400 protein-coding genes, 14 tRNA genes, 2 other RNA genes, 2 pseudogenes and 2 riboswitches (2 of these 420 only partly in view) are annotated in these 455,229 nt (G+C 70.9%); of the genes and pseudogenes, 128 read left to right on the plus strand and 290 right to left on the minus strand.

Annotated features, from left to right (window positions below; all coding sequences use genetic code 11):
* Positions 1-689 carry the 5' portion of a transposase gene (locus ACQ5BE_RS02375; protein ID WP_430295321.1) on the minus strand. The gene continues 316 nt to the left of window position 1, outside the view, so 689 of the gene's 1,005 nt are visible here — the first part of the coding sequence; it begins with the start codon at positions 687-689; its stop codon lies off the left edge, out of view.
* Positions 690-743: 54 nt separating this feature from the next.
* Positions 744-1,628 (minus strand): hypothetical protein, encoded by an 885-nt coding sequence (locus ACQ5BE_RS02380; protein ID WP_430295322.1) that lies wholly within the window; start codon positions 1,626-1,628, stop codon positions 744-746.
* Between the two features lie 147 nt (positions 1,629-1,775).
* On the opposite strand from ACQ5BE_RS02380, the gene ACQ5BE_RS02385 reads away from it, so the two are divergent.
* Positions 1,776-3,074, plus strand: coding sequence for a DUF2254 domain-containing protein (locus ACQ5BE_RS02385; protein WP_430295323.1), 1,299 nt, complete (start codon positions 1,776-1,778; stop codon positions 3,072-3,074).
* 73 nt (positions 3,075-3,147) lie between these two features.
* On the opposite strand, the gene nrdF is transcribed toward ACQ5BE_RS02385, so the two are convergent.
* Genes nrdF through nrdH form a run of 4 tightly spaced genes read right to left on the minus strand, consistent with a single transcriptional unit; the run spans position 3,148 to position 7,079 of the window.
* Positions 3,148-4,125 (minus strand): class 1b ribonucleoside-diphosphate reductase subunit beta, encoded by a 978-nt coding sequence (nrdF, locus tag ACQ5BE_RS02390; protein ID WP_208712666.1) that lies wholly within the window; start codon positions 4,123-4,125, stop codon positions 3,148-3,150.
* Positions 4,126-4,162: 37 nt separating this feature from the next.
* On the minus strand, positions 4,163-6,283 hold the full coding sequence (gene nrdE / locus ACQ5BE_RS02395) for a class 1b ribonucleoside-diphosphate reductase subunit alpha (protein ID WP_208712990.1): 2,121 nt from the start codon (positions 6,281-6,283) through the stop codon (positions 4,163-4,165).
* Positions 6,284-6,303: 20 nt separating this feature from the next.
* Positions 6,304-6,792 carry a class Ib ribonucleoside-diphosphate reductase assembly flavoprotein NrdI gene (gene nrdI / locus ACQ5BE_RS02400; protein ID WP_430295325.1) on the minus strand — a complete coding sequence of 163 codons (489 nt, stop codon included), beginning with the start codon at positions 6,790-6,792 and terminating at the stop codon, positions 6,304-6,306.
* Positions 6,793-6,830: 38 nt separating this feature from the next.
* Positions 6,831-7,079 carry a glutaredoxin-like protein NrdH gene (gene nrdH / locus ACQ5BE_RS02405; RefSeq protein WP_208712668.1) on the minus strand — a complete coding sequence of 83 codons (249 nt, stop codon included), beginning with the start codon at positions 7,077-7,079 and terminating at the stop codon, positions 6,831-6,833.
* A gap of 352 nt (positions 7,080-7,431) precedes the next feature.
* Here nrdH and ACQ5BE_RS02410 point away from each other — a divergent pair, with 352 nt between their 5' ends.
* From ACQ5BE_RS02410 to ACQ5BE_RS02420, 3 genes are read left to right on the plus strand one after another with little or no spacing between them, the layout of a single operon-like run.
* Positions 7,432-8,346, plus strand: coding sequence for a LysR family transcriptional regulator (locus ACQ5BE_RS02410; protein ID WP_430295762.1), 915 nt, complete (start codon positions 7,432-7,434; stop codon positions 8,344-8,346).
* Positions 8,343-9,185, plus strand: a complete 843-nt coding sequence (locus tag ACQ5BE_RS02415) for a DUF72 domain-containing protein (RefSeq protein WP_430295327.1) — start codon at positions 8,343-8,345, stop codon at positions 9,183-9,185. Before ACQ5BE_RS02410 ends, ACQ5BE_RS02415 begins: the two co-directional genes overlap by 4 nt.
* 38 nt (positions 9,186-9,223) lie before the next feature.
* A complete protein-coding gene (locus ACQ5BE_RS02420) occupies positions 9,224-9,724 on the plus strand; it encodes a DUF2004 domain-containing protein (protein ID WP_430295328.1) in 501 nt (166 codons plus the stop codon).
* Positions 9,725-9,815: 91 nt separating this feature from the next.
* Here the strand turns inward: ACQ5BE_RS02420 and metE are convergent, their stop codons facing one another.
* From metE to ACQ5BE_RS02475, 11 genes are all read right to left on the minus strand, one after another.
* On the minus strand, positions 9,816-12,206 hold the full coding sequence (metE, locus tag ACQ5BE_RS02425; protein ID WP_430295330.1) for a 5-methyltetrahydropteroyltriglutamate--homocysteine S-methyltransferase: 2,391 nt from the start codon (positions 12,204-12,206) through the stop codon (positions 9,816-9,818).
* Between the two features lie 43 nt (positions 12,207-12,249).
* Positions 12,250-13,203 carry a methylenetetrahydrofolate reductase gene (locus tag ACQ5BE_RS02430; protein ID WP_430295331.1) on the minus strand — a complete coding sequence of 318 codons (954 nt, stop codon included), beginning with the start codon at positions 13,201-13,203 and terminating at the stop codon, positions 12,250-12,252.
* Positions 13,204-13,500: 297 nt separating this feature from the next.
* On the minus strand, positions 13,501-14,340 hold the full coding sequence (locus ACQ5BE_RS02435) for a hypothetical protein (RefSeq protein ID WP_430295332.1): 840 nt from the start codon (positions 14,338-14,340) through the stop codon (positions 13,501-13,503).
* Positions 14,337-15,335: a VWA domain-containing protein gene (locus ACQ5BE_RS02440; protein ID WP_430295333.1), complete on the minus strand. Its 999-nt coding sequence runs from the start codon at positions 15,333-15,335 to the stop codon at positions 14,337-14,339. The genes ACQ5BE_RS02435 and ACQ5BE_RS02440 overlap by 4 nt, the downstream gene beginning before the upstream one ends.
* Positions 15,332-16,312: a vWA domain-containing protein gene (locus ACQ5BE_RS02445; RefSeq protein WP_430295334.1), complete on the minus strand. Its 981-nt coding sequence runs from the start codon at positions 16,310-16,312 to the stop codon at positions 15,332-15,334. The genes ACQ5BE_RS02440 and ACQ5BE_RS02445 overlap by 4 nt, the downstream gene beginning before the upstream one ends.
* Positions 16,303-16,770 carry a hypothetical protein gene (locus ACQ5BE_RS02450; protein WP_430295335.1) on the minus strand — a complete coding sequence of 156 codons (468 nt, stop codon included), beginning with the start codon at positions 16,768-16,770 and terminating at the stop codon, positions 16,303-16,305. Before ACQ5BE_RS02450 ends, ACQ5BE_RS02445 begins: the two co-directional genes overlap by 10 nt.
* A complete protein-coding gene (locus tag ACQ5BE_RS02455; RefSeq protein WP_430295336.1) occupies positions 16,760-17,644 on the minus strand; it encodes a DUF58 domain-containing protein in 885 nt (294 codons plus the stop codon). Before ACQ5BE_RS02455 ends, ACQ5BE_RS02450 begins: the two co-directional genes overlap by 11 nt.
* 7 nt (positions 17,645-17,651) lie before the next feature.
* Positions 17,652-18,671 (minus strand): AAA family ATPase, encoded by a 1,020-nt coding sequence (locus ACQ5BE_RS02460; protein ID WP_413247859.1) that lies wholly within the window; start codon positions 18,669-18,671, stop codon positions 17,652-17,654.
* 67 nt (positions 18,672-18,738) lie between these two features.
* Positions 18,739-19,998 (minus strand): ROK family protein, encoded by a 1,260-nt coding sequence (locus ACQ5BE_RS02465; protein WP_255405689.1) that lies wholly within the window; start codon positions 19,996-19,998, stop codon positions 18,739-18,741.
* Positions 19,999-20,083: 85 nt separating this feature from the next.
* Complete coding sequence (locus ACQ5BE_RS02470) at positions 20,084-21,229, minus strand: class I SAM-dependent methyltransferase (RefSeq protein WP_430295337.1); 1,146 nt, start codon at positions 21,227-21,229, stop codon at positions 20,084-20,086.
* Positions 21,230-21,238: 9 nt separating this feature from the next.
* Positions 21,239-22,657, minus strand: a complete 1,419-nt coding sequence (locus tag ACQ5BE_RS02475) for a phytoene desaturase family protein (RefSeq protein ID WP_430295338.1) — start codon at positions 22,655-22,657, stop codon at positions 21,239-21,241.
* A gap of 66 nt (positions 22,658-22,723) precedes the next feature.
* On the opposite strand from ACQ5BE_RS02475, the gene ACQ5BE_RS02480 reads away from it, so the two are divergent.
* Positions 22,724-24,553, plus strand: coding sequence for a SulP family inorganic anion transporter (locus ACQ5BE_RS02480; protein WP_430295339.1), 1,830 nt, complete (start codon positions 22,724-22,726; stop codon positions 24,551-24,553).
* On the opposite strand, the gene ACQ5BE_RS02485 is transcribed toward ACQ5BE_RS02480, so the two are convergent.
* The 4 genes from ACQ5BE_RS02485 to ACQ5BE_RS02500 form a co-directional block, all read right to left on the minus strand.
* A complete protein-coding gene (locus ACQ5BE_RS02485; protein ID WP_430295340.1) occupies positions 24,543-26,024 on the minus strand; it encodes a sialidase family protein in 1,482 nt (493 codons plus the stop codon). The genes ACQ5BE_RS02480 and ACQ5BE_RS02485 overlap by 11 nt on opposite strands.
* Before the next feature lie 79 nt (positions 26,025-26,103).
* Entirely contained in the window at positions 26,104-26,391 is a 288-nt protein-coding gene (locus ACQ5BE_RS02490) for a hypothetical protein (RefSeq protein WP_430295341.1), read from the minus strand.
* 15 nt (positions 26,392-26,406) lie between these two features.
* On the minus strand, positions 26,407-27,846 hold the full coding sequence (locus ACQ5BE_RS02495; RefSeq protein WP_430295342.1) for an amidase: 1,440 nt from the start codon (positions 27,844-27,846) through the stop codon (positions 26,407-26,409).
* Between the two features lie 64 nt (positions 27,847-27,910).
* Positions 27,911-28,588, minus strand: coding sequence for an alpha/beta hydrolase family protein (locus ACQ5BE_RS02500; RefSeq protein ID WP_430295343.1), 678 nt, complete (start codon positions 28,586-28,588; stop codon positions 27,911-27,913).
* A 48-nt stretch (positions 28,589-28,636) separates the two neighbouring features.
* Between ACQ5BE_RS02500 and ACQ5BE_RS02505 the strand changes: the two genes are divergently transcribed.
* Positions 28,637-29,020 carry a cupin domain-containing protein gene (locus ACQ5BE_RS02505; RefSeq protein WP_430295344.1) on the plus strand — a complete coding sequence of 128 codons (384 nt, stop codon included), beginning with the start codon at positions 28,637-28,639 and terminating at the stop codon, positions 29,018-29,020.
* 63 nt (positions 29,021-29,083) lie between these two features.
* Here ACQ5BE_RS02505 and ACQ5BE_RS02510 read toward each other — a convergent pair whose 3' ends face one another.
* From ACQ5BE_RS02510 to ACQ5BE_RS02585, 16 genes are all read right to left on the minus strand, one after another.
* Positions 29,084-29,500: a MarR family winged helix-turn-helix transcriptional regulator gene (locus ACQ5BE_RS02510; protein ID WP_430295346.1), complete on the minus strand. Its 417-nt coding sequence runs from the start codon at positions 29,498-29,500 to the stop codon at positions 29,084-29,086.
* Between the two features lie 63 nt (positions 29,501-29,563).
* Entirely contained in the window at positions 29,564-29,710 is a 147-nt protein-coding gene (locus ACQ5BE_RS02515; protein ID WP_208712684.1) for a hypothetical protein, read from the minus strand.
* Positions 29,711-29,883: 173 nt separating this feature from the next.
* Positions 29,884-29,956, minus strand: a tRNA-Ala gene (locus tag ACQ5BE_RS02520).
* A 1-nt stretch (position 29,957) separates the two neighbouring features.
* A tRNA-Ala gene (locus ACQ5BE_RS02525) sits at positions 29,958-30,030 on the minus strand.
* 140 nt (positions 30,031-30,170) lie between these two features.
* Positions 30,171-30,848, minus strand: a complete 678-nt coding sequence (locus tag ACQ5BE_RS02530; RefSeq protein ID WP_430295347.1) for a histidine phosphatase family protein — start codon at positions 30,846-30,848, stop codon at positions 30,171-30,173.
* A gap of 4 nt (positions 30,849-30,852) precedes the next feature.
* Positions 30,853-31,245, minus strand: coding sequence for a ribosome silencing factor (rsfS, locus tag ACQ5BE_RS02535; protein WP_208712686.1), 393 nt, complete (start codon positions 31,243-31,245; stop codon positions 30,853-30,855).
* Positions 31,246-31,275: 30 nt separating this feature from the next.
* Complete coding sequence (locus ACQ5BE_RS02540; RefSeq protein WP_430295348.1) at positions 31,276-32,571, minus strand: hypothetical protein; 1,296 nt, start codon at positions 32,569-32,571, stop codon at positions 31,276-31,278.
* A 5-nt stretch (positions 32,572-32,576) separates the two neighbouring features.
* Positions 32,577-33,200 carry a nicotinate-nucleotide adenylyltransferase gene (gene nadD, locus ACQ5BE_RS02545; protein WP_430295349.1) on the minus strand — a complete coding sequence of 208 codons (624 nt, stop codon included), beginning with the start codon at positions 33,198-33,200 and terminating at the stop codon, positions 32,577-32,579.
* 80 nt (positions 33,201-33,280) lie between these two features.
* A complete protein-coding gene (locus ACQ5BE_RS02550) occupies positions 33,281-33,523 on the minus strand; it encodes a hypothetical protein (protein WP_208712688.1) in 243 nt (80 codons plus the stop codon).
* Positions 33,524-33,625: 102 nt separating this feature from the next.
* Positions 33,626-34,975 carry a glutamate-5-semialdehyde dehydrogenase gene (locus tag ACQ5BE_RS02555; RefSeq protein ID WP_430295350.1) on the minus strand — a complete coding sequence of 450 codons (1,350 nt, stop codon included), beginning with the start codon at positions 34,973-34,975 and terminating at the stop codon, positions 33,626-33,628.
* 44 nt (positions 34,976-35,019) lie between these two features.
* Positions 35,020-36,150: a glutamate 5-kinase gene (proB, locus tag ACQ5BE_RS02560; RefSeq protein ID WP_430295763.1), complete on the minus strand. Its 1,131-nt coding sequence runs from the start codon at positions 36,148-36,150 to the stop codon at positions 35,020-35,022.
* Positions 36,140-37,741 carry a GTPase ObgE gene (gene obgE / locus ACQ5BE_RS02565; protein WP_430295351.1) on the minus strand — a complete coding sequence of 534 codons (1,602 nt, stop codon included), beginning with the start codon at positions 37,739-37,741 and terminating at the stop codon, positions 36,140-36,142. Before obgE ends, proB begins: the two co-directional genes overlap by 11 nt.
* A 175-nt stretch (positions 37,742-37,916) precedes the next feature.
* On the minus strand, positions 37,917-38,168 hold the full coding sequence (gene rpmA, locus ACQ5BE_RS02570; protein ID WP_208712691.1) for a 50S ribosomal protein L27: 252 nt from the start codon (positions 38,166-38,168) through the stop codon (positions 37,917-37,919).
* A 53-nt stretch (positions 38,169-38,221) separates the two neighbouring features.
* Positions 38,222-38,533 carry a 50S ribosomal protein L21 gene (rplU, locus tag ACQ5BE_RS02575; RefSeq protein WP_208712996.1) on the minus strand — a complete coding sequence of 104 codons (312 nt, stop codon included), beginning with the start codon at positions 38,531-38,533 and terminating at the stop codon, positions 38,222-38,224.
* A gap of 271 nt (positions 38,534-38,804) precedes the next feature.
* On the minus strand, positions 38,805-40,325 hold the full coding sequence (gene thiD, locus ACQ5BE_RS02580) for a bifunctional hydroxymethylpyrimidine kinase/phosphomethylpyrimidine kinase (protein ID WP_430295352.1): 1,521 nt from the start codon (positions 40,323-40,325) through the stop codon (positions 38,805-38,807).
* A gap of 2 nt (positions 40,326-40,327) precedes the next feature.
* A complete protein-coding gene (locus ACQ5BE_RS02585; protein WP_430295353.1) occupies positions 40,328-43,756 on the minus strand; it encodes an Rne/Rng family ribonuclease in 3,429 nt (1,142 codons plus the stop codon).
* Positions 43,757-44,146: 390 nt separating this feature from the next.
* Between ACQ5BE_RS02585 and ACQ5BE_RS02590 the strand changes: the two genes are divergently transcribed.
* Entirely contained in the window at positions 44,147-44,821 is a 675-nt protein-coding gene (locus ACQ5BE_RS02590; protein WP_430295354.1) for a vitamin K epoxide reductase family protein, read from the plus strand.
* Positions 44,822-44,903: 82 nt separating this feature from the next.
* Here the strand turns inward: ACQ5BE_RS02590 and ndk are convergent, their stop codons facing one another.
* From ndk to ileS, 4 genes are read right to left on the minus strand one after another with little or no spacing between them, the layout of a single operon-like run.
* Positions 44,904-45,323, minus strand: a complete 420-nt coding sequence (ndk, locus tag ACQ5BE_RS02595; RefSeq protein ID WP_208712694.1) for a nucleoside-diphosphate kinase — start codon at positions 45,321-45,323, stop codon at positions 44,904-44,906.
* A 58-nt stretch (positions 45,324-45,381) separates the two neighbouring features.
* A complete protein-coding gene (locus tag ACQ5BE_RS02600; protein ID WP_430295355.1) occupies positions 45,382-45,822 on the minus strand; it encodes a DUF4233 domain-containing protein in 441 nt (146 codons plus the stop codon).
* Complete coding sequence (locus ACQ5BE_RS02605; RefSeq protein ID WP_430295356.1) at positions 45,822-47,195, minus strand: bifunctional folylpolyglutamate synthase/dihydrofolate synthase; 1,374 nt, start codon at positions 47,193-47,195, stop codon at positions 45,822-45,824. Before ACQ5BE_RS02605 ends, ACQ5BE_RS02600 begins: the two co-directional genes overlap by 1 nt.
* Entirely contained in the window at positions 47,192-50,563 is a 3,372-nt protein-coding gene (gene ileS / locus ACQ5BE_RS02610) for an isoleucine--tRNA ligase (RefSeq protein WP_430295357.1), read from the minus strand. The genes ACQ5BE_RS02605 and ileS overlap by 4 nt, the downstream gene beginning before the upstream one ends.
* Positions 50,564-50,908: 345 nt before the next feature.
* Here ileS and ACQ5BE_RS02615 point away from each other — a divergent pair, with 345 nt between their 5' ends.
* On the plus strand, positions 50,909-51,415 hold the full coding sequence (locus ACQ5BE_RS02615; protein WP_430295359.1) for a hypothetical protein: 507 nt from the start codon (positions 50,909-50,911) through the stop codon (positions 51,413-51,415).
* On the opposite strand, the gene ACQ5BE_RS02620 is transcribed toward ACQ5BE_RS02615, so the two are convergent.
* Both ACQ5BE_RS02620 and ACQ5BE_RS02625 read right to left on the minus strand, forming a co-directional pair.
* Positions 51,399-52,178 (minus strand): SDR family oxidoreductase, encoded by a 780-nt coding sequence (locus ACQ5BE_RS02620; RefSeq protein ID WP_430295360.1) that lies wholly within the window; start codon positions 52,176-52,178, stop codon positions 51,399-51,401. The genes ACQ5BE_RS02615 and ACQ5BE_RS02620 overlap by 17 nt on opposite strands.
* Positions 52,179-52,187: 9 nt before the next feature.
* Positions 52,188-52,541, minus strand: a complete 354-nt coding sequence (locus tag ACQ5BE_RS02625) for a DUF488 domain-containing protein (RefSeq protein WP_430295362.1) — start codon at positions 52,539-52,541, stop codon at positions 52,188-52,190.
* A 65-nt stretch (positions 52,542-52,606) separates the two neighbouring features.
* Between ACQ5BE_RS02625 and valS the strand changes: the two genes are divergently transcribed.
* Positions 52,607-55,237, plus strand: coding sequence for a valine--tRNA ligase (gene valS / locus ACQ5BE_RS02630; protein ID WP_430295363.1), 2,631 nt, complete (start codon positions 52,607-52,609; stop codon positions 55,235-55,237).
* A 311-nt stretch (positions 55,238-55,548) separates the two neighbouring features.
* Here valS and ACQ5BE_RS02635 read toward each other — a convergent pair whose 3' ends face one another.
* The 7 genes from ACQ5BE_RS02635 to ACQ5BE_RS02665 all read right to left on the minus strand — a co-directional run bounded on the left by ACQ5BE_RS02635 (position 55,549) and on the right by ACQ5BE_RS02665 (position 60,874).
* Complete coding sequence (locus tag ACQ5BE_RS02635) at positions 55,549-56,169, minus strand: disulfide bond formation protein DsbA (protein WP_430295364.1); 621 nt, start codon at positions 56,167-56,169, stop codon at positions 55,549-55,551.
* Between the two features lie 81 nt (positions 56,170-56,250).
* Positions 56,251-57,540: an ATP-dependent Clp protease ATP-binding subunit ClpX gene (gene clpX / locus ACQ5BE_RS02640; RefSeq protein ID WP_430295365.1), complete on the minus strand. Its 1,290-nt coding sequence runs from the start codon at positions 57,538-57,540 to the stop codon at positions 56,251-56,253.
* A gap of 131 nt (positions 57,541-57,671) precedes the next feature.
* A complete protein-coding gene (locus ACQ5BE_RS02645) occupies positions 57,672-58,331 on the minus strand; it encodes an ATP-dependent Clp protease proteolytic subunit (protein ID WP_208712703.1) in 660 nt (219 codons plus the stop codon).
* 27 nt (positions 58,332-58,358) lie between these two features.
* Positions 58,359-58,982, minus strand: a complete 624-nt coding sequence (locus tag ACQ5BE_RS02650; RefSeq protein WP_344298308.1) for a ClpP family protease — start codon at positions 58,980-58,982, stop codon at positions 58,359-58,361.
* Positions 58,983-59,178: 196 nt separating this feature from the next.
* Entirely contained in the window at positions 59,179-60,555 is a 1,377-nt protein-coding gene (gene tig, locus ACQ5BE_RS02655; protein ID WP_430295367.1) for a trigger factor, read from the minus strand.
* A 68-nt stretch (positions 60,556-60,623) separates the two neighbouring features.
* Positions 60,624-60,698: transfer RNA gene (locus ACQ5BE_RS02660), tRNA-Pro, on the minus strand.
* Positions 60,699-60,803: 105 nt separating this feature from the next.
* Positions 60,804-60,874 (minus strand) — tRNA-Gly (locus tag ACQ5BE_RS02665).
* 80 nt (positions 60,875-60,954) lie between these two features.
* Here ACQ5BE_RS02665 and ACQ5BE_RS02670 point away from each other — a divergent pair.
* The gene (locus ACQ5BE_RS02670; protein WP_430295368.1) at positions 60,955-62,622 is read left to right on the plus strand and encodes a D-alanyl-D-alanine carboxypeptidase family protein; all 1,668 of its coding nucleotides are present in this window, start codon (positions 60,955-60,957) and stop codon (positions 62,620-62,622) included.
* A gap of 4 nt (positions 62,623-62,626) precedes the next feature.
* Here the strand turns inward: ACQ5BE_RS02670 and ACQ5BE_RS02675 are convergent, their stop codons facing one another.
* From ACQ5BE_RS02675 to ACQ5BE_RS02685, 3 genes are read right to left on the minus strand one after another with little or no spacing between them, the layout of a single operon-like run.
* Positions 62,627-63,532, minus strand: a complete 906-nt coding sequence (locus ACQ5BE_RS02675) for an Fpg/Nei family DNA glycosylase (RefSeq protein ID WP_430295369.1) — start codon at positions 63,530-63,532, stop codon at positions 62,627-62,629.
* 12 nt (positions 63,533-63,544) lie between these two features.
* Positions 63,545-64,027: a ribose-5-phosphate isomerase gene (locus ACQ5BE_RS02680; RefSeq protein WP_430295370.1), complete on the minus strand. Its 483-nt coding sequence runs from the start codon at positions 64,025-64,027 to the stop codon at positions 63,545-63,547.
* Positions 64,028-64,082: 55 nt separating this feature from the next.
* Positions 64,083-65,045: a hypothetical protein gene (locus ACQ5BE_RS02685; protein WP_430295371.1), complete on the minus strand. Its 963-nt coding sequence runs from the start codon at positions 65,043-65,045 to the stop codon at positions 64,083-64,085.
* 168 nt (positions 65,046-65,213) lie between these two features.
* On the opposite strand from ACQ5BE_RS02685, the gene pepN reads away from it, so the two are divergent.
* Genes pepN through ACQ5BE_RS02705 form a run of 4 tightly spaced genes read left to right on the plus strand, consistent with a single transcriptional unit; the run spans position 65,214 to position 69,453 of the window.
* Positions 65,214-67,766: an aminopeptidase N gene (gene pepN / locus ACQ5BE_RS02690; RefSeq protein ID WP_430295372.1), complete on the plus strand. Its 2,553-nt coding sequence runs from the start codon at positions 65,214-65,216 to the stop codon at positions 67,764-67,766.
* 10 nt (positions 67,767-67,776) lie between these two features.
* The gene (locus ACQ5BE_RS02695) at positions 67,777-68,244 is read left to right on the plus strand and encodes an OsmC family protein (RefSeq protein ID WP_430295373.1); all 468 of its coding nucleotides are present in this window, start codon (positions 67,777-67,779) and stop codon (positions 68,242-68,244) included.
* 44 nt (positions 68,245-68,288) lie between these two features.
* Positions 68,289-69,014, plus strand: coding sequence for a mechanosensitive ion channel family protein (locus tag ACQ5BE_RS02700; RefSeq protein WP_413247895.1), 726 nt, complete (start codon positions 68,289-68,291; stop codon positions 69,012-69,014).
* Position 69,015: 1 nt separating this feature from the next.
* Positions 69,016-69,453, plus strand: a complete 438-nt coding sequence (locus tag ACQ5BE_RS02705; protein ID WP_430295374.1) for a globin — start codon at positions 69,016-69,018, stop codon at positions 69,451-69,453.
* Positions 69,454-69,517: 64 nt separating this feature from the next.
* On the opposite strand, the gene ACQ5BE_RS02710 is transcribed toward ACQ5BE_RS02705, so the two are convergent.
* Together ACQ5BE_RS02710 and ACQ5BE_RS02715 are read right to left on the minus strand one after the other, a co-directional pair.
* The gene (locus ACQ5BE_RS02710; protein ID WP_430295375.1) at positions 69,518-70,189 is read right to left on the minus strand and encodes a hypothetical protein; all 672 of its coding nucleotides are present in this window, start codon (positions 70,187-70,189) and stop codon (positions 69,518-69,520) included.
* Entirely contained in the window at positions 70,186-70,689 is a 504-nt protein-coding gene (locus ACQ5BE_RS02715) for an acyl-CoA thioesterase (RefSeq protein ID WP_430295377.1), read from the minus strand. Before ACQ5BE_RS02715 ends, ACQ5BE_RS02710 begins: the two co-directional genes overlap by 4 nt.
* 73 nt (positions 70,690-70,762) lie before the next feature.
* On the opposite strand from ACQ5BE_RS02715, the gene ACQ5BE_RS02720 reads away from it, so the two are divergent.
* Positions 70,763-71,665: an acyl-CoA thioesterase gene (locus ACQ5BE_RS02720; protein ID WP_255405697.1), complete on the plus strand. Its 903-nt coding sequence runs from the start codon at positions 70,763-70,765 to the stop codon at positions 71,663-71,665.
* A gap of 69 nt (positions 71,666-71,734) precedes the next feature.
* Here ACQ5BE_RS02720 and ettA read toward each other — a convergent pair whose 3' ends face one another.
* Complete coding sequence (gene ettA / locus ACQ5BE_RS02725) at positions 71,735-73,417, minus strand: energy-dependent translational throttle protein EttA (RefSeq protein ID WP_344298319.1); 1,683 nt, start codon at positions 73,415-73,417, stop codon at positions 71,735-71,737.
* An 84-nt stretch (positions 73,418-73,501) separates the two neighbouring features.
* Positions 73,502-74,083: a single-stranded DNA-binding protein gene (locus tag ACQ5BE_RS02730; protein WP_430295378.1), complete on the minus strand. Its 582-nt coding sequence runs from the start codon at positions 74,081-74,083 to the stop codon at positions 73,502-73,504.
* A gap of 208 nt (positions 74,084-74,291) precedes the next feature.
* On the opposite strand from ACQ5BE_RS02730, the gene ACQ5BE_RS02735 reads away from it, so the two are divergent.
* Positions 74,292-74,364: transfer RNA gene (locus ACQ5BE_RS02735), tRNA-Arg, on the plus strand.
* A gap of 102 nt (positions 74,365-74,466) precedes the next feature.
* Here ACQ5BE_RS02735 and mptB read toward each other — a convergent pair.
* Positions 74,467-75,954, minus strand: coding sequence for a polyprenol phosphomannose-dependent alpha 1,6 mannosyltransferase MptB (gene mptB / locus ACQ5BE_RS02740; protein WP_430295379.1), 1,488 nt, complete (start codon positions 75,952-75,954; stop codon positions 74,467-74,469).
* A gap of 210 nt (positions 75,955-76,164) precedes the next feature.
* Here mptB and orn point away from each other — a divergent pair, with 210 nt between their 5' ends.
* From orn to def, 3 genes are all read left to right on the plus strand, one after another.
* The gene (orn, locus tag ACQ5BE_RS02745; protein WP_208712719.1) at positions 76,165-76,791 is read left to right on the plus strand and encodes an oligoribonuclease; all 627 of its coding nucleotides are present in this window, start codon (positions 76,165-76,167) and stop codon (positions 76,789-76,791) included.
* Between the two features lie 117 nt (positions 76,792-76,908).
* Positions 76,909-76,981, plus strand: a tRNA-His gene (locus ACQ5BE_RS02750).
* Between the two features lie 87 nt (positions 76,982-77,068).
* Positions 77,069-77,737 carry a peptide deformylase gene (gene def / locus ACQ5BE_RS02755; protein ID WP_430295380.1) on the plus strand — a complete coding sequence of 223 codons (669 nt, stop codon included), beginning with the start codon at positions 77,069-77,071 and terminating at the stop codon, positions 77,735-77,737.
* A gap of 95 nt (positions 77,738-77,832) precedes the next feature.
* Here the strand turns inward: def and ACQ5BE_RS02760 are convergent, their stop codons facing one another.
* The 3 genes from ACQ5BE_RS02760 to rnpB all read right to left on the minus strand — a co-directional run bounded on the left by ACQ5BE_RS02760 (position 77,833) and on the right by rnpB (position 80,202).
* The gene (locus ACQ5BE_RS02760; protein ID WP_430295381.1) at positions 77,833-78,033 is read right to left on the minus strand and encodes a hypothetical protein; all 201 of its coding nucleotides are present in this window, start codon (positions 78,031-78,033) and stop codon (positions 77,833-77,835) included.
* A 52-nt stretch (positions 78,034-78,085) separates the two neighbouring features.
* Positions 78,086-79,531 (minus strand): glyceraldehyde-3-phosphate dehydrogenase, encoded by a 1,446-nt coding sequence (locus ACQ5BE_RS02765; RefSeq protein WP_430295764.1) that lies wholly within the window; start codon positions 79,529-79,531, stop codon positions 78,086-78,088.
* Between the two features lie 273 nt (positions 79,532-79,804).
* Positions 79,805-80,202: RNase P RNA component class A (gene rnpB, locus ACQ5BE_RS02770), an RNA gene on the minus strand.
* Between the two features lie 65 nt (positions 80,203-80,267).
* Here rnpB and ACQ5BE_RS02775 point away from each other — a divergent pair.
* Positions 80,268-81,032: a YaaA family protein gene (locus ACQ5BE_RS02775; RefSeq protein WP_430295382.1), complete on the plus strand. Its 765-nt coding sequence runs from the start codon at positions 80,268-80,270 to the stop codon at positions 81,030-81,032.
* A 10-nt stretch (positions 81,033-81,042) separates the two neighbouring features.
* Here ACQ5BE_RS02775 and ACQ5BE_RS02780 read toward each other — a convergent pair whose 3' ends face one another.
* Complete coding sequence (locus ACQ5BE_RS02780) at positions 81,043-81,777, minus strand: zinc ribbon domain-containing protein (protein WP_430295383.1); 735 nt, start codon at positions 81,775-81,777, stop codon at positions 81,043-81,045.
* A gap of 71 nt (positions 81,778-81,848) precedes the next feature.
* Entirely contained in the window at positions 81,849-82,742 is an 894-nt protein-coding gene (locus ACQ5BE_RS02785; RefSeq protein ID WP_208712998.1) for a Nif3-like dinuclear metal center hexameric protein, read from the minus strand.
* A 105-nt stretch (positions 82,743-82,847) separates the two neighbouring features.
* Between ACQ5BE_RS02785 and msrA the strand changes: the two genes are divergently transcribed.
* The 3 genes from msrA (at position 82,848) to epsC (ending at position 85,021) form a co-directional block, all read left to right on the plus strand.
* Positions 82,848-83,372 (plus strand): peptide-methionine (S)-S-oxide reductase MsrA, encoded by a 525-nt coding sequence (gene msrA, locus ACQ5BE_RS02790; RefSeq protein ID WP_430295384.1) that lies wholly within the window; start codon positions 82,848-82,850, stop codon positions 83,370-83,372.
* Positions 83,373-83,463: 91 nt separating this feature from the next.
* Positions 83,464-84,399 (plus strand): cysteine synthase A, encoded by a 936-nt coding sequence (gene cysK / locus ACQ5BE_RS02795; RefSeq protein WP_208712726.1) that lies wholly within the window; start codon positions 83,464-83,466, stop codon positions 84,397-84,399.
* A gap of 43 nt (positions 84,400-84,442) precedes the next feature.
* On the plus strand, positions 84,443-85,021 hold the full coding sequence (gene epsC / locus ACQ5BE_RS02800; protein WP_208712999.1) for a serine O-acetyltransferase EpsC: 579 nt from the start codon (positions 84,443-84,445) through the stop codon (positions 85,019-85,021).
* A gap of 167 nt (positions 85,022-85,188) precedes the next feature.
* On the opposite strand, the gene gndA is transcribed toward epsC, so the two are convergent.
* The 4 genes from gndA to ACQ5BE_RS02820 form a co-directional block, all read right to left on the minus strand.
* Positions 85,189-86,625: an NADP-dependent phosphogluconate dehydrogenase gene (gene gndA, locus ACQ5BE_RS02805; RefSeq protein ID WP_430295385.1), complete on the minus strand. Its 1,437-nt coding sequence runs from the start codon at positions 86,623-86,625 to the stop codon at positions 85,189-85,191.
* Between the two features lie 306 nt (positions 86,626-86,931).
* Positions 86,932-87,007, minus strand: a tRNA-Val gene (locus ACQ5BE_RS02810).
* A 103-nt stretch (positions 87,008-87,110) separates the two neighbouring features.
* Positions 87,111-87,590 carry a peroxiredoxin gene (locus ACQ5BE_RS02815; protein WP_430295386.1) on the minus strand — a complete coding sequence of 160 codons (480 nt, stop codon included), beginning with the start codon at positions 87,588-87,590 and terminating at the stop codon, positions 87,111-87,113.
* A complete protein-coding gene (locus tag ACQ5BE_RS02820; RefSeq protein ID WP_413251003.1) occupies positions 87,587-88,003 on the minus strand; it encodes a DUF3052 domain-containing protein in 417 nt (138 codons plus the stop codon). The genes ACQ5BE_RS02815 and ACQ5BE_RS02820 overlap by 4 nt, the downstream gene beginning before the upstream one ends.
* Before the next feature lie 420 nt (positions 88,004-88,423).
* Here ACQ5BE_RS02820 and aceE point away from each other — a divergent pair, with 420 nt between their 5' ends.
* The 6 genes from aceE to fabF all read left to right on the plus strand — a co-directional run bounded on the left by aceE (position 88,424) and on the right by fabF (position 96,356).
* A complete protein-coding gene (gene aceE / locus ACQ5BE_RS02825; RefSeq protein WP_413247910.1) occupies positions 88,424-91,165 on the plus strand; it encodes a pyruvate dehydrogenase (acetyl-transferring), homodimeric type in 2,742 nt (913 codons plus the stop codon).
* A 157-nt stretch (positions 91,166-91,322) separates the two neighbouring features.
* Entirely contained in the window at positions 91,323-92,561 is a 1,239-nt protein-coding gene (locus ACQ5BE_RS02830) for a PucR family transcriptional regulator (RefSeq protein ID WP_344298331.1), read from the plus strand.
* Positions 92,562-92,671: 110 nt separating this feature from the next.
* Positions 92,672-93,628 (plus strand): ACP S-malonyltransferase, encoded by a 957-nt coding sequence (locus ACQ5BE_RS02835; protein WP_430295387.1) that lies wholly within the window; start codon positions 92,672-92,674, stop codon positions 93,626-93,628.
* Entirely contained in the window at positions 93,625-94,686 is a 1,062-nt protein-coding gene (locus tag ACQ5BE_RS02840; RefSeq protein ID WP_430295388.1) for a beta-ketoacyl-ACP synthase III, read from the plus strand. The genes ACQ5BE_RS02835 and ACQ5BE_RS02840 overlap by 4 nt, the downstream gene beginning before the upstream one ends.
* A gap of 95 nt (positions 94,687-94,781) precedes the next feature.
* Positions 94,782-95,027 carry an acyl carrier protein gene (locus ACQ5BE_RS02845; RefSeq protein ID WP_208712732.1) on the plus strand — a complete coding sequence of 82 codons (246 nt, stop codon included), beginning with the start codon at positions 94,782-94,784 and terminating at the stop codon, positions 95,025-95,027.
* Positions 95,028-95,120: 93 nt separating this feature from the next.
* On the plus strand, positions 95,121-96,356 hold the full coding sequence (gene fabF, locus ACQ5BE_RS02850) for a beta-ketoacyl-ACP synthase II (RefSeq protein ID WP_430295389.1): 1,236 nt from the start codon (positions 95,121-95,123) through the stop codon (positions 96,354-96,356).
* Between the two features lie 120 nt (positions 96,357-96,476).
* On the opposite strand, the gene ACQ5BE_RS02855 is transcribed toward fabF, so the two are convergent.
* The 17 genes from ACQ5BE_RS02855 to ACQ5BE_RS02935 form a co-directional block, all read right to left on the minus strand.
* Positions 96,477-96,980, minus strand: coding sequence for a DUF3145 domain-containing protein (locus tag ACQ5BE_RS02855; protein ID WP_430295390.1), 504 nt, complete (start codon positions 96,978-96,980; stop codon positions 96,477-96,479).
* A gap of 183 nt (positions 96,981-97,163) precedes the next feature.
* Positions 97,164-98,090, minus strand: a complete 927-nt coding sequence (locus ACQ5BE_RS02860) for a tyrosine recombinase XerC (protein WP_430295765.1) — start codon at positions 98,088-98,090, stop codon at positions 97,164-97,166.
* A 253-nt stretch (positions 98,091-98,343) separates the two neighbouring features.
* Complete coding sequence (gene dprA, locus ACQ5BE_RS02865; RefSeq protein WP_430295391.1) at positions 98,344-99,543, minus strand: DNA-processing protein DprA; 1,200 nt, start codon at positions 99,541-99,543, stop codon at positions 98,344-98,346.
* 53 nt (positions 99,544-99,596) lie between these two features.
* On the minus strand, positions 99,597-101,141 hold the full coding sequence (locus tag ACQ5BE_RS02870; protein ID WP_430295392.1) for a YifB family Mg chelatase-like AAA ATPase: 1,545 nt from the start codon (positions 101,139-101,141) through the stop codon (positions 99,597-99,599).
* A complete protein-coding gene (locus tag ACQ5BE_RS02875) occupies positions 101,141-101,497 on the minus strand; it encodes a YraN family protein (protein WP_430295393.1) in 357 nt (118 codons plus the stop codon). The genes ACQ5BE_RS02870 and ACQ5BE_RS02875 overlap by 1 nt, the downstream gene beginning before the upstream one ends.
* A gap of 117 nt (positions 101,498-101,614) precedes the next feature.
* Positions 101,615-101,938 (minus strand): DUF2469 domain-containing protein, encoded by a 324-nt coding sequence (locus tag ACQ5BE_RS02880; RefSeq protein WP_208712739.1) that lies wholly within the window; start codon positions 101,936-101,938, stop codon positions 101,615-101,617.
* Positions 101,939-101,942: 4 nt separating this feature from the next.
* Positions 101,943-102,728 carry a ribonuclease HII gene (locus tag ACQ5BE_RS02885; protein WP_430295394.1) on the minus strand — a complete coding sequence of 262 codons (786 nt, stop codon included), beginning with the start codon at positions 102,726-102,728 and terminating at the stop codon, positions 101,943-101,945.
* Complete coding sequence (gene lepB / locus ACQ5BE_RS02890; RefSeq protein WP_430295395.1) at positions 102,725-103,486, minus strand: signal peptidase I; 762 nt, start codon at positions 103,484-103,486, stop codon at positions 102,725-102,727. Before lepB (ACQ5BE_RS02890) ends, ACQ5BE_RS02885 begins: the two co-directional genes overlap by 4 nt.
* The gene (lepB, locus tag ACQ5BE_RS02895) at positions 103,483-104,148 is read right to left on the minus strand and encodes a signal peptidase I (protein ID WP_430295396.1); all 666 of its coding nucleotides are present in this window, start codon (positions 104,146-104,148) and stop codon (positions 103,483-103,485) included. The genes lepB (ACQ5BE_RS02890) and lepB (ACQ5BE_RS02895) overlap by 4 nt, the downstream gene beginning before the upstream one ends.
* Positions 104,149-104,181: 33 nt before the next feature.
* On the minus strand, positions 104,182-104,541 hold the full coding sequence (gene rplS, locus ACQ5BE_RS02900; protein ID WP_208712742.1) for a 50S ribosomal protein L19: 360 nt from the start codon (positions 104,539-104,541) through the stop codon (positions 104,182-104,184).
* A gap of 219 nt (positions 104,542-104,760) precedes the next feature.
* A complete protein-coding gene (trmD, locus tag ACQ5BE_RS02905) occupies positions 104,761-105,570 on the minus strand; it encodes a tRNA (guanosine(37)-N1)-methyltransferase TrmD (RefSeq protein WP_430295397.1) in 810 nt (269 codons plus the stop codon).
* Positions 105,571-106,128 carry a ribosome maturation factor RimM gene (gene rimM / locus ACQ5BE_RS02910; protein ID WP_430295398.1) on the minus strand — a complete coding sequence of 186 codons (558 nt, stop codon included), beginning with the start codon at positions 106,126-106,128 and terminating at the stop codon, positions 105,571-105,573.
* Positions 106,129-106,235: 107 nt separating this feature from the next.
* The gene (locus ACQ5BE_RS02915) at positions 106,236-106,478 is read right to left on the minus strand and encodes an RNA-binding protein (protein WP_208712745.1); all 243 of its coding nucleotides are present in this window, start codon (positions 106,476-106,478) and stop codon (positions 106,236-106,238) included.
* 1 nt (position 106,479) lies between these two features.
* Positions 106,480-106,890, minus strand: a complete 411-nt coding sequence (gene rpsP, locus ACQ5BE_RS02920; RefSeq protein ID WP_208712746.1) for a 30S ribosomal protein S16 — start codon at positions 106,888-106,890, stop codon at positions 106,480-106,482.
* Between the two features lie 196 nt (positions 106,891-107,086).
* Positions 107,087-107,545 (minus strand): hypothetical protein, encoded by a 459-nt coding sequence (locus tag ACQ5BE_RS02925; RefSeq protein ID WP_208712747.1) that lies wholly within the window; start codon positions 107,543-107,545, stop codon positions 107,087-107,089.
* A gap of 99 nt (positions 107,546-107,644) precedes the next feature.
* A complete protein-coding gene (locus ACQ5BE_RS02930; RefSeq protein WP_430295399.1) occupies positions 107,645-108,526 on the minus strand; it encodes a VOC family protein in 882 nt (293 codons plus the stop codon).
* An 89-nt stretch (positions 108,527-108,615) separates the two neighbouring features.
* Entirely contained in the window at positions 108,616-109,722 is a 1,107-nt protein-coding gene (locus tag ACQ5BE_RS02935) for an amidohydrolase family protein (RefSeq protein WP_430295400.1), read from the minus strand.
* A 31-nt stretch (positions 109,723-109,753) separates the two neighbouring features.
* Positions 109,754-109,861, plus strand: a riboswitch (TPP riboswitch).
* Here ACQ5BE_RS02935 and thiC point away from each other — a divergent pair.
* Complete coding sequence (gene thiC, locus ACQ5BE_RS02940; protein ID WP_430295401.1) at positions 109,859-111,616, plus strand: phosphomethylpyrimidine synthase ThiC; 1,758 nt, start codon at positions 109,859-109,861, stop codon at positions 111,614-111,616. It overlaps the preceding riboswitch by 3 nt.
* A 291-nt stretch (positions 111,617-111,907) precedes the next feature.
* On the opposite strand, the gene ffh is transcribed toward thiC, so the two are convergent.
* The gene (gene ffh, locus ACQ5BE_RS02945) at positions 111,908-113,494 is read right to left on the minus strand and encodes a signal recognition particle protein (protein ID WP_430295402.1); all 1,587 of its coding nucleotides are present in this window, start codon (positions 113,492-113,494) and stop codon (positions 111,908-111,910) included.
* Positions 113,495-113,626: 132 nt separating this feature from the next.
* On the opposite strand from ffh, the gene ACQ5BE_RS02950 reads away from it, so the two are divergent.
* Positions 113,627-115,060 carry a glucose-6-phosphate dehydrogenase gene (locus ACQ5BE_RS02950; RefSeq protein WP_430295404.1) on the plus strand — a complete coding sequence of 478 codons (1,434 nt, stop codon included), beginning with the start codon at positions 113,627-113,629 and terminating at the stop codon, positions 115,058-115,060.
* Positions 115,061-115,078: 18 nt separating this feature from the next.
* On the opposite strand, the gene ACQ5BE_RS02955 is transcribed toward ACQ5BE_RS02950, so the two are convergent.
* The 4 genes from ACQ5BE_RS02955 to ACQ5BE_RS02970 all read right to left on the minus strand — a co-directional run bounded on the left by ACQ5BE_RS02955 (position 115,079) and on the right by ACQ5BE_RS02970 (position 118,825).
* Positions 115,079-115,417 carry a P-II family nitrogen regulator gene (locus ACQ5BE_RS02955; RefSeq protein WP_208712753.1) on the minus strand — a complete coding sequence of 113 codons (339 nt, stop codon included), beginning with the start codon at positions 115,415-115,417 and terminating at the stop codon, positions 115,079-115,081.
* Complete coding sequence (locus ACQ5BE_RS02960) at positions 115,414-116,814, minus strand: ammonium transporter (RefSeq protein ID WP_430295405.1); 1,401 nt, start codon at positions 116,812-116,814, stop codon at positions 115,414-115,416. The genes ACQ5BE_RS02955 and ACQ5BE_RS02960 overlap by 4 nt, the downstream gene beginning before the upstream one ends.
* 284 nt (positions 116,815-117,098) lie before the next feature.
* The gene (locus ACQ5BE_RS02965) at positions 117,099-117,437 is read right to left on the minus strand and encodes a P-II family nitrogen regulator (RefSeq protein WP_208712755.1); all 339 of its coding nucleotides are present in this window, start codon (positions 117,435-117,437) and stop codon (positions 117,099-117,101) included.
* Positions 117,434-118,825 carry an ammonium transporter gene (locus ACQ5BE_RS02970; protein WP_430295406.1) on the minus strand — a complete coding sequence of 464 codons (1,392 nt, stop codon included), beginning with the start codon at positions 118,823-118,825 and terminating at the stop codon, positions 117,434-117,436. The genes ACQ5BE_RS02965 and ACQ5BE_RS02970 overlap by 4 nt, the downstream gene beginning before the upstream one ends.
* Positions 118,826-119,126: 301 nt before the next feature.
* On the opposite strand from ACQ5BE_RS02970, the gene ACQ5BE_RS02975 reads away from it, so the two are divergent.
* Positions 119,127-120,341 carry an MFS transporter gene (locus ACQ5BE_RS02975; protein WP_430295407.1) on the plus strand — a complete coding sequence of 405 codons (1,215 nt, stop codon included), beginning with the start codon at positions 119,127-119,129 and terminating at the stop codon, positions 120,339-120,341.
* Between the two features lie 33 nt (positions 120,342-120,374).
* On the opposite strand, the gene ftsY is transcribed toward ACQ5BE_RS02975, so the two are convergent.
* Positions 120,375-121,589 carry a signal recognition particle-docking protein FtsY gene (gene ftsY, locus ACQ5BE_RS02980; protein ID WP_430295408.1) on the minus strand — a complete coding sequence of 405 codons (1,215 nt, stop codon included), beginning with the start codon at positions 121,587-121,589 and terminating at the stop codon, positions 120,375-120,377.
* Positions 121,590-121,741: 152 nt separating this feature from the next.
* On the opposite strand from ftsY, the gene ACQ5BE_RS02985 reads away from it, so the two are divergent.
* Positions 121,742-123,139 (plus strand): MFS transporter, encoded by a 1,398-nt coding sequence (locus ACQ5BE_RS02985; protein WP_430295409.1) that lies wholly within the window; start codon positions 121,742-121,744, stop codon positions 123,137-123,139.
* 93 nt (positions 123,140-123,232) lie between these two features.
* Here ACQ5BE_RS02985 and ACQ5BE_RS02990 read toward each other — a convergent pair whose 3' ends face one another.
* A complete protein-coding gene (locus ACQ5BE_RS02990) occupies positions 123,233-124,171 on the minus strand; it encodes a LysR family transcriptional regulator (protein WP_430295411.1) in 939 nt (312 codons plus the stop codon).
* A 150-nt stretch (positions 124,172-124,321) separates the two neighbouring features.
* Here ACQ5BE_RS02990 and ACQ5BE_RS02995 point away from each other — a divergent pair, with 150 nt between their 5' ends.
* Positions 124,322-125,578, plus strand: a complete 1,257-nt coding sequence (locus tag ACQ5BE_RS02995; protein ID WP_430295413.1) for a CaiB/BaiF CoA transferase family protein — start codon at positions 124,322-124,324, stop codon at positions 125,576-125,578.
* Positions 125,575-126,426, plus strand: a complete 852-nt coding sequence (locus ACQ5BE_RS03000; RefSeq protein ID WP_430295414.1) for an enoyl-CoA hydratase/isomerase family protein — start codon at positions 125,575-125,577, stop codon at positions 126,424-126,426. The genes ACQ5BE_RS02995 and ACQ5BE_RS03000 overlap by 4 nt, the downstream gene beginning before the upstream one ends.
* 6 nt (positions 126,427-126,432) lie before the next feature.
* Here ACQ5BE_RS03000 and smc read toward each other — a convergent pair whose 3' ends face one another.
* The 6 genes from smc to coaD all read right to left on the minus strand — a co-directional run bounded on the left by smc (position 126,433) and on the right by coaD (position 133,224).
* Positions 126,433-130,029: a chromosome segregation protein SMC gene (smc, locus tag ACQ5BE_RS03005; protein ID WP_430295415.1), complete on the minus strand. Its 3,597-nt coding sequence runs from the start codon at positions 130,027-130,029 to the stop codon at positions 126,433-126,435.
* A gap of 107 nt (positions 130,030-130,136) precedes the next feature.
* Complete coding sequence (gene mutM, locus ACQ5BE_RS03010) at positions 130,137-131,087, minus strand: bifunctional DNA-formamidopyrimidine glycosylase/DNA-(apurinic or apyrimidinic site) lyase (RefSeq protein WP_430295416.1); 951 nt, start codon at positions 131,085-131,087, stop codon at positions 130,137-130,139.
* Between the two features lie 15 nt (positions 131,088-131,102).
* Positions 131,103-131,801 (minus strand): ribonuclease III, encoded by a 699-nt coding sequence (gene rnc / locus ACQ5BE_RS03015; protein WP_208712764.1) that lies wholly within the window; start codon positions 131,799-131,801, stop codon positions 131,103-131,105.
* Positions 131,802-131,819: 18 nt separating this feature from the next.
* The gene (gene rpmF, locus ACQ5BE_RS03020) at positions 131,820-132,023 is read right to left on the minus strand and encodes a 50S ribosomal protein L32 (RefSeq protein WP_066498296.1); all 204 of its coding nucleotides are present in this window, start codon (positions 132,021-132,023) and stop codon (positions 131,820-131,822) included.
* Between the two features lie 31 nt (positions 132,024-132,054).
* Positions 132,055-132,585 carry a YceD family protein gene (locus ACQ5BE_RS03025; protein WP_430295417.1) on the minus strand — a complete coding sequence of 177 codons (531 nt, stop codon included), beginning with the start codon at positions 132,583-132,585 and terminating at the stop codon, positions 132,055-132,057.
* Positions 132,586-132,732: 147 nt separating this feature from the next.
* Complete coding sequence (gene coaD / locus ACQ5BE_RS03030) at positions 132,733-133,224, minus strand: pantetheine-phosphate adenylyltransferase (protein ID WP_208712766.1); 492 nt, start codon at positions 133,222-133,224, stop codon at positions 132,733-132,735.
* A gap of 68 nt (positions 133,225-133,292) precedes the next feature.
* Between coaD and ACQ5BE_RS03035 the strand changes: the two genes are divergently transcribed.
* Both ACQ5BE_RS03035 and ACQ5BE_RS03040 read left to right on the plus strand, forming a co-directional pair.
* Positions 133,293-134,489 carry an aminotransferase class I/II-fold pyridoxal phosphate-dependent enzyme gene (locus tag ACQ5BE_RS03035; RefSeq protein WP_430295418.1) on the plus strand — a complete coding sequence of 399 codons (1,197 nt, stop codon included), beginning with the start codon at positions 133,293-133,295 and terminating at the stop codon, positions 134,487-134,489.
* Positions 134,486-135,256, plus strand: coding sequence for a spermidine synthase (locus ACQ5BE_RS03040; RefSeq protein ID WP_430295419.1), 771 nt, complete (start codon positions 134,486-134,488; stop codon positions 135,254-135,256). Before ACQ5BE_RS03035 ends, ACQ5BE_RS03040 begins: the two co-directional genes overlap by 4 nt.
* 9 nt (positions 135,257-135,265) lie before the next feature.
* On the opposite strand, the gene ACQ5BE_RS03045 is transcribed toward ACQ5BE_RS03040, so the two are convergent.
* The 6 genes from ACQ5BE_RS03045 to ACQ5BE_RS03070 all read right to left on the minus strand — a co-directional run bounded on the left by ACQ5BE_RS03045 (position 135,266) and on the right by ACQ5BE_RS03070 (position 140,802).
* The gene (locus ACQ5BE_RS03045) at positions 135,266-135,466 is read right to left on the minus strand and encodes a hypothetical protein (RefSeq protein ID WP_208709005.1); all 201 of its coding nucleotides are present in this window, start codon (positions 135,464-135,466) and stop codon (positions 135,266-135,268) included.
* A gap of 67 nt (positions 135,467-135,533) precedes the next feature.
* Complete coding sequence (locus ACQ5BE_RS03050) at positions 135,534-135,920, minus strand: hypothetical protein (RefSeq protein WP_208709007.1); 387 nt, start codon at positions 135,918-135,920, stop codon at positions 135,534-135,536.
* On the minus strand, positions 135,917-136,516 hold the full coding sequence (gene rsmD / locus ACQ5BE_RS03055) for a 16S rRNA (guanine(966)-N(2))-methyltransferase RsmD (protein ID WP_430295421.1): 600 nt from the start codon (positions 136,514-136,516) through the stop codon (positions 135,917-135,919). The genes ACQ5BE_RS03050 and rsmD overlap by 4 nt, the downstream gene beginning before the upstream one ends.
* 18 nt (positions 136,517-136,534) lie before the next feature.
* Positions 136,535-138,778: an ATP-dependent DNA helicase RecG gene (locus tag ACQ5BE_RS03060; RefSeq protein WP_430295422.1), complete on the minus strand. Its 2,244-nt coding sequence runs from the start codon at positions 138,776-138,778 to the stop codon at positions 136,535-136,537.
* A complete protein-coding gene (locus ACQ5BE_RS03065) occupies positions 138,768-139,760 on the minus strand; it encodes a DAK2 domain-containing protein (protein WP_413251005.1) in 993 nt (330 codons plus the stop codon). The genes ACQ5BE_RS03060 and ACQ5BE_RS03065 overlap by 11 nt, the downstream gene beginning before the upstream one ends.
* Before the next feature lie 22 nt (positions 139,761-139,782).
* Complete coding sequence (locus tag ACQ5BE_RS03070) at positions 139,783-140,802, minus strand: thiamine-phosphate kinase (protein ID WP_430295423.1); 1,020 nt, start codon at positions 140,800-140,802, stop codon at positions 139,783-139,785.
* 79 nt (positions 140,803-140,881) lie between these two features.
* Between ACQ5BE_RS03070 and ACQ5BE_RS03075 the strand changes: the two genes are divergently transcribed.
* Positions 140,882-141,385, plus strand: a complete 504-nt coding sequence (locus ACQ5BE_RS03075) for a DUF3515 domain-containing protein (RefSeq protein WP_430295424.1) — start codon at positions 140,882-140,884, stop codon at positions 141,383-141,385.
* On the opposite strand, the gene ACQ5BE_RS03080 is transcribed toward ACQ5BE_RS03075, so the two are convergent.
* From ACQ5BE_RS03080 to leuC, 6 genes are all read right to left on the minus strand, one after another.
* On the minus strand, positions 141,382-142,500 hold the full coding sequence (locus ACQ5BE_RS03080) for a D-alanine--D-alanine ligase family protein (protein WP_430295425.1): 1,119 nt from the start codon (positions 142,498-142,500) through the stop codon (positions 141,382-141,384). The genes ACQ5BE_RS03075 and ACQ5BE_RS03080 overlap by 4 nt on opposite strands.
* A 3-nt stretch (positions 142,501-142,503) precedes the next feature.
* On the minus strand, positions 142,504-143,568 hold the full coding sequence (locus tag ACQ5BE_RS03085; RefSeq protein ID WP_430295426.1) for an NAD(P)H-dependent glycerol-3-phosphate dehydrogenase: 1,065 nt from the start codon (positions 143,566-143,568) through the stop codon (positions 142,504-142,506).
* The gene (locus ACQ5BE_RS03090) at positions 143,565-144,326 is read right to left on the minus strand and encodes a lysophospholipid acyltransferase family protein (protein WP_430295766.1); all 762 of its coding nucleotides are present in this window, start codon (positions 144,324-144,326) and stop codon (positions 143,565-143,567) included. The genes ACQ5BE_RS03085 and ACQ5BE_RS03090 overlap by 4 nt, the downstream gene beginning before the upstream one ends.
* A gap of 86 nt (positions 144,327-144,412) precedes the next feature.
* Positions 144,413-145,738 carry a UDP-N-acetylglucosamine 1-carboxyvinyltransferase gene (gene murA, locus ACQ5BE_RS03095; protein ID WP_430295427.1) on the minus strand — a complete coding sequence of 442 codons (1,326 nt, stop codon included), beginning with the start codon at positions 145,736-145,738 and terminating at the stop codon, positions 144,413-144,415.
* 137 nt (positions 145,739-145,875) lie between these two features.
* Positions 145,876-146,475, minus strand: coding sequence for a 3-isopropylmalate dehydratase small subunit (gene leuD / locus ACQ5BE_RS03100; RefSeq protein WP_413247949.1), 600 nt, complete (start codon positions 146,473-146,475; stop codon positions 145,876-145,878).
* Between the two features lie 13 nt (positions 146,476-146,488).
* On the minus strand, positions 146,489-147,916 hold the full coding sequence (leuC, locus tag ACQ5BE_RS03105) for a 3-isopropylmalate dehydratase large subunit (protein WP_430295428.1): 1,428 nt from the start codon (positions 147,914-147,916) through the stop codon (positions 146,489-146,491).
* Between the two features lie 132 nt (positions 147,917-148,048).
* Here leuC and ACQ5BE_RS03110 point away from each other — a divergent pair, with 132 nt between their 5' ends.
* Positions 148,049-148,768 (plus strand): IclR family transcriptional regulator, encoded by a 720-nt coding sequence (locus ACQ5BE_RS03110; RefSeq protein WP_208709018.1) that lies wholly within the window; start codon positions 148,049-148,051, stop codon positions 148,766-148,768.
* Between the two features lie 47 nt (positions 148,769-148,815).
* On the plus strand, positions 148,816-149,370 hold the full coding sequence (locus tag ACQ5BE_RS03115) for a DUF1697 domain-containing protein (RefSeq protein WP_430295429.1): 555 nt from the start codon (positions 148,816-148,818) through the stop codon (positions 149,368-149,370).
* 12 nt (positions 149,371-149,382) lie between these two features.
* Here the strand turns inward: ACQ5BE_RS03115 and ACQ5BE_RS03120 are convergent, their stop codons facing one another.
* From ACQ5BE_RS03120 to ACQ5BE_RS03140, 5 genes are all read right to left on the minus strand, one after another.
* On the minus strand, positions 149,383-150,999 hold the full coding sequence (locus ACQ5BE_RS03120) for a GTPase (protein ID WP_430295430.1): 1,617 nt from the start codon (positions 150,997-150,999) through the stop codon (positions 149,383-149,385).
* Positions 150,996-152,759: a dynamin family protein gene (locus ACQ5BE_RS03125; RefSeq protein WP_430295431.1), complete on the minus strand. Its 1,764-nt coding sequence runs from the start codon at positions 152,757-152,759 to the stop codon at positions 150,996-150,998. The genes ACQ5BE_RS03120 and ACQ5BE_RS03125 overlap by 4 nt, the downstream gene beginning before the upstream one ends.
* A gap of 107 nt (positions 152,760-152,866) precedes the next feature.
* Positions 152,867-152,939, minus strand: a tRNA-Glu gene (locus tag ACQ5BE_RS03130).
* An 87-nt stretch (positions 152,940-153,026) separates the two neighbouring features.
* Positions 153,027-153,099, minus strand: a tRNA-Glu gene (locus ACQ5BE_RS03135).
* 49 nt (positions 153,100-153,148) lie between these two features.
* A tRNA-Gln gene (locus ACQ5BE_RS03140) sits at positions 153,149-153,220 on the minus strand.
* Between the two features lie 308 nt (positions 153,221-153,528).
* On the opposite strand from ACQ5BE_RS03140, the gene ACQ5BE_RS03145 reads away from it, so the two are divergent.
* The gene (locus ACQ5BE_RS03145; RefSeq protein ID WP_430295432.1) at positions 153,529-155,091 is read left to right on the plus strand and encodes a hypothetical protein; all 1,563 of its coding nucleotides are present in this window, start codon (positions 153,529-153,531) and stop codon (positions 155,089-155,091) included.
* Between the two features lie 25 nt (positions 155,092-155,116).
* Here the strand turns inward: ACQ5BE_RS03145 and ACQ5BE_RS03150 are convergent, their stop codons facing one another.
* The 6 genes from ACQ5BE_RS03150 to ACQ5BE_RS03175 all read right to left on the minus strand — a co-directional run bounded on the left by ACQ5BE_RS03150 (position 155,117) and on the right by ACQ5BE_RS03175 (position 161,996).
* Complete coding sequence (locus ACQ5BE_RS03150; RefSeq protein ID WP_430295433.1) at positions 155,117-155,926, minus strand: HAD family hydrolase; 810 nt, start codon at positions 155,924-155,926, stop codon at positions 155,117-155,119.
* Positions 155,919-157,442: a glutamate--tRNA ligase gene (gltX, locus tag ACQ5BE_RS03155; RefSeq protein WP_430295434.1), complete on the minus strand. Its 1,524-nt coding sequence runs from the start codon at positions 157,440-157,442 to the stop codon at positions 155,919-155,921. Before gltX ends, ACQ5BE_RS03150 begins: the two co-directional genes overlap by 8 nt.
* Positions 157,443-157,492: 50 nt before the next feature.
* Entirely contained in the window at positions 157,493-158,269 is a 777-nt protein-coding gene (locus ACQ5BE_RS03160; RefSeq protein ID WP_430295435.1) for a fumarylacetoacetate hydrolase family protein, read from the minus strand.
* Positions 158,270-158,355: 86 nt separating this feature from the next.
* A complete protein-coding gene (locus ACQ5BE_RS03165; protein WP_430295436.1) occupies positions 158,356-159,426 on the minus strand; it encodes a M14 family zinc carboxypeptidase in 1,071 nt (356 codons plus the stop codon).
* Positions 159,427-159,652: 226 nt separating this feature from the next.
* A complete protein-coding gene (locus ACQ5BE_RS03170; protein ID WP_430295437.1) occupies positions 159,653-160,762 on the minus strand; it encodes a branched-chain amino acid aminotransferase in 1,110 nt (369 codons plus the stop codon).
* A 181-nt stretch (positions 160,763-160,943) separates the two neighbouring features.
* Positions 160,944-161,996, minus strand: a complete 1,053-nt coding sequence (locus ACQ5BE_RS03175; RefSeq protein ID WP_430295438.1) for a 3-isopropylmalate dehydrogenase — start codon at positions 161,994-161,996, stop codon at positions 160,944-160,946.
* Between the two features lie 615 nt (positions 161,997-162,611).
* On the opposite strand from ACQ5BE_RS03175, the gene ACQ5BE_RS03180 reads away from it, so the two are divergent.
* Positions 162,612-163,202, plus strand: a complete 591-nt coding sequence (locus tag ACQ5BE_RS03180) for a hypothetical protein (protein WP_430295439.1) — start codon at positions 162,612-162,614, stop codon at positions 163,200-163,202.
* A gap of 193 nt (positions 163,203-163,395) precedes the next feature.
* Here the strand turns inward: ACQ5BE_RS03180 and ACQ5BE_RS03185 are convergent, their stop codons facing one another.
* The 10 genes from ACQ5BE_RS03185 to ACQ5BE_RS03230 form a co-directional block, all read right to left on the minus strand.
* Complete coding sequence (locus tag ACQ5BE_RS03185) at positions 163,396-164,103, minus strand: glycosyltransferase (RefSeq protein ID WP_430295440.1); 708 nt, start codon at positions 164,101-164,103, stop codon at positions 163,396-163,398.
* The gene (locus tag ACQ5BE_RS03190; RefSeq protein WP_430295441.1) at positions 164,100-165,470 is read right to left on the minus strand and encodes a PIG-L family deacetylase; all 1,371 of its coding nucleotides are present in this window, start codon (positions 165,468-165,470) and stop codon (positions 164,100-164,102) included. The genes ACQ5BE_RS03185 and ACQ5BE_RS03190 overlap by 4 nt, the downstream gene beginning before the upstream one ends.
* A complete protein-coding gene (locus tag ACQ5BE_RS03195; protein WP_430295442.1) occupies positions 165,464-166,486 on the minus strand; it encodes an acyl-CoA dehydrogenase family protein in 1,023 nt (340 codons plus the stop codon). The genes ACQ5BE_RS03190 and ACQ5BE_RS03195 overlap by 7 nt, the downstream gene beginning before the upstream one ends.
* Before the next feature lie 73 nt (positions 166,487-166,559).
* A complete protein-coding gene (gene metG / locus ACQ5BE_RS03200; RefSeq protein WP_430295443.1) occupies positions 166,560-168,119 on the minus strand; it encodes a methionine--tRNA ligase in 1,560 nt (519 codons plus the stop codon).
* 151 nt (positions 168,120-168,270) lie between these two features.
* The gene (gene serA / locus ACQ5BE_RS03205; protein ID WP_208713008.1) at positions 168,271-169,863 is read right to left on the minus strand and encodes a phosphoglycerate dehydrogenase; all 1,593 of its coding nucleotides are present in this window, start codon (positions 169,861-169,863) and stop codon (positions 168,271-168,273) included.
* A gap of 128 nt (positions 169,864-169,991) precedes the next feature.
* Positions 169,992-171,017, minus strand: coding sequence for a ketol-acid reductoisomerase (gene ilvC / locus ACQ5BE_RS03210; RefSeq protein WP_430295444.1), 1,026 nt, complete (start codon positions 171,015-171,017; stop codon positions 169,992-169,994).
* Between the two features lie 51 nt (positions 171,018-171,068).
* Positions 171,069-171,581 carry an acetolactate synthase small subunit gene (gene ilvN, locus ACQ5BE_RS03215; RefSeq protein ID WP_208709050.1) on the minus strand — a complete coding sequence of 171 codons (513 nt, stop codon included), beginning with the start codon at positions 171,579-171,581 and terminating at the stop codon, positions 171,069-171,071.
* A 3-nt stretch (positions 171,582-171,584) separates the two neighbouring features.
* The gene (locus ACQ5BE_RS03220; RefSeq protein ID WP_430295445.1) at positions 171,585-173,450 is read right to left on the minus strand and encodes an acetolactate synthase large subunit; all 1,866 of its coding nucleotides are present in this window, start codon (positions 173,448-173,450) and stop codon (positions 171,585-171,587) included.
* A gap of 302 nt (positions 173,451-173,752) precedes the next feature.
* Positions 173,753-175,480, minus strand: a complete 1,728-nt coding sequence (ilvD, locus tag ACQ5BE_RS03225; protein ID WP_430295446.1) for a dihydroxy-acid dehydratase — start codon at positions 175,478-175,480, stop codon at positions 173,753-173,755.
* A 55-nt stretch (positions 175,481-175,535) separates the two neighbouring features.
* Positions 175,536-176,477, minus strand: coding sequence for a LysR family transcriptional regulator (locus ACQ5BE_RS03230; protein ID WP_430295447.1), 942 nt, complete (start codon positions 176,475-176,477; stop codon positions 175,536-175,538).
* Between the two features lie 105 nt (positions 176,478-176,582).
* Between ACQ5BE_RS03230 and ACQ5BE_RS03235 the strand changes: the two genes are divergently transcribed.
* The 3 genes from ACQ5BE_RS03235 (at position 176,583) to ACQ5BE_RS03245 (ending at position 178,115) form a co-directional block, all read left to right on the plus strand.
* Entirely contained in the window at positions 176,583-177,059 is a 477-nt protein-coding gene (locus tag ACQ5BE_RS03235; RefSeq protein WP_430295448.1) for a hypothetical protein, read from the plus strand.
* Positions 177,060-177,173: 114 nt separating this feature from the next.
* On the plus strand, positions 177,174-177,302 hold the full coding sequence (locus ACQ5BE_RS03240; RefSeq protein ID WP_255405218.1) for a hypothetical protein: 129 nt from the start codon (positions 177,174-177,176) through the stop codon (positions 177,300-177,302).
* A gap of 24 nt (positions 177,303-177,326) precedes the next feature.
* Positions 177,327-178,115 (plus strand): alpha/beta fold hydrolase, encoded by a 789-nt coding sequence (locus ACQ5BE_RS03245; RefSeq protein WP_430295449.1) that lies wholly within the window; start codon positions 177,327-177,329, stop codon positions 178,113-178,115.
* On the opposite strand, the gene ACQ5BE_RS03250 is transcribed toward ACQ5BE_RS03245, so the two are convergent.
* Positions 178,081-178,153 (minus strand) — tRNA-Lys (locus ACQ5BE_RS03250). The genes ACQ5BE_RS03245 and ACQ5BE_RS03250 overlap by 35 nt on opposite strands.
* Before the next feature lie 181 nt (positions 178,154-178,334).
* On the opposite strand from ACQ5BE_RS03250, the gene bcp reads away from it, so the two are divergent.
* From bcp to ACQ5BE_RS03285, 7 genes are all read left to right on the plus strand, one after another.
* Complete coding sequence (gene bcp / locus ACQ5BE_RS03255) at positions 178,335-178,829, plus strand: thioredoxin-dependent thiol peroxidase (protein WP_430295450.1); 495 nt, start codon at positions 178,335-178,337, stop codon at positions 178,827-178,829.
* Positions 178,830-178,856: 27 nt separating this feature from the next.
* Positions 178,857-178,938, plus strand: a tRNA-Leu gene (locus tag ACQ5BE_RS03260).
* A gap of 67 nt (positions 178,939-179,005) precedes the next feature.
* Positions 179,006-180,664: an ABC transporter substrate-binding protein gene (locus ACQ5BE_RS03265; protein WP_430295451.1), complete on the plus strand. Its 1,659-nt coding sequence runs from the start codon at positions 179,006-179,008 to the stop codon at positions 180,662-180,664.
* A gap of 95 nt (positions 180,665-180,759) precedes the next feature.
* Entirely contained in the window at positions 180,760-182,250 is a 1,491-nt protein-coding gene (locus tag ACQ5BE_RS03270; protein WP_430295452.1) for a malate:quinone oxidoreductase, read from the plus strand.
* A gap of 85 nt (positions 182,251-182,335) precedes the next feature.
* Positions 182,336-185,533, plus strand: coding sequence for an efflux RND transporter permease subunit (locus ACQ5BE_RS03275; RefSeq protein WP_430295453.1), 3,198 nt, complete (start codon positions 182,336-182,338; stop codon positions 185,531-185,533).
* A 128-nt stretch (positions 185,534-185,661) separates the two neighbouring features.
* Positions 185,662-186,804 (plus strand): CE1758 family FMN-dependent luciferase-like monooxygenase, encoded by a 1,143-nt coding sequence (locus ACQ5BE_RS03280; RefSeq protein WP_430295454.1) that lies wholly within the window; start codon positions 185,662-185,664, stop codon positions 186,802-186,804.
* A complete protein-coding gene (locus tag ACQ5BE_RS03285; protein WP_430295455.1) occupies positions 186,801-187,283 on the plus strand; it encodes a MarR family winged helix-turn-helix transcriptional regulator in 483 nt (160 codons plus the stop codon). The genes ACQ5BE_RS03280 and ACQ5BE_RS03285 overlap by 4 nt, the downstream gene beginning before the upstream one ends.
* Before the next feature lie 463 nt (positions 187,284-187,746).
* Here ACQ5BE_RS03285 and ACQ5BE_RS03290 read toward each other — a convergent pair whose 3' ends face one another.
* Entirely contained in the window at positions 187,747-188,550 is an 804-nt protein-coding gene (locus tag ACQ5BE_RS03290) for a transglutaminase-like domain-containing protein (protein ID WP_430295456.1), read from the minus strand.
* A gap of 15 nt (positions 188,551-188,565) precedes the next feature.
* Positions 188,566-189,375 (minus strand): hypothetical protein, encoded by an 810-nt coding sequence (locus ACQ5BE_RS03295; RefSeq protein ID WP_430295457.1) that lies wholly within the window; start codon positions 189,373-189,375, stop codon positions 188,566-188,568.
* A 41-nt stretch (positions 189,376-189,416) separates the two neighbouring features.
* Between ACQ5BE_RS03295 and ACQ5BE_RS03300 the strand changes: the two genes are divergently transcribed.
* From ACQ5BE_RS03300 to ACQ5BE_RS03325, 6 genes are all read left to right on the plus strand, one after another.
* Positions 189,417-190,157, plus strand: coding sequence for a DUF1684 domain-containing protein (locus ACQ5BE_RS03300; RefSeq protein WP_430295458.1), 741 nt, complete (start codon positions 189,417-189,419; stop codon positions 190,155-190,157).
* Positions 190,158-190,278: 121 nt separating this feature from the next.
* Entirely contained in the window at positions 190,279-191,004 is a 726-nt protein-coding gene (locus tag ACQ5BE_RS03305; protein WP_430295459.1) for a FadR/GntR family transcriptional regulator, read from the plus strand.
* 53 nt (positions 191,005-191,057) lie between these two features.
* The gene (locus ACQ5BE_RS03310; RefSeq protein WP_430295460.1) at positions 191,058-192,158 is read left to right on the plus strand and encodes an asparaginase; all 1,101 of its coding nucleotides are present in this window, start codon (positions 191,058-191,060) and stop codon (positions 192,156-192,158) included.
* A 31-nt stretch (positions 192,159-192,189) separates the two neighbouring features.
* A complete protein-coding gene (aspA, locus tag ACQ5BE_RS03315) occupies positions 192,190-193,611 on the plus strand; it encodes an aspartate ammonia-lyase (protein ID WP_430295461.1) in 1,422 nt (473 codons plus the stop codon).
* A 105-nt stretch (positions 193,612-193,716) separates the two neighbouring features.
* A complete protein-coding gene (locus ACQ5BE_RS03320) occupies positions 193,717-195,249 on the plus strand; it encodes an amino acid permease (RefSeq protein ID WP_430295462.1) in 1,533 nt (510 codons plus the stop codon).
* A gap of 72 nt (positions 195,250-195,321) precedes the next feature.
* The gene (locus ACQ5BE_RS03325) at positions 195,322-195,885 is read left to right on the plus strand and encodes a GtrA family protein (protein ID WP_430295463.1); all 564 of its coding nucleotides are present in this window, start codon (positions 195,322-195,324) and stop codon (positions 195,883-195,885) included.
* A 34-nt stretch (positions 195,886-195,919) separates the two neighbouring features.
* Here ACQ5BE_RS03325 and ACQ5BE_RS03330 read toward each other — a convergent pair whose 3' ends face one another.
* The 6 genes from ACQ5BE_RS03330 to ACQ5BE_RS03355 all read right to left on the minus strand — a co-directional run bounded on the left by ACQ5BE_RS03330 (position 195,920) and on the right by ACQ5BE_RS03355 (position 202,472).
* Positions 195,920-197,077: a cysteine desulfurase family protein gene (locus tag ACQ5BE_RS03330; protein WP_430295464.1), complete on the minus strand. Its 1,158-nt coding sequence runs from the start codon at positions 197,075-197,077 to the stop codon at positions 195,920-195,922.
* Entirely contained in the window at positions 197,074-198,021 is a 948-nt protein-coding gene (gene nadC / locus ACQ5BE_RS03335) for a carboxylating nicotinate-nucleotide diphosphorylase (RefSeq protein WP_430295465.1), read from the minus strand. The genes ACQ5BE_RS03330 and nadC overlap by 4 nt, the downstream gene beginning before the upstream one ends.
* A 2-nt stretch (positions 198,022-198,023) precedes the next feature.
* Positions 198,024-199,691, minus strand: coding sequence for an L-aspartate oxidase (gene nadB, locus ACQ5BE_RS03340; RefSeq protein ID WP_430295466.1), 1,668 nt, complete (start codon positions 199,689-199,691; stop codon positions 198,024-198,026).
* On the minus strand, positions 199,688-201,010 hold the full coding sequence (gene nadA / locus ACQ5BE_RS03345) for a quinolinate synthase NadA (protein WP_430295467.1): 1,323 nt from the start codon (positions 201,008-201,010) through the stop codon (positions 199,688-199,690). Before nadA ends, nadB begins: the two co-directional genes overlap by 4 nt.
* Before the next feature lie 51 nt (positions 201,011-201,061).
* Positions 201,062-201,862, minus strand: coding sequence for an NUDIX hydrolase (locus ACQ5BE_RS03350; RefSeq protein WP_430295468.1), 801 nt, complete (start codon positions 201,860-201,862; stop codon positions 201,062-201,064).
* A gap of 139 nt (positions 201,863-202,001) precedes the next feature.
* Complete coding sequence (locus ACQ5BE_RS03355; RefSeq protein ID WP_344298411.1) at positions 202,002-202,472, minus strand: Lrp/AsnC family transcriptional regulator; 471 nt, start codon at positions 202,470-202,472, stop codon at positions 202,002-202,004.
* Between the two features lie 317 nt (positions 202,473-202,789).
* Between ACQ5BE_RS03355 and ACQ5BE_RS03360 the strand changes: the two genes are divergently transcribed.
* The 8 genes from ACQ5BE_RS03360 to ACQ5BE_RS03395 all read left to right on the plus strand — a co-directional run bounded on the left by ACQ5BE_RS03360 (position 202,790) and on the right by ACQ5BE_RS03395 (position 212,129).
* Positions 202,790-204,121: an amino acid permease gene (locus ACQ5BE_RS03360; protein WP_430295469.1), complete on the plus strand. Its 1,332-nt coding sequence runs from the start codon at positions 202,790-202,792 to the stop codon at positions 204,119-204,121.
* Positions 204,122-204,446: 325 nt separating this feature from the next.
* Positions 204,447-205,262, plus strand: a complete 816-nt coding sequence (locus ACQ5BE_RS03365; protein ID WP_430295470.1) for an alpha/beta fold hydrolase — start codon at positions 204,447-204,449, stop codon at positions 205,260-205,262.
* 223 nt (positions 205,263-205,485) lie between these two features.
* On the plus strand, positions 205,486-206,988 hold the full coding sequence (locus ACQ5BE_RS03370; protein ID WP_430295471.1) for a fumarylacetoacetate hydrolase family protein: 1,503 nt from the start codon (positions 205,486-205,488) through the stop codon (positions 206,986-206,988).
* Entirely contained in the window at positions 206,985-207,677 is a 693-nt protein-coding gene (locus ACQ5BE_RS03375) for a GntR family transcriptional regulator (protein ID WP_208709097.1), read from the plus strand. The genes ACQ5BE_RS03370 and ACQ5BE_RS03375 overlap by 4 nt, the downstream gene beginning before the upstream one ends.
* Before the next feature lie 53 nt (positions 207,678-207,730).
* Positions 207,731-209,293, plus strand: a complete 1,563-nt coding sequence (hpaE, locus tag ACQ5BE_RS03380; protein ID WP_430295472.1) for a 5-carboxymethyl-2-hydroxymuconate semialdehyde dehydrogenase — start codon at positions 207,731-207,733, stop codon at positions 209,291-209,293.
* A gap of 47 nt (positions 209,294-209,340) precedes the next feature.
* The gene (hpaD, locus tag ACQ5BE_RS03385) at positions 209,341-210,507 is read left to right on the plus strand and encodes a 3,4-dihydroxyphenylacetate 2,3-dioxygenase (protein ID WP_430295473.1); all 1,167 of its coding nucleotides are present in this window, start codon (positions 209,341-209,343) and stop codon (positions 210,505-210,507) included.
* 3 nt (positions 210,508-210,510) lie between these two features.
* On the plus strand, positions 210,511-211,296 hold the full coding sequence (gene hpaH, locus ACQ5BE_RS03390) for a 2-oxo-hept-4-ene-1,7-dioate hydratase (RefSeq protein ID WP_430295475.1): 786 nt from the start codon (positions 210,511-210,513) through the stop codon (positions 211,294-211,296).
* Positions 211,281-212,129: an HpcH/HpaI aldolase family protein gene (locus ACQ5BE_RS03395; RefSeq protein WP_413247997.1), complete on the plus strand. Its 849-nt coding sequence runs from the start codon at positions 211,281-211,283 to the stop codon at positions 212,127-212,129. The genes hpaH and ACQ5BE_RS03395 overlap by 16 nt, the downstream gene beginning before the upstream one ends.
* On the opposite strand, the gene ACQ5BE_RS03400 is transcribed toward ACQ5BE_RS03395, so the two are convergent.
* Positions 212,123-212,755, minus strand: a complete 633-nt coding sequence (locus ACQ5BE_RS03400; protein WP_430295477.1) for a DUF1992 domain-containing protein — start codon at positions 212,753-212,755, stop codon at positions 212,123-212,125. The genes ACQ5BE_RS03395 and ACQ5BE_RS03400 overlap by 7 nt on opposite strands.
* A gap of 114 nt (positions 212,756-212,869) precedes the next feature.
* On the opposite strand from ACQ5BE_RS03400, the gene ACQ5BE_RS03405 reads away from it, so the two are divergent.
* Positions 212,870-213,910: an alpha/beta hydrolase gene (locus ACQ5BE_RS03405; protein ID WP_430295478.1), complete on the plus strand. Its 1,041-nt coding sequence runs from the start codon at positions 212,870-212,872 to the stop codon at positions 213,908-213,910.
* On the opposite strand, the gene ACQ5BE_RS03410 is transcribed toward ACQ5BE_RS03405, so the two are convergent.
* The 4 genes from ACQ5BE_RS03410 to ACQ5BE_RS03425 form a co-directional block, all read right to left on the minus strand.
* Positions 213,907-214,695, minus strand: a complete 789-nt coding sequence (locus ACQ5BE_RS03410; protein WP_430295479.1) for an alpha/beta fold hydrolase — start codon at positions 214,693-214,695, stop codon at positions 213,907-213,909. The genes ACQ5BE_RS03405 and ACQ5BE_RS03410 overlap by 4 nt on opposite strands.
* Before the next feature lie 185 nt (positions 214,696-214,880).
* Positions 214,881-216,245: an MFS transporter gene (locus ACQ5BE_RS03415; RefSeq protein ID WP_430295481.1), complete on the minus strand. Its 1,365-nt coding sequence runs from the start codon at positions 216,243-216,245 to the stop codon at positions 214,881-214,883.
* 241 nt (positions 216,246-216,486) lie between these two features.
* Positions 216,487-217,938 carry a 4-hydroxyphenylacetate 3-monooxygenase, oxygenase component gene (hpaB, locus tag ACQ5BE_RS03420; RefSeq protein ID WP_430295482.1) on the minus strand — a complete coding sequence of 484 codons (1,452 nt, stop codon included), beginning with the start codon at positions 217,936-217,938 and terminating at the stop codon, positions 216,487-216,489.
* A gap of 86 nt (positions 217,939-218,024) precedes the next feature.
* Complete coding sequence (locus tag ACQ5BE_RS03425; RefSeq protein ID WP_430295483.1) at positions 218,025-218,519, minus strand: flavin reductase family protein; 495 nt, start codon at positions 218,517-218,519, stop codon at positions 218,025-218,027.
* Positions 218,520-218,706: 187 nt separating this feature from the next.
* Here ACQ5BE_RS03425 and ACQ5BE_RS03430 point away from each other — a divergent pair, with 187 nt between their 5' ends.
* Positions 218,707-219,420, plus strand: coding sequence for an IclR family transcriptional regulator (locus ACQ5BE_RS03430; RefSeq protein WP_430295484.1), 714 nt, complete (start codon positions 218,707-218,709; stop codon positions 219,418-219,420).
* Positions 219,421-219,467: 47 nt separating this feature from the next.
* Here the strand turns inward: ACQ5BE_RS03430 and ACQ5BE_RS03435 are convergent, their stop codons facing one another.
* The 6 genes from ACQ5BE_RS03435 to ACQ5BE_RS03460 form a co-directional block, all read right to left on the minus strand.
* On the minus strand, positions 219,468-220,703 hold the full coding sequence (locus ACQ5BE_RS03435) for an MFS transporter (RefSeq protein ID WP_430295485.1): 1,236 nt from the start codon (positions 220,701-220,703) through the stop codon (positions 219,468-219,470).
* A 103-nt stretch (positions 220,704-220,806) separates the two neighbouring features.
* A complete protein-coding gene (locus tag ACQ5BE_RS03440) occupies positions 220,807-223,980 on the minus strand; it encodes an AAA family ATPase (protein ID WP_430295486.1) in 3,174 nt (1,057 codons plus the stop codon).
* On the minus strand, positions 223,977-225,140 hold the full coding sequence (locus ACQ5BE_RS03445; protein WP_430295487.1) for an exonuclease SbcCD subunit D: 1,164 nt from the start codon (positions 225,138-225,140) through the stop codon (positions 223,977-223,979). The genes ACQ5BE_RS03440 and ACQ5BE_RS03445 overlap by 4 nt, the downstream gene beginning before the upstream one ends.
* A gap of 94 nt (positions 225,141-225,234) precedes the next feature.
* Entirely contained in the window at positions 225,235-226,266 is a 1,032-nt protein-coding gene (locus tag ACQ5BE_RS03450; RefSeq protein WP_430295488.1) for an aquaporin, read from the minus strand.
* A gap of 82 nt (positions 226,267-226,348) precedes the next feature.
* Complete coding sequence (locus ACQ5BE_RS03455) at positions 226,349-226,717, minus strand: DUF202 domain-containing protein (RefSeq protein ID WP_430295489.1); 369 nt, start codon at positions 226,715-226,717, stop codon at positions 226,349-226,351.
* Positions 226,714-227,070, minus strand: coding sequence for a YidH family protein (locus ACQ5BE_RS03460; protein ID WP_430295490.1), 357 nt, complete (start codon positions 227,068-227,070; stop codon positions 226,714-226,716). Before ACQ5BE_RS03460 ends, ACQ5BE_RS03455 begins: the two co-directional genes overlap by 4 nt.
* 109 nt (positions 227,071-227,179) lie before the next feature.
* Here ACQ5BE_RS03460 and ACQ5BE_RS03465 point away from each other — a divergent pair, with 109 nt between their 5' ends.
* Positions 227,180-228,181 (plus strand): ADP-ribosylglycohydrolase family protein, encoded by a 1,002-nt coding sequence (locus ACQ5BE_RS03465; RefSeq protein ID WP_430295491.1) that lies wholly within the window; start codon positions 227,180-227,182, stop codon positions 228,179-228,181.
* 69 nt (positions 228,182-228,250) lie between these two features.
* Here ACQ5BE_RS03465 and ACQ5BE_RS03470 read toward each other — a convergent pair whose 3' ends face one another.
* Positions 228,251-228,850, minus strand: coding sequence for a DUF4395 domain-containing protein (locus ACQ5BE_RS03470; RefSeq protein ID WP_430295492.1), 600 nt, complete (start codon positions 228,848-228,850; stop codon positions 228,251-228,253).
* Between the two features lie 80 nt (positions 228,851-228,930).
* Positions 228,931-229,974 carry an exonuclease domain-containing protein gene (locus ACQ5BE_RS03475; RefSeq protein WP_430295493.1) on the minus strand — a complete coding sequence of 348 codons (1,044 nt, stop codon included), beginning with the start codon at positions 229,972-229,974 and terminating at the stop codon, positions 228,931-228,933.
* A gap of 147 nt (positions 229,975-230,121) precedes the next feature.
* On the opposite strand from ACQ5BE_RS03475, the gene ACQ5BE_RS03480 reads away from it, so the two are divergent.
* Entirely contained in the window at positions 230,122-230,871 is a 750-nt protein-coding gene (locus ACQ5BE_RS03480; RefSeq protein WP_430295767.1) for a DedA family protein, read from the plus strand.
* Between the two features lie 17 nt (positions 230,872-230,888).
* Here the strand turns inward: ACQ5BE_RS03480 and rdgB are convergent, their stop codons facing one another.
* Positions 230,889-231,533 carry an RdgB/HAM1 family non-canonical purine NTP pyrophosphatase gene (rdgB, locus tag ACQ5BE_RS03485; protein WP_430295494.1) on the minus strand — a complete coding sequence of 215 codons (645 nt, stop codon included), beginning with the start codon at positions 231,531-231,533 and terminating at the stop codon, positions 230,889-230,891.
* Positions 231,530-232,294, minus strand: coding sequence for a ribonuclease PH (rph, locus tag ACQ5BE_RS03490; protein WP_208709139.1), 765 nt, complete (start codon positions 232,292-232,294; stop codon positions 231,530-231,532). Before rph ends, rdgB begins: the two co-directional genes overlap by 4 nt.
* 25 nt (positions 232,295-232,319) lie before the next feature.
* Here rph and ACQ5BE_RS03495 point away from each other — a divergent pair, with 25 nt between their 5' ends.
* A complete protein-coding gene (locus ACQ5BE_RS03495) occupies positions 232,320-233,174 on the plus strand; it encodes an aldo/keto reductase (RefSeq protein ID WP_430295495.1) in 855 nt (284 codons plus the stop codon).
* A gap of 109 nt (positions 233,175-233,283) precedes the next feature.
* Positions 233,284-233,601 carry a 2TM domain-containing protein gene (locus ACQ5BE_RS03500; RefSeq protein WP_208709143.1) on the plus strand — a complete coding sequence of 106 codons (318 nt, stop codon included), beginning with the start codon at positions 233,284-233,286 and terminating at the stop codon, positions 233,599-233,601.
* Between the two features lie 14 nt (positions 233,602-233,615).
* Here the strand turns inward: ACQ5BE_RS03500 and ACQ5BE_RS03505 are convergent, their stop codons facing one another.
* Genes ACQ5BE_RS03505 through clpS form a run of 4 tightly spaced genes read right to left on the minus strand, consistent with a single transcriptional unit; the run spans position 233,616 to position 236,244 of the window.
* A complete protein-coding gene (locus ACQ5BE_RS03505) occupies positions 233,616-234,413 on the minus strand; it encodes an MBL fold metallo-hydrolase (RefSeq protein WP_413248020.1) in 798 nt (265 codons plus the stop codon).
* Complete coding sequence (murI, locus tag ACQ5BE_RS03510) at positions 234,410-235,360, minus strand: glutamate racemase (protein ID WP_430295496.1); 951 nt, start codon at positions 235,358-235,360, stop codon at positions 234,410-234,412. Before murI ends, ACQ5BE_RS03505 begins: the two co-directional genes overlap by 4 nt.
* Entirely contained in the window at positions 235,353-235,934 is a 582-nt protein-coding gene (locus ACQ5BE_RS03515) for a DUF2017 domain-containing protein (protein ID WP_430295497.1), read from the minus strand. The genes murI and ACQ5BE_RS03515 overlap by 8 nt, the downstream gene beginning before the upstream one ends.
* Entirely contained in the window at positions 235,927-236,244 is a 318-nt protein-coding gene (clpS, locus tag ACQ5BE_RS03520) for an ATP-dependent Clp protease adapter ClpS (protein ID WP_255405223.1), read from the minus strand. Before clpS ends, ACQ5BE_RS03515 begins: the two co-directional genes overlap by 8 nt.
* 36 nt (positions 236,245-236,280) lie before the next feature.
* Here clpS and ACQ5BE_RS03525 point away from each other — a divergent pair, with 36 nt between their 5' ends.
* Positions 236,281-237,609: a nicotinate phosphoribosyltransferase gene (locus tag ACQ5BE_RS03525; RefSeq protein ID WP_430295498.1), complete on the plus strand. Its 1,329-nt coding sequence runs from the start codon at positions 236,281-236,283 to the stop codon at positions 237,607-237,609.
* A 189-nt stretch (positions 237,610-237,798) separates the two neighbouring features.
* Here ACQ5BE_RS03525 and ACQ5BE_RS03530 read toward each other — a convergent pair whose 3' ends face one another.
* From ACQ5BE_RS03530 to ACQ5BE_RS03575, 10 genes are all read right to left on the minus strand, one after another.
* Entirely contained in the window at positions 237,799-238,725 is a 927-nt protein-coding gene (locus tag ACQ5BE_RS03530; protein WP_430295499.1) for a DUF559 domain-containing protein, read from the minus strand.
* A gap of 131 nt (positions 238,726-238,856) precedes the next feature.
* Positions 238,857-239,447 (minus strand): isochorismatase family protein, encoded by a 591-nt coding sequence (locus tag ACQ5BE_RS03535; protein WP_430295500.1) that lies wholly within the window; start codon positions 239,445-239,447, stop codon positions 238,857-238,859.
* 107 nt (positions 239,448-239,554) lie between these two features.
* Entirely contained in the window at positions 239,555-241,360 is a 1,806-nt protein-coding gene (locus ACQ5BE_RS03540) for a DEAD/DEAH box helicase (protein WP_430295501.1), read from the minus strand.
* Positions 241,357-242,811 carry an MFS transporter gene (locus ACQ5BE_RS03545; RefSeq protein WP_430295503.1) on the minus strand — a complete coding sequence of 485 codons (1,455 nt, stop codon included), beginning with the start codon at positions 242,809-242,811 and terminating at the stop codon, positions 241,357-241,359. The genes ACQ5BE_RS03540 and ACQ5BE_RS03545 overlap by 4 nt, the downstream gene beginning before the upstream one ends.
* Positions 242,808-243,134 carry a DUF3039 domain-containing protein gene (locus tag ACQ5BE_RS03550; RefSeq protein ID WP_413248028.1) on the minus strand — a complete coding sequence of 109 codons (327 nt, stop codon included), beginning with the start codon at positions 243,132-243,134 and terminating at the stop codon, positions 242,808-242,810. Before ACQ5BE_RS03550 ends, ACQ5BE_RS03545 begins: the two co-directional genes overlap by 4 nt.
* 37 nt (positions 243,135-243,171) lie before the next feature.
* Positions 243,172-243,954: a glucosamine-6-phosphate deaminase gene (gene nagB / locus ACQ5BE_RS03555; protein ID WP_430295504.1), complete on the minus strand. Its 783-nt coding sequence runs from the start codon at positions 243,952-243,954 to the stop codon at positions 243,172-243,174.
* A 113-nt stretch (positions 243,955-244,067) separates the two neighbouring features.
* Positions 244,068-245,657: a transporter gene (locus ACQ5BE_RS03560; RefSeq protein WP_430295505.1), complete on the minus strand. Its 1,590-nt coding sequence runs from the start codon at positions 245,655-245,657 to the stop codon at positions 244,068-244,070.
* Complete coding sequence (locus tag ACQ5BE_RS03565) at positions 245,642-246,445, minus strand: ABC transporter ATP-binding protein (protein ID WP_430295768.1); 804 nt, start codon at positions 246,443-246,445, stop codon at positions 245,642-245,644. The genes ACQ5BE_RS03560 and ACQ5BE_RS03565 overlap by 16 nt, the downstream gene beginning before the upstream one ends.
* 29 nt (positions 246,446-246,474) lie before the next feature.
* Positions 246,475-247,446, minus strand: a complete 972-nt coding sequence (locus ACQ5BE_RS03570; protein ID WP_430295506.1) for a co-chaperone YbbN — start codon at positions 247,444-247,446, stop codon at positions 246,475-246,477.
* A 69-nt stretch (positions 247,447-247,515) separates the two neighbouring features.
* Positions 247,516-249,237, minus strand: a complete 1,722-nt coding sequence (locus ACQ5BE_RS03575) for a hypothetical protein (protein ID WP_430295507.1) — start codon at positions 249,235-249,237, stop codon at positions 247,516-247,518.
* Positions 249,238-249,434: 197 nt separating this feature from the next.
* Here ACQ5BE_RS03575 and ACQ5BE_RS03580 point away from each other — a divergent pair, with 197 nt between their 5' ends.
* On the plus strand, positions 249,435-250,733 hold the full coding sequence (locus ACQ5BE_RS03580) for an AI-2E family transporter (protein WP_430295508.1): 1,299 nt from the start codon (positions 249,435-249,437) through the stop codon (positions 250,731-250,733).
* Here the strand turns inward: ACQ5BE_RS03580 and ACQ5BE_RS03585 are convergent.
* The gene (locus ACQ5BE_RS03585; RefSeq protein WP_430295509.1) at positions 250,730-251,533 is read right to left on the minus strand and encodes an alpha/beta hydrolase; all 804 of its coding nucleotides are present in this window, start codon (positions 251,531-251,533) and stop codon (positions 250,730-250,732) included. The genes ACQ5BE_RS03580 and ACQ5BE_RS03585 overlap by 4 nt on opposite strands.
* Positions 251,534-251,556: 23 nt before the next feature.
* The gene (locus tag ACQ5BE_RS03590; RefSeq protein ID WP_208709171.1) at positions 251,557-251,901 is read right to left on the minus strand and encodes an ATP/GTP-binding protein; all 345 of its coding nucleotides are present in this window, start codon (positions 251,899-251,901) and stop codon (positions 251,557-251,559) included.
* A 69-nt stretch (positions 251,902-251,970) separates the two neighbouring features.
* Between ACQ5BE_RS03590 and nucS the strand changes: the two genes are divergently transcribed.
* The 3 genes from nucS (at position 251,971) to ACQ5BE_RS03605 (ending at position 254,434) form a co-directional block, all read left to right on the plus strand.
* Positions 251,971-252,666, plus strand: coding sequence for an endonuclease NucS (gene nucS / locus ACQ5BE_RS03595; protein WP_208709173.1), 696 nt, complete (start codon positions 251,971-251,973; stop codon positions 252,664-252,666).
* Positions 252,667-252,723: 57 nt separating this feature from the next.
* Positions 252,724-253,986: an N-acetylglucosamine-6-phosphate deacetylase gene (locus ACQ5BE_RS03600; RefSeq protein WP_430295510.1), complete on the plus strand. Its 1,263-nt coding sequence runs from the start codon at positions 252,724-252,726 to the stop codon at positions 253,984-253,986.
* Between the two features lie 244 nt (positions 253,987-254,230).
* Positions 254,231-254,434 (plus strand): cold-shock protein, encoded by a 204-nt coding sequence (locus ACQ5BE_RS03605; protein WP_208709177.1) that lies wholly within the window; start codon positions 254,231-254,233, stop codon positions 254,432-254,434.
* Between the two features lie 142 nt (positions 254,435-254,576).
* On the opposite strand, the gene ACQ5BE_RS03610 is transcribed toward ACQ5BE_RS03605, so the two are convergent.
* From ACQ5BE_RS03610 to ACQ5BE_RS03685, 16 genes are all read right to left on the minus strand, one after another.
* Entirely contained in the window at positions 254,577-257,081 is a 2,505-nt protein-coding gene (locus ACQ5BE_RS03610) for a phosphatidylglycerol lysyltransferase domain-containing protein (protein ID WP_430295511.1), read from the minus strand.
* Entirely contained in the window at positions 257,078-258,397 is a 1,320-nt protein-coding gene (locus ACQ5BE_RS03615; protein WP_430295512.1) for an alpha/beta hydrolase, read from the minus strand. The genes ACQ5BE_RS03610 and ACQ5BE_RS03615 overlap by 4 nt, the downstream gene beginning before the upstream one ends.
* Positions 258,398-258,407: 10 nt before the next feature.
* Positions 258,408-258,839, minus strand: a complete 432-nt coding sequence (locus tag ACQ5BE_RS03620; RefSeq protein ID WP_430295513.1) for a DUF2550 domain-containing protein — start codon at positions 258,837-258,839, stop codon at positions 258,408-258,410.
* A gap of 10 nt (positions 258,840-258,849) precedes the next feature.
* The gene (locus tag ACQ5BE_RS03625) at positions 258,850-259,131 is read right to left on the minus strand and encodes a F0F1 ATP synthase subunit epsilon (RefSeq protein WP_208709185.1); all 282 of its coding nucleotides are present in this window, start codon (positions 259,129-259,131) and stop codon (positions 258,850-258,852) included.
* 1 nt (position 259,132) lies between these two features.
* Positions 259,133-260,584, minus strand: coding sequence for a F0F1 ATP synthase subunit beta (gene atpD / locus ACQ5BE_RS03630; RefSeq protein ID WP_413248041.1), 1,452 nt, complete (start codon positions 260,582-260,584; stop codon positions 259,133-259,135).
* Positions 260,585-260,651: 67 nt separating this feature from the next.
* A complete protein-coding gene (locus ACQ5BE_RS03635) occupies positions 260,652-261,542 on the minus strand; it encodes a F0F1 ATP synthase subunit gamma (protein ID WP_430295514.1) in 891 nt (296 codons plus the stop codon).
* Positions 261,543-261,619: 77 nt separating this feature from the next.
* Positions 261,620-263,257 (minus strand): F0F1 ATP synthase subunit alpha, encoded by a 1,638-nt coding sequence (gene atpA, locus ACQ5BE_RS03640; RefSeq protein ID WP_413248043.1) that lies wholly within the window; start codon positions 263,255-263,257, stop codon positions 261,620-261,622.
* 86 nt (positions 263,258-263,343) lie between these two features.
* Positions 263,344-264,177: a F0F1 ATP synthase subunit delta gene (locus tag ACQ5BE_RS03645; protein ID WP_430295515.1), complete on the minus strand. Its 834-nt coding sequence runs from the start codon at positions 264,175-264,177 to the stop codon at positions 263,344-263,346.
* Positions 264,177-264,728: a F0F1 ATP synthase subunit B gene (locus ACQ5BE_RS03650; RefSeq protein WP_208709196.1), complete on the minus strand. Its 552-nt coding sequence runs from the start codon at positions 264,726-264,728 to the stop codon at positions 264,177-264,179. Before ACQ5BE_RS03650 ends, ACQ5BE_RS03645 begins: the two co-directional genes overlap by 1 nt.
* A gap of 53 nt (positions 264,729-264,781) precedes the next feature.
* Positions 264,782-264,985 carry an ATP synthase F0 subunit C gene (gene atpE / locus ACQ5BE_RS03655; protein ID WP_066498570.1) on the minus strand — a complete coding sequence of 68 codons (204 nt, stop codon included), beginning with the start codon at positions 264,983-264,985 and terminating at the stop codon, positions 264,782-264,784.
* A 69-nt stretch (positions 264,986-265,054) separates the two neighbouring features.
* Positions 265,055-265,852, minus strand: a complete 798-nt coding sequence (atpB, locus tag ACQ5BE_RS03660; RefSeq protein WP_413248045.1) for a F0F1 ATP synthase subunit A — start codon at positions 265,850-265,852, stop codon at positions 265,055-265,057.
* A gap of 87 nt (positions 265,853-265,939) precedes the next feature.
* On the minus strand, positions 265,940-266,221 hold the full coding sequence (locus tag ACQ5BE_RS03665; protein ID WP_430295516.1) for an AtpZ/AtpI family protein: 282 nt from the start codon (positions 266,219-266,221) through the stop codon (positions 265,940-265,942).
* Entirely contained in the window at positions 266,214-266,693 is a 480-nt protein-coding gene (locus ACQ5BE_RS03670) for a hypothetical protein (RefSeq protein ID WP_430295517.1), read from the minus strand. Before ACQ5BE_RS03670 ends, ACQ5BE_RS03665 begins: the two co-directional genes overlap by 8 nt.
* Positions 266,694-266,841: 148 nt before the next feature.
* A complete protein-coding gene (locus ACQ5BE_RS03675) occupies positions 266,842-267,858 on the minus strand; it encodes an MraY family glycosyltransferase (protein WP_430295518.1) in 1,017 nt (338 codons plus the stop codon).
* On the minus strand, positions 267,855-269,786 hold the full coding sequence (locus tag ACQ5BE_RS03680; RefSeq protein WP_430295519.1) for a polysaccharide biosynthesis protein: 1,932 nt from the start codon (positions 269,784-269,786) through the stop codon (positions 267,855-267,857). The genes ACQ5BE_RS03675 and ACQ5BE_RS03680 overlap by 4 nt, the downstream gene beginning before the upstream one ends.
* Before the next feature lie 120 nt (positions 269,787-269,906).
* Positions 269,907-271,706 (minus strand): glycosyltransferase, encoded by a 1,800-nt coding sequence (locus ACQ5BE_RS03685; RefSeq protein ID WP_430295520.1) that lies wholly within the window; start codon positions 271,704-271,706, stop codon positions 269,907-269,909.
* Positions 271,707-271,795: 89 nt separating this feature from the next.
* On the opposite strand from ACQ5BE_RS03685, the gene ACQ5BE_RS03690 reads away from it, so the two are divergent.
* On the plus strand, positions 271,796-272,797 hold the full coding sequence (locus tag ACQ5BE_RS03690; protein WP_430295521.1) for an NAD-dependent epimerase/dehydratase family protein: 1,002 nt from the start codon (positions 271,796-271,798) through the stop codon (positions 272,795-272,797).
* Here ACQ5BE_RS03690 and ACQ5BE_RS03695 read toward each other — a convergent pair.
* The 10 genes from ACQ5BE_RS03695 to ACQ5BE_RS03740 form a co-directional block, all read right to left on the minus strand.
* Positions 272,794-273,573 carry an L-threonylcarbamoyladenylate synthase gene (locus ACQ5BE_RS03695; RefSeq protein WP_430295522.1) on the minus strand — a complete coding sequence of 260 codons (780 nt, stop codon included), beginning with the start codon at positions 273,571-273,573 and terminating at the stop codon, positions 272,794-272,796. The genes ACQ5BE_RS03690 and ACQ5BE_RS03695 overlap by 4 nt on opposite strands.
* Positions 273,574-273,600: 27 nt before the next feature.
* A complete protein-coding gene (locus ACQ5BE_RS03700; RefSeq protein ID WP_430295523.1) occupies positions 273,601-274,578 on the minus strand; it encodes a N5-glutamine methyltransferase family protein in 978 nt (325 codons plus the stop codon).
* Entirely contained in the window at positions 274,575-275,648 is a 1,074-nt protein-coding gene (gene prfA / locus ACQ5BE_RS03705) for a peptide chain release factor 1 (protein ID WP_430295524.1), read from the minus strand. Before prfA ends, ACQ5BE_RS03700 begins: the two co-directional genes overlap by 4 nt.
* A gap of 115 nt (positions 275,649-275,763) precedes the next feature.
* A complete protein-coding gene (gene rho, locus ACQ5BE_RS03710) occupies positions 275,764-277,899 on the minus strand; it encodes a transcription termination factor Rho (RefSeq protein WP_430295525.1) in 2,136 nt (711 codons plus the stop codon).
* Between the two features lie 355 nt (positions 277,900-278,254).
* Positions 278,255-279,262 carry a homoserine kinase gene (thrB, locus tag ACQ5BE_RS03715; protein WP_430295526.1) on the minus strand — a complete coding sequence of 336 codons (1,008 nt, stop codon included), beginning with the start codon at positions 279,260-279,262 and terminating at the stop codon, positions 278,255-278,257.
* A 5-nt stretch (positions 279,263-279,267) separates the two neighbouring features.
* Entirely contained in the window at positions 279,268-280,386 is a 1,119-nt protein-coding gene (gene thrC, locus ACQ5BE_RS03720; protein ID WP_344298472.1) for a threonine synthase, read from the minus strand.
* Positions 280,386-281,765, minus strand: a complete 1,380-nt coding sequence (locus ACQ5BE_RS03725) for a homoserine dehydrogenase (protein WP_430295527.1) — start codon at positions 281,763-281,765, stop codon at positions 280,386-280,388. The genes thrC and ACQ5BE_RS03725 overlap by 1 nt, the downstream gene beginning before the upstream one ends.
* 17 nt (positions 281,766-281,782) lie before the next feature.
* Entirely contained in the window at positions 281,783-283,318 is a 1,536-nt protein-coding gene (gene lysA / locus ACQ5BE_RS03730) for a diaminopimelate decarboxylase (RefSeq protein ID WP_430295528.1), read from the minus strand.
* A 3-nt stretch (positions 283,319-283,321) separates the two neighbouring features.
* Positions 283,322-284,980: an arginine--tRNA ligase gene (gene argS / locus ACQ5BE_RS03735; RefSeq protein ID WP_430295529.1), complete on the minus strand. Its 1,659-nt coding sequence runs from the start codon at positions 284,978-284,980 to the stop codon at positions 283,322-283,324.
* Positions 284,981-284,989: 9 nt separating this feature from the next.
* Complete coding sequence (locus tag ACQ5BE_RS03740) at positions 284,990-286,294, minus strand: MFS transporter (protein WP_430295530.1); 1,305 nt, start codon at positions 286,292-286,294, stop codon at positions 284,990-284,992.
* 22 nt (positions 286,295-286,316) lie between these two features.
* Here ACQ5BE_RS03740 and ACQ5BE_RS03745 point away from each other — a divergent pair, with 22 nt between their 5' ends.
* The 4 genes from ACQ5BE_RS03745 (at position 286,317) to ACQ5BE_RS03760 (ending at position 292,008) form a co-directional block, all read left to right on the plus strand.
* On the plus strand, positions 286,317-286,553 hold the full coding sequence (locus ACQ5BE_RS03745) for a DUF2630 family protein (protein ID WP_430295532.1): 237 nt from the start codon (positions 286,317-286,319) through the stop codon (positions 286,551-286,553).
* A gap of 122 nt (positions 286,554-286,675) precedes the next feature.
* Positions 286,676-286,748 (plus strand) — tRNA-Arg (locus ACQ5BE_RS03750).
* A 79-nt stretch (positions 286,749-286,827) separates the two neighbouring features.
* On the plus strand, positions 286,828-290,970 hold the full coding sequence (hrpA, locus tag ACQ5BE_RS03755; RefSeq protein ID WP_430295533.1) for an ATP-dependent RNA helicase HrpA: 4,143 nt from the start codon (positions 286,828-286,830) through the stop codon (positions 290,968-290,970).
* Between the two features lie 54 nt (positions 290,971-291,024).
* Positions 291,025-292,008, plus strand: a complete 984-nt coding sequence (locus ACQ5BE_RS03760) for a beta-ketoacyl-ACP synthase 3 (protein ID WP_430295534.1) — start codon at positions 291,025-291,027, stop codon at positions 292,006-292,008.
* 21 nt (positions 292,009-292,029) lie between these two features.
* On the opposite strand, the gene ACQ5BE_RS03765 is transcribed toward ACQ5BE_RS03760, so the two are convergent.
* The 3 genes from ACQ5BE_RS03765 to ACQ5BE_RS03775 all read right to left on the minus strand — a co-directional run bounded on the left by ACQ5BE_RS03765 (position 292,030) and on the right by ACQ5BE_RS03775 (position 294,258).
* Positions 292,030-292,458 carry an HIT family protein gene (locus ACQ5BE_RS03765; RefSeq protein ID WP_430295769.1) on the minus strand — a complete coding sequence of 143 codons (429 nt, stop codon included), beginning with the start codon at positions 292,456-292,458 and terminating at the stop codon, positions 292,030-292,032.
* Positions 292,459-292,562: 104 nt separating this feature from the next.
* The gene (locus ACQ5BE_RS03770) at positions 292,563-293,471 is read right to left on the minus strand and encodes a sulfurtransferase (RefSeq protein WP_430295535.1); all 909 of its coding nucleotides are present in this window, start codon (positions 293,469-293,471) and stop codon (positions 292,563-292,565) included.
* A gap of 112 nt (positions 293,472-293,583) precedes the next feature.
* Entirely contained in the window at positions 293,584-294,258 is a 675-nt protein-coding gene (locus tag ACQ5BE_RS03775; protein WP_430295536.1) for an MBL fold metallo-hydrolase, read from the minus strand.
* A gap of 79 nt (positions 294,259-294,337) precedes the next feature.
* Here ACQ5BE_RS03775 and ACQ5BE_RS03780 point away from each other — a divergent pair, with 79 nt between their 5' ends.
* Positions 294,338-294,859: a Fur family transcriptional regulator gene (locus tag ACQ5BE_RS03780; RefSeq protein ID WP_430295537.1), complete on the plus strand. Its 522-nt coding sequence runs from the start codon at positions 294,338-294,340 to the stop codon at positions 294,857-294,859.
* Here ACQ5BE_RS03780 and ACQ5BE_RS03785 read toward each other — a convergent pair.
* The 5 genes from ACQ5BE_RS03785 to ACQ5BE_RS03805 form a co-directional block, all read right to left on the minus strand.
* Positions 294,856-295,770, minus strand: coding sequence for a metal ABC transporter permease (locus ACQ5BE_RS03785; RefSeq protein WP_430295538.1), 915 nt, complete (start codon positions 295,768-295,770; stop codon positions 294,856-294,858). The two genes, ACQ5BE_RS03780 and ACQ5BE_RS03785, sit on opposite strands and share 4 nt — an antisense overlap.
* Positions 295,767-296,600 (minus strand): metal ABC transporter ATP-binding protein, encoded by an 834-nt coding sequence (locus ACQ5BE_RS03790; protein WP_430295539.1) that lies wholly within the window; start codon positions 296,598-296,600, stop codon positions 295,767-295,769. The genes ACQ5BE_RS03785 and ACQ5BE_RS03790 overlap by 4 nt, the downstream gene beginning before the upstream one ends.
* Positions 296,597-297,565 (minus strand): metal ABC transporter solute-binding protein, Zn/Mn family, encoded by a 969-nt coding sequence (locus ACQ5BE_RS03795; RefSeq protein WP_430295540.1) that lies wholly within the window; start codon positions 297,563-297,565, stop codon positions 296,597-296,599. The genes ACQ5BE_RS03790 and ACQ5BE_RS03795 overlap by 4 nt, the downstream gene beginning before the upstream one ends.
* Before the next feature lie 160 nt (positions 297,566-297,725).
* Complete coding sequence (locus ACQ5BE_RS03800; RefSeq protein ID WP_430295541.1) at positions 297,726-298,799, minus strand: hemolysin family protein; 1,074 nt, start codon at positions 298,797-298,799, stop codon at positions 297,726-297,728.
* On the minus strand, positions 298,799-300,133 hold the full coding sequence (locus tag ACQ5BE_RS03805; protein WP_430295542.1) for a hemolysin family protein: 1,335 nt from the start codon (positions 300,131-300,133) through the stop codon (positions 298,799-298,801). The genes ACQ5BE_RS03800 and ACQ5BE_RS03805 overlap by 1 nt, the downstream gene beginning before the upstream one ends.
* 381 nt (positions 300,134-300,514) lie before the next feature.
* Between ACQ5BE_RS03805 and ACQ5BE_RS03810 the strand changes: the two genes are divergently transcribed.
* The 5 genes from ACQ5BE_RS03810 to ACQ5BE_RS03830 all read left to right on the plus strand — a co-directional run bounded on the left by ACQ5BE_RS03810 (position 300,515) and on the right by ACQ5BE_RS03830 (position 306,974).
* On the plus strand, positions 300,515-304,360 hold the full coding sequence (locus ACQ5BE_RS03810; protein WP_430295543.1) for a multifunctional oxoglutarate decarboxylase/oxoglutarate dehydrogenase thiamine pyrophosphate-binding subunit/dihydrolipoyllysine-residue succinyltransferase subunit: 3,846 nt from the start codon (positions 300,515-300,517) through the stop codon (positions 304,358-304,360).
* A 123-nt stretch (positions 304,361-304,483) separates the two neighbouring features.
* Positions 304,484-305,086 (plus strand): GDSL-type esterase/lipase family protein, encoded by a 603-nt coding sequence (locus ACQ5BE_RS03815; RefSeq protein ID WP_208709251.1) that lies wholly within the window; start codon positions 304,484-304,486, stop codon positions 305,084-305,086.
* A gap of 148 nt (positions 305,087-305,234) precedes the next feature.
* Positions 305,235-306,101 (plus strand): DUF4097 family beta strand repeat-containing protein, encoded by an 867-nt coding sequence (locus ACQ5BE_RS03820; protein WP_430295544.1) that lies wholly within the window; start codon positions 305,235-305,237, stop codon positions 306,099-306,101.
* A 1-nt stretch (position 306,102) separates the two neighbouring features.
* Positions 306,103-306,795 (plus strand): PadR family transcriptional regulator, encoded by a 693-nt coding sequence (locus ACQ5BE_RS03825; RefSeq protein WP_430295545.1) that lies wholly within the window; start codon positions 306,103-306,105, stop codon positions 306,793-306,795.
* Between the two features lie 104 nt (positions 306,796-306,899).
* Positions 306,900-306,974, plus strand: a complete 75-nt coding sequence (locus tag ACQ5BE_RS03830) for a 50S ribosomal protein bL37 (protein WP_369299106.1) — start codon at positions 306,900-306,902, stop codon at positions 306,972-306,974.
* A 148-nt stretch (positions 306,975-307,122) separates the two neighbouring features.
* On the opposite strand, the gene rsrA is transcribed toward ACQ5BE_RS03830, so the two are convergent.
* Positions 307,123-307,380, minus strand: coding sequence for a mycothiol system anti-sigma-R factor (gene rsrA / locus ACQ5BE_RS03835; RefSeq protein WP_208709257.1), 258 nt, complete (start codon positions 307,378-307,380; stop codon positions 307,123-307,125).
* The gene (locus ACQ5BE_RS03840; RefSeq protein ID WP_255405232.1) at positions 307,377-308,057 is read right to left on the minus strand and encodes a sigma-70 family RNA polymerase sigma factor; all 681 of its coding nucleotides are present in this window, start codon (positions 308,055-308,057) and stop codon (positions 307,377-307,379) included. The genes rsrA and ACQ5BE_RS03840 overlap by 4 nt, the downstream gene beginning before the upstream one ends.
* A gap of 193 nt (positions 308,058-308,250) precedes the next feature.
* Between ACQ5BE_RS03840 and ACQ5BE_RS03845 the strand changes: the two genes are divergently transcribed.
* The 8 genes from ACQ5BE_RS03845 to ACQ5BE_RS03880 all read left to right on the plus strand — a co-directional run bounded on the left by ACQ5BE_RS03845 (position 308,251) and on the right by ACQ5BE_RS03880 (position 316,783).
* The gene (locus ACQ5BE_RS03845) at positions 308,251-308,817 is read left to right on the plus strand and encodes a DoxX family protein (protein WP_430295546.1); all 567 of its coding nucleotides are present in this window, start codon (positions 308,251-308,253) and stop codon (positions 308,815-308,817) included.
* A complete protein-coding gene (gene aroA / locus ACQ5BE_RS03850; protein ID WP_430295547.1) occupies positions 308,814-310,139 on the plus strand; it encodes a 3-phosphoshikimate 1-carboxyvinyltransferase in 1,326 nt (441 codons plus the stop codon). The genes ACQ5BE_RS03845 and aroA overlap by 4 nt, the downstream gene beginning before the upstream one ends.
* Positions 310,140-311,285: a ribosome small subunit-dependent GTPase A gene (gene rsgA, locus ACQ5BE_RS03855; protein ID WP_430295549.1), complete on the plus strand. Its 1,146-nt coding sequence runs from the start codon at positions 310,140-310,142 to the stop codon at positions 311,283-311,285.
* A 65-nt stretch (positions 311,286-311,350) separates the two neighbouring features.
* Positions 311,351-312,172 (plus strand): histidinol-phosphatase, encoded by an 822-nt coding sequence (hisN, locus tag ACQ5BE_RS03860; protein ID WP_430295551.1) that lies wholly within the window; start codon positions 311,351-311,353, stop codon positions 312,170-312,172.
* A 76-nt stretch (positions 312,173-312,248) separates the two neighbouring features.
* A riboswitch (SAM riboswitch) is annotated at positions 312,249-312,362 on the plus strand.
* A 34-nt stretch (positions 312,363-312,396) separates the two neighbouring features.
* Positions 312,397-313,818 carry an aminotransferase class V-fold PLP-dependent enzyme gene (locus ACQ5BE_RS03865; RefSeq protein ID WP_430295553.1) on the plus strand — a complete coding sequence of 474 codons (1,422 nt, stop codon included), beginning with the start codon at positions 312,397-312,399 and terminating at the stop codon, positions 313,816-313,818.
* A 68-nt stretch (positions 313,819-313,886) separates the two neighbouring features.
* Positions 313,887-314,651 (plus strand): class I SAM-dependent methyltransferase, encoded by a 765-nt coding sequence (locus ACQ5BE_RS03870; protein ID WP_430295554.1) that lies wholly within the window; start codon positions 313,887-313,889, stop codon positions 314,649-314,651.
* Between the two features lie 119 nt (positions 314,652-314,770).
* A complete protein-coding gene (locus tag ACQ5BE_RS03875) occupies positions 314,771-316,042 on the plus strand; it encodes an Nramp family divalent metal transporter (protein ID WP_430295555.1) in 1,272 nt (423 codons plus the stop codon).
* Positions 316,043-316,057: 15 nt separating this feature from the next.
* Entirely contained in the window at positions 316,058-316,783 is a 726-nt protein-coding gene (locus ACQ5BE_RS03880) for a metal-dependent transcriptional regulator (RefSeq protein ID WP_430295557.1), read from the plus strand.
* A 26-nt stretch (positions 316,784-316,809) separates the two neighbouring features.
* Here ACQ5BE_RS03880 and ACQ5BE_RS03885 read toward each other — a convergent pair whose 3' ends face one another.
* The 24 genes and pseudogenes from ACQ5BE_RS03885 to ACQ5BE_RS04000 all read right to left on the minus strand — a co-directional run bounded on the left by ACQ5BE_RS03885 (position 316,810) and on the right by ACQ5BE_RS04000 (position 338,411).
* Complete coding sequence (locus ACQ5BE_RS03885) at positions 316,810-318,201, minus strand: MFS transporter (RefSeq protein WP_430295558.1); 1,392 nt, start codon at positions 318,199-318,201, stop codon at positions 316,810-316,812.
* An 87-nt stretch (positions 318,202-318,288) separates the two neighbouring features.
* Positions 318,289-318,657: a transfer-messenger RNA gene (gene ssrA, locus ACQ5BE_RS03890) on the minus strand.
* A gap of 108 nt (positions 318,658-318,765) precedes the next feature.
* A complete protein-coding gene (locus tag ACQ5BE_RS03895) occupies positions 318,766-320,073 on the minus strand; it encodes a glycoside hydrolase family 3 N-terminal domain-containing protein (protein ID WP_430295559.1) in 1,308 nt (435 codons plus the stop codon).
* Between the two features lie 48 nt (positions 320,074-320,121).
* Positions 320,122-320,595 (minus strand): SsrA-binding protein SmpB, encoded by a 474-nt coding sequence (gene smpB / locus ACQ5BE_RS03900; RefSeq protein ID WP_208709278.1) that lies wholly within the window; start codon positions 320,593-320,595, stop codon positions 320,122-320,124.
* A 76-nt stretch (positions 320,596-320,671) separates the two neighbouring features.
* Complete coding sequence (locus tag ACQ5BE_RS03905; RefSeq protein WP_430295560.1) at positions 320,672-322,105, minus strand: peptidoglycan DD-metalloendopeptidase family protein; 1,434 nt, start codon at positions 322,103-322,105, stop codon at positions 320,672-320,674.
* A 19-nt stretch (positions 322,106-322,124) separates the two neighbouring features.
* Positions 322,125-323,039: a permease-like cell division protein FtsX gene (gene ftsX / locus ACQ5BE_RS03910; protein WP_208709283.1), complete on the minus strand. Its 915-nt coding sequence runs from the start codon at positions 323,037-323,039 to the stop codon at positions 322,125-322,127.
* Positions 323,036-323,755 (minus strand): cell division ATP-binding protein FtsE, encoded by a 720-nt coding sequence (ftsE, locus tag ACQ5BE_RS03915; protein ID WP_430295561.1) that lies wholly within the window; start codon positions 323,753-323,755, stop codon positions 323,036-323,038. The genes ftsX and ftsE overlap by 4 nt, the downstream gene beginning before the upstream one ends.
* Positions 323,756-323,866: 111 nt before the next feature.
* Positions 323,867-324,874 (minus strand): alpha/beta fold hydrolase, encoded by a 1,008-nt coding sequence (locus tag ACQ5BE_RS03920; protein WP_430295562.1) that lies wholly within the window; start codon positions 324,872-324,874, stop codon positions 323,867-323,869.
* Entirely contained in the window at positions 324,867-325,529 is a 663-nt protein-coding gene (locus ACQ5BE_RS03925; protein WP_430295563.1) for a TetR/AcrR family transcriptional regulator, read from the minus strand. Before ACQ5BE_RS03925 ends, ACQ5BE_RS03920 begins: the two co-directional genes overlap by 8 nt.
* Positions 325,526-327,088: an AMP-binding protein gene (locus ACQ5BE_RS03930; RefSeq protein ID WP_430295564.1), complete on the minus strand. Its 1,563-nt coding sequence runs from the start codon at positions 327,086-327,088 to the stop codon at positions 325,526-325,528. The genes ACQ5BE_RS03925 and ACQ5BE_RS03930 overlap by 4 nt, the downstream gene beginning before the upstream one ends.
* Entirely contained in the window at positions 327,085-328,149 is a 1,065-nt protein-coding gene (locus ACQ5BE_RS03935) for a branched-chain amino acid ABC transporter permease (RefSeq protein WP_430295770.1), read from the minus strand. The genes ACQ5BE_RS03930 and ACQ5BE_RS03935 overlap by 4 nt, the downstream gene beginning before the upstream one ends.
* A gap of 50 nt (positions 328,150-328,199) precedes the next feature.
* On the minus strand, positions 328,200-329,072 hold the full coding sequence (locus ACQ5BE_RS03940; RefSeq protein WP_208709291.1) for a branched-chain amino acid ABC transporter permease: 873 nt from the start codon (positions 329,070-329,072) through the stop codon (positions 328,200-328,202).
* On the minus strand, positions 329,069-329,917 hold the full coding sequence (locus ACQ5BE_RS03945) for an ABC transporter ATP-binding protein (protein ID WP_430295565.1): 849 nt from the start codon (positions 329,915-329,917) through the stop codon (positions 329,069-329,071). The genes ACQ5BE_RS03940 and ACQ5BE_RS03945 overlap by 4 nt, the downstream gene beginning before the upstream one ends.
* Complete coding sequence (locus tag ACQ5BE_RS03950; RefSeq protein ID WP_430295567.1) at positions 329,914-330,672, minus strand: ABC transporter ATP-binding protein; 759 nt, start codon at positions 330,670-330,672, stop codon at positions 329,914-329,916. Before ACQ5BE_RS03950 ends, ACQ5BE_RS03945 begins: the two co-directional genes overlap by 4 nt.
* A gap of 1 nt (position 330,673) precedes the next feature.
* Complete coding sequence (locus tag ACQ5BE_RS03955; protein ID WP_430295568.1) at positions 330,674-331,870, minus strand: substrate-binding domain-containing protein; 1,197 nt, start codon at positions 331,868-331,870, stop codon at positions 330,674-330,676.
* Positions 331,871-332,185: 315 nt separating this feature from the next.
* Positions 332,186-333,307 (minus strand): peptide chain release factor 2, encoded by a 1,122-nt coding sequence (gene prfB / locus ACQ5BE_RS03960; RefSeq protein ID WP_208709297.1) that lies wholly within the window; start codon positions 333,305-333,307, stop codon positions 332,186-332,188.
* Positions 333,308-333,343: 36 nt separating this feature from the next.
* On the minus strand, positions 333,344-333,796 hold the full coding sequence (locus ACQ5BE_RS03965; RefSeq protein WP_430295569.1) for a pilus assembly protein TadG-related protein: 453 nt from the start codon (positions 333,794-333,796) through the stop codon (positions 333,344-333,346).
* A 20-nt stretch (positions 333,797-333,816) separates the two neighbouring features.
* Positions 333,817-334,308 (minus strand): hypothetical protein, encoded by a 492-nt coding sequence (locus tag ACQ5BE_RS03970; protein ID WP_430295570.1) that lies wholly within the window; start codon positions 334,306-334,308, stop codon positions 333,817-333,819.
* Positions 334,292-334,699, minus strand: a complete 408-nt coding sequence (locus tag ACQ5BE_RS03975; protein ID WP_430295571.1) for a TadE/TadG family type IV pilus assembly protein — start codon at positions 334,697-334,699, stop codon at positions 334,292-334,294. The genes ACQ5BE_RS03970 and ACQ5BE_RS03975 overlap by 17 nt, the downstream gene beginning before the upstream one ends.
* 3 nt (positions 334,700-334,702) lie before the next feature.
* Entirely contained in the window at positions 334,703-334,918 is a 216-nt protein-coding gene (locus ACQ5BE_RS03980; RefSeq protein ID WP_430295572.1) for a hypothetical protein, read from the minus strand.
* A 73-nt stretch (positions 334,919-334,991) separates the two neighbouring features.
* Positions 334,992-335,705 (minus strand): type II secretion system F family protein, encoded by a 714-nt coding sequence (locus ACQ5BE_RS03985; RefSeq protein WP_430295573.1) that lies wholly within the window; start codon positions 335,703-335,705, stop codon positions 334,992-334,994.
* A 224-nt stretch (positions 335,706-335,929) separates the two neighbouring features.
* Positions 335,930-336,784: a type II secretion system F family protein gene (locus ACQ5BE_RS03990; RefSeq protein WP_430295574.1), complete on the minus strand. Its 855-nt coding sequence runs from the start codon at positions 336,782-336,784 to the stop codon at positions 335,930-335,932.
* A pseudogene (locus ACQ5BE_RS03995) lies at positions 336,784-337,134 on the minus strand (CpaF family protein); the annotation flags it as partial. The gene ACQ5BE_RS03990 and the pseudogene ACQ5BE_RS03995, both read right to left, overlap by 1 nt.
* A gap of 179 nt (positions 337,135-337,313) precedes the next feature.
* Entirely contained in the window at positions 337,314-338,411 is a 1,098-nt protein-coding gene (locus tag ACQ5BE_RS04000) for a hypothetical protein (RefSeq protein WP_430295575.1), read from the minus strand.
* A gap of 229 nt (positions 338,412-338,640) precedes the next feature.
* On the opposite strand from ACQ5BE_RS04000, the gene ACQ5BE_RS04005 reads away from it, so the two are divergent.
* The 3 genes from ACQ5BE_RS04005 (at position 338,641) to ACQ5BE_RS04015 (ending at position 342,718) form a co-directional block, all read left to right on the plus strand.
* On the plus strand, positions 338,641-340,203 hold the full coding sequence (locus ACQ5BE_RS04005) for a recombinase family protein (RefSeq protein ID WP_430295576.1): 1,563 nt from the start codon (positions 338,641-338,643) through the stop codon (positions 340,201-340,203).
* 745 nt (positions 340,204-340,948) lie between these two features.
* Entirely contained in the window at positions 340,949-342,019 is a 1,071-nt protein-coding gene (locus tag ACQ5BE_RS04010; RefSeq protein ID WP_430295577.1) for an HNH endonuclease signature motif containing protein, read from the plus strand.
* A 99-nt stretch (positions 342,020-342,118) separates the two neighbouring features.
* Positions 342,119-342,718 carry a hypothetical protein gene (locus ACQ5BE_RS04015; protein ID WP_430295578.1) on the plus strand — a complete coding sequence of 200 codons (600 nt, stop codon included), beginning with the start codon at positions 342,119-342,121 and terminating at the stop codon, positions 342,716-342,718.
* A 188-nt stretch (positions 342,719-342,906) separates the two neighbouring features.
* Here ACQ5BE_RS04015 and ACQ5BE_RS04020 read toward each other — a convergent pair whose 3' ends face one another.
* Positions 342,907-343,506, minus strand: coding sequence for a DUF4145 domain-containing protein (locus ACQ5BE_RS04020; RefSeq protein WP_430295579.1), 600 nt, complete (start codon positions 343,504-343,506; stop codon positions 342,907-342,909).
* 336 nt (positions 343,507-343,842) lie between these two features.
* On the opposite strand from ACQ5BE_RS04020, the gene ACQ5BE_RS04025 reads away from it, so the two are divergent.
* Both ACQ5BE_RS04025 and ACQ5BE_RS04030 read left to right on the plus strand, forming a co-directional pair.
* Entirely contained in the window at positions 343,843-344,436 is a 594-nt protein-coding gene (locus ACQ5BE_RS04025) for a recombinase family protein (protein WP_430295580.1), read from the plus strand.
* Positions 344,437-344,584: 148 nt separating this feature from the next.
* The gene (locus ACQ5BE_RS04030) at positions 344,585-345,133 is read left to right on the plus strand and encodes a Panacea domain-containing protein (RefSeq protein WP_430295581.1); all 549 of its coding nucleotides are present in this window, start codon (positions 344,585-344,587) and stop codon (positions 345,131-345,133) included.
* Between the two features lie 10 nt (positions 345,134-345,143).
* On the opposite strand, the gene ACQ5BE_RS04035 is transcribed toward ACQ5BE_RS04030, so the two are convergent.
* The 7 genes and pseudogenes from ACQ5BE_RS04035 to rfbB all read right to left on the minus strand — a co-directional run bounded on the left by ACQ5BE_RS04035 (position 345,144) and on the right by rfbB (position 353,712).
* A complete protein-coding gene (locus ACQ5BE_RS04035) occupies positions 345,144-345,479 on the minus strand; it encodes a hypothetical protein (protein ID WP_430295582.1) in 336 nt (111 codons plus the stop codon).
* A 141-nt stretch (positions 345,480-345,620) separates the two neighbouring features.
* Entirely contained in the window at positions 345,621-346,550 is a 930-nt protein-coding gene (locus ACQ5BE_RS04040) for a hypothetical protein (protein ID WP_430295583.1), read from the minus strand.
* A gap of 530 nt (positions 346,551-347,080) precedes the next feature.
* The gene (locus ACQ5BE_RS04045) at positions 347,081-349,033 is read right to left on the minus strand and encodes an N-6 DNA methylase (RefSeq protein WP_430295584.1); all 1,953 of its coding nucleotides are present in this window, start codon (positions 349,031-349,033) and stop codon (positions 347,081-347,083) included.
* Between the two features lie 241 nt (positions 349,034-349,274).
* Positions 349,275-350,189, minus strand: a pseudogene (locus tag ACQ5BE_RS04050) (CpaF family protein); the annotation flags it as partial.
* 133 nt (positions 350,190-350,322) lie between these two features.
* Entirely contained in the window at positions 350,323-351,216 is an 894-nt protein-coding gene (gene galU, locus ACQ5BE_RS04055; RefSeq protein ID WP_430295585.1) for a UTP--glucose-1-phosphate uridylyltransferase GalU, read from the minus strand.
* Between the two features lie 55 nt (positions 351,217-351,271).
* Positions 351,272-352,687: a sugar nucleotide-binding protein gene (locus tag ACQ5BE_RS04060; RefSeq protein WP_430295586.1), complete on the minus strand. Its 1,416-nt coding sequence runs from the start codon at positions 352,685-352,687 to the stop codon at positions 351,272-351,274.
* A 29-nt stretch (positions 352,688-352,716) separates the two neighbouring features.
* The gene (rfbB, locus tag ACQ5BE_RS04065) at positions 352,717-353,712 is read right to left on the minus strand and encodes a dTDP-glucose 4,6-dehydratase (protein WP_430295587.1); all 996 of its coding nucleotides are present in this window, start codon (positions 353,710-353,712) and stop codon (positions 352,717-352,719) included.
* Positions 353,713-353,765: 53 nt separating this feature from the next.
* Between rfbB and rfbA the strand changes: the two genes are divergently transcribed.
* The 3 genes from rfbA to ACQ5BE_RS04080 all read left to right on the plus strand — a co-directional run bounded on the left by rfbA (position 353,766) and on the right by ACQ5BE_RS04080 (position 359,157).
* Complete coding sequence (rfbA, locus tag ACQ5BE_RS04070; protein WP_430295588.1) at positions 353,766-354,635, plus strand: glucose-1-phosphate thymidylyltransferase RfbA; 870 nt, start codon at positions 353,766-353,768, stop codon at positions 354,633-354,635.
* 538 nt (positions 354,636-355,173) lie between these two features.
* Entirely contained in the window at positions 355,174-357,606 is a 2,433-nt protein-coding gene (locus ACQ5BE_RS04075) for a GH25 family lysozyme (protein ID WP_430295589.1), read from the plus strand.
* Between the two features lie 207 nt (positions 357,607-357,813).
* Positions 357,814-359,157 (plus strand): hypothetical protein, encoded by a 1,344-nt coding sequence (locus ACQ5BE_RS04080; RefSeq protein WP_430295591.1) that lies wholly within the window; start codon positions 357,814-357,816, stop codon positions 359,155-359,157.
* Positions 359,158-359,243: 86 nt separating this feature from the next.
* Here ACQ5BE_RS04080 and ACQ5BE_RS04085 read toward each other — a convergent pair whose 3' ends face one another.
* Entirely contained in the window at positions 359,244-359,711 is a 468-nt protein-coding gene (locus ACQ5BE_RS04085; protein WP_430295592.1) for a hypothetical protein, read from the minus strand.
* Positions 359,712-359,847: 136 nt separating this feature from the next.
* Positions 359,848-360,651: a hypothetical protein gene (locus tag ACQ5BE_RS04090; protein WP_430295593.1), complete on the minus strand. Its 804-nt coding sequence runs from the start codon at positions 360,649-360,651 to the stop codon at positions 359,848-359,850.
* Positions 360,652-360,892: 241 nt separating this feature from the next.
* Between ACQ5BE_RS04090 and ACQ5BE_RS04095 the strand changes: the two genes are divergently transcribed.
* The 4 genes from ACQ5BE_RS04095 (at position 360,893) to ACQ5BE_RS04110 (ending at position 366,459) form a co-directional block, all read left to right on the plus strand.
* A complete protein-coding gene (locus ACQ5BE_RS04095) occupies positions 360,893-364,288 on the plus strand; it encodes a chitobiase/beta-hexosaminidase C-terminal domain-containing protein (protein WP_430295594.1) in 3,396 nt (1,131 codons plus the stop codon).
* A 292-nt stretch (positions 364,289-364,580) separates the two neighbouring features.
* Positions 364,581-365,048 carry a hypothetical protein gene (locus ACQ5BE_RS04100; RefSeq protein ID WP_430295596.1) on the plus strand — a complete coding sequence of 156 codons (468 nt, stop codon included), beginning with the start codon at positions 364,581-364,583 and terminating at the stop codon, positions 365,046-365,048.
* Between the two features lie 65 nt (positions 365,049-365,113).
* Positions 365,114-365,554, plus strand: a complete 441-nt coding sequence (locus ACQ5BE_RS04105) for a hypothetical protein (protein WP_430295597.1) — start codon at positions 365,114-365,116, stop codon at positions 365,552-365,554.
* The gene (locus ACQ5BE_RS04110) at positions 365,464-366,459 is read left to right on the plus strand and encodes a hypothetical protein (RefSeq protein WP_430295598.1); all 996 of its coding nucleotides are present in this window, start codon (positions 365,464-365,466) and stop codon (positions 366,457-366,459) included. Before ACQ5BE_RS04105 ends, ACQ5BE_RS04110 begins: the two co-directional genes overlap by 91 nt.
* 101 nt (positions 366,460-366,560) lie before the next feature.
* Here the strand turns inward: ACQ5BE_RS04110 and ACQ5BE_RS04115 are convergent, their stop codons facing one another.
* From ACQ5BE_RS04115 to ACQ5BE_RS04160, 10 genes are all read right to left on the minus strand, one after another.
* A complete protein-coding gene (locus ACQ5BE_RS04115; RefSeq protein ID WP_430295599.1) occupies positions 366,561-367,523 on the minus strand; it encodes a glycosyltransferase family 2 protein in 963 nt (320 codons plus the stop codon).
* A gap of 2 nt (positions 367,524-367,525) precedes the next feature.
* A complete protein-coding gene (locus ACQ5BE_RS04120; protein ID WP_344298536.1) occupies positions 367,526-368,002 on the minus strand; it encodes a GtrA family protein in 477 nt (158 codons plus the stop codon).
* Positions 368,002-370,113, minus strand: coding sequence for a DUF6541 family protein (locus tag ACQ5BE_RS04125; protein WP_430295600.1), 2,112 nt, complete (start codon positions 370,111-370,113; stop codon positions 368,002-368,004). The genes ACQ5BE_RS04120 and ACQ5BE_RS04125 overlap by 1 nt, the downstream gene beginning before the upstream one ends.
* Before the next feature lie 60 nt (positions 370,114-370,173).
* A complete protein-coding gene (locus ACQ5BE_RS04130) occupies positions 370,174-370,902 on the minus strand; it encodes an ABC transporter ATP-binding protein (protein WP_344298538.1) in 729 nt (242 codons plus the stop codon).
* Positions 370,902-371,759 (minus strand): ABC transporter permease, encoded by an 858-nt coding sequence (locus ACQ5BE_RS04135; protein ID WP_344298539.1) that lies wholly within the window; start codon positions 371,757-371,759, stop codon positions 370,902-370,904. The genes ACQ5BE_RS04130 and ACQ5BE_RS04135 overlap by 1 nt, the downstream gene beginning before the upstream one ends.
* Entirely contained in the window at positions 371,756-373,759 is a 2,004-nt protein-coding gene (locus ACQ5BE_RS04140) for a glycosyltransferase (protein ID WP_430295601.1), read from the minus strand. The genes ACQ5BE_RS04135 and ACQ5BE_RS04140 overlap by 4 nt, the downstream gene beginning before the upstream one ends.
* Entirely contained in the window at positions 373,756-374,943 is a 1,188-nt protein-coding gene (gene glf / locus ACQ5BE_RS04145; RefSeq protein ID WP_430295603.1) for a UDP-galactopyranose mutase, read from the minus strand. The genes ACQ5BE_RS04140 and glf overlap by 4 nt, the downstream gene beginning before the upstream one ends.
* 180 nt (positions 374,944-375,123) lie before the next feature.
* The gene (locus tag ACQ5BE_RS04150) at positions 375,124-376,110 is read right to left on the minus strand and encodes a Gfo/Idh/MocA family oxidoreductase (RefSeq protein WP_413248108.1); all 987 of its coding nucleotides are present in this window, start codon (positions 376,108-376,110) and stop codon (positions 375,124-375,126) included.
* Positions 376,110-377,201, minus strand: a complete 1,092-nt coding sequence (locus ACQ5BE_RS04155) for a DegT/DnrJ/EryC1/StrS family aminotransferase (RefSeq protein ID WP_430295605.1) — start codon at positions 377,199-377,201, stop codon at positions 376,110-376,112. The genes ACQ5BE_RS04150 and ACQ5BE_RS04155 overlap by 1 nt, the downstream gene beginning before the upstream one ends.
* Positions 377,198-377,788, minus strand: a complete 591-nt coding sequence (locus ACQ5BE_RS04160; protein WP_208709351.1) for an acyltransferase — start codon at positions 377,786-377,788, stop codon at positions 377,198-377,200. The genes ACQ5BE_RS04155 and ACQ5BE_RS04160 overlap by 4 nt, the downstream gene beginning before the upstream one ends.
* Positions 377,789-378,038: 250 nt before the next feature.
* Here ACQ5BE_RS04160 and ACQ5BE_RS04165 point away from each other — a divergent pair, with 250 nt between their 5' ends.
* Positions 378,039-382,229: an FtsK/SpoIIIE domain-containing protein gene (locus ACQ5BE_RS04165; RefSeq protein ID WP_430295606.1), complete on the plus strand. Its 4,191-nt coding sequence runs from the start codon at positions 378,039-378,041 to the stop codon at positions 382,227-382,229.
* Here ACQ5BE_RS04165 and ACQ5BE_RS04170 read toward each other — a convergent pair.
* Entirely contained in the window at positions 382,132-382,572 is a 441-nt protein-coding gene (locus ACQ5BE_RS04170; protein WP_430295607.1) for a hypothetical protein, read from the minus strand. The genes ACQ5BE_RS04165 and ACQ5BE_RS04170 overlap by 98 nt on opposite strands.
* A gap of 245 nt (positions 382,573-382,817) precedes the next feature.
* Between ACQ5BE_RS04170 and ACQ5BE_RS04175 the strand changes: the two genes are divergently transcribed.
* On the plus strand, positions 382,818-383,066 hold the full coding sequence (locus ACQ5BE_RS04175) for a WhiB family transcriptional regulator (RefSeq protein ID WP_208709355.1): 249 nt from the start codon (positions 382,818-382,820) through the stop codon (positions 383,064-383,066).
* 117 nt (positions 383,067-383,183) lie between these two features.
* On the opposite strand, the gene ACQ5BE_RS04180 is transcribed toward ACQ5BE_RS04175, so the two are convergent.
* The 4 genes from ACQ5BE_RS04180 to ACQ5BE_RS04195 all read right to left on the minus strand — a co-directional run bounded on the left by ACQ5BE_RS04180 (position 383,184) and on the right by ACQ5BE_RS04195 (position 391,641).
* Positions 383,184-384,656, minus strand: coding sequence for a sensor histidine kinase (locus ACQ5BE_RS04180; protein WP_430295608.1), 1,473 nt, complete (start codon positions 384,654-384,656; stop codon positions 383,184-383,186).
* A gap of 116 nt (positions 384,657-384,772) precedes the next feature.
* The gene (locus ACQ5BE_RS04185; RefSeq protein WP_430295609.1) at positions 384,773-389,656 is read right to left on the minus strand and encodes an NAD-glutamate dehydrogenase; all 4,884 of its coding nucleotides are present in this window, start codon (positions 389,654-389,656) and stop codon (positions 384,773-384,775) included.
* A gap of 54 nt (positions 389,657-389,710) precedes the next feature.
* Positions 389,711-391,036, minus strand: coding sequence for an AAA family ATPase (locus ACQ5BE_RS04190; protein WP_430295610.1), 1,326 nt, complete (start codon positions 391,034-391,036; stop codon positions 389,711-389,713).
* The gene (locus ACQ5BE_RS04195) at positions 391,033-391,641 is read right to left on the minus strand and encodes a hypothetical protein (RefSeq protein WP_430295612.1); all 609 of its coding nucleotides are present in this window, start codon (positions 391,639-391,641) and stop codon (positions 391,033-391,035) included. The genes ACQ5BE_RS04190 and ACQ5BE_RS04195 overlap by 4 nt, the downstream gene beginning before the upstream one ends.
* 229 nt (positions 391,642-391,870) lie before the next feature.
* Between ACQ5BE_RS04195 and ACQ5BE_RS04200 the strand changes: the two genes are divergently transcribed.
* On the plus strand, positions 391,871-392,092 hold the full coding sequence (locus ACQ5BE_RS04200) for a helix-turn-helix domain-containing protein (RefSeq protein WP_208709365.1): 222 nt from the start codon (positions 391,871-391,873) through the stop codon (positions 392,090-392,092).
* Positions 392,093-392,116: 24 nt separating this feature from the next.
* Here the strand turns inward: ACQ5BE_RS04200 and ACQ5BE_RS04205 are convergent, their stop codons facing one another.
* On the minus strand, positions 392,117-392,392 hold the full coding sequence (locus ACQ5BE_RS04205; RefSeq protein WP_430295613.1) for a hypothetical protein: 276 nt from the start codon (positions 392,390-392,392) through the stop codon (positions 392,117-392,119).
* A gap of 111 nt (positions 392,393-392,503) precedes the next feature.
* Here ACQ5BE_RS04205 and ACQ5BE_RS04210 point away from each other — a divergent pair, with 111 nt between their 5' ends.
* From ACQ5BE_RS04210 to ACQ5BE_RS04220, 3 genes are all read left to right on the plus strand, one after another.
* Entirely contained in the window at positions 392,504-392,653 is a 150-nt protein-coding gene (locus tag ACQ5BE_RS04210; protein ID WP_430295615.1) for a hypothetical protein, read from the plus strand.
* Positions 392,654-392,818: 165 nt separating this feature from the next.
* Positions 392,819-393,697 carry a LysM peptidoglycan-binding domain-containing protein gene (locus tag ACQ5BE_RS04215; RefSeq protein WP_430295616.1) on the plus strand — a complete coding sequence of 293 codons (879 nt, stop codon included), beginning with the start codon at positions 392,819-392,821 and terminating at the stop codon, positions 393,695-393,697.
* Between the two features lie 86 nt (positions 393,698-393,783).
* Positions 393,784-394,491, plus strand: a complete 708-nt coding sequence (locus tag ACQ5BE_RS04220) for an Rv3235 family protein (protein ID WP_430295617.1) — start codon at positions 393,784-393,786, stop codon at positions 394,489-394,491.
* 105 nt (positions 394,492-394,596) lie between these two features.
* Here the strand turns inward: ACQ5BE_RS04220 and secA are convergent, their stop codons facing one another.
* The 7 genes from secA to mtrA form a co-directional block, all read right to left on the minus strand.
* Positions 394,597-397,320, minus strand: a complete 2,724-nt coding sequence (secA, locus tag ACQ5BE_RS04225; protein ID WP_430295618.1) for a preprotein translocase subunit SecA — start codon at positions 397,318-397,320, stop codon at positions 394,597-394,599.
* A 135-nt stretch (positions 397,321-397,455) separates the two neighbouring features.
* A complete protein-coding gene (locus ACQ5BE_RS04230) occupies positions 397,456-398,673 on the minus strand; it encodes a winged helix-turn-helix domain-containing protein (RefSeq protein WP_430295619.1) in 1,218 nt (405 codons plus the stop codon).
* A gap of 84 nt (positions 398,674-398,757) precedes the next feature.
* The gene (gene hpf, locus ACQ5BE_RS04235; protein ID WP_344298555.1) at positions 398,758-399,495 is read right to left on the minus strand and encodes a ribosome hibernation-promoting factor, HPF/YfiA family; all 738 of its coding nucleotides are present in this window, start codon (positions 399,493-399,495) and stop codon (positions 398,758-398,760) included.
* Between the two features lie 146 nt (positions 399,496-399,641).
* The gene (locus ACQ5BE_RS04240) at positions 399,642-400,613 is read right to left on the minus strand and encodes a ComF family protein (protein WP_430295620.1); all 972 of its coding nucleotides are present in this window, start codon (positions 400,611-400,613) and stop codon (positions 399,642-399,644) included.
* Positions 400,614-400,676: 63 nt separating this feature from the next.
* On the minus strand, positions 400,677-402,398 hold the full coding sequence (locus ACQ5BE_RS04245; RefSeq protein ID WP_430295621.1) for an LpqB family beta-propeller domain-containing protein: 1,722 nt from the start codon (positions 402,396-402,398) through the stop codon (positions 400,677-400,679).
* Positions 402,395-404,335, minus strand: a complete 1,941-nt coding sequence (mtrB, locus tag ACQ5BE_RS04250) for an MtrAB system histidine kinase MtrB (protein ID WP_430295622.1) — start codon at positions 404,333-404,335, stop codon at positions 402,395-402,397. Before mtrB ends, ACQ5BE_RS04245 begins: the two co-directional genes overlap by 4 nt.
* A gap of 23 nt (positions 404,336-404,358) precedes the next feature.
* Positions 404,359-405,033, minus strand: a complete 675-nt coding sequence (gene mtrA / locus ACQ5BE_RS04255) for an MtrAB system response regulator MtrA (RefSeq protein WP_430295623.1) — start codon at positions 405,031-405,033, stop codon at positions 404,359-404,361.
* Between the two features lie 179 nt (positions 405,034-405,212).
* Between mtrA and ACQ5BE_RS04260 the strand changes: the two genes are divergently transcribed.
* On the plus strand, positions 405,213-406,100 hold the full coding sequence (locus ACQ5BE_RS04260; protein WP_430295624.1) for a cytochrome c oxidase assembly protein: 888 nt from the start codon (positions 405,213-405,215) through the stop codon (positions 406,098-406,100).
* Positions 406,101-406,128: 28 nt separating this feature from the next.
* On the opposite strand, the gene ACQ5BE_RS04265 is transcribed toward ACQ5BE_RS04260, so the two are convergent.
* The 7 genes from ACQ5BE_RS04265 to ACQ5BE_RS04295 form a co-directional block, all read right to left on the minus strand.
* Positions 406,129-407,145: a hypothetical protein gene (locus tag ACQ5BE_RS04265; RefSeq protein WP_430295626.1), complete on the minus strand. Its 1,017-nt coding sequence runs from the start codon at positions 407,143-407,145 to the stop codon at positions 406,129-406,131.
* A gap of 1 nt (position 407,146) precedes the next feature.
* Positions 407,147-407,581 carry a chorismate mutase gene (locus ACQ5BE_RS04270; protein WP_344298561.1) on the minus strand — a complete coding sequence of 145 codons (435 nt, stop codon included), beginning with the start codon at positions 407,579-407,581 and terminating at the stop codon, positions 407,147-407,149.
* Positions 407,582-407,654: 73 nt separating this feature from the next.
* Complete coding sequence (locus ACQ5BE_RS04275; RefSeq protein ID WP_430295627.1) at positions 407,655-409,373, minus strand: dipeptide ABC transporter ATP-binding protein; 1,719 nt, start codon at positions 409,371-409,373, stop codon at positions 407,655-407,657.
* Positions 409,370-410,341 (minus strand): ABC transporter permease, encoded by a 972-nt coding sequence (locus ACQ5BE_RS04280; protein WP_208709390.1) that lies wholly within the window; start codon positions 410,339-410,341, stop codon positions 409,370-409,372. The genes ACQ5BE_RS04275 and ACQ5BE_RS04280 overlap by 4 nt, the downstream gene beginning before the upstream one ends.
* A gap of 1 nt (position 410,342) precedes the next feature.
* Entirely contained in the window at positions 410,343-411,425 is a 1,083-nt protein-coding gene (locus tag ACQ5BE_RS04285) for an ABC transporter permease (RefSeq protein WP_208709392.1), read from the minus strand.
* Between the two features lie 76 nt (positions 411,426-411,501).
* The gene (locus ACQ5BE_RS04290) at positions 411,502-413,133 is read right to left on the minus strand and encodes an ABC transporter substrate-binding protein (protein ID WP_430295628.1); all 1,632 of its coding nucleotides are present in this window, start codon (positions 413,131-413,133) and stop codon (positions 411,502-411,504) included.
* 215 nt (positions 413,134-413,348) lie between these two features.
* Positions 413,349-414,410 carry a metallophosphoesterase gene (locus ACQ5BE_RS04295; RefSeq protein ID WP_430295631.1) on the minus strand — a complete coding sequence of 354 codons (1,062 nt, stop codon included), beginning with the start codon at positions 414,408-414,410 and terminating at the stop codon, positions 413,349-413,351.
* A 142-nt stretch (positions 414,411-414,552) separates the two neighbouring features.
* Between ACQ5BE_RS04295 and ACQ5BE_RS04300 the strand changes: the two genes are divergently transcribed.
* Positions 414,553-415,380, plus strand: coding sequence for a caspase family protein (locus ACQ5BE_RS04300; RefSeq protein ID WP_430295632.1), 828 nt, complete (start codon positions 414,553-414,555; stop codon positions 415,378-415,380).
* A gap of 54 nt (positions 415,381-415,434) precedes the next feature.
* On the opposite strand, the gene ACQ5BE_RS04305 is transcribed toward ACQ5BE_RS04300, so the two are convergent.
* On the minus strand, positions 415,435-417,111 hold the full coding sequence (locus ACQ5BE_RS04305) for a hypothetical protein (protein ID WP_430295633.1): 1,677 nt from the start codon (positions 417,109-417,111) through the stop codon (positions 415,435-415,437).
* 81 nt (positions 417,112-417,192) lie between these two features.
* Positions 417,193-418,341, minus strand: a complete 1,149-nt coding sequence (mnmA, locus tag ACQ5BE_RS04310) for a tRNA 2-thiouridine(34) synthase MnmA (RefSeq protein WP_430295634.1) — start codon at positions 418,339-418,341, stop codon at positions 417,193-417,195.
* Positions 418,342-418,439: 98 nt separating this feature from the next.
* Here mnmA and ACQ5BE_RS04315 point away from each other — a divergent pair, with 98 nt between their 5' ends.
* Entirely contained in the window at positions 418,440-419,690 is a 1,251-nt protein-coding gene (locus ACQ5BE_RS04315) for an NAD(P)/FAD-dependent oxidoreductase (protein WP_430295635.1), read from the plus strand.
* Positions 419,691-419,782: 92 nt separating this feature from the next.
* Here the strand turns inward: ACQ5BE_RS04315 and ACQ5BE_RS04320 are convergent, their stop codons facing one another.
* Together ACQ5BE_RS04320 and ACQ5BE_RS04325 are read right to left on the minus strand one after the other, a co-directional pair.
* Entirely contained in the window at positions 419,783-421,006 is a 1,224-nt protein-coding gene (locus tag ACQ5BE_RS04320) for a cysteine desulfurase family protein (protein WP_430295636.1), read from the minus strand.
* Positions 421,007-421,063: 57 nt separating this feature from the next.
* Positions 421,064-421,765, minus strand: a complete 702-nt coding sequence (locus ACQ5BE_RS04325) for a winged helix-turn-helix transcriptional regulator (RefSeq protein WP_430295637.1) — start codon at positions 421,763-421,765, stop codon at positions 421,064-421,066.
* An 89-nt stretch (positions 421,766-421,854) separates the two neighbouring features.
* Here ACQ5BE_RS04325 and ACQ5BE_RS04330 point away from each other — a divergent pair, with 89 nt between their 5' ends.
* A complete protein-coding gene (locus ACQ5BE_RS04330) occupies positions 421,855-422,289 on the plus strand; it encodes a hypothetical protein (protein ID WP_430295638.1) in 435 nt (144 codons plus the stop codon).
* Positions 422,290-422,322: 33 nt separating this feature from the next.
* Here the strand turns inward: ACQ5BE_RS04330 and ACQ5BE_RS04335 are convergent, their stop codons facing one another.
* Positions 422,323-423,264 (minus strand): diacylglycerol/lipid kinase family protein, encoded by a 942-nt coding sequence (locus ACQ5BE_RS04335; protein WP_430295639.1) that lies wholly within the window; start codon positions 423,262-423,264, stop codon positions 422,323-422,325.
* Positions 423,265-423,325: 61 nt separating this feature from the next.
* On the opposite strand from ACQ5BE_RS04335, the gene ACQ5BE_RS04340 reads away from it, so the two are divergent.
* Together ACQ5BE_RS04340 and ACQ5BE_RS04345 are read left to right on the plus strand one after the other, a co-directional pair.
* Positions 423,326-424,282, plus strand: coding sequence for a J domain-containing protein (locus tag ACQ5BE_RS04340; RefSeq protein ID WP_430295640.1), 957 nt, complete (start codon positions 423,326-423,328; stop codon positions 424,280-424,282).
* Between the two features lie 65 nt (positions 424,283-424,347).
* Positions 424,348-424,815: a tRNA (cytidine(34)-2'-O)-methyltransferase gene (locus ACQ5BE_RS04345; RefSeq protein WP_430295641.1), complete on the plus strand. Its 468-nt coding sequence runs from the start codon at positions 424,348-424,350 to the stop codon at positions 424,813-424,815.
* Between the two features lie 24 nt (positions 424,816-424,839).
* Here ACQ5BE_RS04345 and ACQ5BE_RS04350 read toward each other — a convergent pair whose 3' ends face one another.
* The 4 genes from ACQ5BE_RS04350 to ACQ5BE_RS04365 all read right to left on the minus strand — a co-directional run bounded on the left by ACQ5BE_RS04350 (position 424,840) and on the right by ACQ5BE_RS04365 (position 429,413).
* The gene (locus ACQ5BE_RS04350) at positions 424,840-425,616 is read right to left on the minus strand and encodes a PIG-L deacetylase family protein (protein WP_430295642.1); all 777 of its coding nucleotides are present in this window, start codon (positions 425,614-425,616) and stop codon (positions 424,840-424,842) included.
* The gene (locus ACQ5BE_RS04355; protein ID WP_430295643.1) at positions 425,616-426,578 is read right to left on the minus strand and encodes an electron transfer flavoprotein subunit alpha/FixB family protein; all 963 of its coding nucleotides are present in this window, start codon (positions 426,576-426,578) and stop codon (positions 425,616-425,618) included. The genes ACQ5BE_RS04350 and ACQ5BE_RS04355 overlap by 1 nt, the downstream gene beginning before the upstream one ends.
* Positions 426,579-426,592: 14 nt before the next feature.
* Positions 426,593-427,393, minus strand: a complete 801-nt coding sequence (locus ACQ5BE_RS04360) for an electron transfer flavoprotein subunit beta/FixA family protein (RefSeq protein WP_430295644.1) — start codon at positions 427,391-427,393, stop codon at positions 426,593-426,595.
* Positions 427,394-427,724: 331 nt separating this feature from the next.
* Complete coding sequence (locus tag ACQ5BE_RS04365) at positions 427,725-429,413, minus strand: S1C family serine protease (RefSeq protein ID WP_430295645.1); 1,689 nt, start codon at positions 429,411-429,413, stop codon at positions 427,725-427,727.
* Between the two features lie 272 nt (positions 429,414-429,685).
* Between ACQ5BE_RS04365 and ACQ5BE_RS04370 the strand changes: the two genes are divergently transcribed.
* Both ACQ5BE_RS04370 and ACQ5BE_RS04375 read left to right on the plus strand, forming a co-directional pair.
* On the plus strand, positions 429,686-431,752 hold the full coding sequence (locus ACQ5BE_RS04370; RefSeq protein ID WP_430295646.1) for a TPM domain-containing protein: 2,067 nt from the start codon (positions 429,686-429,688) through the stop codon (positions 431,750-431,752).
* Between the two features lie 59 nt (positions 431,753-431,811).
* Positions 431,812-432,618 carry a PspA/IM30 family protein gene (locus ACQ5BE_RS04375; RefSeq protein ID WP_430295647.1) on the plus strand — a complete coding sequence of 269 codons (807 nt, stop codon included), beginning with the start codon at positions 431,812-431,814 and terminating at the stop codon, positions 432,616-432,618.
* Between the two features lie 80 nt (positions 432,619-432,698).
* Here ACQ5BE_RS04375 and ACQ5BE_RS04380 read toward each other — a convergent pair.
* The 3 genes from ACQ5BE_RS04380 to ACQ5BE_RS04390 form a co-directional block, all read right to left on the minus strand.
* Positions 432,699-432,772, minus strand: a tRNA-Met gene (locus ACQ5BE_RS04380).
* 132 nt (positions 432,773-432,904) lie between these two features.
* Positions 432,905-435,901: a UPF0182 family protein gene (locus tag ACQ5BE_RS04385; RefSeq protein WP_430295648.1), complete on the minus strand. Its 2,997-nt coding sequence runs from the start codon at positions 435,899-435,901 to the stop codon at positions 432,905-432,907.
* 147 nt (positions 435,902-436,048) lie between these two features.
* Entirely contained in the window at positions 436,049-437,224 is a 1,176-nt protein-coding gene (locus ACQ5BE_RS04390; RefSeq protein ID WP_430295649.1) for a YlbL family protein, read from the minus strand.
* 233 nt (positions 437,225-437,457) lie between these two features.
* On the opposite strand from ACQ5BE_RS04390, the gene ACQ5BE_RS04395 reads away from it, so the two are divergent.
* Complete coding sequence (locus tag ACQ5BE_RS04395) at positions 437,458-438,948, plus strand: zinc-dependent metalloprotease (RefSeq protein ID WP_430295650.1); 1,491 nt, start codon at positions 437,458-437,460, stop codon at positions 438,946-438,948.
* A gap of 64 nt (positions 438,949-439,012) precedes the next feature.
* Here the strand turns inward: ACQ5BE_RS04395 and ACQ5BE_RS04400 are convergent, their stop codons facing one another.
* The 4 genes from ACQ5BE_RS04400 to nudC are packed head-to-tail and all read right to left on the minus strand — an operon-like array spanning position 439,013 to position 443,002.
* Positions 439,013-439,210, minus strand: a complete 198-nt coding sequence (locus ACQ5BE_RS04400; protein WP_208709427.1) for a hypothetical protein — start codon at positions 439,208-439,210, stop codon at positions 439,013-439,015.
* A gap of 9 nt (positions 439,211-439,219) precedes the next feature.
* Positions 439,220-439,810 (minus strand): M48 metallopeptidase family protein, encoded by a 591-nt coding sequence (locus ACQ5BE_RS04405; protein ID WP_430295652.1) that lies wholly within the window; start codon positions 439,808-439,810, stop codon positions 439,220-439,222.
* A complete protein-coding gene (locus ACQ5BE_RS04410) occupies positions 439,800-441,923 on the minus strand; it encodes an ATP-dependent DNA helicase UvrD2 (RefSeq protein WP_430295653.1) in 2,124 nt (707 codons plus the stop codon). The genes ACQ5BE_RS04405 and ACQ5BE_RS04410 overlap by 11 nt, the downstream gene beginning before the upstream one ends.
* Entirely contained in the window at positions 441,920-443,002 is a 1,083-nt protein-coding gene (nudC, locus tag ACQ5BE_RS04415) for an NAD(+) diphosphatase (protein ID WP_430295655.1), read from the minus strand. Before nudC ends, ACQ5BE_RS04410 begins: the two co-directional genes overlap by 4 nt.
* A gap of 147 nt (positions 443,003-443,149) precedes the next feature.
* Here nudC and ACQ5BE_RS04420 point away from each other — a divergent pair, with 147 nt between their 5' ends.
* Positions 443,150-444,256 (plus strand): phosphotransferase, encoded by a 1,107-nt coding sequence (locus ACQ5BE_RS04420; protein ID WP_430295656.1) that lies wholly within the window; start codon positions 443,150-443,152, stop codon positions 444,254-444,256.
* 74 nt (positions 444,257-444,330) lie between these two features.
* Here ACQ5BE_RS04420 and ACQ5BE_RS04425 read toward each other — a convergent pair whose 3' ends face one another.
* From ACQ5BE_RS04425 to ACQ5BE_RS04435, 3 genes are read right to left on the minus strand one after another with little or no spacing between them, the layout of a single operon-like run.
* A complete protein-coding gene (locus tag ACQ5BE_RS04425) occupies positions 444,331-447,765 on the minus strand; it encodes an ATP-dependent helicase (RefSeq protein WP_430295657.1) in 3,435 nt (1,144 codons plus the stop codon).
* A complete protein-coding gene (locus ACQ5BE_RS04430; RefSeq protein ID WP_430295659.1) occupies positions 447,762-450,968 on the minus strand; it encodes an ATP-dependent helicase in 3,207 nt (1,068 codons plus the stop codon). Before ACQ5BE_RS04430 ends, ACQ5BE_RS04425 begins: the two co-directional genes overlap by 4 nt.
* Complete coding sequence (locus ACQ5BE_RS04435) at positions 450,965-451,396, minus strand: MGMT family protein (RefSeq protein WP_430295660.1); 432 nt, start codon at positions 451,394-451,396, stop codon at positions 450,965-450,967. Before ACQ5BE_RS04435 ends, ACQ5BE_RS04430 begins: the two co-directional genes overlap by 4 nt.
* Before the next feature lie 67 nt (positions 451,397-451,463).
* On the opposite strand from ACQ5BE_RS04435, the gene ACQ5BE_RS04440 reads away from it, so the two are divergent.
* The 4 genes from ACQ5BE_RS04440 to ACQ5BE_RS04455 all read left to right on the plus strand — a co-directional run bounded on the left by ACQ5BE_RS04440 (position 451,464) and on the right by ACQ5BE_RS04455 (position 454,928).
* A complete protein-coding gene (locus tag ACQ5BE_RS04440) occupies positions 451,464-452,171 on the plus strand; it encodes a 3'-5' exonuclease (RefSeq protein ID WP_430295661.1) in 708 nt (235 codons plus the stop codon).
* A 274-nt stretch (positions 452,172-452,445) separates the two neighbouring features.
* Positions 452,446-453,399 carry an ABC transporter substrate-binding protein gene (locus tag ACQ5BE_RS04445; RefSeq protein WP_413248157.1) on the plus strand — a complete coding sequence of 318 codons (954 nt, stop codon included), beginning with the start codon at positions 452,446-452,448 and terminating at the stop codon, positions 453,397-453,399.
* Between the two features lie 18 nt (positions 453,400-453,417).
* A complete protein-coding gene (locus tag ACQ5BE_RS04450; RefSeq protein WP_208709447.1) occupies positions 453,418-454,194 on the plus strand; it encodes an amino acid ABC transporter permease in 777 nt (258 codons plus the stop codon).
* On the plus strand, positions 454,191-454,928 hold the full coding sequence (locus ACQ5BE_RS04455) for an amino acid ABC transporter ATP-binding protein (protein ID WP_430295662.1): 738 nt from the start codon (positions 454,191-454,193) through the stop codon (positions 454,926-454,928). Before ACQ5BE_RS04450 ends, ACQ5BE_RS04455 begins: the two co-directional genes overlap by 4 nt.
* A gap of 97 nt (positions 454,929-455,025) precedes the next feature.
* Here ACQ5BE_RS04455 and ACQ5BE_RS04460 read toward each other — a convergent pair whose 3' ends face one another.
* On the minus strand, positions 455,026-455,229 hold the final stretch of the coding sequence (locus ACQ5BE_RS04460; RefSeq protein WP_430295663.1) for an Lrp/AsnC family transcriptional regulator. Its footprint extends 252 nt past the window's final position; only the last 204 of its 456 coding nucleotides appear in the window; its start codon lies off the right edge, out of view — the gene reads right to left on this strand; its stop codon occupies positions 455,026-455,028.

Consider the following 455,229-nt stretch of genomic DNA (forward strand, 5'->3'; position numbering starts at 1 on the left):
TCCCGCTGTTCGGCTTCCCGCTGGGCTGCCTCCTGCTGCGCTCTTTCCCGCGCCCGCGCGTCGGCGTCGGCGTCGGGCCGCCGCGTCCGTGGCGTCTCGGTGCCCTCCGGCTCGGCGCCGCGGGCGGGGCGCTGCCGGGCGCGGCGCTGCTGGGCGGCCGACGGGGCGGCGGGCTCGGGCAGCGCGCCGGGGACCGCGACGGCACCGGCGAGGTCAACCGGTTCGAGGCCGCTGCCCGTCAGCGTCCGCACCAGCAGGCCGCTCCGCACGGCCTCCGCCGCCTGGGGGTCGGCCATCGCCGCATGAAGCGTCTGCTCCATCTCCTCCGCGGCCGCATCGGAGACCTTCACCCCGAGCTCGCCGGCGGCTTCCCGACCGTCGCGCACGACGGCGGCGAGGAGCCTCGAGCGCTCACGGCCCAGCGCGCGCATGGCGGCCGGGTCGAGGTCCGCCTGCGCCTCGCGCAGCGACGCCCCGAGGTCGAGGACCTGGCCCAACTCCTCGCCCCGCCGCCGCGCCAGAACGTTCACCGCCCACGCCGCCGTCGACGGCTTGGGCAGCTTCGCGATCTGCTTGGCGAGGAGGGGCTGGCCCTCGGAGCGTGCCCGCTTGGCCCGGGCGTTCCGCGCTGCGGTGAACTCGGCCAGCGGCAGGGCGTACAGTTCGTGGGCGACGTCGGCCAGGTCCATGGGAGGCATCATAGGGTCAGCGCGCCCATGGACCCGGCCTTCGTCGAGAGGGGACTACGGAGTCGACGTGGCGCTCGGCTTCGACGTCGCGGTCGCGCTCGACGTGCCGGGCTCACCGCCCATGCTGCTGCTGGAGCTGCTGCTCGAGCTGGTGCTCGGGGAACTCGTCGAGGACGAGCTGCTCGAGCTGTTGCCCGAGGACGACGGCGAGGACGACGACGCAGACCCGGTCGAGGACGAGTCGGCCTTCTTCAGGACGTCGTTCACGAGGCCCTCCAGCTCCTTGCGCTCCTGGTCAGCAAGATTCGACCCGCTCTTGGTCGCGACCACCAGCAGGCGGCCCTTGGCGCCGGAGATCTGCATGAGCATGTCCTCATTCTTGCCGTCACGGGTGCTGACGGTGCCGAACGTCTCCGTCGCGTCGGTCTTCGCGTCGAGCTTCTTGCTCGAGACGCTGACCTTGTTGGTGAGGACCTGGACGCTGAAGTTCGCGCACTTGTCCATCTTGCCCTCGATGTCCTTGAGCACCTGGACCGCATCGGGGCCGTCGGAGCCCGACTGCGCGGACACCGTCCGGGGCTGCTTGCTGTACGAGATGGCCACGGCCACCGACCCGCTGTCGACGCTGGTCTTGAGGCCCGCGGTCGCGATGGACTTGCAGTCCGACGGGTCCACGGTGGCGGTGTTCAGGAGGAGGTCGCCGATGCTCTTGCCCTGGGCGACCTGGTCTTGGGAGTAGAGCTTGAGTTCGTTGCCGTCACCGTCCTTGAGGCCCGAGATCATGCTGCGCAGCTCGTTCTCGCTGTACACCTTGTCCGTCTTGGAGGGGCTGGCCGAGGCCGAGGACGCTCCGCCTCCCCCGCCTCCGCCGGTGCATGCCGCCAGCGCGAGTGCCGCCGTCGCAGCAAGTCCAGCCGAGCCGAGTTTCCTGATGTCCATGGTGTCTCCTCTGGTCGCCGTCCTGGTGATGCGGGAGCACTACCCCGAGGTCGAGACCGTGACACCAAGCGCCCCATGGGCAGGGCCGCGCCGCCGATCCGCATCTCCCTTCTTGACCGCCGACGCCGCTGGGCTGAGAGTTGCGCTGTGAGACGTGAGGCCATCAGGGAGTATCTGGCCAGCGCGCTGTGGGCGATGCCGACCGCCGCCGTCGTCCTCGCCCTCATCGCGGGGGCCGGGGTGTCGTCGATCCGGATCGACTCGGCCTCTCCTTTCGCCGTCCTCGTGTTCCAGGGCACGTCCGACGACGCGCGGAGCCTCCTGATCAGCATTGCGAGCACGATCGTCACGGTCATCGCCCTCGTCCTGGGCCTCACCATCGTCGCCCTCCAGCTCGCCTCGACGCAGTTCAGCCCCCGGCTGCTGCGCAGCTTCCTCCGGGACATTCCCAACCAGCTGACGCTCAGCGTCTTCGTCGCGACCTTCGCGTACAGCACCGCGGGCCTCTACACCGTCGGCGTCGCCAGCGGCCAGCGCATCGAGGACTTCCCGCGCATCGCTGTGAGCGGGGCGCTGCTCCTGCTGTTCGTGAGCATGGTCATGCTCGTCTTCTTCGTGCATCATCTCGCTCACTCGATCCAGATAGACCAGGTGATGAAGGGCGTCGAGAGAGGGACCCTGAGAGTGCTCGAGCGGTCGTTCGCCGAGGGAGACCCTGATCTCCGGGTGCCAGAGCCGCCGCGCGGTGCGGTGGCGCTTCCGGCACCGGGGTCGGGATATGTCCAGGCGTTCCACGTCGAGGCGTTCGTCGCAGTCTTGTCGAGGCGCCGACTCACGGCCCGGATCGTTCCCGTGGTGGGCCGCCATGTGGTTGCGGGCACGCCCATCGTGTGGGTATGGGAGGACGACGGCGCGCACCCACCGCTGCAGGAGGCGCTCACTGAGCTGCGGAGGGCGCTCCCACCGATGGTGCGGGTGGGCTACGAACGGACCCTCGAGCAGGACGTCGCCTTCGGTATCCGGCAGCTGGCGGATATCGCCTCCAAGGCGCTCTCGCCCGCCGTCAACGACCCCTACACGGCGAACCAGGCGGTCGACCACTTGGCTACTGTCCTGGCGGCCCTCGCGGAGCGGCAGCATGGCCCGCGAGCAGTGAGCGACGCCCGCGGCGTCGTCAGGCTCTACGTGCCTGCGAGGGATTTCGGCTACCTTCTGGAGCTCGCCCTGGGGCAGGTGCGCCGCTACGGGGCGAATGAGCCGCGCGTCGTCAGGGCCCTCCTGCGGGTCTGCGCCGATGTCGCGGGGTTCGGCGACGAGTCGCATCGGGCCGTGGTCCGGCGCTATGTCGAGACCCTTCTGGACGATGTGCGCCGGATGGTCCCCCAGCCAGCCGACCGCGAGCCCCTGCTCGCGGAGGGAGCAGCCTTGCTGGCGTCCCTCCCCTAGGGCCGTCGACGTCAAAGCCGCCGGCCTGCTGAGGACAGTTCCCAGCAGGCCGGCGGTTCCTCACGCAATCAACTCAGAAGTCCCAGTCCTCGTCTTCGGTGTTCACGGCCTTGCCGATCACGTAGCTCGATCCCGAGCCGGAGAAGAAGTCGTGGTTCTCGTCCGCATTGGGGCTCAGCGCCGAGAGGATGGCGGGGTTCACGTCCGTCACCGACGAGGGGAACATGGCCTCGTAGCCGAGGTTCATGAGGGCCTTGTTGGCGTTGTAGTGGAGGAACTTCTTGACGTCCTCTGACAGGCCCACCGGGTCGTAGAGGTCGTGCGTGTACTGGACCTCGTTCTCGTACAGCTCGAAGAGCAGCTCGAACGTGTAGTCCTTGATCTCCTGGCGCTTCTCCTCGGAGACCTGCTCGAGCCCCTTCTGGAACTTGTAGCCGATGTAGTACCCGTGCACCGCCTCGTCACGGATGATGAGGCGAATGAGGTCGGCCGTGTTCGTCAGCTTGGCCCGCGAGGACCAGTACATGGGCAGGTAGAAGCCCGAGTAGAAGAGGAAGCTCTCAAGCAGGGTCGAGGCGACCTTGCGCTTGAGCGGCTCGTCGCCCCGGTAGTAGTCCATGACGATGTGCGCCTTGCGCTGGAGGTTCTCGTTCTCGACGCTCCAACGGAACGCGTCGTCGATCTCCTTGGTCGAGCACAGTGTCGAGAAGATCGACGAGTAGCTCTTCGCGTGGACCGACTCCATGAATGCGATGTTCGTGTACACCGCCTCCTCGTGCGGCGTGACCGCATCGGGGATGAGCGAGACGGCGCCCACGGTGCCCTGGATCGTGTCGAGCAGCGTGAGTCCCGTGAACACGCGCATCGTGAGCTGCTGCTCCTGCGGGGTCAGGGTGGCCCACGACGGGACGTCGTTGGAGAGCGGCACCTTCTCGGGCAGCCAGAAGTTGTTCACGAGGCGGTTCCACACCTCGACGTCCTTCTCGTCCTGGATCCGGTTCCAGTTGATCGCCTGGACGTGGTCGAGGAGCTTGAGCTTCTCGGGTGTCATCGCTGGTCCTTTCCCGCGAACTGAGGGGTAGCCGTTCCTAGAGCATGCAGCTGACGCAACCCTCCACCTCCGTGCCCTCGAGCGCGAGCTGGCGGATGCGGATGTAGTACAGCGTCTTGATGCCCTTGCGCCACGCGTAGATCTGGGCCTTGTTGATGTCCCGCGTCGTCGCAGTGTCCTTGAAGAACAGCGTGAGCGAGAGGCCCTGGTCGACGTGCTGCGTGGCGGCAGCGTAGGTGTCGATGATCTTCTCGTAGCCGATCTCGTAGGCGTCCTGGTAGTAGTCCAGGTTCTCGTTCGTCAGGTACGGGGCCGGGTAGTAGACGCGGCCGATCTTGCCTTCCTTGCGGATCTCGACCTTGGAAGCGACCGGGTGGATCGACGAGGTCGAGTTGTTGATGTAGCTGATCGAGCCGGTCGGCGGCACCGCCTGGAGGTTCTGGTTGTAGATGCCGTGCTCCATGACCTCGGCCTTGAGCGCGCGCCAGTCATCCTGGGTGGGGATGTGGACGTTGGCGAACAGCTCCTTGACCTTCTCGGTCTGGGGCACCCACTCCTGCTCGGTGTACTTGTCGAAGAACTCGCCCGAGGCGTACTTCGAGTTCTCGAAGCCGCCGAACGCCTGCCCGTGCTCCTTCGCGAGGAGGTTCGAGGCACGCAGGGCGTGGAACAGCACCGTGTAGAAGTAGATGTTCGTGAAGTCCAGGCCCTCCTCGGACCCGTAGTGGACCCGCTCGCGGGCAAGGTAGCCGTGGAGGTTCATCTGGCCGAGGCCGATCGCGTGGGACTTCGCGTTGCCCTCGGCGACCGACGGCACCGACTGGATGTAGCTCATGTCGGACACGGCCGAGAGCGCGCGGATGGCGGTCTCGATCGAGAGGCCGAAGTCCCCGGAGTCCATCGTCTTGGCGATGTTCATCGATCCGAGGTTGCACGAGATGTCCTTGCCGACCGCGGCATAGGTCAGGTCCTCGTTGTACTCGCTCGGGGTGGAGACCTGGAGGATCTCCGAGCACAGGTTGCTCATCGTGACCTTGCCCGCGATGGGGTTGGCCCGGTTCACCGTGTCCTCGAACATGATGTACGGGTAGCCCGACTCGAACTGGATCTCGGCGAGGGTCTGGAAGAACTCGCGCGCGTTGATCTTCGTCTTCTTGATCCGCGCGTCGTCGACCATCTCGTAGTACTTCTCGGTCACCGAGACGTCGGAGAACGGCACCCCGTAGACGCGCTCGACGTCGTACGGCGAGAAGAGGTACATGTCCTCGTTCTTCTTGGCGAGCTCGAACGTGATGTCCGGGATCACGACGCCGAGGGAGAGGGTCTTGATGCGGATCTTCTCGTCCGCGTTCTCGCGCTTGGTGTCGAGGAAGCGGTAGATGTCGGGGTGGTGCGCGTGCAGGTAGACCGCGCCCGCTCCCTGGCGTGCGCCGAGCTGGTTCGCGTACGAGAAGGAGTCCTCGAGGAGCTTCATCACGGGGATGACGCCCGAGGACTGGTTCTCGATCTGCTTGATGGGTGCGCCGTGCTCGCGGATGTTCGTGAGCGAGAGCGCCACCCCGCCGCCGCGCTTGGAGAGCTGGAGAGCGGAGTTGATGCCACGGGCGATCGACTCCATGTTGTCCTCGATGCGCAGCAGGAAGCAGGAGACGAGCTCGCCGCGCTGCTTCTTGCCCGCGTTGAGGAACGTCGGGGTCGCCGGTTGGAAGCGGCCGGCGATGATCTCGTCCACGAGCTGGGTCGCGAGCTTCTCGTCACCGCGGGCAAGGTGCAGGGCAACCATGCAGACCCGGTCCTCGTAGCGCTCGAGGTAGCGCTTCCCGTCGAAGGTCTTGAGCGTGTACGACGTGTAGAACTTGAACGCGCCGAGGAACGTCTCGAACCGGAACTTCTTCTTGTACGCGCGGCTGAAGAGGTCGCGGATGAAGTTCATCGTGTACTGGTCGAGCGTCTCGCGCTCGTAGTAGTCCTTCTTGACCAGGTAGTCGAGCTTCTCGTCGAGGTCGTGGAAGAACACCGTGTTGGTGTTGACGTGGTCCAGGAAGTACTGGCGCGCCGCGTACCGGTCGGCGTCGAACTGGATCTTCCCGTCCTCGCCGTACAGGTTCAGCATCGCGTTGAGCTCGTGGTAGCCCAAGCCCTTGTACTTGGCGGGCAGTTCCTTGGGGTCCACCGCGGCTACTGCGGCGTCTGCGACAGTCGTGTCCAAAATGCGTCCAATCCCTTGGTGACTCGGTCCACGTCCTCGGACGTGCCCATGAGCTCGAATCGGTAGAGGTGGGGAACATGGCACTTGACGGCGACGATGTCGCCCGCAGCGCAGTAGTTGTCCCCGAAGTTCGTGTTGCCCGCGCTGATGACGCCTCGGATGAGGCCCCTGTTCTGCGGATCGTTGAGGAATCTGATGACCTGCTTCGGGACCGAGCCCGCTCCCCCGGTCCCGCCGTACGTGGGCACGACGAGCACGAACGGCTCGGTGGCGCGCAGCGGGCGTTCGTTGGCATGGAGCGGGATCCGCTCGGCATCCAGACCGAGCTTGCGCACGAACCGGTGGGTGTTGCCGGAAGCAGAGGAGAAGTAGATCAGGCGGCTCGCCACGAGGCGGGGCCCGGAGTCCGAGCCCGTCGCCCCGACGCTGGCCGCGTCCACGATGACCTGGGAGGCCATCTCAAGCACCCCCTGGAAGCGAAGCTGATGGCGGCGGCTCAGGCCACCGACGCGGAGGCGCTGCCCTGGGCGAGGGCAGCGATCTTGTCCGGGCGGAACCCGGACCAGTGGTCACCGTCGGCGACGACGACCGGGGCCTGCATGTAGCCCATGGCCTTGAGGCGCGCGAGGGCCTCAGGGTCCTGGGTGACGTCAACGCTCTGGTAGGCGATGCCCTTCTTGTCGAGGGCGCGGTAGGTAGCGTTGCACTGCACGCACGCCGGCTTCGTGTAGACCGTGACGTTCATGGTTCCTTTACCCCTTACGCGAAAGCTCTGCCCGGCCGAGGCGTCCTCTCCGCCGCTGCCGCACCGACGGCTGCCCCTCATCCTGATGGCCGCCCCGGTGCCCTCGATACTACATGTAGTGCACGGCGCCGCCGCGGACCCCAAGATGTTGTCTTACAAGTATGTCATTCTTCGGGCCGTGAGTCCACAGAATCCACACACTTAATGCACCGGGAAGACCCGCGTATTCCCGCGGTTCGGGGCCCCTCATCCACACCCTGTGGACGCGGCGAACGCACAGCGCACTGTGTTGGCGTGTCGTTAATCTCTCGGCGTGTCGTACGCTGGAGCGGCCCACAGGAAGGGAGCGAGCGTGGTCAACCCGGTCCATCTCCAGACCCTCCTGGAGGTCGTCCGCCTCGGAAGCTTCGCCTCGGCCGCCTCGCAGCTCGGGTACACGCCGTCGGCCGTGTCCCAGCAGATGGCGGCGCTCGAGCGGGAGACCGGCGTCGAGCTCTTCCACCGCACGGCCCGCAGCATCGTCCCCACCGAGGCCGCGCTCGTCATGACCCGGCACGCCGCCAAGGTCCTCACGGACATCGACGCGCTGCGCGCCGCAACGGCCCGCGCCGCGGAGGCAGCCGGGCGGGAGCTCCGCCTCGGGATCTTCCCGAGCCTGGCGACCTATGTCCTGCCCGTGGTCCTGCGCAGCGAACGCTGGCGGCGGCTCGGCCTCGACCTCCACGTGTCGGTCGCGGAGCCGGGCCAGACCATCCGGGGACTCCACGACCGCGGCGACCTCGACGTCGTCCTCGTCTACCAGGTGGGGCAGAGCGGGCTGGCATGGCCGCACACGATGGACCGGCTCTGGGTGGGCGACGACCCGTTCCGCGTGGTCCTGCCGGAGTCCTGGGGCATCGCCGAAGGGGTCCAGGTCAGCGCAGACCAGCTCGGCGACATGCCCTGGATCGTCCACCATCCGGGGACGAGCGACGCGACCGTGATCGACCGCCTCTTCGCCAGCTGCGGGCTCCAGCCCCGCGTCGTGGCCTACAGCGACGACTTCAACGCCAGCCTCGGCCTCTCCTCCGCGGGACTCGGCGCGGCGCTCGTGCCCGAGCTGGCCCTGCAGTCGCGGCCGGGCGGGGTGGTCGTGGTCGACGTGCCCGAGATCAGGCTCGCCCGGACGATCTTCGGGCTGCGCCCCGGAGGGGCTACCGACCCGCAGGCACGGATCTTCCTCGACCTCGTCGCCGAAGCGCTCACCGGCCTGGTGCGGCACGCATGACTGCGCCGGGAGGTGGGAGGGCCCGCGGCCGCGCCTTCGTGGGCGTCTCCGGCTGGCGCTACGCACGCTGGCGCGGCGACTTCTACCCCACTGGGCTCCGGCAGCGGGACGAGCTGGCCTACATCGCCGGGCGCATGCCCTCGGCCGAGATCAACGGCTCGTTCTACTCCCTCCAGCGGCCCTCCTCGTACACCGCCTGGCGCGACGCGACCCCCGGGGACTTCGTGTTCGCCGTCAAGGGCGGCCGCTACATCACCCACCTCCTGAAGCTGCAGAAGGCGGAGACCGCGCTGGCGAACTTCTTCGCGTCCGGGGTCCTGGCGCTCGGGGGGAAGATGGGCCCGTTCCTGTGGCAGCTGCCGGAGCGCCTCGCGTTCGACGCCGAGCGCCTGGCCGGGTTCTTCGACCTCCTCCCGCGCACGGTCGCCGAGGCGGCCGAACTCGCCAGGCGGCACGACGAGAAGGTCCCCGAGGACCGGGCCTTCACCGAGGTCCTGGCCGACGGACCGCTGCGGCATGCCCTCGAGCCGCGCCACGAGAGCTTCGGTTCGGAGGCGGCGAGGAGCCTCCTCGAGCAGGCCGGGATCGCGACCGTGGTGGCGGACTCGGCCGGCCGCTTCCCCCAGTTCCGGCACCCGGGCGCTGACTTCCGGTACGTCCGGCTGCACGGCGAGACCGCTCTCTACTACGGCGGGTACTCCGACGAGTCCCTCGACGCGTGGGCCCGCGAGGCCCGGGGATGGATGGACGACGGCCTGGACGTCCACGTCTACTTCGACAACGACGCCGACGGGCGAGCGCCGCACGACGCCGTCGCCCTCCTCGAGCGCCTCGCGTGACGCTGGCCCCATCGGGGGTCCGGGACTATCGTGATGCCATGGAGGCAGTCAGCCAGCATTTCGGCCCCGTAGTCCTCTCCACGTCAGGCAGCCGGGCGGTGCCGGGGACGTTCAGCGTCGAGGGCGCGCGCGTGCCCCTCGAGCTGACGATCTCCGACCACGACCACCTCGACGAGGCGGCCGTGCACAAGGTCGACTACCGCCTCCGCTTCCTCCCGGAGCTGATCGACTCGGTCCGCGAGCGCATCGCCCAGGAGCTCGACGACGACGAGAGCGCCGCGAGCCAGTTCCGCCACTTCCACTGCCAGAACCTCGGCAACGGCTCGGTGAAGAAGGTCTTCGGCGTCGAGGACCCGGCCGAGCTGACGCCCGAGGTCTTCGTCCGGGCCCTGCGGCTCGCGCGGGTCGGGATCTACCCGGGCCAGCCCGAGCGCTACTTCGTCCTGGACCTCACGCTCGGCGAGGGCTTCACGGACGAGATGCTGGTGGCCGCCGCCGATGCGGACGGCGTGGTGGACGACGAGATCCTCTGGGACTGAACGGCGGCCGCTGCGCCGCGCCCAGCGGACGCCCGAGGGGCCCCGGTTCGAGGACGAACCGGGGCCCCTCGCGGTGCTGGCAGCCGCTGCCTCAGACCTTCGCGAGCGCCGCGCGTGCCACCTTGGCGGCCTCGACGAGGTTCTTGAGGGACGCCTCGGTCTCCGCGTAGCCGCGGGTCTTGAGGCCACAGTCCGGGTTGACCCAGAGCTGGCGCGCCGGGACGTGCTTGACCGCGGTCTCGAGCAGCTCCTCGACCTCGGCCTGGCTCGGGACGCGCGGCGAGTGGATGTCGTACACGCCCGGTCCGACGCCGCGGCCGAACCCGTGCGCCTCGAGGTCGTTGACGACCTCCATGCGGGAGCGGGCGGCCTCGATCGAGGTCACATCGGCGTCGAGGCCGTCAATCGCGTCGATGATGACGCCGAACTCCGAGTAGCACAGGTGGGTGTGGACCTGGGTGGCGTCCCGGGCGCCCGCCGTCGCGAGGCGGAACGACTTCACGGACCAGTCGAGGTACGCAGGCTGGTCGGCACGGCGCAGCGGGAGCAGCTCGCGCAGGGCAGGCTCGTCCACCTGGATGATCTTGATCCCGGCGTCCTCGAGGTCGGTGATCTCGTCGCGCAGGGCGAGGGCCACCTGGTTGGCGGTCTCGGCGAGCGGCTGGTCGTCGCGGACGAACGACCACGCGAGGATGGTCACGGGGCCGGTGAGCATGCCCTTGAGCGGCTTCTCGGTGAGCGACTGCGCGTAGGCCGCCCACGGGACGGTGATCGGTGCACCGGTGGAGGCGTCGCCCCACAGGATCGAGGGCCCGGCCGCACGCGAGACGTCGCCCCACAGGATGGACGGGCGGGTGCAGCGCGAGCCATAGGACTGGACCCAGCCGTGGACGGTGACGTCGAAGCCGTCGAGGTTCTCGGCGAAGTACTGGACCATGTCGTTGCGCTCGGGCTCGCCGTGCACGAGGACGTCGAAGCCGAGCTCCTCCTGCAGGTCGACGACGCGCTTGATCTCGTCCTTCATGAGTCGCTCGTACTCGGCCGCGTCGATCGTGCCCCGGTTCAGGCGGGCGCGCGCCCCACGGACCTCGGCGGTCTGCGGGAAGGAGCCGATCGTCGTCGTCGGCAGGGGCGGCAGGTCCAGGACGGCGTCCTGCGCGGCGGCGCGCACGGCATAGTCCGAGCGGGAGAAGTCTGCCGCGGTGAGGGCCCCGGTGCGCTCGCGGACCTCGGGGCGGCGCACGCCCGGTGCCTGGGCGCGGGAGGCGATCACGCGGGTCGCCTCGTCGAGGGCGGCCTGCGCCGAGGCCGGGTCTGCCAGGTAGGCCGCAAGCGTGGCGACCTCGCGGACCTTCTGGTCGGCGAACGCGAGCCAGCTGCGCAGCGCGTCGTCCAGCTGGGTCTCCTCCTCGACGTCGTGCGGGACGTGGAAGGTCGAGGTCGAGGTCGAGACCGCGACGGCGAATCCGTGCTCGGCGCCGGCCGCCCGGAGGGCTTCGAGCTTCGCTGCCGAGGCCGCGAGGTCGTTGCGCCAGATGTTGTGGCCGTCCACGACACCGGCCACGAGCGTCTTGCCTGCGAAGCCGGCCAGCTCGGCGTCGGACGGGAGGGCACCCTTGAAGAGGTCCAGGGCCACAGCCTCGACACCGGTGGCCGCGACGGCTGCGGACTGGGCCCCGAGGCCCCCGTACGGGGCGGACAGCAGGATCTGCGGACGGGCGGCGGGGGCGGTCAGCGCGGCGTAGGCGCGCTCGACGGCGTCGCTCACCTCGAGCGCGGGGGTGTCGAGGTCTGCCACGAGCGCCGGCTCGTCGAGCTGGACCCACTCGGCGCCGGCGGCGGCGAGCTTCTCCAGGAGCTCGGCGTACACGGGCAGGACATCTTCGAGGCGGGACAGCGGCGCGAAGTCCGCGGGGGCGTCGTCGGAGGCCTTGGACAGGAGCAGGAACGTGACCGGGCCCACGAGGTACGGGCGCGTCAGGGTGCCCTGGGCCTTGGCGAACGCGAAGTCCTCGACGACGCGCTCCGAGGAGAGCGAGAAGGACGTCTCGGGGCCGATCTCCGGGACGAGGTAGTGGTAGTTCGAATCGAACCACTTCGTCATCTCGAGGGGCTGCTGCTCCGCGTTCCCACGGGCCAGCGTGAAGTAGGCATCGAGGCCGAGGGTCCCGTCGGCGTCGTGCAGCGCCCCGAAGCGGGCGGGCACCGCGCCGAGCGCGACCGCGGTGTCGAGCACCTGGTCGTAGAGGGAGAAGGTGCCGGGGACCGAGGAGCGCTCGGTGAGGCCGAGCCCGGTGAGCCGGGCCAGGGTCGCGGCCTGGATCTGCTCGGCGGCGGCCTGAAGCTCGGCGGCGGTGCAGGCGCCGGCCCAGTAGGCCTCGACGGCCTTCTTCAGCTCGCGCCGGCGGCCGATGCGGGGGTAGCCGAGGATGGTCGCCGACGGGAAGGAGGGCGCGGCGGAGGAAGGGTTCTGTGCAGTCATGGGAAGTCCTTGTGTTCAGGCGAAGTGTGCGGGAGGAACGGAATCAGTGCGCGGCCCGGCGCCGGGCAGCCAGGGAGGGCCGGCTGGGGCGCGGGAGGCTGAGCCTCGCGAGGACCTCGAGCGAGGCCTCGTGCTCGTTGAAGGTGTAGAGGTGCAGGCCCGGGGCGCCCGCCTCGAGTGCGGCCTCGGCGAGTGCGACGCTCGCCTCGATGCCGATGCGGCGCGCGGCAGCCTCGTCGTCGCCAGCAGAGCGGAGGCGGTCGACGAGCGACGCGTCGGGGAGCACCCCGGACAGGCTCGCGAGCTTCTCGATCCGGCGGACGCTCGTGAGCGGCATGATGCCGGGGATGACCGGGATCGTCACGCCCGCCCGGCGCGCCCGGTGCAGGAGCGAGGCGTACTGGTCCGTGTGGAAGAAGACCTGCGTGATCGCGAAGTCGGCCCCCGAACGCTGCTTGGCCAGGAGCACCTCGATGTCGTGGGCCTCGCTCGGCGATTCAGGGTGCTTGGTGGGGTAGGCGGCCACGCCGATTGCGACCTTGCCGGCGGCGAACTGCGCGGATCGCCGCAGCTCGACCCGGCGGATGAGCTCGATGAGGTCCTGGGCGTAGCGCAGCGCGCCGTGAGGCAGCACGCCGTCGCGGGGCGTGTCCCCGCGCAGGGCGAGGATGCCGCGGACGCCGCGGTCGAGGAGCTCGTTGACCACGGTGCTCAGCTCGGCCGGACTGCCGCCGACGCAGGTGAGGTGCGCGAGCGGCCGCAGGGTCGTCTCGAGCTGCAGGCGGTCGACGAGGTCCAGCGCAGTGTCGTGGTTCGAGCCGCTCGCCCCGTACGTGACCGAGACGTAGTCCGGGTCGGTGGCCTCGAGCTCGCGGATGGTCTTCCACAGGGTGTCGGAAGCGGCCGGGCTCCTGGGCGGGAACAGCTCGTAGGAGAGGGCCACAGGGGCTGGTGCGGCGATGGATGTGGGGGCGTCGATGAGGGTTGGCGGAGACATTTGCGTCCTTTGGCGGTCCAGTCCGTCCCTGCGAAGCGGCATGCGCGTTGCAGGGCAGAGGTGTCTTCAGGAACGCAGGGTGCACTGCCCGTGGGGCGCCGCCGCGGCTGGCGCCCGGCATGGAGGGCAGTTTCCCTGCGGCAAATGTCAGGCCCACACGGAGGCACCCACATCCCCGGGACCGGGGATCGCTGACACGTTGCAGAGGCAACTTGGGTACGAGCCTAGGAAGCGGAGCCGGTTCGCTTCAAGGAGATTCCGCAATGTGTCAGACCGTGACGGCATGTGACGCCGGGCTCACCACGGGCGGTCGACGGGCGCGGCCGGCGGGTTCTGCAGGTAGTCCCGGCGCTGGTCGCCCTCGGAGCGCTCCTGCTGGCCAGCCTCCGAGGAGCGCTCTAGCGCGTCCACCCGACCGTCCTGGGCCTGCTGCTCCGGGGTGCGGGGCGGTGCGGCACTGGGCTGGGACTGCGGCGGCGTCCCCTGCCCCGGCTGCTGGCCCTGGTTCCCGCTGGCCTGCTCCTCGGCGCGCTTGCGCTCGAGGCGGTCGCGGGCCTCGCCGAGCCGGTCCCCCTGCTGCTGCTGGTTCTGTGGGCTGTCAGGTTCGAAGCAGCCCTCGGGGGCCTGCTTGATGACCGTCGCGGCGTCGGCATACAGCCGGTCGGCCGACGCCGCGTCCCCGCCGTCGCGCGCGGCGTCGCCGAGCTTCTCCGTGGCCAGGATGAGGTTCACGCGGATCGTGCATTCGTCGTCGCTGCCGGTGCGGCGCAGGGCCTCCTCGAACGCGGAACGCGCCCCGGCGAAGTCCCCCGCGAGGGCGAGGGCGTCACCGCGCGCGAAGTGGGACTTGTGGGTCTCCACGACGTCTGCCGTGCCCATCCAGTCAGCGGCCCCGGAGACGCGTGGGCCGTCCTTCGCGTCGTAGGCCCAGATCGCCTGCTGCGCGGCGGCGGACATCGTCAGGAGCTTGGCCGCGACCACGAGGGCGAGGAGCACGAAGGGGAATCCCCAGGAGAGCAGGCGCGCGCGGCGGCGGAGCCGGGCCGCGCGGGCGCCGTCGGTCTCCGGTGGCTGCGCTCCCCTGGTTCCGCTTTGTCCGGGCGCCGGGGCCTTCCGTCTCCGGTCCAGGAGTGTCATGGCTTCTCCCTCCGCCGCGGCCTGAGCTCTGCGAGCGCGGCGCCCGACCGGACCACTTCGGCCAGGACGAGGGCGAATCCCACGAGGGCGAAGGCCCAGTACAGCTCAAAGCGGCCGAACAGGCCGGATTCCTCGCTCGCCTTGAGCGCACCGGGCTGCGCCTCGACGAGCGCGGCGTCCACCGCATCCCCGGGCGCGCGGTGCACGTACGGGACGCCGAGCTGGCCCGCGATGGCGCGCAGCGCGCCCTCGTCGATCCTGCTGAGCGCGTCGGCCCCCGTGGTGGGGTCCTTGATGTAGCCGGTGTTCTCGCTCTCGCGCGGCGAGTTCTCCAGCATCCGTCCGCCGGACTCCGTCCCGTAGCCCAGGACGGCGCCGCCGCTGATGAGGCTGCGGTCGATCCCGAAGGGGGCCGCGGGCTGTGGGCTCGTCTGTTCGCCGTCCCCGAGGTAGAACACGATGCGCGCCCGCTCGGGCGAGTCGTGGGCTGAGGCCTCGAGGCGGGCTTTGAGCACGTCCGCTCCGGCGGAGATGCTCGAGCCCTTCGAGTACAGGTAGTAGGCCGGGCGCATGACGTCGGCCGTCGCCTCGAGCGCGGCGGTGTCGGTGGTGAGGGGCATCCGGACCGCACCCTTCGTGTCGAACGTGAGGACGGCGAACTTGGCGCCTGCGAGCCGGTCGGCGATCGCCTCCATGTCCGCCCGCACGCCGTCGAGGCGCGGCCTGCCGCCGTAGTCCTCGGCGGAGGCGCTCGTGGTGAGGTCGACGACGAAGAACACGTTGAGGTCGTTGACGGCGCCCTGTGCCTCGGCCCCGGGGATGCCGGGGCGCCAGGCGGCAGCCACGAGGCACACGGCGAGGAGGCTGCGCAGCACCCACGGGGTCCGCGGGCGGCCGGACCGGACGGCCCGGAACGCCGCCCAGCCCACGAGGCCGAGGATGATCAGGCTCAGGGCCAGGGCCGCCCACCACGGCACCACGGGGAGCACGGTCATGAGCGGACCCTCCAGAGCCCGAGCGCGAGGACGGCGCCCGAGGCGAGGGCGATGCCGAGGGGCACGTCGGGGCGGTCCGCGACCAGGCCCTGGGCGGAGCCGCGGGTCGCGGTGGCCTCGCTCGCCTGGATCTGTCCGATGATGGTGCGCGCCGCCGTCGCGCTGCGGAGCGGGAAGTAGGCTCCTCCGGTCGACTCGGCGGAGTCGCGCAGCTGGCGTGCCTCCGTCTCGGCGATCCCGCCGCCGAAGTCCGCGGGATTGAGCGCGAAGACGCGCACGGCCTTCTCCTTCGCGAGGTCCGTGGCCTGCGCGAGGGTGAAGATCGGCTTGCCGGCAAGGTAGTTGTCCGTGGAGAAGATCACCGAACGGGAGCGCTTCTCAGTCGCCAGCTTCGGGAAGTCCTGGACGCACGAGGCCAGGCCGTCGCCGATGAGGGAGGTCCCCCGCCCCTGCCACGTCCCCTCGAAGAAGGCCGGGTCGGAGCTGCGCCGGTCGAACGCGGCGCGGGCGCGCTGGAGCTGCTCCTCGATGTACGAGTAGTCGTCGGTGAGCGGGAAGACCTGCACGCCGCTGCCGTCGAAGATCGTCATGCCGATCCGTTCCCCGCGGAAGTCCCTGACCATGCCGGCGAACACGTCCACGATGGCCGAGTCGGCGCGGCTCATGGACCCCGAGGTGTCGAGGCACAGGATGATGTCCCGGCTGCGCTCCTCGGGCCGCTGCGAGGACGTCAGCACCGGGCGGGCGGCAGCGAAGAGGAGCGCGCCCGCGAGGACCAGGGCGGCGAGGACGACGGCGGCGAGCCAGAACCGCTGCCTCCTCACCAGGCGCTGGTAGCTGGGCAGCGAGGCGAGCCGGTCGCCGTGGGCGACCGGCACGGCGTCGTCCGTGCCACGGCGGCGGCGCAGCGCGACGACGACGGCGCCCACGATCGCGAGCGCCCCTGGGACCAGGAGCCAGCCGGCCATCAGCTCCATTGGCCCACCACCGTCCGCGCGGCCTCGATCGAGGCCCGGGCGTCCGCCTCGCCGTCCCGGGAGAACTCGCCGGGGTAGAAGTGCTCGACGGCGGCGGCGACCGCGGGCGTGGACTGCTCGCGGAGCTCGTCGAGGGTCATGCGGGAGGCCCGGATCCCGGTGACCTCCTGCACGAAGCCGCGCACGATCCGGGACATCTCCTGGGCGGCGGTCCGGGGGCCGATCTCTCCGAGGTCGAGGAGGGCGGCGATCTGGTCGATCTCCCCGAGGTACCTGCGCCGCAGGCCCACGGGCGCGTGGAAGCGCGGGATCGGGACGTCGCGGCCGAGCCGCGGCGCGCGCGTGCTCGAGACCGCGTACCACACCCACGCGAGGGCGGCCGCGACGAGGGCGAGTCCGAGGAAGAGCCAGAACCCGGAGTAGCCCAGCGGCCCGTAGAAGCCCGGATCAGCGCCCACGGCGGTGCCTCTCGAGCAGCCGGAAGATCGCGGGCAGGACCCCGTCGACCGAGTCGACGTGGCCCTCGACGATTCCCAGGCGGGTCAGGAGCGCCTCGCGGCGGCCGTTCCGCTCCTCCACGAGCCGGCGGTAGTCGGCCAGGACGTCCCCGGCGTCGGCCAGCAGGCTCAGGAGCACTCCCCCATCCGCCACGTCGTAGCTGCGGCGGGGGGCGTCCGGTCCCGCGAGCTCGGCGTCCCGGACCGTGAGCCAGAGGATCTCGTGCTGCGCGGCGAGGCGCCTGATGAGGGCCTCGTCCTCGTCGTCGAGTGCGGCCTCGTCCGCGACGACGACGAGCAGGGTCCGCTGCGCTACCGTCCGGGCGACGTGGGCGAGCTGCGCGGTCAGGTCGCTGCGGCCGCCGTCGGGCGCGACCGCTCCGTCGACCCGGCGCAGGAGGACTTCGAGGTGGGCCTCGCCGCCGCGGGGCGGAAGGCTCGAGGAGGATTCCGCGTCCCCCGAGACGAGCGCGATGCGGTCGCCGTGCCGGTGGGCCAGGTAGCCCAGCACCCCCAGCGCCATGACGGCGACGTCCTTCTTCGCGTCCCCGCCGCGGGAGACGGCGGCCATGTTGCGGCCTGTGTCGGCGACGAGGAGGACGGTCTGCCGCCGCACGGCGGCATAGCGCTTGACGAGCGGCGACCCGTAGCGCGCCGAGGCCTTCCAGTCGATGTCGCGCACCTCGTCCCCGGCGGTGTAGGCCCGCAGGTCGTCGAAGTCGAGGCTCCTGCCGCGGAACACCGAGCCGTACTCGCCGTCGAGCATGGTCCGGGCCCTGCGGTGGGCCACGATGAACATGCGCGACTTGACCTTTGCGACGAGGCTCGTGGTCATGGCGTTCCTAGGGGGTCTGGACAGCGGCGACGATCGCGTCCACGACGGTCTCGACGGGGACCTGCTCGGCGACCGCCTCGAAGCCGAGGATGATGCGGTGCCGCAGGACCCTGTGCGCGAGGGACTTGACGTCCTCCGGCACCACGTAGTCCCGGCCCGCGAGCAGCGCCGCGGCGCGCGCGGCGGCGCTGAAGGCGATCGAGGCCCGCGGGCTGGCCCCGAACTCGATGAACCGCGCGAGGCGGGGCTCGATGTAGGTCTCGGCGTGACGGGTCACGTAGGCGAGTCCGACGATGTAGCGGGTGATGGCCGGGTCCAGGTACACCCGGCGGGCGGCGTCCTGGAGGGCGCGCACGTCCTCGAGCGTGGCCGCGGGTGCAACAGCCCGTCCCGGGGCGTAGACCCCGCGGTCCATCCGGTGCAGGACCTCGGCCTCCTGCTCGGGGCTCGGGTAGTCCAGGACGTCCTTGAGCATGAACCGGTCCATCTGGGCCTCGGGCAGGCGGTAGGTGCCCTCGTGCTCGATCGGGTTCTGGGTCGCCAGGACGAGGAACGGCTCGGGGAGGCGGTGCACCTGGCCGCCGATGCTGGTCTGCCGCTCCTGCATCGCCTCGAGCATGGCGCTCTGGGTCTTGGCGCTCGAGCGGTTGATCTCATCGAGCAGCACGATGTTCGCGTGGACGGGTCCGAGCTGGGTCGTGAAGCTCGCGTCCCGGGCGTCGTAGACCTGCGTTCCGACGATGTCGCTGGGCAGGAGGTCCGGGGTGCACTGGATCCGGCTGAAGGATGCCTGCACGGACTCGGCGAGGGTGGCTGCGGCGGTGGTCTTGGCGAGGCCGGGGACGGACTCGAGGAGGACATGGCCTCCCGTGAGCAGGCCGATGAGCAGGGTCTCCCGCAGCCGTTCCTGCCCCACGACCTTGGCCTCGAACTGGGCCGTCACGGCGGCGATCACCTCGGCAGAGCGCGCGAGCTCATCCGCGGCGAGCGGCGCATTCGCCTCGGCGGTGTCGGCAGAAGTCGGCACAGATTCCCCCTCGAGTGCACGGTGGGAGGGCCCGTGCGCGGAGCTCGCGGCCCTCGTGCGTTCCATGCTACCCGCCCAGAAGGAGGCGTTCAGCGCGCGGGGCGAGGGCCCTCTCGAGGACGAGGCATGCGGCGCCGACCGCGCCGACGTCGTCGCCGAGGCCGGTCCCCATCAGCTCCACCCGATAGATCCCCCGCGTGGCGAGGAGCTCGTTGACCATGTCGGGCATGACGGAGAGGCAGAAGTCCGCGACCGGTTCCCAGAACGGGCCGCCGAACACCATGCGCTCGACGTCGAGCATGTTGCCCACCACCGCCGCCGCCCAGGCGAGGTTCCGTGCGGCGGCACGGAGGATCTCCACGGCCCGCTCGTCCCCGGCGTTGACGAGCTCGCACAGTCGTGCGAAGGCCTTCTGGAAGTCGGGTGCCGTGGGGTCCTGCGGGAGCGGCGGCAGGACCCCCGCGTCGATGGCCTCGCCGACGATGCGGACGGGTTCGAGCACGGTTGCGATCGTCCCGCGCATGCCGCAGCCGTCGAAGCAGGGGGGACCGTCGGGGTCCACGATGATGTGCCCGATCTCGCCGACGTTGCCCGAGCTGCCCCGGTAGATCTCGCCGTTGAGGGCCAGGCCGCAGCCCAGGCCCGTGCCGAGGTAGAAGAACGCGAACGTCTCGGATCCACCGGGGCCGCCGGCCCAGATCTCGGCGACTGCTGCGCTCGTGACGTCCTTGTCCATGGTTGTCTCGATGCCGGTGGCCTCCTGGACCATCTCCTGGAGCGGGACGTCGACCCAGCCGCGCAGGAGCGGCGGTCCGACCACGGCGCCCCGGTCCAGGTCGATGGGCCCGGGGGCGGCGACGCCGATGCCGCCGACGAGCGCGCGCGGCACGCCCGAGGTCGTGATGAGCCGCCCGACGCACTCCGCGATCGCCTCGACGATCTCCTCGGGCTCGTGCGAGCGGGGTGTCAGGAAGGTCTCCTTGGCGACGATGGCGCCGACGAGGTCGAGGAGGACGAGCGTGATGATGCTCGGGTCAAGGTGGACCCCGACGGCATACATGCCCTGGGGGTTGAGCCGCAGGATGGTCCGCGGCTTCCCCGGGCCGCTGCCCTCCTTGCCTGCCTCGAAGATGAGGCCCTGGTCCAGGAGGCGGCGGGAGATGTTCGAGATGGTCTGCGGCGACAGGCCCACGATCTGGGCGAGTTCCACACGGCTGAGCCCTGACTCCGAGCGGCGGATGGCATCGACGATCACCGTGAGGTTGAAGTCCCCCATCCGCGGCAGGTTCGTCCCCCGGCGGGCAGCGGGCTGACGTGGCTCCGTCACTGGGTCCTCTCTGCAGTTCAGGGCGTGTCTAGAAGTACGTTACCCCGTGCGGCACGCAGGAGGGCACAAGGACTCTGGCGTGCGCTCAGCCGCGCCGCACCGACCTGGTGACCGTGAACTTCCTGTTCCGCCCCATGACCTCGGTGGGTCCGACCTGCGCCTGCAGCGCGCGGCGGTAGTCCAGGTGGGTGTTGAACACGCACCAGAGCTCCCCGCCGGGCCGCAGCAGCCTGACCGCGGCCGCGATGAGCTTGAGCCCCGCCCCCGCGTGGACGCTGGCACCGAGGTGGAAGGGCGGGTTGAGGAGCACGACGTCGGCGCTCGCCTCGCCCAGCTGCGCCGCGGCGTCGTCGTGCTCGACGGCGACCCTGCCGGCGAGCGCGTTGGCCTCCATCGTCGCGCGCGCGGAGCGGACGGCCGCCGCGGACCTGTCGGTGGCCACCACCTCGGCCGACGGGTGACGGAGCGCGTAGGCCGCCGCGAGCGCCCCGGTGCCGCAGCCGAGGTCGACGGCCCGCCCCGACGGCATGCGGTCCACGAAGCCGAGGAGGAAGCGCGTGCCGATGTCGATCCGTGGCCCCGCGAACGCGGCGCCGTGCGCGCAGACGGTGAGGCCCACGTCGTCGTGCGCCGCGCAGACCGGGAAGGGCGGCCGGTCGGGCACGGTCAGGGGCCCCGACGCGGTGAGGAGCCGGGACTTCTGCGCGGCGAGGCCTGCGGAGACCTCGGCGAAATGACTGCGGAGCACGTCGTTCATGGCCAGGCTCATGTGCTTGATCCGCCCGCCGGCGATGAACGTCACGTCCGGCGCCGACCAGCGGGCGACGGCGTCGGCCGCCTCGTCGAGCTCGGCGAGGCCGCGGGGAAGCTGGGCGAGGACGAGCCGTGCGCCGGACAGCAGCGACGGGCCGAGTTCGCAGGGCACGAAGGTCCCGGAGAGCCCGAGCGCCTCGGCATTGCGGGCGAGGGCGGCGCGGCCGGTCACGAGGTCCTGGTGGACGCGCAGGCCGCGGAGGCCAGCGGCGGCGAGCTGGAGGGTCAGCGCGCCGTACGCGTCCCCCAGGACGGCGACGTCGCCGCCGTCGAGCCCGCGTGCGGCCGCCTCGCCGAGCCCGCGCGCCGCGAGGAGCCTGTCCGTCGCGTCGTAGGCCTGGAGGTTCTCCGCTTCGACGTCGGGGAAGCGCCGGAGCGCCTCGAAGGGGAAGGGCGCCGGGGCGGGGTGGTCGTGCACCCGTCCACCCTATCGGCGGGCGAGCCACCTGAGCGCGGCGGAGGCGGCCCGGTAGCCGCCCATGCCGTGGGTTCCGGCACCGGGCGGGGTCGAGGCGGAGCAGAGGTACACGCCCGGCACGCCGGTGGCGTAGGGGTCGGGCGTGACGCGTGGCCGGGCGAGGAGCTGCAGCCCTGTGTTGGCACCGGCGCCGATGTCGCCGCCCACGTAGTTCGCGTTGTGGGCCTCGAGTGCGGCCGGCCCGCGGACCGCCGTGGCCCGGACCGTGCGGCGGAAGCCCGGCGCGAAGCGCTCGATCTGGCCGACGAGGGCCTCGGTGGCGTCGCCGGCGAAGGCGTGCGGCACGTGGGCGTAGGCCCACACGGGGTGGACGCCGTCCCTCGAGCGTCCCGGATCGGCGAGGTACTGCTGGCCGACGAGGACGAAGGGGCGCGCGGGCAGGCGGCCGCGGGCCGTCTCGGCCTCCGCTCCGGCGATCTCCTCGAGCGTCCCCCCGACATGGACTGTTCCGGCCCGGCGTGCGAGCTCGGACGCCCAGGGGATGCCGCCCTCCACGGCGAAGTCCACCCGGTAGGCGGCGGGGCCGTGGCGGAAGCGGCGGTAGCTGGCGGCGACCCGCGGCGGAAGGCGGTCTCCCAGGATCCTCGCGGCAGCGGACGGGGTGACGTCGAGCAGGACCACGTCGGCGCCGTCGAGCTCGCGGACGTCCTCGACCCGCCGGCCCGTCTCGATGGAGCCGCCGAAGCGGGCGAGCCGGGCGGCCAGGGCCGCCGTGATCGCGCCGGAGCCGCCCTCGGCCACGGGCCACCCCACCGTGTGGGCCGCTGCGGCGAGGACGATCGCGACCGAGCTCGTGAACGGGGAGTCGAGCGGCGCGAAGGCGTGCGCCGCGATCCCGCCGAACAGCGCACGGGCCTCGTCGGTCCGCCAGCGGCGAGCGGACAGGGTCGCGGGGAGGACCGCGTCGAGGCCGAACCGCGCGAGCGCGAACGGGTGCCGGGGAACGGCGACGAGGGGGCCCAGGATGTCCTCGACGAGGGTGCCGAAGCTCCGGGAGGCACGGCCGATCAGCCTGTCCCAGGCGGGACCGTCGGGCCCGAGGCCGGCGGCGGTGCGCGCCTCGTCCCGCCAGAGGGCTGCCGCGCGGCCGCCGTCCAGCGGGTGGACGAGCTGGACGTCGGGCTGGCGCCACCGCAGGCCGTGCTCTTCGAGCCCGAGGCCCGAGAGGTAGGGCGAGGCCGCGGCGAACGGGTGGAACGCGGAGCACTCGTCGACGAGGAGTCCCGGCAGGTCCTCGACCGACGAGCGGCATCCTCCCCCGATGGTGGGCTCGGCCTCGAGCACACGCACGTCCAGTCCGTGCATGGCAAGGTGCACGGCCCCTGCGAGCCCATTGGGCCCGCTCCCGACCACGACAGCGCTGCTCACCCCTCCATCCTCGCACCAGCATCGGCGCCACTGGCGCGGGGCGCGGCCCTGGACCATGATTCCGGCATGGGCAGAACCGAGGCGCGGCGCACGACGGCGCGCGCCCGCCTGCCCTCGTGGGTCCCGGTCGCGCCGTGGGTCACGGGCTACCGGATCGCGTGGCTGCGCAGCGACGCCGTGGCGGGGGCGGCCCTGTTCGGGCTGCTCATCCCCTCCGGCATGGCGTATGCGCAGGCCGCCGGGCTCCCGCCGGCCACCGGCCTGTACGCGACGATCGTGCCGATGATCGTGTACGCGGCCATCGGGCCGAGCCGCGTGCTCGTGCTCGCGCCCGATTCGTCCCTGGCTCCGCTCATCGCCGCGGCCGTGCTGCCCCTTGCTGCGGGCAGCGAGGCACGCGCCGTCGCGCTCGCCGGCCTGCTCGCGATCCTCATGGGGCTGGTCATGGCCGCGGGAGCCGCACTGCGGCTCGGTGCCGTCACGCACCTGCTCTCGCGGCCCATCCGGCTCGGCTACCTCGGCGGCCTCGCCCTCGTCGTGGTGGCCTCCCAGCTGCCCGTGCTCCTCGGCGTGGAGGCCAAGGGGGACACGCCCTGGCAGAAGCTGGCCGCCACGGTGGGGGTCCTCGGCGAGACGAACCTCGCCGCCCTCGCACTCGGCGGCGGCGCCCTGGGCCTCATCGGCGCTGTGCGGGCCGTCGGGTGGAAGCTCGCGGGCGTGCTCCCCGCCGTCGTGCTCTCGGCGCTGGTCACGTGGGCGGCCGGCGTCGGGGAGCGTGTCCAGGTTGCCGGCGCGCTCCCCCGCGGGCTGCCAGCGCCCGCGCTCGGCGGGATCACCCTCGCTGACGCGGTGCCGCTGCTGCTGCCCGCGGCGGGGATAGCACTCATGGCGTTCGCGGACACGGGCGTGCTCTCGCAGAGTCTGGCCCGGCAGCAGGGCCAGTCCGTGTCCGGGAACCGCGAGATGGCCGCGGTGGGGATCGCGAACGCATCGGCGGGGCTGTTCGGCGGGTTCCCGATCTCCGGCAGCGGGTCCCGGACCCCGGTGGCCGTGGCGGCGGGGGCCAGGAGCCAGCTCGCAGGGGTCTTCGCCTCGCTGCTCGTCGTGGCCTTCATGCTCGCCGCGCCGGAGGCCACCGCGTACCTGCCCACGGCGACCCTCGCCGCCGTCGTGATCGCCGCGGTCATCGGGCTCGTCGACGGGCCGGCGATCGTCCGGCTCGCGCGGATGAGCCTGACGGAGACGGCGCTCATGGCCGCCGCCTTCGTGGGCGTGACGACGCTGGGCGTGCTTCCCGGGATCCTCGTCGCGGTGGGCCTGGCCCTGCTCGAGTTCGTGCGTCGGGCCTGGTCGCCGTACCGTGCCGAGCTCGGGGACCTCGAGGACGTGCCGGGCTACCACGACCTCTCGCGCCACCCGGAGGGCGTCCGCGTGCCCGGCCTCGTGATCGCCCGCTTCGATGCACCGCTGTTCTTCGCCAACGGCGCGGTCTTCACCGGGTTCGTGCGCTCCCTCGTCGAACGGGCCGACCGCGACATCCGGCACGTCGTCATTGCGGCCGAGCCGATCACGGGGATCGACACCACGGCGCTCGACGAGCTCGTGGACCTCGACGAGTGGCTCGACGGGCGCGGGATCGAGCTCGTGTTCGCCGAGCTCAAGGGACCGGTCAAGGACCGGCTCCTGAAGTTCGGCACGCGGGCGCGCTTCGGGCCCGGCCACTTCTATCCGACGGTGAGCGCCGCCGTCCGCGCCCTCCGCGGGGACCGCGAGGAGCGGAACCATCACGACGGGCGCGAGGACGGGGACGGGCGCAGCCAGAGCCGCGCGCCCGACGCCGGCGGCGAGCCGCCGGAGGACGGCTCGCCTTCCCGCAGTGGTCCTCCTAAGGGGTGATGACCGTGAAGACGGCGTCGGTCCTGTTGGCGGTGTTCGCGTCGTTGGCGCGGACGGAGAGGGATGCGAAGGACGAGCCGAGCGCAGCCAGACCCTGGTAGTCGCCGGTGAAGAAGCCCTCCGCATTCGGCGCCGTCGTCATGTCGAACGGGCCATACACGTGGGTTTCATTCGCGAACGCTGCCCCGCCCGGCGCGGACGAGGTGAACCAGTAGTCCGTGGGAAGCGTGGTCGTGTTTCCGGCTGACAGGCTGCGGAAGTCGTAGTACGTGACTCCGACCGCGCCGTTGGCAACGCGGACGCTCGGGGTGAACGCCGGCACGCCGTGCGGAGCGCTGACCCGGGCGGGCGCGCTCCAGCTGGCGCCACCGTCGTCTGAGGCGGAGAGGGCGACCTCGTCATAGCGTCCGCCGTTGAACCGGGAGTCCTGCCACACGACATACAGCCGGCCCGTGGCCGGGTCAATGGCCGGTTCCGGGATGATGTCCCCGGTGCGGACGTCGGCACCGGTGTTGGGGTCGCGAACGCCCACCGAATTGAGCGACGAGACGATGCGGGGGGCCGTCCAGGTGGCCCCGCCGTCCACCGACTTGGTGAAGGCGACGTTGAGCCCGTGCAGCTGGTCGGCGCCGTTCGGGCCCGTGTTCAGGATCAGGTCGAAGAAGTTGAACAGCGTGCCGGTGCGCGGGTCCACCACGATCTGGTTTCCGATGGTCTGCTGCCGGTTCGCCGTCGGCACGATCACGGTGGGCGCGCTCCAGGTCGCGCCGCCGTCGGTCGTCTTGGAGAACAGGGTCGGCCCCGTGAACGCGAAGGCGTGGGCCACCGCGCGCGGGTTGCCGTTCGGAGACTCAAGCCGGTCCCAGACGGCGTAGGCCGTGCCGGCGTGGACCGGATCCGCGGTCACAGACTCCTTGTCGTTGAAGAACTTCGGCGATCCGAGGTCCTCGATGAGGGTCTTGGGCGCTGTCCACGTCGCACCGCCGTCGGTCGAGGTCGTGGCAAGGACGGCGTTGTCGAAGCCAACCCCCTGGAACGAGATCGACACCGAGTACGCGGTGCCGTCGGGCCCGAACGAAACCCACGGGTCGGATGCCCTGTCGTAGCGGCTCGGTCCGCCCGCGGCGCACGCGCTGAACGGCTGGGCGGTCTCCCGCCAGGTCTTGCCGCCGTTCGTCGAGTAGCCCGCCACGAGGCCGCGCGAGCCGCCGTCGGACCAGCGGTCCTGCTGCCACACCCCGACGATGTTCTTCGAGTCGTTCGGATTGACGGCGACCCAGGGCTCGACCTCGGCGTCGGGATAGAGCATGGCATCCGGGGCCGCGCTGGAGGTGCAGCGGGCGAAGGGGGTGGGCCCGCTCGCCGTCGTGAGCGGGCTGAGGGTCGCCGCGTAGGCGCCCGGCATGGTGAGGATGAGCGCGCCCGGGAGCATGGTGAGCAGCGCGGCGCGGCGGAGGCCTCTGACAATCATGGCGTTCTCCTTCGGGTGGATCATGTGCTGCGGGTGCGCGGACGGAAGGTGTGGGACTCATCGGCGGCGGGGGCGGCGTCTAGGGTCTGATGCGGTCGGGGAACGTCCAGCTCTCGAGGTCGCCGAGCGGCTCGGCCTCGAAGGCGGGGAGCCCCGCGGCGGCGACGGCATCGGCGAACGTGCGGCTGGTGCTGAACCGTTCGAACACGTCGCGGCTCGGGCACGCGTCCAGCACCGTGATCCCGTCCGCGTCCGTGAGGCAGAGGTGCAGCGTGATCTGGTCCGGCGGGAGCGTGGCGAGCAGCCTCTTGTGGCCCGCGACGAGCTCCGGGACCGATCCCCTGAACCTGTATCGTCCGACGAACATCGGTGCTCCTTTCCCTCAGGCCCCGGGGATCCGGGGGTGCACATGGGCCCAGGGCCGGGCCGCCTCGAGCTGGGCCGCGAGGGCCATGAGGCGTGCGTCGTCGCCGGGGCGCCCGAGGAACGCGACCGCGAGCGGCAGGCCGTCGGAGTCGAAGCCCGCAGGGACGCTCATGGCGGGGCCACCCGTGATGTTGGCGTACTCGCCGTCGAACATCAGGAAGCTGCCCGCCGCCTCCTCGCCGCGCAAAGGCTCCTCGTCCGTGCCCGTGAGCCTTCCCAACGGCAAGGGGGCCGCGCCGACCGTCGGCGTGAGCCAGACATCGATGTCCGCGAAGAACCCGGCCGTGCGCCGCGCGAACCGCTGGAGCTCCTCGACTCCCGCCAGGTACATCCCGGCGCCCACGCGCGAGCCCCGCTCGAAGAGCGCGCGCGTGTACGGCTCGATGTCGCCCGCGTCGGGCTCCCTGCCGGTCCGGCGCTTCCAGTAGAGGCGGATCCAGTCCGCGGCGCCCCGGTAGACCGCGCGGATGGCCCGGTGTCCCTCGCGGCCGAGGGGCTCGGGCCCGCCTTCGACCACAGAGTGGCCCAGCCGGGCGAGGAGGGTGACGGTCTCTTCGAGTGCGTCAGCCCAGGCCGCGTCGACCTCCTGCCCGCCGTGGGGTGTCGCGGTCGCCGCGACGCTCAGCCTCCCGGGTCCGCCGGCGAGCGCGTCGAGGCAGCCTCCCGGTTGGCCGATGGCTGCGTAGGGATCGCCCGGCGAAGGACCTGCGACGGCGTCAAGCAGCGCCGCCGAGTCCCTCACCGTGCGCGTGAGGGCGTGCTCGGCAGCCAACCCGGCCACCACGTCGCCGTACTCCGGCCCCGTCGGAACGAGGCCGCGGGTGGGCTTGAACCCGAACACCCCGCACCACGCCGCGGGGTACCTGAGCGACCCGCCCAGGTCGTTCCCGTGGGCGAGCGGCACGATGCCCGCCGCCACGGCCGCAGCGGAGCCACCGCTCGAACCGGAGGTCGACCGCGACAGGTCCCACGGGTTGCGCACAGGCCCGTGGACCGCCGGCTCGCAGTGTGGCGCGAGGCCGAACTCGCTTGTGGCGGTCTTGCCGAGCGTCACGAGCCCCGCCCGCGCGTGGCGGAGGGCGAGCTCCTGGGTGCGCTCCGAGACGGTCTCCCGCGCCCAGCGCGACCCCTCTGTGAAGGGCGTGCCCGCGATCTCGAGCGCGAGGTCCTTCACGAGGAAGGGGACCCCCTGGAAGGGTGCGTCGGCAGCGGACGCCGGGAGGGCGGCGTCGTGTGCCCCGCCCGGGCCGGCCTCCCACACGAGGGCGTTGATGTGGGGGTCGAGGAGGCGGATCCGCTCGCGGGCCTCAGCCTCGAGCTCCGCCGGGCTCGCCCTGCGGGTCCGGACCAGATCGGCCTGTGCGAGGCCGTCGAGCCAGCGGAGCTCGGGGTCCACGCAGTACAGGGGACCACTCCTCGCCCGCCTGCGCAAGGGGCCGGTGCGCCCCCTGCGAGCCGGCCTAAGCCCGCGGGGCGTGCGCCCTGACGAACGCGGCCGTGGGCTCGGCCAGGGAGGCGCCGATGGCGTAGGGGGTCCGCTTCACGCCCTTGACGGCGAAGGAATGGTCTCCGCCCTCCTGCCAGGCGAGCGTCGCCGTCGGCAGCTTCGAGACCACGCCCTGGAGCGGGTCTGCGGACGCGAGGGTGTCGCGCGTCCCCTGGAGGAACAGCATCGGGAGCCTGAGCGCGTAGAGGTGCTCGTCGCGGAGCCTCTCCGGCTTGCCCGCGGGATGCAGCGGGTAGCCAAGGAACACGAGGCCGGCCGGCTCGATGGCCCCCTCGGCGGCAGCCATGGACGCCATGCGGCCCCCGAACGACTTGCCTGCGGCCCACAGCGGCTCCCCTGCCGAACGCCGTCGCGCCTCGTCCATCACGGCCGCCCACACTGGGATCGCCTTCGGCGCCCGGTCGGGCACCTTCTTGCCGGCTTCCATGTAGGCGAAGTTGAAGCGGAGCGTCGCGACGCCCACCTCGTTGAGCGCGTCGCAGTAGCCCACAATGAACGGATGGTCCATGCCCGCCCCGGCGCCGTGGGCCACGAGGACCGTCGCGTGCGCCCCGTCAGGCCGGGACGAGACGGCGGAGACGTCGCCCGACGGGGTGGGGAGGCTGATCCGGGTGCCGTGCTCTTGCGTCATACGACCATGATGCCTGCCCCGGCCGGCCGGGACGCCTAGAGTGTGGTCATGGCTGAGACGTCCGGCACCGGCCTCCCCCGCATCCTGGCCGACACGCGCGTGCTGGCCCAGACGCACGACGCCGCGGCGTCGGGTGCCGTCTTCCGGCTCACCATGGATCCGCGCGACCTCGACGCGAACGTGATCGCGCTCCCGGCGGGCGGAACCATCGAGGGCCACGTCGGGCCGGACCTGGACGTCCTCCTGCACATCGTCTCGGGCGGCGGAGTCCTCTCCACCGACGGCGGCGAGGTCGGGCTTTCCCCGGGGAAGCTCGTGTGGCTGCCACGGCGCTCGCGGAGGGCGTTCGCCGCGGGCCCCGAAGGGCTCAGCTACCTCTCCGTCCACGTGCGCAAGCCCGGGCTGGGGCTCTCGCCTCGTCCCCGGGCCTAGGGTGGCGCGGCAGAGGCGGGCCGGTCCAGAGCGCTGTTCGGGTCTGCGGTCCAGGTGCGGGGTTCAGGCGCTGAGGTTGTCGATCATCGCCTCGAGGGCAAGCAGGGTCCGCTCGTACTCGCCGTCGTCGAGCCCCTTGACGGTGGCGTCCCGGAGTCCCTCGACAGACTCCTTGGCTGTGCGCAGCTCGGTCCGGCCGGCGTCCGTGAGCCGGTAGACGCCGGCCTTCTCGGCCACCAGGCCGCCGCTGAGCAGTGGTTCGAGGTACCGCTCGGAGGTCTCCCCCGCAGCGGTGTTCAGGAACGGGGCAATGGCATCGTCGAGCTGCCCGAGCGTTTCCTCCCCCTCCGCGAGGACGTTGAGGAGCTGCCACTGGCGCCGGCTCAGCCGATGCCGCTCGAGGGCCTCCTCAAAGCGCTCCTCGAGGAGCCTGTCGAGGGTCTTGAGCAGGTAGCCCAGCGGCTTCTGGGGGTCGGTCATGGCTTCCTCCGGGGTCGTCGGCAGGACCACTATGGCGCCGGCGCCGCACGGTGCCTAGGGCCTTCAGTCCACAGCTGCCCCGGTCTCATGGCGTACTTCCCTCCCCATCGCCTTGACGGTCTGGGCGAGGCTCGACGCCGCTGCGGCGTCCCCGTCCAGGACTGCGGACGTCAGGTCTTCCACAAGGTCGATATACTCGAGGAGCTTCACGGCACGTTCCCTCTCGGAGGCGAGCGGATCATCGGATCGTTCTGGCCAGGCCTGGGCAGCGCCAGTCTAGGGAGGCCGGGCGACGATGAGGTGAATGCGAGCGGAACGGTGAGCGCGCGGGTGCAAGTGGGGATGCAGAAAGGGCCGTCCTTCCGGACGGCCCTTTCACTGGGTGGAGGTAAGGGGATTCGAACCCCTGACCTTCTGCATGCCATGCAGACGCGCTACCAACTGCGCCATACCCCCGTGGAGCTGAGGGGACTCGAACCCCTGACCCCCTGCATGCCATGCAGGTGCGCTACCAGCTGCGCCACAGCCCCGCGAGTCGCGTTCCGAACGGTGCCGAAGGGACTGATGATCCCCGCTCCCCGTCCGGAGCAACTCGAACATCTTAGAACGATTCGGCCCCTGCGCACAAATCGATGGGCCGGGGTTTCGACTCCGCTCAACCGCCGTGGGCTCAGCCCTCCTCGACGGTCACGGGCACCGGCAGGGTGCCCGCATTGTGCTCGCCGAGGCGCCACCGCGGGGTCCCGTCGTCGTGCGGGCGCCGCTCCTCGAGGATGGACCACGAGCAGTTCGACAGGCCCGAGAGAGCGCCCCACAGTCCGTGCGGGAGGCCCAGAAGGTGCGCGAGGCCCACGCGGATCGCTCCGCCGTGGCTCACGACGACGAGTGTCCCGTCCGCGGGCACGCCGGCCAGGGCGCGGTCCACCGCCCGGTGCACGCGTGCGGCGACGTCGAGACGGGTCTCGGCACCGCCAGCGGGGAGGTGGACATCGCCCTCTTCCCAACGGTGCAGGCCCTCGGGATCCATCGCCCGGATGACGTCGAAGGTGTGGCCCTGCCACACGCCCGCATTCGTCTCGCGCAGGCCCGAATCCACGGCCACCGGCAGCCCCGTGAGCGAGGCGAGCGCGTCCGCCGTCGTGCGTGCCCGTTCGAGGTCCGAGGCGACGATCCCGCTCGGCTCGAGGGACGCGAGGCGTCGCGCGGCCGCAACAGCCTGACGCTGCCCTTCGTCGTTCAACGGGATGTCAGTCTGGCCCTGGAAGCGGCCGGCGGCGTTCCAGTCGGTGCGGCCGTGGCGCCAGAAGACGATGCGGCGTCCGACGGCTCGGAAGTGGTCAGCCTTCACCGGCTCAGCCCGCGGCGGGCGCGGCCGCTCCCGAGCCGTCCAGGCCGAGGTCCAGGACCGGGCAGTCCTTCCAGAGCCGCTCGAGCGCGTAGAAGGCGCGGTCCTCGGCGTGCATGACGTGGACCACCACGTCGCCGAAGTCGAGGAGCACCCAGCGACCCTCGGAGCGGCCCTCGCGGCGCACCGGGCGCCGGTCCAGCTGCTCGATGAGCTCGTCCTCGATGTTGTCCACCACCGCGTTCACCTGACGCTCGGTCTCGGCGGACGCGATGACGAAGATGTCCGTGATGGCGAGCCGTTCGCTCACGTCCACGGCGACGATGTTCTCCGCCAGCTTGTCGGCGGCGGCATGGGCTGCCGTGCGGGCCAGCTCGATGGCCGAGTCTGTTGCGCTCACTCTTCTCCTTGGAGGCTTGGTCGCGGGCAGCTAGCTGCTGCCCAGCACGATGATGACGATGGCGACGATGAGGGCCAGGATGCCCACGGCACCGATGCCCAGCAGGATGAGCCGCTCACGCTCCGCTCGGCGTGCCCCGGACTGCGCGGCATCGAGCGGAGTGAGGCCGTGGGCGCTGCGGGCCGAGACGGGTGCGCCCTCCGGAAGCTCCGCCGGGGCCCGCCGTTCGGCCGGCCGCCTCTGCTGGCGGTCCGTCTGGCCGGTGGTGATGGGCACGTGCGTGGTCGTCGGGGGCTTCATGACGGGGTGCGGGACCCCGGGCACGTTGACGAACTCAAGCGGCGTCACCATCGCGAGGTTGTCCGTCGCGGTGGGCGTGGGCGCCTTCCGCGCGGGAGCAGCGGTCTCCCGCCGGCTCTCCTCGGCCAGACGCTGCTTGGCCTGGGCGCGACGGTTCAGGATGGCGGCACGTTCGGCCATCCTGACCTGCTCTGCGAGCACCTCCGGGTCGACGTCGGTGCCGTCGCCCCCGCGCTGGACCTCGAGCATCGCGGCCTGGTTCTTCGCCTGCTCCTTGAGCAGCTCGCGCGCGGCGGCGATCTGCTCGTGGCTGAGCTTGCGGAAGGACCCGGTCTCGGGACCCAGCGCGGGCGTGACGGTGAGCCCCTGCGGGACGATTCCCTGCATCGCCGTGGGCGGCGCGGGGTCGACTCCGGGAACCGGAACCCTCGTTTGGGGCTGGGCGGCCGACGCCGCCGGCTGCGGAGCCCCCGCGCCCGGGAGGGGCCCACGGGCCTCGCTCTCGGCACCATGAGGTGCCGCCGAAGACGCCTCCGGGGGGACGACCCGGGGCACCTTGCCGGTCTCCCGCTCCCGCAGGGCCCGGCGCGACGGGTAGGGGCTGGACGAGCCCTGGACTGCCTGCTCCTTCTCGGCGAGCTCACGGAGCATGCGCTGCGCCGCCCGATCGCGGGCCCTCGCCTGCGAACTGCGCTCGGGTCCACCCTGTCGGACGCTGTCGGCCGGCACGTCCAGCGCCCGGCGGGCACGCACAGCGGCCGTCCGGTCCGTGACCGGCTCCGACGGCTGGGCGGCCGGCATGGTCCCGTCTCCGAGGGGCCGCGCCTCGGCTTCCGCGGCCGCATGGGCGGCTGCGACTGCCGCCGCGTGCGCCCGCGCAGCCTCGGCCTGCGCCGCGGCCTTGGCGCGCGCCTCGGCCTCGGCCTGGGCTGGGGTGAGCCGCGGCTCCTGCCCCGTCGCTGCAAGTCCAGCCTGCGCGAGACGCCGCTCGCGCCGGCTCGTGATGGGCTTCTCCTCGTTGCTCATGGCTGTCACCGCGCAGCTGGCGCTGCGTCTCCTGCCTCTCCGTGCTTCTCTCCTGCCGCGTCCCCGCCCGGACCGTCCCGGTACAGGCCGTACTTGGCGATGTACTGCACGACTCCGTCCGGCACCAGGTACCACACCGGTTCGGCGACGGCGACGCGGGCCCGGCAGTCAGTCGACGAAATGGCCATCGCGGGCACCTCGAGCAGGCTCACGTCCTTGCGCCCCAGATTGTGGAGCTCATGGCCCGGCCTCGTCACGCCGACGAAGTGGGCGAGCTCCCACAGCTCGTCGACGTCCTTCCAGGACACGATCTGCGCCATCGCGTCAGCGCCCGTGATGAAGTACAGGTCGGCCTCGGGGCGCAGGCGCCTCAAGTCGCGCAGGGTGTCGATCGTGTAGGTGGGCCCGGGACGGTCGATGTCCACGCGGCTGACCGTGAAGCGCGGGTTCGAGGCCGTCGCGATCACCGTCATGAGGTAGCGGTGCTCGGGCGTGCTCACGCGGCGCTTGGACTTCTGCCACGGCTCACCGGTCGGCACGAACACAACCTCGTCGAGGTTGAACTTGGACGCGACCTCGCTCGCCGCCACGAGGTGGCCGTGGTGGATCGGGTCGAAGGTGCCGCCCATGACGCCCAGGCGGACTCGACGTCCGCTCCCGCGCTGTCCTGACGGCGCCACAGCCTCTGCCGGGGCCAACGCCAGAGGGCTCAGTGGCCCTGGCCGCGGTCGTGCTTGTTCGGGTGCTGGCGGTGCGGGTCCGCGTGCTCCTCGATCGCCGAGTGACGGCGGCCCAGGTTCGAGTAGGACATCGTCACGAACATGAGCACGACGAAGATCGCGAACAGCGTGACACCGATCACCCACGGCTCGGCGATGAGCGGAGCCTTCTCCTCGTGCCCACCGGCCTGGCCGGACGCGATGACTGCGGTGCTGATCAGCGTTGCCAGCATGGTCTCCCCTTCAGAGTCGTTCTCACGGCTTCCGCGGCGCCGCGGACCGTGCGGTCCGCGGCCTTGCGGCGCCTGTTGCTGAAGATCATCCTACCCCGCGGCTCAGGCGCGAACCTGCCCCTCGCCCTGCACGATCCACTTCGTGGTCGTGAGCTCGGTCAGGCCCATCGGACCGCGCGCGTGGAGCTTCTGCGTGGAGATGCCCACCTCCGCCCCGAGGCCCAACTCGCCGCCGTCGGTGAAGCGGGTCGACGCGTTGACGATCACCGCCGCGGAGTCGATCTCGGCGATGAACCGCTCGGCGTTGCGGAGGTCGTTCGTGATGATCGCCTCGGTGTGGCCGGTGCTCCAGCGGCGGATGTGCTCGAGGGCGTCGTCGATCGAGTCGACCGTGGCCACCGCGAGGTCGAGGTCCATGTACTCGGTGGCCCAGTCATGGTCGGTCGCGGCCTCTGCGCTCACGCCCTCCGGGAGCGCGGCCATCGTGCGGCCGTCGACGTGCAGGCGGACGCCCTTCTCGGCGAGCGCCCGGGCGACGGCGGGAAGCACCGTCGAGTCGCGGTGGACGAGCACCGTCTCGACGGTGTTGCACACGCTGGGGCGCTGCGTCTTGGCGTTGAGGAGGATCTCCACCGCCATCTCCTCGTCGGCGGAGGCGTCGACGAAGATGTGCACGTTGCCCTCGCCGGTCTCGATGACGGGGACGGTCGAATTGAGCACGACGCTCTGGATCAGCTCCCGGCCGCCGCGCGGAATGAGGACGTCCACGCGGCCGCGGGCGCGCATGAGGACATTCGCGCCCTCGCGCCCGTAGGCGTCGACGCTCTGCACGGCGTCGGCGGGCAGCCCGACCGAGTCGAGGGTGTCGCGGAGGATCGCGACAAGGGCGGTGTTGGTGTGGGCAGCTGCACTCCCGCCCCTGAGGATCACGGCGTTGCCGCTCTTGAGCGCGAGCCCGGCGATGTCCACGGTCACGTTGGGGCGGGCCTCGTAGATGGCGGCGACGACGCCCATCGGGACGTTCACCTGGCGCATCCGCAGCCCATTGGGCAGCGTCTGGCCCCGGACCACGGTCCCGACGGGGTCAGGCAGGCCCGCGAGGTTCTCAAGTGCGGCGACGAGCCCGTCGATCCGCTGGGGGGTGAGCGCGAGCCTGTCGAGCAGGGCCTTCGACGTCCCGGCGGCGCGCCCGGCCTCGAGGTCCTTCGCGTTGGCCGCGAGGATGGCGTCCTCGTTCTCCCTCAGGGCCGCGCCGATCGCGCGCAGCGCGCGGTCCTTCCAGGCCCGGTTGGCGCGTCCGATGGTCCGCGACGCCCGGCGTGCGCGGTCGCCGATGGCGAACACCGCAGACTCGACGTCCGCTGGCGAGAGCCTCGGCTGCTCGGAGGCCGCGGGGGATGCTGCGGCGCTCGCCTGCTCGGCGGGGACGGTCTCGTGGGCGGTGTCAGTCATGGACCAAGTCTACCGAGCTGGCCCGCCGCGCGAGGCGCTCTGCGTCACACCAGCACGAGGTCGTCCACGTGCACGAGGACGCGCTCGTACTCGGGCCCGAGCTCCCGCCCGAGGTCCTTGGTGGAGCGCCCGAGCATGGCCGGCATCTCGCCGGCGGAGAAGTTGACGAGTCCACGGGCCACCACAGTCCCCGCCGAGTCGGCCAGTTCCACCGGGTCGCCCGCCTCGAAGTCGCCTGCGACGGACGTCACCCCGGCGGGCAGCAGCGACCGGTGGCGGTCCCGCACGGCGCGGACGGCGCCGTCGTCCAGCACGAGGGTTCCCCGGGTCGCCGCGAGGTGGGCCAGCCAGAGGAGCCGCACCGGCTTCCGGCGGCCGTTGACGCTGAACCAGGTGCCCACGTCCTCGCCGGCGAGCGCCCGTCCGGCGGCGGCGGTCGAGGTCACCAGCGCGGGGATGCCCGAGCCTGCGGCGATGGCGGCCGCCTCGACCTTCGTGGCCATGCCGCCCGTCCCCACGCCGGCCTTGCCGGTGCTCCCGATCCGTACGCCCTCGAGGTCATGGGAACCGCGCACATGCTCGATGCGCTCCCCGCCCTCGGATGGGGGCCCGGTGTAGACGGCGTCGACGTCCGAGAGCAGCACGAGCGCGTCGGCATGGACGAGGTGCGCCACGAGGGCCGCGAGGCGGTCGTTGTCGCCGAAGCGGATCTCGTGCGTCGCGACGGTGTCGTTCTCGTTGACCACGGGCACGACGCCGAGGTGCAGGAGCTTCTCGAGCGCGCGGTGCGCGTTGGCGTACTGGGTGCGCCGGACGAGGTCGTCCGCGGTGAGCAGGACTTGGCTCACCGTGACGCCGTGCGCGCCGAAGGCCTGGGTGTAGCGGGCCATGAGGAGGCCCTGGCCCACGCTCGCGGCTGCCTGCTGGGTCGCCAGGTCCTTCGGGCGCCGCTCGAGCCCGAGAGGCGCGAGCCCAGCGGCGATGGCTCCCGAAGACACGAGCACGATCTCCGCACCGGCGTTGGCGCGGTCTGCGAGCGTGTCGACGAGGGCCGCGAGCGCGCGCTCCGAAATCCCGCCCCGGATGGTCGTGAGCGAGGAAGAGCCGACCTTGACCACGATCCGCTGCGCCTGGGGCAGCCATTCGCGCCCGCGCACGAGCGGCTCAGCGGTCATTGTCATCGGCCCACTCCCCCTCGTCCACCTGCTCCCGCGCCGCGTCGCGCTGCGAGGCACGACGGCGCGTGGACTCGGTCCAGATCCCGGCACGCCGCTCGGCCTCGAGCTCCTCGCGGGCCGCGGCCTTGGCGGCCTTGCGGTCCTCGTGCTCCTCGCGCTTCTGGGCACGGGTGGGCCGCTCCCAGTCGGCGAAGCGGATGTCCGTCCCGCGCGGCCCCGTGAGGACCTCGGCACCGGTCATCATGGTCGGCTCCCAGTCGAACACGACGGCGTCGTCCTCGCCGATCACCACCGTGTCGCCGGGCTTCGCCCCGACCTTGAACAGCTGGTCCTCGACCCCGAGGCGGTTGAGCCTGTCGGCGAGGTAGCCGATCGCCTCCTCGTTGGCGAAGTCGGTCTGCTTGACCCACTTCTCGGGCTTGTCGCCGAGCACCCGGAACAGCGGCTCGAGGTTGCGCTCCTCGCGGCGGATGGTGAACCGGGCTTCGTTGACGGCCCGGGGACGCAGGACGGCGGGGGCCACCTTGGGCGGGGCGGTCCGGACGGCGTCGCGGGCGGCCTGGACGATCTCGGCCATCGCGAAGCCGAGCGCCCTGAGGCCTGCGTGTGAGGTCGCCGAGACCTCGAACACCCGGTACCCGCGGCGCTCGAGCTCGGGCCGGACCATCTCGGCCATGTCCTTCCCGTCGGGGAGGTCGGTCTTGTTCAGCGCCACGAGCTTGGGGCGGTCATTGAGGGGCACCACGTCCCCGTCGACCCCGGCGTAGCTCATGTCCACGGCGTACTTCTCGAGCTCGCGCTCGATCACGTCGAGGTCGTCGATGGGGTTCCGCTCCGCCTCGAGGCTCCCGCAGTCCAGGACGTGGACGATGGCCGCGCAGCGCTCGACGTGGCGGAGGAAGTCATGTCCCAGGCCGCGGCCCTCGCTCGCGCCCTCGATGAGGCCGGGGACGTCGGCGATGGTGAAGCGCACGTCGCCGGCCTGCACCACGCCCAGGTTCGGCACGAGGGTGGTGAAGGGGTAGTCGGCGATCTTGGGACGCGCCGCGGACATCGCCGCGATGAGGCTCGACTTCCCCGCCGAGGGGTAGCCGACGAGGGCGATGTCGGCGATGGACTTGAGCTCGAGGACGATGTCGCGGGTGTCCCCCGGGATGCCGAGGAGGGCGAATCCGGGCGCCTTGCGCTTGGCGGAGGCGAGCGCGGCGTTGCCGAGGCCGCCCTGGCCGCCGGCGGCCGCGACGAATTCGGCCCCCTCGCCGACGAGGTCCGCGAGGACTCTGCCGTCGGGGGACTTCACGACCGTGCCGTCCGGCACCGACAGGACGAGGGTCTCGCCCTGGTGGCCGACCCGCCAGTCGCCCATGCCCGGGCCGCCGTTCTGGGCGTGCCGGTGCGGCGAGTGATGGTAGTCGAGGAGGGTTGTGGTCTGGTGGCTCACGCGCAGGACGACGTCGCCGCCGTTGCCGCCGTTGCCCCCGTCGGGCCCGCCGAGGGGTTTGAACTTCTCGCGCTTGACAGAGACGCAGCCGTGCCCGCCGTTCCCGCCCGAGACATGCAGGACCACGCGGTCCACGAAGCTGGCCACTTCATTCTCCTTAGCTGTTCGGGTCTGACCCGATTCTAGTGTTCGCTGCCGCCCGGCCCCAGAAGGGGCCCGGACACAGCAAAGGGTGGAGCGGACCGAAGGCCCACTCCACCCTGATGCTCACCTGTGCGCCCGAAGGCGCAGGCCGCGTGTGCGGCCTTCGCGTCGGTACCTGCTACGCAGCGACGATGTCGACGACGCGACGGCCACGGCGGGTGCCGAACTGGACCGCGCCGGCCGTGAGTGCGAAGAGGGTGTCATCCTTGCCGCGGCCCACGCCGTTGCCGGGGTGGAAGTGCGTGCCGCGCTGGCGGACGAGGATCTCGCCGGCGTTGACGGACTGGCCGCCGAAGCGCTTCACGCCGAGGCGCTGGGCGTTCGAGTCGCGGCCGTTGCGGGTGGAGCTTGCGCCCTTCTTATGTGCCATGAGCTGTGCCTCCCTGGGAGAATCGTGTCAGGTCTGGGTGAACCGGTGAGGGTTCAGGCGTTGATGCCGGTGATCTTGACCTTGGTCAGCTCCTGGCGGTGGCCCTGGCGCTTCTTGTACCCGGTCTTGTTCTTGTACTTCTGGATGATGATCTTCGGGCCGCGGAGGTCCTCGAGGACCTCGGCGGTGACCGTCACGTTGGCCAGCTCGGCCGCTGCGGAGGTGACCTTGTCACCGTCGACCACGAGCAGGGCGGGCAGCTCGACGGTGCTTCCGGCCTCGCCAGCCACGCGGTTGAGGGTCACGAAGTCTCCGACAGAAACCTTCTCCTGGCGGCCGCCGGCGCGGACAATCGCGTACACCACTTGGGAACTCACTTCTCTCGACGATATTTCTAAAGCTCTTTGCGCGCAGCGCCCGGGTCCCACACCGAAGCATGGTCCGTCAGGCGCTCTTGCTGTGCTTCTGCCGTGAGTCCGCGAGGGGAATCCCTGGGATGACACCCAAGTGACGGCGCAAGCACCGAGGATCAAGGATACGCCAGTCCTCCGCCCGGTCGCAAATGCGCCGGGGCCAGCCGCTCAGGCCGGAAAGCACGCAGGGTCCAGTCTAGCCCATCCCGAGCCCGGCACGGACTCACGCGAAGCGGCGCGGCGCGTCGAAGAACTCGCGCTCGTAGACCGCTGAGGAGGTGAAGGCCGTGCGCATCGCCTCCCGCTCGGCGGCGGAGGCCCGGCGCCCCGCCGCGTCCGTGAAGGAGATGGCCCGCCGTGTCGCCTCCGCGAACCGCTCGTCTGCGTAGGTGCCGATCCACTGGGCGTACGGGTGGGATTCCCTGTCCTCGCGGGCCGCGTGGCGCGCATGGAGCGCGGCGCCCACCTCGGCGTAGATCCAGTAGCAGGGAAGGGCCGCTGCCGCGAGCACGCCGTAGGAGCCGGACGCCGACGCGGCGAGCAGGTGGTCCACGTACGCCTTCGTCACAGGGCCGGGGACCGCGCCGCCGGTGCCCCGGCCGCCGCCGGAGGACGCGGCGTCGTGCGCGGCGTGGCGGCTGAGCCAGGTCCGGTGCAGCTCCGCCTCGACCTCGAGGCACACGCGTGCCCCTTCCGCCCAGAAGGCCTGCTCGGCCTCGGATGGCGCCAGCGCGCTCGCCCGGGCCAGGACCCGCGAGTAGCCGTTCAGGTACATCGCGTCCTGGGAGAGGTAGTAGGCGAAGTGCTTCTCGGAGAGGCTGCCCTCATCGAGCTGCGCGACGAACGGCAGGGCATCGATCTCGGCGCGGACCTTGGCCGTGGACTCCCACAGCGAGCCGGCGAACTCGCCGGGTGCCAGAGGGACCGCGGCGCGCGCGTGGTGGAAGTGGTGGATGGGCCCGTGCCCCGAGCCGACCTCGAGCTCGTCGGAGGCCTCAAGGGCGCCGCGGAGCCACTCCTTGACCACGGCGAGCGAGCTCGCCCAGTCACCCGTGCGGGTCTGGACGGTCGCGATCGCCGAGGACAGCGAGCAGCCCGTCCCGTGCGTGTTGCGGGTCGGCACACGCTCGCCCGGGATCTCGACGACGACCGGCGACCCCACGGCCTGGGCGTCCACGAGGGCATCGGGGCACTCCGCGCCGTCGAGGTGGCCGCCCTTGACCAGGACGGCCGCGCCGGTGCGCTCGGACAGCCGCCGGCCCTGCTCGAGGGCCTCGCCCCACGTTGCGGCCACCGGCTCGGCGAGCAGCGCGGCCAGCTCGGGCAGGTTGGGCGTGACGAGGTGCGCGCGGGTGAGCAGGTCGCGCAGCGCGTCCTCGGCGTCGGCCTCCAGCAGCCTGTCGCCGCTCGTGGCGACCATGACAGGATCGAGCACGACGACGCCCGGCTGAGTCGCGTCGAGCCAGTCGCGGACCGCAGCGATCACCGCCGTGTCGGCGAGCATCCCGACCTTCACGGCGTCGACCGCGATGTCGTCGGCGATCGCCTCGAGCTGCGCCACGAGGAACTCCGCCGGCGGGGTATGCACCGCCGTGACGCCCCGGGTGTTCTGCGCGGTGAGCGCGGTGATGGCACTCATCCCGTACCCGCCCATGGCAGCGATGCTCTTGAGGTCGGCCTGGATGCCGGCCCCTCCCGAGGGGTCGGAGCCGGCGATGCTGAGGACCCGGGGAACGCGGGCCACGCTCACAGCTCCGACGCCGGGACGCCGACACCCAGGATGAGGGGCTCGTCGCCGGAGCCGGACGGCGCCGGGCTCGGCTTCGCGGCGGCCTTGGCCGAGCTCGTCTGCCCGCCGACCGCGCCCTCCGTCGCGTCGACGCGCGTTACCTCGGCCGATCCCTGGCCGCTCCGCGCGCCGCGGCTGCGGCGGCGTCGGCCGGTCTTCTCCTCGCCTGCGGGAGCATGGCGCTCCCCCGTGAGCTGGTCGAAGGCGTGGGTCAGCGCGTCGAGGCTCAGCGCCGGAGCCGGGGCCGGGGGCACCGGCACACTCTCGCCGTGGGGCAGTTCGATCCGCTCGCCACCGATCGTGAGCACGGCCGGGGCCAGCTCCGCCGCAGCCGAGGCGGCCGCCGGGGTCTCCGACGTGTGGACGTGCTCGACAGCTGCGGCGACCGGCGGCACAACCGGCTCGGGCGCCTCGGCCTGCCGGGCGTCCTCCTGAGCCGGGGCCGCAACGGCAGCGCTGGCCTCGTGGGCCGGTGCCGGGGCCACGGTTCCCGAGCCCCCCGAGGCGGCCACCTCGTCGTCGTGCACGTGTGCAGCGTGGGCGGCGGCGGCGACCGCGGCGAGTGCCGCGCGGGTTGCCTCCGCGCGGGCCTTCCGTTCGGCGTCGTCCGCCGGCGGCGCGGCCGCAGGCGCCGGGACCGGCTGAGGCTGGGCCTCGCCGTTCTGGGCACCTCCACGGCGGCGGCGCTTGCGGCCGCCTGCCGAGCCGCTCTCCGTGCGGACCGGCTGCTGCTCGGCAGCGGGGACTGCGGGACGGGCTCCCCCCCGCTCGACAGGCTCGTCGTGGGTGATGACCCCGCGGCCGGCGCACACCTCGCAGGTCTCGCCGAAGACCTCGAGCAGGCCGGTGCCCATGCGCTTGCGGGTCATCTGGACCAGTCCAAGAGAGGTCACTTCGGCGACCTGGTGCTTCGTCCGGTCGCGGCCGAGGCACTCGACCAGGCGCCGGAGCACGAGGTCCCTGTTCGACTCCAGCACCATGTCGATGAAGTCGATGACGATGATGCCGCCCACGTCGCGCAGGCGCAGCTGCCGGACGACTTCCTCCGCAGCCTCGAGGTTGTTCTTGGTGACGGTCTCCTCGAGATTGCCGCCGGAGCCGGTGAACTTGCCCGTGTTGACGTCGATGACCGTCATGGCCTCGGTCCGGTCGATCACGAGCGAGCCGCCGGAGGGCAGGAAGACCTTGCGGTCGAGGGCCTTGTGGATCTGCTCGTCGATGCGCCACTGGGCGAAGATGTCCTCGTCCGCCTCGTACTTCTCGAGGCGGCCCAGGAGATCCGGCGCCACATAGGTCACATAGGCCTCGATCGTGTCCCACGCCTCTTCGCCGCTCACAATGAGCTTCGAGAAGTCCTCGTTGAACACGTCGCGGACCACCTTGATGGTCAGGTCCGGCTCACCATAGAGCAGCTCAGGCGCGAGCACCTTGGTCGAGGCCGCCTGGGTCTGGATCGACTCCCACTGGGCGCGCAGCCTGTTGATGTCGTGGGTGAGCTCCTCCTCGCTCGCACCCTCGGCTGCGGTGCGCACGATCACGCCCGCGTCCTCGGGGAGGCGGTCCTTGAGGATCTTCTTGAGCCGGGCGCGCTCGACGTCGGGCAGCTTCCGCGAGATGCCCGTCATCGAGCCGCCGGGCACGTAGACGAGGTAGCGGCCGGGGAGCGATATCTGGCTCGTCAGGCGCGCGCCCTTGTGGCCCACCGGGTCCTTCGTGACCTGCACGAGCACCGAGTCGCCGGACTTGAGGGCGTTCTCGATGCGGCGCGGGGCACCATCGAGGCCCGCGGCGTCCCAGTTGACCTCGCCGGCGTACAGCACAGCGTTGCGGCCGCGGCCGATGTCGACGAACGCCGCCTCCATGGACGGCAGGACGTTCTGGACCTTGCCGAGGTACACGTTGCCGATCAGCGAGTCCTGCTGCGTCTTGGAGACGAAGTGCTCCGCGAGCACCCCGTCCTCGAGGACGGCGATCTGGATGCGGTCCTCCTTCTGCCGGACGACCATCTGGCGGTCCACGGATTCGCGCCGCGCCAGGAACTCCGCCTCGGTGATCACATGGCGCCGGCGGCCCGACTCGCGCGATTCCCTGCGGCGCTGCTTCTTCGCCTCGAGGCGCGTCGAGCCCTTGACGGTCGCCACGCGGTTCCCCGCGGACTCCGACGGGGTGCGCGGAGCGCGCACCCGGGTGATGGTTCCGGGCGGGTCGTCGTCGAGGCCGCCCTCGAGCTCGAGGTCGGCCTCTCCCCTCCGGCGCCGACGGCGGCGGCGCGAGGTGACCTCTTCGCCCTCGGCCTCGGCTGCCTCCGAGTCGCCGTCGCCTTCGTCACCGGCCGACTCGGCATCCTCGCCGCCCGTCCGCGTGCGGGCGCGGCGGCCGCGGTTGCGGCGTCGGCGGCGGCTGCCCGCGCCGGCCTCCTCGTCCTCGTCCTCGTCCTCTTCGGCTTCCTCCTCCGGCTCCGGCTCCGGCCGGACGATCGCGCTGAGATCGGGTGCCTGGAAGATCATCGAGGTCGGCGAGAGCGCCGAGCTGAAGAGCCCGGGGAAGCCGGAGCCCTGCTCCTCGTCGTCCACCCCGTGCTCCTCGGACGCCGCCGCTTCCGGGGCGGCCGCGGTCTCGGCGCTCGCCGCTTCCGGCTGGGCGGGCGAGGAGCTCTCGGCCGCGGGCCGGTTCGCCCCGGCGGCCGGGGCAGACGCGGTCTCCGCGGCGGCAGGCGCCGCCGGAGCGATCTCCGTGGCCACCGTCTCAGTGCGGCCGGCTGCCTCCTCCGCGGGGGCAGTCTTCGCGGGGGCGGCCTTCGTGGGGTCGGTCTGCGTGGGGTCGGACTGCGCGGCGGCGGAGCCGCCTGCCGCCGAGCGCGACACCGTCGCGCGGCGGCGCGCACGGACCGAGCTCTTCGCCCGCGGCGCCGAGGCGCCTGGGTCCGCTTGGGCCGTCTCCGGCTCGCTGGCATCCGGCGCCGCCGGCGTTGCCGCGGCGGACTGTGAATCGGCCTTGGCCGCAGCCGCCCGGGCGGACGTGCGCCGCCGTGAGCGCCCCGGCACCTCTGCGGGGGCTTCCTGCTGTCCGGTGGCAGCAGCCGTCGCAGACGGCGCCGCCTCCTCGCTGCGAGCTGTGGGCCCGTCGGACGGGGTGGTCTGCCCGGCCCCGGCGATGGGTTCCTGGGCGGGATCCTCCGCTGCCGGGGCTTCTGCCTTGCGGCGGCTCCGCGTCGCCCGCTTCGGCTTGGCGGGCGCCTCCTCGGCGGCGCCCGTGGCCGTGTTCCCCTCGTCGGGACGGGCGTTCTCGGCGGCCCGACGGCGCGTGCTGCGGCGGGGCTTGTCCTGTTCCACCTCGGCGGGGGACGTTTCAGGAGCCGTTTGGCCGGCCTGCTGTTCGATATCCATCTGTGCGTACTCCAAAGCCGCCCCGGGCAACCCCCACATACGGCACCCGTGGCGGCGCCACGAGCCGGCACCCGCGGGCGCCGACGAAAGTCAGTTCGTTGCCCGTGCGACTCGGTCGCGCGGGCCGGTGCCGCGTACAACCCGCCTCCCGTGAGGGCCGGCCAGGTGCCGCTCCCGCCCAGGGCCCCGCGGGGGATCTGTGGATCCCGGAGGGGCGTGCATAGGCCGGCGGTCTTCTCGCTGTACACCGGACCAGCCACTGCATGTGGGGCAGTGCCCGGCCACAGGCATTGTCTCACACACCGGCGAGCCGGTGACGGACCTTCGGCCCAGCTTCCCACCAGACCGCGCGCCTACAATCGAGGCATCCGCCCAGGAAGGACCTCCTGAATGACACCCCATACCGACACGGGCCGCGCGCAGACCGTGCCCGGAAGCAGCCATGTCGAATCCCGCGCCGGCGCCGGCGCCGACGTTCCCACCATGGCCAGGCGCGTCCCGTTCGCGTGGCTCGTGCTCATCACGAGCGTCGGCGGCTGGATCGCCTCGGGCATGCTCGTGCTCGAGAAGATCGAGAAGCTCCGGGACCCCGGGCACGTGACGGTCTGCGACGTCAACCCGTGGATCTCCTGCGGTGAGGTGATGGACACGTGGCAGAGCCAGGCGTTCGGCTTCCCCAACATGTTCATCGGCATCGTCGCGTTCGCGGTGACGCTCACGACGGCGATGGGCCTCCTCGCCGGCGCCACCTTCAGCCGCTGGTACTGGATCGGCCTCCAGGTCGGCGTGACGCTCGGCTTCGCATTCGTCGTGTGGCTGTGGAGCCAGGCCCTCTACGCGATCGGCATCCTCTGCCCGCTGTGCATGGTCGTGTGGTCGATGATGATCCCGCTGTTCGTGTGGACCACAGTCCGCAACCTCGTCCACGGAGTGATCCCCGCTCCCCCGGCGCTCGCCCGCGGTCTCGCGGACTGGGGATGGATCATCGTCGCCATCCTCTACGTCGGTGTGATCGCCTCGATCTTCTTCCGCTTCATCCACATGTTCATCCCGTCCACGATGTAGCCTGCCCCGCCCCGGGGACGACGGCGGCCGGTGACTTCCGCGCGGAAGTCGCCGGCCGCCGTCGTGCGCAGGAACGGGGTGGTCAGGCCCCGAACCAGATGCCGATCTCGCGCTCGGCCGATTCCGGCGAGTCCGAGCCGTGGACCAGGTTCTGCTGGACCTTCAGGCCCCAGTCGCGGCCGAAGTCGCCGCGGATCGTGCCGGGGGCTGCGGCCGTCGGATCCGTCGCACCGGCGAGGGCGCGGAAGCCCTCGATGACGCGGTGGCCCTCGAAGACCGCGGCCACCACGGGCCCGGACGCCATGAACTCGAGGAGCGGCTCGTAGAACGGCTTGCCCTCGTGCTCGGCGTAGTGCTGGGCGAGGAGCTCGCGGCTGGCGGTGAGCTGCGCGAGCTGGGCCAGCCGGTAGCCCTTGGCCTCGATGCGGGCGAGGATCGTGCCGGTGAGGCCGCGGGACACGCCGTCCGGCTTGACGAGGACGAGGGTGCGTTCGGTAGTCACAGAATCTCCTGGGGGTAAGGCAAGGGGGTCCGGGGCAAGTCTACTTTTCCCGGCCCGGCTACTTCTCCTGCTCGGGATGCTGGCGCTCCCATTCGGCCTGGGCCCTGTCCCTCTGGACGTTCTCCCGGTCCAGCTTCCCGCCGGTGCGCAGGGCGTACCACCAGGTGAGGGCCACGATGACGCCGACGAAGAACATCATGGGCTCGAGGAAGCCGAGTGCGATGAGCACGATCTGCAGGAGCCACCCGAGGCCCCGTCCCCAGGGCTTGGAGACGACGGCGCAGGCCAGGATGAAGACGGCCATGAGTCCGAACCCGCCGCCCAGCACGAGTCCCGCACCCAGTTCACGGCCCCGCAGCCCGAACAGGACGAGCGTGGCGAAGAACGTCACGAATGCCTCCATGAGGAGGATCACGGACGCGAACATCACCCGCACCGAGCGGCGCTTCTTCGGCATGCCGGGCCGCCACTCGCGCTGGGCCTTGGTGAGCCGGGCCATCATGCCTGGTCCTTCCCGAGCAGGGTGCGGGCTTCGCCGACCACCGTGATCGACCCGGTGATCAGGACTCCGCCGCCGAAGTCGCCGACCGCGTCGGCGCGCTCGACCGCGTACTCGATTGCGTCGTCGAGCTTCTCCGCAACGTGCACGGCCTCCTCGGCGTACCCGAGGTCGAGGGCGATCTCGCTCAGTTCCTCAGCCGGGATGGCCCGGGGCGAGGCCGACTGCGTGAAGCAGAATTCGACTGGGACGTCGGCGAACTCGGCCTGCAGCGTGCGCAGGATCTCCTCGGCGTCCTTCTCCCGCAGGACCCCGAGGACGATCACGAGCGTCGAGAAGTCGAAGGCCTCCTTCAGGGCCCGCGCACTCACCCGGATGCCGTCGGGGTTGTGCGCGGCGTCGACCACGATGGTCGGGGACGTGCGCACCACCTCGAGCCGTCCGGGCGAGGAGACCTCGGCGAACCCCTCGCGCAGGACGTCGGCGTCCAGCTCGCGCTCTCCGCCGCCGAGGAACGCCTCGAGCGCCGCCACAGCGACCGCGGCGTTCTGGGCCTGGTGTTCCCCGTGCAGCGGGACCGCGAGGTCCGTGTAGCGGCCGGCGAGCCCCTGGACGGTCACGACCTGGCCTCCGACGGCCACAGCCCGGGACTCGACGCCGAACTCGACGCCCTCGAAGCGGTACGGCACGCCCACCTCGCGCGCCTTGTCGAGGAGCACCTGCGCCGCGTCGACGGGCTGGGCAGCGCTCACGAGGAAGCCGCCGGGCTTGATGATCCCGGCCTTCTCGCGCGCGATGTCCTCGGTCGTGTCCCCGAGGAGGTCCGTGTGGTCCAGGGAGATCGGCGTCACAACCGAGACCGCGCCGTCGCCGACGTTGGTCGCGTCGGTGATCCCGCCCAGGCCGACCTCGATCACCGCGACGTCCACCGGTTCGTCGGCGAACACCGCGAACCCCAGGATGGTCACGCATTCGAAGTAGGTCAGGCGCGGCTGCCCGGCGGCGACGAGCTCGGCGTCGACGATGGCCAGGTACGGGGAGATCTCGTTCCAGATCCGCACGAAGGTCGCGTCCTGCACGGGCGCGCCGTCGACGCTGATCCGCTCGGTCACGCTGGACAGATGGGGGCTCGTGTACCGGCCGGTGCGGAGGCCATGGGCCCGGAGCCCTGCCTCGATCATGCGCGCCGTGGACGTCTTCCCGTTGGTGCCCGTCACGTGGATGATCGGGAAGGCCCTGTTGGGCTCTCCCAGGACATCCATGGCGCGGAACAGCGGCGCGAGCCGGGGCTCCATCTTGTTCTCGGGGGCGCGGGAGAGGAGTTCGGCGTAGACCTCCTCGACGGTGGACAGCTCGCTGAGCGGGGAGCTCACTGGGCGCCCTCCCCCGCCGAAGCCTGCTCCGCGTCGACGCGCTCGACGACGGCCGTCGGGTCGACGTCGGCGGTGAGCAGCTCGAGGTCGACCGTGAGCGTCTCCGCCTTGAGCAGGTCGGAATGGGCCATGGCGGCCTCGATCACGGCATGGCGCGCCGTGACGCTCGTGCGGATCCTGTCGCCCACCTCCAGGTCGGCGTCCTTGCGTGCCTGCTGGACCGTCCGGACGAGGTCGCGGGCGAGTCCTTCAGCCGCGAGCTCGGGCGTGACCTCGGTGTCGAGGACCACGAACCCGCCGCCGGGGAGCATGGCCACGGAGGCGTGCTCGCCGGCCTTCGCCGGATCGACCACCGTCTCCAGGGTGTACTCGGCCGGTTCGAGCGCGAGGCCGCCGGCGGTCACGGTTCCGTCCTCGGCCACGGACCAGTCGCCCGACTTGGAGCCCTTGATGGCCTGCTGGACCCCCTTCCCGAGGCGTGGGCCGGCCGCGCGGGCGTTCACCACGAGCCTGCGCTCGATCCCGAACTCCTCCTCGCTGGCCTCGGCGGCGTCGAGCAGGCGGACCGACTTGAGGTTGAGCTCGTCGGCGATCACCGCCTCGCTGCCGGCGAGCGCTGCTGCCGCGGGCACGACGACGGTGAGCTCCTTGAGCGGCAGGCGCACCCGGAGCTTCGCGGCCTTGCGCAGGGACGATGCGGCGGAGCACACGGCCTGGGTGCGGTCCATCGTCTCCACGAGGGCCTGGTCGTCGGCGAAGAGCGCGGCGTCGGGCCAGTCGGTGAGGTGCACCGAGCGGCCGCCGGTCAGGCCCCGCCAGATCTCCTCGCTGACCAGCGGGAGGAGCGGCGCGGCCACACGGCACACTGCCTCGAGCGCCGTGTACAGGGCGTCGAACGCATCGGCGTCCTCGTCGAAGAACCGCTGCCTGGACCGGCGCACGTACCAGTTGGTCATCATGTCGAGGTAGCCGCGCAGGTCGTCGCACGCGCTCGAGATGTCGTACGCGTCGAGGTGTTCCTGCATGCTGCCCACGAGCCGGCCCGTCTCGGCCATGAGGTAGCGGTCAAGGGGATCGCTGTAGCCCTCGTACCGCAGCGTCGCGTCGTAGCCGGCGCGAGCGCCGCCGTCGTGCTCCGCTGCCGCGGTGCCCGCCGAGGCGTTCGCGTAGAGCGTGAAGAAGCTGTACACGTTCCACAGCGGCAGGATGACCTGGCGCACGCCGTCGCGGATGCCCTGCTCGGTGACGATGAGGTTCCCGCCGCGCAGGATGGGGCTGGACATGAGGAACCAGCGCATCGCGTCGGAGCCGTCGCGGTCCAGCACCTCGGAGACGTCCGGGTAGTTGCGCAGGCTCTTGGACATCTTCTGCCCATCGGAGCCGAGCACGATCCCGTGGCTGATGACGTTGCGGAACGCCGGCCGGTCGAACAGGGCGGTGGCGAGGATGTGGAGCGTGTAGAACCAGCCGCGGGTCTGGCCGATGTACTCGACGATGAAGTCGCCCGGGTTGTGCGTGGCGAACCAGTCCCGGTTCTCGTGCGGGTAGTGCACCTGGGCGTACGGCATCGAGCCGGAGTCGAACCACACGTCCAGGACGTCGGGGACGCGGCGCATGGTGGACTGGCCCTCCTCCGGCGTGCGCGGGTCGTCCGGGTTGGGGCGGGTGAGCTCGTCGATGAACGGGCGGTGCAGGTCCGGCTCCCCGTCGTGGTTGAGCGGAAGCCTGCCGAAGTCGGCCTCGATCTCGGCGAGCGAGCCATACACGTCGGTGCGCGGGTACTCGGGATCGTCGGAGACCCACACGGGGATCGGCGAGCCCCAGTAGCGGTTGCGGCTGATCGACCAGTCGCGCGCGTTCTCGAGCCACTTGCCGAACTGGCCGTGCTTGACGTTGGCGGGGATCCAGTTGATCTGCTCGTTGAGCTCGAGCATGCGGTCCTTGATCTTGGTGACCTCAACGAACCAGCTGGAGACCGCACGGTAGATCAGGGGGTTGCGGCAGCGCCAGCAGTGCGGGTAGCTGTGCACGTAGCTCGCCTGCTTGACGAGGCGTCCCTGCTCGCGGAGCACACGCGTGATGGGCTTGTTGGCCTCGAAGACCTGCAGCCCCGCGATCTCGGCCAGCGGCGCCTCCCCGTTGGCAGGGGAGGCGAACATGGGCAGGAACTTGGCGCCCTCGTCCACCGAGAGGATCACGCGGATCCCGGCCGCCTCGCAGACCCTCTGGTCGTCCTCGCCGTACGCGGGGGCCTGGTGCACGACGCCGGTGCCGTCGGTCGTGGTCACGTAGTCCGCGACGAGGATCTGCCAGGCATTCTCGGTGCCCCACGTCTCCGTGTCCGTGTAGTAGTCCCACAGCGGCTCGTAGCGGATCCCGGCGAGCTCGGAGCCGAGGACGGTGCGCTCGACGGCGGCGGCAGCGGCCGCGCCGTCCCCGTACCCGAGGTCCTTGGCATAGGAGCCGACGAGGTCCTCGGCGAGGAGGAAACGCGTCCCGGGGCCGAACTCCGACACGCCCGCCTTCACCCCGTCGGGGCCGAGCGGCACGACGGCGTAGCGCACCTCGGGCCCCACGGCGAGGGCGAGGTTCGTGGGGAGCGTCCAGGGCGTCGTGGTCCAGGCGAGGGCGAGGACGCCGGCCAGCTCCTGCGAGAGCGCGGACTCCCCCGCCTTCAGCGGGAAGGTGACGGTGACGGTCTGGTCCTGACGGTCCTTGTAGACGTCGTCGTCCATCCGCAGCTCGTGGTTGGAGAGGGGGGTCTCGTCCTTCCAGCAGTACGGCAGGACACGGTAGCCGTTGTAGGTGAGGCCCTTGTCGTAGAGCGTCTTGAACGCCCAGATGACGCTCTCCATGTACTCGACGTTGAGGGTCTTGTAGTCGTTCTCGAAGTCCACCCAGCGGGCCTGGCGCTTGACGTACGCCTCCCACTCGTGGGTGTACTTCAGGACCGAGGCGCGGCACGCGTCGTTGAACTTGTCGATCCCCATCGTCTCGATGTGGGCCTTGTCGCTCATTCCGAGCTGCTTCATGGCCTCGAGCTCTGCAGGCAGGCCGTGCGTGTCCCAGCCGAAGCGGCGCTCGACGCGGCGGCCGCGCTGCGTCTGGTAGCGCGCCACGAGGTCCTTGGCGTAGCCGGTCAGAAGGTGCCCGTAGTGCGGGAGCCCGTTGGCGAACGGCGGGCCGTCGTAGAAGACGAACTCGTTGGAGCCGTTCCTGCCCGCGTCGCGGTTGTCGACGGAGGCCTGGAAGGTCTCGTCGTGCTCCCAGTAGGAAAGGACGCGCTCCTCGAGTTCGGGGAAGCGCACGGACGTGCTCGACGCCTGCGCGGCGTCGGCTGCTGTGCTGGCCTTGGGGTACACGCTCACTCGGATCCTGGCTCGCTTGATGCTGCTGGACGGGAGGACGGCGTTCGCCCGGATCGGCCGGACGGCACCGCGGTACCACCTCACTTGCCCGCGGCCGCACGCGGCCGGGGCCCCTCATTCACGGCTGTCACGGGCCTGCCCGTCCGGTTCTACTGGGCTCTGCCGCTGCGCGGCGCACCGTTCTTCCGGAAGCTCGCCGGTGATGGCCGGGTCAACGCTTTGCGTCAAGTCTACGCACGGCTCGCATTTCCTGTCGAAGAATGCTTTGTCCACCGTCTGGAATAACCATCCTCCCGGGCGGATACTGGCGGCATCATCGACCGAGGTGCACTTGAGGAGGATCCCGTGACCACCGTGGCGCAGCACCGACCAGCCCCTCTGGCGGACCGTGTCCGGGCCGCCTTCCAGCGGCTCAGGCTGAAGCACCCTCCGCGCGGAAGGACCGATCGCCGGGATGCGCTCCCGGCAGCGCGCGGGCCTTCGCCCGCCGCCGCAGCCTGGAGCCATGGACTCCGTCTCGTCATTGCGCAGTCCGGATGCCCGGTCCGCCTGGCACGCGGCGCCACCGACGCCGCAGTCCGGGCTGTCAGCGAGGGCATCGCGCAGGTCGCCGAGCAGGCCGACGCCGCGGTCCCCCTCCGCCTGGAGCTGCGGTGGTCCCCCCGGGGACTCGACCTCCGCCTCGTCAACACGCCGGGTGAGACGGGCTTCCAGCAGCTGCTCGCACTTGGCCGGGGCGTGCAGGACGTCGAGACGCGGCTCCTCGGAGAGGGCTGTGGCGCCCGTGCCGGCATGAGCCCCGACGGCTTCGCGATCGAGGCGCACTTCCCCGCGTTCAGCCGCGCCGGATGAGCTTGTGCGCCGCGGCCTGGGCGACGGGACGCACGACGATCTCGTCGAGGTTGACGTGGTGCGGGACGCTGACGGCGTACCGGACGATGTCGGCGATGTCCTCCGACGTCAGCGGTTCCTCCACGCCCGCGTACACCTTCTCCGCGGCCTCTGCGTCACCGCCCAGGCGCCGCAGCGAGAACTCCTCCGTCTTCACGAGGCCCGGAAGCACCTCGATGACGCGCACATTGTGCTCGGCCTCCTCGAGCCGCAGCGCCCGGGTCATCCCGCGCTCGGCGAACTTGGCGGCGTTGTACCCGCCACCGCCCTCGTAGGCGACGAGTCCCGCCACCGACGTCAGGTTCAGGACCGTCCCGTGCCCGGTGGCCCGCAGCATCGGCAGGAAGGCACGTGTGATCTTCATGGTGCCCACCACGTTGACCCTGAGCATCCACTCCCAGTCCTCGGTCTTCGACTCGGCGACCCAGTCCGTGCCCCTCGCGCCGCCGGCGATGTTGACCAGGGTGTCGATGCCGCCGCCGGCCTCGACCTCCCCGAGCAGGCGGGCAACGTCGTCGTCCTCGGCAATGTCGGCGGCCACCGCGACGGCCCCTGTCTCGGCGGCGAGACGCTCGAGCCGCTCTGCGCGGCGGGCGACCGCATACACGCGCCAGCCGTCCTCGGCGAGTGCCCTCACAGTGGCCTCGCCGATGCCTGTGCTGGCTCCCGTGACGACGGCGGAGCGCTGCTGATGGGTCGTGTTCGTGGGCGCAGGGTTGGTCATGCCCCCAACCTACAGCGACTCCTCGCCCAGGAGCTCGAGCAGGACGACCGCCTGATTGTGCTCGGTGTCCTTCGCCGAGTAGGCGAGCTCCACGTCGTCGTGCGTCCGGGCCTCCTCGACGAGCCGTGCGTAGGCCTCGGACCCGGCGAGCTCGTCACGGTAGCGCCGGGCGAACTCCTCGAACCGCTCGGGATCATGGTTGAACCACTTCCGCAGCTCGGTCGACGGGCCCACCTCCCTGAGCCAGAGGTCGACAGCCGCGTCCTCCTTGCTCAGTCCGCGGGGCCAGACGCGGTCCACGAGGATGCGGCGCGCACCGGTGGCGGGTGGCTCGTAGACGCGGCGAATGCTGATGCTGCCCATGGCGCCATGCTAGGCACCACTGCGCCCATGGGAAGCCCCGCGCAAAACATGGAAGAATCAAGGACATGCCTGAAGCAGACACCACGGGTACAGACACGCCCGCCACGCAGCCCACGGCGGCCCCCGCCGCTACCGTCCCGGACAAGCCGGCCCTCGAGGGACTCGAGGCGAAGTTCAGCGAGCGCTGGGTCGCCGAGGGGACCTACCGGTTCGACCCCGCGACGACGCGCGAGGCGGTCTACTCGATCGACACTCCCCCGCCGACCGCCTCGGGCTCGCTGCACGTCGGCCACATGTTCTCCTTCACGCAGACCGACCTGCTCGCGCGCTACCAGCGCATGACGGGCAAGAACGTCTTCTACCCGATGGGCTGGGACGACAACGGCCTGCCCACCGAGCGGCGCGTCCAGAACTACTTCGGCGTGCGCTGCGATCCGGCCATCCCGTACGACGCCGACTACCGTCCGCCTGCCCAGCCCGCCAAGAACCAGCGCGACTTCGACGTGGTCTCCCGCCGGAACTTCATCGAGCTCTGCGAGGAGCTCGCGGTCGAGGACGAGAAGGTCTTCGAGCACCTCTTCAAGACCCTCGGCCTCTCGGTCGACTGGGACATGACCTACCGCACGATCGACGGCACCTCCCGCGCCGTCTCCCAGCGGGCCTTCCTGAAGAACTTCGCGGACGGCGACGCCTACCTCGCCGAGGCCCCCACCCTCTGGGATGTCACGTTCCGCACCGCTGTCGCCCAGGCGGAGCTCGAGGACCGCGAGGTTCCCGGCGCCTACTACCGCTACGCCTTCACGACGCACGACGGCGCCCCCGTCCACATCGAGACAACTCGCCCCGAGCTCCTGGCCGCGTGTGCTGCCCTCGTGGCGCACCCGGACGACGAGCGGTACCAGCACCTGTTCGGCACCACGGTCACCTCCCCCCTGTTCGGGGTCGAGGTCGAGGTCAAGGCGCACCCGCTGGCGAAGCCGGACAAGGGCTCGGGCATCGCCATGGTCTGCACCTTCGGCGATCTCACCGACGTCACGTGGTGGCGCGAGCTGGACCTCCCCACGCGGGCGATCATCGGCCGCGACGGCCGCATCCAGGCGGAGACGCCCGAGTGGATCACGACCGACGAGGGCACTGCGGCCTACGCGGAGATCGCTGGCAAGACGGCGTTCTCGGCCAAGGAGGCCGTGGTGAGCATGCTGTCCGCGCGCGGTCTGCTCGACGGCGAGCCGAAGAAGATCCTCCACCCGGTCAACTTCTACGAGAAGGGCGACAAGCCGCTCGAAGTCGTGACCTCGCGACAGTGGTACATCCGCAACGGCGGCCGCGACGAGAACCGCCGCGCGACCTTCGTCCAGCGCGGCCGCGAGCTCGAATGGCACCCCGGCTTCATGCGCTCGCGCTACGAGAACTGGGTCGAGGGCCTCAACGGCGACTGGCTCGTCTCCCGCCAGCGCTTCTTCGGGGTGCCCATCCCCGTCTGGTATCCGCTGGATGCCGACGGCAATCCGGACTACGCCCACCCGATCGTCCCGGACGACTCCGCCCTGCCCGTCGACCCTGTCGCCGAGCCTGCCCCGGGCTACGACGAGTCGCAGCGCGACGCGCCCGGCGGCTTCACCGGCGACCCGGATGTCCTGGACACTTGGGCGACGTCCTCCCTCACCCCCCAGATCGTGGGGCGGTGGAGCCGCGACGACGAGTTCTTCGCCAACGTCTTCCCGTTCGACCTCCGGCCGCAGGCCCACGAGATCATCCGTACCTGGCTGTTCTCCACCGTGGTCCGGGGCGAGGAACTCCACGGCACCGTCCCGTGGAAGCACGCGGCGATCTCGGGGTGGGTCCTGGACCCGGACCGGAAGAAGATGTCCAAGTCCAAGGGCAACGTCGTCGTCCCGACTGACATCCTCGAGGAATACGGCGCCGACGCCGTCCGCTATTGGGCGGCCTCCGCGAGGCTCGGCGCGGACACCGCATACGAGGTCGCCCAGATGAAGATCGGACGCCGGCTCGCGATCAAGATCCTCAACGCGTCCAAGTTCGTCCTGGGCCTCGGCGCGACCGAGGCGGACGTGCTCTCCGACGGCCAGGACCCAGTCCTGGTCAACGCACTGGACCGGGCGCTGCTCGCGCAGCTCGCCGAGGTGGTCGAGCAGGCCGGTAGGGCGTTCGCGGCCTACGACCCGGCCCGCGCGCTCCAGCTGACCGAGTCGTTCTTCTGGCAGTTCACAGACGACTACGTCGAGCTCATCAAGGACCGCGCCTACGGCGCGCAGGGCGAGGAGCAGAAGGCCTCGGTCCTCGCCGCGCTGGCGACCACGCTCGACGCGATCCTGCGGCTCTTCGCACCGATCCTTCCCTTCGCCACCGACGAGGTGTGGAGCTGGTGGCGTTCGGGCTCCGTGCACCGCGCCGCGTGGCCCGCCCCGCTGCCCGTCGCCGACGGGGACACCGGGATGCTGCCCACGGTCGGCCAGGCGCTCTCCGGCATCCGGAAGGCGAAGTCCGAGGCCAAGGTGAAGCAGCGCACGGAGGTGCTCTCGGCCGTCGTGTCTGCCCCCGCGGAGCTCCTGGCCCAGCTGCAGGCCGGGCTCGGGGACCTTCAGGCGGCGGCGAACGCCCGCTCCATCGAACTGCGGGACGGAGCTGACGCCCTCGTGGTGAGCGACGTCGAATTGGCGCCGACGGAGGCCTAGTCCGGCTCCCGGCGCAGGCCCGTCCGGGCAAAGGGGAAGCCCCATCAGCGTTCGTCGCGTTGGTGGGGCTTCGACTTTGTCGGCTGCTCGGTGACGTTCTCGCAGTCTGGTGGACTCCTTGGCGTCCAGGTCGTGCCGACCCGTCACTGGCGGCCAGTCGTTGACTTTGCCTGAGGCTGCGTCAGGACGACTGTCACTGAACCTTCGGTGTCCACGTCCTCATCCTTGCGGATCAGGTACTAACGATTGTGATCCTGGCCACAGGTGGAATCAAGGCTTCCGCGCGAACTACAGGAGAGTAGTTCCGGGGCTCAGTCGACCTTCGGCCGCTCGGTGCGCGTGCGCTTGAGCTCGAAGAAGTGCGGGAACGACGCGAGCCCGACCGCCGCGTCCCAGAGCTTCCCGGCCTCTTCCCCGCGCGGCACGCGCGTGATCACGGGGCCGAAGAAGGCGGTCCCGTTGATGGCCACGATCGGGGTGCCGACGTCCTGGCCGACGAGGTCGATACCCTTCCTGTGGCTCGCACGCAGCTGCCGGTCATAGTCGTCGGAGTCGGCGTACTCGGCGAGCTCGGGCGGAAGCCCCACCTCGTCGAGCGCACGCCGGATCACCTCGGAACGGTCTGTGACGTTCTCCTGGTGGATGAGCGTGCCCATCGCGTCATAGAGCGGCTTGATGTGCTCCGCTCCATGGAGTTCGGAGGCGGCGATGATGACCCGCACCGGCCCCCAGTTCTCATCCATGGCGCGTTGGTAGTCGTGCTCGAGCTCCCGGCCCTCGTTGAGGACGGAGAGGCTCATCACGTGCCACTCGGTCTGGATGATGCGGACCTTCTCGACCTCGCCGATCCAGCGGGACGTGGCCCACGCGAAGGGGCACGCGGGGTCGAACCAGAAGTCCGCCCTCTGCTCGGCGGTGGCGTCAGTGGACACGGATCAGCTCCTCGGTCGCGGTACAGCGGCCGGCAGCACTGCTGCCGCTGCGCCTTCGGTCAGGGTCAGGCGGTGTCGCCGTCAGGCGGACTTGGTGCGCCGCTTGGCCGCGACGCTGTGGGGAATGAGGGTCGGCTCGGCCTTGCCCAGGACCACGGCGCGGTGGATCACGACGCCGCCGACGTCGTCCCGGCTCGGGAGGTCGAACATGACGGGCAGCAGGACCTCCTCCATGATCGCGCGCAGGCCACGGGCGCCCGTGCCCCTCTCGAGGGCGAGGTCCGCGATGGCCTCGAGGGCATCCCGTTCGAAGTGCAGTTCCACCCCGTCGAGGTGGAACATCTTCTCGTACTGCTTCACGAGGGCGTTGCGGGGCTCGGTCAGGATCTGCATGAGCGCCGCACGGTCGAGGTTCTCGACCGTGGTGATGACGGGCAGGCGACCGATGAACTCCGGAATGAGCCCGAACTTGAGCAGGTCCTCCGGCATGACGTCCGCGTACGAGCTCTCATGCTTCGTGATGGAACTGAGGGGAGCGCCGAAGCCGATGCCCTTCTTGCCCGCACGCTGTCCGATGATCTCCTCGAGGCCCGCGAAGGCGCCAGCCACAATGAAGAGCACGTTGGTCGTGTCGATCTGGATGAACTCCTGATGGGGGTGCTTGCGGCCACCCTGCGGCGGGACCGAGGCCACCGTGCCCTCGAGGATCTTCAGGAGCGCCTGCTGGACGCCCTCGCCCGAGACGTCGCGGGTGATCGAGGGATTCTCACTCTTGCGGGAGATCTTGTCGATCTCGTCGATGTAGATGATGCCCTGCTCGGCCTTCTTGACGTCGTAGTCAGCGGCCTGGATGAGCTTGAGGAGGATGTTCTCGACGTCCTCGCCCACGTAGCCCGCCTCAGTCAGCGCCGTCGCGTCGGCGACCGCAAAGGGGACGTTGAGCCGGCGTGCGAGGGTCTGGGCGAGGTACGTCTTGCCACAGCCGGTCGGGCCGATGAGGAGGATGTTCGACTTGGCGATCTCGACGTCGTCGTGCGTGTGCGCCTCGGTGAGGGACGAGCTCTTCGCGGCGTGCCCGGACTGGATGCGCTTGTAATGGTTGTAGACGGCCACCGCAAGCGCGCGCTTGGCCGGCTCCTGGCCGATCACGTACTCCTGCAGGAAGTCGAAGATCTCCCGGGGCTTGGGCAGCTCGAACGAGCCGAGGTCCGAGACCTCGGCGAGCTCCTCCTCGATGATCTCGTTGCAGAGCTCGATGCACTCGTCGCAGATGTAGACGCCGGGGCCGGCAATGAGCTTCCGCACCTGCTTCTGGCTCTTGCCGCAGAAGGAGCACTTCAGCAGGTCTGCGCTCTCGCCAATGCGCGCCATTCGTCAATTCCCTTCGAAAGAAGCTTCTGACCATCCCACTGTAGGCCACCGCACCGTCACTCGTGGGACACCACGGCGCCGGTGTCCGGGCTGTTACCCGGACACCGGCGCCAGCACACCCGGTACGTGGGTCAGCGGGTGATCGCGCTCGAACGGATCTTGCGGGATTCGAGCACCTCGTCGACGAGGCCGTAGTCCTTCGCCTCGGCAGCCGTCAGGAACAGGTCGCGCTCGATGTCCCGGCTGATGTCGTCGGGGGTCTTGTTCGAGTGCTTGGCCCACGTGTGCTCGAGCCACTCGCGCATACGGAGCACCTCACGGGCCTGGATCTCGAGGTCTGTGGCCTGGCCGCCGGACCCGCCGGCGAGCGAGGGCTGGTGGATCATGACCGTCGAGTTCGGCAGGGCCAGGCGCTTGCCCGGCGTGCCGGCGGCGAGGATCACTGCCGCCGCGGACGCGGCCATGCCCAGGCACACTGTCTGGATCTCGGGACGGATGAACTGCATTGTGTCGTAGATGGCGGTCATGGCCGTGAACGAGCCGCCGGGGGAATTGATGTACATCGTGATGTCCCGGTCGGGGTCGTTCGCCTCGAGCACGAGCAGCTGCGCCATGATGTCGTCAGCGCTCGCATCGTCGACCTGGACGCCCATGAAGATGATGCGGTCCTCGAACAGCTTCGTGTACGGGTCCTGGCGCTTGAAGCCGTACGGCGTGCGCTCCTCGAACTGCGGGAGGACATAGCGGCTGGTCGGAAGGCTCGCCGGGTTGACGCCCATGCTGAAATTCATTGCTTGCTCCTTGTTCCTCAGCGCCGTCTACTTGTCCGTCCCGCCGCCGCCGGACACGTGCCCGGATCGCGCGGCGATCTTGTCGAAGAAGCCGTACTCGAGGGCTTCCTGCGCCGTGAACCACTTGTCACGGTCATTGTCCTTGAGGATCCGCTCAACGGGCTGTCCCGTCTGCTCGGCCGTCAGCTCCGCCATGACCTGCTTCATGTGCAGGATCAGCTCGGCCTGGATCTTGATGTCCGAGGCCGTGCCCCCGATGCCGCCGGACGGCTGGTGCATGAGGATGCGGGCGTGCGGGGTGGCGTAGCGTTTGCCCTTGGTGCCCGACGAGAGCAGGAACTGCCCCATGGACGCCGCGAGGCCCGTCGCCACCGTCACGACGTCGTTCGAGATGTACTGCATCGTGTCGTAGATGGCCATGCCCGCCGTGACGGACCCGCCGGGCGAGTTGATGTAGAGGTAGATGTCCTTCTCGGGATCCTCGGCTGAGAGGAGGAGCAGCTGCGAGCAGATGGCGTTGGCATTGTCGTCGCGCACCTCCGACCCAAGCCAGATGATCCGCTCCTTGAGGAGCCGCTGGTAGATGTAGTCTTGGCCGGTTCCCCCCGGGACCGGCTCAGCCATGCTCGGCGACTTCTCCTGCTGGTGCATGGTGCGATACCTCTCGATCTGATGCACATGGGCTGTTGCTGCTACAGGGACACTAGCCTTTTTCCGCGGCCGATTGTTCCGCATCCGGCCCCTGTTCGCTTCCAGCGCATGGGCCCGCGCAATCCGCGGGAGAACGGCGAAGGCCGCCGTCCGTTCCCCTGTCCGGGGAACCGACGGCGGCCTTCGAAGCGCTCGGTCAGAACTTGGCGGCTGCGGGATCGTCGCTCGGGACGACCTCGGCCTCGGCGCTCTCGTCGGCCTCCGGCACGTCCTCGCCGGCGGGCTTGACGAACTCGGAGAGGTCGACGGCGTTGCCCTCCGAGTCGGTCACCTCGGCCTTGCCGAGGACGGCGGCGAGGGCCTTGCGGCGGCGGACCTCGCCGACCATCATCGGGACCTGACCCGACTGGTCCATGATCTGGGCGAACTGGTTCGGGTCCATGCCGTACTGGCTGGCCGTCGTCACGAGGTACTCGATGAGCTCGGACTGGGAGACGCCGATCTCCTCCTTGTCCGCGATCGCGTCGAGGATGACCTCGTTCTTGAAGGCGCGCTCCGTGTTGGCCTTGACCTCGGCGCGGTGCTCCTCGGTGTCGTGGTCCTCGCCGGCGGCGTGGCCGCCGTTCTCGGGGTTGAAGTGGGCCTCGACCTGCTCGGTCAGAACGCCCTCGGGGACGGGGACCTCGACGAGCTCGACGAGCTTGTCCAGGACCTTGTCGCGGGCCTCGACGCCCTGCGACACGACCTTGGACTGCGCCGCCTGCTTGGCGAGGTCCTCGCGGAGTTCGGCGATCGTGTCGAACTCGGAGGCGAGCTGGGCGAAGTCGTCGTCGGCCTCGGGGAGCTCGCGCTCCTTCACGGCCGTGACCTTGACGGTCACGGATGCGTCCTGGCCCGCGTGCTCGCCACCGGCAAGCTTGGTCTCGAAGACCGTCTCCTCGTCGGCCGAGAGGCCGGTGACCGCCTCGTCGAGGCCCTCGAGCATGGTGCCGGAACCGACCTGGTAGGACAGGCCGGACGCGGTGTCGACCTCCTCGCCGTCGACCTTCGCCGTGAGGTCGATCGTGAGGAAGTCATCGGCCTGCGCCGGACGGTCGACGGCCTTGAGCGTGCCGAAGCGCCCGCGCAGCTCGTCGAGGGCCTTCTCGACGTCCTCGTCGCCCGCCTCGGCCGCAGCGACGTCGACCTTGAGGCCGGCGTAGTCAGGAAGCTCGATCTCGGGGCGCACGTCCACCTCGACGGAGAACTTGAGCTCGCCCTCGGTAGCGGCGGGGTCGGGAACCTCGGTGATCTCGACCTCGGGGCGGGACAGCGGGCGGATGCCGGTCTCGGCGACAGCCTGCTGGTACCAGTCGTTGAGGCCCTCGTTGATGGCCGTCTCGAGGACGTAGCCGCGGCCGACGCGCTGGTCGATGAGGCGAGCGGGGACCTTGCCCTTGCGGAAGCCCGGCACCTGGATCTGCTCGGCGACGGTCTTGTAGGCGGCATCGATGTTCGGCTTCAGCTCGTCGAGGGCCACCTCGACGTTGAGCTTGACCCGCGTGGGGCTGAGGTTCTCGGCAGCGCTCTTCACAGCGTGGCTCTCCTGGATGGTCGGATGATGGGTGCCGCCCTCGGGCGAAATGCCTCAGGACGCGACTGTCGGGGTGACAGGATTTGAACCTGCGACTTCCTGCTCCCAAAGCAGGCGCTCTAGCCAAGCTGAGCTACACCCCGGTCTAGTGCACAGACCACGATACAGGGCCGCGACAAGCCAATGCACATCAGGCCCCGGGCACGGAAACGGCCCCTCCGGCGTCGGAAGGGCCCTGGGCGCCAACGAGGGGGCGACGGGAATCGAACCCGCGTATCCAGTTTGGAAGACTGGCGCTCTACCATTGAGCTACGCCCCCGGGGCCCTCCAACTAAAGCGAACGCGAGCCGAGCGTGTCAAATCCCGCCCAGCCCCGGGCGGCCTATGTCAGGGGGAAGCATGGACCAGCCCGATCGTTCGCACGCCCGACCCGCGCTCAGGGGCATCCTCAGGAGAGGGGCCCTGGCCTACGCCGCCCTGTCCTGCGCCGTGCTGCTCCTCCTGGGCATTCCCGCCCAGCCCGCCCACGCCGACGATCCCGGCACCGCCATCAGCACGCGGGCCTCGCAGCTGGGTCTGGGTTCCCCGACGGGCGGGCTGGTCTGCGGGCTCAGGGACGGCGGCTGCTACCAGTGGTATGGGACGGTCGGGATCCTGTGGTCCCCGGCGTCGGGCGCGCAGCCGAGCTCCCCCGGCGCCATCCGCCAGGCGTGGATCGCCCAAGGGTACGAGAACGGGCGTCTGGGCTACCCGACCTCGGCCGAGACCTGCGGCCTGGCCGGTGGCGGATGCCGCCAGACCTATCAGGGCGGGACGCTGTACTGGACGGCGTCGACCGGCGCGAATGCGGCCACTCCGGGAGCGATTCTCCAGGCCTGGACTGCACAGGGCAGCGAGAACGGGCGCCTCGGCTACCCGGTGGGAGGCGAGGTGTGCGGGCTGCGCGATGCCGGCTGCTACCAGATGTTCGCCGGCGGGGGCATCCTGTGGTCCCCGGCATCCGGGGCGTACGCCAGCACGCCCGGAGCCATCCGGCAGGCGTGGGTCGCCCAGGGCTACGAGAACGGGCGTCTCGGCTACCCCACCTCGGGGGAGTCGTGCGGCCTCCGGGACGCCGGCTGCGTCCAGTCCTTCCAGGGCGGCGCCCTGTACTGGACCGCAGCCTCCGGGGCCCAGCCGATGACGCCGGGAGCCATCCGCCAGACCTGGGCGGCCATGGGCGCCGAGGGCGGTGTCCTCGGCTACCCGCTCGGCCCCGAGGTGTGCGGGATGCGCGATGGCGGGTGCGGGCAGGTCTTCCAGGGCGGTTCGGTCTACTGGTCCCCCTCCACGGGAGCGCAGCCGAGCCTGCCGGGGGCAATCCGCTGGGCCTGGGGCACGCGTGGCTACGAGGCCGGGCCCCTCGGCTACCCGGTCGGGCCGGAGATCTGCCAGTCGGGCTCGTGCCGGCAGAACTTCCAGCGCGGCTTCGCGACCTGGAGCGCCCAGGACGGCGCGCGGCTCGCGATCACCGCGCTCGACACGATCGTCGTGAACAAGAAGCGCCCGCTCTCCCCCATCGACTACGTCCCCACGCCCCTCGAGACAGTCGGCTCGACGGCAATGCAGTCCGAGGCTGCCGCATGGGCCCGCTCGCTGCTCGCCGACGCGAGAGCCGCCGGGATCGGCATGACGACCGTGAGCGGGTACCGGGACTACTGGTCGCAGGCGTCGCTCTACAACAGCTACGTCGCGCAGTACGGCCAGACCCAGGCGGACCTGATCTCGGCCCGGCCCGGGTACAGCGAGCACCAGAGCGGGCTCGCGCTCGACATCGGCGACTCGAGCGGGGCGTGCGGGCTGCAGGCGTGCTTCGAGAACACGGGCTCCGGTTCGTGGGCGAGGGACAACGCCTGGCGGTACGGGTTCATCGTCCGCTACCCGCAGGGCTACACCTGGGCCACCGGCTACGAGTACGAGCCGTGGCATCTGCGCTACGTGGGCCGGGCCGCGGCCTCGGCGATGCGCTTCAACGGCATCCCCACGCTCGAGGAGTTCTACGCCCTGCCGGCGGCCCCGGGCTACTGAGCGCTCAGCGCTGGCAGGCAGGGCACCAGTACAGCTTCCGGCCCGCCTCGGCGGCCAGGGCCACCGACTCGCCGCACTCCCGGCATGGCTGCCCCTGCCGCCGGTACACGTAGTGGGCGTCCTGCGGTGCCGGGAGGTCCGCCGGACCGTCCGGCCAGTGCGACGGATCGGTGGTGATGATCCTCCCGTCGCGGACGCCCTCCGCCATGGCCTCGGCCGCGTCCTCCCAGAGCGCGATGGCCCGTTCGCGGCCGAGGCCGCTGCCCGGCAGGGCCGGGTCGAGCCTTGCCCGGAAGAGGAGCTCGGCCCGGTACACGTTGCCGATCCCCGAGACCACCTCCTGGTCCATGAGCAGGCGCGAGAGGGGCGTGCGACGGCGCCCGATGCGGCGGGCGAACTCCTCGCCGGCACCCCCGGCCCCCTCGCCCGGGTTCTGGGCCAAGGGGTCCGGGCCGAGCCGGGCGACGACCGCAGCGGCCTCCGCTTCCGTCTCGACCGTGCACACGCTCGCGCCCCTCAGGTCCGCCCAGCCGTGCTCTGAGACGAGCCGCGCCCGCACGGCCCCCGCGGGAGGCGGGGGCACCGCGGACGCCGACCGGGCGCCGTCGTCCGCGAGCTCCCGCTCCCCGACGCGGCGGGGCGCGCCGATGCTCGAGGATCCGCGGAACGTCTCGTCGCCGCCGAAGTCCCAGGCACCGTAGAGGCCCAGGTGGACCCTCAGGACGAGGCCACCCTCGAACCCGAGGAAGAGCTGCTTGCCGTGGGCGCGGGCGGAGAGGAGCGACCGCCCGTCGAGGAGAGCGGCGCCGTCGGCGAATCGGCCCTGCGGGCTCGACACGGCGAGCCGCTGCCCCGCGAACACGTCGTCGAACTGCCGGGCGAGGCGGTGGATGGAATGGCCTTCTGGCACGGGAAGTGCTGGCTACTCGACGATCTCGCCGGTGGTCTCGTACGTCGCGATCTTTCCGATGCGGCGCACGTGGCGCTCATCGTTGCTGAACGGTTCCGTGAGGAAGGCCTCGATGATCGCCGTCGCCTCCTCGAGGGAGTGCTGCCGCCCGCCGACCGCGACCACGTTCGCGTCATTGTGCTCGCGGGCGAGACGGGCGGTGTCGAGGTTCCAGGCGAGCGCGGCGCGCACGCCGCGGACCTTGTTCGCGGCGATCTGCTCCCCATTGCCCGAGCCGCCGAGCACGATCCCGAGCGCCTGGGTCCCGGCTTCCTGGTCGGCGACCACAGCGCGCGCGGCATTGATGCAGAACGAGGGGTAGTCGTCGAGCGGATCGTACTCGCGGGGACCGTGGTCGACCACCTCGTAGCCCTGGCTGCGCAGGTGCGCGACCAGATGGGCCGACAGCTCCATCCCGGCATGGTCGGTGGCAATGTGGACGCGCGGCTTCGGCACGGCGTTCCTCTCTCTCGACATCAGGTCCCCGGGCCAGATCAGGCCGAGGTCCAGACTACGCTCCGGAGCCGGCGCGCAGCACGTCGACGACGCGGCGGGCGGTGTCCCCGTCCCGGCCGGAGAAGACGACCTGCCGGCCGTCGTCGAGGACTGCCTCCACCGCCTCCCCGCTGGCCACGAGGACCGAGACTGCCTGGCCCTTCCGGCGGTAGCCCCACCCTCCGAACCGGCGGGCCGCGACGGTCTCGAAGCTCGCCCTCAGCACGCTCGCCGTCCGGAACCTGAGGACGGGAACCATTCCGGCGAGGAAGACGCCGACTCCTTCCGGGCTCACGGAGACCCGCGCCACGAGCGAGCAGGCCGCCAGGAGTGCGCCCGCCGTCAGGACCAGCGAGATCCACGGCGAGACCACGAGGAGCAGGAGCGAGACGGAGACGCCGATGATCCCGAGCATGACGAACACGGACGAGCGCGCGTGCGCCCAATAGGTGAAGGTCAGCCGGACGCGCTCCGGCTCGAGCGCGTCGAGGAGCGCAGCCTCGTCGCGGGGGCTCCACTGCTCGTCCGGCTTGAAGGTGAAGAACATGACGACGGCGAACGCCAGGGTGGCTCCCGAGCCCATCGCGAGGACGACCGGGTCCGGATGCGAGTCCCGCGCGTCATCGAGCCCGACCTGGCCGAGCAGGCCGGCGGCGAGGACGGTCGCGAGGAACATCGACATGCCGATCCCGCCGGCCATGAAGACCCGCCGCGCGATGGGGGGCCGCCGCGTGAAGGCGGCCTGGCTGCACAGGAGGGCGCCGAGGATGGCGATGAGCCCGGCGCCGGCGGCCAGATACGCCGCAAAGGGCGTGAAGGCCGTCCCTCCGTCCGCGTTCCAGAGCCAGGCGACGGGCTCCGGGACCCGTCCTCGGAAGGTGAAGGCCGCGAGGACGAATCCGCCGCCGAGGAGGATGGGGTAGCCGATCGCGAAGCGGAGCGCCTTGCGGTCGACCCTCTGCCCCGATTCCCCTGCCATGCGCTCCACGCTACTCCACCGGCGCGTCACAGAATCGTGCGTGTGCGATGCTGGCTTGCGGCGGGACAACACGAAAGAATAGCTTCAGAGTGAGCCACGCCACGTTTCGGCGCTCGGCACACGACGGCAGTGCCCGCCGGCACCGCAGCACAGACGTTTGGAGGCACGATGCCAGGGACGAACCTCACCCGATCCGAGGCGCAGGAGCGCGCGAAGGCCATCCGGCGGGTGGACTCCTACCACGTCGAGCTGGATCTCACGCGCGGCGACCGGGTCTTCGGCTCCCGCACCACGGTGCGCTTCGCCGCGCAGGAGGGCTCGTCGTCGTTCATCGACGCGATCACGGACACGGTGCGCTCGGTGACGCTCAACGGCGAGGCGCTCGACGTGGCCCGCGTCAGCGACGGCGTCCGCATCCAGCTGCCCTCGCTCAAGGGCGAGAACGAGCTGGTCGTCGACGCCGACGCCCTCTACATGAACACGGGCGAGGGCCTGCACCGCTTCGTCGATCCGGCCGACGGCGAGGTCTACCTGTACACGCAGTTCGAGGTCCCCGACTCCCGCCGGGTCTTCGCCGTCTTCGAGCAGCCCGACCTCAAGGCCGCCTTCCGCTTCACGGTCACCGCGCCGTCGCGCTGGACGGTCGTGTCCAACTCCCCCACGCCGCAGCCGCAGCCTGCCGGCGCCCCGGAGGCCGGGGTCTGGGACTTCGCCCCGACCGGCCGCATCTCCAGCTACATCACCGCCCTGATCGCAGGCCCCTACGAGAGCGTGCACGACGAGCTCGTCAACTCCGCCGGGAGGACGATCCCGCTCGGGGTCTTCGCGCGCAGGTCGCTCATGGAGTACCTCGACGCGGCGAACATCTTCTCCCTGACCAAGGCCGGCTTCGAGTTCTACGAGCGCGAATTCGGGTGCGAGTACCCGTTCGAGAAGTACGACCAGCTCTTCGTCCCTGAGTTCAACGCCGGCGCGATGGAGAACGCCGGGGCAGTCACGATCCTCGAGAGCTACGTCTTCCGCTCGAAGCCGACTCAGGCCACCGTCGAGCGCCGCGCCATCACCGTCCTGCACGAGCTCGCGCACATGTGGTTCGGCGACCTCGTGACGATGCGCTGGTGGGACGACCTGTGGCTCAACGAGTCCTTCGCCGAGTTCATGTCCCACCTCGCCGCCGCGGAGGCGACTGACTTCCGCCATGCGTGGACCACCTTCGCGTCCGTGGAGAAGTCCTGGGCCTACCGCCAGGACCAGCTCCCCACGACGCACCCCATCTTCGCGGACATCGCCGACCTCGCAGACGTCGAGGTCAACTTCGACGGCATCACGTACGCCAAGGGAGCCTCCGTCCTCAAGCAGCTGGTCGCGTGGGTGGGGCAGGAGAAGTTCATGGAAGGCGTGCGCCGCTACTTCGCGAAGCACGCGTGGGGCAACACCGTCCTCGCGGACCTCATGGCGGAGCTCGAGGCGGCCAGCGGACGCGACCTCACCGCCTGGGGCCAGGCGTGGCTGGAGACCGCCGGCGTGAACACACTCTCCCCCGAGATCGAGACGGACGACGACGGCCGCATCCTGCGCTTCGCCGTGCGCCAGAGCGCTGTGGCCGAGTACCCGACCATCCGCCCGCACCGCCTCGCGATCGGCTTCTACGAGCACGACGGCGCCGGCTCGCTCGTGCGGGCCCACCGCACCGAACTCGACGTCGAGGGCGAGCTGACCGAGGTGCCGGACCTCGCAGGGCTGCGCCGCCCCGCCCTCGTCCTCCTGAACGACGACGACCTCGCCTTCGCGAAGGTGCGCCTGGACGCCGTCTCACAGGTGACCGCCACCGCGGGGCTCAAGGACATCACCGAGAGCCTCCCGCGGGCCCTGGTCTGGGGCTCAGCCTGGGACGGCGCGCGGGACGGCGAGAGCCCGGCACGCGGGTACGTCGACCTGGTCCTGTCCAACATCGGCTCCGAATCCGACGCGTCAGTGGTGCAGACGCTCCTGCGGCAGCTCGCGACGACGCTCGACTTCTACGTCGCTCCCGAGGCCCGGTCCGAGACGAAGGGCGCGACGGCCGCACGCCTCTGGGACCTGGCACGCGAGGCGGCTGCCGGTTCGGACTCCCAGCTGCAGTTCGCCAAGGCCTTCTCCGGGCTCGCGGCAGCGCCCGAGCACCTCGAGGCGGTCGCCGGGCTGCTCGACGGCTCGGTCGAGGTGCCGGGCCTCGTGGTCGACCAGGACCTTCGGTGGGAGTTCATCGCCTCCCTGGCAGCAGGAGGAGCCATCGGGCAGGGACGGATCGACGAGGAGCTCGCCAGGGACAACACCTCCACCGGGCAGTGCGCAGCGGCCCTCGCGATGGCGGCGCGGCCCACCCGGGAGGCCAAGGAGGAGACGTGGGAGGCGGTCGTCGTGCGCGGCGACCTCTCGAACGCGATGCAGCAGGCCGCGATCAACGGCTTCGTGCGCGCGCACGACGCCGGCCTGCTCGCCCCGTTCACGGAGCGCTACTTCGAGGCCGTCCCCGGCATCGTCGCCGAGAGGACGCACGCGCTCGCCCAGCAGATCGTCGTCGGCCTCTACCCGGCGCGGCAGACCACGCCGGAGACGCTCGAGCGGACGGACGCGTTCCTCACGTCCCTGCGCGACGACCAGGCCGCCCTGCGCCGCATGATGCTCGAGAACCGCGACGGCGTCGCACGGGCGCTGCGCGCGCAGGCCGCGGACCGGTAGCCTGACCGCCATGGCGATCGGGGACCACCACTACACCGTCGCAGTGACGTGGACGGGCAACCGCGGCTCCGGGACCTCCGGCTACCGCGAATATGGCCGGGAACATGACATCGCGCTTCCGGGCCTGCCCGTGCTGCCGGGGTCGGCTGACCCGACATTCCGGGGCGACCGCGACAGGTACAACCCCGAGCAGCTGCTCCTGGCGGCGCTCGCCCAGTGCCACATGCTCTCGTACCTGCACGTGGCGGTGACCCACGGGCTCACCGTGGTCTCGTATGAGGACAGGGCCGAGGGAACGATGCACCTCAACCGGGACGGCAGCGGCGAGTTCACCTCGGCCGTCCTCCATCCCCGTGTGGGCCTGGCCGACGAGTCGCAGCGGGCACTCGCGGACCGTCTCCACGATGAGGCACACGACCTGTGCTTCATTGCGCGCTCGGTGAACTTCCCTGTGAGGCATCTCCCCGAGGAGCCGTGACGGCCACGGGCGACGGCCGGGGCCCGATAGGGTAGACGGGTCCGATGCACCCCATCCCCAGGAGGCTCCTGCCTGTGTCCGAGGACATCGATACCGCTGTCGCGACCTTCAACGAGAAGCTCATCGAAGTGGGCTTGGCCGTGGGCGCCGGGCTCATCGTGTGGCTCGTGGCGACGTTCGTCATCCGCCAGATCGTCAAGCGCATCCTCGCGGGGCCGCAACTGGCCGAGCACCGCCTGTTCCGGTGGGCGGCGCCCGCGCTGCGGGCCCTGGACTCGGAGCGCCGCGCCCAGCGGGCTGCGACGATCGGCTCGCTCCTGAACAGCACGGTCGCGGCCATCATCTCCACGATCGTGGGGATGTATGTGCTCCGGGCCCTCGGCGTGGACCTCGCCCCGCTGCTGACGAGCGTCGGGATCCTCGGTGTCGCCATCGGCTTCGGCGCGCAGCAGCTCATCCGCGACTTCCTCGCGGGGATCTTCATCACCCTCGAGGACCAGTTCGGGATCGGGGACGTCATCGAGACCGGTGCCGGCGAGGTGGTGGGCACCGTGGAGTCCGTGGGCCTGCGCATCACGAGGGTCCGGGCCGACGACGGAACGGTCTGGTACCTGCGCAACGGCGAGATCCTCCGCGTGGGGAACCGCTCGCAGGGCACCTACGTCCCCGTGGCCGCGAACGGCCACAGCACGGACGACAATGGTGAGAAGGGCGAGCGGACCGGCAGCACCGCCCAGGACAGCAACGGAGGCCAGCGTTCGGGTGAGTGAGATGACGACCCCCGGAGTCCCCGGGGAGGGACGTCCGGACCTTCTGCGGGGTGGTGTCCCCGCAGCGAGCTTCTTCGACCAGATCGGCGGCCACGAGACCTTCGTCAGACTCGTGGACGTGTTCTACCAGGGCGTGGCGGAGGACCCGGTCCTGCGGCCGATGTACCCCGAGGATGATCTGGAACCCGCCAAACGGCGCCTGACGATGTTCCTCGAGCAGTACTGGGGCGGTCCGGGCACCTACAGTGCGGAGCGGGGACACCCGCGCCTGCGGATGCGGCACATGCCGTACAAGGTGAACCCGGAGGCACGGGACCGCTGGCTCGCGCACATGCGCACCGGCGTGGACGCCCTCGGGCTGCCGCCGCTCCAGGAGGCCACGCTGTGGGACTACCTCGAGCGCGCTGCGCACTCCCTCGTGAACTCCTTCGAGGACTGAGCCCGCCCGTCCACGCGGGGGCGCCCGGCGCCGGCCAGGCAGCCTCCCCGCGGGCGCGGCGCCTTCACGTCCCGAGCAGCGACGGCCGGCGGCACAGCACGTGGCCGCGGTGTGAGGAGAGCCTGACCCAGAGGCCGGACTCGAACAGGTCCAGCGGTTCCCCCGCTGCCGCGAACCCGAGCGTGTGTGCCGCGAAGGCGGCGCCCGCAGGCACGCCCGGGGTTCCCTCGAGGTCCCTCCCCCACACCGCAGCCCGCACGCCGTGGACCACTGCGGAGCCAGGACGGTCGGGGACGGCACCGGCCACCTCGGCGATGCCCGCTGCCGCCGCTGCTGCGATCTGCTGGCCGTCGAGACGCCCCAGCGGCCGCCAGGGGCCGCGCGGCGGGCTCACCGCGGCCCAGGGGGTGCGGACGTGCGACGGCGGGACGTCCAGCAGCGTCGCATCCTCGCCGAGGCGCGCGAACCGGTCGAAGACCGAGGCGATCGCCACGGTGGCGTCCAGCTCCGCGGGCCGGGCGAGCGCGACCGTGCGCAGCCCCAGCACCGTCGGAGTCGCCTCGCCGAGGACGCGGGGGCTCAGGACGCACACGTAGACGGCGAGTACTCCCCCAACAGCCTGGAAGCGCACGGCGCCATCCTCCACGGCCCTGGCACGCGCCAGGAAGATGCGCAGGTCGGCCACAGCGCGCGGGTCGCCGAAGTCGAGGGCGGTCTGGATGTCGGCGGCGCTCATGCACCATCTCCCTTCATGCCCACCGATGCTGGCAGAGGCGGCCGACGCCTGAACGGCACGGGCGGCCCGGCGAACTCGTCGAACTCGGCCCGCAGAGCGGCGGGCAGGCGGACGGGACGGCCGGTGGAGCGGCTCACGAGGACCATCGAGGTCGAGCAGTAGGCATACAGGTCAGGGCCGTCCGGCTCCCGGACGGTGTACCCGAGGTCGAAGCTCGAGCCGCCCACGCGCGTCACCCACAGGTCCACGGCGATCGGCTCGCGCCGGTACATGAGCGGCGCCATGTACTCGATCTCGTGCCTTCCGACCAGCGTGAAGTTCTCCTCGGTGACGAGTCCAGCCATCGTGGACGCGCCCGCCGCAGGCACCCGCAGCGGCTCGCGGAGCCAGTGGACCCGAGCGTCCTCGAGGAACTGGAAGAAGCGCACGTTGTTCACGTGCCCGTAGGAGTCGACGTCGCCGAAGCGCAGCTGGAGAGGGAACCGGTAGACCGAGGACATGCTCCCATCTTCGCACCCGACGCCCCGCGGACCTCCTTGGCCGCCGCCGCCCGCGCCGTCTAGTGTCATGGGCATGACCAGCCCCGCGCACCGAGCCGGCAGCACCGGCGCCCTCCTGACCCTTCTGGACCTCGACGACCTCGGGGGCGCCCGGACGGACAAGGACGTCTTCGTTGGACCGAGCGAGCGGCAGCCGCGGCACCGCGTCTTCGGCGGCCAGGTGCTCGCCCAGAGCCTCATCGCCGCGTCACGCACGGTGGCCGATGGGCGCCCGGTCCACTCGATCCACGCCTACTTCCTGCGCCCGGGGGATGCGGACAAGCCGATCACCTTCGGGGTCGAGCGGCTTCGCGACGGGAGGTCGTTCTCGGCACGGCAGGTCCACGCGTACCAAGACGGAGTCCCGATCCTGTCCATGATCGCGTCGTTCCAGATCGAGGCCGACGGGGTCGAGCACCAGTCTGCGATGCCGGAGGGCATCCCGGACCCCGAGACGCTGCCGAGCACCGCCGACCTCCTCGGCGAGATCGACCACCCCGTGGCGCAGTACTGGGCCTTCGACCGGCCCTTCGACATCCGCCACGTGGACCCGGCCATGTACGTCTCGGCGGCCGGCCCCCACGTCGCACGCAACGCCGTGTGGATGAAGACCTTCGACGCCATGCCGGACGACGACGGCCTGCACCGCGCCGCTCTCGCCTATGCGAGCGACTACACCCTGCTCGAACCCGTGCTGCGGCGGCACGGCCTCTCCTGGATCACACCCGGGATGAGCGTCGCAAGCCTCGACCACGCCATGTGGTGGCACCGGCCCGTCCGGGTCGACGACTGGCTCCTGTACGTCCAGGAGGCGCCCAGCGCCCAAGGCGCACGGGGCCTCGGTGCCGGGAAGATCTTCGACCGCCGCGGCGTGCATGTCGCGAGCGTCGCCCAGGAGGGGATGATCCGCCTGCCCTATCTCGACGGACCCGCCTAGCCCACGCACGACGGCGGAAGGCCGGCTCCGCGTGGAGTCCGGCCTTCCGCCGTGGCAGCCAGAGCGACGCTAGTCGCGCGTGAGCTTGCGGTGGGTCACCCGGTGGGGCTTGGCGGCGTCGGGACCGAGACGCTCGACCTTGTTCTGCTCGTACGACTCGAAGTTGCCCTCGAACCAGTACCAGTTGGCCTCGTTCTCCTCAGTCCCCTCGTACGCGAGGATGTGCGTCGCGACGCGGTCGAGGAACCAGCGGTCGTGGGACACGACCACGGCGCAGCCCGGGAACTCGAGGAGCGCGTTCTCCAGGCTCGAGAGCGTCTCGACGTCGAGGTCGTTGGTCGGCTCGTCGAGGAGCAGGAGGTTGCCGCCCTGCTTGAGCGTGAGCGCGAGGTTGAGCCGGTTGCGCTCACCGCCGGAGAGCACGCCGGCCTTCTTCTGCTGGTCCGGCCCCTTGAAGCCGAACGCGGAGACGTAGGCACGCGAGGGCATCTCGACCTGGCCGACCTGGATGTGGTCGAGGCCATCGGAGACGACCTCCCAGAGGGTCTTGTTCGGGTCGATGCCGCCGCGGCTCTGGTCCACGTAGGAGATCTTGACCGAGTCGCCGATCTTGAGATCGCCCGCGTCCAGCGGCTCGAGCCCGACGAGGGTCTTGAACAGGGTGGTCTTGCCCACGCCGTTGGGCCCGATCACGCCGACGATGCCGTTGCGCGGCAGGGAGAAGGAGAGCCCGTCGATGAGCGTGCGGTCCCCGAAGCCCTTCTTGAGGTCCTTCGCCTCCACGACGAGCTGGCCGAGGCGCGGGCCCGGCGGGATCTGGATCTCCTCGAAGTCGAGCTTGCGCGTGCGCTCGGCCTCCGCGGCCATCTCCTCGTACCGGGCGAGGCGGGCCTTCGACTTGGTCTGGCGTCCCTTGGCGTTCGACCTCACCCAGTCCAGTTCCTCCGCGAGCCGCTTGGCGAGCTTCGCATCCTTCTTGCCCTGCACCTCGAGGCGTGCGCGCTTCTTCTCAAGGTAGGTCGAGTAATTGCCCTCGTACGGGTACAGGCGCCCACGGTCGACCTCGCAGATCCACTCTGCGACGTGGTCGAGGAAGTAGCGGTCGTGGGTCACGGCGAGAACCGCGCCCGGGTAGGTCGAGAGGTGCTGCTCGAGCCAGAGCACGCTCTCCGCGTCGAGGTGGTTGGTGGGCTCATCGAGGAGCAGGAGGTCGGGCTTCTGCAGGAGCAGCTTGCAGAGGGCCACGCGGCGGCGCTCACCACCCGAGAGCACCCGGACGTCGGCGTCACCCGGAGGGCAGCGCAGGGCGTCCATTGCCTGCTCGAGCTGCGAGTCGAGATCCCAGGCGTCGGCGGCGTCGATGGCTTCCTGGAGCTTGCCCATCTCCTCGAGGAGCGCGTCGTAGTCCGCGTCGGGGTTCGCCATCTCTTCCGAGATCTCGTTGAAGCGCTGGATCTTGGCGTAGATCTCCCCCACGCCTTCCTGCACGTTGCCGAGCACCGTCTTCTCCTCGTTCAGAGGAGGCTCCTGGAGCAGGATGCCGACCGAGTAGCCCGGGGAAAGCCGTGCCTCCCCGTTCGAGGGTGTGTCGAGTCCGGCCATGATCTTGAGGATCGTCGACTTGCCGGCACCGTTCGGCCCCACGACGCCGATCTTGGCCCCGGGGAAGAACGACATGCTCACGTCGTCGAGGATGACCTTGTCGCCCACTGCCTTCCGGGCCTTGGTCATGGTGTAGATGAATTCCGCCATGGCCTTAAATCTAGTGGGTGCGGCTGGCGATCACACATCCGCCGGGGCGGGAGGCCTCTGCGGCCCCTCCGCCCCAGCGGGTGCTCAGGCCGAGAGCAGCCGCTGTTCCGGTCCTAGCTCCTCGCTCGGGCGGTCTTCCAGGGCCGGAACGTCGCCGGCCTCGAGCTCCGCGTAGTCAGGGACGTCTCCGAACGGCGGCTCGTCAGGGTCGAACGGCACCTCGGGAAGCTCCCCGGTGGCCGGGTCCACCGGCCCGACGCCCTCGATGTGGGCCAGCGGGATGGAGGATGTGCGCCCCGCCGGCTCATCGCGGCGCCGGTTCCAGACGGCAATGCCGAGGGCGAGGTCGTGCCCGACCGAGCTGGCCATGAGGTCGACGTCCTTCGAATAAGTCCCATCTGCCCTCTGCCAGGTCGCGACCCGGATCTTCCCCATCACGATGACCCGCTGTCCCTTCCGGACGCTTTCCGCCACGTTCTGGGCGAAGGCACCGAAGCAGACGACCGTGTACCAGCTCGTGTGGGTGTCGACCCACGCGCCTCGCTCGCGGTCGAAGTGGCCCTCGCTCACCGAGAGCCTGAAGCGGGTGTAGAACGTGTTGGCCTTCGTGAATCCCTTGGTCGGGTCGGTGCCGACCCAGCCTCGCAGCGTGACGGTGTTGCTCATAGCCAAGACCTCCGATCCGTGGCCGTCCCCGGCTGGGAGGCCTGACTCCACCCTGTCCGCGGGGATTCGGAAGCACGAGGATCGGAGGCGCGTATGTGGACGACACGCCGAGGCGTGCTTCTGTGGAGGAGAAGAGGTCTTGCTGATGCCTGCGGCACGGGGCGCGGTGCGCTGCCGCGGGCGCTGCCGGGATAGACTTTCACAGCCGGCCCCAGTAGCTCAGAGGATAGAGCAGGAGCCTTCTAATCTCTTGGTCGGGGGTTCGATTCCCTCCTGGGGCGCCCGCGAAGGGCCCGGCGCCGTCAGGCGCCGGGCCCTTCCTGTCTGCGTCGGCGGCGACGGCCGCGTGTGGACCGCGGAGCAGCCAGGCAGGCCCCCGGATCCTACGGGAACACGCGGGCGAGGAGGGAGCGACCGCTGGGCCTGAAGAGCTTGCGCGTCTTCGGGTCGACGAAGATGAGGTACAGCGCGAAGAGCAGCGCGATGAGTGCCGCGGTGTTGCGCGCGATGGCCAGCGCCAGCTGGTTGTCGCCTTCCTGCAGGTAGGGGAAGACGTCGAGCTGGTCCGAGATCCCATAGATCATGAAGAACGAGACGATGAAGTACAGCGTCTTCACCTGCCAGTCGTCGCGGATGCCGGTCACCGCGAAGAACGGGATGAGCCACACGATGTACCACGCCTGGATCATGGGCGACAGGAGCACCACGGCAGCGAATGCCAGGGTCATGCGCCGCACCAGGCGGTCGTGCGTGCCGCGGAGGAGCTGCCAGGCGACGATGCCCAGCGCCACGACCTTGCCGAGGTTGAACACGGCACGGTCGACGTCGAGCCACCCGAGCCCCACTGAGGCGGTGAGCGTGGAGACCATCATGCCGATCATCCCCACTGGGGCGTACCAGATCGACACGCTGCCGGGGGCCGCGAGCCCGCTGATCCAGCCGAAGCCGAACCCGTTGGGCAGGCTCATGGCGTACAGGAGCCCCAGGGAGAGCGCCCCGGTGACCAGGAGATAGAGCACCTTCCGCGGCCAGGAGGCTCTTCGGCCCGCCCACATGAGCGCGAGGAACGGCAGGAGCAGCGCGGTGATGGGCTTGACGGAGACGGAAAGCGTCACGAGCACGATGCCGAGGAGCGGTCGGTGGACCGCGACGTAGTACACGCCCGCCACCGCAAGCCCCACCATGAGGGCGTCGTTGTGGACCGCGGCGATGAAGTTGGTCAGGAAGAGGGGGTTGGCGACCGTCAGCCACAGGGCCCGGTGCGGGTTGATCCCGTGCAGTGAGGCGAGCTTCGGAACGTACACCGCCACGAGGGCGACGCCCACGAGCGAGACGAGCCGGAACAGGAACACGCTCGCCTCGGGCTGCACATTGGTCACCCACACGACGAACTGCTCGATCCAGAGGTACAGCTGCCCGTACGGCGTCGGCGCCTCGCTCCACATCTTGTCGGCACCGAGCTGGTAGTAGTTCGACAGGGCCGAGATGCCCACCTCGTACGGGTTGAGGCCCTCGTGCATCAGGCGGCCCTGGCCGATGTAGGAGTAGACGTCGCGGCTGAACAGCGGCACCGTGAACAGCATCGGGGCGCCCCAGAGTGCGAAGGCGGCGAGGGTGGCCTTGCGCGCCCGGCTCCCCCAGACCCTCACCGACTGCCCGAGCCTCAGCCAGGAGCGCACGAGCAGCATCCCGCCGAACGCCAGCAGCACGATGCTGATCACGACGCCGAGGATCTCGGTGCGCATCCAGATGAAGAGCGTGTAGCGGCGCAGCTCGGACGCGGGAGCGAGCCAGCCGACTCCGAAGGACCCGATCATCACGGCGAGGGAGCCCGCGAAACCGGACAGCAGCGGCCATTTCGGATCGGCCATCTCAGGGCCCTCACCGTCCATGCCCGATCGGGCGAGGGGCTGGGAGGGCAGAGACATCGCGCGTCCGTTCTTCGACAGGTGGGCTCATGGTCCGGAGCCCGCATCGGGTCAGTTGGCCTGCGCACGCGCAGGCGCGGCGGCCGTTTCATCGTAGCATCGGGGCCGCGCACGACGGCGGGCTGCCGCGGCATCGGACGGTAGTCTGGGCGGGTGCCCATCACCAATGAACATATTGTCTGGATCGACTGCGAGATGACGGGCCTTGATCCCGTCGCCGATGCCCTCATCGAGGTCGCCGTGCTCGTCACGGACTCGGAGCTGAACATTCTCGGCGATGGCGTCGACGTCGTGATCAAGCCCACGGAGTCCGCGCTTGCGGGCATGAGTGACTTCGTCCGCCGGATGCACACGGACTCCAAGCTCATCGACGCCCTGCCGCACGGGCTGACACTCGAGGAGGCCGAGGCAAAGGTGATGGAGTACATCCGGGCGTGGGTGCCCGAGCCCAACAGGGCGCAGCTCGGCGGGAACTCCGTGGGTACCGACCGGCTCTTCCTCGCCCGCGACATGCCGCAGGTGGTCGACCACCTCCACTACCGCGTCATAGATGTCTCGACGATCAAGGAACTGGCCCGGCGCTGGTACCCGAGGGCCTACTTCCAGTCGCCCGCGAAGACGGGCAACCACCGGGCTCTGGGCGACATCCGGGACTCGATCGATGAGCTCCGCTTCTACCGGGAAGCCGTCTTTGTCCCCGCTCCCGGCCCGGAGAGCGCCGCCGCCCAGGCCATCGCCCAGCGCATCGTCGCGGGTCGGCCGCAAGCCGGCACAGCCTGACCTCCACAGCCGAAAAAAGTTCGTCGGCGAGTGCTGATTTGGTCATGACCACTCCAAACAGCAGGTAGACTATTTCTCGTTGCTTTCGCGGGGCACAACGCCCCGTAAGCCACCACGGTGGGTATAGCTCAGTTGGCAGAGCGTCTGGTTGTGGTCCAGAAGGTCGCGGGTTCAAGCCCCGTTACTCACCCCGAAGAGGCCGGTTCGCCGGTCAGCCACGAGGCCGCCTGGGATCCGTCCCGGCGGCCTCGTGTGCGTTCCGAGAGAGGAGTCCCGCGTGACCGTCCATCCCATCACCGTCTGGGGCGAGCCCGTGCTCCACAGACGGGCTGCCGAGGTGACCGAGTTCGACGACGCGCTGCGGACCCTCATCGAGGACATGCACGAGACGAACGACGCCGCGCACGGCGTGGGCCTGGCAGCGCCCCAGATCGGGGTCGGGCTGAGGATCTTCGTCTACAAGTTCGCCAACGACGACGGCGTCCCGCCCCGCGGCGTCCTCGTGAACCCACGCCTCACCCTCGGGAAGGTCTCGGGCGCAGCCCCCGACCCTGAGGACGACGAAGAGGGCTGCCTGTCCTTCCCCGGCGAGGGATACCCGCTCCAGCGGGCGGAGTGGGCGAAGGTCGAGGGCTTCGACGGAGACGGCCGGCCCGTCGAGTTCGTCGCCACCGGCTGGTTCGCCCGAGTCATGCAGCACGAGTACGACCACCTCGACGGCAAGCTGTACGTGGATCGGCTCATCGAGCGGTACGCGAAGAAGGCCCGTCGTGCCGCGCGCAAGCACGGCTGGGGAGTCCCCGGGCTCACGTGGATGCCCGGCGTCGACCCCGACCCGTTCGGCCATGACGACCACGACCACGCGCACGAACAGGACGACGAGCACGAGCACGGGCACGAGCACAGCCATGAAGGCCCTGCGGAGGCTGGGCACACCCACGTCTGATTCGCCGCCTGCCTGAACACGACGAAGGGCGCCGCACCAGTGTGCGGCGCCCTTCGTCGTCGTGCGTGGCCTGGGGCCTTTCGGTGGCGGGGCCCCTACTGCTCGCGGATCACGCGCTGGAGGTCCTCATCCGCCACCCGCTGGAGTTCCTCCAGCTGGGCGACGCGTTCCGGGGTGACTTCCCCGGACGCGAGGCGTGCCTTGGCGTGGTCCACGAGCAGTCTGGCCTGCTTGGCGTTGGCTCTGGCGACGTCGAGCGCGTGCTCGAGCGTGCTCTCATGCTCCGTTGCTTCCATAGGTGCATCTTGCCCCCGCGGCGGGCGGAGAAGCCAGAGACCGTGCCGATTGCTACCGAGTTGTTGCCAACACCGCGTCGTCCGTCACGGGCTGGACGGGAAAGGAAGGCGCGTTCACGCCCGCCATCTCCTCGAGGACGCGGACCACCTGGCAGGAGTAGCCGAACTCGTTGTCGTACCAGACGTACAGGACGAGGTTCTTGCCGGTCGAGATCGTGGCGAGGCCGTCGACAATGCCGGCGCGGCGGGAGCCGACGAAGTCGGTGGAGACGACCTCGGGCGAGTCGATGTAGTCGATCTGCTTGCGCAGGTCCGAGTGCAGGGACATCTCGCGGAGGTAGGCGTTGACCTCGTCCTTGGTCGCCTCGTGCTCGAGGTTGAGGTTGAGCACGGCCATCGACACATCGGGGGTGGGGACGCGGATCGCGTTGCCCGTGAGCTTGCCGGCGAGCTCGGGGAGCGCCTTCGCGACGGCCTTCGCAGCGCCGGTCTCGGTGATCACCATGTTGAGGCCGGCGGCACGGCCGCGGCGGTTGCCCTTGTGGAAGTTGTCGATGAGGTTCTGGTCGTTCGTGAACGAGTGGACCGTCTCGACGTGGCCGTGCACGACACCGTACTTGTCGTTGACGGCCTTGAGCACCGGGGTGATCGCGTTCGTGGTGCAGGAGGCCGCGGTGACGATCTTGTCCTCGGCCGAGATCGCGCCGTGGTTGATGCCGTGGACGATGTTCGGCAGCGAGCCCTTGCCCGGCGCAGTGAGGAGCACCCGGGCCACGCCCTTGCTCTGCAGGTGCTGGGACAGGCCCTCCTCGTCACGCCACCGGCCGGTGTTGTCCACCACAATGGCGTTGTCGATGCCGTACTGGGTGTAGTCCACCGAGGCGGGGCTGTCCGAGTAGATGACCTGGATGAGCGTGCCGTTGGCGAGGATGGTGTTGTTCTCCTCGTCGACCGTGATCGTCCCCTCGAACGCACCGTGCACCGAGTCGCGGCGCAGGAGGCTCGCACGCTTGACGAGGTCCTTGTCGGAACCCTTGCGGACCACGATGGCCCGGAGGCGGAGGCCGTGGCCGCCGCCGGCGTGCTCGATGAGGATACGGGCCACGAGGCGGCCGATGCGGCCGAAGCCGTAGAGCACGACGTCGGTGCTGGTGCGCGGGTCGGCGCCGCGCTTGCCGACGATCTCGGCGAGTTCAGCGCGGAGGAACTCCTCGAGCCCGAGGGTCTGGCCCTCGGCGCGGAACTTCTCGTTGAGGCGGGCGAGGTCGATCGAGGCCGCGCCGAGCTCCAGGGAGTCGAGCGCCTTGAGGATGGGAAGCGTCTCTTCGAGGCTGAGCTCCTCGCTGTCGATCTGGCGGGCCCAGCGGTGCGCCTTGAGCAGTCCGACCACGGACTGGTTGATGAGGCTCCGGCCGTGGACCGAGGTGACCACGTTGTTCTGGCGGTACAGCCGCCCGATGATCGGGATCATCTCCTCAGCTGCCGCTTCGCGTCCGATCCAGGTGCCGAGTGCGGATTCCGTCGTTGTGCTCACACAGATGCCTTTCTCTGTTCGCGCACTCCCTCGTGCGCATGCCCCCGGGCAGGGTGGCCTGAGGTCATGGAAAAGCCAGGCCTGCGATCGCAGAGCCCGGCTCGAGAACTTCTACGTTCGCTTTCCAGTGTACGTGGGGGGATCGGGGGGCGCCGCCCGGGCGCCTGTGAAGTCACTCACAGGCTCTCGCTTTCGGGGCTGCAGGATCCTGCGAGAGTCAGGATCCTGTGAAGAGTGAGGACAGGCCGGCCTGTGAGCCGGGTTCTGTCTCCGCGCCGGGTTGCCCTGGCGCGGGAGGCGACCATCCATCTAGGACCGCCGTTGCCGGCGGCCTCGAGCGGCCTACCCGGGCGCTCGGGCGGGCAGCCCTGGTCACGCGCCCTGTCTGGCCTTGCTCCGGGTGGGGTTTACCGAGCCTCCCCGGTCACCCGGGGAGCTGGTGGTCTCTTACACCACCGTTTCACCCTTACCGCCGTCGCTGCGCCTGCGGCACGGCGACGGTGGCGGTCTGCTTTCTGTGGCACTGGCCTGCGGGTTGCCCCGAGTGGGCGTTACCCACCACCCTGCCCTGTGGAGCCCGGACTTTCCTCGCGGCGGCCCCGATGGAGCCGCCCCGCGGTCGCCCGGCCGACCTGTCCTCGACCGTCAAGTCTAGCTGCACTGGCCTGCCTCTGACGGCAGCGACGGTAGGATTCGGCGGGTGCTCATCCTCCTTCCGCCCTCCGAGGGCAAGACGCCCGCGCCGCCGGGTCCCGCCGTCGACCTCTCCGCGCTGAGCTTCCCCGCGCTCGAGGTGGCGCGGAAGGAGGTCATCGAGGCGCTCACGGAGGTGAGCGGCCGCCACGACGCGCTCGAAGCCCTCGGCGTGGGTGCCTCGCTCGCGCACGACGTCGAGCGGAACCTCCGGCTCCTGACCGAACCGGCGGCGCCGGCGCACCTCGTGTACTCGGGGGTCCTGTACGAGGCCTTGGGGTACCGCTCCCTCACCCCGGCCCAGCGTCGACGTGCCGACGCGTGGATCGTCGTGGTGTCGGCACTGTGGGGGGCGGTGGGCTTCGCCGACGCCGTTCCCGCGTACCGGCTGTCGATGTCTACCGCACTGCCGGGGCTGGGCCGCCTCGCCGCGTTCTGGAAGCCGCGGCTTGCAGAGGTGCTGGCCACTCGGGCGGGGGACGGGCTTGTCGTCGACTGCCGGTCGAGCACCTACGCCGCGGCCTACGCTCCCCCGCCCGCGTCAACGGTGAGCGTCGATGTCTTCCGCGAGCGCGATGGGAAGCGCAGCGTGGTGAGCCACTTCGCCAAGCACCACCGGGGGGAGTTCGTCCGCCACCTGCTCAGGCGCCGCGGGACCGCGCCGGCCACGCCCGAGGCGCTGCTCGCCGTCGCCCGCGAAGGCTGGGAGGCCGAGCTGGTCCCGGCGACGGCGCGGAAGCCCAGCTCCCTCGCCCTCATCCTGCGGGACTGATCCTTCCGCCCTAGCTCCACTCCGGCGAGCGGACGAGGATGCACCCCGAGTCCGGGCAGAAGACGATCTCGTCTTCGGCTGCAGAGCGGATGGCGGCCAGGTCCCCGGGGCTCAGCGCCATGCCGGAGCCCTCGGACGTCCCATGGAACAGCCTGGCCGCGCCCACGCCGCGCTTGGCAAGGGTCTTCTCGTAGACGTCCAGGAGCCCGGCGTCGATCCCGCTGGCGAAGTCAGAGCGCTGCTGTGCCACTGCGGAGCGCTCCTGGGCGATGGCTCCGAGCTGCTCGTCGAGCTCGTCCCGCAGGTCCTGGCTCGACGCCTGCGCATGCCCGAGGGCCTCCGCGGCTTCGCCCTGGGCCGCGCGGAGCTCGTCGAGCTTCTCCAGAACCTCGAGCTCGGTGTCCTCGAGGTCGCTCTGCCGAGCGCTGAGGCCGGCGATGTCCTTCTGGAGGGCCTCGAGGTCCTTCGAGAGGCCGCCCGCGTACAGGCGCGACTCGTCGCGGGCGATCCTGGTGGACACCTCCGCGACCTTCGCCTCGACGGCAGCGAGCTCTGCCTCGGCGCCGGCCACGAGGGCATCCGCCGACCGCGCCGCCTCCGCAGCCTGCTCGAGGGCCGTCTTCGCAGGCCCGAGGCGCGGATCGGACTCGAGGGCGCGGCGCCGCACGTCCAGGGAATGGAGCTTCGCGTCGAGGGCGGCCAGGTCCAAGAGCCTGAGCTGTTCGGCGGCGGGAGCCTTGGGCATCGTGTTCCTCCTCGGTCGCGCCGGAGCGCTCTCGACGGCGCTGCCGCGCAGCGCCTGTGTGGCCTGCGACTCTATCCTTCGCTCGGGGTCAGGATGAAGTCCCACGGGTCGGTGTTGATGGTGGAGACGCGGATGTCCACGGTGTGGCCCTGGTCCTTGAGCACGTTGTCGAGCGCGGCCGCCGCAGCGGGGAGCCATAGCCACTCGCTCGCGAAGTGGCTGACGTCCACGAGGTAGGGGCGTCCGTCGGCGGAGGACTCACGGGCCTCGGAGGCCGGATGATGGCGCAGGTCGGCGGTGACGTAGACGTCCGCCCCTGACTCGCGCACCGCGTCGAACAGGCTGTCTCCAGCGCCGCCGCAGACCGCCACGCGGCGCACGAGGCCATCGCGGTCTCCCGAGACCCGCACACCCCCCGCGACCGCGGGCAGGACGCCGAAGAGCCGTCCCGCGAGGTCGCCCAGGCTCGTGATCTCCGGGAGGTCCCCGACCCGCCCGATCCCTTCTTCGGGGAGGCCGTTCGCGGCCTTGGTGAGGGGTTCGACCGGGTCGAGCCCGAGGGCGTCGGCAAGCACGTCCGAGACTCCGCCGACGGCCGAGTCGCCGTTGGTGTGCACCGTCAGCAGCGCGATGCCCGACTCGATGAGGCGGTGGACGGCGCGTCCCTTGGGCGTGTTCGCGGCGACGCTCGTGACCCCGCGCAGCAGGAGCGGGTGGTGGGCGATGACGAGGTCCGCCTCCCAGGCCGCGGCCTCTTCGATCACCTCGAGCACGGGGTCGACCGAGAACAGGATCCTGCGCACGGGCTGGGACGGGCGACCCGTGACGAGGCCGACGGCGTCCCACTCCTCCGAGAGAGACTCGGGCCACAGTTCCTCGACGGCCACGAGCACGTCCGCCAGAGATGGCCCGGACGCCCCCTCGGGCGCATTCCGATGGCTTTCACGGGCCTCCTCGTCCTGCATTGCTGACGGGTCCTTCTCGGTCTGGGGGTCTGGGCCGGTCTGCTCTGACACGAGGGGCGGTCCTCTCTCGGGAATCTTCCGCGGGCTGCGGACATTGTAGGCAGCATGAAGACCTTCATTCTGGGCGGAGGCTGCTTCTGGTGCCTCGATGCGGTCTACCAGAAGACCAAGGGTGTCAGCTCCGTCGTCTCCGGCTACATCGGGGGCCACTTCCCGGATCCGGACTACTACAGCGTCTGCAGCGGCATGACCGGGCACGCCGAGGTCGTCGCGGTGACGTTCGACGAGGAAGTGATCCCGCAGGACGTCGTCCTCGACATGTTCTTCGCGCTCCACGATCCCACCACCCTCAACCGCCAGGGCTACGACGTGGGGACGCAGTACCGCTCGTCGATGTTCTACCTCACAGAAGAGGAGCGGGCGCTCTTCGAGACGGCGATCGAACGGAACCAGGGGCTCTGGAACGCGCCGATCGTCACCGAGGTGGCCCGCGCGAGCACCTTCTACCCTGCGGAGGAGTTCCACCAGGACTACTACGCGAAGAACCCGGACGCCGGGTACTGCCACGTGATCATCAATCCCAAGCTCGCCAAGGCCCGCAAATATTACTCGGCATGGCTCATTGCCTAGCCGGGCCCGGAGGCGGCTGACTAGGCTGAAGCCGCAGTCGGGCCCCCCGGCCTCCTTGTCACGCCCACATTCTTCAGGAAGCAAAGGACTCATGGCACGCATCTATGACGACGTCACGCAGCTGGTCGGCAACACCCCGCTGGTCCGCCTGAACCGGCTGACGGAGGGCCTCGAGGCCCAGGTCGCCGTCAAGCTCGAGTTCTACAACCCCGCCAACAGCGTCAAGGACCGCATCGGCGTCGCGATCGTCGAGGCCGCCGAGAAGGCCGGCGCGCTCAAGCCGGGCGGGACGATCGTGGAAGGCACCTCCGGCAACACGGGCATCGCGCTGGCCCTCGTCGGCGCCGCCCGGGGCTACAAGGTCATCCTGACGATGCCGGAGACCATGTCGACCGAGCGCCGCGTCCTCCTGCGGGCCTACGGGGCCGAGATCGTCCTCACACCGGGCTCGGACGGCATGCGCGGAGCTGTCGAGAAGGCCCAGGAGATCGTGGCGAACACCGAGAACTCCATCTGGGCCCAGCAGTTCGCCAACCCGGCCAACCCCGCCGTCCACCGTGCCACGACTGCGGAGGAGATCTGGAAGGACACGGACGGAGAAGTGGACATCTTCGTCAGCGGCATCGGCACCGGCGGCACCATCACCGGCGTCGGCCAGGTCCTCAAGGAGCGCAAGCCGGGCGTGCAGATCGTCGCCGTCGAGCCCAAGGACTCCGCGATCCTCAACGGCGGCCCCGCGGGTCCGCACAAGATCCAGGGCCTCGGCGCGAACTTCGTGCCCGAGATCCTCGACACCAACGTGTACGATGAGGTGCTCGACGCCACCCTGGAGGACTCGGTGTCCACCGCCCGCGCGCTGGCCGCCCAGGAGGGCATCCTCGGCGGTATCTCCTCAGGCGCGATCGTCTGGGGAGCGCTCGAACTCGCGAAGCGGCCGGAGAACAAGGGCAAGCTCATTGTCGCCGTCGTGTGCGACTTCGGCGAGCGGTACATCTCCACGGTCCTGTACGACGACATCCGGGGCTAGGAGCGCCGGCTCCGGCCACGGCAGAAGGAAATCTGTGTCTCTGATCAAACGCACCGTTGCACGGCTCCGGGAGGACCTGGCGGCGGCAGCAGCGCATGACCCCGCGGCCCGGGGCAACGTGGAGAACTTCCTCGCGTACTCCGGCCTGCATGCGATCTGGATCCACCGCCTCACGCACGCCATGTGGCAGCGCGAGGACCTGCGCTTCGCCGCGCGCCTCATCTCCCAGGCCGGGAGGTTCCTCACCGGCATCGAGATCCACCCCGGGGCGACGATCGGGCGACGGTTCTTCATCGACCACGGGATGGGCGTCGTGATCGGCGAGACAGCGGAGATCGGCGACGACGTGTTCCTCTACCACGGAGTGACTCTCGGCGGCCGGTCCCTCGCCAAGGTCAAGCGGCACCCCACCATCGGCGACGGCGTGACGATCGGCGCCGGGGCGAAGGTGCTCGGCCCGATCACCATCGGGGCCGGAAGCGCCGTGGGCGCCAACGCCGTGGTGGTCAAGGACGCTCCGCCGAACTCGATCGTGACAGGCGTGCCGGCCACGTGGCGCCACCGCGACGCCGCCAAGGAGACCACGCCGGCCGTGGACCCCGCGGAGTACTACTACATCTGAGCGGCACGGTCTGGCCGTCTCACGGTCTGGCCGCCTCAGTCCCGGAGCGCGCACGACGGCGCCGCCCGCCACCCCAGGCGCGCGGCGCCGTCGTGCGCTGCGGGTGCAGCAGCGAGAAGGGCGCCCCTGCCAGCGGCAGGGGCGCCCTTCGGGCGTGCGCGGCCGGCTCAGTGGGTGTCGACTGCCGAGATCTCCGAGCGGTCCTCGCCCCAGAGGGTGTGGAATGTCCCCTCGGTGTCCACGCGCTGGTAGGTGTGGGCTCCGAAGAGGTCGCGCTGGCCCTGGATGACGGCAGCGGGGAGTCGCTTGCGGCGGAGGGCGTCGTAGTACGCGAGCGAGGACGAGAAGACCGGCACGGGGATGCCGAGCTGGACCGCGGTGGCCACCACGCGGCGCCAGGCGGGGACGGCCGCGGCGATGGACTCGGCGAAGGCCGGGGCGAACAGCAGGTTGGCGGGCTTGCTGTCCCCCTTGTAGGCGGCCGTGATGTCCTTCAGGAGAGCGGCGCGGATGATGCAGCCGGCACGCCAGAGCGAGGCGATCTCGTCGAGCCTGAGGTCCCAGCCGTACTCCGTCGCGGCGCTGCCGAGCATGTCCAGGCCCTGGGCGTAGGAGACGAGCTTGGAGGCGTAGAGCGCCTGACGGACGTCTTCGACGAACCCGTCGGGAACCTCGGCGCTGGCCTCGTGGCCGGCGAGGGTCTCCTGGGCGATGGCCCGCTGCTCAGCCTGGGACGAGATGCCACGGGCGAACACGGATTCTGCGATGCCGGAGACCGGGGAGCCGAGGTCCAGCGCGGACTGCACGGTCCAGCGGCCGGTGCCCTTCTGGCCGGCGGCGTCGACGACGACGTCGACGAACGGCTTGCCCGTCTTCGCATCGACGTGCGCCAGGACCTCAGCAGTGATCTCGATCAGGAAGGAGGACAGCTCGCCCTTGTTCCACTCCGCGAAGATCTCCGCCTGCTCCGCGGGCTCGATGCCTGCCGCGCTGCGCAGCAGGTCGTATGCCTCGCCGATGACCTGCATGTCCGCGTACTCGATGCCGTTGTGGACCATCTTCACGAAGTGGCCAGCGCCGTCCGTGCCGACCCACGCGCAGCACGGCTCGCCGTCGGCCTTGGCCGAGATCTTCTCGAGCATGGGGCCAAGGGCCTCGTAGGACTTCTTGGAGCCGCCGGGCATGATCGACGGTCCGTTGAGCGCGCCCTCCTCGCCACCGGAGACACCGACGCCCACGAAGTGGAGGCCCTTCTCGGCGAGTGCGGCCTCGCGACGGCGCGTGTCGGCGTAGTGCGAGTTGCCGGCGTCGATGACGATGTCGCCCTCCTCGAGGAGCGGGACAAGCTGGTCCACGACGGCGTCGACCGGCGCGCCGGCCTTGACCATGATCAGGACGCGGCGCGGCTTCTCAAGCGAGTCGACCAGTTCCTGGAGGGTCTCCGTGCGCACGAAGTCGCCCTCGTCGCCGTGCTTGGCGAGAAGGGCATCCGTCTTCTCGACGGACCGGTTGTGAAGCGCCACGGTGTACCCGTTGCGCGCGAGGTTACGGGCGAGGTTCGCGCCCATCACCGCAAGGCCGGTGACGCCGATCTGTGCAGACATGTACTCTCCGTCTCTTCGTGGGATTCCGCATCCAAGGCTAGTTGACGCCCTTTCCGAGGATCACTGTTTGACATCTTATTTCGGCGTGCCTCATTTTTGGCACACGTTTGCCACAGTTGCCGTCGTCACGGAGGGACGGGCAGGAAGATTTTCATCACGAGTGTTTGGACTTTGGCGCCCTTGACCGTATGCTCGTGTCAGAGCCTCCCGTCGCGGCGAACCCCCCAATGGCCGCGGCGGGAGGCTTCTTCCATGCACGGGAAGCATCCCGCAGAGCCGAGAGGCGCGGCACCGCAGAGGACGTGGTGGTGGGTCCTACCGGGATCGAACCGATGACATCCACGGTGTAAGCGTGGCGCTCTACCAGCTGAGCTAAAGACCCTGACGACGGCGCGCCATCAGGCGCGCCGGGGCACCACTGTACCGCAGCGGATCGGGGGCCGGAAAACGTCCGGCGCCGCCGCCGCGCGTCAGCGAGATCCGCGTCAGCCCGAGATCGCGGCGAGTGCCGAACGGTAGCCGTCGAGGTCGCGCGCCTTCCCGCGCGGATTGACCACCCGGTAGCGAACCACCCCGTCGGCGTCGAGGATGAAGGTGCCCCGCAGGGCCATGCCGTCCCTCTCGTCGAAGACGCCGAAGCGGCGGGCGACGGCCCCATGGGGCCAGAAGTCTGCCAGAAGCGGGAAATCGTATCCTTCCGCCTGGGCGTAGGCCCGCTGGGTGAACTTGCTGTCCACGGAAACGGCGAGGACTTGCGCCCCCGCCGCGGCGAAGATCTCCCTGTTGTCGCGCAGCTCACCGAGTTCGCCGGTGCAGATGCCGGAAAAGGCGAAGGGGAAGAACACCACGACCACCGGACGGCCCCGCAGGGATTCCAGATGGACGGGCTCGCCGAACTGATTGGACAGCTCGAAGTCCGGAGCGCTCTCGCCGACCTGGGGACCCGGGGACGGCAGCGCCGTCACTGCTTCTTCCGGACCAGGCGCGTCGCGCTCCAGTCCTTCGACACGCCCACCGACGAGGTCGAGTGCAGGCCGGCCGTCGGCGCAGCCTCCTGGACCTCGACCGGGCGCACATGGCCATCACGTCCCTGCTTCGGGACGAGAAGCCAGACGACGCCGGATTCCTCGAGAGTGGTCTGGGCGTCCATGAGCATGTCGACGAGATCGCCGTCGTCCTCCCGCCACCACACGATGACACCGTCGACCACGTCGTGGTCGTCCTCGTCGAGGAGGTCCGAGCCGGTTGCCTCCTCGATCGCCTCACGCAGGCCGAAGTCAACGTCCTCGTCGTAGCCGAACTCCTGGATCAGGTCCCCGTCTTTGAAACCCAATCGCGCCGCCACATTGCTGTCTGCGGCGGTGTCCGTCTCGCCCACGTCGTCCTCCTCCTTCATAATGTCTTCCTGGCCCTCGCCCGCGGCGGGACCTCGGCGCAAGAGCCCCGGGTGCCGCTTGACGCGACGGCCCGGGACACCTCCACCGTATGTACAAGCCAACACCGTTTGCCCCGCCGCTTCAAGCGCGCACCGCCCAAGAGGCCGTGGCTGCGGGCACCGTCGGGCCCGCGGGGACGCCGGAGCACGGCAATCGCAATACAGCCGGGGGCGGCAGGCGCCCGCTACGCATCGCCACCGCACCGCGGCTAGAGTGGCCCGTGGGTGCGGCACGGCCTGGATGACCCCGGCCCCAGCAGCACTTGAGCACGAACGCCCTGAACGCACAGGGCACAGCGACGACACCGCCCGCCGCCCGGCTGCCACCAGCTCCGGTCTCCGGGCTCGAAGAGAGGTTTGGACGTGTCTGTAGGAGAAGAGACCTCGCACATCCTCAGCGGCCTGACGAATCAGCTGCCCGACCGAGACCCCGACGAGACGGCGGAGTGGATCGAATCGCTCGATTCGCTCATCGAGGAGCGCGGCACTGCGCGGGCGCAGTACATCATGCGCAGCCTCCTGCAGCGTGCCGGGTCGCAGAGCGTGGGTGTGCCGATGGTCACCACGACGGACTTCGTCAACACGATTCCCGCGGACCAGGAGCCCGAGTTCCCCGGCAATGAGGAGTTCGAACGCCGCTACCGCGCCTACATGCGGTGGAACGCCGCAATCATGGTGCACCGGGCGCAGCGGCCTGGCATCGGCGTGGGCGGGCACATCTCCACCTACGCGGGCGCGGCGACCCTCTACGAGGTCGGGTTCAACCACTTCTTCCGCGGCAAGGACCACCCCGGCGGCGGCGACCAGGTCTTCTTCCAGGGCCACGCCTCCCCCGGCATGTACGCACGCGCGTTCATGGAGGGGCGCCTGTCCGAGGAGGACCTCGACGGCTTCCGCCAGGAGAAGTCCCGCGAGGGCCACGCCCTCTCCTCCTACCCGCACCCCCGCATGATGCCGGAGTTCTGGGAGTTCCCGACCGTCTCGATGGGCATCGGGCCGATGAACGCCATCTACCAGGCCCAGACGAACCGGTACCTGCACAACCGCGGGATCAAGGACACGTCCGACCAGCACGTGTGGGCCTTCCTCGGCGACGGCGAGATGGACGAGCCCGAGTCCCGCGGCCTGCTCCAGCTCGCCGCCAACGAGAATCTCGACAACCTCACCTTCGTGGTCAACTGCAACCTGCAGCGCCTCGACGGCCCGGTGCGCGGCAACGGCAAGATCATCCAGGAGCTCGAGGCGTTCTTCCGCGGCGCGGGCTGGAACGTCATCAAGGTCATCTGGGGACGCGAGTGGGACAGCCTGCTGGCCCGCGACGACAACAACCAGCTCGTCAAGATCATGAACGAGACGCTCGACGGCGACTACCAGACCTACAAGGCCGAGTCGGGCGGGTTCGTGCGCGAGCACTTCTTCGGCAAGACGCCCGAGACCAAGGAACTCGTCGCCGACTACTCGGACGAGCAGATCTGGAACCTCAAGCGCGGCGGCCACGACTACTGGAAGGTCTACGCCGCCTACAAGGCCGCCACCGAGTTCAAGGGCAAGCCGACTGTCGTCCTGGCGATGACCGTCAAGGGCTACGGCTTGGGTCCGCACTTCGAGGGCCGCAACGCGACCCACCAGATGAAGAAGATGACCCTGCAGGACCTCAAGGACTTCCGCGACCACCTGCGGATCCCGATCACGGACGAGCAGCTCGAGGCGAACCCCTACGAGCCGCCGTACTACCACCCGGGGCAGGACGCCCCCGAGATCCAGTACATGATGCAGCGCCGCAAGGAGCTCGGCGGCTTCCTGCCCGAGCGCCGCGATCCCCACGAGGGCATCGCGCTGCCCGACGACAAGTCGTTCGAGGTGGCCAAGCGCGGCTCCGGGAAGCAGCAGGCGGCCACGACGATGGCCTTCGTCCGCCTGCTCAAGGACCTCATGCGGGACAAGGAGTTCGGCAAGCGCGTCGTCCCCATCGTCCCCGACGAGGCCCGCACGTTCGGCATGGACGCGTTCTTCCCGACCGCGAAGATCTACAACCCGAAGGGCCAGAACTACCTCTCGGTGGACCGCGACCTCGTGCTCGCGTACAAGGAGTCCCCCGCCGGCCAGATCCTGCACGCGGGCATCAACGAGGCGGGCTCGATCGCGGCGTTCACAGCCGCGGGCACCTCCTACGCCACGCACGGCGAAACCCTCGTGCCGATCTACGTCTTCTACTCGATGTTCGGCTTCCAGCGCACCGGCGACGGCATCTGGGCCGCCGCGGATCAGATGGCCCGAGGCTTCATCATCGGCGCCACCGCCGGTCGGACCACGCTCACCGGCGAAGGCACCCAGCACGCCGACGGGCACTCCCCGCTGCTGGCCTCGACGAACCCCGCGGTCGTTGCCTACGACCCCGCCTACGGCTATGAGATCGGCCACATCGTCAAGTCCGGCCTCGAGCGCATGTACGGCGGGAAGCACCCGAACCCGAACGTCATGTACTACCTCACGGTCTACAACGAGCCGATCGTCCAGCCTGCCGAGCCGGACGAGCTCGACGTCGAAGGCCTGGTCCGGGGCATCTACCTCCTCGCGCCGGCGAAGATCGACGGCCCGCGCACCCAGCTGCTCGCCTCGGGTGTGGCCGTGCCCTGGGCCCTCGAGGCCCAGCAGATCCTCGCGGAGGAGTGGGGAGTCTCCGCGGACGTGTGGAGCGTCACCTCATGGAACGAGCTCCGGCGTGACGGCCTGGCGGCCGAGGAGGAAGCCTTCCTCAACCCAGGCCAGGAACCGCGTCAGCCGTTCGTCACCCAGCAGCTCGCCGGGGCCACCGGTCCGATCGTGGCGGTGACGGACTACATGAAGGCCGTGCCCGACCAGATCCGCCAGTTCCTCCCGAACGAGTTCGCGACGCTCGGCGCCGATGACTTCGGCTTCGCCGACACCCGTGCCGCGGCGCGCCGGTACTTCCACATCGACAGCCACTCGGTCGTGGTCCGTGCGCTCCAGATGCTGGCCCGGCGCGGCGAGGTCGACGCCGACGCACCCCGTCAGGCGTTCGACCGGTACCGCCTCAACGACGTGAACGCCGGGTCAACCGGCAACGCGGGCGGCGAGTCCTAGCCCACTCCCCCGTCCCGGGCGGCCTGCAGCCGCCCCAGACCCACGGCGGCCCTTCCCAGCTACGGGGAGGGCCGCCGTCGTGTGTGAACCCGCGCACTCCGGCTTGTAGCCTTCACACAAAATTCACCCCGGGCCCCGGCTCGCCTATGCTCTAGGCATGAGCCAGCCCAAGCAGTCCACCGGCGGCTCGCCGAACGGCAAGCTGACCATCTCCCCGGCCAAGGCGGAGACGGTCAAGAAGCTGCGGGCCAACGTCGGCCAGCTCTCGACCACCACCATGCGCGAGCTCGAGCGGGCGCTGCCCTGGTACAGCCGGCTCAGCGCCGACGAGCGGTCCGCGCTCGGGCTCGTGGCGCAGAACGGGATCGCGGCCTTCGTCACCTGGTACGAGCGGCCCACCATGCCCTCATGGATACTGTCCGACGTCTTCGGCAGCGCACCGACAGAGCTCACCCGCTCCATCAGCCTCCAGAAGGCGCTCCAGCTCATCCGGATCGTGGTCGAGGCGGTCGAGGACCAGGTCCCCCACCTCGCACCCGAAGAGGACCAGCCTGCCCTGCGCGAAGCCGTCCTGCGCTACTCCCGCGAGGTCGCCTTCGCCGCTGCCGACGTCTACGCACGCGCCGCCGAGACCCGGGGCTCGTGGGACACCCGGCTCGAGGCGCTCATCGTGGACGCGATCCTGCGGGGAGAGAACACCGACGCCCTGCGCTCGCGGATCGCGGCGCTCGGATGGAAGGCCCAGGAGCGCTTCACCGTCATGGTGGGCAGCGCCCCCCTCGAGCCGAGCCCGACCTATGTGGGCGAGCTGCGGCGTCTGGCCGGCCGCTACGCCCAGGACGCGCTCGTGGGCATCCAGGGCGACAGGCTCATCCTGATCCTCGGCGGACTCGACGATCCCCCCGGCGCGATGGCCCGTCTCGCCGACCTCTTCGCGCCGGGTCCCGTGGTGTTCGGCCCGGAGGCGCCCACGCTCCCCGAGGCGAGCATGTCGGCGCAGGCGGCGTTCGCCGGCCTGTCCGCGGCCCGCGCGTGGCCCAACGCTCCCCGCCCCGTCTCGGCCGACGACCTCCTCCCCGAGCGTGTCGTCGCGGGAGACGACGCCGCGCGCCGGGCCCTCGTCCAGAAGATCTACCGACCGCTCGTCGCCGCGTCCAACGGACTCGTGGAAACCCTCAGCGCCTACTTCGAGCTCGGCCACTCGCTCGAGGCCACGGCGCGGGAGCTGTTCGTCCACGCCAACACCGTCCGGTACCGGCTTCGGCGCGTGTGCGATGTCACGGGATGGGATCCGCTGCTCCCCCGCGAGGCCTTCGTCCTGCAGACCGCTCTGGTGGTCGGACGGCTCGCAAGCACAGGCAAGCCAGCCGGAGAGAGGCCTGCCGGACGCTCCTGACAGGCCACGCCGACTACCCCACTCGTTGTAGACTTCCCACAAACCGCGTTCTGGAGCTTGGTGCGTGCACCCACGCCGCGGACGCCCGCCGATTTGGAAAGCTTGGATTCGTGCTTGCAATTGTCTGCCCTGGACAGGGCTCCCAGACGCCCGGCTTCTTGGCCCCCTGGCTAGAGGTCCCCTCCGTCGCCGATCGCCTGGGCGCCCTCGGAGAGGTCGCAGGCCTTGACCTCGTGGCCCACGGGACCACCTCGGACGAGGAGACCATCAAGGACACCGCCGTCGCCCAGCCGCTCATCGTGGCCGCCGGCATCGTCACCGCAGAGGCGCTGTTCGACGTCGAGCTCTCGGAGCTGCCCATCGTGCTGGCCGGCCACTCGGTCGGCGAGATCACCGCGTCGGCGCTCGCCGGCGTCGTGAGCGCCGAGGACGCGATGCGCTTCGTCGCCGTCCGCGCCCAGGGGATGGCCCGCGCCGCGGCCGTCGCTCCGACAGGCATGAGCGCCGTCCTCGGCGGCGACCGCGAGGAGGTGCTGGCTGCCATTGCTGCCGCCGGCGCCGAACCGGCCAACGTCAACGGGGGCGGCCAGATCGTCGCGGCAGGCACCTTCGAGCAGCTCGAGGCCCTCGCAGCGGACCCGCCGGCCAAGACCCGCATTGTGCCGCTGAAGGTGGCCGGGGCCTTCCACACGCAGCACATGGCCTCGGCCGTGTCAGATCTCGAGGCCCTGCGGCCCTCGCTGTCCGTGAGCGACCCGGCCGTGCCGCTCCTGTCGAACTACGACGGCGCGCCCGTCGCGTCGGGCGACGCCGCCGTCGCGAGTCTCATCGCCCAGGTCTCACGGCCGGTGCGCTGGGACCTCTGCATGGAGACGCTCGCATCGCGCGGCGTCACGGGCGTCATCGAGCTCGCGCCGGCCGGCACCCTTGTCGGCCTCGCCAAGCGCGGCATGCCCGGCGTGAAGACAGTGGCCGTCAAGACGCCCGCCGACGTGGCTGCGGCGCTTGAGCTGTTCGCCGCGGATGCCGAGAGCAGCGAGGCCCGGAGCGAAGAGGAGACCGTGTGAGCCAGCCGACCCTGAAGCAGTCCCCCACCCGCGAGCACTCCCGGATCGCCGGCATCGGGGCCTACCGGCCCTCGGTGGTCGTCACCAACGACGACGTCTGCCAGTGGATCGACTCCTCCGACGAGTGGATCCGCCAGCGCACCGGCATCATCACCCGCCACCGCGCCCCAGCGGACGTGAGCGTCATCGACATGGCCGAAGGCGCCGCGCGTGAGGCCCTCGAGTCGGCGGGCATCACCGGCAGCCAGCTGGGCGCCGTCATCGTCTCCACGGTGACCCACCCCTTCGCCACGCCCTCTGCTGCTGCCCAGCTCGCCGATCGGCTCGGCGCGACGCCGGCTCCCGCGTATGACATCTCGGCCGCATGCGCCGGCTACTGCTACGGAATCGCCCAGGCCGACGCACTCGTGCGCTCCGGCGCCGCGGAGTACGTGCTGGTCATCGGTGCCGAGAAGCTCAGCGACTTCATCGACAACACGGAGCGCACGATCTCGTTCCTGCTCGGCGACGGCGCTGGCGCCGTCGTCGTCGGACCGTCCGACACCCCGGGGATCGGGCCCTCGGTGTGGGGCTCCGACGGCAGCAAGTGGGGCACGATCGGCATGACGCACTCCCTGCTCGATGTGCGAGACCTGTCCGACGAGGCGGAGCGCGACGGTGCCAGCAACGCCGCCGCGGTGCTCGGCACCGAGGCCAAGATCTGGCCGACGCTGCGTCAGGACGGCCAGAGCGTGTTCCGCTGGGCAGTGTGGGAGATGGCCAAGGTCGCCAAGCGCGCGCTCGACGCCGCCGGGATCGCCCCGGAGGACCTCGCCGCGTTCGTCCCCCACCAGGCCAACATGCGCATCATCGACGAGATGGTCAAGCAGCTCGGCCTGCCGACGTCCGTCATCGTCGCGCGTGACATCGCGGACGCGGGCAACACGTCTGCGGCCTCCATCCCGCTCGCCGCCCATCGCCTGCTGAAGGAGAACCCGGACCTCAGCGGCAAGCTAGCCCTGCAGATCGGCTTCGGCGCTGGCCTTGTGTTCGGCGCCCAGGTCATCGTCCTCCCCTGAGACTGTGCCGCCTGCTCCAGGCGGCCGAGACCAAGCCGCATGAGCGGCTGGAACCCTGATCCGGCCACCGCCGGGAACCGAGAAAAGGAGCCGACATGGCAACCAACGAAGAGATCCTCGCCGGTCTGGCCGAGATCATCAACGAGGAGACGGGCCTGGCCACCGAGGCCGTCGAGCCCGACAAGTCCTTCACGGATGACCTCGACATCGACTCGATCTCCATGATGACCATCGTGGTCAACGCCGAGGAGAAGTTCGGGGTCCGCATCCCCGACGAGGAGGTCAAGAACCTCTCCACCGTCGGCGACGCTGTCGACTTCATCGCCAAGGCCCAGGCCTAAGTGCGACCGCGGCGGCCGGCGCCCACCACGCCGGCCGCCACCCAAGACTTCCGCCAGCACCGCTGGCGCTGACGCGAACCGAAAGAGCGAAGCATGGCGCGCAAAGTTGTTGTGACCGGCCTCGGGGCCACGACGCCGATCGGCGGCGACGTCCCCACCCTGTGGCAGAACGCCCTCAAGGGCGTCTCGGGGGTCCGCAGGCTCACCGACGACTGGGTCGAGGAATTCGACCTGCCCGTCAAGATCGCCGCCAAGCTCTCCACTCCTGCCGAGGACGTCCTGAGCCGCGTCGAGATGAAGCGCATGGACCCCTCGACCCAGTACGGCGTCATCGCCGCCCGTGAGGCGTGGCGGGACGCCGGGATCGAGGAGATCGACCACGATCGGCTCGCCGTGGCATTCGCCACCGGCATCGGGGGCGTGTGGACGCTGCTGAACGGATGGGACACGCTCCGCGAGAAGGGCCCGCGCCGCGTCCTTCCGATGACGGTCCCCATGCTCATGCCCAACGGTGTCGCGGCAGCGGTCAGCCTCGACCTCGGCGCTCGCGCCGGCGCCCACACGCCCGTCTCCGCCTGCGCGTCCGGGACCGAGGCCATGAATGTCGGCCTCGAGCTGATCCGTGCCGGCAAGGCGGATGTGGTGATGGTCGGCGGCGCCGAGGCCGCCATCCACCCCATGCCGCTCGCGTCCTTCGCCGCGATGCAGGCGCTGTCCAAGCGCAACGACGACCCCGAGCATGCCTCGCGCCCCTACGACATCGACCGTGATGGCTTCGTCATGGGCGAAGGAGCAGGCGCGCTGGTCCTCGAGGCCGAGGAGCACGCCCTGGCCCGCGGCGCGCGCATCTATGCTGAGCTCGCCGGCACGTCCGTGACGGCAGATGCCTATCACATCACCGCTCCGGACCCGGAGGGGCTCGGCGCCACGCGCGCCCTCAAGGCGGCGATGTTCGACGCCCGAATCCAGCCCGAGGACGTCATCCACGTCAACGCCCACGCGACGTCCACCCCGGTCGGCGACAGGCCCGAGTACACCGCGCTCAAGGCGGCACTCGGCGCGCATGTCGACAATGTCGCCGTGTCGGCGACGAAATCCCAGATGGGCCATCTCCTCGGCGCCTCAGGCGCCGTCGAGGCTGTGCTGACCGTCCTTGCCGTGCACGAGCGCAAGGCGCCGGCAACGATCAACCTGGACCACCAGGACCCGGACATTCCCCTCGATGTTGTGACGACCGCCCGCGACCTCCCGCAGGGCGACATCGTGGCCCTGAGCAATTCCTTCGGCTTCGGCGGCCACAACGCCGTCGTGGTCATCCGCAACCACTGACCACGCTCCGCCGCAAACGACGACGAGGGGGGCCCACCGTAGTACGCGGCGGGCCCCCCTCGTCTGTGCTGCGGCGACGCTTGGAGGACGGGAAGGAGGCTGGATCGGGCGGGAGGGGCTTCAGCCCACTTGGTGCAGCCAGCGGACGGGAGCGCCCTCCGCGGCGTGCCGGAACGGCTCCAGCTCCTCGTCCCATGCCTCGCCCAGCGCGAGGGAAAGCTCGTGGTAGACGACGGCGGGATCGCCCGCACCGGCCTCGTACGCGTACCTGATCCGGTCTTCGGAGACCACGATGTTGCCGTGGACATCGGTCATCCCATGGAAGATCCCGAGTTCGGGGGTGTGTGACCACCGGGCGCCGTCGACGCCGGGACTGGGCTCCTCCGTGACCTCATAGCGAAGATGCGCCCAGCCCCTCAGGGCGGACGCAAGCTGTGCGCCGGTTCCCGGAGCCCCCATCCACGAGAGCTCCGCACAGAACATTCCCGGAGCGGCTGGTTGAGCCGTCCAGTCCAAATCCGTGCGCTTGTCAACGACCGAGCCGATGGCCCACTCCACGTGGGGACACAGCGCGCTCGGTGCCGAGTGCACGAACAGCAGACCACGCGTCATCACTGCAGACATTCCATCCTCCATCGCTGTCGGTACGTCTTCCCCTACGACCGTCAGCTGGCGGGTGTCCCAATCGACCCGTGGCTATGCAGTTGTTCCGCCGCTGCCGCCCCGTATTCCACGAGGCGCCATGAACCGGCGGGTTCGCGACCATTCTGCACGAGACACCGGCCATGCGCCAGTGCGCCCCGCCGATCAGGCGCGTGGATGCGACGAGAGGTAACTGGCTCGCAGCCGTTCCACCGAGACGTGGGTGTAGAGCTGCGTCGTGGCGAGGCTGGCGTGCCCGAGCAGTTCCTGGACGCTGCGCAGATCTGCGCCCCCGTCGAGCAGGTGGGTTGCCGCCGTGTGCCGCAGGGTGTGCGGGCCGCTCGCCGACGTGTCCCCGAGCGCGCGCAGGGCGCGGTCGACGACGTCCCGCGCCTGCCGCTGTCCGAGCCTGCCGCCGCGGCGGCCGAGGAAGAGGGCCGGGCCGCTGACGGCGCTCGCGAGCGTGTGGCGAAGGGCAAGCCATCGCGTGAGCGCTGCGGCAGCCGGTTCCCCGAACGGGACGGTCCGTTCCTTGTTGCCCTTGCCGAGGATGCGGGCTGTGCGTCGCTCGAAGTCCAGATCGTCGACATCGAGGCCCACGAGCTCGCCCACCCGCACCCCGGTGGCGTAGAGGAACTCCACCAGTGCCAGGTCCCGTACCGCGACCGGGTCGCCCTCCGACGCGGCGCTGGCTGCACCCTCGACGAGCCGCTCGGCCTGTTCGCGATGGAGGACCGCGGGGAGGTGCTTGTCGCGCTTGGGCGCGGCGAGACGCAGGGCGGGGTCCGCCTCCACGCGTCCCTCCCTCAAGGCCCAGGCCATGAACGCCCGGACCGACGACGCGCGTCGGGCCAGAGTTGCCCGGGACAAGCCTGAGTCGCTCTGCCGGCCGAGCCACCTCCTCAGCATCGCCAGATCGATCCCGCTCAGGTCCCAGGCGCCGTCCCCGGCGGCCGACGCGAGCATCGACGAGAGGTCCGACTCATAGGCCCGGACGGTGTGGGCTGATCGTCCGCGCTCGAGCGCGAGGTACCGGAGGAAATCCGACAGCGCGCGGGCGAGGGCCGGGTCCAGGCTGGACGCCTGCTGCAGCTCCCCTGACGGCCGCGCGGGCTCCGGCTGCTCGCGCGGCGGCGGCTGCTGGGCGCCGGGGGCGCTCACCGCCTGCTCCCAGCACCTGGAGTCGCAGCTGTGACGGCCGATCCCACCGCGGACGGGATCATCGTTCCTCCTCTTGACGCCGGGTCGGCCTGCTCCTGCTCCCCTGCCACTCTGGCTGTGCTCCCCGTTCCCCGCAAGCCGACACGCGCGTCGCGCCCAGCGGTGCCTGCCCCAGCTGCATCGCTTACCCGCGCTTCGTCCTGCGCCATCCCTCGTCGGTCCGCTCACAGAGCCCCTCGAGCGCGAGGCGACCCAGACCGGCCCGGACCTCGGCCTCGCTCAGCCCCGCCACGACAGCGAGCCGCTCCACCTCTGCCCCACGCCGCATCGGAAGAGCCTCAAGCACCGCAAGGTCCACGAGCGACAGCCCGTCGTGGGGAGCAGGGGGACCCTGCGGATCCTCGACGAGGCCCTCGCCGGCAGGCGCCAGCAGTTCATAGACCTCCTTCTCGTCCACAACGCAGGTCGCCCCGTCGCGCAGGAGGGCGTGGCAGCCTGCCGAGTTCGCGCTGTAGACCGATCCCGGAACAGCTGCGACGTTCCTGCCCAGGTCGGCCGCCCTCCGGGCAGTGCTGAGCGCTCCCGACCGCCAGCGCGCCTCGACCACGACCGTGGCGGAGGACAGCGCAGCGATGAGCCGGTTGCGCTTGAGGAACCTGTGCTTGGTCGGCGCGGAGCCGGGGGGCACCTCGGAGACCACCAGGCCGCGCCGGGCGATTTCCCGCAGCAGATCCTCATGTCCGGAGGGGTAGTAACGGTCGGCGCCTCCAGCCATGACGGCAATGGTCGGCAGGGACCGGGCTGCAGACGCGAGGGCACCTCTGTGCGCCTGCCCGTCGATGCCGTAGGCACCACCGCTGACCACGGTGATTCCCCGGTCCGCGAGGCCCTTCGCCAGCTCTCCGGCGACCGAGAGTCCGTAGCCGGTCGCGTCCCGCGAGCCGACGATCGCCACGGACTTCCGCGTATCCGGCAGCGGCTCCTCACCCCGGACCCAGAGGCAGAGAGGAGCGTCGATGCCGAGATCGCTGAGCCCCTCGGGCCACTCTCCGTCCTCAGGGATGACGAGCCGCCCGCCGAATCGGGCGATCGTCTCCAGGTCGCGCTCAGGCGCCAGGTGCGCGACGCGGGGCCGCCACCGCTCGAGGGCCGTCTGGAGGCTCGCAGACGCATCCCGGCTGGCTGAGCCCTGCCGGCCCGGGCCGGAGTGTGCCCCCTCCGTACCGGCCGCCACCGCGGTCAGCGCAGCAGGCGGGGTGACCTCTCCGACTGCGATTCTCAGTGCCTCGACGGGGCCAAGCACCTCCACGAGGGCGGTTCCCACTCCATCCATCGGCTCGAAGAGCCTCGACAGCGCGGCTCGGGCGATGCGAACGTCGTCCATGGTCTCTCCCTCTGCGACGCCCAGTCCGCCGCCTCGTGTCTGGTAGGTGCTGTTCATGCCGCCGCCACGGGCTGGCGCAGCAGGAGAGCCTGACCGACCTCGTCGGCGCCGGGCCGGTCGAGGCCTGCGAGATCCGCGATACTCCACGCGAGGCGGAGGACGCGGTCGTAGCCGCGGGCAGTGAGGGTGTTCGCCGTCATCGCCCGCTCGAGCGAGGACGTGCTGCCCGCGTCGAGACGGAAGCGTCCCCGCAGAAGCCGCCCGGGCACCTGCGAGTTCGTCTCGAGGCCGTACGGCGCCAGTCGCTCAGCCTGATGGGCCCGGGCGCGGAGCACGCGGGTTGCGACCTCTGCCGTCGACTCGCCCGGAGACGTGCCGCCGAGATCCGCCGCCCCCACCTTTCGGACTGCCAACTGGATATCGACGCGGTCGAGGAGCGGGCCTGAGATGCGTCCGAAGTACCGCCGTTTGGCCTGGGCCGTGCAGGTGCATTCGAGCCCCTTGCCGGTCCCTTGGCCACAGGGGCAGGGGTTGGCGGCGAGCACAAGCTGGAACCTCGCCGGGTACGCGGCGGTCCCGGCCGCGCGGTGGACCACGACTTCGCCCGACTCGAGGGGCTGGCGCAGGGAGTCCAGAACGCGTCGCTCGTATTCGGGCGCCTCGTCGAGGAACAGCACGCCGCGATGCGCACGGGAGGCCGCTCCCGGCCTCGGCACTCCCGAACCGCCGCCGATGATCGCCGGCGCACTGGCCGTGTGGTGCGGACTCTCGAACGGCGGCCGCCTGATCAGGGACCGCTGCGCGGCGGGGTCGACGGAGAGGGAGTGGATCGCGGTGACCTCCATGGCGCCCTCGTCGTCGAGGTCCGGCAGGACTCCAGGGAGCCGTTCTGCGAGCATCGTCTTCCCAGCGCCGGGCGACCCGACGAGGAGCAGGTGATGGGCGCCGGCCGCTGCCACCTCGACTGCCGCCCGCGCCTCGGACTGCCCCGCGACATCCCGGAGGTCGGGCACGGACAGCAGGGGCACGGCAGGCGGGGCCTGTGACGCCGTCTCGACAGGGTCCGCCGACGGCAGCTCGACTGCCTTCGGGTCCGCGCCGAGCTCGAGCGCGAGCTGGCCGAGGGAGCTGTAGGCGTGGACCCGGGCGCCGGGGACAAGGGACGCCTCCTGGGCGTTGCCCGAGGCCACCACCACGTCCGGGCGCCCGGCCCGCACCGCCGCCATGACTGCAGGGAGGACGCCCCGCAGCGGCCGCAGCTGTCCGTCGAGCCCGAGCTCGGCGAGGAAGACCACCCCCAGGGGTGGCCTGAGATCGCCGGCTGCTGCGAGAGACGCAATCGCTATGGCCAGATCGAACCCGGTGCCCCGTTTGGGAAGCGACGCCGGGATGAGGTTGACGGTCAGCTTCCGCCTGCTCAACGGAAGCCCGCTGTTGTGCGCGGCGCTGCGGATCCGCTCCCGGGCCTCGTTGAGCGCCGAATCGGGCAGCCCGAGCAGCACGAAGTTGGGCAGCGTCTGGCCGATGTCGGCTTCGACCTCGACGAGGTAGCCGTTGAGTCCGACCAGTGCGACCCCGAGCGCGCGGCCGACGCCCATCACGCCACGCCCATGAGGTGCTCCAGGACCGACTGCTCACCGGCCGGGCCCGTGACGGCGACCACGTCGACCCTGCGTTGACACCCCTGAGCCCCGTGCTCGCGGGCCCACAGCCCCAAGAGCCGGACCAGACGCGCGAGCTTAGCCGGGTCCACAGCTTCGAAGGGATGGCCGTAGTCCCACGAGCGGCGGGCCTTCACCTCCACCGCAAACAGGACGCCGGCATCGGACGCGACGATGTCGAGCTCCCCTTCGGCGCACCGCCAGTTCCGGTCCAGGATCTCCGCTCCCAGCGACCGCAGATACTCCTCAGCGAGGCGTTCGCCTCGGGCTCCCAGCCTGTCCTTCGCTCTCATGAGCCCAGACTCCCGCCCGGGGACGACGAAGGGACCCGCCCGGCCGCCCTATGTGGACGACACGCCGGAACGGGTCCCTGTGGAGGACCAACGGCCCTCGGACGCGGGTCGAGTCGGCTAGGTGCCGAGCCCGCCCTTGGGCAGGCCGAGGTCCTCAACCTTCGGAAGCTCTTCGACGTTGACGTCCTTGAAGGTGATCACGCGGACGCTCTTGACGAAGCGGGCGCTCCGGTACACGTCCCAGACCCAGGCGTCCTGGAGGGTCAGGTCAAAGTACACCTCGCCGTCCGCCGACCGGGCCTGCAGATCCACATGGTTGGCGAGGTAGAAGCGGCGCTCGGTCTCCACCACGTAGCTGAACAGCGAGATCACGTCACGGTACTCGCGGTAGAGCTGGAGCTCCATGTCGGTCTCGTAGTTCTCAAGGTCTTCGGCGCTCATAGTCCTATCTTCCCCCAGCCAGAGGCGAGGCCTCATCGATGAATCCGGCTCCGGCGTCGTCGTACTCCTCAGCGGGACCGTCCACACCCAGACGCCACGAGCGCCGGTGCAGGGAGCTCGGGCCGAACTCCACGAGCGCTGCCCGGTGCTCAGGTGTCGCGTAGCCCTTGTTGACGGTCCAGTTGAAGCGGGGATCGTCGGTGCCGTACTCCACCATCAGCGCGTCGCGGGCGACCTTCGCGAGGATGCTCGCGGCTGCGACCGCCTGGCACTTCAGATCCGCCTTGATCGTGGTGCGCACGGGCACCGACGGAAGCTCGACGGCTTCCTCGAAGAGCGAGCCCTGGCCCCCACGGCCGAGCCAGTCGTAGTTCCCGTCGAGATGCACGACATCGGGCACAATCCCGGCCGCAGAGACCTCGCCAAGCGCCCGCACACCGGCCAGGCGGAGGGCGGCCATAATCCCCAATGCGTCGATCTCCTCCGCGGAGGCATGGCCGACAGCGGCCGCAACCGCCCAGGACCGGACGAGGGGAACGAGCTCGACCCGGCGCTCCGGGGTCAGGAGCTTGCTGTCGCGAAGCACCGTGCGCGTCACGACACTCCGCGCATCCACCACGACGATCCCCACTGTGACAGGGCCCGCCAGAGCCCCACGGCCCACCTCGTCGCAGCCGGCGATGAGCGGGCCGAACTCAGTGGCCAGCCGGTTGACGAAGCGGAGGGTCGGGGCGGGCGCGCCCGGCCCACGGCGCTTCACCGGGGCGGCGCGTGCTGCCGAGGTGCTCATCGTGGGGACGGCACGGCGCTGAACGTGCCTGGGTAGTTGTCGAGGACCTGGATCCGGTTCAGCGGCCACGCGATCACGGTCGCCTTCCCCTCGACGTCGTCGAGCGAGATGAAGCCCGAGCCGGGCTGCGCCGCGTCGTGGAAGCGCGAGTCGGACGAGTGGTTGCGGTTGTCGCCCATGACCCAAATGGTGCCCTGCGGGACTGTCACCTCGAAAGGCATCGGGCGAGGTGTCTCAGCCGGGTTGACGTACGGCTCGGTGAGCGGTGCCCCGTTGACCGTGATGTGCTGGGACGCGTCGCAGCACACCACGTGGTCGCCCGGGAGCCCGATCACGCGCTTGATGAGGTGCTGCTGCGACGTGTCAGGCAGGAGCCCGACGAACTCGAGCGCTTCGGTGACGGGATTCGGTGTGCTGGGCGGGAGCGACGGGAGCCAGCCCTTCGTGTCCTTGAAGACCACCACGTCGCCGCGCTGGAGGGCCGCATTGCGCGGGATCATCAGGTTGACGAAGATGCGGTCGTTCTCCTCGAGCGTGGGCACCATCGACTCCGACGGGATGTAGAAGGCCTTGAAGAGGAAGGTCTTGATGATGAAGGAGAGGACGATGGAGACGGCCAGGATGATGCCGATCTCACGGAGCCAGCCGAGCAGGCCGCCGCGGGCGCGCTTCGTCGGCTTCGCCGGCCGACCGTCGCTGCCGTGGGGCTCGGCCCCCGTTCCCGCTGCGTCGGGGCCGGTTCCGGGGGTGCTTGTCACTGATGGTCCTTCTGGGTGGCGTCGGCGGTCAACCCGCCCAATCTATCAAGCGGCCAGATGATTGCGACCGGGCGTCCGATCACGGTCTGGGTGCGCACGAGTCCCCCGCCCGGTGCACCGAGGAGGGAGCGCGAATCCGCCGATTCGGCGCGGTGGTCCCCGAGGAGCCAGAGGCGCCCCTCTGGCACGACGACGTCGAACGCCTCGGCGCTGGGCTGGTCGCCCGGGTAGAGGTAGGGCTCGTCCAGCGCCTTCCCGTTGACTTCGAGACGCCCGTCCGGGCTGCAGCAGCGCACGTGGTCGCCGGCGACGCCCACCGCCCTCTTGACGTAGACCGTGTCGCTCGCCACGATGCCCAGCCACTCGGCGGCGCCCCGCACGGCGTCGCCGAACCAGCCGCGCCCGGAATCCAGCGGCGCGAACGAGCCGCGGCCGTCGAACACGACGACCTCGCCCCGGCTCACCGGCGCGGAATCAAGGGCGGTCCGGGCGACGACTATCCTGTCCCCGGGCGCGAGGAGGGGCTCCATGGAGCCTGAGGGGATGAAGAAGACGTCGAAGAACAGTCCCCGGATGACACCCCACACGACAAGGGCCAGGACCATGGCGAGAACGACCGAACGCCAGCCCACTCGGTGGGACTGGCGTTCGGTGCGGACCATGGACGGCGCGGTCTGCGTCTGGGCAGCCTGAGGCTACTTGGCAGAGCTGAAGTCGCGCTTCTCCTTGATCTTGGCGGCCTTGCCGCGGAGCTCGCGCATGTAGTAGAGCTTGGCGCGGCGGACGTCGCCCTTGGTGACAAGCTCGATCTTCTCGATGATCGGGGAGTGCACCGGGAAGGTGCGCTCGACGCCGACGCCGAAGGAGACCTTGCGGACCGTGAAGGTCTCGCGGACGCCGTGGCCCTGACGGCCGACGACGAAGCCCTGGAACACCTGGACGCGGGTGTTCTTGCCCTCGATGATGTTCACGTGCACCTTGATGGTGTCGCCGGGGCCGAAGGCGGGAACGTCGGAGCGCAGCGAGGCGGCATCGACGGAGTCGAGAATGTGCATGATCTTCTCCTGGCGAATGCCACAGGTCACTCGCTTTGGTCGCTGGCTCCCCCGTCCATGCGGCGGAGCCCGGAATCCGTGACCGCCAGCCGAAGGACCCGGCGAGGCGGCGTGTCACATGCCGTTGACCCGGGCCCCCTGTGGCAGGCCCGATGTCCGGCAGACACAACGGTCCATTCTGCCACACCCGCGGCCCCGGAGTCACACCGGGGTTCAGTCTCAGGGGCGCCGGAGCCGGCCGTCGGCAACCTCGTAGCCGAGCTCGCGGAGCACCGCACGCTCCGACTTCCCGTAGGAGGAGGCGTCCGCGCCGTCGAGGAGCTCCGGACGGCGCGCGGCCGTCCGTCGCAGCTGCTGCTCGAGCCTCCAGGAGGCGATCTTCCCGTGGTTGCCCGACAGCAGCACGTCCGGGACGTCGTGGCCCCGCCAGGACGCGGGCTTGGTGTAGACCGGATACTCGAGGAGCCCGTCCGCGTGCGACTCCTCGACGAGCGACTCGGGGTTCCCGACGACGCCGGGCAGCAGCCTCCCGACCGCCTCCACCATCGCCATGACCGCGACCTCTCCCCCATTCAGGACGTAGTCGCCGAGGCTTACCGGCCGGACATCGAAATGCTCACCTGCCCACTCGAGCACGCGCTCATCGATCCCCTCGTAGCGCCCGCACGCAAAGGCGAGCGTCGGCTGCTCCGCGAGTTCGTACGCCATGGCCTGCGTGAACACCTCACCGGCCGGCGAGGGGACCACGAGCACAGGCCGGCGTCGCGCGGGTCCCAGCCCGGCGCCGTCGTGCGCGAGCTGCTCCTCGAGGACGCGTTCGAGCGCGAGCGCCCACGGCTCGGGCTTCATCACCATGCCGGCGCCGCCGCCGTAGGGCGTGTCGTCGACCGTGCGGTGGCGGTCGAAGGTGAAGTCCCGCAGGTCGTGCACCGCGAGGCTCAGCAGGCCGTCCTCCTGGGCGCGGCCCAGGAGGGAGAGCCTGAGCGGGGCGAGGTACTCGGGGAAGATGCTGACGACGTCGATCCGCACCTAGTCCTCCCCGCCCGCCGGGGATTCCGGCTCGCCCTCGTCGCCCCCGCGGTTGAGCTCGAAGAGCCCCGCGGGGGGCGTGACGACGACGAAGCCCGCCTCGACGTCGACCTCGGGCACAATCTCCTCCACGAAGGGCACGAGGACCTCGCCGTCGGGCGTGTCGACGACAAGCAGGTCCTGGACCGGCATCGTCTGCAGCGCCGCGACGGTCCCGATCGTGCGCCCCTCGATGCGCACCTGGAGCCCCACGAGCTCGTGCTCGTACCAGCCTTCGTCCTCGGCCTCGGCGTCCTCGAGCTCGTCCGTCTCGACGAAGAGGCGCGTCCCGCGGAGCTCCTCCGCGCGGTTGCGGTCGGGCACCTCCGCGAAGGTCAGCAGGAGGACGTCCTTGTTCCAGCGGGCGCCGCGGAGGGTCAGCGGGCCGTTCGAGGCCGGTTCGACGATGAACTCGGCACCGGGGACGAATCGGTCCTGCGGGGCATCGGTGAGGACCTGCACGGTGACCTCTCCGCGGATTCCGTGGGGCTTGCCGATCCGGGCGACCTGAACGTGCATCGGGTGTGTGCTCTCCTCGGGGAGTGTGGTGGATGGGGCGCAGACGGCTCCGGCCCCTCCACCCTAGCGGGCAGAGGGGCCGGAAAAGGACCTCGAAAGGATGCCGGCTAGCGGCGGCGGTCGGTATCGATCACATCGACCCGCACCGGCTCACCCTCGGCGAGGGCCGCGACGACCGTGCGGAGCGCACGGGCGGTCCGGCCCTGACGGCCGATGACGCGCCCGAGGTCGTCCTGATGGACGCGCACCTCGAGGACGTCGCCGCGGCGGTTGCTCTTGGCGACCACCGCAACATCATCGGGGTTGTCGACGATCCCGCGGACGAGATGCTCGAGGGCCTCGGCCAGCAAACTACTCAGCCTCAGTCGTCTCGGCAGGGGCCTCGGCCTCGTCGGCCTTGGATGCCTTCGGCGTGACGGCCTCGGGAAGGATCACGGAGCCCTTCTCGGGGGCCACGTAGGGCTCCTTGCCCTTCGGGTACTTGAGGGTACCCTCGGCGCCGGGAAGGCCCTTGAACTTCTGCCAGTCACCGGTGACCTTGAGGATCGCCTGGACCTGCTCGGTCGGCTGCGCCCCGACACCGAGCCAGTACTGGGCGCGCTCGGAGTTGACCTCGATGAACGAGGGCTGCTCGGTCGGGTGGTACTTGCCGATCTCCTCGATCGCCCGGCCATCGCGCTTGGTGCGCGAGTCGGCGACGACGATGCGGTAGTACGGGGCGCGGATCTTGCCGAAGCGCTTGAGTCGAATCTTTACGGCCACTGGTGTGGTCACTCCTGTTTCTGCACATGAGGTAAGCCCGGACTTTTCCGCTCCCGTGGGGCGGGCCGTACTTCGTCAGGGCTCATATGGACACAATGCGCGCGGAGAGAGGGGGCCGCACGGATCGAGTACCTGTCTATTGTGCCAGATGATGTGGCGCTTTTGCATTCCATCCCGCCGAGGCCGGCCAGCAGGGTCACGACCCGGCCCAGACGAAGAGCTCCTGGTGGTCGGAGTCGTCGACGTCGGTCGCGAGCTTGGCGAGCTGCTCGACGTAGTCGTACGCCTCGCGCGCGTCGAAGGGAAGGTCCTCCTGGTCGACCCATGCCGCGGCGACGCTCTCGACGGCGTTCCCCTCGCCTTCGTCGGATTCGTACGCGAGGAGCTCCGCGAGCGCCCGGACCATCGTGCCGGGGACTGCGAGGAGGCTGTCGGACGCGACGTCGACCATGGTGAGCTCGTAGTCCGCGCCGGGGGCGTGCACGGCGGCGCCGACGAGGCTGCCGAGCTGTTCGATCTCGTAGTCCGAGACGCCCGGGATGCGGAGGCTCCCGGCGTCGTCCGGGGCGTCACCGCCGTCGAGTTGGGCGGCACGGGCGAGGGCCTGGGTGTGCGTGGACACGAAGACCTCGGCGAAGGGACTGGGAGCGGACACTTCTTCCCCCTCTGCGGCTGATGCGCTCGGCGCTGGTCGGAAAGGCACAACGTGCCCGCCCCGTCTGGAGCGGACACGTTGAGCGTAGCGCAGGCCGGATCAGCCTTCCACGAGGGCCATGCGGATCTGGTTCTTCCACGGGTCCTCGAACCGGAGCTCGGCACCTGTGTGGTGGCTCGCGACGCCGGCCACCTTGAGCCTGTCCGCCGCGGCACCGAGGTCGTCCTGTGCGGGGACCCTGATGAGCACCTCGCCGAGGCCCAGCGTGTCCTTCCGCGGGCCGGCGCCGCGGGAGTTCCACACGTTCATGGCCATGTGGTGGTGGTAGCGGCCCGCCGAGACGAAGAGCGCCTGGCCGTGCCATCCGGCCGTCTGCTCGAAGCCGAGGGTCCGCACGTAGAACTCGTGCGCAGCGGCGACGTCGCCCACCTGGAGGTGGACGTGGCCGACGCCGGCCGCGGCCTCGCGCTGCCCGCCCACTGACGCCTCGGTCAGGTTCTGGTTCAGGAAGGCCTGAGGGGGCAGCGGGAGGCTGTCCATGACAACCTGGTCGCCGTTCCAGGTCCACGTCTCGCGCGGCTTGTCGAAGTACAGCTCCACCCCATTGCCCTCGGGGTCCGTGAAGTAGAAGGCCTCCGAGACGAGGTGGTCGGCGCTGCCCGCGTACAGGCTCGGGTTGTACTGCGCGGCGGAGGCGACAGTCGCGGCCAGATCAGCGCGGTTGTCGAAGAGGATGGCCGTGTGGAAGAGGCCGGCCTCGCCCCGGCTCGGGATCTGCAGGCCCGCCGCCGGGCTCAGGTGCACGACCGGCACGCCCCGTCGCCCGAGGACCACGCCGCCGAGCGTCTCGGCAAACGGCACGAGGCCGAGCGCGCGCTCGTAGTAGTCGAGCATGAGCTTCATGCTGCCGACCTTGAGCATCACGGTGCCCATCTGCAGGTCGGCGGGAAGGAGGTCTCGGGTGGAGGCGGGAACGGTCATGGCGTGCTCCTGGGTGGTCGGGTCTGCATCAAGTGTATGATTTGTTGAAGCTTCAATCAACTGCAGATATTCCCTGGTCCCGCCGCCTCCTAGGCTTTCGCGTCCGCCTCTCCAGCGGCAGCAGCCCGCCGACCCCCGCGGAACACGTGCAGCGGGGCCCGGAGCGCCGAAACGTCCCGGCGGGGGTCCCCGGCTGAGATGACGACGTCGGCGGGGTCCCCCTCGGCGAGCCCCGCGGCGCCGAGCCATGCCCGCGCGCCCCAGACCGCGGCGTCGACCGCGGCGGCCGGGCCGATGGCGCCGGCGAGCTCGCCGATCTCGTCCGCGATCCGGCCGTGCGCGATCACGCTGCCGGCGTCGGTGCCGGCATAGACCGGCACCCCCGCCGTGTGCGCGAGCGCGACACGCTCGTGGCGCCGTTCCCAGAGAGCGCGCATGTGGGCCGCGTAGCGCGGGAACTTCGCCTCGCCCCGCGCCGCGATCTCCGGGAAGGTCGCGACGTTGACCAGGGTCGGCACGATGGGGATCCGCGCCTCCGCGAGACGCGGGATGTGCCGCTCCTGGAGCCCCGTCGCGTGCTCGAGGCAGTCGATGCCGGCGTCGAGCAGGTGATCGATCGTCTCCTCCGCGAAGGTATGGGCCGTGACGCGTGCGCCCTCGGCATGCGCGGCCGCGACGGCCGCGCGCACGACGTCGGGCGGGAAGGCGGGTGCCAGGTCGCCGGCATCGCGGTCGATCCAGTCCGCGACGAGCTTGACCCATCCGTCCCCCGCCAGGGCTTCCTTGCGCACCGCCTCGACGAGGTCCTCCGGCTCGACCTCGACGGCGAGCCCGCGCAGGTAGCGACGGCGCCGGGCCAGATGGCGCCCGGCCCGCACGAGTCGGGGCACGTCGTCCCGCGCCTGGAGCCAGCGGGTGTCGGCGGGGCTGCCGCAGTCCCGGACCAGGAGGACCCCGGCGGCAGCCTCTGTCCGCGCCTGGGCGAGCGTCTCGCCGTCGGCCGCGGCGCCGCCGGCCACGAGCCCGAGGTGGCAGTGCGCGTCGACGAGGCCGGGCAGCACCCAGCCGCCCACCGCCTCTGACGGCTCCTGCGCCGGGCGGTGGTAGGTGATACGACCGTCGACGATCCACGCCTCGGGCCGCTCGTCGTCGAGCCCGGCGAGCACGGGACCGGTCAGGTGAACCACGTCATGCATGCGCCCAGAGTATCGGGCGTGCTAGGGTCCAACGCGTCCACACGGGTGCCCTCGCAAGGGCTGAGATCGGGCTGACGCGGCCTGCGACCGTCGAACCTGTCCGGGTCATGCCGGCGTAGGAAGTGAGAGCTTTCCCTTGAGCACTGAGAACCTGCAAGAACAGCACCCTGCCCACTCGCTCGCGTTCCTCGAGGATGCCGAGCATGCGATCCGCGTCCCGGTCACCGAGATCGCGCTCGACGACTCCCCCAATGGCGAGGCCAACGCCCCGCTGCGGGTCTACCGGACATCGGGTCCGGGAAGCGACCCGGTCGTCGGGCTCCCGGCCTACCGCGCCGCGTGGATCGCCGAGCGGGCGGACACCGAGGCGTATGAAGGCCGCGGGCGCAACCTCCTCGACGACGGCCGCTCGGCCCTGCGGCGGGGCGCGGCGTCGGCCGAATGGAAGGGCGCCAAGCCCGTCCCGCTGCGCGCGAAGCCCGGGCGGCGGGTGACGCAGATGCACTACGCGCGCGCCGGCGTCGTCACGCCCGAGATGCGGTTCGTGGCGCTGCGGGAGAACTGCGACGTGGAGCTGGTCCGCTCCGAGGTCGCGGCGGGCCGGGCCATCATCCCGTCCAACATCAACCACCCCGAGTCGGAGCCGATGATCATCGGCAAGGCGTTCCTGGTCAAGATCAATGCCAACATCGGCAACTCCGCGGTGACGTCCTCGATCGCGGAGGAGGTCGACAAGCTCCAGTGGGCCACGAAGTGGGGCGCGGACACGGTCATGGACCTCTCCACGGGCGACGACATCCACACCACGCGTGAGTGGATTGTCCGCAACTCCCCCGTCCCGATCGGCACGGTGCCGATCTACCAGGCCCTCGAGAAGGTCAACGGCGACGCCTCCGCGCTGACGTGGGAGGTCTTCCGTGACACGGTCATCGAGCAGTGCGAGCAGGGCGTGGACTACATGACCATCCACGCCGGCGTGCTCCTGCGCTATGTGCCGCTCACGGCCGAGCGCGTCACCGGGATCGTCTCGCGCGGCGGCTCGATCATGGCGGGGTGGTGCCTCGCGCACCACGAGGAGAACTTCCTGTACACCCACTTCGACGAGCTGTGCGAGATCTTCGCCCAGTACGACGTCGCGTTCTCGCTCGGCGACGGCCTCCGCCCCGGCTCCACCGCCGACGCGAACGACGCCGCGCAGTTCGCCGAGCTCGACACGCTCGCCGAGCTCACCAAGCGGGCCTGGGAGTACGACGTCCAGGTCATGGTCGAGGGGCCGGGGCACATCCCGTTCCACCTCGTGCGCGAGAACATCGAGCGGCAGCAGGAGCTGTGTGACGGCGCCCCGTTCTACACCTTGGGTCCCCTCGTCACGGACGTGGCGCCGGGCTACGACCACATCACCTCGGCCATCGGCGCGACCGAGATCGCCCGGTACGGCACCGCGATGCTGTGCTACGTGACGCCGAAGGAGCACCTCGGCCTGCCGAACAAGGACGACGTGAAGACCGGTGTGATCACGTACAAGATCGCCGCCCACGCCGCCGATCTCGCCAAGGGCCACCCCGGGGCGCACGAGCGCGACGACGCCCTCTCGAAGGCGCGCTTCGAGTTCCGCTGGAGGGACCAGTTCTCCCTCTCGCTCGACCCGGCCACGGCCGAGGCGTTCCACGACGAGACGCTCCCGGCGGAGCCGGCCAAGACGGCCCATTTCTGCTCGATGTGCGGGCCGAAGTTCTGCTCGATGCGCATCTCCCAGGACATCCGCAACGAGTTCGGCTCCAAGTCGGCGCAGGAGGCGATCGCCGCCGGCATGGCCGAGAAGTCCGCGGAGTTCCTCGCCCAGGGCGGCAAGGTGTACCTGCCGGAGACGATCTCGGTGGGCGCACCCGAGTAGCCCGGTCCCGCGAGGTCACCCCCTCTGCGGCCGAAGTCACCCCCTCTGCGCCCGAGGTCACCCCTTCTGGGCTCGAGGTCACCCCTTCTGGGCTCGAGGTCACCCCGTGCCGCACTGCAGAACGCGGCCACTGGGTGACCTCGGCGCCACACGGGGTGACCTCGGCGCCACACGGGGTGACCTCGGCGGGGCGGGGTGGACGACGGCGAAGGGGCGCCTCCCGCTGGGAGGCACCCCTTCCGTCGTCGTGCTTCGGGCGACCGTCGTGCTTCGGCCGCGAATGGACCCCCCCTACTTGCCGAGGAACTTCTCGAAGCCCTTGGGCAGGTTGAGGCTCGAGGGGTCGAAGTCCTGGCCCTGCTGGGCGCCGAAGGCCGAGCCCTGCGAACCGAGCGCCTTCGACGCCCCGGCCGCGCGCCGTGCCTCAGCCTCCCGCGCTTGCTGGGCTGCCTTGGCAGGGTTGCCCGACTTGGCCTTCTTCTTGCCCTTGGCCGGCCCCTTTTTGGAGCCGCCGAAGCCGCCCGGTCCGGGCATGCCCGGCATGCCGGGGATGCCGCCGCCGGACGCCATCTTGCGCATCATCTTCTGCGCCTGGCCGAAGCGCTCGAGGAGGCCGTTGACCTCCGAGACGTGCACGCCCGAGCCCTTCGCGATGCGGGCGCGGCGGGAGCCGTTGATGATCTTGGGCGCGAGGCGCTCGTGCGGCGTCATCGAGCGGACGATGGCCTCGACGCGGTCGATCTCACGCTCGTCGAACTGCTCGAGCTGCTGCCGCATGTTCTGCGCACCCGGCATCATCATGAGCATCTTCTTCATCGAGCCCATCTTGCGGATCTGCTGCATCTGCGAGAGGAAGTCCTCGAGGGTGAAGTCCTCCTGGTCGGCGAACTTCTTCGCCATCCGGGCGGCTTCGTCCTTGTCCCAGCTCTTCTCGGCCTGCTCGATGAGCGTGAGGATGTCGCCCATGTCGAGGATGCGCGAGGCCATGCGGTCCGGGTGGAACAGCTCGAAGTCATCGAGGCCCTCGCCGGTGGACGCGAACATGACCGGGCGGCCCGTCACGGACGCGACCGAGAGGGCCGCGCCGCCGCGGGCGTCGCCGTCGAGCTTGGAGAGCACGACGCCGGTGAAGTCGACGCCTTCCTCGAAGGCCTTCGCGGTGGTGACCGCGTCCTGGCCGATCATCGCGTCGATGACGAACAGGACCTCGTCCGGGTTGACGGCCGCTCGGATGTCCGCGGCCTGCTGCATCATCTCGGCATCGACGCCGAGGCGGCCGGCCGTGTCGACGATTACCACGTCGTGGAGCTTCGCCCGTGCCTCGGCGACGCCGTCGCGTGCGACGGCGACCGGATCGCCGGTGGCGGCTTCGAACTCCGACTGCACCCCGGGGTGCGGCGCATAGACGGCGACGCCGGCGCGCTGGCCGACCACCTGGAGCTGGGTGACGGCGTTGGGCCGCTGCAGGTCGGCGGCGACGAGGATGGGCGAGTGGCCCTGGCCCTTGAGCCACTTCGCGAGCTTGCCCGCGAGGGTCGTCTTGCCCGCGCCCTGGAGGCCGGCGAGCATGATGACGCTCGGCGGGTTCTTGGCCAGGCGGAGCCGGCGCGTCTCGCCGCCGAGGATCCCGACGAGCTCCTCGTTGACGATCTTGACGACCTGCTGGCTCGGGTTGAGCGCACCCGAGACCTCCTCGCCCAGGGCACGCTCACGGATCCTGGCCGCGAAGTCGCGCACGACCGGGACGGCGACGTCGGCGTCGAGCAGCGCACGGCGGATCTCGCGGACCGTGGCATCGACGTCCGCCTCGCTCAGCCTGCCCTTGCCGCGGAGGTTCTTGAAGGTGGCTGTCAGGCGATCCGAGAGGGAATTGAACACGCGGAGTGCACTTCTTTCAGTATCGGGTGTCTGTCCGGACCGGCGCCGTGCGCATGAGGGCACACCCGACGCGCCGCGGCTCCAGCTTTCAAGGGTACCAACTGGTGCGGGCCGAATGGCATGCTGGCACTCGTGACTGCGACTGAGACCACCGCGACACCCACCCGGACGCTGCTCATCCTCGGCGCGTCGGGCGACCTCACGGGCCGCCTGCTGCTTCCCGGACTCGCCCAGCTCCTCGCCACCGGCCGGCACCCGGACCTCGTCGTGGTGGGCGCGGGCCACGAGGCGTGGACCGACCAGCAGTGGTCCGAACGCGTCCACGCCGCCACGGAGAAGGCCCTCACGGCAGCGGACGACGCCGGCCGCGCGGCTCTCCGGCGTCTCCGCACCGAGGCCGCGTACCGCCAGATCGACGTCACGGCGCCCGGCGCCCTCGCATCGCTCATCGGCTCCCTCACGCCGCCGGTCGCCGTGTACTTCGCCCTCCCGCCCTCGATCACCGAGAAGGCCTGCTCCCTCCTCTCCCATGCGGACCTCCCCGCAGGGACCCGCCTGGTGCTCGAGAAGCCGTTCGGCACCGGGGAACAGAGCGCTGAGGCGCTCAACGCCATCCTCCGTCGGCTTGTCCCCGAGCAGCAGGTGTTCCGCGTGGACCACTTCCTGGGCAAGGGAACGGTGCTGAACATCCTCGGGCTGCGCTTCGCCAACCGGGTGCTCGAGCCCGTGTGGAACCGGGACCACATCGAGAAGGTGGAGATCGTCTTCGACGAGGATCTGGCCCTCGAGGGGCGGGCTGGCTACTACGACACGGCCGGCGCGCTGCGGGACATGGTGCAGAGCCACCTCCTGCACGTCCTCGCGCTCATCGCGCTCGACGCGCCGGCGGCCCTCCACGAGCGGGACCTCCGGGACGCGGTCAGCACGGTCCTGCGCAGCGCGCGCGTCCCGCACCCCTATACCGAGTCGACGCGCCGGGCCCGGTACACCTCGGGCAGCATCGGCGAACGGCCGGTCCCCGACTACGCTGCCGAGCCGGGCGTGGACCCCGCACGCAGCACTGAGACTCTCGCTGAAGTCGAGGTGCGCGTCGACAGCTGGCGGTGGGCGGGCGTTCCGTTCGTGCTGCGCTCGGGCAAGGGCCTCGGGAGGAAGCGCAAGGAGGCGGTGGTCACCTTCCGGCCCGTACCGCACCTTCCGGTGGGGTTCCTCGGTTCTGATGCCCCCACGCGGCTGCGCGTCGGGTTCGGCCCGGACACCCTCCAGCTCGAGGTCGACGTCAACGGCCCCGGCGACGTGCTGACGCTCAACCGTGTGACCCTCGACGCCGACCTCAACGCGCCGGACCTGCTGCCGTACGGCGAGGTCCTCGACGGGGTTCTGGAGGGCGACCCCCTCCTCTCGGTCCGCGGCGACACCGCGGAGGACTGCTGGCGCGTCATCGACCCGGTGCTGGCCGCCTGGGCGGCGGGCGCTGTCCCCCTCGAGGAGTACATGGCGGGGAGTGCCGGACCGGCGGCCTGGGAGACCTCACGGAGCGGGGACGCCGGCGGCGAGAACGGCTGAGAGCGAGACGACCCTGCTCTAGATCGCGGTGCTGCCGCGTTCGCCCGTGCGGACCCGCACGACGTCGTGCACGTCCACGACCCACACCTTCCCGTCGCCCTGCCGACCCGTGGACGCGGCGGTGATGATGGTCTCGAGGATCTCGTCCGCCTGCTCGTCAGCGGCCAGGACCTCCACGCGCACCTTGGGGATGAGGTCCACGCTGTACTCGGCGCCCCGGTAGACCTGGACGTAGCCCCGCTGGCGGCCGTAGCCGCTTGCAGAGCTCACGGTCAGCCCCTGGACCCCGTAGGCCTCGAGGCCCTCGCGGATGGAGTCGAGCTTCTCGGGCCGGACGATGGCGGTAATGAGCTTCACGGGCCAACACTACCGGCACGGGTGCCTCCCGCCAGAACCTCCTCACGGGGCGTCTCCCGGTGCTTCTCGAGGTGCTCCTTCAGCAGGGTCTCGACGGTGTGCCTGACGCCGAGCGGGTGGAAGCCGCCGCCGGTCGAAGAGGACGAGTACGCGGTCTCGGCGTGGATCACGAGGTCGACGCCGGCCTCCTCCACGTCCTTCGTGACGCGGAAGCCCATGACCGCCTTGATCCCCAGCGCCAGGGCGAGGGCCACGCCGAACGAGTAGCCGAGCACGGACGCGGTGCCGAGAGCCTGGATGCCGAGGAGGTCCAGCCCGCCGCCGTAGAAGAGGCCGCGGCCGGGGACGGGCGCATCGGGGCTCGCCGCGAGGCCGATGAAGAGCGTGCCGACGATGCCGCCCACGAGGTGCACCCCCACGACATCGAGCGAGTCGTCATAGCCGAACCGGTACTTCAGGCCCACCGCGAGGGCGCACACGGCGCCGGCGACTGCTCCGAGGACGATCGCCCAGACGGGCTCGATCGTGGCGCACGACGGCGTGATGGCCACGAGCCCGGCGACCGCACCGGAGGCCGCGCCGAAGGAGGTCGCGTGGCCGTCGCGGACCTTCTCGACCACGAGCCACGACAGGACCGCCGCGCAGGGCGCGACCAGGGTGTTGATCCAGGCGAACCCGGCCTCGCCGTTCGCGGCCAGCGCGGAACCGGCGTTGAAGCCGAACCAGCCGAACCACAGCAGTCCGCAGCCGAGCATGACGAGCGGGAGGTTGTGCGGGCGGTGCTCCGGGTCCTTGCCGAAGCCGACCCGCTTGCCGAGCACGAGCGCCAGCGCGAGGCCGGCAGCGCCTGCCAGGACCTCGACGGCAGTGCCGCCGGCGAAGTCGATCAGGCCGAGGTGGTTGAGCCATCCGCCGATGAACGTGCCCTGGGCGTCCACCTTCGAGTCGAAGACCCAGTGGGCCACGGGGAAGTACACGAAGACGGCGAACAGGCCTGCGAACACCATCCAGGAGGCGAACTTGGCGCGGTCCGCGATGGCTCCGGAGACGAGGGCGACGGTGACGGTCGCGAAGACGCCCTGGAAGCCCACGAAGACAATCTCGGGGATCGTGCCGACGAGCGGCATCGAGCTGTCGGTGGCGAGGAGTCCGTGCAGGCCGAACCGCTCGAACGGGTCCCCGAACAGCCCGTCCCCGGCGTCCGTCCCGAAGGCGATCGAGTAGCCGAAGAGCACCCACAGGACCCCCACCAGGGCCAGCGCGCCGAAGCTCATCATCATCATGTTGAGCATCGACTTCACGCGGGTCATGCCGCCGTAGAAGATGGCGAGGCCAGGGGACATCAGGAGGACGAGGGCTGCCGAGACGAGGACCCAGGCGGTGTCGCCAGCATTCATCGGTGAGGCCTTTCGAGGAACGGATCGCGGAACCGGTCCCGCCTCCGCTCCCCCGAGACGCCTGCAGGACCACCTCATCAAGAGTCCCGCGGGGGTGTTTCCTCTGCGCTAGCGCCGTGTTGCCCGCGTGTTACAGGACGGCCACCGGTATTAATCCCTCGTCACAGCCACGTTAACGCCATGTTTCCGAGGAGGCCGGCTTCGCTTCACCCGAGCCCGGAAGCGGCGGGAGGACGACGGCGGGTGGGCACCCGCCGTCGTCCTCCCGCCTTCGTGGATGGACCCTAGATGGCCGCCGCCCCGCGCTCCCCGGTGCGGACCCGGACGGCCTCGTGGACGTCGACCGTCCAGGCCTTGCCGTCTCCGGCGCGTCCGGTGTTGGACGTGGTGATGATGACGTCCAGGATGTCGTCAGCCTGCTCGTCGGTCGCGAGCACCTCGACCCGGATCTTGGGGAGCAGGTCCACGCTGTACTCGGCGCCGCGGTACACCTCCGTGTATCCGCGCTGGCGGCCGTAGCCGCTCGCGGAGCTGACGGTCAGGCCCTGGACCCCGTAGGCCTCGAGGCCCTCGCGGATGGCGTCGAGCTTCTCGGGCCGGACGATCGCTGTGATGAGCTTCATGCCTTGACCTTCTTCTCCGTGGACTTCGCCGAGGGCGCCGTGAGCAGGTCGTCGGCATTGAAGGCCACGACCTCCGCCTCTGCCTTCGCACCGAGCGGGTGGAAGCCCGTGCCGGCCGAGCTCGCCGAGTAGGCGGTCTCTGCGTGGAGGGCGATGTCCACTCCGGCCTCCTCCGCCTCGCTCGAGACGCGGAAGCCCATGGTCTTGCTGATGATCCAGCCGATCACGAGGGAGAGGGCGAACGAGTAGAGGAGCACCGACCCGGCGCCCAGCGCCTGCTTGCCGAGGAGCTCGAAGCCTCCGCCGTAGAAGAGTCCCTCGCCCTTGGAGGGGGCACCGGGGCTGGCGGCGAGGCCGATGAACAGCGTTCCGATGATGCCGCCGACGAGGTGGACGCCGACCACGTCGAGAGAGTCGTCGTACCCGAAGCGGTACTTCAGGCCCACGGCCAGGGCGCAGGCCGCGCCGGCGAGGAGGCCGAGGACGATGGCCCAGAGCGGGCTGATCGCGGCACAGGCGGGGGTGACTGCCACGAGACCTGCCACCGCACCCGAGGCCGCGCCCAGGGACGTCGCGTGGCCGTCGCGGAGCTTCTCGACCACGAGCCAGCCGAGCACCGCGGCGCAGGGTGCCACGAGGGTGTTGATCCATGCGAACGCCGCGACGCCGTTGGCGCCGAGGGCGGAGCCTGCGTTGAAGCCGAACCAGCCGAACCACAGGAGGCCGGCGCCGAGCATCACGAACGGCAGGTTGTGGGGGCGGTGGTTCGGGTCCTTGCCGAACCCGTTGCGCTTGCCGAGGACGAGCGCGAGAGCCAGGCCGGCCGCGCCGGCGTTGATGTGGACGGCGGTGCCGCCGGCGAAGTCGATCACCCCGAGGCCGTTGAGCCAGCCGCCGATGAAGTTGCCGTCGGCGTCCTTGTTGGCGTCGAAGACCCAGTGCGCGACCGGGAAGTAGACGAGGATCGCGAAGAAGAAGGCGAACACCATCCAGGCGCCGAACTTGGCGCGGTCGGCGATCGAGCCGGAGATGAGCGCAACCGTGATGATCGCGAAGACGCCCTGGAATCCGACGAAGGCAAGCTCGGGGATGGTGCCGGCCAGCGGCATATCGTCACCTGTGGAGAGGATGCCGTGGAGGGCGAACTTGTCGAAGTTGCCGACGAGGCCGCCGAACCAGTCGGAGCCGAACGACATCGAGTAGCCGAAGAGCACCCAGAGCACGCCGACGAGGGCGATCGCTCCGAAGCTCATCATCATCATGTTCAGGACCGACTTGGCCCGCGTCATACCGCCGTAGAAGAACGCGAGCCCGGGCGTCATGAGCAACACGAGTGCTGCCGAGGCGAGCACCCAAGCGGTGTCGCCCGCGCTGAGGGTGGGGGTCATGGCCTTGCCTTTCGGGGGGGGTGGACGGAACTCTCCGGCCCTGCGCCGCCGTACTGTCCGCGGGCGGTTCGGGCCACTGAGAACAGATTCCTCCCCGGGTGTTTCGGCGAGACGCGGGCCACATTGCGCGTCCGTTACAAGTTGCTCCGCCGCGTTAACGTGCGGGCACCGGGATGTTTCCGGGATGTTTCCGCGGGCTCTGCCGGCCGACGCCACCGCTCGCCAGGCTGTCCCCGGGGCGGGACGCGGCCTGTGCCAGGCCGGAGGCCGGTCGCGGGCCCGCCTCACTTAGGGTTGACCCATGCCCCGCACCTCTGCACGAGTCCCCGTGCCCCGCGACGTCTGGGTCATGGTCGCGGCGGCGTTCGTTATCGCCGTCGGCTTCGGCCTCGTCTCCCCCGTCCTCCCGCAGCTCGCGACGAGCTTCGGGGTCGGGGCGACGGCCGCCTCGGTGATCGTGAGCGCCTTCGCACTGGCCCGCCTGACGCTCGCGCCGGCCGCCGGTTCCCTCGTGGACCGGCTCGGCGAGCGGCCCGTGTACGTCACGGGCCTCCTGCTCGTCGCGGCCTCGAGCGCCGCCTGCGCCTTCGCCCCGGACTACTGGACGCTGCTCGCCGTGCGCGGACTGGGCGGAATCGGCTCGACCATGTTCACGATCTCCGCCTCCGGCCTCATCGTCCGGCTCGCGCCGCCGGATGCCCGGGGCCGGGTGAGCGGCCTCTACGCGTCCTCGTTCCTGCTCGGCAGCATCACCGGCCCGGTCCTCGGCGGCCTGCTGGCAGGCTTCGGGCTGCGCGTGCCCTTCCTCGCCTACGCCGCGGCCCTCGTCGTCGCCGCCGCGGTCGTCCATCTCATGCTGGGCCGCGGCGGGACGGCGCGCACGACGGCGCCCGCGCGCCCGGCGCTGCTGCTCGCCGAGGCGCTGGGGCAGCCCTCGTACCGGGCCGCCGTCGGCTCGAACTTCGCCAACGGGTGGGCGACCTTCGGCATCCGCATGGCGCTCGTGCCGCTCTTCGTCACGGCCGCACTCGGCGCCGGCTCCCAGGCGGCGGGCCTCGCGCTCGCGCTCTTCGCCCTCGGCACGGCCGCGGCGCTCACCTTCACGGGACGCCTGAGCGACCGGTGGGGGCGGCGGCCGGTCGCGGTCCTCGGCCTCATCGCCACCGCACTCCCCACGGCGTTCCTGGGCGTGAGCCCCAATGAGGGCGTCTTCTTCGCGCTCTCCATCGCCGCGGGCTTCGGCTCAGGGTTCCTCGGCCCGTCGCTCCAGGCCACGGTCGCGGACTCGATCGGCTCGGAGCGCAGCGGCGGCCGACCCCTCGCGGTGTTCCAGATGGCGGCCGACATCGGCAGCATCCTCGGGCCGCTCGCTGCCGGCGCCCTCGCCGACGGGGTCGGCTACGGGTGGGCGTTCGCGGTCTCCGGCGCGTGCCTGCTCGCGGCCGTGCCGCTCTGGGCGGGCGGGCGCCGGCCCGCCCAGGAGGCCGACGCCGTCGTGCGCACCCACAACGGCTGAGGCGCGCCGGTCCGCGTGCGCCGGAGCGGCGGATCAGGCGAGGATGGCGTCCACGAACGACTCGGCGTCGAACGGGGCGAGGTCGTCCGGGCCCTCGCCGAGGCCCACGAGCTTGACGGGGACGCCGAGCTGCTTCTGGATCGCGACGACGATGCCGCCCTTCGCGGTGCCGTCCAGCTTGGTCAGGACGATTCCGGTGATGTCCACGACTTCGGCGAAGACCTTCGCCTGGGCCAGGCCGTTCTGGCCCGTCGTGGCGTCGAGGACCAGGAGGACCTCGTCGACGTCGGCCTGCTTCTCGATGACGCGCTTGACCTTGCCGAGCTCGTCCATGAGGCCGACCTTGTTCTGGAGGCGGCCGGCGGTGTCGACCATGACGACGTCGACCTCCTGCTCGATGCCGGACTTGACGGCCTCGAACGCGACCGAGGCCGGGTCGGCGCCGTCGACGTCCGACTTCACCGTGGGCACTCCCACCCGGGCGCCCCACGTGGCGAGCTGCTGCGCGGCGGCCGCCCGGAAGGTGTCAGCCGCCCCCAGGAGCACGTCCTTGTCCTCGGCGACGAGCACGCGGGCGAGCTTGCCGACGGTCGTGGTCTTGCCCACGCCGTTGACGCCCACCACGAGCACGACGGCAGGCTTGCCGTCCGTGCGGGCGACGTTGAGGGTGCGGTCCATCGTGGGATCGACGAGCCTGACAAGCTCCTCGCGCAGCATGGCGCGGACCTCCTCGGGGCTGCGCGTCCCCATGACCCGGACCCGCTCGCGGAGGGTGTCCACGAGGTCCATGCTGGCATCGGTGCCGATGTCCGCCAGCAGGAGGGTCTCCTCGACTTCCTCCCACACGCCCTCGTCGATCCTGTCGCTCGACAGGAGCGCGAGGAGTCCCTTGCCGAAGATGCTGTTGCTCTTGGCGAGCCGCTTGCGCAGCCGGATGAGGCGGCCAGCCACGGGGGCGGGGGCCTCGGTGGGGACGCGCTCGATGACGGCCTCGTCGAGGACATCCTCCGTGAGCGCCTCCTGGGGCTCCGCGGGGGGCGGCAGGGTCCCGACTCCGGTGGGCGCGGGCTCGGATTCGACGGAGCCTGGCCGCTCGGGGGCGATGACCTGGTCGTTGGCGTCGCGCGTGCCGGTGTAGTCGATCTTCTTCCGGCGGCCGCTCACGAGGCCGACGACGATCCCGGCGATCACGAGGACCACGATTCCGACGATGATGATGACGGGCAGCAGGGCGGAGAGGTCTGTCACGGTCCTAGCTTCTCACAGCGGTCGGACAGTGCATTTTCGTTCATTGACTCTGCGGGAACTGTCGTTGTTCCGCACACAGGGCGTTGGCATACTCGGGACACCTGATGTGGCAACCGTCACATTCCAGTGCTGAGAAGTCGAAGGAGACATCCATGGTCCAGAGAAGCGGGACAGAGCCGGTGACGTCGGGGCTCAGAAGGGTCGTCGCTGCGTCGATGGCGGGGACCGTCGTCGAATGGTACGAGTTCTTCCTCTACGCCACGGCTGCCAATCTCGTCTTCGGCAAGATGTTCTTCCCGAACGCCCACTCAGAGCTCGACGGGATCATGGACGCCTTCCTCACCTACGCCGTCGGATTCGTCGCGCGGCCGTTGGGGGGCCTCGTGTTCGGCCACTTCGGCGACAGGCTCGGCCGCAAGAAGCTCCTGCAGCTGAGCATCATCCTCGTGGGAGCGTCGACGTTCCTCATGGGGTGCCTGCCGGGCTTCGCCGAGTGGGGCTATCTGGCACCGCTGGCCCTGGTCACCCTCCGGTTCATCCAGGGCTTCGCCGTGGGCGGCGAGTGGGGCGGCGCCGCCCTCCTCGTCGCGGAGCACAGCCCGAACAGGTCGCGCGGCTTCTGGGCCTCCTGGCCCCAGACGGGCGTGCCGCTCGGCAACCTGCTGGCGACGGCCGTGCTCCTCATCCTCTCCGCCACCGTCAGCCAGGAGGACTTCCTCGCATGGGGCTGGCGCATCGGGTTCTGGCTGTCGGCGGTCATCGTCGTCGTGGGCTACTACATCCGCACCAAGATCAGCGACGCGCCGATCTTCCTCGAGGCCGCGCAGGAGCAGGAGGAGGCCGCTGGGCCTTCCGGCGTGCTAGAGGTGGTCCGCCGGTACCCGCGCCGCGTGCTGGCCGCGATGGGAATCCGGTTCGCCGAGAACGTCATCTACTACCTCGTGGTGACGTTCTCCATCACGTACTTGAAGGTGATCCTGCACATGGACACCTCGCACGTCCTGCTGCTGCTCCTGGTCGCCCACGCGATCCACTGCTTCATGGTCCCGGCCGCGGGGAAGCTGCTCGACGCGTGGGGCCGCAAGCCCACCTACCTCCTCGGCGCCGTCGTGGGCGCGTCCTGGGGCTTCGCCGCCTTCCCGATGATGGACAGCAGACAGGACGGGCTGATCCTCGCGGCCATCGTGCTGGGCCTCGCCAGCCACGCCCTCATGTACGCGGGCCAGCCCTCGATCATGGCGGAGATGTTCCCCACCAGCATGCGCTACTCCGGACTGTCGATCGGCTCGCAGGTCACGTCGGTCCTCTCGGGCTCGCTCGCGCCGATCATCGCGACGGCGCTCCTGGGCGCGTTCGGATCCTCTGTTCCGATCGCCCTCTACCTCCTCGCGAGCTGCGTCGTCACGATCATCGCGGTGCTGGCCCTGAAGGAGACCAAGGGGATCGACCTGCGGGAGCTCGATGCGGCGCACGCCGCCCGCATGGCGGCCGCTGAGGGGCGCGCGGAGCGGCGGGGCGGCTCGGCCCTGCAGGACCTCCCGACGCGCTGAGGGAGCACCGCGGGGCATCACCGCAGAGATGGAGGGGCGGCCGGGCTGACAGCCTGGCCGCCCCTGCCGCGCGCCGCCCTGCCCAGCTGATCCTCACTCGAGCTGTCCGTCCCAGACGCGGGGACGAGGGAGGAGCTGGTCCTGCCGGCTCCGCGCCTCCTCGATGAGGCTCGAGACAACGGCGCGCACAGCGGGCGAGCGCATGGACTCCGAGCGGGCGGCCGCCCAGAAGCGGACGTGGCGTTCGACCTCGTGGTGCAGCACCGGCACGAGACCGGTGTCGCCGCGGACCACGTACTCGGGCAGGAGGGCGATCCCGGCACCGGCGCGGACCGCCTCGACCTGCGGGAAGATGCTGGTCGCCTGGAACGACGCCGCCTCGCCCGTCACGCTCTGGCGCCCGTAGGCGAGCTCCGACACCTCGAGGGCGGATTCGGCGTAGCCGACGAACGAGTGGCCCGCGAGCTCCTCGACCCCTGTCGGCATCCCGCGCCGGCGGATGTACTCCCGTCCCGCGTAGAGGCGCCGGACGTGGTCCGTCACGGCGACGGCCTGGATCCGCGGCGCCTCGGCGGTCCCAGGGACGACCTCGAGGTCGAGGCCCGACCGGTTCTGGCTCAGACGCCGAGTCGCGGTCACGAGCTCGACCCTCAGCAGCTCGTGGTCCTGCTGGAGCCGGGCCAGCGCCGGAGCGACGAAGAGCGCCCCGAACGCGTCGGAGGCACCGACACGGACGAGGCCCGTCAGCGACTCCCGCTTGTTCGTCAGGCGCGCGGACAGGCTGCCGAGGCTCGACTCGATGCCCTCGGCCGCCTGGACTGCGCGGCGGCCGAGTTCGGTGAGCTCCCAGCCCTGCGGCGTCCGGGCGAGGGTGCGGCCGCCGAGCCGCTTGTCCAGCGCGGCGATCCGACGCGAGATGGTCGTGTGCGTCGTCTCGAGCGCCTCGGCCACTGCGGTGAACCGGCCGAGGCGCGCGACGGTGAGCAGGATGAGCAGGTCGTCCGGACTGGGCAGCCCCTTGAACTCGACCACAGGTCCTCCCGTGCGTTCGTGCACATATGGTCTGCCTGAATTGTTCTTGTATGCACTGTAGCAGGAGCGCGATCGTGGTTATACGGCCAGACGGCGGTCCGAGAACGCGCCGTCGGGCGCCGCCCGCAGACCTCATCCCAGGAGTCAGACATGAACGACACCAGCCGAGCGCTCCCAAGCGGCCACGCACCGCGGCTGCCACTCGACGGAGTCCGCATCCTCGACCTGAGCCGGGCGCTCGCCGGCCCGTGGGCCACGGCACTGCTCAGCGACCTGGGCGCGGAAGTCGTCAAGGTCGAGAGCATCTCGGGCGGCGACTCGAGCCGCTCCTGGCCCCCGTTCGAGGGAGAGCACAGCCTGTACTTCGACTCCACGAACCGCGGCAAGTCGTCGATCGCCGTCGACTTCTACTCCGCGGAAGGCCGCAGGCTGCTCTGGGACCTGGCCGTCGGCGCCGACGTCGTCGTCGAGAACTTCCGGCCCGGAGTGCTCAGCGAGATGGGGCTGGACCCCGACGCGCTCAGGGACGCGAAGCCGGGCCTCATCGTGGCCTCCGTCAGCGGATTCGGGACGAGCGGTCCCCTGGCCCAGTCCGCCGGCCTGGACCAGGTGGCCCAGGGCATGTCCGGGCTCATGTCGGTCACCGGCCCGGATGCCGACCACCCCACCCGCGTGGGGGTCCCGATCATCGACATGGTCTCCGGGATCTACCTCGCGCTCGGCATCGCCGCGGCGCTCGTGGGCCGCCACGGATCAGGCCACGGCTCCCAGGTGGCGACGTCCCTGCTGGAATCCGCGCTCTCGCTCTCCGCGTTCCAGGGGCAGGCCTACCTCAGCACCGGGCGCGTCCCCACCCCGCAGGGCAACAACCACCCTGTCCTCTCCCCCTACGGCGTCTTCGCGACGGCGGACATCCCCATCATCATCGCCGTCGGGAACGAGCGGCAGTGGAGGCAGCTGTGCGCGCTCGTCGAGGCCCCCGACCTCGCGGACCACCCCGACTACCGCACAGGCACCCTCCGCGGGCTGCATCGCGCCGCCCTCACCGACGCCCTCGAGGACAAGCTCCGTCTCCGTCCCGCGAGCCAGTGGCTCGCAGCCCTGCGCGATGCCAAGATTCCCACGGGCCCGATCTACACGTACGCCCAGGCATTCGCCGACGAACAGGTCTCCTCGCTCGGCATGGTCACGACCGTGGAGCGCGCGGACGGATCGCCGCTGCCGCTCCTGCGCGGGCCGCTCTCGCTCGACCGGGCGCCGCTGCCGGTGCGCAAGGCGCCGCCGTCCCTGGGCGAGGACACCCGCGCGGTGCTCGAGGGGGCAGGACTCACCCAGGACCAGATCACCGCGCTGGCGGACGCCGGCGTCGTGCGGATGGCCGGGGACGGGACGAAGGTGCCGGCATGAGCGCGAGGACCCTGGCCCAGGCACCCGGCCCCGCCCGGCCCGGGCGGGAGCAGGGGCGTCTGGTCGTCGAGCGCGACGGCGCGGTGGCGCGGCTCATCATCGACAACCCCGCCCGGCGGAATGCCGTATCGCAGGACATGTGGCGGCAGTTCGGGCCGGCCCTCCGGTCGCTCGACGCCGATCCGGAGGTCAAGGTCCTCGTCGTCCGGGGCTCGGGGGGAACCTTCTCCGCCGGCGCTGACATCTCCCAGGTCGCCTCGATCCTGCGCGGAGACGGCAGCGCGCGCGACGGCGGAGACCTCACCGCAGCGGAGGAGGCCCTCGCCTCCTTCAGCAAGCCGACGATCGCCGCCATCGACGGATACTGCGTCGGCGGCGGCTGGGAGATCGCCGGCGCCTGCGACCTGCGCATCGCCGCCGCGGACGCGTTCATCGGCATCACCCCGGCCAAGCTGGGCATCGTGTACCCCACGTCGGGGATAACGCGTCTCGTCCGACTCGTCGGTCCTGCCACCGCCAAGAGGCTCCTCTTCACCGGGGACCTCGTCGACGCGCGCGAGGCCCTCCGGGTTGGACTCGTGGAAGAGCTGGCGCCCGCGGGCCAGGTCCACGACGCCGCCCTCGGCCTCGCGGAGAGGATCGCACACCGTTCGCAGCTGTCGGCACGGGCGCACAAGGCACTCGTCGAGAGCGTCGCCGCCTGTTCGCCGGAAGTCGGCGAGGTGAGCGCGCACTGGCAGCGCGAGATGGAGCTGGGCCCTGACGCGAGGATCGGCATCCAGGCCTTCCTCGCGAAGGAGCCGCCGGCCTTCGAGTGGTCGGTGCCCATCCAGCGCCGTCTGGGGTAAGGCGGGTCAGGCCCCGGCGTCGACGCGCTCGAGCTTCTGGCTGATCACGGTCGAGACGCCGTCGCCGCGCATCGACACGCCATAGAGCGCGTCGGCGACCTCCATGGTGCGCTTCTGGTGGGTGATGACGATCAGCTGGCTCGACTCCCGGAGTTCCTCGAACACCGTGATGAGCCGGCCGAGGTTCGTGTCGTCGAGGGCCGCCTCGACCTCGTCCATGACGTAGAACGGTGACGGACGCGCCTTGAAGATCGCCACCAGGAGTGCGACCGCCGTCAGGGACCGCTCGCCGCCCGAGAGCAGCGAGAGGCGCTTGATCTTCTTGCCTGCCGGCCGCGCCTCGACCTCGATTCCCGTGGTGAGCAGGTCCGACGGGTCAGTGAGCACGAGCCTGCCGTCGCCGCCCGGGAAGAGCCGCGCGAAGACGCGCTCGAACTGCACGGAGGTGTCCGCGAACGCCTCGGCGAAGACGCGCTGCACGCGCTCGTCGACCTCGGCGACGATCTTCAGCAGGTCCTTCCGGCTCGCCTGGAGGTCCTCGAGCTGCGCCGCCAGGAAGCGGTGGCGCTCCTCGAGGGCTGCGAACTCCTCGAGCGCGAGCGGGTTGACCTTGCCCAGGGCGGCCAGGTCCCGTTCGGCCTTCCGCAGGCGCTTCTCCTGCTCGGCCCTCACGAACGGCACACCGGCGTCGAGGGGTCTGCCGTCGTCGTCGACCTCGACGCGCAGGGCCGCCCACTTGTCTCCCTGCTCCTGCGGCGGGACGGGCACCGGGCGGTGGGGACCGAACTCGTCGACGAGGGCCGCGACGGCGAGTCCCAGCTCGTCGGCCGCCCGCTCGGCCAGGGCCTCGAGGCGCAGGCGCTGCTCGGCGCGGGCCAGCTCGTCGCGATGGGCAGCGTCGTTGAGCTCCGCAAGCTCCCTGGCCAGGCCGTCGTTGCGGCGGCGCAGTGTGCCGAGCCTCTCGTCGATCTCGGACCGGTTCGCCTCGGCGGCGTCGCGCTCGCCCGCGGCCTCGTCGACGGCGGCGTCCATCGCGGCCAGCCCGCGGCGTGCGGCGTCGACAACGGCGCCCGCCCGGCCGGCCTCGCGGGCCCGCCGCTCCGCGCGCCGCCGTGCTTCCTCGGCCGCCCGCCGCTCCGACTCCGCGGCCCGCTCCAGGGAGGTCACGCGGGCTTCGAGGGAGCGCTGCTGCTCCTCGGCGGCGCGCAGGGAGAGCCGGGCCTCGAGCTCACGCGCCCGCGCGGCGGCGGCCTGGGCCTGGAGTCGGTCGCGCTCCTCCGAGGTCGGCTCATCGGCATCAGGCGCTTCCTCGGCAAGTTCGAGGCGCTCTGCGGCGGCCTCAAGGGCCACCTGTTCGGCGTCCAGCGTGGAACGGGCCGCGGCGAGGGACGCCCTGAGCCGCTCCTCCTCCGCCGAGGCGCCCCGCAGCTGCGCCCCGAGCGCCCCGAGCCGCTCCGCAACGGCGGCGAAGGTGGCGTCTGAGTGATGCAGCTCCGCGAGCGCTGCCTCGGCGGCCTCGCGTGCGGAGCGTTCCCGCTCCTGCGCGCCGGCCAGGCCGAATCCGCACCGTTCGTACTCCGCCTGAGCGGCGTCCAGCGCGGCTCTTGTCTGCTCGATGCGCCCCTGCAGCTCGATCGTGGACGGGGATCCCGCAGAGCCGCCGCGCAGCGCGGCGGAGGTGACCAGGTCGCCGTCGTAGGTCGCGACGGTGAGATCTGGGTGGGATTCCGCGACGGAGAGCGCGTCCGCGAGACTGCGCACCACCACGGCGGCGTGGAGCAGTCGAGCGGTGGCGGCAGAGATCCGCGGGTCCGGCTCAACGACCTCGGCGAGCCACCGTGCCCCCTCCGGCAGCCGGTCCGCGCCCGACGCACCGCGGGCCGGCGCGTCCGCCCCGGGGCGCCCGACGACGAGCGCGGCCTGGCCGGCGTCGTCCGCCTTGAGCGCGGCGAGCGCCTCCGCTGCAGCCTCCGGGCTGTCCATCGCCAGCCCCTCGGCGAGCGGGCCGAGCACGGCCGCGACGGCCGACTCGAACCCGGGCTCCACGTCGAGGAGGTCTGACACGCGCCCGAGGACCCCGCGGGCGGAGGAGGCGACCGTTCCCGTGGCGTCGCGGTCCCTCAGGCCAGCGGCGAGGGCCTCGAGCCGGGCCTGGTGGGCCTGCCGTTCGGCCGCCGCACGGTGGCGCCGGTCGAGGAGCGCCGCCCTCGCGGACTCCGCGGCCTCGAGTTCGGCGGCGGCCTCCTCATACGCGGAGTCCAGGTCCTCCTCCCCCGCCTCGGCCGTGGCCATCTGCGTCTCGAGCGCGACGAACTCTGCTTCGGCGTGGCGCTGGCGCTCGCCGGCCGAGCCGAGGGACTCCTCGAGCCGGCCGATCTCCCCCTCCGCTGACTCCACGCGGCCCCGGGCGGCGGCGACCTGCCCCGCGAGCCGGGCGAGGCCCTCGCGACGGTCTGCCTGCGCGCGCAGGAGCGCCGTGTGCCGCCGGTCCTCGGCCGCCGCCGCGTCCTCGGCCGCGGCCCGCTCCTCCTCCGCGGCGGCGAGGGCCTCAGAGCGCACCTCAACGGTCTCCGCCGCCGCCTCGAGCTCGAGCCGGAGCGCATCGGCCTGGCGTTGGAGGCCTTCGGGATCGCGTCCCCGGACCGGGGCATCGGAGGAGCCGAGGAGCCGACGCCGCTCCTCGGCCAGAGAGGCGAGGGAGCGCATCCGCTCGCGGCCCTGGGCGAGCCGGTACCACGTCTCCCGCGCCGCATTGACCTGCGGGGTCGCCGCCGCCGCGGCCCGTTCCGCCTCAGCCTGGGCGCGCCGGCCGCCGTCGAGCTCGCGCTCGACCTCCGCGCGGCGGGCGTCGAGGGCGGTGTGGTCCGCTTCCTCCGCGTCCATCGCGTCCTTCAGAGTCACGATGTCGTCCGCGAGCAGGCGGGCACGGGCGTCCCTCACGTCGGCCTGGATCGTCTGGGCGCGGCGCGCCACCTGAGCCTGGCGGCCGAGGGGCCCGAGCTGGCGGCGGAGCTCCGCGGTGAGGTCGGAGAGCCGGGAGAGGTTCGCCTGCATGGCCTCGAGCTTGCGGAGGGTGCGCTCCTTGCGGCGGCGATGCTTGAGGACCCCAGCCGCCTCCTCGATGAAGCCGCGACGGTCCTCGGGGGTGGCGTGCAGGATCCGGTCGAGCTGCCCCTGGCCCACGATGACGTGCATCTCGCGGCCGAGGCCCGAGTCGGAGAGGAGCTCCTGGATGTCGAGCAGCCTGCATGGGCTCCCGTTGATCGCGTACTCGCTGCCGCCGGCGCGGAACAGCGTGCGCGAGATCGTGACCTCGCTGTACTCGATGGGCAGGGCCCCGTCGGCGTTGTCGATCGTGAGCGACACGTGCGCACGGCCCAGCGGAGGCCGGCCCGCCGTGCCGGCGAAGATGACGTCCTCCATCTTGCCGCCGCGCAGCGTCTTGGCGCCCTGCTCACCCATGACCCAGGCGAGCGCGTCGACCACGTTGGACTTGCCGGAGCCGTTGGGGCCGACGACGGCGGTGACCCCCGGTTCGAACTCGAACGTCGTCGCGGAGGCGAAGGACTTGAAGCCCCGGATGGTCAGGGTCTTGAGGTGCAAGGCTTCCTAGGCTTTCGTGCTGCCGGCATGATGCCCTAATCTACGCTCCCGCGCTCCCCCGGCCCGTCATCGCGGGCGGTGTGCCGCAGGGTCCGGGCGGGGATCCGCTACCAGCGGGCGTTGCGCGGGACCGGCTGGCATCGCGTGCACCGGTAGGACGAGCGGCCCATGAACGGCTCCCGGACCACGACGCCCACGTCCCCCTCGGCCGCGCAGCGCCGGCAGGGGCGCCCGGACCGGCCGTAGGCGTCGAGGGACCTCGAGAAGTAGCCGGACGCGCCGTTGACGTTGACGTACAGGGAGTCGAAGCTCGTGCCTCCGGCTGCGAGGGCCCGCTCCATGACGTCGCGGACGGCCTCCACGAGCCGGGCGGTCTCGCTGCGGCGCAGCGTGTCCGTGGGCCGGGCGTAGTGGAGGCGGGCGCCCCAGAGGGCCTCGTCCGCGTAGATGTTGCCGATCCCGGAGACGAGGCGCTGGTCCAGCAGGGCGCGCTTGATGCCCGTGCGGCGCGAGCGCAGGCTCGCGTGGAACGCGGCCGGGTCGAAGAGCGGGTCCAGCGGGTCGCGTCCGATGTGCGCGGCCTCCGCCGGGATCAGCGGGCGGGGGGACTCCGAGCGGCCGCCGGCGCCGCCGTCGTGCGTCGCGACCAGTGGCACGACGGCGAGGCCGCCGAAGATGCGCTGGTCGACGAAGCGCAGCTCACCGGGCATCCCGGGGGCCGCGCTGAGCGAGAGGCGCACCTTGAGGTGCTTCTCGAGGGGCTGGCCCTGATCCTCCACGAGGAGCTGGCCGCTCATCCCGAGGTGGGCCAGGAGCGCGGTGTGCGGCGCCGCGTCGGGCGGATCCGCGGGCCCCGCGAGCGGCAGCCAGAGGTACTTGCCGCGGCGGACGGCGTCGAGGACGGTCGCGCCCTCGAGCTGGCCGCGGAAGTCCTCGGGGCCGAGTGCGTGCCGGCGGACGGAACGCGCGTCGAGGACCTGGGCATCCTCCACGGTGCGCCCGGCGACCCAGGAGGCCAGGCCGCGTCGGACCACCTCGACTTCGGGAAGTTCGGGCATCGCCGGACGCCGGTCCTAGGCGCGCGCGTCCTGAGACTGGGGCCCCAGGACCTTCCATGCGTTCGCGGCCGACTGCTGCTCGGCTTCCTTCTTGGAGTTCCCCGTCCCGGTCCCGTACGGCGTCCCGCCGATCAGGAGCGTGGCCGTGTAGACGCGCGCGTGGTCCGGGCCCTCGCCGACGACGGCGTAGTGGATCTGCCCGAGCTGGCGGTTGGCCGCGAGTTCCTGGATGTGGGTCTTCCAGTCCGTCCCCGCGCCCAGCACCGCCGCATCCGCGAGGAGCGGGGCGATGAGGCTGACGACGAAGCGCCGGGCGGTCTCGAGGTCGTTGGAGATGTAGGTGGCGCCGATGAGCGCTTCCATCGTGTCCGCGAGGATCGAGGACTTGTTCTTCCCGCCAGTGACCTTCTCGCCCTGGCCGAGGTAGATGTACTCGCCGACGCCCAGGCGGCGGGCGATGGACGCGAGCGCGCGCGTGCTCACGACGGCGGCGCGTCGCTTGGCCAGCTCGCCCTCGCTGAGGCCGGGGTGCTCGCGGAAGAGCAGGTCGGTCACCGAGAAGCCGAGGATCGAGTCGCCGAGGAACTCGAGACGCTCGTTGGTCGGAATGCCGCCGTTCTCGTAGGCAAACGAGCGGTGTGTCAGGGCAAGACGAAGCGTCTCGGCGTCGATCACGACGCCGAGACGCTTCAGAAGCTCGTCATGAGGGCTCATGCGCGAGATGCCGCCAACTCAGACGTCGGCGACCTTGCGGCCCTTGTACTCGAGGAACAGCTCGGTACCGGCCGAGTCGGTCACGACCTTCGCCTGGTGCGGGAGGCTGTACGTCACGCGACCGTTCTCGACGGTCTTGACGAGCGTCGGGACGGACGCCTTCCACTGCGAGCGGCGGGCGCGGGTATTCGAGCGAGACATCTTCCGCTTGGGAACAGCCACGGCTAACTCATTTCTCTCTTAGTGCCAACACTTACTCATCGTCGTGCCGGTCTGGCTTCACCAGATCTGCCAAGGCAGCCCACCGGGGGTCGACGACCTCATGGTGGTGCCCCGGCTCGTCCGCGAGGCGCGCCCCGCATTCGGAGCAGAGACCCTCGCAGTCTTCCCGGCACACCGGCTGGAACGGCAGCAGCGGTACCACTGCGTCCCGCAACACCGGTTCAAGATCGATGGACTCGCGCTCGACTCGACGTTGCTCTTCATCGTCTTCTCCGTCCGAGTGCCCCATGCCCTCGAAGAAGAAAAGCTCTTGCACTCCGGCATCGAGTCCGTACTCGATGGGATCCAGGCATCGCCCGCATTCGCCCGTCACGGAGACGTGCGCGGTTCCCGAGACCAGGATCCCCTCGTGCACTGACTCGAACTTCAGATCGAGGTCCACGGGGGACCCTTCCTTGACGCCGATGAGCGCCGCACCGAGATCACCCGGTGCGGGTACATGCTCCGTGAGGGTCCGCATAGTCCCCGGGCTGCGCCCGAGGTCCTTGACGTCGAACATCAAAGGCGAACGTGCTTCGCGCTTAATGAGAACTCCTGTAGAACATAGACCGACACGCTATCCTATCGTGCCCGCCCGTTCGGCCCAAACCGGGACCAGGCGTGCTTGGACAGCGTGACGCGCTGCTGTGCCCGTCCAGTGTAGCGGGAATCAGGCGGAGGCGCGGCCAGGCGCGGTGTCGGCGAGCCGCGTGAGGACGGAACGGGGGACGAACTCGGAGACGTCTCCCCCCAGGTCGTGCACTTCCTTGACGAGCGTCGAGGACAGGTGGACGTAGTGCGCCTCGGCCGGGAGGAACACCGTCTCGACCCCGGTGAGCTGCCGGTTCATGATCGCCATGGGCAGCTCGTAGTCGAAGTCGGAGCTCGAGCGCAGGCCCTTGACGATGGCACTCGCGCCGCGTTCGCGGCAGTACTCGGCGAGGAGGCCCTCCCCCATCGGCTCGACCGTGATGCCGCTGATCGCACCGAGGGTCCGCCGGGCCATCGCAATGCGCTCCTCGAGGGAGAACCGGTACTTCTTGGCGTAGTTCGTGGACACCGCCACGATCACCTCGTCGAAGAGGTTGGCGGCCCGCGCGATGACCTCGAGGTGCCCGTTGTGGATGGGGTCGAAAGAGCCAGGGCACACCGCGCGTCGCATACGGCCAACATACTGCATGCTCCCAGCCGCGGGCAGGCCGGCGCGGCCCCGGCAGATAGCATGGGCGGATGACATCCGCGTGGCAGCGAACAGCGGCCGGGGCGAACCTCCTCGGCGAGGACGGCCAGCTCGGCGTGACGATCTTCGAGGAGATGACGTCCCTCGCCGTGCGGCACGGCGCCATCAACCTCGGGCAGGGGTTCCCGGACGAGGACGGTCCGGCCGAGATGGCCGAGGCAGCGCGGTCCGCGATCCTCTCCGGCGCCAACCAGTACGCCCCCGGCCAGGGCATTCCGCGGCTGCGGGAGGCCGTGGCCGCGCACCAGGCGCGCTTCTACGGGATCGACCTGGACCCGTGGAAGCAGGCCATCGTCACGACGGGCGCCACCGAGGGGATCGCCGCGGCGGTCCTCGCGCTCGCCGGACCCGGGGACGAGGTCCTCACCTTCGAGCCGTTCTATGACTCCTACGGGGCGATGATCGCCCTCGCCGGCGCCCGGCACGTCACGGTCCCCCTGCACGCGCCGGCCTTCCAGCCCGACCTCGCCGAGCTCGAGGCGGCGTTCACCCCGCGCACGCGCGTCGTCGTCGTGAACAACCCCCACAACCCGACCGGCGCCGTGTTCGGGCGGGAGGTGCTCGCCCGCGTCGTCGAGCTCGCCGCACGGCACGACGCCGTGATCGTCACCGACGAGGTCTACGAGCACCTCGTGTTCGGCGAGCCGCACGTGCCTGTCGCCACGCTTCCCGGGGCGGCCGAGCGGACCCTCACGATTTCCTCGGCGGGCAAGACGTTCTCGTTCACGGGATGGAAGGTCGGCTGGGTCACAGGACCCGAGGAACTCGTGGCGCGGGTGCGCACCATCAAGCAGTTCCTCACCTACAGCTCGGGAACCCCGTTCCAGGAGGCAGTGGCGATGGGCCTCGGCTTCCCCGACGAGTTCTTCCGCGGCATCGCAGCCTCGCTCCGGGCGAAGCGGGACATCCTCGCCGAAGGGCTCCGGGCCGCCGGACTCGAAGTATTCGTGCCGGAGGGCACCTACTTCATCACCACCGACACGAGGGCACTCGGCATCGAGAATGCCCTGGACCTCGCGCGCCGGCTGCCCGAGCTCGTCGGCGTCGCCGCGATCCCTGTCTCGGTGTTCTGCCAGCCCGAGGGGGCGGCGCGCACCCGCTCGCTCCTGCGCTTCGCCTTCTGCAAGAAGGAACCGCTCCTGGCCGAGGCGGCGTCGCGGCTCGCCCTGCTCGCGGACCGCGTGTGAGCGCCTCGCGCTACCTGCGCGGCATCGGGGCACATGCGACCGTTGACGCTGATCCCCTCGTGCAGGGGGCCTTCATCCTCTCGATCGCCGGCGCAGAGCAGTCCCACGTGGACCTCGCCGACCCCACCCATGTCTTCTATGCCTACCTGCGGCGCATGGCGAACGTCGTGGACGCCGTCCGCCCGGCCGGGACGCCGCTCCGTGCCCTCCATCTGGGCGCCGGCGCCCTCACTCTCGCCCGCTACATCGAGGCGACCCGCCCGGGCTCGGTCCAGACCGCGGTCGAACTCGAACGCGAGCTGGTGGACTTCGTCCTCGAACAGCTCCCGCTGCCGGAGGGAACCGACCTGGCGATCCATCTGGGGGACGCCCGGTGGGAGCTTCCCGCGGCTGCCGGGCGCGGACCCTACGACGTGATCGCGCTGGACGTCTTCTCGGGGCCAGATGCGCCCGCGCACATCGCGCACCCCGACTTCTACGCCGAGGCCGCCGCGCTCCTGGCCGAGGATGGGGCGATGCTGGTCAACATCGGCGACGACCCGCCGCTCACGCTCGTGCGCTCGCAGGTCGCGGCGATGCGCGGGGTCTTCAGGGAGGTCGCGGCGCTCGCCGAACCGGACATGTTCACGGCGCGATTTCCCGGCAACATGGTGGCCATCGGGCTGCCGGGGCCCTGGCCGGAAACATGGACGACGGCGCTGCCCGCCGCGGGCCCGCACCCCACCCTCCTCGCGCGGGGGATGGACCTGGACCCGCTCGCCGGCTGAGACGCCGGATCAGCTCGCGAGCTTCTGCTCCGCGAGGCGCTTGACCCATTCAGGCGTGGGGCGGTTGAGGCGCTCGTCGAGGACCACGCGGAGCCGGGCAGCGGCGATCTGCACCCGGCGATCCGACGAGCCGGGCCTGCGCTCGGGCGTCTCCTCGGACGCGTGCCTGCCGTCTCCCTGATCGGCGGGGAGTGCTTCGTGCTTGCTCACTGCCTCTCCTTCCGTGGCCCGTGCTGTCCCGCGCTCCCTCCAGTATCCCCCGAGCCCCAGGGCGGCGTCACGCATCGCCGAGCTCCTCGTCGAGCCCAGCTTCCTCCGCCTCCGCGATCGGGTCGATCCAGACGGCGTCGAGGAGCTGGAGCTCCTCGTCGCTCGCAATGAGGTCGCTCTTGGCGAGGCTCGCGAGCACCATCGTCCCCATGGCCTGCATCTGCGGGTCGGGCGACACGGACGCCTCGAGCGCCCATTCGGCGCGACGCCAGAACTCGGCCCTGCGGTCCGAGTAGGAACGCTGGCGGATGGTGTTCAGGCCCACGATCGCCGCGACGACGGCGGCGGCGAGGGTGCCGACAGGTGCCAGGGCGGAGACGATCTCCCACCACGCGGGTCCCGCCGCAGCGGCCGCGGACTGCACTGGGAGGGGCGTGGCCGTGAGGCCGATCATGCGCTCACCTCGCCGTCGGCAGCCGGCGCCGGGTGGGGCTCCGCGAACCAGAGGCGGGTTTCCCCGTACTTGCGGTCCGCGTAGTGGCGGAGGCCAGCGGGCCACTCCGGTTCCGGCGAGCGCGAGGACCGTTCCACCACCACGAGGGCATCCTCCGCGAGGTGCGGGGACAGGGCCGCGAGCACGCGCGTGAGCTGGTCGTCGGCGAGGGGGTAGGGCGGGTCCATGAAGACGAGGTCCCAGTGCCGGCCCGGCATCGTCTGCTCGAGGAAGCCGCCCACCTTGGCCCGGTGCACGGTGACGGCGCGCCGCCCGACGGCGTCGTTCACCGTGCGCGCGTTGCGCTGGCACGCTGCCACCGCCTTCGCCTCGGACTCGACGAGCTCCGCGGTGGAGGCGCCGCGGCTCACGGCTTCGACGCCGAGCGCGCCCGATCCGGCGTAGAGGTCCAGAACCCGGGCGCGGGCGATCATCCCGAGGGCCTCGAGGCGTGAGAAGAGCGCCTCCTTGACCCGGTCGGTCGTGGGCCGGGTCGCAGACCCCGGGACCGAGGCCAGGGTCGTCCCTCCGGCGATCCCGGCGATGATCCTGCTCATCGTGCCTCACGAACTGCATCAGCCACGTTCGAGGAACACCTCCTTCTCAGGCTCGAGGTAGGCCTCGATGGCGTCGCGCAGCGGTGCGTGGCGTTCGAGGGAAGGGTCGTCCCCGACGATGGCGAGCGCATCTCCGCGCGCCAGCTCGATCACCTCGGCGTCGCGCAGGACGCGCAGGAGGCGGAGGGTGGACCGGCGTCCAGACTGGGTGGCTCCCAGGATGTCGCCCTCGCGGCGGTGCTCGAGGTCCTTCTGCGCGAGGACGAATCCGTCGGTGCTGGAAGCGACCGCCTCGAGGCGCTCGCGGCTCGGGTGCCCGGGCTCGAGCGAGGTCACGAGGAGGCAGGTCCCGGGGAACCCTCCGCGGCCCACCCGGCCACGGAGCTGGTGGAGCTGGGCGATGCCGAACCGGTCGGCGTCGAGCACGACCATGAGGGTGGCGTTCGGCACGTCGACCCCGACCTCGACCACCGTGGTCGCGATGAGGAGGTCTGTGCGCCCGGCGGCGAAGGACTCCATCGCCGCCGCCTTGTCCCCCGCGTCGAGGCGGCCGTGCAGGATGCCCAGCGTGGTCCCGGACAGGGCCGGCTCCTGGGCCAGCTGCGCGGCCGCCGCGGCGACCGAGACCGCCGGCGGCGGCTCCCCCGCCGAGGCTGCAAGGGCAGAATCGCCCCACGTGGCCTCGTCGAGCGCGTCGAGGTCGCCCTCGTCCTCTCCCGCCTCGCCGATGGTCGGGCAGACGACGTAGACCTGCCGGCCGGCGTCGATCTCCTCGCGGGCCCGGGCCCAGATGCGGCGCTCCCACGCGGGGTTCTCGACGAGGCCGACGACGTGGGTCGCGATGGGCGCCCGGCCCGCCGGGAGCTCGCGCAGCACGGACGTCTCGAGGTCGCCGAAGACGGTCATCGCCACGGTGCGGGGAATGGGCGTCGCCGTCATGACGAGGAGGTGGGGGGTTGCGAGGCTCTTGGCGCGCAGCGCGTCGCGCTGCTCCACGCCGAAGCGGTGCTGCTCGTCCACGACAACGAGCCCGAGGTCGGCGAACTGGACCTGCTCGGACAGCAGCGCGTGGGTGCCCACCACGATCCCGGCCTGTCCGCTCGCTGCAGACAGCAGTGCGCGCTTGCGCTCCGCCGAGCTCTGCCCGCCCGTGAGCAGGACGACCTCCACGCCGTCGGCGGCCCCCAGCATCCCGTCCCTCAGGAGGGGACCGAGGGTGCGCCGGATCGACTCGTGGTGCTGGGCGGCGAGCACCTCGGTGGGCGCAAGGAGCGCGGCCTGGCCCCCGTCGTCGACGACCTGGAGCATCGCCCGCAGCGCGACCACAGTCTTGCCCGAACCCACTTCGCCCTGCAGCAGGCGGTTCATGGGGTGCGCGGCCGCGAGCTCGGCGGCGAGCTCCTCGCCCACCTCCCGCTGCCCTGCGGTGAGCTCGAACGGCAGCTGGGCGTCGAAGGCGTCGAGGAGGCCGCCGCGCCGCGCGGGGCTGGGCCGGGAGGGCAGGAGCGCGTGCTGCGCACGGCGGCGCGCGAGAGCTGTCTGGAGCACGAGCGCCTCCTCGTACTGGAAGCGGCGGCGGGCACGCGTGCACTCGTCCATGCTCGCCGGCGTGTGGATCATGCGGTACGCGTCGGCGATCCCCGGCAGCCGGTGGCGGCGCCGCAGCTCGTCGGGGAGGGGGTCGGCCAGGGCCTCGAGGTCGATCTGCCCCAGGAGCGTCGCGGTGGACTTGGCGATCTTCCAGCTCGGCAGCTTGGCGGTGGCCGGGTAGACCGGAATGGGGCGCTCGGCCAGCTCCTCGGCGCTGAGCCCGGCATCGTCCTCGTCGTCGAGGAGCACGTACTCGGGGTTGGTCAGCTGGAGGTTTCCGCGGTAGCGGCCCACGCGGCCCGAGAACATGGCCACCGTCCCCGGGACGAGCTGCCGGGACGCGGCGAAGCTGTTGAAGAAGGTGAGGCTGATCGTGTCGAGGCGGCCGTCGTAGCCCCCTGGCGAGGATCCATCGGTCACAAGGACCTCGGTAATGCTGCCCTTGCGCGTCGCCATCCGCCGGCTCTGCGCCTTCACGACCCGGGCCAGGAGGGTCACGTCCTCGTCGAGCGGCAGCTGGGCGATCGGGGTCAGCTCGCCCCGCTGGGCGTAGCGGCGCGGGAAGTAGTCGAGGAGGTCGCCCGCCGTCGTGAGCCCCAGCTGGTCCTTGAGCTTCCTGGCGGAGGGTGCCCCCAGCAGCCGCCCGAGGTCACGGTCACGCTCAGCTGGCACGCGGCCCGCCCTCTGCCAGCCGGTCCGCCTCACGCCGGTCCGCCGCCGCCGGATCCGCGGCGTGGAGCTCCGTGAACGCAACCCTTTCAGGCTCTCCCACAGACCGGATGAGGGCGAGGGCCTCGTCCGGGTCCGCGACGTGGACGTGCACCCGCCAGCGGCAGACCCCCGAACCGTCGTCGAACGCGCCGACCGGGCTCATGATGACGGAGTCGCCGATCTCGTCCAGGCGCTGGCGCAGGCCGGCCGCGTCGAGCGGGCTCAGGGTCACGGTGCACATGAGCTCGACGCCCAGCGCCTCCGGCTGGTCGGCGTGGATGTGCGGGTCCTGGACCCGGAAGCCGTGCAGCGCTTCGAGGGTGTCCTCGGCGAGGCCCTCCCCGAGAACGGCGGAGCGCAGCGCGGCGAGGACAAGGAGGAGGCCGACACCGCCGGCGTCGACCACCCGGGCGCTCGTGAGCACGCCGAGCTGCGCCTCGGTGTCGACCACGGCGCCGAGGGCCGACTCCACCACGGCGTCGAGCGCCGCCGCGAGCGCGTGGTTGCTGTCCGCGCCGGCTTCCGATGCTTCGGTCGAGGCGGCGCCCTCCGCGGCGGCCTCGAGGACCGAGAGCATGGTCCCGGAGACCGGCTCGCTCAGCGCCGACCACGCCCGGATCTGCGCCCGGTGGAGCGCGGTGGCGAGCAGCGGCCCGCTGAGCCGTGTGTGTCCTTTGAGGGAGGCGGCGAAGGCGTCGAGGAACACCGCGAAGAGCGTTCCGGAGTTGCCCCAGGCCTCCTCCATGGCAGCCTGCCCTGCCCCCCCGAGGAGCTCGCCCAGGTCCGTGCGCGGGTCCCCGGCCGCGGCGAGCGCCGCCGCCCTGACCGTGTGGTAGAGGTTGGTGCCCGTGTCGCCGTCGGCGACGGGGAAGATGTTGATCGCATTGAGGCGGTCGCTGTGGTTGGCGAGCACGGTCTCCGCATCCGCGAGCCAGCGGCGCATGGCCGTTGCGTTCGAGGCGATCTTAGCGTGCAAAGTGATCCCATCCGCTCGGTTGCACAGGGCGCCCGCCGATGGCGACCCCGCCGGTCCCGCCGTTCGCAGGCAGCACCGAGCCTATCGCAGCGAAGCCCTCCGGGAGCTGGGACGCGGCAGGGAATGCGGCGAGAAGGCCGTGGTCCTCCCCGCCGCCGAGGACCCATGCGAGCGGGTCCGCGCCCACCGCCGCCGCTGGCGCGGCGAGCCTGCCGGCATGCTCCTCCAGCGCCGCCGGGTCGAGGTCCAGCACGACGCCGCTCGCCCGCGCCATGCGGTCGCCGTCCTTGAGCAGGCCGTCGGAGAGGTCCATGAGCGCGTGCGCTCCTGCCGCGGCGGCCGCCGGTCCCGCGGCGAGCGGCGGCCAGGGGCGGCAGTGGGCGGCCACGACGGAGGCGAGGTCCGGGCCCAGCGTCTCGTGTCCGGGCCCGTGCTCGAGGAGCGCAAGGCCGGCGGCGGCGTCGCCCACGCGGCCGGCGACGGCGAGCCGGTCCCCGGGGCGCGCGCCAGACCGAAGCACAGGGTCCCTGCCCTCGAGGCTTCCGAGCACGGTCACGGTCACGGACAGTTCGCCGCCGCGGCCGAGGTCTCCGCCTGCGACCGTGCACCCCGTGGCGCCCAGGGACCGCACGGCGTCGACGAGTCCGTCCGCGAGCCCCTCGACCCACGCCGCCTCGGTGTCGTCGGGGAGGGTGAGGCTCACCACCATGGCGGTCGCGACGGCACCCATCGCGTTGATGTCGCTCAGGTTCTGGGCAGCGGCCTTCCACCCCACGTCCTGCCCCGAGCTGCGGTAGCCGGAGGGCCAGACGAGGCGGAAGTCCTGGTCCTGGGTCTGGGTGTCCGTGCTCACGACCACGCGCCCGTCGGGGGCAGCGATGACCGCGGCGTCGTCGCCCGGGCCCAGGAGCGCGGAGCCCAGGACGGCGAGCCGGGGGAAGATCCTCGCCAGGAGCTCCGCCTCGCTCAGCTCGCGGACGCGGATCGTTCTCCTCTGGGTCTCGGTCACGCCCCCAGCCTAGTCCGGCACCCGGCCGCCATCCCGGGCGGTACGCTGGATGGACCCCTCGAGTTCCGGATGGAGAAGCATGTCCGCACGCCGTCGCCCCGCACGCATGATCAGGCGCGCGGCCCCCGTCGCCCTCGTCGCCGCAGCGGCCCTCCTCGCGGGATGCTCCTCCCCCGTCTCTGTCCAGGCAGCGCCGGACGCTGCGAACCCCGCGTGCGCGCCCCTCATGCTCGCCCTTCCGGACACGCTCGGGGATGCGGCCCTCCGCAAGACCACGAGCCAGGCGACCGCAGCGTGGGGCGACCCTTCCGCCGTCGTGCTCCGCTGCGGAGTCGCCTCGCCCGGGCCGACCACCGACCGCTGCGTGAGCGTCAACGGCGTCGACTGGGTCATCAAGGAGGGCGACAAGTACTACACCCTGACGACCTTCGGGCGCGAACCGGCGACTGAGCTCCTCCTGGACAATGACCGCATCAGCTCCGCGACCGTGCTCGCGAGCCTCTCCTCGGCGGTCTCGAAGGTCCCGGCCGCGCGCCACTGCGTGGGCCAGGAGGACCTCGCGAGCCTGCCCGCGAAGGGCTAGCGCAGCCCGGTGGGGCGCGCCAGGGCGAGCTGGATGAGCTCGTCGATGAGCTCGGGGTAGGACATGCCCGTCGCGGCCCACATCTGCGGGTACATGCTGATGGGCGTGAATCCCGGCATCGTGTTGATCTCGTTGATGACGAACTCGCCCTCGGGTGTGTAGAAGAAGTCGACACGGCTCAGGCCCTCGGCCGCCACGGCGTCGAACGCCACGGCCGCGAGCTCGCGCACCCGGGCGATCGCCTCCTCAGGGAGGTCCGCGGGGCAGGAGAGCGCGGCGGCGTCGTCCTCGACGTACTTGGCCTCGAAGTCGTAGAAGGAGTGGCCGTCCTTCCGGACCGCGACCTCGCCGGGGAGGGAGGTCCGGGGCGCGTCGCAGCCCCGTCCCTCGAGGACGCCGCACTCGATCTCCCGGCCCACGATCCCGGCCTCGATGACGAGCCGCAGGTCATGGCGGCGCGCCTCCTCGATGGCCGCGTCGAGGCCCTCGGGGCCCTCCACCCTCGAGATCCCCACCGAGGAGCCGGCCCGGCACGGCTTGACGAAGACCGGGTAGCCAAGGCGGCCGACGGCGTCGCGCACCGACTGCGGGTCTCGGCGCCACTGCCTGTCGGTCACCGCAACGTACGGCCCGACCGCGAGTCCGGCAGCCTCGAAGGCGACCTTCATGAAGTGCTTGTCCATGCCGACAGCCGAAGCGAGCACGCCCGCCCCGACGTACCGGACGTCGGCGAGCTCGAGGAGCCCCTGGACGGTCCCGTCCTCTCCGAATGCACCGTGGAGGAGGGGGAAGACGACGTCGACGTCCCCCAGCTCGCGCGGAACGCGGTTGGGCTCGGAGACCACGAGCCGCGGCCTGCCGCCCCCCTCCGCCAGCTGGACCGTGGCCTGGGCGGGCGACACCTCGGGTGCGTGCCCGGTGTTGAGCGCCCACTGGTGCCAGTCGCCGTCCGAGAGGACCCACTGGCCGCGGCGGGTGATGCCGACAGGCACGACCTCGTACTTGTCCGTGTCGATGGCGCCCATCACCCCGGCCGCGGTCACGCAGCTCACGGCGTGCTCACTCGAGCGCCCCCCGAAGAGCAGTGCGACGCGGATCTTCCTTGAGTCTGTCACTGTTCAGTCGCCTTCTGACTTGAGCTGCCTCGCGAGCAGCAGCGGTTCGAGCTGGTCCACGGGCAGCCTGCCCTTGAGCACCGCCACGACCGCGGCCGTGATGGGCATGTCCACGCCGTGCCGCTGCGCGAGCTCGTGCACGGCCGCCGCGGACTTGATGCCCTCGGCCACCTGAGTCATGCGGAGGCCGACCTCCTCGACGCTGAGTCCCTGTCCGAGGAGGGTGCCGGCGGTGTGGTTGCGGGAGAGCTTCGACGAGCACGTGGCCACGAGGTCCCCGAGGCCGGCGAGCCCGGCCATGGTCTGGGGGTCGCCGCCGAGCGCGACGGCGAGCCTGGTGGTCTCCGCCAGGCCGCGGGTGATGACGGTGGCCTTGGTGTTGTCGCCCATGCTCTTGCCCTCGCAGATCCCGACGGCGAGGGCGATGACGTTCTTGACGATCCCGCCGATCTCGACTCCCACCACGTCGGTGCTCATGTAGGGGCGGAAGTAGGGCGCAGTGCAGGCCTCGGCGATCCAGTGGGCGACCTCGGGATCGCTGCAGGCGACGACGGACGCGGTCGGCTCGCACCGGGCGATCTCGAGGGCGAGGTTGGGGCCCGAGAGCACCGCGATGCGCTCTGCCGGAATGGACGCGACGTCGGCGATGACCTCGCTCATGCGCTTGTCGGTGCCGATCTCGAGGCCCTTCATGAGGGACATGACGATGGCGCCATCCGGGATGTGGCCCCGCCAGAGGAGCAGCTGTTCCCGCAGGGACTGTGCCGGAACCGCGAGCACGACGAGCTGGGCTCCGCCGAGGACCTCGGCCGGGTCAGTCGAGGCGGTGATGGCGCCCGGGAGGTCGATCTCATCGAGGTACTTGGCATTGCGGTGCGCGTTGATGTCTGCGACGACCTCGGGGCTCCGTCCCCAGACGCTGATCGTCCGGTCAGCACCGTGGCTCGCCGCGGCGTCCCCGAGGACCTTCGCGAAGGTGGTCCCCCAGCTGCCCGCGCCCATCACGGCGATGCGCCGCAGCGGGCCGCGGCCCAGTGGCTCCCCCAGCCCCGGGTGCGGTGCGCTCACGCGCTCCGCCCGGCGTCGTCGGGCGCTTCGGCCGGGCCGGCCTGACGGTTCGGCTGCCGCGCGGCCCTGGAACCGCGCTCGACGTCGCGGCCGTGCAGGCTCTGCTGGTGCGCGCTGGGGTCCCAGCGCTCGGCCGGGGGCTCCTCGCCGCGCAGCTCGGCGAGGAGGGCCGTGATGGCGTCCATGATCCGGTCCGTGGCTTCGACGAGGGTCGTCTTGTCCATCGGCCGGTCCTGGAGGTCGCTCAGGTCCACCGGCTCGCCCACGAGGACGACCGCCTTCTTGCGCGGGAAGAGGTGGAAGCGCTTGGCATACCGGGGGAAGACCTCGTGGTCGCCCCAGTGGGCGATCGGGACCACCGGTGCACCTGTCTTGAGCGCGAGCCGCGCTGCGCCGGTGTGGCCCTTCATCGGCCAGAGTGCGGGGTCCCTCGTCAGGGTCCCCTCGGGGTACACGATGATGGCCCCGCCCTCGTCGATGACCTGGCGCGCCACCTCGAGGGACGTGCCCGCGCCTGCCCCGCCGCGCTCGACCGGGATCTGCTTGGTGCCGCGCATGATCTGCCCGAGCACGGGCGGCTTGAACAGGCCCGCCTTGGCGAGGAAGTGCGGCGCCCGGCCGTGGTTGTAGAGCATGTGCCCCACCGTGAGCGGGTCGATCTCCGTGCAGTGGTTGGGGCACGCGATGAAGCCGCCACCGCCGGGCAGGTCCCGGAGCCGCTCGGTGCCGCGCCACTCCTTGGCCATCAGGAAGTTCATCAGCGGCCGCACGATGGTGGCTGCCACGGCGAACGCGAACCGCTCCCCCGCCGTCTCGCTCGTGCCCCCCTTCACGGGTCCTGCGCTCACCGGGCCTCCTCGAGGTCGAAGTCTGCGCCCAGCGCCGCGAGCTTGTCCGTGAAGTGCTCGTAGCCGCGCTTGATGACGTCGATGCCGGTCGCGCGGGAGACGCCCTCGGCGGCGAGAGCCGCGATGAGGTGGCTGAAGCCCCCGCGGAGGTCCGGGATGTCGAAGTCCGCCCCGTGCAGCCTGGTGGGGCCGGAGATCACGGCCGAGTGGAGGAAGTTGCGCTGGCCGAACCGGCACGGGACACTGCCGAGGCACTCGCGGTGGACCTGGATGGTGGCCCCCATGCGGCGCAGCGCCTCGGTGAAGCCGAACCGGTTCTCGTACACCGTCTCGTGGACGATCGAGACGCCCTCGGCCTGGGTGAGGGCGACGACGAGCGGCTGCTGCCAGTCGGTCATGAAGCCGGGGTGGACGTCGGTTTCGAGGACGAGCGGGGAGAGCTTTCCGCCGCGGTGGTAGAAGCGGATCCCGTCGTCCTCGATCGCCAGGCCGCCGCCGAGCTTCCGGAAGACGTTCAGGAACGTCATCATGTCCCGCTGGCTCGCGCCTTCGACGAAGATGTCGCCGCGGGTCGCGAGCGCCGCCGAGGCCCACGAGGCGGCCTCGTTGCGGTCCGGGAGGGCGCGGTGCCGGTACCCGCCGAGCTCGGGGACGCCCTCGATCCTGATCGTGCGGTCGGACTGGACGCTGATGAGCGCACCCATCTTCTGCAGCACGGCGATGAGGTCGATGACCTCGGGCTCGGTCGCCGCTCCGGAGAGCTCCGTGATCCCCTCGGCGCGGGTCGCGCTCAGGAGGACCTGCTCGGTTGCGCCGACGCTCGGGTACGGGAGGGAGATCTTCGCGCCGCGCAGGCCGCGCGGCGCGGAGATGCTGATCCCGCCGGGGCGCTTGTCCACGACGGCGCCGAACTGGCGCAGGACGTTCAGGTGGTAGTCGATGGGCCGGTCCCCAATGCGGCATCCGCCGAGGTCCGGGATGAAGGCCTCGCCGATCGCGTGGATGAGCGGCCCGCAGAGCAGGATCGGGATCCGCGAGTCGCCGGCGTGGGCGTCGATGTCCGCCACGTGGGCCGTCTTGGCATCCTTGGGGTCGAGCGTGAGGTCTCCGGAGACCTCGTCACGCTCCACCGACACGCCGTGCAGCTGCAGCAGGCTCGTGACGACCTCGACGTCCTTGATCTCCGGGACGTTCCGGAGCACGGACGGCTCGCTGCCCAGGAGGGCCGCGACCATGGCCTTGGGGACGAGGTTCTTCGCCCCGCGGACGGTGACCCTCCCCGAGAGGGGAACGCCGCCACGGATGGTCAGGACACTGCTCATCTGCACCTATTCCTCAATATGGCCCCCACAGCCTGCCTGCATCCCACGCCGGGCGGCGTCAGGACCCTGCTAAGCATAGAAGCTCGTGTCCGGCGAGGTGAAAACCGCCGGACACGAGCCTCAGATCAGCGCTCGGATCAGGTCCGGGCGGGCAGCGTGGTGGGCTTGAAGGACGGCCGGGAGGCCTCGTACGCGGCGATCTCGTCCGCATGCTGGAGCGTGAGGCCGATGTCGTCCAGGCCCTCGAGCAGGCGCCAGCGCGTGTAGTCGTCGATCTCGAACGGTGCGACGAGGTTCCCGCAGCTGACGGTCTTCGACGTCAGGTCGACCGTGATCTGGGTCCCCGGGTGGTTCTCGAGCTCCTTCCAGATGAGCTCGATGTCGTCCTGGGCCACGACCGCGGCCAGGAGCCCCTGCTTGCCGGAGTTGCCGCGGAAGATGTCGGCGAACCGGGAGGACAGGACGACGCGGAACCCGTAGTCCTTGAGCGCCCAGACCGCGTGCTCGCGGGACGACCCGGTCCCGAAGTCGGGGCCGGCCACGAGCACAGAGCCGGCATCGAAGGGGGCCTGGTTGAGGATGAAGGAGTCATCCTTGCGCCAGTTGGCGAACAGGGCGTCCTCGAATCCGGTGCGCGTGATGCGCTTGAGGAACACGGCCGGGATGATCTGGTCCGTGTCCACGTTGCTCTGCCGCAGCGGGACGCCGATGCCGGTGTGGGTGGTGAACTTCTCCATGGCGGGGTCCTTCCTAGACGGCGGTGGTGGCGGGGACGGCGGCGAGGTCCGACGGCGACGACAGGGTCCCGCGGACCGCGGTCGCCGCGGCGACCACGGGCGAGACGAGGTGCGTCCGGCCGCCCTTGCCCTGGCGGCCCTCGAAGTTGCGGTTCGACGTCGAGGCGCACCGCTCGCCCGGGGCCAGCTGGTCCGGGTTCATGCCGAGGCACATGGAGCACCCGGCGAAGCGCCATTCGGCGCCGAACTCGGTGAAGACCTTGTCCAGCCCCTCGGCCTCGGCTTCGAGGCGGACGCGGGCGGACCCGGGCACCACCATCATGCGCACGTTCGGATCCTTGGTCCGGCCGCGGACGATCTCCGCGGCCGCGCGCAGGTCCTCGAGGCGGGAGTTCGTGCAGGAGCCGAGGAAGACGGTGTCGACGCGGATGTCCTTCATCGGCGTGCCGGCGGCGAGGCCCATGTAGTCGAGGGCGCGGCGTGCGGCATCCTTGGCGTTCTCGTCGGCGAAGTCGTCCGGATTCGGCACTGCCTGGGAGAGCGACACGCCCTGGCCCGGGTTGGTGCCCCATGTGACGAACGGCTCGAGCTCGTCGGCGTCGAGGAACACCTCGGCGTCGAACACGGCGTCGTCGTCGGTGCGCAGCGTGTTCCAGTACTCGACCGCCGCGTCCCACTCTGCGCCCTGGGGTGCGTGGGGGCGGCCCCTCATGAACTCGTACGTGGTCTCGTCCGGGGCGACCATGCCGGCGCGGGCGCCCGCCTCGATCGACATGTTGCAGATGGTCATGCGCGCTTCCATGGAGAGCGCGCGGATCGCGGACCCGCGGTACTCGAGGACGTAGCCCTGCCCGCCGCCGGTGCCGATCTTCGCGATCACGGCAAGGATGATGTCCTTGCTGCTCACGCCCGGCCTGAGGGTGCCCTCGACCGTGACGGCCATCGTCTTGAACGGCTTGAGCGGCAGGGTCTGCGTTGCCATGACGTGCTCGACCTCGGAGGTGCCGATGCCCATGGCGAGAGCGCCGAAGGCGCCGTGGGTGGACGTATGGGAGTCGCCGCAGACGATCGTCAGGCCCGGCTGCGTCAGGCCGAGCTGCGGGCCCACGACGTGGACAATGCCCTGCTCCTTGTCGCCCAGGGAGTGGAGGCGCACGCCGAACTCCCTGCAGTTCGTCCGCAGCGTCTCGATCTGGGTCCGGCTCGTCGGGTCGGCGATCGGCTTGTCGATGTCGATCGTCGGGGTGTTGTGGTCCTCCGTGGCGATCGTGAGGTCAGGCCGGCGCAGCGGGCGTCCGGCGAGGCGGAGTCCCTCGAAGGCCTGCGGCGACGTGACCTCGTGGACGAGGTGGAGGTCGATGTAGAGGAGGTCGGGCTGGCCGTCCTCGCCCTTGCGCACCACGTGCGCGTCCCAGACCTTCTCGGCCAGCGTGCGTCCCACGGCCCAGCTCCCTTCGGCAGTCGCCCTCACGGCGGCCTGGAGGGCCGCCTGTCCTACAAGTGGACCAGCCCTCCGCATGGGGGGCCACTCCGCTGACTTGCATCTCAGATAATGAGACGCCAATATCAACTTATGGACAATTCTAGCGGTGTCGGAGTGATCGACAAGGCCGCGCTCGTTCTCGACGCCCTCGAGGCCGGACCGACGACCCTGGCCCAGCTCGTGGCCGCGACCGGCCTCGCGCGCCCCACGGTCCATCGGCTCGCGCTCGCACTGGTCCACCACCGCCTCGTGAGCCGCGACATCCAGGGTCGGTTCGTCCTCGGCTCCCGCCTCGTCGAGCTCGCCTCGGCGGCGGGCGAGGACAGGCTCATTGCGGCGGCCGGACCGATCCTCGTCCAGCTCCGGGACGCGACAGGCGAGAGCGCCCAGATCTTCCGCCGCCAGGGAGACTGGCGCGTGTGCGTGGCCTCGGCCGAGCGCCCGGTCGGCCTGCGGGACACCATCCCCGTCGGGACCCAGCTCAGCATGAAGGCCGGCTCGGCGGCGCAGGTCCTCGTCGCCTGGGAGGACCACGACCGGCTCCTCGAGGGCCTCAACCAGGCACGCTTCACCCCCACCGTCCTCGCGGGCGTACGACGGCGCGGCTGGGCCCAGTCGCTCGGCGAACGCGAGCCGGGGGTCGCCTCGGTCTCCGCACCGGTCCGCGGCCCCTCGGGACGGGTCATCGCGGCCGTGTCCATCTCCGGGCCCATCGAGCGCTTGACCCGCCAGCCGGGCCGCCAGCATGCTGAGGTGGTCTGCAACGCCGGACGCCTCCTGACCGAGGCCCTGCGAAAGGGCAACGACTGACCGCCCCCGAGCGCAGCGGACCTGCCGGCTCGAGCCAGAGGAGTGCCATGTCCGTCAGGAGCGAGTACGCCGTCTTCCTGCGGGGCGTGAACGTCGGGGGCATCACCGTCAAGATGGCGGCGCTGCGCGAGGCGCTCTCGGCGCTCCCCGTCGAGGGCGTCACCACCCTGCTCGCGAGCGGGAACGTGGTCCTCGCCACCGGCCTGGGCGCGATGGAGCTCAAGAGCCGCGTCGAGCAGGCGCTCAGGGACGCGTTCGGCTACGACGCGTGGGTCATCGTCCTGGACCGCGACGAAGTGCGGTCGCTCATCGACGCCTGCCCCTACCCGGCCGACGATGCCTCCACCCACTCCTACATCACGCTGTCCTCCGACCCGGCGGCACTCGACGAGCTGTGGGACGCGACGGCCGGGGACGGGACAGACGAGCGCACGCGGCTGTCTCCCCTCGCGACGGCGTGGCGCTGCCCGAAGGGCTCGACACTCGACTCGCCGATGTCCAAGGCCACCGCCAAGCCGAAGTTCAAGGCCACCACGACGACGCGGAACCTGCGCACGCTCCTCAAGGTCCAGGCCGCCTTCCCTCCGGAGCCCGCGGCCTGAGACGCCCCCTGGTCAGCCGAGGGCGTCCTCGAGCGCGGCGACGAACCCCGCGTGACGGCCGATCGCCTCACGCACCGGATCGACGACCTCTCGCTGCGCGACGCTCCGCACGGCCTCGGTGAGCCTGCGGCGGGCCTTCGCCGCGCGCCGTCGTGCGCTCAGCGCCGCGAACGGTGCGAGGAGCACGGACAGGGCGAGGCCCGTCACGATGCCCGCGACGATCAGCAGCGTCGGCACCGGCCACCCCTCCACGCGCGGGGTCTCCGGCACGGGCAGCTGGAGGAATCCGAGGCCCGCGAAGGCGCCCAGCCACACGAGGCCGCCCACCGCCGTGACGAGGGCGAGCCATTGCACAGCGTTCGCCAGGCCCCACCACCAGGCGCGGCGCCTGGCGCCGAGGTCGGTTCCTGCGACGGCGAGGTCGAGCGCGTCGGAGAGCCTGTCCCGGCCCTCCCGGGCCGCCGAGCGGATGAGCGCGCGCCACGGCCCCGGCGCCCCCTCGCTCGCGGCGTCGGCGAAACCCCGGACGGCGGCGTCCGTGCGGGCCCGTTCGGCCGGCGAGGGCGGGGGCAGCGACGTGCGGCTGGCGCTCGGCGTGCCTCCCGTCCGGGTCAGGCCGAGCCGTGCGAGCGGGTCCCGGCCGACCTTCCGTACCCACCGGATGAGGGGCCAGCCGGTGCGGGCGGCGGCTTCACGGCGGGTGTGGGCGCGCACGGCCTCGACGACGAGCGGAACGTTCGCGGCAGCGCCGAGCTGGTCCGCGAGGCGCCTCACGGACCCGGGGGATGCGCCGGCGGGCGTCCCGTCACCGGAGGCCGCCGCGAGCGTGCGCGCGGCGGCGGTGACCTCGGCCGCGAGCCGGGCGGCCGCAGCCTGGTTTCCGGCCGCCACGCGCCTGATCGCGCCCCGGACAGCGCCGACGCCGTGGCCCGTGAGGGCGGAGGCGGGAACGATGTCCACGCCCTCGAGCCCCTCCGCGTCGAGCAGCGAGCGGAGGGAGGCGAGCACGTCGGGGAGATCCTCGGCGCCGAGGCGGTCCGTCTGGTTCAGGACCGCGAGCGTGACTGCGTCGCGGCCCGCCAGCGGAGCGAGGAATCCCGCGTGCAGCGCGTCGTCGGCGTACTTCTGGGGGTCCAGGACCCACACGAGGACGTCGACCATGCCCACGAGCCGCTCGACCGTCTCGCGGTGCTCCCGGACCGTCGAGTCGAAGTCCGGCAGGTCGAGCAGGATGATCCCGCTCCGCTCGTCCGCGAAGCCCTCGACAGGAGGGGCGAGGTGACGGCGCGCCACGCCGAGCCAGTCGAGCAGCGGCCCGCTCCCCTCGGCGCCCCAGACCGCGGCGAGCGGCTCGTCGGTCGTGGGGCGGGTGACGGCCGCCGTCGCGATCCTCTCGCCGAGCACAGCGTTGAAGAGGGAGGACTTCCCGCTGCCGGTCGCCCCGAAGAATCCCACGACCGTGTGCTCGCGGGAGAGCGAGCGGCGCGACGCCGCCCGGTCCAGGACCCCGTAGACCGCGGAGAGGGCCTCGGCCGGGAGGACGCCCTCGGCGAGCTCGCGGGCTTCGTTGAGGGCCTCGAGCCGGTCGTCGAGGCGTGACGTGCGGCGCTGGCCGCGGTGGCGGCTCACGCGGCCCTTCCGAGACGGGCCAGCCCCGCCGCCGCAGACCGCAGGTCTCCGGCGGCGCCGGCGTCGCGCGCCGAGTCCAAGCGCGCATCGAATCGCTGGCGTTCCCCGGCGAGCAGCCGCTCGCAGCGCGCGGCCAGATCGGCGCGGGCCGCCTTGGCCAGGCGCCGGACGGTGTCCTCCCCGAACACGGCCTCGAGGACCTTCTGGCCCACGAGTGCCGTCCCAGCCGCGATCCCGCCCTCTGCCAGGGACAGTCCGCCGGTCATCGAGAACACGACGATCATGAGGGCCGCGCCCAGTCCGTTGATGCCGAACGACAGCCAGCGTGCCCGGCTCCGCTTCTGTGCGCCCTCGCGGCGGATGAGCTCGAGCAGCGCCCCCTGCCAGGCGCGGACCTCCCCCGCCGCACGGTCGGCGAAGCCGGGCGAGGCCGCCGAGAGGTCGTCGGGGCCGAGCAGGGCGCGGCCGGCCGGGTCGGAGCGCCAGCGCCGGTCCGTGTCCTCCGCGGCCGTGCCCGCCTCGTCGACGATGACCGCCAGCAGCCCGCTCTCGATGGCGGTCTCGACCCGGGCGACGGGCGCGGGCTCGCCGCGGAGGAACGCCCCGATCCTGTCCCGCGCCCGCCCGATCCCCTGCTCGATCCCACGCACAAGCTCTCCCGTTCCCACGAAGTCCTGCCACCGTGCCAGCACCTCGCCGCGCAGGAGCGCGCCGTCCTGCGTCGCCGAGGCGATGCGTGCGAGGGCCTGGCCGTAGGCGGACCCGGCGTCGGACGCGAGCTGCCGTGCGGCGTCGTCCTGAGCGTCGACGGCGGCTGCGACGGACTCCACCCGTGACGCGAGCGCCCGCACCGCGCCGTGCAGCGTGCGGCGGGCCACGGCGGAGCGCTGGGCCGCGTCTTCGGCGAGGCCCTCGAGCCAGGCCCTGATCGGCGCCGTGGCCCGGGTGGGCAGCATGCCGAGGCCGTCGAGGCGGGCTTCGGGCACGACGAAGAGGCGCGCGTCGCCGAGGCCCCGGCGTCCCAGCATGCCGAGAAGGTCGGAGGAAACCTCCTGCTCGGCCTCCGGAGGCACCCGATCGAGCACGACGGCGACGAGGATGTCCCGTTCGGCCGCCTCGGCAAGGATCCGCCAGGGCACGGCATCGGCGTACCGGTTCGCGGTCGTGACGAAGAGCCACAGGTCGGCGGCGGAGAGGAGCTGGCTGGCCAGGCGGCGGTTGTCGTCCGCGACGGAGTCGACGTCCGGCGCGTCGAGCAGCGCCAGGCCCTGCGGGACGGAGTCTTCGCCCAGCAGGACGATCGAGCCTGCATCCGCGGAGTCCGGCGAGGGCCCGGCGGCCCGCGCGGGCACGCCGGGCCCCGTCCGGCTTCCCCGGATGCGTGCGAGCCCGGGCAGGATGCGCGTGTCTTCGAACCAGTGCGCGTCCTCGGGGTGGTGCAGGAGCATCGGCCGGCGGGTGGTCGGGCGGACTGCGCCCACGCGGGTCACGGGGTGGCCCACGAGCGCGTTGACGAGCGTGGACTTGCCGGCGCCCGTCGAGCCGCCGACGACGGCAAGCAGCGGTGCGTCGAGGCTGCGGTAGCGCGGCACGATGTAGTCGTCGAGCTGGGCGACGGCTGCGGCGGCATCGGCGCGAGCGTCCGCGGCCCCGGCGATTGCGAGGGGGAGGCGGAGGGCCGCGAGGCGGTCTCTCACGTCCGCGAGGAGACCGAGCGCATCTGCGGGCGGAAGGCCTCCTGATGGGATCTGAGAGCTCACGCCCCCATCATGCCAGCACGCTCCCTCGCCGGCCCGGCGGCCGACACGCCGCGGAAGCAGCCGGGACAGCAGAAGGGCCCGGTCCGAGGACCGGGCCCTTCTCGAGGTGACCCCAGCGGGATTCGAACCCGCGTTACCGCCGTGAGAGGGCGGCGTACTAGGCCGCTATACGATGGGGCCTCGCCTTTTCTCCCTGAGGGAGGATTTCCGCCTTCCCGCAAGGGAGGGCAAGAAGAAGGAATTCGGGCATCCGCCTGAATTCCTCCGTGACCCCAGCGGGATTCGAACCCGCGTTACCGCCGTGAGAGGGCGGCGTACTAGGCCGCTATACGATGGGGCCGTGTACTTTACCTGACCGTCAGACCGCGATTTCCCGCGGTCATCAGGAGCTGGGATACCAGGACTCGAACCTAGAATGACGGTACCAGAAACCGTAGTGTTGCCAATTACACCATATCCCATTGTCTTCGGCGACTCCGGCCGGCCCGTGCGCTTTTCCGCGCCGTTCCGTTCCGTGCCCCTCAGCACGAGTAATTACTCTACCGGATGCTCCCGCCCTCTTCAAATCGACCCCGGCCGCGCCGAGCCCGCGCCGAGCCCGCGCCGAGTCCCCATCGCGGCGGCATCTCGATCGGGCCCGGACACCCCCTTGCGCGTGTGATCCCCGTCATGTTTAGACTCGGGAAGTTACTCGTTGGTAACTTCCCCACGGACTGCCCTCCCCCATAGCGGCAACGTTGCCGCGACACGTCGAGAGGATCCCTTGCCCATGCTCAGCACGCTCGTCCGACCGAAGCCTGCCGGTGCCCGCGCATCGGCCGCCACCCTCCCCCGCGGCCGCAGGATCGCCATTCTGATCCTCGCGTTCCTGCTCGTGGCCTTCCTCGTCTTCTACACCCTCCTGACGGCCCGGCTCGCCGACGGCGCCGCCCAGCTGCGGGACGGCGCAGCCCGCGCCAGTGACGGGGCCGCCCAGCTCGCAGACGGCTCCAGCAGAGCCGCGGCGGGATCCTCGAAGCTCGCCGACGGCGCCGGGAAGCTGGACGATGGCGCCCAGCAGGCGAAGACCGGGGCGGCTGCGCTCAGCGGCGGGGCAGTCCAGCTCCGCGACGGGATCCGCGAGAAGCTCGCCCCCGGCACCCAGCAGCTCGCCGACGGCGCCCAGCGGCTGCTCGCGGGGACCGGCAAGGTCGAAGCGGACGTGACGGCCAAGCTGGCCCCCGGCGTCTACAAGGTCGACGACGGAGCCCAGAAGCTCCGCGACGGAGCCTCGGCCCTCGCTGCCGCCCTCACCCCCACCGCGTCGGGCACCGCGCCGAACAACCTTGCCGACGGCGCCGGCCAGCTCGCCGCCGGGTCCGCCCAGCTCGCCAACGGCACAGCCCAGCTGGACGACGGCAGCGCGAAACTTGCCGACGGCGCCGCCAAGGTGGCTGCCGGGACCACGCAGCTCAAGGGCTACCCCGGCGCCAACGGCGACGCGGCCCAGGGCAGCGGCACGGCCGCGCTTGCCCAGGGCCTGCAGCAGCTCCTCGACGCGGCCAACGGCCCGCAGGGGCTCGTGCCGCTCGCCCTGCTGAAGGACAAGATCGCCGCCCTGGCCAGCGGTGCCGCACGCCTCGACGCAGGCGCCGGCCAACTGCAGGCCGGAGCGGGCCAGGTCAGCGCCGGTGCCGCCCAGCTGCACGACGGCGCGGACCGGCTCAACGCAGGGGCCGGGCAGCTGAGTGCCGGAGCCAGGCGGCTCTCGGACGGCTTCGTCATCCTCGACGGCAAGCTCAACGGCCGGGACCCGAGCGCTCCCGGGCTCGTCATGGGGACCGAGCTCCTCGCCTCGGGCACCTCCGCCATCGTGGTCGGAATGGACGGCGTGCCCGGCGACCCCGAGCACCCCGGACTCCTCAAGGCCGCGACCTCGCTGCGCGAGGGCAGCCAGACCCTCGCCACCGGCGCAGGGCAGCTCAACGACGGCGTCACGGGCGGAGCAGACCCGGCGAACAGCCTCCTCGGCGGAGCATCCAGGCTTGCCGACGGCGCCGGCCAGCTCGCCGACGGCAACACCGCGATCGCGACCGGCACCCATCAGGTGGCCTCGGGGGCGGACCAGCTCGCGGACGGGACGCAGCAGCTCGCCGACGGGTCCGGCCAGCTCGCCGACGGCAACCGGCGCCTCGCCGACGGGACGGTGCAGCTGCACGACGGCGTCGCGGGGGTCTCGCCGACGGGCGACGGCGCGCCGGCGGCGCTGGCGACCATCGGGGCGCTCGTCGTGCTCGGCGTCGCCGCGGCCCTGATCGGACGGCAGGCGCGGCGCAAGGCCGCGCTCGCCTGAGCTGCCGATCGCCGGGCGGTGCCTGTCAGGAGCGGATGAGCGCCGGGATCTCGGACAGGCTCGCCACCTGCACGGGCACCGCCGCCGCGGCCTCGGCGTCGAGGGTCGCCGACCGCCGGTTCAGCCAGATGCCGCGAAGCCCCGCTCCGGCGGCGCCGACCACATCATGGGCGGGATTGTCGCCCACGTAGACCGTCTCCTCGGCCGCGGTGCCGAGCCGCCGCAGCCCCTCGTGGAAGATCGCCGGGTCCGGCTTGGCCACCCCGACGGCGTCGATGCCCACGAGGATCCGGATCCGTTCCAGCCCGGCGGTGTCGAGCTTGGCCCGCTGGTAGTCGTGGACGTTGTTGCTCACCGCGCCGTAGGCGATGCCAGCGGCCTCGAGCGCGTCGAGGAACGGGTGGACGTCGTCGAACGCACGGACGTAGGCCGGCTGCGCGGTCTCGTAGGCCTCGAGCCAGGACGCGGCCTGGGCACCGGAGACGAACGCCGCGCCGAAGTGGGCAAGGCACCGTTCGGCGCGCAGGACCCGCTGCTGGGCGAACGTGATCTCACCGGCGATGTAGCGGTCGTAGATGTCATCCGAGCCGCGCGTGAAGATGCGGCAGAACGTGACCCACTCGTCCTCGCCGAGGCGGGGAAGGAGCGGCCCGCTGACCTCGCGCAGCGCGCGGTCCATGGCACCCTCGAGGTCCACGACCGTCTCGTCGATGTCCAGCAGGACGCCCCGCACCCGGGGCGTCTCCCCTGCGGCCGGCGGGTGCACGACGGCGGGTGCGTCCGCGCCGTCGTGCGTCGCCTCCACGGTGGTGCCGGGAGCCGCGGCCTCAGCCACGGAAGGCCTTGATGCGCGCGAGCGAGGACTCCTTGCCGAGGATGACCATCGACTCGAACAGCGGCGGCGAGATGCGCCGGCCGGAGACGGCGGTGCGGACCGGGCCGAAGGCCAGGCGCGGCTTGATCCCGAGTCCGTCCACGAGCGCGGCGCGGAGGGCGGACTGGATGGCCTCGGCGGTCCAGTCATCGAGCGGCTCGAGGGCGGCGAGGGCAGCGTCGAGCACCTCGGCGAGGTTCTCCGGCATGCCCTTGCGCGCGTCCTCGGCGATCTCGATGGCCGAGTCCTCGGCGAAGAGGAAGCCGAGCATCTCGGGGGCCTCGCCGAGGAGGGTGATGCGCTCCTGGACGAGCGGCGCGGCCTCGGTGAGGATCTCCTCCTGGCGCTCGGTCAGCGACTCCCCCACGATGCCCGCCGCACGCAGGTACGGCACGAGCCGGCCGCGGAAGTCTGCCGCCTCGAGCATGCGCACGTGCGTGCCGTTGATCGCCTCGGCCTTCTTGACGTCGAAGCGCGCCGGGTTGGGCAGCACATCGGCGATGTCGAAGTGCTCGGTCAGCTGGTCGACCGTGAAGATGTCCTCGTCCGCGGACAGTGACCAGCCCAGCAGCGCGAGGTAGTTCAGGAGGCCTTCGGGGATGAAGCCGCGGTCGCGGTGGTGGAACAGGTTGGACTGCGGATCCCGCTTGGAGAGCTTCTTGTTGCCCTCGCCCATGACGTACGGGAGGTGGCCGAACAGCGGCATGTAGCTCGCGACCCCGACGGCGTGCAGCGCGTAGTAGAGCGCGACCTGGCGCGGGGTCGAGGACAGGAGGTCCTCGCCGCGGAGCACGTGGGTGATGCCCATGAGCGCGTCGTCGACCGGGTTCACGAGTGTGTAGAGCGGCGAGCCGTCCGCGCGCACCACCACGAAGTCCGGGACAGAGCCCGCCCTGAACGTGATCTCGCCGCGGATGAGGTCGTTGAACACGACGTCCTCCGCCGGCATGCGGAAGCGCAGCACCGGCTCGCGGCCCTCGGCGCGGAACGCGGCCTTCTGCTCGTCGGTGAGGTCGCGGTCCGAGTTGTCGTAGCCGAGCTTGGGATCCCGGCCGGCCTCGCGGTGGCGCGCCTCGATCTCCTCGGGAGTGGAGAACGACTCGTAGAGGAAGCCCGCGTCCTTGAGCTTCGCGGCGACGTCCTTGTAGAGCCCGAGCCGGCGGGACTGGCGGTACGGCTCATGGGGTCCGCCGACGTCGATGCCCTCGTCCCAGGTGAGGCCGAGCCAGCGCAGGGCCTCGACGATCTGCTCGTAGCTCTCCTCCGTGTCGCGCTGCGCGTCCGTGTCCTCGATGCGGAACACGAACGTGCCGCCGGTGTGGCGCGCGTAGGCCCAGTTGAAGAGGGCCGTGCGCACCATGCCCACGTGCGGGGTGCCGGTCGGGGACGGGCAGAAGCGCACGCGCACGGGCGTGTCGGGCGTGACGGAGGGGATGGAGGCGGGGTCGAGCAGGGGCTCAGCGGGCGAGGAAGTCATAGTGCCCCCATTCTAGGGCGCCGCCCGCCGGCCTTCTGCGAGTGCGTGCCCTAGCGGCGCACGATCGGGTTCGAGAGCGCGCCGATGCCCTCGATCTCGACCTCGATGCGGTCTCCCTCGGACACGAGGCCGACGCCGGCGGGCGTGCCCGTCATGATGACGTCGCCGGGGAGGAGGGTGAAGGCAGACGACACCGCCGCGACGAGCTCGTTGACGCCGAAGACCATGTCCGCCGTCGTGCCGTCCTGCTTCGTCTCGCCGTTGACCCGTGTGGTGAGCCGGAGGTCCTCGACGTCCAGGTCCGTCTCGATCCACGGGCCGAGCGGCTTGGAGGTGTCGAAGGATTTCGCGCGCGCCCACTGCAGGTCGGTGCGCTGCTTGTCGCGGGCGGTGAAGTCGTTGCCGACCGTGTAGCCGAAGACCACGTCGCCGGCCTTCTCCGCGGGGACGTCCTTGCAGATCCGGCCGATCACGACGCAGAGCTCGCCCTCGAAGGAGACCTCCTCGCTCCACTCGGGCAGCACGACGGGGTCCCCCGGGCCGACCACGGCAGTGTTGGCGACGAGGAACATGGAGGGCTCGGTGGGCAGGTCGTTGCCCATCTCCTTGGCGTGGTCGGCGTAGTTCCGGCCGATCCCGACCACCTTGCTGCGGGGGATGATGGGGGCGAGGAGGCGGACGTCCTCGAGCGGGTGCGTGACCCCGGTGGGCTCGACGCCGGAGAAGAACGGGTCGCCCTTGATGGCGGCGACCGTCTCATGGCCGGGCTCTCCCTGGACCACTCCGTAGAAGGGTTCGGAATCGACAACACAACGGGCAATGCGCATGGCGTTCACCCTACCGCGGCCGCACGGCGCACGACGCCGCGGGCCCACCGAGGCGGGCACGCGGCGTCGTGCGTGTGGGCGCCGGACTACTCGTCGGCCTCCTCGCCGGGGCGGCTGGTCTGCTCGGGCAGCGTGTCCCAGAACGACGTGTCCGCCGTGGCGACCGACCCGTCCCCGACCGCTCGGGCCGTGGAGGTCAGCGTGAGCACGGTCTGCTGGATGAGGTAGCCGTTGCTCTTCTGCCCGAGGGCGTACGAGTCGATGTAGTGGTCGGACATGCCGCGCATCTCGAACAGGAGCGTGGAGATCCCGTACTGCGCCGCCGCCCCGTTGCGCCCGATCCGGTCCTCGGACCCGCCCACGTACTTGCCCAGGTTCCCCCAGCCCTTCGAGCTGATGGCGCCGTACACGACCGAGCCGAGCCGCTTGGACCGCTCGACGACGGCCGGGTCCACGCTCGGGGACGTCGGGTAGAGGATCGACCCGGAGACGAGCTTGCCGTCGATCTCGCTCTGGGTGCCCTGGTGGTGGAGGTCGATCATGTACTGGATCGGGTACTTGGACAGGACGTTCTCGTGCAGTGCCCTCGTCTCCGGCTGGGCCTTGGCCACGTGGTCGCGGTTGAGGTCCGTGCCGACGGCGTTGTACCGGGTGAGGTGCCGCCCGCCGTCGGCCACGTAGTCGGTGAGCGGGAAGTCCACGTCTCCCATCGCACCGTCCGCGTTGAGCATCGGCACGACGAGGATGTTCACCTTGTCCAGGATGCCCTTGGTGCTCGCCGTGCCGAGGCTCCTGATGAACGCGAGCGCGCCCTCCGTGGTGAGCTGCTCGTTGCCGTGCTGCTGGGTGAGGTACAGGATGGTCGGGTTGTCGGGGTTCGAGATGTACTTCACGAGGTGGATGTCCCGCCCCTTGACGGTCTGCCCGATGACCTCGAGCTCCATGGCAGGCTGCTTCGCGGCCTGCGCCTCAAGCTCGGCGACCATGGACTCATAGGTGTGCAGGATCGAGGTCTGGGTCGAGCCGTTCCCCGGGTTGGGCCCTTCTCCGACCGCAAAGGCGCCGGTCCCCGTGGCGCCGATGCTTCCGATCGCGAGGAGCCCTGCGAGGACTGCTGCGGAGAGCGTGCGTGTGGTGCGAGTGGTGTCCAGGTGCATGGTGCTGTGCTGCCTTCCTGGCGGCGTCGCTGCCGCCCATGGGGCATCCATCGGCGGATGCGCGTGACATCTGTCACGCTACCAGTCATGCGTGTGACATGAAGCGAATCCTGCACGACTGACGGCCCGGGATAGCGGCCGCCCCGGCCGCCCGCGGCTCCAACGCACGACGGCGCGTCCCCACCCGAGGTGGGGACGCGCCGTCGTGGGCTGGCTGCTTCCGGTGCTAGGCGAGCTGCGTGAGCCAGCCGTGCAGGTCCTCGACCTTGCCGGTCTGGATGCCCAGGAGCTGCTCGCGGATCGACATCGCGACAGAATCCTCCGGCAGCTCCGGCGTCACGAGCGATCCTTCGGCGGTCTTGAGCTCGCCGATCGGGTTGATGACCGCCGCCGTGCCGCACGCGAACACCTCCGCGAGCGTGCCGTCAGCCACGGCCTGGCGCCACTCGGCGATCGTGATCCTGCGCTCCTGGACTGTCAGCCCGCGGTCCGTGGCGAGCTGCAGGATCGAGTCGCGCGTGACGCCATGGAGGATGTTCCCGTTGAGTGCCGGCGTGACGAGCGTGCCGTCGGTGAACAGGAAGAAGATGTTCATGCCCCCGAGCTCCTCGACCGCGTAGTCATCGGTCGGGTCGAGGAAGAGGACCTGCTTGCAGCCGTGCTCCTCGGCCTCGAGCTGGGCCGCGAGCGACGCCGCGTAGTTGCCGCCGCACTTCGCCTCGCCGGTGCCGCCGTGGCCGGCGCGGGCGTACTTCTCGGACAGCCAGATCGAGACCGGCTTGATGTCGCCGAAGTAGTTGCCCGCAGGCGAGGCGATGACGCGGTAGGAGACCTCGTGGGCGGGCCGGACGCCCAGGAAGGCCTCCGTGGCGATCATGAAGGGACGGAGGTAGAGCGACTCACCCTCGTTGGTCGGGACCCAGGCCTTGTCCACCGCGACGAGGCGGCGGAGGGACTCGATGAACACCTCGGGCGGGAGCTCGGGCAGGGCGAGGCGGCGGGCTGAGCGGTTGAAGCGCGCCGCGTTGGCCTCGGGGCGGAACGTCCAGACGGTGCCGTCGGCGTGCCGGTACGCCTTGAGCCCCTCGAAGATCTCCTGGCCGTAGTGGAGGACCGCTGCTGCCGGGTCCATGGCGATCGGCCCGTAGGGCTCGATGCGCGCGTCGTGCCAGCCGCCCTTGCCCTCGGAGTCGACGGTGTAGTCGACGACAGCGGTGTGGTCCGTGAAGTGGTTGCCGAAGCCCGGGTTGGCCAGGACCGCCGCGCGCTCCTGCTCGCTCTTCGGGTTCTCGGAGAGCCGCAGCTCGAATTCAACGCCCAGGGCGTTCTGCGTCATGGTTCCTCCACATCGTGCCGAGGCCGCGGCAGCTCCGCCGCGGTCCCGGGGCCTGTCAGTGCCTCCAAGCTTACGCCTGCGCCACTTGCGCGGGAGCCAGCGGAAAGCTGGCCCGCGCGGCTAGAAGGGGGCGCATGACGGCGGGTGCGTGCGCGCCGTCGTGCGCCCCCGGTGGGACCCGCTAGAGGCGGGCCGCGATCGCGTCGCCGATCTGCGCCGTCGTGCGCGCTTGGCCCGCAACGCGGGACTCGACGTCGCCCTGCACGGCCGCGTGGATGCGCTCGGCGGCCTCCGGCTGACCGATGTGGTCCAGGAGGAGGGCTGCCGAGAGGATCGCTGCGGTCGGGTCGGCCTTCTGCTGCCCCGCGATGTCCGGCGCGGAGCCGTGGACGGGCTCGAACATGCTCGGCGCGGTGCCGTCGAGGTTGATGTTGCCGGACGCGGCGAGGCCGATGCCGCCCGTGACGGCGCCCGCGAGGTCGGTGAGGATGTCGCCGAACAGGTTGTCGGTGACGATGACGTCGAAGCGCGACGGATCCGTGACGAGGAAGATCGTGGCGGCGTCGACGTGGAGGTAGTCGTGCTCGACGCCCGGGAACTCGGCGGCGACGGCCTCGACCGTGCGCTTCCACAGGTGGCCGGCGTGAACCAGGACGTTGTGCTTGTGGACGAGGGTCACCTTCTTGCGGCGGCCCTCGGCGCGGCGGAAGGCATCGCGGACCACACGCTCGACGCCGTAGGCGGTGTTGACGGAGACCTCCGTGGCGATCTCGTGCGGGGTGCCGACCCGGAGCGCGCCGCCGTTGCCCGTGTAGGGGCCCTCTGTGCCCTCGCGGACCACGACGAAGTCCACGTCGCCGGGGTTCGCCAGTGGAGTGGGAACGCCCGCGTAGAGCCTGGAGGGGCGGAGGTTGACGCAGTGGTCGAGGCTGAAGCGAAGCTTGAGGAGGATCTCCCGCTCGAGGATGCCCGAGGGGATGCGCGTGTCTCCGGGCGCCGCCCCGACGGCGCCGAACAGGATCGCGTCGCGGCCGCGGATGTCGTTGAGCGTCTCGTCGGTGAGCGCCTCGCCGGTCTCGAGCCAGTGCTGGGCGCCCAGGCTGTAGCTGGTCTCCTTGACATCGAGACCCGTGCCCTCGAGCGCCTTGTGGAGGACCTTGAGCGCTTCGGCGGTCACTTCGGGGCCGATGCCGTCACCGGGGATCACTGCGAGGTCGAGCTGCGTCTGCGTCATGACGCAAGCGTAACGCCGCCATCCACATGCTGGTCACATCCGTCTCACCAAGCGGACCCCCTCCCCGCCGAGGTCACCCCGTGTAGGCCCGAAGTCACCCCGTGTGCAGCCGAGGTCACCCCGCGTAGGCCCGAGGTCACCCCCTCCACTAGTCCTCCACAAGTCCAGAGATCGCCCCGACTTGTCCACATACCGCTCGGGCAGCAGCCGTCCCGATGCCGGATCGCGTCACACTCCGACCATGGACCTCACACTGAACACGAGCGCTCGCCGACGTCTCGAAGCGCTCGCGAGCACTGCGACGTCGCCGGCACCCATGATCGCCCGCTCCCGGCTCGTCGCTGCGGGCCTTGACGAGCGCGACATCCGAAGCCTCACCGAATCCGGGCAGCTTTCCAGGCTCGTACGCGGAATCTACGCCCCGGAGCTGTCAGGCACACCCGACCCGATGATCGTTCGGATCTGTGCCACAACGCCGCGTCGACAGGTCAGTCGCACGTCTACACCCACACCTCTGCGGCGCTGCTGTGGGGCCTTTCGGTGTGGCGTGCGCGGCCGCTGGTCCACGTCGCCCATGCAGGGAGGCGCGGGAACCGTGGTCCAGCAGACGATGTGGTGCGCCACAACCAGACCATCCCCGAGTCCGAGGTGAGGATCCTAAACGGCATGAGGCTCACATCGCTCGAGCGCACGATCATCGACTGCGCTCGGCTCCTTCCGTTCGAGCCCGGAGTCATCGTCGCCGATTCCGGCCTCGCCCAGGGCGCAGATCAGGATGCGCTCCGGCGTCTCGTCGCAGAGGGCCGCGGAACACGGGGTATCCGACGAGTGCGAGAGGTGCTCGCGGCAGCGGATGGACGGGCGGAGTCACCGGCCGAAACGCGTTTCCGGCTGCTGCTGAACGAGTGGAACCTCCCCGACGCTGAGCTTCAGCTCTGGATCTCCACGACGGGCGGGCGCGAGCGTGTTGACTTCGGCTGGTCGTCGCGGCGGCTCGTGATCGAAGTCCACGGTTACGCAAAGTACTTCGACTACGGTCCGCCCGACGAGAAGATCGCGGCGCAGCAGGCGCGCGAGGCGAGGCTGGTGGCCGCGGGGTGGCGGGTACTGAACATCTATTGGCCAGAACTCGACGATCACGAGACGCTCCGGGCCAAGGTCCGTGCCTTCCTGACGACGCCCCACGCACTCGTTGGTGTCGCGTGAGGTCGCAGCTCCGAAGGATGTCGCGCACGACGGCGCGTGGTCGCCGTCGTGCGCGGAAGGCGTGACCTCGGGGCCACACCCGGTGACCTCGGCGCCACACCCGGTGACGTCGGCGCCACACCCGGTGACGTCGGCACCACACGAGGTGACCTCGGCACCACACCCGGTGACCTCGGCGGCAGACGGGGTGACGTCAGGGCGGCAGGGCGGCCGCGAGGTAGTCAGCGAAGCCGCCAGACGCCCTGCCACGCAGCCGTCCGGAGGTGAGGACTCTGCACGCATCCGTGGCCCGCCACCGCACGCCGTGGGCCTTCGCCGCCTGCACCAGCGCCACGTCCTCACCCGAGTCCTGGCCCGGGAAGCCTCCGAGCGCTTCGTAGACGTCGGCGCGGATGCCGAGGTTCGCCCCGAAGACATGGCGATGCCCGTCCCCGAGACGGTGGGCGTCGAACCATGCCCGCAGTCGGCTGGCCCCGAGGTCGGCGCCGTCCGGCTCCACCGTGCCGATGACAAGGCTCAATCCCTGCTCTGCGAGAGCAAGGTGCTGCAGGAGCCAGTCGGGGGGAACACGGCTGTCGGCATCGGTCGTGGCAACCCACACCTGGTCGGGCGACACGCGGGCCGCGGCGAGCGCCCGGCGCACGCCGATGTCCCTCGCGCCACCCGCGTTCCCGGCATCTGCCTCCACAGCGTGGGTGGAAGGCCACCCTGCGACCACCGCTGCCGAGCCATCCCGGCAGCCGTCCAGCACCACCGTCACCGAGGCCCGCACGTGCGGGCACGCGCCAGCAAGGGCAGCCACCGCGGCGTCTACAGAGGAGAGGCACCGGGGCAGCAGCTCTTCCTCGTCCTTGGCGGGGACCACGACCGCGACCTCGGCGATGGGGTGTGCCCTCTTCACGCGATGCCCTCGCGCTGCGCCACCGACGACGCCGGCGGCTTGGCGAAGACCTCGAGCAGGAAATCCCGCTCCCGGTGCTGCACGAGCGTCTCGATGCCGTCATCGGCGCGGAGCCGCTCATGGACGTCCTCCCCCGTCAGGGGCCACCCGTCGATGGGGCCGAGCCAGTGGCAGGCGACCAGCGCGCCGTCGTCGGTCAGGCTTGCGAGGCAGCGCCGCACGAACTCGTCGAGCTCGGCGTCTCCGAAGTAGTACCCCACCTCGGAGGCAACGATGAGGTCGAAGCGGCCCTCGGGCCACTCCCCGGGCACCGTGAGCCGCTCCCAGCGGATGTTCTGCACTTCTGGGAGACGGGAGGCGGCGTGGTCGAGGGCGATCTGGCTGATGTCGGTCGCGACCACCTCGTCCGCCCGCTCGGCCAGCTCTGCGGTGAGCACTCCGATCGAGCATCCGACTTCAAGGGCCCTCCGGTACCGGCGATCCGGCAGCGCGGAGAGAGTGACGGCCCGCTTCCGCCGCTCGTACCAGCTGGTGGTGAAGTGCCATGGGTCGGGGCTGGAGGCATGGACCGCGTCGAAGGTCGCGCCCGCATGCTCCGGCGGGGAGGCGAAGAACAGCTCGAAGTCCCGCTCGAAGTGGGCCTGCATGCCCGGGCTCAGGAGCGCTTGGTCGCCCGGATGCGCCGAGAGCGGGGAGACCTGGCTCACGTGCGCGGCCATGGCCCGGCCCTTCGCGCGGCGGCCTGCGGCGCCGAGCTCGATCCTCCGCGCCCTGCGCCACGGGATCCCGGGGCTCTCGGGCCCCGCCCAGTGCCACATCCACACCGGGTACTCGAGCAGCAGGACCCCGGCCCCGCACGCGGCCCGGGCCGCGGCCTCGCCGGCGGCGTCGTGGTCGGGGTGCGCGTCCATCCGCCAGGGCGCGGCAAGCACGACGGCGCCGTCCCCACCCGCCGCACCGGCGTCACCGAGAGCCGCGGCGAGAGCGGACTCGAGCGCGGCCCGATGACCAGCAAGCTCACCGTCGGGAAGCCCGAGGCATTCGAGCCGGGCCGCGGGGGCCAGGGCCGCGAGGGCTGCTTCGACCTCCCGCCGACGCACGACGGCGAGTTCCGCACCCGTGACCGTGGGCGATTCCGGATGGGATGCCTCGCCATCTGTCGCCACGATGACATGCACGGCGGCGCCCTGGGCGGACGCCAGCGCGATGAGGCCGCCGGCGCCCAGCGTCTCATCGTCGGGGTGCGCGGCCACGACGATGAGCCGGGAGAGCGGGGCCAGCTCGAGCCGTTCGGCGGCGCGGACCCGCCGCTCGTGCAGCCACACCTCCTCAGGGGTACCGGCGTCCCGATGGGTGAAGGTCACCATGGGGCCTCCCCAGCCGCGAGGAGGGAGCGCCCGAGCGCGGCGGCGTCGCGCTCGGCGTGGTGCTGGCGGAGGTAGAGCCTGAGGTCGGCCACGCGCTGGGCATGGTCGGGGTCGAAGGCCAGCGGCGCCGGGCCGAGCGCGTGGTCGACGATCCCCAGCACCGTCTCAGCTGCCGCAGCCACGGTACCCCGCACGCGCAGCGCGAGCAGCGCGCCCGCGGAGTCTTCGGCCGCGCCGTCGTCCACCGCCGCGGCCGCCGAGGCGAGCGCGGCCCGGGCGCTGCCGAGCGCGAGATCGGCGCTCCCGAGGTGGGCCTGCCCAATCTGGTCCGGCTCACGCTCAGACGCGGCGTCCCAGAGCCTGCGGGCCACTCCCACGGCGCCGCCGTACCAGACGGCGGCGACGCCGATGCCGCCCCAGGCGAAACCGGGGCGGTCGAGGTACCACCCGTCCGCACCCACCGGCTCCGCCGGCACGTCGTCGAATCGGACGGGCCCGCTCGGAATCCCCGGAAGCCCCAGCGCGCGCCATGCGGAGGGCAGGACGTCCACTCCGGGCGAGCCGAGCCGGACGGCGAAGGCCCGCCGGGCGGCCTCTCCCGTGTGGGCCGTGACGACGGCGTGCGTCAGAGCGCCGGCGAGCGAGCACCAGGGCTTGACGCCGTGGAGCCGCCAGCCGTCGGGCGTCTCGCGGGCCTCGAGGCGGACATCCCGGCCCTCCGCGGCGAACACGCCCCACGTGCTTCCGGGCTCAGGATCCCCGAGGCCGGCCTGGCGCAGGATGGCCAGGGCGTCGAGATGGGGCTCCATGACTCGGGCCACCGAGAGCTGCGCGGCACCGAGCACGCTCAGGAGGTCCCACAATTCGGCTGTCCGGCCCTCGCCGGGCGCGGGGGCCAGCTCGCCGAGGGACCGGGCGAGGGCGAGCGCCCTGTCCGGCCAGTCGTCTGTCGCGTCGTGCGCGGCGGCGGCGAGCTGGTCCCGGCCAGCGTCGAGTTGCTGAGCGTGTGGTCCCATAGGAGGAACGTACCCCAGCGGGCTCGCCGGGAATCAGAGGCCTGTGCTGCCCCAGCCTGTGCCGCCCGCCGCCTCAGGCGCCTGTCGGCTCCTCGTAGCGCGGGAAGACCGGCGCCGGGGCGGGCAGCTGCGTGCCGGGCGCGATCGGGGTGCCGAGCGCCGCGAACTGCCGCGCATCGCCCTCGCCCTGCCCGAGCACGTCCAGGAGCTTCCCGGCGGACTCGGGCATGACCGGCTGGACGAGCAGCGCAACCTGCCGGACGACCTCGAGCGTCACGTAGAGGACCGTCGCCATGCGGGCGGGGTCGGTCTTTCGCAGCACCCACGGCGCCTGCTCCGCGAAGTACGCGTTGGTGTCCCCGAGCACGCCCCAGACCGCCTCGAGCGCCCGGGAGAACTCCTGCCGGTCGAAGAAGGCGCGCACCGTGGGCAGCAGGGACCCCGCGGCGTCGAGGATCGTGCGGTCCGCCTGGGTGAACTCCCCCGGCTCGGGCACGACGCCGTCGAGGTTCTTCGCGACCATCGAGAGAGAGCGCTGGGCGAGGTTGCCGAGGTTGTTGGCCAGGTCCGCGTTCATGCGGCCCACGATCGCGTCGTGGCTGTAGCTGCCGTCCGCCCCGTAGGGGACCTCGCGGAGGAAGAAGTAGCGGACGGAGTCGAGCCCGTACTGCCCGATCATGTCCGCGGGCGCCACGACGTTGCCGAGGGACTTGGACATCTTCACGCCGTTGTTCTGCAGGAAGCCGTGGATCATGACGCGCCTGGGCACCTCGAGGCCGGCGCTCATGAGGAACGCGGGCCAGTAGATCGCGTGGAACCGCGAGATGTCCTTGCCGATGATGTGCACGTCCGCGGGCCAGTACTTCGCGAACATCTCCGACTCGGTGTCCGGGTACCCGACGCCGGTGAGGTAGTTGGTCAGGGCGTCCACCCACACGTACATGACATGCGAGTCCGAGCCTGGCACGGGGACACCCCAGTCGAACGAGGTGCGCGAGATGGAGAGGTCCTCCAGGCCGCGCCGCACGAACGAGACCACCTCGTTGAAGCGGTAGTTCGGAGCCCCGAACTCGGGGTGCGACTCGTAGTACGCCAGGAGCCTGTCCTGGTACGCGGACAGGCGGAAGAAGTAGCTCTCCTCGGCCGTCCACGTGAGCTCGGTGTCCGTCTCCTTCGAGTACCGGACGCCATCCCGCTCGACCGTGTCCTCCTCGGTGTAGAAGGCCTCGTCGCGCACGGAGTACCAGCCCTCGTACTTGTCGAGGTAGATGTCGCCGTTGGCCTCCATCCGCTTCCAGATGTCCTGGGCGGCGGCGTAGTGGTCGGAGTCGGTGGTCCGGATGAGCCGGTCGTAGCTCGTGCCGAGGATCTCGTGGACCTCGCGGTACACGTCCGCCTGCCGGTCCACGAACTCCTTCGGGGTGATGCCCTCCTTCTCGGCGGTCTGGGCGATCTTGAGCCCGTGCTCGTCCGTCCCGGTGAGGAAGAAGACGTCGTACCCGTCGAGCCGCTTGAAGCGCGCCATCGCGTCCGCGGAGATGTACTCGTAGGCGTGCCCGATGTGCGGGGCACCGTTCGGGTAGGTGATGGCGGTGGTGATGTAGAAGGGGGTCTTCTCAGCTGCGGACGTCACCCTAAGAAATTACCGGATGCGCCGGCCAACGGCGAAAGGGCTGCCGAAGTGAGGCGAACCCGGGCGCCCCACGCACGACGGCGACCCTCACCGCGCACGGTGAGGGTCGCCGTCGTGCGTGCCCGGCTCAGCGGGCACAGGGTGCGTCCGATCAGTCCTCGACGAGGTCGATCTCGCGCATGACCGTCGCGCCGATCTCGCTCTTGACGGTCTCCAGGACGGTCGTGGGGATCGCCGAGTCGACCGTCAGGAGTGCCATGGCCTGGCCGGAGGCGTCGGCGCGGGCGACCTGCATGCCCGCGATGTTGATGTCGTTCATCCCGAGGATGTGGCCAATGGTGCCGATGACGCCGGGGCGGTCCGAGTAGAACATGACGACGAGGTGCTCTGAGATCGGGATCTCGACGTCGTAGCCGTTGATGCCCACGAGCTTCTGGATCTGCTTCGGCCCGGTGAGCGTGCCCGCCACGGACACCTGTGAGCCGTCCTGAAGGAGCCCGCGGATCGTGAGGACGTTGCGGTAGTCCTCGGCCTCGGTCGTGGTGAGGAGGCGCACCGCCACCCCGCGCTGCTCGGCGAGCACCGGGGCGTTGACGTAGGAGACCTTCTCCGAGACGACGTCGGTGAAGACGCCCTTGAGCGCGGCGAGCTCGAGCGACTTGACGTCGAGGGCGGCGATCTCGCCGGCGACCTCGACCTCGATCTGGGTGACGGAGTCGTGCGCGAGCGCGGTAAAGATGCGGCCGAGCTTCTCGATGAGCGGGATGCCGGGGCGCACGTCCGGGGCGATCACGCCGCCCGCGACGTTGACGGCGTCGGGCACGAGCTCGCCCGCAAGCGCGAGGCGGACGCTCTTCGCGACCGAGACGCCGGCCTTCTCCTGGGCCTCGTCGGTGGAGGCGCCGAGGTGCGGGGTGACCACGACGCTCTCGTGGCCGAAGAACGCCAGGTCGGTGCTCGGCTCCTTGGCGAAGACGTCGATGCCTGCGCCGGCAATCTGGCCGTCCTCGAGCGCCTGGGCGAGCGCCTCCTCGTCGACGAGGCCGCCGCGGGCGACATTGACGACGAATGCCGTCTTCTTCATCTTCGCGAACGCGTCCTTGCCGAGCATGCCCACCGTCTCCGGCGTCTTGGGCATGTGGATCGTGATGAAGTCGCTCTGGGCGAGGAGCTCGTCGAGCGTGACGAGCTTGACGCCGAGCTGGGCGGCGCGGGCGGCCGTCACGTACGGGTCGTAGGCGAGGACCTCCATCTCGAACGCCTGCATGCGCGCGGTGACGAGCGCGCCGATGCGGCCGAGGCCGATCACGCCGAGCTTCTTGTCGAGCAGCTCGGTGCCGGCGTACTTCGAGCGCTTCCACTCGCCGCCCTTGAGCGAGCCGTTGGCTGCCGGGATCTTGCGCGCGAGCGAGAGGATGTGGCCGCAGGTCAGCTCCGCGGCGGAGACGATGTTCGAGGTCGGGGCGTTGACGACCATGACGCCGGCCTGAGTGGCCGCCTTGATGTCGACGTTGTCCAGGCCCACGCCGGCGCGGGCGATGACCTTCAGGCGCTTGGCCGCGGCGATCGCCTCGGCGTCGACCTGCGTCGCGGAACGGACGAGGATCGCGTCGACGTCGGCGATGGCGGGGAGCAGCTGGGCGCGGTCTGCGCCGTCTGTGTGCCGGATCTCGAAGTCCGGGCCGAGGGCGGCGATCGTGGCGGGAGAGAGTTCCTCGGCGAGGAGGACGACGGGCTTCTCGATGGACACTGGGCGGGGCCTCTCCAAGTCGGGCTGGGGGTGGAATGAGGGGAAGGGTGCGGGTCCAGGCGCGTCGGCCTGAGACAGGCGCAGCGGCGGGCGATCTCGCGCCCGCCGCTGCGGTGTGGGGATCAGCGCGCGGCCGAGCCCTCGGTGTAGTCAGCGTCCTGCTGCTTCCAGGCGAAGTGGGAGCGCAGCGCGCGGCCGGTGGCCTCGATCGGGTGGCCGGCCTCCTTCTCGCGGAGCTCGAGGAACTCCTTGGCGCCGTTGTCCTGGTCGTCGATGAAGCGCTTCGCGAAGGCGCCCGACTGGATGTCGGCGAGGACCTCCTTCATCGACTCCTTGACGGCCGGGGAGATCACGCGCGGGCCCGAGACGTAGTCGCCGTACTCGGCGGTGTCCGAGATGCTCCAGCGCTGCTTGGCGATGCCGCCCTCCCACATGAGGTCGACGATCAGCTTGAGCTCGTGGAGGACCTCGAAGTAGGCAATCTCCGGCTGGTAGCCGGCCTCGGTGAGGGTCTCGAAGCCCGCCTGGACGAGGTGGGAGACACCGCCGCAGAGGACGGCCTGCTCGCCGAAGAGGTCCGTCTCGGTCTCCTCGGTGAAGGTGGTCTTGATGACGCCGGCGCGGGTGCCGCCGATGCCCTTCGCGTAGGACTTGGCGAGGTCCCAGGCCTTGCCCGAGGCGTCCTGCTCGACCGCGATGATGTCCGGGATGCCGCGGCCCGCGACGAACTCGCGGCGCACGGTGTGGCCCGGGGCCTTCGGGGCGACGAGGATGACGTCGACGCCGGCCGGCGGCTGGATGTAGCCGAAGCGGATGTTGAAGCCGTGGCCGAAGACGAGGGCGTCGCCCTCCTTGAGGGCTGAGGCGATCTCGTCCGCGTACAGGTGGCGCTGCACCTGGTCGGGGGCGAGGATGACGACGACGTCGGCTTCCTCGGCGGCCTCGCGCGGGGTGAGGACGCGCAGGCCCTCGTCCTCGGCCTTGGCGCGGCTCTTGCTGCCCTCCTGGAGGCCGACGCGGACGTCGACACCCGAGTCGCGCAGGTTGAGTGCGTGGGCGTGGCCCTGGCTGCCGTAGCCGATCACGGCGACCTTGCGGCCCTGGATGATCGAGAGGTCGGCGTCGTCGTCGTAGTACAGCTCTGTCACTTCGTGTCTCCTTGACTTGCTGGTGAGGAAAGGGGTGCCGCTGGGGCGGGTCTAGCTGGCGCGGAGCGCGCGGTCGCTCATGGAGCGCGAGCCGCGGCCGACCGCAAGGGTTCCGGACTGGACGATCTCCCGGATGCCGAAGGGCTCGAGGACGGTCAGCAGCGCGTTGAGCTTCTCCGTGGTGCCCGTCGCCTCGACGACGAGCGAGTCGGTGGAGACGTCCACGACCGAGGCCCGGAAGAGGTCCACGGCCTGCGTGACCTGCAGCCGGGCCGCCGAGTCGGCGCGGACCTTGATGAGGAGGTGGTCGCGCTGCACCGAGTTCTCGGGCAGGAGCTCCACGATCTTGATCACGTTCACGAGCTTGTTCAGCTGCTTGGTGACCTGCTCGAGCAGGTCGCCTTCGGCGTCGACAACGACCGTGATGCGCGAGACGCCGCCCACCTCGGTGGGGCCGACGGCGAGCGAGTGGATGTTGAAGGCCCGGCGGGCGAACAGTCCGGCGACGCGCGTCAGGACGCCGGGCTTGTCCTCGACCAGCACGGACAGGGTGTGGCGGGACATGCCTCAGTCCTCCTCTTCCCAGTCGGGGGTGGAATTGCGGGCGACCTGGATCAGGTCATTGCTGACGCCGGAGGGGACCATCGGCCACACCATCGCGTTCGGGCTCACCACGAAGTCAATCACGACCGGGCGGTCGTTGATCTCGAGCGCCTTCTCGATGACGGCGTCGACCTCCTCGGGCCGCTCGACCCGGAAGGAGGCGCAGCCGTAGGCCTCGCCGAGCTTGACGAAGTCGGGGATCCGCACGGTCTCGTGGCCCGTGTGCAGGTCGGTGTTGGAGTAGCGGCCGTCGTAGAAGAGGGTCTGCCACTGCCGCACCATGCCGAGCGAGGAGTTGTTGATGACCGCGACCTTGATGGGGATGTTGTTCAGGGCGCAGGTGGCGAGCTCCTGGTTGGTCATCTGGAAGCAGCCGTCGCCGTCGATCGCCCAGACCACCCGGTCCGGGTTGCCGACCTTGGCGCCCATGGCGGCGGGGACCGAGTAGCCCATCGTGCCGAGTCCGGCCGAGTTGAGCCACGCGCCCGGACGCTCGTACTTGATGAACTGCGCGGCCCACATCTGGTGCTGGCCGACCCCGGCGACGTACACGCCCTCGGGGCCGGTGAGCTCGCCGATGCGCTTGATGACGTGCTGCGGCGCGAGGAGGCCGTCCTCGGGCTCGGTCCACCCGAGGGGGTAGTCCTGGCGGAGCTTCCGCAGGAACGACCACCACGCCTCGAGGTCCGGCTTCGTCTCCGAGGCGCGGACCGCCTCGGTCAGCTCGGGGACGATCTCCTTGACCGACCCGACGATCGGCACGTCGGCCGAGCGGTTCTTGGAGATCTCGGCCGGGTCGATGTCCGCATGGATGACCTTCGCGTTGGGCGCGAAGGAGCTCAGGACGCCCGTGACGCGGTCGTCGAAGCGCGCGCCGAGCGTGATGAGGAGGTCCGCCTGCTGGAGCGCGGTCACGGCCGCGACGCCGCCGTGCATGCCGGGCATGCCGACGTGCTGCGGGTGCGAGTCCGGGAAGGCTCCGCGCGCGGTGAGGGTGGTGACGACCGGGGCGCCGGTCGCCTCGGCCAGGGCCAGCAGCTCCTTCGAGGCGTGGGCCTTGATGACGCCGCCGCCCACGTAGAGGACGGGCTTGGACGACGCCGCGATGAGCTTCGCGGCCTCGCGCACCTGCTTGCTGTGGCCGCGCGTGACGGGGCGGTAGCCGGGGAGGTCGACCTTGGGCGGCCAGCTGAACATGGTCTTGGCCTGCTGGGCGTCCTTCGTGATGTCCACGAGGACCGGGCCGGGGCGGCCCGTCGAGGCGAGGTGGAACGCCTCGGCGAGCGTGCGCGGGATGTCCTCGGCCTTGGTGACCAGGAAGGAGTGCTTCGTGATGGGCATGGTGATGCCCACGATGTCCGCTTCCTGGAAGGCGTCCGAGCCGATGACCGAGCTCGAGACCTGGCCGGTGATTGCGACGAGGGGGACGGAGTCCATGTGCGCGTCGGCGATCGCGGTCACCAGATTGGTGGCTCCCGGACCCGACGTCGCGATGCAGACTCCCACACGGCCGGTGACCATGGCATACCCCTGGGCAGCGTGGCCTGCGCCCTGCTCGTGGCGCACCAGCACGTGGTTGATCTTCGAAGCCATCAGAGGGTCGTAGGTCGGCAGGATCGCGCCGCCCGGGAGACCAAAGACATCGTCCACGCCCAGTTCCTCGAGCGAGCGGACAATTGCTTCAGATCCAGTCATCTCTGTGGGCTCAACGACGCGGTTGGGCCCCAGGACGGCAGAGGCACTGTCAACGGTGTCGACAGCATCCGCGGCCTTGGCCGGGGACGGCTTCGAAGCCATCAGCGATGGGCTGATCGGCGTTCCTTTGCTCATCAGTCTCTTCCTTAGGATCTTCGTGGCGAAGGTGCTGTGTTCGAGCCGGTGCCGTGCTCAAACAAAAACAACCCCTCGGCCAGTCGGCCTTTCGAGGGGTTGCGCGTGACAGATCGTGCCAGGACGGGCTCAGTGAGCCACGCGCTTGGCAACGACGACGACATCGAGCACCGTGTCGGCGGGGACGATCTGCATGCCCACAGTCTCCCGGCTCGGCTTCGCGGGTGTCAATTTGGGCATCTGCCGTCTCACCATGTGGAATCGGTTCCACTCACTGAGACGCGGCCGGTGCCGGCTGGCCCTCACCCCACGACGGCGCCCTCGCTCGCCGAGTGCACGAGCTTGGCGTACTTGGCGAGGACGCCCCTGGTGAAGCGCGCGGGGAGGGGCTCCCATCCCTCACGGCGGCGCGCGAGCTCCGCGTCGTCGACGAGCAGGTCGAGCGTCCTCGCGGGGATGTCGACCCGGATGCGGTCGCCGTCGCGCACGAAGGCGACCGGGCCGCCGTCGACCGCCTCCGGGGCGACGTGCCCGATGCACAGGCCGGTGGTGCCGCCCGAGAACCGCCCGTCGGTCAGGAGCAGGACGTCCTTCCCGAGGCCCGCACCCTTGATCGCCCCCGTGATGGCGAGCATCTCGCGCATTCCCGGGCCGCCCTTGGGGCCCTCGTAGCGGATGACGACGACGTCCCCCGCCGCGATCAGGCCGGCGTCGAGCGCGTCCAGGGCGCCCTGCTCGCGCTCGAAGACCCGCGCCGTGCCCTCGAAGACCTCGGCGTCGAATCCCGCGGTCTTCACGACGGCGCCGTCGGGCGCGAGCGAGCCGTGGAGGATCGAGATGCCGCCGGTGGCGTGGATCGGGTTGTCGAGGGCGCGCACGATCTTCCCGTCGAGGTCCGGCGGGGCGATCTCGGCGAGGTTCTCCGCGACGGTCCTCCCCGTGACGGTGAGCGCGTCCCCGTGCAGGAGCCCGGCGTCCAGCAGGGCCCGCATGACGACGGGCACTCCCCCGACCCGGTCGACGTCGTTCATGACGTAGCGTCCGAACGGCTTGAGGTCGCCGAGGTGCGGCACCCGGTCGCCGACCCGGTTGAAGTCCTCGAGGCGCAGTTCCACCTCGGCCTCGCGGGCGATCGCGAGCAGGTGGAGGACGGCGTTCGTCGACCCGCCGAAGGCCATGACGACCGAGATCGCGTTCTCGAAGGCCTCGCGCGTGAGGATGTCCCGCGCGGTGATGCCCTGCCGCAGGAGGTTCACGACCGCCTCGCCCGAGCGGTGCGCGAACATGTCGCGGCGGCGGTCGGCCGACGGCGGGGCCGCGGAGCCGGGGAGGGACATCCCGAGCGCCTCGGCCGCACTGGCCATGGTGTTCGCGGTGTACATCCCGCCGCAGGCGCCCTCGCCGGGACAGATGGCCCGCTCGATGCGGTCGAGGTCCCCTGCGGACATCTTGCCCGCCGCGCACGCGCCGACGGCCTCGAACGCGTCGATGAGGGTGACGTCCTTCTCCGTACCGTCCTCGAGCTTGACCCATCCGGGCATGATCGACCCGGCGTAGAGGAAGACGCTCGAGACGTCGAGGCGGGCAGCGGCCATGAGCATGCCGGGGAGCGACTTGTCGCAGCCGGCAAGGAGCACCTGCCCGTCGATCCGCTCGGCCTGCATGACCGTCTCGACGGAGTCGGCGATGATCTCGCGGGACACGAGTGAGAAGTGCATGCCCTCGTGGCCCATGGAGATGCCGTCGGAGACGGAGATCGTGCCGAACTGCATGGGGAAGCCGCCCGCGGCGTGGACGCCCTCCTTGGCGGCCTTCGCGAGGCGGTCGAGCGAGAGGTTGCACGGGGTGATCTCGTTCCACGAGCTCGCGATGCCGACCTGCGGCTTCTCGAAGTCCTCGTCCCCGAACCCCACCGCGCGCAGCATGCCCCGGGAGGGGGCGGCGTGGATGCCGTCCGTGACGGCCCGGCTGCGCGGCTTGACGTCGACGTCGCGCGGGGATGCTGCCTGGACTCCGCTCAGATCAGTCATGGCGCACAGTCTAGGACCGCCTCCGGCGCTCCGTGGAGGTGTCCGTGCGGCTTTCTCAGGCGCCGCCCGCCTCAGGTGCCGCCGCGCCGTCGTGCTCGGCGATGGTCCGCGCCTCGGCGTGGACCATGTCCATGACGGACCGGACCGTCGGCCGCGCGGCGACTTCGGCCCGCGCGATCAGGACGATGCTCCGCCGGGCGTGGACCCCGTCCAGGGGGCGCAGTACGAGACCTCGGCGGAGCGAGGCGCGGGCCGTGAACCGCGGCAGGAGGCTCAGCCCGTGGCCGCCGACCACGAGGGCCTCCATGACACGGAGGTCGGGCATGAGCTGCGCGCGCTCCACCGTCCGCCCGGCCTGGAGCTCGATCTGCCGCAGCACCGTGTCGAACGGGAAGCCGGCCGGGACCCCGATCCAGGGCTCGCCCGCGACGTCGGACGGTCCGAGCGAGGGCTTCGCCGCCAGCCGGTGGTGGGTCGGGAGCGCGACGTCGAGGGGCTCCTCGAGCAGGGGCTCGACGACGAGTCCCGGCCGGGCGAAGTCGGCCGGGCCGTTGACCGAGTGGCCGAGGACGAGGTCGGAGTCCGCGGCGAGGTCGACGAAGCCCTGCGCCTTCGGGTCCTCGAGCCGTGCCCGGATGCGCAGGCCTTGGACCGCCCCGGCCCGGTCCAGGAGCCCGGGCAGGATCATCTCGGCAGCGCTCGGGAAGAAGACGGCGCTCACGGTGCTCTGCCTGCCGCCGCGGTAGCCCTCGGCCGTGGCCTCGGCCCGCGCCATCGCCACCGCGACGTCCGCGGCAGCGGCAGAGAGGGCGGCCCCTGCCTCGGTGAGCCGCACCCCGCGGCCCTCCTTCTCCAGCAGGACGACGCCGAGCTCCTCCTGGAACGTCTTGAGCTGCTGGGAGACGGCCGACGGCGTGATCCCCAGTGCCTCGGCTGTCGCGCCGACGGTCCGGCGGTCGGCGAGTTCGCGCAGGAGCAGGAGTCGGCGAAGGTCCATCCGCACAGGGTAGACGCATGGAGCGCCCAGGGAACGGCACCCGGGTCGCACCTGCGCCGGCGGGCCCGACGTCCGTAGACTGGGGGGCGTGAGAGGAGCCACGTGGTGAGCACTGCCCCGAACGAGCCGTCCGGCCTGCCGGACGATGACTCCGACGACACGCTGAAGGCCGCCCTGCACCGCGTCTTCGACGGGGCGATCCCGAACTACGGCGACTACAACCTCGTGTGCGCCACGGAGTGCGGCGGGACCATCACGGATTCCCTGCCGCATAGGCCCCTCGCCCGCGGGCTCGTCATCGGCTACCGGCGCCGCCCCGCGGAGATCGTGGTCGCGCCGTTCGACCGGGCGAGCCTCGCACCGGCGGGACGCCCGCTCACCGCCGACCTCACGAACCTCGCGTATGTGGCCGAGGGCGCCCACGGCACGTTCGACATCTCGACCAGCACGGGGAGGATCGTGACCTTCACCCTGCGCGACACGTGCAGCCTCGTGTGGGGCGACGCCGTCTCGGGCAGTCTCTACCAGGAGGACGATGCCGCGGACTTCGCGGCGTTCCTGAGGGATCTCGCGGCCCTCTAGGGTACCTTGGACGCCCCAGACGAGACATGGGCCCTCGGATACTGGACGCGGCGGGCGACCAGTCGTTCAATGAGCTATCCGCCCGGAGGAGGCGGGATCGCGTGGGAGGCTGCCATGGACTGGGTTCTCATCGGGACCTCAGGCATCATCGCCCTGGTTCTTGCCGTATGGACGGTCGTCCGCGAGGACGTCTCCGTCACTGGCCGTGGCCGGCACCGTCGGCGCCACCCCGCCCAGGCCTGAACCGCGCCCCATAGCGTCCCGGCTGTGAATCCGAGTCCCCGGAGCGCCGTGCTGGTGCATGGCATGTGGGGATGCCCGGCCGACTGGCACTGGGTCCGCGAACTCCTCGAAGCCCGCCGTGTCGAGGTAGTCGTCCCGGACCTGCCGTCCCACCGTCTGGCCGGCGCTGGGCTCCTCGACGACGCCGAGGCGGTGCGTGAGGCCATCCGCACGGCAGGCAGCCACGGCCCCGCGGTCGCCGTGGGCTGGTCTTACGGCTGCGACGCGGTCTCGATCGCAGCCGACGGCGAGGCCGTCGCCCGACTCGTCCTCGTCTCGTCGGTCCCCCAGGCCATCCACCTCCAGCCGCGCGACGGGACGCTCTTCGACGGCAGCCCGGACTACCTCTGGGACGAGGCCGGCCGGTTCGTCCCACGGGGCGGGTGGTGGCATGAGGAGGGAACAGGGTTCTCTGCCGAGGTCCGCGCGCACTTCGACGCGAATCCCCGCCGGCCCGTGACGCGACGGACGCTCTCGGACCCCGTTCCCGCGGCCGCGTGGACGCGCATTCCGACCACGGTGCTGCTGGGACGGCGCGATGCCTTCAACGGCGAGCAGCCCTGGGTTCGGGCGAGGGAGCGTGTCTCGGACGTGCGGGTCCTCGACTGCGACCACTTCGTCCCGTTCACCCTGCCTGGACTCGTGGCGGACGTGATCCTCGAAGGAGTCGGCGGCGGACCCCGGGGAACAGAAAAGCCCCTTCCCGATCCGCACGCGGCGGAAGGGGAAGGGGCTGATGTGCGCCCCCCGGGACTCGAACCCGGAACCCATTGATTAAGAGTCAATTGCTCTGCCAGTTGAGCTAGAGGCGCTGGCCTGCTGCGTTCACAGCGACCGGCTTCCCGGTCGCTTTCGGCCCGTCTCCGTGCCCCGCAACGACATGAAACTCTACACGAGCCCCGGGGAAAAGCGAAATCGAAAACCGGACGAAAACGGGTGAGCCGCGTCACCCCCCTGGGGCGTGCTCCGACAGCCGCCGAGTAGGCTGTCCCGGTGATCAGCTCCTCACCCGAAATCCGCCTCGCAGCCGGCGACCCCGCCCCCGCCTTCTCCCTCCCCGACTCGGCGGGAGGCACGACGTCGCTCGCGGACTTCGCGGGCCGGCGCACGGTGCTCTACTTCTTCCCCCAGGTCGACACGCCGGCGTGCACGCAGCAGGCGTGCGACTTCCGCGACAGCCTCGCAGGCCTCGCCGCGGCGGGCCTCGCCGTCGTCGGGGTCTCGCCCGACCCTGCCGACGCCGTCCGCCGCTTCGCGGCGAAGTACGGGCTCGGCTTCCCCCTCCTCGCGGACACCGACCACCGGGTCGCAGAGGCCTACGGCACGTGGGGCGAGAAGCGCAACTACGGGCGCGTCTACCAGGGCCTCATCCGCAGCACGTTCGTGATCGGTGCTGACGGGCAGATCGAGGCGGCCCAGTACAACGTGCGCGCCAAGGGCCACGTCGCCAAGCTCCACCGGGATCTGAAGATCAGCCCGGTAGACTGACGCAGTGCCCCGCCGCGGCGGGGCCCCGCGCGAGTGGTGGAATTGGCAGACACGCAGGATTTAGGTTCCTGTGTCTTCGGACGTGAGGGTTCAAGTCCCTCCTCGCGCACTCACACGTGGCATCCCGAGGGCTGGACCCGGGCCGAGAACGGGGGCGGGCGCAGGAAAGGCGGACAGTGGCAGGGAGCATCTCACGAAGGAGCGTCCTCGCGGGCGCGGCAGCTGCCGTGGTCCTCGCGGGCTGCACCCCCAGCCCCTCGCCCGACCCCTCCCCGAGCGCGACGCCGACCGCAGCCGAGCCCCAGGCGACGTTCACGTTCGCGGTGCCGTCGCCGCCGTCGTCGCTCGATCCCGCGGTGACCTCCGATCTCGAGTCGTGGCGGATCGCACGCCAGGTCCTCGAAGGGCTCGTCGCCGCGGATCCGACGACCTCGGAGCCCTCCCCCGCGCTCGCGACGTCGTGGCAGGAGAGCAGCGACCGCATGTCGTACACGTTCACCCTGCGGGAAGGGGTGACATTCCACGACGGGACCGCCTTCGATGCAGCCGCCGTCAAGGCCAACTTCGACCGCTGGTTCGCCTTCACCCCGGAGTTCAGGGCGGCGAACCCGACCATGGGGTTCACCCACGTGTTCAAGGCCCACGCGGACCAGGGGTCCCTCTCGGTCTTCAAGGCCTGCACCGTCCTGTCCCCGTCGCAGGTCCGGATCGACCTCACCCGTCCGTTCACGGCACTCCTCCGGGCCCTGACCACCCCGGCCTTCGCGATCTCCTCGCCTGCGGCCCTCGCCGCCGGGACAGCCGACACCCTCGACCAGACCGCCTCGTTCGGCCGCCTCTCGCGCTACGGCCAGCACCCGGTGGGCACCGGGCCGTTCTCGTTCACCGCGCAGGCGCCGGACCGGGTCGAACTCGCGAGCTATCCGAAGTACTGGGGCGAGCGGGGACAGATCGCCAAGCTGACCCTCGCGGTCTACGACACTGCGCAGAGCCGCGTCCAGGCCCTCCTGGCCGGCCGGATCGATGGCTTCGACCCCCTCACGGTGGACGCCGTCGAGCCGCTCGTGCGCGCGGGCTTCCCCATTGCACGGCGCGACCCGTTCTCCGTCTTCTACCTCGGGATGAACCAGGCGGTCGGGCCGCTGCAGCAGGAGAAGGTCCGCCAGGCCATCGCCATGGCGATCAACAAGGACGCGGTGATCCGGCGGTTCTTCCTCGAGGACACCTCCTCGGCCGGGCAGTTCATCCCGCCGCGCCTCGCCGGCTTCAACAGCTCTGCGAACTTCCCCGGCTACGACCCGGAGCGGGCCAAGCGGCTCCTCGCGGAGGCCGGCTACAAGGGCGAGGAGCTCGCCTTCGCCTACCCCCTCGACACCAGCCGGTCGTACATGCCCTCCCCGGCCAAGATCTACGCCGAGATCAGCGCCCAGCTCACGACGGTCGGGCTCGCCATCAAGCCCGTCCCGATCCAGTGGTCCGAGGGCTACCTCCAACGGGTCACGACCGCAGGCGACCACGCCCTCCACCTGCTCGGGATCAACGGCGGCTATGCCGACCCGGACGGCTTCCTCTCGGCACTGTTCGGGGCGAAGACCGGCGAGTTCGGCTATTTCGACGCCCAGCTCTTCAGCAAGATCGACCGCGCCCGGGAGCTCCCCGAGGGCAAGGACCGCACCGACGCGTACCAGAGCATCAACGCCCAGCTCGCGGGGACGGCGCCCGCGGTCCCGATCGCGTACCCGATCTCCGGAGTGGCGACGTCGCCGCGCGTCGAGAGCTACCCGACATCTCCCGTCCTCGCGGAGACGTTCAACCGCGTGCGGCTGAAAAAGTAGGCCGACGGGTCTTGACTAAGGCACACCGAAGGATTTAGCGAACAGCGCGGACGAGGGATATTCTGCCTCTGGTCCATTTGCGCAGGGAGACATCCGTGACCTTCATTTCCACCACCCGATCTGCCGACGTCGTTCTGATCGGCGGAGGCATCATGAGCGCCACCCTCGGCGCTTTCCTCAAGAAGCTGGAACCGAGCTGGAGCATTGTGCTCTTCGAGCGCCTCGACGAGGTGGGGCTCGAGAGCTCGGGTCCCTGGAACAACGCCGGCACTGGCCACGCGGCCTACTGCGAGCTCAACTACACGCCGCAGGCCAAGGACGGCTCCGTCAACCCGGCGAAGGCGCTCAGCATCAACGAGGGCTACCAGCTGTCGCGGCAGTTCTGGTCCCATCTGGTAGACGACGGCAGCATCGGCGATCCGTCGTCCTTCATCCACACCGTGCCCCACATGAGCTTCGTCATCGGAGATGCGCACTCGGACTTCCTGCGCACCCGCTACGAGGCCCTGAGCAAGCACACGCTCTTCTCGTCCATGCAGTACAGCGAGGACCCGGCGACCATCGCCGAGTGGGCCCCGCTGGTCATGAACGGCCGAGGCGAGGGCCGCGTCGCTGCGACCCGCGTCCCGGAGGGCACCGACGTCGACTTCGGGCGGCTCAGCCGCGAACTCGTGACGTTCCTCGAGAACAGCGGAGTCGAGGTCAACTACGGCACCGACGTCACCAACCTCGAGCGTTCCCGCGGCGGGTGGAGCGTGGCGACCAAGCACCTCGCCTCGGGCGAGCGCGGCGGGATCCACGCGAAGTTCGTGTTCGTGGGCGCCGGCGGGGGCGCCCTGCACCTCCTGCAGTCCTCAGGGATCCCGGAGAGCAAAGGCTACGGCGGCTTCCCGGTCTCGGGCCAGTTCCTGCGCAGCACCGACGAGGGCGTCGCACTCCAGCACAACGCCAAGGTCTACGGGCAGGCGTCCGTCGGCGCGCCGCCCATGTCCGTCCCGCACCTCGACACGCGCTACGTCAACGGCCAGCGCTCGCTGCTGTTCGGCCCGTACGCCGGGTTCTCGACGAACTTCCTGAAGAACGGCTCGCTCTGGGACCTGCCGCTGTCCATCCGGCCCAGCAACATCATCCCGATGCTCGCGGTGGCCAAGGACAACATGGACCTCACGGCCTACCTGGTCAAGGAAGTCGCCAAGAGCCGCGAGTCCAAGATCGGCGCGCTGCGGGAGTACTTCCCGGAGGCGTCGTCCGAGGGCTGGGAGCTGATCACGGCAGGCCAGCGCGTCCAGATCATCAAGAAGGACTCCGCCAAGGGCGGCGTGCTCCAGTTCGGCACCGAGGTGATCACCGCGCGGGACGGCTCCATCGGCGCCCTGCTCGGCGCCTCCCCGGGCGCCTCGACCGCCGTGCCGATCATGCTCGAGCTCATGCAGCGCTGCTTCCCGAAGAGCTTCAAGGGCTGGGAGCCCAAGATGCGCGAGATGATGCCCGGCTACGGCGTCAAGCTCGACGAGCACCCCGAGCTCGCAGCGGAGGTCGCGGCCAGCACCGCTGCCGCGCTGCAGCTCGCGGCGCCCGCCAAGTAGCCTCGGCCGACGGCCCGCGTCCCCCTTCGGGGCGCGGGCCGTTGAGCACCCATTCGTTCCGCCCACCCGACACGAAGAGGCCCCCATGTTCCGCCTCGCTACGCTCTCCATGGCGAACAGGGCCCTCATCGCCCTGATCACGGTCTTCGCCTCCGTCTTCGGCGTCATCACGGCCGGCAGCCTCAAGCAGGAGCTCATCCCGTCGATCGAGTTCCCCCAGCTCACGGTGGTGTCCTCGATGCCGGGCGCCTCCCCGGAAGTGGTCGACAGGCAGGTGGGCCAGCCGCTCGAACGGGCCCTCCAGGCGGTCGAGGGACTCGAGAGCTCCGCCTCGACCTCCCGCACCGGAGTGTCGACCATCCGGCTGTCCTTCGCCTACGGCACGAACCTCGACCGGGCACGCAACCAGGTGGACCGCGCGATCTCGACCGTGAAGCGGCAGCTGCCCTCCGACGTCGACCCGCAGCCGGTGGCGGGAGGCATCTCAGACTTCCCCATCGTGTTCCTGGCGGCCTCATCCGAGAAGTCCCTGAGCGAGCTCAACAGCCAGCTCGCCGAAGTGGCGGTGCCGAAGATCCAGAAGATCGCGGGCGTCCGCGGGGCCGACGTCACGGGCGGCGCGACCCGCCACCTCCAGATCACCCCGAACCCTGCCGCCCTGGCTGCCCGGGGCGTCGACGCGGGCGCCATCCGGACGGCGCTGCAGAACAACGGCGCGCTCACACCGATCGGCACGGTCCAGGGCGACGGCAAGACCCTCTCCCTCCAGGCGGGCAGCCCGCTCGACTCCCCGGACGCCGTCGCCGGCCTCCCGCTCACGGGGGCCAAGACCCCGACGGTGATCCGCGACGTCGCCGCCGTGGCCCTCGAGGATGACCCCGCGACCTCGATCACGAGGACCAACGGCAGGCCCACCCTCGCGATCTCCGTGACGAAGAAGCCCGAGGGCGACGCCGTGGCCATCTCCCACGCAGTGCGCGACCTGATCCCCCAGCTCGAGGCGGAGCTCGGCTCGGAGGCGCACCTCACCACCGTCTTCGACCAGGCGCCGTTCATCGAGAAGTCCATCAAGGACCTCACCACGGAGGGCCTGCTCGGGCTCGGCTTCGCGGTGCTCGTGATCCTGGTCTTCCTGCTCTCGGTCCGTTCGACGCTCGTCACGGCGGTCTCGATCCCGCTGTCGCTGCTCATCACGTTCATCGGGCTCTACGCGACCAAGTACTCGCTGAACCTCCTCACCCTCGGCGCGCTCACGATCGCGATCGGTCGCGTCGTGGACGACTCCATCGTGGTCATCGAGAACATCAAGCGGCACCTCGGGTACGGAGAGGAGAAGACGACGGCGATCCTCGCCGGGGTGCGCGAGGTCGCCGGGGCCGTCACGGCCTCGACTCTGACGACCGTGGCCGTGTTCCTCCCGATCGCCTTCGTGGGCAGCCTCGCCGGCGAGCTGTTCCGGCCGTTCGCGCTCACCATCACGATCGCGCTGCTCGCCTCGCTCGCGGTCTCGCTCACGATCGTCCCCGTGCTCGCCTACTGGTTCCTCGGCTACCGTCCCGCGGCGGGCACGAGTGCCGCCGAGGCGCGGGCCGAGGCCCAGGAGAAGGAGAAGTCCTCGGTCCTGCAGCGCGGCTACCTCCCGATCCTGCGCACGACCCAACGGCACCCCGTGATCACGCTCGTCGCGGGCGTGCTCGTGCTCGTCGGCACCTTCGCCATGACGCCGCTCCTGCAGACCAACCTCCTCTCCGGCACCGGGGAGAACTCCTTCACCGTGCGCCAGACCATGCCGCCCGGGACGAGCCTCGAGGCCACTGGGGCGGCGGCAGAGCGCGTCGAGGGCCTCCTGCGCGGCACCGACGGCATCCAGACGGTCCAGTCCACGGTCGGCAACTCGACCACCGGCTTCGGCGCCTTCCTCTCGGCGGGCGCCTCGAGCGCCACCTTCACGGTCATCACCGACGAGTCCCGCAACCAGGAGGCCCTCCAGAACCAGGTGCGCGACGTCGTCGGGCGCCTCGACGGCGTCGGCAAGGTGACGGTGGGGAGCCAGCAGGGCGGGTTCGGGACGTCGTCGACCGTGGACGTGACCGTCAAGGCCCCCGACGCCGAATCGCTCTCCGCGGCCAACGATGAGGTGCTCAAGGCCCTCGCTGACGTGCCCGGCGCCACCGACGTGACGAGCAACCTCGCCGCCGGTCAGCCGGTCGTCCAGGTGAGGGTGGACAGGGCCAAGGCGGCCGCGGCCAACCTCACCGAGCAGCAGGTCGCCGGCGCCCTCGCGGCCACCGCAAGCCCCGTGCCCGCCGGCACCATCCGCTTCGGCACCACTGACTACCCGGTGCGCATCGGCCGGGGGACGCCGTTCGCGAGCGTCGACGCGGTGAGGAACCTGCCGATCCCCGGGGCGCCGGGCGGCCTGACGCTCGGGGCCATCGCCACGGTCGAGCAGACGGATGTGCCGGTGACCGTCACGAGCACGTCCGGCCAGCGCACCGCGACCGTCTCGGTCTCGCCGAAGGACACGAACCTGGGCACCGTCAGCGCCGAGGTGCAGCGCCGGATCTCGGGCCTGAGCCTCGAGCGCGGCGCGACGGCGAGCGTCGGCGGGGCGAGCGCCCAGCAGGCCGAGTCGTTCCGGCAGCTCGGGCTCGCGCTGCTCGCCGCGATCGCGATCGTGTACGTGATCATGGTGGCCGCGTTCAAGAGCCTCGTCCAGCCGCTCATCCTCCTCGTCTCGATCCCGTTCGCCGCCACCGGGGCGATCGCGGCGCTGCTCCTGGCCCGGATCCCCCTGGGCCTTCCAGGCCTCATCGGCATGCTCATGCTGGTCGGCATCGTGGTGACGAACGCCATCGTGCTCATAGACCTGATCAACCAGTACCGCAGGTCCGGGCCGGGCAGGCCCGCGCTGGACCTCGCCGAGGCGATCGAGCGGGGCGCGCGCCAGCGGCTGCGCCCCATCCTCATGACGGCCCTCGCGACGGTCTTCGCGCTGACCCCGATGGCGCTCGGGCTCACCGGGGGCGGAGGGTTCATCGCCCAGCCGCTCGCCGTCGTCGTGATCGGCGGCCTCGTGTCCTCCACGGCGCTGACGCTGGTGCTCGTCCCCGTGCTGTACCGGCTGGTCGAGGGACGGCTCGAGCGCCGTCGCCTGCTCCGCGACCTCAGGCGGGCCCCTGCCGCGCCCGACGCCGCGGCGCCGACCCCCGCTGCCCCGGGGGGCGACTGGACCACGGGCCAGGTCCCCAAGGTGTCCGGGAGGCGGGCCGCCGAGGGCTGACGCTGACCGCGGGGCCGGCGGCGCGCCGTCGTCGGCCCCGGGAATGAACGGGGCCCGGGACAGGTTCAGATAGATGCAAACGCATATATCTTGCTAGACTGGCTGGCACCCGAGGAAAGGTCTCCCCCATGCAGTTCGGAATCTTCAGCGTCGGCGACGTCACGCTCGACCCCACGACAGGCCACATGCCCACCGAAGGCGAGCGCATCCAGGCCATCGTGAAGATCGCCAAGCACGCCGAGGAGGTGGGCCTCGACGTCTTCGCCACGGGCGAGCACCACAACCCGCCGTTCTACCCGAGCTCGCCCACGACGCTCCTCGCGTACATCGGCGCGCAGACCGAGAACCTCATCCTCTCCACGACCACGACCCTGATCACGACCAACGACCCGGTCAAGATCGCCGAGGACTTCGGCATGCTCCAGCACCTCGTGGGGGGCCGCACGGACCTCGTGCTGGGCCGCGGCAACACGGCGCCGGTGTACCCGTGGTTCGGCAAGAACCCGCAGGACGCGCTCGAGCTCACCATCGAGAACTACGCCCTCCTGCGCCGGCTGTGGGACGAGGAGACCGTCACGTGGAGCGGCAAGTTCCGCACGCCGCTGCACAACTTCACCGTGACTCCCCGCCCGCTCGACGAGGTCGCGCCCTTCGTGTGGCACGGCTCGATCAGGACGCCGCAGATCGCCGAGCTCGCCGCGTACTACGGCGACGGCTTCTTCGCGAACAACATCTTCTGGCCGAAGGAGCACTACATCCGGCTCATCAACCTCTACCGTGAGCGCTACGAGCACTATGGCCACGGCAAGGCCCACCAGGCGATCGTCGGCCTGGGCGGACAGTTCTTCATGCGAAAGAACTCCCAGGACGCCAAGCGCGAGTTCCGGCCCTACTTCGACAACGCCCCCGTGTACGGGCACGGCCCCTCCATGGAGGACTTCACGGCCCAGACCCCGCTGACCGTCGGGAGCCCGGCGGAGTTCCTCGAGAAGACGCTGGCCTTCCGCGACTACTTCGGGGACTACCAGCGCCAGCTCTTCCTCATCGACCACGCCGGGCTCCCGCTCAAGACCGTCCTGGAGCAGCTCGACCTCCTCGGGGAGGTGCTGCCGGAGCTGAAGGCCGGCTTCGCACAGGGCCGTCCCGCCGACGTCCCCGAAGCCCCCACGCACGCCGCACGGGTCGCCGCCAGGCTCGCGCGGGACGCCGCGTCCGACGACGGCGCCGCGCCGCAGGGGGCGACCGCAGCAGCGCCGGGCTCGCCTTCGTGACCGCAGCGCCCGACCCGGGCGGCCGGACCCCGACGGTGCGCGAGGCGGCCGAGGCCTGGGAGGCGCTGTTCCGTGCCCAGGTCGCCATCATGCGGCGCCTCGCGCGCGATCCCGCGTTCGGGAGCCTTGACATCAAGGAGTACGACGTCCTCTTCACCCTCAGCAAGTGCCCTGCGGGCGGGCTGCGGCTCAACGAGCTCAACGACCATGTGCTGCTCGCGCAGTCGAGCCTCTCGCGGCTCGTGGAACGGCTGGTGAAGCAGGGACTCGTCGCCCGGGAGGCGGCGCCCGGCGACGGGCGCGGCGTCGTCGTGCGGCTCACAGCGGAGGGCGAGAGGGTCCAGCGCGAGATCGGCCGGGCGCACGTGCGGGAGATCGCGCGGATCTTCGGCGATGCGCTCACTCCCGGCGAGCTCTCCGAGCTCCAGGACCTGTCCACGCGGCTCCGCTCCCGCGTCGTGGAGAACCACCCGCTCTGACCCCGGCCTCCCCGCCCCCGCCTCCTCCCGTTTCGGGTACGCCAGATCGCGCCTCCTCCCGTTTCGGGTACGCCAGATCCCGCCCGGCGCCGTCCTGACCACGCCGGCGACTCACGGGTGGCGGCTGCGAGGGCTCGTCTGAGACGGCTTGTTGCGGGTGAGACCGCCAGAAGAAGGCATCTCACCTGCAGCAGGGCGCCTCGCGGAGGTCCGAAGGGCGTCTCATGTGCGCTGAGGCGCCTCCCCTCCCGCCTCCCGCGCACGACGCCGCGCGCCGCCACCGCCGGGTTCGCACCCGCCGTCGTGCGTACCCGAAACGCGGCCAGCCGGGATCTGGCGTACCCGAAACGCCCACAAGGCGAAACACCCGTACCCGAAACGCCCAGAAGGCGAAAGAGCCGTACCCGAAACGCCCAGAAGGCGAAAGAGCCGTACCCGAAACGGCAAGGGCGGCGGGGGCGCGTCAGGCGAGGCGCTGGAGGCGGTGGGGGTCCTCGTCGGGGAGGGCGTCGGCCTCGGCGGTGACGGTGAGGCGCTTGAGGGTGAGGCGCCCCCCGACGGTCGAGAGGAACGCCGTGTCCGAGGAGTCCCGGCCGGCCGTGATGCGCAGCATCGACCCGCGCGGAGCGAGCCCGGTGGGGTCGATGACGTGCCACGCACCGTCGACGTAGGCTTCCGCCACGGCGTGGAAGTCCATCGGCTTCAGCCCCGGGGCGTAGACGGCGGCAATCCGGGCGGGAACGTCCTTCGCGCGCAGCAGCGCGACAGCGAGATGCGCGAAGTCGCGGCACACCCCACGCCGGTGCAGGAGCGTTTCGACGGCCCCGTCGGTCCCTCGCGAGGACCCGCTCACGTAGGCCAGCTGGCCGTGGACCCACTCGCGCACGGCCTGGACGAGCTCGGCCCCGCCGAGGGAGCCGAACTGCGCGTACGAGGTCGGCAGGAGGCGGTCGCTCTCGGCGTAGCGGCTGGGCCGCACGTACCGGATCAGCTCGATCTCATCGGCGGGCTCGGGCTCGCCGCTGCCGACCACGACCGCACGGTACTCGACCTCGACCTCCGCGGGCTCGTCGAGCTCCAGGACGTGGAAGCGGCCGCCGTGCCCGTCCAGCAGTTCGCGCGGAGCGAGCCGCTGGCCGCCGGAGGTCACGACAAGGTCCTCGTCGAGGGAGTCGTAGCCCGGGTTGCGGGCGACCGCGATGGCCATGGCGAGCTTGGTCCGCGCCGCTGTGGTGAACGAGAGACGGGCGCCGACGGTTCGCTGCATGGGGCTCCAGGAAGACTAGTTCTTCGGGGTGAACTTCAGCGACATGATCATGCGCTGGGCGTCGGCGAACTTCGCAGACGTGTGCACGTAGTCCGACGCTTGAGCAAGGCTATCGAAAGATGCCAGCGGCGCAACTCTGGCGCTGGGCGCGGGCGCGGTCACCTCGGTGACGTCCGCGAAGGAGTACCCGCCGACACCCGGCGGTCCCGGCACGATGTTCACGAGCTGGCACGCCTTCCCGTCCTGCGCCGCGGTGGCCACGCCGGTCAGGCCGAGCGACCCGAAGAACTTGTACCCCTGGATGACGCGGAACACGAAGCGCGGCGTGATCACGCCGGGCCCGTCGGTGAAGGGAAGGTCGACCGGGACGCTGTTGAGGACGGTGTAGGACCGGGCATTCGCGGAGTCACAGGCAGCGGGCGAGGGCAGCGGAAGGCCCGTCTTGAGCGCGGCGACGAACGCGCCGTCGGCCGTCTTGACCTCGATGTTGAGCGAGCCAGCGGAGGCTCCCTCGGCCGGCGCGGCGGTCTGCACGATCCACTGGGCCGGCAGGTCGAAGCTGACCGTCTTGCCCGGGTCGGTGTACGTCTTCCACTCCGCGCTCGTGGCAGCGGGCGACGGCGTGGCCTCACCGGAGCCGGAGGCGGACGCCGAGCCGCTGGCGGTGCTCGCCGCGCCTGTGGAGGCGGACGCCGTCGTGCCCGACGCCGAGGACCCGTCCGACGCCGAGGTGGCGCCGGTCCACACGGGCGCGGTCGAGCCGCCGCCGCACGCGGTGACAAGGAGCACTGAAGCCAGAAGGAGTGCCGGGGCGAGGCGTGCCATGGGATCACCCTAGCGAAGGCGGTCCGGGGTACTGTGGCGCCATGCGCGAACACGCGGACGACGGCGCCGCCGACGAAGTGGAGTGGGACGAGTCCGAGGCGGCCCTCGACCTCCCGCCGCACACCGTGGCCGACTGGCGCCTGAGAATGTTCTCCCTCTACGAGCGCGTGCGCGCCGCGGCGACGCCCCGCGACGGCCACGCGCTGTGGCGCAGCGGCAGGGGCCGGCTGATGGGCACGCACCCCGCGTCCCCGCTCCTGCCGCACGAGTGGGCGTCGTTCGCCGGGCTCCGCGTAGCCCCGTACGACCCCGCGTTCCGGTTCGAGGTCCCGCTCCTGCCCCTCGGGCGCGGGCAGGAGCGGCCGGTCCGGACCGGCACGGACGGCATCGTGCCCTTCGTGCGGATCGGCACGTTCGACCTGCCCGGCCTCGGCAGCCTCGCGGCCTGGCGGCACGCCGGCTACGGCGGCGGGGTCTTCGTGCCGTTCCGGGATGCGACGGCCGGCCTCGCAGGCGGCTCCTACGGCGCGGGCCGCTACCTCGTCGACACGATCAAGGGCGCGTTCCTCGGGGCCCGGGACGCCGTGGACCCCACGCACGACGGCGGCACCCACCCGACGCCGGAGCCCCACCTGCCGCTGTACGTGCTGGACTTCAACTTCGCGTACAACCCGAGCTGCGCCTACAACGAGGCCTGGGCGTGCCCCCTGCCCGGCCCCGAGAACCGTCTGCCCGCGGAGGTCCCGGTGGGCGAGCTGTACCCGCACCTGACCCGGGGATAGGCGGCGGCGGGCCTCCCCGCGCGCCCGCCCTGCCTTTCCCGTGCCGCCGCCGTCTCGCGCCCCGGCCTCGTCGCGCGCCCCCGCTTGACAGCCCTCTGTGACGCCTGCCATAGTTCTGGACGTGAACCTGTCCGACAGCCCGACACCTCGACAGCTGGACCAGCCCGGGGCCGCCCGCCGGCCGCTCGCCCGGCTCAGCGCGGCCGAGGCGGTCCTGGCCGACCTCCGCGGCGAGATCGAGGCCGGCGGCGTCCCGGTCGGGAGCAAGCTGCCCTCCGAGGCGGCCCTCGCGGCCCGCTACGGGGTGAGCCGCTCGGTGGTGCGCGAGGCGCTGCGCTCCTGTGCCGCGCTCGGGCTCACGCAGACCCACACCGGCCGGGGGACGTTCGTCGTCTCGTCCCGCGCGTCCGGCGACCTCGTCCTGGGGCGATACTCGGCGCGTGACCTGACCGAGGCCCGCCCGCACATCGAGGTCCCCGCGGCGGCGCTGGCCGCCCGGCGCCACACCCCGGAGGATGTCTCCGCCCTCAAGGGCATCATCGAGGAGATGTCCGTCGAGGACGACCCCGCGGCGTGGGTGGCCCTCGACGCCTCGTTCCACGGGCTGATTGCCCGGGCCAGCGGCAACAAGGTCTTCGAGAGCGTCGTCGCGGAACTCCGCGAGGCGCTCGCCCACCAGTCCGAGACCCTCAACCTCGTGGCCCACGACCGCCAGCGGGCCTCCGACGTCGAGCACCGCGCGATCGTCTCCGCCATCGAGGCGGGGTCCGCGGAGCTCGCGAGCGCGGCAATGGCCGAACACCTTGCCGCAGTCGACCGCGCCCTAGGGACGCTCATCGGCCGCTGAGCCGACCCGGCCCTGCATCCGCCCCCCACGACACCGGAAGAGACCATCCCTCCATGCGCAGCCCTGCCCTGACCACGCCCGCCGCCGAGACCGACGAGGAGAACCCCACTGCCTCCGCCGGGGCCACGGTCCTGCCGGCGCTCCCGGCGCACGTCCCGCTCGCCGCCCAGGTGCGCGGCGGCGTCGTCGAGGGGGTCCACTACGGGAGTGTCGCGGCGACGGAGGCGGACGGGTCGCTCGTCTTCGCGGCCGGGGCGTCCACGGTCCCGTTCTTCCCCCGGTCCGCACTCAAGCCGCTCCAGGCCGTCGCACTCGTCCATGCGGGGCTCCGCGTCAGGGACGCCCTCCTGGCGCTCGCCGCCGCGAGCCACAGCGGCTCGGCGGCCCACCGCGGCGGCGCCCTCGAGATCCTGCGGCAGCACGGGCTCACCGCCGAGGCGCTGCGCAACACGCGTGACCTCCCCTACGGAGCCGCCGAGCGCGAGGACTGGCTCCGCAGCGGCGGCAGGGCCGACCGGATCTGCCAGAACTGCTCGGGCAAGCACGCCGCCATGGCGGCCGTGTGCACGCTCAACGGCTGGGACGCCGACACCTACCTCGACCCCCAGCACCCCCTCCAGCTCCTCGTCGCGGAGACCATCGCCGAGCTCACCGGCGAGACGCCATCCGCGTGGACCACCGACGGCTGCGGCACGCCGCTGCCCGCCCTCACCCTCGCGGGGATGGCCCGCGCGTACGGCCGCCTCGCCGCAGCGGGTGCCGCGGCCCCCGCGCACGACGGCGACGACGCGCACCCAGGTGCCGAGGCCGCCGTCGCCCGCGCCATGACCCGCCACCCCGAGATGGTGGCCGGCGAGGGCCGCGACGTCACCGCCCTCATGCGCGCCCTGCCCGGTGCGGTCGCGAAGGACGGCTTCGAGGGCGTCCAGCTCGTCGGCCTGCCGGACGGGCGGGCGGTGGCGGTCAAGGTCTCCGACGGCGGCGACCGGGCCCGCATGCCCATCACCGTCCGCGCCCTCACGGCGCTGGGTGTCCCCGGGGCGGCGTCCGGGGGCGCGCTCGCGGCCCTGGCAGCCCAGCCGGTCCTCGGAGGGGGGCGTCGCGTCGGCGAGCTCGTCGCGCTCGAGGCGGCCTTCCCGGCGTCGGCACTCTGACCCCTCCCACACCAGAACCCGAAAGGCACCCATGACCTCGACCACCCTTGCCCCCTCCGCGGGAGTGCGGTCCGAGCACGACCTCCTCGGCGACCGAGACGTCCCCGCGGACGCATACTGGGGCGTGCACACCCTCCGCGCCGTGGAGAACTTCCCCATCACCGGCCAGCCCCTCTCCCGCAACGGCCACCTCGTGCGCGGCCTCGCGGCCGTCAAGCTCGCCGCCGCCCGCGCCAACCGCGAGCTCGGCCTCCTCGACTCGGAGCGCGGCGACGCGATCGAAGCGGCCTGCCGGGAGATCCTGGACGGGCGGCTCGGGGAGCAGTTCGTCGTCGACGTCATCCAGGGCGGTGCCGGCACGTCGTCGAACATGAACGCCAACGAGGTGATCGCGAACCGCGCCCTCGAGCTGCTGGGCCGCGAGAAGGGCGACTACGCCGCGCTGCACCCGAACGACCACGTGAACCTGAGCCAGTCCACCAACGACGTCTACCCCACGGCGGTGCGCGTCGCGACGGTGGCCGGGATCGAGGAGCTTCTGGCCGCGCTGCACCGGCTCGAGTCGGCCTTCGCCGAGAAGGCGGCCGAGTTCCGGACGGTCGTCAAGATGGGGCGCACCCAGCTGCAGGACGCCGTCCCCATGACCCTGGGCCAGGAGTTCGGCACCTACGCCGTGACGATCGGCGAGGACCGCGAGCGCCTGCGCGACGCCTCGGCCCTCATCCACGAGATCAACCTGGGCGCCACGGCGATCGGCACCGGCCTCAACGCCCCCGCGGGCTACGCCGAGGCGGCGTGCCGCCACCTCGCCGAGGTCACCGGGCTCCCGCTCGTGACCTCCCCGGACCTGATCGAGGCCACCCAGGACATGGGCGCGTTCGTGCACCTCTCCGGGGTGCTGAAGCGCGTCGCGGTCAAGCTGTCGAAGATCTGCAACGACCTCCGTCTCCTCTCCTCGGGCCCGCGGGCCGGGCTCGCCGAGATCACCCTCCCGGCCGTCCAGTCCGGGTCCTCGATCATGCCGGGCAAGATCAACCCGGTCATCCCCGAAGTGGTCAACCAGGTGGCGTTCGAGGTCATCGGCAACGACGTCACGATCACCCTTGCAGCCGAGGGCGGCCAGCTCCAGCTCAACGCGTTCGAACCCGTGATCGTGCACAGCCTCCACAAGAGCATCACGCATCTCGCGGCGGCGTGCGGCACCCTGACGGATCGCTGCGTGCGGGGCATCACGGCCAACGCGGAACGCCTGCGCGAGGGCGTCGAGCAGTCCATCGGCCTCGTCACCGCCCTGAACCCCCACGTGGGCTACGCGGCGGCGACCCAGATCGCGCAGGAGGCCCTCGCGAGCGGACGCGGCGTCGCCGAACTCGTCCTCGAGCGCGGCCTCCTCACCGCCGAGCGGCTGGAGGAGCTCCTGCAGCCCGAGCGGCTCGCGAACCTCACCGCGTAGCTCGGCAACGGCGGCCCCCGGCTTCGCGGGGCCGCCCCAACCATACCCCTCAGCAGAACCCCCTCCCCCTGTCTGCACCCTGTCCACACAACCGAAAGGACGCGGATGTCATCCGTCGACCCCACCCGGGCCAAAGGCGGCCTGGAGATCCCGGACCACCTCGAGGACCACGGCCACGCGCACGCGGCCGACCATGTCCTCCACGCCGAGGATGCCGGCTACCACAAGGGCCTCAAGGCGCGCCAGATCCAGATGATCGCCATCGGCGGCGCGATCGGCACCGGCCTGTTCCTCGGCGCCGGCGGCCGCCTCGCCGCGGCCGGCCCCTCGCTCGTGCTCGCCTACGCGATCTGCGGCGCGTTCGTCTTCCTCATCCTGCGCGCGCTTGGCGAGCTCGTGCTCCACCGCCCCTCCTCGGGATCCTTCGTCTCCTACGCCCGCGAGTTCTTCGGCGAGAAGGCCGCCTACGTCTCCGGCTGGTTCTACTGGATCAACTGGGCCATGACCACGATCGTGGACACCACGGCTGCCGCGCTCTACATGCACTTCTTCGGCCGCTACGTCCCGTGGATTGCCGCGGTCCCGCAGTGGCTCTGGGCGCTCATCGCCCTCGTGCTCGTCCTCGCCCTGAACCTCGTCTCGGTCAAGGTCTTCGGCGAGATGGAATTCTGGTTCGCCCTGATCAAGGTCGCCGCGCTGGTGTCCTTCCTCGCCCTGGGCATCTACTTCGTCCTGTTCGGCACCCCCACCGGCGCACCCACCGGCTTCTCGCTCATCTCCGACCACGGCGGCATCTTCCCCATGGGCATCGCCCCGATGATCCTGCTCATGCAGGGCGTCGTGTTCGCCTACGCCTCGGTGGAGCTGGTCGGCACCGCCGCCGGCGAGACGGAGAACCCCGAGAAGATCATGCCCAAGGCCATCAACTCGGTCGTCTTCCGCATCGCGGTGTTCTACGTCGGCTCGGTCGTCCTGCTCTCCCTGCTGCTCCCCTACACCTCCTTCGAGAAGGGCGTGAGCCCGTTCGTGACCTTCTTCGGCTCGATCGGGGTCCAGGGCGTGGACGTCATCATGAACCTCGTGGTCCTCACCGCCGCCCTGTCCTCCCTCAACGCGGGCCTGTACTCCACCGGCCGCATCCTGCGCTCCATGGCCGCGGCCGGCTCCGCGCCGAAGTTCGCGCTGCGGATGAACAAGGCCGGCGTGCCGTACGGCGGCATTGCGATCACTGCCGCGGTGTCGCTCCTGGGCGTGCCGCTGAACTACCTCGTCCCGGCAGACGCCTTCGAGATCGTCCTGAACGTCGCCTCCGTGGGCATCCTCTCCACCTGGGCCACGATCGTGCTGTGCCAGATCCAGCTGGCCCGGTGGGCCCAGAAGGGCTGGACCCAACGCCCTGCCTTCCGGATGCCCGGCGCCCCGTGGACCGGCTACGTCACCCTCGTGTTCCTCGCCGCGGTCCTGGTCATGGTCCTCATCGACTCCCCCTGGACGCTCCTGGCCACCGCCGTCGCCTGCGTGCTGATGGTGATCGGCTGGTACGCGCTCCGGCAGCGGATCCACGAGATCGCCGAGGCCCGCGAGGGGTACACCGGCGCCGCCCCGATCGTGGCCAACCGGCCAGCACCCCGCCCGTAGGGGCGGGCCCCGCTGTGCCTGGGCACACTCCCGGCACAGCGGCGGCACAGCGAAGCATGAGAGTCTGGCTCCATGGACCTCCAGCCGACTGAGACGACGGCCCCGGCAGGATCGGCGATCGCGCCCTCCCGCCGGGGCCGTCGCCCGTCGGGGCCCCTGGCGGGCAGCCTTGCAGCGGGCAGCCCTGCAGCGGCCAGCCCCACGGCGGCCAGCCCTGCCCTGCGGCTCTGGCGCGTCCCGCTGGCCCGGCAGCTGGCGCGCTTCACCGGCGTCGGCATCGTGTGCACGCTCAGCTCGCTGGCCCTGTTCGCCCTGTGCCGGCCCTGGTTGGGCGCGCAGGCCGCGAACGCGGTGGCGCTCATCCTGACCTCGATCATGAACACCGGGCTGAACCGCCGGTTCACCTTCAAGGTCCGCGGCGCCGAGCGCCTCGCCAAGGACCACCTCAACGGGCTCGTGGCGATGGCGGTCGCGCTCGCCCTCACCTCCGGAAGCCTCGCGGTCCTGCACTGGATGGACCCGTCCGCAGGGGTCGTGGCGGAGCTGTGGACGACGACGGTCGCGGGCTGGGCCGCGACCGCCGTGCGGTTCGCGCTCCTGCGGCTGTGGATCTTCCGCCGGGCGCGGGACGCCTGAGGGGCGCCCCGGACCCTCAGCTACGCGCGGAGCGCTAGCGGTGCGCGATCCCGGCGACCGCCGCGCAGGCGTCGGCGAGGGCAGCCGCGGCGCGGCCGAGGTCCTCGGCGGTGGCCGATCCTGGCAGGGTGAAGCGCACAGCCGTCTGCGCGACGTCGGAGGCGATTCCCATCGCGGTCAGGACGTGGGAGGGCTCGCTGGAGCCCGCGGCGCACGCCGAGCCCGACGAGCACACGACTCCCCGCCGCTCGAGCTCGAGCAGCACCGACTCCCCGCTCACCCGCGGGAAGCAGAACGACGCACTCCCGGGGAGTCGCTCGGTCGGGTGTCCGGTCAGGGTGGCATCGGGCACAAGCTCGAGCACCCGGGAGATGAACCCGTCGCGCAGCAGCGACAGGCGCGCCGCCGCCGTCGTGCGCTCTGCCTCGGCGAGGCGCAGGGCGGTGGCGAGCGCGACGGCGCCCGCGACGTTCTCGGTGCCCGAGCGCAGCCCGCGCTCCTGGCCGCCGCCGTGGACGAGGGGCTCGACCGCGATGCGCCCTGCAACGAACAGCGCCCCCACGCCCTTGGGAGCGCCGAGCTTGTGGCCGGAGACCGAGAGCGCGTCGACGCCGAGGGAGCGGACGCCGAGCGGGAGCCAGCCGGCTGCCTGGACGGCGTCGGTGTGGAGCGGGACCCGCGCGGCCCGGGCGACGGCGGCCAGCTCGCCGACCGGCTGGACGGTGCCCACCTCGTTGTTGGCGTACATCACCGACGCGACGGCGGTCTCGGGACCCACGACGGCGGCGAGCGCCTCGGGCGTGACGCGTCCCTGCGCGTCGACGGGCACGAGGTCGACAGCGAAGCCGTGCAGGCGGGCCAGGCTCCGCGCCGACTCGAGGACCGCGGGATGCTCGACGGCGCTGACCGCCACACGCGTGCGCCTGGGGTCGGCGGCACGACGGGCGAGGGCGATGCCCTTCACGGCGAGGTTGTCCGCCTCGGTGCCCCCGGAGGTGAACGTGACCTCGGACGGGCGGCAGCCGAGGACGCCGGCGACGTCCGCGCGCGCTCCCTCGAGGCCGTCCCGGGCCCGGTCCCCGACCTCGTGGTGGCTCGAGGGGTTGCCGAAGTCGCCGGTCAGGTACGGCCACATGGCCTCGAGCACCTCGCGGCGCACGGGGACCGTCGCGGCGGCGTCGAGGTAGATCACGGGGCCTCCTGCCCCGTGGGGCCGCCGATGACGAGGTCGAGGCCAAGGTCGAGGTTGACCACGGAGTGGGTGAGCGCCCCGACCGAGATGACGTCGACTCCGGTGGCCGCGATGTCGGCGACGGTGTCCAGGGTCACGCCGCCGCTCGCCTCGACGGTGGCGCGCCCCGCCACCATCTCCACTCCGGTCCGGAGGTCGGCCAGGGAGAAGTTGTCGAGCATGATCGTGTCGACCCCGGCGGCGAGGACCGGCTCGATCTGCTCGAGTCGGTCCACCTCGACCTCGAAGTGCGTGGTGTGGCCGAGGCGGTCCCGTGCGCCCCGGAGCACGCCGGTCAGCCGGGACGGGTCTCCCCCGGTGAGGACGGCGAGGTGGTTGTCCTTGGCCATGACGGCGTCGGAGAGGCTGAAGCGGTGGTTGCGTCCGCCGCCGCAGCGCACGGCGTACCGCTCGAGCTCGCGCAGCCCGGGGGTGGTCTTGCGCGTGTCCACGATCTTGGCCTTGGTGCCGCGGGTGAGCGCCACGTGCTGCGCCGTCTGGGTCGCGATCGCGCTCATGCGCTGGACCAGGTTGAGCACGACCCGCTCCGCGGTGAGGATCGACTGGGCGCGGCCGGTCACCCGGCCCAGGACGGCGCCCGCGTCGAACGCCTGCCCCTCGGCGACGAGCACCTGCACCTCCGCGGCGGGATCGTGCAGCGCGAAGCCGGCCTCGACCACCGGTCCGCCCGAGAAGACGCCCGGGACGCGTGCGCGGAGCTCGGCCGTGGCCCGCGCGGCGGACGGGATGAGCAGGAGCGAGGTCAGGTCGCCGCTGGGTGCGTCCTCGGCGTAGGCGGCCTCGAGGACGCGGCGCAGCGCGGCGGGCGCGAGCGGGATCGGCGCCGGCGTGTTGCCGGCGTCCCCGGCGGGCGAGGTGGATGTGGCGGTGGCTGTGGCTGTCATTCTCACGAGGTCCTTCCTGCGATTGCGGGCGCGCGCACGACGTCGATGCTCGCCGCCGCGCCGAGGCCGTCGGCGCGCCGCGGGGGGGCGTCGAGGCGGAAGTGGGAGCCGAGGGATTCCCCGCGCGCGGCAGCGGCCGCTGCCAGGAGGCGTCCGAGGGTCAGGAGGTTGGCCGTCTCCGGCTCGTCGGAGGCCCACGAGCCGAGGGCCGCCCGGAGCCGGTCCAGGCCTTCGCGGTCCCTCAGCACGCCGGCGTCGGCCTCCATGGCGGCGGCGAGGCGTGCACGCCCGGCAGCACCGGCCAGGAGGTCTCGGGGCGTGCCGGGGTCCTCGGCCTCAGGGGAGAGCACCGCATGCTCTCCGGCCGGGGATGGACCCTGCCACGCTCCCCCGACGCGTGAGAGGGCGTGCTCCACCGCACGGGCCGCGAACACCGCGCCTTCGAGCAGCGAGTTGGAGGCGAGCCTGTTGGCACCGTGGACCCCGGTGCACGCCGTCTCACCCGCCGCGTAGAGGCCCGGGACGCTCGTGGCGCCGTCGAGGTCCGTCGCGACGCCGCCCATCCAGTAGTGGGCCGCGGGGCCGATGGGGAGCGGCTCACGCCGCCAGTCGAAGCCGGCCGCGCGGGTCATGGCGTCCAGGCCGGGGAAGCGCCGCGCGAGGAACCCCCGTCCGTGCCGTTCCTCGAGCCCCGTGGCGTCGAGGAACGTCTGGCCTCCGCCGGCGCGGGCGTGCAGGGCGAGCGCCCGGGACACGGCGTCCCGCGGGGCGAGCTCGCCGAGAGGGTGGTAGTCGCCCACGAAGCGGCGGCCGGCAGCGTCCCGGATCACCGCGCCCTCGCCCCTGACCGCCTCGGACACGAGCTGCGAGCGCAGGCGGCCGTCGGCGTCCCTCGTCTGGAGCGCGGTGGGGTGGAACTGGTAGAACTCGAGGTCGCGCAGGACGGCGCCGGCGCGGTAGGCGAGGGCCACGCCGTCGCCCGTCGCGACGGCGGGGTTCGTGGTCTGCGCGTAGAGCTGGCCCGCTCCCCCGGTGGCGAGCAGGACGGCGTCGGCGGAGATGCGGCCCGACGCGTGGGGTGCGGCCGCCCCGCCGGCCAGCGTGTACGCGACGCCGACGGCCTCCCCGGCCTCGAGGAGGATCTCGGTGACGGCCGCCCCTTCGAGGACCTGCACGCGGCCCTCGGCCTCGAGCCGGCGGAGCGCGGCGATGAGCGCGAGACTGATCCCGGCGCCGCTCGCGTCCCCGCCTGCGTGCAGGATCCGCGGGAAGGAGTGGGCGGCCTCGAGCCCGAGCGCGAGCCGCCCGTCGACGTCGCGGTCGAAACCGACGCCACGGGAGACGAGTCCCTCCACGGCGCCGGCGGCCGCGGCGCACATCGCCTCAATGGCGCGACGGTTCCCGTGGCCCGCGCCCGCCGCGACGGTGTCCGCGGCATGGCTCGCCACCGAGTCACCGGGCACGCACTGGCCCTCGGGCAGGACGGCGGCGAAGCCTCCCTGGGCGAGCATGCTGTTGGAGTCGGCGAGCCGCGCCTTGGTGAGGAGCACGACGTCGGCCCCCTCGCCCCGGGCGGGATCGGCGGCCCGGATCGCGCCCATGAGCCCCGCGACCCCGCTGCCGACGACGACGAGCCGCCGGCGCCGGGCCGGCGCTGGACGGGTGGTCATGGGCGCGCCGCCAGCATGCGCTCGAGGGCGACCCGCGCGGTGGCCGCGACGTCGGCCGGGACCTCGATGCGGTTGCGGACCTCGCCCTCGACCAGGCCCTCGAGCACCCAGGCGAGGTACCCGGGGTGGATCCGGTACATGGTCGAGCACGGGCAGATCACGGGGTCGAGGCAGAAGACGGTGTGCTGCGGGTACTCGGCCGCCAGGCGGTTGACGAGGTTGACCTCCGTGCCGATCGCGAACACCGTCGGCTCAGTCGCGCCGGCGATGGCCTTGCGGATGTAGTCGGTGGAGCCGTGCTCGTCGGCGGCGTCGACGACCTCCATGGGGCATTCCGGGTGGACGATCACGCGGACGCCCGGGTGCTCCGCGCGGGCCTGCTCGATCTGGGCCACCGTGAAGCGCTTGTGCACCGAGCAGAAGCCGTGCCACAGGATCACGCGCGAGTTCAGAAGCGTCGCGGCGTCGTTGCCGCCGAGGGGCTTGCGCGGGCTCCACATCGGCATCTGCTCCAGCGGCACGCCCATGGCCTTGGCGGTGTTGCGGCCGAGGTGCTGGTCCGGGAAGAAGAGGACGCGCTGGGCGCGCTCGAAGGCCCACTCCAGGACCGTGGCCGCGTTAGAGGAGGTGCACACGATCCCGCCGTGCTCGCCGCAGAAGCCCTTGAGCGCGGCCGAGGAGTTCATGTAGGTCACGGGGATGACCGGGACCCGGCCCTCGGCGTCCGGCTCGGTGCCGAGCACCTCTTCGAGCTGGGCCCATGCCTGCTCGACAGAGTCGATGTCCGCCATGTCCGCCATCGAGCAGCCTGCGGCGAGGTTGGGCAGGATGACGGCCTGGTCTTCCCGGGAGAGGATGTCGGCGGTCTCGGCCATGAAGTGCACGCCGCAGAAGACGATCGCCTCGGCGTCCGGCCTGGTGAGCGCGGCGTTGGCGAGCTGGAAGGAGTCGCCCACGAAGTCGGCGTGCTCCACCACTTCGTCCCGCTGGTAGAAGTGGCCGAGCACGACGACGCGCTCGCCCAGGGCCTCCTTCGCGGCGGTGATCCGGGCCCGCAGCTCGTCCTCGGAGGCCTCCCGGTACTCCTGCGGCAGCTGGCCCTGGCGGGGCGTCGACCGCGGAGCGGCGTCAGCGACGGAGGCGCCGGGGCCGTAGGCGGGCAGGCCGCGGAGGGCCTCGGCGGCGTCGAACTCCCAGGGGCCCTTCGCGAGGTCCGCGCCGCACGTGCTCGCGCCCGCGCCGCCGAGCACGCGAGCCTCGGACGACGCTGCGGCTTCGGCGCGCGTGATGAGGCTGATGGCGGTGGCGACAGATGTCATGGCGTGCTCCTGGGACGGGCTGGGGTTGGGGGCGGAGGGGTCGGATGGTGGCTAGGACTGGGTGCTGCCGGGGCCGGGGCCGCCGGGGGTCGCGTCGAGCGGCCCGGTGTACCGGTAGAGCCGGGGCGGCCGGTGCCGGCCGCCTTCGAGGAACTCGTCGGTGGCCTCGATCTGGGGCGCCGACTTGAGCTGGCGGCGGAAGTTGGCCGGGTCGAGGGACCGGCCGAGGACCGCCTCGTAGACCTCGCGGAGCTGGGCCAGGGTGAAGGTCGGGCCCAGGAAGTGGTAGGCGATCTGGGCATACTCGATCTTGGTGCGCACCCGCCAGAGCGCGTAGTCGACGATCTCGCGGTGGTCGAAGGCAAGGCCTCCCTCCCCGGCACCGGCCGTGTCCGCGCGGTGCCACGCGACGTTTTCGTCGCCGCCCTCGCCCCCGACGGAGAGCTGCGCCTCCGTGGCGCGCACGAGGGCCCAGTACACGATCGACACGACGCGCTGGCTCCCGCGCTCGGGCCTGCTCGAGCGGTTGAGGCCGCCGAAGGCGTAGAGCTGTTCGAGGTAGGCGGGCGCGAGGCCGGTGGTCTCGAGGAGGTTGCGCCGCGCGGCGTCCTCGAGGGACTCCTCGGCGGTGAGGGGTCCGCCGGGCAGCGCCCACTGGCCGCGGAAGGGCTCCTTGATGCGCCTCACCAGGGGCAGCCAGAGCGTCGGGGCGCCGTTGGCCAGCCGATCGGGCTTGAGGGCGAAGATCACGGTCGAGATGGCGAGCGACGGCGGCAGCTGGGCGCGCTCCGAGACGTTCGCGCCGGCGGGGACGCTGGGCCGCGGAGGCGCTCCGAAGAAGATCTGGCTCATCCCCGTGCCTCCCTTCGCATCGGCAGCTCGTTCACCGGCAGTTAAAGTCAATCTGACTCTAAGTCATGATACGCGCATCCGGGACCGTGGGCAAAAGGTGACGTTGCGCCAAGGCAGCGGGGCGCGAGGCCGCAGGACGTCAGGAACGCGCAGCTGCCTCGAGGAGGGGAAGCGTGCGGTCCTCGAAATGGGTGTTGAGCACGATGACCGAGGAGGACCGCAGCACGGCCTTGGTCGCAGTGACGGCGTCCAGCACGCGCTGGAGGTCCGAGTTCGACTTCGCCGCCACCCGGGCCATGAGGTCGCTGTCGCCCGAGACGGTGTGCACCTCGAGGACCTCTGGGATCCGGGAGAGCGCCTCCGCCACCGCCTCGTGTCCCAGGTCCTGGCTGATGGTGAGGGAGCAGAACGCAACGACCGGGAAGCCGAAGGCCCGGGGATCGGGCTGGGGCACCCAGCGGGAGATGACGCCGCTCGAGACCATCCGGTCGAGCCGTGCCTGGACCGTTGCGCGCGCCACGCGGAGGATGCGGGAGGCCTCCAGGACGCTCATCCTCTGCTCGTCGCTGAACAGCCGCACGATCTTCGCGTCGAGCTCGTCCACCTTCATCTCTGCCTCCCTGGTCGGCATCCCACCGCGCCGATGCCACGATGCTACAGATTGATGCACCCCCCTGCATGCACTGCGCATTATGTCCAATGACCCCGCGAGGCGGGCGCGGATTCTGCACACCCTGCACAGGGGCGTGAGGTGCACCACACACACGACGGCGAAAGGCGCTATGGTCAGTGCGTCCTCTGGCCGGCCAGCCTACCCGGCGGCACCGGCCATCGCAGATCCGAAAGACGGAAATGACAGCTACGCACACTGCAGACAGCCGCGGCACCGCGTCGACGACGACGCCCGCGCCGAGGCTCGGACACTCGATGTCACCGCGCCAGCTCACGATGATGGGGCTCGGCAGCGCGATCGGGGCAGGCCTCTTCATCGGCTCGGGAGCCGGCATCAAGGCGGCCGGCCCCGCCATCCTCATCTCGTACCTCGTCGCGGGAACCCTCATCATCATCGTGATGTGGGCCCTCGGCGAGATGGCCGCCGCCAATCCGAACAGCGGCGCCTTCTCCGTGTACACCGGCAAGGCGCTCGGCGGCGTGGCCGGCGCGACCGTGGGCTGGCTCTGGTGGTGCCAGCTCGTCGTCGTGATCGCGGCCGAGGCCCTCGGGGCTGCGGGCCTCCTCGCGACGGTCTTCCCGGTGCTGCCGGTCTGGCTCATGGCCTTGGCCTTCATGGCCGTCTTCACCGCCGTCAACCTCACGGGCGTGCGCAACTTCGGCGAGTTCGAGTTCTGGTTCGCCCTGCTGAAGGTCGCCGCCATCGTGGCCTTCCTCCTCGTGGGGGCCGCACTGCTGTTCGGCTGGATCCCCTCGGTCGCCTCGCCGGGCCTGAGCAACTTCACGGACCACGGTGGCTTCGCGCCGCAGGGCATGGCCGGCATCGCCACTGGCCTCTTCGTCGTCGTGTTCGCCTTCGGCGGCACGGAGATCGTCTCGGTCGCCGCCGCTGAGACGCGGGACCCCGCCCGCAGCGTGGGGCGCGCGGTACGGACCGTCGTGTGGCGGATCCTGGTCTTCTACATCGGCTCCATCTTCGTCATCGCGGCCGTCCTGCCGTGGACGTCCGACGGCCTCAAGAGCCCCTTTGCCGCGGTCCTGGACGCCGCAGGCCTTCCGGGCGCCGCAACCGTCATCACGCTCGTGGCCGTCGTCGCCCTCCTGTCCGCGCTCAACGCCAACCTCTACGGCGCCTCGCGCATGGTCTTCTCCCTCGCCGAGCGCCAGGACGCCCCCCGCATCCTGGCGAAGCTCACGCGCACGCGCGTCCCGGCGGTCGCCGTCGTCGCCTCGGTGGTGTTCGGCTTCGCCGCAACCGTGCTCGAGCTCGCGTTCCCGGACGCGGTCCTGCCCGTCCTGCTCAACTTCGTGGGCTCGACGTGCCTCATCGTCTGGGGCTCGGCCCTCGTGTCCCAGCTCGTCCTGCGCCGGCGCGCCGACGCCGCCGGCGAGGCGCTCCCGCTGCGCATGCGCGGCTTCCCGTGGCTCACGGGGCTGGGCCTGGCGCTGCTCGCCGCGATCTTCGCGGTCGGGCTGGTCGGCGAGGACAGCCGCATCCAGCTCCTGAGCACGTTTGCCCTCGTGGCCGCGGTCGCGGGCGCCCTCGCCCTCGCGCAGCGCCGACGGAACACCGTCCCCGCGGACTGATCCGTCCCGCCTCCGCGCGCCCGCCAGGCAGTCTGTGAGCCCAGGCAGTCCGTGCAGCGGCCCCCGGGATCCACCCGGTCGCCCTGCGCAGGCTGCCTGGGCTTTCGACCGCCTGTGCGGCGTCTCCGCCCCGCCGTGGTGCCCTTCGTCCAGAACAGCGGCTCGGGCCATCTCCGTCCCGACCGGGCGGCGGGTATCGTCGGGACTGTGCGGTCCCGGGGGGCGCCGAAGCGGCAGGTACAGCTGAGCGCGGACCGTGATGACGACCGAGCCGGCGACCGCCGGCGCCCCGACGCCGGGGCCTGACGAGGGGATGGTGCCCATGATGGCAGGACAGCACGCGGGAGCGGCCCCGCAGCACACGGTCGAGGGGACGGACCCCGGCCTCAACGTCCTCGTGGCGGAGCCCGAGACACCGGCCGGCGTCCCGCCCGTCCTGCTCATCCACGGCTTCGCCTCCTCGGTGGCGCTCAACTGGGAGCAGAGCGGCTGGGTCTCGACACTGCTCGAATCGGGCCGACGCGTGATTGCCGTCGACCTGCCCGGCCACGGCCGCAGCGCCGCACCGGAGGACGTCGACTCGTACACGCCGAGCCGCATCCGCGCGGACCTCCTGCAGATCGTGACCGATGCGGGCGCCCGGCCGATCGCCGACGGCCACCCCGCGAGCGGGCTCGACATCGTGGGCTACTCGCTGGGGTCACGGCTGGCATGGGAGTTCGGCGCGACCCAGCCGTCGCTCGTCCGGCGCCTCGTCCTCGGCGGCCCGAGCAGCCGCGACCCGCTCGCGGAGTTCGACCTGCCTGCCGCCCAGCGCTTCCTCGCGGACGGCACCCCGATCGACGACGAGTCGACCGCCGCCCTCGTGACGATGGCCCAGGCCTCGCCCGGCGCCGACATGTACGCGCTGCTCTCCCTCGTGGAGGGCATCAAGGAGGAGCCCTTCGACGCGGCGGAGGCGGTCCCGCGGCAGCCGGTGCTCATGGTCGCCGGCGAGAAGGACGAGCGCGTCGGCGCCCTCGAGGTGCTCCGTGGCCTCGCCCCCGGTGCAGAGGTCGTCATCGTGCCGGGGCGGAACCACATCAACGTCGTGACCGCGCGCGCGTTCAAGGAGGCTGCACTCGAGTTCCTGAGCCGCTGACGGCGTCCTCGGCTCTCTGCGGCCGTCTGGGAGTCACGTCCTGGGAGTCACGTCCTGGGAGTCACGTCCTGGGAGTCACGTTCTGGGACTTCGTTCTGCGACGGACCGGAAGGGGTTGACGGGCACCGTGTCCCGCGGCACACTGGATCGTATACGATGATCGTATACGATCCAGCTCGACCCTCGGGGAGGGCTGGCCCGACGACTCGAAGAAGAGGACCACGTGCACCACCAAGAGCAGCTTGGCCAGGACATCATCGACGCCGCAGGCAAGGTCATCGCCGTCCACCTCAACTACCCGAGCCGCGCGGCCCAGCGGGGGCGCACTCCCGCCAATCCCTCCTACTTCCTCAAGCCGGCCACGTCGCTCGGGCTCGACGGCGCGGAGCTCGCGCGCCCCCAGGGCGTCGAGGCGCTCACGGTCGAGGGAGAGGTGGCCCTCGTGATCGGCTCGCGGGCACGCAACGTCGCCCTCGAGGACGCATGGGCGCACGTCGGCTCGGTGACCGCCGCGAACGACGCCGGGTTCGCCGACCTCCGCTGGGCGGACAAGGGCTCCAACCTCCGCTCCAAGGGCGCGGACGGGATCGCACCGATCGGCCCCGCGCTCCTCCCGGCCCAGGAGGTCGATCCGGCCAACCTCCGCGTGCGGATGTGGATCAACGGCGAGCTCACGCAGGACGACACGACGTCCACACTCATCTTCCCGTTCGCCCAGCTCGTCGCCGACCTCTCCCGCCTCATGACCCTCGAGCCCGGGGACATCATCCTCACGGGGACCCCGGCCGGCGCGACGGTCGCCCAGCCGGGCGACCTCGTCGAGATCGAGGTCGACGGCGCGACGCACGACGGCGGCCACCTCACCACCGGCCGGCTCGCCAACAAGGTCGTCCAGTCCAGCCTCGTGCTCTCCCCCGTCGGCGCGCTCCCGAAGCTGACCGACGCGGACCGGATCGACGCATGGGGCTCGGCCGAAGCCGCGGGGATCACGCCCGCCGACTCCCGCCCCACGAGCATCCTCACGCCGGAGCTCACCGAGAAGCTGAAGAGCGTGGGCACGGCGACGCTGAGCGTCCAGCTGCGCCGGCGCGGCATGCAGAACTGCCACATCGAGGGGCTCATCCCCACCAAGCCCGGCGCGAAGGTGGTCGGCACGGCCCGAACCCTGCGCTACATCCCCGCCCGCGAGGACCTCTTCAAGGAGTTCGGCGGCGGGTACAACGCGCAGAAGCGTGCGGTCGACTCCCTGCGCCCCGGCGACATCCTCGTCATGGACGCGCGCGGCGAGAAGGGCTCCGGGACGCTCGGGGACGTCCTCGCCCTGCGCGCCCAGGTGCTCGGCGCGGCAGCCGTCATCACCGACGGCGGCATCCGCGACTTCGGGCCCGTCTCGGCGATGGACATCCCGGTCTGGGGCGCGAACGCCCACCCCGCCGTCCTCGGCCGCAGGCACGTTCCGTGGTCGGTCGACGAGACGGTCGCGTGCGGCGGCGCCGCCGTCGTGCCCGGCGACGTGATCGTGGGCGACGAGGACGGCCTCGTGGTCATCCCGGCCAACCTCGCCGAGGAGGTCGCGGACCACGCCGTCGCCCAGGAGCGCGAGGAGGCGTGGGTCGCGGAGCGGGTCGCCGAGGGCAACGCCGTCGACGGGCTGTTCCCGATGAACGCCGCCTGGCGCGCGAAGTACGAGGAGTCCCTCGCCGCCGGGCGCGAGGATCAGCCGTGAGCGTCGCCCCGGCACCCGCGAGCAAGTCCGAGCTCGCCTACGACTGGCTCCACGAGCAGATCGTCGCCGGGGACCTCGCCCCCGGCGCCAGGCTCGTGCTGTCCCAGGTCGCCGAGAAGCTCGACGTGTCCGTGGTGCCTGTCCGGGAAGCCGTGCGCCGGCTCGAGGCCGAGGGGCTCGTGACGTTCGAGAAGAACGTCGGGGCCACGGTGGCCGGGATCGACCCGACGGAGTACCTGTACACCATGCAGACGCTGAGCCTCGTCGAGGGAGCGGCCACCGCGCTCTCGGCGCCGTCGGTCACGGCCGAGGACCTCGCGGCGGCGCGTGAGGTCAACAGCCGGATGCGCGAGTTCCTCGCTCAGGACCCGCTGCACTTCGACCCCGTCGCGTTCACGGCCCTGAACCGCGACTTCCACTCGGTCCTGTTCGAGCACTGCCCGAACCCGCACATCCTCGACCTCGTCCACCGCGGGTGGAACCGCCTCAAGGCGCTGCGCGGGTCCACGTTCAGCTACGTCCCCGAGCGCGCCGCCGAATCGGTCGAGGAGCACGAGGAACTCCTGAAGCTCATCGAGAACCACGCGCCGACCGCGGAGATCGAGCTCGCGGCGCGCCGGCACCGCTCCGCGACCCTGACCGCGTACCTCGCCCGGACCGGCGAGAACCCCGGCTTCCCGACCCTCTAGACCACCAGACTCTCCAGACCCAGCGACCACAGACACAGCGAAGGATCTGCACCATGAACGATCGCCACGTCCCCGACAACCTCCCCGAGCGCATCCAGCACTACATCGACGGCCAGTTCGTCGACTCCGTGGACGGCGACACCTTCGACGTCCTCGAGCCCGTCTCCAACGAGGTCTACGTCAAGGCCGCCGCGGGCAAGAAGGCGGACATCGAGCTCGCCGTCGCCGCCGCCAAGCGCGCCTTCGACGAGGGCCCCTGGCCGAAGATGCTCCCCCGCGAGCGCTCCCGAGTGCTGCACCGGATCGCGGACATCGTCGAGTCCCGCGACGCACGCCTCGCCGAGCTCGAGTCCTTCGACTCGGGCCTGCCGATCACGCAGGCGCTGGGCCAGGCCCGCCGGGCCGCCGAGAACTTCCGCTTCTTCGCGGACCTGATCGTGGCCCAGGCCGACGACACCTTCAAGGTCCCCGGCCGCCAGATCAACTACGTCAACCGCAAGCCGATCGGCGTCGCGGGCCTCATCACGCCATGGAACACCCCATTCATGCTCGAGTCGTGGAAGCTCGGCCCTGCGCTGGCCACCGGCAACACGGTGGTGCTCAAGCCCGCCGAGTTCACCCCCCTCTCGGCGTCCCTGTGGGCCGGGATCTTCGAGGAGGCGGGCCTGCCGAAGGGTGTGTTCAACCTCGTCAACGGCCTCGGCGAGGACGCCGGCGACGCCCTCGTGAAGCACCCTGACGTTCCCCTCATCTCGTTCACCGGCGAGAGCCGGACGGGCCAGATCATCTTCGGCAACGCCGCACCGTTCCTCAAGGGCCTGTCCATGGAGCTCGGCGGCAAGAGCCCGGCGATCGTGTTCGCCGACGCCGATCTGGACGCCGCGATCGACGCGACGATCTTCGGCGTGTTCTCCCTCAACGGCGAGCGCTGCACGGCAGGCTCCCGCATCCTCGTCCAGCGCGACGTCTACGACGAGTTCGTCGAGCGGTACGCCGCCCAGGCCAAGCGCGTCAAGGTCGGCTACCCGCACGACGCCGCCACGGAGGTCGGGGCGCTCGTGCACCCCGAGCACTTCGAGAAGGTCATGTCCTACGTCGAGATCGGCAAGGAGGAGGGCCGCCTCGTCGCCGGCGGTGGCCGGCCGGAGGGCTTCGAGTTCGGCAACTTCGTCGCCCCGACCGTGTTCGCCGACGTCAAGCCGGACGCCCGCATCTTCCAGGAGGAGATCTTCGGCCCCGTCGTGGCGATCACGCCGTTCGACTCGGACGAGGAGGCGCTCTCCCTGGCCAACAACACCAAGTACGGCCTGGCCGCGTACGTGTGGACGAACGACCTCAAGCGGGCCCACAACTTCGCCCAGAACATCGAGGCCGGCATGGTCTGGCTCAACTCGAACAACGTGCGCGACCTGCGCACCCCGTTCGGCGGCGTGAAGGCCTCGGGCCTCGGCCACGAGGGCGGCTACCGCTCGATCGACTTCTACACCGACCAGCAGGCGGTGCACATCACCCTCGGGAAGGTGCACAACCCGACCTTCGGCAAGCAGGACCCTGCCGCGGACGCGAAGGCGGAAGCCAGCACCGAGACCGACCTCGACGACCCCGATCCCCGCTGACCACCCCCAGCCACCGACTCACCCTGAAGGAAAGCAAGGACGCTGCCATGACCAACCGTGACGACATGACCCTCACCTCCTCCGGCTTCTACGTCTCCCAGGAAGCCCCCATCCGCGCCGACAACCCCGTCCCGACCCCCTCCGTCCCGGCGCCGGACATCCTGCGCTGCGCCTACATGGAGCTCGTCGTAACCGACCTGAAGCGGTCCCGTGACTTCTACGTCGACGTGCTCGGACTGACCGTCACGGAGGAGGACGGGGACGCCGTCTACCTGCGCTCGCTCGAGGAGTTCATCCACCACAACCTCGTGCTGCGCCAGGGCCCTGTCGCCGCCGTCGCCGCCTTCTCCTACCGCGTGCGCACCCCCGATGACCTGGACCGCGCGGTGGCGTTCTACAGCGAGCTCGGCTGCCGCGTGGAACGCCGGGCGGAGGGCTTCACCAAGGGCATCGGCGACTCCGTGCGCGTGACCGACCCGCTGGGCTTCCCGTACGAGTTCTTCCACGACGTCGAGCACGTCGAGCGGCTCGCGTGGCGCTACGACCTGTACACCCCCGGTGCCCTCGTCCGCCTCGACCACTTCAACCAGGTCACCCCGGACGTCCCCCGCGCCACCAAGTTCATGCAGGACCTCGGCTTCCGCGTCACGGAGGACATCCAGGACCAGGACGGCACCGTCTACGCCGCGTGGATGCGCCGCAAGCCCACCGTCCACGACACCGCCATGACGGGCGGCAACGGCCCGCGCATGCACCACGTCGCGTTCTCGACCCACGAGAAGCACAACATCCTCGCGATCTGCGACAAGCTCGGCGCCCTGCGCATGTCCGACGCGATCGAGCGCGGCCCCGGCCGCCACGGCGTCTCCAACGCGTTCTACCTCTACCTGCGCGACCCGGACGGCCACCGCGTGGAGATCTACACGCAGGACTACTACACCGGCGACCCGGACAACCCCGTGGTCACCTGGGACGTCCATGACAACCAGCGCCGCGACTGGTGGGGCAACCCGGTCGTGCCGTCCTGGTACACCGAGGCGTCGCTCGTGCTCGACCTCGACGGGAACCCGCAGCCCGTCGTCGAGCGCACCGACTCCTCCGAGATGGAGGTGACGATCGGCGCGGACGGCTTCTCCTACACGCGCGCCGACGACGAGGCCGGCTCCTACCGCGGGCAGGCCTCGAAGGGCTTCAAGATCGGCAACCAGCTCTAAGCCATGCTGAACGAGGAGACGATTGCGGCAATTGCCGACGAGCTGGTGGAGGCTGGGCGCACACGCACGCCGGTGCCCCTCCTCCACACCCGCTACGAGGGCATGGACGTCGAGGACTCGTACGCCGTCCAGAAGCTCTGGGCCAGCCGCCTCGAGTCCCAGGGCCGGCGGGTCGTGGGGCGCAAGATCGGCCTGACGTCCAAGGCCATGCAGGCGGCCACGGGCATCACCGAGCCGGACTACGGCGTCATCTTCGACGACCAGGTCCTCGAGAACGGTGCGGTGGTCGAGTGGAAGCGCTACACCCACCCGCGCATCGAGGTCGAGCTCGCGTTCCGCCTGGGCCGGGATCTCAAGGGGCCGGGGGTGACGCTGTTCGACGTGCTCGACGCGACGGACTACGTGATCCCCGCCCTCGAGATCCTCGACTCGCGGATCGAGATGGAGGGCCGCACCATCGTGGACACCATCTCGGACAACGCTGCGCTGGGCGCCATGGTCGTGGGCGGCCGCCCGGTGCGGCCGCACGATGTGGACCTGCGCTGGGTGTCCTCCCTCCTGTACCGCAACCAGGAGATCGTGGAGACGGGCGTCGCCGCCGGCGTCCTCAACCACCCCGCAACCGGCGTCGCGTGGCTCGCGGACAAGCTCGCCCAGCACGGGCAGGAGCTACGGGCGGGCGACCTCATCCTCGCGGGGTCGTTCACGCGGCCCATGTGGGTCTACGAGGGCGACACGGTCTATGCCGACTACGGGCCCCTGGGGACGGTGACATGCCGTTTCGTCTAGAGCCCGAGCGGACGTTTCGCCACGCCCTCGCCGCCGGGGCCGAGGGCGGCGCCGATTCCGGCGGGGGCGCCAAGATCGGACTGTGGGTGTGCTCCGGCAGCCCGCTCGTGGCCGAGATCATGGCGGGCTCAGGGGCTGACTGGCTCCTGATCGACACCGAGCACAGCCCGAACTCGCTCGAGTCGGTCCTCGCCCAGCTCCACGCCGTGCACGGCTATCCCGTGCTCCCCATGGTGCGCCTGCCGTGGAACGACGTGGTGCTCATCAAGCAGTACCTCGACCTCGGGGCCCAGAACCTGCTGATCCCCATGGTGAACGACGCCGAGCAGGCCCAGGCCGCCGTGGCGGCCGTGCGGTACCCGCCGCACGGCGTGCGGGGCGTGGGTTCGGCGCTCGCCCGCGCCGCACGGTGGAATCGGATCCCGGACTACCTTGCCCGAGCGGACGAGACCATCTCCCTCGCCGTCCAGATCGAGACGGCCGAGGCCGTGGCGAACGTGGAGGAGATCCTCGCGGTCGACGGGGTCGACGCGATCTTCATCGGGCCCTCCGACCTCGCCGCCTCGATGGGGCACCTCGGCCAGCAGGAGCACCCCGAGGTGCGCGCCGCCGTCGAACGCTGCCTCGCGGCGGCGTCCGCCGCGGGCAAGCCGGCGGGGGTGAACGCGTTCGTCGAGGCGACCGCCCGGCACTACATCGAGCACGGCGCGCGGTTCGTGCTCGTGGGTGCGGATGTGGCAATCCTCGCCCGCTCGAGCGAGGAGCTCTCCGCCCGCTTCGCGGCACCGTCCGCGGCGCAGGCGGACGACGGCGGGCGGCCGGCCAGCTACTGACGCGGGCGGTCGCCCCGCCCACCCCGGCGCCTCCACCACCGCCGCCGCCCCACCGGGGCGGCGGCCTCGGCGTCCCTGGCCGCCCTCGCCGCCGCCTCGGCCCGCCGCGCCTGCCACCGGCGGACCTCGCCCTCGGTGTCGCGGGTCTTCGTGATGACCGGCGGCCCTCCCAGGAGCTGGCGGCGGGCCTCGATGATGCGGCGGTTGAAGGAGTCGACGGCGTCGCGGACCTGCTGCTCGCTGTGCAGGGCGTCGAGGGTGTCGTCGAGGCGTTCGTCCTCGACCCGCAGGACGAGCGCCTCGGGCCCGATCCCCGTGAGCTGCTCGCGCTCGATGAGGCCCTTGAGCCACCAGTCGGGGTCGTTCACGTTGTCCAGGTTCGGGATGGGCTTGCCGGCGTACTTCAGGTGGTCGAACTCTCCGCGCGCGATGGCGTCGCGGACCAGGAAGTCAGCACGGCGCGCAGAATCGACCTCGCGCCGCTTCCGGTTGAGCTCCTCCTCGCGCGCGAGCTCCTCGGCCTCTTCGGGGGACTGCGCGACTCCCCCAGCCCGGATCTCGGCCGCGCGCTCGAGCCGGCGCCGCAGCTCCTCGTCGCGTCTGCTCGCCACGGCCTGCCCTCCCATCACACGCGTGTGCTGTCACATCCACCGTAGGACGTGACCGCACCCGCGCGCAGCCCCGTGGGGCCTCACGGACTACGCGCGCTCCAGCCGCATCTTCCGGGCTAGCATCGTCACATGGCTGCGGAGAGCGAGCGGGGCACGACGGCGGAGTGGTCGCCGGACGTGCTGGGATCGGGCTTCGAGCAGCGCGTCCTCGCCCCGGAGGGGGCCCCGCCGTCGACCCTCGTGCGCTATCGGGGCGCGTCGAGGCGCTGGTGGCGCAGGCCGGCCGTGGGGACCGACGTGCTCTACGTTCACGGGTGGAGCGACTACTTCTTCCAGCGCCCGCTCGCCGAGTTCTGGCACCGTGCGGGAGCCCGGTTCCACGCCCTGGACCTCCACGGGTTCGGCCGGAGCCTCGCCCCGGGCCAGGTGCCGGGCGAGGTGGCGAGCCTCGAGGAGTACGACCCGGACATCGAGGCCGCCCTGGCAGTGATGGGGCACGGCCGCGATGCCACAGACGAGCGCCGCCGCCGGCTCCTGGTGCTGGGCCACTCGACCGGCGGGCTCATCCTGAGCCTCTGGGCAGCGAGGAACGCGTCCCGGGTCGACGCCGTGGTGCTCAACAGCCCGTGGCTGGAGTTCCAGGCCTCGGAGATGGCGCGCCGGGCGATGGCACCGCTCCTCGGGGCCAGGGCGCGCTTCTTCCCCCACGTACCGCTGCCCGGGATCGACCCGGGGCACTACGCCCGGACCGTCTCCGCCGAGCACGATGGCGAGTGGGTGTACAACGCGGCCTGGCGTCCGGCGAAGGCCTTCGCCCTGCCGCCGGCGTTCCTGGGTGCAGTGTTCGCCGGCCAGGAGCGCATTGCCCGGGGGCTGGAGCTCGGGCTCCCCGTGCTCGTGCTGCTCTCCGACCGCAGCTACCTGCTCCCGCAGTGGTCACCGGACGCGGCGGCGGCGGACGTGGCGATCAATGTCGACGCCGTGGCGCACCGCGCGCTCTCCCTCGGCGAGAACGTCACGGTGGTGAGGATCCGCGGTGCGCTGCACGATGTCTTCCTCTCCCCCGCCGAGGTCCGGCGCCGCGCCTACGCCCGCATGGCCGCGTGGACGGCGGGTGCGCTGCGGCTCGGCGGGCCGGAGGCGTGGGCCGAGCGCGTGGACGGGCTCTAGGCCGGCACCGCCCGCAGGAACGGCACGAGCTCCTCCAGGACGGGGCCCGCGGGCGCGAGCGTCCCGGCGTGCGTCCTGCCCTCCAGCTCCACGAACCGGGCGTTCGGCATGAGCTCTGCGGCGCGCCGCGAATCGGTGAGCCGCTGCGGGTCCCGGGTCCCGGCCATCAGCAGTGTCGGTACGGCCAGTTGGGCGACCACGGCTTCGGGGAGCCCCGGATCGTCCTCGGTGCCGGTGAAGCAGGCGGCGAGCGCGGCGGGATCGTTGGCGAGGAACGCCTGGCGCGTGGAGGGGTCGAGGGCCTTCCCCGCGGACTCGAGGCCGTCGACGAAGGCCTCGATCCGTCCGGTCTGCAGCGCCTCGAGGTAGCCCGGGAAGAAGACCTTGGCCACCTCGCCCCGCTGGGGGCGGTAGGTGCCGCCGAGCACCGTGAGCGAGGAGACCCGCGCGGGCGCGGCCGCTGCGAGCGAGAAGGCCACCCGCGAGCCCAGGGAGTAGCCGACCACGTGCGCGCGCTCGATGCGCTCGGCGTCGAGCACGGCGAGGACGTCCCCGACGTGGCGGGACATGCGGTAGGCGCCCGCTTCGTCGGGCTTGTCGCTGCGGCCGTGCCCGCGGAGGTCGACGCGGACCACGCGGAAGCCCTCCAGGGCCCTGACGTAGCCGAGCCCGCGCCAGATGGCGCGGGAGAGGGCCGAGCCGTGCAGGAGGACGACGGCGGGCCCCTCCCCCGCGGCGTCGTACGAGATCGCGGTGCCGTCGTCGGGATTCAGGGCAGTGGTCACCGGGACACCCTACCGCCGGGCAGCCCGAGGCGACGGCGGCCTGTGGCGGCCGTCTCAGGCCCCGCGCCCGCAGGCAGGGGCGACCACAGCGGACGGCGGGCCCTCCCCAGCAAGGGGAGGACCCGCCGTCGTGCGTTGCGGGTGCGCTCAGGCGCAGGGTCCGCGGCCTTCCGGCCGGCGCGAGGTCAGCGCGCGGCCTTCGGGTGCTCGCGCACGTACTCGGCGTGCGCCTCGGCGACGTGCAGGTCCACGCCCTTGGTCTCCTTGACCAGCGAGACGGCCACGAGCGAGATGACCGCGGTGACGGCGATGTAGAGGCCGATCGTCCAGGACGCCTTGAACTCGTTCATGAGCATCTCGGCGATCATCGGGGCGAAGGCGCCGCCGAGGATCGCGCCGAGCGCGTAGCCGATCGAGACGCCCGAGTAGCGGACCTTCGCGGGGAACATCTCCGCGTAGAGGGCCGACTGCGGGCCGTAGGAGAGGCCGAGGCCGAGCGTCATGACGAACAGGGCCACGAAGTACCAGACGATGTTCTTGGTGTCGATGAGGAACCACATCGGGATCGCCCACAGGGCCAGGAACGCGTAGCCGATCTGGAAGGTGCGGACGCGGCCGAGGCGGTCGGAGAGCATGCCGCCCCACAGCGTGAAGACCAGCCAGCCGAAGGACGCGAGCGTGGTGGCCAGCAGGACCGTGGGCCGGTCCATCTTGAGCGCGCCCACGGCGTAGGTCGCGAAGTAGGCGATGAGCAGGTAGCCGGCGGCATTGTTCGCGATGAAGATGAACGCGGTGAGGGCGACTTCCTTGAAGTTGTAGCGGAAGAGCTGTCCGAGCGGCGCGGAGGACTCCTTCTGGCGCTCCTGGAGCTGCTTGAAGACCGGGCTCTCCTCGACGGCGCGGCGGATCATGTAGCCGACCACGATGAGGACGATCGAGAGCAGGAACGGAATGCGCCAGCCCCACTCGTTGAACGCGGGCCCCATGACCGAGGTGAGGATCCACAGGGTGAACGTCGCGAGGATCATGCCGATCGGAACGCCGATCTGCGGGTAGGCGCCGAAGTAGCCGCGCTTGTTCACGGGTGCGTGCTCGACCGACATGAGTGCGGCGCCGCCCCACTCGCCACCTGCGGAGAAGCCCTGGAGGACGCGCAGCAGGATGAGGAGGACCGGGGCGAGGATGCCCACCTGCGCGTACGTCGGCAGGACGCCGATCAGCGAGGTGGAGATGCCCATGAGGATGAGGGTGAAGACGAGCATCCTCTTGCGGCCCAGCCGGTCGCCGAGGTGGCCGGCCACGACCGCGCCGAGCGGGCGGAACAGGAAGGAGATGCCGATGGTTGCGAAGGCGATCACCTGGGAGAGACCCGGGTTCTCCTTCGCCACGGGCGCGAGGAACAGCGGGCCGAGCACGACGCCGGCCGCCTGGGCGTAGATGAAGAAGTCGTACCACTCGATGGTGGTGCCGACCAAGGTACCGGCCAGGACCCTGCGCTCTTCGCGGGTCATCCGCGAGCCGGGCTGGGCGGCGTTGACTGCCTGGGACATTCGAACTCCGTCGTTCTGGGTGCGGGGCCCTCGCGGGCCGGGGGTACCGACCGACCCGGCATCGGAGACTGGAGCCTCCGCCCCGATTTACTTACCGATTGGTCGGTCAATAAAGATGAGCATACATGATCTGTGAGGTGCGGCACACCCCCTTTTGGCCCTAGCGGGCGTGCAGCGACGAACGGCGGCCTTCGTGCGCCGGACGGCGCCGGCGCGCTCGGTCGTCCTGGCCAATCGCCCCTCAGTCGTCCCGGCGCAGGAGCTCCCGGACCCGCTCGCGCAGGGGCGCGCGGTCGTAGCTGTTCACGAGGGCGCCAGCCATCCGCACGGGGTCGCCGAAGAAGAAGTACTCGTACAGCGCCTGCCGGCCGGCGAAGCCGGTGATCGAGGCGTCGTAGGCGAGCTTGAAGAGGCGCATGCGCTCCGGCCCCGTCAGGGCCTTGCCCTGCAGGTACATCTCGATGTCCTCGCGCGCCACTTCCAGGTCAGCCTCGCCGGGCAGTGCCATGAGGCCCGAGGCGCAGAACGTGCGGATGATCTCGGGGTAGCGCTGGGAGGCCTTGGGGTACCAGTTGCGGGCGGCGTTGAGCGTGGGCCAGTGGGGCAGCATCACGCCGTCCACGGAGGGCTCGGCCTGCGCCTCGGACGCGACGATGAGGGCCTTGCCGATCTCGACGTTGCGGATGAGCTCGGCGAGGTCCTCCTGGATGTGCTGGAACCCCTCGATGCCGATCGTCGCCGCGATCTCGGAGGCGAGCCCAAGGAAGAACTCGCTCTTGGCGAGCGTGCGGGTCGCCACCTGGTGGGTCATGAGGGCCGCCGCGCCCGTGTCGGAGTACCACTGGTTGCACAGCTCGGGCCGGCCCAGCATGAAGACCCGCTCGTCGGGCACGAACACGTCGTCGAACACCACCACCGCATCCATCTCCTCGAACCGGCTCGCGAGCGGCTCGTCGTGGTGGCTGCCGCCGTTGTGGAGCGAGGTGCGGCACAGGTAGCGCAGGCCGGGCGCGTCGTTCGGGACGGCGAACGCGAAGGAGTACGGGGCGTCCTCGGGGGTGCCGCGCAGGACGGTGGAGGGGAAGACGAGCAGCTCGTCCGCGAGCGGGGCGATGGTCGCGAGCATGCGGGCCCCCCGGATGACCACGCCGTCGTCGCGCTCCTCGACCACCCTCGCGGCGAGCTGGCCGCCGAGTTGCTCAGAGCCCGAGACGGAGCGGTTGGCCTGGGGCGGGATGAGCGTGTGGGTGGCGAGCAGGTCACGCTCCCGGCACATCTCGTAGTAGGCCTGGATGCGCTCCCCGAACACGGGGTCGGCCTGGGAGAAGAAGGCCTTGGCTGCCGCGAGGGCCGTGAGCGAGGAGTTCATGTAGTCGCCCGTGCGGCCCAGGAAGCCATTGGAGTACTCGGCCCAGACCTGCATGGCGGCGCGCCGCCTCGCGAGGTCCTCCTTCGTGCGGGGCACGAGGAACGAGGCGTTCACCCGGTCGCCCGTGCTCGGCGACGTGTAGGTGAGCTGCTCCTCGTAGCGCGGGTCGTGCTGCATGTCGAAGACCTTCGCGTAGGTCCGGGCAACCCCGCGGAAGGCCGGATGCTCTGTGAGGTCCTCCGAGACCACCTCCCCGTCGATCGTCAGGTGCGGCCGCATCCCGTTCAGCTTGTCCAGGAACTGCGCTCCCGTGCGGATTCCCATGGCCGGTGCTCCCGTCTGTGCTGGTGGTGGCCCGGGAGGCCGGAGGCGGCCCTCCCGAGAGGTGTGGCGCGCTGGGGTCGGTCGGCCTACAGCAGGTCCTCGACGCCCAGCTGGCTTTCGGGAAGGGTGGTGAAGCGGCCGCCCTGGAAGGCGAGCGCGTCCCCGGAGCGGTATCCGAAGTCGACGACCTCGCCGACATAGAGGGTGTGGTCGCCGCCGTCGTAGGCGGCCCACGGCGTGCACTCGAAGTACGCGAGCGGCCTCGAGAGCCGCGGCGCCGTCGGCCCCTCCACCCATACGGGCTCGACACCGGGCCTGCCCGCGAAGTGGCGGGCGAGGGCCTCCTGCTCGGCGCCGAGGATGTTGACCGTGAAGGGGCGGCCGGCGAGCTCGTCGTGCGCCTTCGCACGCCGGGCGATGCTCACGAGAACGAGGGGCGGCTCGAGCGACACCGAGGTGAACGAGTTGACGGTGATGCCATGGCGCTTGGTGGGGCCGTCGAAGGTCACGATCGCGACGCCGGTTGCGAACCGGCCGAGGCTTCCCCGGAAATGGTGCGAGCGCGAGTTCCTGGTGCTCATGGTCGAAACCTCCGTCGTCCCGCCGCGGTCGGCGCGCCCGTCTGTGGGGATTCTTGCCGATCGGGGCGAAACGTTCGATAATCGAACTGATCGTGCTCATATCGAACAGTGTCACTGTAGGACAGCGGTGTCCCAGGACACAAGTACCCCAGCTCCGTGCTGGGACACAGGAAACTAGGATGGTCCAATGCCTCGCACCGCCGCGGAGACCGGCCCGCACTCGCAGACGCTCTCCCGCGGGATCCGAGCCCTCGAGATCCTCGCGGACGCGCGGAGTCCCCTGACGATCGCCGAGCTCTCCACCGCCCTCGACGTGCATCGCTCCATCGCGTACCGGATCGTGCGGACGCTCGAGGACCACGCGCTCGTCACGCGGGACGACTCCGGACGACTCCAGCCCGGGGCTGGCCTCGCCGTCCTGGCACGGGCGGTGTCGCGGGACCTCCAGACGGCGTCGCTCCCCGAGCTGGGGACCCTCGCGGCGGACCTGCGCATGACGGCGTTCGTCGCGGTCTGGGACCGGACCGACTGCATCACACTCGCCACGGTGGAGCCGCAGCACAACGGGGCGACGCTTGCGCAGCATCCAGGAACCCGCCACCCCTTGGACCGGGGAGGGCCTGGGATCGCGATCCAGTCGGCCATCGGACGGACGGACTGGGAGCAGCGGGTCCCGGGGGTCCCGTACCGGCCGGAGGCGGACGAGTCGCGCGCGCGGGGGTATGCGCTGAGCCACGACGAGGTGATCCCGGGGCTGTCCTCGGTGGCCGTCCCGCTGGTCCTGCCGCACCACCGGCCCGCGGCCCTGGCCGTCGTGTACTTGGGCACCGGGATCGATCCCGAGCCGATCGGCGCGGCACTGAACGCCGCGGCTGAGAGGATCGCGCGCGCCGTCGGCTGAGCGGTGACGGCCTCGGGTCCGGGCTCGGCGCCGGCTCGGCGCGCTCCTCAGGAGCCGTCGCCCGCTCGCCGGGCCACGAGGACGACGACGCCGAGGGCCAGGAGCGCGCCTGTTGCCGCCACGGGCACCGCGAACGCGGACGCCGGACCGCCGCTCTCGGCCAGGGCGCCCGCGAGCGCCGCTCCTAGCGCGGTGCCTGCGACGATCCCGCTGGCGAGCGCCGTCATGACCGTCCCGACCCGCCCCGCAGGGGCCACCCTGCCGCCGATCCCGAAGACGGTGACCATGATCGGGCCCACGGGCAGGCCCAGGAGAAGGAGCGTCGCCGTCATCGAGCCAAAGGTCTCCGGGACGAAGAGCAGCACCGAGAACGCGAGCATTGCGCCCGCGGCCGCGACCCACCGCATCGGCAGCCCCAGCGTGGCCGGCCACGCAGCGACGCTCAGGGCGGCGACCGCCGAGGTCAGCCCCACCGCGGCGTAGAGCAGCCCGCCGACCTCGGCGGCCCCGCGCGCGCCCGCGAAGGCCGTCAGCCCCGCCTGGGTGCTTCCGAAGAACGTGCCCATCGCCACCATGGCGGCCACGGGCACCAGGACGAGGAGCCAGGAGCGCGCCGGGACGGGCGACGCCGCGGCGTGCGGCTGCGGGTGGGTGGCCCGGGCTGTGGGATGGAGGGCGAAGGCGGTCACGAATCCGAGCGTGAGGGCGGCCCCCACGACGAGCGGCACCCACGGGGCCACGAGTGCGGCGAGTGCTCCCACGAGGGCGGGACCGAGCACGAACGTCAGCTCGTCCGCCGTACCCTCGTAGGACAGGGCCGCATCCAGCTCGAGCGCCCGGCGCGGCCGGCCCTCGGTGAGCGCCATCCACCGAGCACGGGCGAGCGGCCCGACCTGCGGCGTCGTGAGCCCCGCAGCCAGCGAGGCCGCCAGGACGCCCCAGGGAGCGCTCTCCCGGAGGCCGCCGTGAGGGTAGCTCGCGCCGACGAGGGCAAGCATGGCAGCCGCGTTGAGCAGGCCGGCGACGAGGACCACCCGGCGCTGCCCGCTCCTGTCGGCGAGCCAGCCGACTGCGGGCGCCCCGACGGCGGAGCCGAGGCCGACGGCTCCGGCGGCAAGTCCGCCGAGCGCGTACGAGCCCGAGGCCACCGATGCGAGCGTCAGGGCACCGATGGTCAGCATGGCGAGTGGCAGCCGCGCCACCAGCGCCACCGGGATGAAGGCGGGCCCGGCCAGAGCCGGCAGGGCGGCATAGCGGGCAAGGATCGAGACACGGATCGGCATGGAGCACACCTGTTGGACGTGCGCGGCGTCCCCGCCACCCGCCGCACCTGACCCGGTAGCCCTCACATCCTAGCGCGGGCCCCGCGGCCCGACGGCGGGCTCGTCAGAGCTCCTCCGCCGTCCCCACCACGGAGAGGCTCGACCCGCTCCGGCCCTTGGCGACCCGGATCTGGGCGGCGATCCGCTGCTTGAGCTCGGGGACGTGGCTCACGAGCCCGACGACGCGGCCGCCCGCCCTGAGCCCCTCGATGGAATCCATGACCTGTTCGAGAGCCTGCTCGTCGAGGCTTCCGAACCCCTCGTCGACGAAGAGCGTCTCGATGTCTATGCCGCCGGCCTCCTGCTGGACGACGTCTGCGAGCCCCAGGGCGAGGGCGAGGGACGCCATGAAGGACTCCCCGCCGGAGAGGGTCGACGGGTCCCGCCGCTGCCCCGTCCACCCGTCGACGACCTCGAGCCCGAGGCCCGACGCGGCGCCGCGCGCCGCGAGCGCGTCGCTGTGCTCGAGGCTGAAGCGCCCGTCGCTCATTGCGGCCAGCCGCTCGGTGGCGGCCGCTGCCACCTGTTCGAGCCGCGCGGCCAGGACGTAGGTGTGCAGGGACATTCGCAGGGTGTTCTCGCCCTGCCCGCGGAGCGTGCGGGCGAGACCGCCGAGCATGTCCGCCCGGTCCCTGTCCCGTGCGAGGGCCGGCACGAGGTCCTCGAACGCTGCGAGGAGCCTCGCGCACCGCTCTCCCGACGCCTCGGCACGGTCGGCGGCGCGGGTCGCTGCCTCGAAGCGGGCCTCGGCCGCGGCCGCCGCAGCCCGGCGGGCCTCAAGCTGCTCGCGGGTAACGGCGCGGCCCTCTGACTCCTCGCGGACCGCACGGTTCACCGCGGCCGAGGCGAAGAGGCCCGCGAGGTGGTCGCGTTCGGCCTCGTGCACGCGGATGGCCTCTTCGAGCCCGCGGGCCTGCGTGGCGGGCAGCAGCGCGGCGCGGGCCGCCGCCTCGTCGGGGAAGGAGGAATCGGCGAGCGCGGAGTGGAGCCGCTCGAGTGCACGGCCCCTCGCCTGCTCGGCCTGCTCATGGCGGACCAGCGAGTGCTCGAGCGCGTCGAGCGTCCTGGCTCTGGCGGCGACGTCGGCCTGCCGCGCCGCAAGCGTCGCGTGGCCTCCTCGCCATTCCTGCACGTCGGCGCGGAGCCGGCGCACCTGAGCCTCGAGGAGCTCGAGCGCCTCCTCCGCGCGGGCGTGCTGGGTCCGCGCGCCGTCGACCGCGTCGCGGGCCGCCGCACGCCGCACGGCAAGGTCGGCGAGACGTGCTTCGGCCGTGGCGCGCGCTGCCTCGGCCTCGGCCGCGGCCTCGACCCTGCCGATGCACTCCCCGAGGACCCGTGCCGCCTTGTCGGGGTCGGTGGCCCCTCCCCTCGCGTCCACGCCCGCGAGCAGTGCGCGGGCTTCGGCGAGTGCCTCGCGGGCCCGCCGTTCATCCTCGGCCGCGAGTTCCGCGGCATCGGCCGCCGACCGCTCGGCGTCGACGAGCTCGAGGGGGTCCTCGGCGCCGCGCGCGGGCGCCGGGTGGTCCGTGGACCCGCACACGGGACACGCACCGCCGTCGTCCAGCTGGGCGGCCAGCTCGGCCGCCGTGTGGTTGAGCCGCCTCTCGCGCAGTGCGAGCCACTCCTCCTTCGCGTCGAGCGCCGCGGAACGCGCACGCCCGTGCTCTGCCTCGGCGGCGCCGAGGCGCCTCGTCGCCTCCGCGTGCTCCTCGACAGCGCGCACGACGGCGCGCGCAGCCTCTTCCTCGAACCTGGCCACGGCGAGGCCAGCCGCGAGAGGCTCGAGCCGGGTACGCTCGGCCTCCAGCTCGTCGAGCTCGGCCGCCAGCCGCGCGAGGGCAGCCTGCGCCCGATCTGCCTCGGCGTCCAGGCGCGATCGTTCCGTCCCGGCGCGGGCGAGGCGGACCTCGAGTCCGACCAGCTCCCCTTCGGCGGGGACCCTCTCGGCAAGCACTGCCGCCTCGGACGCCGCAGCCGCGGCTGCGGCCCGCACCGCGGCGACGGACGGGAGCGCGTTCGCCGCATAGTCGGGCGCGGACGGTGGCCCGGACCCGCCAGTCCGCGGCGTCGAGGCCGGGCTGGACTCCGCGTCCGCAGCGGCCTCGCCCGCCCATCCGGCGGCGTGGGCAGCCTCGAGTGCCGCGGCAGCCTCCTCGAGCGCCCGCCGCGACTCGGCGGCGGTCTCATCGGCGTCGGTGAACAGGGCCGCGAGCTGCGCTGCGGCTCGGTGGCCCGAGAGGGCCGCGAGGCGGGCCCCCTGCCCGGCGGCGTCGGCCTCCCACTCGTCCCGGCGCTGCCTCGCCACGGCGAGTTCCGCCGCGTCCTCGAGCGATCTCTCAGCCTCGCCGACCTGCTGGCGGGCGAGCTCACGGGCAGCCTTCGCCTCCTCGGCCTCGGCCGCGGCTTCCCGTCCCCGCTCCGCCAAGGCATGTCGGGCCCAGGCGAAGCGCCCCAGCGCGCTCCCAGTGTCGAGAGCAGCTCCGGCGCCGGGTGCGAAAGCTGCCGAGGAGAGGCCAGCGGCTCCCCCGGGGACCGGCGTGCCGTCGGACGCCTGGCCGATGCCCGCGGCCTCGGCCTCCGCCTCCAGCTGGGAGAGGATGCCGGCGGCGTCCCGTTCGGCGGATTCGGCCGCCGAACGCGCCTGCTGCGCGAGGAGGGCAGCCTCGGATTCGACGTCCGCGAATTTCCCGGTGCCGAAGAGCTTCTCGAGCAGTTCGACCCGCTCGGAGGCCTTGGACCGCAGGAACGAGGCGAACTCGCCCTGGGGAAGCAGCACGACGCGCGTGAACTGTTCCCTGGCCATCCCCAGCACCTCGCCCAGGAGCGCTCCCGCCTCGTCGTTTCGGGCGGTGAGGGCACGCCATTCTCCGTCGATGCGCTCCCTCAGGTGGGTCGACGCCTTCTGGACCGACCATCCGCTCGACGCGCGCGCACTGGGCTTCGACCACTCCGGGGTCCGGCGGACCTCGAACCGCCGGCCCTGCGCCGTGAACTCGAGCAGGACCGAAGGCTCGGCGTCCGCTGCCGCGTGGTGGCTCTTGATCGCCTTGCTGCCGAGACGGGCCCCGGGAAGGCTGCCGTACAGGGCAAAGCACACAGCATCGAGGACGCTCGTCTTGCCCGCGCCGGTCGGCCCATTGAGCAGGAAGATGCCCTGGGCCGCGAGCGCGTCGAAGTCGATGGCCTCCCGCTGGGCGAACGGCCCGAATGCTGTGACTTCGAGGCGGTGGATCCTCACGGCGACACCTCAGCGAGCCTGACAGCCTCGAGGATCTCGTCGAGCGCGGCGGATTCCTCCTCGCTCGGGCCGCGCTGGCGGACGTGGTCGAGGAAGCCGCAGCAGACGCCGAGATCGGAGGTCGCCGCGGCGAGCTTCGAGCTGTAGCTCGCCTCCTCGCGTCGCGCGCCTCCCTCCGGCTCGAACGCCAGCCCGACCGTGAGCGGAAACCGCTCGCGCAGGCGCTCCATCGCCCGCACGGGCCGCTCGGCGTCGGTCAAGGTCACGTGGCAGTACGCATCCTCCGCATGGCCGTGCTCGACGTCTGAGAGCAGGTCGTCGAGAGCACCGCGCAGCACCGCCAGCCGATGCCTGGTGGGCCAGCCCACCGGTTCCACGCCCTCTATCCCGGCCGGCCCGACGTCGAGCATCCAGCCGCCCTTGGCCTGCCTTGCCTCGGAGAAGGAGTAGGCCAGCGGCGAACCCGAGTACCGGATGGAGGGCGAGAGCTCCTGCCGCCCGTGCAGGTGGCCCAGGGCAACGTAGTCGAAGCCGTCGAACGCGGCGAGCGGCACGACGTCGAGGCCGCCGACGGAGAGGGCCCGCTCGCTGTCCGACCCAGCCCCGCCGCCGGCGAAGGTGTGCGCCATGACGACGGAGTGGACCGTGCCGGCGGCCCGCCGTTCGGCGAGATCCGCGCGGACGAGGGAAAGCGCGGCCTCGGTCACCGACCCGTGCGTGGGCGATGCGACGCCGAGGGACTCGGCGACGAGGCGCGGCTCGAGGTACGGCAGCGCGTAGACCGCGACCCGGGCGCCGCCCGAGAGCGGGAGCAGGACGGGTGAGCCGATCTCCGCTACCCGGGTCCGCAGGTGCACGCCGCCCCGCTCGAGCAGGCTCGAGGCGAAGCCCAGACGCACCGCGGAATCATGGTTGCCGCTGCTGATGACCACCTGAGCGCCGGCCTCCGTGAGCCGCACGAGGGTGCGGTCGAGGAGGTCCACGACGTCGACCGCCGGCAGGGCGCGGTCGTAGACGTCGCCCGCGACGAGCACCGCTTCGACGCGCTCCTGGACGACGGTCGCCACGAGGCCGTCGAGCCACTCTGCCTGCGCCGCGAGCATTCCGACCCCGTGGAACGATCGGCCCAGATGCCAGTCCGAGGTGTGCAGGATCTTCATGGACGGGACGCTATCGGGTGGCTCCGACATTTCTCGACGCGCCCCGCCCTGCACGCGTGGGCCGGGCGCGGAAGCGCGCGCGTGCCCACGGCCGTCAGCGGTTCTTGTCGAAGAAGTCCCGCGCGTCGTCGTCCGGCGAGGACGCGCCCTCGGCCGGCGCGGCCGTGCCCGAACCGGACGCCCGCGCGCCCGCCTCCGCCGTCGCCGACCCGGCAGGGACATCCCCGGCGCTGCGGGCAGCGGCGGGTGCGTCCGCTGCCTCGACGCCCGCCTCAGCCTCAGCGGCCTCCCTGTCGGCGATCGCTGCGCCGGCCACTGCGGGATCCTCAGCGCGCGTGGCCCGGGCGGTGGCGTCGTCGAGTGCCCCCGCCGTGGCGCCGTGGAGGTCCTCGGAGGACCCGAAGCCGCGGAAGATCAGACCGGTGAGGGCGGCGCCGAGGACGGGAGCTGCCCAGAAGATCCAGAGCTGGCCGATCGCGGAGGCGTCGGCGAAGATGACCGTGGCGGTCGACCGGGCCGGGTTGAGCGAGGCGTTCGTGATCGGGGCGAGCGCCTGGATGAGGATCGCGAGGCCGAACCCGATGGCCCAGGGGGCCATGCCCTTGGCTGCGCGCCTGCTCGTCGCGAAGAGGACGATCGCTACGAACACGGCCGAGGCCGTGACCTCCGCGAGCAGGCCCGCTGCGAGCGGGAACGCGTTGGGCGAGTGGTCGTCGACGCCGTTGGACAGCTGCGTGAAGATCGTCGAGACGTTGGTCAGGTTCGGCAGGGTGCGCACGAGGACCCACAGGACGAGGGAGCCCAGGGCTCCGCCGACGAGCTGCGCGGCGATGTAGCCGGGGACGAGCCGCCAGTTCGTGCGCCCCGCGACGGCGAGGCCGACCGTCACAGCGGGGTTGAAGTGGCCGCCGGAGATGTGGCCTACCGCGGCGATGCCGACGGCGACGCTGAGACCGAACGCGAGCGAGGTGGGCAGCGGGGCTGCGGACGGGTTGCCGAACAGGGCAACGCCGAGCGCGCCGAAGATCAGGAGGAACGTGCCGAAGGCCTCGGCGACGAGCTTCGCCACGGCGCCGTACTCGGCCGGAGCCTTGGCAGCGGCCGGGGTGGCCACGCTGGTGGTCATGGAGGAGTCCTCTTTCGTGGGGTTCGGGTTCAGTCTCACAGGGCACGGTCCGGACAGGGCCCGCGCGGGCCCGAAGTGAAGGTTACCGCTCGATGATGACCACAGCGATGGTGGCCCCCGCGAGCATCACGGCTCCCGCCGTCGCCCAGCGCAGCACGGAGGCGGGAGGCGCCATGGTTCCGTGATGGAGCTCACGCGAGCGGGCGTGCGCGCACAGCGCGAGGACGGCGGTGGAGACGGCGGCGGCGGCAACGCACACGCCTAGCCCGACCGCATGCGCGGAACTGCCCTCGCCCGCCCTCCCGAGCGCGAGGAACCACGCGCGCACCACCAGGACGTCGAGGACCATCAGGGCAAGGAGGGTCCGGCGCCAGGCGAGGGCGGTGCGCTCGGGCTGCAGGCCGGGGTCCCGCGCCTCTCCCCCGGCCCGGGGGGCCGCGGGAACGCTCACGGGCGCATCAGGACGAGGACGGCGAACACGAAGGCGGCGATGGCCACCACGATGGTCATGCCGAGCATGACACGCGAGAAGGGCAGCTCGCGGCCGTGCCGCATGGCCTGCTCCGCGAGCGACCACCGTCGGTACGCGTTGACGGCCAGGGCCGCCCCCACTCCGGCGAGGGCCACGGAGAGCACCCCGCGCACGACCGCGGGCGCGATGTTCGGCGTGAGCTGGTCCAGGGCCACCGCACCGGCGAGGAGGGCGAGGGAGGTGCGCAGCCATGCGAGGAACGTGCGCTCGTTCGCGAGCGAGAACCGGTAGTCGGGCGTCGAGCCCGTCTTCCGCCACGCTGGTTCCCGCATGTCGCCTCCTGGATGTCCTCGCACTCCCGGCGCCGGCCGGCTCCCGTGAAGGATACCGTCCGCCGGACGCCGACGGCTGACGGGACGGCCAGCCGGTAGATTGGGCGGCATGAGCGCCACCTCTGCGTCGTCCCGCATCCACGGGTGCCTCGTCGGCGCCGTCGTCGGCGAGGCTTCGGCCCTCGCCGGCCTCGCCGGAGCTCACGGCCGCGGCACCGGCCTCGAGCCCGGGCCCGGCCCCCTCGGCCTGGGGGCCGCCGGGCAGCTGACCCTGTTCACCGCCGACGGCCTCCTCGAGGCGATCGAGTGGGCGAACGACGGCGTGCACGCGGACGAGGCGGCATGCGTCTGGCTCGCGTCGCTGAGATGGGTGTCCGGCCAGGGCATTCCGCTGTCGCCGTCGGCCCCCGCCGCCCGGCCGAGGTGGCTCGACTCGCAGGAGGGCGTCCGCGTGCCCGCCGCCGCCCAGCCCGCCTGGGTCGTCTCGCTCGCGGGGGGCGAGATGGGCAGCACGGCGCGTCCGCTCGGTCTCGAGTTCGACGACGCCGGCGCCGCGGCGCACGCGGCTCCCTTCGGCCTCGTCCCCCATATCCCGGCCGCCGGGGTGCTCAAGATGAGCGCCGAGGGGGCGGCACTCACCCATGGAGCCCCGGTCGCGGTGCAGTCCGCGGTCGCGGTGGCCTCGTTCACCCACTTCCTCGCGCTCGGTGCGGACGCGCTCACGGCCCTCGGGTCCGCCCGTGCCCAGGTGGCCAGCCTCCGCTCTCCCGACGCGAAGGTCCTCGGGGCGCTCGACGCCGCGGTCCGCGAGGGCGTCGCGGGCGACGCCGCGGCCTCGCACGGCGACGCGTCCGTCGCGCTGCGGGCCGCCGCGGCCGCCGTGCTCGCCGCCGAGAGCGCCGTCCAGTCCGGAGACCGGCACGATGCCGCGTTCGCCACGGGTGTCGGCCTCGCTGCCGCGGCCGGGAGCGACGCGGCCGCAATCGCCGGGGCACTGTTGGGCACGCTGTGGGGGCGGAACTCGGTGACGGACGCGTGGTCGTCGAGGACAGCGGGGGTCGCAGCCGCCGATGGCCTCGCGGACCGGTTCGCGCGCCTCACAGGCGCCTAGCACCGCCCCGCGGGCCATCGAGGGCTGCTGCCGCGCCCGGTGGCGTCATCTGGAGCGGCGCCGGTGGCGCTACCTGGACCGGCGCTGCGCGATGTCGCTGCAGGCCTCGCAGACGGAGGCGGGGACCAGCCCGGCGAGCTGCAGACGGCCGAAGATCCAGCACCCGAGGCAGAATCCGGCGAACGCCTCGAGGGACGCGGCGACGATGAGGACGGCGAGCGCGATCCACGCGCCGGCGGGCAGGCCGGCGGCGGCGAAGGCCACCGCAGTGCTCGAGACCACGGCTCCGATGCCCTGGGCGAAGCGCTTGGGCGGTCCGGCGACGAGCTTGGCTGGCCCGAGGCGCGGGGCGATGACGTGCACGGCGAGCCGCCCGGCCGGCGAGTAGCGGGGGCCACCGGCCACCCGGAGCCAGAATCCGAGCGCTATGGCCCACAGTGGCCAGGCCGCGCCCGTCGCGAGCCCGAGCACGAGGGCCAGCGTGCTGAGGCAGACGACGATGCCGGCGGTCGAACGCGCGGCGTACTCGTTGACCGGGTTCGGGAACGCGAACGCGCGGCCGAGGGCTCCTGGCCCGGCCGACGGAGCCTCGATGAAGAGGGCCGGCTCCGGCCCGGCGAACAGCGTGTCGACGGATTCGGCGCGCGAGGGTGCAGGGCCTTGGGTCATGCCCTCCATGCTAGGAACTGCCGGGGCAGGGTCCGAAGCAGTGTTGCGCCGCGTGACGCCCCGAACCGGAATGCCGGGCCTCAGGCGCTCCGGGCCGGCCAGCGGCCCCCGAGCATCTGCAGGAACTCGCCTTCGGAGAGCACCTCGACGTGCTGCCCCCTGGCGCGCAGCTCGAGCGCGCGCCGGGCCTTCGTGGTCACGCGCCCGGCCGTCAGATCCGTCGCCGTGAAGCCGTCGCCCACCACGAGGATCGTCGTCGCCCGCGTGACCGAGCTCGCCGGCTGCGCTCCCAGCTCGGCCGACCGCGACTTGGCCTCGGCGCGCGTCATCCCGAGGGCGCCCGTGAAGACGATCCGGTGCCCGTAGAGCGGGTGGCTCGGGTCGGCACGCTCGTTGGCAGGCGGGTTCGCCCCCTCCTGCGGCCACGGCGCCCAGGCGCGGCCCGCGCCAAGGGGACCACTCGCCGTCGTGCGTGTCCGTCCCGACCGATCCGGGGCGCTGCCCCCGCCGAGCGCCCGGGCCGTCGCGGCTGAGACCTCGTCGACGCCCGGGACGAACGCGGGCTGCCGCGGGAGCGCGAGCCCGAGTGTGGCGTACAGCCCGTCGATGTCGGTGGCGCCGTGCCGCGCGGCGATGTCGACCAGGATCCCGGCGCACGCGGCCGCGTCCTCACTCGCGTCGTGGTGCCGTTCGAGCGGGACGCCTGCCGCCTGCGCGGCGAACGGTAGCGAATGGGAGGGGAGGTCGTAGGTGCGGCGGGAGAGGATCACCGTGCACGCGTAGTCGTAGGCCGGGGCACCCATGCCGCTGACCTCGAGGGCCGAGCGGATGACGCCGAGGTCGAACGCCGCGTTGTGTGCCACGAGGACGTCGTCACCGATGAAGCCGCCCACCTCGGGGAAGAGCTCGGCGAACCGGGGCGCCTGCTCCACGTCCTGCGGGCGTATGCCGTGGATCGCGACGTTGCGCGGGTCGAAGCGGTCGTGCCCGGCGGGCGGCCGCATGAGCCAGTGGGCGCGTTCGACGGCGCGTCCCCCGCGGACCTTGACGAGTCCCACCGAGCAGGGGGAGCCCCGGAAGCCGTTGGCCGTCTCGAAGTCGATCGCGGTGAAGTCCAGGGCCACGCCGAGAAGCCTAGCCGCAGCGGGCGGGGCGTCCCGCCATCGCCACGCGGGCCCGTGCCCTTCGCGCCGGCCCGGTACCCTTGAAGGGTGATTCCCTCCGCGCTGACCTCCCTTGCCGCTGCCCCTGAGGCGTTCCACAGCCTCGCCGTGCAGGCCCTGGCCGTCCAGCCGAAGACGGCCTCGTTCCTGCCCGACTGGCTCAACCCCGACGTCTTCCTCAGGGACTCCCCGCTCGGCCCCTGGGTCGTGCTGCTCGTGTGCGGGATCGTCTTCGCGGAGACCGGCCTCCTCGTCGGATTCTTCCTGCCGGGCGACTCCATGCTCTTCACCGCGGGCCTGCTCGTTGCGACCGGAGCCATCCAGTTCAACCTCTGGGCCATGGCGGGCCTCGTCGTCGTCGCGGCCATCATCGGCAACCAGTGCGGGTACCTCATCGGCTCCAAGGCCGGCCCGGCGATCTTCAACCGCCCGGACTCGAGGCTGTTCAAGCGCGAGAACGTCGAGAAGGCCCATGCGTTCTTCGAGAAGCACGGCGGCAAGGCACTCGTCCTCGCGCGGTTCGTGCCCATCATCCGCACCTTCGTGCCCGTGATCGTCGGCGTCGCCGGGATGAACCGGGCCAAGTTCTTCCTCTACAACGTCATCGGCGCGGTGCTCTGGGGCGGCGGCGTGACGCTCCTGGGCGCGTGGCTCGGCCAGTACGAGTGGGTCGGGAAGAACATCGACGTGATCTTCATCGCCATCGTCCTGGTCTCGGTCCTGCCGATCGTCATCGAGTTCGTGCGCGGCCTCTCGGCCAAGAAGCAGTCCGAGCACTTCGGCACCGACGTGGTCGAGGAGTTCATCGAGGAGCACGAGCCCGTCGAGGAACGCAAGACCAACCCCGACTGGAAGTAGCCCGGAGGGGCCCTGGGTCAGCGGCTCAGGGCCTCCACAATCGCCGGCAGCAGCGCGCGGAAGGCGTGGCCGCGATGGCTGATCGCGTTCTTCTCCTCGCCCGAGAGCTCGGCGACGCTGGCCTGCAGCCCCTGTGGCTGCAGGATCGGGTCGTAGCCGAATCCGCCGTCGCCGCGGGGCTCGCGCAGGAGCGATCCGGGCATCTCTCCCAGCCGGACGGTCTCGTGCCGGGCCCCGTCAGGTCCCGGCACGGCGAGCGCGGCGGCGCAGACGAACGCGGCCTGCCGATGCTCGTCCTTCACGTCCCGGAGCTGGGCCAGGAGGAGCTCCAGGTTCGCCCGGTCATCCCCATGGCGCCCGGCCCAGCGGGCCGAGAAGATGCCGGGAGCACCCCCGAGGACCTCCACGGAGAGGCCGGAGTCGTCGGCGATCGCCGGCAGGCCGGTGGCCTCGGCGACGGCGCGGGCCTTCTTGAGCGCGTTCTCCTCGAATGTCACGCCGTCCTCGACGACGTCCGGCCCGCCCACGGCTCCCGCATCGACGACCTGGCTGTCGACGTCGAGCCCCGGCACCTGGCCGCGCAGCAGTTCCCTCAGCTCGCGCAGCTTGCCCTGGTTGTGCGTCGCCAGCACGAGGCGCGGCCCGCTGCCTGCCTCGCTCACCGGAGCGCCTCGGCGAGGGTCTCCCGCTGGATGTCGGCGAGCTGCGCCGTCCCCAGGAGGGCGAGGTCGAGGAGGCTGTCGAGCTCGTCGCGGTCGAACGGCGCTCCCTCCGCCGTGCCCTGGACCTCGACGAACTTGCCGGACCCGGTCACGACCACGTTCATGTCGGTCTCCGCGCGCACGTCCTCGACGTAGGGCAGGTCCAGCATCGGCACGCCGTCGATGATGCCGACCGACACTGCCGAGACGGTGTCCACGAGCGGCTCCGCTCCGCGCTCGACGAGGCCCTTCTCCTTGGCCCACCGGATCGCCTCGGCGAGCGCCACGAAGGCGCCGGTGATGGCCGCGGTGCGGGTCCCGCCGTCGGCCTGCAGGACGTCGCAGTCGAGGACGATCGTGTTCTCCCCGAGCGCCTGCGTGTCGATGATGGAGCGGAGCGAGCGCCCGATGAGGCGCGAGATCTCGTGGGTGCGTCCGCCGATCCTGCCCTTGACGGACTCGCGGTCGGAGCGGGTGTTGGTGGCGCGCGGGAGCATCGCGTACTCGGCGGTGACCCACCCGCGGCCCTCGCCCTTGAGCCACCGCGGAACGCCCTCGGTGAACGACGCCGTGCACAGGACGCGCGTGTTGCCGAACTCGATCAGCGCCGAGCCCTCCGCCTGCTTGGACCATCCGCGCGTGATCGAGATGGGCCTCAGCTGGTCGGGGGCGCGCCCGTCGGCGCGCACAACAGTAGGGGAATCAGCGGTGCTCGGGGTCATGCGTCCAGCTTATAGACTCAGCGGCATGGCCGACGATATGCGCCCCGTGACCCTGCCCAATGGCACCGCCGTGCCGGCACTCGGACAGGGGACCTGGTATCTGGGCGACTCCGTCTCGAGCCGCGATGAGGAGATCAAGGCGCTCCGCACGGGCATCGACGCCGGCCTGACGCTCATCGACACCGCGGAGATGTACGGCGACGGCCGGGCGGAGGAGCTCGTGGGAGAGGCCATCGCGGGCCGGCGCGATGAGGTCTTCCTCGTGAGCAAGGTCCTGCCGTGGAACGCGACCCGGCGCGGGACGTCGGCTGCGCTCAAGGCGAGCCTTCGGCGCCTCGGCACGGACTACCTCGACCTGTACCTCTACCACTGGCGCGGCAGCGCACCCCTCGCGGAGACCGTCGAGGCACTGAGCGCGCTCCAGGCCGAAGGCAAGATCCGGGCCTGGGGCGTGAGCAACTTCGGCCCTGACGACCTCGCCGAACTCGAGGCGATCCCAGGGGCGACCGGCCCCTCCGGTCTGCAGACCGACCAGATCCTCTACAACCTCACGCGGCGCGGGATCGAGGCTGACCTCCTCCCCCGCCTCCAGAGCTCGGGCATCCCGGCCATGGCGTACTCCCCGATCGAACAGTCGCGGCTCCTCGGGCACACGACCCTCGCCGCGATCGCCAGGCGGCGGGGTGTGGGTGAGGCGGCGGTCGCCCTCGCATGGGTCCTCCGCCTGCCCGGAGTCATCGCGATCCCCAAGGCGTCCAGTGCGGAGCACGTCCTGGCCAACCGCGCCGCCCTCGACCTGACGCTGGATCCCGACGAGCTCGCGGCGCTCGACGCCGCGTTCCCGGCACCCCTCCACCCGGTCCCGCTCGAAGTGCTCTAGGCTCTCCGCGCCGGTGACCTTGGGCCCTGTCGGCCGCGATGGCCGCGGCCCTATCGTGGGCTTCGACGGGGCACACCGTCGGAGGCGCTCGAGCTCTGGAGGGGCTGCGATGGACGTCGATCTCAGCAAGGGCGCGGGCCCCGGCGACGGCATGCACCCGGGAGGGGACGCGGCGCTGCGGATGCGCGCCCTCGAATCGCTCAAGAAGAAGGCAGACTTCCGCACGCACCTGCTGATGTACGTGCTCGTCAACGGACTGCTCGTCCTCATCTGGGCCATGACGGGAGCCTCGTTCTTCTGGCCGGCCTTCCCGATGGGCGGCTGGGCCATCGGCCTCATCGCCCACGCGTGGGACGTCTACTGGACGCGGACGCCCACCGAGGCGCAGGTTGCGCGGGAGATGAACAGGCTCCGCGGCGCCCGATGAATGGGCCGGTGGGTTCAGACGATGTAGTGCACGCCCGCGACGGCGACCGCGATCGGCCCGTCGTAGGCCTCCTGCGCCTCGGCGACTGACCGGTTCGCGTCGTTCCACACCGGAAGGTGGGTCAGGAGCAGGCGCTTCGCGGCGGCGTCGTGCGCCGCCTGGCCGGCACGCAGCCCGGTGAGGTGCACGCCGTCGATCGCGTCGTCGCGGCCCTCGTGGTACGCGGCCTCGCAAAGGAACAGGTCGGCGCCCTGTGCCGCCTCCACGAGCTCCGGGCACGAGTCCGTGTCCCCCGAGTAGGCCAGGATGCTGCGCCGGACGGTCCCGTCCGCGCCGGGCTCTGAGGCCTCGACGCGGATCGCATACGGCTCGGCGATCGGGTGCCGCACGGGGAAGGCCTCGAAGGTGAACGGCCCGAGCTCGATCTTCTCGCCCGCGCTCCAGCGGTGGAACTCGAAGTCCTCGTCGAGATCCGCCGGCGGCTCCATGTCGAGCGCCGTGACGATGCGCTTGGGCGTCTCCGCCGGGCCCCACACGCGCACACGGCCGGCCGTCCAGCCGTTCGGATCCCAGTGCACAGCCACGTGCAGGCCCGTGAGGTCCATGCAGTGGTCCGGGTGGAGATGGCTCAGGAGCACGCCGTCGATGTCGGAGAGGTGGATGTAGCGCTGAAGCACGCCGAGCGCCCCCGAGCCGAGATCGAGGAGGATGCGCCAGTCCCGCTCGCCGTCGTTGGCGGTCAGCAGGTAGCAGGATGCCGGGGAACTCGGACCCGGGAAGGAGCCCGAGCAGCCGACGATGGTGAGCTTCACGGTGCCATCCTGCCCTCATCGATGGCCGCGAAGTGGGAGATCCGGGCCGACCCGCCGCGGGACCGGGCCTCTGCGAGCATCTCCGGGGTGATCTGCGCCAGGCTCGCTGTCGGGTACCTCGCCGAGACGTGGTCCGCGTGCTGCACCCCCTGCACCTCGGGGCCCAGGAAGCGCCGCGCCAGGACCTCGAACTGCGCCGGGTCGCCCGTCGCGACGAAGCGGTGCACGGGAGGCGTCGACGCCGTCCGCTCGAGCCCGTGGGTCACGAGCGCCCGGTAGACGTCCTTGGCGGTCTCCTCCGCGCTCGAGACGAGGGTCACCCCGTCCCCCATCACATACGAGATCACGCCCGTCAGGAGCGGGTAGTGCGTGCACCCGAGCACGAGCGTGTCCACCTCGGCAGCCTTGAGCGGGGCGAGGTACTCCTCCGCAACGGCCAGGAGCTCAGGGCCCGTGGTGACACCGGCCTCGACGAACGGGACGAACTCAGGGCAGGCCGCCGAGGTGATCCGCAGCTCCGGCGCGGCCGCGAAGGTGTCCTCGTAGGCCCGCGAGCCGACGGTCGCGCTCGTGCCGATGACGCCGACCCGTCCGTTCCGGGTCGCGACGACAGCCCTGCGCACGGCGGGCTGGATGACCTCGATCACGGGGATGCCGTAGCGGGCCGTGTACCGCTCGCGGGCATCGCGCAGGACTGCGGCGGACGCCGAGTTGCAGGCGATGGTGAGGGCCTTGACCCCGGAGTCGACGAGCTCGTCCATGACCCCGAGCGCGAACGCGCGGACCTCCGCGATCGGGAGCGGTCCGTAGGGGCCGTGGGCGGTGTCGCCGACGTACACGACCGACTCGTTCGGCAGCTGGTCGATCACCGCGCGGGCCACCGTGAGGCCGCCGACCCCGGAGTCGAAGATGCCGATGGGCCGCTCGGAGGGTGCCAGCTCAGCCATTCGCGCCCCCGTTCAGCCGCACCCGGTGCGCATCGAGCATGGCCTCCACGAGCGTGGTCTGCAGCCACGTGATGAAGTTGTAGACGAGCGCGAGGTACTTCTCGACGTCGTCCGCCTCCGCCCAGTCCGTGATCCCGTGGATCCGCTCGGCGTCCTCCTCGGTGCGGATCCCCAGCCGCTCGGCGAGGACGAGCCGGACATCGTTGAGCGCCGTGGACCAGTGCCGTGACGCGGCGTCGTCGAGCAGCACGTGTCCCGACTCGAGGCCCATGGCCGCCGCCCGCAGCGCTCCCACCTTGCTCTCCCTCAGCGAGCGTTCGGTGAGGCGGCGGAACTCGAGGGAGGACTCGGCGTCGTCCTTGACCGCGTTCGGGAGGAGGCGCAGAAGCGCCGGATCCTCCGGCTCGGCGGCGTTGGGGGTCAGTCCCACGAGGGCCTCGAGCGGATCGGCGTCCGCCGGGCCGACCTCGAGCATGCCGATGACGTCGTTGAACAGGCCCCGCAGGAGCTCGCGCTCCGCGTCCTCGAACCGGGCAGCGATCCCGCGGCGCCCATAGGTGAACGGTTCAGCCATCCTGCCCGGACCTTTCGACGGTGGCCCACAGGCCGAAGGTGTGCATCGCCACGGCGTGCTGCTCGACCGATTCCTTCGAGCCCTGCGCCACGATCGAGCGGCCCTCGGTGTGCACCTGCATCATGAGGGCCTCCGCCTTGGACTCCGAGAACCCGAAGTAGGTCTGGAAGACGTAGCTGACATAGCTCATGAGGTTGACCGGGTCATTCCACACGACGAGGTTCCACGGCGTCAGCCGGGAGGCGTCCTCCCTCTCCTGGGTCTGCCCGGCGACCTCCTGGGAGGGCTCGGTGGCCACGCTGATGCTCATGGGCTCCATTCTAGGCAGGCCCGATAGAGTGGCTCCGTGACCGAAACGAGCCCTTGGGACCAGCCCCGCACCTCGCTGTTCACGGACCACTACGAGCTCACCATGCTCCAGGCCTCGCTCCATTCCGGGGCCGCACACCGGCAGTGCGTGTTCGAGGCCTTCGCCCGGAGGCTTCCCGACGGACGCCGCTACGGCGTGGTCGGGGGCACAGGGAGGCTCCTCGAGGGCATCACGAAGTTCCGCTTCACGGACGAGGAACTGTCCTTCCTCGAGCGCACGCACGTGGTCAACGCCGAGACGCTCGACTTCCTCGCCGGATACCGGTTCTCCGGCAACGTGTTCGGCTACGCCGAGGGCGAGGCGTACTTCCCCAACTCCCCCATCCTCATCGTCGAGTCCACCTTCGCCGAGGCGTGCATCCTCGAGACGTACATCCTGTCCGTCCTCAACCACGACTCCGCGATCGCCTCCGCCGCCTCGCGCATGACGACAGCGGCGAACGGCCGGCCCTGCATCGAGATGGGCTCGCGGCGCACGCACGACGAGTCGGCGGTCGCTGCGGCGCGCGCCGCCGTCATCGCGGGCTTCTCCAGCACGTCCAACCTCGCGGCGGGCCTCCGCTACGGCATCCCCACGGTGGGCACCGCGGCGCACTCCTTCACCCTCCTGCATGACACGGAGCGCGAGGCATTCGAGGCGCAGGTCGCCTCCATGGGGCCGGGAACCTCGCTGCTCGTGGACACGTACGACGTCGAGCGGGCCGTGCGCACCGCTGTGGAGATCGCGGGCGACAGGCTCGGCGCCGTGCGGCTCGACTCCGGGGACCTCATCGACCAGGCCCATTGGGTGCGGCAGCTCCTGGACGAACTCGGCAACGAGAACACGCGCATCATGGTCACCTCGGACCTCGACGAGTACGCCATCGCCGCGCTCCAGTCGGCGCCGGTCGACGCCTACGGCGTCGGGACCGCGCTCGTGACCGGCTCCGGGGCGCCGACAGCGTCCATGGTCTACAAGCTTGTGGCCCACACGGACGACTCGGGCGAGTTCGTCTCGGTCGCGAAGGCCGCCAAGAACAAGGCGAGCGTGGGCGGGCGGAAGTACGCGCTGCGCCGGCTCGACGAGCGCGGCGTCGCGTCGCACGAGGTCGTCGGGATCGGGCGGCGTCCGGTCGACGACGGCAACGACCGCTCGCTCCTGCAGCACTTCATCGTCGACGGCGAGCTCAAGCCCGGCTGGATCGGGGCGGAGGGAGTCACGAAGGCGCGGGAGCGGCACGCGGCCTCGCTCGCCGAGCTGCCGGCCTCGGTGCACCGGATGCACCGCGGTGAGCCCGCGATCCCGACGGTCTACGAAGAGTACTGAGCCCGGGCGGGGCACAGGCGGGGAGGACCGAGCGGCGGGGTCTGGGCTGCGGGGTGAGGCGGCGGGGCCTGAGCTGCGGGGTACCTCCCCAGTGCCGTCCCTTCCCGTTCCATCTGAAGGTCACCTCCTGAGGGTCACATCCTGAAGGTCACCTCCTGAAGGTCGCCTCCTGATCCGAGGTCCTGCACGTCACGCCGCCGCAGCTGCCAGATACCCGCGGATCTCGCGTATGACGGCGCGGAAGCCGTCCCTCAGGTCCTCCAGCCGAACGAGGAGGACTGTCCAGCCCGCATCGCGGAATGCCCGGTCCCGTCGGGTATCCCGAAGCCTCTGGGCCTCATCGTCATGGTGCGCACCCTCGTACTGGATCACCAGCTTGATGCGGGGGTACCCCATGTCACCGGACGGCGAGTATGGGTCCAGCGGGACCAGTGAGATCTGGAGCTCTGGCTCCGGGAGACCGGCCGCGGCAATCGCCTGGCGGAGGAGCGACTCGGGTACCGAATCGGCTCCGACGCGCATGTGCTCGAGCGCGGCTCTCGCCAATCCGACGCCTTTCATCCACACGTGGGCGTCCAGGAGCTCCCTCAGTTCGGATGTGGTGGCCAGTGGCTTCTCACGGCCTTTCTCCAGCCCGGGCCTCGGACGCCTGATGAGCTGGTCGCCAAGGGCGACCCGGAACTCCTCTCCGAGCTCCACGGCGAGGTCCAGCCAGGTACGTGCGGGCGTAGTCATGAGGAGCCCGTCGACGTGATGGAGTTCGCCGGGCCGGATCCGCACCCGATGGCCAGCAACCCCCTTCCTGCGAGCGCGCGGGAGGTGACTGGGCTTGCTCAAGTGGATCTGCGCATGGTCGTCCACCCAGGGCGGGAGGAACATGCCCTGGAGAGCGGCCGCTGTCCGGTGCGAGACCCAGGCGTCCGCGGTCGCAGCCAGATGCACTTCGGCGCGCTCCCGAAGGCTTACCTCCCGCCCAGCCGGCCCGTAGATGCCCCTGCTCCAGCGTTCGAGGTCGTGTGCTCGCAGCCTGCTCACGGAAACCCCGGCCTGTCTGGCGGCACCGAACGTGAAGGCGCGATCGTGGAGGTCCGCCGGGAGGTCATCTCGTGCAGTCATGGACCAATAATGTTCGACGCCGCGTCGGGTTCGCCGCGCTTGTCCACAGAAACTCGCACTTGGTGACCCCCAGAATGTGACCTTCAGAGTCCCTCAGGAGGTGACTCCAGGAGGTGACCTCCAGACGGGCATCAGGCGAGCGTGACGTTCCCCGCTTCGAGGTCGCGGTATGTCGGGCCGAGGTCGCCGGCGATCCCCGCGCACAGCTCGCGGAGGACTCGGGTCTCATAGCCGGCCGCCGCGGCGTCGAGCGCTGTTGCCTTGACGCAGTAGTCGGTCGCGATGCCCGCGACGTCGACGGCGCCGATCCCGTGTTCCCGAAGCCATTCGTCGAGCGTGGGCGAGTCGTCCGAGTCGCCTTGGGCGTCCCCGAACTGCGCAAGATGGCCTTCGAACCCGGAGTAGGCGGCCGCATACTGGCCCTTGCGGAACATCGCGTCGACGCCCGCGAGCTCCAGGCCCGGGTGGAAGGCGGCCCCGTCCGTCCCGGCGACGCAGTGCTCGGGCCACGAATCGACGAAGTCCGGCTGGTCGGAGAAGTGGCTCCCGGGGTCGACGTGCCAGTCCTGGGTGGTGACGACGGCGTCGTAGTCGTCCGCGTGGTCCGCGAGGAATGAGGTGATCCGCGACGCGGTGGCGGCTCCGCCGTCGACCGCGAGGGAACCTCCCTCACAGAAGTCGTTCTGGACGTCGACGATCACGAGTGCGCGCGCTGGGGCCATGACTCCATTGTGGCCCACCGTCAGGACCTGACCTTCAGGAGGTGACCCCCAGGAGGTGACCCCTAGGAGGTGACCCCCAGGAGGTGACCCCCAGACGGGAGGCGGGGTCAGGTGCGGCCGACGAACCAGTCCCGCAGCTTCGCGAGCCGAGCGTGGAGCTGGTCCTCGCTGGCCTGCGCAACGGCCGGGCCGCCGCACAGCTCGCGCAGCTTGTTGTGCACGACCCCGTGCGGGGTCCCCGTGCGCGCGCTCCACGCGGAGACGTTCTTCGCGAGCTCGTTGCGCAGGTCCATGAGCCGCCGGTGGTCCGGGACCCCCGCGGGGGACGACGTCGCGGGCGCCGGCCGGCCCTTCCGGCGCGAGACCTGGTCCTGCTGCCGCTGCCGCAGCAGGGTCGCCACCTGGTCGGCGTCGAGCAGGCCGGGGATGCCGAGGAAGTCGAGCTCCTCGTCGGAGCCGACGTCGCCGCCCATGCCGAACTCGCCGCCGTCGAACAGGACGCGGTCGAACGCCGCCTGCGACTCGAGGGCCTCGTACTTGCCCTTGACGAGCGTGTCGGAGGCCTTCTCCTCGCGGTTGGCCTCGTCCATGAGCGATTCCTCGAGGTCCATGAGCCCGTCCTCATCCTTCGAGGGGCGGTCGAGCGCATGGTCGCGCTCCGCCTCCATCGAGTTCGCGAGTGCAGTCAGCTGCGGCACCGAGGGCAGGAAGACCGACGCCGTCTCCCCGCGCCGTCGTGCGCGCACGAAGCGCCCCACGGCCTGGGCGAAGAACAGCGGCGTCGAGGTGGAGGTCGCGTAGACGCCGACGGCGAGGCGCGGCACGTCGACGCCCTCGGACACCATGCGGACGGCGACCATCCACCGCTTGTCCCCCGCGGAGAACTCCTCGATCTTGTTCGAGGCCTTCGCGTCGTCCGAGAGGATCACCGTGGGCGACTCCCCCGAGACCTTCTTGAGCAGCCCGGCGTAGGCGCGCGCGTCGTCGTGGTCGGTGGCGATGACGAGGCCGCCGGCGTCCGGGACGGAGCGGCGCACCTCGGTCAGGCGGCGGTCGGCGCCGGCGAGGACGGCGGGGATCCACTCCCCCTGCGGGTTGAGGGCGGTGCGCCATGCCTGGGCGGTGATGTCCTTCGTCACGGCGGCCTCGCCGAGCGAGGCGGCCATCTCCTCCCCGGCGCTCGTGCGCCAGCGCATCTGGCCCGAGTAGGCCATGAAGATCACGGGCCGGACCACATGGTCGCGCAGCGCCTGCCCGTAGCCGTAGGTGTAGTCCGCCTTGGAGCGGCGGATGCCGTCCGCATCCTCGGCGTACTCGACGAACGGGATGGGAGACGTGTCCGAGCGGAACGGGGTGCCTGTGAGGGCCAGGCGCCGGACCGCCGGGTCGAACGCCTCGCGCAGCCCGTCGCCCCATGAGAGCGACTCGCCGCCGTGGTGGATCTCGTCGAGGATCACGAGCGTGCGCGCGGCCTCGGTCTTGGCGCGGTGCAGCAGGGGCTTGCTCGCGACCTGGGCGTACGTCACGGCGACGCCCATGAAGCCGCGTCCGTGCGCGCCGTCGGCGTTCTTGAAGTTGGGGTCGATCGCGATGCCCACCCGCGCGGCGGCGTCCGCCCACTGGCGCTTGAGGTGGTCCGTCGGCGCGACGATCGTGACGCGGTTGACGGCGCCCTGCTCGATGAGCGTCGAGGCGACCCGCAGCGCGAACGTGGTCTTGCCCGCGCCGGGAGTTGCGACGGCGAGGTAGTCCCGCGGCGCGAGGGCGAGGTACTTGTCGAGCGCCTCCTGCTGCCAGGCACGGAGCTTGGGAGCGGTGCCCCACGCGGCCCGCTCCGGATAGGCGGGGGGCAGGGCCATGGGCGACGCGCCGGAGTGCGACGACGGGTCGCCGCCGAAGAGGGTGTCCGTCATGCGCGGCGCGCCTCCTGGTCGGCGGACGACGGCGCGTGGGCGCGCAGGCCTGCGAGCGCGCCGAAGAGCGCGGGAACCGAGAGGACCGCGGCGATGAGGGCGAAGCCCGCCGCCCCCGGGGCGCTGCCCGAATCGAGCATATGGGCGTACAGCGTTCCGGCTCCGGCGGTTCCAATCACTCCACCGAGCATATCGGCCAACTGGAGGCTGGCCGAATTCCGGCCGCGTTCGGCCGCGTCGCTGAGCTCGAGGGTCAGGACGGAGGTCGTCGACATCGACAGGCCCATCCCCGCCCCGGCGACGAACCAGCACAGGGCGATCGCCCAGGGGGTCGCCTGGGTGCCCACGGACAGCGCGACGGCGGCCAGGCACGCGGCGACGGCCGCCGGCCCGAGGACCAGGTAGAGGCGCCGCGGCAGCCAGGAGCGGGCCTGTGCGAAGGATCCCGCGGTCCAGCCGAGGGCGCCGCCCGTGAGCGCGAGGCCGGCGATCGAGGGTTCGAGGCCGTACCGGTTCACGAGGATCAGCGGGATGAACGCCTCCGAGCCGAAGAAGGCGAACGTGATGAGGCCGCGCACCGCCATGACGGCCGGCAGGCCCCTGCGGGCGACCCACGTGCCGGCGAGGATGAGGCGGGGAACGGACAGCACCGCGAGGGCGGCCCCGGCGACACCGACGGCGGCGAGGAGGGCCGGCGCGTCGGACCTCAGGTTCGATCCGGGGTCGGCTGCGGACACGAGCGCCCACTGCGTCGCACCGACGCCGCAGGCGAGCGCCGCGCCCCGGAGGGCGCGCCGTCGCCCGTCATGGCCGCCTCCCTCGGGGGCGGCCGGCGGCCCGAGGGAGCGCACGCGCGGCCACACGAGCGCCACGGCGACAAGGACGATCGGGGCGACGCCGAGGAAGGGCCAGCGCCAGCTGACATGCTGCGCGAGGAGCCCCGACACGTACGGGCCGACGAGCGACGGCACAACCCACGCCGCCGAGAACCACCCGAACATCACCGGCTGGAGGGCGGACGGGAGCGCGTGCCCGATGACGACATAGACGGCGACGATCATCGACCCGGCGCCGAGCCCGGAGACCATGCGGCCGAGCGTGAACAGGCCGAAGTCGGTCGCGGCGCCGCCGAGCACGAGGCCCGAGAACATGAGCGCGAGGCCGGTCAGGAGCGCCGGCCGCGCGCCCCTGGCGTCGCACCATGGCCCCGCTGCGGCGGTCGCGGCCATCGAGGCGGTGAGGAAGAGCGAGAAGGCGAGCCCGTAGGAGCCCTGCCCGCCGAGCTCGGCTGCCACGACCGGCATCGCGGTCGTGACGGCCATCGCCTCGAACGCACCGCACGTGACGATCGCGAGGAGCCCGACGACGAGCGCCCGGTACGGCGGGGAAAGGAGCCCGCCGGCACCGTCGTCGACGTCGTCACCGGCCGGGGATCCCCGTCCCCGGGTCACGCCTTGTCGTCGTCTCCGCCGGAACGCAGGCCCTCGTAGATCTCCTTGCAGGTGGGGCACACGGGGAACTTCTTGGGATCGCGGCCGGGGGTCCACACCTTGCCGCACAGTGCGATCACGGGTTCGCCGGTGAGCGCGGACTCCATGATCTTCTCCTTGCGCACGTAGTGCGAGAAGCGTTCGCGGTCGCCCGGCTCGAGCTCCTCGCGCAGTTCCTCCCGCTCGATCGTGGCGGTGGATCCGCCGCGGGCCGGGTCACGCGGGTCGGCGCCGTACGGGTCGCCGGGCTGTGAGCTGAAGGGGTCCGGAGGCATCGTGGTCATGGATTCATGGTAGTCGCGCCCGGGGTGGGGCGGCCGGTCAGAGGCCCTGCCAGTCCGGCTTGCCGTCGTAGACCTGACGGTAGTAGTCGGCCAGGAGCAGCGCCGACGCGGCAGCCTCGTCGACGATCACGGTGGTGTGCGGGTGGAACTGGAGCACGGAGCCGACGCACATCGCCGTGACCGGCCCTTCCACGAGGCCGTGGACGGCCTGTGCCTTCGCGGCACCCGCGGCGAGGAGGACCACGTGCCGGGCATCCATGATGGTCCCCACGCCCTGGGTCACGACGTGGTGGGGCACCTCGGACAGCGAGGAGAAGAAGCGTGCGTTGTCGCGCCGGGTCTGCTCCGTGAGGGTCTTGATGCGGGTGCGCGAGGCCAGCGAGGAGCCGGGCTCGTTGAAGCCGATGTGGCCGTCGGCGCCGAGCCCGAGGATCTGCAGGTCGATCCCGCCCGCGTCGCGGATCGCGTCCTCGTACGCGGCGCACGAGGCCACGAGGTCGCCCGCGAGTCCGTCGGGGCTGTGGACGCGGGCCGGGTCGATCGTGACGCGCTCGGAGAACTCGCGCCGGATCACGCTCCGGTAGGACGCGGGATGGTCGCGGGGAAGGCCCACGTACTCGTCGAGGGCGAACGCGGTGGCCCGCGAGAGGTCGAGCCCCTCCTCGGTGCTCCTGCGGGCCAGCTCGTCGTAGAGCGGGAGCGGCGAGGACCCGGTCGCGAGGCCGAGGACCGCGTCCGGCGTGCGGGCGAGCAGCTCAGTGACCGCCGAGGCGGCGAGCCGCCCCGCCTCGCGGGCGTCCTTGACGATGACCACTTCCATGCGGGCGCTCCCTCGGGGGCCTCTCGGCGCGAGTCGCGCGCGCCCCCGCCGAGGATATCCAGCCCGGGCGCGACCCGCTAGGGCCGCGACCCGCTAGGCCGCCGGCCGGACCGTCACCGGGCGCGCGTGAGGGAGGCGAACGTCTCGGGGCCGCGCGCATCCAGCCAGCGGCCCCCGAGCACGACCCCGCCCGCGGCCAGGGCCGGGCCGAGGACCGCGCCGGCAGCGAGCCCGAGCCATCCCCAGTGGGCCTGACCCGTCCCGGCCCACAGGAGCGCGAGGGCGATCTCGGGTGAGATCAGGGCACCGAGCACCAGGAGCCCGCCCGTCTGGACCAGCATCGTCTGGGCGACGTTCCCCGAGGGCTTCTTGAAGGGGCTCTCGCCCGGGAGGGGCACCGCCACCGTGTATCTCGCCGACACCACCGAGGAGAGCCCGACGCCGCTCAGGAGGGACCCGAGCGCGAGCCCCAGAAGGGCGGGGAACGCCGCCCACTGGCCCGCCACCACGCACGGCACGGCCGTGGCCACGAGGGTCACGGGCAGCCCGAAGGCCAGGAGCGCGAGCGCCCGACCGAGGCGGTCGTCGCGGCCCCGGACCCCCGCGGCGAGATGCAGCGCGAACGCGGTCGAGTCGTAGGAGACGTCCGCGCTGATGCTCCACGCGAGCACGAAGCCGACGATCGGCCCGCTCACGGCGAAGGGCCCGGCCAACGGATCGCCCCCGCCGCCCGCGGAGGCCATGTAGAGCACCACCGGCAGCAGCGGCACCACCACGAGGCCTGAGCCGTAGCGCGGGTCCCGCAGCCAGTAGACAAGGCACCGGGCGGCCACTGCCCCGGCCGGCGTGGCGGGCAGGAGGCCGAAGAGCCCTGCTCCCCGGTGGCGCTTCCCCGCACGCCGGCGGCCCGCACCGGCGGGGTGGAGGAGGGCACGGGCCAACGCCGCCGACCAGCCCCACGCAGCGAGTGCGAGCGCAGCCGCGGCGACGCCGATCTTGGCGAGGGCCTCGAGGCCGTTGCCCTGGGCCGCGGCGGCCGGTGCCGAGAACGCCGCGCCGAGCGGCGTCCAGCCCAGCACCTCGCCGGCGGCGACGAGACCGGACGCGCCGACGGCGTCGAGGGACTGCGCGGCGAGCGCGATGATCGGGCCGAGGAGGACGAGCGGGATGAGCAGGAGCACGCTGCTCACGTCGCGGAACCGCCGCGAGGCCGCGAGCTCGGAGGCGAGCGCCGCGGCGAGCCGGCTCACGGCGACGCACAGGCCGAGCGCCAGGACGGCGCAGACCAGCGCAGTCACGAACGGCGCCCACCCGCGGGCCCAGGTCAGCGCCGTCGCCGCGAGCAGCAGCACCGTGCACAGTCCGGGCACGCCGATCAGCCCGGCCAGGCCCTGCCCGAGGAGGAGCTGGCGCCGGGGAATCGGGAACAGCGCGAAGCGCGCCGGATCGAGCGTGAGGTCCACGCCCGCGACGAGGATGGGCGCGAGGGCCCAGCCGAGCACGAGCGCCGACCCTCCGAGGACTACGAGGGTCTCGGCCACGGGCACCTCCGCGAGCCTCAGGACGCCCAGCCCCGCGATCCCCAGGGCCACGCCGCCGAGTCCGTAGAGGGCTCCCAGGATCAGGCCGATGAGCTGCAGGGGACTGCGTCGGAGTCCGTTGCGCAGGAGCGCAAGCTTGAGCCTGATCAGGTGTGCAACCACGTCAGGCCCTCTGACTTCCCCGGGCCGCCGACGAGCTGGACGAAGCGCTCCTCGAGAGATTCCCCCGCGCGGACCTCGTCGACGGTCCCCGCGGCCAGGATCCGGCCGGCGGCGACGACGGCGACGTGGTCGCACATGCGCTGGACGAGGTCCATGACGTGGCTCGAGACGATGACGGTCCCCCCGCCCGCCGTGAAGTCGGTGAGGATCGAGCGGATGTTCGCGGCCGAGATCGGGTCCACGGACTCGAACGGCTCATCCAAGACCAGCAGCCGCGGGGCATGCACGAGAGCTGCTGCGAGGGCCACCTTCTTCGTCATGCCGGCCGAGTAGTCCACGACGAGGGTGGATGCGGCGTCGGCGAGCCCGAACGCGGCAAGCAGGTCGCGGGCCCGCGCGGAGGCGGTCGGGCGGTCGAGTCCGTGGAGGAGCCCGGAGTAGAGGATGAGCTGCTCGCCGGAGAGCCTGTCGAAGAGGCGCACCCCGTCCGGGAGGACGCCCATGAGGTGCTTCGCGGTGATCGGGTCCTTCCAGACGTCGGTCCCCAGCACGTAGGCCGTCCCTGCATCGGGCCGCAGGAGCCCGGTCGCCATCGAGAGCGTCGTGGTCTTGCCCGCGCCGTTGGGTCCCACCAGCCCGTAGAACGAGCCGACCGGGACGTCGAGGCTCACCCCGTCCACGGCGAGCTTCCCGTCGAACGCCTTGACGAGGCCGCGCAGCGCCAGCGCGGGAGGGGCCCCGGCAGGGGGCGCGGGCGCCGCGGAGGGAGGGCCCCCGGCGACGGGCACTCCCTCCGCCTCTGAGTGGGACACGGCGGTCAGAACAGGGCGCGGGCGAGCTGCTGGCGCGCAGCACCGACCCTCGGGTCCGCGGTGCCGACGACCTCGAAGAGCTCGAGCAGCCGGACGCGGGCGGCCTCCCTGCCATCGCCCGCGCTGCGGGCGATGAAGCCCACGAGCCGGGAGAACGCGTCCTCGACGTGGCCTCCCGTGAGGTCGAGGTCGGCGACGGCGAGCTGGGCCTGGAGGTCGTCGGGCGATTCGGCGGCCACGGCACGCGCACGCTCCGCGGCAGGCTGGTCGACCTCGGCGACGCGGGCCATGAGCTGGACCTGGGCGAGGCCGGCCTTGGCCTCGCGGTCGGCGGGCTGCTCGGCCAGGGCCTTGCGGTAGGCGGCCTCGGCGGCGGCGAAGTCGCCGCGGTCGATCGCGTCGAACGCCTCCTGGTGCAGCGGCGGGAGCTGCGGCTCGGGGGACGCCTCGGCGGGGGCGCCGTCGGCCGTGCCGGTCACGCCGTTCGCCTCGGCGACGCGCAGCAGCTCGTCGAAGAGGGCGCGCGCCTGGGTTTCGGCGGCGGCACCCTGGAACAGGGGGATCGGCTGGCCCTTGAGGATCGCGACGGCGGTCGGCACCGCCTGGGCCTGGAAGGCCTGAGCTAGCTGGGGGAACGCCTCGACGTCCGCCGTCGCGTAGACCAGGCGGCCGCCGTAGCTGTCCACGATCGCACCCAGGTCGTCACGCGCCGTGAGCGACTCGGGCGAGTAAGCGGCCCAGAGGAGCACGACGACGGGCACGGTCGCGGAGCGTTGGACGAGGTCTCCGAAGGTGCGCTCATCGACCTCGATCGCGCCGGACGGCCCCGGTGCTCCGGCGTCCGCTCCCGCCGGGGCGGCGGGGTGCGACGAGGAGGCGGGAGGGGTCGCCGTCGCGCGTGCCTTGAGGGCCGAGAGGTCGACGGCGCCGCGGAGGTTCAGCTGCGGCTGGGGAGGGCGGGAACCGGGAACACTCATGGCTCCACCATAGTGTGAGGGGCGGGCCCGCACACAGCGGTCCCGCCCCCCCCACAATGACGTGCTCGCCTACTTCAGCGCGGCACCCGTCAGGTTGCGGGTCGCCCCGATGAGCGTGACCTCCTTGGCCCCGCCGTCGGCGGGCACGACGATCACGAGGGACTCGCGGAACGTCAGCGATATCCCGGCGGTGGTCTCCTTGCCCCCGGCGAGCGCGGCGGCGTCGTCGGCGAGGGTGAGCTTGTCCCCCGACGCCTTCGGGGTGCCCTCGAACACGAAGTCCAGGGGCGCGAGGATGACGGCGCCGCCGTCGGCCGTGCGGAAGGCCGCGGCCTCGTTGCCCACGAGGGTGTGCTTGGCGGTGAAGTTGCCGTTCGGGCCGTTCTTCACGATGTCGCCCTGGTAGCCGATCGTGTCCTTGATGTAGGCGTTCTCGGGCACGCGGTCCGCCCAGACGCTGTCGGGGTAGGTGAGGCGGTCCGCGACGCCCGCGATGGCATCGGCCGGCGTGTAGGCGAGCCCGGCCTTGCTGTCCAGCGGCACCTGCTCGGCGCCGGAGCGCGGTGTGGCGGGGAAGGTGGCCCCGGGCAGGAGCGGTGCGGCCTCGACGAGCTTGTAGTTGCTCCGGGCAGACTCCTGGCGCAGGGTGAGCAGCTGGGGCGTGGTGTTCCCGTCGCCCTGCGTGACCGCCATGACGGTGCGCGGCCAGTCGCGCTGGGTGGTGATGACGCTCGTGCGCAGGTTGGCCGCCCGGACCGGCGAGAGGGCGGGCGCGCTCGCGACGGCGGCCCTCACCTTGTAGTTCTGGGTACGGGCCAGGAGAGCGCTGCCCCCCACGCGCAGGCTGAGCTTGCCGGCGTCCTTCGCGTCATCCCCGGCCTGGACCGCGTTGGCGGTCTGCTCGAGGATGCGGGTGAGCTGGTCGTCGAGGAGCACGCGGCCTGCCGAGGGCGCCTGCGCGGCGCTCGGCGAGGGCGCGGTGGTTGCCTGGGCGGCGGGGGCGGCGGTGAGTCCGAGGACGACGACGGCGAGCCCGGCTCCCAGCCGGACGGTCCCCGAGCGGCGCGTGGCGCCGTCGGCCATCCGCGGAGCCTTCCCCGGCGTGCGCGGGATGGCTGCCGTGGCGGTGGACCCTGTCGTGCGGCGTCGTGGCCAGGGCCCCGTCGCCGAGCCTGCCGGGCCGCCGTGCGAGCCCGCCTGTCGGGTGTGCAGGAAGGCGAGGACGCCGGCCGCGACGACCAGCAGGGCGCCGATCACGATGAGCGGGACGGCCCACGGGGTGGTCGCATGGCTCGGCCACGTGATGGAGATGTCGCGCGGCGCGGGGGCGCTGCCGTCGGTGGCGAGCATGAGCTGCCACTCGCCGTTGTCCGGGACGTCCCAGTGGTACTCGTACTCGCCGCTGGCGTTCTGCGTCGAGGCGAACACGTCGGCACCGGCCGGGTTCGGCGACGAGGCCTCGCCGTCGGCGTGCTGGACGGTGAGGACCTTGCCGTCGTCGGAGGCGCCCGCGATCGTGTTGTGGGCGGCCGGGCCCACCCAGCCGGCAACGTCGTCGGGTCGGCCCGTTGCGAGGACGAAGCTGCCCTCGGAGCGGATCGTCAAGGTTGCCTCTCCCCCGCGGAGGTCGCCCAGCCGGTTGTCGATCACCGTGAGGGGGGCATCCTGGGTGTCGGCGGGAATCGTTGCCGTCACACGGTCATTGGGAGCCCACCACGATAGCTGGCCGATGCCAGCCACGAGGGCTACAAGGCCGAGCAGCAGGAGTGCAGCTGCGGTCTTAAGTCGCACGGAAAACACCTCACGTCGGGGAATTAGACCTCTCAATGGTAACCAAATCGTGACAATCCAGTCAGATCGGCCCTGCTGGTAGGGTTTGCGCGGGGCGCAGGGTGCCGGGACAGGGGCATCGTCGGGGGTGGACTGGACCGGGGCCGGCACTGCTGTCCCGCGACCAGACGGCGAGAGAAGAGCAGAAGGCGAGTCGAGTGCCAGAGAACCGCGAGGCCCAGCCCATCGAACCGGAGTCCACGGGCGAGAACCCCCCGCTCGCGACGCCCGTCCTCGGTGAGGCGGCCAGCCGGTCCCACCACCGTCTCGGCGCCTTCGTCCACGGAGTGGCCGACCGTCTCAAGACCCCCATTCCGGGAGCGCAGCCGCGCGTGCGCTTCGAGATGCCCCCGCTGCAGGAGGCCGAGCCCCCCGCGGCCGAGGACGACGAGACGCCGTTCGGCCACCCGGGTCCCCGCATGTCCTCGCGCCACCCGCTGTACATGGGCTTCATGGGCACGGTGGGCGTCGGTGCGGCGCTGGCCATCTACTACATCGCGCAGCACACCACGCAGCTGCTGCTGTGGATCCTCGCCGCGCTCTTCATCGCGCTCGGCCTCGACCCGGTGGTCCGGTGGCTCGAGGCCCGACGGGTTCCCCGCGCGGTCGGCATCGCAGGCACGATCCTGGCTCTCTTCGCGGTCCTCGGCGCGTTCGTGGGGACGCTCATCCCGACCATGGTGGAGCAGATCACCCAGCTCGTGAACAACGTGCCGGGCTGGATCGCGGACTTCCTGGCCTCGGACTTCTACAAGAGCATCGACGAGCAGTTCGGCATCAAGAACCGCGTCACCGAGGAGCTGACGAAGCTCGGCCAGAACTCGGAGGCGATCACGAACGTCTTCGGCGGCGTGCTCGGCTTCGGCACCACCGTGGCGAACTCGCTCTTCGGGGTGCTCGTCGTGGTGGTTCTCAGCCTGTACTTCCTGTCGGCGCTGCCCGCCATGAAGACGTGGGGGTACCGGCTCGCGCCGCGCTCCCGCCGCTCGCGGGTCGAGGCGCTGAGCGAGGAGATCACACGCTCAGTGGGCAACTACGTGATCGGCCAGGTGTGCGTGGCCGGCCTGAACGCGACTTACGCCTTCGTCGTCATGACCATCCTCCAGGTCCCGTTCGCCGCGCTCCTCGCCTTCGTCGTGGGCTTCCTCGCGTTCATCCCGCTCGTGGGAGGGGTCGTGGCCGGCGTCCTCATCTCGGTCGTGGCCCTCACGGCCGGGTGGCAGACGGCCGTCATCCTCGCGATCGCCTACTTCGCCTACCTGCAGTTCGAGGCCTACTTCATCTCCCCGCGCATCATGCAGAAGGCAGTCGCGGTCCCGGGGCCCGTGGCTGTCATCTCCGTCATCGCCGGCGGCAGCCTCCTCGGCGTGCTGGGGGCGCTCATCGCGATCCCGACGGCTGCCGCCGTGATGCTGCTCATCCGCGAAGTCTTCATCAAGCGGCAGGACCAGCACTAGGGAGCCGCGGCGAGCTCCCCGTCCCACTCCCCGGGCAGCCCGGCTGGGCCCGAGGGCGCGGCCGGGCCCAGCACGTCGGCGACGATCTCGCTGAGCACCCTGTGGACGTACTTCTCCCCCACCCAGAGGTGCTTGCCGCCGTCGACGCCGACGAGCCGGGCCTGCGGCACGCGGGCAAAACGCTCTGCGGCCTCGGCGGGGCGGAGGTAGTCGTCGAACTCAGGGACGAGGACCGTCAGCGGCTTGCCCGAGGCGGCCCACGCGTCCAGGTCCGTGTCGCCCGCCCGGTGCAGCGGGGGCGAGAGGAGGACGGCGCCGTCGATCTCGTCCACGACCGGCGGCACGGCGCCGTACTTGAGCGCGAGCTCGGTGCCGAACGACCAGCCCACAAGCCACCGGCGCGGCAGCCCGCGTTCGACGGCGAACCGCACCGCTGCCTCGACGTCGGCGCGCTCGCCGACGCCCTCGTCGAACTGGCCCCCGCTGGTCCCCCGGGGGCTCGACGTCCCGCGCGTGTTGAAGCGGAGGACGGCGATGCCCGCGAGCGCGGGCAGGCGGAAGGAGGCCTTGCGGTAGACGTGGGAGTCCATGAACCCGCCGTGGGTCGGAAGCGGGTGGAGCGTGACGAGCGTGGCGAGCGGGTCCCGGTCGGCGGGCAGGGCGAGCTCCCCCACGAGCGTCAGCCCATCGTCGGTCCGCAGCTCGATGTTCTCCCGCCGCGCGGGCAGGACCGTGTTCGCGCGGATCGGCTCGGGCCCTGCGGTGCTGGTGAACGCGTACGAAGAGGGGTCGAAGCTCATGGGGCCTAAGCGTATCGCTGGCGTCAGCGGTACCTGAACGTCCTGGTGCGCCAGCAGTGGGTGTGCCAGTGGCGCCGCTCCGCGATCCCTGCCGCCTCTCCGAAGAGGTGGTCGTCGGCCCACACGACAAGGTGCGCCACCCCCGGCGGGATGGTACGGGAGCAGCCAGGGCACGTGTACTCCTTGGCGGCGTTGCGCGTTGTCACCTGCCTGACGCGCCAGTCGCCGTCGGGCGCGGACTCGAGGCGGGCAAATCCGGCCAGCACGCGCTCGGGGTCGAAGTCGTCGCGGTCCTCACGGGACTCCTCCGCAGCCTTGGCGCTCCGTGGGACTGCGGGACGGCGACGGGGTCGGTTGGAGCGCGGCATGGCTCCATTCTGCCGTGCCCCCGCGGGGTCGCCGTCCGCCTCCAGACGTCGCCACGGTAGAGTTCTCGGGTGCGTCTCGTCATTGCCCAGTGCTCCGTCGACTATGTGGGCCGCCTCAAGGCCCACCTTCCACTGGCCACCCGTCTCCTCGTTGTCAAGGCCGATGGCTCGGTGCTCGTGCACTCCGACGGCGGGTCGTACAAGCCCCTCAACTGGATGAGCCCTCCGGCCACGCTCCGGGTTGCCTCCCCGGCCGAGGCCGAGCTCGAGGAGGGAGTGCTCGAGCAGTGGACGGTCCAGTCGGCCAAGACCGACGACCGCCTCATCGTCAACATCCACGAGGTCGTGCATGACTCGAGCCACGAGCTCGGGCTGGACCCAGGCCTCATCAAGGACGGCGTCGAGTCCGATCTCCAGCGCCTGCTCGCGGAGCAGATCGAGACGCTCGGGGAAGGCTTCACCCTGATCCGGCGGGAGTACTTCACCGCGATCGGCCCCGTGGACATCCTCGCCCGCGACGCCTCCGGCGCCACGGTCGCCGTCGAGCTCAAGCGCCGCGGCGACATCGACGGCGTCGAGCAGCTCACGCGCTACCTGGAGCTCCTCAACCGCGACCCGCTCCTCGCCCCGGTGCGGGGCATCTTCGCGGCCCAGCAGATCAAGCCCCAGGCCCGAACGCTCGCGCAGGACCGGGGGATCGACTGCGTGACCCTGGACTACGACGCGATGCGCGGGGTCGACGACGTGGAGTCACGCCTCTTCTGACGTCGCAGGGCGCCGGAGGCGGGCCCAAGGCTGCCGGGCTCGCCTAAGATGCATGGCATGAGCCCCACCGATATCCCAGGCCCTGGCGGAACCGGCACGTCGCGGCTCATCGCCCGCGGCCGGATCGTGAGCGACGGATCCTCGATCGACGACGCCGTGGTCGCCGTCGAGGACGACCGGATCGAGTACGCCGGGCCTGCCGCGGACTTCGACGCGGTGGCCTTCGGCGGCACCGTCCTGGAGCTTCCGCCCGACGCCGTCCTCCTGCCGGGCCTTGTCGACCTCCACTGCCACGGCGCGGCAGGGGTCGACTTCCCGAGCGCCGACGAGGAGTCGGCGCGCCGCGGCGTCGGATACCTCCACCGCAGCGGCACGACGATGCCCCTCGCCAGCCTCGTCGCCGCCCCGCGCGACGACCTGCTGCGCGGGATCGACGTGTTCGCGCAGCTCGACGCGGAGGACCTCGTGGCCGGGATCCACCTCGAGGGCCCCTTCCTCTCCCCCGCGCAGTGCGGCGCGCAGGATCCGGCCCACCTCCTCGACCCGGACACCGATCTCGCGATGGAGCTCATCGAGGCGGCCTCGGGCGCGCTCGCGACGATGACCTACGCGCCCGAGCTGCCCGGAGCCGCCGACCTCGTGGACCTCCTCACGACACACGGGGTGACGCCCTCCCTGGGGCACACCGACTGCGACGACGCCACGGCGGACGCCTCGCTCGAGCAGGCCCGGGACGGGCTGAGCGCGGCCGGGTACGACGGCGCGGAGGGCGTTCCGACGGTCACCCACCTCTTCAACGCCATGCCGCCGCTGCATCATCGCTCGCCCGGGCCCGTGGCGGCATCCCTGAGGGCCGCGGCGGCGGGCGGCGCCGTCGTCGAGCTGGTGGGGGACGCCGTCCACCTCGACCCGGCGATGGTGCGGACCGTGTACGCACTGGTCGGGGCTGCCAACATCGCGCTCGTGACGGACTCGATGGCCGCGGCCGGGCTGACGGACGGCCACTACACGCTGGGGACCTCACCGGTGACGGTCGCGGGCGGCATCGCCACGCTCGACTCCTCGGGCGCGATCGCCGGCGGGACCGCGACGCTCCTCGAGGTGGTCTGCCGTGCCGCCTCGGCCGGAGTGCCCCTCGAGGAGGCAGTGCTCTCCGCGACGGCCGTCCCCGCCGCGGTCCTCGGCCGTGCGGATGAATTCGGCAGCCTGCGCCGCGGGCTCAGGGCCGATTTCGTGGCGACGGACGGTGCGCTCAATCTCGTCTCAGTGGTGCGCGGCGGAGAACTCCTGCCCGCCCCTGCAGCCGACTACTCGCGTTAGCACGACGTTTTCCATCATTTATCCAGACTGTTGATCTCGAAATGGGCGGGTGCCGTTGACCGTGCATCGGCGGCGTGGTTGGCTAGGAGCAGTCTTGATGTAGGTAGCAGTGTTTTTCATGCAATGCATGCTCGCAAGACCGTTGCGAGCGTGGAGTTCCCGGCCCTCCGGGTCCTCCCGCGGAGTAACCCGGCCGGCACACAAGTGGCGGCGTCTCGTTGCAGATCCACAGGAGAACGCAGGAATGGCACAGGGAACCGTCAAGTGGTTCAACGCCGAGAAGGGCTTCGGCTTCATCACCCCGGATGACGCCGAATCGGACGTGTTCGTCCACTACTCGGAGATCAAGTCGAGCGGCTTCCGCACGCTCGAGGAGAACCAGCGGGTCGAGTTCGAAATCGGCCAGGGCGCAAAGGGCCCGCAGGCCACGGGCGTGACCGCTCTCTGAGCAGCACGCGCAACCGGCCGTGAAGGCCAGGGAGGGGCTCCGGTCAAGCCGGGGCCCCTCCCCCCTTTTGTGCTCCATGGGACGCGGCGAAATGCAGTCACGCGTTCTTGACTGAAAAGTAAATAATCACCGCCGGTGCGGATTATCCGACGATCTGGCGCAGGAGCCTCATGCGGTGCCGCATCGTGAGGCCCGGAAGATACGCCTGCGCGAGCGCGCGGCCGATGGCCGGCAGCTGGAGCGGGTCGAGGTAGTACATGTAGAGGGCGTGGTACTCCGGCTGGAACCTCGACTTGAACTTCGCGAGCGACCGGAACCCGTAGACCGGTTCGAGCGCCTGCCCGACGGCGTCGAGCAGGGTCGAGAGCAGTTCGTCCCGAGACTCGACCTCCGCCCGCTCCCCCGAGGGGTCGGCCGCGAGCGGGGACCCCGAGAGGGAGATCCACTCGACCTCCGCGCGCAGCCGATTGACCGCGGAGGCGATGAGGAACTCCATGACCCCGGGGAAGCCGTCGGGACTGCGGCGCATGAAGTCGAGCGTCCACCCCACGACCCGGCCGTTCTCGAACACGGGCAGCCAGCTCGTGACCCCGTGCAGGCGGCCCTCCTCGTCCTGGGCGAGGCACATGAGGACCTCCGGGTCGTCGAGCTCGTCGATCCCGCCGAGCGTGAAGCCCATGTCCGGCAGGGACTTCTGGGCGGACCAGTCCTCCGAGAGGATGCTCAGCTGGACACGCTGGGACGGCGTCAGCGCGTGGTAGCGCGTCCACGCGGCGTGCACCCCGAGCTTGCTGGCCCGGTTGACGGCCGTGCGCACGTTCTGCCACTCCTTGCCCTTGAAGCTCAGCTCGCCCACGCGGAGCCTGGTCTCCTGGGCGACCTCGACGCGCTGGAAGCCGCGCGACCTCAGGAAGGGCCACAGTTCCGAGGTGAGGGAGTAGAAGCACGGGACGAGCGCGTGCTTGGAGCAGTACGCGATGAACTCCTCCACGGCCGCGGGCCCCCTGCCTGGGGCACCGATGGGCCCGGCGACGGAGAGGGCGACTCCGCCGTGCTGCTGGAACGCGAGCCCTGCCGTGGCGTGGCTGTCGAACCAGAAGCGGTTCGGCGGCCACAGCGTCATCCAGGACAGCGACCCGCCGCCCCTCCGCACCAGGCTGCGGGCGAGTTCGAGGCTGTCATCCCGGGTCCCGAGGGTCTGCCGGCCGCGCAGGATCGCGACCGCGACGAGCATGAACGCCGCAAGCCACAGGATGAGGCCGCTGTAGGTGAACAGCCACAGCTCGGCCGGGTCCCGCGTGCGGAAGACCGCGAGGTAGTAGCGCGGGATCGGGGCGGGGATGTACTGCCTGACGACCTCCGATGCCAGTCCCCACAGTCCTTCCCGCCGATCGAGGCCGCCGCCCCGCACCCAGAGCACCGTATAGGCGACCACGAGCCCGCCGGCGAGGGCGAGTCCGACGGCGGCGAGGCGCCGTCGCATGCCCCGGGCCGTCTGCACAGGGAACAGTTCCCGGTTGAGCCAGAGCACGACGACGAGCGCGAGGGCCGTGAGCACGCTCGGGAGGAGGTGGACGGCCCCGGAGGCGAGGACGCTGTAGCGGTTGCGCTGCGGTGAGAAGGGGATGCGGAGGAAGAGTGCCACGTAGCCGACCGCGAGGACGGCCACGGCGAGCTGCACGGCCAGCGCGACCTGCAGCGCCACGGTGCGGCCGCGGCGGAGGCCGAGGGCGCAGACGAGCAGGATCGCCGGAGGCACGAGGGCCGTGATGTAGCCCTCCGGCGAGAGTGCGAGGGGCTGGGCCGACTGCAGGCAGGAGCCGGTGATCGAGCCGCCGCAGTCCTCCTGCAGCTGGCTGAGGACCGGCAGCGGGTTCAGGACCATGTCGCGCACGAGCGCGAGGGGGCCCGAGGGGCTCAGCGAGAGTGCCGTGAGCACGGGACCCACGGCCGCGAGGGCGACGAGGAGCGAGAGCAGGTTCCTCCGCTCGCGGGGGCTGGGCAGGACGGGGTGCGGCTCGTGGCGCCTGACCGTCCACCACGAGGCGGCGAGCCCCAGCAGCGCACCGATGAGCCCGAGGACCGTCTCCGAGTGGCCGACGTACAGGGTGAGCATGCCCGAGATCCCGAGGACCCCCGCGCGCAGCCGGCGGCGCCAGAGCACTCCGAGCGTCGGGCTCGCCACCATGGCCGTGAACAGGGCCGCCGGGTACGGCCCGAGCACCGGGTCCTCGACCATGGACCCGAGCCACCCGTCCCCGCCCAGCCGGGCCATCTGGGTCACGATGAAGAAGACGGTCACGGAGGCGAAGTCGCCGACGAAGAAGAGGACGGCAGCCCGGATCGAGCCGTAGGCGATCTCCGCTACGGGGACCAGGACCGCGACCACCACCGTTGCCGCAACGTAGGCCAACGGGTTCGTGACGAAGAAGATGGACGTGAGGGCGGCCCACCACTGGCCTGAGCGCAGCGAGCCGACGTCGCCGCCGACGACGTCGAGCACGGCGGGACTGGGCCCGGACAGGATGCTCCCGGTGGCCGCGCCGGCGACCCACAGTGCCGCGATGACGCCGAGGGTGAACGGAACCCGCCGCGCGCCCCGCAGGGCACCCCGCGCAGCGCTGCCCAGAGGCTGCAGGAAGCTCACGGGAATCCCCACCGCCCGGCGAGCATCTCGAGCCCGACCGGCATGGCCTTGGCGATCATCTCCCACGAATGGCCCTCACCCTGCACGATCTCCTCATGGACCTCAGTGCCCCCGCCCCGCGCCTGGTCGGCGATCACATGCGCCTGCGCGATGAAGTCAGGATCGCGCGTTCCTGCCGCGAGGAACAGGAACTGGCCCTCGTGGCCTCCCTGGCCGAAGAAGTGCGCAGGCAGCTGGGCCTCGAACGCCGCCGTGTCGCCGTCGAACGCCGTGTCGATTGTCTTGCTCCGCTCCTTCGCGAGCGCTGGCTCCTTCTCGGCCGCGAAGCCCAGCGCGGAGCCGAAGAGCTCTGGGTGCTTGGCCAGCAGCTGCACGGAGCACGTGGCGCCGAAGGAGAAGCCGCCAGCCGCCCAGCGCGCCGGATCGGCCGAGACGCTCAGGTGCCCCTTGATCCAGGGCACGACGTCCTGGACGAGGTACGTCTCCGCCTTGGCGATCTTCGTGTCCATGCAGAGCGTGTTGAAGGAGGGGTTCCCGATGGGATCGACCACCACGACCACCGGCGCGACGCCGTCGTGCTCCCGGGCGAAGCGGTCCATGCGGCCACGGAGCTGGCCTCCGCTGAGCCAGTCGGCCGGTCCCCCGGGCTGGCCCGCCATGAGGACCAGGACCGGCAGCTCGGGGCGCACGGCCGCGGAGTAGGCGGGCGGGAAGTACACATAGGCGTCCCGCGCCGCGAAACCGGAGGCCGGGTTGGGTATCTGGACCTTGCGCAGCTCCCCGGTGCTTGGCAGGTCGCCGGGAGGCCTCCACCCGCTGAGGGGCACCGCCGTCGCTCCCCCGCGCTCGAGGGCTGGCTCCAGGGGGACGATCCGGCTCAGGCTCGAGCCCGTGAGGTCACCCACGGTGAGGTTGAGGCCGAAGTACGCGTTGATCTGCTGTCCCGCGAAGAGGACGACGGCGAGTGCGGAGCCCACTGCGGCAACGCGCCGGCCCCATCGGCGTCTGGCCCGGCCGAGCCGGACGACGCAGAGGACGGCGAGCAGGATCCCGAAGACGCCGATGCCAACGTCGAGGAGCACCTCGGACGGGAGGTCTTCGGGGAAGACGCTGGCCACGTCCACGAGGATCCAGTGGACCAGGAGGGTGATTGCGGGGGCCAGGACGGCCGCGCCCGCGAGGAATGCCAGGCCGCGCCAGCGCGGCCGGGGGGAGAGGTCCGCCCAAAGGAGGTACAGGGCCCCGGCGACGGCGAGGACCCAGCACGCGACGGCGAGTGGCCCGTCGACGACCCGGAGTTCGAGGATCGCGTCCATAGCGGCCCCTTCAGCGCCACGTGCCGACGCCCACCACGGGGCCGGCCTCAAGCCACGCGGCGAGACCCGCGTAGGCGCTGAAGTCCATTGCGAATCGGACGCTCTCGCCCAGGTAGAGCAGCTCGACGATCACGACGTCGGCCTGCACCTTGGTGCGCTCGGCCTCGGTGGGTGCGCGCCTCCCCTGCAGCTCGAGGGAGCTGCGGGTGAAGCGGTGCCTTGCCACCGGGCTCAGGGAGAGGAGGTTGAACCATTCCAGTTCGGTGTCCTGATAGCGGCAAACCCCCATCCTCCAGGGCCCGGAGGCCATGGAGATGGAGGCATCCACCGTGCCCAGGGTGCGCCGCAGGACGAAGCGGCGCACCCCAAGGACACAGAGCAGCGCTGCGAGGAGCAGGAAGAGCGCTGCCAGGACGATGAACGGAAGGGCAGAATCGTCCATCGAGGTCTGGCTAACGAGTCCCCGCGGCTGGTTCGCCGATCTTCGCGTTGTCGGCGACGATCACGACCCTGTCCGAGTCGACGGAGAAGAACCCGCCGTCCACGGTGGCCGTGATCCGCGAGCCGTTGACCGGCTCGATCGCAATCTCGCCCGCATGCATGATTGCCAGCAGCGGCGTGTGGCCGGGAAGGATCCCGACCTCGCCGTCCGCGGTGCGGGCCTTCACCATCTTCGCCGGGCCGGACCACACGAAGTGGTCCGCCGCGACGATCTCGACCTCGAGCTCAGCCATGCTACTTGGTCTGCTCCTGGATCTTGGCCCAGTTGCGCTCGACGTCGTCGAGCCCGCCGACGTTGAAGAACGCCTGCTCGGCCACGTGGTCCAGCTCGCCGTCGCAGATCGCCTTGAAGCCCTCGATCGTGTCCTTGATGGAGACGGTCGAGCCCTCGACACCCGTGAACTGCTTCGCGGTGTAGGTGTTCTGCGAGAGGAACTGCTGGATACGGCGCGCACGGGCCACGACGATCTTGTCCTCTTCGGAGAGCTCGTCGACGCCGAGGATCGCGATGATGTCCTGCAGTTCCTTGTTCTTCTGCAGGATCTGCTTCACGCGGACCGCGGTGTTGTAGTGGTCGTGCCCGATGTACTGCGGGTCCAGGATGCGCGACGTCGAGGTCAGCGGGTCCACGGCCGGGTAGAGGCCGCGCGAGGCGATCTCACGGGAGAGCTCGGTCGTCGCGTCGAGGTGCGCGAACGTCGTCGCCGGCGCCGGGTCGGTGTAGTCGTCGGCGGGGACGTAGATGGCCTGCATCGACGTGATCGAGTGGCCACGCGTCGAGGTGATGCGCTCCTGGAGGAGACCCATCTCGTCGGCGAGGTTCGGCTGGTAGCCGACGGCCGAGGGCATGCGGCCCAGGAGCGTCGACACCTCGGAACCCGCCTGCGTGAAGCGGAAGATGTTGTCGATGAAGAGCAGCACGTCCTGGTTCTGGACGTCGCGGAAGTACTCCGCCATCGTCAGAGCCGTGAGGGCGACGCGCAGGCGCGTTCCCGGCGGCTCGTCCATCTGGCCGAACACGAGCGCAGTGTCCTTGAGGACCCCTGCCTCGTCCATCTCGACCCAGAGGTCGTTGCCCTCGCGGGTACGCTCCCCCACGCCGGCGAACACCGAGGTGCCGCCGAAGTTGCGCGCCACGCGGGTGATCATCTCCTGGATGAGGACGGTCTTGCCGACGCCGGCGCCGCCGAACAGGCCGATCTTGCCGCCCTTGATGTACGGCGTGAGGAGGTCGATGACCTTGATGCCGGTCTCGAGCATCTCCGTCGAGCCCTCGAGCTGGGCGAAGGACGGGGCCTTGCGGTGGATCGGCCAGTGGTCCGAGGCCTGGATCTCGGACTCGTCGACATCGAGCGGCTTGCCGAGGACGTTGAAGATGTGGCCCTTGACGCCGTCGCCGACCGGGACGGAGATCGGCGAGCCCGTGTCGGCGACCTTGGTGCCGCGCACGAGGCCGTCGGTCGCCTGCAGGGAGATGGCGCGGACGAGGTTGTCGCCGAGGTGCTGGGCGGTCTCGAAGGTGATCTCGCGCGTGTGGTCGCCGAGCGTGATCGTCGTGGTCAGCGCGTTGTAGATCTCCGGGATCGCGTCGGACGGGAACTCGACGTCGACAACCGGCCCGATCACGCGGGCAATGCGGCCCGTCGCGCCAGCGGTGGCAACCGCTTCAGAGGCAGTGGCAGTCATCTCTCTCACTTCTTTGCGTAGATGGCGTGGAATCAGTCTATGGGGTGGTGCCTGCTCAGCCGGCGGCTCAGGCGTTGAGGGCGTCCGCGCCCGCGATGATCTCGGTCAGCTCCTGCGTGATCTCCGCCTGGCGGGCGGTGTTGCGCAGTCGCGTGTACTTCTTGATCAGGTCGGTCGCGTTGTCCCCGGCGTTCTTCATGGCCCGCTGGCGCGAGGCGAGCTCGCTCGCCGCCGACTGCAGCATGGCCGCGAAGATCCGCGACTCGATGTAGCGCGGCAGGAGCGCGTCGAGCACCTGCTCGGGCTCCGGCTCGAACTCGTAGAGCGGAAGGAGGTCCTTCGCGTCCGCAGCCTTCTCCTCGACGACCTCGAGGGGAAGGAGGCGGACAACGGTCGGCTCCTGCACCACCATTGACTTGAACTGGGTGTAGACGACATGGATCTCGTCGACCCCGCCGTCCTCGTAGCGCGCAGCGAAGGCCTCCAGGAGGACCTTGCTGATCTCCTGCGCGGTCGCGAAATCGGGATTGTCGGTGCCGCCGCTCCACACGCGCACGTAGTCGCGGTTGCGGAAGTCGAAGTAGGCCTGGCCCTTGCGGCCGACCAGGTAGGTGGCCACCTCCTTGCCCTCCTCGCGCAGCAGCTCGGCAAGCGCCTCGGCCCGCTTGAGGATGCTCGCAGAGTAGGCACCGGCCTGGCCGCGGTCTGCCGTCAGAACCAGCACCGCCGCGCGCCGCACCTGAGCGGGCTCGGTGGTCAGCGGGTGGTCGATCTCGGACGAAGAGGAGACAGCAGAAACGGCGCGAGTAATGGCATTCGCGTACGGCAGGGAAGCGGCCACACGGGCGCGCGCCTTGCCGATGCGGGAGGTGGCAATCAGCTCCATCGCCTTGAACATCTTGCGCATCGACGTCGTCGACGCGATCTTCTGGCGGTAGACCCGGATCTGGGCTCCCATTCTTGTCCTTTCCTCACCCTTGCCGGCCGGATGGGCCGCGGCCGCGAGCAGCGGCCCCTCCGGTCAACAGCAGGGAATCAGCGCTTCTGCTTGACGATCTTTTCCTGGTTGACGTCGGCCTCCGGAAGAGCATCGTGCTCTTCGTGGCCAGCGCCCACCAGCTGGTTGTCGCCCTCGCCGAAGAAGCCCTTCTTGAACTCCGTCACCGCGGTCTTGAGGGCCTCGACGGTGTCGTCCTCGAGCTTGTTGGTCTGGGCCAGCGTCGTGAGGATCGAGGTCTTGCGCTTGAGGTAGTCGATGAAGTCTGCCTCGAAGCGGCGGACGTCCTCGACGGGGACATCGTCCAGGTAGCCGCGCGTGCCGGCCCAGATGGAGACGACCTGCTCCTCGACCGGGTACGGCGAGTACTGGCCCTGCTTGAGCAGCTCCATGAGGCGTGCGCCTCGCGTGAGCTGCTGGCGGGACGCAGCGTCGAGGTCGGACGCGAACATCGCGAACGCCTGCATGTCGCGGTACTGGGCCAGGTCGAGCTTCAGCGTGCCGGAGACCGACTTCATGGACTTCACCTGGGCGGCACCGCCGACGCGGGAGACCGAGATGCCGACGTCGACCGCCGGGCGCTGGTTCGCGTTGAACAGGTCCGACTGGAGGAAGATCTGGCCGTCGGTGATGGAGATGACGTTGGTCGGGATGTACGCCGAGACGTCGTTCGCCTTGGTCTCGATGATCGGCAGACCGGTCATCGAGCCCGCGCCGAGCTCATCCGAGAGCTTCGCGCAGCGCTCGAGGAGGCGGGAGTGCAGGTAGAACACATCGCCCGGGTACGCCTCGCGGCCCGGCGGGCGGCGGAGGAGGAGGGACACGGCGCGGTATGCCTCGGCCTGCTTCGAGAGGTCGTCGAAGATGATGAGGACGTGCTTGCCGCCGTACATCCAGTGCTGGCCGATGGCCGATCCGGCGTACGGGGCAAGGTACTTGAAGCCGGCCGGGTCAGAGGCCGGCGAGGCCACGATCGTCGTGTACTCGAGGGCACCGTGGTCCTCGAGCGTCTGGCGCACGGCCGCGATCGTCGAGGCCTTCTGGCCGATGGCGACGTAGATGCAGCGCACCTGCTTCGTCGCGTCGCCCGAGGCCCAGTTCGCCTTCTGGTTGATGATCGTGTCGACCGCGATGGCGGTCTTGCCCGTCTGGCGGTCGCCGATGATGAGCTGACGCTGGCCGCGCCCGATCGGGATCATGGCGTCGATCGCCTTGAGGCCCGTCTGCATCGGCTCGTGGACCGACTTGCGCTGGGTCACGCCCGGGGCCTGGAGCTCGAGCGCGCGGGTGCCCTCGGCGGCAATCGGGCCGAGGTCGTCGATCGGAGCGCCGAGGGGGTCGACCACGCGGCCGAGGAAGGCGTCGCCGACCGGCACGGAGAGGATCTGGCCGGTGCGGTGCACCTCCTGGCCCTCCTCGATCCCGCCGAAGTCGCCGAGGATGATGACGCCGATCTCGCGGACGTCGAGGTTCTGGGCGAGGCCGAGCGTTCCATCCTCGAAGCGGAGGAGCTCGTTCGCCATGACCGAGGGAAGGCCCTCGACACGGGCGATGCCGTCGCCGGCGGTGGTGACGCGGCCGACCTCGACGCGCTCAGCCGTCCCGGGCTCGTAGGAAGCCGCGAAATCGTTAAGCGCGCTGCGGACGTCGTCGGCGTTGATGGTCAGTTCGGCCATCTGCAGTCCCTGCTCTCTTGATTCTCATGGTCATCGTAAGAGGTCCTGCGATGACCGGATTGTCTGGTACGAAGTGTGCTGATGCCTCAGCGTGCCTGGCTGGCCAGCTGACGGCGCAGCTCGCCGAGCCGCGACACCGTCGAGGCATCGAGCACCTCGTCGCCGACCGTCACGCGGAGTCCGCCGACAAGCAGCGGGTCCACAGTCGTGTTCATCTTCAGCTCCCGCCCGTAGAGGCGGTTGAGCCCAGCCTGGAGCCGCTCAGCCTGCGACCCGGTGAGCGGGCGCGCGACGGCGACGTCGGCGATCCAGCGCTTCTGGCGGCCGGCCGCAAGGGCTGCGAACTTCTCGATCAGCTTGGCTGGCTTGAGCCCGCGCGGGGCGGCAGCCGCCTGGCCGATGAGGAGCTTGGCCTCCTCCGACGCCTGCGGCACGAGCCGGAGGGCGAGGGAACGCTTGGCCTCGGGCGAGGCCTGCTGCTCGGTCAGTGCATTCTGGAGCTCGTGGCTCTCCGCGACGGCGTGGTTGAACGCGAAGAGGTCATTCTGCAGCTTCTCCAGGCCGCTGAGTCCGCTTGCGGTCCCCGCGCCCTGCTCGGCCACGGCAATAGCCACGGTCGAGGCGAGGGTCTCGAGTGCATCGCTGACATCGCGGGCGTCGGCCCATCGCGAGGCGGCCAGCTTGGCCGTGATCTCGACGGCGTCAGCGGACGCCTTGCCGTCCAGCAGGCTGTGCACGAGGGCCGACTTCTCCGAGCCCTCGCGGGACGGATCGGTCAGCGCCCGGCGGAGCCCGGCGGAGCCGTCAAGGACACCCACGATGCCGAAGAGCTCACGCGCCAGCGACAGCGACGCCGTCGGCAGCGTGGTCTCCAGGTCCGCGAGTGCGGCGGACAGCGATTCGCTCGATACTCCTGCCATTACTTCGCTGCACCTGCGTTCTGGGACTCCAGCTCGTCGAGGAAGCGGTCCACCACGCGCGCGGCGCGGGCATCGTCGTCGAGGGACTCTCCGACGATCCGGCCGGCCAGGGTCGTGGCCAGCGTGCCGACCTCGGCCCGCAGCGAGGCGACCGCCTGCTGGCGCTCGGCCTCGATCTGCACGTGGGCCTGCTCGGTGATGCGGTTGGCCTCGGCCGCGGCCTTCTCCTTGAGCTCGGCAAGGATCTGGGCGCCCTCGGCACGGGCCTCCTCACGGATGCGGTTCGCCTCCGTGCGGGCATCGGTGAGCTGCTGCTTGTACTCCTCGAGGGCGGCAGAAGCCTCCGCCTGGGCCTTCTCGGCCTTGGCGATGCCACCCTCGATGGCCTCGGCGCGCTCCGCAAAGGTCTTCTCGAACGCCGGGACAACGAACTTGACCACGATGAAGAGAAGGACGGCGAAACCGACGGCGGTGACGAGCACCTCCCACCAGTTCGGCATGAGCGGGCTGCTCTGGCCTTCGGTGGCGGCGCGGACAATGATCTGATTCATGTGTTCCACCCCTCCTATCTACTCGGTACTGGCTGTGTGTGCCTCGTGCGAAATCAGAGCACGAAGGCGAACACGAGACCGAGGATCGCGAGCGCCTCGGTCAGCGCGAGGCCCAGGAACGCGATGGGCTGGAGGACGCGCTGCGCCTCCGGCTGGCGGGCGACGCCGTTGATGTACGCAGCAAAGACGAGACCCACGCCGATGGCACCGCCGATGGCGGAGAGACCATAGCCGACGAGGTTGAGGTTGCCGGTCATTGTGTTCCTTTCAGGTTGCCCAGCGGGCTTGATTGAGTGATCGGTTCATCCCCCTTCGCGGGGGAATTCTCAGTGGGCGTCGGCGTGCAGCGCGCCCTGGATGTAGATCGCGGTCAGCAGCGTGAAGACGTAGGCCTGCAGGACCATGATCAGAGCTTCGAGCATGTACATGGCGATCGCGCCGACGAGCACGAGGAGCGAGGTGCCCTTCAGCAGCACGCTCTCCTGCGAGATGAGGAACGCGATGCCGGACCCTGCGAGCGCCACCACGAGGTGGCCGGCGAGCATGGTCGCGAAGAGACGGAGGCTGTGCGTCATCGGTCGGACGATGAAGTTCGAGATGATCTCGATCGGCACGACGATCGGGAGGATGAACCACGGCACGCCGGAGGGGACGATCGTGAGCTTGATGAACCTCGGGCCGAACTTGCGCAGGCCCACGCCGATCCAGATGACGTAGACGAGGCCGGCCAGGAAGTACGGGCTGCCGACGTGGGACATCGTCGGGAGCTGGAAGAACGGGATCGCGCCGTAGATGTTGTTCAGGAGGATGAAGAAGAACAGCGCGAAGAGCAGGGGCACGAACTTCATGAAGTCCTTGCCGCCGATGATGTCCTTGCCAATCGAGTTGCGCACGAAGCCGTACAGGTACTCGCCGGCGAACTGGAGCTTGCCCGGGACGAGCTGGCCCTTGCGCGCGGCTGCGAGGAAGAACCACGCAATGAAGACGACCGACAGGAGCACCAGGAGCATCTGCTTCGAGAAGCCCTCGGCCTCGCCCCACGGGAAGATGGCCGGGAGGTGCATGTCCTCGAGGGTTGGCGGGGTGAAGGCGCCGTCATCGGCCGGAAGCGTGAGCGGGGTCAACGCAATTCCTCTCTGCAGTGTCCATCGTCGGGCAGATGCTGGGGCGAGTGGCTTCGACCCCCACATGTGAAATTTTCGGGTGCTCCATCAGCTGTCGTCCTCCGGCGCACCGCCGTCTGCCGGTCCCTTCCGCCGCGGTGCGAGGAGGCCGTGCTTCGTGGTCAGGTAGATGCCGCCGGCAATCCCCACCAGGGCGCCAGCGAGCACGAGCCAGCGTGTTTTCAGGAGATTGTCCAGCCCCCACCCTATCAAACTCCAGACAACGATCCCGCCAATGACGTAGCTGAAGACGGCCATGCCGGAGTTGTAGCCGCCGTCACCCTCGGGGGCGCCGGAGGCGCCTCCGGTGGGGTCCTCGCGGTCAGCCACGGGTGTCCTCCGTCCCGGAATCCCGGACGGGTGCGTCGTCGAAGATCTGCAGCCGGAGGCGGCTGAAGACGAACACCTCGACGGCCTGCCAGACGACCACCGTCACGATGCCCGAGGCGCCGAACCAGGGTCTGTCGATCCAGGCCGGCGTGCCGAGCCAGATCAGGAGCGCGGCGAAGCCGACGATCTTCAGCACGTACACGACGGCGAAGACGCCGATCGCCCCCGAAGGGTTGCGCCGCCCGGCGATGTGGCCGGCGAGCAGGCTCAGGGCGAAGAAGGCGATGACGACCGCCGCCGCGAAGAGGACACTGCCCGCAGCGCCCGCGCCGGAGGCGAGGAGCGCCGCGGCCGCGAGGACGAGGGCGGCACCAGCAGACGCCGCCGTGCACTTGGCCGCGAGGCCGAGCCACGGTGATGCGGCGGCGGCCGGGGAACCGAAATCTCCCTCGGTGCGCGTCGCTCGTGTCATGTTCTGGTGCCATTCGTCGGCGGCCTGCATGTCAGGAGGCCGGCGGGGTTGGGGTGCAGTCCTATTCTACACGCCATAGAAGTCGTCCTGTCCCCAGCGTGCACCGCGCGAGGCGGGGCAGGCCGCCGTCGTGCGCCGCGCGCGGCGGTCACCGCGCGAGGCGGACACGCAGCCAGAGCGGGGAGGTCAGGTAGGCGATGACGACGGCGGCGGCGCCCACCTGGGCGACGAGGCTGCCCGCCGGCGGGGCGGTCACGGCATAGAAGCCCGCGAGCCCGGTCGCGACCGACGCGGCAGTGACGAGCAGCGCGACCTGGACGTGGCTGAGCCCGTTGTCGGTGAGCCGCTGGTAGACGTGCTCGCGGTGGGAGGCGTACCACCGCTTGCCGGCAGCGGCACGGCGCAGGAGGGTCGTGAAGGTGTCCGCGAGGTAGATGAGCACTGGAGAGAAGACGTACTCGAGGCGCACTTCGGCGAGGAAGGCCGCGACCCCTGTCAGGGCGATTCCTGCGCCGAGGAGGTAGCTGCCGACATCGCCCATGAACATGGCGCCCCGCAGGATGTTCCACGGGAGGAAGCCGGCGAACGAGGCAGCGATCAGCACCCCGGCGGCGACGAGCCAGGCGTGCCCCGTCACGGCGCCGGCCGCGGCGTAGAGCAGGCCGACCGCGACCCCGTGGAGGCCCGAGATGCCGTTGACCCCGTCCATGAAGTTCGCCACGTTGATGTAGGCCGCTACAGCGAGCGCACCGAACGGGAGCCACCACAGGCCCTTGCCGGTCACGAGCAGGATGGCGAGCGTGCCGCCGAGGCCGACGGCGAGCTGGAGCGCGGCGCGGCTGCCGATGGAGAGCCCGCGCAGGTCCTCCGTCCATCCGACGACGGCGGCCGCGGTGGCCCCGGCGACGATGCACAGCGCGAGGCCGACGCCGTCGGACGCCGCGCCGGTGGCCAGGGCCGACGCCCAGCCTGCGAGGAAGCCGGCGCCGATCGTGAGGCCGAGTCCCCGGACCGTCGGTCGGGTGTGGGAGGAGCGCTCCCCGGGCAGGTCGATGACCCCGAGCCGGAAAAGGACCGGGCGGGCGAGCACGGGAAGCGCGGCGCTCACCGCGAGGGCCACCAGTGCGGACACCAGGGCCGGCACGAGCGCAGCCGGCACGCTCACGGGGTGCCTGCCCGGCGGGTGGACTCCGTCCCGGTGATCCGGGCGGCCCCGCTGATCCGCTCAGGGCTCGTGATCCGTTCCGGACCCGCCACCGGCTCGTGCGAGAGTTCGGTCTCCTCCTGGACCTGCGCCTCGAGCATGGCCTCCTCGCTCCGCTCGCACGCGGCGAGCCAGCGGTCGTAGTCGAGCTGGTCAGGGGCGATGCCGGCCGAGGCGGCGTGGGAGATCTTCGGGTGCAGGGGCCGCGCGTCGACGACGTCCGGGTCGACGAGGTCCTCGTGCAGCTTCTCCGCGGGGCGCAGGCCCGTGTAGACGATCTCGATGTCCTTGCCGGACATGGCGATCATGCGCTGGGCGACGTCGAGGATCCGCACGGGCTCGCCCATGTCCAGGATGAGGACCTCTCCCCCGCTGCCGATCGCCCCGGCCTGGATGACGAGCTGGCACGCCTCCGGGATCGTCATGAAGAAGCGCGTGACCTCTGGGTGGGTGACGGTGACGGGACCGCCGTTGCGGATCTGCTCGGAGAACAGCGGCAGCATCGATCCGCGGCTGCCCATCACGTTGCCGAAGCGCACCGAGACGTACCGGCGGCCCGTGCGTCCGGCCATCCACGCGGTGAGCCGCTCGGCAACGCGCTTGGAGTGGCCGAGGACGGTCGTGGGCGCGGCGGCCTTGTCGGTGGAGATGTTCACGAACGCCTCGACGCCCACGGCCTCGGCTGCGCGCAGGACATTGAGGGTGCCCAGCACGTTCGTCTTCCAGGCCTCGGCCGGGTACTGCTGCAGGAGGGGGGCGTGCTTGAGCGCCGCGGCGTGGAACACGACCTCGGGCCGGCGTTCGCGGAAGACCTCAGCCAGGGACCCGGCGTCCCGGATGCTCGCCAGCACGGTGTCCCGGCCGTCGAGCAGCCCGCGCCCGGTCATCGAGATCTGGGTGGCCTGGAGGGCGGTCTCGTCGTGGTCCACCATGATCAGCTCGGCGGGGGCGAACGGGTGGATCTGGCGGCACAGCTCCGAGCCGATCGACCCTCCCGCGCCGGTGACGAGGACGCGCTTGCCGGTGATGTACCCGGCGATCTCCTCCACCTTGATGTCCACGGGGCGGCGGCCGATGAGGTCCTCGACGTCCACTTCGCGGAAGTCGGTGACGCTGTGGTCCCCGCCGCCGAGCATGTCCTTCAGCGGGGGCAGGACGAGGACCTTCACGCCGAGCCCGGCGACGCGGTCCGAGACTCCGCGGATGAACGCCGAGTCCGCGGCGGCGAAGGCGAGGATGAGCACCGTCGCCCGCGTGCGCCTGATGAGCTCGGGCAGGTCCTCGCCGGTGCCGAGGACCTGGACCGAGGAGACGCGGAGGTGCTTCTTGGCGGGATCGTCGTCGACAAAGCCGGCGGGGAAGTACGGCGACGCCGGGTCCTGCATCATCCGCGTGACGAGGTTGGTCCCGAGGAAGCCGGCGCCGTAGATGAGCGCCTGCTGCGCATTCGCGCCGGGCTTCTGCTTGCTCTCGACGAACATGCGCTTGACGTAGCGGGTCGCCGCCATGAAGAGGGCGGCGAAGGGGAACGCGATGACGCCCGTGCTCCTCGGGATCTGGAGCGTGAAGCCGAGGAACGTGCTGAGCAGCACGAGGATCGTCGCGACGATGATGGTCACCGCGATGAGGAGCCTGGCCTCCTCGAAGGAGCCGAAGCTGTGGCGGCCCTGGTACAGGGCCATGCTGAATCCCACAAGGGCCTGGCTGCCGATCGCCAGGAGGCTGAAGACCACGACGCCGTTGGGTGCGAGGGTCTGCTCGGTCAGCTCGTAGCGCAGCACGACCGCCATGAGGATGGCCAGCGTCCATGCTCCGGCGTCGAGGGCGAACTGGATCCAGCGCCACAGCACCGGTCTGGGGGCCTCCGGCGGGATTGCGGACAAGCTCATCGGTATTTCAGTGACTCTCTTCTGGGGAGGGGTGGCGGGAATCCGTCCCCCATGCGTGTCCAAGATACTCCGGTCGGCAGGGTGGACCGTGCGCGTGACGGCGTCCCTGCGGCCCGGCGGTCACCGCCTGGGCGCGACCATGCTGCGGTAGCGGCCGGCCCGCACCTGGGTGGGCAGCAGGCGGTAGGCCGCGCGCAGGGCGATGTTGCGGAACCACTGGCCGCCCGTGATGAAGCCGCCGGCGTGCAGCTGGCCCTGGACCACGAGGTCGCGGGCGAACGCACCAAGGCCCCCGCGCCGCTCATAGGCGCCGCCGGAGACCCGGTACCGCACGAGCGGCTCGGCGAGGTTCCGCACAGTGGCCCCCGCGGCCATCATGCGCGCCCACAGCCAGTAGTCCTCGGCCGCCGGCACGACCTGGTACCCGCCGACGGCCTCGGCCGTCGCCCGGCGGAAGACGGCGGTCGGGTGGCAGATCGGGTTCCGGAAGGGCGCGGCGGAGCGGATCTCGGGCGACGAGGTCGGGACCGAGCGCGTGGCGAGGACTACGGCCTCGTCGTCGCCGATCTCCTCCATTGCGCTGCCCACGAGGTCCGCGCCCCCCTCGATGACGGGCACCTGGGCGGCGAAGCGGTGCGGGACGGAGACGTCGTCGGCATCGGCCCGGGCCACGATCCCGTGGCCGCACTCCGCGAGGCCACGCCCGAGTGCGGCCGTGATCCCGACATTCTGGGGCAGGGCCACGACGCGCACGGAGGTGGCCGTGCCGGCGATCGCCGCGGCGTCGTCGATGGCGGCCTGCAGCTCGGGGCGCACGGGACCGTCCCGGACGATCACCGCCTCGGCGGGCGGGCGCTCCTGCTCGGCGGTGCTGGAGGCGAGGGCGCGCCGGAAGCGCTCGGGGGTGTCGCCGTCGTACACGGGCATGAGGAGGCTGAAGGGCTCCCCCGTCGCGAACTCCTCCGCCGGCGGCAGGTCAGGCACCGGGCGCAGCGGGTAGACCCCCGCGAGGACATCGGTGTTGGGGCGGGGGGCCCGCACGGCGTCGCGGGCACCCCGGACCAGGCAGCCGGCGAGCGTGCGGCGGTCCGTGGACTTCGCGAACGTGCGCGCCCAGATCCTCGCTGTCGCGAACGTGAAGGCGAGCCGCTCCCACGGCGCGAGGGACCGGCCCCGCCCGTACAGCCAGAACCGGTTGCGGACCTCGTAGTAGAAGCGCGGGCCCGGGTCGACGTCGGTCGTGCCGAACTTCTTGGTGTGGTGGGTCACGACCGAGGCGGGGACCTGGACCGCGTCGTGGAACCGGGCGAGCCGGGTCGTGTACTCGAAGTCGTCGCCCCACAGGAAGTAGTCGGCGATCGGCAGGCCGAGCGCGCGGACGGCGTCGCCCGAGAGGAAGCAGGAGACGAACGACGCGCTGCGGATGGCCGTGCCGCCGACCGCGGCGGCCCGGCGCCGCTGGGCGGGGGTCGCGGCGAACCACTCGTCCATCGTGTTCATCGGGTGCTCCCGCCCGTCGGTCCACTCGACGCGGCTGGCCATGACGGTGGGCCGGTGCTCGGGCGCGGGCGCATAGCTCTCCCACGCGTCCACCGCGGCCGCGAGAGTCTCGGCGTGCGGCTCCGTGTCGTCGTCCATGACCCAGACCAGGTCCGCGGCGTGGTCGAGCACGGCCCGCTCGATCCCGACCGTGAACCCCCCGGCGCCCCCGACGTTGGACTCCAGGCAGACGAGGTCAATCGCCAGCGGCGTCTCGAGGCTGCGCACGAAGTCTGCCGAGCCGTCGGAGGAGGCGTTGTCGACGACGACGACGGCGTCGGGACGCCGCCTGCCGCCGGCGATCCCCGCGAGGGTCTTCGCGAGCAGTTCGCGGCGGTTGAAGCTGACGACGACGGCGACGACGCGGGGCGTTGAGCTCATGCTGTGGGGGGACCTTCTCACGGCGGGGCGGGCACGTTCACGATACCTGCTTGACGGGGGCTGCCCCCGCGCGCCCCTACGATGGACCTATGGCTCACCACGGCACGCCCTCGGGGCGGGATACTGTCGCGCGCGAAATCCAGCGTCCCCACTGGTGGGTCTTCGGCTCGAACGGCTTCGTCGGCGGCGGCATCGTCGCAGAGCTCCGCGGCCGCGGCGTCGAGCCTGCCCGGGCGCGGGCATTGCGGCTCACCACCGCGGCGCGGGACACGGCCGGCGTCGTGGCCGACGCCGAGGCCTCGGCCAGCCTGGCGGACCTTGCCCCGCGCATCCCTGCCGGAGCGGTCGTCGTGAACGCGGCGGGCCTCGCCGCCCCTGATTCCGCCGACGACGACGCCCTCTACGGGGCGAATGCCCTGTGGCCCTCGGTCCTCGCGCTCGCGTGCGCCGAGGCCGGGGCCGCGCGGCTCGTGCACCTTTCGAGCGCCGCCGTGCAGGGATACCGTCCCGTCCTCGACGAATCGTGGGACGTGAGCCCCTTCTCGCCGTACTCGCGCTCGAAGGCGCTGGGCGAGGCCGCGCTCCGGGCCCTGCAGCCCCGGCTCCCCGAGGGGATGCTGAGCATCGTGCGCGCCACGAGCGTCCAGGGTGCCGGCCGGCGCACGACGACGTCGTTCGCCCGCGTCGCCTCCTCGCCGCTCGCGTCGGTCGCCGGGACCGGGGACGCGCCATCGCCCGTGAGCTCGCTGCCGGCCCTGTCCCAGTTCGTCGTGGACGTGGGGCTCCGCCGCCCGGACCAGACGGTGCTCCTGCAGCCGTGGGAGGGCCTGTCCGTGCGCGGAGCGCTCGCCGCGGCCGGGGGCCGCGAGCCTGCCCGGGTGCCGGCGTGGCTGTGCCGCGCCGCGGTCCGGACCGGATTCGCCGTGTCGAAGGTCGCCGGGGAGTCCCTCCACGGCCCCGTGCGCAGGGCCGAAGTCATGTGGTTCGGTCAGGCGCAGGAATCCGGCTGGGCCGAGGCCAACGGCGTGCTGCCGACTCCCCGGGCCGAGCAGGTCCTGCGGCAGGCCGCCCCCGGCTCCGGCGAAGGCTAGCCGGCGGCTCCCCCGGGGGCTTCCGCCGGCCCCGCCGTCGGGGTCTGGCGCTCGCCGGGCTCCTCGGCAGCCGGCTCCGGCTCCTCGCCCAGGCCCAGGACGTCCGGGGCCACCTCGCGCAGGGCCGCGAGCGGGAGCGCTCCCTGGCGCACGACCCTCAGCCGCTCCCCCGTGCAGTCCACGATCGTGGAGGGGACGCCGCCCTCTCCTGCCGCGTCTGTGCCTCCGGCATCCGACCCGGCCACCGGCCTGGAGCCGTCCTCGAGGTACACCTCGACACTCTCGGCGAGCTGCTCGCGGGCCTCGGCCGCGGTCTGGGCCGCGGCATGTCCGGTGCGGTTCGCACTCGAGACGGCGAGCGGGCCGGTGATGGTCAGGAGGGCCTGGGCCAGCTCGTCGTCCGGGATACGGAGGGCGACGGTCCCCTTCGTCTCGCCCAGATCCCACGTGAGGGACGGCTGCGCGTGGAGGATGAGCGTGAGCGGCCCGGGCCAGAACTTCTCCGCGAGGGCGCGTGCGAGCGCGGGGACCTCGGTCGCGAGGCCGTCCATCGTCTGCAGGCGCGGGATGAGCACGGGCGGCGGCATCGAGCGGCCGCGGCCCTTCGCGGCGAGGAGCGTCGCGACCGCCTGGGCCGAGAACGCGTCCGCCGCGATGCCGTACACCGTGTCGGTGGGCATCACGACGCACTGCTTCGCTGCGATCGCGCGCTGGGCGTGGGCAAGCCCTTCGGCGCGCTGTTCAGGGTCGGTGCAGTTGTAGCTCGTCGTCGTCACGGCGAACATTCTTCCACGCGCCCGGCCTCACCCGGCACGGACGGCGCTCGTGGACCTCGGGAAGCCGTTGAGGTCCGTGTGGGAGCGCACGCAGGTCCACGCCGGGTCCGCGCCGAGGACCGCGGCGAGCCGCTCGGCCTGGACCTCCGCGTGCTCCATGACGAAGAAGCCGCCGGGCTTCAGGAGCCTCGCCGCGGTCGCGGCCGCGGCGAGCGGAAGCTCGAGGCCCCCCTCGGCCCCGCCGTAGAGCGCCATCTCCGGGTCGTGCTCGGCAGCCTCCGGCTCGCGCGGGACCATGCCCGGCGGGATGTACGGCGGGTTGGACACCACCACGTCGACCGTCCCGTCCAGGTCCGGGAAGGCCGTGCGCAGGTCTCCCAGTGCCAGCCGCACGCGGCCGCCGGTCGCCTCCGCGGCGAGGTTGCGGGCCGCCCAGGCGTGGGCGAGCTCGGAGAGCTCGACAGCGTGCACGACGGCGGTGGGCACCTCGTGCGCGATCGACGCGGCGATCGCCCCCGAGCCGGTTCCGAGGTCGACGGCGACCGGTCCCCGCCGCGCCCGAGGCGGGGCGGCGGCGTCGGGCGGGGCGGCGGCGTCGTGCGCTGGGGCGGGGAAGTGCTCCGCGATCCAGTCGAGCGCGAGCTGCACCACGCCCTCGGTCTCCGGGCGCGGGACGAAGACTCCGGGGCCGACCGCGAGCGTGAGGTGCCGGAAGTGCGCGACGCCGGTGAGGTGCTGCAGCGGGACCCGGCGGGCACGCTCGGCGACGAGTTCCCAGAAGGCGTCCGAGAAGCCCACCGGGAGCGGCGTGCCCATGATCGCGAGGGCGCGCAGGCGCCCGAGTCCACCGCTGGCGAGCTCGCCTGCCAGCAGGTGCGCGGCAAGCTGCTCGGCGTCCGCGCGCGGGCTCGGGACGCCGGCCTCGGCCAGGAGCGCCGCGGCGCGCCGCAGCGCTTCCCCGAGGTCCCGGGGCTCCTCCACGCCGCTCCCGGCGCCGGCGGTCATTCGCCGATCGCGTCGAGCCGCGCCTGCTCGTCCATGTCGATGCAGGACTGGATCACGGGCCCGAGGTCGCCGTTCATGACGGCGTCGAGGTTGTATGCCTTGTATCCCGTGCGGTGGTCCGCGATGCGGTTCTCCGGGAAGTTGTAGGTGCGGATACGCTCCGACCGGTCCATGGTGCGGACCTGGGACTTGCGGGCCTCCGCGTTCTCGGCGTCGATCTGCTCCTGCTGGTGGGCCAGGAGGCGCGAGCGGAGCACGCGCATCGCGGCCTCGCGGTTCTGCAGCTGCGACTTCTCGTTCTGCATCGCCACCACGATCCCGGTGGGCAGGTGGGTGATGCGCACGGCCGAGTCGGTCGTGTTGACGCTCTGGCCGCCGGGGCCCGAGGACCGGTAGACGTCGATCTTCAGGTCGTTCTGGCTGATCTCGATCTCCTCCGGCTCGTCGACCTCGGGGAAGACGAGGACGCCCGCGGCGGAGGTGTGGATGCGGCCCTGCGACTCGGTCACGGGCACCCGCTGGACGCGGTGCACGCCGCCCTCGAACTTGAGGTGCGCGAAGACGCCCTCGGCGGGGTCGTTGGAGGAGCCCTTGATGGCGATCTGGATGTCCTTGTAGCCGCCGAGGTCCGACTCGGTCGAGGAGAGCACCTCGGTCTTCCAGCCTCTGGACTCCGCATAGCGCGTGTACATCCGGGTCAGGTCCGCTGCGAAGAGCGCCGCCTCATCGCCCCCCTCGCCGCCCTTGACCTCGAGGATCACGTTGCGGGCGTCGTTGGGGTCGCGCGGGATGAGCAGACGCCGCAGCCTCTCCTGGGCGGCCGGCAGCTGCTCCTCGATGGAGGCGACCTCGCTCGCGAAGTCCGGGTCCTCCGCCGCCATCTCGCGGGCGGCTTCGAGGTCGTCGTCGAGCTGCTTCCAGCGGTGGTAGGCCTCGACGATGCCGTTGAGCTGCGCCGAGCGCCGGCCGAGCTTCCTGGCGCGCGCCTGGTCCTGGTAGACCGCGGGGTCGCTCAGCTCCTTCTGCAGGTCTGCGTGCTCGTCCAGCAGTCCTTGCACGGACTCGAACATGTCGGGGGCCTTTCTGGGTCAGTCAGCTGCCTGATTCTCGCACCCGGGCGCATCCCGGGGCCACGACGACGGCGGCCGGCACCGGGGATACCGGGCCGGCCGCCGTTCGGGTCAGCTAGTGCTTGTCGTTCTCGCCCTTCGAGGCGAGCGTCGTCTTCTGCACCTGGAGGAGGAACTCGACGTTCGAGCCCGTCTCGCGGATCTTCGTGGTGAGCAGCTCGAGCGCCTGCTGGGTGTCGAGGCCGGAGAGCACGCGGCGCAGGCGCCACATGATCTTGACCTCTTCCGGCGAGAGCAGGTTCTCCTCGCGGCGCGTGCCGGACGCGTTGACGTCCACGGCCGGGAAGATGCGCTTGTCGGCGAGAGCGCGGGACAGCCGCAGCTCCATGTTGCCGGTGCCCTTGAACTCCTCGAAGATCACCTCGTCCATCTTGGAGCCCGTCTCGACGAGCGCCGTGGCGAGGATGGTCAGCGAGCCGCCGTTCTCGATGTTCCGCGCGGCGCCGAAGAAGCGCTTCGGCGGGTACAGCGCGGCCGAGTCGACACCGCCGGAGAGGATGCGGCCCGAGGCGGGCGCGGCGAGGTTGTACGCGCGGCCGAGCCGGGTCATCGAGTCCAGCAGCACCACGACGTCCATGCCCATCTCGACGAGGCGCTTGGCGCGCTCGATCGCGAGCTCGGCCACCGTCGTGTGGTCGTCGGCCGGGCGGTCGAAGGTCGAGGCGATGACCTCGCCCTTCACCGAGCGCTGCATGTCGGTGACCTCTTCGGGACGCTCGTCGACGAGCACCATCATGAGGTGGACCTCGGGGTTGTTCACCGTGATCGCGTTCGCGATGGACTGCAGGATGAGCGTCTTGCCGGCCTTCGGCGGGGAGACGATGAGGCCGCGCTGGCCCTTGCCGATCGGTGCCACGAGGTCGATGACGCGCGGGCCGATCTTCTTCGGGTCGGTCTCGAGGCGCAGGCGCTCCGAGGGGTACAGCGGGACGAGCTTGGTGAACTCGACCCGGCCCTTCATCTCCTCGGGGCTCTTGCCGTTGACGCTCGTGACCCGCACGAGGGCGTTGAACTTCTGGCGGCCGCCCTGCTGCTGGCGGTTCTCCTCGCCGTCGCGCGGGGCGCGGATGGCGCCGACCACCGCGTCGCCCTTGCGCAGGCCGTGCTTCTTGACCTGGGCGAGCGGCACGTAGACGTCGTTGGGACCGGGCAGGTAGCCGGAGGTGCGGATGAAGGCGTAGTTCTCGAGGACGTCGAGGATGCCCGCGACGGGGACCAGGACGTCGTCCTCGGTCACCTCGGTGTCATCGACGTCCGGACCCGCACTGCGGCCGCGGCGGCGCTCGTTGCGGTCGCGGAACCGCTCGTTGCGGCCGCCCTGCTCGCCGCCGTCGCGGTCGCGGCCACGGCGCGAACGGCGCGAACGGCGCGAGCCGCCCTCGTCGCCGTCGCCCTCGTCGCGCCGGCCCTGGCGCTCCTGGCCCTCGTCGCGCCGGCCCTGGCGCTCCTGGCCGTCCTGGCGGTCCGACCGCTCGCGGCCCTCACGGCCACGGCGCTGGCGGCCCTCGCCGGCCTCCTGCTGCGGGGCCTCGGCGGGCTGCTGGGCAGCGCGCTCGGCCTCGGCGGCCTTCTGGGGCGCCTCCGCAGGCGCCTCGGCGGGAGCCTCGGCAGGCGCCTGGTTGCGCTGCTCGGGGGCAGCAGTCTCGGTGCCGGAGCCCTGGGCGGCCTCGGCGCGGCGGCTGCGGCCGCGGCTGCGGACCGGGCGCGTCGGCTCAGCCGGCGCCTCGCTCGGGGCGGCAGCCTCGACGGGAGCGGCCTGCGCGGCCGCGCCCTCGGAGGCGGGGGCCGCGGCAGGCGCGGGCGCCTCGAGCAGTGCGGACTGGCCTTCGGCCGCGGGGCTCACGACGCCGTCGCTCCCCGCACGACGGCGGCTGCGCCGGGCGCGGGGGGCGGGCTCGGCCGCGGGGGCCTCGGCGGCAGCGGCCGGCTCGGCAACCGGGGTCGCAGCGGCCTCGGCGGCCGGAGCCTCGCCCTTGGCCTGCGCACGGCCGGCGGGGCGGCCCACGGGCTCGCCCTTCTGGTGTGCCGAGATGGCGGCGACGAGGTCGCCCTTGCGCATGCGGGAGCCACCGGTGATGCCCAGCTGGGAGGCAAGCGCCTGGAGCTGTGCGAGCTTGAGACCGGCGATCCCCTTGGACTCGGATGCCGAAGCGGGGTCCACTGCTGGGTTCAGCTCAGTGGTCTGTGTCACGGATGTTCCTTCCGGATCGATTGCGTGGCCAGGGGCCAACACATCGTGGTCGCGGCCGTCGGCGACAGCGGCGGCCAGGCTGGGTGACCTGCGGGGCCATGGAGGCCGGGCAGGCCCGTCGTCTAGCTGCTCGTCCGAGCTGGCAGCAGGGCTGGATCGCTGCTTGCCGAACAGTCTGTGGGGACAGTCGCAATCAGCCTGACCGGCTGCGAGCTGGAGGAGCGGCACCCCGTGCCGAGAAACTGGACCAGAAGGCGGCGATCACAGTGCCACCGGGCCGGGAAACGATGTCCCTGACCGTGTGTCCCTGTGTCGCCGGACGGTGTCTATCCGGGTACGCCGAACTGAGGCAGATTCACCGTGGGTGCAGGTCCACTCTAGCACCTTCGCGGTCGACAGCCAGACGAAGGACACGCCACGAGGTCACAGATTCGTCACCCTGCTCGGGATCGAGCGTTCCGGCGCCCACGCTGTGCGCGAACCGCTCGACGGCGTCCTGCACCTCGTCGGCCTCCGCCGCACCGTCGGCGAGGGCCAGGACGGTGGGACCGGCGCCCGAGACGACCGCGGCGTGCCCCTCGGCACGGAGCCGCTGGATGAGCCTCGCGCTCGGCTCCATCGCGGTCGAGCGGTAGCTCTGGTGCAGGTAGTCCTCGGTCGCCGGCAGGAGCAGGGACGGGTCCTTCGTGAGGGCGTGCACGAGCAGCGCCGCGCGTCCGGAGTTCGCCGCCGCGGCGTGGTGCGGGATCGATGAGGGCAGGAGCGAGCGGGCGAGCTCGGTCGAGAGCTCGAAGTCCGGGATCGCGACGATCGGCACCACCGTGTCGACGACCTCGGCGACCGCCGTGCGGAACGCCTCGCCCTCCTGCCAGGACAGGGCGAGGGAGCCGAAGATCGCGGGGGCCACGTTGTCGGGGTGCCCCTCGATCTCGCTGCACAGCTGGAGGACCCAGGCCCGGTCGGGCTGGTCCGCCGGCTCGACCAGCGCCGCCGCGGCGAGCACAGCGGCGACGGTCGCCGACGCCGACGAGCCCAGTCCGCGCCCGTGCGGGCTCACGTTCTCCGCACGCAGGAGCAGGCCGGAGCGAGCGTAGCCGAGCCGGGCGAGGGCGGCGTCCAGCGTGCGCACGACGAGATGCGACTCGTCCCGCGGCAGCGTCTCCGCCCCCTCGCCGCTCAGCTCGAAGGCGAGGCTCCCGTCGTCGGTCGTCTCGACGGTCACGGTGTCGTACAGCGCCAGGGCGAGTCCCAGGCTGTCGTAGCCGGGACCGAGGTTCGCGCTCGTGGCCGGCACCCTCACGGTGACGCGCTGTCCGGCCGCCACCGTGCGCAGGGACTCAGCGGCCGTCGTCGGAGCCGTCATCGCTTCTACTCGAGCCCCAGCTCGGCCGCGACGGTCACGACGTCGTTGCTCACCTTGACGGGCTCGACCTCGGCGCCGTCGGCGGTGCGGAGGGCCCACTGGGGGTCCTTGAGCCCGTGGCCGGTCACCGTGCACACGATGGTCTTCCCGGAGGGCACCTCCCCCGCGGCGTGCTTCTTGAGCAGGCCCGCGACGCTGGCCGCCGAGCCGGGCTCGACGAACACTCCCTCCTTGGAGGACAGCCAGCGGTGCGCGGCGAGGATCTCCTCGTCGGTGACGGAGTCGATCAGGCCGCCGGACTCGTCGCGGGCGGCAACCGCCGTCTCCCACGACGCCGGGTTGCCGATGCGGATCGCGGTCGCGATGGTCTCGGGGTGGGTGATGGGGTGGCCGGCGACGAACGGGGCCGCGCCGGCGGCCTGGAAGCCCCACATCACGGGCAGCTTCGTCGCCACGGCCGCCAGGGTGCGCGGCTCGGCGTCGCCGCCGTGTGCCGGGTACTCAGTCTCCGCGGCGTACTCCTTGTAGCCCTTCCAGTACGCGGAGATGTTCCCGGCGTTGCCCACGGGGAGGACGTGGATGTCCGGGGCGTCGCCGAGGGCGTCGACGATCTCGAACGAGGCAGTCTTCTGCCCCTCTATGCGGGCCGGGTTGACCGAGTTCACGAGGAACACCGGGTACGAGTCGGCGAGCTTGCGAGCGATCTCGAGGCAGTCGTCGAAGTTGCCGTCAACCTGCAGGAGCGTCGCGCCGTGCGCGATGGCCTGGGACAGCTTGCCGAGCGCGATCTTGCCCTCCGGGACGAGGACGGCGCAGGTCAGGCCTGCCGCGGTCGCGTAGGCGGCGGCGGACGCCGAGGTGTTGCCCGTGGACGCGCAGACCACAGCCTTCGCCCCGGCCTCGACGGCTGCGGTCATGGCCATGGTCATGCCGCGGTCCTTGAAGGAGCCGGTCGGGTTCATCCCCTCGACCTTGAGGAACACCTCGGAGCCGGTGAGCTCGGAGAGCTTCTGGGCGTGGACGAGGGGCGTGCCGCCCTCGCCGAGGGTGATCACGCGGGTGGACTCGCTGACGGGCAGGCGGTCGGCGTATTCGCGGATGACTCCGCGCCACTGGTGGGCCACTAGACTCCTTCGACTCGGAGGACGCTCGTCACGGATTCGACGACGTCGAGGTTCTTGATGTCCGCGACGGTCGCGGCGAGGGCTGCCTCGGAGGCAGGGTGGGTGACGAAGCGCAGCTCGGCCCGTCCTCCGGCGCTCCAGCGGTCGGCGGCCGCGAGGCCGGGGCCGCCGTCGACGGTCTGGCGCATGGTCTCGATCGAGACTCCGTGCTCGGCGAAGACGGCGGCGACGCGGGAGAGCACACCCGGCTGGTCCGCGACCTCGAGCCCGATGCTGTAGCTCGTCGTGACGGCGTCGAGCCCGAGGATGGGCAGGGCACGCGTGGCGGCGCCGGGGGCTCCGGGAGCGCCGGCCGCGATGCGGCGTGCGGTGGAGACGACGTCGCCCATGATGGCCGAGGCCGTCGGGGCGCCGCCCGCCCCCGCGCCGTAGAACATGAGCGAACCCGCGTTGTCTGCCTCGACGAACACCGCATTGAAAGCCCCGTGCACGGCCGCGAGGGGGTGCTTGCGCGGGAGCAGCGTGGGATGGACCCGGACGCTCACGCCCTCGGCCGCCGACCCGTCGGCGCTGTCCCCGGCGGTGATGAGCTCGGCGATGGCGAGCAGCTTGATGGTCATGCCGGCATCCTGCGCGGCTGCGATGTCGTCGGCGGTGACCTTCGTGATGCCCTCGCAGCGCACGTCCTCGAGGGAGACGCGCGTGTGGAAGGCGAGGGAGGCGAGGATCGCGGCCTTGGCCGCGGCGTCGAGGCCCTCGACGTCGGCCGTCGGGTCCGCCTCGGCGTAGCCAAGGCGCTGGGCCTCGGCGAGGACGTCGGCGAACTGGGCGCCAGTCGTGTCCATTGCGTCGAGGATGAAGTTCGTGGTCCCGTTGACGATCCCGAGCACGCGGGTGATGCGGTCGCCGGAGAGGCTCTCGCGGATGGGCCGGATGATCGGGATGGCGCCGGCGACGGCGGCCTCGAAGTTGAGGTCGGCGTTGTTCGCGCTCGCGGCGTCGAACAGTGCCGCGCCGTCCTGGGCGAGGAGTGCCTTGTTGCCGGTGACGACGGACGCGCCGTTCTTGAGCGCGGCGAGGATGTGCGTCCGGGCCGGCTCGATCCCGCCCATGAGCTCGATCACGAGGTCTGCGCCCGCCACGAGCTTCTCCGCGTCGGTCGTGTACAGCTCGCGGGGAAGCTCGACGTCGCGGGGGGCGTCCACGTTGCGCACGGCGATGCCTGTGAGCACCAGGCGGGCCCCCGCCCGCGCGGCCAGGGCATCGGCGTCCTCGAGGAGGATGCGGGCCACCTGGGAGCCCACGGTCCCTCCGCCGAGGAGGGCGACCTTGAGCACCTTCTCGGCGCCGGGGGCTTCGAGCCCACTCGTCTCAGTCATCGTCTCTCCCATTCGTCTCAGGCTCCCATGTCGCGGGAGAGCAGGTCGTCCTCGGTCTCCGGGCGCACAATCCAGCGCGCCTCTCCCCCGCGCACGGCGAGGACACCCGGGCGGGCGAGGTAGTTGTAGTTGCTGGACAGGGCCCAGCAGTAGGCGCCGGTTCCGGGGACGGCGAGCAGGTCGCCGGCGCGGACGTCCGCGGGGAGGTACGCGTCGCGCACCACGATGTCGCCGCTCTCGCAGTGCTTGCCGACCACACGCGTCAGCTGCGCAGGCGCCTCCGAGGTGCGGTTCGCGAGCACGACCGAGTAGTCGGCGTCGTACAGGACCGGGCGAGCGTTGTCGCTCATGCCGCCGTCGACCGAGACGTACCGGCGGACAGCGGTGCCGCCCATCCCGCCGGCTGGCAGGTCCACGACGACGTCCTTGATCGTCCCGACCTCGTACAGAGTGAACGTCGTCGAGCCGACGATCGCGCGGCCGGGCTCGATCGAGATGCGGGGCGCGGTGATGCCGAGCTTCTCGCAGGTCTCGCGCACGACGCCGGCCAGCGCCTCCGCGATCTCGGCCGGCGGTCGGGGCGCGTCCCCCGGCAGGTAGGCGATGCCGTACCCGCCGCCGAGGTCCAGCTCCGGCAGCTCGACGCCGTACGCGGAGCGCATCGACGCGACGAAGGCCAGGAGCTTCACGGCGGCGAGCTCGAAGCCCTCGGGCTCGAAGATCTGCGAGCCGATGTGGCAGTGGACGCCGAGCAGCTCGATGCTGTCGTGGCCCGCGGCGGCAGCGATGGCCTCCTCGGCCATGCTCGCGGTACCGTCAGCGCCACTGTCCGCGCCGGCGCCCGTGAACCCCTCGCTGGCCGTGCCTGCGGCCATGGAGAGCCCGAACTTCTGGTCCTCGTGCGCCGTGGCGATGAACTCGTGGGTGTGCGCGTGCACGCCGGGGGTCAGGCGGAGCATGACCTTGGCGCGGGGGGCCTCCGATCCGTGCGGCCCTGAGCCGGGAGTGTCCGTGCCGCGCGCCGCGGCGATGCGGGCGACCCGCTCAAGCTCGTCGAGGCTGTCCACGATGATGCGGCCCACGCCGTTCCCGAGGGCGCGTTCGATCTCGGCGTCGGACTTGTTGTTGCCGTGGAGGCCGATGAGCTCCCCCGGGACGCCTGCGCGCAGGGCCACGGCGAGCTCGCCGCCCGAGGCCGTGTCCACCCGCAGGCCTTCCTGGTGGGCCCAGGCGGCCACCGCGGTGCAGAGGAACGACTTGCCCGCGTAGTAGACGTCCACCCCGCCGCACACATCGGCGAAGGCCGCGTCGAACGAGTCCTTGAACGCGCGTGCACGCGCCCGGAAGTCGGCCTCGCTCAGCACGAAGACCGGGGAGCCGAACCGGGACTTGACCTCGCCGACCGGGAGGCCCGCCACGGTGAGGTCGCCGCCCGGGCCGCGGGCGACGTCGTGCGCCCAGAGTGCGGGGACGAGCTCGTTGAGGTCCGAGGGGACGGCGAGCCACTCGGGGGCGAGGGGCGAGCCGGCGGCCTGCGCGGTGCTCTCAGCCACGCCTCACATCCTCTCCGGCGCCGAGACGCCGAGCAGGGACAGCCCGTTGGCCAGGACCTGGCTCGTGGCGTCGTTGAGCCACAGGCGCGTGCGGTTGAGGTCGGTGACCTCGTCGTCGCCCTGGGGGGCGATGCGGCAGTTGTCGTACCAGGAGTGGTAGGCGCTCGCGATGGTCTCGAGGTGGCGCGCCACGCGGTGCGGCTCGCGGAACTCCGCAGCCTTGCCCACGATCGAGGGGTACGCGGCGAGGTGCGCGAGCAGCTCGTTCTCGGTGGGGTGGTCCAGGAGCGCGGCGTCGAACGCGTCGGCGCCGTCCACGGTGCGGTGGACGCCGGCGGCCTCCGCGTTGCGCGCCGCGCCGCGCGAGCGGGCGTGGGCGTACTGGACGTAGAACACGGGGTTCTCGTTGGAGTTCTTCTTGAGCAGCTCGGGGTCGAGGGTGAGCGGCGAGTCCGCGGGGAACCGCGCGAGCGAGTAGCGCACCGCGTCCTTGCCGAGCCACTCGATGAGGTCCTTGAGCTCGATGATGTTGCCCGCGCGCTTGGACAGCTTCGCGCCGTTGACCGAGACGAGCTGGCCGATGAGGATCTCGATGTTCGTCTCGGGATCGTCGCCGGCGCAGGCCGCGATGGCCTTGAGGCGGTTGACGTAGCCGTGGTGGTCGGCGCCGAGGAGGTAGACCTTCTCGCCGAAGCCGCGGTCCTTCTTCGTGAGGTAGTACGCGGCGTCGGCGGCGAAGTACGTGGGCTCGCCGTTGGCGCGGATGAGGACGCGGTCCTTGTCGTCGCCGAAGTCCGTGGTGCGCAGCCAGACCGCGCCGTCGGCGTCGAAGACGTGGCCCTGCTCGCGCAGGCGCTTCACGGCGGACTCGATGGCCCCGGACTCGTGCAGGCCCTCCCGCTCGGAGAAGTAGACGTCGAAGGTGACGCCGAAGGCCGCGAGCGTGGCCTTGATGTCCTTCATCTGCGCGGCGTAGGCCGCCTCCCGGACGATCGGCAGCGCGGCCTCGTCGGTGAGCTCGCGCACGTCGGGATGCGCGGTGAGGACCTCGTGGCCCAGGTCCGCGATGTACTGGCCGGGGTAGCCGCCCTCGGGCACGTCGCGGCCGTGCAGGCGCGAGAGCACGGAGTTCGCGAACACGTTCATCTGGTTGCCGGCGTCGTTGATGTAGTACTCGCGCGTCACGTCGGCCCCGGAGGCCTTGAGCACCCGCGCAATCGAGTCGCCGAGCGCGGCCCAGCGGGTGTGCCCGATGTGCAGGGGGCCCGTGGGGTTCGCGGAGACGAACTCCATGTTGATGACGTGGCCCGCGAGGGTGTCGTTGGTGCCGTAGTCGGGGCCGGCCTCGACGATGGCCTTCGCGAGCGCGCCTGCCGCGGCGGCGTCGAGCGTGATGTTGAGGAAGCCGGGACCCGCGATGTCGACGCCCGCGACGCCGGCGAGCGCCTCGAGGCGGACGGCGAGCAGCTCGGCGAGCGCCCTCGGCGGCATGCCTGCGCGTTTGCCCAGCTGGAGGGCGATGTTGGTGGCCCAGTCGCCGTGCTCGCGGTTCTTGGGACGCTCCACCCGAACGTCCGTCGGCACATCCACAGAGATCTCGCCGGCGCGGACGGCGTCGGCGAGGCAGGCGGATACAGCGGCAGAAAGTTCTTCGGGAGTCACCCCCATAGCCTACCGGCGCGGCCCGCGCGAGCCGAAACCGCGCTGGGAGGATGCGGGTTCTGCTACGGGCTCGACCACGCGGGGGTGGTCGTCGATGAAGTGGGGACGGCTGATGACCCACCCCGAGGCGGCCAGGACCACGAGGGTCGCGCCGAGGAACGCGAACGTGGCCCCCCATCCGCCCGTCGCGTCGTGGAGGAGCCCGGCCGGGAGCGGGCCCGCGCAGGCGACGATGTAGCCGATCCCCTGCCCGAAGCCGGACACGGCGCCGGAGGACTGGTGCGTGCGTGTGCGCAGGTTCACGAGGACGAGCGCGAGCGGGAACGTCGCCGGGCCGAGCCCCGCGAGGGTCGTCCACACCCATGTCGCCGAGCCGGGGGCGAGCCAGAGGCCCGCGTAGCCTGCCGCGAAGCAGACCACGCCGAACGCGACGATGGGGAACGGGTTCCTCAGCCGGGCCGCGAGGACGGGCACCACGAGGCTCAGCGGCAGCCCGATGCCGGAGAACAGCGCGAGCTGGAATCCGGCGTCGGCGGCGCTGAGCCCTGCACCGGTCAGGATCGAGGGGAGCCAGCCGAACATCGTGTACGTGTTCAGCGAGGAGCAGCCGAACACGAGCGCGAGCGCCCACGCCGCGGGCGCGCGCCAAGGGCGCACGACGACGCGTGGCCGGGGCGCGGATCCGCCCTCGCCCGTCTCAGGGCTCGCCGCGGGGACGCCTCTGCGGCGCCCGGGCCAGACGCTGAGCCACGGGAGGATGGCGACAGCGTTGACCGCCGCCCACCAGCCGACGGACGCGCGCCAGCCTGCGGCGTCGGCGACGGGCACAGCGACGAGGGGCGGGATGGTGGTGCCGAGGCTGATGATCGTCACGTAGAGCGCCGTGACGAGGCCGATCCGGTCGGGGAAGTACTTCTTGACCATGGGCGGCAGCACCACGTTCCCCGCACCCATCCCGGCGAGCGCGAGGGCGGAGCCCGCCAGGAACGTGCCGGTCTCGGGCGCGACGGCCCGCACCGCCTGTCCGAGCCCGGAGGCCGCCATCGCGGCGACGGCGATGGCCTCCACGCTCCATGCACGCATCAGGAGCGGGGTCAGGAGCCCCGCCAGCCCGAACAGGGCGGTCGGGAGCATCCCGAGCACGCCGATGAGCCACGACGGGAGCGCGATGTCCTGCCCGATCGCGGTGGTCAGCGGGGGGACGCTCGTCACCGCCGTCCTCAGCGTGAACGCCACCACCAGCAGGCCGACGAGGACGAGGAGGCGGCCGCGCCAGGCTCTGGACCCCCGGGCCGCACCATGTTCTTGTGCCACCCCCTGACGCTATCGTGCTGGTATGGACAAGGACATCCAGGACCGGATCCGCGAGCTCATCGACGAGGAGCACGCCCTCCGCGGCTCGCCCGGCGCCGGCAGCGAGGAGAAGGGCACCGGGCGCCTCGGGGAGGTGGAGGCACAGCTCGACCAGTGCTGGGACCTCCTGAGGCAGCGCCGGGCCAAGCGCGAGTTCGGCGAGGACCCCGACGAGGCCACCGTTCGGCCGGCGGACGTCGTGGAGAACTACAAGGAGTAGCCCTGGTTCGCCGCCTGGCCCGGGCGCCGCGGGCGCCGCGCCTCCCCGGTTTGCGCGCGGCCCCGGAGCACCTGATAAGCTCGGTGAGTTCCCGCAGGGGAGCGTCCGGAAAGAAATGGAATGCCCTCGTAGCTCAGGGGATAGAGCGTCTGCCTCCGGAGCAGAAGGCCGTAGGTTCGAATCCTATCGAGGGCACCGCAGAAGGCCCCGCCGAAGCAGTTCGGCGGGGCCTTCGACGTACCCGGGCCGGCTCCGCCACTAGAATGGACCAGCCATGGCGCTCACGATCACCTATCCCGAAGCCCTCCCTGTCTCCGAGCGGCGCGACGACATCATGGAGGCCATCGCCGCGCATCAGGTCACGGTGATCGCCGGGGAGACGGGCTCGGGCAAGACGACGCAGATCCCCAAGATGTGCCTTGAGCTCGGCCTGGGCGAGAAGGGCCTCATCGGCCACACGCAGCCCCGCCGCCTCGCCGCCCGCACGGTCGCCGAGCGCATTGCCGAGGAGCTCGACGTCGAGCTGGGGCAGGAGGTCGGCTTCCAGGTGCGGTTCACCGGAGAGGTCGGACCGCAGACCAGGGTCAAGCTCATGACCGACGGCATCCTGCTCGCCGAGATCCAGCGGGACCGCCTGCTGAAGAAGTACTCGGCGATCATCATCGACGAGGCCCACGAGCGCAGCCTCAACATCGACTTCATCCTCGGCTACCTCAGGCGGGTCCTCCCCCAGCGCCCGGACCTCAAGGTCATCATCACCTCGGCGACGATCGATCCCGAGCGGTTCGCGCGCCACTTCGCGGCTCCGTCGCCGGAGGCGGGAGAAGAGCCGGTTCCCGCGCCCATCATCGAGGTGTCGGGACGCACCTATCCCGTCGAGATCCGGTACCGGCCGCTCACGGCCGCCCCGGGCGAGGCGGGCGACGACGGGGAGGAGGACGACGCCGTCGCGCGCTCGGACGACGCGCTCGAGGAGGACCGCGACCCCGTCGACGCCGTGTGCGACGCCGTCGACGAGCTCTCCCGCGAGGCCCCCGGGGACATCCTCATCTTCTTCTCCGGCGAGCGCGAGATCCGCGACGCCGCCGACGCCCTCGCGGGCTCGATCCAGAAGAACCCGCGCATGGCGAACGCGGAGATCCTGCCGCTGTTCGCGCGGCTCTCGCTCGCCGAGCAGCACCGGGTGTTCACCCCGGGCGGCCGGCGGAGGATCGTCCTGGCGACCAACGTGGCCGAGACGTCGCTCACCGTCCCGGGGATCAAGTACGTCATCGACACGGGCACGGCGCGCATCTCGCGCTACTCGCACCGCACCAAGGTCCAGCGGCTGCCGATCGAGCGCGTCTCCCAGGCCTCCGCGAACCAGCGGGCCGGCCGCTGCGGGCGCGTCTCCGACGGCATCTGCATCCGCCTCTACTCCGAGGAGGACTACCTCTCGCGCCCGGAGTTCACCGACCCCGAGATCCTGCGCACCAACCTCGCCGCCGTCATCCTGCAGATGACCGCGATGGGGATCGCGCGCGGCCCGAAGGACGTCGAGGCGTTCCCGTTCGTCGAGCCGCCCGAGTCCCGCGCGATCAACGACGGCGTGACCCTCCTGCGCGAACTCGGCGCCCTCGCCGAGCCGGCCAGTGCGAAGGAGGCGACGAGCGCCGAGGCCACTCGTGGCACGAGGGGCGCGAAGGGCGGCCTCACCGCCGTCGGGCACCAGCTCGCCCAGCTCCCGGTCGACCCCCGGCTGGGGCGCATGATCGTCGAGGCGGCCAGGCGCGACTGCGCGCGCGAGGTCATGGTGCTCGCAGCCGCCCTGACCATCCAGGACCCCCGCGAGCGGCCCTCGCAGGAGACGGGCAAGCGGCAGGCCGCGGACGAGAAGCATGCGCGCTTCAAGGACGAGAACTCCGACTTCACGGGCTACCTCAACCTCTGGAACTACCTGCAGGAGCAGCAGCGCGAGCTGTCCTCCTCGGCGTTCCGGCGCCTGTGCAAGGCAGAATTCATCAACTTCCTGCGGGTGCGCGAATGGCAGGAGCTGTACGCGCAGCTGCGCCAGCTGGCCCGCCCGCTGGGCATCTCACCCGGCCAGGGCCGCGCGACGGACACCCGGCTGGAAGCAGCAGCGAAGCACGACGCCGTGCACCAGTCCCTCCTCGCGGGCCTGCTGAGCCACATCGGGCTCCTCGACGAGCGCAAGCGCGAGTACGTCGGCGCGCGCGGGACGCGCTTCGCCGTCTTCCCCGGGTCGGCGCTGTTCAAGAAGAACCCGACCTACGTCATGGCGGCCGAGCTCGTGGAGACCAGCCGCCTCTGGGCCCGCACCGCCGCGAAGATGGACCCCGCGTGGGGCGAGCTCGTGGCGCCGCACCTGGTCAAGCGCTCCTACTCCGAGCCGCACTGGTCCAAGCGGGCCGGCTCCGTCATGGCGTACGAGAAGGTCACGCTCTACGGCGTGACCCTCGTGGCGCAGCGGCGCGTCAACTACGCGCGGATCGACCCGGCGCTCGCCCGCGAGCTGTTCATCCGGCACGCGCTCGTGGAGGGCGACTGGCACACGCGCCACCACTTCTTCAAGCGGAACCGCGCCCTCCTCGACGAGGTCGAGGAGCTCGAGACCCGGATGCGGCGGCACGACCTGCGCGTGGACGACGAGGCGCTCTTCGACTTCTACGACCGCCGGCTCCCCGAGGGAATCGTCTCCGAGCGGCATTTCGACGCCTGGTGGAAGAAGGCCAGGCACGAGGACCCGGACCTCCTGGACTTCGACCGCGAGCTCCTGCTGCGCGAGGAGGCCGCCGCCGGGGACGATGCCGCGTACCCCACCGTCTGGCGCCAGGGCGGCTTCGACCTTCCGCTCTCCTACGAGTTCCACCCCGTGGCACCCGGCGGCACGCCGGACCCGAACGACGGGGTGACCGCAGAGGTCCCGGTGCTGTTCCTGAACCAGCTCGATCCCGAGCCGTTCCGGTGGCAGATCCCGGGCCAGCGGGTCGACCTCGTGACGGCGCTCATCAAGTCCCTGCCCAAGCAGGTCCGGAAGAACTTCGTGCCCGCCCCCGACGTCGCGCGCCGGGCCGTCGCCGCCCTCGAGGCGGACTTTGACCCCGCGCACGACCGGATCGAGGAATCCCTCGGGCTCGTGCTGCGCCGGCTCAAGGGCCAGATCGTGCCCCCGGGCTCGTGGAACTGGGACGCCGTGCCGCCGCATCTGAAGTTCTCCTTCAGCGTCGTCGACCCGCGGGGGAAGGTCCTCGGCTCAGGCAAGGACCTCGTGGCCCTGCAGGAGCAGCTCGCCCCCGCCACGCGCCGCGCCATCGCGGAGTCCCTCGGTGCGACCCCGGGCAGCACCGCCCCGCCGAAGTCACCCCGTGTGGACTCGAAGTCACCCCGTGTGGACGCGAGGTCACCCCGTGTGGACCCGAAGTCACCCCGTGCCGAGAAGACCTCGCCCAACGGACGCACGACGGCGCGCCCCGCCGAAGGCGGCGGAGTCACGGCCCGCGGCGGACTGGCAGAGCGCGGCGGACTGGCCGAGCGCAGCGGACTGACAGAGTGGAGCGTGGGGACCATCCCGCGGACGGCGAGCACCGTCGTCGCCGGCCACACCGTCACGGGCTACCCGGCCCTGACCGACGAGGGCAGCACCAAGGCCTCGCCGAGGGGCACTGCGGGCCTGCGCGTATTCCAAAGCGAGGAGGACCAGCTGCGTGCCCACCGGGCCGGGGTGATCCGCCTCCTGGCCCTGCGCATCCCGTCGCCGGACCGCTACGTGCTCGAGCACCTCAACAACCGCGAGAAGCTCACGTTCAGCCAGAACCCGCACGGATCGGTCGCGGGGCTGATCTCCGACTGCGCGATCGCGGCGATCGACCGGCTCGTCCCCGCCGCACTGCCGTGGGACCGCGCCGCCTTCGACGCCCTCTACGACGAGGTCCGTGCCGAGCTGATCGACACGGTCTTCAAGGTGACCGCCATCGTCGAGCAGGTCCTCGCCTCCTCGATGCGGATCAGCAAGCAGCTCAAAGGCTCCACGAGCCTGGCCCTGATCAGCGCACTGAACGATGTCAAGGCCCAGCTCGAGCAGCTCGTCTACCCCGGCTTCGTCGCCCGCACCGGGTACGCGCAGCTGATGCACCTGCCCCGCTACCTGCGCGCGATCGAGCGCCGCCTCGAGAAGCTCCCCGCCAACGTCCAGCGCGACGCCGTCGCGATGGCCACGGTCCAGGCCCTCGAGGACGACTACGACGACGCCGCCGCGGCCCTCGCCCCCACGGGACGCAACGAGGCCAAGCTCGAGAAGGTCCGCTGGATGATCGAGGAGCTGCGGGTGAGCCTGTTCGCCGTCGAACTCGGCACCGCGGGGAAGGTGTCCGAGAAGCGCGTCCGCCAGACCCTGAACGAGGCGCTCGCCCCGGCGTAGTCCGCCGGTGCGCCGCGCCCGCCACTGCCGACTTCCACGAGAGAGAGGATCCCCATGAAGCTCACGGTCGCCCACGGTCCGGCCGGGACCGAGATCGCGGGGCTCGGCCATGCCCAGCCCCGCCGCGTCATGGACAACCATGAGCTCGAGGGCATGATGGACACGTCCGACGCCTGGATCCGCCAGCGCACCGGGATCGTCACGCGGCGCATCGCCGCCGAGGGCGAGACCGTCAAGGACCTCGCGATCCCCGCCGCGCGGATGGCCCTCGAAGACTCCGCCGTGGCCGCCGAGGACATCGACCTCGTGGTGGTCGCCACCACGACGGCCGCCGAGCGCTCCCCCAACACCGCCGGCCGTGTGGCCGAGGCCCTCGGACTGGGCCGCAACGGACGGGGGCCGGGGATCATCGACATCAACACCGCGTGCTCGGGCTTCGAGTACGCCCTCGGCATCGCCGACCAGTCCATCCGTGCCGGCAGCGCGAGCCACGCGATCGTCGTGGGCGCGGAGACGCTCTCCGCCGTGACCGACTGGACGGACCGCACGACGGCGGTGCTCACCGCGGACGGTGCCGGCGCCGCCGTCGTGCGCCCCTCGCAGACGCCGCGGATCGGCCCTGTGGTGTGGGGCTCGCGCGGCGACATGGCCAACGCGGTGAGGATCTCGCCGCCGTCGGGCAGGTTCTGGCAGAACGGCCGGGAGGTGCTGCGCTGGGCGCTCACCAAGGCGCCGGAGCACGCGCGGGAGGCCGTCGCGGCCGCCGGGCTCACCCTGGACGACATCCAGGTCCTCGCCGCGCACCAGGCGAACCTGCGCATCATCGAGCCGCTTGCCGAGGCGCTGGGCCTGACCGACCGGATCGTCATCACGGATGTGACGGAGTCGGGCAACACCTCGGCGGCGAGCGTCCCGCTCGGGCTGAGCAAGTGGTGGCACGCCGGACGGATCCCCGCGGACGTCCCTGCCCTCCTGTTCGGGTTCGGCGGCGGGTTCACCTTCGCGGGCATGGTGGCGATGACGCCGCGGAAGGCCTAGGAGACGGGTCTCAGGCGGGTCTCAGGCGGCCGGGACGTGGTCCCCGTGCCCTGAGGCGCGCAGGGCCGCGCGGATCTTCTCGGCGGCCGCGTCGAGGACGGCCGGGTCGGGGTTGTGCTGGGCGCGCTTGAAGTCGTACTCGGCCTCCGAGTTGGAGGGCCAGACGTGCAGGTGCAGGTGGTTGATCTCGAACCCTGCGATGATCAGCCCCGCGCGCGCCGCGCCGAACGCCTCGACCTGCGCCGCCCCGATGGTCTGGGCCACCGCGGTGAGCCGGCCCCAGAGCTCCGGCGAGGCATCGGTCCAGCGGTCCACCTCCTTGCGCGGCACGACCAGCGTGTGGCCCTCCGCGAGGGGCCCGATGCTCAGGAACGCGACGACGTCGTCGTCCTTCCACACGAAGCGTCCGGGCAGCTCGCCCTCGATGATGCGCGTGAACAGCGTGCTCATGGCTTTCCTCTCGTTGCCCTGGTCGGAGGCCCCCTCCGCACTCGCGTGAGTGCCGAGGGGGCGGCGGAGCTTGTCCACCCCGGGCAGGATGGGGCGTCCCGGGGTCATGCCCGCGCTCCTCGGCTCATGGATCCGACGCTATCCGATGCGGCGGTCTCCCCGTCGCCCGTGGCCACCGGCCGGGCGGGGTCCCTGGACCACTGCGAGTAGGAGCCGGGGTAGAGCGCGGCGTCGATGCCCGCGATGGCGAGGGCCGCGACGTCGTGCGCGGCCGTGACGCCGGAGCCGCAGTAGACCGCTACGTCCCGTCCGGGCACTGCACCGAGCGCGGCGTAGCGTTGGCGCAGCGCGTCGGCGGGCAGGAACGTCCCGTCCGGGGCGAGGTTGCCTGACGTCGGGGCGCTGACGGCGCCGGGAATGTGGCCCGGCCGCGGGTCCACGGGCTCGACCTCGCCCCGGTAGCGCTCGGCTGCCCTCGCGTCGAGCAGCACGCCGCCCTGGCCGGTGAGGGCGCCGACGGCATCGGCGTCGATCCGCGGCAGGTGGTGCCCGGAGAGGTGGACACCGCCGAGCGCGGGGACCTCCCGGCCGCGCTCGAGGGCGAGCCCGGCGCGCGTCCACGCGGCCAGTCCTCCGTCGAGGATGCGCACGTCCTCGACGCCCGCGTCCCGCAGCATCCACCAGGCGCGCGCGGCGGACTGGCCGGCGGAGTCGTCGTACACGACCACCGGGTCGCCGTCGTCGATCCCCCAGCGTCTGGCGGTCTCCTCGAAGCTGTCCGGCGCCGGCAGCGGGTGCCGGCCGCCGGCGGCCTCCTCGGCGCTTCCCGGCTGGACCGGCACGGCGAGCTCTGTCTCGAGGTCCGCGAACACGGCGCCGGGGATGTGGCCAGCCTCGTACGCCGCCAGGCCGTGGGGGGCGCCGAGGGACCATCGGACGTCCAGGACGACGGTGCGGGCGCCGGAGTCGAGCCGGCCGGCGAGCTCCGCCGGGGATACAAGGACCTGGGTCATCAGTGCCACTCCTCTTCACGGACCGGCCCCTTGTGGGCGCCGCGTCTGGCGCGCGGCGGTGACGCCGGCGCTGACGTCCAGAGTAGTCGCTGCCCTGCGGCTGTCCGGGGAGCTACAGGTCGACAGACTCGCCCGGTTCGAGGTGCACGTACTCGGTGCCGTACTTTGCCCCGATCCGCTTGGCGTGCCCCTCGGCGATTCCGGTCCCGCGCTCGTTCAGGAGGGCATTGTGGATCGGGTAGGCCCGAGTCGCCCCGACGGCGATCATGAAGTCCAGGACCTCGCCGACCTTGCTCCAGGGCGCATGGATCGGCACGAGCAGCGTGCTGACGCTGACCCCGTGTGGGACGGTGAAGGAGTCGCCCGGGTGGAACACCTCGCCGTCCACGAGGTAGCCGATGTTCGCCACCACGGGCACGCTCGCGTGGATGAGCGCGTGCTGGCTGCCGAAGGTCTTCACGTGGAAGCCTGCGGCGTCGAACTCCGTCTCCGGCTCCGCCACGTGGATGCGGTCCGCGGCCGACGGCGCGGCCTCCTTCAGCTGGTCCGCCACCGCCGCGGGGGCCCAGGCCTCGAGGCCGGTGTCCGCTGCGAGCGCGGCGCCGGTCCTGTCGAGGTCGAGGTGGTCGGGGTGCTCGTGGGTGACGAGGAAGGCCTGGGCACCATCCAGGGCCTCCTCCACCTCCGAGAAGGTGCCGGGATCGATCACGAGGACCCGGTTCCCGCCGGCGGGGCCGCCCGGCTTCTCGAGCCTGATGCACGCGTGGGTGAGCTTCGTCATGCGCATGGCGCCAGTCTAGAACCGCCTCTTGCTAGGCTGGAGGATCGACTGCGCCGGAGGACTGCCGGCGTTCGAGGGAGGAACGGTGGCGGAGAGAACCCGCACGACGGCCCGGGCATCGGAGAGCGCGGGACGGCCCGCGGCACGCGAGCAGCGGGTCACCAAGCAGCGGGTCGCCGTCTCGGCGGCGCTCGACCGGCTCGAGGACTTCGTGAGCACCCAGGAGCTGCACCGCATGCTCCACGACGAGGGGGCGTCCGTCTCGCTCGCCACGACGTACCGCATCCTGCAGTCCATGGCCGAGGAGGGCCTGGTCGACGTCCTGCGCAGCGACGAGGGCGAAGCCGTCTACCGCCGCTGCGAGGCCACCGGGCACCATCACCACCTGGTGTGCCGGCGATGCGGGAAGGCCGTGGACATCGAGGCCCCCGCCGTCGAGACCTGGGCGAGCCGTGTGGCCCGCGAACACGGCTACACCGCCGTGGAGCACACCGTGGAGATCTTCGGCCTCTGCCCCCAGTGCACCGCGCTGGCCGCACAGGAGCGTGCCGATGGGCAGCCTGGCGGATCCGCCGAGGCCGGGGACGCGGGCGAGGCGGGCAGCTAGCGCGAGGCCGCGACCGGCGTCGTGCGCTGAGGCTCCCCCGGCGTGGGCTGCAGCCGGCCGTTCAGGGCCCGCCGCCGCCGGTACCAGCCGATGCTGGCGCTCACCGCGTAGATGACGAACGACAGCGTGGTGATGTACGGGCTGATGGGGAGCCTGCCGCCGAGTGCGAGCAGGATCCCGCCCACCGTCGCGGCCACCGCGAACCCTACGCTGAGCACGAGCACGAGACGGGGCGAGGACGTCACCTTCAGGGCGGCCGCGGCCGGGGTGATGAGGAGCGCGAGCACGAGCAGCGCGCCGACCACGTGGATCGACAGTGCGACGCTCACGCCGAGGATCAGCAGGAACGCGATGGAGAGCCCGCGCACCGGAACGCCGCGGGCATGGGCCATCTCGGGGTCGACGCTCGCGAAGGTGAGCGGCCGCCAGATGGCGGCGAGGGCGAGCACGACGGCGAGCGCGGTCACCGCGAGCAGCTGCAGCTGCACGGTGTCGACGGCGACGATCTGTCCGGTGAGGAGTCCGAACTTGTTCGCAGCGCGGCCCTCGTAGAGGGCCAGACAGAGGATGCCGAGCCCCAGCCCGAACGGCATGAGGACGCCAATCACGGAGTTCTTCTCCCGCGCGCGGCCGCCCATGAGGGCGATGACGAGCGCGGCGACGACAGAGCCCGCGAGGGAGCCGAGCACGACGTCCGCGCCGAGGAGCAGCGCGAACGCGGCGCCGGCGAACGAGAGCTCGGAGATGCCGTGGACGGCGAACGCGAGGTCGCGCTTCATGACGAACGTCCCGACGAGGCCGCCGAGCAGGCCGAGCACGGCACCCGCCCACACCGAGTTCTGGACGAGCGCGAGGATCTCCCCGTAGTTCTCGAAGGAGAAGATGCTCCCGAGGATGTCGGACAGGCTCATGCGGGCTCCGTCTCGTGGTGGTCGCCGGGGAGGTGGTAGTGGGTGGTGGCATCGGGCAGGCCCACGACCACGATGCGGCCGTTGACCCGCGAGACCTCGACGCGGCCGCCGTAGAGCGCGGAGAGGACCTCGGTGGTCATGACCTCTGACGGGGAGCCGATCCGGAAGCGACCGTCCGCGAGGTACAGGACGCGGTCCACGTAGTCCAGGATCGGGTTGATCTCGTGGGTGACGAACACGACCGCGGCGTCGTTGGCGCGGCGCTGGTCGTCGATGAGCTGGCTGACGGCCTGCTGGTGGTTGAGGTCGAGCGAGAGGAGCGGCTCGTCGCACAGGAGCACGCGGGGGCTGTCGGCGATCGCCTGCGCGATGCGGAGCCGCTGCTGCTCGCCGCCGGAGAGCTGGCCGACCGGCACCTTGGCGTACTCGCGGGCACCCACGCGCCCGAGCAGGTCGTCCACCTGCGCGTCGACAGCCCGGTGGCGCAGCCGGAAGCCCCAGCGGTGACCGTCGATGCCGAGGCCGACGAGGTCCCGCGCGCGCAGGGGCGTGTCCGGGGCGAAGGCGCGCTGCTGCGGGATGTAGCCGATCCCCTCCCCCCGCTGCCCGGCTGGGTGACCCGCGATCTCGACGGTCCCCGAGCTGAGCGGGAGGACGCCGAGGAGCGCTTTGAGGAAGCTCGTCTTCCCGCTGCCGTTGGGCCCGAGGACGGCGAAGAACTCACCCGGCTGGATATCGAGGTCGAGCCCGGACCAGAGGGTCCGGTCGCCGAACGCGAGGGAGGCGCCGCGCAGCCGGACAGCCGGGACGCGCGCGTCGGGGCCGCTCATCCGAGCGCCTTCGCGAGCGCGTCGGCGTTCCCCTGCATCCAGCCCGCGTAGTCGGTTCCCTGAGGGAGCGTCTCGGTGAACTCGACGACGGGAACTCCCGCGGCCTCGGCCGCCGCCCGGACCTGCTTGGTCTGGGGGCTCTCCGTCTGGGGGTTGTAGGCCAGGACCGCGACCCCCTTGGCGGCGAGGAGGTCCAGCGTGGACTTGAGCACTGCCGGCGGGACGTCCTGCTCCTCTTCGACGGCCTCGAGGAAGCCCGGCGGCGTGGCGTCCTTGAGCCCCGCGTCTTCGAGGAGATAGGACGGGACGGGCTCGGTGAGCGCGGCGGCCTTGCCGGAGTGGGCCTGCCTGATCGCCGCGAGCGTTCCCTCGGCGGCTTCGAGCCGCTTCGCGACCGCGGCGGCCCGCTCGGTGAAGTCCGCCGCCGAGGAGGGCTCGAGCTCGCCGAGGCGCTCGGCAATCGCTGTGACCACAGCCTCCATCGCGTGCAGGTCGTACCAGACATGCTCGTTGGATATGTGGGCGTGGCCGGTGTGGGCGCTGGCCGAGGGGGCGGCGGACGACGGCGCCGGCTCGCCCGAGCCGCCCACGCCGCCGCCGAGCCCGCTCGCCTCGACGGCGTTGAGGACCGAGGACGCCTCGGGCCGGGCGTCGGCGAGGAGGGAATCCATGAACGGGTCGTAGCCCCCGCCGTTCTCGATGACGAGCCTGGCCTTGGACACCGCGAGGCGGTCCTGGGTCGTCGCCTCGTAGGAGTGCGGGTCCTGGGTCGGCTTGCTGACGATCGCGGTCACGTGCACGCGGTCCCCGCCGATCGTCTGGGCGAGGTCCCCGTACACGTTCGTCGAGGCCACGACCGAGATCGTGTCCCCGCCGCCGCCCTGGCCCGGCGTCGGGGCGCAGCCGGCCAGGAGAAGGGCGGCTGCGGCGCCGAGGGCGGCAGTGCGGAGCAGGGAAGAACTCACAGGTCCTCAGTTCGGGTCGGCGGGAGGGGGTCGAGGGGGCGCGAGGCGACTGCTCCCGCTGGCCGTGGACCGGACAACTGAGAACGAGTCGCAACACAGACACTCTACCGCTTCTTGGGAACAATTCCCATCTAGCGCCCCGGCCCCCGCCCGGCTGCCCCTACCTCGCCGCGCCGCCGTTCTCCCTGCGGCGCACGACGGCGTTCTGCGTCGCGTCCCTGATCTCGCCGACGAGCTGCTCGATGACGTCCTCGAGGAACACGACGCCGCGCGTCGCACCCTCCGGGCCGATGACGCGCGCGAGGTGGAAGCCCGACTTCTGCATCGTGGAGAGGGCGTCCTCGATCTCGGCGTCCAGCCCCAGGTTGGCCAGCGAACGGACCCTGCTCTCCCCGATCGGCCGGCCGCGGTGCTCAGGGGCGATGGCGAGCACGTCCTTGACGTGCAGGTACCCCACGAGCTCGCCGTCGTCGTCGACCATCGGGAAGCGCGAGAACCCGGTCTTGGCGACCGCCTTCTCGAACTCCTCGGGCGTGGCCGTCGCGGGGAGCGAGACGAGCTCCTCGACCGGGACCATGATCGACTCGGCCGTCTGGTCGGAGAACTCGAGGGCTCCCGAGAGCAGGCCCGACTCGTCGTCGACGAGGCCGTGGCGCGTCGACTCCGCGACGATCGACTGCACCTCCTCGAGGGTGAAGCTCGAGGTCACCTCGTCCTTGGGCTCGACCTTCATGAGGCGGAGGATGCCGTTCGCGCTGCCATTGAGGAGATGGATCACCGGACGGACCACCCGCGCGACACCCATGAGCGCCGGAGCGAGCAGGAGTGCGGCGCGGTCGGCGGCCGAGACGGAGATGTTCTTCGGGACCATCTCGCCGAAGGTCACGTGCAGGAACGTGACGATCGCCAGCGCCGCCACGAAGCCGATGCCCCCGGCCAGCTCCTCGGGGAGCCCCACCGCGTGGAGGGGGTCGCCGATGAGGTGGTGGATCGCCGGCTCGGCGACCTGGAGGATGAGCAGCGAGCACACTGTGATGCCGAGCTGCGCGCACGCGAGCATGAGCGAGACGTGCTCCATGGCGCGCAGCGTGGTGGCGGCGCGGCCCGAGCCCGCTTCGGCAAGCGGCTCGATCTGGCTGCGCCGGGCGCTCATGATGGCGAACTCGGCACCGACGAAGAACGCGTTGCCGAGCAGGAGCACGGCCAGCCAGAGGATCCCGGCCCAGTCGCCCATCAGGCAGCCCTCCCGCCGTCGCGCGTGCCCTCGGCCATCTGCGGCTCCTTGGGCGGGACGAACTTGAGCCGGTCCACGCGGCGCCCGTCCATGCGGACCACGCTGAGCTCGCCCCCGCCGATCTCGAGGGTGTCCCCGACCGCGGCGACACGTCCGAGCGCGCTCATGACGAAGCCGCCCACGGTTTCGTATGCGGGACTGTCGGCAACGCCCAGCCCGGGCACCTGCTCCGACACTTCGTCGGGGCGCATGAGGCCCGAGAAGTACCAGTCCCCCGCAGCACTCTGCAGGACCCCGGGAGCGAGCCGGTCATGCTCGTCCGAGACCTCGCCCACGATCTCCTCCACGAGGTCCTCGAGCGTGACGATGCCGGCGGTCCCGCCGTACTCGTCCAAAACGACGGCGAGCTGCAGGTTCCCGTCGCGCAGCTGGGAGATGAGCGCGTCGAGGTGGATGGTCTCGGGGACCCGCAGCACCTCCGTCATGATGGCTCCCGCCTGCAGCGAGTGCCGGCGCTCCGCCGGAACGGCCACGGCCTTCTTGACGTGGACCAGCCCGCGGACGTCATCGGGCGAGTCCCCGATCACTGGGAAGCGCGAGTGGCCGGTGCGCCGCGCGGCCTCGACCACAGCGTCGACGGACCCGTCGGCATCCACGGTCGTGACCCGCATGCGCGGGGTCATGACGTCGGCGGCGGTGCGCTCCGCGAAGCTCAGTGTGCGGGCGACGAAGCGCGCTGTCCCCTCGTCGAGCGTGCCGAGCTCGGCCGACCGGCGGACGAGGGAGGCGAGCTCGGCGGGCGACCGCGCCCCGGAGATCTCCTCCTTGGCCTCGATGCCCATCTGGTGCAGGACCCGGTTCGAGAAGCCGTTGAGCACGACGATGGCGGGCTTGAACACCGCGGTGAACAGGAGCTGCGACGGGGCCACGGCGCGGCCGACGGCGAGTGCGCGGGCGATCGCCAGGTTTTTCGGCACGAGCTCGCCGATGAGCATGGAAAGGAACGTGGCGAGGACCATCGCGGCGGTCAGCGACACCGCGGTAGCGCCCGGGATGCCGAGGGCCGCGAGCGGGCCCTCGAGGAGGCGGCCCACCGAAGGTTCCATCACGTAGCCGGTGAGGAGCGTGGTGAGGGTGATGCCGAGCTGGCAGCTCGAGAGCTGGGTCGAGAGGCTCTTGAGGCAGCGCAGGAGCGCCTCTGCACCGGGTTCGCCGGCGTCGATGCTGCGCTGGACGGTGGCCTGGTCGAGGGCCACGAGGGAGAATTCGACGGCCACGAAGAAGCCCGTGCCGAGAATCAGGAGCAGGCCGGCGGCCAGGAGGAGCCATTCCATCTCAGGAATCGGGCCCCCAGAGGGTGCGGCGGCGCGCCGATGGGCGCCACGGGTGAACAAGTACACGGTGTCTGCCGGCGCTGCGGTCGCGGAGCCCCGGAAGGGGCGCACGGCCGGGCCGGCATCTAGAGGTGCCGTCCATAGTCATTCCAGCCTATCAGCGACGGCGCGGTGTGATAGCGGACTCAGATTGCCCGATTCCGCGCGCAGGTCACTAGACTATTCAGGAGTGTGTGGGCCCTGACGGGGTCCACGGCAGTCGGCGGATCCAGCCGGCCCCCTCGGACAGCCCCGTGGAGAACACGGTCCCGATGTGGGGCATGGCGCGCGGACCCGCGGACTTGTGCGGGCCTAAGTATCGATGGAAGAGGCGTAACTCCAGTGCCAGAACTGCCAACCCACCGCCTGCCCGAGGAATTCGGCGGCAATGAGTGGCTTGTGGACGAGCTCTACGAGCAGTACCAGCAGAACAAGAACTCCGTGGACTCCAAGTGGTGGCCGTTGTTCGAGTCGTTCGACTCGGACAGCGGCCACACGTCGAACGGCACGGCGAAGGCGCCCGCGGCCGACACGCTGACGCGGCAGATCCCCACGGTCAAGGCCCCCAACGCCTCGCCTGCGCCCGCCAAGCCTGCGGCACCGGCCGCCGCGCCGGCTGCCGCTCCCGCCAAGCCCGCGGCACCGGCCGCCGCGCCGGCCGCCGCCTCCGCTCCGGCTGCTGCCCCGGCGCCGTCGGACGCCTCGCCGAAGAAGGGCGCTGCCGCCGTCGTACGCGACGGCGCCCGGCCCTCCACGACGGGCCTGATCCCTGCCCAGCTGCCGAAGACGGCCAAGGACGAGACGATCGAGGACGACGTCGTCTCGCCGCTGCGCGGTCCGGCCAAGGCCATCGCGTCGAACATGATCACGAGCCTCGAGGTGCCCACCGCCACGACCGTGCGCGCGGTGCCCGCGAAGCTCCTCATGGACCAGCGCATCGTGATCAACAACCACCTGACGCGCGTCCGCGGCGGCAAGGTCTCGTTCACGCACCTCATCGGCTTCGCCGTGATCCGCGCGCTCAAGCTCATGCCGTCCATGAACGTCTCCTACGACGAGGTCGACGGCAAGCCGGTCGCCATCCAGCACGCGCACGTCAACTTCGGCATCGCCATTGACCTGCCGAGGCCGGACGGCTCACGCCTCCTCGTGGTCCCGAACATCAAGAAGGCCGAGACCCTCAACTTCTCGGACTTCTGGCACACCTATGAGGACCTCGTCAAGCGCTCGCGCGCGGGCAAGCTCACCGCCGACGACTACGCCGGCACCACGGTCTCCCTGACCAACCCCGGCGGCATCGGCACCGTCCACTCCGTGCCGCGCCTCTCGAAGGGCCAGGCCGCCATCATCGGCGTCGGTGCGCTCGAGTACCCGGCCGAGTTCCAGGGCAGCTCCGAGAAGATTTTGGCCCTCCAGGCCGTCGGCAAGATCATCACGCTGACCTCGACCTACGACCACCGCGTGATCCAGGGCGCGGGCTCGGGCGAGTTCCTCCGCCTCGTGCACCAGCTCCTCCTCGGGGAGCAGGGCTTCTACGACGAGATCTTCGAATCGCTGCGCATCCCCTACGAGCCGGTGCGCTGGAGCCCGGACCTCCAGGTCAACCCCGAGGACGCCATCAACAAGGTGGCCCGCATCCAGCAGCTCATCCACGCGTTCCGCGTGCGCGGCCACCTCATGGCGGACACGAACCCGCTCGAGTACGTCCAGCGCCGGCATCCGGACCTCGACGTGCTCACCTACGGCCTGACCCTGTGGGACCTCGACCGCGAGTGGCCCACCGGCGGTTTCGGCGGCCGGCCGAAGATGAAGTTCCGCGACATCCTCGGCGTGCTGCGTGACGCGTACTGCCGCACCACCGGCATCGAGTACATGCACCTGCAGGAGCCCGCCGAGCGCAAGTGGTTCCAGGACGAGCTCGAGCACCCGTACAAGAAGCCGAGCCGCGAGGAGCAGCTGCGCATCGTCTCCCGCCTGAACGCGGCCGAGGCCTTCGAGACGTTCCTGCAGACCAAGTTCGTCGGCCAGAAGCGCTTCTCCCTGGAGGGCGGCGAGTCGCTCATCCCGCTCCTGGACGCGACCCTGTCCGAGGCGGCCGAGGACGGGCTCGACGAGGTCGGTATCGGCATGGCCCACCGCGGCCGCCTCAACGTGCTGACCAACATCGCCGGCAAGACCTATGCGCAGGTGTTCCGCGAGTTCGAGGGCACGCAGGATCCGAAGAGCGTCCAGGGCTCCGGCGACGTCAAGTACCACCTCGGCACCGAGGGCACGTTCACCGCGGAGAACGGCAAGCAGACCAAGGTCTACCTCGCCGCCAACCCGTCCCACCTCGAGGCCGTCGACCCGGTCCTCGAAGGCATCGTCCGCGCCAAGCAGGACCGGCTCGACAAGGGCGAGGCGTTCCCCGTCCTGCCGATCCTCGTCCACGGCGACGCGGCGTTCGCCGGCCAGGGCGTCGTGGCGGAGACCCTCAACCTCTCGCAGCTGCGCGGCTACCGCACCGGCGGCACGATCCACATCATCGTGAACAACCAGGTCGGCTTCACGACCTCCCCGTCCGCGTCCCGCTCCTCGGTGTACTCGACCGACGTCGCGAAGATGGTCCAGGCGCCGATCTTCCACGTCAACGGCGACGATCCCGAGGCCGTGGTCCGCGTCGCCCAGATGGCGTACCGGTTCCGCCAGCGGTTCCACAAGGATGTCGTGATCGACCTCGTGTGCTACCGCCGCCGTGGGCACAACGAGGGCGACGACCCGTCGATGACCCAGCCGCTCATGTACAACCTCATCGAGGCGAAGCGCTCGGTCCGCAAGCTCTACACCGAGAGCCTGATCGGCCGCGGCGACATCACGCAGGAAGAGGCGGAGCAGCTCCTGCGCGACTACCAGGAGCGCCTCGAGCGCGTCTTCGCGGAGACCCACGCCGCGCAGACCTCGCCGATCCCGGTCATCACTGCCGACGCGAAGGCCGTCTCGGACCTCGAGCGCCCCCTCGCCCAGCAGCAGGAGGACACCGAGGTCCGCGCCCCGCGCCAGACGGCGATCAGCCGCGAGATGCTCGCCGCGATCGGCCAGGCGCACGTCCAGGTTCCCGAGGGCTTCACGGTGCACGCCAAGCTCCGCCAGCTCCTCGAGCGCCGCGAGCAGATGTCCCGCGACGGCGGGATCGACTGGGGCTTCGGCGAGATCGCGGCCTTCGGCTCGCTCACGGCAGAGGGCGTGCCCGTGCGCCTGTCGGGCCAGGACTCGCGCCGCGGCACGTTCGTGCAGCGGCACGCGGTCTTCCACGATCGCCAGACCGGCGCCGAGTGGACCCCCCTCGCGAGCCTCTCGGAGGACCAGGCGAAGCTGTCGATCTACGACTCGTCGCTCTCGGAGTACGCTGCGCTCGGATTCGAGTACGGCTACTCGGTCGAGCGTCCGGACACCCTCGTGCTGTGGGAGGCGCAGTTCGGCGACTTCGTCAACGGCGCGCAGACGATCATCGACGAGTTCATCTCCTCGGCGGAGCAGAAGTGGGGCCAGCGGTCCTCGCTCGTCATGCTCCTCCCCCACGGCTACGAGGGCCAGGGCCCGGACCACTCGTCCGCCCGGATCGAGCGCTTCCTCCAGCTGTGCGCCGAGGACAACATCATCGTCGCCCAGCCGAGCACGCCGGCGTCGCACTTCCACCTCCTGCGCCGCCAGGCGTTCAGCCGGCCCCGCAAGCCGCTGGTGGTGTTCACGCCGAAGCAGCTCCTGCGCCTCAAGGGCGCCGCGTCGAGCGTCGAGGACTTCACGGAGGGCACGTTCCGTCCCGTGATCGGCGAGCACGAGCAGCTCGATGCGAACGCTGTGGACCGGGTCATCCTGGTCTCCGGCCGCCTCTACTACGACCTGCTGTCCTCCCGGACCAAGGCCAAGGACACCAAGACGGCGATCGTCCGCGTCGAGCAGCTCTACCCGCTGCCCGAGGAGGAGATCAAGGCCGAGCTCGCCAAGTACCCGAACGCCGAGGTCGTGTGGGCGCAGGACGAGCCTGCGAACCAGGGCCCGTGGCCGTACATGGCGATCACGCTCGCCCCGGTGCTCGAGCGCCGCATCCGCCTCGTGTCACGCGCTGCCTCGGCCGCGACGAGCGCGGGCTCGATGAAGCGCCACGCAGCGGAGCAGGACATCCTCGTCCGCGAGGTGTTCACGCGCTGACGCCAGGCTGAAGCCAGGCACGACGGCGGCCGGTCCCCAGACGCGGGGACCGGCCGCCGTCGTTCGCTAGACTCGGAAGCCGAGAGCAGGGGCGGCAGCGGCCGCGACGACGAGGGAGAGTGGATGGCGCACGAGAGGAAGCTTCGCCTCGCGGCGATCGGAGACGAGCTGCTCGCAGGCAATGGGGACCCCCGCGCGCTCGGGTGGTTCGGCCGGGTCCTCGCCCGGACACCGCGGGAGGAACTGACCCTCGAGTCGTACGTCCTCGCGGCCCCCCTCGAAGGAACCGAAGGCCTCGCCGCCCGCTGGGAGGGCGAGACGCTCCGCCGCTTCGGCGAGGGCTTCGAGAACCGCCTCGTGATCGGCCTGTCCGGCCGCGACATCGAATTCGGCATCTCCCCCGCCCGCAGCCGGCTCAACGTGGCCAACATCCTCGACTCGGCGCAGCAGAACAGCGCGGAGGTGTTCGTCGTAGGCCCTCCGCCGACCCTGGATCCGGCGCGGAACCGCCGCCTCGCGGAGCTCAACACGGCCTTCGCGGACGTCACCACCCGCCGCAACCACTACTACGTGGACACCTTCTCCCCCCTGCTGAACCACGAGCAGTGGCGCGGCGACCTTGCCGCCAATGCGGGCGCCCCCGGGCAGGCGGGCTACGGCCTCATCGCCTGGCTCGTGCTGCACCGCGGCTGGTTCCCCTGGCTGCGCCTGCCCCAGCCGCAGTAGGGCGCCTCCTCGGGCAATGCCGCTGGCGGGGAGCCCCTCACGGCACCCGCCGGCGGCAGGGAATCCGGCCCCGGGCCTTGCCCTGCCCGAGAACGCGATATATCGTGATCGTGTCAACGCGATATATCGTGATCCCGGAGGAGGGGCCATGCCCACCGAAAGCTGGTCAGTGACGGAACCCCAGACCATCGACATCGAGGCAGTGTCCTCCCTGCGGGCCGGCATCATCGCCGGGCGCCTCGACGTCATCGCGCACGACGGCGAGGGCGTTCGCGTGGAGGTCGCGGAGGTCAGCGGCGAACCCCTCGTCGTGACCCTCACCGAGGGCCGGCTCGAGGTCCGGCACCGCGAGGACGGCGCGCAGGGCTGGTTCAAGAGCATGCTCGGAACCATCAGCGGCGCAACCCAGAACACCGCGATCGTGAGCATCGCGCTGCCCGCCCGTGTCCCCGTCGAGGTCGGGACGGTCACCGGCGACGGGCTCGTCTCGGGAACCGGCCCTGTCACGAAGCTCAACACCGTCTCCGGCTCGGTCCTCGCCGACGGCACCCAGGGCGAGCTCCACATCAATACGGTCTCAGGCGAGGTCATCGCGCGCGGCCACGAAGGCCTCCTGACCGCGAAGACAGTCTCGGGCGAGGTCACCGCCTCCGGGGAGCTGAACCACGTGCGCGCCAACTCCGTCTCCGGGGACCTGTCATTCGACTCGGCAGGCACCATGCAGGACATCGGGGCCAACACAGTCAGCGGCGCCCTGACCGTCCGCATCCCGCACGGCGTAGGGCTCGACCTCGGCGTGCGCACCTCCTCGGGCCGCGTCGTCGTGGACGACGAGCGCTTCACGATCCTCGGCGGCAAGATCGCGGCGAACCTCGGTCCGGAAGGGCAGCGCATACGCCTGCGCGCCAACACCGTCTCGGGGGACGTTGCCGTCGTCCACGCCGCGGCGCCCTCGGACCCAGCCCCCGAGGCTCCCCCGGCAGCCCAGGAGCCGGGCCGCGGAACGGAGGACTGAGATGGTCCCACCTGTCTTCGCCCACGGTGCCCTGCGCCTGTACCTCCTTGCGCTCCTCGAGGACGGGCCCAAGCACGGCTACGAGATCATCAGGGCGCTCTCCGAGCGCTTCGGCGGCACCTACTCGCCCAGCGCCGGGACCGTCTACCCGCGGCTCTCCAAGCTCGAGGAGGAGGGACTGGTCGCGACTGCGCCCGAGGGCCGGCGGACGGTGTACTCGATCACCGACTCCGGCCGCGCCGAGCTCGAAGAGCGCCGCGGCGAGCTCGCGGACGTCGAAGAGGACATCTCCGCATCCGTGCGACGCCTCGCCGACTCGCTGCGCGAGGAGCTGCGGGCGAGCATGCGCGGCCTCAGGGCGGACCTGGCCGCGACGGCCGAGACGGCGCGCAGGTCGGCCCAGCGCAGCAGCGCACCGCCGTGGGGCGTCGGCGGCTCGGGGGGCGCCGGCGCACGCCCGACCGATGACGGTCCGGCGGGCCGCACCCCTGCGGCCGGCCGCGCCGAGCAGGTGCGGGAGAACGCGGGACGCCTCGCCGAGGCCGAGATGCTCGTGCAGGCCTTCCGCGACGACCTCCGCGTCGAGCTGCGCGCACACGCGGCCGCCCACCCGATCACCGAGATCACGGTCGAGGCCCTGCGCGCGGCCCTCGAATCGACCCGCGCCGCGATCCGCGCAGCCCTCCGGCCCTAGCCCGGTTGGGCGCTGGGGTGCCGAATGTGGGAGACTGGACGACGGCCTTCTGGGCCACCCGGCCCACGCGGGCCACACAGTCCGTCGAGAGAAGGAGGCCAGCCATGAGCAAGCGTGCACGCAAGCGCCGTGACCGCAAGCGCGGCGGCGCGAACCACGGCAAGCGCCCCAACACCTAAAGGCGCAGCCGCGGACAGCAGGAGGCCCCGGACACTTGTCCGGGGCCTCCTGTGCGTCCGTCGGCCGCTGGCGTCAGCTGCCCGCTCCGCTGGTACTTCGGGGACCTCACCCTGCCATTCAGGACTGGGCGATTCAGGACTGGGCGATTCAGGACTGCGCGCGCAGGGTGTGGATCTTGTCCAGGATCGAGGTCTTGAGGGCGGCGGGCGCCTGCTCGTGGCAGCTGCGCTTCATGGCCGAGCGGATCATGCACTCGAGGTCGTGCTCCTCGAGGCAGTCCGGGCACGTCTCGAGGTGGGTGCGGATCTCGGCCACGTCGTGCGCGGGAAGGGCGCCGTCGAGGTACTCGTACAGTCGCTGGAGCCGGCTTTCGTCGCAGTCCCCCAGCCCTTGGCAATCGCTCATTGTTCCTTCTCCTGAGATGCTGCGGTGCGGGCGCCCGCGAATCCTCGCTCGGCGGCGTAGTCGGCGAGCCTGTCGCGCAGCATCTTCCGCCCGCGGTGGAGCCGGCTCATGACCGTGCCTATGGGTGTGTTCATGATCTCCGAGATCTCCTTGTACGCGAAGCCCTCCACGTCCGCGAAGTACACCGCGAGGCGGAACTCCTCGGGGATGGACTGCAGGGCTTCCTTGACGTCGGAGTCGGGGAGGTGGTCGAGCGCCTCTGCCTCGGCGGACCTCAGTCCGGTGGAGGTGTGCGACTCGGCGCGGGCGAGCTGCCAGTCCTCGACGGTGTCGGTGGCCGCCTTCTGCGGTTCCCGCTGGCGCTTCCTGTAGAGGTTGATGTACGTGTTCGTCAGGATCCGGTACAGCCAGGCCTTCAGGTTCGTGCCCGGCTTGTACTGGTGGAACGCTGCGAAGGCCTTCGCATAGGCCTCCTGGACGAGGTCCTCCGCGTCCGCGGGGTTCCGCGCCATCCGCATGGCAGCGGAGTACAGCTGATCGACGTACTGCATCGCGTCCCGCTCGAAGCGGTCGCGGCGCTCATCGTCCGACTCGGCGGCGACGTCCGGGGCCGCGGCGCCCACGGCACCTGTCCCGTCGTCGGCGGCCTTCGGCTCGCGGGGCTCGACACTGCTCATTGCCGACCAGTCTACTGTCGGGGCAGTCACGGGGCGGTCGAGGACCAGCACGGTGGCTCCTTCCAGTGGACGACGGGCGGCGGCTTTCGCTGACGGACGTGAGGCACAACGCCGCGTCCGCGCGAAAATATTCCGCAAAGGTGCGAGACTGGGGACGCATCTGACGACGTCACCGACTCTTGCAGGAGGCTCCATGTCCGCAGTCCGATTCCTCGCCCGGCCGCTTCTGGCGTCGTCATTCATCGTCGCTGGCGCGGACAAGCTGAAGAACGCGGACGACACGGCGGAACAGCTGTCTCCGGTGCTCCGCCGCGCGGCCGACGCACTGCCCGTGCGCGTGGACGAGAAGACGCTGGCCCGGGCGATCGGCGGGAGCCAGATCGCCGCGGGCGTCCTGTTCGCCCTGGGCAAGGCGCCACGGCTGTCGGCGTCGGTCCTCGCCCTCACCAGCGCGCTCACCGCGTTCGTCGAGTGGCGCTCAGCGGACATCGGCTCTCCCGAGGGCCGCGCGGCGCGCCGCTCCGGGCTGCTGAAGAACCTCTCGCTCGCAGGCGGGGTCCTGCTCGCCGCGGTGGACACCGACGGCCGGCCCTCCGTCGCGTGGCGCGCGCAGCACCTCGCCGCCGACACCGCGAAGGCCGGCCGCCGCCAGCTCGCCCGGGCCGACAAGGCCGCGCACAAGGCCGCCAAGCGCGCCGAGCGCACGGTGCGGAACGTCGCCAAGGGGGCCTCGGAGACCGCCTCGGGCGTGCTCGCGTGACCCCTCCTGCCTGGCCCGCCCCGTTCGCCGCCGGCCCGGTCGACGCGACAGTCACCGTTCCGGGTTCGAAGTCCCTCACGAACCGATACCTCGTGCTGGCGGCTCTCGCGGACGGGCCAAGCAGGCTCCGCGCGCCACTCCACTCGCGCGACTCCGCACTCATGGTCGCGGCGCTCCGGGCGCTCGGGGCGACGGTGACCGAGGTGCCCGGCGACGGCGAGTACGGCCCCGACCTCGAGATCACTCCGATCCCCACCGGCGCCGACGCCCCGGGTCTGGGACGGACCGAGGTCGACTGCGGCCTCGCCGGCACCGTGATGCGCTTCGTCCCGCCGCTCGCCGCGCTCGTCCGCGGTGAAGTCGCGTTCGACGGCGACCCCCATGCCCGGGTCCGCCCCATGGGACCGGTCATCGACGCGCTCGCAGCCCTCGGCGTCGCCGTCTCCTCGTCGGGCCCGGACTCCGCTGGCACGCCGACGTCGCTGCCGTTCACGGTGCGCGGCGCCGGTACGGTGCCCGGCGGGCACGTGGTCGTCGACGCGTCGGGGTCGAGCCAGTTCGTCTCGGCGCTCCTCCTCGTGGGCGCCCGCTTCGAGCACGGCCTGCACCTCGAGCACGTGGGCAAGCCCGTGCCGAGCCTCGACCACATCTCCATGACGGTCGAGGTGCTGCGGGGCGTCGGGGTGGAGGTCGACGACTCCGTGCCCAACCACTGGCACGTCACGCCAGGGACCATCCGCGCCTTCGACGTGCGCATCGAGCAGGACCTCTCCAATGCGGGGCCCTTCCTCGCGGCGGCCCTCGCGACGCACGGCACCGTCCGGATTCCCAACTGGCCCGAGCACACGACGCAGGTCGGCGACGCGTGGCGGCGGATCCTCCCGCAGCTCGGGGCCACGGTGACGCTCGACGGCGGGACGCTCACCGTCACGGGCGGCGAGCGGATCACGGGCGCCGAGCTGGCGGACACGAGCGAGCTTGCCCCGACCGTGGCGGCGCTGTGCGCGCTGGCCGGTTCGCCGTCGCGCCTCACCGGCATCGCGCACCTGCGCGGGCACGAGACGGACCGCCTCGCGGCGCTCGTCGCAGAGATCACGCGGCTCGGCGGCGACGCCGAGGAGACCGAGGACGGGCTGGTGATCAGGCCTGCCCCGCTGCACGGCGGCGTCGTGCGCAGCTACGCGGACCACAGGATGGCAACGGCCGGCGCAATCTGGGGCCTCGCCGTCCGGGGCGTCGAGGTGGAGGACATCGCGACGACGTCCAAGACGATGCCCGAGTTCCCCCAGATGTGGGCGAGGATGCTCGGCCAGGGAGCCTGAGTGGCCAAGCGCGAATGGGACGAGAGCGACGTCCGGATCCGCCCCAACAAGCGCGGCAGCCGGCCGCGCACGAAGGAGCGGCCGAGCCACGACGACGCCGTCCGGGGCAGGATCGTCACGGTGGACCGCGGGCGCTACACGGCGATCGTGGCCGAGGACTCGTCTGAGGAACGGGTCGTCGTCGCGGCGCGGGCGCGCGAGCTGCGGCGCACCCCGGTGGTCGCCGGGGATTTCGTCGCGCTCGTCGGAGACGTGAGCGGGCGTCCGGACACGCTCGCCAGGCTCGTGCGCGTCGAGGAGCGGCAGACCGTCCTGCGCCGCAGCGCGGACGACACAGACCCCATCGAGCGCGTCGTGGTCGCCAACGCCGATCAGCTCGTGATCGTGGTGGCGGCCGCCAACCCCGAGCCCCGCACAGGCTTCATCGACCGGGCCCTCGTCGCCGCCTACGACGCCGGGATCGAGCCGCTCCTGCTCGTCACCAAGGCGGACCTGAAGGACCCGGCCCCGCTCCTGGCGACCTACGAGCACCTTCCGCTGACCGTCGTCGTGAGCCGCACCGCCGAGACGGACGAGGCCCCGGCGGACGACGCCCCGGCGGATGAGGCAGCAGCGGGCGCCGGCATCGATGCGCGAGGGGCTGACGGCTCCTCGGCCCGGCTGGACGCGGAGGCCGTCGCGGAGCTGCGCGCGGAACTCGACGGGCACGTGACGGTGCTGCTCGGCCATTCGGGTGTGGGCAAGTCGACCATGGTCAACGCGCTCACCGGCGCCGACCGGGCCACCGGAGGCGTGAACGCCGTGACCGGGCGCGGTCGCCACACCTCGTCGTCGGCGCTTGCCCTCCGCCTCTCCGAGGCTCCGCCGGGGAGCTGGATCATCGACACCCCGGGGATCCGGTCGTTCGGCCTCGCGCACGTGGACCCGGACCGGATCCTGCACGCCTTCGCCGACCTCGAACCGGGCACCGCGGCGTGCGAGCGGGGCTGCCGCCACGACGCCGCGGCTGTCGGCTGCGGGCTCGACGCGTGGGTCGCAGAGGGCAACGCGGGCGACGCCGGTCCGGCCCGCCTCGCGTCGCTGCGCCGTCTGCTCGGCAGCGGCTCGCGCGAGGAGGCGCAGGACGCCAAGGAGCTCGGCGCATAGCGGGCCCCCGTCTTCCACGCGGAGCCTCCCGCTCCGGCAGGGCGCGAAGCGATAGCGTGGGGTCCATGACGCAAGCGCCCGAGACGTACAACGACGACCTCCGGCTGGCCCACGTGCTGGCGGACTCGGTCGATGCCCAGACCATGGAGCGGTTCAAGGCCCTCGACCTCAAGGTCGACACGAAGCCCGACCTCACGCCGGTGACGGACGCGGACCGGGCGGCGGAGGAGGCCATCCGCGGCCAGCTTGCCCGCTCCAGGCCTCGGGACGCCGTGGTCGGCGAGGAGTTCGGCACGACGGGGCACGGGGCGCGCCGGTGGATCATCGACCCGATCGACGGCACGAAGAACTTCGTCCGCGGCGTGCCCGTGTGGGCCACCCTCATCGCCCTCGCGGACGGCGATGAGATCGTCATGGGCGTGGTGAGCGCGCCGGCCCTCGGCCGCCGGTGGTGGGCGGTGAAGGGAGCCGGCGCCTATACCGGCCGCTCGCTCGCCTCGGCGACGCGCCTGAAGGTCTCCAATGTGGCGCGGCTCGAGGACGCCTCGCTCTCGTACTCCTCGCTCTCGGGATGGAAGGAGCGAGGGAGCCTCGACGGCTTCATCGGCCTCACCGAGGACGTGTGGAGGACGCGAGCGTACGGGGACTTCTGGTCGTACTGCCTCGTCGCGGAGGGAGCTGTCGACATCGCCACCGAGCCCGAGCTCGCCCTGTACGACATGGCGGCCCTGGTTCCGATCGTGAAGGAGGCGGGCGGGCGCTTCACGTCCCTGGACGGGGAGGACGGCCCGTGGGGCGGGAACGCCCTCGCGACCAACGGGATCCTCCATTCGGAGGTCCTCGGCCGTCTCAACCCCGAGCGCGAGCCCGTCTCGGAGGCGCCCTGACACGCGCTGTCACAATGCGACACGCTCGACGGCCACGGATGCACCCTCCGCACCCCGTGGCCTAGTCTCGTGGACAGGTCACGAGTGCCAGCGCTAAACCCCGGTTTGCTGGCCGGCAACCCTCCCACCGCGGCGGGGTGCCCCGGGTGACGACCAGGCCGGTCCGGAGCGGACCCGGCAAGCGCGGACCCGCCACGGGTCCCTCACGGTCACGAGGAATGCCGATGAGCCCTGTCCTGCCCTCCCTGCTGCACGCCGTCGACACAGCCGTCGGCACGAGCGCCACCCCGCCCCACCGGTACGCCGACGCGCTCGAGCCGCTGCTCGCCGTCGTGGGCGACGACCTGCGCGCGCCGCTCGTGGGCGGCGGCGAGGTCCGGTACGCGAACCTCGACTACGCGGCCTCCGCCCCGTCGCTCGCTGCCGTTGCCGACCATCTCACCGAGGTCCTGCCGTTCTACGCGAGCGTCCACCGGGGTGCGGGGTATGCGTCGCAGATCAGCACGAGCCTGTATGAGAATGCCCGCGGGACCGTCCGCAGGTTCATCCGGGCACGGCCCGACGACGCGGTGGTGTTCACGCGCAACACGACGGACTCCCTCAACCTGCTGGCCGGATGCGTCCCGGCCGGGAGCGAGGTCCTGTACCTGGACATCGAGCACCATGCGAACCTCCTGCCCTGGCAGGCGCGCCCGCACCGCAGCGTCGTCGCCGCGCCCAGCCTGGCCGAGACCCTCGAGCGGGTCCGGAACTCGCTGTCCGACGGCGGCGTGGGCCTCCTCGCGGTCACGGGCGCCTCCAATGTCACGGGCGAAGTCCTCCCCATCGCCGAACTCGCCGCGATCGCGCACGAGCACGGTGCCCGGATCGTCGTCGACGCAGCCCAGCTGGCTCCGCACCGCCGGATCAACATGGCCGCCGCAGGGACGTGCGGGGAGATCGACTACCTGGCGTTCTCGGGCCACAAGCTCTACGCGCCGTTCGGCAGCGGCGTCCTCGTGGGCCGCGCCGACTGGCTCGACGCCGGCACTCCCCACCTTGCCGGCGGCGGCGCCGTTCGGGAGGTGCGCCTCGACGCGGTCGCCTGGGCGGACGGTCCGGCCCGGCACGAGGCCGGCTCCCCCAACGTCCTCGGGGCGGCCACCCTCGCCCGGGCGGCCGAGGTCCTCGGCTCCCTCGACGAGGCCGCGTGGCAGCGGCACGAGCAGCAGCTGCGTGCCGCGCTCCTGGAGGGGCTCGCGGAGATCGACGCCGTCACCGTCCACCGGCTGTTCGACGACTCCGAGGAGGCTATCGGCGTCGTGAACTTCTCGGTGGCCGGCCACGACGCCGGGCTGGTGGCCGCCTGCCTCTCGGCAGAGCACGGCGTGGGGCTGCGCGACGGCCGGTTCTGCGCGCACCCGCTCCTGAAGCGCCTCGGGCTGCCGTCGGGCTCGCTGCGCGCGAGCTTCGGGGTCGGGTCCCGGCTGGAGGACGTCGAGCGCCTTGTGGCGGGAGTGCGAGGGCTCGTCGAGGACGGGCTCGGGATCGACTACGCGGTCGACGCCGGCCGGTGGGTGCCCGCCCACGACTCGCGGCCCTTCCCCGCATGGGCGCCCAACACTCCCGGCACCGCGGGCGCAGCCCCCTGTCTCACGGACTCCTGACCCCGCCGGGGGCGCCGCTGCCCACGCCGCAATAGAGTGGGCTCGGCAGTTCACGAGGGAGGCAGGGAATGGCACGCGGCGGGCCGAAGCTGGACGACGCACGACGGCGCGAGCTCGCCAGCGCGTTCGAGGCCGGCGGGGCGCACTATGAGAGGGTCCGGCCAGGGTACCCCGCGGAGGCGGTGGCGTGGCTCGTCCCCGAGGGCGCGGAGACCGCGGTCGACCTCGGGGCCGGCACGGGCAAGTTCACGGGCCTCCTGACCCGGCAGGGGCTCGAGGTCACCGCCGTGGACCCGTCCGCGGACATGCTCGCCGAACTCGGCCGCCGCTACCCGGGGGTGCACTGCGTCGTCGCGCCTGCCGAGTCCACTGGGCTTCCCGACGGCTGCGCGGACCTCGTCGTCGCGGCCCAGGCCTGGCACTGGTTCGATGCCAAGGCCGCCACGCGGGAGGCCGTGCGGCTCCTGCGCCCCGGCGGCCGGGCGGGCCTCGTCTGGAACCAGCTCGACACGGCGGTGCCGTGGGTGCACCGGCTCTCCCGCATCATGCACGCCGGCGATGTCCACAAGCCCGACTACCACCCGCCGTCGGGCCCCGAGCTCACGGGCTGGGAGTCTGCTGTCATCCGGTGGGAGGACCCCATCACGCCGGAGGGCATCGTGGACCTGACCAAGTCGCGCAGCTACTACCTCCGCGCCGATGCGCGCCACCGCGCCAAGGTCGAGTCGAACCTCGCGTGGTACCTCTTCGAGCACCTCGGGCACAGCCCCGGCGAGGTCCTCGCGCTCCCCTATCTGACCCAGGTCTGGCGCGCCGTCCCGTCCCCCGCATAGCGGGCGGAAGGGGCCAGCCGCTTGCCCTCATCTTCTGGGCCGCCTAAGGTTTAGGCAGACCGAAAAGAGGTTCCGAGGGCTGGCTAACACCTTTGGAGCCCGCAGCAGAGAGGCTGAAGGTGAGCAGGACGGTGAAGGCGACCGAGCGGCTGCCTGGGGCGACGCCCCGGTGGGCGATGCTCATGGGGACTCTCGGACCCGCGTTCGTCGCGTCCGTCGCGTACGTGGACCCGGGGAACGTCGCCGCGAACCTCACTGCAGGCGCCCGGTACAGCTACCTGCTCGTGTGGGTACTCGTCCTCGCCAACGCCATGGCGATGCTCATCCAGTACCAGTCCGCCAAGCTGGGCGTGGTCACCGGGCGCACCATGCCCGAAATCCTGGGCGGGCGCCTGCGCCCGGCAGCGCGCAGGCTGTACTGGGCGCAGGCCGAAATCGTGGCGCTCGCGACGGACCTCGCAGAGGTCGTCGGGGGCGCGCTCGCCCTGCACCTCCTCTTCCAGGTGCCGCTTCCGCTGGGCGCCGTCATCGTCGGCGCCGTGTCCATGGCGATCCTGGCCATCCAGGACTTCCGGACGCAGCAGCGCTTCGAGCTCGCCATCGTGGGGCTCCTGGCCGTCATCACCATCGGCTTCCTCACAGGTCTGGCACTGAGCCCCCCAGCGCCCTCGGGCGTCGTCGCGGGCCTTCTGCCGCGCTTCGACGGCCCCGACTCCGTCCTGCTCGCGGCCTCGATGCTCGGCGCCACGGTCATGCCCCACGCCATCTACGTCCATTCAGCGCTGGCGAGGGACCGGCACCGCAGCGATCCTGCCGAGGAATTCACCGGGGCGGCCATCCGCCGCCTCCTGCGCGGCACCCGGGTCGACGTCGTCGTCGCCCTCGGCGTTGCCGGCGTCGTGAACATCGGCATGCTCCTCCTCGCGGCCTCGACGCTGGCCGGGGACGAGGGCACCGACTCGATCGAGGGAGCGCACGCCGCGATCCAGTCGGCCCTCGGCCCGGCCGTGGGTGCGATCTTCGCCCTGGGCCTCCTCGCCAGCGGCCTCGCCTCGACCGCGGTGGGCGCGTATGCGGGAGCGACCATCATGGAGGGGCTGCTCGAACGCCGGATCCCCCTCGTGCTGCGCCGGTCCATCACGCTCATCCCCTCGATCGTCGTCCTCGCGCTGGGCGTGGACCCGACGTGGTCCCTGGTCGTGAGCCAGGTCGTGCTCAGCTTCGGCATCCCCTTCGCCCTGATCCCGCTCATCCGCCTCGGTTCCTCGAAGTCGGTCGTGGGCGAGTACGCGATGCGGCTCCCCCTGGCGGTCGCGTCCTGGACGAGCGCCGCGCTCGTCGTCGCGCTGAACATCGTGCTCCTGTGGCTCACCTTCGCCGCGGGGCCCTGAGGGTAGGCTGGACGGGTGAAGAGCGCTCCCTCGTCCTCGATCGAGGACTACGTGAAGGTCATCTACACCTTCACCGAATGGCAGGACAGGCCCATCACGTCGTCGCAGCTGGCCGCACGGCTGGGCGTGGCGAACTCATCGGTTTCCGAGATGGTCCGCAAGCTCAGGGAACAGGGCCTCGTGGACCACCGCCCCTACGGAGCCGTGCGGCTCACCGAGGAGGGGCGCGCGCTCGCCCTGACCATGGTCCGCCGGCACCGCCTCCTCGAGACCTTCCTGGTCCGCGAGCTCGGCTACAGGTGGGACGAGGTCCACGACGAGGCCGAGCAGATCGAGCATGCGGTGTCCGACCTTTTCGTCGACCGGCTCTCCGCGAAGCTCGGGCACCCCGTCCGCGACCCGCACGGTGACCCCATCCCGACGGCGGACGGGCGGACAGAACGGCCCAGCGCCCACGTCCTGAGCGAGCTCGATGCCGGCCATCGCGGGCGCATCACGCGGATCAGCGACGACAATCCGGAGCTCCTGCGCTACCTCGCGGCGGAGCGGATCGTCCTCGACGCCGACCTCGAGGTGGTGCGGCGCAAGCCGTTCGGCGGACCGCTGGTCGTGAGGCTCGGCGGAGCGGGCGATGCGCGCGAGGTCGACGTCGCGGACGAGATCGCCGAGGCGGTATGGGTCCACAGCGACACCGTGCATGCCGGCTGCACCCTGGCCGCGTCCGCCCACCACGGAGGCTGAGCCGGGCCCTACCGCCGGCTCCGGCTTCACGCCTCCCGGCTGGCCGGCTCGGCAGTGGTGCTGGCCGCGGGGATCCAGACCGCCGAGGTGGCGGCTGCGAGGGCGAGGAGCGCTGCGGTGACCGCAGCCGCCCGGGCGAACCCCGCGTCGTCGAGCGCGCCGCCGACGATCGCCCCGGACGCACCGATTGCGACGAGCGAGGCGATGCGGGCGACCGCGTTGTTGACCGCAGAACCCGCACCCTCTGCCCCCGCGGGCACGGCGGAGAGCACGGTCGTCGTCAGGGGGGCGACCATGAGCGCCAGCCCGATCCCCAGCAGGACCATGGGGCCGAAGACATCCCTGAGGTACACGAGCGGAGGCTGGGCGAGGGCGAGCCAGGCAAAGCCCACGGCCGCCACGGCTGGCCCCACGGACATGGGAAGCCGGGGGCCCCGTCGGGCCGCCAGCCTGGCCGACCGTCCCGACAGGAACAGCATGGGGACGGTGCTCGGGAGCATGCCCAGCCCGGCCAGGAACGCGCTCAGCCCCATCCGCTGCTGGAGATACAGCCCGACGATGAAGGAGCCTAGGCCGAGAGCGCCATAGGCCCAGAAGGTCGCCGCGTTCCCCGCCGAGAAGGCCGGCTCGCGGAAGAGCCCCAAGGGCATCTGCGGGTCTGCGGAGGACCGCTGGCGCACCAGGAACACCGCGACCAGGGCCGAGCCGCCCGCGAGGGAGACGATCACCGCCGGATCCGCGAAGCCGGTTCCCGCCGCCACGATGAGGCCGAGCACGAGGGCACCCAGGCCGCCCACGCTGAGGGCCGCGCTCGCGACGTCGAAGGGTGCCTCCCGCCGCGGCGGACGGATGGCGCGTCGGCGCAGTCGCGCCAGCGGGCGCCACATGATGGCCGCAGGGACCACGTTGACGAGGAAGACGAGCCGCCAGCTCCCGAGGTCGACCGCGGCGCCGCCCACGAAGGGCGCCGCGACGCTCGCCGCGGAGATCCAGGCGGTCCATTGGGCGATCAGCCGCAGCCGGGTCGTCCCGTGGGCGGCCGCCGTGATGAGCGCGAGCGCGCTCGGCGTGATCACCGCCCCTGCCGCGCCCTGGGCGAGCCGGCCGGCCACGAGGACCCAGCCCTCGGGCGCGAGGCCGCACACGAGCGAGGTGAGCGTGAACCAGAGCGTCCCGGCGGCGAGCACCCGTTCGGTGCCGAAGCGGTCGGCCACGGCGCCGGCGGCGAGCAGGAGCGCCCCGAGGGTCAGGAGGTAGCCGTCCATGACCCACTGCTGGAGCACGAGGCCGCCGCCGAGCTCGCGCTCGACCGCGGGAAGCGCCAGCCCGACGCCCTGCCCGTCGAGGATCACGAGGCAGCTCGAGGCAACCGCCACGCCGAGGACGCGGCGCAGGCCCCGGGGCTCGCGCGGACGCACAGCCCCATACTGCCCTCCGGGACGGCTTGGGCACGAGGGGCGGACGCACGAGGACCCCGGCCTGATGGCCGGGGTCCTCGTGCGACAGAGTGGAGATGGGGGGAATTGAACCCCCGTCCGGTGCGGTTTTGCCAGGTATTCTCCGGGCGCAGTGTGCGTCGGGTTTTCTCGGCCCCAGCCATCAAGCACACCAGTGGCTGACCCGGGCCCAGTCGTCTGAATGTCCCAGCAGCCCCGACGACGAGGGCTGCCAGCAGTGGCTATCTAATCGACGCCAGGATCCGGGGCGATAGCAATCCCGGGCTGACGGACTTGCTCGCTACTTAGGCAGCGAGAGCGAAGTCAGTGCGCTTAGACTTGGCACTTATTGTTTTGCAGAGAGCGTTGACGAGATGACTCTGCATCCTCGGCCCGCTTCCCCTGTCTCGACCTACACCGTCGAAACCGATCATCCCCGTATGTGGTTGTCAAACCTCGGGCAACCCCTGCGGGCTGACCGCTCCGGCGGCCCTGCGACCATCGGAACAGCCAGTATAGCGCGCGACCGCCGCAGAATATTCCGGCTCACCCGCGGAGCAGCAAACCGGCCGATTCCTTGGCCGTGAGGACGGCCAAAGCTGCGGCGTCGACGGTCCGGGCGAAGGCGGGATCGGTCTTCGCCCGCTCGACGATCCCTGCCCACACGCGAGGCGCCAGATTCTGGTTGGTGCACAGGGCCACCGTGCCCCCGGCAGCCAGGAAGCCGCTCCCCCGGCCTTCGGGCGGGACGGAGGCCAGCTGGGCGGCGTCGCAGATGTCGTCGGAGACCACGATGCCGCGGAAGCCGAGGTCACCCCGCAGCATGCCCTGGATGACCGTCGGGGAGAACACGGCGTCGTTCGCAGCGTCGATGGCCGGGTACCTGGCGTTGGAGATCATGGCCCACGGGGCCCCCGCCCGCACGGCCGCGCTGAAGGGAGCCAGATAGGGGTCACTTCGGCCTGTCACGGGGTCGGCCACGCCGGCGCTGACGTCGGTGTTGGCCGTGACACGCCCGAGGCCCGGGAAGTGCTTCGGCGCGGTGGCCACGCCGGCGTCGGCCATGCCCTGGGCGAAGGCCACGCCGTGGGACGCGACCGCGTCCGGGCTGTAGCCGTACTCGCGGCCCCACTTGCCGATGGGCGCGTTGCCCGGCGCGAACTCCGCCGACGGCACGGTGTCCAGGACGGGAGCGAGGTTCACGTTGACGCCAGCGGCCGCCAACTCGCGGCCCCAGGTCCGGGCCGCTGCGCGGAGCGCGGCGGGATCCATCGCCCCCTGGTCGATCGCCGCAGGAATGTCCGAGAACCCGGGACCGCGCAGGATCTGCACGTTGCCGCCTTCCTGGTCCGTCGCGACGAACTGCCCCACCCCGAGCGTGGCGTCCGGCGTGGCCTCCGCCTTCAGGGCGGCCACCACAGCGGACACGGCCGCCGCGCCAGCGGTCGTGCGCCCCTTGAGGAAGACGTTGCCGATGTGGAGACGCCGGAGGGCGTCCAGGCTCGCGGCATCCGCTCCGGTCACCGGCGTCCCGACCATCACGACCTGCCCCACGCGCTGCTCAAGCGTCATCGACGCGAGGATCTGCTGCGCGCGGCTGGGCGCCGGGGCCTGGGACGCGCTCGGAACGGACGACGGCGCGTGGCTGCCGCCCCCCTCGGTGCTCGCCGCGGGCGTGGTCTCGCCGCCACCGCCGACCGACGCCCCGGGCGAGCCGGACGCGGAGGCGGCAGGCGGCGTCGTGGGTCCCGGCTCCGGTGCGAGCAGTCGCACGAGCACTGCCGACGCGAGCGCGAGCCCGACGATGATTCCTGCGGCTGCTACGATCCAGGTCCGTGTCCGTGGGTGTGCCATGGCCTCCTCAGGCGGGATCGCGGCGTGTCCGCGTCCCGGGACGGCGCCTCACCGGCGCCGGTTGCGCTCCCGCATCTCGCGCAGAGCCTCGCGCTTGTCCTGCGCCTCGCGCAGGGACTGCCGCTTGTCGTAGTCCTTCTTGCCTCGGGCCAGGGCGATCTCGACCTTGGCGCGGCCGTCGTTGAAGTACATCTGCAGCGGCACGACCGTCAGGCCGGACTCATTGACCTTGTGCTCGATCTTGGCCAGCTCCTCGCGGTGCAGCAGAAGCTTGCGCTTGCGCTTGGAGGGGTGGTTGGTCCACGAGCCCTGGGTGTACTCCGGAATGTTCACGGCCTCGAGCCACAGCTCACCGCGGTCGAAGTGGCAGAATCCCTCGCCGAGGGAGACGTGCCCGTCCCGGAGGGACTTCACCTCGGTGCCCATCAGCACGAGGCCGGCCTCCCAGGTGTCGAGGATGTGGAAGTCGTGCCTGGCCTTGCGGTTCGTGGCCACAACCTTCCGGCCACTCTCTTTCGGCACGGCGCTGCTCCTTTTCCTCGTTCCGCTCTCCGCGGTGGACGGCGCCCCCGCCGGTCCGGCGAGGGAAGATTTCAGTCTACAGCAGGCCCATCGGGTCGACCGGCGAGCCGTTGAGCCAGGTCTCGAAGTGCGAGTGGCAGCCGGTCGAGTTCCCCGTGGTTCCGGAGTAGGCGATGAGCTGGCCCTGGCTCACGTACTGCCCGGGGCTCACCGCCACGGAGGTGTTGTGGTAGAAGACCGTCGTCAGGGAGTTCCCCTGGACCACCCCGTGGGAGATCATCACGGTGTTCCCGCCGCCGTTGTTCAGCCAGCCGGCCGTCGTGACGGTGCCCGCTGCGGGCGCGTAGACGGGCGTCCCGCAGGGGGCCCCGAAGTCGATCCCGGTGTGCATGTATCCGCCGGTGCCGTAGAAGTCGATCGATCCTGGCGGTGTCGCCCGCCAGCCGAAGCCCGAGGTGATCGGGATGCCGCGGAAGGGGTTCGCGAGGCCGAACGCGGACGGCGACCCGGGCCGGACGGCGTTGTCGCGCGCCGCCTGAGCAGCGGCCTCGGCCGCCGCCCTGGCCTGGCCTGCGGCGAGCGCGGCCTGGCGGGCCTCCTCGGCGCGCTGCTCAGCGATGCGGCGCTGCTCGGCCTCCCATGCCTCGCGCAGCCTCCGGTCGCGCTCGGCGATCTCCGCCGCCACCTGGTCCTGCTGGGTCTTGAGGTCCGCGATCTGCTTCTGGATGGCCGGTTTGGCGGCCTCGAGCTCCTTGCTCAGCCGCGAGGTGTCGTCGATCAGCTTGTCCACCGCGGCCTTCTTCGCCGCCGCGTCGTCCCGCGCGGCCTGCTCCTTGCGCAGCGCCTCGTCGGCGAGTGCCTTGAGCTCCTTGATCTCGGACTCGACCGCCGCGAGGCGTGCCTCGGAGTTGACGTTCGCGGCGCTCTGCTGGGAAAGCTGGGTCAGTGCCGCATTCTGGCTCTCCATGACCTGGTCGGCCAGGTCCAGCGAGCTCGTGAGGCTCCCGCCCTCGCCCGAGCCCAGCATGAGGCTGAGGTTCGACGGGACGCCGCCGGACATGTAGGCCTCACTCGCGATCTCGCCGATGAGCTTCTTCGTGCTGTCCATCTTGCCGCGGTCGGCCTCGATCTGGGCCGTGATCTTCGCCTTGTTCTGCTGGGCAGCGTCGACGCGCACGGCGAGGGCGTTGACCTCGTTGGTCGCGGCGGTGACGCGGGACTGGGCATCGAGCAGTGCCTGCTGCGCCCCGGGCAGCTGGCCCTGGTAGGTCGCGAGGTCCGCGGCGGTCTGGCGGATCCTGCCGTCGAGGAACTCGAGATTCTGCTGGACCTCCTGCGCACGCTGGTTCAGCTGCGACTGCTTGTCGTCGAGGTCGTCGGCGGTCGCCGCGGGTCCGGAGGCGCAGAGCCCCGCGAGGAGGGCGACGACGACGGCAGCGCCGGCCGCCCTGCGGCTCCTGCCGCCGACGTGTGGCTGACGGACCCCCGGTCCCAGCGCGCGTTTGTGCATCCTCGTCCCTCCCAGCGGACTAGACCTTGAGATACCGACGAAGGGTCAGCATCGACGAAACCCCCGCGAGAACGATCCCCAGCGCGATGAGCAGGGGGGCGAGCACGAGGGTCTGGGACGGCGAGATGAACGCCGTCCCCGGGTACTGGGCCGTGAGCACGTCGCCCAGGAAGAATTTGGCGACGGCCCAGAGCGTCGCCGACGCAAGGACCGCCCCCACCACCGCCGCGATGACGCCCTCGAGGACGAAGGGCAGCTGGATCATGAGCTTCGACGCGCCGACGAGGCGCATGATCCCGGTCTCGCGGCGTCTGCTGAATGCGGAGAGCCTGATGGTCGTGGCGATCAGCAGGATCGCGCACACGATCATGATGCCGGCGATCACGATGGCCACGAGCGAGGCGACGTTCATGACCGAGAAGAGCCGCTCGAGGACCTCGCGCTGGTCGCTCACGAGCCGGACGCCCGGCCGCGACGAGAAGGTCTCACTGATGATCTGGTACTTCTGGGGGTCCTTGAGGTTGACCCGGAACGAGGCCGGAAGCTGGTCCGGGGTCACCGAGTCCACGATCGGCGAGTTGGCGAACTGCTCCCGGTAGTGCTGGTACGCCTCGTCCTGCGACTCATAGTGGTAGTCGTTGACGTACTGCGCCACGGCGGGCGTCTCGAGCAGCTTCGTCAGGGCCGCGCGCTGGTCCTCCGTCACGGCCCCCGAGGTGCATCCCGGCGCCTTGGCGGTTCCGTTGCAGAGGAAGATGGCGACCTGGACGCGGTCGTACCAGAAGCCCTTCATCTGGTTGATCTGGAGCTGGAGCATGCCGGCCGCGCCCACGAACGTGAGCGAGACGAACGTCACGAGGACCACGGAGACGACCATGGTCAGGTTGCGGCGGAGTCCACCGGCGATCTCGCCGAGGATGAACGCGGCCCTCACTCCCCGCCCCCTTCCGCGGTGACGTGCGGGATCATCGAGGTGTACAGGGCCTTGGCCTCGTCGCGCACCACCTGGCCGTCGACGAGTTCGATGACGCGCTTGCGCATCGAGTTGACGATGTCGGTGTCATGGGTGGCCATCACGACCGTCGTGCCGTTCTGGTTGATCCTGTCGAGCACCGCCATGATGCCCTGGCTCGTGGTCGGGTCGAGGTTGCCGGTGGGCTCGTCCGCGAGGAGGATCCCGGGGCGGTTCACGACGGCGCGCGCGATCGCCACGCGCTGCTGCTCGCCGCCGGAGAGCTCGTGGGGCATGCGGTGGCCCTTGCCTTCCAGGCCGACGGTCTTGAGGACCTCGGGCACAGCGTCCCGGATGATCGTCCGGCTCTTGCCGATCACCTGCATGGCGAAGGCCACGTTCGCGAAGACGGTCTTCTGGGGCAGCAGGCGGAAGTCCTGGAACACGACGCCGATGCCCCGCCTCAGCCTGGGAATCCGCCAGCTCGGGAGCGTGGCGACGTTCTGGCCCGCGACGAACACGGCCCCGCTCGTGGCCCGGTCCTCACGCATCACCAGCCGGAGGAAGGTGGACTTGCCGCTGCCGGAGGCGCCGACGAGGAACGCGAACTCCTCCCGCTCGATCTCGAGGCTCACAGAGTCGAGTGCCGGGCGGGCTTTCCGGTCGTAGACCTTCGTGACGTTCTCGAAGCGGATCATCGGCTTTCCGGCCCGTGGACGCGCGCGTCCGACGCCCGGCGCACGGGCAAGGCTCGGGGGCAGAACGCGCCGGCTGCTCGACTATAACCATGGGGATGGGCCGACACGCGGCTAACCCTTCGGCGTGTCGCCCTCGGCGACGCGCACTGCCTCCTCCGTCCTGACGCCGCGCCCGCCGAGCGTTGCGCGCGCGACGGACGCGGCGCCGTCGGGCGTCATGACGATGGTGTAGTGGTTGGTGCCCGGGACCTCGCGGACCTCGATCGCCGGGTAGGCCGCCCGCCAGCGCTCCATCGCCTCGTCCGGGTACAGCCGGGCAGGGTCGTCGAAGAATCCGCGTTCGGCGCGCAGGAACACTGCGGGGACGCGGAGCCGCTCAAGCGCGCTCAGGAGCACTGCGCCGCCGTAGAGGTCCTCATTGCCGTCGGGGATCGCCGTGGGGACCGTGGAGGGGTGCAGGTGGGGCGCCTCGCCGTCGAGGTCGTAGCGGACGTAGTCCTCGACCTCTCGGGACCACGCGTGGGCGAACGCCGCATGCCCGCGCCAGTACTCCAGGTACGCCTCGGGACTCGCGAACTCCCTGGTCAGGCGCTCGAGGGTGGGCCCGAGGAGCGCCTCGAGCGCCTCGTCCCGCGTCATCCCCGGGGGCGCCTCGAGGGGGAAGCCGCCGTCCACGAGCACGAGCCGGTCGACGAGCTCGGCGTGCCGGTCGGCCAGGACGAGGGACGCGAACGCACCCATCGAGTGGCCCACGACGACGGCGGGCCGGTCCGCGCTGGCGCCGGCCGACCGGAGCACGGCGGCCAGGTCGTCGGCGTGCTGGGCCATCCCGTAGGGGCCGGGCAGCGAGCTGCTGCGCGCTCGCCCGCGCAGGTCCGGGGCGACCACCCGCTCGGGCGCCGTGCGCGCGGAGGCCGGCCCGCCGTCGTCGGCCGTGCGGCCGAGCAGGGCACGCGCGACGAAGGGCCACGCGAGGTGCGAGGACGTGACCCCGTGCACCGCCAGGACGAAGGCAGGCTCGCCCGGTCCCTCCTCATGCCCGCGCGACCACTCGCCGACCCGGAGGCGCCCGCCGCGCACGTCGACGTCGAAGGTGCGGTAGGCCAGCGTGTCAGTCATGCCGGACGTCCTCTCTGGGTGGGGCCGCTGGGGGCGGCGCGTCGGGCGCGAGGCCGCGCTGGATGAGGGCCATGAGCTCGTCGAGCACGTGGTCGGGGATGTCGCGCGGCGCGCCGTCGGCCTCGCCGACCCCACCCGCCTCCCAGAGGATGTACCGCATGCCGATGAGCTCGCCCATGCCCATGAGCGCCCACGCGGCGATCTCGGGGTCAAGCGCGCGAACCTCTCCCGCGTCCTGCGCGGCGGCGAGGCCGTGGGCGTAGCTGCGGACGATCCGCTCGTAGTGCCGGCGCTGCGCGCCCGGGGAGACGAATTCGGCCTGCCGGATGATCCGGTAGAGGGCTGGGTGCTGGGCGGTGAAGCGGAAGAACGCCCGGAAGCCCTCACGCTCCGCGTCGAACCGGTCCTCGGCGGTGCGGGCCGCCTCCGTCATGGCGCGGCGGACGCGCGCGTTGAGGTCGTCCACGACCTCATCGAAGATCTCCTGCTTGCCCCCGAAGTACAGGTAGAAGGTGCCGAGGCCGATCCCCGCCTGCTCGGTGATCCTCACGATCGACGCGTCGTGGTAGCCCGCCGAGGCGAAGACATCCTCCGCCGCGGCGAGGAGGCGCGCCCGCGTGCGCGTCCCGCGGGCCGTGCGAGGCTGCGCGCTCATCGCGCTCCCTCCCCCGGCACCCGCACGGCACGTGACTCGGCGCGCGCCCTGAGCCTGGCCCGGGCCGCCTTGTGGAGTCCCGTGCGGGGGATCTCTGCGACGAAATCGATGCTCCGGGGCACCTTGAAGCGGGCGAGCACGCCGCGCAGGTGCTCCCTGAGCTCTTCCGCGTCAGTGGCGCAGCCGGGCCGCACGACGACGAACGCCGCTCCCGCCTCGCCCCAGCGCTCGTCCGGGACTCCGACGACCGCGGCGTCGGCCACCGCCGGATGCGCGAGGAGGGCCTGCTCGACCTCGGACGGGGAGACGTTCTCGCCGCCGGAGATGTAGAGGTCCTTGAGCCGGTCGACGACGCGCAGGAACCCCTCGGCGTCGCGCTCCACGACGTCCCCCGTGTGCAGCCAGCCGTCGACGAGCACGCGGGCGGTCGCGGCCGGATCATCGAGGTACCCCGCGAAAACCCCCGGCCCCCGGACCCACAGCTCGCCGCGCGCAGGCCCGTCGAGAACGGCTCCCGTCGTCGGGTCGGCGACCGCGATGTCGACATGGGGGTACGGCGTCCCCGCGGATCCGACCCGGCGCAGGGCCTCCTCCGGGGCCAGGCAAAGGACATTCGGGCCCGCCTCGGTGAGCCCGTAGCCCTGGGTGAGGGCCACGCCGCGGGCATGCCACGTGCGCAGGAGCGGCGCGGGCATGGGCGCGCCGCCCACGACGGCGCGGTGCAGGCTCGTCAGGTCCGCCTCGCCGAACCCCGGGTGCTGGGACAGCATGAGGTAGTGGGCCGGGACGCCCATCATGGTGGTCACCCGGCGCTGGGCGATGAGCTTGAGGATGCGGGCGGCGTCGAACCCCCGTTCGAGCACGACCGTGGCGCCCGTCCACCATGCCAGGAGCGCCAGGATGTTCCATCCGCCCACGTGGAACTGCGGCATGATGCACAGCACCACGTCGTCCCGGCTGACCTCCACGGTGCGGGAGAACGAGAGGTTGGTCCAGAAGCAGTTCGCGTGGGTCAGGACCGCAGCCTTGGGCCGGGCTTCCGTGCCGGACGTGAAGACGATCAGGAGGGGGTCGTCGTCGCCCACCGCGGCGTGGGGGACGGGTTCGCCGCGGGGGGGCAGGCTCCGTTCGATGCCTCCACGGCCCGGCTCCGCGGTGGACGGGCTCACGGGCATCAGGGCCGCCGCCGCGCGCGCGAGGGCCTCGTGCTCCGGCTCGACGGCGAACAGGACCGGCGCGGCGACCTCCAGCTGCTCGGCGAGCTCGCGCGGCGCGAGCCGCCATGAGAGCGGAACCAGGACAAGCCCGGCCTTGGCGCACGCGAAGAAGAGCACGACCTGGTCCGCGCTGTTGCCCGTGAGCGTTGCGATGCGTTCGCCGGGCCGGTACCCGGCGCCGAGCAGGGCCGCTGCGAGCGCGGCCGCCCTGGCCTCGAGCTCACCGTACGTGAGGGTGACGCCGCGGTCGTCCACGGCGGTCCGCTCGGGCATGCTGGACGCGCGGTCGGTGGTCCAGCGTCCCAGCGTGTGCAGCCCGTCGGCGGGTGCGGATCGGTTCACGCGTCCTCCAGGATCTTCTCGAGGCGCTCGGCGGGTTCGGGCGCACGGGTTCCCGCGCGGCGTCGTGCGCGCAGCCTGCCTGCGGCGCCGGCAATCCCGCCGGGCATGAAGAGCACGACGAGGATGAACAGCGTACCGAGGATGAACAGCGGTTCCGAGAGGGGAATCCGCAGCACCGGGGGCAGCTCCTTGATGGCCGGGGAGGCCGCGAGCGCCGCGAGCCGCTGGTCCAGGAGCGTGTACAGGACTCCCCCGACGACCGCGCCCCAGCGGGACCCGACACCGCCGAGCACCACCATGACCAGCAGCGTGATGGTGAGGTCCGTGGACACCGAGCGCGGCACGGCCCCCGACTGCAGGAGCAGGTACACCATGCCCGCGATCGAGGCGAGCGCCCCTCCGACTGTGAAGACGAGCAGCTTCGCGGGGAACGGGGTCAGACCGAGCACGCGCACGCGCAGCTCGTTCTCGCGCACCGCCTCCGCGACGTGCCCGGCACGGCTGCTCTGGATCCACAGCACCACCGCGTAGACCAGCACGAGCGCCGCGAGCGCCAGCCAGTACAGGTTGCGGGTGTTCACCACTCCGACCAGGCCGTCGGGGAGGTTCTGTGTGGCGAGGCTGAGCCCCTCGTCGCCGCCCGTCGCGTCGCCGGGATTGCGGCGCACCAGCACGGATCCGGCCTGGGCGAAGGCGAGCGTGACCATGGCGAAGGGGATGCCTCCCACGCGCAGGCTGATGCTCCCGACCGCGAGCGCAAGCACGATCGCGAGGACCAGGGCGAGCGCGGCGGCCGGGACGAGCGGGAGCCCGAGGTGGGCGAGGATCACGGCGAGGCCGTACACCCCGGCGCCGAAGGAGAGGGCATGGCCGAAGGAGAGCAGTCCCGCGGCCCCGAGCAGGAGGTGATAGCTGAGGGCAGCGGCGGCCATCGCGAAGCACAGGGCGACCAGCTGGAGCGTGCCCGGGGTGTACGTGGGGCCGGGGAGGATGCCCGGGAGGTCGATCGCGAAGAGCGGCAGGACGGCCAGTGCCAGGACGGCCGCCGCTCCCCCGGCCATCCGTGCCCACGGCAGCCGCGGGCGCTGTCCCGTCTGCGCCTGGGCCCCGCTCATGACGCCGCCCCGAGGAGTCCGCGGGGCCGCACGAGGAGCACGACGGCGAGCGCGAGCACGACCACGAAATCACCGATCCCGAAGTAGAAGTTGGCGAACTGCTGGAGGACCGCGACCCCGACCGAGGCGATCGCCGCCCCCGTGAGCGAGCCGAGGCCGCCGATCACCGTGACGATGAAGGCGAAGATCAGGAGGGAGCCGCCCAGCAGCGGCGAGACATAGCCGAAGTAGTGGCTCGCGAGCACTCCGCCGAGGCCCGCCGCGGCGCCGCCGATCGCGAAGACGAGCGTGAAGGCCCGCCGCACGTCGATGCCGAGCGCCGTGACCATCGCCCGGTTCTCCACCCCCGCGCGGATGATGAGCCCGTAGCGGGTGCGCTTGAGGAACAGCACGAGTCCGGCCAGGACGAGCGCGGCGCACAGGATCGCGACGAAGCGGTCGTTGGGGATCCTGGCCCCGAGGATGTCGGTCGTCTCCTCGAACCACCCAGGCCCGGAGATGTAGACGGCGTCGGTTCCCCAGATCCCGTCGAAGAGCGCCACCGTCGCGAGGGCGAGGCCCACCGTGACGAGCACCTGCTCGATGTGGCGCAGGTAGAGCGGCCTGATGAGGACGAGCTCGGTCACCGCGGCGACCGCTGCGCCCGCCAGCACCCCCACGAGCAGTGACAGCGCGAAGGCGCCCCACGAGTCGGCCCCGAGCCTGCGCGCGGTCTCCCAGCCGAGGAAGGCGCCGAGCGTCAGGAAGGACCCGTGCGCGAAGTTGAGCACGCCCATGAGCCCGTAGATGAGGGACAGCCCGGAGGCGACGAGGAAGTACAGCGCCCCCAGGCCCAGCCCCGTGACGAGCAGGAGGATGACGGTGCTCATGGCCGGGCCCCCTCGCCGGGGGACGTCGTGTACGACGCCGCGTGGGCACCCCGGGCGGGTGGGCGGCGCTCGTCGGCCGAGCGGGCGGCGTCGTGCCCGTGTCCCTCTGATCCCACGCCGAGGAGCCGGCGGGTGAGCGCCTCGTCGTCGAGCAGCGCCCTGGCGTCGTCCGCGCGGTGCACCACCCTTCCGCCGGAGAGGACGACCACGCCGGCGGCGAGGCGGCGCACGACTGCGAGATTCTGCTCGACGAGGAGGATGGGCACGGCCTGCGCGGCCGTCTCCAGCGCGGCGGCGACCTCCTGGACGACCTTGGGCGCGAGGCCCTTCGTCGGCTCATCGACGAGGAGCACCCGGTTCTCGTTCAGGAGCGCCCGTGCGAGGGCGACCATCTGCTGCTGCCCGCCCGAGAGGGTGCCCGCGGGCTGCTGGGCCCGCGCGACCAGATCCGGGAAGAGCGACTCGACGAACTCCCGGCGCTCTGCCGAGGCCTTGCCGCGGACCGCGAGCTGGAGGTTCTCGGCAACGGTCAGCTTCGAGAAGACCTCGCGGTCCTCCGGGACGTAGCCGACCCCGCGCTGGACGATCCGGTGCGTCGCCTCGCCGTCGATCCGCTCGCCTCCGAGGCTGACGCGTCCCGAGCGGCCGATGAGGCCGAGGACGGCCTTGAGCGTGCTCGTCTTGCCCACGCCATTGCGCCCCAAGAGGGCGGTGACGCCCCTTCCCGGGACGGAGAAGCCCACGTCCTCCACGACCTGCTGGCCGCCGATGTGCGCGCGCAGGCCCTCGACCGTGAGGATGGGCGACGCCGACGTCCGGCCGCCCCGATCCGTTGCCGTGCTCATACCGGCTCCCCGAGGTAGGCGGCCTGGACGGTGCTGTCGGCCATGACGGCCTCCGGGGTTCCGATGGCGAGGAGCCGCCCGTGGTGCATCACGGCCACACGGTCGACGAGGCCGAGGACCACGTCCATGTGGTGCTCGACCATGAGGACGGTGGTCCCGCGGTCCCGGTGGAGTCCCCGGATGACCTCGCTGAGCGCTCCCACGTCCCCTGAGCCGACGCCGGCCATGGGCTCGTCGAGGAGGACCACGCTCGGGTCGGTGGCGAGCATCATGGCGATCTCCACCTTTCGCTTGTCGCCGTGGGACAGGTCGCCGGACCGGTGGTCCTCCTTGCCGGCGAGGCCCACCTCGGCGAGCCGTTCGCGGGCGGTTCGGGTCGCGGCGTCGTGCCTCCTGGGGAAGGCGAGGACCGAGAGGCTGCCGCCGAGCCGTGCCTGCGCCGCGAGCCGGACGTTCTCCAGGACGCTGAGCCCCTCGAACAGGCTCGACGTCTGGAACGTCCGCCCCAATCCGGCGCGGGCTCGGCGGTGCACTGCCAGATGGGTGACGTCCTGGCCGTCCAGGAGCACCCGCCCGGCCGTGGGGCGGACGAGGCCGGAGAGGAGGTTGAAGAGCGTGGTCTTGCCCGCACCGTTGGGGCCGATGACGCCGAGCATCTCGCCCCGCGCGACGCCGAACCCGACGTCCGCGAGGATGCTCGCGCCGCCGACGGCGAAGCCGAGGCCCTCGACGGCGAGGGCGGGATGGGCCGCCACGCTAGCTCTTCTTCTCGGCCGGGGCGACCTGGTCCGCAGGGACCGTCTTGACGAGCTCGGGGGTCCAGGCGCCGTCCTTCTGGACGAGCTTGGCCTGGTACATCGGCTGCATCAGCACGTGGTCCGAGGCGCGGACGCTCTCCTTGCCCTTGGGACCGTCGAACTCGTAGCCCTCGAGCCCCTTGACCATGTCGTCCACCGACGCACCGGACTTGACGGCCTGGACGATCATCTGGCCTGCGACGAACCCGTCCGGGGTGAAGAGGTCCACCTTCTTGCCTGCGGCCTCGACGTCCTTGACCATCTCCTGCTCGACGGCATTGTTGCCGCCCGCGCCCTTGAAGTAGTGGCTGAGGAAGCTGATCTTGCCGCTCGCGGCACCGTAGGCCGAGTAGGTCGAGGTGTCGCCGAGGCCAGTGACGACGGGTGCGGCGTCGAACACGCCTTGCTGGGTGAGTGACTGCCACATCGCGCCGCTCGTGGCGCCGGCCCAGGCCACGAAGGTCATTGCGGGCTTGGCGTCGATGATCTGGCGGGCAAACGGCGTGAACTCGGTGGCGTCCTCGGGGACGAGGACCTGCTCCACCGTGGCGCCCTTGGCGCCGAGCACGGCCTTGACCGCGGCGACGTTGCCTTGGCCGAAGGCGTTGTTCTGCGCGAAGACCAGGACCTTCTTGCCCTGCAGGTTCTCGACGAAGGTGCCGGCCGTGGCGACGTCCTGGAGCGACTGGCGGCCCGAGCGGAACGTGTACTTGTTGATGCCCTGGAGCGCGTCCGTCGCGGCGGGGCCGGAGATGTAGAGGACCTTGTTCTGCGCGGCCTGCTCGGCGAGCTTGAGCGCGACGCCTGAGACCACGGTGCCCGCGAGGATCTTGTAGTCCTTGCCGATGAGGTCCTTGGCGAGCGCCACGGCCTTGTCCGGGTCACCCGCGTCGTCCTGGTAGGTCAGGTTCAGGGTGGCGTTGCCGACCTTGCCCGTCCCGCCGGTCGCGTACTTGATCCCGGCCTGGAGGCCCTCGTAGTAGGCCTCGCCGTAGGCCGCGAGGGGCCCCGTCTTCGAGTAGACGATGCCCACGTTGACCGTCCGGGCCGCATCAGAGGAGCCGCCCGAGGCGCTCGACGAGCTGGGCGCGCATCCGGTCGCGGCGAGGCCGGCGGCGAGGGTGGCCGCAAGGAGGAACTTCTTTGTTGCCTTCACGGGAGTGCCTTTCGCAGAAGCTGCAGGAGTGCGGAACGAGCAAACATGAAAGGTGATTCAGGTTACGGAAAACCTACGACGCCGCCGCGCTGCCGTCAAGGCTCCCCCACCCTCCGCCGAGGTCACCCCGTGTGAACCCGAGGTCACCCCCTGTGAACCCGACGTCACCCCGTGTGAACCCGAGGTCACCCCGTTTGCGCGCGACGTCACCCCTTGCACTCCGCGTCCACCGCCGAAACCGCGACGCGCCGCGCCGCCACGGACGCAAGAAAGCCCGGCGCCTCACAAGAGGAGCCGGGCTTTCTTCGCAGCGGGTCAGCTTTCAGCAGCGCCCTGGCGCTGACCGGCACGCCAGCGGATCCCGGCGTCGATGAAGCCGTCGATGTCGCCGTCGAGCACCGCCGCAGTGTTTCCAACCTCGTGTTCCGTCCGCAAGTCCTTGACCATCTGGTAGGGGTTCAGGACGTATGACCGCATCTGATCGCCCCACGATGCCTTGACGTCGCCTGCGAGGGCCTTCTTCTGTGCGTCTTCCTGCTCCTTCTTCAGGAGGAGGAGGCGGGACTGGAGAACGCGCAGCGCAGCGGCGCGGTTCTGGATCTGCGACTTCTCGTTCTGCATCGACACGACGATGCCCGTCGGGATGTGTGTCAGGCGGACGGCGGAGTCAGTCGTGTTGACGGACTGGCCGCCGGGGCCCGAGGAGCGGAAGACATCCACGCGGATCTCGTTGTCCGGGATCTCAATGTGGTCCGTCTGCTCGATGAGGGGAATCACCTCAACCGCTGCGAAGGAGGTCTGGCGGCGGCCCTGGTTGTCGAAGGGGCTGATGCGGACGAGGCGGTGGGTGCCCGCCTCGACAGAGAGGGTGCCGTAGGCGAACGGCGCGTTGACCTCGAAGGTCGCCGACTTGAGGCCGGCCTCCTCCGCGTACGAGGTATCCATGACCTTCGTCGGGTAGCCGCGGCGTTCGGCCCAGCGGAGGTACATGCGCATGAGCATCTCGGCGAAGTCCGCGGCATCGACGCCACCAGCCCCCGCGCGGATCGTCACCACGGCATCCCGCTCGTCGTAGTCGCCGTTCAAGAGCGTCACGACCTCGAGTTCTTCAAGAGCCTTCCTGATCGAGCCGAGTTCCCTGCCTGCCTCTGCGAGCGAGTCTGGATCGCCCTCCTCTTGGGCAAGCTCGACGAGCACCTCAAGGTCATCGATGCGCTCTCCGAGCTTCTCGACACGCTCGAGCTCCGACTGACGGTGAGACAGCCGAGAGGTCACCTGCTGTGCCTTCGACGGGTCGTCCCAGAGGTCCGGGGCGCCGGCCGCCTCGCTTAGCTCCGCGATCTCGGCACGCAGAGACTCGACGTCGGTCACCTGCTCAATGGAGTCGTGCGTTGCGCGAAGCGCGCGGATCTCTGCGGGGAAGTCGATCTCAGCCATAACCATCCAAGGTTACGCCATGAGCAGCGGCGCTGGTCAGCGCACGAGCCGGGCACGGGCACTTGCGGTGGCCTTGATCGGCACCCCGTGAGGCAAGAGGATGCCGGCCATCGGCACCTTAGCCATCGCTGTCAGGCTGACCGTGGCCGTGCGGCCGTCCGGTGTGCCGGTCGCTGCCTCGACCGCCAGCCCCTCGAACCTCGCGGCCGCGCCGTCGCGAGCGAGGTAAGTGGCGACGACGCCACGCACCTTCTCCGGCGCGAGCACAGCCGCTGGCGGCCGGTCTCCCGAGGCGGTGTCCGCGAGCGTGAAGCTGTCGGCGGCGGCTGCCGCGGCGCCGTCGGCCGCCGAGAGCAGCTTCCGGTGCTCGATGTGCACCGCGGAGACTCCCATCACCGTGGCTGCGACCAGCAGACACAGGACGGTGAAGCCGATGATCAGGACGGTGAGCTGGCCCGACTCGTCCCCGCGGCTCCGGACCCGGCGCACGACGGCGCCCGCTAGCCTCTTCAGCGGAACCTCCCCACGATCTGGGTCGCCGACGCCTCGATACGGCCGATTGTCAGGCCGAAGCCAGAGCTGACCGGACTGAACGGCAGCGGTACCTCGACGTGGACCGTCGCCTGCACTGCGGCGCCAGCCTGGAGGCAGGGGCTGCGATCGCAGGCGAGTACGAGCCGGGCGCTGTGCTCGGCGAGCCCGAAGTCGGACATCGCCACGCGCACCGCCGACTCCGCCGCAGTCCGTGCCGCCGCCTCGTCCGCCGCCTGGGCGAAGGACTTGGCGGCATGGTCGGCGGCGCCTGTCGCAGCGAACGAGGCGCCCTGGAGCGCGGCGACCGTCAGCACGAAATAGACGACAGGCACGAGCAGGATCAGCCCGAGGAAGACGAATTCGACGACGGCGCTTCCGCCCTCTCCAGCGGCCAGCCCTCTGCACCGATCGACAAGGGCAGCTCGGAGCCCAGCCTTCTGGGCCGGCCCATCACTGAAGCGGGGCATGGCCGGAGACCTCCAGGCGCCCCGCCGGGCCGATGAGTCCGACGACCGGCATCGGGGCGACCACCCGGACCTCCAACGAGCTCACGCCGGCCGAATCGGCGTGGCCCACGCTGATGTCCCCGGCATAGTCGGCACCGACGGCTCCGGTGATGAGTTCGCCAGCCCGGGCGCGTGCGTCCTGGGGCGTCCTGTCAGCGAGGATGCCATACCGCGCGCCGGAGGCGGCAGCATCGACGAGGACGTTGCGCACGTGGAGGACCAGCGTGAGCTGGACCACCGCAAGCGCAAGGACCGTCAGAAGGCCGCCGACCATCACGAAGTCGGCAGCCGCAGAGCCCTCCTCAGAACCCCAGAGCGCCTGCCATGGGCGCCGCGAGCGGGGGCAGTGCATGGCCTACTTGCTCACCTTGCTGATGGCCTGGTTGAAAAGACCTTCGAGGGCAGGCCCGGCGACTGCGAGGAGCCCCATCACGAGGACGGCAGACATCAGGGTGATCATGACCCAGCCCGGGACGTCGCCTCGCTCGCGGTCGTCGCCGTCCGAGCCCCTTCTCCAGAGCGCCTCCGGAAGCTTCGCTAGCCGGATCCCTGCGCGGGTGAGCGTGTTCATGGTGTTTCCCTTTCCCCAATATGTGCGGCGCCCGGGGCGGTTCCCCGGATTCGGTGTCCCCCAAAAGCGGTGGTCAGAAGCCAAGCGTGATCGCGGCCACGCCCGGATACACGGCGAAGACGACGGTGAGCGGCAGGACACCGAAGACCAGCGGCACCATCATCCCGATCTCCTTCTTCCCAGCGGCCTCCATCAGCTCTCTCTTGGCAAGGTCGCGGACATCCTGAGCCTGCGCCCGCAGGACATCCGACAGGGGTGTGCCGCGTTCGATGGCCACGATCAGCCCGTCCACGAACCTCGTGATGGGCGCTAGGTCCACCCGGTCCGCCATGGCCTGCAGTGCCTCAACGAGTGGCGCTCCGGAGCGGGCGTGGGCGAGCACCTTCTCAAACTCGCCCGCGAGGTCGCCCTTGGAGACACGGGCCGTCCTGTCCAGAGCGCCTGCAGCCGTCTCACCCGCGCCGACGGCGAGCGCCATCATGTCCGCGACCGAGGGAAACTCCCCCAGGATCCGCTGCTTGCGGCGGGCGATGGCCGCACCGAGGAGGTAATCCCGCGCCATGAACCCGGCGACGGTCGCTGCCACGACCATGAGCACCGCAAAGACCGCCGTGGTGCGGCCGCTGAGAGCGGCGACCGTCGCGCCGAGAGCCGCCACAGCGAACGACCCTCCGGCACAGAGGAGCTGCTCAGCACGAAAGTCCACCGCCGACTTGGCGCTCCCCGCTTGGGCGAGCCGCCGCGCGAGCGTGGCATTGCCCAGATTCAGCCTGGAGAGCGCGCCCACGGCGTCATCCAAGAGCGGGCGGATGATGTGCTCGAGGGGTCCGAACGGGGTCACGCTGGCGGGTTCGCCATGCAGAAGCCTCGATCCGCGGTCGACGGAGCGCAGCTGCGGAGCAACCCGCTGCGTGAACGTGGCCCGGCGCATGACAGGGAGTCGGACAAATGCGATCCATAGTCCGACGCCCAGAAGTGATCCCGTGAGAACGGCCGCAGCCGTGATGCCGCTCATCGCAGGACCCGCTCTTCCCGGGGAAGCGCCCCGATGCGCAGCATCAGGCGATAGCAGACGACGGAAACGCCGAGTCCGACCGCCAGCACGAGGAACCCACTCGGCGCCGCGTAGGCCGCCATCGCCTCAGGCCGTGTCGACATGAGCAGCAGCACGATCCACGGGGCAGCGACGGCCAGGCGCGCGGCATTGACCGTCCACGACTGCCGCGCCTCGAGCTCGCTGCGGGTGCGCGCGCTCTCGCGCAGGAATTCGGCGAGGGTGCCAAGCAGGCGTCCCAGATCCGATCCGCCGACTTCACGGGTCAGCCGCAGGGCCTCGACGATGCGGTCCGCGACTGGGTCGGAAAGGCGCTCCTTGAGGCGGTCGAGTGCCAGGCCGAAGCTTCCGCTCGAGCGGTAGTCCGCCGCGAACTCGAGGAACTCTCCGCGCAGCGGCTCCGGCCCCTTGTAGCCGAGCTGCATGAGCGATTCAGGCAGCGACAGACCCGCGCGGATCGCCGACCGAATGTGGTCGACGACGTCGGGCCAGAGCTCGCGGAGGACGGCAGTGCGCCGCTTGGCCTGCCAGCTCACCAGCCCGACAGGCAGAGCGCCCGCGAAGAGGCCGAAGCAGAGCGCGACCGGGACAGCCCCGGTGACGACGACGAACAGCAAGCCGACGAACGCGCCGAGTCCGAGGCTCGAAGCGACGAGTCCGGTGGGGGTGACCCTGTGGATTCCGGCTTGGGCGATGAGGACGTCAAGCCGGCCAGGCTCCTGCTTGCGGACCCTACGCTCTGGCCTGGGCCAGAAGGACCACCACACGAGGAACAGCCCCGCGCCCCCGGCCAGTCCAAGCACCGCGGCCATCAGGCGCTCTCCAGCAGGTCCAGCACGTCGATGCCGGCCCGGGAGAACTTCTCCACCGAGGGAAGCCCGGTGGGCCGGGACCGCAGGACACCGTCGCCGTCGAGGGCGAACACCGACGATGTCTCGATGACACCGTTCTCCACGCGCTGCCCGAGGGACAGGATCTCGGTGACCTGCCGACGCCCGTTGGGATGACGGCTGCAGTGGACCACGAGGTCGATGCACGCGGCCACGGTGGGCACGACGAAGCTGGACGAGATGTTGGCGCCAGCCAGCAGCGGGAGCGTGCACAGCTTGGTGACGGCGTCCTGGGCGGAGTTCGCGTGGACAGTGCACATGCCCGGAAGGCCGGGCATCACTTAGGGACAATCAGACGAAATCGATAGACCGCAGCCGGCTTGGTCCTTCGCTGCTCTTACACGTCTCGGTTGCTCAAGGCGCTCCCCAGCAAGACGGCCTCGAGAGCAGCCGGGATGGTCGGCTGTCCCACCGCAGAGAGGCGAGGGCACCAGTGCCGTCGCCATTCAGGCTACTCTCCCTGCTCCAATCTATGGCGACCGTGCGCTCCCCGCTTCCGGCCGATGGCAGTCTTTGTAGCAAGGCGTACGAACTTAGCCGCCCCCGCGGCCGCGCCCGGAATCACGGCCGCGACTACTCCTAAAATGAAGATGAGCCTCGACTGCTCCTCCGATGTTACGGAATTAGCAATTACGCCGCTCGGTTGAATTTCCCTGCCGAACCTGATAATGAAACCCAGGCCATTCCAGTCCGGACCAAGCCAAGGGTCGGCCTTGGATGCATCTAAGAGTGACCACATTAAACGCCCGGGCGCGTCAGATTGGGGTGCCACCGATGTCAAAGACTCATCGGGACCAAGCTGGCCCGGGGATCCGGACTTAGCGCGGGTATAGGCCACGAAGAAGCTTCCCCCGGAGGCATAGGTAAGCTTCTTGCCGACTTCAGTCACGCATAAACAGTAATCGGTTCCAACTCGAGGGAGAGAAAAGTACGTGGTTGCGCCATTCGACGAGTAGAATTTCTTCTCAGGATGAATTGTGAATCCGCTTGCCTGTTGCGCTTTGGACACCTTCCCGTAGACTAGCGTGCTGTTCGCCCCAAGGAAGGGCATGAACCCATCGGGTACGTCCATCTTGCCGTCTTTTGAATCTACGCATTGAAACTCCGAATTCTCGGAGAGCCCGACGGCACAATTACGCTTCTCGTTTGGGGAGGGACCGGCACTCTCTCTGTGACTCTGAAAGTCATTGCCCGCGAATATTACCATGACGCGAATCTCCGGGGAAACGTTCGAATCATTCAACTTGAAGCTAACCGTCACGCCCTTGTCTTCGTCAAAACTCACGTATGTATCGAATTTAGAATCTTGATCGCCCGTGTGCACCATTATCGAGGAGTCATCTACTAATGAGGTGGGATAATCGGTGGCCGAAGCATATACTGACCACAGCTGAACATATCCCAGAACAATTACGGCCAAGAACACGCCAATTCCGAAAAGATCGGGGGCTAAAGATCGAAGCAGTCCCCGCAACCGAACGAATCTCTTCGGCGCATCTGGTATATCACTATTAGTCCCGACGTTCTCAGACCTTTCCGCAGATCCCATAAAGAACAGTGTCTCCCAAGCTCCTTCGTAAAGCGAGGATTAAGAGGCGTTCTGATCTCCGCGCCGCTGAACGCCTATTGCTCTCAACGTACCCGTGCTCTGGTCTAGGGAAGAAGTCCAGCGCGCCTCCTCATTCCCAGAATCGGTACGCCCGGATCGGGCAGCATCGTCTGGAAGCACAGGGTGCCGGAAACCGGACACGGGCTATTAGCCGGGTAGACTCCCAAGCATGCTTGGGGGTGCCTTCATCTACTGCCGGATCAGTGAGGACCGAGAGGGCGCCGGGCTCGGCGTCGGCCGACAACGAGAGGACTGCGAGGCGCTCGCTCGCGAGCGCGGGCTCGAGGTTCTCGAGGTGTTCGAGGACAACGACATGTCCGCCTACTCGGGGAGGCCGCGCCCCGGCTACCGGGCCATGCTGGCCCGGCTCTCGGAGGTGGACGCCGTCCTTTGCTGGCACACCGATCGCCTTCACCGCAGTCCGCTCGAGCTCGAGGAGTACATCAACGCCGTCAAGGCGAACGGCGTGACGACCTACACCGTAAAGGCCGGCGAGCTCGATCTCTCAACGGCGCACGGCCAGCTCATCGCCCGGCAGCTTGGTAGCCTGGCGGCCTACGAGTCACAGCACAAGGCGGAGCGCATCGCCCGGAAGATGAAGGACAAGGCGCTCAAGGGTGAGTGGACGGGCGGAGCCCGTCCTTTCGGGTGGGATCCAGTGCCCAGCACTGACACCGCTCGGGGCAGCCGGTCCAGCGAGCTCGTGGTTAATGAGAGTGAGGCGGCGCTGGTCAAGGACGCCTGCAGCCGCGTGCTGGACGGTGAGAGCCTGGGCAGCATCGTCAAGGCCTGGAACGCCGAGGGCATTCTCACGTCGGCCGGCAAGCCATGGGGTTACACCCAACTGCGTCAGATCCTGCGGCGCCCTCGGAACGCCGGCATCGCAACCTATCAGGGGGAAGAGGTAGGGCGCCTCCAGGCGCCCCCGATCATCGACGAGGCAACCTACCGCGCGGTGGTACGCAAGCTGGACGACCCGACGCGGCGCAAGAGCCGCACCAACCGTGCCGCGTATCTCCTGAGCGGCATCGCCACCTGCCACTGCGGCGAGGTCGTCAGGAAGGCCACGGCAATCAGTGGCGATTGGGTCTATCCCATCTATCGGTGCCTGAAGGGCGGGGGCGGGCATGTCGGAAAACGGGTTGGACCGGTGGACGTGATGGTCGAGAGTGCGGCTCGGAGAGTGCTGGCACTCGAGTTCGCGGACAAGGGCGCCGCACCTGAGGACACGGCGCGCCGCACCGACATCGAAAGACAGCTTCGCGACCTCGAGGCCAGAGAGGCCGAAGTGGTCGACCAGTCCGCGAGTGCTGGCGTGCCCGTTGGCATCGTGCTCAGGATGGCAGCGGCGATTGAAGAAGAGCGCACATCACTCAGAGCGGAGCTCGCCGACCTCGAGGAGCGGATCGCGCGGGCTGGCGCCCGCGTCGAGGAAGACGGAATCGTTGTGTCGTCCATGCTCTCGGCATCGGGAGCCTGGGACGCGATGGACCTCGACGCACGACGTGACTGGGTACGCCACAACCTCCGGGTGCGACTGCTGCCCAGCGATCCCAAGCGTCGCCGGTCGTTCGACCCCGCCTCGGTAGAGGTAACGCTATGGGACGGAACGCCGATCCACTTCAGCTTCCCGAGGAGGACGGACGACGAGATCCTCCCCCACGATGACCCCAGGGGGGTCAGCGTGCTGGACCTGGCAGTGAAGCGGGGACGCAGGCGGAAGAAGGGCTGAACGCTGACACCGCTCGGATTTGAAGAGATAGGACCGCAGGTAGCAAGTGCACCTGCGGTCCTATTGTTTAAGGCCTTCCTGCCCTAACCCCTAAAGTGCTCGCATTGAGCAGGCTGTGGTGATTGCAGCTGTGCACCACGGGGCTGTGGCGTCGATTACGGATCGCCTACTTCTACAGCAACTTCTCGGGGTCCATAGGTCGACAACCCAGTGTCTGTATGGTGGTCCCGCGATCAATCGAGATCGCCGATTACGTGCCGAGAGGCAGTGCCCGGCGCTGGTGCGCCGGCTCTCTATTTGCCCTGTTGCACACACGTCACCACTCGCCCCAGAAGGGAAGCAATGCCCCATCTCCACGGAATGCAATGCAAGGCTGCAAAGCTCAGCAACGCTGACGTAACTGATATTCGGCGGGACTATTCGCCCGGCGTCGTCAGCATGGCCTCGCTCGCCGAACGGTACGGCGTCACGCGGGGCGCCGTAAGCCGGATCATCAACGGCCAGACATGGCGACATCTCGAAGTCACGAGGTCAGGGGCGAGCGCGTGAGGGCCGAGCGGCTGGCTCTGGTGGCACAGGACGTCGCAGCGCTCGCCATCCCGTCAGGGGCGCCGAGTGACTGGAGGGCATCGGAGCGCCAGCGGGAGGGTAGCCGGCCTCGCCATCAGCAGGCCGCGAGCCATCGACGAGAAAGCAATCGACTACACCGGGCGCTGTCGCGCCCGGAGCGGAAGGAGCAGACGGCGTGAAGCTGGCTGAGCGCATCATCCTCAAAGCACTGCTGGACCTGGGCGCGGACAGGCGATGGACGAAGTGTTCACGCCGTCACCTGCAGGCGGAGACGAGCTACGGACTCCAGACGATCGCCAACACCGTCGACTCCCTCGAGGCCGATGGCCTCCTCAACGTCAGGAGGTCTCGAGTCCAAGGCGTTGAGTGCAGCTTCCGCCTCACCGAAGAAGGGGTCAAGAAAGGATCAACCAAATGGGGCCTTTCTGAAGCCCTGCCCGACTGCTTCCGGACACGGGACCTGAAGGGTCCCGGCCGGCTCTGGCAGGCCGCGGCGAAAGGCGTCCCACTCACGATGGACGACCTCGCCGATGCCTCGGGGGTGAGGTCGAGGGTAACGCTCCGGAAGTACATCCGAGTGCTGGCGGACCTCCCGGTCCCAGCGGTGACCACGGCGGCCGAGAGCCGAAAGCACCTGTACGTCATGCGCGAGCTCAGCCAGGACGAGATGGACGTGATCTACGCGGAGCTCGACCGACGCTCCGAGGGGTACCGCCCGACGCCGCGGGCCGAGACCAAAGCACGGCAGCAGCGGCAGCGGGACGCCTTCTACCTCCGGCTCCGCAGCTACGAGGAAGCTTATGACGACGCGCTGCCGGCGATGCTCGAGCAGTGCACCGTAGACGCACGCGGGTGCTGGAAGTACAGCGGCGACCTGGACTCCGGCGGCTACGCCCTGGTCCCTGGAAGCCGCCTCCCGTTCGGCAACGGCCATCGCGCCAGCTACCGGACCATCGTTGGCGAGATCCCTGCTGGCCGCCAGGTCCACCACGCCTGCGGGACGAGAAGCTGCCTCAACCCAGGGCACCTGCTCGCCCTCACCCCGGAGCAGCACGACTTCTACACCAAGCACCAAAGCGTGGATACCGCCCAGCTGATCCAGTACGTCAGCTACTGCCCCGAGCACGACGAGCGCGTGGCACACGGAACACCCATGCCGCCGGCTGACCTGGTCCCATGCGTCAACTGCGCGATGGAACTCGTGTCACTCATTGCCAGCAGGGACAACTACGACCTCGCGGCCTGACCCTCCACACTGACGGCGCAAGCCACATCGGCCGCCCCACTCTCATCACTCTCATTCCGGCGGGCTCCCGCCCGTCGACCAACATCCGGAAGGACCACCATGACCACCCAGCTCGACACCATCACCAGCGACCTGGAAGCCGCCCGCGCGGCACTGCGCAGCGCCGAAACCCGCGCCGGCATGATCCCCCACCGCGTCGCCGTCGGCGACCTCACCCTGACGCCCGAGGGCATCGCCGAGATCCGCACCGAGGCCGAGAACGCCCGCGTCCGCGTGGAAATCCTCGAAGCCGCCCACCGTATCGAAGCCGAGGCTGCAGAGACGCGCAACGTGCAGGCCGCCTGCCGCCGAGCGCGCACTCTCCTGGCCGAACGACCCGACGTCGAGCCCCACATCGAGCGCATGGCGGCGGCACTGGCCGAGGGCCTCGCGGCCCTCGAGGGTGAAGCCGACGACTGGAACCGCCAGTTCGAGTCCACGCTGGAAGCACTGCGGTCCCCCGCCAGCACGCGCATCGATCCCGCCACGCATCCGGCCGCCCACGGCAGCGGCGTCTCCATCCAGAAGGACAGCACGTCAGGCGCGTACCTTCGGGTCGACACCCAGTCCCTCACCCGCATCGGAACCGGATGGGTGCGCGGCGAGGTCTCGCTGCGTGCACTCCGCCTGCTCGGTGAGCAGAAGCCCATCGAGGCATAGCCCGTCGGCAACACGAGGCCCCCTTCGCATTCCGCGAAGGGGGCCCTTTTGTCGTATAAGCGAAGAAAAGTTCCTATCCCGTATGCAACTTTTGGTGCTATGCACGAGCGGGGCTGAAAGTAACAAATTAGGGGTGCACCCCCCGGGCTCCATTCCGGCGGAGCAAGCTCGCGTCGACGCCTGCCGAGTTAGGAATCCGGCTGCTTTTGGATTCTCTCCCGCTTCCTAGCGATGGTGTCGCGAACACCGTCCGGCAGGAGCTTGAACTTCTCTTCCGCTATTCGCGGCCGCGTGAGAAGTTCTTCAGCGAGCGCGTTAATGGCAAAGAAGAACATCTGCGGAAGCGTGTCGTCCGAGCCGTCGAGGTATATCACTGCAGACTCATCGCCGTCAGCGGCCCCGTGTAGTGCAGTGTTCCCGACGTGGCGAATCACATCCAGAGCCCTCGAAGTCGATTCGGATAGTCGTGCCGACAGAGCAGCAAGCCTGTCGTCAAGACGACCTGAACCATCAGGGGTCACAGACTTCACAAGCTGCTCCAGCGATGCGCGGCAGAGCGCAGCTGCCGCGCGGCGCGAGTGCGGAAGGACCGCCGCGGCTTCCAAGTACAGTTCGCGAGCGTCCGCTGGCAGGTCGGGGTTAGGTTCGTCAACATCGAATAGGCCGAGAGCGTCCGGATCTGGATATGCGAGCTCGAATCCGATCCAGAGGGCTGGGAGATTGCAGACGAAACAGGTGCTTACTTTCCACCCCTTACGAACCGGGAGTTCCGCCGCTCCGAGCTTCACCGTCCCCGACTCCCCCAATTGGACAAGGCCTTCGGTGCCTTCGTCCGTGTGTTGGATCAAGACATCCGACCAGGACTGCTGAGTGAAGGCGCCACAGCGGGGACAATCGAAGGTCGGCTGGTTGAACGCAGGAGGGTGTTTGGAGGCAGCCACAGATGCATCATGCCACGAGTCCTTGGGATGCGTCGGTCTCAAAACCGATCGGTATTAAGACAGCCCGGCGAGACGGTTGAGCGACCCCGTAAACACGGGCTCGAAGTGTCGCGTAACCCCGTCGCACAACCCTGTGCTATCTTGCCTGTAACGAAGTTCGGTTATGAGACAATTGGGGGAAGCGTGACAAAGGGATCAGGCAAGCTCATCGGCTATGCGAGGGTCAGCACACGAGGTCAGGACACCGACCGCCAGGAAGCAGACCTCCTCGCCGCGGGCGTGCGGCGGGATGATCTCTATGTAGACCAGGGGGCAAGCGGTGCGAGGGCCAGCAGGCCCCAGTTCGACCGGGCTAGGGCTGCCCTGCATGAGGGCGACACACTCGTCATCACGACACTGGACCGGCTGGGCCGGTCCACCGAGAACATGCTCGAGCTCGCCGAGGAGCTTGAAGAGCTGGGAGTCAATCTCAGGGTGCTCAACCTCGGAGGCGGCGACGTGGACACCAAGTCCCCCATGGGCCGCATGCTCTTCACCGTGATGACCGCCCTCGCGCAGATGGAGCTAGACATCAAGACTGAGCGCAACCGCGACAGGGTAGCCAAGGCACGCGCGAACGGTGGCGACCTCGGAGGCCGGCCACAGACCATCAGCGATGACGCCATCCACGGGATCGCCCGCGACATCGAACAGGGCATGAGCGCGGCCAAGGCGGCCTCGAAGCGTGGCATCAGCCGGGCCAGCTACTACCGCCGGGCTAAAGCACTGGGGCTATAGGAGTCCGAGGCCTCGTTGACGCCTCCCCGACCGGGCGCCCTCGCAGGCCGCGGGAAATCCGCGCGGTGTCAGCGCCTCCGGCCCTCGGGCCGGTGTGCCATCGTTGTCGGAGACGAGATACCACTGGATCGCTGGGAGGTAGCGCGGAATGGATTCGGCCTTGGACGTGGGCGCTTACATCGCCCAGCGTTATGACATCCGTGATGCACCGACAATCCAGCTGCTCGCCTACTACAGCCAAGCCTGGGCTCTTGTCTGGAGTGGGCGACCCCTTTTTGCCGACGAGATCGAGGCGTGGGCTGACGGCCCCGTCGTCCGCAGCATCTACGCGGCCGAGAAGGCGGCCGATCTGACGGTGCGCCACGTTGACCTCTCTGAGGATGCCCAGGAAACAGTGGAGGCTGTTTGCAGGTTCTACGTTCGAGACGGCAGGCTCACAGTTCCACCCCCATCAAGCTCGTCAGCTGAGCCATGGCGTGCAGTAGCCGGGATGGCCCAACAGGCCGGGCTTTCACGCCCCGTCGTTTCACAAGCTGCTATGCGCAGGTACTACGCGCGCCTCTCCCTCGAGGGACTGGCGCGTCCTGCACCCCCAGCTCTCACGGTCGAAGTAGCCGACGAGGGGAAGTTCCAGGAGTTCCGAAAGGGCCACGCGCGGCGCTGGCGCGCCGCGCTCGATCGGCTGGCTGACCTCTGAACTGGGCCTGTTAGTCCTCGTCCAGGCCTGCGAAGAGATGACGGTTCCCTTCATCCTTCTGCCAAGCCTTGTAGATGTCACGCGCGGGCGGCAGGGACCCCGGCTTCCGATGAAGAAATCCTGGCATCCTTCGGCTAACGAGATACTCGTAGGTGAGCTCGAGGATATCCCCCGTCGCGAGACGATCGAGGATGTCCACGGAGGCAGGCAGGTGCCACTTGAGCAGAAAGGCCTTGAGTTGCACCGGCGTGTACCAACCCGGCTCAGTCGAAACCGAGAAGCCGTGCTTGTGCTCCACGATGCTGAACGCGGGCAGGTCAGCGATAACCACGAGGTCCTTTGACATTACCACCACTCCTTAGATTCAAAGGGTGGAAGGATCTTAGATCCCATTCCGCGAACCGGGAATGTCAAAATTCGATCCGGAATTGCCAGACGCCGCGGGCGCCGCGAGACCTCTCATCACAGTGACTCAAAGCAGTCTCTGCTACTCGTCGCCGCCGCTGTCCTCCCCCGCCCCTACATCGACAGCACCGACGCGGTTCTCAATGACCAGCTCAGCTGCCGAAATAGCTTCCGACTCTAAAGCGTCCGCTTCTGCGGACAGCCGGGTTGCTTCATCACAAAGGTCGGCGATCTGCGCCTCCGTCGCATCGTCGAATCGCGGCACGGGAACCGTTCGAATATCAACGGGGTCGAGGTGAGGAATCGAAGTCCCAGAAGCGTGGCGCACTACAGACGGGCGTCCATAGAGCTCATGGTTCAAGACGGTCTGGAGGTAACCCCGCGCTATCTTCTCAGGGTCGGGGACGATTCGAATCAGGTCGTGACTGCCAAACACACCTTCATGTTGCTTTGTAAGTACCACAGTTCGCCCAAGAAGCCCGTATGTCTGCCCGGAGCAAGCCATAATTATCCAGCCCTCGTGAAGCATATAAGATGAGGGATTGTCGAGCAGACCACTATAGATTCGCTTGGTGACGGGAGCGTTCACATCAAAGAGCTCGGCCGCGCTTCGATAAGGCGTTCCATTCGGCCCAAAGTATCGACGGAAGCGGTTCCCCAGAGTGACGGACGCGCACACCGCACCGACAGTATCGACGCCCCGAGTTGCTGCGTTCCTCACCAAGGCATCAATTTGCCGCACATCCGACCTTGCCACCTGGCCCTCGAAGCGCCGGCGCCCGCTGCTGATCTCCGAAACAGGTACGGATTGCATGATCTCACGAGTCACCGGCACTGAGTCTGGGTTAATTAGCTTGCTGTAAATCTCGTCAGCCTGTTGTTGAACCTCTCGAGCGCGCGCTCGCTTCGCGACCGCATCCGCGGCGATCGCCCCGATGCGAGATCGAGTTTCGTCATCGGGTACAACTACCGGCATAGACTTCACGTGCTCCGGCTCGAGGTGCTTAATCATATGGCCGTATTGAGAACTCCTCGCAATGGCCTGGAAAGACGGAGTCCGCATATATGCGTAAAGCCACCCGTAGTCGGCGGGATTTCTGGGAACTACCCGTAGTAGATCGTGCGTGATTATCTTTCCCGTATGGTGAGGATAGACGGCGGTAGTCCTACCGACCTCGCCAGAGCACGAGAGAAGAAGCCACCCCTCTTTCACATAACGCGACTCTTCATCGGGCACAAGTCCACGTGCAAGCCACTTTCGGACTCGCGGCTTGGACTCGAATACCTGACCGGCCGAGAGAAATGGCAGACCCGCACCTTCCCGCACGACATATCCCTTTAGACGGGAGGGCTGCCAGATATCCGCAAGGCTGTCGAAGGGAATGCTGAAGCCCTCGGCTGCTTCCACGCGGCGGCGAATGCCGTACCCATCCGTCAAGTAGGTCCGAGCCTCCAGACGGCGTTGGCCCCCGAGAATCAAGGAGGCCTGCACAGCGGCCCACGGTACCTGTCCCACAGCACTCACAGATCGCGGCCTTTCCACTAGCTCTGCTGCGACTGCCATGCCCGAAACGCCTCCGCGATCTCGCTGGTGTTGTCATCAACGACTCGCTCCTGGGCTGTGTGCGCATGAGCGGTCTTCTCGCTATCTAGCGCAGAAGTGATTGCATCGGCAGTTTCTGCAATGATCTCGAACCCGTTGTCGTCGCGCACGTAAATCGTGTTTCCGCGCTTGTCGTGGCCGATGTGATCGCAGATCGCCATGAACACCTCGTAGTCCTTCAGCCGGCCAGCCGCCTCCTCGTTCCGGATCTGCTCGGCGGTCTTCCGTTTGAATATCAGAACAGAAGTCTGCACGCTCGTGCCGGGCTGGAATGTGTCCTGATGGAGGTCGACGGACGCGATAATCGTCGTGTTCTTGAGTAGCCATTGGCGCACGTAGCCAAGGCCAGGGCTGCCTAGAATCCCGTCCGGGAGGACCATTGCAGCGACACCCGTCCCCGGCTTCAGGAAATTGAAGCAACGCTCGATGAAGAGAATTTCCGGCGGTCGCGACGTCAGCTCATCCCGCATGATCCAGACGTCGGAATCCTCGTCATAAGTCCACGAATGCCCCAGTTCGAACTGCGTCAAAATGGAGGGATCATCAATCGGAATCTTTGAGCCAAACGGAGGGTTTGTGACGATCACATCAACATTGCCGATGAGCTGCCGCTCGCGAAGATCGTCATCCCAAGTTGACGGGTTCGCAAGAGAGTTCGCCTGGTACAACCCTCCGGAGCCGTCGTTATTCATGACCATGTTCATCTTGGTCGCGCGCACTAGGTTGGGGTTGAAGTCGATGCCCACAAGGTTCTTGGAGAGGAACTGGCCATTCCGCTCGCGTATAGCGGTTGCCTGCATTCCTTCACTTCGACCAGACCTAATAACGTCTTCTTTGATTCTGCGAATGACATGGTTCATCGCCGTTATGAGGAAGCCCCCCGTGCCACATGCGGGGTCAAGGATTAGCTCGGCTTCTCCCGGGTCAACCATCTCGACCATCATGTTGCAGACGTTCCTAGGTGTGAAGAACTCACCCCTATTGCCTCGCAGATTGTCTCCGACAATCTCCTCGTAGGCCTTTCCCTTCACGTCTACATCGCTGTCGAGAAGCGAGAACATCTGCAACTGGGTAACGATGTACGCCAAGACCGTCGGGGTCAGTTCAATCTCTTCACCAGGCTTGAAGATCGCCGGATACGTTGCTTTTACCGCGTCGAAGAGCGCACTGATCCGCTTATTACATTTGAGTGCACCAGTCATGGTAGTGCGTTCGGCGGGGGTTGCGTAGAACTCTGGCCGCTTGGAGTTCCGCTCGTCGTGGATCTTGCAGAAGATCAGCTTGAGCAACTCCCAGAAGGCTTCAGGTTTCTGAAGTCCTTGATTGCCTGAAATGTAGTCGTGAGTTCTTTTGAACGCAAAGAGAAGGGAATCAGAGGCCGCCGCCCGCAGCTGATGAAATTCAGGGCGGTCCGCCTCGACCGTTTCACCGGCGTGCGGGATGTCGGGAATCTCCTCCGAGACCCGCTGCCCGTTAGATGCGACAAACCGGAAGGTAACGAGATCCATCCCATTCGTCCACATCCCCGCCTCGACGTTAGGGCAAGCGGCCATGTAGCTGAGAAGCTGATCGACGCCATCGCTCTTCGCCCGGGGGCTGGTGCCGGGCTTCTTGCACTCAACGATGAGCATGACGTTAGCCTGCGTGTGCTCCACACGAGGGGGAAAGATGGCGATGTCGACCCGAACGCGTCTGCTGCCAAACTTGATGGGGAACTCAACCTCGATATCCCCCTTGGCGTAGCCGTACTCGCGGACCAGAGATTTGGCGATCTCCTGGCGAACATACTCCTCAGGCGTGTCGGGACGCTGGGTCTTCCCATCGATGAAGTCCAGCACCTTGCCCGGTGCAACTATGACCGGTACGGGGAGGTTCAGCTGTTGCGCAGTCACGGAGATATCGTCGCCCTTCTATTCGGTCAGTCGACCCCAGCAAGTCTAGGGTGCGGACGCTGCCTTGCAGCACCATCAACACTCCACTCGACTGTGCCAAACACCACTGACATTTCTCCTCGGTACAAGCGGTGGGGCCCGCTTGGCGACCTGCGGTCGCAGAGCTCGGTTCGCGGCAGGACGAGCAGTGTTCGGGGCTGTAAAGGCGAGATCGCTAGGCGAAAGCTGTTGCGAGCTCCTTCGAAGCCTTGACTGTCCCTAACCCGCACTCGGGAAGCCCACTGTTCAAGGCAATGAGCATGTCGAGGGCCTCCGCCTCGCGCACCTCTCCCACGACCAGTCGGTCAGGCCGCATGCGCAGCGCCTCCTTGACGAGACGTCGCAGCGGGATCTCGCCGGTGCCCTCGAGGTTCGGCTGACGGCACTGCAGCCCTACGACATCGCGCAGCGGGAACTGGAGCTCGAAGATCTCCTCGACCGTGATCACCCGTTCACGGGAACCAATCGACGCGCTGAGGCAGTTGAGCATCGTCGTCTTGCCGGCCTGGGTCGCACCGGAGACGAGGATGTTAAGACCGCCCGCCACCGCCGCGGAGAGGAAACGCGCGGCCTGGGGGGTGAGGGATCCCAGTTCGACGAGGTGCTCGAGGCGGCTCGCCTTCACAATGAACTTGCGGATGTTCACAGCCCAGTGCCGACGGGTCACATCGGGTATCACCACGTGCAGGCGAGAGCCGTCGGGGAGGGCAGCATCGACGAACGGGCTCGAGAGATCGAGCCTGCGCCCGGAGGACTTGAGCATGCGCTCGACGAGGTCGCGGACCTGCTGCTCGCTGAGAGTCACGCTCGTCAGTTCGGACTCACCGTTTCGGGCTGCATACACCTCGTGCGGAGCGTTGAGCCAGATTTCCTCAATGGTCGGATCGTCCAGCAGGGGCTGGAGGGGCCCGAAGCCGGCGACGGCGTCGAAAAGGCTCTTGCGGGCAGCCTCAAGGGAGCCAAGGGGAGGGACCACGCCCAGCAGAGCTCGCTCATCGTAGTCCACGACGGCGGCATCGACCAGCCGCCGTACGTCACCCGACGAGCCGAGCGGATCGATGCCCCTGAGCCTGATCAGCTCGCGGACCTCTCCCTCGACGATGCGCAGTGCGTCCACAGTTCCCCCCTGGGTGTGTCGCCCTGCCGGGACCCCCTCCCGGCAGCAAGGCTCACACTAACTGCTTTTGCCAACACCCGCTGAACAAGACGCCTACCTGTGGAAAACTCCCCCGATTGAACCGCTGACGCGCCTACAGCGCCGCTGCGAAGTCCTTGAGCCACGGCCGCAGCCCGGCGAGATCCTCACGCTCGACGGCGAGGGTCACCACCGCCTTGAGGTAGGAGAGCTTGTCCCCCGTGTCGTAGCGGCGCCCCCGGAACACCACGGCATGGACGCCGCCGCCTTCGCCCTCACGGGCGGCGAGGACCTCGAGCGCATCGGTGAGCTGTATCTCGCCGCCGCGCCCGGGCTGCGTCTGCTCGAGTACGTCGAACACGCCCGGGTGCAGCACGTAACGGCCGATCACCGCGAGGTTCGACGGCGCCTCCTCGACGGCGGGCTTCTCGACGAGCCTGTTGACGCGGACATAGTCCTCGCCATCCACGGATTCGACGTCCGCACACCCGTAGGACGAAATCTGCTCCGGGTCGACCTCCATGAGGGCGATCACCGATCCGCCGGTGGCCTGCTGGACCCGGATCATCTCGCTGAGCAGCTCATCGCGGGAGTCGATGAGGTCGTCGCCGAGCAGGACGGCGAAGGGCTCGTCGCCCACATGCCGCTTGGCGCATAGGACGGCATGGCCAAGGCCCTTTGGATCACCCTGACGCACGTAGTGGATGTCACCGAGCGTGTTCGACTCCTGGACGGCTGCGAGGCGCCTGGTGTCGCCCTTGGCCTCGAGCACGGCCTCAAGCGTCGGGACGCGGTCGAAGTGGTCCTCGAGCGCCCGCTTGCTGCGGCCCGTGATCATGAGGACGTTGTCGAGCCCGGCCTTGGCCGCCTCCGCGACGACGTACTGGATGGCGGGCTCGTCGACGACGGGCAGCATCTCCTTCGGCATCGCCTTCGTCGCCGGGAGGAAGCGGGTGCCGAGGCCTGCAGCAGGAATGACGGCCTTGGTGATACGTGAAGTCTGAGGCATGGGCGTAGCTTACGGGACGAACCGAAACGGAAGACGCTCGGTGACGTCCTCGCGCTCAAGGCCCGATCGGATAGGTGCGGAGTCGGTCTTCCCAGCGGTGGGGGGTGAAGCCGGTGGATTCGATCCTGTGCAGGTCCAGGGTGGAGTTCAGCGGGCGTGGGGCGGTGTGGGGCCGGTCGGCGAAGTAGGCGGCGGTGGTGGTGCGCTGGATGTCGCCGGGGTGGCGTCCGACGACGGCGAACACTTCCGCGGCGACGTCGGCCCAGCTCGCGGTCTCCCCCGAGCAGCTGAGGTTGTAGGTCCCGTACGGGGCCCCGCTCTCGAGCAGGTGGCGGATCCCGGCGGCGAGGTCCGCGGTGAAGGTGGGCCGGCCCATCTGGTCATCGACGACGGCGGGGCTGGCCCCCTGGGCTGCCAGGCGCGCCATGGTGCGCACGAAGTTGTTCCCATCCCCGATGACCCACGAGGTGCGCACGGTGTAGTGCCGTGGGACGGCGGCCACGGCGGCGTCCCCGGCGGCCTTGGACTGCCCGTACACCCCCAGCGGGGAGAACGGCTCGTCCTCGTGGTGGACACGCACGGTGCCGTCGAAGACGTAGTCGCTGGAGACGTTGACCAGGGTGATCCGGTGCTCGGCCGCGACCCGGGCCAGCTTCGCCACCGCGCCGGCGTTGACCGCCCACGCCTCCCGGCGCCCCTCAGGGGTCTCTGCCGCGTCGACGGCGGTGTAGGCGGCGGCGTTGATGATTGTGGAGTACCCGGACCAGTCCCGCGAGGCGTACGAGTCCGGGTCGGCGAGGTCGAACTCGGAGCGCGTGGCGAACTCGACAGCGGCAGGTGAGTCGTCGCCGTCGTACGCGTTGCGCAGTGCCTTGCCGAGCTGGCCTCCGGCGCCGAGCACGAGGACCGTCCTGAGCCGCATCGGGGCGACCTGGGCCAGGCGGGGGTGGGCGCGGTCCTTCTCCGACAGCTCCGCGTCTGCCAGCGGGATCGGCCACGGGATGGCCACGGTCTCGTCGGCCAGGTTCAGGAACGTGTACTTGCCCTGGGCCTCGGCGGACCAGTGGTCGTTGACCAGGTAGGTGTAGGCCGTGCCGTCCTGGAGGGTCTGGAAGGCGTTGCCCACCCCGCGCGGGACGAACACCGCCCTGGAGGGGTCCAGCTCGGCCGTGACCACCGCCCCGAACGTGGGGCCCGGGCGCAGGTCCACCCACGCTCCGAAGATCCGGCCCGTGGCGACCGAGACGTACTTGTCCCACGGCTCGGCATGGATCCCCCGGGTCGTCCCGGCCGTGGCGTTGAAGGAGACGTTGTTCTGCACCGGGGCGAAGTCCGGCAGCCCCAGGGCGCCCATCTTCTGACGCTGCCAGTTCTCCTTGAACCACCCCCGCCCGTCCCCGTGCACCGGCAGGTCCAGCAGCAGCAGCCCCGGGATCGCCGTCGCGTGCACGGCCAGCGGCCTGGAGAACACGAAGCCCTCCCCGCCCCGGCCCGGCCCGCTCACTGGCCCAGCTCCGCGTACCGGGCCTCGGTGGCGGCCTTCTGTGGGCGCCACCAGGCCTCGTTCTCCCGGTACCACCGGATCGTCGCGGCCAGGCCCGCCGCGAAGTCGCCGTAGGCCGGCTCCCAGCCGAGCTCAGTGCGCAGCTTCGTGGAGTCGATCGCGTAGCGCAGGTCGTGCCCGGCCCGGTCCGCGACCAGGTCGTACGCGTCCGGCGCCTGGCCCATCAGCTCCAGGATCAGCTCCACCACCGCCCTGTTGTCCCGCTCCCCGTCCGCCCCGATCAGGTACGTCTGCCCGATCCTGCCGCGCTCGAGGATGGCCAGCACCGCGGAGGAGTGGTCCTCGGCGTGGATCCAGTCCCGCACGTTCCTGCCCTTCCCGTACACCCGGGGCCGGACACCGTCGATCACGTTGGTGATCTGGCGCGGGATGAACTTCTCCACATGCTGGTAGGGGCCGTAGTTGTTCGAGCAGTTGCTGATCGTCGCCGCCAGCCCGAACGAGCGCACCCACGCCCGCACCAGCAGGTCCGAACCGGCCTTGGTCGCCGAGTACGGGCTCGAGGGGTTGTACGGGGTGGACTCGGTGAACCGCTCCGGGTCGTCCAGCTCCAGGTCCCCGTACACCTCATCGGTGGAGATGTGGTGGAACCGCGTCCCGTGCCGGCGCGCGGCCTCGATCAGCGTGTACGTGCCCACGATATTCGTCTCCAGGAACGGGCGCGGGTCCCGCAGCGAATTGTCGTTGTGGCTCTCCGCCGCGTAATGCACCACCGCATCCGCCGCCGCCACCAGCGGATCCACCAGCGCCGCGTCCGCAATGTCCCCCCGCACGAACCGGAACCGCTCCCCCGCCAGCCCCTCCAACGACGCCAGATTCCCCGCATACGTCAACTTGTCCACGACGGTCACATGATGGCCCGTATGCCGCAGCGCGTAGTGGACGAAATTGGCACCGATGAAGCCTGCGCCGCCCGTCACGAGCAGTTTCATAAGCCTGAATCTAACTGTTGGGAACCCAACGTGTAACCGGAATGATGATTTCCATGAAGGGAATCATCCTGGCAGGGGGCACCGGGTCCAGACTCCACCCCATCACCCTGGGCGTGAGCAAGCAGCTCGTGCCCGTCTACGACAAGCCCATGGTCTACTACCCGCTCTCCACCCTGCTGCTGGCGGGCATCAGGGACATACTGGTCATCACCACCCCCATGGACGCCCCGTTCTTCCAACGGCTCCTGGGCGACGGGTCCCACTTCGGGATCTCCATCAGCTACGTCCAGCAGCCCTCCCCCGACGGCCTGGCCCAGGCCTTCATCCTCGGCGCCGAGCACATCGGCGCCGACACCGTCGCCCTGGTCCTCGGGGACAACATCTTCTACGGCCCCGGCCTGGGCACCCAGCTGCGCCGCCACCACGACATCGACGGCGCCTCCGTCTTCGGCTACTGGGTCAAGGACCCCAGCGCCTACGGCGTCGTCGAATTCGACGACGCCGGGCGCGCGGTCTCCATCGAGGAGAAGCCCGCCCAGCCCAAGAGCAACTACGCCATCCCCGGCCTGTACTTCTACGACAACGACGTCGTCGCCATCGCCGAGGACCTCAAGCCCTCCGCCCGCGGCGAACTCGAGATCACCGACATCAACCGCACCTACCTCGAGGCCGGCAGGCTCCACGTCGAAGTCCTCCCCCGCGGCACCGCATGGCTGGACACCGGCACCTTCAGCGACCTCAACGACGCCTCCAACTTCATCCGCACGGTGGAAAACCGCCAAGGACTCAAGATCGGCGCGCCCGAGGAAATCGCCTGGCGCCAAGGCTTCCTCGACAACGAATCCCTGAGAAAAGTCGCGCAGCCCCTCGTCAAAAGCGGCTACGGACGCTACCTTCTCGGACTGCTCAACGAAGAACACTAATCTCGTCAGTATCTTTGGACTCAATAGTCACATCAGAAACAACAGTGTTATCGTGACGATGCCATTGCTGCCCCCGTTGGCTCGGGACGTGCCAGATTGACGGGGGCAGTCCGCAAGGCCGTATTGAGTGGGGGGATCAGCGGCCGTAGCCCTTGGACGGTCCAGCATGAGCAGAGCAGCCCACCGGCATCAGAAGCACCGACACATCACCCGGCTCGCGAAAGGCGCGGCAGTCGCCGTCGTCACCGTGGCCGCTGCTGTGGCCGTGCCCGCCGCAACCCTCCACGGAGGCACGGGCGCATCCACCAGCGCGCTCCAGAACCCAGGCCCACTCGCGCAAGCTGCCGCCCCACCGGCCGGCACCGTTGCGCCGGTGGCCCTCGACACGACGAGACCCGCTGCAGCGCAGGCTCAGAATGCGGGCTCAACGCCCCCACCGCGTCAGGGTGCGCCGGCAACGGCGCCCAGCCCGACGCCGTCGTCCGGGGCGGCCCCGACCGGGGATGCCTCTCAGCCGGCGCCCCCGGACGACAAGACCATGGCCCAGCTTCAGACCCAGATGGGGCGCAGCGGCTCGGCGATGGGCCAAGGCCTCAAGCGCATCAACGCGGGGAAGTCGCCCACCACCTCGGTTCCGCAGACCGCGGCGACCGCGCTCAACCCGTCCGCCCTTCCGGATCCCGCACCCCGCGCGTCGAACGACCCGACGGCGGTCACGCCGCAGTCCTCGACCGTGGTTCCGCTCGAGGTCGGCGGCCCCGCGAATGCCGCGGTGCAGACCGCGAACAACACCTGGACGCCCCCAGGGGTCCAGGGCATGGACGTCAGCGCGTGGCAGTCCGCCGCGTCCGGCGGGAGCGACATCGACTGGCAGCAGCAGTGGAATCTCGGCGCCCGCTTCGCCTATGTCAAGGCGACCGAAGGCACCACGTACGTGAGCGACGCGTTCAGCTCCCAGTACCTCGGCAGCGCCGACGCCGGCATGGTGCGCGGCGCGTACCACTTCGCGCTCCCCAGCGTCTCGAGCGGCGCGACTCAGGCGAACTACTTCGTGAGGAATGGCGGAGGCTGGTCGCCGGACGGCATCACGATGCCCCCGCTCCTGGACATCGAGTACAACCCGTACAGCTCCCTCGGCAACGTCTGCTACAACATGAGTGCGGCGCAGATGGTGGCGTGGATTCAGGACTTCTCCGCGACTCTCAAATCCCTCGTGGGCCGGGTACCCGCGATCTACACCACCACGGACTGGTGGAGCAGGTGCACCGGCAACAGTGCCGCCTTCTCCGACAACCCCCTCCACATTGCCGCGTACAACAACGTGGGCCCCGGGACCCTCCCCGCCAGCTGGTCGTTCTACTCGATCTGGCAGTACAACAGCCAGGGCCCCTTCGCCGGCGACTCGAACCAGTGGAACGGCAGCTTCAACGCCCTGAAGCTGTTCGCCCGGGGCGACACCGCGGCGGCCAACGCCTCCATAGCGACGGCCGGGGATCTCGTCATGATCGACTCCTCCGGGAACCTCGTGGACTATCCCGCCGACGGGCAGGGAGGCCTCATCCAGACCGCGCGCCGCATCGGCTCGGGCTGGAGCGGCGCCAAGGCGGTCTACGTCGTCGACTGGAACCAGGACGGCGTCTTCGACCTCCTCGGGCAATGGGGCGACGGCACTCTCCGGATGTACCCGGGGGCCGCGGGTGGCGGGTTCGGCGCCCCCACCACAGTCGGCACCGGATGGCAGGACATCTCCGTCACGGTCGGGTGGTGGAACGCGAGGGACGGGTATCCGTCAATCCTCGCCAAGGATGCCCAAGGGCGACTGTTCTACTACTCGAACACCGCCGGAGGGTACCTCGGCGGCGGCCAGCAGGTGGGGTCCGGATTCGGCACCCAGAAGATCTCCATGATCGACTTCGATGGCGACGGCGCGCAGGACCTGCTCTCGCGCGCATCTGACGGCACGATGTACCTGTACGCAGGCAATGGCCAGGGCGGCTTCACAACCGGACAGGGACAGGCCATCGGCAGCGGATGGAACCGCATGGCGTCCGTCGCGTCCTCATGGGGATTCGTGGGTGCAAGCAGCCTTGGCCTCGTCGCGAAGGATACCGTCGGGGACATCTACTACTACCCGGCGTCGAATGGATCGTGGGGAGCACCGTCGAAGATCGGCTCGGGCTGGCAGAACGCGACGCTCGGAGGAGCGCCGCTCGATCCCACGCCCCCCACCGTGATCCGGCCTTCGGACCTTGTTGGCGCCACGGGCACGGGAGTGCTCAATCGGTACCCTGCCCCGGGCAACGGAACGCTCGCGGCCCCCGTCGCGGTCGGGTCCGGCTGGTCGAGCGTCACGCAAGGGTTCGTCGCCGACTGGAACGGCGACGGCCTCCAGGACCTCGTCGGACTGTGGCCGGACGGCCGGATCATGGTCTACTTCGGGCAGGCCGACGGCACGTTCAGCGCGGCCACGGTCATCGGCACCGGCTGGGACGGGTGGACGCTCACGGTGGGCCGCTGGAAGGCAGCCGACGCGCTGCCCTCCATCGTCGCCAAGGCGCCCGATGGCACCCTCCAGTACATTGCCAACGTCGGCGGGAAGTCGCTTGCTGCGCCGGTCACCATCGGCTGGGGCTGGCAGGGCCTGTCGCTGACACAGATCGACTTCGACGGCGACGGCAACTCGGACATCCTCGCCCGCACCACGGCTGGTGAGGTGCGCCTCTACCGCTCAGACGGCAGCGGTGCCTTCATCAACGAGACCCGCCGCACCGTCGGGACCGGCTGGCAGATCTTCGACGCCGTCGTGGGCAGCTCGGGCTTCACCGGCGCTGGCACGAAGGGGCTCTTCGCCCGCACCACCGACGGCGCCCTGCGCTACTACCCCATCACTGCGGGTGGCGTGTGGGGCACGACGGCGGTCGTCGGCACCGGGTGGAGCGGCGCCAACCTCTTCGCACCAGCAGCGAAATAGCAGTGTGCGGCGGAACGACGCCGCACACCTGCCCCGAGTGGGGCGCCGCGAGCACGCGGCGCCCCACTCTTCGTTTCCGAGGACCACAATTCACCGTCGGCGTGTTCTAATGAAGGAGGTCTCAGACACAGTGGTGCCGACGGGGGGCTCCGGAGCCAATGGGGCGGCTCTTCCTTCGCTGGCAGCAGTGACCCGAGGAGAGCGCTCATGGCGTTCACTGTGGCAACGGCGGCTGTCAACATCACGCCCACGCTGAGTTCCAACCCCTACATGGCCGGCTACGGCACTGCGGACGGCGGACGCCTCGCGACGAGCAGCACGCCTTTCGAGCCGCTGTGGGCGCGTGCGGTGGTGATCCGTGAGAACGGCAGCCCCCAGATGATCCTGAGCGTCGATGTCCTCGCGATCCCCCGCTCCATGCACCAGCGCATCCGCACCCGACTGCTGGCTCTGGCCTCGTGGTCGACGTCCGACATCCTGCTGCAGGCCACCCACACGCACAACGGGCCCACGCTCGTCGACACGCTGCAGCCCTTCTCCAGCTACGGCATCACCGAAATGGACCAGATCCGGGCCTACTCGTCCTGGCTCGAGGACCGGATCGTCGAGGCCGCGCAGGACGCGCTCAACGCCGGGCAGACCAACGTGACCCTGGACTACCAGGTCGTCCAGCAGACCTGGTCGGTGAACCGCGTGGGCCTGAAGTACGTCGAGACCGATGTGCCCGTGCTGGTCTGCCGGCGCCCCAACGGCACACCCGAAGCGATCATCTTCGGCTACGGCTCGCACCCGGTCGCCGCGGGCGACCGCTCCCTCTTCGACGGCGACTACCCCGCCGGGGCCTGCAACTACATCGAGAACCGCTCCGACGCCTTCGCCCTCTTCCTCATCGGCCCCGCCGGCGACCAGAACCCCTCAGGATCCCCGAGCTGGGCCCTGCGCGACCAATGGGGAGACTCCCTCGGAGCGGCCGTCCTCAACGCCGCCCAGAGCGCCGGCCGCGCCCTCACCGGCCCGATCACCACCAAGTACCAGGAAGTCAACCTCCCCCTCGAGATCGACACCTCGGCCGGGAACCTCGCCGCGCTCCGCAATGCATATGCGGGACGCCTGCCCAACCCGAGCGGCTTCCCGGCGTACTACGTGCGCCACGCGCAGATGATGATGGCCAGGATCGACTCCGGCAACGTCGCCACCAGCGTCCCCTCCCCCTTCCAGGTCTGGACCATCGACGGCGGCACCCCGCTGCGCATGGCCTTCGTCGGCGGGGAGATGGTCAGCGGCTACGCCGCCTACTTCCGGTCCAGATACGGCGGATCGGCCGGGATCTGGATCGGCGGCTACGCCAACGAGTCCTGCTGCTACATCCCGACCAACGAGTACTTCTCCCCGTACATGACCGCCGGCAGCTACGAAGGCGGGTGGGACACCGACTATCCCGGCATCGCCGGCGGCTCCATGACCGTCTACGGCCACATCGCCCACTTCCGCGCCGGCACCAACGGCGTCGAATCCACCCTCATCAACGCCCTCACCGCCATGCTCGGCTGACACTCCGGCAGGAAGAAGGGCCGGCGGCCTTCTGGACCGTCGGCCCTTCTCGCGTGCAGCCAGCCGCGGGAGACCAGCTGCCCGGGCTACGCGGGGGCGCCGGCGTCGATCCAGCGCTTCATGATGGCTGCCTGCGGAGCCTGAGGGGCCAGGACGAGCACCCCTTGGACGATCGGGGCGCCGACCCGGCGGATCCCGGCCTCGACCGTGCGCTGGTCCAGGCGGGTCGCGGCGGTGACGATGTCCAGGCAGATCTGCTCGCGGCTGCCCTTGGCCCCGGCCGCGAGGGCGGCGTCCACGGCCGCGTTCTCCTCCGCGGTGAGGGCCTGCGGCCGGGGGCCGACGTACTTGGCCCGGCATGAGGCCACCTGCAGGTAACGGCTGCTGGACCACAGCTCTTCCAGGCTCGTCAGCTCGGGAAGATCGGTGCCGTCGTAGAGCGTCGCGGCGAACAGGTACCGCGTGGGCCGTTCCGGCCTCTCCTTCGCGGTATCCGTGGGGGTCTTGCGGGCCGTCGGCACGGCCGGCGCGGCCTGCGCCCCGACCGCCGCCACAGCGGCAACCCCTACTCCGACTCCGATCGCAAACAGCTGGATAGCACGACGCCTAGGGATCTCCACGAACGCCCCCGATGTTCGGATGCTCCCCAGCAACGCATACAACGGCCGCGTGGGCCGGGCGGCCCCGCCCTTACATCTTCCTCCAGATCCCGCAATTGTCACTACTGAAGCTGCTGCCGCGGTTCAGGGTCACCGTGGACGCCTCGGCAGCACCGCCGGAAGCCACTTGGGCCCCGGCGCCTGAGGCCACGGCCCAGCGGCACGACTCGGCGGGATTCACCGCAGCGTAGTCGCCGGCAGCGATCTCAGGGCCGACGGCGTGCGACCCGTCGCCGAAGCGTTCGCCTGACGCCCACGCTTGGATGATCTTCCCCTGGGGAGCATCCGGGCAGAAGGCAGCTGCGGCGCGCAGCATGTCCCTGCTGGCCGCGGCAAAGCCCTCGGGTCCTGTTTCGTCCGAGATGCGTGTGCAGAGGCGCATGGCCTCAAGGACCGCGTCGAGCGCGGCGTCCCCCGTCGCCTGCCCGTGCAGGGCCGTGTCCACCACGGCAGTCTCGTCGCCCTGGGGTTCGTACGGCCGGCTCCCCTGGTATGCGACGGTGCATTCCTTGATGCGGACGTAGTTGGTGCTGGCCCAGACCTCTTCGAGGCTGTACCGCGAGATATCGGGCGCATTGTCCACGTGGCTGCAGGTGATGAGGAAGCGCAGGTCCTCTGCTGCGAGCGTGGTGCCCCGGGCCGAGGATGGGCGCGTGGCGCTGGAGGAGGACGACGGCGAGTGGCTCGCGGACGCCGTCGTGCTCGCGCTGCCGTCGGGAGCCGAGCCGGTGCTGCAGCCTCCGAGGACCAAGGAAGTCGCGGCCAAGAGCGGCACCGCGAGGATCAGGCCTCTGGAGGCGCCGCGGAGAGGGACGGCACGCGTGGCAGGTGGCATGTTCCCCCCTTCCGAGGCGGACGTCGCGGCGGCCCGGTTCAAGCCGACGGTCCCTGTCCATATCGTCCCGACTCCGCTGTTCGGGGGTCAAGGCAGCCGAGGGCTCGGAACGGGCACAGATCGGAACCTGTGGCGACCCCGGGTCTTCAGGCCCTGTGCGCAGAGCGCTGCGAGGGTGCAAGATGGTCCCTGTGGGCCCAGAGGGTCCAATATGGGGCATGCGGGGCTGGGGAGCATCCGGATGAAACGGGGGACACTCGTGCTCGTCGGCTTCTCACGGCTCGTCGGCAACGCGATGAGACCGGGCACGCTCAGGAAGTCCAGCGCTGGCATCGTCGCACTGACGCTCGCCGCCACGATGGCTGTCGGAGTCGCGACCGCAGTCCCGGCAAGCGCGGACCAGCCGAAACAGACGTTCGTCACCGGCCTGACTCAGGCCGCCGGCACGATCATCGACCCCGTCGGCCGCGTCTGGGTGGCGGACCGCAAGGCCGGTTTCTGCAGGATCCAAGAACCCACCGGAACGACACCCGGCAGGATCGACCATCCCCTCACCTCCACCGACACGACGGCGCCCACGTGTCTGGGCGGCACCCTCGACAAGGCCGGCCCGGGCCCCCTGGTCCCCGGCGCACCTGCCTTCTTCGATCCGGACGGGCAGCCCGGCAGCGGCGACGAGCTCGTCTTCATCCCGGACCAGACCCCGGGGGGCTCACAGGTTGTCCGAGCGAAGTGGAACCCGTCGACGCAGAAGTTCGACTACGCGAACACCCTGCAGATCTTCGACGGCGACCTGCGTCCGAACGCCGTGAGCCTCGGCGCGGACAAGAACATCTACCTCAGCTTCGAGCGCACGCGGGTGATCGCGCGCCTGACCTACCCTGAGATCCAGCACCCGAGCCTCGAGAGCATCGCCTCGGCCTCCGGTGCCGTCACCGGCATCGCCGCGGCCGGACTCTCGGGCGGCCGGAACATCGTCTACGTCGCCGAGGCCAGCGGGATCACGCGCTTCACGGCGCCCCCCGACGGGACCCTCGCGAACATCACCCCGACCGCAGCGTTCAGCGTGCCGAAGGCTGGCGCGCTCATGTTCGACAGCTCGTCGAACACCCTCTACGCGGGGACCTCGATCGGCGCCACCTCCGCCGACGCCGGCAAGGACTCGGTCGTCAAGGTGAGCCTCGCGAACAACGCCGTCGACACCCAGTGGGCACTGGGCTACTCGAAGGTGACGGGCCTGGGCGTGCTCGGCGGCAAGGTGCTCGTCATGGACGACGCCGGGCTGCTGTCCTCGCCCCCGCCGTCGGGCAAGGGCGTCATGTACCGCCTCTCCGGCGGGGTCGTGAGCATCACCGGCGGCCCGACACTGGCCAATGGGCAGGCGGCACCCGACCCGGCCTTCACGAATGACTCGACGCCGACCTTCACCGTCTCCGCCACCCCGGCGGCATCGATGCAGTGCGCGATCACCGCCTCGGGGAGCTCGAATCCCGTCTGGACCGACTGCACCTCCGGCACCTACACGCCGTCCACTCCGCTGGCCGACGGCGCGTACACCTTCCAGGTCAGCGCGACCGGCGGCGGCAGCGCCGCGAGCCGCGACTTCACGGTGGACACCCAGGCGCCGGCGGCGCCGACCATCACGAGCCCGACGTCGACGACGCCGGTGAACGGAAGCCCGACCTTCTCCGCCACAGCCGAGACCGGCGCGACCTTCGTGTGCGCGATCGACACGACCGCTGACGCGAGCTTCACTCCCTGCACACCGGGCAGCCAGCTCTCCTTCACAACCGAGGGCCAGCACACCCTCTACGTGAAGGCCGTGGACAAGGCCACGAACCGCAGCACCGCTGCCTCCGTGGTCGTGCAGGTGGACCTCACTGCGCCGCAGCTCTCCATCACCTCGCCGACGGATGGCTCCACGGTCACGGTCTCCCAGAACGTGGACGTGGTCTTCTCCTCGACCTCGACGGATGTCGACCGGTTCCTGTGCCGCATGGACACCCAGGCCTTCACGGCCTGCACCTCGCCAAAGACCTTCACCAACGTCACGGCGGGACAGCACCGGTTCGAGGTGCAGGCCACCGACAAGGCGGGCAACACGACGACCACCGGCGTGACCGTCACGGTGAACATCGTCGACACCACGCCGCCTACCGTCACGGCGAGCCCGGCGGCGGGGACGTACGGGCCCTCGCAGTCGATCACGCTCTCGGCCAACGAGCCGGCGACCATCTACTACACGACCGACAACAGCACTCCCACCACCTCGAGCACGCCGTACTCCGGGCCCATTCCGATGGCGACCATGACCCTGAAGTTCTTCGGCGTGGACAGCTCGAAGAATGCGTCGACCGTCCAGAGCGTCGCCTACGTGCTCGACAACACGGCACCGACGGTGACTGCATCCCCGGCGCCCGGCACCTATCCATCGGGCCAGCAGATCACCCTGAGCAGCTCCGAGTCGGGGTCGATCTACCACACGGTCGACGGCTCAACGCCGACCACCTCGAGCACGAAGTACACGGGCCCGATCACCCTCAATGGTCCGCTGACCATCAAGGCGATCGCGGTGGACCCCTACGGCAACACCTCGGCGCCGGCCAGCTTCGCCTACCAGGTCCCCGACACCACGGCGCCCGTGGTCAGCGCCTCCCCTGCCGGCGGCCAGTACGCCTCGGGGACGAAGATCTCGCTGAACTCGAATGAGACGAACACGACGATCTACTACACCACCGACGGCAGCACGCCCACCACGTCGAGCACGAAGTACAGCACGCAGCTCACCCTCACGGCCGCGATGACGCTGAAGTTCTTCGGCGTCGACGCTGCCGGCAATGCCTCAGGTGTCGTGACCGAAACCTACACGGTGACGCCCGCGGTGGTTCCGTGGAAGGACTACACCAAGGACGGCATGAACGACGTCGTGGCGATCGACTCCAGCGGCAACGGCTACATCTACCCCGGCGACGGCAGCGGCGGCTGGCTTACCCGCCTGAGCTCCGGCACCTGGACCGGCCTGTCCTTGATCACCGCCACACGCGACCTCGACGGCGACGGCATCAGCGACCTCGTCGCCCGCGACACCAACGGCGCCCTCTGGCTCTACCCCGGCAACGGCACCGGCGGCTGGAAGGCACGCACCCAGCTCGCCACCGGCCTAGGCACCGCCAACCTCATCACCGCCCCCGGAGACTTCACCGGCGACGGCAAGACCGACCTCCTCATCCGCGACACCACCGGCGCCCTCTGGCTCTACCCCGGCACCGGAACCGGAGGCCTCGGCACCCGCACCCAGGTCGGCTGGGGCTGGGACACCATGAACGCCATCACCAGCACCGGGGACTTCAACGGCGACGGCAAGACTGACATCCTCGCCCGCGACGCCAACGGCGCCCTCTGGCTCTACCCCGGCACCGGAACCGGAGGCTTCGGCACCCGAGCCCAGGTCGGCTCCGGCTGGGGCGTCATGAACGCCATCCTCGGCATCGGCGACTTCAACGGCGACGGCAAGAACGACGTCCTCGCCCGCGACACCGCCTCCGGAGGCCTCTACCTCTACCCCGGCAACGGCACCGGCGGCTGGCTCAGCCGCACCCAGGTCGGCTGGGGCTGGAACGGCCTCACCCTCCCCTGACCCCACCCGGGCCGGCCCGGCCCACGCACGACGGCGCCCCCTCCCACCCAGGAGGGGGCGCCGTCGTCCGCGTCGCCTGCCCAGGAAGTCTGCCCCGCGGTTCTGGGTCGTTGTGCCCTGTGCCGGAGCAGCCCGGATCCCGCACGATGGAAGCAGCGGGGCCAGCCGGTCCACGCAACCGTTGTATGCGTTGCTGGGGAGCATCCACAGAACACCGGGGGCGTTCATGGAGATCTCCAGGCGTTTTGCCTTACAGCTGTGTGCCCTGACGGCAGGAGTAGGGGTTGCCGCTGTGGCGGCGGTCGGGGCACAGGCCGCGCCGGCCGTGCCGACGGCCCGCAAGACCCCCACGGATACCGCGAAGGAGAAGCCGGAACGGCCCACGCGGTACCTGTTCGCCGCGACGCTCTACGACGGCACCAGCCTCCCGGAGCTGACGAGCCTGGAAGAGCTGTGGTCCAACAGCCGCTACCTGCAGGTGGCCTCCTGCAAGGCCAAGTACGTCGGCCCCCGGCCCCAGGCCCTCACCGCGGAGGAGAACGCGGCCGTGGACGCCGCCATCGCCGCCGGGGCCAAGGGCAGCCGCGAGCAGATCTGCCTGGACATCGTCACCGCCGCGACCCGACTGGACCAGCGCACGGTCGAGGCGGGGATCCGCCGAGTCGGCGCCCCGATCGTCCAGGGGGTGCTCGTCCTGGCCCCCCAGGCTCCGCAGGCGGCCATCATGAAGCGCTGGATCGACGCCGGCGCCCCCGCCTGAGGATGCGGCCAGCCAGCACCTGAGTCCGACGATCCACGGCCAGCATCAGAAAGAGGAGAGAGAACATGGCGTTCACTGTGGCGACGGCGAAGGTCAACATCACCCCCACGCTGAGTTCCAACCCCTACATGGCCGGCTACGGCACTGCGGACGGCGGACGCCTCGCGACGAGCAGCACCCCGTATGAGCCCCTGTGGGCCCGCGCCGTCGTCATCCGTGAGAACGGCAGCCCCCATCTGATCCTGAGCGTCGACGTCCTGGCGATCCCCCGGACGATGCACCAGCGCATCCGCCCGCGGCTCCTCGCGCTCGCCAACTGGGCAACCGCGGACATCCTGCTGCAGGCCACCCACACGCACAACGGGCCCACGCTCGTCGACACGCTGCAGCCCTTCTCCAGCTACGGCATCACCGAATGGACCAGATCCGGGCCTACTCGTCCTGGCTCGAGGACCGGATCGTCGAGGCCGCCCGGGCGGCCCTCAACGCCGGGCAGACGACGGTGAGCCTCGACTACAAGGTCATCCAGCAGACCTGGTCGGTGAACCGGGCCGGCCTGAGCTATGTCGAGACCGACGTTCCGGTCCTTGTGTGCCGCCGCTCGAACGGGACGGCCGCAGCGGTCATCTTCGGCTACGGCTCGCACCCCGTCGCCGCCGGCGACCGCTCCCTGTTCGACGGCGACTACCCCGCCGGGGCGTGCAACTACATCGAGAACCGCTCCGACGCCTTCGCGCTCTTCCTCATCGGCCCCGCCGGCGACCAGAACCCTGCGGGCTCTCCGCCCAGCTGGGCGCTGCGCGACCAGTGGGGCGACTCGCTGGGCTCCGCCGTCCTCAGCGCGGCGCAGAGCGCCGGCCGCGCCCTCACCGGCCCGATCAACACCAAGTACCAGCAGGTCAACCTGCCGCTGGAGATCAGCACGACCGCGGGCAATCTTGCGGCGCTCCGCAATGCCTATGCCGCCCGCCTTCCCAACCCGAGCGGCTTCCCGGCCTACTACGTGCGCCACGCGCAGATGATGATGGCCAGGATCGACTCCGGCAACGTCGCCACCAGCGTCCCCTCCCCCTTCCAGGTCTGGACCATCGGCGGCGGCACCCCATTGCGGATGGCCTTCGTCGGCGGGGAGATGGTCAGCGGCTACGCCGCCTACTTCCGGTCCAGATACGGCGGATCGGCCGGGATCTGGATCGGCGGCTACGCCAACGAGTCCTGCTGCTACATCCCCTCCAACGAGTACTTCTCCCCATACATGACCGCCGGCAGCTACGAAGGCGGCTGGGACACCGACGCCCCCGGCATCGCCGGCGGCTCCATGACCGTCTACGGCCACATCGCCCACTTCCGCGCCGGCACCAACGGCGTCGAATCCACCCTCATCAACGCCCTCACCGCCATGCTCGGCTGACCGGCCCGCGGGACGGCGTCGGCCCCCACCCCGGGCGGGGTGAGGGCCGACGTCGTGCGTACCGATCTCTCACAGAGCACCGGCCGAAGCCGGATGCCCGCCTAATTCGCAGTCTGCGGCTGGAGCTTGTGTAGGGTCGGGCTGTTGGGGCTGCCCTGGATGTCGAGCTGGAGCGACATCAGCAGCATCTGGACCCCGAGCATGAAGGGCACGGCAGCGAGCATGACCGAGCCCGCGGTCGGCGAGCCGACGCTCGCGAGGATGACCCAGATGCCGATCGCGATCCCGCCCACGAGGAGGGCGAGCCCGAAGATCAGCAGGAGGGCGACTGCGGAGAACGACCAGACCATGTACTTCCACCACACCCGCCGCCAGAAGCCGCCGAAGAGCAGCGAGACGAGCTCCGGGATGACCCTGCTGAGCTTGATGCTGGAGACCTCGGCACCGTACACGGCCGGGATCGGGACGTCGCAGATCGGCACGTCGAGGATGTTCAGGTGGATGAGGAGGTCGTTCTCGAAGCTGTACCGCTGCGCGACCTTGTTCAGGGGGAGCCTGCGCAAGACCTCCGTGCGGATCGCCGTGTAGCCGTTCTGCGGGTCGAAGATGTGCCAGTAGCCCGAGGCCAGCTTCGTCATGAACGACAGGACGATGTTGCCGAAGATCCGGTAGCCCGGCATGCCCGCGAACGACTCGCCTGAGAAGAATCGATTGGCCTTCGCGAACCCGTATCCGTCGATCACGGGGTCAAGCAGCTGCGGGAGGTACTCGGGGTCCATCTGGGCGTCCCCGGCCATGACCACGTTGATCTCTGCGCCGAGGTCCATCGCGGCGCGGTGCGCCGTCATGATCGCACCGCCCACGCCCTGGTTGACCTCGTGGCGGATGAGGGTGACGCGGCCGTCGTCGGCGCGCCGTGCGGCACCAGAGGTGTCGTCAGGACTGCAGTCGTCGACGATCACGATGTCGTCGACGAAGTCCGGCATCGTCTGGATGACCGTCCCGATGTGCAGCTCCTCCTTGTAGGCGGGCACGACCGCGGCGATCCGTACTCCTCGGTACATCGTTATCCTTCGCTGTTCGTCGATGGTGTCGGGTGAATGGGGGCACCGGTGTCCGGCGCGCTGGGCTCGGCGGCCTTGCTCCTGTGGTGCTGTGGGAAGACCCAGTGCTTGTAGATGAAGTAGTTCCAGCCGGTGGTCAGGATGGTGGCGACAACCTTGCCCACCACATAGCCTGCACCGACGAACTCGAAGAACTGGACAATGCCCATGACGGCGAGCGTGTTCACCACGAGGAGCCCCGAGTAGCGCAGGACGCCACCGAGCGCGCTGCCGCCACCCCCGAAGGAGAAGTGGCGCTGCAGGAAGTAGTTGAAGAAGAAGCTTCCCCAGAACCCGGCGCCCGTCGCGACCCACAGCGGGAGGCCGAACACCTGGTAGCACAGGGCCAGGAGGCCGAGGTCCACGAGGAAGCTGAGGCCGCCGATGAAGAGGTAGCGAAAGAGGCTCGAGCGCAGGAAGCGCTTGGCTTTGTCGAGCATCAGCAGATCCTTCCAAGGGGGGCAATCCTGTCGGGGGCGGAGTTCAGGAGAATGCCGGGCACGTCCCCGATCTGGTGGCGGTCGCCAGCCCGGGCATCGAGCTGGGCGCGACCGCCCGGCAGGCTGTCCCAGTCGATCCTGTAGACGGCGGCATTGCCGTCGCGGGCGAGGAGCTTGAGGAATGGGATCTGGTCTGGGTGCGTCAGCCCGGGCTTCGGCTCGTCCCAGGCCCGGATGGTCCCATCGGCGATGTAGACGTACTCGATGCCGAGCTCGGCGGCCGCGGCGCGGACCTGGGCGTCGGTCGCGAGTTCGGGGAGCTTCTGCAGCACGAGGAGCTGCCGGTTGGTCGGCAGGATCTCGAAGTGCCGGATCATCGGCATGCGGTTGCCGAGCGCGTACATCCAGACCGAGCCGTTGCACGAGTCGTTGAGAACCGTGGCGTCCTGCGGCACGTAGTCGGCGATATGGGTCAGGAGGCGCACCTCGGCCGTGGAGAGCGTCGCGCCGTCGACCTTGGTGTTGATCTCAATCCGTGCCGCGTTCTCTGCGAAGTAGGGACGTGCGACGACTCCCGCGAGCAGGAGCACGACCGCTGCCGTGGCGAGCACAGCGACAGGCGTCGCGGACGACGCCGCGTGCGCGGCCGCCGTCGTGCGCTCGCCCTGCGCGCGCCTCCCCCGCTGGCTGCGGAACCGCCGCACCGCCCAGCCGACGGCCTCGGCCAACTGCGCCACACCGAGCCCGGCCAGCGGCACGAGCAGCATGACCAGGATGCCGAAGATCCGCCACTGGTCGTCGTAGAACGGAGCGGTCAGGCTCGCGAACAGCGTGCTGTTCGAGCCCATCGTGTAGGCGGAGAGGAAGGCGTACGCCAGGACCGGGGCGAGGTACCACCACATCTTCGGCCGCACGAGGAGAGCCACAACCCCGAGGCCGACCATGGCGGAGAGGATCGGCTGGGGGGTTGACCCGTGGTGCAGGAGGAGGATGTTCTGGATCGCGCCCATCCGGTCGGTGTCCGCGGCCCAGACCTGCTTCGAGACGCGCTCCGCCTCCTTGAGCATCTGCTGGATGATCGGCAGGCCGAGGACCGCCGCGAGGACTGCACCCGCGGCGAGGACGAGGGCGGGCACCACGGCCGCGAGGCGGCGTCGGACCAGGAGCGCGATGAACCAGAAGACCAGGATGGGAGCCACCACGAAGGCCAGCGAGGGGTGGACGGCGATGAGCGCCACCGCTCCGAACGCGATCGCGGGCACCCACAGCCAGAGACGGCCGAGGGCGGCGCGCACGGCGAGGAGGCAGAAGGGCCCGACGAGCAGCATCCCCGCGAAGAAGGGGATGAGCGGTCCGCGCCAGAGGAGGTCGAACGGGTACACCGTGAACCAGCCGGACACAGCGGCCGCGGCCGCCAGCGCGACGGGGCGTCGCGTCACGACGAGGCCGAGCGCGACAGTGCTCAGGGGGAGCTGGACGGCCATCATGAGCACGACGAAGACATTCAGGAACGTGGGCAGCGCCACACCGGTCACCGGCCAGACCAGCGCGAGCATGGCGTGGAACGCGATCGGGTAGCTCCGGATCGGCGCGTCGGCGATGTTGGTGTCGTAGTACGCGAAGTTGCCGGCGATGGAGGGGTCCCACACCTGGTTCTCCGCGATGAGGCGGATCATGTTGGCGTGCCACGGGATGTCCCAGTCCTGGTTGATGCCCAGCAGCCCCTCAGTGCCGACCGTCCACGAGGTGGCGGCGACGACTCCCCCGGCGAGGATGCCGGCTGCCAGGGTCAGCCACGCCCCGCGGTAGCCCCACCTGCCGAAGAAGGGCTCCGGATCCGCGGCGGGCCTACGCCTCCGGACGACGACGCGGACGCCGAAGAGCACGGCGGCGAGGACGAGGACCGTGATCGCCACGGTGAGGGCGTTCCATGCCATGCCGGCGAGGTGCCCGATGGCCCCGATGCTGGCAAGCGCCCCGACTCCGATGAGCGGCGCCACGGCCGGCAGGAGGATGCGGCGGATGCCGAGCGCCTCTCCCAGCAGCCAGCCGGGACCCCACCAGACGAGGGCGATGAGGGCGACGCTGAGCGCCAGCGGGCCGAGGTCCATGTGTCGAATGGCCTTTCTGGTGGTTCCGGGAGGGGTCTGGGGGCGGGACGGGGCGCGCGGCTACCGGGACCGGAGCCAGTCGACGGCGTCCGGGGCGGGGCCGTCGAAGGCCACCTTGCCGTGCTCGAGCACGACGCCGCGGGTGCAGATGCGGGCGACCATGTCGAGGTCGTGGCTCACGACGACGAGCGTCCGGCCCTCGTCCGAGAGCTTCCGGATCCGCTCGAGGCACTTGCGCTGGAACGGCTCGTCGCCGACGGCCAGGATCTCGTCGACCAGGAAGATGTCCGGCTGGGTGTGCACGGCCACCGCGAACGCGAGGCGCAGGAACATGCCCGAGGAGTAGAACTTCACCTCGGTGTCGATGAACTGCTCGATCTCGGAGAAGGCGACGATCTCGTCGAACTTCTCGTCGATCTCGGCCTCGCTCATGCCCAGGATCGCCGCGTTCAGGTAGACGTTCTCCCGGCCCGAGAGGTCAGGGTGGAACCCCGCGCCGACCTCGATGAGGCCCGCGACCCGGCCGCGCGTGCGCACCGTGCCGCCGTCGGGCAGGATCACGCCGGAGATCAGCTTGAGCAGGGTGGACTTGCCCGAACCGTTGAAGCCGAGCAGCGCGACGGTCTCACCCTCCCTGACCTCCAGGTCCACGCCGTCGAGGGCGCGGAACTTCTTGGACAGGTCCTCCTTGCGGCCCTTGAAGAGCCAGACGACCGTCTCCTTGAGGGAATGGGTGTGCCTGAGGTTGAAGGTCTTGCCCAGGCCCTCGATCTTGATGACGGGATTCATCAGACCTCCTGGGCGAAGTGGCCTTCGAGCCGGCGGAACGCCAGCTGGCCGATGAGAAGGAACAGTGCGGCCATGCCCAGGCCCGCGAGGCCGGTGAGCATGAGGTGCGGCGGCAGCTCGACGGGGCCGCGCACCGAGGGGTGCCAGAACGCCCAGTGGAACATCTCCACTGCCACCGTGACCGGATTCAGCTGGTACACCACGAACAGCCAGTCGGGCAGGATGCGCCGGATCATGGTCCAGTCGTAGAGCACAGGCGAGACCCAGGTGACCATCATCATGAGCATGTCCACGATGTTCTCCGAATCGCGGAAGAAGACGTTCACCGCTCCGGCGAGCAGGCCGAGGCCCACCGCGGTGATGGACACGATGACGAATCCGATGACCGCGCCCACGAGGCCGGCGAGGTCCGGGCTCCACCCGCTCACCAGCGCGGCGAGCAGGAGGACGATCAGCTGCGGGAGGAAGTGCACGGCCGCGACCCACACCGAAGCCACCGGGAACAGCTCCCGCGGAAGGTAGATCTTCTTCACCAGGGGCGCGTTCCAGACGATGGAGCGCGTCGCGTTCGAGAACGCCTCGGTGAAGAAGTTGACCACGATCACGCCCGAGAACATGTACAGGGCATAGTTCGGGATGGCCTCCCCCACGCGCAGCACGATGCCGAGCGCGATGAAGAGCACCAGGTACTGCACGAGCGGCTTGACGTACGACCAGGCGAGCCCGAGGACTGATCCGCGGTAGCGGACCCTGAGCTCCTTGCGGACGATCAGCTTGAGCAGGTACCGGCGGCGGAAGACGTCGAGGAGCCCGGCTCCGACGCCTGGCGTGTCGTAGGTGGCGGTGTCCTGGGTCATTTCGCGGTGCCGGACACCGAGGCGTCGAACGTCTTCTTCCATGCTTCCATCGATGTGATCTCGGGCAGGGCCTTGCGGTAGCGGGCGCGGAGCTTCTCCCAGTTCGCGAACAGCTGCGCGTGCAGCGCCACGGACTCGGCGAGGAGCTCGCGGGCCTTCTTCGGGTCGCGCATGTACCAGGAGGCACCGGTCCCGTCCGCGTTGGACACCACGGCGCTGTCGAGGTGGGCGAGGCTCCACCACTTCCCATCCTGGTGCGCCACGTGCGCTTCGGGATGGTCCTTCGCGTCGGTGCGCACGGGCATGACCGTCTGCTTGAGCACGGTCTTGGCCGCCCAGGGCAGCAGGCCGAGCGTGGAGGGCATCCGGTACGACTGGGGCTTCTTCGGGGGCTTCTTCCGGAAGGGCGCCGGGAAGGCCCCCGGGTCGGTCTTGATCTGGGAGTCGGTGAACTCGTTGCGGAGCGCGCGCAGCTTCGGCATCATCGTGGGGAGCTGCTCGTGCAGGCCCTCGGGGCCTGCCAGCACGTCCTTGAGCGCGAGCAGACGGGCCTGCTCCGGGTAGTACTGCATGGACACCAGGTGCTTGACGTCGTTGTTCATGCTCTCGCGGAAGATCCGGCCGCCCTTGGCGTAGGGCGAGTGCAGGAGCGTGGCGATGAGACGGTTGCGCTCGTGGTAGAAGGCCTGCCAGTCGACGGAGTCGTCCTTGTCAGCCCATGAGACGTGCCAGACGGCAGCACCCGGGAGGGTCACCGTGGGGAAGCCTGCCGCACGCGCACGGAGCGAGTACTCGGCGTCGTCCCACTTGATGAACACCGGCAGCGAGAGGCCGATGTTCTCGACCACCGTGCGGGGGATGAGGCACATCCACCAGCCGTTGTAGTCGACGTCCCACCGGCGGTGCAGCGGCGCCGAGGCGCGCAGGCCCTCGGTGCTGAAGTCGTGGTTGCCCAGGTCCTGGATCGGGCCCCACAGGAAGCGGTACGGGTTGACGACCTCGGCGAAGGCGTGCAGCACCGACTTGTTGAACATGTCGAACATGTGTCCGCCCACGATGGTGGGCGTGCGGCACAGGTCCGCGAAGGCGACCGCACGGAGGACACCCTCGGTCTCCAGGTTGATGTCGTCGTCGAGCAGCATGACGTAGTCGCTCTTGCCCGCGCTGACCATCTCGTACATGTTGCGGGCGAAGCCGCCGGAACCGCCGAGGTTGCCCTGGTTGATGATGCGCAGCTGGCTGCCCATCGTCGCTGCGACCTCGTCGAAACCGTCCTGGTCGGCGACCTTCTGGGTGCCCTGGTCGACGATGATGAGCTCGTCGAGGATCTCCAAGACGCCCTGGTCCGCGGCGATCGTCTCAATGGTCTTGAGGCAGTAGTCGGCACGGTTGAACGTCGTCACGCCGAGCGTCACGCGGCCTTGCGGACGGCCGCCGTCGGGCACGGACCACTCGGCCTGCTCGAGCGTCATGCCCGAGGCCCCCGCGACGAGGTCGAACCAGTACCATCCGCCGTCGCCGAACGGCGACAGCGTGAGGTCGAACTCGAGGCGGCTGCTGCCGTCCACGAGCACGGAGTCCACGCGCTGGGACACGCCGCGGGCATTGGAGCGGTAGACGACGACGGTGCCCTCGCCCTGCGTGGCGACGGACAGGACGGTCTTGTCCGCGACGGTCCACTTGCGCCAGTAGCTCGCAGGGAAGGCGTTGAAGTAGGACCCGAACGAGAGCCGCTCGCCGGGGCGGACCCGGACGCTGCGGCGGGACAGGATGTCCTGGGGGTGCAGCTGCTGGCCTGCACTCACCGTCTGCACGGTCCCGTCGCGGCCCTGGCCGGTGGTCGACTGCACCTTGCGGATGTCCGGGTCGACGTAGAGCGGGAGGGTGTCGAGGTCGCGCGTCACGGGGAACACGACACGCTGGACTACGCGCAGGTCCCCATTGCCGGCCTGCTCCGCCGCTGTCTTGGACGTCGTCTGCTTGTCTGCGGTGACGCTCATGCGTCCACTCCCCCGCTCTCGAGCTTGGCACCGCCAGTGAAGTGCGGCTTGATCTTGTTCTCGAACATCGACAGCGCCGAGCCGATGGCCATGTGCATGTCGAGGTACTTGTACGTGCCGAGGCGGCCGCCGAAGAGCACGTCCTTCTCGGACTTGGCCAGATCCCGGTAGGCGAGCAGCTTGCTGCGGTCCGCCTCGGTGTTGATCGGGTAGTAGGGCTCGTCGCCCTTCTCGGCGAACCGGGAGAACTCGCGCATGATGACGGTCTTCTCGGTCTGGTAGTTGCGCTCGGGGTGGAAGTGCCGGGGCTCGATGATACGGGTCCACGGGACGTCGGGGTCGTTGTAGTTCACCACCGAGGTCCCTTGGAAGTCACCCGTGTCGAGCACCTCCTCCTCGAAGTCGATGGTGCGCCAGGACAGGTCACCCTCTTTGTAGTCGAAGTACCGGTCGACCGGGCCCGTGTAGACGACGGGGACGTTGCCGACCACGTTGCCCTTGCTCACCGGCTGCGACTCGTCGAAGAAGTCGGTCTCGAGTTGGACGGTGATGTTCGGATGGTCGGCCATGCGCTCGATCCACGCCGTGTAGCCCCGGGTGGGCAGGCCCTCGAACGTGTCGTTGAAGTACCGGTTGTCGTACGTGTAGCGCACGGGGAGCCGCGAGATGATCCCGGCGGGCAGGTCCTTGGGGTCCGTCTGCCACTGCTTGCCGGTGTAGTGCTTGATGAACGCCTCGTAGAGGGGCCGGCCGATGAGCTGGATGCCCTTGTCGTTGAGGTTCTGCGGGTCTGTCCCCGCGAGCTCGCCCGCCTGCTCGGCGATGAGGGCGCGGGCCTCGCTCGGCGTGTAGTTCGCGCGGAAGAACTGGTTGATGGTCCCGAGGTTGATGGGGAGGGGGAAGACCTCGCCCTTGTGCACTCCGTAGACACGGTGCACGTAGTTGGTGAACGTCGTGAAGCGATTGACGTACTCCCAGACCTTCTCGTTGGACGTGTGGAACAGGTGGGCGCCGTAGCGGTGCACCTCGATCCCCGTCTGGCCCTCGGTCTCGCTGTACGCATTGCCTCCGATGTGGTGGCGGCGGTCGATCACTGTCACCTTGAGGCCGAGGTCTGCGGCTGCGCGTTCGGCCACTGTGAGGCCGAAGAAGCCGGAGCCGACAACAACGAGGTCTGCAGTCAAGATCACTCCTGTGGGTTGGCGGACTGCTGGCGAGCGGGCACAGCAGGCCCAATGGTCCGGGTTCAGCCTACCGGAGCGCGGCAGGCTTCCCTGAATCGGGGTCGGTGGGATGCCCCACTCTGGGACCTCCCCGGCACACGGAAGGCCGCCGGTTCGGCGGCCTTCCGTGGAGTCAGTGGCTCAGAGCTGGACGACGGCGCCCGACCGGGCCGATTCGAGCAGCGCCTCGGCGACGCGGAGCGTCTCGAGGCCCTCTGTCATCGTGACGACGTCCTTGGAGATCCCCAGGACGGCGTCGCGGAAGGCCTCGTGCTCCATCTTGAGGGGTTCGCGCTTGGCGATGGCGAACCGCGTCGAGGAGCCCTCGGACACGCCGCGGAAGTTCGCGATCGAGTCCCAGTCGGTCTGGAACGTGCCGTTCTCCACGAACGTGAGGTCGGCCGAGACGGTGTCCGCGATGAACGCTCCCCTCTCGCCCAGGACCACCGTGGTGCGCTCCTTGAACGGGGAGAGCCAGTTCACGATGTGGTTGGTGCCGATGCCGCCTTCGAGGTGGCCGATGGCGCTGACCATGTCCTCGTGCTGGCGGCCGGAGCGATGCGTGGTGTTCGCGGCGACCGTCACGTACCGGCTCTGCGCGAGCCAGGCGGTGAGGTCGATGTCGTGCGTCGCGAGATCCTTGACGACGCCGACGTCCGCGATCCGGGCCGGGAAGGGGCCCTGACGGCGCGTCGAGATCTGGTAGACATCCCCGAGGTCGCCGTTCTCGAGGCGCTCCCGGAGGCTCTGCAGAGCCGGGTTGAAACGCTCGATGTGCCCCACCGCGCCGACGAGTCCGCGTTCCTCGAAGGCATCGGCGATCCGCTTGCCCGACGCGGAGTCGTTGGCGATCGGCTTCTCGACGAGGGTGTGCACCCCGGCCTCTGCGAGCTTGAGTGCGACCTCCTCGTGGAGGATGGTGGGGACCGCGGCAACGGCGAGATCGATGCCGGCGTCGATGAGCTGGTCAACCGAGGACAGCAGCGGGAGCGAACCGGCCACGCCGTGCGGGTCGCCGAAGGCGTCGGCGACCGCGACGAGCTCGACGCCGTCGAGCTCGCGGAGCACGCGGGCGTGATGGCGCCCCATCATGCCGAGGCCGATGATGCCTGCGCGGAGCTCAGCCATCACGCACCTGCCTTCGCGACGCTGTTCACTGCCTCGACGATGCGCTCGAAGTCATCCTGGCTCAGCGAGGGGTGGACCGGGAGCGAGACCACCTCGGCCGCGGCCTGCTCCGTCACGGGGAGGTCATCGCTCGTGCGGAACGGGGCAAGGCGGTGGTTCGGGATCGGGTAGTAGACGCCCGAGCCGACGTTGTGCTCCTCGCGGAGGGCCTTGACGAAGCCGTCCCGGTCATCCGCGACGCGGACGGTGTACTGGTGGTACACGTGCTCGTAGCCCTCGGCGACGCGCGGCGTGACGACGCCCTCGATGTTGGCATCGAGGAACGCGGCATTGGCGCGGCGCTGGTCGGTCCAGCCGAGGACCTTCGTCAGCTGAACCCGGCCGATGGCGGCGTGGATGTTCGTCATGCGGTTGTTGAAGCCGACGAGCTCGTTCTCGTACTGCCGTTCCATGCCCTGGTTGCGCAGGAGCCGGAGGCGGCGCTCCACCTCGGCGTCGCCGGTGGAGACCATGCCGCCCTCGCCCGACGTCATGTTCTTGGTCGGGTAGAGGCTGAACATCGCGAACGTGCCGAAGGTGCCGACGCGACGGCCGTTGGCCTTGGCCCCGTGGGCCTGGGCCGCGTCCTCGAACAGGGCGATGCCATGCTTGGCGGCCAGGGCCTCGAAGGCCTCGACGTTGAAGGGGTGCCCGTACAGGTGGACAGGCATGATGCCCTTGGTCCTGTCGGTGATCTTCTCCTCGACGGATGCCGGATCGAGGCAGAAGTGCTCGAGCTCGATGTCGGCGAAGACGGGCGTGGCACCGGTCAGGGCGACCGAGTTGGCTGTCGCGGCAAAGGTGAAGGAGGGCACGATCACTTCGTCGCCGGGACCGATCCCCGCGGCGAGGAGGCCGAGGTGGAGCCCGGACGTTCCGGAGTTGACCGCGACGCTGGCCCGTCCGTCAAGCAGGACGGAGGAGAACTCGTTCTCGAACGCGGCGACTTCGGAGCCCTGGGCAAGCTGCCCCGACGCGAGAACACGGTCAACCGCGTCCCGCTCCTCCTGGCCGATGATGGGTTTGGCGGGGGGAATGAAGTCCTTGCTCATGCGTCAACCTCTCGCAGGGTCTCGTCCTCTTCGATGTATTTCTCTCGCGTGCGCTGGCAGACCCAATGGTCCCCCTCGCGCACCAGCGGCTCTCCGGACTTGCCGACCCAGGCGATCCGGCGTGCGGGGACTCCAGCCACGAGGGCGAAGTCCGGCACGTCCTTGGTCACGACGGCGCCCGCCGCCACGGTGGCCCAGCGGCCGATGGTCGCCGGTGCGATGCACACGGCCCGGGCGCCGATGGACGCTCCTTCGCGGATGGTCACGCCGACCGGCTCCCAGTCGTGTGCGCTCTTGAGCGATCCGTCCGGGTTCACCGACCGTGGGTAGGTGTCGTTCGTGAGGACGACAGCGGGTCCGATGAACACGCCGTCGTCCAGCACCGCCGGCTCGTAGACCAGCGCATAGTTCTGGATCTTGACGTTGTTGCCGATCTTCACGCCTGTGCCGACATAGGCCCCGCGTCCGACAATGCAGTTCTCCCCGAGGACAGCGTCCTCGCGGACCTGCGCCAGATGCCAGATCTTCGTCCCCTCGCCAATGCGGGCAGCATCGGAGACATCGGCCCCCGGGGCTACTGTGACCATGACTGATGTCCTTCCAAACGAGCTCCAAGGGTGTGGCCAAGGTTCAGTATATGCGCGGGTCGGAGGCCTTCCCGACCCGATGAACCGCCGCGACGCGTGCCCCGGCACCGCGCGAGACCGTGGAATTGCGCGCCGAGAAGCGTCCTTCAGCGCGTTGTCCACAAGCGCGCCCTTGCGCTGGAATGCCTGCTCCCGCGGGGCCTAGCGTGATCTGGGAGGGCCTTGAGTAGGTACGTTTCCTGGGGGGGACATGGAGCTGCACTGCACGCTGGTCGTACCCGATGCCGGTCATCTGCAGTCAGGCCTGGCACGCCGCGACATCGTGGTCCACACTGCCAGGGGGACGTCGGGCAGCGTGATCCAGTCCGAGCTCACGGAACGCTACGGCGTGGGACCGCTCGCCGTCGGAGGCAGCCCCCTGGAGGATCTGGTCGCGGGAGCCGCGCCGCTGTGCAGCGGGGCCGTCCTCCTCCCGCAGTGGTGCGGCGGCTCGGCCGCCGCACCGCCCCTCGCCCTCGTCGTCCGGAGCGGGCCCGCGTCAGGGACTGTGGTTCCCCTTCCCCGCGGGACGTTCAGGATCGGCAGGAGTCCCTCGGGACCCGGACCGTGCATTGCGTTGGCCGATCCTGCACTGTCGCGCGACCACGCCGTCCTCGAGGTGACGGACACAGGTGTCGTGCTCCGCGACGCCGGCAGTGCGAACGGGACGTGGCTCGGTGGCCGCCGCGTGCGTGCCGCGCACCTCGCGGTGGGCGAGGGCTTCAGGATCGGCGCGAGCACCTGCGCGCTTGCATTCAGCTCTGAAGCCCCGCGGATCGATCCCGCGGCCGGTGGTGCGCCCGGCGAGACGCTGACGGTGCCCCAGAACGTTCCGCCGTCCCGGAGGGCCGCGCTGATCGCCATGGCCGTCCTGCCGCTGCTCCTCGGCATCGGGATGGCCCTTGCCACCGGCACGTGGATGTTCCTGGCATTCACCGCCGTCTCTGCGGTGTCGATCCTGTTCCCCCTCGCGGAGGCCCGCTCGGCGCGGCGCGACCTGCAGCGCCGGCTCCGGCGTGCGGTCGACGACGACGCCGACCGGCGCCGCCGCGCCTCACCGGACGCCGGACTGCTCGCGCGTGCCTGGGGAGCCGCTTTCCCGCCAGCCGGTGCAGCAGGGAGTGCCGCTGCGATGACCGGGGTCCCCGCACGGCAGGCTGACGGGAGCCCGCGCGCCGGCGTCCCCGGGTCTCCGCAGTCGGCCCATCTCAGGCTCGGGACGGCTGATGTCCCTGCGGCCGTCGTGGTGTCACCGCCCGGCCCGGCCGCTCCGATCATCCGCGACGCGCCCGTCACAGTGCCGGTGGACAGCGGAATCGCGGTGTCCGGCGCGGCGCGGGAGGCTGCAGGGCTCCTGCGGTTCTTGCTGCTGCAGCTCGCCCTCCTTCCGGCCTTCGCGGGAACTCGCGCGCTGGTGGCGGGCGGCCCGTCGTCCCTCAGGATGACCGCGCGCTTCCTGCCCCGCGTGCGGATCCTCCCGGACAGCGCGGTACCCGACCCAGCGTCCCTTGAGCGCGCGGCAGGCGCGGCACAGCAGGTGGTCGTCGTCGTGCCGGGAGGTCCTGCTTCGGGCACCCCACAGGCTCCGCGCCCGCAGGAGGCGCTCGTGCGCGCCGCTGCGGAGCGCGGATGGCCGCTCATCGGCCCGCCCGACGCCGTCGGGCCCGGCTCCGGGGCCGAGGTCCGCCTCCGGTCCGGTCGGGCCGAACTGGTCAGACTCGGAAAGAGGATCGAGTTCATCCCCGACCTCATGCCGGCGGCGGCCTTCGAGACCGCGGCCCGGAGAGCCGGACTCCGCGGAAGCGACGAGGGCAGCGCAGGCCTGCCCGAGCGATGCGCCCTCGATGACGTGGTGCGCTTGGACGCCGACGGCATCCGCGGCGCGTGGCGGCGCAGCGCATCAGCGCGGGGTCTGGCTGTCATCCTGGGCATGTCGGCCTCCGGCCCCCTCGCGTTCGACCTGGTCGCCGACGGGCCGCACCTCCTCATCGCCGGAACCACCGGCTCCGGGAAGTCCGAGCTCCTGCGAAGCCTCATCGCCGGGGCCGCGTCGGCCCACCCGCCCGACCGGCTGACCTTCCTGTTCGTCGACTTCAAGGGCGGATCGGGGCTGGAGCCGCTCGCGGGCCTCCCGCACTGCGTCGGCCTGGTCACGGACCTCGCCGCGGGCGACGTGGACCGCACGCTCGCGTCACTGCGTGCCGAGCTCGTCCGACGCGAGAGGATGCTCGCCTCCGTGGGCGCCGCCGATCTGGACGACTTCGCACGCCAGGGGGCCGCGGCCCTCCCCCGCCTCGTGCTCGTTGTGGACGAGTTCCGCGTGCTCGTCGACGAGGCGCCTGCGGCGCTGGCCGAGCTCATGCGGATCGCGACCGTGGGGCGTTCCCTCGGCATGCATCTGGTCATGGCAACCCAGCGCCCCCAGGGCTCCGTGTCGAGCGACATCCGGGCAAACGTCACCTCCAGCATCGCCCTCCGCATGCAGGACGACATCGAATCCTCGAACGTCGTGGGCAGTCCCGTGGCCGCGCGGATTCCCGTGGGCCTGCCCGGCCGGGCCTACCTGGCGGTCGGAACCGGACCGCCCGTCGAATTCCAGGCCGCGTCTCTGGGAATAGGTGCGATCAGGCGCCTCCGGCCCCGCATCACCGTCGTGCCCGCCGAGCAGTGGGCAGCCCGTCCCGCCGCAGATGGACCGGGGGCGCTGCCCCTGTCCCCCGCGGACGCCGCCGCGCCTCTGGTCCGGACGGCTGCCGACCTGTGGCGCAACTGCGGCGGGGGCTCGGTGCGGCGCCCTGTGGCGGCTCCACTGCCCGACCGGGTCGAGCTGCCCCGGCTGGCCGGTGAGGCCGGCACGTCAATCGCGGACCGAGGCGGCGACGCGGCAGATCCCGCGTCCTCGGCCGGTCAGGGCATCGTCCGCCTCGGTATCGTCGACCTTCCGCACGAGCAGCTCACCCGCGAACTGGCCTGGGATCCCGCGCATCAGGGCCATCTGGCCCTCTGCGGACCGCCTGCCGCCGGGACAGCCCGCACTCTGGAATCGGTCGCCGCGCAGCTGGCCGGGTCGGCAGTGGAACGCCACCTGTATGTGCTCGACGCCGATGGGACACTGGACTTCCTCCGGGACCATCCCCGCGTCGGCGCGCACGTCGACCTCGCCGACCTCGTCAGGGCCGCGCGGGTGATCGGGCGGCTGTGCGAGGAATCCACCGCCCGGCTCCACGCCGACCCACACGCGCGCATTCCGCTCGTGCTGGTCATGAGCGGGTGGGGCAGCTGGATCTCGGCACTTCGCCAGAGCCCGCACGCGGGGGCGGAGGAAGCGCTCGCGGACATCGTCCGGGACGGGCCTCCCGCCGGCATCACGCTTGTTGCGGCCGGGGAGAGGGAGCTCGTGTCGTCGCGGGCCTTTGCTGGGATGCGGGCGCGCGTCTTCTTCCCGTGCGGCGCCCCGGAGGAGGCCCGCCTCGCGTGGCCGCGGCTCCCGGCCATGCTCCCCGTGCCCGGGCGGGGCGCAGCGCACGGGGCGCTGGCAGGACCCACGCCACTCGTTCTGCAGTGCTACGCCGCTCCGGACCCAGCCCGCGCCGCCGCAGGGACTGCTTCCTCCCGCGCCCAACGCAGAGGTTCGCGGCCGTTCCGGATCGAGCCGCTCCCAGCCGTCGCCGATGCCGCCGCGATTGCCGCCTCTGGGGCAGAATCAGCCAACGGTGGCACGACGTCCGGACCCGGGCCGCGCCTCAGCCTCGCCATAGGGCTCGCAGGCGACGAACCGCAGCCGCTCCGCCTCAGGCTCGGGCCTGGCGACGTGCTGCTGGTCCTGGGCAGGCCCGAGTCGGGCAGGTCATCGCTGCTGCGGGCACTGGAGGTGATGAACCCGAAGGTCTGGTTCGTTGGCCTCCGTGCCGGGCTGCGAGGCCACGACTGGGAGGGGCTTCTTGCCGAACTGGAGGGCCCACTGCTGAGCGAGGCCCACACCAGGCGCCTGCCAGTCGTCCTGGCCGATGACGCGGACATCCTGGGCCCCCAGGAGAACCAGCTGCTCGCCCAGCTGGTCGAGGCCGGGGCTGCCGTCGTGGCGACCGCCGGCTACGGTGCGGGCCTCTACGCGCGCTGCCCGATCGCGCTCCAGACCCGGTCCGGTGGCATGGGAATCCTCATTGGCCCGCGCGGTCCCGCCGACGGCGACGCTTTCGGCGTGCGCGTCGACGCTCTGCGGCCCTCCCCAGCAGGACGGGCAGTTGCGATTGTCGAGGGGCGTCCGATCGAGGTCCAGCTGGGATTCTCCGCAGAAGGCGACGTCACGGCTCGGGATGCTGGCGGCCGCTCCGGAGGGTCGCCGCAAGCACTCGCCGCTCGAAGAGGAGAAGGATGGCGGCAGCGGCCGGGACGAGGATGAGGAACCCGTAGGCTGGGTAGCCACCGGTGAGGGTCGGCACGCCGATTGTCAGCGCAAAGAGCTGCGCGACGAGCGCACCCGCACGCGTCCACCGGAACCCGCGCCAGAGGAAGAGGGCCACAGCGCCGAGCCAGATGCTGAACAGCAGCAGGAGCACCATCGTGAACGCCGCACCGGCCGGAGACGTGGCTGCCTGCCCCGCGGCAAGCCACACCGCATAGAGGACTCCGAAGGCGAGGAGCGCCACTGCCTCGAGAGCGATGATGAGGACGAGGACGGCCAAGGTCCAGGGCCGTGCTCCGGGAGCATCGGCGGCGCTCGGCTTATCGGGGTGGCTGGGCACATGCGAACCTTACCGGACGCGCTCGCCACCTCCGTATCCGTCCAGCCCGGCCTCGCCGGGCGGTGTGACGGATACCTCCCGCTTCCGAGCGGATTAGTGGGTCAGGACCCTTGTTTACACACAGTTAACGTGACAACCTTAACGGAGTTGACCGCGGGGCCCCCAAAGGCCCCTTTGCTTTGAGAGCACTCGTGAATCTTTTCACAAAGTGCCGATACCCCCGAGAAACGGAGTTGCACTTCCCCATGGACTGGCGTGATCGCGCGGCCTGCCTCGACAAGGATCCTGAACTGTTCTTCCCAGTCGGGAACACGGGGCCGGCCCTCCTGCAGATCGAAGAGGCCAAGAGCGTCTGCCGCCGGTGCCAGGTCATCGACACGTGCCTCCAGTGGGCTCTCGAGTCTGGCCAGGACGCCGGCGTCTGGGGCGGCATGAGCGAGGACGAACGCCGCGCACTCAAGCGCCGCGCCGCCCGCGCCCGCCGCGCCTCCTAGGACGCGTGCCAGGACCGCCTGGCGCACCCTGAACCCTCTGCCCGGGACAGCATCGCTGTCCCGGGCAGCTCTGTCTCGCCCTCAGTCCCGTCTCGCGGGCAGTGGCGCCGGCGCAGGCTAGTGACGGGAGGGACGCAGCACGATCCGGACGCACGTCCCGCCGCCGTCCCGCTCGCTCCACTCAATCGTGCCGCCGAGTTCACTCGTCACCAGCGTCCGCACAATCTGGAGGCCCAGGCCCTCATGGCGGTCGGACGCGGCGGGGAGCCCCACGCCGTCGTCCTCCACCGTGACCTCGAGCATGGCCGTCCCCGTCGGATCCTGGTACCGGGCGGCGGTGAGCCACACCGTCCCCGACCGGTCGGCGAGCCCGTGCTCGACCGCGTTCGTGACAAGCTCGTTGATCACGAGGGCAAGAGGGGTCGCGAAGTCGCTGGGCAGCTCCCCGAACTCCCCGCGCCGCTCGGTGGCCACGTGCTGGCCCTCGGTCGCGACCTCGACGGAGAGCCTGAACTGGCGGGCGATGAGCTCGTCGAAGTCGACCGTCTGGGTCAGGCCCTGGGAGAGGGTCTCGTGCACGAGGGCGATCGTTGCCACGCGCCGCATCGCCTGCTCGAGGCCCTGGCGCGCCTCGTCGCTCTTCATCCGCCGGGACTGCATGCGCAGGAGCGCGGCCACCGTCTGGAGGTTGTTCTTCACGCGATGGTGGATCTCCCGGATCGTGGCATCCTTCGTGACCAGCTCCATCTCGCGGCGCCTGAGCTCCGACACGTCGCGGCACAGCACGAGGGCGCCGAACCGCTCGTGCTCGTCCCGCAGCGGGATCGCCCGCAGCGACAGGCTCACGCCGCGCGACTCGATCTCGCTGCGCCACGGCATCCGGCCCGTCACGACGAGCGGGAGGGTCTCGTCGACGAGCCTGCGGTCCTTGAGCAGGCCCGTGGTCATCTCGGCCAGCGACCGGCCCTCGAGGGACTCGATCCCGCCGAGCCTCCGAAAGGCCGACACGCCGTTCGGGCTCGCGTACTGGACGATGCCGTCCGCATCGAGGCGGATGAGCCCGTCGCCGACGCGGGGAGCGCCCCGGCGGGAGCCGGTGGGCGATGCGAAGTCGGGCCACAGCCCGAGCGTCCCCATCCGGAGCAGGTCGTAGGCGCACTGCCTGTAGGTCAGCTCGAGCCGGCTCGGCATGCGCGAGCTGGAGAGGTCCATATGGGAGGTCACGACGGCGAGCGTGCGCCCGTTGCGGACGAACGGCACGGCCTCGACGCGCAGCGCCATCTCGGAGTTGAAGCTCGTCTCATGGCTGCGCTCGATGGTCTGGCTCGCCCAGGCCTTGTCCACGAGCGGCTTGAGGTCCGACCGGATCCGCTCCCCCACGAAGTCGCTGTGGAAGACGGTGTGGGTCGTGGACGGACGCACGTGGGCCAGCGCGACGTACCCGTCCTCAGGATGAGGGAACCACAGGGCCAGGTCCGCGAACGCAAGGTCGGCGATGAGCTGCCAGTCGCCGACGAGGAGGTGGAGCCATTCGGCATCCCCGGGGCCGAACTCGGCATGTTCCCTGATGGGGTCCGTGAAGATGGCCACCTGCACCGCCTGTCGTGGATGCCCGGCCGGGCCGGGGTTTCGTCGTCGTGGGACTGGCGGTGAGCACGCGAAGGCCGCGGCGGCAGGAGCCGCCGCGGCCTCATGCACCGTGCCGCCTAATGGCGCACGATCGACCGCAGCAGCCTCAATGCTACCGAGAGCGAGGCCATGTCGTCGCTCTCGAGGGCGTTGACCTCCGCGAACATCGCCGCCGCGCGATCGAGCTGCTCCCGATTCGCTTTCTCCCAGACGGCGAGCCGGGCGTCCGGGGCTGCCGAATCGGGTGCGGCGTCCATGACCGAACGCGTGAAGTCAGCGACCGTGGCATAGAGGTCGTCCCGCAGCGCCGCCCTGGCCAGCGCCTGCCAGCGGTCCCGACGCGGAAGCGCCGTGATCCGCTCGAGCAGGTCGTCGACCCGGAACCGGTCGAACACCGTGTAGTAGACGGCCGCGACCTGCTCCACGGGCGATCCAGTCGACTGGGCGATGCGCGCCACGTCGAGCAGCGCAAAGCTCTCGAAGAGCTCCGCCCAACGCTTCGCCAGCTCCTCGGGCAGGCCCCACGACCGGCCCCGCTCGAGCCAGGACATCACGCGGGCGGCGTCCTGGCCGCGGAGGTAGTCGAGCAGCCGGGCGCGCAGCGTGGCCAGCGGCGGCCCGTACTGCCCGACCACTTCGGCGATGGTCTTGCCCGCGGTGCCCTGGTGCAGGAGCCAGCGCACCGCACGGTCGAGGAGGCGCCGGATGTCGAGGTGGACCATCGTCCAGTGCTCGGTCGGGAACGAGGCCGGCATAGCGTTGACGGCGTCCGTGAGCTCGTCGAGCCGGTACACCTCGCGCAGCGCGACGAATGCCTTGGCGACCGCGGCCGGCGTCGCGCTCGTCTCCTCGATGGTGCGGAAGGCGAAGGTGATCCCGCCGAGGTTGATCATGTCGTTCGCCACGGCGGTGGCGATGATCTCCCGGCGTAGCGGGTGGCTGTCGAGCTCCTCGTCGAAGCGCTCGCCGATCTCGCTCGGGAAGTACTTCCGCAGCGTGTCCCGGAACCAGGGGTCATCTGCAAGGTCGGATTCACGCAGTGCTTCGGTGAGTTCGATCTTCGCGTAGGCCGCGAGCACCGACAGCTCCGGCGACGTGAGCCCCTGGCCCTGCTCGACGCGCTTCTGGAGCTCCCCGGTGCTCGGGAGCGCCTCGAGGTCGCGCTTGAGGTCGGCCTCCTTCTCGAGCCAGTCCATGAGGCGCTCGAAGCTGGGGCTCCATTCGACGACCTTGGCCCGGTCGTTCACCAGAAGGATGTTCTGGTCGATGTTGTCCGCGAGCACGAGCCGCGCGACCTCGCCGGTCATCGAGGCCAGGAAGTCGGTGCGTTCGGAGGCCTGGAGCTTGCCTGCGGCAACCATGCGGTCCACGAAGATCTTGATGTTGACCTCGTGGTCGGACGTGTCGACGCCGGCCGAGTTGTCCATCGCATCCGTATTGAGGATGACGCCCTGGAGGGCCGCCTCGATGCGTCCGCGCTGGGTGAAGCCGAGGTTGCCGCCCTCCCCCACCACCTTGACCCGCAGGTCGCGGCCGTCGACGCGGATGGCGTCATTGGCCTTGTCGCCGACCTCGGCGTTCGTCTCGGTGCTCGCCTTCACGTACGTGCCGATGCCGCCGTTGTAGAAGAGGTCCACCGGTGCGAGCAGCACGGCCTTGAGCATCTCCGCCACGCTCAGCTGCGTGGTGCCCTCGGGCAGGCCGAGCGCGGTCCGCACCTCCTCGGAGACCGGGATCCACTTCGCCGAGCGCGGGTACACACCGCCGCCTGCGCTGATGAGGTCGCGATCGTAGTCGTCCCAGGACGAGCGCGGAAGCTCGAAGAGGCGACGCCGTTCGGCGTAGGAGGGCGCGGCGTCGGGCGTGGGATCGAGGAAGATGTGGCGGTGGTCGAACGCCGCCACAAGGCGGATGTGCTCCGACAGGAGCATCCCGTTGCCGAAGACGTCGCCGGACATGTCGCCCACGCCCACGACCGTGAAGTCCTCGGTCTGCGTGTCGTGGTCGAGCTCGCTGAAGTGCCGCTTCACCGACTCCCACGCGCCTCGGGCCGTGATGCCCATGGCCTTGTGGTCGTAGCCGACCGATCCGCCCGAGGCGAAGGCATCGCCGAGCCAGAACCCGTACTCCGCCGAGAGCCCGTTGGCGATGTCGGAGAACGTCGCGGTGCCCTTGTCGGCGGCGACCACCAGGTACGAGTCGTCATCGTCGTGGCGCACGACGCCGGCGGGCGGCACCACCTGTTCCCCCGCCTCGGTCGTCACCCGGTTGTCGGTGATGTCCAGGAGGCCGCGGATGAACGTCTTGTAGCTCTCGACCCCCTCGGCGAGCCATGCCGCGCGATCGGCGGCCGGGTCTGGGAGCCGCTTCGCGAAGAATCCGCCCTTGGCTCCCGTGGGCACGATCACGGCGTTCTTCACCACCTGCGCCTTCACGAGGCCCAGGATCTCGGTGCGGAAGTCCTCGCGCCGGTCGGACCAGCGCAGGCCCCCGCGGGCGACCTTGCCGAAGCGCAGGTGCACGCCCTCGACCCTCGGCGAGTACACCCAGATCTCGTACGCGGGCTTCGGCGAGGGCAGGCCCTCGATCTGCGACGGGCGCAGCTTGAGGCTGAGGTAGTTCCTGCCGAGGTAGAAGTTGGTGCGCAGGGTCGCCTCGATGAGGTTGATGAACGTGCGCAGGAGGCGGTCGGCGTCGAGCGTGGGGACCTTCTCGAGCTCTGCCATGAGCTCGGCGGTGACCTGGGCCGTCACCTGCTCCCTCTCCTCGTCCGGGACCTGCGGATCGAAGCGGGCCTCGAAGTACGCCACGAGGCGGCGCGTGACCTCGGCGTTGTTCAGGAGCGTGTCCGCGATGAACCCGAGCGAGTTCGTGTTGCCGGTCTGGCGCATGTACTTGGCGTAGGCCCTCAGGACGATGACCTGGCGCGACCTGAGTCCTTCGCGCAGGACGAGGCGATCGAGCCCGTCCGACTCGGTCTCCCCGGCGAGCGCCGCGCCGAAGGCGTCGGCGAGCAGCTTCCCCGTGGCGAGCGGGTCGACGCCGGCCGGGTACTTGAGGCCGAGGTCGTACAGGAAGAACTCCCGCTCGTCGCCGGTCGTGATCTCGAAGGGTCGCTCGTCGAGCACCTCGAGGCCGAGGTTGTGGAAGTACGGGAGGATCTGGCTCAGGCTCTTGGGCTCGAAGAGGTAGAGCTTGACGCGCGCGTCCTCCTCGAGCGACTCGCCGGCTCCCTGGGGGAGGTACACGTGCACGGCAGGACGCTCGGGAGCCTCCTCCCCTTCCGCGCTCTCCGCCTCGAGGGCCGCCTGCTCCGCCGCGTAGGCCTCGAACCGCGTGAGGTCGTCGAGGGCGTCCTCGATGCTGTAGTCGATGCGGTAGGACTGCGGGAACGCCTCGCTCCACACGGCGGCCAGATGCTCGGCCTGCTCGAGGGGCCGGTTCTCGTGGAGCACCTGGGCGATCCCTTCGCTCCAGGACCTGGTGGCGGTGACGAGGCGCTGCTCGAGGGCGGCCGTGTCGATCGAGCGCAGGTCCACCCCGCCGCCCTCCGCACTCTTGGGGAGCCGGATGCGGAAGTAGAGCCGCGCGAGGGCCGAGTCGCTCATGTGGGAGTCATAGTCGATCGAGGACGAGTGGAACTCCCTCTCGAGCTCCTGCTCGATTCGACGTCGCACCGCGGTGTTGTAGCGGTCCTTCGGGAGGTAGACGACGGCGTTCATGAAGCGCCCGTAGATGTCGGGGCGGAGGAAGAGCCGTGTGCGTCGGCGCTCCTGGAGGCGCTGGATGCGGGTCACCGTGTCCAGCAGGGTGTCCACATCGATCTGGAACAGCTCGTCACGGGGATAGGTCTCGAGGATCGCGAGCAGGTCCTTGCCGGAGTGGGAGTCGGCCGGGAAGCCCGACCGGCGCATGACCTCGTCGATCTTGTCCTTGACGATCGGGACCGTCCGGGCGGACTGGGTGTAGGCACTCGAGGCGAAGAGCCCGATGAAGCGCCGCTCGCCGTCGACCCGGCCCTGGGCGTCGAAGCGCTTGATGCCGATGTAGTCGAGGTAGGCGGGACGGTGGACCGTGCTGCGCGAGTTGGCCTTCGTGATGACGAGGGCGCGCCGTTCGCGCGCATGCTCCTGGCCCTCGGCCGTGAGGTGCTGGAGCGCGTGCGCGCCGTCCCCGCGGAGCAGCCCGAGCCCGCTGCCCTCGACGAGCTCGAGGACGTCTTCGCCGTCGGCCGTCGTGAGGTCGTACTCCCGGTAGCCGAGGAAGGTGAAGTTGCCTTCCTCGAGCCACCGGAGGAGTTCCTGGGTGGGGACGAGGTCGGGGATGTCCTCGGCGCCGGCGACCGTTCCGAGGCCGTCGGCGATCTCGAGGGCCTTGGTCCGCATGGGATTCCAGTCCTCGACGGCGGCCCTGACGTCCCCGAGCACCCGCTGGATGCCTTCGATCAGCTCCGGCTTCTGCGACGCGGAGGCCCGGTTCGTCTCGATCGCGATCCAGGACTCGATGTGCGTGGCGTTGTCTCCGTCCGCGATGAGGGCGGACAGCAGGGGCATGGTCGCCGTGTCGCCGCTGGTCATGCCCCACTGGGCGGGGACGCGGTCGACGGCGACGATCCCGTCGTCGCTGCGGCGGCGGGTCACGACGAACATGGGGTGCACGACGAGGTGGATGGGCGCGTGCTGGCGCACGAGCTCCGCGGTGACGGAGTCGACCAGGAACGGCATGTCATCGGTGACGATGTAGACGATGCTCCGGCCGCCTTCATCGACGATGGCGACGTTGGCGGTGCCCACGACCCGCCCCTCGGCGACCTTCCAGTGCTCTCGTGCCCGCTCCTGCAGCGTCTCCGACGGGTACGCCTGCTGGTCTTCCTCGGCCAGATGCTCGTAGTACTCGGCGAGGAACCGCGATTCCTGCTCGGCGGACGGGAAGGGGGTCTGCTGGGCAGTACCGGTCGACACGGGGCTCGCCTCCACTGGACAGGGCTGCCACTTCGCAGCGCTCTGACGACGAGCCTAGCGCGGGGCCTCTACGCCTGCTTTGGTATCACGTCTAGCGAAACGGCGTTTTTGCTGGACAGGTGCACACACTAGCTCGGCGATGGCCTTCCGCAGACCCGAATCGGGAGCCGATTCGAGGAGCACCGAGCCGCCAAGCAGCGCCGCGTCCGCCGCAGCGCCGTCGAACGGGATCATGGCGGCCACGGGCACGCCCGGGCCGAAGCGCTCCCACGCCTCGCGCAGCGCGCGCTCGGGGAACCGACCGATCGAGGACTGCCTGACCTTGTTGAAGACGACCGTGGGGCTCGCGCTCGGGACGGCCCGCTCCAGCTCAGAGATGGCCCGCACGAGGCGGGGCATGCCCACGGCGTCGGCTGCGCCCACGGCGAAGACCCGGTCGGCAAGCTCGAGCGAGCGCAGGGTTGCCGCGTTCCGGCGAGGCGCCATGGTGTCGAAGCTGAGCTCCTCGTCTGCCTCCAGGCAGAAGGACACGTCCACGACCACCGCGTCGGCGACCTCGCGGCACCTCCCGATCACGTCGCCGAAGGCTGCCGCACGCAGCTCCGGCCACCGATCCGCGCGGGTGAGGCCGGTGAGGACGCGCAGCGTCCCGCCGCCGATGACAACACGAGTCGCAATGCGCTCGAGCGCCTGGCGGTCCAGGAGTCCCTGGTCGGCGAGCCTGCAGGCCTGTGCGAGGCCGGCGGAATCGTCGAGGAGCCCGAGCGCGGGAGCGACAGAGGCTCCGTAGGTGTCGGCGTCGACCAGCACGACGGCGCGCCCGTCCGCGGCGAGCTCGGCGGCACAGTTCACGGCGACCGTCGTCCGACCGGGCGACCCGATGGGCCCCCACACGGCGATCACCTCGCCCAGACGCTCGGGGTCGCCGTCGTCCCCGTCGTCCCCGCCGGAGCCGTCCGAGGCGTCCGTGGCAGGTTCGGCGAGCGGCCGGGCACCGGCGACCGCGAAGGACGACAGCGACACCCGGTCCTGCGCCACCTGCTCCACCGCGCGCCCGATGAGCCGCGCGAGCTCGGGCGCTGGGACGGACTCCGGCGCTGCGAACAGGCCGAGCGCGGAGAGCCTGGCCCGCTCGGCGTCGTCATCGGTGAGGCCGAGCAGGGCGACACCGACTGCGGCGAGCCGGTCTGCGAGTGTCGCGGTGATGTCCTGGGTGCCGCCGGCCACGACGGCGGCCCGGGCGAGACCGGTCTGGCAGGCGGCGATGAGCTCGGAGAGCTCGCCGCAGCGCCTCACCACCGTAACCGGCCCGTGGAGCCGCTCGAGCGACCCAACGAGCTCGGCCTGGCCGGCGCCGATGGTGACCACGGGAATGCTCATCGCGTCCCGCCCGCGGGATTCCACACGAGCGAGACCTTCGCCTCGTTGGCCTGGGCGCCGAGGAGCTTGGGCAGTCGGGCGTCGTCGACCAGCACCAGCACGCGCGTCTCGCGGCTTCCGCCGAGCGTCGAGCTGGCGGCCTCGCGGTGCGCGATCTCGGCGCCCGGAACCAGGAGCACCGGTTCCGCGAAGCCGTTGCGCCCATCGGGAAGAGCGACCCAGACGTCGACCCGGGTCCCCGGCAGGGCTTCCGCGGGCAGCGAATCCCCCGCGCTGACAGAGACGGGCTTGCGGTCCACTGCACGCGGCTCCCCGAGGCTCGACGCCGGGACGAGATCACCCTTCGCGACGCGCTGCAGCGCGACACGGCCCTCGGGAGGCGCGCCTGCGCGGAGGTATCGGCCTTCGGCGTCCCCCAGCCTGACGTCGACCTGCTCGAGCAGAGTCGCGTCGACCGGCTGTCCGACGGAGATGTCCTCCTTCGCGGAGTAGACCGGGACGGTCGCATCCGCGGCGTCGACGAGCGCGACGACTCCGGCGGTCGACGCCAGGACGAGGAGCAGGCCCACCAGGAGCCGTGGATCCTTCCACGAGGGCCGCGACATCCTCGCTCCGGGTGGGTTGGCGGCTGGGCTCCTCGAGCCTGAAGGCGTTGTGGTGATGGCAGCGGACATCGAGATCCCCCCTCGAACGCGGGCCGCACCCCGGCCCCCCGGCGACATTGTGTCCGGCAGGCGGCGGTCCGCCCAAGTCACACCACGCCAAAGTGGGTCAAACTGTGGATAACTCCACCAATGAGTGTCGAACCAGTCCATGCGGTGGCAGAATGTGACCATGCCTCGTTTCCTGACGCTCGCGGATGTGTGCGAACAGCTCCAGATCAGCTCGGCGCAGGCCTACGCGCTCGTGCGCAGCGGCGAGCTCAAGGCGATCCAGGTCGGCGGTCGCGGACAGTGGCGGGTCGAGGACGTCAAGCTGGAGGAGTACATCCAGGCCAGCTATGCGAAGGCCGAGAAGATGCTCGCCGAGAACCGTCGCTCGCACAGCGCGGGCTGACCGGACGTTCGCCGCGCCAGCCGCTCAGCCGCCGGACCGCACCGCCAGAAGCGCCGCGAACGGTATCAGCAGGGTGCGCGGCTGCCACTCGTCAGGCGCCTCCGCGCCGTCGGCGCGCGTGACCTCGAGGTAGTCCCCGCCGACGACGTCGATCCTGCCGGTGACCGTACAGGGATCCGTCCTGCCCACGTCCACCATGCAGCCCACCACCGCGCGGTCGCGCGCGAGCGCACGCAGCCCCGAGGACAGCGAGAGGGACCGGCGTACGGCTGACTCCTCCCGCGCGGCTCGGCGTCCCATGCCCGCGACTGTGGCGACCGCGTGTGCCGGGATCAACAGGCTCCGCGGTGGATCCTCCAGGACGAACCACGTGTCCGCGATCTGGCTGACCGTTCCCCGGCACCTCGTCCCATGGCGCAGGAGGACCTCGACCGGCCGCCCCGCACCAGCCCGCAGCCTGTCTGCCAGGAGCACCGCAGACTGCTCGGCGCGCACTCGCTCCGCGACCTCTGCCTCCAGATCGAGGTGCCCCGCCGCAGCCATCTGCGCTTCGAGGTCTGAAAAGAGGGCATCCCATCGCATGCGTCAACCCTAGGGAACGCACCCCTCGCTAAGCAATCGCGCTCATCTTCTGCCATCGCTGGACAAATCGTTCTCTGCATGGTCAAACTGTGTCTAACAGCATCAAACTGCATCTAATGACCAAGCGCATATCTGGGGGATGACATGGAGAACACGCAGCGTCAGCAGGTCATGGCCGACGCACTGACCACCGCGGCAGTACTGGTCCTGGCGGCGGTGCTCGTCGTCGCAGGCACGATGCTTGCGGGCAGTCTCGCGCCGGGCGCCTCCGGTGACTGGCTGCGGATCGCCCCGGGCGCGTTCGACGGCGGCACGCTCCCGGGCTTCGACGTCCTCCTCGGGCTCCTCGCGAGCGTGGCCGGGCTCGCGGTGGTGACCTGGTGGCTGCTCTCCATGGGCTTGGCCGTCACGGCGGCCCTGCTGGCTGCCGCCGGCGCGCCGCGCGCGTCGAGGATCACTGGGGCCTTCGCACCGGCCTTCATGCGCAGGCTTGCCCTTGCCGTCCTCGGCCTCAGCCTTGCGGCCGCGCCTGCCGCGCATGCGGACACACTTCCCGATCCGACATGGCAGCCGTCGGTCTCGGTTCCGGCGACGCTCGCTGCCACACCGCCCGCGTCCGCGGCCGCCGGCGCCGGCACTCCAGCAGCACAGTCTCCAGCAGCACAGAACCCAGCAGCAGAGACAGCACCTGCCGAGGCGGCACCGGCGGAGACGACAGCCGCCGAATCCGCCCCCGAGCCGACGCCGCTCCCGCAGCCCGGCTGGACACCGTCCGCTCCCCTGGCCCCGACGGGCCTGCTCGTCCAGCAGCCCGCCCGGGGAGCAGGGGCCACGGGGACACCGACTGTCGAGGTCCGCCCCGGCGATACCCTCTGGTCGATTGTGGCAAGGCACCTCGGGCCGGGTGCCACGGAACTCGACATCGCTGCCGCCTGGCCCGACTGGTACGCGGCCAACAGGGGTGCGATCGGGGACAGCCCGCATCTCATCCTGCCGGGCCAGCTCCTCACCGCACCCCGCTGAGACTCCCCGACTCCGACGCCCCGGGACCCGAACCGCGCACGGGAACGTCCCGCAACCACGCCGCCGACCTGCAAAGGAAGCACGCCATGACATCACTCGCCGTCGTTGCCGGCTCAGCCGCGCTGGACGAGAAGACAGCACCTCACTCGCCCGGACGCGCTGGTCACTCGGTGCCCTGCCGCTCCTCGGATGCCGAAGGCGGGGACCCTGCCGCCGTGGTGCTCCACGTCGTCCCGGACGGACCGCGCACCGCTGACGTCCTCCACTTCCACAGGCCGCGGCGGGAGCGGTCGGCGACGCCGGGACCAGACGTCCGGACCTCCGGGAACACGGCGCTGGCCCCTGCGCAGGCGGAGCGCCAGAGGCCACCTGCGAGAGCACTGCGCGCAGTGGCCCCGCCTGACGAGGCCGGAGAAGTCCGGCACCTCGCCGCCTCGATCACCAGGGCCATCATGGAAGTCCTCGCGGGGGTGCGCCCGCTGCAGCAGCTTGTGCCGTGGCTCCACAGGGACCTGCTGGCGCCCATCGAGTTGCGCAGTGCCCTGTCGCGTCCCCGGCCGGCCCCGGGCCCGCGACAGGGGCGCGACAGGGACGCCGCCCAGACAGGCCCACCGAAGCTCGCGCTGGCCCACCGCGCGGTGTCCGTGCGCTCTGTCCACGCGGCCCGGGTGGCACCGGGGATCTACGAGGTCGCGGTCGTCGTGGTCGACGCCCTGCGCTGCAGGGCGGTTGCGCTGCGCCTCGAATCGGGCGACCGGGCCGGGTGGCAGGTCACCGCGCTCGAGATCGGCTGAGACGGCACCCAGTCGCCGCTTCGCACTATTCGGCCAGCCAACGACGACGCCGGCCCTCCCCCCGCTGAAGGGGAGGGCCGGCGTCGTGCGTCTGCGCAGCGACCGCTAGCGGCGGCGGGACCGCCGGCCGGGGCCGCCCTTGGCTGCAGAGCGGCTCTGGCCTGCCTGCGGCCGGGTTCCATCTCCGCCGTTCTGGCCCGCACGGGCGGCGCGTGCCTGCTCGACGTGGGTCTCGGTGGAGCCGTCCTCGGCCGGGGCCGAGTACTCCAGCTGCACGGGCCGGGCCGGCGCCTCGAGTCCAGGGGCCTGGACGGGCTGTCCCGCGGGGGCCGCTTCGGCAGGCTGGACCTCGAGGTTGAACAGGAATCCGACGGACTCCTCGCGGATGCCCTCCATCATGGCCTGGAACATGGCGAAGCCCTCGCGCTGGTACTCCACCAGCGGGTCGCGCTGCGCCATGGCGCGCAGGCCGATGCCCTCCTTGAGGTAGTCCATCTCGTAGAGGTGCTCCTGCCACTTGCGCCCGATGACGGACAGCACGACGCGGCGTTCGAGGTCCCGCATCATCTCCGAGCCGAGCTTCTCCTCGCGCTGGGCGTAGACCAGCTTCGCGTCGGAGAGGATCTCCTCCTTGAGCATCTCGACCGTGACGCGGGGCTTGCCGCCCGCCTCGTCGATGATGTCCTGGGGCGTGAGCGTGATCGGGTACAGCGTGCGCAGGTTGGACCAGAGGGCGTGGAAGTCCCAGTCATCCCCGTTGCCCTCGGCAGTCGCGGCGTCGATCATCGCCGTGATCGTGTCCTCGAGGAAGAACTGGACCTTCTCATGGAGGTCGTCACCCTCGAGGATGCTGCGGCGGTCGCCGTAGATCGCCTCACGCTGGCGGTTCAGGACGTCGTCGTACTTGAGGACGTTCTTGCGCTGCTCGGCGTTGCGGCCCTCGACCTGCGCCTGGGCCGACTGGATCGCCCGGGAGACCATCTTGGACTCGAGCGCGGTGTCGTCCGGAAGGCTCGACGCCATGAGCCGCTCGGCGCCGCCCGTGCCGAAGAGGCGCATGAGGTCGTCGGTGAGCGAGAGGTAGAAGCGCGACTCACCGGGATCGCCCTGACGCCCCGAGCGGCCGCGGAGCTGGTTGTCGATGCGCCGTGACTCGTGCCGCTCCGTTCCGAGGACGTACAGTCCGCCGAGCTCGAGGACCTCCTCATGCTCGGCCTTCACCGCCTGGTTGGCTGCCTCTAGGGCGGCTGGCCACGCGGCCTCGTACTGCTCGGAGTTCTCCTCGGGATCCAGACCCTTGGCCGCGAGGTCGGCGACCGCCATGAACTCGGCGTTGCCTCCGAGCATGATGTCGGTGCCGCGCCCTGCCATGTTGGTCGCCACAGTGACGGCGCCCTTGCGCCCGGCCTGCGCGACGATCGCGGCCTCACGCGCGTGGTTCTTCGCGTTGAGCACCTCGTGGCGGATACCGGCCTTCGCGAGCGACTTCGAGAGGTACTCGCTCTTCTCGACGCTCGTGGTGCCCACCAGGACCGGCTGCCCGGTCGCGTGGCGGCGCGAGATGTCCTTGACCACGGCCTCGAACTTGACGACCTCGTTCTTGTAGACCAGGTCAGACTGGTCGATGCGGGCCATGGGCTTGTTGGTCGGGATCGGCACCACGCCGAGCTTGTACGTGCTCATGAACTCGGCCGCCTCGGTCTCGGCGGTTCCGGTCATGCCGGAGAGCTTGCCGTAGAGGCGGAAGTAGTTCTGGAGGGTGATCGTGGCGAGGGTCTGGTTCTCAGCCTTGATCTCCACCCCCTCCTTGGCCTCGATGGCCTGGTGCATGCCCTCGTTGTAGCGGCGCCCGGGGAGGATGCGGCCGGTGTGCTCGTCGACGATGAGGACTTCGCCCTCGAGGACCACGTAGTCCTTGTCCCTCTTGAACAGTTCCTTGGCCTTGATGGCGTTGTTGAGGAACCCGATGAGGGGGGTGTTGGCGGACTCGTACAGGTTGTGGATGCCGAGGTAGTCCTCGACCTTCTCGATCCCTGGCTCGAGGACGCCCACGGTGCGCTTCTTCTCGTCGACCTCGTAGTCGCCCTCGCCGAGGCGGAGCGCGATCTTGGCGAACTCCGAGTACCAGCGGTTCGCATCGCCCTGGGCGGGGCCCGAGATGATGAGCGGCGTGCGCGCCTCGTCGATGAGGATCGAGTCGACCTCGTCCACGATCGCGAAGTGGTGGCCCCGCTGGACGAGCTCGTTCTTGTCCCAGGCCATGTTGTCCCGGAGGTAGTCGAAGCCGAACTCGTTGTTGGTGCCGTACGTGATGCCGGCGTCGTACTGCTTCTTGCGTGCCGCGGGGTCCATCGAGGCGAGGATGCAGCCGCTCGAGATGCCGAGGAAGCGGTAGACGCGGCCCATCAGCTCGGACTGGTACTCCGCGAGGTAGTCGTTGACGGTCACCACGTGCACGCCTTTGCCGGTGAGGGCATTGAGGTAGGCCGGAGCGGTCGCCACGAGCGTCTTGCCCTCGCCGGTCTTCATCTCGGCGATGTTGCCGAGGTGCAGCGCGGCGCCGCCCATGAGCTGGACGTCGAAGTGACGCATGCCGAGCGTGCGCCCGGCCGCCTCGCGCACGGCCGCGAACGCCTCGGGCAGCAGGTCGTCGAGGCTCTCGCCGTCCTCGTAGCGGGCCCGGAGGCGGTCCGTCTCGCCCCGGAGGTCGCCGTCGCTCAGTCCGCGGAACTCATCCTCGAGCGCGTTGATGGCGTCAGCATAGACGCGCAGCTGCTTGAGCGTCCGGCGGTCACCGGTGCGCAGGAGTTTCTCGAGAAGGTTTGCCACGTGGCGTTCGCTCCCTTGTCAATGGCGTGGGCCGCAGCACGCGCGCGCTGCGGGCGGGCATCAGTCTACGTCAGACACGTATGGGACGGCTTGAGGGTTCCGGCCCGGCAGCTCGGATGCCGCCCCGGGCGTTCCTCATCCGAGACGGCCGGGGAGCTCCCGCCGCAGCGCGGAGGCGAGGCTGCCGCTGTCGGCGACCCGGACGTCGTCGAGCCCGAGCCAGTGCGCGAGGAGCGCCAGTTCCGCGGCGAGTTCCGCGGCGGTGTCCGGCGGGGCTCCGGGCTCGGCATGGGCGGCGTGCACGATGAGGGTCCGGCGGACGCGGTCTGCCTTGAGGTCGACCCGGGCCACCACCGCGTCGCGGAGGAGGAAGGGCAGGACGTAGTAGCCGTACTCGCGCCGGGCGGCAGGCGTGTAGATCTCGAGCCGGTAGCGGAACCCGAAGAGCTCCTCGAGGCGCCGGCGCTCGAAGACGAGCGAGTCGAAGGGGCTCAGCAGGGCCCGCCCCTGCGCCGTGCGCGGGAGGGTCCGCTGCGGATCGCGATAGACCGGCCCGGGCCAGCCCGGCACGTCGACCGGTTCCGCCTCCCCTGAGGCGACAAGCCGCTCGAGCGCGCGGCCGGTGTCCCGGTGCGGCAGGCGGAAGTAGTCGGCGAAGCATCGGACGGTCCCGATCCCGTGCGCTGCCACGGCTGCGCGCGCCAGTTCCAGGATCGCGGCGTCCCGGGACAGCGCGGGATCCCGGGCGAGGCCGGGCGGCAGGACTGCCTCCATGAGCGCATACCTGCGCTCGAACGACGGCGAGCGGCCGGCCGAGCCGAGGATCCCCTCCTCGAAGAGGTGGCTCGCGACACGCTGGACGGCGTTCCAGTTCCATCCCCAGCTGTCGGTCCGGCGCTCCTCGACGTGGCCGAGCCGTTCGGTGAGCTGCGACGCCGTCAGGGGCCGGCTCGAGGCCAGGACCGCGACGATGCGCTCGGCGAGGTCTGCGCGGGTCCCGCTGTCCATGCGGTGGGCGCCCACCCAGGCGCGCCGCTGCCACAGCCGAAGGGCATCGAAGTGCTCGGGCCGCACGAAGCTCGCCTCGTGCGCCCAGTACTCCACCATCCGGCGCGGACTCCGGGAGGAGAGCCGGTCCAGGGCTCCCCGGTCATACGCGCCGACCCTTGAGAAGAACGGCAGGTAGTGGCTCCGGACAAGGACATTGACGGAGTCGATCTGCACGAGCTGCAGGCGCTCGAACACCGCGGTCAGGGACCTCGTCGAGGCCGGTGCGGCGGGACGGGGCCGGTGCAGGCCCTGGGCGGCGAGCGCAAGGCGGCGCGCCTGGGCAAGGCTGAGGGTCGCCCTCACGCGCGCTCGCCTCCGGAAGGCCCACACGCCGCAGCGGCGGCCCCGGACGGGACCGCCGCTGCTGTTGACGCGCCAGACGAGGTGTCAGGAGACAACGGCGCCCTGGTCGTCCGAACGGTAGGCGAGGATCTTCTCCTCGACGGTGGTCTGGCCCGGCTCGCACGCCCGGTCCAGGCTGATGACGCCGTAGGTCCAGCCGCGGCGGCGGTACACGACGGAGGGCGTGTTCGTGTCCGCGTCGATGAACAGGTAGAAGTCGTGCCCCACGAGCTCCATGTTGTCCACTGCGTCGTCAAGGGTGAGCGTCGCGGCGGGGAAGACCTTCCGGCGGATCAGCACCGGGGAGTCACCGGCGGGAATGTCGTTCTCGACCTCGTACGGCGACTGCTCCTCGCCGGCATCGGCGGACGTGCCTGTGGCGCTCTCGAGCGCGTGCTCGGCGTAGATGGGCTGGCTGCTGCTCACCACGGGAAGGGCCGCCGTGGCGGCGCTGACACCCACGGGCGTGTGCTTTCCGTGGTGTACCTTCCGCCTGTCCTTGACCCGCCGCAGCCGTTCGAGGAGCTTCCCGTAGGCGAGGTCGAATGCAGCGAACTTGTCCGGCGCCGTTGCCTCGGCGCGGATCACGGGACCGCGTCCGGTGACCGTGAGCTCGACGGTGAGCTGGTCGCCTCCCGAACGGGCGCCATTCTGCTTGGAGCACTTGGCGTCGACGCGCTGGACCTTGTCTGCAAGGGTTCCGATCTTCTCGATCTTCTCGCTCGCGTACTCACGGAAACGATCAGAAACCGTCAGGTTGCGTCCGCTGATGTTGAACTCCATGGTGCCCTCCAAATTTCCGAGTTCAGCCCGATATCGGCACCGCAAGGCTCGCGCTGTGACAGTCGAGCCCCTTTCCTGAGCCGCTATCGACGGGTCCTTCTGGCTACGGGACCCACTACAGACGTTAGTGGATCGTCACCTTTTATTCACCCTCCATTGGTCCCGTCCCGCCCCTGTCCGCTGGCAGCGTAGCCCCGCGAGCCCGCCGTCGGCTCCCGCAGGGGAACGTAGGCGAGCGTGGCTGCGCCGAGGACGACGGCGCCCGCGGCCTCGAGCGCGCGGGCCGCCTCCCTCAGGGTCGCCCCGGTCGTCAGGACGTCGTCGACGAGGACGCACGCCCGTCCGCGGACCCGCGCCGGCCCCTTCTGCCCCGGGACCCTGACCCGCGCCCTGGCCTCGAGGGACCCGGCCGCGCGCCGGCGCCTCTGGCCCTTCCCGAGCCCCTTCTGCGAGCCGTCCCCGAACCCGGCGGCCGAGCGGGCCGCGCCGAGCAGCGCCGAGTGCAGCGGGACCCGCCGCGGCCTCAGGGCAGGCACCCAGACGGCGCCGGGAGGCAGGCGGCCCTCGCGCCGCGCCCTGCGGCCGAGGAGCGCGAGCGGGTCGAAGCCCCGGCGTAGGAATGCTGCCGTGCTCGTCGGAACGGGCACGAGCCACACCGTGCGGCCCTGGGCGCCGACCGCGGCCCGGACCGCCCGGGCGAGCCCTGCCGCGAGCTCGCGTTCGAGCGTTCGGCTCCCGTGCCGCTTGAAGTCGAGCAGCGCGAGCGAGAGCTCGTTGCGGTAGGGCCCTGCCGCGACGGCGGGGAGCAGGACGGTCCCGTCGGCCTCGATGAGTGCCGCCGCGTGGGCCTCGACCCGGGCCGGACGCGCCGTGATCGAGCGCAGCCGGCGAGCGCAGCCCACGCAGAGGGTGCTGTCCGGAGCGCCGCACGAGACGCAGTCGACGGGAACGACGAGCCCGAGCAGCTCGCGCGCCAGGGCGGCAGTGTGGGCGGCCAGCCGCAGGAGCCGGCTCCGGGACGCAGCAGCGTGGCGTGAGGGGCCGTGCGGCTCGGACGTCGATGGCGGTCCCGCGCCCACGGCGGGACGGCGGCGGGAGGAGGCTCCGTCGTCGTGCATCCCACCAGCGTTGCGCGGCCGCGCCGCACCCGCCACGTGCCGGCCGTGCATGTGGACAGCGCGTCAGCCGGCGAAGGCGGGATACTCGACTCCCTTGCCGTGCTCGGTCCAGGCGGTGCGCACGAGCTGGAACACGCCGGCAGGCGTCTGCGCGTAGATGGCCTGCTCGCCGTTCCCGGCACTGATCGAATGGATCCCGGCCAGCGGCGGCAGCTGGCGCGGCTCGCCCCCGCGCAGTGACACGATCTCGGGCGCCACGGGTTCGGTGGCGGAGAGGCCCGAGACCAGGAGCGTCAGCTCGTCGACCCAGGCCACACGGCGGGCGCCCGCGTCCGCCGTCGGGAGCGTGACGGGATCCGCCAGCTCCCGCGGCACGCCGTCCGGTCCGCGCACGATCCCCGCAAGCTGGAGGACGGCCTTGCCGTCCCGCGAGGACAGCACCGCGACGCGCGCGCCGTCGCGTGAGACCCGCAGGTCTTCGACCGTGCGGCCCGCGAGCCAGCGCGGGGCGATGGCGACGTGCGGCACGTCCGCTCCCTCGGCGACCCCCACGGGCCGGTAAGCCACCACCTCCGTTGCCCCCGTGGCGCCGGGGCCGGCGGTCCAGACCCAGTCTTTGGGCGAGACCGAGGGCGGCGACAGCCGCGTCCGCGATTCGAGGAGGCGCGCCGGCTGGTTGGGCACCGCGGAGTACAGCGCCGGGCCGTCGCCGAGGAACGCGTAGACCTGCTGGGACTGGGCCGCTGCCGGAGCGCGCGGGTTGAACTGGGCGACACTGCGGAGCCCGTCGATGCGGGCCGCCTGCTGGTCGGCGTACCGCACGAGCTCGCCGCCGGCCACGGCGACCTGCCACGTGGGCACCTGGGGGTCGACTGTGGGCTGGGGGATGTTCCCGCCGGTCGTCGGGTCCTCGAGCGCGACCTCGCTCTGGTTCGAGCGCAGCGTCACGCCGACCACCGAGCTGATGCCCGAGAAGGTGCGCACGAGCTGGGCGTGCATCCGCTGGCGGTCCGTGAACGAGGCGTCGCGGACCTCCGAGGTGAGGTCCACCTGGGCGGTGTTGTCGACGATCGGCACGGACTCCCGCTCGAGCCGCACCCCTTGCGGGAAGGACGTCGCGACGGCGGACCGCAGGTACGGGGCCGGCCCCGCGATGAGGGCGCTCACGAGGGACTTCGCCACGCCGGAGTTGTCGATGAACCACCGCACGTCAGGGACGAGCGTGCTGAAGCCCGGGTCGAAGAAGTACAGCGGGAAGGACTTGTACAGGACCTTGAAGGTCTCCTCGGGGATGGCCGTGCCGTCGGGGAGCTTGGACAGCCGCCACTGGCCGTCCACCGACGAGACGGTCACGTCGAGGTGCTCCTTGGTGCCGGGCGGGAAGGGAGTCGAGATCCCCTGCGAGTCGACCGAGTAGGCGAGGTCCATCTCGTAGCTGTACTCGTTCTCGCGTCCGGTGGGCACGACGGCCGCGCTGCCCCGGTAGACCAGCGTCCGCTGGCTCGGCTTCCACGTGACGGCCTGTGCGGGGGCGAGGAACTGCCGCGCGACCGTGAAGTCGTTCTGGTAGCCGCTTCCGGCGTTGAAGAAGCCTTCGATGACGGACTGCGGGCTCGCGCCGTCGCGGGGCCCCGGCGGGATGTACTGGGGGGCGTTGCCCCTCGTCGTGGCGCTGTCGCGGCTCTTCCCCACGGATCCCGTGATCGGCATCTGCGCGCACCCCGCCAGCGCCCCGAGGCACAGCACGACGGCGAGCACCGCCCACCGCAGCCAGCGGCGCGTCACGGTGCCCCCGTCTCGGGCGACGGCGGGGCGGTGCGCCGGAACGCCTGCGGGCCGACGACGACGTCCCGGGTCGTGGTGCCCTCGACGAGGACCACGTCGCCGTCGGCCGGCGCCAGCGCGACGGGCGACTCGCTGATCGTCCCGTCCGCGCGCAGCGGGAGGGTGAGGCGGAAGCAGGACCCCTGGCCCTTGCTCCCCCAGGCCTGCAGCCACCCGTTGTGGAGCTTGACGTCCTCGGTGGCGATCGAGAGGCCGAGGCCGGAGCCGCCGGTCGTGCGGGCCCGCGCCGGGTCGGCCCGCCAGAACCGGTCGAACACCCGCGCCGCCTCGGAGGCGGCCATACCGATGCCGTGGTCCCTCACGGCGACGCCGACCGCCTCGGCGTTGGCGGCGACGAACACCTCCACTGGGCGGCCCTCGCCGTGCTCGAGGGCATTGTTCAGGAGGTTGCGCAGCACCCGCTCGATGCGGCGGTCGTCCATCTCGACGATGATGCTGGGGGTCCGCGTGTACAGCTTCACCTCGGACCCGCACTCGGCGGCGATGGGCGCCGCCTTGTCGATGGCACTGCGGACGAGGGCCACCATGTCCCGCGGCTCCGCGTCGAGGACTGCCACGCCGGCGTCGAACCGCGAGATCTCGAGCAGGTCGTTCAGGAGCGCCTGGAAGCGCTCGACCTGGTTGTAGAGCAGCTCGGCGGAGCGCTTCGTGATCGGGCTGAACTCGTCCCGCGCGTCGAACAGGACCTCTGCGGCCATGCGGACGGTCGTGAGCGGGGTCCGCAGCTCGTGGCTCACGTCGGAGACGAAGCGCTGCTGCATGTGGGACAGGTTCGCCAGCGCGGTGATCTGCTCCTGGAGGTTGGCGGCCATGTGGTTGAACGCCGCGCCGAGCCGGGCGACCTCGTCCTCGCCCTCCACCGCCATGCGCTCCTCGAGCTGCCCGGCGGCGAGCTTCTCGGACACGGCCGCGGCGTGGCTCACGGGCGAGACGACGCTGCGCGTCACGATCCACGTGATGGCGCCGATGAGCAGGAGCAGGAACATGCCGCCGAACCACAGGACGTTCTGCATGTCGTCGAGCGTCTGCTGAGCGGAGACGATGTCATACAGGAGGTACAGCTCGTAGACGGTCCCGCCGAAGCTGACCTTGTTCCCGACCGCGATCGCCGGGTGCTCCCGGTTGTCCACGGTGAGCGGGATGGACTGCCAGTACTGCTCCTGCTGGGAGTGCTGGACCGCCTCGCGGAGGCTTGCGGGGATGTCGTTCTCGGTGCGCAGGTAGGACGCCCGCGAGTCGACCCAGCGGTTGCGGGGCTGGTCCTGGTTGGGGACGGCCAGGAACACGTACTGGCGCGGGGTGCTGGACTCGCGGTCCTCGAGCTGGTCGAGCGTGTCGTTGACGAGCTTGAGCACGCTCTGCTGGTCGGTGACCTGCGCGCCGTCGAACGTCTCCTGGACCTGCTGCACCGCCTGGCGGGTCTGGTTCTCCGCCTGCGCGAGCCGCTCCTGGAACAGGTTGTTCGCAATCTGGTTCGAGAGGTAGGCGCCCACGGCCAGGAAGGAGACGAACGTCAGGACGAGCGTGATGAGCACGGTGCGGAACTGCAGCGACCGCCGCCAGCGGCGCATGAAGCCGCCGCGGACGGCTGCGAGGGCGGGACCGACGCCCACTGCCGTCCGGCCGAGCGCCCTGACGGCCCGCAGCGCGAGGATGCGCCCTCGGCGGGCGAGGATTCTTGCCCGGTCCTGGGGCCGCTCGCGGCGCACCCACCGGCGGGCGATCGCCAGTCCCAGACGGGCCCGGGCACGCAGCCGCGCCGCCCGCTGCGCGCGGCCGGGGCGGTCGACGGCGGCGGGCAGGCTCGCGCCGCCGTCGTGCGCCCCGCCCTGGGGCATCTCGTTCGACGGCGGCCTGCTGCGATGCTCTGTGTCCACGCGGCCCTGCGGCTCCCGGCGGCCTATCCGCCGGCCTTGTACCCGACCCCGCGGACCGTCAGGACGATCTCCGGGGCCTCGGGATCGCGCTCGATCTTCGAGCGGAGGCGCTGGACGTGCACGTTCACCAAGCGGGTGTCGGCAGCGTGGCGGTAGCCCCAGACCTGCTCGAGCAGCAGCTCGCGCGTGAACACCTGCCAGGGCTTGCGGGCCAGGGCCACGAGGAGGTCGAACTCGAGGGGGGTCAGGGAGATGTGCTCATCGCCCCGCTTGACGGTGTGGCCCGCCACGTCGATGGAGACCTCGCCGATCCGCAGCGTTTCGGGAGCCTTCGTCTCGCCCGGGCGGAGGCGGGCGCGCACGCGCGCGACGAGCTCGGCGGGCTTGAAGGGCTTGGGGACGTAGTCGTCCGCACCCGACTCGAGGCCGCGCACCACGTCCGAGGTGTCGGACTTGGCCGTGAGCATGACGATCGGGACGTCGGACTCGGACCGGATCTGCCGGCACACCTCGATGCCGTCGAGGCCGGGGAGCATGAGGTCCAGGAGCACCAGGTCGGGGCGCTGGGCCCGGAACACGTCAAGGGCCTGCCCGCCGTCGGCGCAGAACGCCGGCTCGAAGCCGTCGTTGCGCAGGACAATGCCGATCATCTCGGCCAGGGCCTCGTCGTCGTCCACGACCAGAATGCGTGCCTTCATGCCTTCCACTCTCCCCCACTCGACGTCCCGGGCCGGGCGTGCCGCGCCGGGTGTACACCGCCCTTCATTCTAGGCGCCGCGGCTGGGCGCCCGCCCCGCGGACCCGGCCGCGTGCCCGGCCGCGTGCCCCGGTCCGCGAGTCCCAGCGGGATCTCAGGCAGTACCGCTAGTGTTCGCGGGTGCCGCCGCTCGCAGACATCCTCTCCGCCGCTACGGTCGACCCCGCGGCGATCGCCCTCGCGCTCGCTGCGTCCGCCCTGTACGCGGCGGGCCTCGTGCGGGCACGGCGGAGCGGGGTGGCCTGGCCCCTGTGGCGCGTGCTGGCCTTCTACCTGCTCGGGATCCTCCCGTACGCCGCGCTCGCGTACGGGTTCACGGGGGCCTACGGGTCGTCGCTCCGCTGGGCCTTCACGCTCAAGGTCGCGCTCATGTTCTTCGTCGTCCCGCTCTTCCTCGGGCTCGGCCAGCCGGTCGGCCTCGCCCGGGCCGCCCTGTCGGGGGCGGCGAGGGACCGGCTGGAGCGTGCACTGGCCAGCCGGGCCATGCGCATGCTGGGCAACGCCTTCGTGGCCCCGCTGGTCGGGCTCGTCCTGTTCGGGACGTTCCTGACCCCCCTGCTCTCCGTCTACCGGGGGTCACCGCTGGCCAGCGGGATCCTGAGCGTGGTTGTCCCGCTCGTCGGCCTCCTGCTGGCGCTGCCGCTGACCGAAGGGGACTCCTTCGAGCGCTCGAGCGCGTTCATCGTGCTCGAGTTCGTGTACGTGTTCATCGAGCTCCTCGCGGACGCGGTGCCGGGGATCTTCCTCCGGCTCTCCCCCACGGTGCTCGACGGCGCGGCCTCCTGGGCGGCGGGCGTCCCGCAGTGGTTCCCCTCGCCCCTGCGTGACCAGCAGCTCGCGGGCGACCTCCTGTGGTTCATCGCCGAAGCGGTGGACGTCCCGGTCATCATCCTCATGTTCGTCCGCTTCTCGCGCAGCGACCGCCGCGAGGCCAGGTCCTTCGACGAGCTCAGCGACGAGCAGATGGACGCGCTGGCGCAGGAGCACCTCCGCCGCCGCGGCAGCTGAGTCGCCGCGGCAGCTGAGGCCGCGCACCTCAGCCCAGGGCAATCTGGTTGACGGCGTCGGCGAGCTTGACGGTCCGGTTCAGCCGCGCGGTCGCCTCGGCGGGGGTGAGGGCGGCGAGGCTTCCTGCCGGGGTGACCCGGACGGCGTCGAGCGCGGCGAAGGACAGCCCGAGCTGCCGCCAGGGCCGCACCACCCTCTCGGCGAGCTCGCCGGTCCGCAGCCGCGGCGCGCCGTCGGGCGGGAGGGCCCCGAGCCACACGCGGGCGCCGGCCTCGACCGCGCCGGCCAGCCCTTCCCACTGCGGCACGGTGAGGTCCGCGAGCGGCAGCGAGACCCCGTCCGCGCCGGCCTCGAGGACCGCGGCGAGGGGCGCCTCCCACGCCGGGAGGTTCACGACGACGGCCTCGGCCCCCGCTCCGTGCAGGGCATCGGTGAGGAGTGACCAGGCCGTCCGCGCCTCGTGGCCCGGGACCGCGCGCAGCGTGCGGTAGCCGCTGGCGGTGGGCAGGAGGCCCGCAAGCACCCTCGCCGCCTCGGGCTCGTCGAGCTGGACCGTGAGTCGGGCGCCCGGGACGGCCCGCGCCACCTTCTCGAGGAAAGGCACGACGCCGGCCGCGAGGGACTGCGCGATGTCCCGCCGCGCGCCGTGGTCGCCCAGGACCCGCTCGCCCGAGGGGAGGTAGAGGCCGGCCATGAGGCTCAGGGGGCCCAGGATGCGGACGTGGAGGTCCTCGGCCGGCCGTTCCTCCGCGCCGACGACGTCGGCCAGCACGTTGAGGTCCGTCGAGAGCGCCGACTCCGCGCGGGCGGCGTCGAGGCCGCGCCGGTCCACGACCCGCCACCCGTGCGGCTGGACGTCCGCGTGCAGGTCGGCCAGGAGAGCGGCACTCCTGCCGACCGGGTCGGACCCGACCCCCCGGTCGGGCAGCTCGGCGAGGACGGGGAGATGCGGCGACCCCAGCTCGCCGCGGATGGCCTTGGCCGCTTCGAGGGGGTCGGTCCCCGGCCAGTCCCCCAGCGCGGTCGCAGTGACCTGTCCCGCCACGTCAGGCGTCCGAGGCGGTGTCCTGGCCGTCCCCCGAGCGGCGCGCGGAGACATCCTCCGAGATGGCCTGGTGGTGCCGGATGACCTCGCTGATGATGAAGTTCAGGAACTTCTCTGCGAACGCCGGGTCCAGCTGGGCCTCCTCGGCGAGGCGCCGCAGCCGCGCGATCTGGGCGGCCTCGCGCTCGGGATCGGCGGGCGGGAGGTGGTGCTGGGCCTTGAGGAAGCCCACCCTCTGGGTGACCTTGAAGCGCTCGGCGAGGAGGTAGACGAGCGTCGCGTCGAAGTTGTCGATGCTCGAGCGGATGGAGAGCAGCTCCTCCATGACGGCCGGGTCCACGTGACCCTTCAGGGAGCTCGCGCCGGGGTCGTACTGGCCCTCGGATCGGTGCTCGGTCGTCTCGGCGTCGGCGTCGGGGCGGTGCAGCTCGGTCATGCTGACAGTCTATGGGCCGCCGCATGGTGGCCCCGCGCCCTCAGGGACGCGGGGCCACCCTGCGGACCGGCGGTCAGCCGCCGAGCAGCGCGCGGTGCGCAGCCCTGCGCTCGGCCTGCTCGAGCGGGTCGGGCACGGGCAGCGATGCGATGAGCCGCTTCGTGTACTCGTGCTCGGGTGCACCCATGACGCGGGAGCCGATTCCCTGCTCGACCATGCGGCCCTTGTAGAGGACCCCGACCCAGTGGCTGAGCTGGTCGACCACCGCGAGGTCGTGGCTGATGAACAGCGCCGCGAACCCGAGCTCGGCCTGGATCTCGCGGAACAGCTCGAGCACCTTCGCCTGGACCGAGACGTCGAGCGCGGAGGTCGGCTCGTCGGCGACGAGCAGCTTGGGCCCGAGCGCGAGGGCGCGCGCGAGCGAGGCGCGCTGGCGCTGGCCGCCGGAGAGCTCGTGCGGGTACCGGGCGGCGTACGACGCCGGCAGCTGCACCGACTCGAGCAGCTCGCCCACCCGGCGGCGCACCTGGACGCCACCGAGGTCCAGATGGACCAGGAGGGGCTCGGCGACGCACTCGCCGATCGTCAGCTGCGGGTTGAACGACGCCGCCGGATCCTGGAACACGAAGCCGATGTCCTTGCGGATCGGCCTGACGTCCCGCTCGCGGAAGCCGACCATCTCGTGGCCGAGGACCTTCAGGCTGCCTCCGCTGGCGCGGCTGAGCCCCGCGATGGCCCGCCCGATCGTGGTCTTGCCGGATCCCGACTCGCCCACGAGCCCGAACACCTCGCCCGCGGAGACGGTGAACGAGACGTCCTGGACGGCCTTGAACGGCGGGGTCCCGAGGCGGCCGGGGTACGTGATGTCGAGCCCCTCGGCGCGGACGAGCACCTCTCCGTCCTGGTGGAGGCGCGCCGTGGCGCCTTCCGAGGCGGAGTCCCGCCCGAGGTGGGGAACGGCGTCGAGCAGGCGCCGGGTGTAGTCCTCGCGCGGGGAGGCGAAGAGCGTGCGGGCGGCAGCCTCCTCGACGACCTCGCCCTGGTTCATGACGACGACTCGGTCGGCGAGGTCCGCGACCACCCCCATGTTATGGGTGATGAGCACGATCGACGTGCCGTAGAGGTCACGCAGGTCGCGGAGCAGCTCGAGGATCTCGGCCTGGACGGTGACGTCCAGCGCCGTTGTGGGCTCGTCGGCCACGATCAGGCCGGGGTCGAGTGCGAGCGCCGCCGCGATGACCACGCGCTGCTTCTGCCCGCCGGAGAACTGGTGCGGGTAGTAGTCCACCCGCTTCTCGGGGTCGGGGATGCCGACCTTGCGCAGGGCCTCGACGGCACGCTCCCTGGCCTCCTTGCGGCTGACCCTCCTGCCGTCCCTGCCGCGGTGTGCCCGGATCCCCTCGGCGATCTGCCACCCCACCGTGAAGACGGGGTTGAGCGCAGTCGAGGGTTCCTGGAAGACCATCGCGACGTCGCGTCCCCGCAGCTCGCGCAGCGCGGCCCCGCTGAGCGCGACGACGTTGTGGCCGTTGATCACCACAGCGCCGGAGCTCGTGGCGGTCTCGGGCAGGAGGCCGAGGATGGTCTTGGCCGTGACGGTCTTGCCTGAGCCGGATTCGCCCACGACGGCGACGACCTCCCCCGCCCGGACGTCCAGGCTCACCCCCCGCACGGCGTCGACCTCCCCTGCGTCGGTGGCGAAGGAGACCCGCAGGTCGTCGATCTCCAGGACGGTCTCGTCCGGCCGGATCCCGCCCACCGGGCCGAGCTCCTCTCCGGTGCCGGTGTTCATGCCGGGTTCCCCTTCCGCTTGCGGCCGCGCGTGCGGAGGCGCGCGTCACCCAGATCGTTGATGCTCTCTCCCACGAGCGTGAGCCCCAGGACTGTCAGGACGATTGACAGGCCGGGGAAGATCCCGGTCCACCAGATGCCGGCGGTCACGTCGCTCAGGGCCTGCTTGAGGTCAAAGCCCCATTCCGCCGCGCTCGTCGGCTCGATGCCGAAGCCGAGGAAGCCCAGCGCCGCGAGCGTGAGGATGGCCTCGGAGGCATTGAGCGTGAAGATGAGCGGGATGCTGCGCGTCGCGTTCCGGTAGATGTGCCGGGCCATGATGCGCCAGCTCGAGGCGCCGATGACCATTGCCGACTCGACGAAGGGCTCCGCCTTCAGGCGGATCGCCTCCGCCCGCACCACGCGGAAGTACTGGGGGATGAACACGACGGTCACCGAGAGTGCCGCCGCGAGGATGCCGCCCCACAGGCTCGACTGCCCGCGGGAGATGACGATCGACATGACGATCGCGACCAGCAGTGACGGGAAGGCGTAGACCGCGTCGGCGATCACCACGAGGACGCGGTCGACCCACCCGCCGATGTAGCCCGAGACGAGCCCCAGCGCGACGCCCGCGAAGATCGACAGGGCCACGGCGACGACGATCACGAGGATGGCGGTCTGGGCGCCCCAGACGACGCGGGAGAACACGTCGTACCCGCCCACGGTCGTTCCCCAGATGTGCTGTGGGCTTGGGGGGTCCTGTGCAGGGAAGTTGCCCGAGGCGTCGGAGAGCTGAGAGTAGCCATACGGAGCGACGATCGGGGCGAGGAGCGCGATGAGCAGGAAGACGACGGTGAGTGCGAGTCCCGCAACGAGCATGGCCCGCTGCACACCGACGCTTGCCCTCAGGTGCGAGACAACCGGGAGCCGCTGCAGCAGCGGCTCCCTGCGTTCGATCTCGGGCAGGGCCTGGGTCTTGGCCGTCATCTCAGTACCTCACCCTCGGGTCGATGAGCGCCGCAATGACGTCCACTACGAAGTTCGTGACCGCCACGATCACGGCCAAGAGCACCACGATGCCCTGCACGGCGACGAAGTCCCGCGCCGAGAGGTACTGCGCGAGCTGGAATCCGAGGCCCTTCCACTCGAAGGTCGTCTCGGTCAGGACCGCTCCCGCGAGCAGGAGCGCGATCTGCATGCCCATGACCGTGATGATCGGGATCAGCGCGGGCTTGTAGGCGTGCTTCGTGACGAGACGGAACTCGCTGACACCCCGTGATCTGCCGGCCTCGACGTAGTCCTTGCCGAGCGTGCCGATGAGGTTGGTCCGCACGAGGCGTAGGAACACACCCGCCGTGAGGAGGCCCAGGGCGACGGCCGGCAGCACGGCGTGCGAGACGACATCCCAGAACGCCGGCATGTTGCCGCTGCGCAGCGCATCGAGCCAGAAGATGCCGGACGGTGCGGCGAGCTGGTTCATCGCGAGCTCGGTCGTGGTCGAGGCCCGGCCTGCGATAGGAGTCCAGCCGAGCCATACCCCGAACACGAGCTTGAGCAGGAGGCCCGAGAAGAAGACGGGGGTCGCGTAGAACAGGATCGCCAGCACCCGGAGCACGGCGTCCGAGGACCTGTCGCGCCGGTGGGCTGCGAGCATCCCCAGAGGGATCCCGACGATGAACGCCACGACGAGCGCGTTGACGGCGAGCTCGAATGTCGCGGTCCCGAAGGTCAGGAGCATCTCCGTGACCGAACGATTGTCCGAGATCGTCCGGCCGAAGTTGCCCGTGAAGATCTGTCCGAGGTATTCGACGTACTGGATGAAGACCGGCCGGTCGTAGCCGGCCTCGTGGATACGGAGCTCAAGCTGGTCAGGCGGGAGCCTCCCGCCCAGTGCGGCGGTGATGGGGTCGCCGGTGATGCGCATGAGGAAGAACACAATGGTCACGAGGATGAAGATCGTGGGGAAGATGAGCAGGAAGCGGACGAGCAGGTAGGCGCCCAGCCCGCCGCCCTTCGCCTTGCTAGCCGGAGTGGTGGCGGCCTCTGGCGGCGCCTCGGTGAAAGCTGTCATGGAGATCTCCTGAACACGCCGCGGTGGCGGGGCGCCTCAGCACCCCGCCACCAGACGGCGGGCTGTTCCGTTCGGGCTACTTGCTCAGGACGCCGAGGCGGAACTTGAACGAGGGATCAAGGGTGGTCTCGACGCCCTTGACCGAGGACCCCGCCACGGCGACCTGTGAACCCTGCAGGAGGGGCAGGGTGGGGAGGTCCTTCGCGACAGCCGTCTGGACGTCCTGGATCTGCTTCTCGCGGGCGGACTTGTCCGGGTTGGTCGCCTCCTTGGCGACGAGGTCCTGGACGGCCGCGTTGTCGTAGTGGTTCTTCAGGAAGCTGTTCTTCGTGAAGAACGGCGTGAGGTAGTTGTCCGGGTCGGAGAAGTCCGGGAACCATCCGAGCTGGTACATCGGGTAGACGTCCTTCGCGCGGTCCTTCTGATAGGTCACCCACTCGGTGGACTGGAGGTTCACCTTGAAGAGGCCGCTCGACTCGAGCTGCTGCTTCACGAGCGCGTACTCGTCGCCCGAGGACTTCCCGTAGTGGTCCGGGTTGTACTGGAGGTTGATGGCGAGCGGGGTCTGGATCCCGGCATCCGAAAGGGCCTTCTTGGCCTTGTCGGCGCTCGGCTTGCCGCTGCCGTCCCCGTACATGTCCTTGAGCGGTGTCTTCGCGCCGAGGAAGCCGTCGGCGACGTACGAGTACAGCGGCGTGTACGTGCCCTTGTAGACCTGCTGGGCGATCGCATCACGGTCCACGAGGTCGGCCATGGCTTGCCTGACGGCGAGCGCCTTGGCGGGGTCCGCCTCGGGCGTCTTGGCACCGAAGGGCATCGTGTCGAAGTTGAAGACGATGTAGCGGATCTCGCCGCCGGGGCCCTTGTGGACCGCAACCTTGGAGTCCTTCGCGAGGCTGTCCACATCGGTCGCGGTCAGCGACCGCCACGCGACGTCGATGCTGCCCTGCTGGACCTCGAGCTTGAGGTTGTTGGAGTCGGAGAAGTACTTGAGGTTGACGGTGTCTGTCTTCGGGGCGCCGAGGAGGCCCTTGTAGTCAGGATTCGCCTTGAACGAGACGAGCTGGTTCTTCTGGTAGGAGGACACCGTGTACGGGCCGGCGAAGGCCTTCTTGGCGATGATGTCCTCGTCGTTCATGACCTTGTCGGCGGGGAACACATTGTGGTCCACGATGGGCCCCACGGGGCCGGTGAGGACCTGCGGGAAGGTCTGGTCGTTCTCAAGCTTGAGATGGAAGACCACCGTCGTGGCATCCTTCGCCTCGGTGCTCTCGAGGTTCTCGAGGAGCGACGCCGGCCCGTTGGGGTCGTTGATCTTGACCTGGCGGTCGAAGGAGAACTTGACGTCGGCGGAGTCCAGGGTGTCCCCGTTGGCCCACTTGAGCCCGCTCTTGAGCTTGACGGTGTACTCCTTCGGGGAGGTGAAGGAGGCGGACTCCGCGATGTCCGGCTGGGGCTCGGCGCTGCCGGGCTTCGAATTGAGCAGGAACGGGAAGATCTGGTTCATGACCAGGAAGGAGCCGTTGTCGTAGGACCCGGCCGGATCGAGGAACGTGACCTTGTCGGTCGTGCCGACGGTGATCGGTCCGCTCGCTGCGGATCCGCTGGGCGACGAGCCTCCCGAGGGGCCCGTGCAGGCTGTGAGGGCGAGGGCGGAGATGCCGACGAGCGCGACAGCGCCTCGCACAGCCGATGTGGTCTTAGCCATCTATGACCTTCTTTGTCGAGTCCTGGCCGGCCCCGATGCCGGCGCATACGCCAGCGTGACCCAGGGCACAGTCCTGATGACCTGATTCAACCACCTATCGGGCAAAATGAAACGGTTCTTTGACGGAATTGAGACCGAACGGTGACCTTCGCGGTGGACGCGGACGACGGCGCGCGGGCGGCGCGCCGTCGTCCGCTCCTCTGGCGGGACTCGCCTCAGCCGCTGAAGGGCACCCGCTCCCAGCTCAGGACGGGCGCCCCGGTGCCCGCGGCACCGTTCGGCGCCACGTTCACGCGGAGGTAGTTCTTCGCGTTCGAGGATCCGTCCACGGTCACGCGCGTGAGGTTGTCTGCCGAGCCCGTCACACCGTAGCGCGCAAGCCACGGCGAGCCCGCGGCGAGGGGCCGGTCGACGTTGTAGACGTGGCTGTCGCCGTCGAACAGGTAGACCTCGCCGTCGAAGGCCTGGGCCTCCTCGGCGAGCGCCTCCACGATCGGGGTGAAGGCGCTGATGTCGCTCCACGGCACCGTGTAGGTGGGGTCGAACATGTCGGCCTGCTGGAAGACCGCCACCGTCCGGTCGTTGCGCTGGCGCGCCTCGGCGAACGTCTTCCTGATCTCCGCGATGACAGCGTCGGTGCGGTGCGCGACCTCGTCGAGCTGCGCCTGGTTCGGCACTGTCTCGCCGCGGCCCGTCCACGGCTGGGTCGCGTTGTTGCTGCCCGGGACGTTGACGGCTGCGAAGGCGACGCGGTTGCGCGTGAAGTCGACGTTCTCCGGCAGCCCCAGCTCCGACTGGCTCCTGACGGGCATGGTGGCGCCCAGGGTCTTGCCCGGATCGTCGAAGAACACCTCGCGGAGCTTGCCGAGGCGCTCGAGCGGGCTGTATGCCCCGTTGTTGGCCCGGTGGCAGTCGGTCCACTCGTTGTCGCCCGGGGTGTAGACGAGCGGATGCGTGAACCGGTCGAAGTCTGCGCGGACCTGCTCGAAGTACGCGTCGGAGCATTCCGACGAGCCGTTCTTGATGTCGCCGACGTGCACCACGAAGTCGAGCGAGGAGTCGGCGTTGAGCTGCGCCACGTGCTCGGGGAACTCGGCGACCGCGGAGGCGCCGTACGGCGTGTCGCCGATGACGGCGAAGCTGAAGGCGGCCTGGGGTCCGGGCGCGGCGGGGACGGCAGGGCCGGCGACGGCCGGGCCGGCGACGGCGGCGACCGCGGCGGTGAGGGCGACGGTGGCGAGAGCGGCTCCGGCGCGACGACGGGTGGATGCGGGCATGGATCCTTCTTCCTGCGGGCTGACGGGGTAGGGACAGCGGCAGGCTAGTGCCGCCCGGCTTTCGCCCGGTGTCCGACAGGTGTACGGCCGGCGAACAGGGGCCTACCCTGTAGTCAGGGAGCTGGGCCCGGAGGAGGGCGTCATGGCTCGCGCAGCCCTGTGCATCGGCATCAACCGCTTCGCCGCACTCCCGGAGGACAGCTGGCTCGCGGGGTGCGTCAACGACGCCCACGACATCGCGGCGGCGCTGACCGGGGTGTTCGGCTTCGCGCCCGGCGAGGTCACGGTCCTCACCGACGCTGCCGCGACGAAGGCCGCGATCCTCGGCGCCATCGGGGACATGGTGGAGCGCGCCGTGGACGGCCGTCTCGAGCAGATCGTGCTGACGTTCTCGAGCCACGGCACCCAGATCCCCGACGACGCGTCCGACCCGGACGAGCCGGACCGGATGGACGAAGCCCTCGCCGCCTACGACATCACCACGGCCGGGGACCAGTGGGAGCGCGGCAGCGTGGTCGTCGACGACGACCTGCACGCGCTCCTGTCGCGCGTGCCCGCCCAGGTGATCACCGACGTCGTGCTGGACACGTGCCACAGCGGGACGGGGCTGCGCGCCTTCGACGCGCCGCGCGGCCGCCGCGCCCGGTTCCTCGCCCCGCCCGCGCCCGCCGGGGCCGCCGCCGCACCGGGTGCGGCGGCGCACAGCCTCCGCGAACTCGTCGCCTCGGGCCCCGGTCCCGTCCTCTTCGCGGCCTGCCGGGCAGACCAGACCGCCTCGGATGCCCCGTTCGGCGGCCGCTACAGCGGGGCCTTCACCCACTTCCTCCTCGAGGCCCTCACGAGCCAGCCGACGGCCTCGAGGTCTGCGACACACCGGGCCGTCACGGCGGCGCTGCGCGCCGCGAAGTTCGACCAGCGGGCACAGCTCGAGGGCACCGCGGCCCAGCGCGAGGCGGTCTGGGGCAGGTAGGCCCGACGGCGCGCGCCCGCCGCCGCGTGCTGCTCGCCGTGCCCGTCCGGCGCCTCAGGCCGGGAGGTCCTCACGTTCGCCCTCCTGGTGGTACGACGCCGCGGCTCCGGCAGCCGCCTCCCGCTCGGCCCGCGCAGTGGCCGCGCGGGCCTGCTGGCGTTCGCCGTTCATGACCGGCTTGAGGGCCGCGAAGCACAGCCGCCCGCCCTCGTCGAACCGCAGGACCGCGCCCCCGCGCACGGCGACGACCTCTCCCTCCGTCCTGAGCCCGAGCCTGTCCCGGGCCTCGCGGCGGCTGAGCCGGACGTCCTGGACGAAGGACGCGCAGATCTCCGAGACAACGAAGCCGTCTGGGCCCACCCGCACGGTGGGGCGCACGCGGTCGATCCGGATGCTCGTCTCCTCGTCCAGGTCCATGGCCCGCATGAGCCTGGGGTTGGCCCAGACGAAGCGGTTGAGCTCCTCGGGATCGGAGGCGAGTGCGGAGAGCCGCACCGGGTACTGCAGGCCCTCGAGGTCGTCGAGCCCGTCGAGCCGCGCGTCCGGGTCGGTCGAGAGGTCGATGTTCCAGAACATGTCCCGGAGCACCTCGCGGTAGCCCTTCGGCCGGGCCCCGTCCGGGCCGCTGGGGCGCCCGCACGGCGGGGTGTCGTACGGCATCATGACGAGGTCGGAGGCGAGGATGCCCCGCAGGAGGTCCGTCCACGTCGGGTCGACGGGCGGGAGGTAGGCCAGCGAGCGCAGGACCATGCCGAGCACCTGGCGTCCCACTCTGGCGCCGGACTGCGCGATCTGGAAGCGGCTCGAGCGGCCGCCCGGGCAGTCGAGGCGCTGCTTCCAGAGCTCGACCACGGTGTTGAGCACGGCCTGGACGACGATCTCCCCGCGCGCGTGAGGCTCCGGGAGGAGGGTCCACTCGAACGGCACCTCCCGGTCGAGCGGGCGCCGGACCGCGGACCGGGTGAAGAGGCCGTCGGCGAGGCCGAAGAGGCCCGAGCGCAGGATCTTCTCGTCCGCCTCCCGCGTCCCGCGGCCCTGCATCCCGGCCTCCTGGAGCATCTGCTCGACCCGGGCCTCGGAGGAGAACACCGAGAGCATGGCCACGAGGTCCGCCATGGCCTCGTGGAGCGCGAACCCGTCCAGGAGCGCGTTCGCGTCCGCCCAGCGGGGGCGGTAGCCGTCGAGGATCGCGTGGGTCACCTCGTGCGCGACCAGGTCCCGGTACAGGGCCATCGGGACATGGCGGCTGCTGCGCGGATCGGCGCGGTGGCCGAAGCGCACGGCCTGCCGCTGCGGGTCGTAGCCCGAGTCGCGGAAGTCGACGGGGTCGTAGGCATCGATGCGGAGCCGGTGTCCCCCGGCCCAGCCGAGCCTGCGGCCCATGGTCCGCTCGAAGATCTGCAGGGTGTCCGACGCGACCGCGTACACGTGCTGGGCGAGGAAGCGCCCGTCCGCGAGCAGCTGCTCGGTGTCCTCCGGCGGCGGCACGTCGTCGATCCCCCACAGACCGCCGTCGAGGGAGAGCGGGATCGGCTGGGCCTCGTCGCGCCCTGGCCTGCGCACCCGGACGTCGAGCCTCGCGCCGATGGGACCGCTCCGGACGCGTTCGAGGGGCACCCGCACGGAGGCGAGCGCGGCGGGCCGGCCGGTGAACGGGCCCTCAGCCAGGACGGTGAGGCTGACGAGACCCGCGCCGTAGGCTACCCCGGGCTGAGCGTCGTCCCGTGCCATCGCCGCCGCCTCGTGCCGAGGGGTCCGCGCAGGCGCGGGCCCGCAGAAGTGAGACCTGGGGCCATTGTGGCACCGGGCCGACTAGCGGGGAAGTAGCCTCTCGGGCGATCGGGCGGCGTCGATCGTGGCCTGCCCGAGGACCCTCGTCCCCTGGTAGAGGACCACCGTCTGCCCGGGGGCGACGCCGCGGAGGGGAGTCTCGAGCGTGACGACGAGCTCGCCGTCGTGCGCGTCCGGGGCGCCGGGGACGGCCGCCGGCTCGAGGCGGGCACGCGCGGGGACCGGATCGCCGTGGGCGCGGACCTGGGCTTCGCAGGCGAACTCCTCGCCTGTCTCCGCCTCGGACGGCGGCAGGCCCGCCCACGAGACGCGGATGCCGCGGATCTCCCCGACGGCGAGGAGCCGCTCGGGCCCCACCACCACGGTGTTGTCCTTCGGCCGGACCTCGAGGACGAAGCGGGGCCGGCCGTCGGGTGCGGGACGGCCGAGGCGCAGGCCGCGGCGCTGCCCCACCGTGTAGGCATTCGCGCCGGAGTGCTCGCCGACCTTCGTACCCGTCTCGTCGACGATCTCCCCGGGCTCCATCTCGATCCGCTCGGCGAGCCAGCCGCGGGTGTCGCCGTCGGAGATGAAGCAGATGTCGTGGCTGTCCGGCTTCGCCGCCACAGACAGGCCGCGGCGCTCTGCCTCGGCCCGGACCTCCGCCTTCGAGGGCGTGTCCGCGAGGGGGAAGAGGCAGTGCTCGAGCTGCTCGTGGGTCAGGACTCCGAGCACGTAGGACTGGTCCTTGGCCCAGTCGGCGGCGCGGTGCAGCTGGGGATGGCCGTCCGCGTCCCTGACCACCTTGGCGTAGTGCCCCGTGCAGACGGCGTCGAAGCCGAGCGCGAGGGCCTTCTCGAGGAGCGCGGCGAACTTGATGCGCTCGTTGCAGCGCATGCACGGGTTCGGGGTCCGGCCGGCGGCGTACTCGGAGACGAAGTCGTCCACGACGTCCTCCTTGAACCGCTCGGAGAAGTCCCAGACGTAGAAGGGGATCCCGAGCCGGTCGCAGGCGCGCCAGGCGTCGTTGGAGTCCTCGATGGTGCAGCAGCCGCGCGAGCCCGTGCGGAGCGTTCCGGGCATGCGGTTGAGAGCCAGATGGACCCCGACGACGTCGTGCCCCGCCTCGACGGCCCGCGCCGCGGCGACCGCGGAATCCACTCCTCCGCTCATGGCTGCCAGAACTCGCACCGGTCTATTCTAGCGTCCGGGGCCCCCGGCCGGGCGGCCCCCTGCGGTGGCTGCGGGGGCACCGGCCCGTGGCACCGCCGTCGTGCAGGGGAGGTACTGTGCAGCAGCCTATTGTCATCGTGGGCGGGGGCCTCGCGGCAGGATCGGCCGCGAAGACGCTCCGCCAGGAGGGCTACGACGGCCCGCTGACGATCATCGCCGCCGAGCGCCGCGAACCCTACCTGAGGCCGCCGCTCTCGAAGGAGTTCCTGAAGGGCCAGGAGAAGGAGGCGGACCTCCTGGTCAACCCCTCCGGCTGGTACGAGAAGAACGACGTCGACCTCCGCCTCGGCGAGCGTGCCGCCCAGATCATCCCGGGCGCCCACATGCTCCGCCTCGAGAGCGAGGCCCTCGTCCCGTACTCCAAGCTCCTCCTCGCGACGGGCGCGCAGCCGCGGGCGCTGGACATCCCGGGCGCACAGCTCGAGGGGGTGCACAGCCTCCGGCGGCTCGAGGACTCCCTCGCACTACGCGAGGAGCTCGCGGGCGGCGGGCGACGGGTGGTCATCGTGGGCTCGGGATGGATCGGCCTCGAAGTGGCCGCCGCCGCCCGCGAGTACGGCAACGAGGTCACCGTGCTCGGGCGGCACGCCTCGGTGCTGCGCCAGCTAGAGGGCCCGCTCGCGGAGGTCTTCCGCCGCGCGCTCGAGGCCGAGGGCGTCCAGTTCCGCCTCCCCGCGCACCCCGTCGAATTCGTCGCCTCGGCCGACCGCGAATGCGTGGCGGGCACGGTGCTGAACACCGGCGAGCGGATCGGGGCGGATCTGGTCCTCGTGGCCGTGGGCGTCGAGCCGGACACGGCGCTGGCCGAGGAGGCGCGCCTGCGGCTGCGGGACGGAATCCTCACCGACGCCTCGTTGCGCACGAGCGCCGAGGACATCTTCGCCGCCGGCGACGTCGCGAGCTCCCTCCAGCCGCGCACGGGCGACCATGTGCGCAGCGAGCACTGGTCGAACGCGCTCAACGGCGGCAAGGTCGCCGCGAAGGCGATGCTCGGCGTCGACGCGCAGCTGGACATCGCCCCCTACTTCTACACGGACCAGGCCGGGCTGAGCATGGAGTACTCGGGGTTCGGGCAGCTCGTGCGGGGCGCGCACCTCGTCCTGCGGGGCCGGATCGACACGCCCGAGGCGGCGAAGGAGGGGTTCGTCGCGCTCTGGGTGAGGGACGGCGCCGTCGTGGGCGGGATGAACGTCAACACCCCCAGGCAGCAGAAGGCGATCAAGGCGCTCATCGCCTCCCGTGCCCCGGTGGACGAGGCGCGGCTGCGCGACCCCGAGGTGCCGCTCCCGGAGCTCGCGGGAGTCTGACCCCTCCCGTCTGGGAGTCACCTTCTGGGAGTCACCTCCTGGGGGTCACCTCACGTGACCTCCAGGAGGTGACCCCCAGACGTACGGGGGCGTCAGGGAGCGCGGCGGGTGCTGGCCGTCTGGATGGTGCTCGCATGGCCGGCCATGCCCGCGGCGCGCGCCTGCGCCACGGCCGGCCCGATGGCCGCGAGCAGCGCGTCCACGTCCGCCTCCGTCGAGTTCCAGCCGAGGCTGAAGCGCTGGGCACCCCGGGCCTCGTCCTCGGTGCGGCCCATTGCCGTCAGCACGTGTGACGGGCGTGGGACGCCGGCGGTGCAGGCGGAGCCGGTCGACGTCGCGATCCCCGCCATGTCCAGCAGGAACAGGAGCGAATCGCCCTCGCATCCCGGGAACGTCAGGTGCGCTATCCCCGGCAGGCGGGCTTCCTCGCCGCGGTCGGCCGGTCCGCTCACGACGGCGTCCGGCACCTCGCGCACTATCCCGTCCAGGAGCCGGTCCCTCAGCCCCGCGAGCCGGCGCGACTCCTCGGGAAGGTGCGCGACGGCGTCGTGCGCCGCGGCAGCGAAGGCGGCCGCGCCCGCGGAGTCCAGGGTCCCCGAGCGGAGGCCGCGCTGCTGACCACCGCCGTGCAGGACCGGGGTGAGCACGACGTCGCGGCGCACCACGAGCGCGCCGACCCCCACCGGGGCGCCGATCTTGTGCCCGCTCACGGCCATCGTCGCGAGGCCGGAGGCGCGGAAGTCGACCGGGAGGTGCCCGAACGCCTGGACCGCGTCCGAGTGGACGGGGATGCCGTGCCCGGCCGCGATCCGCACGGCCTCGCGGACCGGCTGGACCGTGCCCACCTCGTTGTTCGCCCACATGAGCGCGACGAGGGCCACCGCGCCGGGATCCCGCGCGATCTCCTCGCGCAGGGCCTCGAGGCTAATCTCGCCGGCGGCGTCGCACGGCAGCCATACAGCCTCGGCTCCCTCGTGCGCCTCGAGCCACTCCACGGTGTCCGCGACGGCGTGGTGCTCGATGCCCGAGCACAGGATGCGGGTGCGCCGCGGGTCCTCGGCCTGGCGGGACCAGTAGAGGCCCTTGACGGCGAGGTTGTCCGCCTCGGTGCCGCCGGAGGTGAAGACGACCTCCGTGGGGTGCGCGCCGAGGGAGGCCGCGAGGGACTCGCGGGCGTCCTCGAGGGCGCGCCGCGCGGACTGGCCCGCGGCGTGGAGCGAGGAGGGGTTGCCGCCGCGCGCGATCTGGGCGGTGTACGCGGCGAGCGCAGCGGGCGTCACCGGGGTGGTGGCGGCGTGGTCGAGGTAGACGGGCACCCATCCACTGTAGGACGCGCCGGTGGCGGGAGTCCGCGGCAGCCTCCCCCGCGCGCGTCAGGGGCGGGGCACGACCCGGGCGCAGCACTCGTGGCCCGGCCCGTCGGGGTCCACGGGCTCGATCCCGTGCTGTCCGTCCCCGCAGCCGGCGAGCGCGCCGTCCAGGAGGGCGCCGTTGAGGCTGCACACCACCCCCCGGTACTCGCGCGAGAGCCGGTGGAAGGGGCAGTTGGACAGCTCGATCCCGCCGTCCGCCGAGGAGCGCGGGGCGTACCCGGCGGCCTCGAGCACCGCGCCGATGCTGCCGTGCGCGCGGCCGAGGGACTCCCCCGCTGCACGGCCCACGGCGGCGATGCACGCGGCCATCGGCTCGCCCTCGGCGATCGAGCGCTCCGCGGCCGCGGCGAGCAGCTCTCCCGCGAGCTCGTAGGACCGCTGCGGGACTGCCGCGACGACTTCCTGCACCGCGGGCTCGTAGAACTTGGACGGCCGTCCGGAGCCGGGACCACCGCTGCCGGCGGGCTTGGCGAACGTGGCGACCAGCACGCCGTCGTCCACGAGCCGGTCCAGGTGCGCCGCGGCGGTGCCGCGGGAGAGGCCGACGGCGTCCGCGGCCTCGTTCCGGCCCACCGGTCGGCCCGCCCCGCGCACGAAGAGGTAGAGCGCACGGCGGCGCTCCTCGCCCAGGGAGCCGAGGGCGCCCAGGCGGGCCCGCCACCCGAGCGGCTGCTGGGCACCATGGCTGGACGGAACGGGCATGCCTCAATGGTACGTCCAAAAAAGGAATTCCTTGTTTTAGAGGCGGCGCAAATCTAAAATCGGAGTTACCCGTTTTGGAAGGAGACATCATGTCAGCCACGTCAGCCCCACACGGACGGTTCCGGACCGCGGCAGCAAGCCGCTCGGGAGCCATGGCCATGGCGCCGGCGGACCAGGCGTTCTACATGCTGCGGACGCTCTACGTCGTGGCGCCGATCCTCTTCGGCCTCGACAAGTTCTTCAACATCCTCACGTACTGGCCCAACTACCTCGCCCCGGTCGCCACCACAGTGGTGCCGGTCAGCCCCCAGACGTTCATGTATGCCGTCGGGGTCGTGGAGATCATCGCTGGCCTCCTCGTCGCGTGGCGGGCGAAGTGGGGATCGCTCGTCGTCGCCCTCTGGCTGCTCGGGATCATCGTCAATCTGCTCGTGCTGGGGCACGGGTTCGACGTCGCGCTGCGCGACTTCGGCCTCATGGTCGGCGCGCTCGCCCTCAACCGCCTCGCCTCGCGCCGGGCCTGACCCGGCCGGCCCGCAGGCCTCTCTGCTGGCCCGTCAGGCCGCCCCGGACCGCTGGGGGTCCGAGGAGGCCGGCGCGGCCAGGACCGCGAGGGCACCGGGAACCACGCTGATGGTGACGGGGGCAGGCGCAACCCGCTCGCCGTCCGCGTACACGACCACGCCGGGACCGCCCAGCGAGACCTTGGACGCGCGCGAGAGGTCGACGGCGGGATGCCCCACGTGCTGCCCGCGGAAGACCTTGGGGAAGACCCCCAGGAGGGCGAGCCGCGTCAGGGGACGCACGACGAACAGGTCCAGCACGCCGTCGTCCGCGCGGGCCTCGGGCGCCACGCGCATCCCTCCCCCGAGGGACGGCCCGTTGGCGACCGAGACGAGCATCGCCCGCTCGTTCCGGGGCGTGCCGTCGACCGTGAGCTCGAACGGAATGGGCCTGAAGGTGGCCAGCTCGCGCAGGAGGGCCAGCGTGTACTTCGCCGCCCCGCGGGGCCAGCGCCAGGAGTTCGCCCGTTCATTGACGCGGGCGTCGAAGCCGGCCGAGGCGACAGCAAGGAAGTGCCGCTGGCCGCCGTCCCACTCGATCAGGCCCAGGTCCAGGGACTTCGGCGGGAGCTCCAGCGCCGAGAGCGCCGCCTCCACGGCACCCTGCACCGACCCGAGCGGGACGCCCAGGAGGCGCGCGGCGTCGTTGCCCGTCCCGGCCGGGATGACGCCCAGGGGCACGCCGGTACCCGCGAGGACGTTCGCCACGAGGTTCACCGTCCCGTCCCCGCCGGCCACCAGGACGGCATCGGCGCCGTCGATCTCCCCGGCCACCGCTGCCGCAAGGGCCGAGCCGCTCCCCCGGACGAGTTCGGTGACAGTGGCGCCGCGGGCCCTCAGGAGGGCAGCGGCCTCCCGCGCCCGGACCCCGCCCTGTCCGGACGAGGCAGCGGGGTTGACGGCGAGAACCAGCCGTAGAGGGCGCGGGGAGGGCATGCTCAGGATTATTCCAGCGGATGCCCAGAATCTGCGGGTGCGGCGCCCCTAGGATGGGAGCATGCCGCCGCACGTCCCCTCGCACTACGAGGTCCTCGGCGTGCCCGTGACAGCCAGCGAGGCCGACCTCAAGCGCGCGTACCGCCGTGCCGCGCGCCTGCACCACCCGGACCATGGCGGCGACGTCATCGAGTTCCGGCGCGTCACCCTCGCCTATGAGGTCCTCTCCGACCCGAAGCGGCGCACCGAGTACGACCGCAGCTACTTCACCTCGGCACCCCAGCAGGAGTCCGCCCGCGGCGCCGGGGCGGGGACGCCGCCGTCGTCCGGAGCGGGGCGCACGACGCCGGGCGGCAGCTTCCGCGCGCGGGCCGCCTCCCGCGAGGCGGGACGGCGCAATCCGTCGGGCGAGCCTGCGGTGTACGTGCCTCCGTTCGCGCCCGGGACCACCCCGCTCGTCCCCGCCGAGGTCGCCGCGCGTGCCGAGCACGGCGTCCCCCGCCGCAGGGGCCTGTTCGGCGCAGACGCCCGCATCCAGCGGGAGCTGCGGACGGCCGCGCTGATCCGGCGCCAGGTCCTGACCTCGATCCCCGCCGCGCGGCTCTTCAACGGCCTCCGCTCCCCCGCCTCATCGGTGCACATCGCCCACGCGGTCCTGGCCGGCTACCGGCTCGCGCTCGTGGACTCGATGCTCGTGCCGGCGGGCAACTACGCGTGGGACGGCGCGCACCTGCTGCACGGCGGCCGCGTGGTCGCTCCGCCGCGCCTTGCCGAACAGGTCCGGCACTTCCAGAACCTGTTCCCCGAGCTCAACGTCCAGGGGTTCGTGCTCGTGCAGACACCCCAGGAGAACCTGCACGAGCCGGTGATCGATGTCCGCCGCGGGACGGAGGGGCTCATCGAACCCCGCAACGCGGCCAAGTTCCTCCGCGAGCTCACGTTCTTCCTCGCCTCCGGCCCGCAGCCGAACGTCGTGTTCGTCCCGGCGTTCGCGCGCCTGCTCACCGGGCTGCACTGAGGCTCGCGGCCCAGCCGCCGCGCACCGTCGCGGTGCCGCGCCGCGGCGGCCGTAGGATGGAGGGCGTGTTCCGCATCCTCTTCTACACCCCCGAGATCCCCGGCAACACGGGAAACGCCATCCGGCTCGCCGCGGTGACGGGCTCCGAGCTGCATCTCGTCGAGCCCCTCGGCTTCGATTTCGAGGACGCGAAACTCCGCCGTGCCGGCCTCGACTACCATGACCTCGCCGTCGTGACCGTGCACAAGAGCTTGGACGACGCCTTCACGGCACTCCTGCCCGCCCGCGTCTTCGCCTTCACGTCCCACGGCGACACGCAGTTCGCGGACGTCGACTACCGTCCCGGCGACGTGCTGTTCTTCGGGCCGGAGTCCGTGGGGCTGCCTGAGGACGTCCTCGCCGACCCCCGTCTCACCGCGCGCGTCCGCCTCCCGATGCAGCCTTCGCGCCGCTCGCTGAATCTCGCCAACGCGGCATCGATTGCCGTGTACGAGGCATGGCGCCAGAACGGGTACGCCGGCGCGCAGCTCTGAGGCTCCGGCGCGAGCCCGCGGCCGTCAGAATCCGGCGATCGTCTCCGGGTTGTTGACCGAGACGACGTGGAATTCCTCGGCCGAGGACCCCTCGGCGAGCCCTGCGGCAGAGGCGCTGGCCCGCATGCGGCTGCGCACCGACTCCTCCATGGCGGCGACGTCGGGGTGCTGGCTGATGTGCACCTGGAGCGCGGTGATCTTCGTGTCGACGAATGCGCTCACGTCCACGCGGTGGTTGGTCCGCTCGGCCGGGCCTGCGTAGAGCCACAGCCACGGCACGCGGTAGGCGTCCAGCCCGGCCTCGGCGAGCTCGGGGTAGGCGAAGGGGTTCTCCACCGCCGGGTAGATGGCCCGGGTGACCGCCTCGCCGCAGGCGAGGTGGTCCGGGTGGGACTTCTGGATGCGGTCCCAGTTCCGCTCGGGGTGCATCGCGAGCACGACGTCGGGCCGCACCCGCCGGATGAGCTCGACCACGTCGCGCATCACCTCGTGCGACGGCTCGAGGTACCCGTCCCGGTAGCCGAGGAAGTGGACGTCGTCCACCCCGACGAGCGCGGCCGCGGAGCGCTGCTCCTCGTGCCGCATGGCGACGATGCTGGCCCGGTGGGCCGGGTCGAAGCCGCCCGCGTCGCCGTCGGTCATGATGCAGTAGTGCACCTCGACGCCGGCGGCCGTCCACGCTGCGACCGTCCCGGAGACGCCGAAGTCCAGGTCGTCCGGGTGTGCCCCGAAGGCCACGACCCGGCGCACCGCGTGGCGTGCCGGGTCGAAGGGCCCGGTGGCTGCAGGGGCCTCGGGCATCAGCCGCGGCGCCGCTTGATCTCGGCCGCGGCCTGCGGGAGGACCTCGAAGAGGTCCCCGACGATGCCGAGGTCCGCGATCTCGAACACCGGGGATTCGGGGTCCGAGTTGACCGCGACGATGACCTTGGCGGTCTGCATGCCGGCCTTCTGCTGGATGGCGCCCGAGATCCCTGCGGAGATGTAGAGCTGCGGCGAGACGGTCTTGCCCGTCTGGCCCACCTGGAGGTCGTGGCTGACCCACCCGGCGTCGGCCGCGGCGCGGGAGGCGCCGACCGCCCCGCCGAGGGCGTCGGCGAGCTCCTCGATGGGCCCGAAGTCCCCGTCGGTCCCGCGTCCCCCGGCCACGACGACGCGCGCCTCGGTGAGCTCGGGCCGCCCGGTGACGGGCTTCTCGGTCCGGCCGGTCACGCGGGCGGCGCGGGCGAGCGCGGCCTGCGGGACGGGAACAGTCACGGGCTCCGCCGCGCCCGCCGCCCCGGCCGGCGCAGCCTCGACGCTGTTCGGCTTGACCGTGACGATGGCGACGGCGCTCGTGGCACGGGCCCTGACCTCGTAGGACCCGGCGAGGACGGACTTGTGCACCGTGCCGTCGGCCTCGAGGGCCACAACGTCGGTGACCACGCCGGCGTCGAGCCGCACGGAGAGCCGCGCCGCGGTCTCCTTGCCGGTCGGCGAGTTGTCGAGCACGACGGCGGTGATCCCACCTGCCGCGGCGACCACGTCGGCGGCCCAGGCGGCCGAGGGGCCGACGAGGTACCCGGACAGGTCGGCACCCTCAGGCACGTACACGGCCTCGGCGCCGTAGTCGGCGAGCTCGCCCCGCACCGCATCGGAGACCGGGCCGGTCGCGGCGACAGCGATGGTTCCGAGGATGCGTCCGGCGGTGAGGACCTCCCGCTGGGACTTCGTGAGGGACGCTCCGGGGGCGTCGAGGACAACCAGGACATTTGCTGCAGTCATGAGTTCTCTCTCCCTCAGATGAGCTTCTGGGCGGCCAGGAAGTCGACGAGCTTGACGCCGGCGTCACCCTCGTCCGTGATGATCGTCCCGGCGGTGCGGGCCGGCCGCGGCTCGGCGGACTCGACCGCGGTGAGCGAGCCGGCGGCGCCGACCCGGCCGGCGTCGACCCCGAGGTCGGCAAGGGTCACGGTGGCGATCTTCTTCTTCTTCGCCGCGAGGATGCCCTTGAAGTTCGGGTAGCGCGGCTCGTTGATCTGGTCGGTCACCGACACGAGCGCGGGCAGCTCGGCCTCGACCGTGTCCGAGTGGCCGTCGCCGTCGCGCTTGATGCGGGCGGTGCGGCCCTCGACCTCGAGCGAGGAGGCGAAGGTCAGCTGCGGCAGGTCGAGCCGCTCCGCGAGCTGGGCCGGGACGAGGGAGGTCTCGCCGTCGGTCGAGGCCATTCCCGTCAGGACGAGGTCCACGTCGCCGATGTGGCGGATGGCCGCCGCGAGGGCCAGCGCGGTCGCCCAGGCGTCCGAGCCCGCGAGCGCCTCGTCGCTGAGGTGCACCGCCGAGCTGGCGCCGATCTGCAGGGCCTTCTTGAGGGCGTTCGCAGCGTCGGGGCCGCCCATCGTCAGGGCGATGACCTCGTTGCCTCCCTTGTCGCCGCCGCGGGCCTCGGACAGCTGCAGCGCTGCCTCGAGGGGGTACTCGTCGAGCTCGGAGAGGATGCTCTCGGAGCGGTCGAGGGTGCGCTCGCTGCCGATGTGACGGTCGAATTGCGCATCAGGGACGTGCTTGACCAGCACGACGATCTTGAGGGTGTCTCCCACAGTCCATGGCCTTCCATCTTCGCCGCTTGGCGCGGGCGGGGTCACTCGCGCGGCAGGGGTGCCGCCGGCCCGCGGGGCGGGCGCGCTCGCGCGTCCGGCATGCGTGCGGCAGCCGGGCACGCCCTAGCTAACCACACGCCGCTGCCCCCGCGCTCCCCCGTTTGACTCCGTGTGTCGGTTCGCGGAGCCGGAATGCGCACGCAGGCCCGGGCGGGCCGGCCCGGCGACCAGACGCACGACGGCGAGCGCAGGCTGGGTGCCCGCGCTCGCCGTCGTGCGCTGCTTCGCGCCGCTCGTCACGGCGCCGGCCCGAAGCCGGTCGCGCCGCGCCCTACTTGGCCGTCCCGAGCGTGACGTCCACATCCATGTTCTGCCCGTTGCGCTGGAGGCTCACCTTGGCGGTGGAGCCTCCGGCCTGTTCGCGGACGGCCGCGGTGAGCTCGCTCGCATCGCCGATGTGCCGGCCCGCGAAGCCGGTGATGACGTCGCCGACCTTGATGCCGGCCTTGTCCGCGGCCGAGCCGCTCGTGACCTCGGCGACCTGGGCACCCACCGAGAAGGACGAGTTCGAACCGTTGGCGGCCTTGGGCTGGACCGAGACGCCCAGCTGGCCGTGGGTCGCCTTGCCGTCGGCGATGATCTCCTGGGCGATCCGGTGGGCGTAGTTCGCGGGGATGCTGAAGCCCACTCCGATGTTTCCGGAGCTCGAGCTCGTGGAGCCCTGCCCCGTCGACGCGATCGCCACGTTGATCCCGACCAGCTCCCCCTTGCTGTTCACGAGCGCGCCGCCCGAGTTGCCCGGGTTGATCGCCGCGTCCGTCTGGATGACGTTGATGCTCACGGTGGACTGGGCCGACTGCCGCTGCGACTGGCCGTTCGGCGGCGCGAACTGGAAGCCCTGGCCGTTGTCCCCCTGCGAGCTGTCGCCGCCCTGGGGTGCGGCCGAGGAGGCCACCGAGATGGTGCGGTTGAGGGTGGAGACGATGCCGTCGGTGACGGTGCTGTCGAGTCCGAGCGGGGCGCCGATGGCCACGGCGATGTCGCCCACGTTGAGCTTGGACGAGTCCCCGAAGGACACGGCCGGGAGGTTCGCGCCCTCGATCTTGACCACGGCGAGGTCGCTCAGCGGATCGGTGCCGACGACCGTGCCCTTGTACACGGACCCGTCGCTGGCGCGGACTTCGATGCTCGGGTTGGCGACCTGGCCGTCGAGCGTCACGACGTGGGTGTTGGTCAGGATGTGGCCCTGGTCGTCGATCACCACACCCGATCCCGTCCCGGAGGAGTTGCCCGAGGTGACGCCGATGGTGACGACGCTCGGGGCGGCCTTGGCCGCGGCAGCAGTGACGGCGTTGACGCTGTCCTGGTTGTTCACGATCACGGGGGCCGCGCCCGTCGAGGAGGCCACCGTGCCCGCCCTCGGGGCCCACAGGCTCGAGGTACCGGCTGCGACGCCTCCGCCGACGAGGCCTGCGACGAGCATGCCGCCGACGAGCACGCCGGTGCCCCACCGGCCCTGGCGCTGCCGCTGGGTGTCGTTCCGGTAGAACGCGGAGCCCTGCGGAGCTGTCGGCCCGAAGGGCGAGGGGCCTCCGTACGGCTGGCCCTGCTGGGGGTGCTGGCCCTGCTGGGGGTGCTGGGGGTGCTGGCCGGGGTAGCCCTGGCCCTGCGGGGCGCTCTGGCCCCAGTGGGGCGCGTTGCCGGGGCTGGGCTGGCCGCCCTGCGGGGCCTGCCCCTGCTGCTGGGTGGGCGGCTGGACCTGCGGATGCTGCTGGGTGGGGGCATACTGGCCGAAACGCGGTGCCTGCGGAGGCGCCGGGGGAACCTGGCCGTGCTCCGTGCCGGCGGCGCCGCTCCCTGCCAGGGCTCCGTTCTGCGCCTCGCGAGCGGGCCGATCCATGCCGTCCTGCCGAGGCGACGTCAGCGGCTCGGCGGCACCGGCCGGCGTCGGGCGCCCGTCCTGCCCGGCGTCGTTTCCGGCTCCTGCGGGACGATCAGGGCGACCATAGGTCTCGTTCATCTCAGCTGTCCTTTCTGCTCTGCACCTACTATTCCCCGTCAAGCTGTGCCGCACGCTTCCGTTCTCTGGAAGTTGGCTGGGAGTCTGCAGGGAGCGGCCGCCTCCTGCTCACACGGCCCTCTCCGTTCGCTCCGGGCGCAGGCCCACGCGTGCGGGGGCACTGCGGGCGCCCCTAGAATCAAGGTGACGTGCCACAGCCGCCCGTCACGTGGCGTGCAGGGGGCTGTGCCGAACCGGGGGCCGGAGCCTCCGGGCTGAGCGAAGGGTGGCCCATGCGTTCGACGGCGAAGACACTCCTGAGTGCCCTGGCGGCAGCGTTGCTGATGCTCTTCCCGGCAACGGCAGCGGCCTGGGCCACCGACCCCGTCACGATTCCCTCCGGCACGAACGTCGTCGATCCCCAGGGCGCCCTCGGCGGCCGGAAGGACGAGGTGCAGAAGGCCATCGGGGACCTCCTCTCCCAGCACCGCATCAACCTGTACGTCGTCATCGTGGACTCCTTCACCAACCCGGGCGACCGCACGGAGTGGGCCAAAGCGGTAGCGAAGAACAAGGGCATGGGGAGCGCGGACGTCCTCCTCGCGATCGCCACCGCCGGCCAGTACGAGATCCTCGCCAACACGCAGAACACCAAGGTCTACTCCAAGATCTCGGCCATCGCCCAGAACGCCGTCACCCCGAACCTCGCCGGAGGGAAGCGCGACTTCGCGCAGGCCGCCATCGACACCGCGAAGGCCGTCGGGGACGCCGCCGGCGGGGGCAGCGGGACTCCCTCCTCGGGCGCGGGCGCCGCCCCGTGGCTGATCGGAGGCGGCGTCGTCGTCGCGGGCGCCGCAGGCGCCTACCTCATCGCCCGCCGCCGCAGGGGACCGGCTGCCCGGCAAGGCGGCGCCAAAACACTCGGGCCCCGCGAGGGAGAGCGGGATCCTCTCGCGGGCCTGAGCGTCGCCGAGCTGCGGACCAAGGCCAACGGGCTGCTGGTCCGCGCGGACGACGCGATCCGCTCGAGCGAGCAGGAGCTCGGCTTCGCCGAGGCCTCCTACGGCACCGAGGCCGTGGGCGCCTTCACGAAGGCGCTCGCCGACGCCAAGGCCCACATGGGCGAGTCCTTCAAGCTCCAGCAGCAGCTCGACGACCACGTCCCGGACACGGAGGAGCAGCAGCGCACCTGGCTCGGCGAGATCATCCGCCGGTCCGAGGCGGCGATTGCGTCCCTCGCGGAGCAGAAGGCGGACTTCGATGCCCTCCGCGAACTCGAGCGCAACGCGCCGTCCGCACTGAACGACGTCGCCAGCGGCTCTGCGGAGGCCAACTCCCGCCTTGTGGCCGCAGAGGCGGAGCTCGGCCAGCTGCGCGCCAAGTACGCCGACTCCGCCCTCAAGCACGTGGCCGACAACATCACCCAGGCGAAGGAGCGGCTCGCCTTCGTGGAGAACGCCTCCTCGACCGCCCGGCAGAAGCTCGCAGACGGCGAGACGAGCCCCGCCGCCGTCGCAGTCCGGGCCGCCGAGGAGGCGCTCCACCAGGCGAGGGTGCTCCTCGACGCGATCGACAAGGCCGCATCCTCGCTCGACGACGCCCGCACCAGCCTCGACGCCGCGCTTGCCGACACCCAGGGCGACCTGGCCCAGGCCAAGGCCCTGGCCGGCTCGGGCCAGCACCCCGAGCTGACCGGTCCCATCGCGGCCGTGGACGCGGCGCTCGGCCAGGTGCAGCAGGAGCTTTCCGCCTCCCCCAAGATCGACCCGGTGGCCGCTCTGGGACGTGTGGAGGCAGCCCATCAGCAGCTCGACGAGGCCCTCACAGGCGTGCGCGACCGGCAGCAGCAGGTGCAGCGGGCCGAAGCCTCGCTCCAGCAGGCGGTCGCCAGCGCACAGGCACAGATCGGTGCTGCGAGCGACTACATCGCGGCACGCCGCGGCGGGGTCGGCACAGAGGCGAGGACCCGCCTCGCCGAGGCCCAGCGGAACCTCGACTATGCACTCTCGATCTCCCGCACGGACCCGGTCACCGCGCTCGCCTACGCGCAGCAGGCGAACGCCCTTGCAGCCCAGGCCGCGCAGATCGCGCAGCAGGACGTGGACCAGTTCGCCGGGTGGGGCGGAGGACCGGGCTACGGCGGCATGTTCGGGGGGCGCCGCGACGGGGGCGGCATCGCGGGCGCGGTCCTCGGCGGCATCATCATCAACTCGATCCTCTCGGGCGGCCACCACCACAGCGGCGGTGGCGGCTGGGGCGATGGCGGCGGCTTCGGCGGGGGCTGGGGCGGCGGAGGCGGCGGCTTCGATTCAGGCTTCGGCGGCGGAGGGGACTTCGGCGGCGACGGCGGCAGCTTCTAGGCCGCACACGGGGGTACGCGTCCCTCGACGACCGTTCCACACCTACGAAAGGGAGCACCATGACCAAGCAGTCCATCTTCGGCCGCATCGCCCAGCTGGCGAAGGCGAACATCAACGCCCTGCTGGACCAGGCCGAGGACCCCCAGAAGATGCTGGACCAGATGGTCCGCGACTACACCAACAACATCGCCGAGGCGGAGTCTGCGATCGCCCAGACCATCGGCAACCTCCGGATGCTCGAGGACGACCATGCCGAGGACGTCAAGGCCGCCCAGGACTGGGGGAACAAGGCGCTCGCCGCGTCCCGCAAGGCGGACGAATTCCGGGCTGCCGGCAACTCGACGGACGCCGCCAAGTTCGACAACCTGGCCAAGGTGGCGATCCAGCGCCAGATCTCGTCGGAGAACGAGGCCAAGGCCGCCGAGCCCACCATCGCGACCCAGTCGGAGGTGGTCGACCGGCTCAAGACCGGCCTCGAGCAGATGAAGGGCAAACTGAACGAGCTCACGGCCAAGCGGAACGAGCTCGTGGCCCGCGCCAAGACGGCCGCCGCGCAGACCCAGGTCCACGATGCGCTCAAGAGCATCGACATCATGGATCCCACGAGCGAGGTCTCGCGGTTCGAGGAGAAGGTCCGCCGCGAGGAAGCCAGGGTCCGGGGCCAGCAGGAGCTCGCGGCAAGCAGCCTCGACGCCCAGTTCAACGAGCTTGAGGACCTCGGGGAGCGGACCGAGATCGAGGCGCGCCTTGCGGCGCTCAAGCAGGGCGGCTCCCCTGCCGCGATCGGCAGCGCCGGAACCTCGGGCACGGCCGCAGGGGCGGGTTCGACGCCGGCCGTCGACGAGGCGGACTTCGACAAGCTCTGAGGCCGCCTCTGACGGCCGCGGAAGAAGATCGGGACACGGCGAAGGCCCCGGACCAGATGGTCCGGGGCCTTCGCTTCTCGTTGCGGGGACAGGATTTGAACCTGCGACCTCTGGGTTATGAGCCCAGCGAGCTACCGAACTGCTCCACCCCGCGGCGCACTCACAACACTACCAACAGGCGAACGGGGGACCAAATCGGGCTGAACTCCCCCCGGGATCAGCGGACGGCGCCCCGGCCACGAGGTCGGGGCGCCGCCGCTGCAGTCCTGGACTCCGGTCCGATCCGCTAGCCGGTCTTGCTGGGGGTCGGGGTGGGAGTCGGAGTCGGCGAAGCACCGGAACCGGCCGAGCCGCCGGCCTGCGCGACCTTCCCCTCGGCGTCGATGGCCCGCTGCAGCGCCGCGCTCAGCTTCTGCTGCGCCTCGCCGTAGGCGGCGAAGTTGCCCGATGCGAGGGCGGTCTGTCCGTCCTTGATTGCCTGGCTCGCATCCTGGAGGGCCGCCTTGAGCTGGGCCTGGGCGTCTGCGGCCGCGTTGCCCGTCGGCGCCTGCGGGGTCGGCTGGGTCTGGCCCGGCTTGTTCTTGTCGGAGTCCCCGGCCGTCGCCCCCGAGTCGCCGCCGAAGAGCTGGTCGAGGGCGGCGTCGAGCGTCGGGGCGAAGCCGATCTTGTCGCCGAACGCGACGAGCACGCGCTGGAGGGTCGGGTACGAGGTGGTGCCGGTCGACTTGACGTACACCGGCTGCACGTACAGGAGGCCGCCGCCGACAGGCAGGGTCAGGAGGTTGCCGTTCAGCACGTCCGAGGCGCCCTGTCTCAGGAGGTTGAGGGCCTGGGAGACGCTCGGATCCGAGTTGAACTTGTTCTGGACCTGTCCCGGGCCAGGGACCAGGGTGTCGGTCGGCAGCTGCAGGAGCCTCAGCTTCCCGTACTCCGTGCCCTTCACGCCGGCCTTGCTGCCGGCATCCGAGTCCGCTGCCAGGAATCCGTACATGACCTCGCGCGAGGTTCCGCCCTCCACGATCTGCGGGATGTAGCTCGAGGTGAGCTGGAACGCCGGCGCCGTCTGGTCCGGCATCTGGAGGCTCATGTAGAACGGCGGCTGCTTGACGCCCGTCGTCGTCACGGTCGGGTCGTTCGGGACGCTCCAGACGTCGTCGTTCTTGTAGAAGCTGTCCGGATCCGTCACGTGGTAGCGGCCGAGGAGCTCGCGCTGGACCTTGAACAGGTCCTCCGGATACCGGACGTGGCTCATGAGGCTGCCGGACATCTCGCTGATCGGCTTCACCGTGCTGGGGAAGACCTTCTCCCACGCCTTGAGCAGCGGGTCCTGGTCGTCCCACGCGTACAGCGTCACGGATCCGTCGTAGGCGTCGACGGTGGCCTTGACGGAGTTCCGGATGTAGTTGACGGTCGACGCCGGCAGCTGGCTCGTGCGGCCGGCCGCGGTCAGCGAGTCGGCCGTCACCTGCTGCAGCTGCTGCTGCTGGGAGTACGGGTAGTACTGGCTCGTGGTGTAGCCGTCGACGATCCACTTCACGCGTCCGTCCACGACCGCCGGGTACATGTTGCCGTCGATGGTCAGGTACGGGGCGACCTTCTGGACCCGGTCCCTCGGGTTGCGGTCGTAGAGGATCTGCGACTGGGGGTTGACGCCGTCGGAGAAGAGGAGGTCAGTGCTCTGGAACTTGACCGCGTACAGGAGCTTGTTGAAGAAGCTGCCGACGTTGGGGCCGCCGTTGCCGCTGAACGTGTACTGGGTCTCCCCCGTGCCGCCCTGGGGCCTGTCCTGCTCGCGGGCCGGCGAGCCCTCGGGGCCGCCCACGATCGAGTACTCGGGAGAGTACTCGCCGAAGTAGATGCGGGGCTGGTAGCTGTCGTCGGTGCCGAGCACGCCCGTGGAGGGGATGCCGGACTGCATGAAGACGGGCTTGCCCTCGACCGTGGACTTGTTGCCGTAGGCGGCGACGACGCCGTAGCCGTGGGTGTACACGATGTGGTTGTTGTACCAGGACTGCTGGCTCGGCGAGAGCCCCTGGGGGTTGAGCTCGCGGACGGCGATCACGGTGTCCTGGACCTTCCCGTCCACCGTGTAGCGGTCCACATTGAGCGACGGCGCGAACTGGTAGTACGGGCGGTACTGCTCGAGCTGCTGGAACGTCGACGAGACGAGCGTGGGGTCGAGGAGGCGGATGTTGGCCGTCGTCTGGGCGTCCTTGCGCAGCGCGCCGGGAGTTGCGTCCGTCGTGGCCTTGTAGTCCTGGACCTCGACCTTGTCCAAGCCATAGGCCGCGCGCGTCGAGTTGATGTTGCGCTCGATGTACGGCCGCTCGACGTTCTGCTCCGACGGGCGCACCTGGACCTGCTGGATCGCCCACGGGTAGACGCCGCCGGCCAGGATGCCGGTGATGACGAGCATGGCCGTGCCGATGAGGGGCAGCCGCCAGCGGCCGATCACGGCCGCGACGATGAACAGGACCGCGACGATCGCGGCGGCGATGGCGAGGATCGCCTTCGTCGGGATCACGGCATTGACGTCCGTGTACAGGGCACCGGAGACCCGGCCCGAGGCGTTGAAGACGGCGCTGTACCGGTCGAGCCAGAAGTTCGCGGCGATGAGGAGCAGGAGGGCCGCACCCGAGATCGCGAGATGGAGCTGCGCCGGCCGCGCCGTGTAGATCCCGCTCTCGCTGATGCGGATCGACCCGTACAGGTAGTGGGTCAGGAGCCCCGCGATGCCGGCGATCACGACGACGCCGAGGAGGAAGCCCACGAGCGTGCCGAGGAACGGCAGCGTCATCAGGTAGAAGCTGATGTCGATGTTGAATTCGGGATCGCTGACCCCGAAGGACTCCTGGTTGAAGAACAGGACGACCTTCTGCCACTGGCTCGCCGCTGCGGCCCCCGCGAAGAGGCCGAACACGATCGGGACGGCCGCCATGACGATCCGGCGCACCGGTTCGAGCTGCTCCTGGTAGCGGCTGAGGGGATCCTGCGGTCCGCCGTCGGGCGCGTACACCGGCCGCGCCCGGTAGGCGCTGCGCATCGCGAGGTAGATCGCGCCGGCCATGACGAGCACCGCCACGATGAAGACGATGACCCGCGCGAGGTTCTGCCTGATGAAGACATCCAGGAAGCCGAGCTGCTGGTACCACAGCACGTCGGTGAAGACCTGGGCGAAGAGGACGAAGGCGACAGCCAGGACGGCGACGATCACGAGCGTCGGGATCAGCGCCCCTCGTCTGCGTCGCGGTGGGCGGAGCGTGCCTTCAGGGCGGGATGTCACGGCGTACCTCGTTGTCCAGTGCTGCGTTGTCCAGTCGGTCTTAGTCAAGCACGCCCGGCGCGGCAGAGCAGTTCCCCGCGGAGCGGGCTGTCGGGTAACGATTCGGAGACGAGGCCCGTGACGGATCGGCTCCCCCTCGCGGCGGCGTCACTGCGCAGTGCACTGCGGCATCCCGGCGGGATCCTCCCCACGGGCGTATCCCTCGACGGCGGTGCGCGCGTCGTTCAGGGTCGAGACCTTGACGACTGCGAGCCCGTCGGGAACGTGGCCCACGACCTCGTCGCAGTTCCCGGCAGGGGCGAGGAAGAGGGTCGCGCCGGCGTCGCGGGCACCGTGGAGCTTCTGCGCGATGCCGCCGATGGAACCGACCCGTCCGTCGGGCCCGATGGTGCCGGTGCCGGCGATGTGCTTCCCCCCGGTCAGGTCACCCGGGGTGAGCTTGTCGTAGATGGCGAGCGCGAACATCATCCCCGCGCTGGGGCCGCCGACGTTGCTGAGCTGGACGTCGACGGTGAAGGGGAAGGTGAAGCTGTAGCGGATGCCGATGCCCAGCAGCCACCGCCCCGAGTTGTTCGTCGGGGTGATGGTCTGGGTGACCTGGGCGCCGTCGCGGAGCACGACCACCTCGACGGGCGCGCCCTGTCCGGCCGCGACGGCCTCCTGGACCGCAGGCAGCGTGTCCGCGGCGCGCCCGGCGACCTTCAGGAGGCGGTCGCCGGCGCGGAGCTTCCCGCTCGAGGGGGAGCCGTCCGGGACACTTCCCACGTTCAGCTGCTGCTCGAAGGGGATGCCGAGCTCGCGGAGCGCGGCCGCCACGGCAGTGTGCTGCGAATCGTCCATCTGGGCTGCGTTCTCATCGCTGATCTGCTGCCGCGTGACGCCCTTGGGGTACACGACGTCCTCGGGCAGGATCTCCCGGGAAGAGTCGAACCACGAGCGTGCCAGCTCCACGAGCCCCACATCGCTCGCAGGACCGCCGCGCATGTAGACCGTGGTGAGGTCGAGGGCGCCGGACGCGGGGTAGGTGTCGTGGCCGGCGACAGAGATGACGTCCTTGCCGTCGGCAGCCCCGAGCGCGTTGTAGGTGGGTCCGGGGACGCCCACGACGAACGGCACCGGCACGCTCATGACGGTTGCGCCGAGCACAAGTGTGGCGACGCCGGCCATGAGGGCAGCGAAACCGCGCCCGATCTGGGTGTCACCCCGTGTGCGGCGCCCGCCGCCGTTGGTCCGGGACGGCCTGCGGCTGACGGGGGCCGCCTCGTCAGCGGACGCGCGGACGCCGTCCTCCCGCACGTCCCGTGCCGGCTGGGGATCGCTCACGCCTGCGCCGCCTTCCTCTCCGCGGTCCTCACCGCTGCACAGGACAGCCTACGGGCCATCGCTGGCAGCGCGCTGTCAGCCATGGCCCCGGCCCGACGGCGCGCTGCGGGCGGGGAGAACGACACACCGGGCCACGGCGCTGAGCCGACAGCGAAAGAGTGGCCGGCCCCGGAGACACGCCAGCGGCACCGCGGTACCGTGAGGGTGTCCTGACCAGCGCATCGATCGGCGGAATGATGACCTCTCCTGACAAGCCTTCGGGCCACGACGACGAGCCCCAGGACCCGCTGTCCGAGCTCTTCGGCAAGCTCATGGGCGGCGCGGGCGCTGGCGGCTTCGACCCCACCGAGATCGCCAAGGCTGCGGGGCTGCCGGATGATCCCGCAGTCCTGCGCCAGATGTTCGAGCAGGTGCAGGCCATGATGGCCGCCCCCACGGGGGACGGCCCGGTCAACTGGAACCTTGCCCACGACCACGCGCGCCGCACGGCGGCCGCCGCGTCGGACCCGTCCGTCGGCGCCGCCCAGAACCGCGATGTCGACGAGGCGCTGCGTCTGGCGGAGATGTGGCTCGACCCGGTGACCGATTTCCCCGGGACGGGCATCATCGGGCGGGGCTGGTCCAAGGCCGAGTGGATCGAGGCGACCATGGGCACGTGGCGCCGACTGACCGAACCGGTGGCCAACAGCATCGCCGGCGCCCTGTCCAAGGCCCTGACAGAGCAGATGCCCGAAGAGATGAAGGGCATGCTCGGGGGCGCCTCCTCGATGTTGACGAACATGGGCGGCGCAATCTTCGGGATGCAGCTCGGCGCGGCGATCGGCGCCCTCTCGGGCGAGGTCGTGAGCTCGTCCGACATCGGCGTGCCCCTGGTCGACCTCGAGATGGCCCTCCTGCCCGCGAATGTGGCGAAGTTCGGCGAGGGTCTCGGGCTGCCCGAGGGAGACGTCCGCCTCTACCTCGCCGTGCGCGAAGCCGCCCATGCCCGCCTCTTCATGCACGTTCCATGGCTGCGCAGCCACCTGCTCGGCGCCATCGAGGACTATGCGCGCGGCATCCACATCGACGTCTCGCGGATCGAGGAACTGGCCCGGGACATCGACCCGAGCAACCCGGAGTCCGTCCAGCAGGCGCTGCAGGGCGGGGTGTTCATGCCGCAGCGCACGCCTGCGCAGGAGGCCGCGCTCGTCAAGCTCGAGACCGCGCTCGCCCTCGTCGAGGGCTGGGTTGACGAGCTCACCGCAGCCGCCACCGAAGGCGTGCTGCCCTCGGCCGCGGCCCTCCGCGAGGCGGTCCGCCGCCGCCGGGCCACCGGCGGCCCCGCCGAGCACGCGTTTGCCTCCCTCGTGGGCCTCGAGCTGCGTCCCCGCCGCCTGCGCGACGCCGCCACCCTGTGGAACTCGCTGACGCAGGAGCGGGGCGTGGCCGGCAGGGACGACATCTGGAAGCACCCGGACCTGCTGCCCACGGCGGAGGACCTCGACGACCCGAAGGGCTTCTCAGCCCGCCGCTCGCTCGCCGAAGCCAAGGATTCCGACGTCGACGAGGCACTTGCGAAGCTCCTCGCCGGCGGCTTCGACACACCCGCCGGCGGACCCGAGGGCGGTACCGCTGAGCCTCGGGGCGAGGCCGCGGACGGCACTGCGGACGAAGATCCGGCTGGGGGCGCGCCGGACGGGCACGCCGAGGGGGACGACGACGGCCCGGAGACCCCGCGCGCCTGAGGGGCGGCCGGCCGCCGGCTCGAGGCCTTCGGTCCGGTTGACGTCGTCGGCCAGGATCGTCGATTCAGTCGAGGTCCTCGACGATTTCCCCGTACGGGATCCGTTCGTCGAGGTGCGCCTGCAGGACGTGCGGGACAACCACGACGCGGACCCCGAAAGTCTCCTCCGCGGCGGACTGGAGAAGGATGGGCCGGACGGTCTCGATGAAGGCCTCGTCGCGGCCCTGGAGGTACCTCTGGTAGCTGGCTGGGAGCTCGCTCATGGCCAGATTTTAAGGGTGTTCCTCGTCCGCGGTAAGACCCCAGCCAGCATCCGTCGGGTCGTCGCCGTCCGGCTGTGGGGCTCCCGGGACGCGAGATGCACCGAAGGCAGCACCAGCGAGGAAGGCCTTGGCCTCCGCCAGGCGCGGATAGCCCTCGAGGCGGCGCCAGAAGGCGGGTCCGTGGCCGGAGACGAGAAGATGCGCGAGCTCGTGGAGGATCACGTAGTCCACAACCCACGACGGCATTCCCTGGAGCTCATGCGAGAGCCGGATGGTCCGCTCGCTCGGTGTGCAGGAGCCCCACCGGCGGCGCTGGTTCGTGACCCACCGGATGGACGCCGGCCGCGCCTGTCCGCCGAGGTAGGCCTCCGCGAGCGCGAGGGCGCGGTCCATCAGGGCCTCGTCCGTCGCAGGCCCGCGGCGCCGGGCGGTGTCCTGCTGGAGCCGCGCCACCATGCGCTCAACCCAGTCGGCCTCCTGCGCGCGCGAGAACCCAGCGGGTATGGCGACCACAGCCTTGTCCCCCTCCCAGAACGCCGACACCGTCTTCCGGCGGCGTGCCGAACGCCGTACCTCGACGCGCGGTGCCTCACGCGTCACGGAGCAGCTCCAGGACGGCGTCGCCGTAGCGCTCGAGCTTGGCCTTGCCCACCCCGGCCACCTGGGACAGTTCGGCAAGGCTCGACGGCTTGGCCTCGGCTATCGCCGTGAGCGTGGCGTCGGTGAAGATGACGAACGCCGGGACGTCGGCATCCCGCGCCTGCTCGAGCCGCCAGCTTCGCAGTGCCTCGAAAGTGGCTTCCTCGTAACTGGGCGGGCAGTTCGAGCAGCGCCCCACCTTGCGTTCGGCGCCGGTGGACAGGATGGCACCGCAGACGCGGCACGTGGTGGGTCCCTTGAGCTCGCGGCGGCCCTTCCGCGGCGCCCCGCCGGAGTGCGATGCCACCGCTCCCCCGGGACGGAGCCCGTCGAGGAACCGTGACGGGCGGCGGTGGGCCCGTCCGCCCGGGGTTCGGGACAGGGACCAGGAGAGGTGCAGGAATTCCCTCGCCCGGGTGATCCCCACATAGAGCAGGCGCCGTTCCTCGTCCACGGTCACGGGCGAATCCGCGAACGAGATGGGCATGAGCCCCTCGCTCAGGCCCACGAGGAACACGGCGTCCCATTCGAGGCCCTTGGCCGAGTGCAGCGACGCAAGCGTGACGCCCTGGACGGCCGGCGCGTGCTGGGCGGTGGAGCGCTCCTGGAGCTCGGCGACGAACTCTGACAGCCCGAACCCCTCCCCGCGCGCCTGGGAGAGCTCGTCGGCGAGGTGCACGAGCGCCGCGAGCGACTCCCACCTCTCCCGGGTCGCCCCGCCGCCCGTGGGGGCCTGCTCCGAGTAGCCCAGCGAGGACAGCACGTCACGCACCCGCTGGCCCACCGGCACGCCGTCGTCCGCGGCCGCGCGCGCCGCACCGCGCAGCTGGAGGAGGCTGTCGCGGACCTCGCGCCGGTTGAAGAAGCGCTCACCGCCGCGCAGCTGGTAGCCGATCCCGGCGGACGAGAGCGCCTGCTCGAACGCCTCGGACTGGCCGTTGGTGCGGAAGAGCACTGCGATGTCCTTCGGCTCCGTCCCCGCCGCGACCAGCGCGGAGATGCGGCGGGCGACGGCGGCCGCCTCAGCTTCGTCGTCCGTGCACTCGGCGAACTCGGGTTCCGGCCCCTTCGGGCGCTGCGCCACGAGCGTGAGCGGCTGCGCCCACCGCGCGTCGGCCGCCGGTCCGGCCGGGCGGCGGGAGGCCAGCAGCTGGTTCGCGAGCTGCACGACCTGCGGGCTCGAGCGGTAGTCGCGGACCAGGCGGATGATCGCGGCGTCGGGGTGCCGCTTGCCGAACTCGAGCAGGTGGGCGCTCGTGGCGCCGGTGAACGAGTAGATCGTCTGGCTCGCGTCGCCCACGACGCACAGTTCTTCCCGCCCGCCGAGCCACAGCTCGAGGAGCCGCTGCTGGAGGGGCGAGACGTCCTGGTACTCGTCGACCACGAAGTGCCGGTACTGATCCCGGACCGTCGCTGCCACCTTCGGGTCCTCCTGGAGGATGCCGACCGTGATCAGCAGGACGTCCTCGAAGTCGATGAGGTTGCGGTCGACCTTGACGTCCTCGTACGCCTCGAACAGCCTGGCGACCGTGGGGGGCTGGAGGCCGCCGGGCTCTCCGCGGCCTGCGGCGCCCTCGAGGTAGGTGGACGGGGTCAGCATGGACACCTTGGCCCATTCGATCTCGGAGGCGAGATCCCGGATTGCTGCCCGGTCCACCGTGAGCCGGAGGCGGCGCGCGGATTCGGCGATGGCCTGCGCCTTCTGCTCGAGCAGGCCCGGGAGGGCTCCGCCGACGGCTTGGGGCCAGAAGTACTGGAGCTGGCGCAGCGCCGCCGCGTGGAACGTGCGGGCCTGCACGCCCCCCGCCCCGAGGTCGCGCAGGCGGGAGCGCATCTCCGCGGCGGCTCGCGCGGTGAAGGTCACGGCGAGGAGCCGCTGCGGCGAGTAGACGCCCGAGTGGACACCGTAGGCAATCCGGTGCGTGATGGCGCGCGTCTTGCCCGTGCCCGCACCGGCCAGGACGCAGACCGGGCCGTGGAGGGTCGTCGCCACCGCGCGCTGCTCCTCGTCGAGGCCGGCGAGCAGGCGCGCCTCCAGGCTGTCCGGCGCGAGGCCGGGAGGCGCTTCACTCACTTGCCCTCCCGCGCGGGCTCCGCGATGGGCCCTCCGAACCAATGCTCGATGAGGGCACGCGAGATCGATAGCCGGCTCGGGAGAGTGATCTCCCCGGACAGGTTGGCGGACTGCAGTTCCTCACGCGTGAACCAGCGCGCCCTCAGGACTTCCTCCCCGTCGGCCTGGGCGGCTGTGTCCTCGGTGCGCGCTGTGAAGCCGAGCATGAGCGACGCCGGGAACGGCCACGGCTGGGACCCGAGGTACTGGCAGTCCGAGACCCGCACCCCGACCTCCTCGCCGACCTCGCGGGCCACCGCCTGCTCGAGGGACTCCCCCGGCTCGACGAAGCCCGCAAGGGTCGAGAACATGTTCGCGCGCATGCGGGCGCCCGTCCCGAGGAGCAGACGGCCGTCGGGGCCCACGACGGTCACGATGATCGCAGGGTCGGTCCGCGGGAAGTGCTCGGAGCCGTCTTCGCGGCACTGGCGCACCCATCCGCTGTGCACGACGGCGGTCGGGGCACCGCAGCGGGGACAGCGCGGGTGCGTCTCGTGCCAGTTGGCAATAGCCGTCGCCTCCAGCAGGATCGCAGCCTCAATCAGGTCGAGACCGGGGCCCGACTCCCGGAATCCGGCCCAGTGGGTGTCTTCCGGCAGAAGGGCCGCGCCCTCGCCGGCCGGTTCCGACATGACTGCTGCGACGGGCTCGACCGGTTCGGGCAGGACGACGAGGACCACGTCGGCACCCGGAGCCGCCCACGGCGTCGTGCGTTCCGAGGGGAGCCGGCCCAGGTAGACCACGAGGCCGCTGAGCCACTCCGCCGGGAGGTCGCGCGCGGGGAGGAACGTGAGGCGGTCGCCGCTGTGTGCGGCACGGCGCTGGGAGAAGAGGACGGCAACCGTGCCGGGGAGGCGCAGGACCGAGGACAGGAAGGAGGCGTCGGCCCGTTCGGCGGAACGGCGGTCCAGCACGGCGTCCTGCACCCTCAGGAGCCGTTCGGAGAGGTGCCCCGCGGCCGGGCCCCCGCCGTCGAACGCCGCGAGCGCGGCGCGGGAGGGCACGGGGGACACGGACGACTCGAGAGGGGCGGAACTCATGGACTCTACGGTACTGACCCGGTCCGACAGCCGCACATCCTCGCCACCGCTGTGGACAGTCGCCCGCACCTCTCCTCGATGTCCTCGTCAGACTCCACTCGGCGTGGATCCGTGATCCGCCCGGGACGTCGGGCTAGCGTGGACAGCGTGAAGCGCACACCGTTCGAGCTGGCCGCCATCGCCACCGCCGCTGTCCCGGGCCTGCGGCCGACCGCTGTCGCCGCCTCCCCCGACGACGCGACGGACTTCGATGCCGCCGTGCTCGAGACTGCAGACGGCCGCAAGTGGCGGATCCGCTGCCCGCGCGGAACCGAGGCGAGCGCGCGGCTCGAGACCGAACTGACGGTGCTCAGGGCCTTCGAACCGTCCGTTCGTGCCGAGCTTCCGTTCCAGATGCCGGCCGTCGCCGGGACGGTGCGCCTCGGCGACCTCACCACCTGCGTCTACACGAACCTCACCGGCACGGTCCGCGAGCTCGACGATCTGGCAGCGGGGAGCAGCACGCTCGCGCAGGAGATCGGCGCCACTCTCGCCGCGATCCACGGGCTCCCGCAGGAGATCGTCGACGACGCCGACCTCCCGGCCTACTCCGCCAACGGATTCCGGCAGCGTCGCCTCAACGAACTCGATCAGGCGGCGACGACCGGCAAGATCCCGCCCATCCTGCTGAAGCGCTGGGAGCAGGCGATGGAGGATGTCACCCTCTGGCGTTTCCACCCGACTGTCGTGCACGGGGACCTGCACGAGGACAACCTCCTCATCGAGGACGACAAGGTGACGGCCGTGACGGGCTGGACCGACCTCCGCATCGGAGACCCCGCCGACGACATCGCCTGGCTCGTGGGATCCAATGAGCAGGGATTCATCGATGCGGTGCTAGCCGCCTACCACGCGGCACGGAAGGAGCCCGTCGACCCCCAGCTGGCCCGCCGCGCGGCGCTGGCGGCCGAGTTCGCCCTCGCGCAGTACCTCGTCAAGGCGCTCGCCCTGCACGACGCCGACGCGGCCCGCGATGCAGAGCAGATGCTCGGGCAGCTCGCCGAGGACATCGAGGCGGACGACAGCGAGGCGGACCCCAGCCCGGCGGCGCGGCGTGCGGAGGACGACGCCGACGACCAGGGCCACGGGGGCGGTTCGGGCGGTTCGGGTGGTTCCGGCGACGCCGGAGCCGGCGTCGTCGCCGGGTCCCGCGAACCTGAGGCCCTGACGGACGCGGTCCCCATCGTCCCCGCCTCGGAGAACACTGGCCGCTGACGGGGCTCCCGGGCGCCGGCCCGATGCGCACCTCGGCTGATCGGGGGGCGTGATGCGGCCGAGGCTCTGCCCGGTCAGTCGAACGCGGCCGCCACGATGGCCTCGAGCTCTGCCTCGCCCGCAAGCCGGTCAGGCCTTACCACGGCGCCGTCCGCGAGGTAGCAGAACGCTGCCCGGATCCTCTCGACCGGCGCCCCGGTGAGGCGCGACCACGCGAGCCGGTACACCGCCAGCTGGACCGACCGGGCCTTCGCGTCCGCGCCCTTCGGTGCGCGCCCCGTCTTCCAGTCCACGAGGTCCCAGCCGCCGTCGGCGTCGCGGAAGACCGCATCGATGCGCCCACGCACGACGACGGGGCCCACCCTCGTCTCGATGGGCACCTCGACGTGCGCGGGACGCCGGTGCGCCCACTCCGAGCGCTTGAACTCGGCCACGAGGGCCGAGAGCTCGTAGGCCTCGTCCACATGCTCGTCTGAGCTGTCGAGCCCGTCGAGATCCAGCATGGCGCTCGTGCCGAAGAACTCCTCGACCCAGGCATGGAAGGCGGTACCCCGCCGGGCGGCCATGCCGGGGCGCCGGGGAATGGGGCGGCGCAGCTGGCGCACGACGGACGCCGGGTCCTCTCCCAGCGCCATCAGCGTCGAGGCCGAGACGTGCTGAGGGAGGCGGACCGAGGAGATGTCGCGGCTCCGGGCCCGTTCGGCGAGAAGGAGCCGGGCCTCCCTCGCCCAGAGTCCGGCACGCCCGGCCGATGCCTGCCCGTCCGGTCCCGGCCCGGGACTCGCGTCGTGCAGCTTCGCCAGGACAGTGGCCGCAGCGGCTTCGACAGCGGCGCGACGTCCCGGGGCGAGGCTCCGCCGGGCGCCGGTCGCCGCATCGACCGGCCCTTCCAGCGGGTCGTACGGCCACGGGGACCGTTCGGCATCGGCACGCAGCGGGTTCTCCTCGGGGAGCTCGTCATCCTCGGCCCATGTGAGGACTTCGAAGCCCTCGGGCTCGGCGATCCCGCGTAGCTCCTCGAGGAACGGGGACGCCGCCATCGGCTTCGAGCGCGTGCTGGTCCACCCGAAGGCGGTGGCCATCAGGAGGGACCGCGCCCGGGTGAACGCGACGTACGCGAGGCGCCTGTCCTCGCGCTCTGCATGCTCGGTGGCATCCTCGGCGAGCAGCTTCTCCGCCTCCACCCAGCCCTTCTTGTCGGGGTGGTCGAGATCCATCTGCGGAAGGTCATCGCGGTCTCCCCGCAGGGGCCAGGGCAGCGCCGCCTGCCCCGAGGTCCAGCGGTCGTTCCCGCCCGAGGGGAACATGCCTTGATTGAGCCCCGCGACAACCACGGCATCCCATTCGAGTCCCTTGGATGCGTGGACCGTGAGGAGCTGGATCGCCCCGGGTGTCGGCTCGGAGGGTGCCATGTCGAGGCCGGACTCCTCCTGGGCCGCTGCCTCGAGCCATGCGAGGAACGCGAGCAGGTCCGCCCTCTGGGCTTGGGCGAGAAAGGACGCCGCAGCCTCGGCAAAGGCATCGAGGTTCCTCCTCGCGGCGTGGACGGAGACGCCCGGGCGCGCTGCGAGCTCGATGTCGAGCAGGAGCGTGCGTTCGACGTGCGAGATGACGGTTCCCAGGTCGTCGCCGGCGAGGGTGCGCAGGGAGCGGAGCTCGTCCCGCAGCCGGCCCAACCGTGACAGCCCCTCGTCGCTGAGGGAACGCCCCGCGCCCGAGGTCCACCCGGGCCGCGGAAGGCGGTCGACTGCCTCGACAAGGCTGGCCGCCTCGGCGAGGTCGCCCTCCACGAGGGTCTCCTCGGCCGTCCCGGGCGCGTCCAGGTCCTCGTCGCGTGGCCGTGCCGCCGCCCGCCGCGTCGAGGCGAGGTGCCGCGACCAGTCAGCCAGCGCCATGAGGTCTGCCGGACCGATCCGCCAGCGAGCTCCGGCCATGAGCCGCATGAGCGCGTCGGACCGGCCCGGGTCGGCGATGACACGCAGCGTGGAGACGATGTCTACGACTTCGGGGGTGTCGAGCAGCCCCCCAAGGCCTACGACCTCGAACGGCAGGCCCCGGCGCTCGAATTCCCGCCGGATCGCCGCGAACTGCGAGCGCTTGCGGCACAGCACGGCCATGGTGGGGCCCTCTGCGCTCGCACCGGCCCGCTCCCCCGGCCGCCCGCTGAGCCAGTCGCGGCGGAACGCGGCCAGCTGGTCAGCCACGGCCTCCGCTTCCTCGCGCTCGTCGGCGAATCTCCCCAGCAGGACGCGGCCTTCACCCGCGCCGGGACGCGGTTCGAGCCGGCGCACGTCAACGAGGGCGCTGCGGGGTGAGTAGGCGGGCGGCGCGCCGAGGGGACCGGAGACGGCGTTCGCCGTCGCGAGGACCCGGACGCTGTTGCGCCACGCCGTCGTGAGGTGGCTGGTCCACGCCGGCGCCCAGCCGCCCTCAGCCGTCGACCGCGGGAAGAGGTGCGGGAACCCCTCGAGCTGGCCAGCGGAGGCGCCGCGGAAGCCGTAGATCGACTGGTTCGGGTCTCCGACGGCCGTCACCGCGTGGCCGGCACCGAACAGCTGCGAGAACAGCACGGCCTGGGCATGGGAGGTGTCCTGGAACTCATCGAGGAGGACGGTGCGGTACTGGTGCCTCAAGAGCTGTCCCGCCTGGGGCACCGTGGAGGCGATGCGGGCTGCGAGCGCTACGAGGTCGCCGAAGTCGAGGGCGCCGCGTGCCGTCTTCGCCTCCGCGTACCGTGCGACCAGACCGGCCACCAGGGCCCGCGTCCGGAAGGTGGAGAGCAGCTTCGCAGCCGCCGAGGCCGGGCCGCCGCGACCGCTCGAGAGCGCGAGGCCCTCGAACTGGTCTGCAGTCGCCTCGAGCCATTCCCGGACCTCCGCGGGGTCCCGCAGGTGTTCGGCGCACTCGCCCGAGAGCTGGAGGACTGCGGAGATCAGGGTGGTCTTTGCGGGGAAGCCGTCCCAGACGGCGCCGTCGTACGACTCGACCACATGGGCGGCAAGCTGGAAAGACTGCGCGGCCCCCAGCAGGACGGCGTCGCGCTCGACACCGAGGCGCAGGCCATGGTCCTGCACGACCGTGTTGGCGAACGAGTGGTAGGTGGAGACCGTCGGCTCGAGCGCCTGCGGGTCCGCCGCTGCCGCGGCGAGGCCCACGATGCCGCGGCGCGCCAGACGTGAGAGCCGGACCAGCTGTGCCCTGATGCGCGCGGCAAGCTCGCCTGCTGCCTTCCGCGTGAACGTCACCCCGAGGACCTCCTCGGGTCGGACCCATCCGTTGGCGACGAGCCAGACGACCCGGTCCGCCATTGTCGCCGTCTTCCCCGAGCCTGCACCCGCGATGACGAGGCGGGGCTCGAGGGGGGACGAGATGATCTCCGACTGCTGCGCCGTGGGCCGGTGCTGGCCGAGGAGGTCCGCGAGCTCCTCGGGTGTGAAGCGTGGATCTGGCAGGACACCCGGTGCCTCTCGGCCTGCGTCCTCAAGCCCCGCGGCAAGGTCGGCACTCATTCGGTCACCTGCCTTCCCCGCACGCACAGCGGGCAGATGTCGGGCAGCCGGCACCCGCCGGAGAACCCGGCCCCCGGCTCGTGGCGCGCCTCGAATTCGGCGGCCGACATCGTCTCGGCGGCCGACTCGACGAGCCTGATCGCCCACGCGGCGTCCTCCAGGGCGGCCTGCTGCTGGATGCTGAGCTTCTTCGTCTTCTCGCCGAGCTGCACCAGCTCGGCGCCGCCTGGCGCGCCGTCCTGCCCTTCGAAGGCGCCCGCCGCCACGGCGACCTGGTAGGCGGCGAGCTGGGCGTGCTCGTCGATCTCGTCCGCGGTGGGCTTTCGCCGCCCGGTCTTGAGGTCGACGACGACGAGCCGCCCCGCGCTGTCGAGCTCGAGCCGGTCCACCTGTCCCCGCAGGACGGTGCGGGCGGCAACCTCAGCGGTGCCGTGGCCCGCCAAGGAGGCCTCGAAGTCCACCTCGACGCCCAGCAGCTCGCGGCCGTTGGCGCGCACGTACTCCGCGAGCTTCTCGACCATGCCGGCGGCGCGTTCGAAGTCGACGTGCCCTTCCCACGTGTCCGGCAGTCCGAGACTGGGCCAGCGCCGCCGGAGCTCGGCGAGGTAGTCGGCGGCGCTTCCGTCCGGTACATCCTGCGCGATTCCGTGCACGAGGGTCCCGAGGCTGCGCGCGAAGTCTGTCGCGGCCTCGCCACCGGCGGCCGATACGAACCAGTCGAGGGGGTTCTTCGTCGCGGTCTCGATGCGGGACGGGGAGACGTAGACGGCGCCGTCCTCGGGAACGACAGGCCCCGTGCTGCTCAACGGCGCGAGCCCGTACCACTCGCCGGGATGGGCTCCAGGAGCCCCTGCAGCCGCGAGCTGGGACAGGAGGGCCGCCGCGTCCTCCGCATCCCCATCCGCTGCCTCGACGGCCTGCCTGAGCTCGGCGACGAGGGGCCGCAGGCCCAGGGTCCGGGGCACGTCCGTGTAGGGCCGCACTGGGTCCACGCCCTCGGGCGGCGGTGCAACGTAGTCGAGGAACGGGCTGGGAATCTCGTCCTCGTTCGACGCGCCCGTGCAGACGAGCCGTTCGGAGGCGCGGGAGACGGCGGCCGAGAAGCTGCGCAGCTCGTCGTACCGGATGTCGGTCACCCTCGCGCGTGGCCCCACGAGCAGAGCCGAGACCACGCCGAGCTCGAGGCAGTCCGTGAACAGCGTGCTGCCCAGCAGCTCACCGCGGAGCCTGGTGTTCGGCCAGACTCCGTCCTGCAGCCCGGCGACGAACACGAGCCGCCACTCGCGGCCCGCTGCGCTGGCGGGGGTCAGGAGCTCGACGGCGTCCTCCGCCTGCGCGCGGGGAGCAAGTGTGTCCATCGGCAGCTCCTGCTCGGTGAGGTAGTCGAGGAACTGTCCCGGGGATGCACCGGGAAGGCGGTCCACGTACCGCTCTGCCGTGTGGAAGAGTGCCATGAGTGCATCGAGGTCTCGGTCGGCGCGCAGACCGAGAGGACCCCCGGCAAGGGCGAGCTCGTACCAGCGGCGGGCGAGGCCGGCCGCCTCCCACAGGGCCCACAGGACTGTCTCAGCGGTCGCTCCGGGCTCCGCGGCGGCGCTGCGCCCCCGCGCAATCACCCGGGCGATCCGACGGGCTGCGCCCGCCTCGAGCCCGAGCCCGTCGAGTGCGGCGGGCGCTTCGAGCGCCTCGACGAGGAGGGCATCGCTCGAACGGCCCCCGCCCTCGGAGAGCTCGAGCTGGCGCAGGGCCTGCCGCAGCCTTCGCAGGTCCAGGGCCGAGGCGCCTCCGAGGCGGGAGGTGAGGAGTTCGACGGCGGTCTCGGGTGTGAGCTCGTGGGGTGCCAGGGCGATGCGGAACGCGGTCAGGAGGGGGCGGACGGCCGCCTCGTCCCGGACCGCCGTCTCGGCGACGGGCACCTTGACGGGGACGCCCTGCCCCGCGAGGAACCGCTGGATCTGCTCGAGCTTCGCTCCTGACCTGACGATGACTGCCATCTCGCCGTACCCGACCCCACCCAGGAGCCTCGCGTCCTGGATCCGGTGGGCGAGGTAGCGCAGCTCGTGGAGCGAGGAGTGGAGGACGTGGGCCTCCGCCGTGGACAGCCGCTCCTGCTCCGTGCCCGCTTCCCGGCCGTCCCCGGTGAGCCGTCGTGCCGCCTGCCCGCCGGGGACGGTGGAGATCCGCTGCGCCACGCTCTTCCAGGCCTCGGCGACGCCCTCGGGCAGCCGGTGCGAGGTGGTGAGCGAGAGTTCCGTCAGGGAGCCCAAGAGCCCGCGGAGACGGGGCACGAGTTCCGGGCGGGCGCCGCGGAATCCCTGGACGACGACGTCCGGCGCCGCGGTTGCGAGGACATCTCGGCCCTCCCCCAGCACTGCAAGGAGTTCGAGGACCGAGGGGGTCGACTCCTGGACGTCGTCGACGCAGATGAGCTCGAGGCGGCCGCGCTCGTCCGCCAGCAGCCCGGGGTCCTCGAGGAGGATCATCCGTGCTGCCGTGATGATGCCGGCCGGGTCGAACGCCTCCGGCATGCGCAGTTCGAGGACGTCCCGGTACTCCGTGTACAAGTCTGCGGCAGCCTCCCATTCGGGGCGCCCCGCGCGGCGGCCCAGGTCGGCGAGCTCGTCCGCCGTCGTTCCGTACTCAGTGACGCGGTCGAAGAGCTCGCGCACCTCCTGTCGGAACCCGCGAGTGGACAGCGCCGGCCCGAAGCCGTCCGGCCACGCCGGCCCGCTCCCCGACAGGCGGTGGCCCTCGAGCAGCTCCTTGATGATGAGGTCCTGCTCGGCACCCGACAGGAGCCGCGGCGCCCGGGGCAGCCAGTCGAGTCGGCCCTCGGCGCGGGAACGGCGGATGAGGTCGAACGCGTAGGAGGACCAGGTGCGGGCCGGCGGAGCGCTGAGGCTCCGCTTGAGCCGCGCCGTGAAGGCGTCACGCAGGCGCGCGGATGCCGCCCGGGACGGCGCCAGGAGGAGGACCCGCGCAGGGTCCAGCCCGTCCCGTTCCACACGGAGCGCGGCCGCCTCCACGAGCAGCCGGCTCTTCCCCGTGCCGGGAGCACCCCAGACGAGCACCGGGCCCGACCCGCGTGTGAGCGCCAGGACCTGCGCCTGGTCCGGGGACGGCGACCACGTGGGCCCTGTGGCCGTGTCCGCCGGGGGCAGGAGGCGAAGGGCCGGGGCGCTGTGCGAAGCGGTGGCGGTCATGGGTCCATTCCACTGTCCGGGTCCGACATTCCTCGTCCCGCCAGCCCGCGGGCGGACCACTGCCGGTGGAGGCGCTCGCAGAGGCGGTCGGCAATCGCCTCGACCGCGTCGAGCTCGGCATCCGTCGGCGCCCAGCGCGCCCGCTGGATGTCCACCTTCCACGTTCCCCTCGCGGGATCGCCCCGGAGAGGCGTCCCCTCCGCGCGGTAGCGTTCGAGGGCGGCGGCCTCATGGTGCTCGGGCGCCTCGCCGCTCGCCCTGAGGACGCGCCACCAGCACACGGCGGCGCCGCGGTGGGACATCACCGCACCGACCTGCCGCGGGCCGCCTGCCCCGAGGAGCTCAGCGACATCCCCGTAGGACACGACGGAGCCGGGAGGAACGAGGTCGACGACGGCCAGGACCGCCTCGACGAACTCCTCCCGCATCGTCCCAGCCTACTGCGGGCGGCGTGGGCGCCCGTGGATTGTCGGTGCCCCCGGATAGCGTGGCCGCATGAGCTGGAACACCAACGCACGAGCGGCCTTCGACCTCGAGACGACCGGCCGGAACTCCCGGGCCGCGCGCATCGTGACCGCGAGCATCGTCGTCCTGGGACCCGACGGCGCCATCCAGGCGGAACACGAGTGGCTCGCCGACCCTGGTGTCGACATCCCTGCCGAGGCCGCACAGGTGCACGGCATCACCACCGAGAAGGCGAGGGCTGAGGGCCGTCCCGCGGCGGCCGTCGTCGCCGAGGTGGCGCAGACGCTGCAGGCCCTCTTCGACGCAGGCACGCCGGTGGTGGCCTTCAATGCCGCCTACGACTTCACGGTCATGGCCGCGGAGTGCGCCCGCCATGGGCTTCCGCAGCTCACCCGGTTCCCGGTCCTCGACCCGTACGTCATCAACAAGCAGGTCGAGAGGTTCCGCCGGGGCAAGCGCACCCTCGGAGCGCTCTGCGAGCAGTACGGCGTGATCCTCGACGACGCCCACACGTCAGCGGCGGACGCGCTCGCGGCCGCCCAGCTCCTCGACGCGATGGCGTCGCGCTTCCCCGAGCTCCACAAGCCGGCCCCGCATCTGCACAAGAGCCAGGTCGAGTGGTCCGCCGCGCAGGCTGCCGACTTCCAGGCGTACCTCCGCAAGACCAAGCCCACCGCCGTCGTCGAGGGCGACTGGCCCGTCCTCGCGCCGCACGACACCGGCGGAGGGGGCTTCTAGTGAGAGCGAAGTCACAGCGTTCCCTGACCGGCGGCGCCGGGCCATCCAGCCGCCGCTGTTCAGGACAGGCGCGCCGAGCTGCCCGGCGTCGCGCGCGGGTTGCACCGCGACTCGAAGGATCTTCGAAGAGTTTGGCAATGTTGCGAAATATGTTCAGCCTGTAACGCTGGGACGGTCGCCCTTCATAATGGTATGCAGCCCATGACGCCCACCGACGTGCCGACCGCACGTCGCTAACGCGCGTCCGGCGTCCATACCAGAAAGCGAAGGCTCCATGAAGCTCAAAGCACCCAAGTGGCTTACTGCCGCCCCCCTTGCGGCCGTCCTCGCGCTGACGCTCGCCGCCTGCGGCGGGGGGTCGACGTCGTCGTCGGGCACTCCGACCGATGCCCTCAAGGGCAGCGACCAGCAGACCCTCGACAAGTACACGACCGACTCCGTCACCCCGCTGGACCAGATCGACACGTCCAAGCTGGGGCTGATCACGCCCGGCACGATCAAGGTCGGCACCCTCTCCGACGCGCCGCCGAACATCTTCATCGACAGCAGCGGCAACTTCACCGGCTACGACAATGAGCTGCTCAAGGCGATGGCCGCGAAGCTCGGCCTCAAGGTCGAGTTCGTCTCGACGAAGTTCCAGAGCCTCCTCGCGCAGGTCAAGACCAAGCAGTTCGACATGGGCTCTTCCTCGATCTCCACGACGGATGCCCGGCGCGAGACTGTCGCCTTCACGAACGGCTACGACTTCGGCTACATGGCGATCGTGACCAAGGAGGGCGCGAAGGTGAAGACCTTCGACGACCTCAAGGACGGCGTCCGCATCGGCGTCGTGCAGGGCACGGTCCAGGACGACTTCGTCACCAACACGCTCAAGCTCGAGCCGGTGCGCTTCCCGGACTACAACACCGTCTACGCCAACGTGAAGAGCGGCCAGATCGACGCCTGGGTCGCTCCGTCCCAGCAGGCGGAGGGCCAGGTCAAGGCCGGCGACGGGACCACGATCGCCCAGAAGAAGGTCAACACCCAGAACTTCACGGCCTATGCGGTCGCGAAGGACAACCAGCCCCTCACCGACGCCCTGAACTCGGCCCTCGACGCCGTGATCGCGGACGGCACGTGGTCCAAGCTCACCGCTCAGTGGTACCCGGACCGCGCGACGCTGAAGGACCAGACGCCGGAGGGCTGGAAGCCTGGAAGCAAGGCCGTCAAGGTCAGCGAAGCGAAGTAGTCGACGGACAGAGGCCACATGGATTACCTCAGCAAACTCGGCGAGACCTTCTTCGACTGGAAGGTCATCGGCGACGTCCTCCCGACCATGTTCGCGGTCGGCCTGCCGAACACGCTCGTGCTTGCGGTCTCCTCGGGGATCATCGGCACGCTGCTCGGCATGCTGCTCGCCCTCATGGGGATCTCGCGGAATCCTGTGGTCCGGTGGATCGCCCGGGGGTACACGGACATCTTCCGTGGACTCCCGGCGATCCTCACCATCCTCGCGATCAGCCTGGGCTTCGGCCCGATCCTCCGTGAGCTCACGGGCATCACGAGCCCCTACCCGATGGGTGTCGCTGCCCTGTCGCTGATCTCGGCCGCCTATATCGGCGAGATCTTCCGCTCGGGCATCCAGAGCGTCGACAAGGGCCAGCTCGAGGCGGCGCGCGCGCTCGGCTTCGGCTACGGCCCGTCGATGCGGATGATCGTCGTGCCCCAGGGCGTCCGGCGCGTCCTGCCCGCGCTGATGAACCAGTTCATCGCCCTGATCAAGGACTCGTCGCTCGTCTTCACCATCGGCGTCACGTCCCGGGAGCGCGAGCTGTTCCAGATCGGACAGGACACCGCAGCCAACACCGGGAACCTCTCGCCGTACGTCGCCGCCGCCATCTTCTACCTGGTGCTCACCATTCCGCTCACGCACCTCGTGAACTGGATCGATGCCCGGCTGCGGACAGGCCGCGCCCAGGAGCGGGCCGAGAAGATTGAACCGGACGAGGCCGCAGCTGTCGTCGGGAAGGGAGCCCAGCCGTGAGCCAGTTCTCCTCGGGATCGCTCGAGGCACAGGGAATCCACCTCGCCTTCGGCGCCAACAAGGTGCTCCGGGGCATCGACCTCAAGGTCCCCGCGGGCACGACGGCCTCGGTCATCGGGCCCTCGGGGTCGGGGAAGTCGACGCTCCTGCGCGTGATGAACCGGCTCATCGAGCCCGACGCCGGGGACATCCTCCTCGACGGGAAGTCGGTCCTCAAGGACAATCCGGACGAGCTGCGGCGGCGCATCGGCATGGTGTTCCAGCAGTTCAACCTGTTCCCGCACAAGAGCGTCGGCGAGAACGTAGCGTTCGCACTCCGCAAGCTGCGCGGGCTCTCCAAGGGCCAGGCGCGCGAGGAGGCCCTCGCCCAGCTCGACCTCGTGGGCCTCAAGCACAAGGCGGACGTCCGTCCGGCCACCCTCTCGGGTGGCCAGCAGCAGCGCGTGGCGATCGCGCGCGCGCTCGCCATGAAGCCCGAGGTGATGTTCTTCGACGAGGCGACGTCCGCCCTCGACCCCGAGCTCGTCAAGGGCATCCTCGCGCTCATGACGGACCTCGCGAAGGGTGGCATGACCATGGTCGTCGTGACCCACGAGATGGGCTTCTCGCGCAACGTCTCCGACACCGTCACGTTCATGGACGGAGGCGTCGCCGTGGAGTCCGGGCCGCCCGAGCAGGTCTTCGACGCGCCGCAGACCGAGCGGCTGAAGCGGTTCCTGAGCGACGTGCTCTGACCAAGGAGCTCAGCTCAACCGCGCACGCGCACGACGGCGGGGTCCCCACTCTGGTGGGCACCCCGCCGTCGTGCGTGTGAGGCCGCCCCGCGCGGCACTACAGCGGCAGCTCTCCGGCACCCTTGAGGTCGCGCATCACGATGGTCGAGGTGAGCTTGGCGACGCCGGGCAGCGCGGCGAGGTGCTCGTCGTAGAGGCGCTGGTAGGCGGGCAGGTCCTCTGCGACGCAGCGCAGCAGGAAGTCGGGGTCGCCGAAGAGCCGGTAGCCCTCGATGATCTGCGGCTCCGCGACCACTGCGTC

Source organism: Sinomonas sp. B1-1 (assembly GCF_050474465.1).
Lineage (GTDB): Bacteria > Actinomycetota > Actinomycetes > Actinomycetales > Micrococcaceae > Sinomonas > Sinomonas flava.

What these genes read in the sequence shown, in the direction of transcription:
- ACQ5BE_RS03290 (WP_430295456.1), bottom strand. Translation starts at nt 188,550, where the DNA reads ATGCAGCGAACCGTCGGCGCCCGTCTCTCGTTCACCACAGCGGCGCGG.
- ACQ5BE_RS03825 (WP_430295545.1), top strand. Translation starts at nt 306,103, where the DNA reads ATGGTCCCACCTGTCTTCGCCCACGGTGCCCTGCGCCTGTACCTCCTT.
- hpaE (WP_430295472.1), top strand. Translation starts at nt 207,731, where the DNA reads ATGAACGATCGCCACGTCCCCGACAACCTCCCCGAGCGCATCCAGCAC.
- ACQ5BE_RS03295 (WP_430295457.1), bottom strand. Translation starts at nt 189,375, where the DNA reads ATGGCACGCCTCGCCCCGGCACTCCTTCTGGCTTCAGTGCTCCTTGTC.
- ACQ5BE_RS03115 (WP_430295429.1), top strand. Translation starts at nt 148,816, where the DNA reads ATGTCCGTCAGGAGCGAGTACGCCGTCTTCCTGCGGGGCGTGAACGTC.
- ACQ5BE_RS03110 (WP_208709018.1), top strand. Translation starts at nt 148,049, where the DNA reads ATGGACAATTCTAGCGGTGTCGGAGTGATCGACAAGGCCGCGCTCGTT.
- ACQ5BE_RS03600 (WP_430295510.1), top strand. Translation starts at nt 252,724, where the DNA reads ATGAGCCCCACCGATATCCCAGGCCCTGGCGGAACCGGCACGTCGCGG.
- ACQ5BE_RS03680 (WP_430295519.1), bottom strand. Translation starts at nt 269,786, where the DNA reads ATGAGCTTGTCCGCAATCCCGCCGGAGGCCCCCAGACCGGTGCTGTGG.
- ACQ5BE_RS02995 (WP_430295413.1), top strand. Translation starts at nt 124,322, where the DNA reads ATGAACGACACCAGCCGAGCGCTCCCAAGCGGCCACGCACCGCGGCTG.
- ACQ5BE_RS03175 (WP_430295438.1), bottom strand. Translation starts at nt 161,996, where the DNA reads ATGACGCAGACGCAGCTCGACCTCGCAGTGATCCCCGGTGACGGCATC.
- ACQ5BE_RS03620 (WP_430295513.1), bottom strand. Translation starts at nt 258,839, where the DNA reads ATGGACGATTCTGCCCTTCCGTTCATCGTCCTGGCAGCGCTCTTCCTG.
- ettA (WP_344298319.1), bottom strand. Translation starts at nt 73,417, where the DNA reads ATGGCGGAATTCATCTACACCATGACCAAGGCCCGGAAGGCAGTGGGC.
- ACQ5BE_RS03000 (WP_430295414.1), top strand. Translation starts at nt 125,575, where the DNA reads ATGAGCGCGAGGACCCTGGCCCAGGCACCCGGCCCCGCCCGGCCCGGG.
- ACQ5BE_RS02625 (WP_430295362.1), bottom strand. Translation starts at nt 52,541, where the DNA reads ATGGGCAGCATCAGCATTCGCCGCGTCTACGAGCCACCCGCCACCGGT.
- ACQ5BE_RS04440 (WP_430295661.1), top strand. Translation starts at nt 451,464, where the DNA reads ATGAGCTGGAACACCAACGCACGAGCGGCCTTCGACCTCGAGACGACC.
- ACQ5BE_RS04355 (WP_430295643.1), bottom strand. Translation starts at nt 426,578, where the DNA reads ATGACTGCAGCAAATGTCCTGGTTGTCCTCGACGCCCCCGGAGCGTCC.
- thrB (WP_430295526.1), bottom strand. Translation starts at nt 279,262, where the DNA reads ATGACGGCTCCGACGACGGCCGCTGAGTCCCTGCGCACGGTGGCGGCC.
- ACQ5BE_RS03310 (WP_430295460.1), top strand. Translation starts at nt 191,058, where the DNA reads ATGCGCAGCCCTGCCCTGACCACGCCCGCCGCCGAGACCGACGAGGAG.
- ACQ5BE_RS02695 (WP_430295373.1), top strand. Translation starts at nt 67,777, where the DNA reads ATGGCGATCGGGGACCACCACTACACCGTCGCAGTGACGTGGACGGGC.
- ACQ5BE_RS04190 (WP_430295610.1), bottom strand. Translation starts at nt 391,036, where the DNA reads ATGAGCATTCCCGTGGTCACCATCGGCGCCGGCCAGGCCGAGCTCGTT.
- ACQ5BE_RS04110 (WP_430295598.1), top strand. Translation starts at nt 365,464, where the DNA reads ATGGACCAGATCCGGGCCTACTCGTCCTGGCTCGAGGACCGGATCGTC.
- ACQ5BE_RS03645 (WP_430295515.1), bottom strand. Translation starts at nt 264,177, where the DNA reads ATGGCAGGAGTATCGAGCGAATCGCTGTCCGCCGCACTCGCGGACCTG.
- ACQ5BE_RS03935 (WP_430295770.1), bottom strand. Translation starts at nt 328,149, where the DNA reads ATGGCCGGGGGAGCGGCGGCCGTCCTGGCACTGGCCGTCCTGCCGCTC.
- ACQ5BE_RS04425 (WP_430295657.1), bottom strand. Translation starts at nt 447,765, where the DNA reads ATGAGTGCCGACCTTGCCGCGGGGCTTGAGGACGCAGGCCGAGAGGCA.
- ACQ5BE_RS02985 (WP_430295409.1), top strand. Translation starts at nt 121,742, where the DNA reads ATGGTCCAGAGAAGCGGGACAGAGCCGGTGACGTCGGGGCTCAGAAGG.
- ACQ5BE_RS02620 (WP_430295360.1), bottom strand. Translation starts at nt 52,178, where the DNA reads ATGACCAACCCTGCGCCCACGAACACGACCCATCAGCAGCGCTCCGCC.
- nadB (WP_430295466.1), bottom strand. Translation starts at nt 199,691, where the DNA reads ATGACCACCCGTCCAGCGCCGGCCCGGCGCCGGCGGCTCGTCGTCGTC.
- ACQ5BE_RS02685 (WP_430295371.1), bottom strand. Translation starts at nt 65,045, where the DNA reads ATGGCAGGGGAATCGGGGCAGAGGGTCGACCGCAAGGCGCTCCGCTTC.
- ACQ5BE_RS02490 (WP_430295341.1), bottom strand. Translation starts at nt 26,391, where the DNA reads ATGTTCGTCGGACGATACAGGTTCAGGGGATCGGTCCCGGAGCTCGTC.
- ACQ5BE_RS03170 (WP_430295437.1), bottom strand. Translation starts at nt 160,762, where the DNA reads ATGACGCAGAACGCCCTGGGCGTTGAATTCGAGCTGCGGCTCTCCGAG.
- ACQ5BE_RS02645 (WP_208712703.1), bottom strand. Translation starts at nt 58,331, where the DNA reads ATGAATTTCAGCATGGGCGTCAACCCGGCGAGCCTTCCGACCAGCCGC.
- ACQ5BE_RS02710 (WP_430295375.1), bottom strand. Translation starts at nt 70,189, where the DNA reads ATGAGCGCCGCCGACATCCAGACCGCCCTCGACTTCGGCGACCCGCGC.
- ACQ5BE_RS03355 (WP_344298411.1), bottom strand. Translation starts at nt 202,472, where the DNA reads ATGAAGGTGGACGAGCTCGACGCGAAGATCGTGCGGCTGTTCAGCGAC.
- ACQ5BE_RS03550 (WP_413248028.1), bottom strand. Translation starts at nt 243,134, where the DNA reads ATGACCACGATGCCTCCGGACCCCTTCAGCTCACAGCCCGGCGACCCG.
- ACQ5BE_RS03845 (WP_430295546.1), top strand. Translation starts at nt 308,251, where the DNA reads ATGTCCGCAGTCCGATTCCTCGCCCGGCCGCTTCTGGCGTCGTCATTC.
- galU (WP_430295585.1), bottom strand. Translation starts at nt 351,216, where the DNA reads ATGCCTCAGACTTCACGTATCACCAAGGCCGTCATTCCTGCTGCAGGC.
- valS (WP_430295363.1), top strand. Translation starts at nt 52,607, where the DNA reads ATGCCTGAAGCAGACACCACGGGTACAGACACGCCCGCCACGCAGCCC.
- ACQ5BE_RS02420 (WP_430295328.1), top strand. Translation starts at nt 9,224, where the DNA reads ATGGAGGCAGTCAGCCAGCATTTCGGCCCCGTAGTCCTCTCCACGTCA.
- ACQ5BE_RS02585 (WP_430295353.1), bottom strand. Translation starts at nt 43,756, where the DNA reads ATGGATATCGAACAGCAGGCCGGCCAAACGGCTCCTGAAACGTCCCCC.
- ACQ5BE_RS03570 (WP_430295506.1), bottom strand. Translation starts at nt 247,446, where the DNA reads ATGAGTGTTCCCGGTTCCCGCCCTCCCCAGCCGCAGCTGAACCTCCGC.
- ACQ5BE_RS04240 (WP_430295620.1), bottom strand. Translation starts at nt 400,613, where the DNA reads ATGCACGACGACGGAGCCTCCTCCCGCCGCCGTCCCGCCGTGGGCGCG.
- ACQ5BE_RS03535 (WP_430295500.1), bottom strand. Translation starts at nt 239,447, where the DNA reads ATGGCCCCAGCGCGCGCACTCGTGATCGTCGACGTCCAGAACGACTTC.
- ACQ5BE_RS04125 (WP_430295600.1), bottom strand. Translation starts at nt 370,113, where the DNA reads ATGGACCTCGGCCCGCTGGCGCTCAGCGTCGCCCTCATCGCCCTCGTC.
- ACQ5BE_RS04105 (WP_430295597.1), top strand. Translation starts at nt 365,114, where the DNA reads ATGGCGTTCACTGTGGCGACGGCGAAGGTCAACATCACCCCCACGCTG.
- ACQ5BE_RS02380 (WP_430295322.1), bottom strand. Translation starts at nt 1,628, where the DNA reads ATGGACATCAGGAAACTCGGCTCGGCTGGACTTGCTGCGACGGCGGCA.
- ACQ5BE_RS02455 (WP_430295336.1), bottom strand. Translation starts at nt 17,644, where the DNA reads ATGACCACGAGCCTCGTCGCAAAGGTCAAGTCGCGCATGTTCATCGTG.
- ACQ5BE_RS03165 (WP_430295436.1), bottom strand. Translation starts at nt 159,426, where the DNA reads ATGCACCTGGACACCACTCGCACCACACGCACGCTCTCCGCAGCAGTC.
- ACQ5BE_RS04280 (WP_208709390.1), bottom strand. Translation starts at nt 410,341, where the DNA reads ATGACGGCCAAGACCCAGGCCCTGCCCGAGATCGAACGCAGGGAGCCG.
- ACQ5BE_RS02480 (WP_430295339.1), top strand. Translation starts at nt 22,724, where the DNA reads ATGGGCAGAACCGAGGCGCGGCGCACGACGGCGCGCGCCCGCCTGCCC.
- ACQ5BE_RS04210 (WP_430295615.1), top strand. Translation starts at nt 392,504, where the DNA reads ATGGCGCAGGAGGACCTCGACCGGCCGCCCCGCACCAGCCCGCAGCCT.
- ACQ5BE_RS02880 (WP_208712739.1), bottom strand. Translation starts at nt 101,938, where the DNA reads ATGAGCGCCGAAGACCTTGAGAACTACGAGACCGACATGGAGCTCCAG.
- ACQ5BE_RS03540 (WP_430295501.1), bottom strand. Translation starts at nt 241,360, where the DNA reads ATGACGGACACCCTCTTCGGCGGCGACCCGTCGTCGCACTCCGGCGCG.
- ACQ5BE_RS04270 (WP_344298561.1), bottom strand. Translation starts at nt 407,581, where the DNA reads ATGACCGAGCTGCACCGCCCCGACGCCGACGCCGAGACGACCGAGCAC.
- ACQ5BE_RS03820 (WP_430295544.1), top strand. Translation starts at nt 305,235, where the DNA reads ATGCCCACCGAAAGCTGGTCAGTGACGGAACCCCAGACCATCGACATC.
- ACQ5BE_RS03425 (WP_430295483.1), bottom strand. Translation starts at nt 218,519, where the DNA reads ATGAGCACCAGGAACTCGCGCTCGCACCATTTCCGGGGAAGCCTCGGC.
- ACQ5BE_RS03870 (WP_430295554.1), top strand. Translation starts at nt 313,887, where the DNA reads ATGGCACGCGGCGGGCCGAAGCTGGACGACGCACGACGGCGCGAGCTC.
- ACQ5BE_RS03980 (WP_430295572.1), bottom strand. Translation starts at nt 334,918, where the DNA reads ATGAACACGCTCACCCGCGCAGGGATCCGGCTAGCGAAGCTTCCGGAG.
- ACQ5BE_RS02830 (WP_344298331.1), top strand. Translation starts at nt 91,323, where the DNA reads ATGAGCCAGCCCAAGCAGTCCACCGGCGGCTCGCCGAACGGCAAGCTG.
- ACQ5BE_RS02550 (WP_208712688.1), bottom strand. Translation starts at nt 33,523, where the DNA reads ATGCTGGCAACGCTGATCAGCACCGCAGTCATCGCGTCCGGCCAGGCC.
- ACQ5BE_RS03515 (WP_430295497.1), bottom strand. Translation starts at nt 235,934, where the DNA reads ATGGCTGAACCGTTCACCTATGGGCGCCGCGGGATCGCTGCCCGGTTC.
- ACQ5BE_RS04370 (WP_430295646.1), top strand. Translation starts at nt 429,686, where the DNA reads ATGCGTTCGACGGCGAAGACACTCCTGAGTGCCCTGGCGGCAGCGTTG.
- ACQ5BE_RS03805 (WP_430295542.1), bottom strand. Translation starts at nt 300,133, where the DNA reads ATGGAATGGCTCCTCCTGGCCGCCGGCCTGCTCCTGATTCTCGGCACG.
- ACQ5BE_RS02935 (WP_430295400.1), bottom strand. Translation starts at nt 109,722, where the DNA reads ATGCATGACGTGGTTCACCTGACCGGTCCCGTGCTCGCCGGGCTCGAC.
- ACQ5BE_RS03815 (WP_208709251.1), top strand. Translation starts at nt 304,484, where the DNA reads ATGGCGCACGAGAGGAAGCTTCGCCTCGCGGCGATCGGAGACGAGCTG.
- ftsE (WP_430295561.1), bottom strand. Translation starts at nt 323,755, where the DNA reads ATGATCCGCTTCGAGAACGTCACGAAGGTCTACGACCGGAAAGCCCGC.
- ACQ5BE_RS03785 (WP_430295538.1), bottom strand. Translation starts at nt 295,770, where the DNA reads ATGAGCCTGTCCGACATCCTCGGGAGCATCTTCTCCTTCGAGAACTAC.
- atpE (WP_066498570.1), bottom strand. Translation starts at nt 264,985, where the DNA reads ATGACCGGCAACCTCAACCTCGTCGGCTATGGTCTCTCCGCCATCGGC.
- clpS (WP_255405223.1), bottom strand. Translation starts at nt 236,244, where the DNA reads ATGAGCATCAGCGTGGCCACCGAGCCCTCCCAGGAGGTCGCCGGGCAG.
- ACQ5BE_RS02590 (WP_430295354.1), top strand. Translation starts at nt 44,147, where the DNA reads ATGACACCCCATACCGACACGGGCCGCGCGCAGACCGTGCCCGGAAGC.
- ACQ5BE_RS03065 (WP_413251005.1), bottom strand. Translation starts at nt 139,760, where the DNA reads ATGCGCCGCTGGCTCGCGGATGCGGAGACCGTGCTCGCCAACCACAGC.
- ilvN (WP_208709050.1), bottom strand. Translation starts at nt 171,581, where the DNA reads ATGTCCCGCCACACCCTGTCCGTGCTGGTCGAGGACAAGCCCGGCGTC.
- ACQ5BE_RS02500 (WP_430295343.1), bottom strand. Translation starts at nt 28,588, where the DNA reads ATGACGCAAGAGCACGGCACCCGGATCAGCCTCCCCACCCCGTCGGGC.
- ACQ5BE_RS03920 (WP_430295562.1), bottom strand. Translation starts at nt 324,874, where the DNA reads ATGACTGACACGCTGGCCTACCGCACCTTCGACGTCGACGTGCGCGGC.
- ACQ5BE_RS04365 (WP_430295645.1), bottom strand. Translation starts at nt 429,413, where the DNA reads ATGAACGAGACCTATGGTCGCCCTGATCGTCCCGCAGGAGCCGGAAAC.
- ACQ5BE_RS02785 (WP_208712998.1), bottom strand. Translation starts at nt 82,742, where the DNA reads ATGCAGGACGAGGAGGCCCGTGAAAGCCATCGGAATGCGCCCGAGGGG.
- ACQ5BE_RS03145 (WP_430295432.1), top strand. Translation starts at nt 153,529, where the DNA reads ATGCTCAGCACGCTCGTCCGACCGAAGCCTGCCGGTGCCCGCGCATCG.
- ACQ5BE_RS02975 (WP_430295407.1), top strand. Translation starts at nt 119,127, where the DNA reads ATGCCCCGCACCTCTGCACGAGTCCCCGTGCCCCGCGACGTCTGGGTC.
- ACQ5BE_RS03300 (WP_430295458.1), top strand. Translation starts at nt 189,417, where the DNA reads ATGCGCGAACACGCGGACGACGGCGCCGCCGACGAAGTGGAGTGGGAC.
- ACQ5BE_RS03590 (WP_208709171.1), bottom strand. Translation starts at nt 251,901, where the DNA reads ATGCCGCGCTCCAACCGACCCCGTCGCCGTCCCGCAGTCCCACGGAGC.
- mtrA (WP_430295623.1), bottom strand. Translation starts at nt 405,033, where the DNA reads ATGAAGGCACGCATTCTGGTCGTGGACGACGACGAGGCCCTGGCCGAG.
- ACQ5BE_RS04400 (WP_208709427.1), bottom strand. Translation starts at nt 439,210, where the DNA reads ATGAGCGAGCTCCCAGCCAGCTACCAGAGGTACCTCCAGGGCCGCGAC.
- rnc (WP_208712764.1), bottom strand. Translation starts at nt 131,801, where the DNA reads ATGAGCCCTCATGACGAGCTTCTGAAGCGTCTCGGCGTCGTGATCGAC.
- ACQ5BE_RS04155 (WP_430295605.1), bottom strand. Translation starts at nt 377,201, where the DNA reads ATGAGCAAGGACTTCATTCCCCCCGCCAAACCCATCATCGGCCAGGAG.
- ACQ5BE_RS03585 (WP_430295509.1), bottom strand. Translation starts at nt 251,533, where the DNA reads ATGAGCTTCGACCCCTCTTCGTACGCGTTCACCAGCACCGCAGGGCCC.
- murI (WP_430295496.1), bottom strand. Translation starts at nt 235,360, where the DNA reads ATGGCTGAGCTGGCACCCTCCGAGCGGCCCATCGGCATCTTCGACTCC.
- nrdI (WP_430295325.1), bottom strand. Translation starts at nt 6,792, where the DNA reads ATGGCCTCCCAGGTCATCGTGGACGCGGCCAGCGTCGGGGCGACGGGC.
- ACQ5BE_RS03450 (WP_430295488.1), bottom strand. Translation starts at nt 226,266, where the DNA reads ATGACCACCAGCGTGGCCACCCCGGCCGCTGCCAAGGCTCCGGCCGAG.
- ACQ5BE_RS03275 (WP_430295453.1), top strand. Translation starts at nt 182,336, where the DNA reads ATGTTCCGCCTCGCTACGCTCTCCATGGCGAACAGGGCCCTCATCGCC.
- ACQ5BE_RS03090 (WP_430295766.1), bottom strand. Translation starts at nt 144,326, where the DNA reads ATGAACTTCCTGATGGCCAAGGAGTGGCGCGGCACCGAGCGGCTCCGG.
- proB (WP_430295763.1), bottom strand. Translation starts at nt 36,150, where the DNA reads ATGACCGCTGAGCCGCTCGTGCGCGGGCGCGAATGGCTGCCCCAGGCG.
- ACQ5BE_RS04300 (WP_430295632.1), top strand. Translation starts at nt 414,553, where the DNA reads ATGGCTCGCGCAGCCCTGTGCATCGGCATCAACCGCTTCGCCGCACTC.
- rimM (WP_430295398.1), bottom strand. Translation starts at nt 106,128, where the DNA reads ATGCACGTTCAGGTCGCCCGGATCGGCAAGCCCCACGGAATCCGCGGA.
- ACQ5BE_RS03605 (WP_208709177.1), top strand. Translation starts at nt 254,231, where the DNA reads ATGGCACAGGGAACCGTCAAGTGGTTCAACGCCGAGAAGGGCTTCGGC.
- ACQ5BE_RS04075 (WP_430295589.1), top strand. Translation starts at nt 355,174, where the DNA reads ATGGCCCAGCTTCAGACCCAGATGGGGCGCAGCGGCTCGGCGATGGGC.
- prfB (WP_208709297.1), bottom strand. Translation starts at nt 333,307, where the DNA reads ATGGCTGAGATCGACTTCCCCGCAGAGATCCGCGCGCTTCGCGCAACG.
- aspA (WP_430295461.1), top strand. Translation starts at nt 192,190, where the DNA reads ATGACCTCGACCACCCTTGCCCCCTCCGCGGGAGTGCGGTCCGAGCAC.
- rpmA (WP_208712691.1), bottom strand. Translation starts at nt 38,168, where the DNA reads ATGGCACATAAGAAGGGCGCAAGCTCCACCCGCAACGGCCGCGACTCG.
- ACQ5BE_RS02885 (WP_430295394.1), bottom strand. Translation starts at nt 102,728, where the DNA reads ATGAGCACCTCGGCAGCACGCGCCGCCCCGGTGAAGCGCCGTGGGCCG.
- ACQ5BE_RS03495 (WP_430295495.1), top strand. Translation starts at nt 232,320, where the DNA reads ATGGCCGACGATATGCGCCCCGTGACCCTGCCCAATGGCACCGCCGTG.
- ACQ5BE_RS03895 (WP_430295559.1), bottom strand. Translation starts at nt 320,073, where the DNA reads ATGGCACACCCACGGACACGGACCTGGATCGTAGCAGCCGCAGGAATC.
- gndA (WP_430295385.1), bottom strand. Translation starts at nt 86,625, where the DNA reads ATGTCTGCACAGATCGGCGTCACCGGCCTTGCGGTGATGGGCGCGAAC.
- ACQ5BE_RS03325 (WP_430295463.1), top strand. Translation starts at nt 195,322, where the DNA reads ATGGACCTCCAGCCGACTGAGACGACGGCCCCGGCAGGATCGGCGATC.
- ACQ5BE_RS03195 (WP_430295442.1), bottom strand. Translation starts at nt 166,486, where the DNA reads ATGGGACCACACGCTCAGCAACTCGACGCTGGCCGGGACCAGCTCGCC.
- ACQ5BE_RS03745 (WP_430295532.1), top strand. Translation starts at nt 286,317, where the DNA reads ATGGACAAGGACATCCAGGACCGGATCCGCGAGCTCATCGACGAGGAG.
- ACQ5BE_RS02715 (WP_430295377.1), bottom strand. Translation starts at nt 70,689, where the DNA reads ATGTCCTCGGTCTACCGGTTCCCTCTCCAGCTGCGCTTCGGCGACGTC.
- ACQ5BE_RS02705 (WP_430295374.1), top strand. Translation starts at nt 69,016, where the DNA reads ATGACGACCCCCGGAGTCCCCGGGGAGGGACGTCCGGACCTTCTGCGG.
- ACQ5BE_RS03360 (WP_430295469.1), top strand. Translation starts at nt 202,790, where the DNA reads ATGTCACCGCGCCAGCTCACGATGATGGGGCTCGGCAGCGCGATCGGG.
- hpaH (WP_430295475.1), top strand. Translation starts at nt 210,511, where the DNA reads ATGCTGAACGAGGAGACGATTGCGGCAATTGCCGACGAGCTGGTGGAG.
- cysK (WP_208712726.1), top strand. Translation starts at nt 83,464, where the DNA reads ATGGCACGCATCTATGACGACGTCACGCAGCTGGTCGGCAACACCCCG.
- ACQ5BE_RS02720 (WP_255405697.1), top strand. Translation starts at nt 70,763, where the DNA reads ATGACCAGCCCCGCGCACCGAGCCGGCAGCACCGGCGCCCTCCTGACC.
- ACQ5BE_RS03405 (WP_430295478.1), top strand. Translation starts at nt 212,870, where the DNA reads ATGGCTGCGGAGAGCGAGCGGGGCACGACGGCGGAGTGGTCGCCGGAC.
- ACQ5BE_RS04305 (WP_430295633.1), bottom strand. Translation starts at nt 417,111, where the DNA reads ATGGCACGGGACGACGCTCAGCCCGGGGTAGCCTACGGCGCGGGTCTC.
- ACQ5BE_RS02445 (WP_430295334.1), bottom strand. Translation starts at nt 16,312, where the DNA reads ATGGAGCTGATGGCCGGCTGGCTCCTGGTCCCAGGGGCGCTCGCGATC.
- dprA (WP_430295391.1), bottom strand. Translation starts at nt 99,543, where the DNA reads ATGGACGACGTTCGCATCGCCCGAGCCGCGCTGTCGAGGCTCTTCGAG.
- ACQ5BE_RS04350 (WP_430295642.1), bottom strand. Translation starts at nt 425,616, where the DNA reads ATGCCCGAGGCCCCTGCAGCCACCGGGCCCTTCGACCCGGCACGCCAC.
- ACQ5BE_RS03050 (WP_208709007.1), bottom strand. Translation starts at nt 135,920, where the DNA reads ATGATCGGCCTCACGGCCACGCCCCTCCCAGTGCAGTCCGCGGCCGCT.
- ACQ5BE_RS03615 (WP_430295512.1), bottom strand. Translation starts at nt 258,397, where the DNA reads ATGGACGCGATCCTCGAACTCCGGGTCGTCGACGGGCCACTCGCCGTC.
- ACQ5BE_RS03465 (WP_430295491.1), top strand. Translation starts at nt 227,180, where the DNA reads ATGAGCGCCACCTCTGCGTCGTCCCGCATCCACGGGTGCCTCGTCGGC.
- ACQ5BE_RS02510 (WP_430295346.1), bottom strand. Translation starts at nt 29,500, where the DNA reads ATGACCGACCCCCAGAAGCCGCTGGGCTACCTGCTCAAGACCCTCGAC.
- ACQ5BE_RS02965 (WP_208712755.1), bottom strand. Translation starts at nt 117,437, where the DNA reads ATGAAGCTCATCACAGCGATCGTCCGGCCCGAGAAGCTCGACGCCATC.
- ACQ5BE_RS04205 (WP_430295613.1), bottom strand. Translation starts at nt 392,392, where the DNA reads ATGGGACGCCGAGCCGCGCGGGAGGAGTCAGCCGTACGCCGGTCCCTC.
- ACQ5BE_RS03670 (WP_430295517.1), bottom strand. Translation starts at nt 266,693, where the DNA reads ATGACACGAGCGACGCGCACCGAGGGAGATTTCGGTTCCCCGGCCGCC.
- ACQ5BE_RS04215 (WP_430295616.1), top strand. Translation starts at nt 392,819, where the DNA reads ATGGAGAACACGCAGCGTCAGCAGGTCATGGCCGACGCACTGACCACC.
- ACQ5BE_RS03230 (WP_430295447.1), bottom strand. Translation starts at nt 176,477, where the DNA reads ATGGACCTTCGCCGACTCCTGCTCCTGCGCGAACTCGCCGACCGCCGG.
- ACQ5BE_RS04195 (WP_430295612.1), bottom strand. Translation starts at nt 391,641, where the DNA reads ATGTCGCGGCCCTCGTGGAAGGATCCACGGCTCCTGGTGGGCCTGCTC.
- leuD (WP_413247949.1), bottom strand. Translation starts at nt 146,475, where the DNA reads ATGGAGAAGTTCACCACCCACACCGGCATCGGCGTCCCGCTGCGGCAG.
- nadD (WP_430295349.1), bottom strand. Translation starts at nt 33,200, where the DNA reads ATGGGCGGCACCTTCGACCCGATCCACCACGGCCACCTCGTGGCGGCG.
- ACQ5BE_RS04140 (WP_430295601.1), bottom strand. Translation starts at nt 373,759, where the DNA reads ATGAGCGTCACCGCAGACAAGCAGACGACGTCCAAGACAGCGGCGGAG.
- nadC (WP_430295465.1), bottom strand. Translation starts at nt 198,021, where the DNA reads ATGACAGCCACAGCCACCGCCACATCCACCTCGCCCGCCGGGGACGCC.
- ACQ5BE_RS04200 (WP_208709365.1), top strand. Translation starts at nt 391,871, where the DNA reads ATGCCTCGTTTCCTGACGCTCGCGGATGTGTGCGAACAGCTCCAGATC.
- ACQ5BE_RS02440 (WP_430295333.1), bottom strand. Translation starts at nt 15,335, where the DNA reads ATGACCGTGCTCCCCGTGGTGCCGTGGTGGGCGGCCCTGGCCCTGAGC.
- ACQ5BE_RS04325 (WP_430295637.1), bottom strand. Translation starts at nt 421,765, where the DNA reads ATGCCCGTTCCGTCCAGCCATGGTGCCCAGCAGCCGCTCGGGTGGCGG.
- mutM (WP_430295416.1), bottom strand. Translation starts at nt 131,087, where the DNA reads ATGCCCGAACTTCCCGAAGTCGAGGTGGTCCGACGCGGCCTGGCCTCC.
- ACQ5BE_RS04340 (WP_430295640.1), top strand. Translation starts at nt 423,326, where the DNA reads ATGCCGCCGCACGTCCCCTCGCACTACGAGGTCCTCGGCGTGCCCGTG.
- ACQ5BE_RS03840 (WP_255405232.1), bottom strand. Translation starts at nt 308,057, where the DNA reads ATGAGCAGTGTCGAGCCCCGCGAGCCGAAGGCCGCCGACGACGGGACA.
- metE (WP_430295330.1), bottom strand. Translation starts at nt 12,206, where the DNA reads ATGACTGCACAGAACCCTTCCTCCGCCGCGCCCTCCTTCCCGTCGGCG.
- ACQ5BE_RS03790 (WP_430295539.1), bottom strand. Translation starts at nt 296,600, where the DNA reads ATGAGCGGCCCCGACGCGCGCGTCCCGGCTGTCCGGCTGCGCGGCGCC.
- rfbA (WP_430295588.1), top strand. Translation starts at nt 353,766, where the DNA reads ATGAAGGGAATCATCCTGGCAGGGGGCACCGGGTCCAGACTCCACCCC.
- ACQ5BE_RS02650 (WP_344298308.1), bottom strand. Translation starts at nt 58,982, where the DNA reads ATGCACCAGCAGGAGAAGTCGCCGAGCATGGCTGAGCCGGTCCCGGGG.
- ACQ5BE_RS02600 (WP_430295355.1), bottom strand. Translation starts at nt 45,822, where the DNA reads ATGGCCCGGCTCACCAAGGCCCAGCGCGAGTGGCGGCCCGGCATGCCG.
- ACQ5BE_RS03865 (WP_430295553.1), top strand. Translation starts at nt 312,397, where the DNA reads ATGAGCCCTGTCCTGCCCTCCCTGCTGCACGCCGTCGACACAGCCGTC.
- ACQ5BE_RS04175 (WP_208709355.1), top strand. Translation starts at nt 382,818, where the DNA reads ATGGACTGGCGTGATCGCGCGGCCTGCCTCGACAAGGATCCTGAACTG.
- ACQ5BE_RS02485 (WP_430295340.1), bottom strand. Translation starts at nt 26,024, where the DNA reads ATGATTGTCAGAGGCCTCCGCCGCGCCGCGCTGCTCACCATGCTCCCG.
- hrpA (WP_430295533.1), top strand. Translation starts at nt 286,828, where the DNA reads ATGGCGCTCACGATCACCTATCCCGAAGCCCTCCCTGTCTCCGAGCGG.
- fabF (WP_430295389.1), top strand. Translation starts at nt 95,121, where the DNA reads ATGGCGCGCAAAGTTGTTGTGACCGGCCTCGGGGCCACGACGCCGATC.
- ACQ5BE_RS04035 (WP_430295582.1), bottom strand. Translation starts at nt 345,479, where the DNA reads ATGTCAAAGGACCTCGTGGTTATCGCTGACCTGCCCGCGTTCAGCATC.
- ACQ5BE_RS03220 (WP_430295445.1), bottom strand. Translation starts at nt 173,450, where the DNA reads ATGAGCAAAGGAACGCCGATCAGCCCATCGCTGATGGCTTCGAAGCCG.
- ACQ5BE_RS03500 (WP_208709143.1), top strand. Translation starts at nt 233,284, where the DNA reads ATGGACGTCGATCTCAGCAAGGGCGCGGGCCCCGGCGACGGCATGCAC.
- ACQ5BE_RS03075 (WP_430295424.1), top strand. Translation starts at nt 140,882, where the DNA reads ATGTCCGCACGCCGTCGCCCCGCACGCATGATCAGGCGCGCGGCCCCC.
- ACQ5BE_RS03700 (WP_430295523.1), bottom strand. Translation starts at nt 274,578, where the DNA reads ATGACCGCCGGCGCCGGGAGCGGCGTGGAGGAGCCCCGGGACCTCGGG.
- ACQ5BE_RS03240 (WP_255405218.1), top strand. Translation starts at nt 177,174, where the DNA reads ATGGACTGGGTTCTCATCGGGACCTCAGGCATCATCGCCCTGGTTCTT.
- ACQ5BE_RS03320 (WP_430295462.1), top strand. Translation starts at nt 193,717, where the DNA reads ATGTCATCCGTCGACCCCACCCGGGCCAAAGGCGGCCTGGAGATCCCG.
- ACQ5BE_RS03435 (WP_430295485.1), bottom strand. Translation starts at nt 220,703, where the DNA reads ATGCCGATCCGTGTCTCGATCCTTGCCCGCTATGCCGCCCTGCCGGCT.
- ACQ5BE_RS02670 (WP_430295368.1), top strand. Translation starts at nt 60,955, where the DNA reads ATGGACCAGCCCGATCGTTCGCACGCCCGACCCGCGCTCAGGGGCATC.
- ACQ5BE_RS03035 (WP_430295418.1), top strand. Translation starts at nt 133,293, where the DNA reads ATGACATCCGCGTGGCAGCGAACAGCGGCCGGGGCGAACCTCCTCGGC.
- ACQ5BE_RS03725 (WP_430295527.1), bottom strand. Translation starts at nt 281,765, where the DNA reads ATGACTGAGACGAGTGGGCTCGAAGCCCCCGGCGCCGAGAAGGTGCTC.
- ACQ5BE_RS04430 (WP_430295659.1), bottom strand. Translation starts at nt 450,968, where the DNA reads ATGACCGCCACCGCTTCGCACAGCGCCCCGGCCCTTCGCCTCCTGCCC.
- ACQ5BE_RS02555 (WP_430295350.1), bottom strand. Translation starts at nt 34,975, where the DNA reads ATGACTGACACCGCCCACGAGACCGTCCCCGCCGAGCAGGCGAGCGCC.
- ACQ5BE_RS02540 (WP_430295348.1), bottom strand. Translation starts at nt 32,571, where the DNA reads ATGAGCAACGAGGAGAAGCCCATCACGAGCCGGCGCGAGCGGCGTCTC.
- lepB (WP_430295396.1), bottom strand. Translation starts at nt 104,148, where the DNA reads ATGGTCCGCACCGAACGCCAGTCCCACCGAGTGGGCTGGCGTTCGGTC.
- ACQ5BE_RS02435 (WP_430295332.1), bottom strand. Translation starts at nt 14,340, where the DNA reads ATGACACTCCTGGACCGGAGACGGAAGGCCCCGGCGCCCGGACAAAGC.
- ACQ5BE_RS03685 (WP_430295520.1), bottom strand. Translation starts at nt 271,706, where the DNA reads ATGAGCTCAACGCCCCGCGTCGTCGCCGTCGTCGTCAGCTTCAACCGC.
- pepN (WP_430295372.1), top strand. Translation starts at nt 65,214, where the DNA reads ATGCCAGGGACGAACCTCACCCGATCCGAGGCGCAGGAGCGCGCGAAG.
- ACQ5BE_RS03415 (WP_430295481.1), bottom strand. Translation starts at nt 216,245, where the DNA reads ATGTCCCAGGCAGTCAACGCCGCCCAGCCCGGCTCGCGGATGACCCGC.
- nadA (WP_430295467.1), bottom strand. Translation starts at nt 201,010, where the DNA reads ATGACATCTGTCGCCACCGCCATCAGCCTCATCACGCGCGCCGAAGCC.
- ACQ5BE_RS04275 (WP_430295627.1), bottom strand. Translation starts at nt 409,373, where the DNA reads ATGAACACCGGCACCGGAGAGGAGCTCGGCCCGGTGGGCGGGATCCGG.
- ACQ5BE_RS03905 (WP_430295560.1), bottom strand. Translation starts at nt 322,105, where the DNA reads ATGCACAAACGCGCGCTGGGACCGGGGGTCCGTCAGCCACACGTCGGC.
- ACQ5BE_RS04445 (WP_413248157.1), top strand. Translation starts at nt 452,446, where the DNA reads ATGAAGCTCAAAGCACCCAAGTGGCTTACTGCCGCCCCCCTTGCGGCC.
- ACQ5BE_RS02780 (WP_430295383.1), bottom strand. Translation starts at nt 81,777, where the DNA reads ATGCCCAAGGCTCCCGCCGCCGAACAGCTCAGGCTCTTGGACCTGGCC.
- ACQ5BE_RS04115 (WP_430295599.1), bottom strand. Translation starts at nt 367,523, where the DNA reads ATGTACCGAGGAGTACGGATCGCCGCGGTCGTGCCCGCCTACAAGGAG.
- ACQ5BE_RS04220 (WP_430295617.1), top strand. Translation starts at nt 393,784, where the DNA reads ATGACATCACTCGCCGTCGTTGCCGGCTCAGCCGCGCTGGACGAGAAG.
- ACQ5BE_RS02760 (WP_430295381.1), bottom strand. Translation starts at nt 78,033, where the DNA reads ATGGAAGCAACGGAGCATGAGAGCACGCTCGAGCACGCGCTCGACGTC.
- ACQ5BE_RS03635 (WP_430295514.1), bottom strand. Translation starts at nt 261,542, where the DNA reads ATGGGAGCCCAGATCCGGGTCTACCGCCAGAAGATCGCGTCGACGACG.
- ACQ5BE_RS04015 (WP_430295578.1), top strand. Translation starts at nt 342,119, where the DNA reads ATGACCACCCAGCTCGACACCATCACCAGCGACCTGGAAGCCGCCCGC.
- ACQ5BE_RS03800 (WP_430295541.1), bottom strand. Translation starts at nt 298,799, where the DNA reads ATGGGCGACTGGGCCGGGATCCTCTGGCTGGCCGTGCTCCTGCTCGGC.
- nrdF (WP_208712666.1), bottom strand. Translation starts at nt 4,125, where the DNA reads ATGACACCCGAGAAGCTCAAGCTCCTCGACCACGTCCAGGCGATCAAC.
- rsmD (WP_430295421.1), bottom strand. Translation starts at nt 136,516, where the DNA reads ATGAGCAGGATCATCGCCGGGATCGCCGGAGGGACGACCCTGGCCTCG.
- nagB (WP_430295504.1), bottom strand. Translation starts at nt 243,954, where the DNA reads ATGGAAGTGGTCATCGTCAAGGACGCCCGCGAGGCGGGGCGGCTCGCC.
- ACQ5BE_RS02505 (WP_430295344.1), top strand. Translation starts at nt 28,637, where the DNA reads ATGGCTGAGACGTCCGGCACCGGCCTCCCCCGCATCCTGGCCGACACG.
- ACQ5BE_RS04295 (WP_430295631.1), bottom strand. Translation starts at nt 414,410, where the DNA reads ATGCCCGCATCCACCCGTCGTCGCGCCGGAGCCGCTCTCGCCACCGTC.
- nudC (WP_430295655.1), bottom strand. Translation starts at nt 443,002, where the DNA reads ATGAGTTCCGCCCCTCTCGAGTCGTCCGTGTCCCCCGTGCCCTCCCGC.
- ACQ5BE_RS03445 (WP_430295487.1), bottom strand. Translation starts at nt 225,140, where the DNA reads ATGAAGATCCTGCACACCTCGGACTGGCATCTGGGCCGATCGTTCCAC.
- atpD (WP_413248041.1), bottom strand. Translation starts at nt 260,584, where the DNA reads ATGACTGCCACTGCCTCTGAAGCGGTTGCCACCGCTGGCGCGACGGGC.
- ACQ5BE_RS04330 (WP_430295638.1), top strand. Translation starts at nt 421,855, where the DNA reads ATGTCAGCCACGTCAGCCCCACACGGACGGTTCCGGACCGCGGCAGCA.
- ACQ5BE_RS03470 (WP_430295492.1), bottom strand. Translation starts at nt 228,850, where the DNA reads ATGACCCAAGGCCCTGCACCCTCGCGCGCCGAATCCGTCGACACGCTG.
- ACQ5BE_RS03395 (WP_413247997.1), top strand. Translation starts at nt 211,281, where the DNA reads ATGCCGTTTCGTCTAGAGCCCGAGCGGACGTTTCGCCACGCCCTCGCC.
- hpaD (WP_430295473.1), top strand. Translation starts at nt 209,341, where the DNA reads ATGACCAACCGTGACGACATGACCCTCACCTCCTCCGGCTTCTACGTC.
- ACQ5BE_RS04095 (WP_430295594.1), top strand. Translation starts at nt 360,893, where the DNA reads ATGAAACGGGGGACACTCGTGCTCGTCGGCTTCTCACGGCTCGTCGGC.
- ACQ5BE_RS02430 (WP_430295331.1), bottom strand. Translation starts at nt 13,203, where the DNA reads ATGTCTCCGCCAACCCTCATCGACGCCCCCACATCCATCGCCGCACCA.
- hisN (WP_430295551.1), top strand. Translation starts at nt 311,351, where the DNA reads ATGACGCAAGCGCCCGAGACGTACAACGACGACCTCCGGCTGGCCCAC.
- ACQ5BE_RS03160 (WP_430295435.1), bottom strand. Translation starts at nt 158,269, where the DNA reads ATGCGCATTGCCCGTTGTGTTGTCGATTCCGAACCCTTCTACGGAGTG.
- ACQ5BE_RS02855 (WP_430295390.1), bottom strand. Translation starts at nt 96,980, where the DNA reads ATGTCTGCAGTGATGACGCGTGGTCTGCTGTTCGTGCACTCGGCACCG.
- ACQ5BE_RS04120 (WP_344298536.1), bottom strand. Translation starts at nt 368,002, where the DNA reads ATGCTCGACAAAGCCAAGCGCTTCCTGCGCTCGAGCCTCTTTCGCTAC.
- ACQ5BE_RS03690 (WP_430295521.1), top strand. Translation starts at nt 271,796, where the DNA reads ATGGCTCACCACGGCACGCCCTCGGGGCGGGATACTGTCGCGCGCGAA.
- rplS (WP_208712742.1), bottom strand. Translation starts at nt 104,541, where the DNA reads ATGCACATTCTCGACTCCGTCGATGCCGCCTCGCTGCGCTCCGACGTT.
- ACQ5BE_RS04165 (WP_430295606.1), top strand. Translation starts at nt 378,039, where the DNA reads ATGGAGCTGCACTGCACGCTGGTCGTACCCGATGCCGGTCATCTGCAG.
- ACQ5BE_RS04040 (WP_430295583.1), bottom strand. Translation starts at nt 346,550, where the DNA reads ATGATTAAGCACCTCGAGCCGGAGCACGTGAAGTCTATGCCGGTAGTT.
- ACQ5BE_RS03770 (WP_430295535.1), bottom strand. Translation starts at nt 293,471, where the DNA reads ATGACCCAGGTCCTTGTATCCCCGGCGGAGCTCGCCGGCCGGCTCGAC.
- gltX (WP_430295434.1), bottom strand. Translation starts at nt 157,442, where the DNA reads ATGACTTCCTCGCCCGCTGAGCCCCTGCTCGACCCCGCCTCCATCCCC.
- ACQ5BE_RS03350 (WP_430295468.1), bottom strand. Translation starts at nt 201,862, where the DNA reads ATGAGCCAGATCTTCTTCGGAGCGCCTCCGCGGCCCAGCGTCCCCGCC.
- rfbB (WP_430295587.1), bottom strand. Translation starts at nt 353,712, where the DNA reads ATGAAACTGCTCGTGACGGGCGGCGCAGGCTTCATCGGTGCCAATTTC.
- ACQ5BE_RS03460 (WP_430295490.1), bottom strand. Translation starts at nt 227,070, where the DNA reads ATGCGGGAACCAGCGTGGCGGAAGACGGGCTCGACGCCCGACTACCGG.
- rsrA (WP_208709257.1), bottom strand. Translation starts at nt 307,380, where the DNA reads ATGAGCGATTGCCAAGGGCTGGGGGACTGCGACGAAAGCCGGCTCCAG.
- ACQ5BE_RS03925 (WP_430295563.1), bottom strand. Translation starts at nt 325,529, where the DNA reads ATGAGCGCGCAGCCTCGCACGGCCCGCGGGACGCGCACGCGGGCGCGC.
- prfA (WP_430295524.1), bottom strand. Translation starts at nt 275,648, where the DNA reads ATGTTCGAGTCCGTGCAAGGACTGCTGGACGAGCACGCAGACCTGCAG.
- ACQ5BE_RS03775 (WP_430295536.1), bottom strand. Translation starts at nt 294,258, where the DNA reads ATGCGCATGACGAAGCTCACCCACGCGTGCATCAGGCTCGAGAAGCCG.
- ACQ5BE_RS03400 (WP_430295477.1), bottom strand. Translation starts at nt 212,755, where the DNA reads ATGGGAGGGCAGGCCGTGGCGAGCAGACGCGACGAGGAGCTGCGGCGC.
- ACQ5BE_RS03625 (WP_208709185.1), bottom strand. Translation starts at nt 259,131, where the DNA reads ATGGCTGAGCTCGAGGTCGAGATCGTCGCGGCGGACCACTTCGTGTGG.
- ACQ5BE_RS04435 (WP_430295660.1), bottom strand. Translation starts at nt 451,396, where the DNA reads ATGCGGGAGGAGTTCGTCGAGGCGGTCCTGGCCGTCGTCGACCTCGTT.
- ACQ5BE_RS03970 (WP_430295570.1), bottom strand. Translation starts at nt 334,308, where the DNA reads ATGCCCCGCTTCAGTGATGGGCCGGCCCAGAAGGCTGGGCTCCGAGCT.
- ACQ5BE_RS03990 (WP_430295574.1), bottom strand. Translation starts at nt 336,784, where the DNA reads ATGGCCGCGGTGCTTGGACTGGCCGGGGGCGCGGGGCTGTTCCTCGTG.
- nrdH (WP_208712668.1), bottom strand. Translation starts at nt 7,079, where the DNA reads ATGAACGTCACGGTCTACACGAAGCCGGCGTGCGTGCAGTGCAACGCT.
- coaD (WP_208712766.1), bottom strand. Translation starts at nt 133,224, where the DNA reads ATGCGACGCGCGGTGTGCCCTGGCTCTTTCGACCCCATCCACAACGGG.
- msrA (WP_430295384.1), top strand. Translation starts at nt 82,848, where the DNA reads ATGAAGACCTTCATTCTGGGCGGAGGCTGCTTCTGGTGCCTCGATGCG.
- ACQ5BE_RS02930 (WP_430295399.1), bottom strand. Translation starts at nt 108,526, where the DNA reads ATGACCGTTCCCGCCTCCACCCGAGACCTCCTTCCCGCCGACCTGCAG.
- ACQ5BE_RS02875 (WP_430295393.1), bottom strand. Translation starts at nt 101,497, where the DNA reads ATGAGAGCGAAGGACAGGCTGGGAGCCCGAGGCGAACGCCTCGCTGAG.
- ACQ5BE_RS04160 (WP_208709351.1), bottom strand. Translation starts at nt 377,788, where the DNA reads ATGGTCACAGTAGCCCCGGGGGCCGATGTCTCCGATGCTGCCCGCATT.
- ACQ5BE_RS04080 (WP_430295591.1), top strand. Translation starts at nt 357,814, where the DNA reads ATGGCGTTCACTGTGGCAACGGCGGCTGTCAACATCACGCCCACGCTG.
- ACQ5BE_RS04335 (WP_430295639.1), bottom strand. Translation starts at nt 423,264, where the DNA reads ATGCCCTCCCCGCGCCCTCTACGGCTGGTTCTCGCCGTCAACCCCGCT.
- ACQ5BE_RS04135 (WP_344298539.1), bottom strand. Translation starts at nt 371,759, where the DNA reads ATGACCCAGGACACCGCCACCTACGACACGCCAGGCGTCGGAGCCGGG.
- ACQ5BE_RS04000 (WP_430295575.1), bottom strand. Translation starts at nt 338,411, where the DNA reads ATGGGATCTGCGGAAAGGTCTGAGAACGTCGGGACTAATAGTGATATA.
- ACQ5BE_RS03975 (WP_430295571.1), bottom strand. Translation starts at nt 334,699, where the DNA reads ATGCACTGCCCCCGCTCGCGGCGCCCATGGCAGGCGCTCTGGGGTTCT.
- rph (WP_208709139.1), bottom strand. Translation starts at nt 232,294, where the DNA reads ATGACCCCGAGCACCGCTGATTCCCCTACTGTTGTGCGCGCCGACGGG.
- ACQ5BE_RS03940 (WP_208709291.1), bottom strand. Translation starts at nt 329,072, where the DNA reads ATGAGCACCGTCATCCTCCTGCTCGTCACGGGGCTGGGCCTGGGGGCG.
- ACQ5BE_RS03190 (WP_430295441.1), bottom strand. Translation starts at nt 165,470, where the DNA reads ATGGTGACCTTCACCCATCGGGACGCCGGTACCCCTGAGGAGGTGTGG.
- ACQ5BE_RS03280 (WP_430295454.1), top strand. Translation starts at nt 185,662, where the DNA reads ATGCAGTTCGGAATCTTCAGCGTCGGCGACGTCACGCTCGACCCCACG.
- ACQ5BE_RS03760 (WP_430295534.1), top strand. Translation starts at nt 291,025, where the DNA reads ATGAAGCTCACGGTCGCCCACGGTCCGGCCGGGACCGAGATCGCGGGG.
- ACQ5BE_RS03365 (WP_430295470.1), top strand. Translation starts at nt 204,447, where the DNA reads ATGGCAGGACAGCACGCGGGAGCGGCCCCGCAGCACACGGTCGAGGGG.
- ACQ5BE_RS02700 (WP_413247895.1), top strand. Translation starts at nt 68,289, where the DNA reads ATGCACCCCATCCCCAGGAGGCTCCTGCCTGTGTCCGAGGACATCGAT.
- ACQ5BE_RS02970 (WP_430295406.1), bottom strand. Translation starts at nt 118,825, where the DNA reads ATGACCCCCACCCTCAGCGCGGGCGACACCGCTTGGGTGCTCGCCTCG.
- ACQ5BE_RS04005 (WP_430295576.1), top strand. Translation starts at nt 338,641, where the DNA reads ATGCTTGGGGGTGCCTTCATCTACTGCCGGATCAGTGAGGACCGAGAG.
- ACQ5BE_RS03530 (WP_430295499.1), bottom strand. Translation starts at nt 238,725, where the DNA reads ATGACTGCACGAGATGACCTCCCGGCGGACCTCCACGATCGCGCCTTC.
- ACQ5BE_RS04150 (WP_413248108.1), bottom strand. Translation starts at nt 376,110, where the DNA reads ATGGCTGAGCTCCGCGCAGGCATCATCGGCCTCGGCATGATGGGGCGC.
- ACQ5BE_RS04090 (WP_430295593.1), bottom strand. Translation starts at nt 360,651, where the DNA reads ATGCCACCTGCCACGCGTGCCGTCCCTCTCCGCGGCGCCTCCAGAGGC.
- ACQ5BE_RS04285 (WP_208709392.1), bottom strand. Translation starts at nt 411,425, where the DNA reads ATGACAGCTTTCACCGAGGCGCCGCCAGAGGCCGCCACCACTCCGGCT.
- ACQ5BE_RS04450 (WP_208709447.1), top strand. Translation starts at nt 453,418, where the DNA reads ATGGATTACCTCAGCAAACTCGGCGAGACCTTCTTCGACTGGAAGGTC.
- ACQ5BE_RS04130 (WP_344298538.1), bottom strand. Translation starts at nt 370,902, where the DNA reads ATGAATCCCGTCATCAAGATCGAGGGCCTGGGCAAGACCTTCAACCTC.
- ACQ5BE_RS02415 (WP_430295327.1), top strand. Translation starts at nt 8,343, where the DNA reads ATGACTGCGCCGGGAGGTGGGAGGGCCCGCGGCCGCGCCTTCGTGGGC.
- hpaB (WP_430295482.1), bottom strand. Translation starts at nt 217,938, where the DNA reads ATGGGAATCCGCACGGGAGCGCAGTTCCTGGACAAGCTGAACGGGATG.
- clpX (WP_430295365.1), bottom strand. Translation starts at nt 57,540, where the DNA reads ATGGCGCGCATTGGCGAGAGCGCAGACCTGCTGAAGTGCTCCTTCTGC.
- ACQ5BE_RS03945 (WP_430295565.1), bottom strand. Translation starts at nt 329,917, where the DNA reads ATGAGCACGGCAACGGATCGGGGCGGCCGGACGTCGGCGTCGCCCATC.
- ACQ5BE_RS04030 (WP_430295581.1), top strand. Translation starts at nt 344,585, where the DNA reads ATGGATTCGGCCTTGGACGTGGGCGCTTACATCGCCCAGCGTTATGAC.
- ACQ5BE_RS02730 (WP_430295378.1), bottom strand. Translation starts at nt 74,083, where the DNA reads ATGAGCAACACCGTCACGCTGCGAGGCTGGGTCGGCACCGACCCGACC.
- mptB (WP_430295379.1), bottom strand. Translation starts at nt 75,954, where the DNA reads ATGGCCGATCCGAAATGGCCGCTGCTGTCCGGTTTCGCGGGCTCCCTC.
- ACQ5BE_RS03765 (WP_430295769.1), bottom strand. Translation starts at nt 292,458, where the DNA reads ATGAGCACGCTGTTCACGCGCATCATCGAGGGCGAGCTGCCCGGACGC.
- ACQ5BE_RS03650 (WP_208709196.1), bottom strand. Translation starts at nt 264,728, where the DNA reads ATGAATCAGATCATTGTCCGCGCCGCCACCGAAGGCCAGAGCAGCCCG.
- ACQ5BE_RS02845 (WP_208712732.1), top strand. Translation starts at nt 94,782, where the DNA reads ATGGCAACCAACGAAGAGATCCTCGCCGGTCTGGCCGAGATCATCAAC.
- ACQ5BE_RS04290 (WP_430295628.1), bottom strand. Translation starts at nt 413,133, where the DNA reads ATGGCTAAGACCACATCGGCTGTGCGAGGCGCTGTCGCGCTCGTCGGC.
- ilvD (WP_430295446.1), bottom strand. Translation starts at nt 175,480, where the DNA reads ATGACTGATCTGAGCGGAGTCCAGGCAGCATCCCCGCGCGACGTCGAC.
- ACQ5BE_RS04395 (WP_430295650.1), top strand. Translation starts at nt 437,458, where the DNA reads ATGATGACCTCTCCTGACAAGCCTTCGGGCCACGACGACGAGCCCCAG.
- hpf (WP_344298555.1), bottom strand. Translation starts at nt 399,495, where the DNA reads ATGGAGTTCAACATCAGCGGACGCAACCTGACGGTTTCTGATCGTTTC.
- ACQ5BE_RS03430 (WP_430295484.1), top strand. Translation starts at nt 218,707, where the DNA reads ATGCCTCGCACCGCCGCGGAGACCGGCCCGCACTCGCAGACGCTCTCC.
- ACQ5BE_RS02960 (WP_430295405.1), bottom strand. Translation starts at nt 116,814, where the DNA reads ATGAATGCTGGCGACACCGCCTGGGTCCTCGTCTCGGCAGCCCTCGTC.
- ACQ5BE_RS04375 (WP_430295647.1), top strand. Translation starts at nt 431,812, where the DNA reads ATGACCAAGCAGTCCATCTTCGGCCGCATCGCCCAGCTGGCGAAGGCG.
- atpA (WP_413248043.1), bottom strand. Translation starts at nt 263,257, where the DNA reads ATGGCCGAACTGACCATCAACGCCGACGACGTCCGCAGCGCGCTTAAC.
- ACQ5BE_RS02870 (WP_430295392.1), bottom strand. Translation starts at nt 101,141, where the DNA reads ATGGGCGTCGGCCGCGCGCTCGGGGTCGCACTGGTCGGACTCAACGGC.
- murA (WP_430295427.1), bottom strand. Translation starts at nt 145,738, where the DNA reads ATGAGCAGTGTCCTGACCATCCGTGGCGGCGTTCCCCTCTCGGGGAGG.